This is a genomic window from Roseateles sp. DAIF2 (genome assembly GCF_015624425.1).
GTDB lineage: Bacteria > Pseudomonadota > Gammaproteobacteria > Burkholderiales > Burkholderiaceae_C > Kinneretia.
Genome location: NZ_CP049919.1, coordinates 4,917,377 through 5,367,104, shown reverse-complemented (window position 1 = coordinate 5,367,104; position 449,728 = coordinate 4,917,377). Strand labels below are relative to the sequence as shown.

The window sequence follows — 449,728 nt, the reverse complement described above, 5'->3', positions numbered from 1 at the left end:
GTCCAGCGGCTCGTCGTAGGAGCCGCCGGGCTGCGGCGTCATGCGGCGCGCGACCCAGGCGGCATCCTCGGCCTGCAGCCCGAACACATCCGGCGGCGAGGCCGGCAGATGGCCCAGGCGGGCGATGGTCGCACGACGCTGCGCCTGGGTTTCGGGCGTATGCGCGCTGCTCCAGGCCTCGCCGGGTTGCGGCAGGGAGGCGTCCAGATAGACCAGGCGGGCGATGCGCTCGGCCTGGCGCTGGGCCACGCCGGTGATCACCATGCCGGCATAGCTGTGGCCGACCAGGATGCAGCGCTGCAGCTCCTCGGCCTCGATCACCGCGGCGACATCGTCGATATGGGTGGACAGGCCCACCTGCGGCGTCAGCTGATGGGCGCGCTCGCCGACGCCGCTCAGGCTGACCGCGAAGGCGCGATGCCCGGCCGCCCACAGGCCCGGCAGCACGCGCCGCCAGCACCAAGCGCCATGCCAGGCCCCATGCACCAGAACGAAATCACTCATTGAATAGCTCCCTGTTCACGCAAGGCGGCAATCTCGGCCGCGGACCACCCGGCCTCGGCCAGGATCTCGTCGCTGTGCTGGCCCAGCAGCGGCGGCGCCAGCCGGTAGCTGACCGGCGTGGCCGACAGCTTCATCGGGCTGGCCACCAGGCGCAGCGCGTCGGATAGCGGATGTTCCATCGCCACCGTCATGCCGCGGGCCTGGACCTGGGGGTCGGCGAACACCTCGCCCAGGTCGTTGATCGCGCCGCAGGGCACCTTGGCGGCCTCCAGCTGCGCCAGCCATTCCGCGCGGGGTCGGGTCTTGATCGCCGCGATGATCTCCGGCACCAGCAGGGCGCGGTGCCGCACGCGGTCGGCGTTCCTGGCAAAGCGCGGGTCGGCTGCCCAGTCGGGTCGGCCGGCGATCTCGGCGAACTTGGCGAACTGGCCGTCGTTGCCGACCGCCAGGATCAGGTGCCCGTCGCTGGCCTCGAAGGCCTGGTAGGGCACGATGTTCTGGTGCGCATTGCCCATGCGGCCGGGCGCCTTGCCGGTGCACAGGTAGTTGGCGCCCAGATTGGCCAGCATCGCGACCTGGGTGTCCAGCAAGGCCATGTCGATCACCTGGCCCTGGCCGGTGGCGTCGCGATGACGCAGCGCGGCCAGGATCGCGACCGTCGAGTACAGGCCGGTGAACAGGTCGGCCACCGCGACGCCGACCTTCTGCGGGCCGCCGCCGGGCAGGTCGTCGCGTTCGCCGGTGACGCTCATCAGTCCACCCAGGCCCTGCACCGCGTAGTCGTAGCCGGCCCGGTCCTTGTAGGGGCCGGTCTGGCCGAAGCCGGTGATCGAGCAGATCACCAGGCCCGGATGCGCGGCCAGCAGGCTCTGCGCATCCAGGCCGTAGCGGGCTAGGTCGCCGACCTTGAAGTTCTCCACCAGCACGTCGACCTGGCCGGCCAGGCGGCGTATCAAGGCCTGACCCTCGGGCCGGGCGATGTCGACCGCCAGCGAGCGCTTGTTGCGGTTGGCGCCCAGGTAATAGGCGGCCTCCGAGCTGTCGCCGCCCGCGCGGTCCTTCAGATAGGGCGGGCCCCAGGCGCGGGTGTCGTCGCCGCTGCCGGGGCGTTCGATCTTGATCACGTCGGCGCCGAGGTCGGCCAGGGTCTGGGTGCACCAGGGCCCGGCCAGCACGCGCGACAGGTCCAGCACGCGCACGCCGGCCAGCGCGCCGGGCGGGAGGGGGAGGGATGACGAGGTCGACATGGACCGATTGTGCGGCAGGGGCGTCTTCATAATGGGCGCATGAAGAACAAGCCGTTTGCCTTGATCCTGGGTCTGGCCCTGTCGGCCTGCGCGCCGGCGCTGGACTGGCGCGAGGTGCGGCCGGCCGGCGCGGACCTGCTGGCGCTGTTCCCCTGCAAGCCCGAGGTGGAAAGCCGCCAGCAGCCGGCGGCAATGGGGCTGGCGGTATGCCAGGCGGCGGGAGCGAGCTTCTCGGTGTCCTGGACCGAGGTGGCGGAGCCGGCCCAGGTGGGGCCGGCGCTGGCGCAGATGCGCGAGGCCCTGGCCACCAAGCTGCAGGCGCGCGCCCGGCCGGGCGAGGCGCTGCAGGTGCCGGGCATGACGCCGCAGCTGCAGGCCCAGCAGCAGGCGCTGGAGGGCGGGACGCAGCCGGCGCGGGTGGCGGTGTTCGCACGCGGCCTGCGCGTCTACCAGGCGACCCTGCTCGGCGCGACGGCCGATCCGGCCGCCTGGGAGACCTTTGTCACGGGCTTGCGCCTGGCCTCCTGAAGGCGGGCCGGCTCCCGAGGATAATCGGCGCCCATATGTCCGGCTTGCTGCTGATCGCCCATGCTCCGCTGGCCTCCGCCCTGAAGGCGGTGGCGGAGCACACCTTCCCGAACTGCGCGCCCCAGCTGACGGTGCTGGACGTGACGCCGGAGATGTCGGTGGAGCAGGTGGAGGCGCGCGCCCGGGCCCTGCTGGCCGCGTCCGGCCATACGGAATTCCTGGTGCTGACCGATGTATTCGGCGCCACCCCCTGCAATGCGGCCCAGCGCCTGCTGGACGCCGCGGGCCAGGTGCGCGTGATCTCGGGCGTCAACGTCCCGATGTTGTGGCGCTCGCTCTGCTATGCGGCCGAGCCGGTCGCCAGCTTGGCGCAGCGAGCCAGCGAGGGCGGCGCGCGCGGCATCATGCTGGGCGAGCCGGTGCCGCCCGCCCCCTCTTCTTCCTCCTCCCTCCCCTCACCCACTTCCTGAACGGCCGATGCTCAAGACCACGCTCACCATCAGCAACAAACTGGGCCTGCATGCCCGCGCCTCGGCCAAGCTGACCAAGCTGGCGGGCGGTTTTCAGTGTGAGGTGTTCATGAGCCGCAACGGCCGCCGGGTCAATGCCAAGAGCATCATGGGCGTGATGATGCTGGCGGCCGGCCTGGGTTCCCAGGTCGAGCTGGAGACCGAGGGCCCGGACGAGCAGGCCGCGCAGGAAGCGATCACCGCGCTGGTGAACGACAAGTTCGGCGAAGGACAGTAAATGGAGCCCCCCGGCCGGCGGGTACGCCGGCTGGCCCCCCGAGGGGGCGGCCGGATCCCGGCGGGTGGCCGCCGAGAGCCGGCCCGATGCACGCCCTTGGGGCGGCCCGGCGGGCGAGCCGGCTCAGGCGGCCTGCTCGATGAAGTGCCGGCGATAGCGTGCCGGCAGTTCCTGGATGCGCATCAGCAGCGGCAGGTCGGCGGTGTTGAAGTCCGGATCCCAGGCCGGCGCGCCCAGCACCTTGGCGCCGCAGCGCAGATAGCCCTTGATCAGCGCCGGCGCCTCGGCCGCGAGGTCGTGGCGCAGGTCATCCACCGGCAGCGGCAGGCGCGGGCGCACCTGGTGCTCGATGCCGGCCAGATGGGTCTGCTCCAGTTTTTTCCACAGGCTGGCCGCGAAATGGCCGCCGTCGCGCATGCTGATGCTGGCGCAGCCGATCATCGTGTCCAGCCCGTTGCGCTGCATGAACTCGGCCAGCGCCCCCCACAGCAGCATGATGGCGCCGCCCGAGCGATGGTCCGGATGCACGCAGGAGCGGCCCAGTTCGATCATGTGCGGGCGCAGCGCGCGCAGTCGGGTCAGGTCGAACTCGGTCTCGCTGTACAGGCCGCCGGCGCGCTTGGCGGCGGCGGGCGTCAGCACCCGGTAGGTGCCGATCACCGGGCCGCTGTGGTGGCCGGGCTCGACGGCGCGCACCAGCAGGTGCTCGCAGAAGGGGTCGAAGGCGTCGATGTCGTGGCCGGCCGGCGCGCCCTGCGGCGGCGCCAGGCGGGCGCCCATCTCGTCGACGAAGATGGCGTAGCGCAGGCGCTGGGCCTCGCGCACCTCGTCCTCATGGCGCGCCCAGCGCACGTCCAGGCGCGGCTTGGTGGTGGCCGGTACGACCGCCCGCGGCTCGACGGCCTCATGGCGCCGCGGCGCCAGCGGCGCGGAGAGTTGCGAGAAGGGAAGCGTGGGCAGGGGGATGTCCCTCATGGGCGGCCTCGTCGTTGCTTGACGAACGGCATGCTCGGCCGTGCGGGTGACGCGGCCGTGACCGGCGGGTGACGGATCCATGAAGCGATGGGCGCTGCTACAGTCGGCGCATCATGAGTTTTCAGGTCTTCGGCATTCCGGTATCGCGCGGCGTGGCCATCGGCCGGGCCGTGCTGGTCGCATCCAGCCGCGTCGACGTGGCGCATTACTTCATCGGCTCGGATCAGGTCGAGGCCGAGATCCAGCGCGCGGTGCGCGCGCGCGACGAGGTGGCGGCAGAGCTGGCCGCGCTGCGCGACGACCTGCCGGAGGATGCGCCGCACGAGCTGGCCGCGCTGCTGGACGTGCACCTGATGCTGCTGCACGACGAGGCGCTGACCGGCGCGACCAAGCAGTGGATCATCGAGCGGCACTACAACGCGGAATGGGCGCTGTCGGCCCAGCTCGAGGTGCTGGCGCGCCAGTTCGACGAGATGGAGGACGACTACCTGCGCGAACGCAAGGCCGATCTGGAGCAGGTGGTCGAGCGCATCCTCGGCGCGCTGGCGCGTGAGCAGGGCAAGGCGGGCGTCGGCGCGACCAGCGTGGTGCAGCGCGACTTCGCCGGCGAGGATCCGCTGCTGCTGGTGGCGGCCGACATCGCGCCGGCCGACATGATGCAGTTCAAGCGCAGCGTGTTCCACGGCTTCATCACCGACATCGGCGGCAAGACCTCGCACACCGCGATCGTCGCGCGCAGCATGGACATCCCGGCGGTGGTCGGCACGCGCGAGGCCTCGCGCCTGATCCGTCAGGATGACTGGGTGATCATCGACGGCGATGTCGGCGCGGTGATCGTCAATCCCTCGCCGATCGTGCTGGAGGAATACCGCTTCCGCCAGCGCCAGAGCGAGCTGGAGCGCGCGCGCCTGGCGCGGCTGCGCCACACGCCGGCGGTGACGCTGGACGGCGAGAAGGTCGAGCTGCAAGCCAATATCGAGTTGCCGGCCGATGCGCCGGCGGCGCTGGAGGCCGGCGCGACCGGCGTGGGCCTGTTCCGCAGCGAGTTCCTGTTCATGAACCGCGAGGGCGAACTGCCCGGCGAGGACGAGCAGTTCGAGGCCTATCGCGCGGCGGTCGAGGCGATGAAGGGCATGCCGGTGACGATCCGCACGATCGACATCGGCGCGGACAAGCCGCTGGACCGCATGAGCGCCAGCGAGCTGCGCCACGAGCATGTGCTGAACCCGGCGATGGGCCTGCGCGCGATCCGCTGGAGCCTGGCCGAGCCCAGCATGTTCCGCCAGCAGCTGCGCGCGATCTATCGCGCCAGCGCCTACGGCAAGCTGCGTCTGCTGATCCCGATGGTGGCCCATCTGTCGGAGATCCGTCAGGTGCGCGAGATCCTGAAGCGGGTGCAACAGCAGCTCAACGAGGCCGGCCAGGCCTATACCCATGTCGAGCTGGGCGTGATGATCGAGGTGCCGGCCGCCGCGGTGATGCTGCCGCTGCTGCTGCCGCATGTGGACTTCATCTCGATCGGCACCAACGATCTGATCCAGTACACGCTGGCGATCGACCGCGCCGACGAGGCTGTCGCGCATCTCTATGACCCCTGGCACCCGGCAGTGCTGCAGCTGATCGCGGGCTCGATCGCCCAGGCGCGTCAGGCCGGCAAGGCTGTCAGCGTCTGCGGCGAGATGGCGGGCGATGCGGTCTTCACCGATCTGCTGCTGGCGATGGGCTTGCGCAACTTCTCGATGCATCCCTCGCAGATCCCCTCGGTCAAGCAGCGCATCCTGCGCGCCGATGCCGCCCGCCTGGCGGCCCTGCTGCCCGAGGTGCTGAGCTGCGACGACCCGGAGCGCAAGGCCGAGTTGGCCTTCGCGCCGCACCGGCCCGGCGCGCTGCTGCAGTAAACAAGCGATAGTTCTCGCAAACTCGCTTGCAGGCTGAAAACCTTGTGCTACAGTTGCGGGCTTCGCTGATCACAGCGGGCTGCGAAAGCGGCAGTGGTGGTGGGTGAAGGAAGCAAGAGCGGCGTTGAAAACGAAATGTTTAAAACGCTTGACGGGTTTGAGAAAAACAAGTCATAATCCCGCTTCTGTGCTGATGACTGATCAGCGACGCGAAACGAAGCAGCTCGCGAAAGCGAGTTGGGTGAGTGGAGCGATGTTCTTTAAGAATTCACAGCCGATAAGCGTGGGCGTTTGAGGCGGAGTGCTGATGAGCAGTGATGTTCATCAAGTCCTTCGGACTTTAAACGCTCACGGAAAGAAGAATGAAGCTATGCAAATAGTCTTTGTTCGATTCCGTTGAGTAATCAAGATCGAACTGTAGAGTTTGATCCTGGCTCAGATTGAACGCTGGCGGCATGCCTTACACATGCAAGTCGAACGGTAACGCGGGGCAACCTGGCGACGAGTGGCGAACGGGTGAGTAATGTATCGGAACGTGCCCAGTTGTGGGGGATAACTGCTCGAAAGAGCAGCTAATACCGCATACGACCTGAGGGTGAAAGCGGGGGATCGCAAGACCTCGCGCAATTGGAGCGGCCGATATCAGATTAGGTAGTTGGTGGGGTAAAGGCCCACCAAGCCAACGATCTGTAGCTGGTCTGAGAGGACGACCAGCCACACTGGGACTGAGACACGGCCCAGACTCCTACGGGAGGCAGCAGTGGGGAATTTTGGACAATGGACGCAAGTCTGATCCAGCCATGCCGCGTGCGGGAAGAAGGCCTTCGGGTTGTAAACCGCTTTTGTCAGGGAAGAAAAGGGCGACTCTAATACAGTTGCCTCATGACGGTACCTGAAGAATAAGCACCGGCTAACTACGTGCCAGCAGCCGCGGTAATACGTAGGGTGCAAGCGTTAATCGGAATTACTGGGCGTAAAGCGTGCGCAGGCGGTTATGCAAGACAGATGTGAAATCCCCGGGCTCAACCTGGGAACTGCATTTGTGACTGCATGGCTAGAGTACGGTAGAGGGGGATGGAATTCCGCGTGTAGCAGTGAAATGCGTAGATATGCGGAGGAACACCGATGGCGAAGGCAATCCCCTGGACCTGTACTGACGCTCATGCACGAAAGCGTGGGGAGCAAACAGGATTAGATACCCTGGTAGTCCACGCCCTAAACGATGTCAACTGGTTGTTGGGAGGGTTTCTTCTCAGTAACGTAGCTAACGCGTGAAGTTGACCGCCTGGGGAGTACGGCCGCAAGGTTGAAACTCAAAGGAATTGACGGGGACCCGCACAAGCGGTGGATGATGTGGTTTAATTCGATGCAACGCGAAAAACCTTACCTACCCTTGACATGCCAGGAATCCTGCAGAGATGTGGGAGTGCTCGAAAGAGAACCTGGACACAGGTGCTGCATGGCCGTCGTCAGCTCGTGTCGTGAGATGTTGGGTTAAGTCCCGCAACGAGCGCAACCCTTGTCATTAGTTGCTACGAAAGGGCACTCTAATGAGACTGCCGGTGACAAACCGGAGGAAGGTGGGGATGACGTCAGGTCATCATGGCCCTTATGGGTAGGGCTACACACGTCATACAATGGCCGGTACAGAGGGCTGCCAACCCGCGAGGGGGAGCTAATCCCAGAAAACCGGTCGTAGTCCGGATCGTAGTCTGCAACTCGACTGCGTGAAGTCGGAATCGCTAGTAATCGCGGATCAGCTTGCCGCGGTGAATACGTTCCCGGGTCTTGTACACACCGCCCGTCACACCATGGGAGCGGGTTCTGCCAGAAGTAGTTAGCCTAACCGCAAGGAGGGCGATTACCACGGCAGGGTTCGTGACTGGGGTGAAGTCGTAACAAGGTAGCCGTATCGGAAGGTGCGGCTGGATCACCTCCTTTCTAGAAAATGGTCGAGCAGTTCTTCACTGCGTGCAGTGATGGACCAGCAAGATCCAATGCACTCTTTCCTCAAGCGCTCACACTTATCGGCTGTAACACAACAGTGAGTGAAAATACGTGAGCCTGCCGAGCTGGCCTCCAGGGCCGCGAAGCTGAGAGCAGGATCATGTGAAAAACACGTGGGTCTGTAGCTCAGTCGGTTAGAGCACCGTCTTGATAAGGCGGGGGTCGCTGGTTCGAATCCAGCCAGACCCACCACGGATTTGAAAAGATCCCGGGGGATTAGCTCAGCTGGGAGAGCACCTGCTTTGCAAGCAGGGGGTCGTCGGTTCGATCCCGTCATCCTCCACCAATTCACTCATCAAGGGTGGCAAACCTTAGCGACAAGAGACGGTCGTTGAGGTTTGCCAGTCTTTGACTTCGAAAGAAGTTGGCTGTTGTTCTTTAACAATTCGTAGAGTCGAATCAGCGCTGCTAGCGGAAAGCGACTAATCGTAAAGGGTTAGATCGTACCGTGCCGCTAGTAGCATTTGATTGCGTCACCAGACTTCAACTCTGCAAATGGCAGAGAAAAGATTGAAGAACGGCATAACGCGTAATACTCAAAACAGTCCGATGAATACAAGATCGGACTGAGTCCTTGACGACAGTGCAGTCAGCGCTGTCAGAGTTATAGGGTCAAGTGACTAAGTGCATGTGGTGGATGCCTTGGCGATTACAGGCGACGAAGGACGTGATAGCCTGCGATAAGCTTCGGGGAGCTGGCAAATTAGCTTTGATCCGGAGATTTCCGAATGGGGAAACCCACCTCGCAAGAGGTATCGCATACTGAATACATAGGTATGCGAGGCGAACCGGGTGAACTGAAACATCTCAGTAGCTCGAGGAAAAGACATCAACCGAGATTCCGAAAGTAGTGGCGAGCGAAATCGGAGTAGCCCTCGTGTTTTAGCAGTTGGCATATCAGAACGGAATGGAAAGTCCGGCCATAGCGGGTGATAGCCCCGTATGAGAAATGTTGATTGTGGAACTAGGCACGAATAGAGTAGGGCGGGACACGTGAAATCCTGTCTGAATATGGGGGGACCATCCTCCAAGGCTAAATACTCGTAATCGACCGATAGTGAACCAGTACCGTGAGGGAAAGGCGAAAAGAACCCCGGGAGGGGAGTGAAATAGATCCTGAAACCGCATGCATACAAAAAGTAGGAGCCCGCAAGGGTGACTGCGTACCTTTTGTATAATGGGTCAGCGACTTACATTCAGTGGCGAGCTTAACCGAATAGGGAAGGCGCAGGGAAACCGAGTCCGAATAGGGCGATTCAGTCGCTGGGTGTAGACCCGAAACCAAGTGATCTATCCATGGCCAGGATGAAGGCACCGTAACAGGTGCTGGAGGTCCGAACCGACTAGTGTTGCAAAACTAGCGGATGAGCTGTGGATAGGGGTGAAAGGCTAAACAAACTTGGAAATAGCTGGTTCTCTCCGAAAACTATTTAGGTAGTGCCTCAAGTATTACCATCGGGGGTAGAGCACTGTTATGGCTAGGGGGTCATGGCGACTTACCAAACCATTGCAAACTCCGAATACCGATGAGTACAGCTTGGGAGACAGAGCACCGGGTGCTAACGTCCGGACTCAAGAGGGAAACAACCCAGACCGCCAGCTAAGGTCCCCAAAATTGGCTAAGTGGGAAACGAAGTGGGAAGGCTAAAACAGTCAGGATGTTGGCTTAGAAGCAGCCATCATTTAAAGAAAGCGTAATAGCTCACTGATCGAGTCGTCCTGCGCGGAAGATGTAACGGGGCTAAGCCAGTTACCGAAGCTGCGGATGTGCAATTTATTGCACGTGGTAGGAGAGCGTTCTGTAAGCCTGTGAAGGTGGGTTGTGAAGCCTGCTGGAGGTATCAGAAGTGCGAATGCTGACATGAGTAGCGTTAAAGGGGGTGAAAAGCCCCCTCGCCGTAAGCGCAAGGTTTCCTACGCAACGTTCATCGGCGTAGGGTGAGTCGGCCCCTAAGGCGAGGCAGAGATGCGTAGCTGATGGGAAACAGGTCAATATTCCTGTACCGATCAATAGTGCGATGTGGGGACGGAGAAGGTTAGCTCAGCCGGGTGTTGGATGTCCCGGTTCAAGCCTGTAGTCGTGCTCGGTAGGCAAATCCGCCGGGCTTAGATGAGGGGTGATAACGAGTCTGCTTGCAGACGAAGTGAGTGATACCCTGCTTCCAGGAAAAGCCACTAAGCTTCAGCTATTGACGACCGTACCGCAAACCGACACTGGTGCGCGTGATGAGTATTCTCAGGCGCTTGAGAGAACTCTGGAGAAGGAACTCGGCAAATTGACACCGTAACTTCGGAAGAAGGTGTGCCTTTAGTAGGTGAACCATTTACTTGGGGAGCCCAATGAGGCCGCAGAGAATCGGTGGCTGCGACTGTTTATTAAAAACACAGCACTCTGCAAAGACGAAAGTCGACGTATAGGGTGTGACGCCTGCCCGGTGCTGGAAGATTAAATGATGGGGTGCAAGCTCTTGACTGAAGTCCCAGTAAACGGCGGCCGTAACTATAACGGTCCTAAGGTAGCGAAATTCCTTGTCGGGTAAGTTCCGACCTGCACGAATGGCGTAACGATGGCCACACTGTCTCCTCCAGAGACTCAGCGAAGTTGAAATGTTTGTGATGATGCAATCTCCCCGCGGAAAGACGGAAAGACCCCATGAACCTTTACTGTAGCTTTACATTGGACTTTGAACAGATCTGTGTAGGATAGGTGGGAGGCTTTGAAGTGAGGACGCTAGTTCTCATGGAGCCAACGTTGAAATACCACCCTGGTGTGTTTGAGGTTCTAACCTTGTCCCGTTATCCGGGATGGGGACAGTGTATGGTGGGCAGTTTGACTGGGGCGGTCTCCTCCCAAAGTGTAACGGAGGAGTTCGAAGGTACGCTAGGCACGGTCGGAAATCGTGCTGATAGTGCATTGGCATAAGCGTGCTTGACTGCGAGACTGACAAGTCGAGCAGGTACGAAAGTAGGACAAAGTGATCCGGTGGTTCTGTATGGAAGGGCCATCGCTCAACGGATAAAAGGTACTCTGGGGATAACAGGCTGATACCGCCCAAGAGTTCATATCGACGGCGGTGTTTGGCACCTCGATGTCGGCTCATCTCATCCTGGGGCTGTAGCCGGTCCCAAGGGTATGGCTGTTCGCCATTTAAAGAGGTACGTGAGCTGGGTTTAAAACGTCGTGAGACAGTTTGGTCCCTATCTTCCGTGGGCGCTGCAAGATTGAGAGAGCCTGCTCCTAGTACGAGAGGACCGGAGTGGACGCACCTCTGGTGTACCGGTTGTCACGCCAGTGGCATTGCCGGGTAGCTAAGTGCGGAAGAGATAACCGCTGAAAGCATCTAAGCGGGAAACTCGTCTCAAGATGAGTCTTGCCGGGGCCTTGAGCCCCCTGAAGAGTCGTTCGAGACCAGGACGTTGATAGGCTGGGTGTGGAAGCGCAGTAATGCGTTAAGCTGACCAGTACTAATTGCTCGTGAGGCTTGACCCTATAACTTTGACAGTCCAGACCATCTGGCATCTGCTCAAAGACCAGGATTACAAGTTACGTCGTTCTTCAAACTGAAGACGCAATCAAATCAAAGCTGATTCACGCACTATAGCCATCGCTATAATGCAACTCTACGAATTGGGTTTGCTGTTCCAGCAACAGCAGACCAACCAGTCAAGCCTGATGACCATAGCGACTTGGTCCCACTCCTTCCCATCCCGAACAGGACAGTGAAACGAGTCAGCGCCGATGATAGTGCGGATTCCCGTGTGAAAGTAGGTCATCGTCAGGCTATTATTCGAGACGCCCGGTCGCAAGACCGGGCGTTTCTATCTGTGCCAGCAGATACAAGCGTTGAGGCGAGCTCAGTGCTTGTATGTGCCGGACATCGATGAAGATCGATGGCTTGCAGATCGGAAGCAAATAGGTGTTGACACTAGTGCGAAAGCAGTCAATAATCCCGCTTCTGTGCTGATGACTGATCAGCGACGCGAAACGAAGCAGCTCGCGAAAGCGAGTTGGGTGAGTGGAGCGATGTTCTTTAAGAATTCACAGCCGATAAGCGTGGGCGTTTGAGGCGGAGTGCTGATGAGCAGTGATGTTCATCAAGTCCTTCGGACTTTAAACGCTCACGGAAAGAAGAATGAAGCTATGCAAATAGTCTTTGTTCGATTCCGTTGAGTAATCAAGATCGAACTGTAGAGTTTGATCCTGGCTCAGATTGAACGCTGGCGGCATGCCTTACACATGCAAGTCGAACGGTAACGCGGGGCAACCTGGCGACGAGTGGCGAACGGGTGAGTAATGTATCGGAACGTGCCCAGTTGTGGGGGATAACTGCTCGAAAGAGCAGCTAATACCGCATACGACCTGAGGGTGAAAGCGGGGGATCGCAAGACCTCGCGCAATTGGAGCGGCCGATATCAGATTAGGTAGTTGGTGGGGTAAAGGCCCACCAAGCCAACGATCTGTAGCTGGTCTGAGAGGACGACCAGCCACACTGGGACTGAGACACGGCCCAGACTCCTACGGGAGGCAGCAGTGGGGAATTTTGGACAATGGACGCAAGTCTGATCCAGCCATGCCGCGTGCGGGAAGAAGGCCTTCGGGTTGTAAACCGCTTTTGTCAGGGAAGAAAAGGGCGACTCTAATACAGTTGCCTCATGACGGTACCTGAAGAATAAGCACCGGCTAACTACGTGCCAGCAGCCGCGGTAATACGTAGGGTGCAAGCGTTAATCGGAATTACTGGGCGTAAAGCGTGCGCAGGCGGTTATGCAAGACAGATGTGAAATCCCCGGGCTCAACCTGGGAACTGCATTTGTGACTGCATGGCTAGAGTACGGTAGAGGGGGATGGAATTCCGCGTGTAGCAGTGAAATGCGTAGATATGCGGAGGAACACCGATGGCGAAGGCAATCCCCTGGACCTGTACTGACGCTCATGCACGAAAGCGTGGGGAGCAAACAGGATTAGATACCCTGGTAGTCCACGCCCTAAACGATGTCAACTGGTTGTTGGGAGGGTTTCTTCTCAGTAACGTAGCTAACGCGTGAAGTTGACCGCCTGGGGAGTACGGCCGCAAGGTTGAAACTCAAAGGAATTGACGGGGACCCGCACAAGCGGTGGATGATGTGGTTTAATTCGATGCAACGCGAAAAACCTTACCTACCCTTGACATGCCAGGAATCCTGCAGAGATGTGGGAGTGCTCGAAAGAGAACCTGGACACAGGTGCTGCATGGCCGTCGTCAGCTCGTGTCGTGAGATGTTGGGTTAAGTCCCGCAACGAGCGCAACCCTTGTCATTAGTTGCTACGAAAGGGCACTCTAATGAGACTGCCGGTGACAAACCGGAGGAAGGTGGGGATGACGTCAGGTCATCATGGCCCTTATGGGTAGGGCTACACACGTCATACAATGGCCGGTACAGAGGGCTGCCAACCCGCGAGGGGGAGCTAATCCCAGAAAACCGGTCGTAGTCCGGATCGTAGTCTGCAACTCGACTGCGTGAAGTCGGAATCGCTAGTAATCGCGGATCAGCTTGCCGCGGTGAATACGTTCCCGGGTCTTGTACACACCGCCCGTCACACCATGGGAGCGGGTTCTGCCAGAAGTAGTTAGCCTAACCGCAAGGAGGGCGATTACCACGGCAGGGTTCGTGACTGGGGTGAAGTCGTAACAAGGTAGCCGTATCGGAAGGTGCGGCTGGATCACCTCCTTTCTAGAAAATGGTCGAGCAGTTCTTCACTGCGTGCAGTGATGGACCAGCAAGATCCAATGCACTCTTTCCTCAAGCGCTCACACTTATCGGCTGTAACACAACAGTGAGTGAAAATACGTGAGCCTGCCGAGCTGGCCTCCAGGGCCGCGAAGCTGAGAGCAGGATCATGTGAAAAACACGTGGGTCTGTAGCTCAGTCGGTTAGAGCACCGTCTTGATAAGGCGGGGGTCGCTGGTTCGAATCCAGCCAGACCCACCACGGATTTGAAAAGATCCCGGGGGATTAGCTCAGCTGGGAGAGCACCTGCTTTGCAAGCAGGGGGTCGTCGGTTCGATCCCGTCATCCTCCACCAATTCACTCATCAAGGGTGGCAAACCTTAGCGACAAGAGACGGTCGTTGAGGTTTGCCAGTCTTTGACTTCGAAAGAAGTTGGCTGTTGTTCTTTAACAATTCGTAGAGTCGAATCAGCGCTGCTAGCGGAAAGCGACTAATCGTAAAGGGTTAGATCGTACCGTGCCGCTAGTAGCATTTGATTGCGTCACCAGACTTCAACTCTGCAAATGGCAGAGAAAAGATTGAAGAACGGCATAACGCGTAATACTCAAAACAGTCCGATGAATACAAGATCGGACTGAGTCCTTGACGACAGTGCAGTCAGCGCTGTCAGAGTTATAGGGTCAAGTGACTAAGTGCATGTGGTGGATGCCTTGGCGATTACAGGCGACGAAGGACGTGATAGCCTGCGATAAGCTTCGGGGAGCTGGCAAATTAGCTTTGATCCGGAGATTTCCGAATGGGGAAACCCACCTCGCAAGAGGTATCGCATACTGAATACATAGGTATGCGAGGCGAACCGGGTGAACTGAAACATCTCAGTAGCTCGAGGAAAAGACATCAACCGAGATTCCGAAAGTAGTGGCGAGCGAAATCGGAGTAGCCCTCGTGTTTTAGCAGTTGGCATATCAGAACGGAATGGAAAGTCCGGCCATAGCGGGTGATAGCCCCGTATGAGAAATGTTGATTGTGGAACTAGGCACGAATAGAGTAGGGCGGGACACGTGAAATCCTGTCTGAATATGGGGGGACCATCCTCCAAGGCTAAATACTCGTAATCGACCGATAGTGAACCAGTACCGTGAGGGAAAGGCGAAAAGAACCCCGGGAGGGGAGTGAAATAGATCCTGAAACCGCATGCATACAAAAAGTAGGAGCCCGCAAGGGTGACTGCGTACCTTTTGTATAATGGGTCAGCGACTTACATTCAGTGGCGAGCTTAACCGAATAGGGAAGGCGCAGGGAAACCGAGTCCGAATAGGGCGATTCAGTCGCTGGGTGTAGACCCGAAACCAAGTGATCTATCCATGGCCAGGATGAAGGCACCGTAACAGGTGCTGGAGGTCCGAACCGACTAGTGTTGCAAAACTAGCGGATGAGCTGTGGATAGGGGTGAAAGGCTAAACAAACTTGGAAATAGCTGGTTCTCTCCGAAAACTATTTAGGTAGTGCCTCAAGTATTACCATCGGGGGTAGAGCACTGTTATGGCTAGGGGGTCATGGCGACTTACCAAACCATTGCAAACTCCGAATACCGATGAGTACAGCTTGGGAGACAGAGCACCGGGTGCTAACGTCCGGACTCAAGAGGGAAACAACCCAGACCGCCAGCTAAGGTCCCCAAAATTGGCTAAGTGGGAAACGAAGTGGGAAGGCTAAAACAGTCAGGATGTTGGCTTAGAAGCAGCCATCATTTAAAGAAAGCGTAATAGCTCACTGATCGAGTCGTCCTGCGCGGAAGATGTAACGGGGCTAAGCCAGTTACCGAAGCTGCGGATGTGCAATTTATTGCACGTGGTAGGAGAGCGTTCTGTAAGCCTGTGAAGGTGGGTTGTGAAGCCTGCTGGAGGTATCAGAAGTGCGAATGCTGACATGAGTAGCGTTAAAGGGGGTGAAAAGCCCCCTCGCCGTAAGCGCAAGGTTTCCTACGCAACGTTCATCGGCGTAGGGTGAGTCGGCCCCTAAGGCGAGGCAGAGATGCGTAGCTGATGGGAAACAGGTCAATATTCCTGTACCGATCAATAGTGCGATGTGGGGACGGAGAAGGTTAGCTCAGCCGGGTGTTGGATGTCCCGGTTCAAGCCTGTAGTCGTGCTCGGTAGGCAAATCCGCCGGGCTTAGATGAGGGGTGATAACGAGTCTGCTTGCAGACGAAGTGAGTGATACCCTGCTTCCAGGAAAAGCCACTAAGCTTCAGCTATTGACGACCGTACCGCAAACCGACACTGGTGCGCGTGATGAGTATTCTCAGGCGCTTGAGAGAACTCTGGAGAAGGAACTCGGCAAATTGACACCGTAACTTCGGAAGAAGGTGTGCCTTTAGTAGGTGAACCATTTACTTGGGGAGCCCAATGAGGCCGCAGAGAATCGGTGGCTGCGACTGTTTATTAAAAACACAGCACTCTGCAAAGACGAAAGTCGACGTATAGGGTGTGACGCCTGCCCGGTGCTGGAAGATTAAATGATGGGGTGCAAGCTCTTGACTGAAGTCCCAGTAAACGGCGGCCGTAACTATAACGGTCCTAAGGTAGCGAAATTCCTTGTCGGGTAAGTTCCGACCTGCACGAATGGCGTAACGATGGCCACACTGTCTCCTCCAGAGACTCAGCGAAGTTGAAATGTTTGTGATGATGCAATCTCCCCGCGGAAAGACGGAAAGACCCCATGAACCTTTACTGTAGCTTTACATTGGACTTTGAACAGATCTGTGTAGGATAGGTGGGAGGCTTTGAAGTGAGGACGCTAGTTCTCATGGAGCCAACGTTGAAATACCACCCTGGTGTGTTTGAGGTTCTAACCTTGTCCCGTTATCCGGGATGGGGACAGTGTATGGTGGGCAGTTTGACTGGGGCGGTCTCCTCCCAAAGTGTAACGGAGGAGTTCGAAGGTACGCTAGGCACGGTCGGAAATCGTGCTGATAGTGCATTGGCATAAGCGTGCTTGACTGCGAGACTGACAAGTCGAGCAGGTACGAAAGTAGGACAAAGTGATCCGGTGGTTCTGTATGGAAGGGCCATCGCTCAACGGATAAAAGGTACTCTGGGGATAACAGGCTGATACCGCCCAAGAGTTCATATCGACGGCGGTGTTTGGCACCTCGATGTCGGCTCATCTCATCCTGGGGCTGTAGCCGGTCCCAAGGGTATGGCTGTTCGCCATTTAAAGAGGTACGTGAGCTGGGTTTAAAACGTCGTGAGACAGTTTGGTCCCTATCTTCCGTGGGCGCTGCAAGATTGAGAGAGCCTGCTCCTAGTACGAGAGGACCGGAGTGGACGCACCTCTGGTGTACCGGTTGTCACGCCAGTGGCATTGCCGGGTAGCTAAGTGCGGAAGAGATAACCGCTGAAAGCATCTAAGCGGGAAACTCGTCTCAAGATGAGTCTTGCCGGGGCCTTGAGCCCCCTGAAGAGTCGTTCGAGACCAGGACGTTGATAGGCTGGGTGTGGAAGCGCAGTAATGCGTTAAGCTGACCAGTACTAATTGCTCGTGAGGCTTGACCCTATAACTTTGACAGTCCAGACCATCTGGCATCTGCTCAAAGACCAGGATTACAAGTTACGTCGTTCTTCAAACTGAAGACGCAATCAAATCAAAGCTGATTCACGCACTATAGCCATCGCTATAATGCAACTCTACGAATTGGGTTTGCTGTTCCAGCAACAGCAGACCAACCAGTCAAGCCTGATGACCATAGCGACTTGGTCCCACTCCTTCCCATCCCGAACAGGACAGTGAAACGAGTCAGCGCCGATGATAGTGCGGATTCCCGTGTGAAAGTAGGTCATCGTCAGGCTATTTACCCCCAAAACCCCTCTCAGAGTTCCTCTGAGAGGGGTTTTGCTTTTGGCGGCTTCAAATAAACCCGAAGTCATTGATTGACGTCAGTGAATATTCGCACTGGAACTCGTCGCGCTCCAATATTGCTCGCGTTGATGATGGGTTGCCCCTTGGTGGCTGAGGATCAGCGCATGCGGCAGGCGCACCATTCCAACGGAGGCTGAAGCTGTAGCGTCGTTGCGACCACGCGTGAGCATGTCCAGCGCGCAGGGGCGCCGTGCTTCGGCGGCGCCAAATCCCGGCAGTTCCAGCTGCGGTACCGAGGATGCGGAAGTAGGCATCGTGGCCATGGACGACCTCCATCGCTGGTCGCCGTGAGGCGAAATTCCCTCAGCGACAGCCGATGGTAGCGCCGTTCAGCCGCAGGGCGCCGCTCTTGGCCAGCTCCTGCAGCAGGGATTCGGTCCAGTCGGCCAGCGGGAGTTGCGAGGCGAAATGGAGCTGCCACATCCGCTGATGGATAGTCGCCTGCGTCGCGAGCCAGGTCTCGAGCTCCGCGCGGCTGCAATGGCCTACCTCCAGCATATGGAACATCAGTAGGGCCTTGGCCGCGTGGCGGGTGTGGCGTTCGGGGTATTGCCTAAAGAAGGCCAGCCGCGACCTCGCCTCGCCCAACGCGCGGCCGACATCGGCGAACATGGGGCCATGGCCCGGGATGACGCAGCGGATGCCGGGTTGCAGGCTCTCGATCAGATCCAGCGTCGCCTCCACCTCGTCGAAGCCCGCTTCTCCGTCGAGCTCGGGGAACACGATGCCGAAGCCATGCTCCCACAGGGCGTCGGCCGAGATCAGCACGCCGGCCTCGGGTTCGAAGAACACCAGTGAATGCGGATCATGGCCCGCCGCGGCCAGGCATTGCCAGTCGCGGCCGGCCTGGCCGAGTGTTTGACCCGGCAGCAGGGCCTGCACGGGATGAAAGCGTTCGCAGCGCTGGCCGGTCGGCCGGTAGCTGAGCCTCTCCTCGTCCCAGTCCAGCACAGCCGCGTAGTCGCCCGGCGGGATCCAGATCGGGCAGCCATGCTCGGCGGCGAGGCGGGCATTGCCGCCGCAATGGTCGGAATGCAGATGGGTGTTGACGATCAGGCGCAGCTTGTCGCCGGCCAGCGCCTCGCGCACCAGCGCGGCGGTCTGTTCGCCCTGGCTGCAATAGCCGCTGTCGACCAGCAGCGCGCCGGCCGGATCGCCGCACATCAGGACCGAGTTCGACGACAGCCAGCCGCGCTCCAGCACCCGCAGGTCCGGCGGCAGCAGGCCCGCCGCGGCGGAGCTCCCGTCGCTCATGCGCTGCTGCTGCGCAGCTCGCGCCGCAGGATCTTGCCGACATTGCTTTTCGGCAGCTCGTCGCGGAACTCGATGTACTTGGGCCGCTTGTAGGCGGTCAGCTGCGCCTGGCAGAAGGCGCTCAGGTCCTCCTCGGCCAGGGTCGGGTCTTGCTTGACGACGTAGAGCTTCACCGCCTCGCCGGAGCGGGCATCGGGGATGCCGACCGCGGCGCATTCCAGCACGCCGGGATGCATGTTCACCACCTGCTCGATCTCGGTCGGGTAGACGTTGAAGCCCGAGACCAGGATCATGTCCTTCTTGCGATCGACGATGCGGATGAAGCCGCCCTCGTCCATCACGCCGATGTCGCCGCTCTTGAAGAAGCCGTCCGCATGCATCACGTTCGCGGTCTCGTCCGGGCGGTTCCAGTAGCCGGCCATCACCTGCGGGCCGCGGATGCAGATCTCGCCGCGTTCGCCGACGGGCTGGTCGCGGCCCTCGTCGTCGCGGATCGCCACCTCGGTGTTGGGCACCGGCAGGCCGATCGAGCCGTTGAACTCGTGCACATCCAGCCGGTTGATCGTCGCCACCGGTGCGGTCTCGGACAGGCCATAGCCCTCCACCACCGGGCAGCCGGTGATCTTCAGCCATTTCTCGGCGGTTGCCTGCTGCACCGCCATGCCGCCGCCGTTGGAGATCACCAGCTCGCTGAAGTCCAGCCGGGCGAAGGCCGGGTCGTTGGCCAGCGCATTGAACAGCGTGTTGACCGCCGGGAACAGGTTCACCCGGTAGTTCCGCAGGGTCGCGATGAAGCCCGGGATGTCACGCGGATTCGTGATCAGCAGGTTCATCATGCCCAGGCGCGCGCCGAGCATGTAGCAGGCCGTCAGCGCGAAGATGTGATACAGCGGCAGCGCGCAGACCGTGGTCAGCGGCTTGTCGCCCAGCTTGTTCAGCATCGGCGCGAACCAGGCCTCGGCCTGCAGGATGTTGGCGACCACATTGCGATGCAGCAGGGTGGCGCCCTTGGACACGCCGGTGGTGCCGCCGGTGTACTGCAGGAAGGCCACGTCGTCAGGCCCGAGCTCGACGCGCCGCAGATGCAAGCCGGCCCCCTCTTCGAGCGCGCGGCCGAAGCGGGTCACGCTGCGGCCCTCGCCGGTCGGCAGGCGGAATTCCGGCACCATCTTCTTCACATGGCGCACCGCGAAGTTGATCAGCGGGCCCTTCCACCAGCTGAGCAGATCGCCCAGCCCGGTCAGCAGCACATGGTGCACCGGCGTGCGCTCGATGACCTCTTCCAGCGTGGCCGCGAAGTTCTCCAGCACGATGATGGCCTGCGCGCCCGAGTCCTTCAGCTGATGCTCCAGCTCGCGCGGCGTGTAGAGCGGGTTGACGTTCACCACCGTGTAGCCGGCGCGCAGGATCGCGGCGATCGCCACCATGTACTGCAGCACATTGGGCATCATGATGGCGACGCGCGCGCCGCGCGGCAGCTCCCGGGCTTGTAGCCAGGCGCCCAGCGCCTGCGACAGCTCGTCCACCTGCCGGAAGCTCAGGCGCTGGTCCATGCAGGCGGCCGCATCGCGGTGTGCGTATTTGCGGAAGGCCTCCTCCAGCAACTCGACCAGCGAGCGGTAGGTGTCGACGCGCACCTCGGCTGGCACGCCTTGCGGGTAGCTCTTGAGCCAGGGGCGGGCGACGGTCTCTTCGCCGATCTCGGGGGCCAGCAACGCATTCACCGGATGTCTCCTTCGTGGGGTGCCGTCGACATGCGGCGTTCTCGGCTCCGATGGTCGGGCCGGGTCCGGAGTGCGGGTTAGGGGAGTTGCCCTAGCACCGAGTCGCCTGCGGGACAGTCGGCCACGCGCTGCGGCGCCTGTGGGGAGAACAGCGCCGCGGCCAGCGCGCGCTCGCGCCAGGCCACGGTGTCGAGGAAGTCCGCCGCGCCGCCCATGGCCTTGAAGGTGTCGAAGCCCGACTCCAGGAAGCGCTGCAGCTCCGCTAGCCCCGCGGCCGTGGCCGGGCCGCGCATCATGCGCAGCGCCTGGCGCAGCAGCGGCTTGCGCGTCAGCGCGTCGAGCGCCAGTCCCACCGACAGCAGCAGCTCGATCTGGCGCTCGCGCTGCGCCGGCGTGGCCGCGGCCTGCCAGGCGCGCGCATAGTCGGCGGCGTCGAAGCGCGGCCGGTCCAGCAGCTGCGCGCCCATCGCGCTGTCCAGCTGCTCGGACAGGCCATGCAGCTCGGCCAGCTGCGCCACCGTGTCGACCACCTCGGCCGGGAATAGGCGCACCAGCGCCGGCACGACGCGCGCGAACTGCGCATCGCGGCGGCTGAAATCGGCAGGGCCGTAGAGCTCATCGAGGAAGAACTGCGCCGCCGCCGCATAGCGAGGCACGGCCAGCAGGTCCGCATAGCTGCGCTCGAAGCGCCGCTGCTGGTAGGCCTTCAACGCCTGCACCCGCGCCGGCAGGCCCGGTCGCGCGGCGCGCGCCGCGATCTCGGCCTCGACGCGCCGCAGCTGTTCCAGGATGCGCGCGCGTTGCGCCTCGGCGCGGCTGGAGGTCTTGTCGCCCATGGCCGCCATTGTGGCGTGGCGATGACGGTCGGCGCCGATCGGCGATGATGCGGCGCGATGAATGCACAGATACAACGTCTGCAGGTGCTGCTGCGCCTGCTGCTGGCCGGCGGCCTGCTGGTCTGGCTCTGGCCCGCCGAGGGGCCGCTGGTGGCGCTGACCTGGGCCGCGCTGGGCTTCTGGGGCTACGGGCTGGTGATGCTGCTGGGCTTCCTGGCGCTGCCGCTGATCAATCGCGGCGAGGCGACGCCGGCGCCGGCCCTGCCGGGGCTGCTGCGGGCCTGGTGGCAGGAGTTCTGGGCCTGCGAGCGGGTCTTCGCCTGGCAGCAGCCCTTTCGGGCGGCGTGCGAGCCGGACCATCTGCCCGATGTCGCGAACGCGGCGAACGGCCGGCGCGGCGTGCTGCTGCTGCATGGCTACAGCTGCAATCGCGGCCTGTGGAACGGCTGGTTGGCGCGCCTCCGTGCGCGCGGCCATGCCTGCATCGCGCTGACGATGGAGCCGGCCTTCGGCTCGATCGATGCCTATGCAGATGAGATCGAGGCTGCGCTGCGCCGGCTGGAGCGGGCCACCGGCATGGCGCCGCTGGTGGTGGCACACAGCATGGGCGGGCTGGCGCTGCGCGCCTGGTGGCGCCGCCATGGCTGCGGCGATGCCGGGCGGCTGCACCGCGGCATCACGCTGGGCACGCCGCATGCCGGCACGGTGATGGCGGCGCTGGGCTCGGCCACCAATGCGCGCCAGATGCGCCGCGCCGGCGCCTGGCTGGGCGAGCTGGGCGCGGCGGAAACGCCGGCCTTTCGTGCCCGCCTGATCTGCTACTACAGCAATGCCGACCAGGTGGTGTGCCCGGCCGGCACCGCGGCGCTGGCGGGTGCCGAGGCCCGCTACAAGCCGGGCCTCGGGCATCTGCGGCTGGTCTTCGACCCCGGCCTGTTCGCCGAGGTGCTGACCGAACTGGACGCTTAGGCTTCCGACTTCTCGTCTTTGAGCACGCCGCGGCGGATCTGGTCCAGTTCGATGCTCTCGAACAGGGCCTTGAAATTGCCTTCGCCGAAGCCCTCATTGCCCTTGCGCTGGATCAGCTCGAAGAAGATCGGGCCGATCACTTCCTTGGTGAAGATCTGCAGCAGCAGTTCCTTCTCGGCGCCCAGATGCGCGGCGCCGTCGATCAGGATGCGCAGGCGGCGCAGCTCGTCGACCTTCTCGCCATGGCCCGGCAGGCGCTTGTCGATCAGGTCGAAGTAGATGTCGATCGTGTCCTGGAATACCACGCCGCCGTTCTTCATGCCCTCGACGGTGGTGTAGATGTCGTCGGTGCCCAGCGCGACGTGCTGGATGCCCTCACCGTGGTAGAGGTCCAGGTACTCGGCGATCTGGCTCTTGTCGTCGCTGCTCTCGTTGATCGGGATGCGGATCTTGCCGCAGGGGCTGGTCATGGCCTTGCTCTTCAGGCCGGTCAGCTTGCCCTCGATGTCGAAGTAGCGCACCTCGCGGAAGTTGAACAGGCGCTCGTAGAAGTCCGCCCATTCCTTCATGCGGCCGCGGAACACGTTGTGCGTCAGGTGGTCGATGTAGGTCAGGCCGTTGCCCTTGGGGTTGGCGTCGACCGGGCGCCCTTCAGCGTCCAGCAGCGGCACGAAGTCCACGTCGTAGATCGAGATATTGCCGATCTCGCCGGCGGCCGCGCCGTTCTTGCCTTGCCAGCGGTCGACCAGGTAGATCAGCGAATCGCCGATGCCCTTGATCGCCGGGATGTTCAGCTCCATCGGGCCGGTCTTGTTGTCGAAGCCCCAGGCGCCCAGTTCCAGCGCGCGCTGGTAGGCGTAGCCTGCGTCCTTGACGCGGAAGGCGATCGCGCAGATCGAGGGGCCATGCAGGCGCGCGAAGCGCTGCGCGAAGGCATCGGTCTCGGCGTTGATGATGAAGTTGACGCCGCCCTGGCGGTACAGCGTCACGTTCTTGTGGCGGTGCTTGGCCACGGCGGTGAAGCCCATGGTCTCGAACAGCCGGCCCAGGGCGGCGGGATCGGGGGCGGCGAACTCGATGAACTCGAAGCCGTCGGTGCCCATCGGGTTGTCCCAGGGGGTGAATGCCATGGCGGGGTCTCCTGCTTTGAATGCCTTGCGATAGGTCAAGACTGTAGGAGCGCAGGGGCGCAGGATTCCTGCGATCTCAGGCGTGGGATGGCGCAATGCTGCAGGAATCCTGCGAAACTTCGGATATGGAAGGCGACATCCAGCTCGACGCGATCGATCGGCGCATTTTGAGGGCGCTGCAGCAGGACGGCCGCGTCACCTATGACGCGCTGGCGGCCCAGGTCAACCTCTCGGCCTCGGCCGTGCTGCGGCGCGTGCGGCGCCTGGAGGAGGGTGGTGCGATCGCCGCCTATGTGGCCCTGGTGCGGCCGGAGAAGGTGGGCCTGTCGCTGACCGCCTACATCAATGTCAGGCTTGAGAAGCAGACCGAGAGCCACAAGCGCAACCCGATGGACCTGTTCCGCGCCGCGGTGCAGACCTGGCCCGAGGTGGTGGAATGCGCGGCCCTGACCGGCGACATGGACTATCTGCTGCGCGTGCTGGTGCAGGACATGGCGCATTACGCCCGCTTCATCAGCGAGACCCTCTTGAAGCACCCCAGCGTGCAGGACTGCAAGACCAGCTTTGTGCTGGACCGCCTGAAGAACACGACGGCCGTGCCCTTGTAGCCGCTCAGCACCGCGTCAGCACCACCGCCAGCTCGAACCAGCCGCGCTCATGCGCAACGGCCGGGTAGGGCGGCGCCGGCCAATCCCACAGCGAAGCCGGGAACAGCACGCGCATCGCGTTGATGTCGCCGTGATAGGGCGGGCCCTCGACCCGACCTTCGGCCGCGCCCTCGCGGCGCGCCTGCATGAAGAGCGCCAGCAGCCGCCCGCCCGGTTTCAGCCAGGCATGCAAGCGATCGGCATAGCGCCGCCATTGGTCCGGATGCAGCGCGCACAGGCAGGTCTGCTCGTAGATGCGGTCCAGCGGCGCCTCCGGGGCCCAGTCCAGCACATCGGCCTGCAGCACCCGGCCCGGCAGATCGCCCAGGCGCTCGCGCGCCAGCGCCACCGCGGCCGGCGCATAGTCCAGCCCGGTGGCGGCGATGCCGGACCGGCCCAGGGCCACCAGCTCATGGCCGCGGCCGCAGCCGGGCACCAGGGTGGCAAGGCCCGGCGCCAGCTGGCCCTCGTCCAGCCAGCGCTGCAGCTGCGGATGGGCCGCGCCGCGGTCCCAGGGGGTGTCGCCGTTCTCGAAGCGCTGCTGCCAGAAGTCCAGGGTCGGTCCGCTCATCGGGAGATCGTGCTTTCTTTCAGTCGAGTTCGTGCAGCAGGCGCTCGGTGGCCAGCGGGCCCAGGTTCAGCAACTGGGCGATGTCGCTGATGTCGTCCGGCACCGCAGCATCGTCCCAGCCGTCGGCCGTGTGGCGCGCCAGGCGCACCGCCAGGCGCACCGTCTGCACCTGCGGGTCGAGGCCGCGCTTGTCGTCGGTGATATGGGCCAGCAGCTCGGGCAGATGCCAGGTCTTCATCAGGGCCTGCTCGAGGTCGGCCAGCTCGATGTTCAGCAGCTCGCGCTGCACCGCGGCGCTGCGCAGCTGGCGGTCGGCCTGCTGGCGCGCGCGGATCTCCAGCGCCAGCGCCGGCGCATGCACCCACAGCAGCATCTCGGCGAAGTCATGCAGGCTGGCGGCGCTGTGGATCACGGCCGCGTCCGGGTCGGCGCGGTGCGCCGCGAAACCCAGCGCGAAGCGCGCGGCGCGGTCGGCGCGGCGCAGCACGCGCTGCAGCCCGGCCAGCGCCGCCGGCTGGTCGGCCAGGCGCTGCTCCACGGTGGGCTGCGGCCCGAAGGCGGCGAAAAAGGGCGTGATGCCCATCCAGACGATCGCCGCCGTCACCGTCTCGGCATCGGTCAGCAGTCGCCCAGAACGGTGCGTGGCCGCATGGGCCAGCACCTTCAGGGTCATCAGCGGGTCGGTGGCGATCATCTCCCCGATGCTGTTGGCATCGAAGGCATCCTCATTGGCGCGCATCAGCTCCAAGGATTCGGCCGTCGTGGCGAGCACGGGGATCTCCGCATCGCGCAGGGCCGCCGTCCAGGCGGCCAGATCGGGCGGGGCCTGGCGCAGCGGCAGGGCAAGAGCGGGCGGGTTCATGCAGGATCACCTCGGGATGATGGTGATCGTATATCGGCATGATCTCGCCCGTCTTGACGCCCAGGACCAGCCGCGCCAGGCCCATCAGTACCGGAATCACAGGCGCGTGACACCCGGCAGGGTGCCGATCAGTTGGCCGTCGACATACAGCGCCCCTTCTGGCGCGCCGGCTTCGGCGTAGAACTCCAGCTCCGGCGCGCGGCGCCGGCGGGCCTGCACCCGGGCCAGGCGCTCGGCCAGCCGCAGCATGCCGGCGCCGGTGCGGCGCAGGGTACTGGCCAGGCCGCGGCGCCAGGCTTCGGCGGTGATGGCGGCCTCGGGGTGGCGGCCCATCGCATACACATGTTTCATGATGATTCTTCTCCCGTCGGGATGCCCCGCTCGCGTCGCGAGTCAGGGGCTGCGGTCTAGAGGCACGAGCTGACGGACTTCCTTCAGCAGGGCGGTCTTGGCTTGCTGGCGCTGCGACTTGCTCGCGGCGTCATGGCGGCCGGCCTGACGCAGCAGGCTCGGCGCCACCAGCGGATTGCGCGGCTTGCGCAGGCTCAGGCTGAGCTGCGGCCGGGGAGCGGTGAACTGAGACATGAACTCTCTCCTTGCGAGCCGGGCTCGCGGCAGAACAATGGGCGATGCGGCGGCGCCACTGCAGCGCGGCAGCGTCATCGGAAGCAAAACAACATCAACGCAGAGCCCGCGGGGCGGCTCTTGAGCGAATGGCGGGCGCGCGGCGGATGCACAAGAGCGTCGCCTTCCCTCGGGCCACGGTTCTGGGCCCGCAAGGGAGTCGGCGTCGTTGCATCAGCGCGGCGGCTGGCCGGGTCGGATGGGTTGGCCTGTCGGCGTTTGGGGTGTCGTTGCGGTGAACCACGCCGCAACTTGCGCAAATGATAAACGATTGATTATCTTGCGCAAGTGCTTTTTATCTGAAGAGATAAACAAATTAGGGGTGACGGCAACGCCGCCCACGCCCGCGCCTCAGTGTCTCAGCGCTTCTTCGGTTTCAGCGGCGCGATGCCCTGCTGCAGCTTGCGCCAGGCGTCGACGGCATCGTCCACCGCGGGCGCGGCGGGAACAGCGGGGGCCAGGGGCGAGCGACCGGCGGCGGGCGCCTGCGGCGCACGCGGTGCGGCCGGGGCCGGCGGTGCGCCGGGGGTCAGCACCTCGCCCAGCAGGTCCAGCAGCCGGGTGCGGGCGCGCTGCGGGTGGCGGCGGTAATAGGTCAGCACCAGACCGACGATGAAGCGCTCGTCGTCGTCCTGCGGCAGGCTGGGCGGCGGCTCCTGCGCACCGGCGGCCGCGCCCGCGGCCTGCGGGCCATGGGCCTGGTCCATCCAGCCGGCGGGCTTGTGGCTCAGCTGCTCGAACTGGCGCGCCAGCCGTTCGCCGATCTGGCGCGAGCGGCTCTTGATCTGGCTCCAGTAACTCGGTTGGATCTGCAAACGCTCCGCGAACCGGCGCTCCAGCCCGCGCAGGGCGGCGGCATCCGGATGCTTGACGGTGGCGGTGACGAACTCTTCAAACAGGAGCATCGCGTTGTCCAGACGGATCTGTGCGACGTCCCGGGGGGCGGTGGACATATGCGTATGATAAAGCTGCCTTCATCCAGGACCCCGGCCAAGGAGAAACGCCATGCCTCGTCTTGCCGCTTTTTCGCAGGGAATGCTGCTCTCGGGATGCTTGCTGCTGGCCGCCCAGGCCGGCGCCGCCGAGCGCAGTCTTGATAAAGAAGTGATCATCAAGGCCAGCCTGGACCAGGCCTGGGCCAGCTGGACCACGCGCGAGGGCATCGTCGGCTTCTTCGCGCCCGACGCGAAGATCGAGCCGCGGGTCGGCGGCGCCTTCCAGATCTATATCGACCCCGGCGCCGAGCCCGGCATGAAGGGCGCCGACGAGATGCGCTTCATGGCGCTGCAGCCCCGGAAGATGCTCAGCTTCGACTGGAACGCGCCGCCCCATCTGCCCGAGGCGCGGGCGCAGCGCACCTTCGTGATCGTGCGCTTCGAGCCAATGGGGGTGGACCAGACGCGGGTGCGCCTGCACCACACCGGCTGGGGCGAGGGCGGCGAATGGGACAAGGCCTATGGCTACTTCGACCGCGCCTGGGGCAATGTGCTGGCGAATCTGAAGAAACGCTACGAGACCGGCCCACAGGACTGGACCGACTGGCTGGCCCAGCTGGAGAAGTTCCGCGCCCAGGCCCGCGCGGCCGCGGCGGCCTCGGCGCCGAAGTAGGCGGCCGCGCTACTCCTCGTCGCGCAGCTTGTAGGCCCCGGCCAGCTGCGCCTGGGTGTTGGGCGGCACCGGCTCGTAATGCGAGAGCTCCAGGGTGTAGCGCCCCTGGCCGCTGGTCAGCGCGTTGAGGCGGTTCTGGTAGCTGGCCAGTTCGGCCAGCGGCGCCAGGCCCTGCACCGCGATCACGCCGGGCACCGGCGAGCGCGTGCCGTTGACCTGGCCGCGCCGCGAGGCCAGGTCGCCGGTGATGTCGCCCATCGCGCCGGCCGGCGCGCTGATCTCGACATGGACGATCGGCTCCAGCACCAGCGGCCGCGCCTCGCGCACTGCGGCGACCAGGGCCTTGCGGCCGGCGGTGACGAAGGCGATCTCCTTGCTGTCCACCGAATGGTGCTTGCCGTCGAACACCGTGACCCGCAGGTCCACCAGCGGGTGGCCCGAGACCACGCCGGCCGCGCAGGCCTGGCGCACGCCCTTCTCGACCGCCGGCATGAACTGGCCCGGGATGGTGCCGCCCTTGACCGCATCGACGAACTCGAAGCCGGCGCCGCGCGCCAGCGGCTCGACGCGCAGGAACACCTCGCCGAACTGGCCGGCGCCGCCGCTCTGCTTCTTGTGGCGGTAATGGCCCTCGGCCGGGGCCGAGATGGTCTCGCGGTAGGCGACGCGCGGCGGCTGCGTCGCGACCTCGAACTTGTAGGTCTCGCGCAGCCGCTCCAGCAGCAGGCGCAGGTGCAGCTCGCCCAGGCCGTAGACCAGGGTCTCGTTGGTCGCGGCCGCATGCTCGACCTTCAGGCAGGGGTCCTCGTCGACCAGGCGGCTCAGGATCTCCCACAGGCGCTGCTCGTCGCCATGCCGGGCCGGGCTGATCGCCAGGCCATGCACCGGCACCGGGAACTCCAGCGGTGCGAGGTGGATATGCTCGTCCTCGGGCGCGTCGTGCAGCACCGCGTCGTAATGCAGCTCCTCGACCTTGGCGATCGCGCAGAGGTCGCCGGGCAGGGCCTCGTCCACCTCCACATGCTCCCTGCCCTGCAGCATGAACAGATGGCCGACGCGAAAGGGCTTGCGCGCATGCCCCACCAGCAGCTGGCTGTTGCGGGTCAGGGTGCCCTGGTGCACGCGCAGCACGCCCATCTTGCCCAGATAGGGGTCGGCGACGATCTTGAACACATGGGCCAGCACATGGGCGCCGGGCTCGGGCAGGGCCTGCAGCGGCAGCGCGTCGGGGCCCTCGCCGCGCAGGAACTGCGGCGGGTTGCCCTCGACCGGATTCGGCAGCAGGCGCTCGATCACGTCCAGCAGCTCGGCCACGCCGGCGCCGCTCCTGGCCGAGGTGAAGCAGACCGGGATCAGGTGCCCCTCGCGCAACGCCTGCTCCAGCGGTGCATGCAGCTCGCTGGCATCGACATCGCCCTCGTTCAGGTAGCGGTCGACGAAGGCCGCATCGACCTCCACCACCTGCTCGACCAGGGCCTGGTGCGCGGCCGCGGCGGAGTCGAAGTCGGTCGCGCCCTCGCGGCAGTAGAAGCAGTCCTGCACCCGGCTCGCGCCCTGGGCCGGCAGGTTCAGCGGCAGGCACTCGCGGCCGAAGGTCTCGCGCAGCTGGGCCAGCAGGCCCGGCAGGTCGACGCCGGGCGCGTCGATCTTGTTGACCACGATCAGCCGGGTCAGGCCGCGCTGCGCCGCCGCCTCCATCATGCGCGAGGCCATCAGCTCGACGCCGTTCTGCGCATTGATCACCACCACCGCGGTCTCCACCGCCTCCAGCGCCGGCAGCGACTGGCCGACGAAGTCCGGCGCGCCGGGCGTGTCGATCAGGTGCAGGCGCAGGCCGGCGTGACGCAGGTGCAGCAGGCTGGACTGCAGCGAATGCTGCAGCTTCTTCTCCAGCGGGTCGAAATCGCTGACGGTGTTGCCGCGCTCGACGCTGCCCGGCGCCGCGATGCCGCCGGCCCGGTGCAGAAGGGCCTCGGCCAGGCTGGTCTTGCCGGCGCCCGCCGGCCCCACCAGGGCCAGCGTGCGGATCGCGGCGATCCCGGGGTGGACGGGGCTGGTGGGACTCTGCTGATCCGCCATGGCACGCTCCTGCAGGAAAGCCGGACGGCCCCAGGGTAGGGCATGCGCGCCGGGCCGGCAAGAGGCCTTGCGCGCATCCCCGGCGCCGCTCAGCCGGCCAGGCGCGGGCGCATCAAGACCTGCCCCTCGTCCAGGCCGGTGAAGGCATAGTCGAACTCGGGCCGGCGGCCGCCGACGATGTCGGCGATCGCCGCGCCCGAGCCGCAGCCATGGGTCCAGCCCAGCGTGCCATGGCCGGTGTTGAGGAACAGGTTGGCGATGCGGCTGCGCCCGATGTAGGGCAGGTTCGACGGCGTGGCCGGGCGCAGGCCGGTCCAGTACTGTGCGCCGCTGCCGTCGGTCATCTGCGGGAACAGCTCACGGGTGCGGCGCACGATGGCCTCGCAGCGCGCCAGGTTCAGCGAGCTGTCGTAGCCGTTCAGTTCGGCGGTGCCGGCGATGCGCAGACGCTCGCCCAGGCGCGAGAACACCAGCTTGTACTCGTCGTCGGTCAGCGAGACCTGGTAGCTGTGCTCGGCCGAGGTGACCGGCAGGGTGACCGAATAGCCCTTGGCCGGATAGATGTTCAGATCGACCCCCAGCTCGCGCGCGAAGCCGCGGCTGAACGAGCCCAGGCACAGCACATAGCTATCGGCGCGCAGGCGCTCGACCCGGCCGCCGGCATCGGCGGTGACGATCTGCTCGATCGCGTCGCCGCGGCGCTCGATGCCCAGCAGGCGGGTCTCGTAGCGGAAATGCACGCCGGCCTCGGCGCAGCGGCGCGCCAGCTCCTGGGTGAAGCGGTGCGCGTCGCCCGACTCGTCGCTGGGCGTCATGCTGCCGCCGACGATCTGGTGCCGGCATTGCGCCAGCGCCGGCTCGATCGCGACGCATTCATCCGGCGTCTTCATGTCCAGCTCGCAGCCCTGCTCGCGCATGATGCGCGCGGGTTCCTGGGCGGCCGCGTACTCGGCCTCGCTGGTGTAGAAATGCAGGATGCCTTGGCTGCGCTGGTCGTACTGGATGCCGGTGGCGGCGCGCAGCTCGCGCAGCTTGGCGCGGCTGTACATGCCCAGGCTGACGATGTTGCGGATGTTGTGGGCGGTGCGGCCGGGCAGGCATTCGCGCAGGAAGGCCAGGCCCCAGCGCCATTGGGCGGCATCGGCGCGCAGGCGGAACAGCAGCGGCGCGTCCTCCTTCATCAGCCATTTCAGCACCTTCAGCGGCGCGCCCGGATTGGCCCAGGGTTCGGCATGCGAGACCGAAATCTGCCCGCCGTTGGCATAGCTGGTTTCCAGCCCGGCGGCGGGCTGGCGATCGATGACGGTGACCTCATGGCCGGCCTGGCGCAGATACCAGGCGGAGGTGATGCCGGTGATGCCGGCGCCCAGAACGATGACATGCATGAAGACAAGCTCCTGCTGTGCGCCGGCGCAGGCATGCGGGCGGTCACCATCGAGCAAGGGATGGACCGGGAGCGTGCATGCGCCTGACGCGCGCCGCTCCCGCTGTCCTTGGTACCTGAGAGATTCGGCGCGCACCACCCGGTGTGCGCCTTGCTCCTTCGGTGGCGCTGCCGTTGCGGCAGCGCACTCTCCAGCATTCGGCTTGTGGCGGATCCAGTACGGGGCCTGAGCGAGTATGGGAGCTTGCGCCTTCGGCGGCCGGCATCGGGTGAGGATGCGCGGCACTCTCCTGAATCCGTGGCGCAGTGTAAGCGCTTTCGCCCGTTCAGCGACGCAGGTGGCTGCCCATGAAGTCACGGGTTTGCTCGCGCGTCCAGCGCAGCGCCTGCTGGGCGTCGATGCGGCCGAATTCCCTGCGCAGATCTTCCGGGGCCTGAGCCAGCTGGGAGCCCAGCAGGAACTTGATGTCGGCGAAGCCGTTGTGCTTGGAGCCGGCCAGCACCTCACGCTTGCCCGGCCCCTGGCGCAGCTTCCAGACTTCCTCGATGCTCGGGACGGTGCCGCCGTTGGCGCCGCTGTCCTCGCTGAGCAGGAACATTAAGGGCTTGGTCCAGGGTTGCTTGCGCTCACCGTAGACCGAGCCATCGATGTCGATCCCGGCCTGCACGCGGGCGTCCTGGCGCGAGGTCTGCAGCGCGGCCGAGCCGCCGAAGGAATGGCCGTAGGCGCCGACGCGGCTCAGGTCCAGCCGCCCGGCCAGCAGATGGTGGCCCGCGGGTTCGGCGTCGCGCGCCTTCAGCCAATCCAGCACGAAGCGCTGGTCGGCCACCATCGTCGCCATGCTCGCGTCGCTCGGCTGGGCGACGCCGTTATTGACGACCAGGCGACCGCCCGACAGCAGGGTCGGGCCGCTCAGATAGGGATGGTTGATCGCGACCACCACATAGCCATGGCTGGCCATGTCTTCCAGCAAGCTGCTGTAGACCTCGACGGGGGCGCCCCAGCCCGGCGAGAACAGAAGCACCGGATGGCGCCGGCCCTGGTTCAGCGAAGCCTCCTTGCGCGCGTTGGTGGGGGCCTGCGCGGCGGGCAGTGCCGGCACCGCCTGGCGCACCACGGACCAGACCTGCGCGTCCATGTAGTCCGCGCGCGCCGCGCGGGGCGTGCTGTGGATCGGGTACCAGACCTTCAGGCTCAGCTCGCGCGGGCTGCCGTTGCCGGCATAGGGGTCGAGGCGGGCGCCGTCCAGCGCCAGGAAGCCGGCCTTGCCCACGCAGCTGCCGCCGGTCGGTGCAGGCAGGCGGCTCGCTTCCGTGGTCGGCAGGCCGCAGCGCCGGGCGTAGGGGCGCTCATCGTCGCCGCCGCCGCAGCCGGCGAGGCCCGCCAGCAGGGCGGCCAGGCCCAGCAGGCGCGGCACGGTGAAGGAATTGCAAGGGCGGGAAGCTACAGCAGGCATGCTCATGAGGCGGGTGACGGAAGCAGCGCGCGAGCGCCAGCGTCCCTACTCTGGGCGGCCCGCCTGAAGCGCGGCTTGGGCCTTAATGAAGCCTTGCTGAATCGGCCTGTTGCGGGCTGCCGGATACTCGCGGCGCCGCGCTCGATGAAGAAGATGACGGCAAAGGACAAAGGGCATGAAGGTTCTGTTGCTGGAGGACGATCTGGACCTGGGCAATGGCGTGCGCATCGCGCTGGCCGACCAGGGCCTGGAGGTGGTGTGGCTGCGACGGCTCGACAGCGCGCTGACGGCGCTGGACGACCCCAGCTACGACATGGTGCTGCTCGATCTGGGCCTGCCGGATGGCGATGGGCTGGAGCTCCTGGCGCATTTGCGCCAGGAGCGCAGCAATCTGCCGGTGCTGATCCTGAGCGCGCGCGACGCGCTGTCGGACCGGCTGCGCGGGCTGGACGAGGGGGCCGACGATTACCTGGTCAAGCCCTTCGCGCTGGCCGAGCTGCTGTCGCGCGTGCGCGCGCTGGCGCGGCGCAGCTACGGGCTGGTGGAGGACGGCACGGTCAATCTGCGCGGTCTGAGCCTGCACGAGGGCATGCGCTGGGCCGCGGTGGACGGCCAGCCGGTCGAGCTGTCGCGCTGCGAGTTCGAGCTGCTGGCCCTGCTGCTCAAGCGCATCGGCCGCGTCGTCACGCGCCGCGCGCTGGAGGAAAGCGTGCTGCCGGGCGGGCTGAACAACGAGAGCAATGCGCTGGACGTGCATATCTCCAACCTGCGCCGCAAGATCGGGCCCGGCTATGTGCGCACGGTGCGCGGCGTCGGCTACGTGATCGACGCGCAGGCCGGCGAGCCGGGCTGAATCGGCGCACAGCCGCCGCATGACTTTGGGCATGTGGCGTCCTCGTTAGCATGCGCCGCGACAGCGATAGCTCCCGCCCGCATGAAGGTTGTTGTGACCAAGCCTCCGTTTTCCCTGCTGACCTGCCGCGAGGCCGGTGCCCGTTACGAGATCAATCTGGGCGCCTCCGGCCTGCTCGACCTGGACCAGCTGGCGGACCGGCCGGTGCTGGTCTGCGAGGGCGACTGGGTGCTGCCGGCCACCCTGCGGCTGGACTGGGCCGAGGGCTGGGGCGATGCGGCCTGGCGCGCGCGGCTGGGCATCGTGCTGCCGGAGGGGGCGCTGGCCGAGACGGAGCGGATCGCCGGCCTGCTGGTGCTCGGCGACCTGCAGATCGACGGCGCGCTGATCAATGCGGACCTGAACGATGCGCCCTTTCTGGCGGTGCGCGGCCATCTGATGGCGCGGGCCCTGGTCAATGGCGGCGCCGCGATCATCGTCGAGGGCTGTGCGCATATCGCCGAATGCGTGATCGGCCGCGACAACCATGGCGGGCTGGATGTGGCGCAGCGCCTGCGCACCACGGTGCTGATCCGCGACGGCCATATGCTGCATGCCGGCGAGATCGAGGCCATGGCCACCTACGAGCCGCGCCGCGACGGCGGCGAGATGGACCTGCTCGGCAGCGTCGAGGCCTGGCTGCCGCAGCGCCTGCGCGGCCTGCTGGCCGACCATGTGCTGGCCTATGGCGATATCTGGCGCCTGCTGTGCCAGGACCGCTCGGTGGTGCGCGCCGAGCGGGTGCGCCTGTGGCCGGCGCCGCCGCGCCATGTCCGGCCGCTCGACGCGCAGGACTGCCTGGAGCGGGCCAGCGTCGACGAATGGTTCACCCTGCGCCTGGTGCCGCCCACCCTGCGCCGCGATGATGCGCTGCTGCTGGCCCTGACCCGGCTGTGCCCGCGCTTTTATCGCAGCCTGCCGCGCCAGCGCCATCTGCGGCCGGCCTATATGCTGGCCCATCTGGACAGCGGCGGCGCCGACTGCCTGTTCTACCTGGAGGACCTGATCAGCGAGGATCCGGCGGCCGAGCGCGCGGCGGTGCTGCGGCGGGCGGTCGATGCGAGCTTCGTGCACCTGGGCCTGATCCCCGGCTACTTCTTCGATGCGGCGCTGTTCGAGCATGCGCAACGCCTGCATGGCGGGCATCCCGACTGGCCGGCGCTGCTGGAGCGCCATGGTCTCGACTACTGGCGCCACAGCCTGCAGGGCCGCCCGGTGCATGCGCAGGCGCTGCACGACAAGGCCTCGGTCTACCGCACGGCGGACGGGCTGATGATGGTGTGGGAATGTTTCTGGACCGAGGATTTCCTGCTGCGCTGCATCCACGATTGGTGGGGCAATGACGCGCAGTGGATCCCGCTGTCGCGCTACACGCCGGCGGTGCTGGCCGCGGTGGCGGCCGAGGCGCCGGAGCGCATTCCGGTGGCCCTGCGCACATCACACTAGACTGCGGCATCGACGTGAAGACGGGAGTCGCCATCATGGTGAAAGAAAGGCATGCATCGCTCGGCAAGGCGGACCTGATCCTGGTGGCCCTGGCCGCCGCCCTGGTGATCATCGCCTGCGGTGGCGGTGGCAACGGCGCGACCGGTGATGGCGGTACGCCGGGCGCTCCCGGCAGCCCCGCGCCGCAGCTCGCCACCCTGCACAGCGGCCTGTCCAGCCCCTGGGGCCTGGCCCTGCTGCCGAACGGCGAGATGCTGGTGACGCAGAAGGCCGGCAGCCTGCTGCGCCTGGCGGCCGACGGGCGCCGCACCCTGGCGACGATCACGGGCCTGCCGGCGGTCGATGCCAACGGGCAGGGCGGGCTGCTGGATGTGGCGATCGATCCGGACTTCGGCAGTGGCAGCCCCTGGGTCTACCTGAGCTATGCCGAGCCGGGCCGCGGCGCCGAGGCCGGGCGCAGCGGCACCGCGGTGCTGCGCGGCCGCCTGGTCGGCGACACGCTGCAGGAGGTGGCGGTGATCTTCCGCCAGGCCCCCAAGGTCAGCGGCGGCGGCCATTACGGCTCGCGCCTGGTGTTCGGCCGCGACAAGACCCTGTTCATCACCCTGGGCGAGCGCATGAAGGGCAGCCCGGCGCAAGACCTGGCACAGACCCTGGGCAAGGTGGTGCGCATCCAGCGCGACGGCAGCCTGCCGGCGGCCGGCAACCCGAGCCTGGGCGCGGGCGCGCTGCCGGGCATCTGGAGCTACGGCCACCGCAACCCGCAGGGCGCGGCCCTGCATCCGGACAGCGGCGAGCTGTGGCTCAGCGAGCATGGCCCGCAGGGCGGCGACGAGATCAATATCGCGCGCGCCGGCGCCAACTACGGCTGGCCCGTCAAGAGCTATGGCTGCAACTACGGCGACCCGGTCGGCGAGGCCTGCCGCATCGGCGGCGGCACCCATGCGCCGGCCTATGTCGAGCCGCTCTCCTACTGGGTGCCGACCTCGATCGCGCCGGCCGGCCTGGTCTTCTACACCGGCGCCATGTTCCCCGAGTGGCGCGGCCAGCTGTTCTCCGGCTCGCTGGCCGGCCAGGCGCTGTGGCGGCTGCAGCTCAACGGCAACCAGGTGGTTGCGCGCGAGGCGATGTTCGGCAGCCTGGGCGAGCGCTTTCGCGACGTGCGCCAGGCGCCGGACGGCGCGCTGCTGCTGCTGACCGACAGCGGCAAGCTGATGCGCCTGGCGCGCTAGCATCCGGGCTCATGCAAAACCCATCCGATACCGGCGCCGCGCTGCGCGCCCAGCATGCCGGCGGTACCGGCGCGATCTTCGGCCCCAAGGTGCGGGACTATGCGGCCTCGCGGCCCGACTATCCGGCGGCGCTGTTCGAGGCGCTGGCCGGCTGGCTGCCGGCGCGGGACGCGCGCATCGCCGACATCGGCGCCGGCACCGGCCTCCTGACCGCGGGCCTGCTGGCGCGTGGCTGGCGGGTCGATGCGATCGAGCCCAACGAGGAGATGCGCGCGGCCTGCGACGCCTGGCTGGGCGGGCGGGCCGGCTACCGCAGCCAGGCGGGCCGGGCCGAGGCCCTGCCGCTGGCCGAGGGCAGCCTGGACCTGCTGACCGCGGCCCAGGCCTTCCACTGGTTCGAGATCGAGGCCGCGCGCGCCGAGGCGCTGCGCGTGCTGAAGCCGGATGGCGCGGTGGCGCTGATCTGGAACGACCGCGTGATCGAGGCGCCGCTGCACCGCGCGCTGGACGAGCTGTTCGCCGAGTTCGGCGGCGCCAAGCGTGCGGCCCTGCTGGCCCATGAGGAGCGCCACGAGGTGCCGCGCTTCTTCGGCGCGGCGCGGGTCGAGGAGCGGGCCTGGCCGCATGAGCACCGGCTCGATGCCGCCGGGCTGGAGGCGCTGGTGTTCTCGCGCTCCTACATGCCGGCGCGCGAGGGCGCGGCGGGTCGGGCGGTGTCGGCGGCGCTGGCCACGCTGTTCGCCGAGTTCGCGGCCGGCGCGCCGACCCTCGGCGTGCCCTACCGCACGGTGGCGATGATCGGTCGGCCGGCCGCCTGATGAAGATGATGGGCGCGCTGCGCCTGCTGCTGGGCCTGGCGTTGTCGGCCCTGCTGCTGTATGGCGCGCTGCTGGCCTGGCTCTACTGGCAGCAGGAGCGGCTGATCTTCATGCCCGAGCCGTTGCCGGCCGCGCACCGCTTCGAGTTCGGCCCGGATGTGCAGGAGCATGCGGTCGAGGTGAGCGGCGCGCGCCTGTCGGTGCTGCAGCTGCGCCTGCCGCAGCCGCGCGGCGTGGTGTTCTTCCTGCATGGCAATGCCGGCAATCTGCAGGGCTGGTTCGGCCGCGCCGATTTCTACCGCGCCGCCGGCTACGAGCTGGTGATGCTGGACTACCGCGGCTATGGCAAGAGCAGCGGCCGCATCGAGAGCGAGGCCCAACTGCATGCCGATGTGCGCGCCGTCTGGCACGCGCTGGCGCCGCGCTATGCGGGGCTGCCGCGGGTGATCCTGGGGCGCTCGCTGGGCACGGCGCTGGCGGCGCGTCTGTCCGCCGAACTGCGGCCGGAGCTGACGGTGCTGGTCTCGCCCTATCTCAGCATGGGCGCGCTGATGGCCGAGCATTACCCCTTCGTGCCCGCCGCGCTGCTGCGCTATCCGCTGGACACCGGCGCCGACCTCGCGCGCCAGCGCGGCCCGGTGCTGCTGCTGCATGGCGAGCGCGACGCGCTGATCCCGCTGGCCCACAGCGAACGCCTGCAGGCCCTGGCGCCCGGCGCCCGCCTGCAGCGCATCGCCGGGGCCGGCCACAACGATCTGCAGGACTTCGACGCGTACTGGCGGGCGCTGCGGCAGGCGCTCGAGGCGCTTCAGCCGAGCAGCTTGTAGTACAGCGCGGTGGGCTGCAGCACGCCGTCGGGGCTGGCAGCGAAATGCGGGATCTCGCCGGCCTTGCTCCAGCCCAGATGTGTGTAGACGGCCTCGGCGGCGGAGCCGGCCTCGGTGTCCAGCACCAGCAGGCTGCAGCCCATGGCGCGCGCCGCGGCCTCCAGCGCGCGTAGCAGCCTGCTGGCCAGACCGCGGCCGCGCGCGCCGCTGTGCACCATCAGCTTCTGCACCTCGGCGCGGTGCCGGCCATTGGGTTTCTCGCAGCGGGCCAGCTGCACGGTACCGAGCAGCCGGCCCTCGGCGTCGGACAGGGTCCACAGCAGCTGCGCCGGCCCCAGCCTGTCCAGCACGCCCTGCCAGTAGGCGCGCGCCTCGGCCTCGTCCAGCGCGGCCAGGAAGCCCAGCGAGGCGCCGTGGGCGACCACGTCCTGCAGCAGGGCCGCCAGCGCGGGCAGGGCGCTCGGGTCGCCAGGCGCGACGGTCTCGAGCTGCAATCCGGTGGCGGGACGGGGGCGGGCAGGGCGCTCATGGGCGGGGGTCCTTTCGGGCTGGGCGGGTGATGGTGTAGATTTGGGTTTGTCAACCAACGACAAAATACTAACCAATGGTTAGCAAAACTGCAATTCCATTTCTGAACCCGCCGCCGCGGCCCAGCGGCGCCAAGGGCATGCACCGCGGCGCGGGCGTGGTGGCGCCGGCGCCGGGTGCGGACGCGCCGCAGAAGCCGCAGGCCAAGCCGCAGCCGCGCCAGCGCCAGAAGACGCCCAAGCCCGAGGGACCGCTGAAGAAGCAGAGCGCCTCGGCGCAGCGCCGCGCGGCGCACAAGGCGGACCTGGAGACGCGCATCGTCGAGGCGGCGCGCGGCCTGTTCGTCGAGCGCGGCCAGGAGGCGGTGACCCTGCGCGAGGTGGCCGCGGCGGTCGGCTACTCGCACGCGACGATCTACAGCTTCTTCAGCGACAAGGCCGAGCTGCTGGCGCGGCTGGTCGAGGAGGCGGGGCGGGATTTCGCCGAGCGCCTGGCCGCGCAGATCGAGGCGGCGGACCGGCCCGGCTCGCTGGCGCGGGTGGTGGCGGTCTATCTGCGCTGGGCCGCCGCGCATCCGCACCATTACCGGCTGCTGATGCAGCAGCCCGGGGCGGCGGGCGCGGTCTATGCGCTGCTGCGCGGGCTGGCGGCGGCTGAGGGTGGCGATGCCGAGCTGCGCGCGCAGACCTGGTGGGCCGCGCTGCATGGCGCGGCGCTGCTGGAGATCGAGCAGGCGCAGGCCGGCAGCGAGGGCGGCCCGCCCTGGCGCGAGCTGCCGGCGCGCATCGAGGCGCTGGCGCGCTGGCTGAGCGCCGCTTAGGTGCCGGGGCGGCCGGGCCTGCTGCCCTGCAGGAAGCGCTGCGGCGCGACCCAGCCGAGGTAGACCGGCCGGGTCCAGCCCGGTGCGTTGTCGAGCCGCTCGACCTGCAGGTAATGGTCGGCGCGGATGCGGTCCCAGGTATGGATGATCCGGCCGGAGCCGGTCGCCAGGCCGACATGGCCCCAGTCCTGGTAGCGGCCGTCCAGCTCGCCCTCGCAGCGGTAGAAGGCGAAGGCGCCGCGCGGTGGCTCGCCCGGGTTCAGCGGCGCGTACCGGGCCGCGGACTCGGCGGCGCTGTCGCCACCGAACATCTCGAGGTCGTTGCTCTGCTCATAGGCATCCTCGACGAAGCCGAGGCATTCGAACTGGTAGTCCGCATCGCCGATGCGCGCCTCGGCCCAATGGATGGCCTTGTCGCTCAGCAGCGCGAGCCGGACGGGATCATGGTCAAGTGGCATGGGATGGCCGCAGCCTGCGGCGCTGTGACGGAGCCGCGATCCTAGCCAGCTTCAGCGCGGCATTTGTAGACGTTTGTAGTAGCGCGCGGTGGGATGCAGCCGGCCCTCGGCGCAGCTGTCGTAGTCGGGGATCTCGCCGGCGCGCTGCCAGCCCAGATGGGCGTAGACCGCCTCGGCCTGCGAGCCGGCCGGCGTGTCAAGCACCAGCAGGGTGCGGCCCTGCTGCAGCGCGGCGCATTCCAGGCCGGTCATCAGCTGGCTGGCGATGCCGCGGCCGCGCGCGCGGCTGTGCACCATCAGGCCCTGCACCTCGCCGCGGTGATGGGCATTGGCCTGCGGGCACAGCGAGAGCTGGGCCGCGCCCTGCAGCTGGGCCGGGCGTTGCTGCCCGTCGTCGTCGCCCTCGCAGGCGATCCACAGGCTCAGGTGCGGGCCCAGGCGGGCGAACACGCCATGCCAGTAGTCCAGCGCGGCATAGCGCGACATCGGGGCCAGGAAGCCCAGGGTCGCGCCATGGTGCACGCTGTCGGTCAGCAGCTCGCACAGGGCCGGCAGCCATTGCAGGTCGCGCGAGCTCAGGCGCCTGAGCTCGGAGCGGCCGCGCGGCTGATGCTGAACCGTCGGCGCGACCAGGCGCGGTGGCGCGAGGGTGGTGCGCTCGTAGCGCGCGGCCTGGAAGCCGAGGTCGATCGGGGTGGCGGCGGGCTGGGCGGCGGAGCGGAAGAACATGGCGTGGCAAGGGCTCGGGTCGGGCAACTCATGAACCCGGCCGATCTTCTGGACCGGCCGGGGCCTGGTAATCCCTGAGCAAGCGCCGTGCCAGTGCGGCGCCGGCCTTACTGCTCTGCGCCCGGCTCCGCCACCAGGCGCCCGCGGCCCTCGCGCTTGGCCTCGTACAGCGCGGCGTCGGCGCGGCGCAGCAGGTCCTCGATATTGCGGTCGCCATGGCGCAGCTGGGCCCAGCCGGCGCTGAAGCCGAGCGGGAAGCCCAGCTCGCGCGGCGCGGCCACGGCCAGCGCATCGCGCATGCGCTTGTCCATCGCGGCCGGGCCCTGCTTGTCGCTGCGCGCCATCAGCACCGCGAACTCCTCGCCGTCCAGGCGTCCGAGCAGGTCGCCCAGGCGCATCTGCTCGCGCAGGCAGCGCGCGAACAGCTGCAGCGCGCGGTCGCCGACCTCGTGGCCATGCTGCTCGTTCAGCGCCTTGAAGCCGTCCAGGTCCAGGCTCATCAGCAGCAGCGGTTCCTGGTAGCGGCGCGCCATCGAGATCATGTCGACCGCGCGGGCCGTGAAGGCGCGCCGGTTCGGCAGCCCGGTCAGCGCATCGCTCTGGGTCAGGCGCAGGAAGTCGCCCTCGGTCTCGCCGCGCCAGGCCACCAGGATGGCCGCCAGGCTCAGGGTCACCGCGACATTGCAGAGCACCGCGGCCAGCACATTGACCGGATGCGGCGTGTAGAAGCTCGGGTAGGCGCTGGTGTCGAAGGCGGCCAGCGCGCCGCGCCACAGGGTCAGCAGGGCCAGCAGGGCCAGGCAGGCGAGCAGCAGACCGCGCCAGCGCCGGCTGGAGCGAATCAGCTCGGGCAGCAGGGCCTTGGCGGGGCGCGACAGCATCCAGCAGATCATCAGCAGCTGCAGGCCGAACACCGCATTGCTGCCGCCGACGCGCAGCGCATAGCTGTCGTAGACGGCCAGATAGGCCAGCGCCACCAGCGGCGGCAGCGCCAGCATCAGGCGCCGGCCGCGGCGCGGGCCCAGCCAGTCGCGCATCGCCAGCCACAGCGCGCTCAGCGAGGCGCTGATCAGGCCCATCGCCAGCGTGCCCAGCAGGCGCTCGGCCGCCAGCGCGGTGGCCAGCAGCGCCAGCCAGCCCGCGCCCTGCAGGCCCATCGCCAGCTGCGCATGGCGCGCGCCGGAGCTGGCCTGGCGCCAGCCCATCAGCACCGGCAGCAGCAGGGCCAGGGCCAGGGCCTGGATCACGAGCAGGCTGAACAGCGTGGCGATGTCGAAGTGCATGGCTGGCGGTCCCGTTGGGCTTTTACTGGAAGGCGACCTCGGCGAAGCTGCGCAGCTTGCGGCTGTGCAGCTGGTCCAGATGCTGGGCGCGCAGCAGCTCGACCGCGCGCAGGCCGATGCGCAGATGCTGGTCGACCCGCTCGCGGTAGAACTGGTTGGCCATGCCGGGCAGCTTGATCTCGCCGTGCAGCGGCTTGTCGGAGACGCACAGCAGGGTGCCGTAGGGCACGCGGAAGCGGAAGCCGTTGGCCGCCAGGGTGGCGCTCTCCATGTCCAGCGCCACCGCGCGGCTCTGGCTGAAGCGGCGCTCCGGGCCGGGGTAGGGCAGCAGCTCCCAGTTGCGGTTGTCGGTGGAGGCGACGGTGCCGGTGCGGAAGATCTTCTTCAGCTCCGCGCCGGCCAGGCCGGTGACCTGGCCCACCGCGGCCTCCAGCGCCAGCTGGATCTCGGCCAGCGGCGGGATCGGCACCCACAGCGGCAGCTCCTCGTCCAGCACATGGTCCTCGCGCACATAGGCATGGGCCAGCACATAGTCGCCCAGCGCCTGGCTGTTGCGCAGGCCGGCGCAATGGCCCAGCATCAGCCAGGCATGCGGGCGCAGCACCGCGATATGGTCGCTGATGGTCTTGGCATTGGCCGGGCCGACGCCGATGTTCACCATCGTGATGCCGCTGCGGTCGCGCCGGATCAGGTGGTAGGCCGGCATCTGCGGCAGCCGGGGCAAGACCTGACCCAGTGCGTCGCCGTCCTCCGCGGCCAGGCCGGCGCGGCGCGTGACGATATTGCCGGGCTCGACGAAGGCGATGCAGTCGTCCTGCTCGTGCGGCGCGGCCGGATCGGGCGCGCGCCGCATCAGCTCATGGCCCAGGCGGCAGAACTCGTCGATGTAGAACTGGTAGTTGGTGAACAGCACGAAGTTCTGGAAATGCTCCGGCGAGCTGCCGCAGTAATGGCGCAGCCGGTGCAGCGAGTAGTCGACGCGCGGCGCGGTGAACAGGGCCAGCGGCTCGGCCTCGCCGGGGCGGGTCTTGTGCGTGCCGTTGGCGATGCCGTCGTCCATCGCGGCCAGGTCGGGCAGGTCGAACAGGTCGCGCATCAAGAGGCGCCGCTCGGGGCTCAGGCTGCCCTCGACATGCTCATGCTCGGAGAGCGCGAAATGCAGCGGGATCGGCTGGTGGCTGCTGCCCACCTCCAGCGGCTCGCCATGGTTGTCCAGCAGCAGGCGGAACTGCTCCAGGTAGTAGTCGGTGAACAGCTCGGGCCGGGTCAGCGTGGTCTCGTAGCTGCCGGGGCCGGCGACGAAGCCGTAGGCCAGGCGCGAGACCGCGCGGGCCACCGTGTCGGTGCGCACGCGCACAAAGGGGTAGCAGGCGCGCACCGGGCCGATGTCCTCGCCGGCGACGAAGCGCTGCAGCGCGTCGCGCAGGCAGGCGGTTCCCTGCTCGTAGATCTCGCGTGCGCGGGCCAGCGCGGCCGCGGCATCGGTGAAGGACTCGGGCGCGTAGAAGGGCGCCTGGCGCAGCGGGGCTCGGAGGTGATCGGTCGACATGGGGCGATTGTGGCGCGCCGCGCGCCCGCCGGGGCAAGACCCGGCACCGGCCACTTGACGCCGATCAGCGGCGCGGCCGGCCGGCGGGCTGCTCCAGCCAGCGCTCGATCTCGTCGCGGCCCAGGCCCAGGTCGCGCAGCTCGCGTTCGTCCAGCGCCAGCAGCTGGGCGCGGTCGATGGCGCGCCGGCGCCGGGCCGCCCAGAGCCGGCGCAGCGCGGCCAGCCAGCGGTGCGGGCTCAGCAGCGGCGACGAGAAGACGGGGCGGGGCGATGAGGTGGTGAGCGAGGTGTCCATGGCCAGATGCTCGGCGCCGGACTAAGATTTGAGAAGTTGAATGATCTGAATCATTAATTCAGGAAAACTGATGAGAAGCCTGAACCTGGACCAGCTGCGCACCCTGATCGCGATCGCCGACCTGGGCAGCTTCGCCGCGGCGGCCCAGGCCCTGCACCTGGCGCCGCCCACCGTCAGCCTGCATATCAGCGAGCTGGAGGCGCGCCTGGGCGCGGCCCTGCTGCTGCGCGCCAAGCGCGGCGGTGCGCAGCCGACCGCGGCCGGCGCCGCCCTGGTGCAGCGCGGCCGCCAGCTGCTGCGCGATGCCGAGGAGGCCGAGGGCCTGGTGCGCCGCCATGCCCAGGGCCTGGCCGGCAAGGTGCGGCTGGGCACGGCCACCGGCGTCGTGGTCTACCTGCTGCCGCAGGTGCTGGAGCGGCTGGCGGCCGACTATCCGGAGATCGAGGTCGAGGTGCAGGTGCTCGGCTCGCTGGACACCCTGGCGCGGCTGGAGGCAGGCAGCCTGGACATCGGCCTGGTGGCGCAGCCGCTGGCGCCGCGGCCGGGCCTGAGCCTGCAGCCCTGGCGCAGCGATCCGATGATGGCCTTCCTGCCGCCGGGCTGGGAGGCGCCGGCCGTGATCGATCCGGCCTGGCTGGCGGCGCGGCCGCTGGTGTTCAACGACAACCGCACCCAGATGTACCGGCTGACGATGGCCTGGTTCGGCGCGGCCGGCTTCAGCCCCAGCGCGCGCATCGAGCTGAACTTCACCGAGGCGATGAAGAGCCTGGTGGCGGCCGGCTATGGCGCGGCGGTGCTGCCGCTGGAGCAGGCGGGCGGCGCGGCGGCCGCGCCGCACCAGCTGGCCGCGCATGAGCGCATCCAGATGCGGCCGCTGGACCCGCCGCTGACGCGCGAGCTGAGCATCGTGCACCGCCGGCGCGAGCTGCTGCCGCCCGGCGCGCAGGCGGTGCTGGAGGCGCTGGCGGCCTTCGGTGGCTAGGCGAAGCTGAGCTGGACCGACAGCCCGCGCCCGCCCAGCCCCGTGCCGAGGCTGATGCGGGCCTGGTGGCGCGCGGCCGCGCTCTCGACGATGGCCAGCCCGAGGCCGCTGCCGGCCTGGTCCTGGCCGGGCATGCGGTAGAAGCGCCGGAACACCTGCGGATGCAGCTCGGGCGGGATGCCCGGGCCCTCGTCGGCGACGCTGAGCAGGGCCGGCGTCTCGCCCTCGGCCGGCGTGATGCGCACCTCGACGCGGCTGTCGGGCGGCGAGTACTTGACCGCGTTGTCCAGCAGGTTGTCGATCAGCGCAGCCATGCTCTCTCGGTGCAGCGGCAGCTCGCAGCTTTCCGGCGCCAGCAGTTCCAGCTCGATGCCGCGCGCCAGCGCCAGCTGGCTGGACAGGGCCATGCGGTCGCCGACCAGCGCGACCAGGTCATGCGGGCGCAGCTGGCTGTCGTCGGCCGCGGCGCCGGAGCGTGCCAGCGACAGCAGCTGGTGCACCGTGTGGGTGGCGCGCTGCAGGCCTTCCTGCAGGCGCTCGCGCGCGGCGCCGCGGCGCGCCGGGTCGGGCGCGTCGAGCACGGCCTCGGCATTCAGCTGCATCACCGCCAGCGGCGTCTTCAGCTCATGCGCGGCATCGAGCAGAAACTCATGCTCGCGCTGGATGCGCTCGTTCAGCCGCGCCAGCAGGCGGTTCACCGCGCTGACCAGCGGTGCCAGCTCGCGGTAGGGGCTGGCGGGCAGCGGCGAGAGGTCGCTGGCCGAGCGGCCCTCGATCTGGCGGCCGATCTGGCGCAGCGGGCGCAGGCCGCGGCCCAGGATCAGCCAGGCCGGCAGCAGCAGCAGCGGGATGCTCAGCAGCAGCGGACGCGCGTAGTAGGACAGGCCGTGGAAGCTGAAATGCCAGGTGCCCGGCACCTCCTGCCAGCGCCGCAGCAGGATGCCGTGGCCGGGGTCCTGCACCTCGTGGTACAGCCATTCCGCGGTGTTGTGCAGCTTCGTGGTGTCGGGCGGGCGGCGGTCCTCGGCCAGGCCATGCGGGCCGGCCTGGTGGATCAGGCGGCCGTCGAGGAAGACCTGCAGCAGCACATGCGGCGCGCGGTAGCCGGTGTCCCACCAGCCGCCGCGGCGCAGCTGCTCGAGCCGGGTCAGCGAATCGGAGATCTGCTCGGCCGGCTTGTCGCGCAGCAGCTCGACCTGCAGCCGCACCTGGTCGGCCCATTGGCGGTTGTCGGCCTCGCCATAGCGCTTTTGCAGCACCTTGACGTCGTAGACCTCGCGCGCCATCAGGCCCAGCCAGACCAGGAACAGCACCAGCGCGAAGCCGCCCAGCATCAGGCCGAACAGCGAGCGGTGCGGCGCGGCGGCAACGGGCGGCGCCTCGGGCGCGGTGGCGCCGCTCATTCGCGCTCGACCATGTAGCCGACGCCGCGCACGGTGCGGATATAGCCGTCGCCGATCTTCTTGCGCAGGTTGAACATGTGCACGTCCAGCGCCTGGCCCTCGCTGTGCGGCAGCGCTCGGCTCTCCAGCTCGCGGCGCGTCATCACGCGGTCGGGATAGCGCATCAGCGTGTGCAGCAGCGCGAACTCGGTTTTGGACAGCGCGACCGGCGCGCCGGCGCGCGTCAGCACCATGCGGCGCTCGTCCAGCAGCAGGTCCTTGGCGCGCCAATGCACCTCGGCGCTGTCCTCGCTGGCCTGGCCGGAGCGGCGGATCACCGCGCGCAGTCTCGCCAGCAGCTCGGAGGCGACGAAGGGCTTGATCAGGTAGTCGTCGGCGCCGCCGTCCAGGCCGGACAGGCGGTCCTCGATGCTGTCGCGCGCGGTGATCACGAGGATGGGCAGCTGCCGGTGTGTGGTGCGGAAGTGACGCAGCAGATCCATGCCATTGCCGTCCGGCAGGCCCAGGTCCAGCAGCAGCGCATCGAAGGTGTCTTCCTGCACCCAGTAGCGCGCATCGGCCGCGCGTCGCACCCAGACCACTTCGTGACCGGAGTCCTGCAGCGCCGATTGCAGCGAGCGCCCCAGGGTCAGGTCGTCTTCCACCAAACAAACTCTCATGACAGCTTTTCCGTGCCGCGCCGCCGCCTTAAGCCGGCATTAATAAAGAATTTATCTAGCCTGAAGGAAGCGGCAGCGACAGTTGTTACCAGTTCAAAACCAATTGTGCTGTGCCCCCGATGAAGAGCATCTCCGCTGTTTCCCTGTGTCTGCTGCTGGGCGCTTGCGCCAGCGCACCGCCGGTCGCCAAAGCGCCCACCACGCAGGCCTTCATGCTGAGCCGGGCCCAGTTCGAGCAGCTGTTCCCGCAGCGCATTCCCTTCTACACCTACGAGGGCCTGGTGGCGGCCGCCTCGGCCTATCCGCGCTTCGCCAACAACGGCGATGCGCAGCGCGACCGCCAGGAGATGGCGGCCTTCCTGGCCAACCTGATGCAGGAGTCGGACAGCCTGCGTGCGGTGCGCGAGTACAACAAGGCCGCCTATGACCATTACTGCCGCCAGGGGCCGGGCGAGAGCTGCGCGCCGGGCCAGCAGTACTACGGACGCGGCCCGATCCAGCTGAGCTGGAACTACAACTACCTGCTCGCCGGCCAGGCCCTGGGCCTGGATCTCTGGGCCAATCCGGATCTGGTGGCGACCGACGCCACCGTCGCCTGGAAGACCGCGCTCTGGTACTGGATGGAGCGCCCCGGTCCCGCGCCGATGACGGCCCACGAGGCCATGCATCGCGGCATCGGCTTCGGCGGCACCATCCGCGCGATCAACGGCATCGTCGAATGCGACAAGCCCGGCGACGCCACCGCCGAGCGCCGCATCGCACGCCGCGTCGCCTTCTACACGCAGGCCGCGCGCGTCCTCGAAGTTCCTGTGGGCCCGAATCTGGGCTGCTAAAACCCATCGACAACAAGCAGTAGAACCAAGGAGATCGTCAGTGAGTAAGAAGAAGAGCAATGGTCGTCGTTGTACCGAGCAGCCCGGCCGCCCGGTGCGCCTGAGCGCCACCCATGCGGCGGTCTGCGCGCTGCTGGCGCTGAGCCTGCCGGCGCAGGCGCAGCAGCAGGCCCCGAAGAAGGACGAGGACGCGAAGAAGCTGGACACCGTCGTCGTCACCGGCATCCGCGCCAGCCTGCAGAAGGCGCTCGACGCCAAGCGCGAAGCCGACGCCATCATCGACGTCATCACCGCCGAGGACGTGGGCAAGCTGCCCGCCACCAACGTGGCCGAGGCGCTCACCACCCTGCCGGGCGTGACCGTCGACAAGGCCTTCGGCCAGGGCGAGAAGATCTCGATCCTCGGCACCGACCCGGCGCTGAACCGCACCCTGCTGAACGGCCAAGCCGTGGCCTCGGGCGACTGGTTCTTCTCCGAGCAGCAGGGCCGCACCTTCAACTACACCCTGCTGGCGCCGCAGCTGGTCAGCAAGGTCGAGGTCTACAAGTCGCCGGAAGCCTGGCTGGACGAGGGCTCGATCGGCGGCACGGTCAACATCACCACCCGCAAGCCGCTGGAGATGAAGAGCGGCCTGACCCTGTCCGGCACGGCGAGCTATCTCTACAACGACCGCAGCAAGAGCGGCAAGCCGACCATGTCGGGCCTGTTCGGCTGGAAGAACGAGGCCAAGACCTTCGGCGTGCTGCTGTCGGCGCAGAGCTCGGAGGAGCGCATCCGCCGCGACGGCATCGAGTCCTACGGCACCGTCACCGGCAATGACTACATGACCGGTCGCGAGAGCAACAACAACTCCATCACCACCACCTACACCGACTGGAGCACCAATCCACCGGGCGTCAAGCCGCCGAGCTGCGTGGGTGCTTGCGCGACCACGCTGAAGGCCAACCCGAACGCCGTGGCCCCCAATGCGATCAGCGCGCATTACTTCGACCAGACCCGCAAGCGCGACACCCTGTCGCTGTCGCTGCAGGCCAAGCCGCACGACAAGCTGGACCTCGAGTTCAACACGCTGAACATCAAGGCCAAGTACGACAACGTCACGCATTCGATGTTCGCCTTCAACGGCAACGTCTGGAACTCGCTGAACACGATGACCGACCTGACCGTGGACGGCGGCGTCATCACCAAGGCCGCGTTCCGCAATGCGCTGACCGTGTATGACCTGATCAACCGCCGCTCCCAGGTGGACACGGATTCCTACGACCTGAAGGGCACCTGGAAGGAGAAGAACTGGTTCGCCAAGTTCCACGCGGGCACCTCCAAGGCCACCGGCGGCACCGACCGCCAGGTGTTCGGCGAGTTCCTCAACAAGGCCAACTACAGCTATGACCTGACCGGGAAGGTGCCGGTGCTGAACTTCAGCGCCTACCAGACGGAGCGCGTGATGGAGGTCAACCCCTCCTTCACGCCGACCCACCAGGGCAGCCCCTTCACCGATCCGACGGCCTTCCGCCCGAACGGCGGCAACCCCAGTCCCTGGCACACCAATCCGCCGAACGCCAACAACTGGAGCGCGGGCTGGGGCGGCAATATCGTCAACAAGCCGAGCAAGGATGAGGAGAAGTACCTGCAGCTCGACTTCGGCGTGCAGTTCGAGGACTCGCCGTTCCATCAGGTGCGCTTCGGCGTCAAGCGTCGCGAGCACAGCACCAGCCAGCTGATGGCCGGCGTGGGGTTGGCCTCCATCCGGGGTTATGGCGATCCGACCGCGGCCGAGTTCAAGCCGCAGTCGATGCCGAGCAACTACCTGTCCGGCTTCGGCAATGTGGGTGGCCTGAGCAACCGCTTCATGGTCGACGGCTGGGCCCTGGGCGACTACATCAACAGCGGCAAGTGGCTGGCCCCGTGGCAGACCATGCCCGCGCCCAGCATCTTCAACGACTCGACCTACGCCACCAACACCTGGACGGTGGACGAGGATGTGAACGCGGGCTATGTGCAGGGCGACTTCAGCTACGGGAAGCTGCGCGGCAACGTCGGCGCGCGACTGGTGGAGACCACGTCGAACAGCATCGGCTGGAAGGCCTGCCGCAAGGCGACCGATCCCAACTGCCCGGATACGCGCGGCTACCTGACCACCAACGTCGAGAAGAAGTACCGCGACCTGCTGCCCAACCTCAACCTGACCTACGACTACAGCGACAGCCTGGTGCTGCGCAGCTCGGTGGCCAAGGTCATCTCGCGGCCGAACTACGGCGACATGTCCAACTACCTGTGGCTGAGCGACCAGACCCTGACGGGCGGCGGCGGCAACCCGGACCTGAAGCCCTACAAGTCCACCAACCTGGACTTCTCGGCCGAGTGGTACTTCGCCAAGAACGCCATCCTGGGCGGCACGGCCTTCTACAAGAAGGTGGACAACTACATCCTGACCAAGACCGAGAAGGAAACGCACTACAACCAGAACCAGACGAGGGACACGATTTACGACATCTCGCGCCCGGCCAATATGGGCTCCGCCACCATCAAGGGCTTCACGGCGGCGCTCCAGACCAACCTGGCCTACGGCTTCGGTGTGCAGACCAACTACACCTATGCCGATGCCAAGGCCGCCAGCGGCGCCCGCCTGCCGTTCAACTCCAAGCATCAGGTGACGTTCAGCCCGTTCTACGAGACCGATCGTTGGAGCGTGCGCACGACCTACTCCTGGCGCTCGAAGTACTACACCCAGGCCGACCGCGGCAACTACCTGGTCACCGACGACTATGACTCGCTGGAAGCCAGCGTCAACTTCAAGATCACCGATCAGCTGACCTTGGGGCTGGATGGCATGAACCTGCTGGACAGCGAGTACCGCTCCTACGCCGAGGTGCCGGGCGTGGCGAACACCGAGAAGCTGACCCGCGGCATCTACAAGACCGGCCGCCGCTACATGGCCACGCTGCGCTACTCTTACTGACGCAGACCGGCAACGCGCACGCGTTGCCCCGCCTGCCCCGCGACGGGCCTGGAATTCCAGGCCCGTTTTTGTCGTTTCCGGCGTCTTCGCCCTGCCTGCCGAGTCCCGCCATGTCTTTGAGTTCCGCATCCTGGCCGCGCCTGAGCGGCGAGCGCTGCCTCAGCATCGATGTGCTGCGCGCCCTGACCATCGTCGCGATGCTGCTGGTCAACCAGTGGCATGGCGTCAGCGGCGTGCCGCAGTGGCTGCGCCACTACCCGGCCGATGCCGACGCGATGAGCGTCGCCGACATCGTGTTCCCGTCCTTCCTGTTCATCGTCGGCATGTCCATCCCGCCGGCGCTGCAGGCGCGCCTGCCGCGCGGCCTCGGCGCGGTGCTGGGCAATGTGGCGCTGCGCTGGCTGGGCCTGCTGGTGCTGGGTGTGCTGATGGTCAGCACCGAGAGCGGCTCCTTTGCCGCGGCGGCGATGCCCCTGTCGATCCAGGCCTGGGCGGCGCTGAGCTGCCTGGGCTTCTTCCTGGTCTGGGGCTCGCTGTCGGGCGGTGCGGCGCTGGCCTGGCCCTGGCGCGCCGCGGGCGTCGCGCTGCTGATCGGGCTGGCCTGGGTCTGGCGCGGTGGTGCCGACGGAGGCGCGCGCATCGCGCCGCAATGGTGGGGCATCCTGGGCCTGATCGGCTGGGCCTATGGCATCGCCTGCCTGGCCTATCTGGCGCTGCGCGGGCGCCTGGTGCTGTTGCTGCTGGCGATGGGCGTGGTGCTGGCCTGGCGCATGCTGCTGCCGGGCTGGGGCGATGGCCATGCGGCCCATGCGCTGATCGTGCTGGCCGGCGCGGTGACCATGCTGCTGTTCTACGACCAGGGTTTGTCGCTGTCCCTGGCGCGGCGGCGCGCGCTGGCACTGGGCTTCGCGCTCGTGATGGCCCTGCTGGCGACCGGGCTGCGGCCCGCCTATCCGATCTCCAAGATCTACGCCTCGCCGAGCTGGATCCTGTACTGCTCGGCGCTCAGCGTGCTGGCCTTCTACGGCCTGCATGCCTGGCTGGATGTGGCGCGCCGCGGCATGCCCGGCTGGCGCTGGCTGGCACCGGTGGCGGCGCATCCGCTGCTGACCTATCTGCTGCCGTTTGCGATCGCCGCGCTGCTGCCGCTGCTGGGGCTGGCATGGCCGCCGCAGGCGCTGCAGCACGGCCTTGTTGGCGTGCTGGCCGGTTGCGTGTTCCTGCTGTTCGTGCTGTGGCTGGTGCGGGTGCTGGGTGCGCGCGGCGTGCGCCTGCGGGTCTAGTGATGTGATCAAAAACGGACCTTAAGCCGGCGTTAATCGAAGCTAGAGAATCCCTATAGCGCGGCACTGCGACAGTGGCGGCCTGATCAATCGGTCCGCCACCGGCCCCTGTCGCGATGAAGCAATACCTGACCCCGCTGTTCCCGCTGCTGGCCTCGCTGTCCATCGCCATCGCCCTGATGGCCTGCGCTGGGCCCGGCGAGCCCGAGCCCTCGGCCGCTGAGTCCAACAGCAGCGGCAGCAGCAGCAGCAGGGCCTTCACGCTCAGCCGGGCCCAGTTCGAGCAGCTGTTCCCGGATCGCATTCCCTTCTATACCTACGAGGGCCTGGTCGCGGCGGCCGTGGCCTATCCGGCGTTCGCGAACTCGGGCGACGTGCAGCGCGACCGCCAGGAGATGGCGGCCTTCCTGGCCAATCTGATGCAGGAGTCGGACAGCCTGCGCGCGGTGCGCGAGTACAACAAGGCGCTACACGACCAGTACTGCCGCCAGGGACCGAATGAGAGCTGCGCGCCGGGCCAGCAGTACTACGGCCGCGGTCCGATCCAGCTGAGCTGGAACTACAACTACCTGGCCGCCGGCAAGGCGCTGGGTCTGGATCTCTGGGGCAACCCGGAGCTGGTCGCGACCAATGCGACCGTCGCCTGGCAGACCGCGCTCTGGTACTGGATGTCGCAGACCGGTCCCAGTCTGATGACGCCGCACGAGGCCATCGGCCGCGGCGCCGGCTTCGGCGCCACGATCCGCGCGATCAACGGCGTGATCGAGTGCGACAAGCCCAACGACGCCCGAGCGCAGCGCCACCTCGCGGATCGGCTCGCGTACTACACCCGGACCACCCGGGTCCTCGATGTTCCGATGGGCCCGAACCTGGGCTGCTGAGGACGATCGGCCATCACATCACCGTGATCAACAACAAGCAGTAGAACAACAGGAGAACGTCAGTGAGCAGGAAGAAGATCAACAGCAGCAGTACCAACAAGCATCACCGCCCGAGCGCGACGCAACTGGCCGTGTTCGTCGTGCTGGCGATGAGCCAGGCGGCGTGGGCGCAGAGCGAGGCCGGCAAGGAAGCCGAGAAGAAGGAAAAGAGCGACAGGAACGAGTTGCCGCAGGTTGTCGTGACGGCAACACGCAGCAAGACGGATGTGATGAAGACACCGGTGGCCGTGTCAGCCATCAGCGGCGAAGACCTGGTGCGCGACAACATCAAGGAGATTCGCAATCTCAGCGGCGTGGTGCCGAACGTGCAGATCGGCCTCTCGCCATCCGACTCGGGTGTGCTGATGTCGATTCGCGGTATCAGCTCCTCTGCGTTCAGCGAGCTGGCTGACCCGGCCGTGGGCGTGCACGTGGATGGTGTCTACTCGCCGCGTCCGCAAGGCGCTTTAGCGCTGATGTTCGATGTGGAAAACGTCGAGGTGCTGCGTGGCGCGCAGGGCACGCTGTTCGGCCGCAACTCCACGGCAGGCGTCATCAACGTCAACCCCGCGAAGCCGGACTTCAAGTCCGACTACGGCTGGTCGTCGCTGCAACTTGGTAACTTCAACGGTCGCCAGTTCCGCAGCGTGTACAACAAGTCTCTCGGCGATAACTTTGCGCTGCGCGGCGCTGTCATGATCGACAAGCGTGATGGCTTCGTGCGGCAGCAGCGCGACCTGACGGACCGTGGCTTCCGCGTTTCCGACGGAAAGGGCGGCTATGTGTTGACGCCCAACGGCCGTCCCGATGTGGACCAGCGCCTCAACAAGGAGGTCAGCCGCGCGGACTCCTATGGCAACTCCGACCAATGGGCCGGCCGGCTGAGCGCGCGCTGGGCCATCTCGCCGCAGCTCGAATGGCAGGGCGCTTTCGACCGGTTCCAGAACAATGGGGCCGGAGAGATCCTGATGCGCGACTGCAAGATGGCAAAGGGAACGCCGCAGGACTGCGGCTCGATGGGGCAATGGGACGCCAAGATCAACACACCCGGCAAGGTGGACATGACGCTGGACAACTGGCGCAGTCTGTTGACCTGGAATATCACCCCAACCATCGATGTACAGCTGCGAACGGCCTACTCTGTACAGACGCGTCAGCAAGTTACCGACACCGATGGCGGCTTGCACCCGGCAGAGCAGTACATCCGTGTTATCAACCCCGCGACCCTACAGCTTGTCACGGTGCCGGGTACTTCGGCCAACCCGGTCGACGAGCGCTCAACCCATACCTTCGACTCCAAATTCCGCTCCACCGTTCATGAGCTGCAGCTGAAGCAGGAGGAGAAGAACTGGCGCTATGTCGTGGGCTTGTTCTCTCTGGCCGAGAAAAATTCCATTCTCTATGCCCTGAACGATGTGTCTGCCGGCAACTTGGGAAATCCGACGGCCCATCTGTATGACCAGCCCGATCGTCGCGTGAGTTCGCGTGCATTGTTTGCGCAGGGCGATCTGAAGGTGCTGCCAAAACTGACCGCTACGCTGGGCATCCGCCAAAGCTGGGATACCCGCGAGGACAAGGGCGGAACAACCAGTGAAAACTACGGTAGCGATGGACTCTTCTACTACAACGGCAAGTTCAAACCCGGTAGCAGTCCTGGCGTTCCCGGGCATAACGGCGATGACCTGACGATGGATATGGCTCCGTACTTGCCGATCAGCCAGATGCCAAATGTTGTCGTGGGTGGTGGAAAGCACAAGGCCAACTACAAGAACTTCAGCTACCGGCTCGGTCTGGGCTACGAGTTGGACAAGAACCAAATGGTCTATGCCTCGGTCGCCACTGCCTACCGGCCCGGTGGCTTCACGGACCGAACTGATCGTTGCAAGACCGGCATGCCGTGCATGGATCCAGCAATGGAGCCCAAGCGCATCTTCTTCCGGGATTACGACGAAGAGACCACGCGCAACTTTGAGTTGGGCTACAAGGGCAAACTCCTCGACAAGAAGCTGGATCTTGGCGTTACCGTCTTCAACACCGATTTCCGTGGCCTGCATTACACAGAAACCCAGACCTTTGGGGCCTATGTGGATACGTCAGGCAGAAGGTGTGCTGGATCGAGTTGGGACTCTGTTTCGATTGGTGGGGACAACTGCGCGCTGCGTGGTTGGATCACCACCAACATTGGAAAGTCGACCGTTCGCGGTATTGAGATCGACTACAAGGCCTTGCCGTGGAAGGGCGGCCTCCTGTCGGGCTATGTTTCGTTGCTGGATTCCAAGATCAAGGAATGGGCCGCCTACGACGATGGCTGGCTTTGTGGTGTTCGCACCGGCGATATCGCCTGCCCGCCCCGTTTGCCCAGTGGTGCCGGAAGTAATCCCGCAACCGCTGGTCTGCGGAATGTCGACATGCGCGGCAAGTCGCTGCCGCGCTCGCCGAAGTATTCGTTCTCGGTGAATTACTCGCATGAGTTTGGTCTGCCCAACGATCTGACCCTGACACCCACGGTCGGCTACCGTTGGCAGAGCCGCATGTTCCTGCGTGCGCTCAACCTGGATCACAAGAACTACGGCACCCAGCAGGACTCGTACGGCATGCTGAATGCGTCGGTCAAGCTGGCCGCCAATAGTGGCAAGTGGGATGTCGAGTTGTGGGGCACCAACCTGACTGACGAGCTGGTGAAGAATTGGCTGGACAACACCCGAGACGCCTCGGGGATTGCAGCCGGCTTCAATCCTCCACGGCAGTACGGCGTGCGCGCCACCTACTACTACTGATGGAGCGGGCGGCGGCCCTGCGAGGCCGCTTTCGCTCCCTTGCTTCGGTCGCGACCGGACTTTGCCTTTGATGCCCCGATCCCGCCGTGCTTTGCTGTTCGGCGCGAATTGGGGCATTTTTCCAGGAAGTCCCGCCGTTGCTGCTGCCGGGTGTCTCGGCGGCAAGGAGCCCGGCGTCGGTTCCGCGCCTTAAGCCGACCTTAATCCAACCTTGAGCCGGCCTGAAGCGCGGGGCTGCGACAGTGGCGACCTGTTTGCAAGGGAAAAGGTCGGCGGTCCTCTCCTGGATGAGGCGGTGGTCAATACCTGACCCCATCGGGGCCAGAGGCCTCGCTGCGCGAGGGACGGAACGGCCCGACGATCGTGATTGATGAAGATGAAGGAAAAGCCGGCATGCGGACCATCCTCCGGCCCCTGTGCGGCGATGGAGACGTATTGAGATGACTGGTCGAGACGGAGGAGGAGGAACAAGGGGAGAGGCCGCGCCCATCGCAACCCTTCCGCCCCTGATGCCCTGGCCCCGCCGCGTGCAGCTGCTGCAGCAGCTGGCGGGACATCGAAGCGGCAGGCATGCGCCCGGCGCCGCGCTGGGCGACTTCCTGGTCACCCGCCCGCAGCCGCCCGGTCCGCGCCTGCAGCGCGCGATCGAGCGCCTCGGCCTGTCCGCCCTGCCGCTGGCCCTGAGCCTGGACCAGCCCGACGATGGCGCGCCGCCGCTGCCCGGCATGAACGAGGGCTACCGCCTGCAGATCGACGCGGCGCGCGGCGAATCGACGGTCGAGCTGCGCGCGCACAGCGTGTTCGGCGCCCTGCGCGGATTGGAGACCCTGCGCCAGCTGCGCGACCTGACGCCCTCCGGCCAACCGCTGCCCGCGCTGAAGATCGACGATGCCCCGCGCTTTCCCTGGCGCGGCCTGCTGCTCGACTGCGCGCGGCGCTATCTGCCGCTGGACGCGCTGAAGCGCCAGCTGGACGGCATGGCCGCGGCCAAGCTCAATGTGCTGCACTGGCATTTGACCGACGACCAGGCTTGGCGTCTGGCCTCGACGCGCTATCCGCGCCTGCAGAGCCATGCCAATGCCGACGGCTGCTGCTACACGCTGGACGAGGCGCGCCAGCTGGTCGCTTATGCCGCCGAGCGCGGCATCCGCGTCGTGCCGGAGCTGGACGTGCCCGGTCACACCACCGCGCTGGGCGCGGCCCATCCCGAGTTGTTCAGCGCGCCGGGGCCCTACCAGCCGGAGCGCGGCTTCGGCGTGTTCAAGCCCTGTCTGGATCCGCGCAAGCCGGAGGTCTACGAGTTCCTCGAACACATCGTCGCCGAATGGGCGGCGGTGTTTCCCGATCCCTGTCTGCACATCGGCGGCGACGAGGTCGAGCCGACGCATTGGCGTGAAGCGCTGGGCCTGGACCCGCAGGTCGCCCATGCGGCCTTCAACGCCCGCCTGGCCGCGATCCTGGCGCACCATGGCAAACGCCTGGTCGGCTGGGATGAGGTCGGCGAGGGCGAGGCTGCGGGTCTTGCGCCGGCCGAGCTGCTGCTGCAGTCCTGGCGCGGGCCGGACCATCTGCAGCGCCTGGCGCGGCGCGGCCATCCGGTGCTGCTGTCGGCCGGCTTCTACCTGGACCAGCCGCAGGCCAGCGCCTTCCACTGGCGCCGGCCCATCGTCGCGGACCCCGCGCCGCTGCCAGCCGGCCGGCCCAGCCAGGGCTGGCAGCTGGAGATTGCCCTGCCGGTGATGACCCTGCGCGCGCGGCTGCTGCTGTGGGACAAGGAGGCGGGCGCCTGCCTGGTCTTTGACCAGCAGGCGCCGCTGGCTTGCCGGGTCGAGCCCTCTCCGGATGGGGAAGGCGAGCTGCGCCTGGCGCTCGACACCTGGATGGGCGAGACCCGCGCCGTGCTGCGCCGGGCGGGGGCGGAGGGCGGCCTGTCGGGCCATCTGCGCATCGGCAATGTGCGCTATGCCGCCACCGGCACCCCGCTGCCGGACGAGCCGGCCGCGCCGCCGCCGGCCCCGGCCTGGGATGCGGAGAGCGCCGCGCGCGTGCAGGGCGGCGAGGCCGCGCTGTGGGCCGAGCTGGTCGGCCCGGAGCAACTGGATCTGCGCCTGTGGCCGCGCCTGTTCGCGGTGGCCGAGCGCTTCTGGTCGCCATTGCCGGATGAGGATGGTGGCGACGAGGCCGATCTGTACCGCCGCCTGGACCAGATCTCGGCCTGGTCGGTGCAGGCCCTGGGCCTGCACCACGAGGCCCAGCGGCTCGAGGGCCTGCGCCGTCTGATCAACGAGGCATCGTCGTCGCAGCGCTTCGAGCTGCTGCAGCGCTTCGCGGCGCTGCTGGAGCCGGGCCAGTACTACGCGCGCCAGCACAGCAAGAAGGCCGCCGGCCGCTACCACCTGGACGAGCCGCTGAACCGCCTGGCCGACACCCTGCCGGCCGAGAACCGGGCCATGCAAGACCTGGCACGCGCGCCGCTGGCCGACCCGCAGCGCTGGCGGGCTTTGCTGGGCCAGATCCAGGCCGACCAGCCGGCGCTGCTGGCGCTGCTGGAAGCCACGCCCGGGCTGCAGGCCTTGCGCCCGCTGGCCGTCCATCTGCCGGCGCTGTGCGCGCTGGGGCTGGAGCTGCTGGATCGCGAGGCGCTGGACGGCTACGCCATCGACGCGGCGCGGCACCGGCTGGACGCCGCCAGCACGATGGTGGACGAGGTGGTGCTGGCCCTGGCGCCGGCGCTGGAACAACTGCTGGAGGCTCGCTTATGCGCTGCCTGAGCCCGCGGGCCACCGGGTTGCCGGCCCTGTTGTCGATGTTGCTGCTGCTGGCGCCGCCGACCCTGCGCGCCCAGCCGCTGGATTTCCTGCATTGGTGGACCGCCGGCAGCGAGGCCCAGACCCTGGCCGAACTGCGCCGCACCGCGCTGGCGGCCGGTGTGCGCTGGCAGGAATCGCCGGTGGCCGGCGCTGGCAATGCCAACACCCTGCTGAAGACCCGCTTCCTGTCCGGCAACCCGCCGGCCCTGGCTCAGCTGGACAAGGCGGTCTCGGTCTGGGGCGAGGTGGTGCCGCTGGCCGACCTGAGCGGCGTGGCCGAAGCGCAGCGCTGGGGCCAGGTCTTGCCGCCCGAGATCGCGCGGGAGCTGCGGTTCCGCGGCAAGGTGGCCGCGGTGCCGATCAATGTGCACCGGCTCAACACCCTGTGGAGCAACCGCGCGCTGCTGCAGCGCCATGGCCTGGCGGTACCGCGCAGCTGGGACGAGTTCTTCGCCGTGGCCGACAAGCTGCAGGCCGCCGGCGTGCTGCCGCTGGCGATCGGCGGCTCGGCCGGCCAGAAGTTCAGCGTGTTCGCCAATGTCGTGCTGGGGCAGGGCGGGGCGGACTTCTTCCAGCGCGCTCTGGTGCAGCGCGATGCCGCGCTGATCGGCGGGCCGCAGATGCTCGGGATGCTGCGCGACTTCAAGCGCATCAAGCGCTATACCGATGCCGGGCAGGCCGGGCGCGACTGGTCGGTCGCGACCGCGCTGGTGATCCAGGGCCGCGCCGCGATGCAGTTCACCGGCGACTGGGCCAATGGCGAATTCCAGAAGGCCGGCCTGAGCGCCGGACGTGATTTCGAATGCAGCCCGGCGCCGGGCCATGGCGGCGAGGGCAGCGCGGGCCTGCATTACTTCGAGTTCGACCGCATCCTGTTCTTCCAGCCCGCCAACGCCAAGCAGGCCGATGAGCAGCGCCGCCTGGCCGCCGCGCTGATGCAGCGCGAGGCCTCGACGCGTTTCGCGCGCCTGAAGGGCGGCATCCCGGTGCGCAGCGATGCGGAGCTGGGCGGCTTCAATGCCTGCGCCCGCCAGTCCTCGGCGGATTTCCGCAGCGGGACGCGCGTGCTGGCGCTGGGCGCGCAGCTGCCCGAGGCCAGCTACGGCGCGATCCGCGACGTGGTCTCGGCCTTCTGGGCCAGCGACAAGATGACGGCCGAGCAGGCGCAGGCGCGCCTGATCAAGGCCGCGCGGGTGGTGGATTGATGACGACGACGACCAGCGCCCTGCGGCGCTACCTGGACCGGCCGGAGCTGCTGCTGCTGCCCTCGCTGGCCATCGGCCTGCTGTTCTTCTACGGCTTCATGCTGTGGACCGGCTGGCTCTCGATGACCCGTTCCAGCCTGCTGCCCAGCAACGAGTTCGTCGGCCTGCTGCAGTATCAGCGCCTGTTTCTAGATGAGCGCTGGCTGCATGCGCTGGGCAATCTGCTGCGCTTCGCCGGCCTGTTCGTCGCGATCCCGCTGCTGCTTGGCCTGGCCCTGGCCATCCTGCTGGACCAGAAGCTGCGCGCGGAAGGCGCGCTGCGCCTGATCTATCTGCACCCGATGGCGCTGTCCCTGATCGTCACCGGCACCGTCTGGCGCTGGCTGCTCGATCCCGAACTGGGCCTGGCCCAGGGTGTGCGGCAGCTGGGTTTCGCGAGCTTCAGGCTCGACTGGCTGGCCGACGAGGAGATGGCGCTCTACACCCTGGTGATCGCCGCGGTCTGGCAGATCACCGGCTTCGTGATGGCGGTGTTCCTGGCCGGGCTGCGCGCGGTGGACGACGCGGTGCTGCAGGCCGCGCGGCTGGACGGTGCCAGCGGCTTCACCCTGTACCGCCGCATCGTGCTGCCGACCTTGGGCCCGAGCCTGTTCTCGGCCCTGCTGGTGCTGCTGCCGGCCGCGATCAAGAGCTTCGACCTGGTGGTCGCGCTGACCGATGGCGGCCCGGGGCAGTCCAGCGAGCTGCCGGCGCTGTATATGTTCCAGATGGCCTTCGAGCGCAGCCGCCTGGGCCTGGGCGCGGCCAGCTCGATGGTGATGCTGATGATGGTGCTGGCGATCGCGATTCCTTACGCCTACGCACGCGGACGAAAGGGGCGCGGCCATGATGCTTAAGCGCAGCCTGATCTATGCCCTGCTGGCGCTGTTCGCGCTGTACTTCGCGCTGCCGCTCGCCTTCATGCTGCTGAACTCGCTGAAGAGCTCGGCCGAGCTGCGCGACGGCGCCTTCCTGGCCTGGCCGCGCGCGCCCGAGCTGTCGGCCTGGCGCGCCGCCTGGGACGCTTTAGGCGGCAGCTTCGTCAACAGCCTGCTGCTGGCGGTGCCGGTCGTGACCCTGTCCAGCCTGCTGGCGGCGCTGAACGGCTTCATCCTGTGCAAGTTCCGCTTCCGCGGCAGCGAGCTGGTCTTCATCGGCCTGCTGGTCGCGCTGTTCCTGCCGATCAAGGTCTATCTGCTGCCGCTGGCGATCAGCCTCGCGAAGCTGGGCCTGGGCAAGTCGCTGGGCGTGCTGATCGCGATCCATGTGATCTACAGCCTGCCGCTGGCCCTGTTCTTCCGCAACCATTACCTGGGCTTCCCGGACGAGCTGCTGCGCGCCGCGCGCATCGATGGCGCGGGCTTCTGGGCCCTGTTCCTGCGCATCGTGCTGCCGCTGTCCAAGCCGGTGTTCGTCGTGGTCGTGATCCTGCAGTTCACGACGATCTGGAACGAGTACCTGTTCGGCCTGGTGTTCACCGAGGCCGACGGCCGGCCGATCACCGCCGCGCTGGCCCAGCTGGGCGCGACCGGCGAGGGCGGCGTGCGCGACTACAACGTCGAGATGGCCGCGGCCCTGCTGGCCGCGCTGCCGACCCTGGCGGTCTATCTGCTGGCCGGCAAGCATTTCACGCGCGGCCTGGTGGCGGGCGCTGTCAAGGGATGAAAATGAGAACGAAACGATGACGGGTCTGGCAGTCAAGAACCTCAGCAAGGGCTTCGGTTCCCTGGCGGTGCTGAAGAACATCGAGCTGGAGATCGCCGAGGGCGAGTTCCTGATCCTGGTCGGGCCCTCGGGCTGCGGCAAGTCCACCCTGCTGAGCCTGATCGCGGGGCTGGAGCGGCCGGACGCGGGCGAGATCCATATCGCCGGCAAGCGCAGCGAGCACCTGAGCCCGCAGGAGCGCGACATCGCGATGGTGTTCCAGAGCTATGCGCTCTACCCGAACATGACGGTGGCGCAGAACCTCGGCTTCGGCCTGGAGATGCGCAAGGTGCCGCGCCCCGAGCGCGAGGCCATGGTCGCGCGCGTGGCCGAGATGCTGCAGCTGACCCCGCTGCTGTCGCGCCGCCCCGGCCAGCTCTCCGGCGGCCAGCGCCAGCGCGTTGCGATGGGGCGCGCGCTGGCGCGCCAGCCCAAGGTCTTCCTGTTCGACGAGCCGCTGTCCAACCTGGATGCCAAGCTGCGCGTCGAGATGCGCGCCGAGATCAAGCTGCTGCACCAGCGCCTGAAGACCACCGCGGTCTATGTGACGCATGACCAGGTCGAGGCCATGACCCTGGGCCACAAGATCGCGGTGATGAAGGACGGCGAGATCCAGCAGTTCGGCACCCCCGACGAGATCTACCAGCGCCCGGCCAATCTCTTCGTCGCCGGCTTCATGGGCGCGCCGGCGATCAACATCCTGCGCGCGCGCATCGTGGTGGAGGAGGGCGTGCCGCTGCTGCGCCTGGCCCAGGAGGGCTCGCGCCTGCGCCTGCCGCTGGCCAATGCGCGCCTGGCCGCCTGGGCCGGCCGCGAGGTGCTGCTGGGCCTGCGGCCGGAGCACATCGTCAACGCGCGCGGCGAGGCCGTGCCCGAGGGCGGCCTGCGTTTTCGCGCGCCGGTGGAGCTGGTCGAGCCGACCGGCGCCGACACCTATGTGGTCGCCTCGCTGGACGGCCAGCGCCTGACCTGCCGCGTCCAGCCCAGCTGCCCGGCCGTGGTCGGCGAGCCGATGTGGCTGGACGTGCTGCCGCACGAGCCCTCGCTGTTCGACCCCAGCACCGGCCTGCGCCTGGGCTGACACAATGGGCCCCGCCATGCACCGTCGCCATGCCCTGCTGACCCTCGCCGCCCTGCCCATGAGCTCGATCGCCTCCGCCGCTGCCTCCGCCCACCCCACGCTGGTCTATGTCGGCAGCTATGGCCCCAAGGGCCGCGGCATCCATCGCTTCGCGCTCGACCCGGCCAGCGGTGCGCTGCAGGAGCAAGGCCTGACCCCCAGCAGCGCCAACCCCAGCTGGCTGGCGCTGGATGCGGGCGGGCGGCGCCTGTACAGCGCCAACGAGGGCGCCGGCACGGTCGGCGCCTATGCGGTGGGGCCGGACGGCGCGCTGGCGCCGCTGGCCGCGGCCGAGGCCGGCGGTGCCGGTCCGGTGCATCTGAGCCTGCATCCGGCGGGCCGGCATCTGTTCGTCGCCAACTACGGCGCGGGCAATGCCGCGGTGCTGCCGCTGGACGCCGAGGGCCGCCCCGGCGCGCCGCTGGAGCGGCAGGCCGCGCCGCCGACCGAGCGCCCCCTGCATGGCGCCCGCGTCGCGGCGCTGGCGCCGCCGGGCAGCTTCGCGATCAGCGGCCATGAGGCCTCGCATGTGCACATGGCCGCGCCCGACCCGAGCGGGCGCTTCCTGGTCGCGACCGACCTGGGCCGCGACCTGCTGCTGGTCTGGCCCTTCGACGCCGCCACCGGCCGGCTCGGCCGGCCGCAGACGAGCGCGGTCTCGGCCGGCGCCGGGCCGCGCCATTTCGCCTTCCACCCGACGCGGCCCGAGCTCTGCTATGCGCTCAACGAGGAGGCCTCGACCCTGGCCTGGCTGCGCCTGGATGCGCGCGAGGGCCGGCTGCTGCCGCTGGGCGAGGAGATCAGCACCCTGCCGGCCGGCTTCAAGGGCACCAGCTTCGCCTCCGGCCTCTTGATCGCGCCGGACGGGCGGCGCCTGTACGCGCTGAACCGCCTGCACGACAGCATTGCCAGCTTCGAGCTCGATGCGGCCGACGGCCGGCCGCGCCAGCGCGGCATCGAATGGACCCGCGGCTCGTATCCGCGCAGCCTGGGCCTGGACCCGAGCGGGCGCTGGCTGATCGTCTGCAACGAGCGCAGCGACCATCTGGCCGTGTTCCGCCGCGAGGCCGATGGCGCGCTGCGCTTCGCCGATCAGTACGCGGCGGTCGGCAGCCCGGCGGCGCTGGCCTTCCTGCCGGGCGCGCCCACCGCGTCTTAATGCGCCCTTAATCGGATCTTGACGCGCCCTGAAGCCGGCCTCGGCGACAGTGGAGCGCATGATGAACAACAGCAGTACTGCCCTCTACCCCGACGAAGGCCTCTACCAGCGCCTGGCCCAGCAGCTGCAGGCCGCGCTCAGCGCGGGCCGCTGGCCCAGCGGCCTGCCTTCCGAACGCAAGCTCTCCGACAGCCTGGCGGTGTCGCGCCACGCGGCGCGCAAGGCGCTGGACCTGCTGTGCCAGCGCGGCCTGCTGGAGCGCCGGCGCGGCTCCGGCACCTATCCGGTCGACGCGGCCTGGCCGGTGCCGGAGCGCTGGCTGCAGCGCGAGACCGGCCTGGCCGATGCCGACGAGCTGCTGAGCCTGGGCCTGTCGCCCGGCAGCGCGGTGGCACGGCTGCAATGGCTGCGCGGCGATGCCGACGGCGCCCTGCTGCTGGAGAGCCATTGCCTGAGCCGGACCCTGCTGCCCTATCCCGAGGCGATGCAGAGCCTGGACCTGGACACGCACCTGGCCGCGCTGGACCAGGCGCCGGTGCGCCGCCTGCAGCGCCTGCGCGCCTGCAACGCGACGCCCGAGCAGGCGCGCCTGCTGGGCCTGAAGCCGGGCGACGCGCTGCTGGGCACCCGCACGCTCAGCTACGGCCGCCATGGCCAGGTGCTGCTGCTGGGCGAGCGCCTGCAGGCCGGCGCGACGCCGGGACTGATGCTGGAGCTGGAGATCTGAGCGCAGCCTTAAGCCAGCCTTTGAAGAGCCTTGAGCCGGGCTGAAAACCCGCCTGCGACAGTGCGACCATCATGTCGTCGCAACCGCTTCTTGAAATCGATTCCTCCGCCGGCCAGCCGCTCTATCTGCGTCTGATGCAGCAACTGTTGGACGAGGTCCGCCAGGGCCGCTGGCAGACCGGCCTGCCGTCCGAGCGCAAGCTCTCGCACCGCTTGTCGGTGTCGCGGCATACGGCGCGGCGCGCGCTCGACCTGCTGTGCCAGCGCGGCATGCTGGAGCGCCGGCGCGGCTCGGGCACCTATCTGGCCCGGCCGCTGGTGGAGGCCGCGGCCGAGGCCAAGCGGGCCGCAGCGCCGGCGGCGGCGCGGGTGACGAGCCAGGCGCCCGCCAGCCCTGCCGCGCGGCAGTGGCTGGCGCGCCAGGCCGATGTGGCCACGCCGGAGGAGCTGTTCGCGCTGGGCTTGTCGCCACGCACGCAAGTGGCGCGACTGCAGTGGCGCGAGGCCGCGACCCCGGGAGCCCCCGGGCCCTGGGCCGCGCTGGAGACGCGCTGTCTGGCCCTGCAACTGCTACCGCGGCCGCAGCAGTTCGAGCAGCCTTTCGAGGACTGGCTGGCCGAGCAAGACCTGACCCCGGTGCGCGAGCTGCAGCGCCTGCGCGCCTGCAACGCGACGCCGGAGCTGGCGCAGCTGCTGGGGCAGCCGCCCGGGGTGGCGCTGCTGCATGTCACGCGCCAGAGCTATGGCCGGCAGGGCCAGGCCCTGGTGCTAAGCCAGAGCTACCGGCTGGCGAGCCAGGCCGGCCTGGTGCTGGAGCTGTGCTGAGCCTGGATCCGGCGCGAACACCAGCGTGACGCCGAGGCCCCGGCCGTCCAGGCCGGTGCCCAGGGCGATCGTGGCGTGGTGGCGCGCCGCCACCTGCTCGACGATCGCTAGGCCGAGGCCGCTGCCCGGCTGCTCCTGGCCGGGCAGGCGGTAGAAGCGCTCGAACACCTTGGCATGCAGCTGCGGCGGGATGCCGGGGCCGTCGTCGCAGACGCTGAGCCGCCAGCCCGCGGCCTCGCTGCCCTCCAGCCGCACCAGCACCTGGGTGGCGGCGTACTTGATCGCGTTGTCGATCAGGTTGTCGAGCAGGGAGGCCATGCCTTCGCGGTCCAGCTTCAGGCCGGCCTGCTCGGGCCCCTGCAACTCCAGCTCGACGCCGCGGCGGTGCGCCAGCGGCGCCAGCAGGGCCAGGCGGTCGCGCAGCAGCGCGGCGAAGTCCCGACGGCTCTGGGCCTCGCTGGCGGCCGCGGCATCGGCGCCCGAGCGCATCAGCGACAGCAGCTGGTGCACCGTGTGGGTGATGCGCTGCACGCCCTCATGCAGGCCCTCGCGGGCGAGCGCCGCGGCCGGCTGCGGCGCGGCGCACTGCAGGCGGTAGGCATTGGCTTCGATGACCGCCAGCGGTGTCTTCAGCTCATGGGCCGCGTCCACCAGGAATTCACGCTCCCAGTTCAGGCGCTGCGAGAGCCGCGCCATCAGCCGGTTCACCGCGTCGACGACCGGGGCCAGCTCCGCATAGGGCGTGTCGGGCAGCGGCGTCAGGTCCCGGGCGTCGCGGTGCTCGATCTGGTGGCCGATCTGGCGCAGCGGCCGCAGCCCCCGGCGCAGGATCAGCCAGGCCGGCAGCAGCAGCAGGGGCAGGCTCATCAGCAGGGGCCGCGCGTAGTAGGCCATGCCGGTATTGCTGAAATGCCAGTAGCCCGGCACCTCCTGCCAGCGCCGTATCAGGAGCCGGCCATCGGCGCTGCCCACCTGGACCTGGTTCCAGTCGCGGTCCTCGGGCAGGGCCGGCGGCGGTGTCAGTTCGGCCGGCCGCGCGCTGCGCAGCGCCGGCGTGTCGGCATGGACCTGGCGGCCGTCCAGCCAGATCTGCATCAGGGCCCAGGGGGCGTTGTAGCCCTTGGCCTGCCAGAAGTCGTGGCGCAGGCGCTCATGGGCGGCCAGGGCCTCGGCCAGCCGCTGTGGCGGCAGGTCCTTGAGCGGCTCGATCAGCAGCAGGACGCCGCGCGCGAGGTGCTCGTTGTCGGCCTTGGCATAGCGCTGCTGGCTGACCTTGACGTCGTAGACCTCGCGCGCGATCAGCAGGCTCCAGGCCAGCAGCAGCACCGCCGCGAAGCCCTTCAGCATGCGGCCCAGCAGGCTGGGGCGGCGGCCCTGCGGCGATGCCAGCGGGTTCATGTGGCGTTACCGCTGTCGACGACGAAGCCGATGCCTCGCACCGTGCGCACATAGCCGTCGCCGAGCTTCCTGCGCAGATTGGAGATATGCACATCCAGGGCCGCGCCCTCGCTGTGCGGCAGCACGCGCGACTCGAGCTCGCGCCGGGTCAGCACGCGGTCGGGATGGCGCATCAGGATCTGCAGCAGCAGGAACTCGGTGCGCGACAGGTTCACGGCCTCGCCGGCGCGGGTCAGCATCATGCGGCCCTCGTCCATCACCAGGTCCTTGCAGGCCCAGCGGTGGCCGGCATCGCTGTCGCTCCAGCGGCCGGCGCGGCGCGTCACCGCGCGCAGGCGCGCCAGCAGCTCCGGGATCACGAAGGGCTTGACGAGGTAGTCGTCGGCGCCCATGTCCAGGCCGTTGAGCCGGTCCTCGACGCCGTCGCGCGCGGTGATCACGAGGATGGGCACCTGCTTGCCATGGGCGCGCAGCCGGCGCAGCAGATCCAGGCCGTCGCCGTCGGGCAGGCCCAGGTCCAGCACCAGCGCGTCGAAGGGCTCGTCCTGCACCCAGGCGCGGGCATCGGCGCTCAGCCGAACCCATACCACTTCGTGACCGGACTCCTGCAGCGCGGCCTGCAGGGCCCGCCCCAGCGCCAGATCGTCCTCGACCAAACATACCCTCATGCGGCCAATGTAGCCGACGGCTCTTAATGAGCTCTTAAGACGGAGCACAAGAAGCCTGAAAACTGGCTGGCGATATTGCTACCACTTCAAAACCAGTTGTCGTCCGGTCCGCAGGCGGGCGGCGACCGGCTTTGCAGTGACCGCCGCAAGGCCTCGTCGTCCGAGGCCTTGGTCCCGCCATCCAACACACGCATAAGAGCTCATGAGACACGCTTTCGAACATCACAACAAGACCGCCCTGGCCCTGGCCGCCGGCCTGGCCCTGAGCGCCGGCATCGCGCAGGCGCAACCGGCGCCGCAGGCCCCCGCGGCCAAGCCGACCGCGCTGGACGCCGTGGTCGTGACCGGCATCCGCGCCGCGCTGGAGCAGGCGCTGAACCAGAAGCGCCAGGCCGATGGCCTGGTCGAGGTGCTGACGGCCGAGGATGTGGGCAAGATGCCCGACAAGAACGTCGCCGATTCGATCCAGCGCCTGCCCGGCATCAACATCAGCTCGGCCGCCGGCGGCGAGGGCGGCTTCGACGAGAACGACCGCGTCAGCATCCGCGGCACCACGCCCACCTTGACCCAGACCCTGATCAACGGCCATGCGATCGGCACCGGCGACTGGTTCATCCTGAACCAGTTCGGCTCGGTGGGGCGCAGCGCCAGCTTCTCGCTGCTGCCCTCCGAGCTGGTCGGCAAGGTCACCGTGCACAAGAGCTCGCGCGCCGACCTGAGCGAGGGCGGCACGGCCGGCACCGTCAATGTCGAGACCCGCAAGCCGCTGGACTTCAAGCAGGCGCTGACCGTGCTCGCCTCGGCCCAGGCCGTGCATTCGGACAAGGCCGGCAAGACCGATCCGCAGCTGGCCGCCCTGGTCAACATCAAGAACGCCTCTGGCGACCTGGGCGCGCTGTTCCAGGTGTTCTCGCAGACCCGCAGCGTGCGCCGCGACGGCCAGGAGATCCTGGGCTACAACACCATCGACGGCAGCCAGCCGGGCCATGCGGCGGTGATCGCTGCCCGGCCGGACCTGGCCGGCGCGATCTTCCCGACCATGATCGGCTCCAGCCTGTTCCAGCAGGAGCGCAAGCGCCAGGGCGGCGCCTTCGAGCTGCAGGGCCGCTTCGGCGGCGCGCTGACCCTGGGGCTGAGCGGCTTCTACTCCAGGCTCGACGCCTCCAACTACAACGTCAACTCCCTGGCCCGGCCGGATCGCCTGATCAACGATCAGGGCGTGGCGCCCAGCGAGGTCAGCCTGCGCAACGGCACCCTGGTCGGCGCCACCTGGGCCAAGACCGACAAGGCGGTGGCCGAGGTCGACAGCATCTACCGCCCCGGCTCCAAGGCAGAGAGCTCCTATCTGAACCTGGACGGCAAATGGCAGTTCAGCGACGCGCTGGTCCTGAGCGGCCAGCTGGGCCATACCCGCGGCGTCGGCGAAACCGCCGAGGAGCATGCCTATGCCGCCGACCTGGCCAACGCGGGCCTGAGCTTCGCGCTCAAGGGGCTCAAGCCGGCCGCCGTGGCCTTCCCCGGCGCCAACCCGGCCGACTTCGGCCAGACCGGCTTCAACTGGCTGTGGGGTCGCAAGACCAAGTCGCTGGACAGCGAGAGCTACGGCCAGATCGATGCCGACCTGGCGCTGGACCGCGGAGTGCTGGAGTCGGTCAAATTCGGCGCCCGCTTCGCCTCGCATGAGCGCGATGTCCGCGTGCCGATCCAGGCGCGTCCCGCGCTGGACGGGGTCAAGGGCGCACCGGCCTGGTCGGGCGGCAAATACCCCGGCGATTTCGGCGGCGGCCTGGGCGGCAGCCTGCTGAAGGACCTGTGGCTGCTTGACCCGGCGGCCATCCGCAGCTGGTCGCTGGCCAACCGCTATGCCGACCCGGTGGCGCGGCATGAATGGCCGGCCGAGTTCGAGCTGAAGGAGGACACCCGGGCCGGCTATGTGATGGCCAATCTGTCGGGCAGCGGCTGGCGCGGCAATGTGGGCCTGCGCGTGGTCAAGACCACGCAGGAGACCCTGATCAATGTGGCCGGCGGCGCGAACCCGATCGTCGGCTCGGCCTGGGGCAAATACAGCCAGGTGCGCAACGAGCGCAGCTATACCGACTACCTGCCCAGCGCCAGCCTGCGCTACGAGCTGGACCGCAACCTGGTGCTGCGCGCCTCGGCCTCGCGCACGATGACCCGCCCCGACTTCAGCGCGCTGGGCGGCTCGGTGGGCCTGAACGACGACACGCTGACGGCCTCGGGTGGCAACCCCAATCTCAACCCGGTGCGCTCCAACAACTTCGATCTGTCGGCCGAGTGGTACTTCGCGCCGCGCTCGCTGCTGTCGGCGGGGGTGTTCTACATGGACATGGGTTCCTATGTCAGCTACGGCAGCTACAAGGCCGATTTCTTCAACGACAAGCAGGGCGCGGTGCGCAGCTACACGGTGACCGCGCCGGTCAATGTGTCGGCCAAGAACAAGGGGCTGGAGCTGGGCGTGCAGGCGCCGCTGTTCGGCAACTTCGGCGGCAATGCCAACTACACCTTCGCCGACGGTGAGGACAGCGCCGGCCAGGCCCTGGTCGGCGCCTCCAAGCACACCTACAACCTCGGCGCCTACTACGAGGACGCGACCTGGAACGCGCGGCTGGCCTACACCTACCGCAGCTCCTTCCTGGCCGGCATCGATCGCAGCTTCGCCCAGCACATGGACGCCACCGGCACCCTGTCGGCCTCGCTGAGCTACAAGTACAGCGATCGGCTGAGCTTCACCTTCGACGCGCTCAACCTGAACAACCCGACCCTGAAGTACTACGCCAACAGCAAGGACCAGATGCGCGCGCTCTACAACAGCGGGCGCCAGTTCTACTTCGGCGTGCGGGCGCAGTTCTGACCCGAGGCCGAGCGGGCGCGGCGGCGAGGCCGCCGCGCTCCTTTCCTCAGCGCAGCGGAATCGGCGTCGCGCGGTCCACCGGCACCGCGGTGACGCTGTTCTGCGGCGAGCCCTCGATCACGCGGTCGGAGTAGGTCAGGTAGACCAGGGTGTTGCGCTTGGCGTCGACCATGCGGACGATGCGCAGGCGCTTGAACACCAGCGAGATGCGCTCGCTGAACACCTCTTCCTGCTTGGGCAGCGGCTTGTCGATCACGATCGGCGCCACCTGGCGGCAGGCGATCGAGGCCTCGCTCTTGTCCTCGGCCAGGCCCAGGGCGCCCTTGATGCCGCCGGTCTTGGCGCGCGAGACATAGCAGGTCACGCCGGCCACCTTCGGGTCGTCATAGGCATCGACGACGATCTTGTGATCCGGGCCGATGAACTTGAACACCGTGTCCACCTCGCCCACCGAATCGGCGCGCACGCAGGCGGCCAGGGTGAGCAGGGCCAGCAGGCCCGGGACGCTGAATTTCCTCATGTCGTGAACTCCTTGCGGCATCGCATCGCCCCGCACTCTACCGGCATCCGCCGACGGCTTGTCCGGCCGGTAATAGACTTGCCGCCATGGGACTCCTGAGCTTCAGCATCAATCTCACCCTGGACGGCTGCGTCGACCACCAGGAGGGCATCGCCGACGACGAGACGCATGCCTTCTTCACCCGCCTGATGGACGAGTGCGGGGCGATGCTGTGGGGCCGCATCACCTACGAGATGATGGAGCGCTACTGGCCGGCGGTCGCCCGCGGCGACATGGCCGCGCCGCCGGCGATGCGCGAGTGGGCGACCAAGCTGGAGGCCAAGCCGAAGTACGTGGTGTCGTCGACGCGCACGGCCTTTCCCTGGACCCACAGCCACCACATCGCCGGCGAGCTGCGCGCGGGCGTGCAGCGGCTCAAGGACGCGACCCCGAACGGCGTGCTGCTCGGCAGCGGCAAGCTGGCGGCCGCGCTGGACCGGCTGGCGCTGATCGACGAATACCGCTTCCTCGTCCACCCCAGGATCGCCGGCCACGGCCCGACCCTGTACGAGAGCGGTCTGCCCGACACGCGAGAGCTCGAGCTGATCTCGGCGACGCCGCTGCGCAACGGCGCGGTCGCGATGCATTACCGGCGCGCGCGCTAGTCCGCGCCCGAGCTACCGAAGCGCAGCGCGTTGCGCGCCCGCGCCTTGGCCGCCTCGACCTCGCGGCTGCGCGGCTCGGCGCTGGTCGTCAGCGCGCCGATCAGGCCGCGCGCCGAGGCCGCGACCTCCTCGACCGCGCGCTCGAACGCGTCCTCGTTGGCCTTGGACGGCACGTTGAAGCCGCTGAGCTTGCGCACGAACTGCAGCGCCGCGTCGCGGATCTCCAGCTCGGTGGCGGGCGGCGCGAAGTTGAACAGGGTCTTGATGTTGCGGCACATGGCGGTCCTCGCTTCGGCCCGACGGTATCACCCCGCGGTATCGCGGTGGCGCGCGCGGCTGTCGGCCGGTGCCTCGTCGCGCGCCCTCAGGCCATAGTCGCGCTGCACCGCGGCGACGCGCAGGCGGTAGTCGGCGAACACGCCGGCGCGGCCCTCGCCCTGCGCCGCGCGATGCGCCTCCAGATTGCGCCAGGCCAGCACGGCGGCCTCGTCGCGCCAGAAGGATAGCGACAGCAGCTTGTCCGGATCGGCCAGGCTCTGGAAGCGCTCGATGCTGAGGAAGCCGTCGATCCGCTCCAGCAGCGGCTTCAGCTCGGCGGCCAGGTCCAGGTAGCGCTGGCGGCCCTCGGCCGCGGGAATCACTTCGAAGATGACGGCGATCATGGCTGGGTCTCCGGATGCGGGGGGAACTGGGGGATGCGGGCGTTCGGCAGCAACAGGTCATGCTCGGGCGGCAGGGCCTGCGGCCAGGGGGCGGGGGGATCGTCCTGCAACTGGGCGACGGCCGCGGCGGCGATGTCCAGGGCCAGGTCTTGCCCGGGGCAGCGATGCGCCCCGGCGCCGAAGCCGGCCCCGGCACCGGTCAGGTTCAGCAGCAGGCCATCGCCGGGCGCGAGGCGCGCGCCGCCGATTGCCAGCCCGGCCTGCTGCTGCTGCTGCACGAAGCGCCGCGTGTTGCGCACCGCGCCGCCGGCATCCGGCAGCGCGGCGATCCAGTCGCGTGGCGATGTACCGGCGGCACGCAACGCCGGGGTCTCGCCCAGGCGCTTCAGCGCATGGGCCAGCAGGGCCGCGCCGGCCTCGAAGCTCTGCCACAGCAGGGCCAACCGATTCGCCTCGAAGGTCTCGGCATCGCCCCACAGCGCCGGCGGCGCATGGGCGGCCAGCGCGGCCTGCAGCGGCGCGGCCGGATCGGCCCGGCGCAGCGCGGCCAGCAACTGCTCGACCGCCGCATCGGCAGCCTGGACCACCTCGGCCGAGGCGCCCGGGGTCAGGCCTTGCGCGAGGGCTCGCAGCCGCTCGCGCAGCGCCGCCTGCGCGGCGGGCGTGTCGAGCGCCAGGCCCAGCAGGTCCGCGATGCTGGCGGCGCTCAGGCAGCCGGCCCAATGGTTCCAGTCGCCGCGGGCCAGCGCGGCCTGGCGCCGGGTCGCGGCGCGCACCGCCTCGGCCGGCACGGCGGCCAGCGCCCGCTGTAGCGCCGCCTTCTGTGCCGCATGGCCGGCATCGTCGCGCTGGCGCAGCCAGCGGCCGAACAGCGCGCCGAGCGCGGAGGTCGGTGTGGCCAGATGCGGCGGCAGCGGCTGGCCCGGCGGGCGCACCGCCAGCGCGCCGTCGCCGCGCGCCAGCAGGGCCAGGCTCAGGGCCGGGTCGTCGGCCTGCCACAGGCCGCTGCGTTCGTCGCGGCGCAGAGGGCTCGAATGGGAATAGGGGCACATGCGAAACGGTCTCGGTGGTGGCGATGGCGCGACTGTGCCTTTCGACACCAGCGCACGCTTCGTCTAGCATCGAAGCATGGATGTCGCCACCGACAGCGCCGATCAGGCGCTGGCCCATATCGCCGCCAGCATGGCCGAGCCGGTGCGGGCGCGCATGCTGTGCGTCTTGATGGACGGCCATGCGCGCACCGCCACCGAGCTGGCCGCCGTCGGCGAGGTCGCGGCCTCGACCGCCAGCGCGCATCTGGCGCGGCTGCTGAAGCAGGGGCTGGTCGAATGCCTGGCCCAGGGCAAGCATCGCTACTACCGCCTGGCCGGTGCCGAGGTGGGTCAGGCGCTGGAGTCGCTCTTGGTGCTGGCCGGCCAGCCGCGGCCGCGCTTCGAGCCCAGCACGCCCGAGCCGCTGCGCGAGGCGCGGCGCTGCTACGACCATCTGGCCGGCCATTGGGGCGTGCGCCTGCACGACCATGCGTTGCTGCGGCGCTGGATCGTCGTGCCGCCCGCGGCCGCGCCGCGCGACTATGCGCTGACCGAGGCCGGCGTGAGCGCGCTGGCCGGGCTGGGCGTCGACGTGGACGCGGCCCGCGCCGCGCGGCGCCGGCGTCTGGCCTGCGCCTGCATGGACTGGAGCGAACGCCGCCCGCACCTGGGCGGCGCGATCGGCGCGGCCTGGCTGCAGGCCCTGCTCGAGCAGGGCTGGCTGCGCGCCGAACTGGACAGCCGCGCGCTGCGCCCGACCCGGCGCGGCCTGGGCGCCTTGGAGCAACTGCTGGGAGCGAATGCACGATGAGCGAGGGCAGCATCTATGTGGGCATTGGCGGCTGGAACTTCGAGCCCTGGCGCCAGACCTTCTATCCGCCGGGCCTGCCGGCCGCGCGCGAGCTGGAATACGCCAGCCGCCAGCTGACGGCGATCGAGGTCAACGGCACCTACTACAGCACCTTCAAGCCGCCGACCTTCGCCAAATGGCGCGACAGCACGCCGGCGGGCTTCATGTTCTCGCTGAAGGCGAACCGCTTCGCGACGAACCGGCGCGTGCTGGCCGAGGCGGGCGAATCGGTGCAGCGCTTCATCGACAGCGGCATCGCCGAGCTGGGCGACAAGCTGGGGCCGATCGTCTGGCAATTCGCGCCGACCAAGCGCTTCGATCCGGTCGATTTCGAGGCCTTCCTGAAGCTGCTGCCCGGCGCGGTGGCCGGCGTGCCGCTGCGCCATGCGCTGGATGTGCGGCACGAGAGCTTCCGGAGCGCCGAGTTCCTCGCGCTGGCGCGGCGCCATGGCGCGGCCACCGTGTTTACCGAGTCGGACGACTATCCGGCCATCGCCGATGCGACCGGCCCCTTCATCTACAGCCGCATCATGCGGACCCACAGCGAGCTGCCGCAGGGCTGCACGGTCGAGGTGCTGGACGCGCTGGCGGCCAGCGCGCGCCGCTGGCGCGAGGGCGGCACGCCGGTCGGGCTGCCGCTGGTCGAACCGGAGCTGCGGGAGGGCAGTGCGCCGCGCGACGTGTTCATGTATTTCATCAGCGGCGCCAAGGAGCGCGCGCCGGCCGCGGCGATGGCGCTGATCGAACGCCTGCGCTGAGTACACTCGCTCCCAGGTCGCCGCGCCTGCGGCGCCGGGAGCGCGGTGTGCAGATCCATGTCCCGACCCTGCTGCTGGCCCTGCTGATGGGCTTTCTGCTGCTGACCCTGCAGTTGGCGGCGGCGCAGCGGCGGGACCTGCACCAGCCCGCGCTGCGCACCTGGGCCCAGGGCTGCTGGGCGATGCTGTTCGGCTTCGCGATGCTGGGCGCGCGCCTGTTCCTGCCCTATGGGGTCTCGGTGCTGCTGGGCAACGGCCTGATCATGCTGGGCCTGTTGCTGTTCCACCGCGCGCTCTCCCAGCACCTGCTGCAGCGGCACCCGCCGGCGCGGATGTGGGGCGCGCTGGCGCTGGCCTGCGGCTGGCTGGCGTGGACCCTGCTGCGCGACTGGTCGCCCGCGGCGCGCAGCTGCGGTGTGTCGCTGCTGCTGGCCGGCTTCACCCTGCCCAGCGTGCTGCTGCTGCTGCGCCATGGCTGGCAGGCCGAGACCTCGCTGCGCATCGTCGGCCTGACCCTGGGCCTGACCAGCCTGGCTATGCTGGCGCGCGCGCTGGACGCCTGGTGGCGGCCGGCCGCCTACGACTCGCTGCTGCAGGGCGGCCTGAGCCAGGGCCTGACCTTCATGATCGGCTTCATCGCGCTGCTGGGCTCGGGCTTCGGCTTCGTGCTGGCCTGCTTCGAGCGGCTGGCGCGGCGCATGGAGGAGATGGCGGCGCTGGACGGCATGACCGGCTGCCTGAACCGCAGCACCACCGACACCTTGCTGGAGCACACCCTGGAGCGCGGCCGACGCGAGGGCGAGCCGGTGGCCTTCGCGCTGCTGGACCTGGACCATTTCAAGCAGATCAACGATGCCCATGGCCATCGCGCCGGCGACGCGGCGCTGCGCGCCTTCGCGGCCGAGGTGCGCTCGCGCCTGCGCGCCTCCGATGTGCTGGGGCGGGTCGGCGGCGAGGAGTTCGGCATCATCCTGCCGGGCACCGACGGCCCCGGCGCCGCGCGCCTGATCGAGGAGGTGCGCCGCGCGGTGGCCGCGCTGGAGCTGCCGGGCTGCGCGGCCGATGGCGGCGGGATTCGGCTGACCATGTCGGCCGGGGTCGCGGTGGCAGAGCCGCAGGCCGGCCTGAGCGCCGACCGCCTCTATGCGCTGGCCGATGCAGCCCTCTACCGCGCCAAGGACCATGGGCGCAACTGCGTGCTGCTCGGCGACACCGAGCCGGCGGGGCTGCCGCTGCTGCCCGACGTTCCCTGATCCATCGAAGCACAAGAACGACAAGGAGACCGAGCCGATGAGCGAAGAAGGCCCCATCGAGCCGCGGCTGCGGCGCCTGCACCAGATCCTGCTGTGGCCGCTGCGCCTGATGCCGATCGGCGATGCGCCCGGCGCGCCGGCGCGGCCCTGGGAGCTGCTGCTGGCCGCGCCCGAGCAGCCCTGGCGCGAGGTGGTGGACGAGTACACCGGCGAGACCGCGCGCTTTCACGAGCGCCATTACCAGGAGTTCGTCACCTTCCTGCCCTATGTGCAGCGCTTCCTCTATGGCGAGGGGCGCGGCGGCGAGGCCGGCATGAAGGTGCTGCGGCGCGACGATGTGGCGGGCCTGCGCCTGCGCACCCGGCCCGATGCGCCGCGGCTGACCCTGGAGGTGATCCATGTCGACCTCTATTTCTTCTTCGATGTCGACGTGGTGCTGCTGAATGTCGAGCTGGCTTGCGGCGACCTGGGGCTGGGGGCCGCGCAGGAGCTGCTGTACCGGCTGGGCCGCGCCTACCCCTCGGGCTGGGACGCGCAGGGCTTGCCGCTGCACACCCTGGCCGAGGCAGAGTGGTTGGCGCCGGACGGCCGCGTGCTGGCGCGCTCCGACGCGCGCGAACGCGAGCGCTTTCTGGCCCATGTCGGCGGGCGCCGCGCGCCGCGCCTGGCGGCGCATTGGGACTTCCTGCTGCGCCCGCTGGCCAGCGAGCATGCCGAAACGCCGGGCCTGCTGAGCTTTCGCCAGACCGAGTACTACCGCATGCCGATGATGGCCTGGCTGGCGCTGGACGATCCGCAGCGCCTGAGCCGCGCCGATTTCGTGCGCCTGGGCCTGGTCACCGGCATGCAGGACGGGGGCGCGCCGGGCGCGGGCCTGCCCTTTGCCGACAGCCATCTGCAGGACTTCGAGCGCGACTACTGCTACGACCGCTTCTGGCATGCCGGCGGCGCCGCGCCGCATACCCGCTACCTGTGCAGCGGCCATGCGCTGGTGGTGGTGGGGCGGGCGGACGCGGAGTTCTTCTGCTGCCGCGACCGCGGCGTGCTGGCGCAGTTCCGGCACCAGCATTTCCTGGTGTTCCTGATCGCGCATTTCCAGAAGGCGGCCCTGCTGATGTTCTCGGACCGGCTGGTGGAGGCGCTGCGCCGGCTCAACATCAGCGATGCCGACAATGTGCGGCGCTTCAAGCGCGCGATCCGCGCCGCCTTCGAGGGCTTCCTGCGTTTCTCGCACCGCTACTGGTTCCACGCGGTCGCCGAGCAGGCGCAGAGCCGCGCGCTCTACCGCATGAGCGCGCGGCACCTGGAGCTGCAGGCGCTGTACGCCGAGGTCAAGACCCGCATCAGCGACATGAGCGACTACCTCGAGACCGACAGCATCCGGCGTCAGGCCAACACGGTGGTGCGGCTGACCGTCGTCACCATCTTCGGCCTGATCGGCACCATCACGACCGGCTTTCTCGGCATGAACCTGCTGGCCGAGGCCGACGCGCCGCTGGGCAAGCGGGTGCTGGTGTTCGGCCTGACCCTGGTCGCGACGGTGGCGCTGACGGTCTACACGATGGCCAAGTCCAAGCGCCTGTCGGATTTCCTGGACGTGCTGTCCGACGAGCGCGTCGGCACGGGCTACAAGTGGCGCGCCTTCCTGGCGGTGTGGCGCAGCGACCCCTGAATGAGGGGGTGGGCCGCAAGACCTGGCCCCGGCGCAACACCCGGGCTTGCACGGCCGCCCGGTCCGGGCGCATATTGCGGATCAAGCACGCAGGCGGTCGCGAGGCCGCGCCGCGGGCCAGGGGAGAGCGACAGTGCAAAGAGGCTCGAGCCAGGGCGTCGGCCGACGCCGGCTGGGTGCGCGCGTGGCGGCCCGCCATGCGGCCGAACTTGCCCGCCAGCGCGACCGCCACAGCCGCGAGCTGGATGGCGCGACGCGCCAGCGCGAGCAGGCCGAGCTGTTCGCGGGCCTGATCGCCAACCATATCCCCGGCCGCGTCGTCTACTGGGACCGCGAGTTGCGCTGCCTGTTCGCCAACCAGGGCTATTTCGACTGGTTCGGGCTGGGCCCCGAGCAGGTGCTGGGCCGGCGCATCTTCGAGATCTTCGACCACCGCTACTGGCAGGCCAACGAGCCCTATGTGCGCGGCGTGCTGAGCGGGCGCGCGCAGAGCTTCGAGCGCGAGGCGGTCAGCAGCCAGGGCGAGCAGGCCTGGCATTGGGTGCAGTACGTGCCCGACATCCGCCATGGCCAGGTGATGGGCTTCGTCGTGCTGGCGCTGGACATCACCGCGCGCAAGCGCGCCGAGCTGGCCGCGCTGGCCGGCCATGCCGAGCTGGAGCGCGCGCGCGACCGCGCCGAGTCGGCCAGCCGCGCCAAGAGCGCCTTCCTGGCCCATATGAGCCACGAGATCCGCACGCCGATGAACGCGATCGTCGGCCTGACCCACCTGCTGCAACGCGGCACGCAGGACGCGCTGAGCCTGCAGCGCCTGCACGATGTCGACCAGGCGGCGCAGCATCTGCTGCAGATCCTCAACGACGTGCTCGACATGTCCAAGATCGAGGCCGGCAAGCTGGTGCTGGAGCGCGACGAGTTCGAGCCGCGCCAGCTGGTGCAGCGCGCCGCGGCGCAGCTGGCCGAGGCGGCGCGGGCCAAGGGCCTGGCCCTGGAGATCGCAGCAGAGGGCCTGCCGCGCCTGCTGCGCGGCGACGCGATGCGCCTGACGCAGATGCTGCTGAACCTGCTCAGCAACGCGATCAAGTACACCGAGCGCGGCCGGGTCGCGCTGCGCGCCGAGGTGCTGAGCGAGGAGCGCGACCGGGTCGAACTGCGGGTGGCCGTCGAGGACAGCGGCATCGGCGTGCCGCCCGAGCAACTGGGTCGCCTGTTCGAGGCCTTCGAGCAGGCCGATGCCTCGACCTCGCGGCGCTTCGGCGGCACCGGCCTGGGCCTGTCGATCACCCGGCATCTGGCGCGCAAGATGGGCGGCGATGTCGGCGCCAGCAGCGTGCCGGGGCGGGGCAGCCGCTTCTGGTTCACGGTCTGGCTGGAGCGCGGCGCCGAGCAGCGCGAGCGCCTGCCGCCGCTGATGCCGCTGCACCCGGCCGAGCTGCGCCTGCGCGCCCACCATGCTGGCCAGCGCCTGCTGCTGGCGGAGGACGATGCGGTCAACCAGATGGTGGCCTGGTCGCTGCTGCAGGCCGCGGGCCTGGAGGTCGACCTGGTGGACGACGGCGCGGCCGCGGTGCGCGCCGCGGCCGCCGGCGACTATGCGGCGATCCTGCTGGACCTGCAGATGCCGGTGCTGGACGGCATTGAGGCCTGCCGGCAGATCCGCCGCCTGCCGCGCCATGCGCGCACGCCGATCCTCGCCGTCACCGGCGATGCCTTCGCCGAGGACCGCGCCGGCAGCCTGGCGGCCGGCATGAACGACCATATCGCCAAGCCGGTGGCGCCCGAGATCCTCTACGAGACCCTGCTGCGCTGGCTGCCGCAGCAAGGCTGAGCTCAGCGCCAGCGCCCGCTGGCGACGAAGAAGCCGCCGGGCAGCGGGTGGCGCAGCTGCAGCGCCGCGCCCTCGCAGCAGGCCTGCAGCGCGGCCCAGGGCCGGTCCAGCCCGCGCAGCGAGGCCACCGAATGCAGCGCCGCGCCGAGCACGAAGAGATTGACCGGCCAGGCCCAGGGCGGCGCCCAGTGCAGGCCGGTGGCGGCGACCCGCGCGCCGGGCTTCAGGCCGCGGCCGACGCGGGCCAGCGCGGCGCGGTCCTGCAGGATGTCGTGGGTGAACAGGAACAGCGCGGCATCGGAGCGGCCGGCCCAGGCCGCCTCGGCCACCGGCGCCTGCACCAGCTCCACATTGCGCCAGCCGGCCCGTGCGACGCGCGCGCGGGCGCGTGCCAGCATCTGCGGGCATTGCTCGACCGCGACGATGCGCCCGCCCGGGCCGACGCGGCGCTGCAGCAGCGGCAGGCTCAGCCCGGTGCCACAGCCCAGGTCCAGCACGCTGTCGCCCGGCTGCAGCGCCAGGGCCTCGATGCAGGCGCGGCGCAGCGGTTCGAAGGGCAGCAGCTCCAGGTCATAGACCGGAGCGCGCCAGCGGTACAGCTCGGCGGTCGGCGCGGTCACAGGCCGCGCTGCAGTTCCACGCCGAGGCGGCGCGCGAGCGCCACCGCGGCGCCGCCGTTGTGCGCGTCGCTATAGCCCATGTGCTGCAGCAGGCCCAGCGCCTGCTCGGCGCGCGCGCCGGTCGAGCAATAGAGCACCAGCGGCGCATGCCGATCCGGCGCGCGCTGCATCACCTCGCGCTCCAGCTGCGGCAGCGGCAGGCTGTGGGCGCCGGGCAGATGGCCGGACATGAACTCGGCATAGGAGCGCACATCGAGCAGCAGCGCCATGGCGGGCAGCTCCGGCGGGGCCGCCGCCGGCTCGGTCATCGCGAGGGGCGTCTCGGCGGGCAGCAACTGTGACATCCAGGCCATGATGAACTCCTTGGCGGCTTGTGCGTGCTGGTTTCCTTTTACACCCAAACCCGTGGCAAGGCTATGTCGGGGGCGCCTGCGGGCCGCGCAGGCGCCGCCACAGCCAATCGAGCGCCGGGCCCAGCGGCGGGCGCGTACCGGCCGCCTGCGGCGGGGCCAGCGGCTGCGGCGCGGTGGCCGGGTCGGGCTGCCGCGCCACCACGAAGGCGAAGCTGTAATGCGGCTCGAAGCCCATGCGCAGGTCGGTGATCAGCACCGCGCCGTCGGTGCGCCGCTCCAGCTTGTAGAAACCACCGGTAAAACGCGCCAGCGCGGCCGCCGGCGCATGCTCGCGCAGCGCTGGCTCGAGCGCCGCGCCGCGCTCATGGCGCTGGAAGCGGATCGGGCCGGGCGGGTCCAGCAGCGAGTGGAAGCCCTCCTGGTAGCTGCGGCCGTCCGGCGCCAGCGCGACGATGCGCCACAGCAGGGTGTTGAAGGGCGTCGGCGTGGCCAGCAGGCGCTGCGCCGGCTCGCCCAGGCTGGCGCGGGCGCGCTCCAGCACCCATTGCTGGGCCAGCGCGCTCCAGGCCAGGTAGGCGCAGGACAGCAGCAGGCCGGCGGCGTTCCAGCGCAGCGCCCGCGGCCCGCCGCGCAGCGCGACGCCGGTGCCGATCAGCAGCGGCAGGGTGTAGAGCGGGTCGATGATGAAGATGCTGCCCAGGCCCAGCGGCTCGCTGCTGAAGGGGCGCAGCAGCTGGGTGCCGTAGACCGTCATCCAGTCCAGCAGCGGATGCGTGATCAGCGCCAGCCAGACCGCCAGCATCCAGCGCCCGCGCAGGCCCCATTCGCGCTGCAGCGCGGCGATCGCCAGGCCCAGCGGCGGCGCCAGCAGGCTGAGCCAGAACAGCGCATGGCTGTTGCCCCGGTGCAGCACCATATTGCTGAGCGGGTCGCCATGGTCGATGAAGGCGTCCAGGTCCGGCAGAGTGCCGCAGACCGCGCCCCACAGCGCCGCCTTCCACAAGGCGGTGCGCCGCCCCAGCACGGCCACGCCGACCGCCGCGCCGAGCGCGATCTGTGAGAGGGAATCCATGGCGCGCGATTGTGGCCGAGCCCGGCCGCGCGCGCCGCCGCCCTCAGATCTTGAACACGCTGACCAGCCGCGCCAGCTCCGCCGCCTGGTGCTGCAGGCTCTCGGCCGCCGCGGTGCTCTGCTCGACCAGGGCCGCGTTCTGCTGGGTCACCTGGTCGAGCTGGTTGACCGCGTCGCCGATCTGGGCGATGCCCTTGGACTGCTCCTGGCTGGCGCCGGCGATCTCGCCGATCAGCTGGCTGACCTGGCGCACCTGGTTGACGATGCCGTCCATCGCGGCGCCGGCATCGTCGGCCAGCCGGCTGCCGGACTCGACCCGGCTGACGCTGTCGCCGATCAGGCCCTTGATCTCGCGCGCCGCGCCGGCCGCGCGCTGGGCCAGGCTGCGCACCTCGCCGGCCACCACCGCGAAGCCGCGACCCTGCTCGCCGGCGCGCGCGGCCTCGACCGCGGCGTTCAAGGCCAGGATATTGGTCTGGAAGGCGATGCCGTCGATCGTGCCGATGATGTCGGCGATCTTCTTCGAGGCGGCGGCGATGCCCTGCATCGTGTCCACCACCTGGCCGACCACCGTGCCGCCCTGCACCGCGGCATCGGCCGCCTGCGCCGCCACCGCATTGGCGCGGCTGGCGGTGTCGGCGTTGTGCCGGACGGTGCTGGAGAGCTGCTCCATCGAGGCCGCGGTCTGCTGCAGATTGCTGGCCTGCTCCTCGGTGCGCTGGCTCAGGTCCATGCTGCCGGTGGCGATCTCGCGCGAGCCGGTGGCGATGCTCTCGCTGCTGTCGCGCACCTGGCCGACGATGCGCGCCAGCGAGCCGTTCATCTGGTTCAGCGCGCTGGAGAGCTGGGCCGCCTCGTCGCGCCCCAGCACCGAGGCCTGGGAGCGCAGGTCGCCGGCCGCCACCGTCTGCGCGAAGCTGACCGCCTCGCGCATCGGCGCGGTGATCGAGCGGGTGCTGGCCAGCGCGGCCGCCAGCGCCACCAGCACCGCGGCGCCGCTGAACAGCGCGCTCCAGAGCCAGACCTGGTTGCGCGTGGCCTCGGCCTCGGCATAGGCCTGGGCTGCGACTTCCATCTGCAGCTTGATCAGCCGGTCGATCGCCTCCTTGGCCGCGACGCCCCGGGGCTGGATCTGCTCGCGGTAGATCTGCTGGGCGCGCTCGGGCTCGCCGGCCTTCAGCGCGTCGCGCGCCGCCAGCAGGCCCTGGCGCACATAGGCGCCGCGCACCTCGGTGAAGGCCTCGGCCAGGCGCCGCTCCTCCGGCGTCAGGAAGGTGGCCATATAGGCCTTCCAGGTGCTGCTGACCTCGGCGATATTGGCCTGCAGCTGGCTGTCCAGCGCCGGCAGCTCGGCCGGGTCGCGCAGCATCTCCATCACCAGGATGCGGTTGCGCAGCATCAGGCCGTCGATCGCGCCGATCTGCTTGATCGGGATCGTGCGGTCCTCGTAGATGGTTTTCAACGCGGCGAAGACGCGGCCGCTGCCCTGCATGCCGAACAGCGTGACGCCGATCAGCAGCAGCAGGACGAGGCCGAAGGCCAGGGTCAGACGCAGCCCGATTCCCAGGGTGCGCAGGCTTTTTTGCATGACGAGTCTCCCGGAAGTGCACATGATGCGGATCGCACTCGCAGGATATGTGCCACGCGCCAGAAGCTCAACGGGTACCGAGCTGGAATTCGGTGGCCAGGCGGCGGTACTCGGTCATGCTGCGTTCGATATGGCGCTCCAGCTCCGGGCCGCTGAGCCACAGCGGGTACAGGCCCAGCTCGGCCTGGCGCGCCGCGAAGCCGGGGCGCTGGCGCGCCCGCTCCAGCGCGGCCAGCCAGTGGCGGTAGCCGGCCTCGCTGACCCTGGCGCCGAGGTAGAGGCCGCGCAGGGTCGCCCATTGGATGTCGAAGCCCTGCTCGCGCGCGGTCGGCACCTGGGCCAGCAGCCCGGGCAGGCGCCGCTCCGACAGCACCGCGATCACCCGCACGCCCTGGCTGCGGCGCAGGTGCTGGGACAGCTCGGCCGCGTCGCCGGCGAAGATCTGCACATGGCCGCCCTCCAGCGCGGCCAGTGCGTCGCCGCCGCCCTCGAAGGCGACGAAGCGGATGATCTTGTGGCTGACCCCGGCGGCGCGCGCCACCAGGGCCGCCTTGACCCAGTCCTGGCTTCCGATCGTGCCGCCGGCGCCGAACACCAGGGCATTGGGCCGGGTGCGCAGCGCCTGCACCACGTCGGCCAGGTTGCGCAGCGGCGAATCGCGCGCCACCGCGATCACGCCGTAGTCGGTGCCGATCGCGGCCAGCCAGCGCACATCGCGCTCGCTGTGCCGGCCGAAGCGGCCCTGGGCCAGGTTCAGCAGCGAGCCGGCCGAGAAGGCCACCAGGGCCTGCTCCTCGGCCGCGCGCGGGCCGGCGAAGGCATTGAAGGCGACCGCGCCGATGCCGCCCGGCAGATAGCTCAGGCGCAGCGCCGGCCCCTCGTCCAGCATGGCCTGGGCCAGCCGGCAGGTCAGCTCGAAGCCGCCGCCCGGCTTGGCCGGCACTACGCATTCCGGCGCAGTACCGGTGGTGGCGCCGGCGGCGGTGCCGGCGATCAGCAGCAATGAAGTGAGCCAGCGTCTCATGGAGTCGGGCCTTCCTCGGCCGGGCGCTGGCGCGGCCACCACAGCGAGGCCAGCAGGCCCGGCCCGTCCTCGCGCGGCTGCAGGCGCAGCCGGCCGCGATGGCGCTCGGCGATCGTGTGGGCGATCGACAGGCCCAGGCCCGCGCCGTTGCTGCCGCGGCCCTTGACGAAGCGCGCGCCGGGCGCGGCCGCCTGCACCTCGGGCGGCAGACCGGGGCCGCTGTCGCGCACCGCCAGGCGGTAGCCCAGCGCGTCGCTGGCGGCCTCCAGGGTGACCTCGCCGCCGGTGGGGGTGTGCAGGATCGCGTTGTGGGCCAGGTTGGACAGGGCCTCGCGCAGCAGCGCCGGGTCGCCCTCGGCGCCGCAGGGGCTGTTGTGCACCTGCACGCCGAAGTCCAGCTGCTTCGCGCGCGCCAGCGGCAGCAGCTTCAGCGCCACCTCGCGGCACAGCGCCTCCAGGTCCAGCGCCTCGCGCTGCAGCGCGGCGGTGTCGCTGCGCGCCAGGGTCAGCAGCTGGTTGGTGGCGCGCACGGCATCGTCCAGCTGCGCGGACAGCGCCTCCAGCGTGGTGCGCAGCTGCTGCGGGTCGGCCTCGCGCAGGCCGTAGTCGATCTGGGCGCGCAGGGTGGCTAGCGGCGTGCGCAGCTGGTGCGAGGCATCGTCGAGGAAGGCGCGCTCGCGCGCCAGCACCAGGCGGGTGCGTTCCATCTGCTGGTTGACCGCCCCGACCAGCGGCCGGATGTCGGCCGGCAGCTCGGCGCTGCGCAGCGGGCGCAGGTCGTCCGGGCTGCGCTGCGCGACCTGGCGCGCCAGCCGGCCCAGCGGGCGCAGCGCCAGCGCGGTCAGCGCCGCCAGCGCCAGGCCGACCAGCGCGATCAGCGAGCCGTCGCGCAGCACCGCGCGGCGCACGAAGCTGTCGACGAACTGGTGCCGGCCGACCGCGTTCTCGGCCACCTGGATCACCAGCTCGCGCGAGCCGCTGCTGCCCAGCGGCCGGTCCAGCGCGCGCACATAGGTGCCGACGCGCATGGTCTCGCCGAAATACTCGGCGTCGTAGAACACCGGCACGCCCAGGGTCGGCGCCTGCGGCGGCGCGGGCAGATCGGGGCTGCCGATCTCGACCAGGCCATCGGCGCTGGCGACGCGGAAATAGACATTGCCGGCCGCGGTCAGCTGGAAGATCTCGAACAGGCGGTAGGGCAGTTCGATCGCCAGGCCGCCGGACTCGGTCGAGACGTTCAGGTCGATCGAGCGGATCGCGCCCAGCAGCGAGCGGTCGTAGGCCGCGTTGGCGGCCTCCAGCGCATCGGCGCGCGCCAGCCACAGCTCGACCGCCAGGATCGCGGCGATGCCGGGCAGCAGCAGGGCCAGGACCCGGGTCCTAAGCGTCAGGCGGCTGCTGCTGCTGCTTTTGCCGCGCATCTTCTTCCAGCGCATAGCCCAGGCCCCGGTAGGTGGCGATGTGCACGCCGCGCTGCTCCAGCCGCTTGCGCAGCCGGTGCACCAGCACGTCGATCGCGGAGGGCAGCACATCGTCGTCGTCGGAGAACACGCGGTCGATGATCTGCTGCTTGGACAGCGGCTCGCCGCTGCGCTGCAGCAGCGCGCGCAGCAGGGCCTGCTCGCGCGGCGACAGCGCCAGCGGCTCGCGCTCCAGCAGGAACTGGCGCGTCACCGTGTCGTAGCTCAGCGGCCCGCAGGCCAGGCGCGGATGCTCGCTGCCGCGCGCGCGCCGCACCAGCGCGGTCAGGCGTGCCTCCAGTTCGGCCAGCGCGAAGGGCTTGGCCAGGAAATCGTCGGCGCCCTCGTTGAGCGAATCGACCCGCTCGGCCAGCGAGTCGCGCGCGGTCAGGATCAGCACCGGCAGGCGCAGGTCGCGCGCGCGCAGGCTCTGCAGCAGCTGGCGACCGCTGCGCCCCGGCAGGCCCAGGTCCAGCACCAGCGCGTCGTAGTCATGGGCGGCGGCCAGCGCGCGTTCGGCCAGGCCGCCATGGTCGACCCAGTCGACCCGGAAACCCGATTGCTGCAGCGCCTTGCTGAGCCAGGTGGCGAGCTGGTGTTCGTCTTCGACCAGGAGGATGCGCATCGTCATCGGGAGTTCCGCCGGCGGGAGTCGGCATTGTCCATGCCGGCGGCCGCGCCAGGCTTTCAATTGCCTTTCAACCCAGCATTGAAAGCGGCTTGAAAGGTCGACGCCGGCAGCATGGCTGCCATCACCCCCACAACAATGGAGACAAGCGATGACGCAGGATCTGGACAATGTTGACTTCCCGCTGAGCCGGCGCCGGCTGCTGGGCGGCAGCCTGGGCCTGGGTGCCGTGGCGGCCTGGCCGGGCGCGGCGCTGGCCCAGCCGGCGGCCTGGCCCAGCAAGTCTGTGCGTTTCGTCGTGCCCTTCGCGCCGGGTGGCAGCTCGGAGATTGTCGCGCGCGCCACCGCGGCCGAGATGGCCAAGCTGCTGGGCCAGAGCGTCTATGTCGACAACAAGCCCGGCGCGGCCGGCAATGTGGCGATGCAGGAGGTGGCGCGCGCCGAGGACCAGCACACCCTGATCCTGGGCCATATCGGCACCCTGGCGGTGAACCCCTTCATCTTCGACAAGCTGCCCTACGACCCGAACAAGGACTTCAAGCCGATCTCGCTGCTGGCCAAGGTGCCGAGCCTGTACCTGGTGCATCCCAGCGTGCCGGCCAACAACCTGAAGGAGTTCATCGCGCTGGCCAAGTCCAGGCCCGGCCGCATGAACTACGGCTCGGCCGGCAACGGCAGCGCCGGCCACCTGGCCTTCGAGTACCTGAAGATGGCCACCAACACCTTCATCGTGCATGTGCCCTACCGCGGCACCGGCCCGCAGCTGACCGACCTGCTGGCCGGCCGGCTGGAGGCGGCCTCGGTCGGCGCGCCGGCGGTGATGCAGTTCATCAAGACCGGCAAGCTGCGCTGCATCGCGACCGGCACGCCGCAGCGCCTGCCGCAGCTGCCCGATGTGCCGACCGTGGCCGAGCAGGGCTTCCCGGGCTTCGAGATGACGCAGTGGTACGGCCTGCTGGCGCCGGCCAATCTGGCCGCGCCGGCCAGCGCGATCCTGGCGCAGGCCGCGTCCAAGGCGGTGCTGAGCCCGGTCGCGACCGAGCATCTGTCCAAGGAGGCCGCGATCGCGGTCGGCAGCACGCCGGCCGACTTCGCCAAGTTCATCGCCCAGGAGCAGCAGCGCTGGAAGCCGGTGCTGCTGCGCGCCAAGGTGCGGCCGGACAACTGAGCGCTCGGGGTATGCTTCGCGCCCCCTTGTTGTTGCTTGAGCCTCGCCATGTCCGCCGCCGAAGACCGCCCGATCATCCAGGAAGCCCGCCTCTGGCAGGACGAACGCTGGACCGCGACGGTGATCAAGAACGAGGACGACGAGGGCTGGGCCGTCGCGATGACCCTGGTCGGCGAGGCCGAGCCGGCCCTGGTCGGCCCCTGGACCATGGGACGCGACAAGAAGAACCCCAAGCCGCTGGATGTCAATGCCTTCAACACCCTGGTGAAGACCGCGTCCGAGGTGCTGCGCCGGCATGAGCAGCAGCTGCATGCGCAGCTGCACCAGAGTCTGGTCGTCAATGTCGGCGACGCGACCATCGAGGTGCGGCTGGACATCGTGCCCGACGAGGACGATCCCTACGCGCTGCTGAGCGCGCACGAGCCGGGCGGCGGGGATCAACTCGCCGAGGTCAAGGTGCGGCCGAACTTCAAGCTCAGCCGCGCCAGCGCGACGGCCTGGGTGGAGAACGAGTTCCAGCGGCCGGGCTGATCCGAATCGTCAGATCAGCCGGGCGCCGGGGACGGCCGCCAGCTTCTTGCGCAGCGGCTTGTAGCGGTCCTGCAGCACGCAGATGATGGTGTGGTCGGGCCATTCGTCGCGGGCCAGTGCGTCCACGATCGCCTGCTGCCGCTTGCGCAGCCTCGCCCACAGGCCGAGCTGCAGGCCCAGCACATAGGTAGGCAAGGTGGGATCTGTGGGCAGTACGCGGCGTGCCAGGTAGGCGCGTTCCACACCCTGGCCATGCCGCTGCAGCAGGCCGCGCACCCGTTCGAGCGCCTCGGCATCCAGCCCGGCCGGGCGCAGTTCGTGGCGCGGATCGAGTTCGTCGCGTTCCCGTTCGCGCCCCTGCTCGAAGGCCTGGCGCGCGTGCCAGCGCTGCGCCCAGGACTTGGCCCGCTCGGCGTCGTTGCGAGCGCCGAAGAAGTTGCAGGCGCTTTCGCAGGCGGGCAGGATGGCGGCCTCGTCGAGGACTATCGCCCGCTCCAGCAGTGCCAGGCCCTGCTCGTCGTCGCGCTTCAGGCGGCTGACGCCCTCGAGGAAGAGCCCGACGCTGTCGTCCGGGTATTGGGCATTGAAGGCGGCATAGGCGGCCACCGCATCGGTCTCGGGCTCCAGCTCGCGCCGCAGTTGCAGCAGGGTCAGGTGTTGCTCGCGGTCCGGCGCCTCCAGCAGGCTCAGTTCGGCCAGGCGCTTGGCCTGCTCCGCCAGTTCGGCATGGCGTTCCGCCCAGGCCGTGCCGACCTGCTCGCACCATTGCAGGCCCAGGCGCTGGCGCAGGGCGGGACCGGTCTCGCCCAGCCAGACGTCGGCGGCCGAGCGCTCCGGCGGCGGCGGCAGTTCCTCGAGCCGCTGTGCCTCGCCCGGTAGGGCCTGCAGGCGCAGGCTCAGCACCGGATGCGTGTCCTGCGCCTGGGACTGGCGCTGCAGGGCGGATTGCAGCCACTGGTGGCTGGTGGCTTCGGGCGGCGTCTGGCGCGCGGTCTCGGCCCAGCGACGGGCCAGGTCCTCCGGCGGCACCGGCGCGTGCCGGATGCCGGCCAGCGTGTCCTGCATGAAGGCCTGGTACTGCGGCGCGGCCAGGTTGACCCGCTTCAGTGCCCGCGCCGCGACCTCGGCGCCCACCAGCTCGGCGCTGGCCCGATCGGCCTGATATTCGTTGGCGCGCGCCAGCACGAAGGTGTAGGCGTTGAAGTAGGGCGCGTACCAGTCGACGATGCGCTGCAGCAGTCGGCCGCTCCAGCCCTGCCACTGCTGGCCGAGGGCCTGGATGTTGGCCCAGCTGAGCCGCAATCGATAGATGAAGGCGGCGAAACGGCTGTGCGAGCCGGCCAGGTGGCCGTACTCATGAGCCACGACCGCCAGGGCCTCCTCGGGCGACAGGCTCTCCAGCAGCGGCAGTCCGAGGATCAGGTAGTTGCGCGGGAAACCGATCAGGCCCAGCAGCGGGCGCTGCACGACGGCGGCGTTGACCTCGTCGGTGATCAGCACCTGATGAAAGCGCGGCCCCTTCATCTGGCGGCGCATCCGGTCGATGGCGGCGAACAGCTCCGGCGCGTCGCGGCGCTGCAGCGCCAGGCCTTGCGGCGCCGGCAGGCGCAGGAACAGCGCCTTGAAGGCGCTGCGCACCAGCAGCCACAGCGGCACCGCCAGCAGCAGCAGCTTGCCGAACTTGACGAGCAGGATCAATGCCTTGCCGCCGCTGAGCAGCACCGCCAGCGCCAGGCCGGCCAGGATCAGCAGGCCGAGGCCGGCGATGCCGACGATCAGCGCCAGCACCCCCAGGCCGAGCAACGCCAGCAGTGCGACCTTCAGCTGATAACTGCGTGGCGCGGCCAGGCTTTCTTGTTCCAGGCGCGCCACCATCTGCTCGAAACGAGCGTCATCCATCCTCGATCCTCCCTCTGCATGCCAAGACTGGTCTGTTTGCCGCGATTGTGCAGACAGTTCCCGACGCAGGGAAGCCGCTCAGCAGGGCCGCAGATCGGGCGCGGCGACCGGCGCGACGCCCTGGGCCGCCGCGGCCTCGAACTGCAGGGCCTGGGCGCGCTGGTAGGCCGCTCGCTGCTGCAGGCGCTCCCAATAGTCGGCCACCGCCGGCGTGAACTGTCCATGCAGCTCCAGATGTCGGGCCAGCAGCAGCGCATAGCCGACCGAGATGTCGGCCGCGGTGAAGCGCCCGGCACACAACCATTCGCGCTCCGCCAAGCGTGGCTCCAGGCTGCGCAGGCGCGCGTGGAACCATTTGGCATAGTCCTCGGCCACCTGGGGCAGGCGCCGCTCGGGCACCTCGAAATGGCGGTAGCGCAGCACCAGGGACTGCGGGAAGGTCAGGGTGGCCTCGCCGAAATGCAGGAAGTTCAGATAGGCGCCGAAGTCGGGCTCGGCGGCCCCGACATCCAGGCCGCCGGGGTCATGTCTTGCCGCCAGGTACTGGCAGGTCGCGGCCGATTCGCTGATGCGCGTCTCGCCGTCCACCAGCAGCGGCACCGTGCCCAGCGGGTTGTGCGAGAAATAGCTCTTGTCATGCACGCGCGGCGGAAAGGGCAGCAGGCGCAGCTCGTAGCGCAGCCCCAGCTCTTCCAGGGCCCACAAGGGCCGGAAGCTGCGGGCGCTGAGGCAGTGGAACAGGGTGATCATGGTGGCGGGTGCCTCGTTAGGCCCATGGCATTGAACCGGGGCTGATGCTAGCCTCACCGGCACGATAACGACGATCCGGGAGGTACTTGCGATGGCAGGGATGGGGAGGAGGTCGGACCTGCGCGCCCGATGGGCGGCGTTCCTGGGTGGGCTGGTGCTGCTGCTGCTGTTGCCGGCATTGGCGCTGGCCCAGGAGCCGCCGGCGGAGCAGCGCTACAGCATGCTGTTTGACGGCCGGCGCGCCGGCGAGCTGCGGATCACGCCGGCGGCCGCGCCCGATGGCGAGCAGCGGGTGCGCTTCAGCTACCGCGAGAACGGCCGGGGTCCGGATCAGGACGAGCAGTTCCGCGTCGATGCGCAGGGCCGGCTGCAGGCCTATGCGACCCAGGGCAAGGCGACCTTCGGCAGCGCGATCAGCGACCGCTTCGAGCGTGATGCGGCGGGCCGGGTGAGCTGGCAATCGGCGGTGGACCGCGGCGAGCGCGAGGCGCCCGCCGAGGCGCTGTACCTGCCGGTCGAGTACACGCCGGCCTGGCTGGCCCAGCTGGCGCGCAGCCTGCTGCTGCGCCCGGAGGGGCGGGCGCCGGGCCTGCCGGCCGGGCAGTTTGCGGTGCACAAGCTGACCGAGTTGCGGCTGGACGCGCCGCCGGGCGCGCTGCGCCTGGGGCTCTATGCGCTCAGCGGCCTGAGCCTGAACACCGAATATGTCTGGCTCGACGAGGAGCGCGAGCGGGCGCTGTTCGCCTGGATGTATCCGGGCTTCCTCGGCGTGATCGCCGAGGGGCGCGAGGCGCTCTGGCCGCGCCTGGAGGCGGCGCAGCGGCAGGCCCATGGTGAGCGCCTGCGCGAGCTGGCGCAGCGCCTGACGCGGCCGCTGCCGGGCCTGACCCTGATCGCCGATGTGCGCTGGTTCGATGCCCAGGCGGCGCGCATGCGCGGCCCGGCCGACATCTATCTCTACCAGGGGCGCATCGCCTCGATCCGCGCGCCGGGCACGGCGGTGGCCGGCGTCACGCAGCGCATCGAGGGCCGCGGGCGCAGCCTGCTGCCGGGCCTGTTCGACATGCACACCCATGCCTGGGAGGACCAGGAGCTGCTGCACCTGGCCAATGGCGTGACCTCGACGCGCGACCTGGGCGGCAACAACCAGCGGCTGGAGCAGCTGCGCGAGCGCATCGAGCGCGGCGAGCTGCTCGGCCCGCGCATCGCCGCCAACGGCTTTATCGAGGGGGCCAGCCCGCATGCAGCGACCGGTGGCGTCGTCGCCGGCACGCTGGAGGAAGCGCTGGCCGGCGTGGACGGGTATGCGGCGCGCGGCGTGCGCCAGCTCAAGCTCTACAACTCGATCCGGCCGGAATGGGTGGGGCCGATCGTGCGGCATGCGCATCGCCAGGGGCTGCGGGTCGGCGGCCATGTGCCGGCCTTCATGACCGCGAGCCAGGCGGTGGCGCAGGGCTATGACGAGCTGCATCACATCAACCAGCTGACCCTGAACTTCCTGGTCAAGCGCGAGGACGACACGCGCACCCTGCTGCGCTTTTATCTGGTCGGCGACGAGGCGCACAAGCTGCGCCCCAATGAGGCGCGCGTGCGCGAGTTCATCGTCCGGCTGAAGGCGCGCGGCACCGTGGTCGACCCGACCCTGGCGGTGTTCGAGGGCATGTTCCTGCAGCGCAGCGGCCAGCCGCATCCCAGCTTCTCCAGCGTGGCGGCGCGCATGCCGGCGGCCTTCCAGCGCGGCCTGCTGAAGGCCGAGGTGGACCTGGACGCGGCGCGCGGCCAGCGCTTCGCGGCCTCCTGGCGCTTCATGCGCGATCTGGTGGGGCGCTTGCATCGCGCCGGCGTGCCGCTGGTGGCCGGCACCGACGGCCTGCCCGGCTTTCTGTTGCAGCGCGAGCTGGAGCTCTATGTCGAGGCCGGCATCCCGGCCGCCGAGGCGCTGAAGATCGCCACCTACAACGGCGCCCGCTACAGCGACCGCCTGCAGGACAGCGGCACGATCACGCCGGGCAAGCGCGCCGATCTGGTGCTGGTCGATGGCGACCCGACGCGCGACATCGCTCAGCTGCGCCGCGTCAGCCTGGTGTTCAAGGGCGGTGCGGCCTATGCGCCTGACGAGCTGCTGGGCGCGCTCGGGATTGCGCCCGCGGTGCCGTCGCTGCGCATCGGGACGCCCGCGGTGACGGCGCGCTGAACGAAGAGGAAGCGACGTCAGCGGCGCGGCTGCGCGCGCGCCAGGGTTGCGGCGGCCTGGCGGATCTCTTCGGGCGTCAGCGCCGCATAGCCGAGCAGCCAGCCGTCCTGGCGCGGCGCCGACAGATAGAGCCGGCTCAGTGAGGGCGTGGCGATGCTCTGCGCCGCCGCGGCGCGCCGAGCAGCGCCTCGCGGCGCTGGCGGTAGAGCTTGCGCATCAGGCGCAGATGGGCGGCGAAATGGCCCTGGGCGATGAAGTCGGCCGTCACCGCCTGCGCGAGCTGGGCGCTGTGGCCGTCCTGGATGCTGCGCGCCTGGGCGAAGGGCGCGACCAGGGCCGGCGGCAGCACCAGATAGGCCAGGCGCAGCGAGGGGAACAGCACCTTGGAGAAGGTGCCGAGGTAGAGCACGCGGCCGGCCTCGTCCAATCCCTGCAGCGCCGGCATCGGCTGCAATGACTCCGCCAAGGGCGCCTACAAGCTGGCCGCGCTGGGCTTCTCGGTCAAGGAGATGCTGGGCGGCCTGGACTTCTGGAAGCGCGACGGCCATCCGGTCGCGACCGGCGCGGCGCCGGGCAGCCTGCGGCCGGAGGATCTGATCGGCTGCGAATGCTGAAGGCCCGGGCCGAGCGCTGGCGGCCGCGCTCGGCCGCGGGCTGGGCGTGCGGCTGCTGGCCCGGGCGAAGCGGGGCGCGGCCGAGGCCGGCTGTGCGGAACTGCAATGGCAGACGCCGGCCTGGAACGAGGACGCGCGGCGCTTCTACCTGCGCGAGGGCGCGCGCTCGCTGGACAAGACGCGCTTCATCCTGCCGCTGGCCGGGGCCTCACATGCTGCGCCGGTACTGCCCACCCACCTCGAACAGCGCAGAGGTGATCTGACCCAGCGAGCAGACGCGCACCGCGTCCATCAGCACCTCGAACACGTTCCGGTTCTCGATCACGGCTTGTTGCAGGCGCTGCAGCATGGCGCCGCTGACGGCGGCGTTGCGCTGGTGGAAGTCGGCCAGGCGGGAGAGCTGGCTCTGCTTCTCGTCCTCGGTGGAGCGGGCCAGCTCGATGTGTTCCGGCACCGGGTCGCCATGCGGGTTGCGGAAGGTGTTGACGCCGATGATGGGGTACTCGCCGGTGTGCTTGAGCATCTCGTAATGCATGCTCTCCTCCTGGATGCGGCCGCGCTGGTAGCCGGTCTCCATCGCGCCGAGCACGCCGCCGCGTTCGGCGATGCGCTCGAACTCGGTCAGCACCGCTTCCTCGACCAGCTCGGTCAGCTCCTCGATGATGAAGGCGCCCTGCGAGGGGTTTTCGTTCTTGGCCAGGCCCCACTCGCGGTTGATGATCAGCTGGATCGCCATCGCGCGGCGCACCGATTCCTCGGTGGGTGTCGTGATCGCCTCGTCGTAGGCGTTGGTGTGCAGGCTGTTGCAGTTGTCGTAGATCGCGATCAGCGCCTGCAGCGTGGTGCGGATGTCGTTGAAGGCGATCTCCTGCGCGTGCAGGCTGCGGCCCGAGGTCTGGATGTGGTACTTGAGCTTCTGGCTGCGTTCGTTGGCGCCGTACTTGTCGCGCATCGCCACCGCCCAGATGCGGCGCGCGACGCGGCCCAGCACGGTGTACTCCGGGTCCATGCCGTTGCTGAAGAAGAAGCTCAGATTCGGCGCGAAGTCGTCGATGTGCATGCCGCGCGCCAGATAGGCTTCGACGAAGGTGAAGCCGTTGGAGAGCGTCAGCGCCAGCTGCGAGATCGGGTTCGCACCGGCCTCGGCGATGTGATAGCCGCTGATCGAGACCGAGTAGAAGTTGCGCACCTGGTGGTGCACAAAGTACTCGGCGATGTCGCCCATCACCTTGAGCGAGAACTCGGTCGAGAAGATGCAGGTGTTCTGGCCCTGGTCTTCCTTCAGGATGTCGGCCTGCACGGTGCCGCGCACATTGGCCAGCACCCAGTCCTTGATCTTGGCGGCCTCGTCGGGGGTCGGCTCGCGGCCGTTGTCGGTCCTGAACTTGGCCAGGTTCTGGTCGATCGCGGTGTTCATGAACATCGCCAGGATCGAGGGCGCGGGGCCGTTGATCGTCATCGAGACCGAGGTGCTGGGGTTGCACAGGTCGAAGCCGTCGTACAGCACCTTCATGTCGTCCAGGGTGGCGATGCTGACGCCGGAGTTGCCGACCTTGCCGTAGATGTCCGGCCGCGGATCGGGGTCGGCGCCGTACAGGGTCACCGAGTCGAAGGCGGTCGAGAGGCGCTTGGCGGGCATGCCCTCGCTGACCAGCTTGAAGCGGCGATTGGTGCGGAAGGCGTCGCCCTCACCGGCGAACATGCGGGTCGGGTCCTCGCCCTCGCGCTTGAAGGCGAACACGCCGGCGGTGTAGGGGAAGCTGCCCGGCACGTTCTCCAGCAGCAGCCACTTCAGCAGTTCGCCATGGCACTCGTAGCCCGGCAGCACCACCTTGCGGATCTTGGTGCCGGAGAGGCTGGTCGAGACCAGCGCGGTGCGGATCTCCTTGTCGCGGATCTTCACGACGTATTCGTCGCCGGCGTAGGCCTTCTGCATCGCCGGCCATTGCGCGATCAGCTGGGCGGCGACCTTGTCGAGCGCGCTCTCGCGCTGCGCGGCCAGCTCGCCGAGCGCGGTGACGGCGCCGGTCTTGTCCGGGTTGTCGGCCTGCAGCATCGCGATCGAGGCGCGCAGCTGCTGGGCCTCGCGGGCGATGCGGGCCTGGGCGCGGGCGGCCTTCTTGTAGCCGCGCAGGGTGTCGCTGATCTCGGCCAGGTAGCGGCTGCGCGCGGCCGGCACGATGGGGGTCTGGTGGGTGCTGTGGCGGGTGTCGACCAGCGGCAGGCGCGCCTCGCCAAAGGCCAGGCCCAGCTCGGCCAGGCGCGGCTTCAGCGCCTGGTACAGCGCGGTGACGCCGTCGTCGTTGAAGCGGCTGGCCATGGTGCCGAACACCGGCATCTGCTCGGGGCGCTTGGTGAAGGCCTCCTTGTTGCGCTGCACCTGCTTGGCCACGTCGCGCAGCGCGTCCAGCGCGCCCTTGCGGTCGAACTTGTTGATCGCGACGAACTCGGCGAAGTCCAGCATGTCGATCTTCTCGAGCTGGCTGGCGGCGCCGAACTCCGGCGTCATCACATACATCGGCACGTCGACATGCGGCACGATGGCGGCATCGCCCTGGCCGATGCCCGAGGTCTCGACGATCACCAGGTCGAAGCCGGCCACCTTGGCCGCGGCGACCACATCGGGCAGGGCCTGCGAGATCTCGCTGCCGAAATCGCGCGTGGCCAGGCTGCGCATGAAGACGCGTGGGCCTTGGCCCCAGGGCGAAATCGCATTCATGCGGATGCGGTCGCCCAAGAGCGCGCCGCCGCTCTTGCGGCGCGAGGGGTCGATCGAGATCACGGCGACGCGCAGCGCGTCGCCCTGGTCCAGGCGCAGGCGGCGGATCAGCTCGTCGGTCAGGCTGGACTTGCCGGCGCCGCCGGTGCCGGTGATGCCCAGCACGGGGGTCTGGATGGTCTTGGCGGCGGCCTGCAGCTCGGCGACCAGGGCCGCGTCGGCCTTGCCGTTCTCCAGCGCCGTGATCAGCTGGGCCAGCGCGCGCCAGGCGGCCTCGCCATGACCCTGGATCGCAGAGAGCGCCTTGGGCGCGTCGGCCGAGATGTCGCGGTCGCAGCGCATCAGCATCTCGCCGATCATGCCGGCCAAGCCCATGCGCTGGCCGTCCTCGGGGCTGTAGATGCGCACGCCATGCTCGTGCAGGTCGCGGATCTCGGCCGGCACGATCACGCCGCCGCCGCCGCCGAAGACCTGGATGTTCTGGCCGCCGCGCGCGCGCAGCAGCTCCACCATGTACTTGAAGTACTCGACATGGCCGCCCTGGTAGCTGCTGATCGCGATGCCCTGGGCATCCTCCTGCAGCGCGGCGTTGACCACCTCGTCGACCGAGCGGTTGTGGCCCAGGTGGATCACCTCGGCGCCCATGCCCTGCAGGATGCGCCGCATGATGTTGATCGCCGCGTCATGCCCGTCGAACAGGCTGGCGGCGGTCACGAAGCGCACCTTGTGGGTGGGGCGGTACGCGGCCAGGGCCTTGTACTCGGCGGACAGGTCGGTCATGGCTTATGTCTCCTGCGCGGGCGCCGCTGTTGATACAGCGCTCCACGTCTTTCTATCAGCATGGATGGCCGGATTCTAGGGTTTGATTGACGTTTACGTAAACGTCAATTTGTCCGGATGTTCGGGAGGACGGTGCGCCGGCCTGCCGATAATCGGGCGCTACAAGGGATGGCGGGGAGCGGCATGAGGGTTCTGGTGCTGGGTGGCTACGGCAATTTCGGCGCGCGCATCGCGCGGGCGCTGGCCGGCGATCCGGCGCTGCGGCTGCTGGTGGGCGGGCGCGATGGCGCCAGGGCAGCCGCCTTCGCGGCCGGGCTGGGCGGCGGTGCCGAGGGCCTGGCGATCGACATGGCCGCGCCCGACTTCGCCGCGCAGCTGCGCCGGCAGCGGGTCGGGCTGTTGATCCACACCGCCGGGCCCTTCCAGCAGCAGGACTATGGCGTGGCCGAGGCCGCGGCGGCGGCCGGCGCGCATTACATCGACCTGGCCGATGGCCGGCGCTTCGTCTGCGACTTCCAGGCCCGGCTGGACGCGCGCTTTAAGGCCTGCGGCCGGGTGGCGATCAGCGGCGCCAGCACGGTGCCGGCGCTGTCCAGCGCGGTGATCGACGCGCTGAGCGCCGGCTGGCGGCGCCTGGACCAGATCGACATCTGCATCGCGCCGGCGCAGACCGCGCCGCGCGGCCTGGCCACGATGGCGGCGGTGCTCAGCTATTGCGGCGCGCCTATCCAGGTCTGGCAGGACGGCCGCTGGCAGGCTCAAAGCGGCTGGGCCGCGCCCATCGAGCGCCGCTTCGCCCGGCTGCGGCCGCGCCTGGCCGCGCTGTGCGACATCCCCGACCTGGAGCTGCTGCCGGCGCATTACCCCGGCGTGCGCGGCGTGATGTTCCGCGCCGCGCTGGAGCTCGGCGCGACGCAGCGCGGCATGGCCCTGCTGGCGGCGCTGCGCCGCGCCGGCTGGCTGCGGCGGCCCGAGCGCCTGGCCGGCCCGCTGCTGCGCGTGGCCGACTGGCTCAACCCGCTGGGCTCGGCGCTGGGTGGCATGGTGGTGGCGCTGACGGGGCTGGACGCCGAGGGCCGGCCGGCCGCGCGCGGCTGGCATATCGCCGCCGACGACGACCATGGCCCGGAGATTCCCTGCATGGCCGCGGTCCTGCTGGCGCGCCGGCTGGCCCGGGGCCAGGCCTTCGAGCCCGGCGCGCGGCCCTGCCTGAGCCTGCTGCGGCTGGACGAGTTCGCGCCCGAGTTCGCGCGCTGGGGCATGGTCTGCGATCTCGTCGAGGGGCAAGCCGGATGAGGAACGACGCAAGCCTCGAGAGTGTCGAGCTCCGCGTGCTGCGCCTGAGCCTGGCCGCGGTCTGGCTGCTGACCGCGCTGGCCAGCCTGTGGGAGCTGAACGGCCAGAGCCTGGCCCTGCTGCGCCAGGCCGGCATCCACGATCTGCGCCTGGCGCGTCTGCTGGTGATCGCCGGTGCCGGCGTCGATCTGCTGCTGGGCCTGGCCCTGTGGCGCTGGCCCGGCCGGCTCAGCTATGGCCTGGCGGCGCTGGGCATGCTGGCGATGACGGGGGTGGCGAGTTGGTTGCTGCCCTCGCTGTGGTTGGATCCGCTGGGGCCGCTGCTGAAGAACCTGCCGATCGCCGCCCTGCTGTGGCTGCTGTGGAAGAGGGCGGCGCGATGAGCCTGTACCTGCTGCTGAAATGGCTGCATGTGCTGTCCAGCGTGCTGCTGGTCGGCACCGGCTTCGGCTCGGCCTTCTATATGTTTTTCGCGAACCGCAGCGGCTCGCTGGCGGCGCAGGTGGTCGTGACGCGGCTGGTGGTGCGGGCCGACTGGTGGTTCACGACGCCGGCCGCGCTGCTGCAGCCGCTGACCGGGCTGTGGATGGCGCATCTGGCCGGCTGGCCGCTCAGCACGCCCTGGCTGGCGGCCGCGCTGGGCCTGTACCTGCTGGCCGGTGCCTGCTGGCTGCCGGTGGTCTGGCTGCAGGTCCGCATGGCGGCGCTGGCCGCGGCGGCGCAGCGGGAGGGCCGGGCGGCCTCGCCGCCGCTCTACTGGCGCTATGCGCGCCGCTGGGAGGCGCTGGGCTATCCGGCCTTCGTCGCGATGCTGGCGGTGTTCTATCTGATGGTGGCCAAACCCGCCTTGTGGGGCTGAGGGCTCGGCATGGATATTGCACTGCAACATCCAATGCTCCAGCCCGCCCCATGCCCAGCCAGCCCGACATCACCCCGCCCGCCGCCGCCCTGCGCATCCTGCTGATTGACGACGGCGCGCATCGCGTCGAGCTGATCCGGCAGGAGCTGGTGCGGCTGGGCTGCGAGGTGGTAGGCGTGATCGACTCGGCCACCCTGATCCACGACTGCGTGCTGCGCCTGAAGCCCGATGTGGTGATCGTCGACAGCGAGTCGCCGACGCGCGACACGATGGAGAACCTGGCGCTCTTGAACCACCAGATGCCGCGCCCGGTGGTGGTGTTCTCCGAGGACGGCGGCGGCGACCCGATGCGCCGCGCGTTGAAGGCCGGGGTCAGCGCCTATGTGGTGGCGGGGCTGCAGCCGGCGCGGCTGGCACCGGTGCTGCAGGTGGCGATCGCGCGCTTCGAGCAGGACCTGGCGCTGCGCCAGGAGCTGAACAAGGCCCAGGCCCAGCTCAGCGCGCGCAAGCGCATCGAGCGCGCCAAGGGCATCCTGATGAGCGAGCAGGGCCTGGACGAGGAGGCCGCCTACCAGCGCCTGCGCCGCCTGGCGATGGACCGCGGCGTGCCGCTGGTCGAGGTGGCCGAGCGCGTGATCGAGGCGCAGAGCCTGCTGCGCCCGTCCTGAGGCGGCGCCTTCTGCACCAACTTGGGTGTCTGCTGCCTGGGCGCGGTGCGCGAATGGGCCGCAGACCGCCTCGGAACGCTGGCATGGTTTCTGCAATGACTAGAACGAGGCCCGCAACGGCGTGGGCCTCGCTCTGAACAAGGTTCTAGGACAAAGGCGTCCGATCCGCTGTGCCCTCCGGGGTGCGGCGCGATCGCGACGCCTTTTTTCGTTTGGGTTCTTTCGGTCTTCTGGAGGTCTGCATGCGAGTGGTGGAGAACATCGGCAAGAGGAAGAAGGAGGGTCTGATGAGTGAGGATCGGCGCAAGCTTCTGGTCGGCGGCGCGGCCGCGGTGGGCGGCAGCCTGGTGGCGGCCCCGCATGTCTGGGCCGCCGGCTCGGACAAGCCGGAGAAGGAAGAGGTCCGGATCGGTTTCATCCCGCTGACCGATTGCGCCTCGGTCGTGATGGCCTCGGTGCTGGGCTTCGACAAGAAGTACGGCATCAAGATCGTGCCGACCAAGGAGGCCTCCTGGGCCGGTGTGCGCGACAAGCTGGTCAACGGCGAGCTGGACATGGCCCATGTGCTGTACGGTCTGATCTACGGCGTGCATCTGGGCGTCGGCGGGCCGAAGAAGGACATGGCCGTGCTGATGACCCTGAACAACAACGGCCAGGCGATCACCCTGTCCAAGAAGCTGGCCGACAAGGGCGCGGTGGACGGCGCCTCGCTGGCCAAGCTGATGGGCACCGAGAAGCGCGAATACACATTCGCCCAAACCTTCCCGACCGGCACCCACGCGATGTGGCTCTATTACTGGCTGGCCAGCGTGGGCATCAATCCGATGAAGGAGGCCAAGGTCATCACGGTGCCGCCGCCGCAGATGGTGGCGAACATGCGGGTCGGCAATATGGACGGCTACTGCGTCGGCGAGCCCTGGGGCCATCGCGCCATCATGGACGGCATCGGCATCACCGCGGTCACGACCCAGGACATCTGGAAGGACCATCCGGAGAAGGTGCTGGGCTGCACCGGCGACTTCGCGAAGAAGTACCCCAACACCGCGCGCGCCGTGATCATGGCCGTGCTGGAGGCCGGCCGCTGGATCGACGCGGGCCTCACAAACAAGCTGAAGATGGCCGACACCATCGCCGAGAAGAGCTATGTCAACACCGGCGTCGACGCGATCAACCAGCGCATCCTGGGCCGCTACCAGAACGGCCTGGGCAAGACCTGGGACGACCCGAATCACATGAAGTTCTTCAACGATGGCGCGGTCAGCTATCCCTGGCTCAGCGACGGCATGTGGTTCCTGACCCAGCACAAGCGCTGGGGCCTGATCAAGGAGCACCCGGACTACCTGGGCGTGGCCAGGCAGATCAACCAGATCGAGCTCTACAAGCAGGCCGCGGCGCAGCTGAAGATCAGCGTGCCCAAGGACACGATGCGCAGCAGCAAGCTGATCGACGGCGTGGTCTGGGACGGCAAGGATCCGGCGAAGTACGCCGATTCGTTCAAGGTGAAAGCCTGAGGAGGAAGCAACGATGGTCAGCGCAGTCTTCCATTCCCCGCGCGAGCAGGCCGCCGCCGTGCCGGCCGCGCCGCCAGCGGCCGCCCCGGTGCCAACAGTGCCACCGCCACCCAGGCCGCGGCCCGGCTTCGACTTCAACGGCCTGCTGCTGCGCGTGCTGCCGCCCGTGCTGGGCCTGGCCCTGCTGATCGGCATCTGGGCGCTGCTGACGCAAAAAGGGGGCAGCTTCCCGACGCCGGCCGCCACCTTCGACGCCGCCCTCCAGCTGTTCGCCGTTCCCTTCTACAGCAAGGGGCCGAACGACCAGGGCATCGGCTGGAACATCCTGTTCTCGCTGGAGCGCGTCGCGCTGGGCTTCGGCCTGGCGGCCGCGGTGGGCATCCCGCTGGGCTTCGCGATCGGCCGCTTCGAGTTCATTGGCCGCATGGTCTCGCCGCTGATCAGCCTCCTGAAGCCGGTCTCGCCGCTGGCCTGGCTGCCGATCGGCCTGCTGGTGTTCAAGAGCGCCAACCCGGCGGCGATCTGGACCATCTTCATCTGCTCGATCTGGCCGATGGTGGTCAACACCGCGGTGGGCGTGCAGCGGGTGCCCGAGGACTATCTGAACGTCGCGCGGGTGCTCAAGCTCAGCGAGTGGAAGATCATCAGCAAGATCCTGTTCCCTGCCGTGCTCCCTTATATGCTCACCGGCGTGCGCCTCTCGGTCGGCACGGCCTGGCTGGTGATCGTCGCGGCCGAGATGCTGACCGGCGGCGTCGGCATCGGCTTCTGGGTCTGGGACGAATGGAACAACCTCAATGTCCAGCACATCATCATCGCGATCTTCGTGATCGGCATCGTCGGCCTGGCCCTCGAATGGCTGCTGATGGCGGTGGCCAAGCACTTCTCCTACAACGACTGACGGAGCCGACATCATGAGTGCAAACAAGGCCTTTATCGAAGTGCAGTCGGCCGAGATGGTGTTCAACACCCGCAAGGGCCAGTTCCACGCGCTGCGCGACATCCATCTGCAGGTCCAGAAGGGCGAGTTCATCACCTTGATCGGCCATTCGGGCTGCGGCAAGAGCACCTTGCTGAACCTGATCGCCGGCCTGCTGCGGCCCACGTCCGGCGTGCTGCTGTGCGACAACCGCGAGATCACCGAGCCCGGCCCGGAGCGCGCGGTGGTGTTCCAGAACCATTCGCTGCTGCCCTGGCTGACCTGCTTCGAGAACGTCTATCTGGGCGTCGAGTCGGTGTTCGGCGGCCGCGAGCTGAAGCGTCAACTCGCGGAGCGCACCGATGCGGCGCTGGACCTGGTGGGCATGAGCCATGCGATGTTCAAGCGTCCGCACGAGATCTCCGGCGGCATGAAGCAGCGCGTCGGCATTGCGCGCGCGCTGGCGATGGAGCCCAAGGTGCTGCTGATGGACGAACCCTTCGGCGCGCTCGACGCGCTGACCCGCGCCCATCTGCAGGACGAGCTCCTGAAGATCGTCGCGCGCACGCACAGCACCGTGGTGATGGTCACGCACGATGTCGACGAGGCCGTGCTGCTCTCCGACCGCATCGTGATGATGAGCAACGGGCCGGCCGCGACCATCGGCGAGATCCATGCGGTCGAGCTCCCGCGCCCGCGCAGCCGCGTCGAGCTGGCCGAGGACCCGGTCTATGTGCATGCGCGCAAGGCGGTGATCGACTTCCTCTACACGCGCCACGCCGCGCCGGTCGAGAAGAAAGCCGCCTGATTGATTTTTCGTGGTGCCTGCTGCTCGCTAGCTCCGTTGGGGCTGGGCGGGGCGGCGCGGCGCTCAGCCTGGAGCTGCTGTGATGATGAACGACAAGAAATTGAAGCTGGTGATGGTGGGCAACGGCATGGCCGGTGTGCGCACGCTGGAAGAGCTGCTGAAGATCGCCCCAGATCTCTATGACATCACGGTGTTCGGTGCCGAGCCGCATCCCAACTACAACCGCATCCTCTTGAGCCCGGTGCTGGCCGGCGAACAGACGATAGCCGAGATCATCCTGAATCCACTGTCCTGGTATGCCGAGCAGGGCATCACCCTGCACCTGGGCAGGACCGTCACGCAGATCGATCGCATCCGCCGCAAGGTGATCGCCGAGGATGGCACCGAAGCCGAGTACGACCGCCTGCTGATCGCCACCGGCTCCAGCCCCTTCATCCTGCCGGTGCCCGGCAAGGAGCTGGACGGCGTGATCGCCTACCGCGATATCGCCGACACCAACGAGATGATTGACGCGGCGACCAAGTACCAGCACGCCGTCGTGATCGGTGGCGGCCTGCTGGGCCTGGAGGCGGCGAACGGCCTGATGCTGCGCGGCATGCAGGTGACCGTGGTGCATCTCGGCGACTGGCTGATGGAGCGCCAGCTGGACGACCAGGCCGGCGAGCTGCTGCGCCAGTCGCTGCAGGCGCGCGGCCTGAAGTTCATGCTGGGCGCCCATACCGAGGCCCTGCTCCCGGATCGCGACGGGCGGGTGATGGCCGTGCGCTTCAAGGACGGCAGCGAGATCCCGGCCGACCTGGTGGTGATGGCCGCCGGCATCCGCCCCAATACCCAGCTGGCCGAGAGCGCCGGCCTGCATTGCCAGCGCGGCATCGTGGTCAGCGACACCCTGCAGACCGTCACCGACCCGCGCATCTACGCGGTGGGCGAATGCGCGGCGCATCGCGGCATCGCCTACGGCCTGGTGGCGCCGCTGTTCGAGCAGGGCAAGGTCTGCGCGACGCATCTGGCGCAGTTCGGCATCGGCCGCTACCAGGGCTCGCAGACCAGCACCAAGCTGAAGGTGACCGGCATCGACCTGTTCAGCGCCGGCGACTTCATGGGCGGTGAAGGCACCGAGGAGATCCTGATGAGCGATCCCTTCGCCGGGGTCTACAAGAAGCTGGTGATCAAGGACGACCGGCTGGTCGGCGCCTGCCTCTACGGCGACACGGTGGACGGCGCCTGGTACTTCAAGCTGCTGCGCGAGGGGCGCAAGATCGCCGACATCCGCGACAAGCTGATGTTCGGCGAGTCGAACATCGGCGACGTGGGCCACCAGGGCCACAGCCGGGCCGCGGCGATGGCCGACGGCGACGAGGTCTGCGGCTGCAACGGCGTCAGCAAGGGCCGCATCTGCAAGGCGATCAAGGAGAAGGGCCTGTTCACCCTGGAGGAGGTGCGCAAGCACACCAAAGCCAGCGCGTCCTGCGGCTCCTGCACCGGCCTGGTCGAGCAGCTCCTGATGTTCACCGCCGGCGGCGACTACTCGGCCGCACCGAAGCAAAAGGCCATGTGCTCCTGCACCGACATGAGCCACCAGGATGTGCGTGATGCGATCTTCAAGGATCGCATCACCAGCCTGGAGTCGCTGTACCAGGCCCTGAGCTGGAAAAGTCCGAATGGCTGCGCCACCTGCCGCCCGGCGCTGAACTATTACCTGATCTCCAGCTGGCCCAAGGAGGCGCGGGACGACCCGCAGGCACGCTTCATCAACGAGCGCAGCCACGCCAACATCCAGAAGGACGGCAGCTACTCGGTGATCCCGCGCATGTGGGGCGGCGAGACGACCGCCGACGAGCTGCGCCGCATCGCCGATGCGGTGGACAAGTACAAGATCCCGACGGTCAAGGTCACCGGCGGCCAGCGCATCGACCTGCTGGGCGTCCGGAAGGAGGATCTGGTCCATGTCTGGCGCGATATCGGCATGCCTTCCGGCCATGCCTATGCCAAGGCGCTGCGCACCGTGAAGACCTGCGTCGGCAGCGAGTGGTGCCGCATGGGCACGCAGGACAGCACCCAGATGGGCAAGGACCTGGAGCGCGCGATGTGGCGCATGTACGCGCCGCACAAGGTCAAGTTCGCGGTCAGCGGCTGCCCGCGCAACTGCGCCGAGGCCGGCATCAAGGACGTCGGCATCATCGGCGTCGACTCGGGCTGGGAGATGTACATCGCCGGCAACGGCGGCATCAAGACCGAGGTGGCGCATTTCTTCACCAAGCTGAAGAGCGCGGCCGAGGTGCTGGAGTACACCGGCGCCTTCATGCAGCTCTACCGCAAGGAAGGCTGGTATCTGGAGCGCACCGTGCATTACGTCGGCCGCGTCGGCCTGGACCATGTGAAGGTCCGCATCCTGGACGACCACGAGGGCCGCCGCGCGCTCTGGGCCGAGCTGCAGTACGCGCTGGACGGCGAGCCCGATCCCTGGTTCGAGTTCGATAAGGCGGGCGTGGACCTGCGCCAGTTCGAGGTGCTGTCATGAGTGAGTGGAAAACCGTCTGCGCCGTGGCCGACATCCCGGTGCTGGGCGCGCGCCGCGTGCAGCGCGCCCGAGGTCCGCAGGTCGCGCTGTTCCGCACCGCGGACGACCGGGTGTTCGCGCTGCTGGACCGCTGCCCGCACAAGGCCGGCCCGCTGAGCCAGGGCATCGTGTTCGGCCAGGCCGTGGCCTGCCCGCTGCACAACTGGACCATCGCGCTGGACAGCGGCTGCGCCCGCGAGCCGGACGAGGGCCGCACGCCGGTGTTCGCGGTCAAGGTCGTCGAGGGCCAGGTCTTGCTGGACCAGCGCGAGCTGGACACCCTGGCCATCGAGCTGGAGCCGGTCAAGGCCGGCCCCTGCACCCGGGCTTGCTGACGCCATGAAAGAGACGCGCAGCACCTGCCCCTACTGCGGCGTCGGCTGCGGCGTGATCATCGAGAGCGAGGGTGCGCAGATCACCGGCGTGCGTGGCGATCCGGCGCATCCGGCCAACTTCGGCCGGCTTTGCACCAAGGGCTCGACCCTGCACCTGAGCGCCGCGCCGGCCACCCTGCAGCGCCGCCTGCTGCAGCCGGCCTGGCGCGCGGCGCGCGGCCAAGCGGCGCAGCCACTGGGCTGGGACGAGCTCAACGCCCGCCTGGCCGCCCGGCTGGCCGCGCTGCGCCTCGAGCACGGCCCGGACGCGATCGGCTTCTACATCTCGGGCCAGCTGCTGACCGAGGACTACCACGCCTTCAACAAGCTGGCGCGCGCCCTGGTCGGCACCAACAACATCGACTCCAACTCGCGCCTGTGCATGAGTTCGGCCGTGGTCGGCTACAAGCAGAGCCTGGGCGCCGATGCGCCGCCGGCCTGCTACGAGGACATCGAGCTGACCGATTGCCTCTTCATCGCCGGCGCGAATCCGGCCTGGGCCCATCCGATCCTGTTCCGGCGCATCGAGGATGCGCGCGCGTGCAAGCCGGAACTGAAGATCATCGTGGTCGACCCGCGCCGCACCGAGACGGCCGAGTTCGCCGACCTGCATCTGCAGATCCGCCCCGGCACCGATGTGGCCCTGTTCAACGGCCTGCTGCACGCCTGCATCTGGGAGGGCTGGATCGATACGGACTTCATCGCGGCCCATACCGAGGGCTTCGCCGCGCTGAAGGCCCTGGTGCGCGAGACCACGCCGCGCGATGCGGCACGCATTTGCGGCATCGAGGAGGCCGACCTGCTGCAGGCGGCGCGCTGGATCGCGAAGTCGCCATCCACCCTGTCGCTGTACTGCATGGGCCTGAACCAGAGTACCAGCGGCACCGCGAAGAACACCGCGCTGATCAATCTGCACCTGGCCACCGGCCAGATCGGCCGGCCCGGCGCCGGGCCCTTCTCGCTGACCGGCCAGCCGAATGCGATGGGCGGGCGCGAGGCCGGCGGCATGGCCAGCCTGCTGCCCGGCCATCGCGATCCCGCCAATGCCGCGCACCGCGCCGAGATCGCGCGGCTGTGGGGCGTCGAGAGCCTGCCGGAGGCGCCGGGCAAGACCGCGATAGAGCTGTTCGAGGCGGCGGCGCGCGGCGAGATCAAGGCGCTGTGGATTGCCTGCACCAACCCTGCGCAGTCCCTGCCCGACCAGGATCTGGTGCGCCGCGCGCTGGCGCGCTGCGAGCTGGTGATCCTGCAGGAAGCCTTTGCCGATACCGCGACGGCCGCCTTCGCCGATGTGCTGCTGCCGGCGGCCAGCTGGGGCGAGAAGGAGGGCACGGTGACCAATAGCGAGCGCCGCATCACGCGGGTGCGCGCCGCCGTGCCGCCGCCCGGCCTCTCGCGCGCCGACTGGCGCATCGTGCGCGACCTGGCGCGCGAGCTGGAGCGGCTGCTGCGCCCGGGCCTGCCCAGCCTGTTTGCGGCCGAGGAACCTCAGCAGCTGTGGCTGGAGCACCGCGAGGCCACGCGCGGCCGCGATCTGGATATCACCGGCCTCAGCTATGCGCTGCTGGAGCACGAGGGCCCGCAGCAATGGCCGTTTCCCGAAGGCGCGGTCCAGGGCCGCGCGCGGCTCTACGAGGACCACCGCTTCCTCGCCGCGCCCGGCGGCCGTGCGCGCTTCATCGCCCGGCCCTTCGCGCCGCCGCGCGACGAGACGAATGTGAGATTCCCCTTCGCACTGAGCACCGGCCGCCTGCGCGACCAATGGCATGGCATGAGCCGCACCGGCCTGCTGGGCCGCTTGTTCGCGCATGAGAGCAAACCGCTGCTGCGCCTGAATCCGCACGACATGCCGCGCCGCGGCTTGAAGGATGGCGACCTGGTGCGGGTGGCCTCGCGCCGCGGCGCCCTGAACCTGATCGTGCTTGGCGATGCGGCGATCGCGCCGACCCAGGCCCAGGTGGCGATGCATTGGGGCGAGGAGTTCGTCTCCGGCCGCGACGAGCAGGGCCGGGCCCTGGCCGGCATCAACGCGCTGACGCAGAGCGCCTGCTGCCCCGATTCGCGCCAGCCCGAGCTGAAGTTCTCGGCGGTGGCGGTGCACAAGCTGGCGCTGCCCTGGCGGCTCGCGGCCTCGGCCTGGGGGCCGGCCGGCCATGGTCTGCGCGCGCTGATGCGCGAGTTCGACTATGCGCATTGCCTGCCGATAGCGGGGCCGGACGGCCGCGAGGGCTGGCGCTTCGAGGCCGCGCAAGCGGCGGCCATCGCTCCGCCATTGATGCAGCGCATCGCCGAGCTGCTGGGCCTGCAGGGACCGGGCGTGCTGCGCTATGTCGACACGCGCCGCGGCCGCCTGCGCCTGCTGCGCCTGGACGAAACAGGAACGCATCTGCAGGGCCTGCTGACCCTGACCGAGGGCGCGCAGGAGGGCGCCTGGCTGCACGAGCTGTGGCGCGAGGCCGGCGCCGTGGCGCCGCATGGCCGGCGCCTGCTGGCGCCCGATGTCGGCGAGGCCGCGTCGGGCGAGCAAGACCCGACCCCGCGCAGCCCGCAGGTCTGCAACTGCTTCGATGTGTCCGAGGCGCGCATCCGCGCGCAGCTGGCCGCCAGCCCCGGCGCTCCGGCCGAGCGCCTGAAGACGCTGCAGGCCGCGCTGCGCTGCGGCACCCAATGCGGTTCCTGCCTGCCGGCGCTGCGGCGCCTGGTCGGCTCCACGCCCTGCGAGGTGACGGCATGACGATGAACAACCCTCCTGTTTTCCCCATCGCCCTGGTCGGCGCCGGTCCCGGCGACCCGGAGCTGCTGACCCTCAGGGCGCTGAAGCGCCTGCAGGCGGCCGACGTGGTGCTGAGCGACGATCTGGTCGACGCGCGCGTGCTGGCACTGCTGCGGCCGGATACGCGGGTGCTGAAGGTCGGCAAGCGCGGTGGCTGCCAGATGGCGCCCCCGGGCCAGGAGTACCTGGCCCTGCCCCCCGAGGGGGCGACGCGCCGCTCTTGGGAGCGGCCCGGCGAGCGGCGCTATTCGACCGAGCAGCGCTTCATCCATGAGCTGATGATCCGCGAGGCGAGGGCCGGGCAGCGGGTGGTGCGCCTGAAGGGCGGCGACCCCTTCGTGTTCGGCCGCGGCGGCGAGGAGGTCGACGCGCTGCGCGCCGCGGGCCTGGAGGTCGAGGTCGTCAACGGCCTGACCGCCGGCATCGCCGGCCCCGCGGCCGCCGGCATCCCGGTCACCGACCGGCGCTGCGCGCCCGGCGTGGCCCTAGTCACCGGGCACAGCGCAGAGGGAAGCGGCGAAGGCGGCCGCGCACCCGACTGGGCCGCGTTGGCCAGGAGCGGCCTGACCCTGGTGATCTACATGGGCGTGACCCGCTGCGCCGAGATCGTCGCGGCCCTGCGCGCGGGCGGCATGCGCAGCGACATGCCGGCGGCCGTGGTGTCGGCGGCACATACCGGGCGGCAGCGGCAGGCGGTGACGACTCTGGATGGGCTGGAGGCTTGCCTGAGACAAGACCCGGCCCTGGGGAGTCCGGCGGTGCTGGTGGTGGGCGAGGTGGCCGCGTTTGCCGCAGCGGACCTCGAAATGCCCGCCTATCGGCAGCAGCAGCAGGGTTAGACGCCCGCGCTACCTTGCCCGCTCGAACTACCGTCCTTCCGGCATGATCGTCGGCCGAATCTTGCCGAGTTCGTCCGCCGCGTCCTGACCGGCCTTCTTGCGGGCCTGGTCCTGTTCGGCCGTCATGCACTTCAACTGCTTGAAGCGGGTCCCGGTCGGCGTGTCTTCGAAACACACGGCCTTGGCCGATGCAACGGTCTGTGGGGCGGTGTCCTTCGGCGTTGGCGAGGTCCCGCAGGCGGACAACAACAGCGGGGCGAGCAGCCAGTATGCAGACTTCATCTCCGATCCTCCTCTGTGAGTGAAGCGCGAGCATAGCCGCCTAAGGGGCCTTGGTGGCGTTTGAAGAGGCCTCTCAGGGTTAGCTCGGACCTGGCGCATCGGCAAGAGGGCACTGCTGGTTCGCAAGCCGGACTGCTGCGAGGCCAGATGGAGATGCTTCTGGTTTGAGACAGGCCATCACCCCAGCCGAAACCCGCCCACCACCTGCGCCAGCCGCCCCGCCTGGTCCTTCAGCGATTCCGCCGCCGCGGCGCTCTGCTCGACCAGCGCGGCGTTCTGCTGGGTCATCTGGTCGAGCTGGCTGACCGCGCTATTGACGGTGCCGATGCCCTGGCTCTGTTCGACGGTGCTGGCGCTGATCTCGGCAATGATGTCGGTCACGCGCTTCACGCTGGCGACGATCTCGTCCATCGTGCTGCCGGCGTCCTGCACCAGGCGCGCACCGGTCTCGACCTTCTCGACGCTGCTGCCGATCAGGCCCTTGATCTCGCGCGCGGCCTCGGCGCTGCGCTGGGCCAGGCTGCGCACCTCGCCGGCCACCACCGCGAAGCCACGGCCCTGCTCGCCGGCGCGCGCGGCCTCGACAGCCGCGTTCAAGGCCAGGATATTGGTCTGGAAGGCGATGCCATCGATCGTGCCGATGATGTCGGCGATCTTTTTCGAGCTGCTGTTGATCTCGTCCATCGTGCTGACCACCTGGCCGACCACCGCGCCGCCGCGCTGTGCCACCTGAGCCGCGCTGCTGGCCAGCTGATTGGCGGTGCTGGCGGCATCGGCGCTCTGGCGCACGGTGCCGGTCAGCTCGCTCATCGAACTGGCGGTCTGCTGCAGGTTGGACGCCGTCTGCTCGGTGCGCTGGCTCAGGTCGGCATTGCCGGTGGCGATCTCGGCGCTGGCGGTCTGGATGCTGTCGGCGCTATGGCGCACCTCGGACAGGGCGCGCGCCAGCGCCGCGCGCATGCCGGCCAGTGCCCGCTGCACCTCGCCGATCTCGTCGGCCCGCGCCGTGTCACCCGGGCCGCGAGCCTCTTCGCGCAGATCGCCCTGGCCGATGCGTTCGGCCTGGCCGACCAGCTCGCGCAGCGGCCCGGCGATCGAGCGCACCAGGTAGAAGGTGGCGATGGCCAGGCCGGCGACGATCAGGCCCATCACCAGCGCGACGATCCAGACGGTGCGCATGCGTTCGGCGCCGGCCTGCTCGCGCAGCGCGTCGGAGCGCTGCTGCTGCAGCTTGACGAAGTCGGCCTGCGCGTCGAGATAGGTAGCGATCGCCGGCAGCATCTTGCCCTGCAGCAGGGCCGCCGAGGCCTCGGCCTGGCCATCGGCCTTCAGCTTGCTGGCCTCGTTGCGGGTGGCGATATAGGCCTTGCGGGTGTCGGCGATGCGCGCCATCGCGGCCTTTTCCTCCTCCGAGGTGGCCAGGGCCTCCAGCTCCTTCTGCATCTCGGAGATGCTGGCGGTGGTGGACTCGATCTGCGGCTTGAATGTCTGGGCCACCGCGGAGTCGCTGCTCAGGATGCCGGCGGCGGCGCGAGCCGCGTTGGTCTCGGTCAGGCCGCGCCAGCGCAGCGAGAGCTCGAACTTGCGCTGCTGGGCCGCCTGGGTCTGCTGGGCCTCGGCCTGCAGCTTGGCGGTGCGCGTGGCGGAGGCCAGGGTCATCAGCACCACCATGGCGGCCAGGCTGGCCACCGGTAGCCAGAGCTTGGCGGCAATCGAAAGCGACTTCATCGGCGGGGTCTCCTCGCGTCGTTCTAGGGGCGGGTGCGCAGGGCGGACCCGGCAAGCAAGGTCGGCCCTATCGCTGTTATCGGCCGTTCGGCAAGGCGCTTGAGGCTCTGGTAGGCTCGCGCCTGCCCCGGAACAACCCTGCATGCCATGAGCTTTCTGGCCATCGACATCGGCAACACCCGCCTGAAATGGGCGCTCTACGCCTCGCCCCAGCCGGGCGCGGCGCTGCTGGCCCATGGCGCGGTGTTCCTGGAGAACATCGACCGCCTCGCCGAGGAGGCCTGGCGCGGCCTGCCCCAGGTGCCGCACAGCATGCTGGGCTGCAATGTGGCCGGCGACGCGGTGCGCCGCCGCGTCGAGGAACAGCTGGAGCTGTGGGACATCGAGCCGCGCTGGGTGGTCTCGAGCGCCCAGGGCGGCGGCATCACCAACGGTTATGACCACCCGGGCCGGCTCGGCACCGACCGTTTTGTCGCCCAGATCGGCGCGCGCCACCATGTGCTGGCGCGCGGCCCGGCGCGGGCGGCGCTGGTGGTGATGGTGGGCACCGCGGTGACCGTCGACGCGGTCGACGCGCAGGGGCGCTTCCTCGGCGGCCTGATCCTGCCCGGCCACGGCATCATGCTGCGGGCGCTGGAGGGCGGCACCGCCGGCCTGCGCGTGCCGACCGGCGAGGTGCGCGAGTTCCCGACCAACACCTCGGACGCGCTGACCAGCGGCGGCAACTACGCGATCACCGGTGCGATCGAACGCATGCACCGCCATCTGGCCCAGCGCGCGGGCCACGAGCCGCTGACCCTGATGACCGGCGGCGCCGGCTGGAAGGTCTCGCCGGCGCTGGACATCCCGCATGAGCTGATCGAGAGCCTGATTTTTGACGGCATCCTGACCCTGCAATCGCACCGGCTGGCGCTCTAGCAGACGATTGCAAACACTACTGCGGCGACCCGCTGCGTCGTTGCGCGGTGCTCGGAATCCTCTCGTACAGGAAGTACGTTCCGGTTCTTGCGCTCCGGGCGTCTAGCAGCTGGCCGCCCTCGCTACGGTTTTCAACCGCCTGCCTGAGGCTTTCCGGGCCTCCATCGACGGCACCTCCCAAGGCGCCCTTTCTCAGCGAGAGTAGCTGGTGCTTTCCCGGTCGTAGGGCTCCAGCTCGCCGGTCGAGCGGGCGCGCTTGAGTTCGCGCTGGACCTCGGCCCGGCTCAGCGGGCGCTGGATGCCGGCGGCGCTGGGATCGCTCTGCAGCATCTGCTCCGGTTGAATAGCCTGCGCCACCTTGTTGTTGTACTCGGTGTCGGTGGTCTTGTTGTAGTAGCCGGTCGCGGGCTTGGTGCTGGTGGCGTTGTTCTGGTGCGTGCCGCTGGTCTGGGCCTGTGCGGCGAAGGCCAGCAGGGCGGTGCAGGACAGCAGGAGGGAGTAGGGGCGGGTGGAGGAGGCGAAACGGTGGCTCATGATGCGGGTCCTTTACTGCAATGGACGACAACAGGCATGGCATGGGCATCGGAATGCCCGGCCCGCCGGGGGCGACGCTGAGACGAGTTGGGCCGGCCGACGGTGAACCCAGATTAGGTCGCGGCGGGTCAGGTGCCATCCACCGATTGGTGTAGGGGCCGGCCGCCGCGGCGTGTCTATCCGCAAGGTTTAGGGTGCTGCGCCTGTCCCCTGGAAAAGGGCGGTTCGGCGCTGGCATCGATGGGGCCGGCGGCCTAGAGTCGGGTGGGTCGCGCGCCGGGCCCGGCTGGGGCCGGTGCCGCTTTGCCGATCGGGGAGTTGGTGGCGCTGTCCATGCCGGCACAGACCGGTGAGTAAAAACAGCGCAACGCTGAGATCCGGGCCGCATGGACCCCATCGTTCTTTCGCACGCCTTCCTGCCCCGCCCGTCCGGCGGCGTCGAGCGGCTGCTGGACGGGCTGCCGCAGGCGCTGCTGGTCAGCCTGGCGGACCGGCGTCTGCTGTTCGCCAATCCGCTCGCGCAGTGCCTGCTGCGGGAGGGCGATGCGGCGCTGGCGGCCCGGCACCTGATGCGGCTCGGGCAATGGCAGGCCGTGGGCTTGGAGGCCTTGCTGGGCCGGGCCGCGGCCGGGGCGAGTACCGAAGCGCCGCTGTGGTTCGCGCCGGGCCTGGCCACCGGCGTGCTGCAGGTGTCGCGGCTGCCGATCGAGCTGGCGGCCGCGGCGGGCTGGCCCGCGGGCAGCCTGCTGCTGGCGGTGCAGCGCGACCGGCCCGGGCTGGCCCAGGCGGCGCGGCTGGAGGCGCTGGCGGCCCGCTGCGCGCTCAGCGCGGCCGAAAGGCAGGTGCTGACCCTGCTGGCCGAGGGGCTGAGCGTCGAGGTCACGGCGGAGCGGTTGAACCTGCGGGTGAGCACCGTGCGCAGCCATGTGCGCCATCTGCTGCGCAAGACCGGAAGCCCGTCGCTGATGCAGCTGCTGCGCTGGGTCGGCAGCGCCAGCGAGGCGCCGGGCTGAACCGTCCCGGGGGCTAGCGAGCCAGGGCCAGGCTGGCCGGCAGCTCCTGCACCGCGACGCGATCCTGCATCGCATCGCTCGCCTCATCGGTCGGCCGGATCACGACCAGGAAGTTGTACTGCTGGTTCGGCTGCCCGTCGTTGGCGCAGGCCATCCCACGCACGGCACGGCGCAGCGGGGCGCGGTAGTCCAGCGGACCACCGCGGGTCTCGACCTTGCCGACCCGCTCGCCGTCCAGCTGGAAGCGCACATGGATCGTGCCGGCCTGGCCTGACATGTAGATGGCGCGGGCGAGGCCCTCGGTGAGGTGTTCATCGACGTCGGGGCAGGTGCGGCGCACATCGACGCGTGGCGGTTCGGCGGCGCGGGTGCCGCGCAACTCCACCGTGTCGAGGTTGCTCTGGGCATCGGCCAGCGGGGCGCCGGCGATCAGCAGGGCAAAGACGGCGAGATGGCGCGAGGTGGCGCGAGGACGGTGCAGCATGGCGGACTCCTGGTCGGACCGGGCGGAGGGGAAGAATGCCCGGCCCATGCCACAAGCTAGCGAGCCGTGGCACGGCCCGCCAGCCCGATCGGAGCGGCGCTACGCAGTTTTGTGGAGCCCGGCGCGCATCCGTCCGCTCAAAGGATGAAGCGGCTCAGGTCCTCGTTCTTCGCCAGCTCGCCCAGCTTCGCGTCCACCGCGGCCGCGTCCAGCGTGATGGTCTGGCCGGCATGCTTGTGGGCGTCGAAGCTGATCTCGTCGAGCAGGCGCTCCATCACCGTGGCCAGGCGGCGCGCGCCGATGTTCTCGGTGCGTTCGTTGACCTCGAAGGCGATCTGCGCCAGGCGCCGGATGCCGTCGTCGCCGAGCTCCAGGGTCAGGCCCTCGGTGGCCAGCAGGGCCTGGTACTGCTTGACCAGGCTGGCGTGGGTGCTCTTCAGGATGGCCTCGAAATCGTCCACCGACAGCGAGCCCAGCTCGACGCGGATCGGGAAGCGGCCCTGCAGCTCGGGAATCAGGTCGCTGGGCTTGCTGAGGTGGAAGGCGCCGGATGCGATGAACAGCATGTGGTCGGTCTTGACCATGCCGTACTTGGTGTTGACCGTCGTGCCCTCGACCAGGGGCAGCAGGTCACGCTGCACGCCCTGGCGCGAGACGTCGGCGCCGCCATGCTCGGCGCGGCTGGCCACCTTGTCGATCTCGTCGACGAAGACGATGCCGTTCTCCTGAGCATTGGCCAGCGCGGCGGTCTTGATCTCGTCCTCGTTGAGCAGCTTGGCGGCTTCTTCCTCGACCAGCAGCTTCATGCCCTCGGCGATCTTCAGCTTGCGGGTCTTGCGCTTGCCGCCGCCCATCTGCGAGAACATGCTCTTGAGCTGCTCGGCCATCTCCTCCATGCCCTGGGGGCCGAGGATCTCCATGCTGGGCTTGGCCTCCAGCACGTCGATCTCGATCTCCTTGTCGTCCATCTGGCCCTCGCGCAGGCGCTTGCGCATCAGCTGGCGGGTGCTGTTCTCGGCGTCGCTGCCGGGCACCAGGATGTCCAGCACGCGCTCCTCGGCGGCGTCCTCGGCACGGGTGCGCTGGATGCGCATCTGGCGCTCGCGCTCCTGCTTGACGGCGACGTCGACCAGGTCGCGCACGATCGAGTCGACATCCTTGCCGACATAGCCGACCTCGGTGAACTTGGTGGCCTCGACCTTGATGAAGGGCGCGTCGGCCAGCTTGGCCAGGCGGCGCGCGATCTCGGTCTTGCCGACGCCGGTCGGGCCGATCATCAGGATGTTCTTGGGCGTGATCTCGCCGCGCAGCTTCTCGTCGACGCGCTGGCGCCGCCAGCGGTTGCGCATCGCGATCGCGACGGCGCGCTTGGCGGCCTGCTGGCCGACGATGTGGCGGTCAAGTTCGGAGACGATCTCCTGGGGGGTCATGCTCATGAGGATCAGTCCAGCGTCTCGATCGTGTGGTTCAGATTGGTGTAGATGCAGATCTCGCCCGCGATCACCAGCGACTGTTTGACGATCTCGGCCGCGCCGAGTTCGCTGTGGTTCAGCAGGGCCTTGGCCGCGGCCTGGGCATAGGCGCCGCCGGAGCCGATCGCGACGATGCCCTGCTCGGGCTCCAGCACGTCACCATTGCCGGTGATGATCAGGGAGGCCGTACGGTCGGCCACGGCCAGCATCGCCTCCAGGCGGCGCAGCACGCGGTCGGTGCGCCAGTCGCGGGTCAGCTCGACCGCGGCGCGCACCAGATGGCCCTGATGCTTCTCCAGCTTGGCCTCGAAGCGCTCGAACAGCGTGAAGGCGTCGGCGGTCGCGCCGGCGAAGCCGGCCAGCACCTTGTCATGGTGGAGCTTGCGCACCTTGCGCGCGCTGGCCTTGACGACGATATGGCCCAGGGTCACCTGGCCATCACCGCCGATCGCGACCTGCAGACCGCTGGGGGTCTCGCGCCGCACGCTGACGATGGTGGTGCCGTGATACACCGGCGCTTGCTGTTGGGAAGAAGACAAGGAATCCATAGGAACTCCAGATGGGGTCGATCCGCCCCTTTTCAACGCCGGAACGGATTGGCCCAGCAGAGCCCGAGGATCCGGCTTCGCCGGGCCTGCGGGCTCGCCCCTTGAGGGGCGCGCGCAGCGCGTAGGGGTGGGTTAATTGATTCGGACCTTGACCCTGGCGTGCTCGTTGATGCCCATCGCGCCAAGGAACAGCGCGACCAAGCGGTGCGCCTCGGAAAACACCACCGCGCGGTTCTCGCTGCGGCGCGCCAGCACCCAGTTCAGCAGGTCGCCGGCGGCCATGAAATCGAGCCGGATCAGCTTGGGGCAGGCGATCGTCACCAGGGTGGCGGCGCCGAGTTCGGTGCTCATCAGGCGCAGGGTCTCGCTGATGTCGCCGCTCAGCTGGCCCGACAGCTCCAGCTGGGCGTTGGCCGGCAGGCCGCTGCCCATGCTGGACTCGAGGAAGGAGGAGGTCTCGCTCGGTCCCGTGGTGGTGGTCGCGGGCTGGGCGCTGGTCGACAGGGTCTGGCCGCTGACGCGTACCCGGCATTGGGCGCGTTCCCAGGAGGGCGGCGACACCTCGTAGGTGACGCAGTAGTCGATCGCCGCCTCGTCGAACTGGTCGGGTCGGTTGACCAGGCGCAGGGTCTCCAGGCGCAGCATCCAGAAGGCCGGGTCGACATCGCGGCTGCCCACCGGGGCCAGCTCCTTGAGCTGCAGCAGAAACTGGTCGCCGGCCAGCCAGCGCATGTCGACCTGCTGGCTGGCCCAGCCGCGGAACAGCTCGCGCAGGCGGGCGCAGCCCTCGGTGTCCAGGCGGCGCAACGCGGCCCAGTCCAGCACCCAGGGCATCGGCAGGTTCTGGCAGCGCTTGGTCAGCAGGGCCACGGCCTCGGCGTCCAGGTATTCCGGCGCGGTCCAGGCCACGCCGCCGGCGCTGCCCATCGGCTTGCGCTCCTTGCTGAGGCTCTCGGCCACCAGCTTGGGCAGCGAGAACCATTGCGGCGCCGACAGGCCGAACAGCGGCACATAGTCCAGCGCCAGCGCCTCGAACTTGGCCTGCTGGGCGGTGGCGCGGTAGAGGTCGAACAGCACCAGCCAGGTCTCGGGATGCAGATGGCGCGGCGCGCCCTTCTGGATCAGTGCGGACAGGCCCTGCTCGCAGGCGGCGTAGTCGGCATTCGCGAAGGCGATCACCATCTCGTCGAGCTCGGGGTCGTGGCGCAGCTCGTTGACCTCCATTGCGGCCGGCTGCTCGGCCACCGCGAAGCTCAGCGGGCCATGGCCGCTGTCCGGGTTGATGGGCAGCGGCGGCAGCTTGGGCAGGCGGCTCGGCTTGGCGTCCGACAGCGGCGGCAGGCCGGCACCCATCACCGCGGCGGCCGGCGGCGGCACCGATTCCAGCCGCTCGATCTCGGCCGGGCTGGAGAACTGGCTGACCCGGGGCGCGGCCGGCGCGTCGGCCGGCAGGGTGGGGGCGAAATGCACCGGGCGGGTGCTGGTCTCGAAGAAGCCGGGCGGATGGGTGGTGGCGAGCTGGGTCGGGGCGAAGCTCTCGCCGACCATCTGCTGCTCGATCTGGTCGATCTTGGCCTTCACGCCGGGATCGATCTTCGAGTTCAGCTCGCTGTTGCTGCGCTCCACCTCGTCCATACGGGAGCTGCTGCTGCCCAGCGCCGCCAACTGCTCGGGCGACAGGCCCTCGCGCCGGATGCGCCGCAGCATGTCCAGCTCGCGCTTGCGCACGAAGTCGTTGCGGCGCTTGCGCTCCACCATCGCGCGCAGCTCGGCCTTGGCGAGGTCGCCCTCGGGGTCGTCCTGGCGCGAGTTGATCTCGGCCCAGTCGGTGGTCGGATTCGCGACGAAACGCGCGACCTTGCGCAGAAAGCTCTCGCCGTCTTTCGGTTCTGCCATGTGCGCGCTGGACCTAGCTCTGGTGGTGGATTCTTCGACAGACCGGCGATCCGCCAGGAGACTCAGTCTCCGAACATCTTCTGCTTCAGCTCGCGGCGCTGCTGGGCTTCCAGTGACAGCGTGGCGGTTGGGCGGGCGATCAGCCGGCCCAGGCCGATCGGCTCGCCGGTCTCGTCGCAATAGCCATAGTCGCCGCTGTCCAGTCGCGTCAGCGACTGCATGATCTTCTTCAGCAGCTTGCGCTCGCGGTCGCGGGTGCGCAGCTCCAGTGCGTGCTCTTCCTCGATCGTTGCGCGATCGGCGGGGTCGGGCACGATGGAGGTGTCTTCGCGCAGGTGTTCGGTGGTCTCGCCGGCGTTCGACAGCACACCTTCCTTGAGTTCGTTCAGCTTGGCGCGGAAGAACTCGATCTGCTTGTCGTTCATGTACTCGGCCTCGGGCATGGCCAGCACTTCGGCGTCGGTCAGCTCGTGGCCGGGCTTGGTCTTCCAAGCGTTGGCGAGTTTGGGGTCGGCCTTGGCGGCGGTCTTGGGGCTTTCAATCACGGGCGTACTCATAGATCGCGTCGGCGGCTTAGGGGGAGCAAAACGGTCGGCAAAGCGGCTGCTGCCGGGCGAAGGGGCAGTCGCTTCGAGGGTGGTCACGCCGTCGTCGGGGTCGGCGACCGCGGCTGCCTTGGGCTTGGCGGTGCTCTTGCCCGTCTTGGCAGCCGTGCGCCCCTCGGCCGGCTTGGATGCCGGGGTGGTTTTCGGGGCCAGGGTCTTGCTCACGGTGGGTCTCCTCGCTTCTTCCTCGCTGCGGGCAGGATGCTTTCTTTATACCTGCTCCGCGGGGCTAGATGGCAAAGCTGTCCAGCCTGATTTGAGGGGCTGGCCGGTTTGGGCGGGGCGGATTGTAGCCATGCTGACCTCACGCCAATCTGACGCCGCCCGATTTCAGGCCAGGCAGCCTTCCAGGCCTTGTAACAGGATGTCCTTGGGCAGGTCGATGCCGATGAAAACCATTTTGCTCTGCTTTTGCTCGCCTGGCATCCACTTCGGGCCCAGGTCCGAGCCCATCAGCTGGTGCACGCCCTGGAAGATCACCTTCTTGTCGGTGCCCTTCATGTTCAGCACGCCCTTGTAGCGCAGCATCTTGGGGCCGTAGACCTGCACGATGGCGCCCAGGAAGTCCTCCAGCTTGGCCGGGTTGAAGGGCTTGTCGGAGCGGAACACGAAGGACTTGACATCGTCGTCGTGGTGATGGTGGTGCGGGTGGTCGCAATGCTCGCCATGCTCATGATCATGGTCGTGATGGTCATGCTCGTCGGCGTTCAGGAAATCGGGATCGATCTCCAGCTTGGCGTTCAGGTTGAAGCCACGCAGGTCGAACACCCGGGAAATCTCCACATTGCCGAAATGGACGCGCTGCTGCGGCGCGCGCGGGTTCATGTGCTTGATGCGGTGGGCCAGCGCCTCGACCTCGGCCTCCTCGACCAGGTCGCTCTTGCTGATGAAGATCTGGTCGGCGAAGCCGATCTGGCGGCGCGCCTCCTGGCGGGTGTCCAGCTGCGTGTCGGCATGCTTGGCGTCGACCAGGGTCAGGATCGAGTCGAGCAGGTAGCTCTCGGCGATCTCGTCGTCCATGAAGAAGGTCTGGGCCACCGGGCCCGGGTCGGCCAGGCCGGTGGTCTCGATCACGACGCGCTCGAAATCCAGTTCGCCCTTGCGCCGCTTGGCGGCCAGGTCGGTCAGGGTGGTGCGCAGGTCCTCGCGGATCGTGCAGCAGACGCAGCCGTTGCTCATCTGGATGATCTGCTCGTTGGTGTCGGCCACCAGGATGTCGTTGTCGATGTTCTCCTCGCCGAACTCGTTCTCGATCACGGCGATCTTCTGGCCATGGGCCTCCGAGAGCACCCGCTTGAGCAGGGTGGTCTTGCCGGAGCCGAGGAAGCCCGTGAGGATGGTGGCGGGGATGAGACCTTGTGACATGGTGATGATGTAGCGCTGACTGCTGTGGCGGATCTGCCGCCGGGTAGGCCCCAGATGGGGGCGGCTGACTGTGGTGCAAGAGGTGGGCGCTGTCAATGGGTTATTCTGTGAGGCCATGCAACTACGGCACCCCCTCCGTGTCCGAACCTCAGCCTAGTAGGCCCCGCGGGGGCCACAAGAGTGCCGCCGATGCTCCGTCGCGCGGCCAAGCACCACGCAAGCTCCTGGACCGCATGCTGGAATTCCTGCATCCGGGGCCGGACTCCACCAGCGAACTGATCGAGACCCTCGCCGAGGCGGAGCAGCGCGAGCTGATCGCGCCCGAATCGCGCCAGATGCTCGAGGGCGTGCTGCACATGGCCGAGCTGTCGGCCGGCGATGTGATGGTGGCCGCGCCGCGCATGGACCTGCTGGACATCGAGGCGCCCTACGAGGAACTGCTCGGTCTGGTGATTCGCGCCGGCCATTCGCGCTTCCCGGTCTTCGAGGGCCAGCGCGACAACATCATCGGCATCCTGCTGGCCAAGGACCTGCTGAAGATCCAGCGCGCGCCGGGGCTGAACCTGCGCGCGCTGCTGCGCCCGATCGTCTTCGTGCCGGAAAGCAAGGGCCTGAACGAGTTGCTGCGCGACTTCCGTTCCAACCGCAACCACCTGGCGATCGTGATCGACGAGTTCGGCAATACCGCCGGCCTGATCACGATCGAGGACGTGCTGGAGGAGATCGTCGGCGAGATCGAGGACGAATTCGACGACAAGGACGGCGAGTCCAGCATCTACACCCTGGCCGACGGCAGCCAGCGGGTGGCCGGCGATGCCGTCATCCCGGCGGTCAATGAGGCCTTCGGCATCACCTTGCCGGAGGATGAGTTCGACACCATCGGCGGCCTGGTCGCGCATGAGCATGGTCGCGTGCCGCGCCGCGGCGAGGTGGTCGAGATCGGCGGTCTGGTGTTCTCCGTGATGCTGACCCGGGGCGGCGCGGTGCGCTGGTTCAAGGTCACCCGCGTGGCCCAAGACGGCTGATGCTGCGGTTCCGTTATGCCCTGCTGGCGGCGCTGGTCGCCGGCGTGCTGCACACGGCCGCCTTCGCCCCGCTGGAGGCCTGGTGGTTGCAGATCATGGCGCTGGCCTGGCTGGCGCACCTGAGCTGGAACGCCGGCCCGCGTCGCGCCGCGCTGCTGGGCGGCGCCTTCGGCTTCGGCTGGCTGGCCTCGGGCCTGTGGTGGCTGCACATCAGCATGCACCAGTTCGGGCATATCCCCTGGGTGCTGGCGGCGCTGGCGGTGGTGCTGCTGGCTGCCTTCCTGAGCCTCTACTACGCCGGCGCGCTGGCTCTGGCCGCCAAGCTGCGCCAGCGCAGCCCGGCCTGGCATGCGCTGACCTGGGCGGCCTGCTGGCTGCTGGCCGAGCTGGGGCGCGCCACCCTGTTCACCGGCTTTCCCTGGATCGCCAGCGGCTATGCCCATACCACCGGCCTGCTGGCCGCCTGGGCGCCCTGGATCGGCGTCTACGGCATCACCGCGCTGGCGGCCGGCTGCGCCGCGGCCTTCGCGGCGCTGGGTCGGCATGCCTGGCAGCCGGCGGCCGTCGCGATCGGGCTGCTGGCCATGGGCCAGTTGCTGCCGCAGAACTTCACCCAGAGCGCCGGGCCGCTGCGCGTCTCGCTGCTGCAGCCGAACGTGCCGCAGGACCAGAAGTTCGACCGCGAGCGCATCGAGGCCAATCTGGACCGCCTGGCGCGCCTGATCGAGGGTTCGCGCGGTCAGGTGGTGGTGACGCCGGAATCGGTGGCGCCGCTGCCGCTGGCCTATCTGGACGCCGACTATGTGGCGCGCCTGCAGCGCGCCGCCAGCCAGCGGCCGCTGTTGCTGGGCACCTTCCTGGGCAATGACCGGGACGGCTATGTCAATTCCCTGGTGGCGGTCGGCGGCCGCGAACCCTATGCCTATGGCAAGCGCCACCTGCTGCCCTTTGGCGAGTTCATCCCGCCCGGCTTCGGCTGGTTCGTGCGCGCGATGGGCATTCCGATGGACGACCAGGCGCGCGGCCCGCATCAGCAGGCCTTCGCGGTCGGCAACCAGCGGCTGCGCCCGCTGATCTGCTACGAGGATCTGTTCGGCGAGGACTTTGTCGACAGCGTGGTCGGCGAGGGCGCGGCGACCGTGCTGGTCAATGTCAGCAACCTGGCCTGGTTCGGCACCGTGATGGTGCTGGACCAGCATCTGCAGTTCTCGAAGATGCGCGCGCTGGAGTTCCAGCGCCCCTTCATCCGCTCGACCAACACCGGCGCCACCGGCGTGCTGGACCACCGCGGCCGGGTGCGCAGCCTGCTGGCACCGGCGCGCGAGGGCGTGCTGGAGGCGACGGTCGAGGGTCGGCGCGGCAGCACGCCCTATGCGCGCTGGCTGAAGGCGCTGGGCCTGGCGCCGCTGTTTGCGCTGGTGGGCGCGGCGCTGGCCCTGGCCTGGTTCCAGCGGCGCCGCTGACCGCGCCGGTAAGTGCCCGTCACATAAAATAAAAAGCAGTCACCTCTCACCCATCCACCCATCCGGCGGTTTCCATATCCATGCTGAGCTTCCAGCAAATCATCCTGACCCTGCAGGACTACTGGTCCAAGCAGGGCTGCGCGCTCCTGCAACCCTATGACATGGAGGTCGGTGCCGGCACCAGCCACACCGCCACCTTCCTGCGCGCGCTCGGCCCCGAGCCCTGGAAGGCCGCCTATGTGCAGCCCAGCCGCCGCCCCAAGGACGGCCGCTACGGCGAGAACCCGAACCGCCTGCAGCATTACTACCAGTTCCAGGTGGTGCTGAAGCCCGCGCCGGCCAACATCCTGGAGCTGTACCTTGGCTCGCTGGAGGCCCTGGGTTTCGACCTGAAGAAGAACGACGTGCGCTTCGTCGAGGACGACTGGGAGAACCCGACCCTCGGCTGCTGGGGCCTGGGCTGGGAGGTCTGGCTGAACGGCATGGAGGTGACCCAGTTCACCTATTTCCAGCAGGTCGGCGGCATCGACTGCAAGCCGATCACCGGCGAGATCACCTATGGCCTGGAGCGACTGGCCATGTATCTGCAGGGCAAGGAATCGGTCTACGACCTGGTCTACACCGACGGCCTCACTTACGGCGACGTGTTCCACCAGAACGAGGTCGAGCAGTCGACCTACAACTTCGAGCACAGCGACGTCGATTTCCTGCTGCAGGCCTTCGCCGCCCATGAGCGCAAGTCCCAGCAGCTGATGGAGTCGCAGCTGGCGCTGCCCGCCTACGAGCAGCTGCTGAAGGCCGGCCATACCTTCAACCTGCTGGATGCGCGCGGCGCGATCTCGGTCACCGAGCGTGCCGCCTATATCGGCCGCATCCGCAACCTGGCGCGCACCGTCGCCCAGAGCTATCTGGACAGCCGTGCCCGCCTCGGCTTCCCGATGGCCCCCAAGGCCTGGGCCGACGAGGTGGTCGCCCAGATCGAGAAGAAGAATAAAGCGAAGGCGGCCTGAGTCATGAGCGCTACCCCGAAGAACCTGCTGGTCGAACTGTTTGTCGAAGAGCTGCCGCCGAAGGCGCTGAAGAAGCTGGGCGAGGCCTTTTGCGAGGGGCTGCTCGTCGGTCTCGAGGGCCAGGGCCTGGTCGACCGCAGTGAATTTGCAAGAGCCCAGGCGTTTGCCTCGCCGCGCCGTCTGGCGGTCCTCGTGCCCGCCGTGCGGGACAAGGCCGAAGACAAGGCCGAGACCAAGAAGCTGGTCCCTGTCGGCGTGGGCCTCGACGCCCAGGGCCAGCCGACCCAGGCCTTGATCAAGAAGCTCGCCTCGCTGGGGCTGCCGGCCGAGGCCTCCGCCCAGGTCTACCGTGAACCCGACGGCAAGGCCGAGGCCCTGTTCATCAAGACCCATGTCGCCGGCGCCACCCTGGCCGAGGGCCTGCAGAAGGCGCTGGACGCGACCATCGCCAAGCTGCCGATTCCCAAGGTGATGACCTACCAGCTGGCCGATGGCTGGAGCGACGTCAAGTTCGTGCGCCCGGCCCATGGCCTGGTGGCCCTGCATGGCAGCGAGCTGGTGCCGGTGGCGGCGCTGGGCCTGCAGGCCGGCCGCGCGACCCGCGGCCACCGCTTCGAATCCGCCGTGGCCCAGGTCGAGATCGAGTCGGCCGACAGCTACGCCGCGCAACTGCGCGAGCAGGGCGCGGTGATCGCGTCCTTCACCGAGCGGCGTGCCGAGATCGTCGCGCAGCTGAATGCAGCTGCGGCCAAGGAAGGCCTGAAGCCGATCGAGGACGAGGCCCTGCTGGACGAGGTGACCGCGCTGGTCGAGCGCCCGAACGTGCTGACCTGCCAGTTCGAGACCGAGTTCCTGGCCGTGCCGCAGGAATGCCTGATCCTGACGATGAAGGCCAACCAGAAGTACTTCCCGCTGCTGGACGCCGCGGGCAAGCTGACGCACAAGTTCCTGGTGGTCTCGAACATCCGCCCGGCGGACGCCAGCGCGGTGACCGGCGGCAATGAGCGCGTCGTGCGCCCGCGCCTGTCGGACGCCAAGTTCTTCTTCGACCAGGACCGCAAGAAATCGCTGGCCGACCGCGTGCCGGGTCTTGCCAAGGTCGTGTATCACGGCAAGCTGGGCAGCCAGGGCGAGCGCGTTGAGCGCGTGCGCGCGATCGCCAAGGCGATCGCCGCCCAGCTGGGCGCCAGCGCGGCGCTGGCCGCCGACATCGACAGCGCCGCCCATCTGGCCAAGGCCGACCTGCTGACCGACATGGTCGGCGAGTTCCCCGAGCTGCAGGGCATCATGGGCGGCTATTACGCCCGCCATGACGGTCTGTCGGAGGCGGTGGCCTTCGCGATCGAGGACCATTACAAGCCGCGCTTCGCCGGCGACGAGCTGCCGCGCAACGAGGCCGGCCTGGTCGTGGCGCTGGCCGACAAGCTGGAGACCCTGGTCGGCCTGTTCGGCATCGGCCAACTGCCCACCGGCGACAAGGACCCGTTCGCGCTGCGCCGCCATGCGCTGGGCGTGGTGCGCATGCTGTCGGAGTCGCCGCTGACGCGGCAGCTCGGTCTGGACGCGGTCATTGCCGCGGCCCTGCCGGCCTTTGCCGGCCTGATCGAGGATCCGAGCGGCAAGCTGCTGGACTTCGTGTTCGATCGGGTGGCGGTCGCCTGGCGGGATGCCTATTCGGCCCAGGAGGTGGATGCCGTGCTGGCGCTGCGCCCGCAGCGCCTGGCCGAGGTGCGCGACCGCCTGGCCGCCGTCCAGGCCTTCGCGGCGCTGCCGGAGGCGGCTTCGCTGGCCGCGGCCAACAAGCGCATCGGCAATATCCTGAAGAAGAGCGAGGAGCCGGTCGAGGCCCGCATCGATCCGGGCCTGTTGAAGGAGCCGGCCGAGCAGCAGCTGGCCCAGGCCCTGCAGGACGTGGCCGCCAAGGCCGACCGGGAGTTCCATGCCGGCGCCTACACCGCCTCGCTGCGCGAGCTGGCGGCGCTGAAGGCCCCGGTCGATGCCTTCTTCGACGGCGTGATGGTCAATGCCGAGGACGCGGCGCTGCGCGCCAACCGCCTGGGCCTGTTGAAGACCCTGCACGAGGCGATGAACCGCGTGGCCGACCTGGCCCGCCTGGCCAGCTGAGCGAAGTAGCAGAAAACCCGGAGCAAGCCCATGCCGACACGCGCCGACCACCACAGCCACGGCATGAAGCTGGTCGTACTCGGCCGCGACGGCACGGTCAACCATTACCGCGACGACCATGTGAAGTCGCCCGAGGAGCTGCAGCCCCTGCCCGGCGCGTTGGAGGCGGTGGCGCGGCTCAACCATGCCGGCTGGCACACGGTGATGGCCACCAACCAGCCCGGCATCGGCCGCGGCCTGCTTGACATGGCCTCGCTGAACGCGGTGCACATGCGCCTGGCCCAGCTGCTGGCCGAGAAGGGCGGGCGGCTCGACGCGGTGTTCTTCTGCCCGCATGCGCCGGAGGAGGGCTGCGGCTGCCGCAAGCCGCTGCCCGGCCTGATCGAGCAGATCGGCGAGCGCTTCGGCGTCGATCTGGACACCGTGCACATGGTCGGCGCCAGCCTGAGGGACCTGCAGACGGCGCAGGCCGCCGGCTGCCTGCCGCACCTGGTGCGCAGCGACCGCCTGGGCAATCTGGACGAGGCCCAGCTGCAGGCGCTGGTCGCCCAGGTGCCGGGCACCGTCGTGCATGCCAATCTCGCGGCCTTTGCCGAACATCTGATCCAAACGGACCGCCGCGCCCGCGCCGCCTCGCGCGGCGAGACCCTGACCCCCGATACCAGTCCCGGAGACCTCTCTTGATCCTTCTTTCCGCTCTGCGCTCGGCGCTGTTCATGTTGTGGATGCTGGTGACCGTGGTGCCGGTGGCGCTGACGGTGGTGCTGATCTCCGTCTTCGTGCGCGGCAACCCGGTCTACTGGACCTGCATCTTCTGGCTGCGCCTGGCGACCTACGGCGCGCGCTACATCTGTGGCGTGCGCTGGCGCATCCAGGGCATGGACAACCTGCCCAGTGCCGCCGACAGCAAATCGGCCGTGATCCTGCTGTCCAAGCACCAGAGCACCTGGGAGACCTTCGCCTATCCCTCGCTGATGAGCCATCCGCTGGCCTATGTGTTCAAGCGCGAGCTGATCTACATCCCCTTCTTCGGCTGGGCGATCGCACGCATGGACATGATCCATATCGACCGCAGCAAGCGCACCGAGGCCTGGAACAAGGTGGCGGCCCAGGGCAAGCGGCTGGCCGCGCTGGGTCACTGGGTCATCATGTTCCCCGAGGGCACGCGCATCGCGCGCGGCAAGAAGGGGGAGTACAAGAGCGGCGGCAGCCGCCTGTCGATCGAAGCCGGCGTGCCGGTGGTGCCGATCGCCACCACCTCGGCGCGCTGCTGGCCGCGCAAGAGCTTCCTGCTGCGCCCCGGCGTGGTCGACATCTCGATCGGCAAGCCGATCTCGCCGGTCGGGCGCGAGCCGATCGAGATGATGCGCGAGGTCGAGACCTGGATCGAAGCCGAGATGCGCCGCCTCGATCCCGAGGCCTATGCCGGCGAGCCGGCGGCCGCCCCCGCGCGCGCCTGAGCGCCGCGCCGTACACTGCCGGCCCATATGCTGATGAAGCGTCTGGCCGGCCTGCTGAAGAGCGTCCAACTGTCCCTGTTCGAGACTGACCTGGTCCAGGCGCCGCCCGCCGCGCCGGCCAGCCCACCCGCGACCGCGCCGCGCGCGCTGCTGCTGGGCAAGCAGCGCGTCCCCTATGAGCTGCGGCGCGCGCGCCGGCGCTCGATCGGCTTTACCGTCAGCGCCGAGGGTCTGAAGGTCAGCGCGCCGCGCTGGGTGACGATCGCCGAGATCGAGAACGCACTGCGCGGCAAGCAGGACTGGATCCTGCGCAAGCTGGACGAGCAGCGCGAGCGCGCCCGCCGCGCCGAGGCCGGCCGGGTGGTCTGGGCCGACGGCTGTCAGCTGCCCTATCTGGGCGCGCCGCTGACCCTGCGCCTGGGCGGCCTGGCCCGCTACGACGCCGAGCGCCGCGAGCTGCACCTGGGCCAGCCCCTCGGCGCGACGCCGGCGCAGATGCGCGAGGCCACCCAGGCCTGGCTGTGCGCCCAGGCGCGCGCGCTGTTCGAGCAGCGCTGCCGGCATTTCTCCACCGCGCTGGGGGTGCGCTACAGCAAGCTCTCGCTCAGCTCGGCCCAGACCCGCTGGGGCAGCGCCAGCGCCAGCGGCGCGATCCGGCTGAACTGGCGCCTGATCCATTACGCGCCGGCGGTGATCGACTATGTCGTCGCCCATGAGCTGGCCCATCTGCGCGAGATGAACCACAGCCCGCGCTTCTGGGCCTGGGTCGAATCGGTGCTGCCGGACTACGAGCTGGCGCGCCAGCGCCTGCGCGACGAACCGGTGCCCCAGCTGGATGCCTGAACGCCGCGGCACCTGTGCCAGCTTGGGACGGCACCGTGCCTGCGCATGAGAGCGATTCCTACCTTAGGGGGGATTGTTTGGATCCAGTATGCAAAGCACACTTCCGGTCACGTGCTGTCATCACGACGCATCTGAGGTCGGTCTCCATCGATGCCGCCTCCCGGCTGGAAACGGATCCCCATCCATCGGTTGATCCGGCACCTAAACCGAAAAGTTGATGCCGTTCAAGTTTCAGCCCGCCGCCACCGCGATCGCCGGTGGCGGCGGACGCTGATTCCAGCGCCCCCTCCCGAGCCCCCTGAATCACGCCGCCGTGAAGCGGTAGATGCCGTCCGCGTCGAGCTGGCGCCGCAGCTTGCCGGCCAACCACAGCGCGTTCAGGTGCGCGACCGACTCGCCCATCGCGAAGGTGGTCTGGTGCAGGTCCAGCTTGCGCCTGAACAGCAGCTCCAGCAGCCCGGCCGCATGGCAGGGCTGGGCGGCGCAGGCCTCCAGCACCTCGGCCAGGCGTTCGTCATGGTGCTGGCGCAGTTGGTCGACGCGGGCATGCAGGCCGGTGAAGGGTTTGCCATGGGCCGGCAGCACCAGGGTGTCGGCCGGCAGCGCCAGCATGCGCGTCAGCGAGTCCAGGTACAGGGTCAGCGGATCGGCCTCGGGCTCGACATCGACCACCGAGACATTGGTCGAGATGCGCGGCAGCACCATGTCGCCCGAAATCAGGAGGCCGAGCTGCTCGCAATGCAGGCTGATGTGCTCCGGCGCATGGCCATAGCCGACGATGCAGCGCCAGGTCTGCCCGCCGATGGTCAGCGTCTGGCCGTCCATCAGCCGGCGGTAGCGGGCCGGCACCTGCGGCACCATGCTGGGGTAGTAGCTGGCGCGGCCGCGGATCTTGGCCAGCGAGTCCGGATCGGTCAGGCCATGGCTGCCGAAGAAGGCCGCGGCGCTCTCACCGCCCATGCCCACCGTGGAGCCGCTGGCGACACGCGCCAGATTGTAGTCGGTCGCGCTGATCCAGAGCCGGCATTGCCACTTCTCGGTCAGCCAATGCGCCAGCCCCATGTGGTCGGGGTGGAAATGGGTGACGATCACGCGCAGCACCGGCAGGCCGTCCAGCTGCTCGGCGAACACCTGCTCCCATTGCGCCTTGCTGACGTCGTTGTGGATGCCGCAGTCGACGATGCTCCAGCCCTCGCGCCCGTCGATCCGGTCGCGCAGCAGCCAGAGGTTGATATGGTCCAGCGCGAAGGGCAAGGCCATGCGCACCCAGCGCACGCCGGGCCCCAGCTCCAGCACGCTGCCCGGCGCGGGCAGGGCGTCGCCCAGCGGATATGTCAGTTCGGATTCGCGCGGATTGCCCATCAGCTGGCCTGCCTTAGACTTACGTTTACGTTAACGTCATATTACAAGCCCGCCGCCATGCGTTCCGACACCGATGCGACACCTTTGTCCTCCGCCGGCGAGGCTTCGTCCGGCCGCCTGTTCACGATCACCGAGTTGGCGGCGGAGTTCGACATCACGCCGCGCGCGATCCGCTTCTACGAGGACATGGGACTGCTGGAGCCCGGCCGCGCCGGCCGCAACCGCGTCTACACCCATCGCGACCGCACCCGCCTGAAACTGACCCTGCGCGGCAAGCGCCTGGGCCTGTCGCTGCAGGAGGTCAAGCAGCTGGTCGACATGTACGACTCCGAGTCGGACGCGGTGCCGCAGCTGAAAGCCTTTCTTGGGGTGCTGGCCCAGCATCGCCGCCAGCTGCAGCAGCAGCTGGACGATATTGAGGTGACCCTGGCCGAGATCGCGCAGCATGAGGAGCGCTGCCAGCTGCTGCTGGCCGAGGCCGGCGGCGCCCGCGACTAGGCTGCGATTAGGGCCAGCAAAAAACAAGCAAAGAAACCGCGGCATCGTTGTCGAATTCGGGGTCGGCCCAACGACCAGTGTTGCCGGCTGCAATCCCGCAGCGGGACCCACCGAGAAAGCGACGATGCCATGCGTTACGCCTGCCTGATCTATTACGACCCGAAGAAACTCTTCAACCAGAGCCCCGAATCGAACGCCGCGCTGGAGCAATGCGAGCACCATGACGAGAAGCTCCAGGCCAGCGGCAACTTCGTGCTGGGCGAGGCGCTGGAGCTGCCGGAATCCGCCGTGACCGTCCAGGTGCGCGAGGGCAAGGTCTCGATGGTCGACGGCCCCTTCATGGAGACGCGCGAGATGCTGGGCGGCATCATCGTGATCGAGGCGCCGGACCTGAACGAGGCCGCCCGCCTGGCCGCCGGCCATCCGCTGGCCGCGATCGGCAGCGTCGAGGTGCGTCCGGTGGTCGACTTCAGCCAGCCGCGCCCGCAGCTGTGAACCCCGCGCCGGATCCGGCCCGCGCCGCGCTCGAGGCGGCCTACCGCCACGACAAGCGGCGCGTGCTGGCCACCCTGATCCATCTGCTGGGCGGCTTCGACGCCGCCGAGGAGGCCCTGCACGAGGCCTTCGCGGCGGCGGCCGAGCAATGGCCGCGCCAGGGCGTGCCGCAGAACCCCTATGCCTGGCTGGTCTCGGCCGGGCGCTTCAAGGCCATCGACCGCTGGCGCGGCCAGGCCCGACTGGCCGCGGCCCTGCCCGAGCTGGCCCTGCTGGCCGAGGTCGAGGCGCCGCCGCCCACGCCCGAGGCGGTGCAGGACGACGAGCTGCGCCTGATCTTCATCTGCTGCCATCCGGCTCTGCCGCCGGATGCGCGCATCGCGCTGACCCTACGCGAGATCGCCGGCCTCAGCACCGAGGAGATCGCGCGCGCCTACCTGAGCCGCGCGCCGGTGATCGCGCAGCGCATCGTGCGCGCCAAGGCCAGGATCCGCGCCGAGGCGCTGCCCTACGAGATCCCGGAGCGCAGCGAGCTGCCGGCGCGGCTGGACGATGTGCTGCGCGTGATCTACCTGATCTTCAGCGAGGGCTATGCCGCCACCGAGGGCCCCAGCCTGACCCGCCCCGAGCTCTGCGCCACCGCGCTGCGCCTGGCGCGCCTGCTGGCCGGCCTGATGGGCGGCGAGCCCGAGGTGCTGGGCCTGCTGGCCCTGCTGCTGCTGCACCAGGCGCGCGGCGCGACGCGCACCGATGCCGCCGGCGAGCTGGTGCTGCTGGAGGACCAGGACCGCGGCCTGTGGGACCGCGAGGGCATCGCCGAGGCGCAGCGCCTGATCGAGCGCGCCTTCGCGAGCCGGCGCGTCGGGCCCTATGTGCTGCAGGCGGCGATCGCGGCCGTGCATGCCGCGGCGCCCAGCCTGGCCGCCACCGACTGGACCGAGCTGCTGGCCCTGTACGAGCTGCTGCAGCGGGTCGAGCCGCTGTCGCCGCTGGTGGGCCTGAACCGGGCCGCCGCGCTGGGCATGCGGGACGGGCCGGCGTCCGGCCTGGCCGCGATCGAGGCGGTGCTGGCTCGCGGCGAGCTGGACGGCTATGCGCTGGCCCATGCGGCGCGCGCCGACATGCTGCGCCGGCTGGGGCAGGACGAGGCCGCGCGCGACAGCTACCGGCGCGCGCTGGCGCTGACGCGGCAGCCGGCCGAGCAGCGCTTTCTGCGCCGGCGGCTGGCGCAGCTGGGGGATTAGCTCAGGCGCTGCAGCAGCCAGTCCTGCAGCGCCGCGATCTCGTCGGGGGGCACCTCATGCCCCATCGGGTAGTCCTGCCATTGCACCTGGTAGCCCAGGCGCTGCAACTCCTGATGCGCGGCCTGGGCGCGCGCCAGCGGCACGACTTGGTCCTGCAGGCCATGGGCCAGGAAGATCGGCGTGGCCTGGTTGGCGGCGCTGCGCTCGGCCTCGGTGCTGGCCAGCAGCGGCAGATAGCCGGACAGGCCGACCAGGCCGGCCAGCCGCTTGCCGTAGCGCAGTCCGGTCAGCAGGGTCATCGCGCAGCCCTGCGAGAAGCCCATCAGCACGATGCGCTCGGGCGGCACGCCGCGCTCGATCTCGCGCTCGATCAGGGCCTCGACCGCGACGCGCGACTGGTGCAGGCCGACCGGATCCTCGCGCTGGTCCAGCGCCGCGTCGCGGATGTCGTACCAGGCGCGCATCGGGTAGCCGCCGTTGATCGTGACCGGGATCACCGGCGCATGCGGCAGCACGAAGCGCAGGCCGCCGCCGTTCGCCAGCAGCGGTCGCAGGTCCAGCGCCTGGCAGACCGGTTCGAAGTCATGGCCATCGGCGCCCAGGCCATGCAGCACGATGATGCTGGCGGTGGGCGTCGCCGGGGTTTGCAGTTCCAGGGTCTCGAGTGTCATGCGGGCATCCTAGGGCACAAACCGGTCGCGGTGGATGACGCCCTGGCCGGTCGCCGGCACGGATGGATACCGACCGGGATTTGCATGAGCGGGGGCTCGGGTGTCATGCTTGGGGCCTGCGCTCTTGCAGATCCTTGCCCCGGGGCCCATGCCGCACTACCTGTTCCGTCTCGAACCCGTTCGCGCCGACATGCGTGCCACCGGCCCCACGCCGCCAGAGGCCGAGGCGATCACCGCGCATTTCGGCTATCTGCAGCGCCTGGTCGGCATGGGCGCGGTGCTGATGTCCGGGCGCACCAGCGCGCTGGACGAGCGCGCCTTCGGCCTGACCCTGCTGCGCGCCGACACCGAGGCGCAGGCGCTGGCGCTGATGCAGGCCGATCCGGTGGTGGCGCGGGGCGTGATGCGCGGCGAACTGCATCCGTTCCGGGTCGAGCTGTGGAGCGCGCAGAGTCCCGAGGAGGAGCTCTGAGCGCAGGCGGCCGGGGTCAGGCCTTGCGCCGGGCGCCGCGCTTGCGCCACCACAGATAGACCCCGCTGGCGCTCAAGGCCGCCACCAGCAGCCCGCTCAGCGACAGCAGCGCCTGGTAGGGCCGGCCCCACAGGGTGCCCAGGTGCAGATTGACGAGCCAGGTCGAGACCGTGTCGCCGGCGGCCGCACCGCGCGGCAGGAACAGGCCCAGCAGGCGGCCATCCTGCGCGCCGATCCACAGCCGGGTGGCGCCGCGGCGTTCGTTCAGGTCGCGGTCGGTGCGCAGGCGCAGCTGGTAGAACGGGGCGCCCGGGCGCCGGCTGAACTCCACCTCATGCTCGATCGTGAAGCCATGCTGGCGCGCCGCCTCGGCCGCGCGGGCGCGGGCCTGGACGAGGGCCGCATCCCAGTCCAGCTCCGGGCCGCCCTTGCTGGAGGCCCGCGCCGGCCCGTCCTGGTGCGCGAACAGGCCGCGCATCACCGGGCTGTAGACCGGGTCCAGGTTGAAGGACACCGAGGACCAGGCCAGCACGAACAGCAGGGCCCAGGGCCACAGGCCGGTGGCGCGGTGCCAGTCGAACAAGCGTTTGTGCCAGCCGGCGCCCCGCCAGCGCAGCTTCCAGGCCGGGCCCCAGCGCGCCAGCCGGCGCGGCCCGCGCGGCGGCAGGGTCAGCCAGGCGCCGACGACGCAGTCGACGGCCCAGATCAGCGCGACGATGCCCAGCGCCAGCTTGCCCCATTCGCCCAGCGCCAGCGAATCGTGCAGCCGGTAGATGAAGGGCATCAGCCCGGCGCGCCAGCCCTGGTCGAAATGGCCCCAGTGGCGCGCGCCGAGGATCTCTCCGCTCCAGGGATCGACGAAGACCTCGTCGACATCCAGATGTTCGACGCCGGGCTTGGGCGCCAGCCAGAAGCGCTGCGCCTCGCCCGGCTTCGCCTGCAGCGGCAGCCAGGGCAGGGTCGCCTCCGGATGGGCCTGCAGCACCCGCTCGCGCAGCAGCAGCGGATCCAGCGGCGCCTCGGCGCGCGGCTGCTGAACCCGCAGCCATTGCGGATTCAGCGCGGCGTCGAGCTCATGGTGGTAGGCCAGCAGGCTGCCGGTCAGCCCGGCCAGCAGCAGGAAGGCCGCCGAGACCAGGCCCAGCCAGCGGTGCGCGAGCACCAGCCAGGCCCGCGGGACCGCCTGGGTCACCACTGATAGCTCAGATTCAGGCGCACGTCACGGCCATAGCCGATCACGCAGAAGTCCTTGCCGCCGGGCATCAGATTGCACTGGGTGCGGTACTGCTTGTCGGTCAGGTTGCTGATGTTGAGCGCGGCGCGCCAGGCCTGCTTCTCGCCCCATTGGTAGCTGACCATCGCGTCGGCCAGGGTGTAGCCGTCGTTGCGCAGCTGGCTGCCATCGGGCTGGCGCACCTCGCTGGGCGCGCCGGAGATGTGGCGCAGGCCCAGGCCCAGGCTCCAGTCGCCCAGCGCGTACTTGCCCCACAGCGCGGCGTTGTGGCGCGGCGTGGCGGGCGGCTGCGAGCCCTGTTCGCCGATCACCAGGCTCTTCAGCACCTTGGCGTCGAGCCAGGTGTACTGGGCCTGGACCGACAGGTTGCGCGCCAGCTCGCCGCTGAACTCCAGCTCCAGGCCGCGGCTGCGCACCTCGCCGGTCTGGTACTCGTTGCGCAGGATCCGGTTGGGGATGGTGGGGTGCGGTTCTTCCTTGGTGGTCCGGACATGGCGCTTGCGCAGATCGAAGATGGCCGCGCTGGCGCGCCACTTCGCGTCCGCCGGTTCGTGGCGCACGCCGGCTTCCCATTGACGCCCCTTCTCGGGCTGGAACTCCTGGCCGTAGCCGTCCTTGGCCGTGGTCGTGCTCATCACCGGCTGGAAGCTGTTGGTGAAGCTCACGTACGGCGACCAGCCGCTGGGCGACAGATGCACCAGACCCAGGCGGCCGGTGAAGGCCGTGTCATCGCGGCGGTGTTCGGTACGGGTGAAGGGATCGGTCGCGTTCAGGCGCGCGTCGTAGCTGGTGTCGGTCTTGGCCTTGTCCCAGCGGCCGCCGACGCTGGCGACCCAATGCTCGCCGAACTTGAGCTGGTCCTGCGCATACAGGCCCAGCTGGCTGACGCGCGCGACGATGCGGTCGGCCAGGTAGTTGTCGTTCCAGGCGATCGGCGTGTAGACCGGCGCGATCAGGTCCAGCGGCGCCACGCCCTTGTTCAGCGAGTGGATGCGCAGGTCCAGGGTCGAGCGGTAATAGTCCAGGCCGAGCGCCAGCTTGTGGCCGATATTGCCGGTCTTCAGCTCGGCCTCGAGCCGGCTGTCGATGTTCAGCGAATGTTCCTTGTCGGGGCGGAACATGGCCAGGCGGCGGATGCTGCGGCCATCGGCCTGCAGGCCGCGGTTGCGCATGTCGCGGCGCTCGTTCTCGGCGTCCATGAAGCGCAGGTTCTGCACCAGCTTCAGCTGCGGGCCGAGCTGGTGCTCCAGCGCATAGCCGATCGAGTTGCCGGTCTTGTCCTGGTGGCCGTCGGGGCCGTTGACATTGATGTCCTTGCGCGCCGGGCCGGCCGGGGTGTCGCGGTAATAGGGGATCACATAGCCGGTGCGGCCGCTCTGGTGCTGGGCCATCAGCGTGATGCTGGTGTTGCCGCCGGTCCAGCTCAGCGCGGGCGCCAGGTAGAGGCGCTCGTCGGGCAGGCCCGGCCATTGGGTTTCGGCATCGCGCTTGAGCGCGGTGAAGCGCCACAGCAGGCCCTGCTCCGGCGCGCCCAGCACGCCGCCGACGTCCAGGGTCAGCTCGCGGCGCTGGAAACTGCCGACCTTGATGCCGACCTCCTGGGTCATGCCGGCCTGCGGGCGCTTGGTGACGGCGTTCACCACCCCGCCCGGCGCGGCCTGGCCATAGGTCACCGAGGCCGGGCCGCGCAGCAGCTCCAGACGCTCCAGGCCATAGGGCTCGAGGTTGGACATGAAGCCGTTGTGGATGAAGCGCAGGCCGTCGCGGTAGGTGCCGGCGCCGGTCAGCCAGAAGCCGCGCAGCGCCATGTCGTCGTCGGTGATCGTGTAATCGGCCGAGCGCACACCGGGGGCGTAGCGCACCGCCTCGCCCAGCGAGGCGACGGCCTGGTCGCGCAGCAGCTCGGCGCCCAGCACCGTGATCGCCTGCGGCGTCTCCTTCAGCGTCAGGGCCAGCTTGCCGGCCGAGCCGCTGCTCTGGGCCAGGTAGCCGCGCACCGGGGCGGTCGGTTCGGCGGCGACGCGGGCGCGCACCAGGGGCAGGGCCTCGGCCGAGCCGGCGCTGGGGCTCAGCACCAGGGTGCGGCCCTCGATGCGGCCGGCCAGGCCGCTGTCGGCCAGCAACCTGTTCAGCGCGGCCTCGGGCTCATGGCGGCCGCGCAGGGCCGGGGCCTGGCGGCCCTGCAGCAGCGCGGGGTCGACCAGCAGCTGCAGGCCGGCCTTGCGGGCCAGCTCCTGCAGGCTCTGCGCCAGCGGCTGGGCCGGCAGGGCGAATTCCAGCGCCTGGGCGCAGGCGAGCTGGGTGCTGAGGGCGGCGGCCGCCGCGATCAGGAGCAGGCGGGGACTACGGGACGAGGATCGCATCAGAAAAAACTCCGGAGGAAAAACAGGGGGCGTCAGTTCTAGAAACGACGCAGCGCCGTTCATCCCTCAGGTTTTTTGCAATCCCCTTGCGCGGCTTGCTTACTCGTCGCGCAGCTGCAGACGCCAGGCGCCGCCCGGCTGGACCTGCAGCGCCAGTCCATGGCTGTCCGGCAGCAGGCGCAGCCATTCCTGCAGATGGGCCAGATGCACCCGCGCGCTGACGCGCTGGCGCCCGGCCGCGGGCGACCAGGACAGCGGCCGCGGCAGATAGCGCGACAGGCGGCGCAGCACCTCGTCCAGCGGCCGCTCCTGGAATTCCAGCCAGCCCTCGCGCCAGGGCGCGACGCCCTGGGTTCGCTGTGTAGGCCCGGCGCCGGCCGGGTCCTGCCCGGCCAGCAGCGCGAGCTGTTCGCCGCCGACCAGCTCGCGCTGCCCGCCGGCCGCGCCGCCGCTGACCCGCACCCGGCCATGCTCGACGGCCACCAGCAGGCGCGGCCCGTCCAGCTCCAGCGCGAAGGCGGTGCCCAGCACGCGCACGCTGTGCTCGCCGGCCCAGACGACGAAGGGCCGCTCCGCGTCCGGCCGCACCGAGAAATAGGCCGCGCCGCGCAGCAGCCGGGCCTGGCGCAGGCCGGCATGCCAGCGCCATTGCAGCTCGCTGTCGGCATCCAGGCGCAGCTCGCTGCCGTCCGGCAGGCGCTGGTCCAGCAGCTGGGCCGGGCGGGTCGCGAGGCGGCGCTCCGCCAGCACCGGGCCGGCCGCGGCGGCCAGCTCGGCATCCGAGCGTTCGGCGCGCCAATGGCGCCAGCCCAGGCCGCCGGCCAGCAGCAGCGCGCCGCCGCCCAGCAGGCCCGACAGCGCCTGGCGCCGGCGCCGCGGCGCGCGCGGCTCGCCGCGCCAGCGCAGCAGGGCCTGGTGCACCGCGTCCATCGCCTGGCCCATGTCGCGCTCGATGGTCTTGACCGATACGCCATGGCGCGCGGCCAGCTCCTCATGGCCCAGGCCCTCGAGCCGGTGCGCCAGGAAGGTCTCGCGCACCCGCGGTGGCAGGCCGCCCAGGCCGCCCTCGACCGCCTGCACCGCCTGGCGCAGCGCCAGCGAGCGCTCCAGGTCGACATCGTCCGGGGCCAGGTCTTGCGGCGGCGCGGCCTCGGCGTCGACGAAGCGCTCGCCGCCGCGCGCCTGGCGCCGCAGATGGTCCAGCGCCAGGTTCTGCGCCACCGTGTAGAGGTATGCCCGCTGCTGTTCCGGCACGCCGCCTTCGCCATGGCCGGGCGCGGCCTCGGCCACGCGCAGCCAGGTCTCATGCGCCAGCTCGCGCGCGGTCTCGGCACAGCCGGTGCGGCGCGTCAGGAATCGCAGCAGGCTCTGGTAGGACTGCTCGAAGCCCAGCAGCAGCGCGCTCATCGGCGCGGGCGCCGGACGATGGTCCGGACAGCGGCTGGATGCGGGATTCGCGGTGGCATGGCGGGCAGGGCGAACGAGCGAACAAAAAGCGGGATGGTGGCCGCGGGGCCGGGTGTTGTCTCGCAATTGAGAATTGTTCGCATTTTATATTGAATCGGCGAGAAGCCCGATGCCGGCGGGCGATTCCCGATTCCGCCGGCGGCCGCTAGCCGCGCACCGCGCTCCGAAACGCCGCCGCCAGCGCGCCCAGCGCATCGCGCGGCCGGCCTTCCCTGGCCCTGGTGTGCAGCAGCACCGGCAGGCGCGGCAGGGCGGGCAGGCCCAGCCGGGCGCCCATGTCGACGGCGCCGAGTGGCAGCATGCGCGGCGCCAGCGCCGCCACGCCGAGTCCCGCCATCACGGCCGCGGTCACCGCGGCGACGCCGCCGCCGACGAACACCTCGGTCCAGGGCAGGCCGGCGGTGTCGAGCAGCTGGCCGGCCAGCGCGCGGACGCCGCAGGGCTCGGCCAGGGTGACCAGCGGCAGCGGCTCGCCGGCGCGCGGCTGCCAGAGCGGCGCCGCGAACCAGCCCATCTGTTCCTCGGCGAGCAGCTCGCCGTCGCCGCGCCCGGCATGCATGCGCGCCAGGACCGCGTCGAGCTCACGCCGGTCGTAGCGCTGCAGCAGCTCGCCCGAGGAGCCGATCCGCACCTCGATCAGCAGCTGCGGGTCCTGTGCGTTCATGCGCGCGATCAGCGCGGGGAGCTCCGGTCCGGCGACATGGTCGCTGATGCCGAGGGTCAGGCGTTGCCGGGTCGCGGCGAAGCCGGCCAGCGCCCGATCATGCGCCGCCAGCAGCTCGCGGGCGCGCGGCAGGAAGGTGGCGCCCTGCGGCGACAGCTCCACATGGCGCGGCGTGCGCTCGACGAGGCGGCAGCCGACCCGGCCCTCCAGCCGCTTCAGCTTCAGGCTGATCGCGGCCTGCGTCGTCTGCAGGGCCTCGGCCGCCCGCGTGAAGCTGCCGAGCTCGGCGATGCGGACAAAGGCCCGCACCGCGTCCAGGTCCAGTGGCTGGTCAATCATTTTCAGTTGTTATTACTGATATCTGGTGGCATGCGTTGATGAAATGATAGGCCGGATTTATCGTGGCGGCGACATCAGTTCAGTTCGACCCACAACCAGCCAGGAGTCCCCGATGCCATTCGTTCAAATCTCGCTGCGCAGCGGCAAGCCGGAGTCCTACAAGCAGGCGCTCTTCGATGGCGTGTACCGCGCGCTGCGCGAGACCTTCAACGTGCCGGAGGACGACCAGTTCATGACAATCACCGAGCATGAGGCCGCGAGCTTCCGCTATGGCGCGTCCTACCTCGGCATCGTCCGCAGCGACGACCTCGTCTTCATCCAGATCACCGCCAACAACACGCGCACCCTGGAGCAGAAGAAAGCCCTGTTTGCCCGCATCGCGGCGCTGCTCGGCGAGCAGCCCGGCATCCGGCCGGAGGACGTGTTCGTCAACCTGGTCGAGGTCGCGAAGGAGAACTGGTCGTTCGGGAACGGGCTGGCGCAGTACGCCTGAAGACCGGGCGGACCGCTAGCCCTTGCACACCAGCAGCCGCTGCGGCCCCGGCCCGGCGTCGCCCAGCTTGTCCTGCGGGTTGCGCAGCCGGCAGCGGTCCAGCGACAGGCAGCCGCAGCCGATGCAGTCGTCCAGCTGGTCGCGCAGCTTCTTCAGCTGCGCCATGCGCTCGTCCAGCTCGCTGCGCCAGGCGGCCGACAGGCGCGACCAGTCGGCACGGCTCGGCGCACCGTCGCTGGGCAGGGCGGCCAGGGCCTGCGCGATATCCGCCAGCGGGATGCCGACCCGCTGCGCCACCTTGATGAAGGCCACGCGGCGCAGCACCGCGCGCGCATAGCGGCGCTGGTTGCCCTCGCTGCGGGTGCTGGCGATCAGGCCCTTGGTTTCGTAAAAATGCAGGGTCGAGACCGCCACGCCGCTGCGCCGTGCCACCTCGCCCACCGTCAGCCGCATCGACATGCCGCATGAGGATGTATGCGGCTCGGTCTCTTCGTTCTGCTCCTTGGCTCCTGTTTGCCGAGCCTTGGCCCGGCCGGGTGTAGCTGCTGCCGCCATTGCCCTTCCTCCACGATGGATAACTCTTGACCTCAACTTTACTTGAGGTTGGAAACTGCGGGGCATTCGCAATCCCTGTCCGAGACCCGGACTTCCAAGAACATCATGCAGGACCCGCAGCAACAGATCGAACGACTCCTGGCGGCGGTGGCGCCGCGCCGGCCCGCGGTGGCGGCAAGCAGCTCGGGGCCGGTGTTCCGTGCCGACAAGTACCTCGTGCCGGTGGCGATGCTGGAGGACTTCATGGCCCAGATCCAGCGCATCGACCGCACGATCGCCGCGCTGCCGGGCTGCCTGCGCCATCTGGTGCTGCTGCAGCTGGACGGCCGGGGGCGCGACGACCATTCGGTCGAGGTGATGACCCTGGTCGAATGGGCCGACGCGGCCGCGCTGCAGGCGGCCAAGCGCCATCTGCAGCAGCGCCATGCCGGCGAGGGCTTCAGCCTCGCGGCCTTCCTGCAGGCGTTGGGCGTGCGAGCCGAGGCGGGCTGCTACGGGCAGCTGGCCTGAGCGCCGGTCGCCTTCGTTCGTATCATGGGCTCTGGCCGGGCATTCGCGCCGGCAAGGAGTGCAGGCATGATGACGCGCAAGCCCCGGATCCTGTTGATGGCGCTGCTGGCCGCGAGCCTGCTGAGCCTGGGCGCCCAGGCTCAGGCCGCCGGCTGGGTGGCGGCGCTGAAGAACACCCCGGCCGAGGATTTCGACGACGAGGACCTGCGACTGCTGCTCGCCGCCGCGGCCCAGTCGCTGAACGCCGAGGGCGAGCCGGCCCCGGTGCGCTGGGACAACCCGGCCACCGGCGCCGGCGGCCGCTTCCTGGTGCAGGGCAGCTCGACCGCGAAGAACGGCCAGCCCTGCCGAAGCATCCGCTTCTGGCTGCATTCCAAGCGCTACGCCGAGAAGACGGCGCTGTGGAACGCCTGCAAGGACGAGCAGGGCCGCTGGCGCCTGGGCCGGCCACGCTGAGCCGATCTCAGGCCTCGTTCCAGGCGGTCGCGCAGGCCCGCCAGCTCTCGGGGCCGGCATCGGCCGCGCGCACCAGGCAGGCGTTCGCCGCCCCGGCCCGCGCCACCGCGCCGATCTGGTTCGGCCTCAGCAGGCCGCCGATGCCCACCACCGGCCGGCCGGCCATGTGCGCCCACCAGGCCAGCTGGGCCAGACCCTGCGGTAGCCAGGGCATGGCCTTGGTGCTGGTCGGCCAGAGCGGCCCGCAGGCGATATAGGCCGGCGCCAGCGAGCGCGCCCGCGCCAGCTCCCACAGGCTGTGGCTGGAGAGGCCCAGCCGCAGGCGGCCGGCCGCGCTGCGGCCCAGCAGCTCGGCGCGCGCCGATCCGTCCAGCGCGGCCCAGTCCTCCTGGCCCAGGTGCAGCGCCTCGGCGCCGGCCTCCAGCGCCAGCGCCCAATGGTCGTTGATCCACAGCTGCGCCCGGCCCTGTGAGCCGGCCCGCGCCTGCGCGATCGCGGCGCGCAGGGCCGTTGCATCTGAGCCCTTGATGCGCAGCTGCAGATGGGCGAACAGGCCCGAGGCCGCCAGCGCCGCGACCTGTTCGGGCTTCTCGGTGATCGCGTAGAGGCCCGCGGCATGCGGGGCCGCGCCGGCCTCGCCTCGCAGCATGCCAAGCCAGCGCGCCAGCGTGGCCGCGTCCAGCGGCTCGTCGCCGAAACTCAGCAGCGGCATCGCGGCCGGCTCGGCCACGAAGGTCGGCGTCGCGCGCACCGGGCCGGCGCCCTGGCCCGCGGCATGGCCGTCGCGCACCGCGCACCAGGCGGCCATCTTGGCCAGCACCAGCGCGTCGGGCAGCGCGAAGCCGCGCGCCAGCGCGCCGGCCGCGGCGCTGGCGAAGCTGCAACCGCTGCCATGGTGATGGGCCGAGGGCAGGCGCGGCAGGGCCAGCCAGCCGCTGGCGGCACCCAGCGCCGGTGCCGCCGGATCGAGCGGCGCATCGATCCAGTCCAGGGCCAGGTCTTGCGTGCCCGGCCCCTCGCGATCGTCGCCGCCGGTGATGCAGACCGCCTGCGCGCCCAGCGCCTTCAGCCCGGCGGCCAGCGCAGGCGCGCTCTCGCCGGCTCGGAGCAGCAGGCGTTCGGCCTCGCGCCGGTTCGGCGTCAGCAGGGTGCAGCGCGGCAGCAGCAGGCGGCGGTAGGCCTCGATCAGCTCGGTCGTGGCGAAGGCCGCGCCACCGGCGCTGGCGCCCAGCACGGGGTCGACCACCAGGTCGATGCGGCCATGGCGCGCGCGCAGCCGGTCCAGGGCCTCGGCCAGCAGCTCGACGGCCGCGACGCTGGCCAGCAGCCCGGTCTTGATCACGCGCGGCGGCAGATCCTCGGCCAGGGCCTGCAGCTGGGCGCGCAGCTGTTCGGGCGGCAGCGGGTAGACGGCGGCCACGCCGCGCGAGTTCTGCGCGGTGATCGCCGCCGGCACCGGGCACAGATGCACGCCCAGCGCCGCGGCGGCGCGGATGTCGGCGGCGAGGCCGGCGCCGCCGCCGCTGTCGGTGCCGGCGATGCTCCAGACCACCGGCGGGGTCGGGTCTTGCGTCCAGGGCGGCAGCGTGCTCGTCTCGGGCTCGGGCGCCTCGGCCCAGGGGCTGGGCAGGCTGGGGTGGGGCAGCAGCGGCATCGTCAGTTCCCCAGCAGGAAGGCGTGGCCGGAAACCGGGGTCGAGGCGACCGCGAAATCCTGCGGCGCCATCAGGCCGGCGCGATAGGCCTGGCGGCCGGCACGCACCGCGTCGCGGAAGGCTCCGGCCATCGCGACCGGCTCGCGCGCCTGCGCCACCGCGCTGTTCAGCAGCACCGCGTCGAAGCCCAGCTCCAGCGCCTGCGCCGCCTGCGAGGGCGCGCCGAGGCCGGCATCGATCACCAGCACGGTGTCGGGCAGGCGCTCGCGCAGGCGCCGCAGCGCGGCCAGGTGCACCAACCCCTGGCCGGAGCCGATCGGCGCCCCCCAGGGCATCAGCAGCGCGCAGCCGGCGTCCTCCAGCAGGCGCCGACCGAGGATCAGGTCCTCGGTGCAGTAGGGAAACACGGTGAAGCCGTCCTTGACCAGGGTGGTCGCGGCGCTAAGCAGCTCGAAGGGATCGGGCTGCAGGGTGTGCTCGTCGCCGATCACCTCCAGCTTGATCCAGCGGGTGCCGTAGAGTTCGCGCGCCATCTGCGCCAGCGCGACGGCCTCACGCGCGCTGCGGCAACCCGCGGTGTTGGGCAGCAGCCGCGCGCCCTGGGCCTGCGCGGTGGCCAGGGCCTGGGCGATGGCGCCGTTGTCGCCGGCCTGCAGGGTGCGCTTCAGGCCGACGGTCAGCACCTGCGTGCCGGCCGCGCGGATCGCCTCGTCCAGCAGCTGCGGGCTGGGGTAGCCGGCGCTGCCGAGGAAGAAGCGGCTGTTCAGCGCGACGCCGTCAATCACAAGCGCGTCATCGTTGTTGCTGTGCATTTCGAGAGCTCCAGCCTGTGTCGTGTGCTTGGCGACGCAGGAAAAGGGTGCATGGCCGAGCGGGCTCCGCCGATCCGGCTTGGCCGGGCGGTCGGGGCCGCCCCCTTGAGGGGGCGCGCGCAGCGCGTAGGGGGTGGGGCATTCAGCCTCCGACGATGGGTTTGAACAAGAGGATCTGGTCGCCGTGGCCCAGCACGGTGTCGGGTCTTGCCTCGCGCGGCACGAACAGGCCGTTCAGCGCGGTGGCGACGCTTTCCGGCGTGCGCCGCTGCGCCTCCAGCAGCGCGGCCAGGGTGGTGCCGGCGGGCACCTGCAGCGTCTTTTCGTCGAAATGGATGGTGATGTTCATCGGGGATGTTCCAGGCTGGCCAGGCCGCTGGCGGCGAGCAGGCGCTGCACCAGGGCCGGGGCCAGCAGCCAGCCATGGCGGTACAGGCCGTTGAGCCGCATCAGGCCGGGTTCCAGGTGGGTGAAGGGCAGGTTGTCGGGCAGGGCGGGGCGCAGGTTGCGGTCGAGCCGGGTGATGCGGGCCTCGCCCAGCGCGGGCAGCAGGCTGTGGGCCGCGGCCATCAGCTCGACGGCGCTCTGCAGGCTGACCGGGCTGCGGTCCTCGCTTTCGATCTCGCTGGCGCCGATCACCAGCTCATGCGCGCTGCGCGGCACCAGATAGACGCGATGACGCGGATGCAGCAGGCGCAGCGGCCGGCGCAGGCCGTGGTCGGGCAGCTGCAGCGCGATGACCTCGCCGCGCACGCCGCGCAGCGGCAGCGGCGGGCGGGCGCCCAGGCCGCGCGCGTCCACGCACCAGTCGGCCTCCAGCGCGGCCTGGCCGGCGCCGAAATGCAGCCGGCCCGGCAGCACCTGCTCGACCCGCCGGCCCCAATGCCAGCGCACCGCGGCCGCGCCGCGCTGCAGCGCGGCCATCGCCTCGACCGGATGGATCAGGCCCTCGCCGGGCAGCAGCCAGGCCAGCAGCCCGGAGGGTGCCAGCGCGGGCTCCAGCTCGCGCAGCTCGGCCGGGGTCAGGGCTTGCGCGCCGGGCATGCGGGCCAGCGCGCGCGCCGCGGCGCCGCGGTCCGCGCCATGGGCCAGCAGCAGGCTGCCGTCGACGCGCAGGCGCGGCGCCGGCGCCGGCAGCGCGGCGACGATGGCGGGCCAGAGCGCCAGCGAGTCCCAGCCCAGGCGCGCGACCTCGGCGCCGCCGCCGCATTCCTGCTCGGCCAGCGGGCTCAGCATGCCGGCGGCGGTGAAGGCGGCCGCGCCCTGGCCGTCGAAGCGGGGCTCCGGCCCCGGCGCCGGGTCGAAGACCTGCACCGCATGGCCGGCGCGCGCCAGTGCCCAGGCGAGCAGACGCCCGGCCAGGCCGGCGCCGGCGATCGCGATCTTCGCCATGGCGCTTACGCCCCGGTCTTGATCGGGATGTAGAGCTCGCCGCCCTGCGCCTTGAACTCGGCGCTCTTGGCCGCCATGCCCTCGCTGTACTCCCGCACCTCCTGCGTGATCTTCATCGAGCAGAACTTCGGGCCGCACATCGAACAGAAATGCGCGACCTTGGCGCTGTCCTTGGGTAATGTCTCGTCGTGGAACTCGCGCGCGGTGTCGGGGTCCAGGCCGAGGTTGAACTGGTCGGTCCAGCGGAAGTCGAAGCGGGCCTTGGAGAGCGCGTCGTCGCGCGCGCGCGCGCCCGGGTGGCCCTTGGCGATGTCGGCCGCATGGGCGGCGATCTTGTAGGCCATCAGGCCGGCCTTGACGTCGTCGCGGTCCGGCAGGCCCAGATGCTCCTTGGGCGTGACATAGCAGAGCATCGCGCAGCCGAACCAGCCGATCATCGCGGCGCCGATGCCGCTGGTGATGTGGTCGTAGCCGGGCGCGATGTCGGTGGTCAGCGGGCCCAGGGTGTAGAACGGCGCCTCGTCGCAGTGCTTCAGCTGCTCGGTCATGTTGGCCTGGATCAGGTGCATCGGCACATGGCCGGGGCCCTCGATCATGGTCTGCACATCATGCTTCCAGGCGATCTTGGTCAGCTCGCCCAGGGTGCGCAGCTCGGCGAACTGGGCCTCGTCGTTGGCATCGGCCAGCGAGCCGGGGCGCAAGCCGTCGCCCAGCGAGAAGCTGACGTCGTAGGCCTTCATGATCTCGCAGATCTCTTCGAAATGCGTGTAGAGGAAGTTCTCCTGGTGGTGCGCGATGCACCACTTGGCCAGGATCGAGCCGCCGCGCGAGACGATGCCGGTGCGGCGCTTGACCGTCATCGGCACGAAGGGCAGGCGCAGGCCGGCGTGGATGGTGAAGTAGTCGACGCCCTGTTCGGCCTGCTCGATCAGGGTGTCGCGGAACAGCGCCCAGGTGAGGTCCTCGGCGACGCCGCCGACCTTCTCCAGCGCCTGGTAGATCGGCACGGTGCCGATCGGCACCGCGCTGTTGCGCACGATCCAGTCGCGCGTGGTGTGGATGTTGCGGCCGGTCGAGAGGTCCATCACCGTGTCCGCGCCCCAGCGCGTCGCCCAGACCATCTTCTCGACCTCTTCCTCGATCGAGGAGGTCACCGCCGAGTTGCCGATATTGGCGTTGACCTTGACCAGGAAGTTGCGGCCGATCGCCATCGGCTCCAGCTCGGTGTGGTTGATGTTGGCCGGGATGATGGCGCGGCCGCGCGCCACCTCGTCGCGCACGAACTCGGGCGTGATGATCTCGGGGATGCTGGCGCCGAAAGCGTTGCCGCGCAGGCGCGCCTCGCGCTCGGCATCGGCCTGGTACTCGCGCATCCACTCGAAGCGCTGGTTCTCGCGGATCGCGACATATTCCATCTCGGGCGTCACGATGCCGCGGCGCGCGTAGTGCAGCTGGGTCACGTTGGCGCCGGACTTGGCGCGGCGCGGCTGGCGCTGCAGGCCGGCGCTCAGTTCGCGCAAGCGCAGCTGCTGCTCCTGGTCGCGCAGGCCGTCGTCGATCAGCTGGATCGCGCGGCCCTCGTAGGCCTCGGTGTCATGTCTTGCCTCGACCCAGGCGGCGCGCGGCGTCGGCAGGCCGCGCTTGACGTCGATCGCGGCCTGCGGGTCGGTGTAGGGGCCGGAGGCGTCGTAGACGGTGATGGTCTCGCCATTGGTCAGCGCGATCGCGCGCATCGGCACGCGCAGCTCGGGATGCAGGGTGCCGGCCACATGGGTCTTGCTGGAAGCGGGCAGCGGCTCGCGGCTCAGGGCAATGCTCTGTGCCAGCGTGGTGGGTTCGTTGGTGCGTGCGTTCATGCGTCGATCCTTCGGAAGTGGGGACTCCGAAGGCCGGCCCTGAGGCGGATGTGCGGGCGCTGGAACGAACGATTGCCCCGGGGACGCGGGGCGACGGGGCCGAGGACGGGCGAACACAGGAGGGGAGGAGAAGGGGCGATGGCGCCGCAACAGTCTTCCTCGGCCCTGGATCGGTCCAGGGCCCGCGCCCAGCGGATGGGAGCAGGCTCTTCTTACGCCGGTACAAACCGGATCAAGTTCAGCGGGACCATGGCTTCCACCACATCTCAGCCCGACGCCAGCGCTCCCCCGAAAGGAAACAAGACGCAACAGGGCACCCCGGAGCAGGCACGCAGTATAGGGCTCAAGAACTATGCAGATGTGAAATCTCTGACGCCGGCTGCGCGCAAACCCGCTTGTCGCCGGGGCGACACCCGCCCACACTGCGCCGCTGTTGCAGCTGTCGTCACAACCTGGGAGGGATGGGGGATGGGTTCCGAGCGTCATCACAAGAAGCTGGCCGGCTGGATCGGCGCCAGCCTGGTTCTGGCCCTGGCCGCGGCGATGCCGGCTGGCGCCCAGGAGCTGGGCGACCTGGCCGGCAAGGCCAAGCTCAGCGATTCCGAACGCGCCAAGCGCGACGCGGACAAGGTCTACCAATGGATCCGCTTCCACGCGGACAAGGCGGAGAAGGCCGACAAGGCGGCCAAGGCGCAGCAATCGACCCAGGCTGCGCCCGTGCCGGCGGCCAAGCCGGCTGCTGCGCCGCCACCGGTGGCGAGCGCCCGCGCGGCAACGCCGCCGGCTGCTGCGGCCGCCCCGGTCGCGAAGCCGGCCGAGCCCGCTGTGGCCGCCGCGCCTGCCCCGGCCGCCTCGGCCGATCAGCTGGTGGCGATGGCCACGACCAGCGCCCAGCCGGTGCTGCCGCCGCCCACGGCCCAGGCGGCCCGTGCGGTGACCCCACCACCCCCGCCGCCGGAGCCGGTCGAGGAGGCGCTGACCCTGGTGGAGCGGGTCGAACCGGAGTTCCCGCGCCGGGTGCTGCAGGACCGCGGCGGCTCGGTGACGGTGCGCTTCACCGTGCAGCCGGACGGCTCGGTGCGCGACGCCGAGGCCGTCAAGAGCAGCCATCCGCGCCTGGTGCGCGGCGTGCTCGACGCGGTGAACCGCTGGCGCTTCGCGCCGATCACGCAGGCGCGCAGCGCGGTGGTCGAGGTGGGCTTCCGCGCCGAGTAAAAGGCGATCGGCCTACTGGCCCGGGCAGCCGGACAGGCGCTCGGCCAGCGCCTCGATGAAGAGCCGGCTGCGCAGCGGCATCAGGCGCCGCTCCGGGAACACCGCCCAGCAGGGCACCGGCGCCAGGCTCCAGTGGGGCAGCACGCGCACCAGCTCGCCGCGCGCCAGCGGCTCGCGCGCGAAATGGTCGGCCACCGCGGTGATGCCGACCCCGGCACAGGCCAGCTGCAGCAGCACATCGGGGCCGTTGATCAGGCTGCGCTTCTCCGGCGCGCCGCGCCATTCCTCGCGCGCCGCGCCCTCGCCGCGGACCAGTTGCCAGGGCACGGCATCGCCGTTGCGCGACAGGATCATCAGCCCATGCATGCTGCTCAGGCCCTCGGGCAGCTGGGGCTCGCCCTCGCGCGCCAGATAGGCGGGGGCGGCATAGAGGCCGCCGGTGAACAGCGCCAGGCGGCGCGCGGCCAGCTGGCTGTCCTCGGGTAGCTCGCCCATGCGCACCGCCAGGTCGAAGCCCTCGGCGATCAGGTCGACGCGGCGCGGCGAGAGGTCGATCTCCAGCTGCACCTCCGGATAGTCGAGCGCGAACTGGCTCAGCATCGAGGCCAGCGCCGCGTTCGCCAGGTCATGCGGCATCGAGACGCGTAGCCGGCCGGTCGGGCGCTGCTGGCGGTGCAGGGCCAGGGCCAGCGCGCCGTCCACCTCGGCCGCCACCGCGCGCGCATGGTCCAGCACGCCCTCGCCGAACTCGGTCAGCGCGAGGCGCCGGGTGCTGCGCTGCAGCAGCTTCTCGCCCAGGCGCTGCTCCAGCGCCGAGAGGCGGCGCGACAGCGTGGACTTGGGCAGCTGCATGCGCTCGGCCGCGCGGCTGAAGCTGCCGGCCTCCATCACCCGGGAGAACAGCAGCAGATCGTCGGCATCCAGGCTCATGATGGGTTTGATTGTTCCATTTTTGGAACGATCTTATCCAGATTGACGCCTTCCGTTGTGTCAGTGCGGCAAATACAGTGAGCTCATCGTCATCGAACGACCCAACCTCTCTACCGGAGCAATCACCATGAGCAAGATCCTGCAAATCAATTCCAGCGCCCGCCGTGTCCAGGACGGCCAGGGTTCCTTCTCCACCCGCCTGGCGACCGAGCTGGTCGCGGCGCTGCAAGAGCAATATGCCGGCGCCGCCCTGACGGTGCGCGACCTGGGCCAGAACCCGCATCCGGCGATGGACGAGGCCGCGCTGGGCGCGCTGTTCACCCCGGCCGAGCAGCGCAGCGCCGAACAGGCCGCCCGCGTCGCCGCCAATGACGCGCTGATCGACGAGCTGCAGGCCCAGGACGTGATCGTGATCGCGACCCCGATGATCAACTTCGGCGTGCCCAGCCAGCTGAAGAACTGGATCGACGCGGTGGCCCGCGCCGGCGCCACCTTCCGCTACACCGCCAACGGCCCCGAGGGCCTGGTCAAGGGCAAGAAGGTCTATGTGGTCGTCGCCAGCGGCGGCCTGCATCGCGGCCAGCCCAGCGATGGCATCACCGGCTATCTGCGCACCGTGCTGGGCTTCATGGGCATGAGCGATGTGCAGTTCGTCTATGCCGAAGGCCTGGGCATGGGCCCGGAGGCCGAGGCCGCCGGCGTGGCCGGCGCGCGCCGCCAGATCGCCGAGCTGTTCGCCCCCGCGACGGTCTAATCAATCAACCCGCCAATCAAGCCAACATTCGACAGAAAGAAGAAGGAGCAACGACCATGAGCAGCACCACCCTGAACCAGCCGCGGCTGCTGAGCCAGCCACGCGCGGTGGAGCGCCTGGTCGCCGGGCAGGCGACCAGCGATGGCGCCGGCGTCAAGCTGACCCGCGTGCTGACCCAGAATCTGCAGCGCCGCCTGGACCCCTTCCTGATGCTGGATGCCTTCGGCTCGGATGAGGCCGACGATTACATCGCCGGCTTCCCCGACCATCCGCATCGCGGCTTCGAGACCGTCACCTACATGCTGGAAGGCCGCATGCGCCATCGCGACTCGGCCGGCCATGAGGGCTTGCTGGGCAACGGCGGCGTGCAATGGATGACCGCCGGCCGCGGCGTGATCCACAGCGAGCTGCCGGAGCAGGAAGAGGGCCGCATGGAAGGCTTCCAGCTCTGGCTGAACCTGCCCGCCCAGGACAAGATGCGCGAGCCCTGGTACCGCGACATCCAGACCCAGGACATCCCCGAGTTCACGACGGACGCGGGCGTCCAGGTGCGCGTGATCGCCGGCGCGAGCCATGGCGTGGCCGGCGCGGTGCAGCGCGAGCACACCGAGCCGCTGTACCTGGACCTGCACCTGCCGGCCGGCGCCAGCTTCGAGCAGGCGCTGCCGGACACGCACAACGCCTTTGTCTATGTCTACCGCGGCGCGCTGCGCTTTCCCGACACCGGCTGCCTGGTGCCGGCCCAGCGCATGGCGATCCTGGCCAACCAGGCGGGCAGCGACGGCGTGCGGCTGACGGCCGGCGACGAACCGACCCGCGCGATCCTGATCGCCGGCAAGCCGCTGGGCGAGCCGATCGCGCAGTACGGCCCGTTTGTCATGAACACGCAGGCCGAGCTGATGCAGGCGGTGCGGGATTTCCAGACGGGCCGGTTCGTCTGAACCGCGCCCGCGTCAGCGGGCGCGCAGCGGCGGCACCGCCGGCGCCAGCAGGCGCTCGCCGTCGAAGCCGGTGACGCTGCCGAAGTCACCGGCGCCGGCGTTCCAGTCGGCCGCGGACTGGCGGATCTCGTCGGGCGTGCGGCCGACGAAGTTCCACCACAGCAGCGGCTTTTCGTCCTCGGCCAGCGGCGTGCCGCCCAGCAGCAGCGCGCGGGCACGGCCCTGGCTGCGCAGGGTGAGCTGCCTGGGGCCTGGTGGCAGGTAGAGCAGGCCGCCGGGCGTCAGGGTCTCGGCCTGGCCATCGGCCAGTTCCAGCAGCAGCTCGCCCTCGGTGACCATCAGGCCATGCTCGAAGTCGGCGCGCAGGTCCAGTTCGGCCGCGGCGGCTGCCTCGCTGAGCAGGTCCAGGCCCAGCAGCGGCGAATAGACGGTGGGCGGCGCGACCAGGCCGGCATGCTCGCCGACCAGCAGGGTCAGCGCGAAGCCACCGCGCTCGAAGCGTGGCAGCGCCGCGTGGTGCTCGAAGGCGGCCGGGCCGAAGCGGCGGCTGTTCGGCAGCGCGATCCACAGCTGGGCCAGGTGCATGTCCTCGCTCTGCGCCTCCTCGGAATGGCAGATGCCGCTGCCGGCGGTCATCAGATTGACCTGGCCCGGCTGCAGCAGCTGCACGGTGCCCAGGCTGTCGCGATGCAGCACCTCGCCCTCCATCATCCAGCTGAAGGTCTGCAGGCCGGTATGCGGATGCGGCGCGACGCGCATGCCCTGGCCGGGCGGCGTGCGCGCCGGGCCGGCATGGTCCAGGAAGCACCAGGCGCCGATGGTGCGGCGCTGCGCCACCGGCAGGGCGCGCGCGATCGGCAGGCCGCCGACCTCGCCGCGATGTGCCGCGATGCGTTCGATCACCAAGGGGCCGTCACTCATCGCGGTCTCCCCGGCGGATCTGGGCGCTGAAGCCGGCGAGGAAGTCGCGCAGCTGGCCCTGCAGCGCCGCGTCGGTCAGCCGGCCTTCGGCGTCGAACAGGGTGTTGGCGCGCGAGACCATCAGCCGGCCGCCGAACCACATCTCGACCTGCAGGGTGCGCAGCACCGACAGCAGCGCGTCCTGGCTCTGCACCGTGCCGAAGCCGCCGGGCGTGGCGCCCAGCACCGCGGTCGGTTTGCCGAAGAAGGCCTTCTTGCCCTCGGCCGGCGGGCGCGAGACCCAGTCCAGGCCGTTCTTCAGCACGCCGGGAATCGAGTTGTTGTACTCGGGCGTCGCGATCAGCAGACCGTCGGCGGCGCGGATCGCCTCGCGCAGGTCCAGCACCGGCGCCGGCGTGCCCTGCTCGGCCTCCAGGTCGCCGTCATAGACCGGCACGCCATGCAGGGTGCGCAGCTCCAGGCGCACGCCCGCGGGGCACAGGTCCGCGGCGGCGCGCAGCAGCGCGGTGTTGAAGGAGGCCCGGCGCAGGCTGCCGGACAGGGCCAGGAGGGTCAGGGGGCGGGGTGCAGCGTTCATGCCGCGATCATGGCATGGCCGCGAGGCCATCGAGGATCGGGCAGTCGGGCCGCTCGTCGCCATGGCAGCAGCCGGCCAGCTCCTGCAGGGTGCGCTTCATCGCCTCCATCTCGGCCAGGCGGCGCTCCAGGTCGGCCACATGGGCCAGCGCGATGCGCTTGACCTCGGCGCTGCTGCGCTGGCGGTTCTGCCAGAGCTTGAGCAGTTCGCCGATCTCGGCGATGGAGAAGCCCAGGTCGCGCGCGCGGCGGATGAAGCGCAGGGTGTGCACGTCCTTGGCGTCGTACTGCCGATAGCCCGATTCGGTGCGCGCCACCGGCGGCAGCAGGCCAAGGGACTCGTAATGCCGCAGCATCTTGGCCGAGATGCCCGAGCGGCTGGCTGCCTCGCTGATGTTCATCATCGTCATGTCGCCTTGCCCTTCCAGCGCGTGAGCAGCAGCGCGTTACCGACCACCGAGACGCTGGACAGCGCCATTGCGGCCCCGGCGATCACCGGGTTCAGCAGGCCAAAGGCGGCCAGCGGGATGCCCACCAGGTTGTAGATGAAGGCCCAGAACAGGTTCTGGCGGATCTTCGCGTAGGTCTTCTTGGAGATCGCGATCGCATCGGCTACCAGGGCCGGGTTGCCGCGCATCAGGGTGATGCCGGCCGCGGCCATCGCGACCTCGGTGCCGGTCGCCATCGCCAGGCCCACGTCGGCCGCGGCCAGGGCCGGCGCGTCGTTGATGCCGTCGCCGACCATCGCGACCGCGCGGCGCCCGCCGTCCTTGAGTTCGCCGACGATGCGCGCCTTGTCCTCCGGCAGCACCTCGGCGCGCACCTCGTCGATGCCCAGCTCGCGCGCCACTCGCTCGGCCGCGCCGCGGTTGTCGCCGCTGACCAGGGCGATGCGGATGCCCTGCTCGTGCAGCGCCGCCACCGCCGCGGCGGCCTCGGGCTTGAGCGCGTCGCCGAAGGCCAGCAGACCGATCAGGCGCGGTGCGGCGCCGACCGCGGCCAGCCAGGAGACGGTGCGGCCCTCGTCCTGCAGCAGCTCGGCGCGGGCCAGCCAGGGCGCCAGGTCCACGCCCAGCTCGCGCATGAAGCGGCTGCTGCCCAGGGCCAGGTCTTGCCCCTCGACCCGGGCGCGCAGACCGCGGCCGGCCACCGCCTGCAGATCCGTCGCGGCGGGCACGGCGAGCTCGGCTTGCGCCTTGACCGCGTCCCGCACCGCATGGGCCAGCGGATGCTCGCTGCCGGCCTGCAGCGCGGCGGCCAGGCGCAGCAGATCCGCGTCGCCCTCGGCCGCGACCAGGCGCGGCTTGCCTTCGGTCAGGGTGCCGGTCTTGTCGAAGGCCACCAGCTGCAGGCGGTGCGCATGCTCCAGCGCCTCGGCGTCCTTGATCAGGATGCCGCGCCGCGCGGCCACGCCGGTGCCGGCCATGATGGCGGCCGGCGTCGCCAGGCCCAGCGCGCAGGGGCAGGCGATCACCAGCACGGCCACCGCGTTCAGCAGCGCGCGCTCCCAGTCGCCGGTGGCGAAGCCCCAGCCCAGCAGGGTGGCGATGGCGATCAGGATCACCACCGGCACGAACACCGCGCTGACCTGGTCGACCAGGCGCTGGATCGGTGCCTTGTGGCCCTGGGCCTGCTCGACCATGCGGGCGATGCGGGCCAGGGTCGATTCGGCGCCCAGCGCGGTGCAGCGCAGGCGCAGCAGGCCCTCGCCGTTGACGCTGCCGCCGACCAGGCGGCTGCCCGGCGCCTTCTCGACCGGCAGGCTCTCGCCGGTGATCAGCGATTCGTCCACCTGGCTGCGGCCCTCCAGCAGCTCGCCGTCGACCGGGATGCGCTCGCCGGGGCGCACGATCACCTCGTCGCCCAGGCGCAGCGCGGCCAGCGGCAGCTCCTGCTCGACGCCGTCCCGGCGCACGCGCGCGGTCTGCGGCTGCAGCGCCTGCAGCGCGCGGATCGCGGCGGTGGTCTGGCGCTTGGCGCGCGCCTCCAGCCATTTGCCCAGCAGCACCAGGGTGATCACGACCGCGGCCGATTCGAAATACAGCGCATGGCCGCCGTCGCCCTGCCACATCAGCCACAGGCTCAGGCCGAAGGCGGCGCTGGTGCCCAGCGCGACCAGCAGATCCATATTGCCGCTGCCGGCGCGCAGCGCGGCCCAGCCGGCGCGGTAGAAGCGCGCGCCGAGCCAGAACTGCACCGGTGCGGCCAGCAGCAGCTGCAGCCAGCCCGGCAGCATCCAGTGCACGCCGAAGGGCATGGCCAGCATCGGCAGCACCAGCGGCAGCGACAGCAGCGCCGCCACCAGCACCGGACCGCCGCTGGCCTGCCAAGCCGGCTTGGGTTCCTGCGCTGCGGCCGCCGCGCCGCCCTGCAGCCGGGCCTGGTAGCCGGCCTTGGCCACCGCGCCCAGCAGCGCGGCCGGATCGGTGCCGGCCAGCAGCCGCACCTGGGCGGTCTCGGTAGCGAGGTTGACCTCGGCGGCGGCCACGCCCGGCACCTTCTTCAGCGCCTTCTCGACCCGGCCGACGCAGGAGGCGCAGGTCATGCCCTCGACCGACAGGGTCAGGTCTTGTTGGCGCAGCGCGTAGCCGGCCTTCTCGATCGCGGCCTGCAGCGCGTCCAGCGCGGGCGCGCCGGCGATGCTGGCGGCCTCGGTGGCCAGGTTGACCTGGGCGTCCTGCACGCCGGGCACGGCCTTCAGCGCCTTTTCGACCCGCTTGACGCAGGAGGCACAGGTCATGCCGTCGATCGGCAGGGTCAATGAGGTGGGGATGCTGTTCATGGATCGCATGTTCGACCTTGACATCATGGCAAGGTCAAGCGTTTTCTGCCGGCGGCGCGGGACTTGACCTTGCCATCATGGCAAGGATTAAGCTGAGTACATTGTTTTCCTGATCTTCTTCTACAAGGAGTTTTCGATGAGCCAGCCACAACACCAGTTCCACCTGCCCGACATGAGCTGCGGCCATTGCGTCGCCACCGTCACCGAAACCGTGCGCGAGCTCGACGCGGCGGCCACCCTGCAGTTCGACCGCGAGGCGCGCCGCGTCGCGATCGACAGCCGGCTCGAGCGCGCCGAGCTGGCCCGGGCGCTGGGCGAGGCCGGCTACCCGCCGGCCGAGGCCGCGGCCTGAGGCGCTGATCGCCGGGGCGATCAGCGTCCCGGCCTGTCATGGAGACCGGGTGACAATCGGGGCATCGAAGAACTGCCATGGTGTGTCACCGTGCAAGAACAAGCAGGCGAGACGCTCGCCGTGCCGGCGGAGCCGGGCGACGAGGTCGGGAGCGTCAATCCGCATTACCTGGGCCATATGGCCGCCAGCGCGGACCGGCATGAGCTGCGCGCCAGCGCCGACATCGTCAGCGGCAGCGGCGTCAAGCTGCTGGCCAAGGGCGCGCGCATCGAGCCCGGCATGCGCGAGCGCCTGCTGCAGCACAAGCTGGCGCGGCCGCTGGAGGACTGCCTCAGCATGGCCGACGGCATCACGCCGCAGCGCCTGGCCGAACAGGCCGAGAGCCTGCTGGCCCGCCACGGCCTGGCCCTGGCGCTCGATGCGCCCGATGCCGAGGAGAACCTGCCCCAGGCCCTGGGCCGTCTCGGCCTGAGTCCGGCGCTGCAATCGCTGCTGACCGTCTATGCCGACCAGCAGGGCGACCGGCTGGACCATGCCTGCGGCGTCGCGCTGCTGGCGCTGGCCCTGGCGCGCCGCCTGCTGCCGGGCCAGACCGGGCTGCAGCGGCGCCTGGCGCTGGCGGGCCTGGTGCACGATGTCGGCGAACTCTATATCGACCCGGCGCTGCTGGATCGCAGCCGCGTGCTGGAGCCGCAGCAATGGCGCCAGATCGCCAGCCATCCGGTGATCGGCTACCGGGTGCTGTCGACGATGGAGGGCGCCGGGCCGGTGGTGGCCGAGGCGGTGCTGTGCCATCACGAGCGGCTGGACGGCTTCGGCTACCCGCGCGGCCTGGCTGACGAGCAGTTCGGCCTGCCGGCCCAGATCCTGGCCGCGGCCGAATGGCTGACCGGCCTGGTCGAGGCCGGCGTCGGCCCGCTGATGCGCGCCAGCGTGGCCGCCAAGCTGATCCCCGGCGAATTCAGCCCGGCCCTGCTGGAGCTGGTCTACGCGGCGCTGCGCGGCAGCAGCGAGATGGCGCTGTGGCTGGAGTCCCAGCAACAGCAGGCGGCGGCCGAGCTGGGCACGCAGGTGGAGGACATCGCGCAGATGCTGGAACGCTTTCGCGGCCAGCAGGACTGGATGGAGCACCGCCTCGGCGAGGCGGGGCCGGAACTGCGCGCGGTGCTGGAGCAGGGGCAGCGCCGGCTGCAGCGCATCCAGGCCTCGTTCTCCAGCGCGGGCCTGGACGCGCTGGGGCCGCGGGAGCTGCTGGCCGACCTGGCCCAGCAGGGCGATGCGCGGCTGCGCCGAGAGCTGCCGGCGCTGATCGGCGAATTCGGCTGGCGCCTGCGCGAGCTGGAGCGCGCCTGCCTGCTGCGCGCCAGTCTGCTGGGCAGCGAGGGCCTGGGCGTGGTGCGCGAGCTGGTCGGGCGTCTGCGCGGCGCTTAGCGGCCGGCATCCGCCCGCCGCCGTCGGCCCACGCCTGGTCTCAGGCGCTCGTCTTCTTCAGCGCCGCGGTATCGATCGGCAGGCTGCGCACGCGCTTGCCGGTGGCGGCGAAGATCGCGTTGGTGACGGCCGGCGCGATCGGCGGCGTGCCGGGTTCGCCGATGCCGCCGGGCGCTTCCTTGCTGGGCAGGATCAGCACCTCCACCTGCGGCATCTCGTTCATGCGCAGCACCGGGTAGTCGTGGAAGTTGCCCTGCTCGACCCGGCCGTCCTTGTAGGTGATCTTGCCGTAGAGCGCGGCCGACAGGCCGTAGACGATCGCGCCCTCGATCTGGCGCTGGATCGTCAGCGGGTTGACGGTCTGGCCGCAGTCCACCGCGGCCGTGACCCGGTGCACGCGCGGGGTGCCGTCCTCGGCCACCGAGACCTCGGCCACCTCGGCCACATAGGTGCCGAAGCTCTCCGCCACCGCGATGCCATGGTGGTGGCCCTTGGGCAGCGGCTTGCCCCAGCCGGCCTTGGCCGCGGCGGCCTCCAGCACCGCGCGATGGCGCGGCTTGGCGGCCAGCAGCTTCAGGCGGAACTGCAGCGCATCGGCCTTGGCCGCAACGGCCAGCTCGTCGATGAAGCTCTCGAGGAAGAAGGCGTTCTGCGAATGCCCGACCGAGCGCCAGAACCAGACCTGCGGCCCGGGCTCGGCGCGACCATAGGCGATGCGCAGATGCGGGATCGCGTAGGGCTGGTCGGCCAGGCCCTCGACCGCCATCGCGTCGACGCCGTTCTCCGGGATCTTCATGAAGCCCGAGGCGGCCATGATCGAGGGGCTGCCGATGTCGGCGCGCAGCGCGCCGATGCTGCCCTTGCCGTCCAGTGCGCCCTCGAAGCGCACCAGCGAGGCCGGGCGGTAGTAGCCGGCGGCCATGTCGTCCTCGCGGGTGTAGATCAGCTTGACCGGCCGACCGCTGGCCTTGGACAGCAGGGTGGCGTCGATCGTGAAGTCGGGCGCGAAGCGCCGGCCGAAGCCCCCGCCCAGCAGCAGGGTGTTGACCTTGACCTTGGCCGGCGTGACCTGGGCCACCTGGCCGAGAATGCCCTGCGACGGCCCCTGGCTCTGCGTGCCGGCCCAGATCGTCACCTCGTCGCCCCCCGGAGCCTTTTGTACCCAGGCCAGGCAGTTCAGCGGCTCCATGCAGGCATGGGCCAGGTAGGGCACCTCGTAGCTGGCCTTCAGCACCGCGGCGCCGGCGGCCGCGAGCGCCGCCTTGGCGTCGCCGGCCTGGGCCGCGATGGCGGCGGCGCCATCGGCCGCGCTGCCCAGCTGCGCGCTGACCTTGTCGGCCGACAGCCCGGCCTGCGCGCCCAGCTCCCATTCCACCGCCAGCGCGTCGCGGCCCTGGCGCGCGGCCCAGTAGCCATCGGCCAGCACGGCCACGCCGCTGGGGATCGCGATCACCGCCTGCACGCCCTTGACGGCGCGCGCCTTGGCCTCGTCATAGGGCTTGGGCTTGATGCCGGCGCCGGGCGCGCGCGCCATCACCGCGACCAGCATGCCGTCGACCCGCGCATCGATGCCGAACTTGGCCGTGCCGTTGACCTTGGCCGGCGTGTCCAGGCGGCGCGTCGGCTTGCCCAGGATCCTGAAATCGGCGCTGGACTTCAGCACCGGCTTGTCGGGCACCGGCTGCTGGCTGGCGGCCTGCACCAGGGCGCCGTAGCCGATCTTCTTGCCGCCCGGGCCCAGCACCTGGCCGGCCTGGGTGCGCAGCTGTCCGGCATCGAGCTTCCAGCGCTCGGCCGCGGCGGCGAGCAGCATCTGGCGCGCCGCTGCGCCGGCCTGGCGCACCGGCGTCCAATGCGCGCGCACCGTGGTGCTGCCGCCGGTGGCCTGCATGCCGAACATCGGGTTGTTGTAGGCCTGGTCGACCGGCGCCTGCTCGACGCCGACCTGGCGCCAGTCGGCGTCCAGCTCCTCGGCCACCAGCATCGGGATCGCGGTCAGCACGCCCTGGCCCATCTCGGCCGAGCCGCAGACCACGGTGATGCGGCCGTCCGGCGTGATGCGCAGCCAGGCATTGGGGGCGAAGGTGTTGCTCTGGGCGCCGGCCTGGGCGCGGGCGCTGCCGGCGGGCAGCGCGAAGCTCAGGCTCAGGGCGCCACAGGCCTGCAGGAATTCGCGGCGAGTCGGTGCATTCATCTCAGGCTCCCTTCGCCAGCGAGCCCGCGGCGGCATGAATAGCGGCGCGGATCTGGTTGTAGGTGCCACAGCGGCAGATATTGCCGCTCATCGCGTTGTCGATGTCGGCGTCGCTGGGATTCTTCTTCCCGGCCAGCAGCGCGCAGGCGCTCATGATCTGGCCGCTCTGACAGTAGCCGCATTGCGGCACGTCGATCTTGACCCAGGCGGCCTGCACCGCCTTGCCGGTGCGCGAGGCGCCGATGCCCTCGATCGTCGTGACCTTCTTGCCGGCCGCGGCCGAGACCGGCGTCTGGCAGGAGCGGATCGGCTGGCCGTCCAGATGCACGGTGCAGGCACCGCACAGCGCCATGCCGCAACCGAACTTGGTGCCGGTCAACTGCAGGTCCTCGCGCAAGGCCCACAACAAGGGCTCGTTCGGGTCGGCGTCGAGCGTGACGGCGCGGCCGTTGACGGTCAGTTTCAGACTCATGAATGGGCTCCTGTGGGGTGGGGCGAGGTTGCAAGCGTAGCGGGACTGGCCCGGTTCTGTCGCCCCTTGTTTGCTCCGATCGTGGGTGGATCGATCGAAGGGATTTGGAAACAATAATTTACTTACGGAATCAAGGCGGCAATGTCAATTGGGTGTCACGGCAATGTGGTGTAGCCAGCAGTTGCTGCTGGATTCGCGCTTGGTTTGTCGGGTGGGCTTGCAGAGAATGCGCGCTCCTTGCGGAAGGGGGATCAAGCGCCTGTCTTTCGCGTTTCGCCGGCTACCACGGAGGAGGGGCCGGCTTTCATGCCTACCCGGCATTCATTGATAAAGAAGAACCATGCAAAGCTCTTTGAAGTTCACACGAACCTTGGGTGCGATGGCCGCACTGATCTGCTGTGCGCAGGTGCAGGCCCAGGCGCAGGATCCACAGAAGCTCGACAAGGTGGTGGTGGTCGGCTCCAACATCAAACGGGTTTCCGCGGAAGGCCCGTTGGCGGTGGAGGTGATCAAACGCGAGCAGATCCAGGCCTCGGGCGCCTCGACCGCGATCGAGGTCCTGAGTCAGCTGACAGCGACCGACAGCTATGAGACCGGCACCACCAGCAACTCCTTTGCACAAGGGGCGGCCACCGTGTCGCTGCGCGGCATGGGCGCCAAGAACGTGCTGATCCTGTTGAATGGCCGGCGCCTGGCCAACTACGGCTACTCGGAAAACCTGTCGCAGAGCTCGGTCGACATCAACAGCTTGCCGCTGAACGCGATCGACCAGATCGAAATCCTGCGTGACGGCGCTTCGGCGATCTACGGCTCGGATGCCGTGGCCGGGGTGATCAACTTCAAGACGCGCCAGAATTTCCAGGGCCTGGAGAGCATGACCTCGGTGTCGCGCAACCAGGCCGGCGACGAGAGCACCATTTCGGTTGGCATCACCGGCGGCATCGGCGACCAGGCCAAGGATCGCTACAACCTGCTGTTCAACATCGATCTGCTGCAGCGCGATCCGCGCCGGCCCACGGAGCACAAGTACACGGCCAGCCTTGATCAGCGTCCGTATGGCGGGCTGGACAACCGCGCCTTCAATCGCGGCCCGGGTTCGTACAACGTGGTGAACGGCTTCAATGCCAACAACCGCTATGCCATGCCGGGCTGCCCGACCGCGCAGATCGAGGTGGATGACCGGGGCGACCAGTACTGCCGTACCGACCGTGCGGCCAGCGACTCCACCACGCCGGACATCACGCGGGCGGGTTTTGGGCTGATCGGCAATCTGCTGCTGTCAGACAGCACGACGCTTTTCTCCGAACTGACCCTGAATCGCACCACGGCGGAGTGGGCAGAAGGCTATTCCTATATCGCGAACTCGACCGCCCGCTACATTCAGCCGACCTGGGCCACCTGGCGTGCCGACCTGGGCACGGTCACGAACCCGTCCACCGGTGTGGTGAGTCGCTCGCCGCTGCAGATTTACCGTGCCATCTCAGAGGCGGGGCAGGTCCAGTCGAAGGTGGAGTCGACCTCGACCCGTGCGCTGCTGGGCGTTCGCGGCGTCTACGGCGCTTGGGACTGGGAAACGGCCGCGATGCTGGCGCGCAACGAGGTCTCCACCGACGACAGCAACCGCCTGAAGTCGGCTGAGGTGCTCAAGGCCTTGCAGACCGGCAGCTACAACCCCTGGATCCAGGCGAATCCCATGGCCAGCGTGCTGCCTATGCTGGCCAGCACCCACCGCGAGGCGACGACGCAGCTGAGCGTGGTCGACCTCAAGGTGTCCAACGCCGAATGGTTCACGCTGGGTGGCCCGGTGGGCTTTGCCGGTGGCCTCCAGGCCATGCATGACAAGATGGAAGACACGCCGGATGCCGCCGTGGCGCGCGGCGAGATCGAGAACCTGGGTGGCACGGGTGCCAAGGGCTCGCGTCGCGTCGTGTCGATCTATGGCGAGCTGAACCTGCAGCCGTTCAAGCAGCTGGAGATTCAGGCGGCACTGCGCCACGACCGTTACAACGACTTCGGCGGCACGACCAATCCCAAGCTGGCCTTCGCCTTCCGACCGATGAAGGAGGTGCTGCTGCGCGGCAATGCCAATACGGCTTTCAAGGCGCCCTCCTTGCCCGAGCTGTACATGGGGCCGTCGCGCGCCTACACCACCGTGGCCGACTGGGTGCGCTGCAAGCCGCTGGGCTATGGAAGTGCGCAGTGCAAGTACAGCCCCGAACTGGACATCCGTGCCAATCCCGAGCTGAAGCCCGAGCGTACCAAGGTGTTTTCGCTGGGGATGGTGGTGGAGCCGGTGCGTGATGTGTTCGTCTCGGCGGACGCCTATCAGCTGCGCCAACGCGACACCATCCAGACCCTGGATGCCCAATACCTGCTGGACCATGAGCTCACCACTCCCGGCTTCGACAAGATGGTGCTGCGCGACCCGCGCAACCCCAATCTGGAAGCCCAGTTCCCGGGTCTGAAGCATGGGCGTTTGAAGGGGCTGATCTTGCCTTACATGAACGTGGGCCGGATCGAGACCTCGGGTGTGGATCTGAGCTTGAAAGCCGGGCTGACCACGGACCTGGGACGCTTCACGCTGGAGCATGAGTTCAATAAGGTGTTCAGCTACAAGCAGTCGGACATCGAAGGCCAGCCGCTGACCAGTCGCCTGGACGGCTATCTGCTGCCGAAATGGCGCAACAAGGTGGTGCTCGGCTTCAGCCGCGGTCCCGTCAAGCTGCGCCTGACCGCGCTGACCAAGGCCGACACCCTCGACTACGATTCGCCGGCCAACATTCACGAAGGCGAGGAAGTGAAGCGCCTGGGCAGCTATACCGCATGGAACGCGCATGCCAGCTTCCAGGTGCTGCCGAACGCTAAGCTGAGCGTGGGCATCAACAATCTGTTCGACAAGACGCCGCGTTTCTCGCAGCACTATTCGAACTTCCGCGACAGCACGACCGGTCGCGGCTTCCTGGCCACGCTGGAGATCAAGCACTTCTGATCTGAAGTCGTTTGATTTCAGGCCGAAAGGGCGCGGGTTCCGCGCCCTTTTTTCATTTCCCTGCCGGTCTTCCCTAGGCGGGAGGTCTCACCCCGGCCCCAACGCCGCCAACCGCGTCAGCAGCGCGCGGGTCACGCGCGCTTCGGCGCGGGCCAGGCCGTCAAGGTCCGCAGCGCGGCGGCCGACCTGCTCTTCCAGGGCCTGCGCGGCCTGCGCGAGCTCCTGATCGTCCAGGTCGCGCGCCAGGGTGGCCAGGTCATGGGCGAGATGGCGGGCCTGTTCGGTGGCGGCGGCGCTGCCATCCTCGGCCTCGCGGCCCAGCGGCCAGCTGCCGGCCCAGCTGCCGAGGAACACGCGCGCATGCGCCAGCCGGCGCTGGCGGGCGGGATCCGCGTCCTGGGTCGCCGTCATCGCGAGCGGGCGTTGCGGCGGCGCCGGTCGGGGCTGGGGCGGTGGTGCGCCGGCCGGTCGTGCGTGGCGGGCCAGGGCCTGCAGCAGGGTGGTCTGGTCGATCGGCTTGGTCAGGTGCTCGTCGCAGCCGGCCGCGCGGCTGGCCCGGCTGTCCTCCTCGAAGGCATTGGCGGTCAGCGCGATCACGGCGGTGCGCGGCCAACCCTGCTCATGCTCCAGCCGGCGCAGCTCGCGGGTGGCGCTGTGGCCGTCCATGCCGGGCATCTGCACATCCATCAGCACCAGGTCGAAGGCCTGCTCGCGCAGCAGCTGCAGGGCCAGCGCGCCGTTGTGGGCCACCGTGATGCGATGACCCTGCGGGGCCAGCATCGCCTCGATCATCATCACATTGATCTCGTTGTCCTCGCACAGCAGGATCTGCTGCGGCGCGATCTCGGTTGGGGTGTCCGCCGCTGTGCCCTGCGCCGTGGCGCCCACCGGGGCCGACACCGGCGGCAGCGGCAGGGCGACGAAGAAGGTGCTGCCCTGCCCGGGCACGCTTTCCAGCCAGATGCGGCCGCCCATCATCTGCACCAGGCTGCGGCTGATCGACAGGCCCAGGCCGGTGCCGCCGAAGTAGCGGGTGACGCTGCCATCGGCCTGGCTGAAAGGCTGGAAGATCAGCTCATGCTTGCTGGGGGCGATGCCGATGCCGCTGTCGCGCACCGTCAGCAGCAGGCCGCCGTCCGGCTGGCGGTCGACGCCCAGGCCGACGCCGCCCTCGCGGGTGAACTTGATCGCATTGCCCAGCAGGTTCACCAGTACCTGGTTCAGTCGTTTGGCATCGCCCCGCACCCAGCCCTCGGCCGCGGCCGCGAAGTCGCAGTGCAAGGTCAGGCCTTGCGCCTCGGCGCGCGGGCGCAGCAGCGCCAGCGGCGCCTCCAGGGTCGAGCGCAGCTCGAAGGGCGCCTCGTGCAGGCTGAGATGCCCCGCCTCGATTTTCGAGATGTCCAGCAGATCGTTGATCAGCTCGAACAGCGCCTGGCCGGAGCCGCGGAACACGTCGACATAGCGGCGCTGCTCGGCGTCCAGCGTGGTCTTGTCCAGCAGCTCGGCCATGCCCAGCAGCGCATTCATCGGCGTGCGGATCTCGTGGCTGACATTGGCCAGGAACTGGCTCTTGGCCTGGTTGGCGGCCTCCGCGAGCGCGCGCTCGTAGCTCAGGCGCCGCTGCGTCAGCGCCGACCAGCGCATCTGCGCCAGCGCACTCAGCGCCAAGCCCAGGCCCAGCACGGTCAGCGGCCCGAGCAGGGGCGTCAGCCATTGCCCGCGCAGGCCCAGGGCCGCGCTGCCGGCCAGCAGGCCCAGGACGCCGGCGCTGGCCAGGGCCTGCCGGGCCAGTTGTGGCCGCTCGCGCGTGGCGCCCCACAGCAGCGGCGCCGCGGCCAGCAGCCACAGCAGCGCCTGCCAGGGCCAGGCCGGCGTCTGCAGCACGGCCCGGCGTTCCAGCGCCGCCTGCGCCGCCGCCAACAGCACGGTGCCGTTCATCCAGCCCAGCGGGGTCAGGACCTGATCGGCGAAGAAGGCGCTGCTGCCGAGGAAGACCACGCGGCCGCGCAGGCGCTCGCGCAGCGCCGCGTCGTCGGCGCCGCCCAGCGCGCCCTCGACCAGGGCGGCCCAGTCCAGCCGCGGCACCGCATCCGGGTCGGCCGACAGGTTCAGGCGCAGCCGGCCATGGGCATCCAGCGGCCAGCTCGCGGCACCCAGGCGCAGCCGCTCGCCGTCGTCGTCGAGCCGCCAGGCCGTTTCGCCGAGGCGGCGCATCTGCACCGCCAGCGGCAGGGCGGGCAGCCAATGGCCGCGCACCTCATGCAGCAGGGGGAAGTGGCGCAGCCGCCCGTCCTCGTCCACCGGTACCGAGATCACGCCTACCGCGCCCGGCGCGGGCGCCTCGCCCAGCAGCTCCTCGGCCGGCAGGGTCAGCGCCTGCCAGCGCGTGGGCAGCGGCCGGGCCTCGGCCGGCGGTGCCAGGCGCGCGAGCAGCTGGTACTCCTCGCGGTCCAGCGGCACCGGCTGCTTCAGCCCGGCGGCGGCCAGCACCCAGTCGGGTTGGCGTGCCAGGGCCTGGGCCAGCGGCGCGTCGCTGACCCGGTCCTTGGCGAACACGATGTCGAACACCACCAGGCTCGCGCCGGCCTCGCGCAGATAGTCCAGCACCAGTGCATAGACCTCGCGCTTGTAGGGCCAGGGGCCGAGGCGGTCTTGCACGGCGCGCAGCGAGGCATCGTCGATGTCGATCGCCAGCACCTCGTCGTAGCGCTGCATCGGCGCGGCCAGGCGCTGCTGCAGATCCTCCAGCGGCGGGCCGAGCGCGCGCCAGCCGGCGCTGCCCAGACACAGCAGGACCGCCAGCGGCAGCGCCAGCAGGGGGAGCTGAGCCAGGCGCGGGCGCAACATTGGAGTCGACCCGATGGGCGCTCAGAGCGCCGCCAGCAGCGGCAGCAGCAAGAGCAGCAGCGGCCAGCGCGGGCGCGGGATCTCGATGCGCTGCGCGCCGCCCCAGGGGCCGGGCTGGCCATCGGCGTCGACCGCACGCAGGCGCAGGTAGTAGGTGCCGGGTTCGGGGCGCGGCAGCCGCGCCTCGTCGCCCTCGGCCGACAGCTCGCGCAGCCCGGTGGCGAAGCCGGCGTCGGGGCTCCATTGCAGCTGGTAGCGCAGGCCCGGTTGCGTGCCCCAGCGCAGCCGGATCTCATGCTCGCCCAGCTCGGGATCGCGCGGCGGCGGGCTGGGCGGCAGCGGACGCAGCTCGACCGCCTGGGCCGGTCCGAACGGGCCCTGGTCCGCGCCGGCGGCGATGCTGGCCAGGCGCAGCCGGTAGCGGCCCGGCGGCAGCGGCAGCTCGAGGCTCGCGCCCCGCAGGTCGCCGCGCTCCAGCAGCGGGGTCTCGAAATCCGCACCCTGCTGCGCGATCTGCAGACGGTAGGCCTGGGCCGCCAGCGGTTCCGACCATTGCAGGCGCAGGGTCTCGCCATAGGCGATGGCGCCGGGCGCCAGCAGGAAGGGCGGCTCGGGCCGCGCCTTGATCTGCAGCGCGGCCTCGGCCGCCGGCCCCTCCAGGCCCAGCGCATCGATGCTGCGGATGCGCAGGCTGTAGTGGCCGTCCGGCAGCTCGGGCCAGCCGGCCTCGGGGCCGGGGACGAGGCCGTCCAGCAGCAGGCGGTCGAAGTCCCCGGCCGCGAACACCTGGGCGCGATAGGCGCGTGCCGCCGGGGCCGGCGTCCAGCGCAGGCGCAGCGGCAACTGCTCCAGCCGGGCCGGCAGCTCCGCGAGCGAGGGCGGGGCGGGGAGGGTGCCGCGCTGCGTTGCCGCGCCCGGTTGCGCCAGCGCGCCCTGGCCGGCCACCAGCGCGAGCGCGGTGCGCCCCTCACCGGCGCTGACCCGGCCCTCCAGCACCTGCACCGCGCTGCGCTCGGCCGAGGCCTGGACGCGGAACTCGGTGCCGCGCACGCCCAGGTTGATGCTGGGCGTGCGCAGCTGATAGCGCGGCGCCCCGTCCGCGACCGGCACGACCCGGCTGTCGGCGCCGCCGCGGTCCAGGCGCAGCCGGGTGCTGCTCAGCGCGGCACGGCCATGCACCAGCAGCTCTTCCAGGGTCAGCCGGCTGTCGGCCGTCAGCAGCAGGCGCGAGCCGTCGACGAAGCGCAGGCTCAGCGCGGAGGCCGGGCCGGTCTGCAGCGCATCGCCGGGACGCAGCAGGGCCTCGGCGTTCAAGGGGGCCGGGGGCTCGCCGGGGCGAAGCAGCTGCGCCGTGCCCTGCAGATGGATCACTCGTGCCACCGCGGTCTCGCGCTGCAGCCAGGCCACCGGCATGCGCAGGGTGCTGCCGGGTTGCAGCCGCAGCGGGTCGGGTACCCGGTTCAGGCGCTGCAGTTCGCGCCAGCCGTGGCGCGGATCGAGGTGGGTCTCGGCCAGCTGGATCAGGGTGTCGCCGGGCTGGATGCGGTAATGCCACTGCGCGGCCGGCTGGGCCGCCGCCGGTATCGCAAGCCCGGCCGCGGCCGCGCCGAGCATCCCGACGCATGAAATAAGAAGAAGTCGCTGGCGATCCAAGCTTCCCCCTTGCCCGCAGCACATATGTTGCGGTTTGTGACGGGCGATGTTAATCGGATCGCCGGCGGCGGCGGGCCTTTTGCCGGCCGTGGTGCCAGGGCCTGTCACCAAATAGGACAGCCCTGCGTAGCCCCACCCAGCGGGCGCAATCTAGGCGCAAAGCGGAACCGGGGTCGGGCCCCGGTGAGCATTTGCAACGACGAGTGCGCCCGCTGGGCGGGGCTACCCGAAGGGCCGGGGCTGCAAGACACGCATCGCGTCGTTACGTCCCTTGGTCGGGGATGGCCCCGACCTGCGGCCCACGCCTAGCGCTGCATGCCTTGCAGTCCCGGCGCAGGGTTGCCCTATTTGATGACAGGCCCTAGGCTCGGTTTTCCCGCCCCGCCGGAGCCGCGCATCATGGCCCCTGTCCCCGCCCAGAGCCGCCTGCATGCCTGGCTGTCGACCCATGCGGCCTGCTGCTTCTTGCTGATGACCCTGGCCTTCGTGCTGTTCGGCCTGCTGACCCTGGATCTGGTGCGGCTGGTCTCGGCCAACACGCAGTTCCTCTGGTCCGCCGGCTGGGGTGGGTTGTGGGAGGGCGGCTTGCAGCAGTTGCTGGAGCTGGTGCTGAGTGCGCTGCTGGCCAGCGCCGCCTATCTGCTGTTCAAGCTCTGCGAACTGGTGCTGGTGCAGCGCCTGGCGCGCGGCCGCGACGGAGGAGGCGGCCGCTCATGAGCGCCGAGCTGCAGGCCTGGCTGCTGCGCGCCGATGCCTGGGTCTATCTGCTGCTGTTCCTGCTGGTGTTCTGTGAGATCGGCATTGCGCCGCTGTTCTTCCTGCCTGGCGATCCGCTGCTGTTCTTCTGCGGGACCCTGGCCGCGGGCGGGATCCTGCGGCTGGCGCTGCTGCTGCCGCTGGTGGCATGCGCCGCGCTGGGCGGCAGCCTGCTGGCCTATGCGCTGGGCTGTCACCTGCGGCGCCACGCGCAGCGGGCGCAATGGCGCTGGCTGGACCCCGTCGCGCTGCGGCGCGCGCAGGAGTTCTTTGCCCGCCATGGCGCCCTGACCCTGCTGGTCTCGCCCTATGTGGCGGTGCTGCGCACCTTCGCGCCGCTGGCGGCCGGGGTGGCCGGCATGGCCGCGGCGCGCTTCGTGCCGGCCGCCGCGGCCGGGGCGGGGCTGTGGTCGGTCGGCCTGCTTAGCGCCGGCTATTTCTTCGGCCATATCCCGCTGGTGCGCGACCATATCGGCGCGCTCGCGCTGCTGGGTCTGGTGCTCGGCCTGGCCGGCCTGCTGCTGCGACGGCGCGGGCGGACGCCTCAGCTCTGAGCCAGTGCCCGGGCCAGCTCGTCGCGCAGCCGCCGCAGCGCCTGCAGCTCATGGTCCGGCGCCTGCAGCGCCGGCCAGAGCAGGGCGACCAGGTCGCGGGCGCTCTGTTCCACCTCGATCTGGCGGCCGGTGATGACCACCTCCCAGAGCACATGCTCCATCGGGCCGAACACCAGGGAGCGCAGCAGGCGCAGCGGGATGTCGCGCCGCAGCTCGCCGCGGGCCTGGCCGCGGGCCAGCAGGTCCATCAGCGGCGCGGTGTAGCGGCGCTGCAGCGCGACGAAGGCTTCGCCCAGCTCCTGGCCCTTGCTGCGGCCCTCGCTGAGCACCAGCTCGCACAGGCCGGTGCCCTGGATCAGGAACAGGCGCAGATGGGTGTGCACCATGAATTCCAGCTGCTCGCGCACCGGCCGGTCGCGCGGCAGGCCGGCCTCGGTGGCGGCGATGATCTCGTCGTACCAGTCGCCGATCACGCGCATGCACAGCTCGCGCTTGCCGCGGAAATAGGTGAAGACCGTGGCCTCGGAGACGCCCAGGCGCTGCGCGATCTCGGTGGTGGTGGCGCGCTCGTAGCCCAGCTCGGCGAACACCTCGCGGCCGACGCGCAGGATGTCGCGCACGCGCTGCTCGGCCTTGGCGCTGGCGGGAGCGCGGCGCTGGGCGGGCAGGGCGGTGGAGGAGGCGGGCGTCTGGTTAAGCATCGGTGGTGCCGATTCTGGGTGAATATTGAGGAAAGCTCAATATCTGTTGCTGCGTTGCCGCGGATTCGTTTATTCTTCGCCCTTGTTGCCTCGTCAAGAGGCGGATATCGATAAATTGAGCCGGCCTCAGGTCGGTGCCAGGAGACAGTCGATGGCGGTCCTTTCTTCCAAGCTCAATGCCCGTTCGGCGGATTTCAAGGCCAATGCCGACGCGATGCGTGCGGTCATCGACGACCTGAACGCCAAGCTGGAGCAGATCGCCCAGGGTGGCGGCGAGGCGGCGCGCGCCAAGCATGTGGCAAGAGGGAAGTTATTGCCGCGTGACCGGGTCGAGATGCTGCTGGATCCCGGCACGCCCTTCCTGGAGATCGGCCCGCTGGCCGGGCTGAACATGTATGAGAACGCCGCGCCCGGCGGTGGCGTGATCGCCGGCATCGGCCGCGTCGCCGGCGTCGAATGCGTGATCGTCTGCAACGACGCGACGGTCAAGGGCGGCACCTACTACCCGGTCACCGTCAAGAAGCATCTGCGTGCGCAGGAGATCGCGCAGCAGAACCGCCTGCCCTGCATCTACCTGGTCGACAGCGGCGGCGCCAACCTGCCGAACCAGGACGAGGTGTTCCCGGATCGCGATCACTTCGGCCGCATCTTCTTCAACCAGGCCAATCTGTCAGCCGCCGGCATCCCGCAGATTGCCGTCGTGATGGGCAGCTGCACCGCCGGCGGCGCCTACGTGCCGGCGATGAGCGACGAGACCATCATCGTCAAGAACCAGGGCACGATCTTCCTCGGTGGCCCGCCGCTGGTGAAGGCCGCCACCGGCGAGGTGGTCAGCGCCGAGGACCTGGGCGGCGGCGACGTGCACACGCGCCTCTCGGGCGTGGCCGACCATCTGGCCGAGAACGACACCCATGCGCTGGCGCTGGCGCGCCATTCGGTCGCCAGCCTGAACTGGCGCAAGGCGGGCGAGCTGCTGATGCGCACACCGCAGGCACCGCGCTTCGATGCGGCCGAGCTGCATGGCGTGATCCCGACCGACACCCGCAAGCCCTTCGACGTGCGCGAGGTGATCGCCCGCATCGTCGACGGCTCGGAGTTCGACGAGTTCAAGGCCCGCTATGGCAACACCCTGGTCTGCGGCTTCGCGCATATCGAGGGCATGCCGGTCGGCATCGTCGCCAACAACGGCATCCTGTTCGCCGAGAGCGCCAACAAGGGCGCGCATTTCATCGAGCTGTGCTGCCAGCGCAAGATCCCGCTGGTGTTCCTGCAGAACATCACCGGCTTCATGGTCGGCCGCAAGTACGAGAACGAGGGCATCGCCCGCGCCGGCGCCAAGATGGTGACGGCGGTAGCCTGCGCCCAGGTGCCGAAGTTCACCGTCATCATCGGCGGGTCTTTCGGTGCCGGCAACTACGGCATGTGCGGCCGCGCCTACTCGCCCCGCTTCCTGTGGATGTGGCCCAACGCGCGCATCTCGGTGATGGGCGGCGAGCAGGCGGCCAGCGTGCTGGCCACCGTCAAGCGCGACGGCATCGAGGCCAAGGGCGGCAGTTGGAGCGCCGAGGACGAGGAGAACTTCAAGGCCCCGATCCGCCAGCAGTACGAGGACCAGGGCCATCCCTATTACGCCAGCGCCCGCCTGTGGGACGACGGCGTGATCGACCCGGCCGACACGCGCCGCGTGCTGGCGCTGGGCCTCTCGGCCGCGCTGAACGCCGAGATTCCCGAGACGAAGTTCGGCGTGTTCCGGATGTAAGCGGCCGAGCCGGTCATGACGATCGCAATCCGCCCGCTGCACGATGGCGACGACCTGCAGGCCCTGACCGGCCTGTTACACGCCGCCTATGCCACCTTGCTTGCGCAGGGCTGGAACTTCACCGCCGCGACGCAGAGCGTGCAGACCACGCGCGAGCGCGTGGCCGCGGGCCAGGCCTTCGTTGCCGAGCGCACCGGGCGGCTGGTCGGCACGGTGACGATCGCGCCGCCGAAGCCGGTCGATGGCAGTTATCTGGGTGATGCCGTGCCCGCCGTCTATGCCGAGCCGCGCACCGCGCTCCTGGCCCAACTGGCCGTGCATCCGGACGAGCGCGGCCAGGGCCTGGCCGAGCGCCTGATGGATGTGGCCGAGGCCTGGGCCCGAGCGCAGGGCTATGCCCATGTGGCGCTGGACACCGCCAAGCCGGCCCAGGCCTTGCAGCGCCGGTATGCGCGCCGCGGCTATGCGCGGGTCGGCGAGGTGCAATGGGAGGGCAAGACCTATTCCAGCGTGCTGATGTGCAAACCCCTACAGGAGACCGCCCGATGAGCGACCCAGCCGTGTTGAAGATAGAGCGGGCCGGCGCCGTGGCGCGTGTCACCCTGAACCGACCCGAGGTGCGCAATGCCTTCAACGAGGCCCTGATCGCCGAGCTGACGGCCGTGTTCCAGTCCCTGGGGCAAGACCCGACCCTGCGGGCCATCGTGCTGGCCGCCGAGGGCAAGGCCTTCTGCGCCGGCGCCGATCTGAACTGGATGAAGGCGATGGCGGGCTACAGCTGGGACGAGAACCATGCCGACGCCTCGCGCCTGGCCGAGATGCTGTGGAGCCTCTACAGCTGCCCGGTGCCGGTGATCGCCCGCGTGCAGGGCGATGTCTATGCCGGCGGCGTGGGCCTGGTGGCCTGCTGCGACATCGTCGTCGCGGCCGAGCCGGCGGGCTTCTGCCTCAGCGAGGCCAAGCTGGGCCTGCTGCCGGCCACGATCGGGCCCTATGTAGTGCGCGCTTTAGGCGAGCAGGCCTCGCGCCGCTACTTCGTCACCGCCGAGCGCTTCGGCGCCGCCGAGGCGCATCGCCTGGGCCTGGTGCATGAGCTGGCCGCCGACGCCGCGCAGCTGGACGCCAAGGTCGAGGCCCTGCTGGCCGCGCTGCTGGCCAACGGTCCGGCCGCGGTGCGCGCCTGCAAGCGCCTGGTGCAGGATGTGGCCCATGCGGCCATCACGCCGCAGCTGCGCGACGACACCGCGCGCCGCATCGCCGACATCCGCGCCAGCGAGGAGGGGCGCGAGGGCGTGTCCAGCTTCTTGAACAAGGGCAAGCCCGGCTGGCTGCTCGGCTGAAACCATCGGCCCCGACCTCGCCATGAACCTGCCCGCCTCGCTCGACACCGCCCAGCTGCTGGCCCTGGCCGCCGCGCTGGGCTGGGCCAGCGGGCTGCGCCTGTATGCGGTGGTGTTCCTGGTCGGGCTGGCCGGGCGCCTGGAATGGCTGCCGCTGCCGGCGGGCCTGCAGCTGCTGCAGCAGCCGCTGGTGCTGGGCGCGGCCGGGCTGATGATGGGGGTCGAGTTCTTCGCCGACAAGATCCCGGGCCTGGACAGCCTGTGGGACCTGGTGCACACCCTGATCCGCATCCCGGCCGGCGCGGCGCTGGCGGCCGGCATGATCGGCGCCGACTCGCAGAGCTGGGGCCTGATCGCGGCGCTGCTGGGCGGCACCCTGGCCGCCACCGCGCATGCGGCGAAGGCGACGACGCGCGCGGCGGCCAACACCTCGCCCGAACCCTTTTCCAATATCGGCCTGTCGCTGCTGGGCGATGCCGCGGTGCCGACCATGCTGTGGCTGGCCTATGCCCATCCCTATGCCTTCGCGGTCGCGCTGCTGCTGGCGCTGGTCGTGATGCTGACCCTGCTGGTGCTGCTGTCCCGTTTCCTGCGCGGCCTGTGGCGCCGCGTGTTCGCCCGGGCACCGGCTCCGGCGCCCTGAGTTTTCGTTGTCTTCCGTGATGTCCGAGAGTTCCATTTCCTCTTCATCTCCCGTGATGCGGGACTGGCAGCGCCGCAGCCTGGCGAGCGTCTGGCATCCCTGCACGCAGATGGCGCGGGCCGCCAGCGCGCCGCCGCTGCCGATCGCACGCGGCGAGGGGCCCTGGCTGATCGACCATGAGGGTCGGCGCTATTTCGATGCCAACAGCAGTTGGTGGGTCAATCTGTTCGGCCATGCCGATGCACGCCTGAACGCGGCGATCAAGCAGCAGCTCGACACCTTGCCCCATGTGATGCTGGCCGGTTGCACGCATGAGCCGGCGGTGCGGCTGGCCGAGCGCCTGTCGGCCCTGACCGGCGGGGCGCTGGGCCATGTGTTCTTCGGCAGCGACGGCGCCAGCGCGGTCGAGATCGCGCTGAAGCAGAGCTTCCACAGCTGGCGCAACCGCGGCCGCGCGGGCAAGCGCGAGTTCGTCTGCCTGAAGAACGGCTATCACGGCGAGACCATCGGCGCGCTGGCGGTCACCGATGTGGCGATCTTCCGCGATGCCTACGACCCGCTGCTGATGCGCGCGCATATCGTCGAATCGCCGGACTCGCGACGCGGCAACGAGGCCCAGGCGCTGGCCGCGATGCGCGCGCTGCTGGAGCAGCGCCATGCCGAGATCGCCGCGGTGATCGTCGAGCCGCTGATCCAGGGTGCGGCCGGCATGGTGATGCATGAGCCGAGCTATCTGCGCGCGCTGCGGGCGCTGTGCACCGAGTTCGAGGTGCACCTGATCGCCGACGAGATCGCCGTCGGCTGCGGCCGCAGCGGTACCTTCTTCGCCTGGGAGCAGGCGGAGGCGCCGTGGCCGGACTTCCTGCTGCTCTCCAAGGGCATCACCGGCGGCACCCTGCCGCTGTCGCTGGTGCTGACGACCGAGGCGGTGTTCCAGGCCTTCTGGTCCGAGGACGTGACGCGCGGCTTCCTGCACTCGCATTCCTACACCGGCAACGCGCTGGCCTGCGCGGCCGCGAACGCGGTGCTGGATCGCTTCGAGCCCGATGCTGCGGCCGGGGGCGGGCAGCTGGCGCGCAACCGCGAGCAGGCCGCGCTGCTGGCCGCGGCCTTCGCGCCGCTGGCCGCGGATACGCGCATCGAGCATCTGCGCCAGCGCGGCCTGGTGCTGGCCTTCGACGTGAAGCAGGCCGGCGAGCGCTTCGCGGAGCGCTTTCACCTGGCCGCGCGCCGCCATGAACTGCTGATCCGCCCGATCGGCTCTACCGTCTACTTGATGCCGCCCTATCTGATCGATGCGGACGCGGCGCAGTTCCTCTTCAAGGCCGTGCTGGCCAGTCTCGACCATGTCCTTGCTTGATCACCTGGAGGGCAAGCTGCGCGCCATCGCCGCGCAAGACCTGACCCGTTTCCTGCGCGCCGCTGAAAGCCCCACCGCGCCGCGCCAGCGGGTGCGCGGCGCCGACGGACTGACGCGCGAGCTGCTGATGTTCTGCTCGAACGACTACCTGGGCCTGGCCGACCATCCGCGCATCGCGCAGGCGCTGATCGAGGGCGCCGAGGTCTATGGCGGCGGCTCCGGCGCCTCGCACCTGATCAGCGGCCATTCGATCGCGCATGAGCGGCTCGAGGACGCGCTGGCCGCCTGGTTCGCGCCCTACATCCCGCATGCACCGCGCGCCCTGAGCTTCTGCACCGGCTATATGGCGAACCTGGCGGTGCTGACCGCGCTGGGCGATGCGGAGGCCGAGATCTTCTCCGAGGCGCTGAACCATGCCTCGCTGATCGACGGCACGCGCCTGGCCAAGGCCAAGGTCAGCCGCTACGGCCATTGCGACCTGGCCGAGCTGCGCGCGCTGCTGCAGGCCAGCACGGCGCGGGTCAAGCTGATCGTCACCGACGCGGTGTTCAGCATGGACGGCGACATCGCGCCGCTGCCGGCGCTGCTGGCGCTGGCCGAGGAATTCGATGCCTGGCTGATCGTCGACGATGCCCATGGCTTCGGCGTGCTGGGCAAAACCGGCCGCGGCGCGCTGGAGCATTTCGACCTCAGCAGCGAACGCCTGATCCTGATCGGCACCCTGGGCAAGGCGGCCGGCCTGTCGGGCGCCTTCGTCGCCGCCCATGCCACCGTGATCGAGTACCTGCTGCAGGCCGCGCGCAGCTATATCTTCACCACCGCCTCGCTGCCCGCGGTGGCCCATGCGCTGCTGACCAGCCTGGACCTGATCGAGGGCGACACCGGCGCGCAGCGGCGCGAGCGCCTGCGCGCGCTGCAACAGCGCCTGCGCCGCGGCATCGGCGCGCTGCTGCAGCGCCGGCCCGAGCTGGGCTGGCGCCTGGCCGATTCCGAGACGCCGGTGCAACCGCTGATCGTCGGCGGCAACGCCGAGGTGATGCGCCTGGCGGCCGCGCTGGAGCAGGAGGGCCTGCGCGTGCCGGGCATCCGCCCGCCGACCGTGCCCAAGGGCGAGGCGCGGCTGCGCATCACGCTGTGCGCGACGCACAGCGATGCGGACATCGACCATCTGCTCGCCGCGCTGGAGGCGGCTTCGGCATGAGCCGCGGTTTCTTCATCACCGGCACCGACACCGAGATCGGCAAGACCGCGGTCACCGCGGGCCTGACCCATCTGGCCGCCACCGCGGGCCTGCGCGCCGCGGGCATCAAGCCGCTGGCTGCGGGCCAGGCGCTGGTCGACGGCCGCTGGGTCAACGAGGACGTGGCGCGCCTGCGGGCCGCGACCAATATGGGCCTGAGCGATGCCGAGGTCGGCCCGCTGCAGCTGCGCACGCCCTGCGCACCGCATATCGCGGCCAGGCTGGAGGGCGTGGCCATCGAGCGCGAGCCGCTGCTGGCCGCGGTGCGCGGCGTCGCGGCGCGGGCGGACATCGCCTTCGTCGAGGGCGTCGGTGGCTTTCGCGTGCCCCTGCTCGATGGTTGGGATACGGCCGACCTGGCGGTGGACCTGGGCCTGCCGGTGCTGCTGGTCGTCGGCCTGCGCCTGGGCTGCATCAGCCATGCGCTGCTGACCGCCGAGGCCGTGCGCGCGCGAGGGCTGACCCTGGCCGGCTGGGTGGCCAACACCGTGGACCCCGATCAACCCCATGTGGCCGACAATCTGGCGGCGCTGGCCCAGGGCCTCGCCGCACCCTGCTGGGGCCATGTGCCCCGGCTCGCCGATCCGAACCACGCGGCCGTGGCCGCGTACCTGACGATCCCATCTTCTTCCTTTTCCCTGCTGTCTTCTCTGCCATGAACCAGATCCAGACCCTGACGCCGACCACCGACGCCGACCGCCGCAACGCGAAACCCTGGACCGTCAACGAGGTCGCGGCCCTGTTCGAGCTGCCCTTCAACGACCTGCTGTTCCGCGCCCAGCAGGTGCACCGCGAGCATTTCGATGCCAATGCGGTGCAGCTCTCGACCCTGCTGTCGATCAAGACCGGCGGCTGCGAGGAGGACTGCAAGTACTGCCCGCAGTCGGCCCATTTCGATACCGGCCTGAAGGCCGAGAAGCTGTTGCCGCTGGACGAGGTGCTGGAGGCCGCACGCGCCGCCAAGGCCAATGGCGCGACGCGCTTTTGCATGGGGGCGGCCTGGCGCGCGCCCAAGGAGCGCCACCTGGAGCAGATCGGCGAGATGATCTCCGGCGTCAAGGCCCTGGGCCTGGAGACCTGCCTGACCGCCGGCATGCTGGCCGACGGCCAGGCCGAGCAGCTGAAGGACGCGGGCCTGGACTACTACAACCACAACCTCGACACCGCGCCGGAGTTCTACGGCCAGATCATCACCACCCGCACCTACCAGGACCGGCTGGACACGCTGGATCGCGTGCGCGCCCAGGGCCTGAAGGTCTGCTCCGGCGGCATCGTCGGCATGGGCGAGACGCGCCGCCAGCGCGCCGGCCTGGTGGTGCAGCTGGCCAATCTGGATCCGTACCCGGAGTCGGTGCCGATCAACAACCTGGTGCAGGTCGAGGGCACGCCGCTGGCCGGCACCCAGGCGCTGGACCCCTTCGAGTTCGTGCGCACGATCGCGGTCGCCCGCATCACGATGCCGCGCGCGATGGTGCGCCTGTCGGCCGGCCGCGAGGAGATGCCGGAGAGCCTGCAGGCCCTGTGCTTCCTGGCCGGCGCCAACTCGATGTTCTACGGCGACAAGCTGCTGACCACCAGCAACCCGCAAGCCGAGAAGGACCGCCAGCTGATCGCGCGCCTGGGCATGCATTGCGCGACCGAGGCGCAGCTGAGCCAGACAGAGGCCGGTGAGGCCTGCGGCGGGCATTGCCACTGAACGAACAAGCATCAAGAGAGACAACGGAGACCCCGCCATGTTCAAGAAGATCCTGATCGCCAATCGAGGCGAAATCGCCTGCCGCGTCGCGGCAACGGCCCGGCGCATGGGCATCAAGACCGTGGCGGTGTATTCCGAGGCGGATGCGAAGGCCAAGCATGTGCAGGCCTGCGACGAGGCGGTGCTGATCGGCGGCCCGGCGCCGCGCGAGTCCTATCTGCAGTGGCAGCGCATCCTCGCCGCGGCCAAGGCCACCGGCGCCGAGGCGGTGCATCCGGGCTATGGCTTCCTCAGCGAGAACGAGGAGTTCGCCCAGGCCTGCGCCGATGCGGGCCTGGTCTTCATCGGCCCACCGCCCTCTGCCATCCAGGCGATGGGCCTGAAGGCCGAGTCGAAGCGCCTGATGGAGGCGGCCGGCGTGCCACTGGTGCCGGGCTATCACGGCGCGGACCAGGATCCGGCGCTGCTCAAGCGTGAGGCCGAGCGCATCGGCTACCCGGTGCTGATCAAGGCCAGCGCCGGCGGCGGCGGCAAGGGCATGCGTGCGGTCTACGCGGCCGAGGAGTTTGACGCCGCGCTGGCCTCCTGCAAGCGCGAGGCGATCAACAGCTTCGGCGACGACGCGGTGCTGATCGAGCGCTATGTGCAGCGCCCGCGCCATATCGAGATCCAGGTGTTCGGCGACAGCCATGGCGATTGCGTCTACCTGTTCGAGCGCGATTGCTCGGTGCAGCGCCGCCATCAGAAGGTGCTGGAGGAGGCCCCGGCGCCGAGCATGACGGCCGAGCGCCGTGCCGAGATGGGCGCGGCCGCGGTGGCCGCGGCCAAGGCGGTGGGCTACCAGGGCGCCGGCACGGTGGAGTTCATCGCCGAACAGGATGGCCGCTTCTATTTCATGGAAATGAACACCCGGCTGCAGGTCGAGCATCCGGTGACCGAGGCGATCACCGACCAGGACCTGGTCGAGTGGCAGCTGCGCGTCGCGGCCGGCGAGCCGCTGCCGCTGAAGCAGAACGAGCTGCGCATGCACGGCCATGCGATCGAGGCGCGCATCTGCGCCGAGAACCCGGATGCCGGCTTCCTGCCGGCCACCGGCACCTTGAACGTCGCGCGCTGGCCGGATCACGTCAGCTTCGAGCGCGGCGCGGTGCGGATCGATTCCGGCGTCGGCGAGGGCGATGCGATCAGCCCCTATTACGACTCGATGGTGGCCAAGCTGATCGTCTGGGGCGAGACCCGCGAGCAGGCGCTGGCGCGCCTGGATGCCGCGCTGCGCGACACCCATATCGTCGGCCTGCAGACCAATGTGGCCTTCCTGCGCCGCTGCGCGGCCACGGCCTCGTTTGCCGGCGCCGACCTGGACACCGCGCTGATCGAGCGCGAGAAGGCTCAGCTCTTCGACCAGCCGGGCCTGCCGCTGGAGATCGCCGCCGCCGCGGTGGTGGCGCACACGCTGGCGGCCGAGGCCGCCCTGCAGACCACCGACCCCTGGAGCCGCCGCGATGGCTGGCGCCTCTACGGCGCCTCGGCGCGCCGCTTCGATCTGGAGCTGGGGGGCGCGCGCCATGCGGTGCTGCTGTCGAGGCATCACCAGGGCGGCATGCAACTGACGGTGGGTGGTTCAGTCCAGGCCTTCGCCGTCAACTCAGCCAGCCTCGAAAGCCACGAACTGCTGCTGGGCGAGGGCCTGGGTCAGCAACGCGTCATGGTCAAGACCTACGCGCTGGGTGAAAAGGTCGCGGTGTTCGCGCCCCAGGGCTCGGCCCTGCTGACCGAGATCGATCCGATTGCCCATGCCGGCGAAGGGGCAACGGATGCCGGCCGCCTGACCGCGCCGATGCCGGGCAAGATGGTGTCCTTCCTGGCCAAGCCGGGCGACAAGGTCGCCAAGGGCCAGCCGCTGGCGGTGATGGAGGCGATGAAGATGGAGCACACGATCAATGCGCCGCGCGACGGTGTCGTCGCGGAACTGCTGTTCGCGGTCGGCGACCAGGTCGGCGACGGCGCGGAGCTACTGCGACTGGAGTCCTGAGATGAGCATGAGCTTGCCTACCCGAGTCACCCTGGTCGACGTCGGCCCGCGCGACGGGCTTCAGAACGAGAAGCAGCCGGTCTCCACCGAGCACAAGGCCACGCTGGTCGCGATGCTGCAGGACGCCGGCCTGAAGGAGATCGAGGTCACCAGCTTCGTCAGCCCGAAATGGGTGCCGCAGATGGCCGACAACGTCGACGTGATGGCGGCGGTCACGCGCAAGCCCGGCGTGCGCTACAGCGTGCTGACGCCGAACATGAAGGGCCTGGAGGCGGCGCTGCCGACCAAGCCGGACGAGATCGTCGTGTTCGCCGCGGCCAGCGAGGCCTTCTCGCAGAGGAACATCAACTGCTCGATCGCCGAGAGCATCGAGCGTTTCGCGCCGGTCGTCGCCGCGGCGCATGAGGCCGGCCTCAAGGTGCGCGGCGCGCTGTCCTGCGCGGTCGGCTGCCCCTACCAGGGCGAGGTGACGCCGGACGAGGTGGAGCGCGTCGTGAAGCTGATGCAGGGCATCGGCGTCGACCACATGGGCATCGCCGACACCATCGGCGTCGGCACGCCGAAGAAGGTGCAGGCCGCGATGGAGCGTGCGCTCAAGCATTACCCGCTGGTCGAGGTCAGCGGCCATTTCCACGACACCTACGGCCAGGCGCTGACCAATATCTATGCCTGCCTGGAGATGGGCATCCACAACTTCGACGCCAGCGTCTCCGGCCTGGGCGGCTGCCCCTATGCCAAGGGCGCCACCGGCAATGTCGCGACCGAGGACGTGGTGTTCATGCTGAACGGCCTCGGGATCGAGACCGGCATCGACATCGACAAGCTGGTCGATGCCGGCGCCTATATCTCCAATGCGCTGGGCCGCCCGCCGGTCGCGCGGGTCGCGCGGGCGCTGCTGGCCAAGCGCGCCGGCTGACTGAGCCTTTTTCTATCTCGAGGCCTGCACCAGCACCGGCCTGAGCCCCTGCAGCGCCTCCAGCTCGGATCGCTGCGCGGAGCGCGCGAGCACCGTGATGTAGAACCGCTCCTGGGCCACGATGCCCAGCCGGCTCTGTCCGCCATAGGCGGTGGCGCTGCTCGTCGGCTGCGCATGGGCCGCGCCGAGCGGCAGCCAGGCCGGGGTATCCGCCGCGGCACGTGAACCGGCGCCGCCACCCGCCGCATCCGCCCGCGGCCCCTCGATCACGATGCCGCTTGCGCTGGCGAGCTGGCGGTTCAGTTCGTTGATTCTCTGGTTCGACTGGCTCAGGTTGTGCGTGGTCGAGCTGGTACCCAGCGCACCGATCACCAGGGTCGGCAGGCCCAGCGCGGTCATGAAGACGTCGCGCAGCGAGCGGGCCGAATCCGCCTCGATGATGATCACGATCACCCCGACGCTGACGGCCATCAGCGCACCGACCGGGATGTAGGTCTGGCTGAACAGCTGGATGTCGTCGGTCGGGCCGCCGCTCAGCACCGTCATCAGGCGTGGAAAGAAGGCGGCCAGGGCGCCAGCGAACAGGCCGACGCCGAGCCGGCTGAGCGTGATGGTGCTGCTGCGCATCATGATCAGGTTCTCCCCTTACGGCCTTGTTGGATCGGCCGGCCTCCTCGGGCAAGACTAGGGGCGGGGAGGGTGCCGACGCAAGACCCGCCATACCCATCCTGATGAGCAAGCGCGGCGCCGATCGGCCGGCCACCTGTTGCTGCACGGTCAAGGGCTCCCCCAGCGGGGGGGCTCCTGCGCCGCTGCTCGCGCGCCGTTAATCGGGGCTTCATCAGGCAGGCCTCGAGGGGCTGCCGGCTCTGCTTGAATCGCGGCAATCCTGCGGCGCCGGCACGCGCGGTGCAGGAAGGAAGGCAGGCAAGCCAGCCATCAGCCCAACAGAGGAGGCGCGCGATGACGGTGCGGAGTAGCGGCAGCAGCGGTTTTCTTGCCCGGCTGGGTCTGCCGGCCCTGGCGGCCTGTGGAGGAGGTGGCGGTGAGACGCCACCTCCTCCACCGGTCTCCGGCCCGGTCGACAACGACAACGACAACGACAACGACAACGACAACGACAACGACATCCCGGCGCTGCGCCGCCTGGTCGAGGCCCGGGATCCGGTGATCCCGGTCACGCCGCGCTGGGGCGCGGAGCTGCTGCGCGCGATCGACGGCTTCCAGTACCGCCGCTATACCGACGCGGCCGGTAGCTCCCGCCAGCAGCCGGCCTATGTGCCGGCCGAGTGGCTGACGGCCCTGCGGCCGCTGCTCAAAGGTGCGCGCGATTTCGTGGATCCGCTGGAGCGGATTTCGCACGGGAACATGGTGCTGTCGCAGCTGGTCGAATCCAGCCCGCAGGCCGGTGTCGTGCTGCTCGATCCGCCGCCGATTGGCTCGCTGTTCGCGGCCCGGCGCGCCCAGGTCTGTGCCCGCGATGCGGCAGCACTGGAGCAAGGCGCGCAGCGCCTGGCCGAAAGCCTGCGCGAGGTGATGGCGCGTCATGGCGTCGACTATGTGAACCTGTCGGACGGGCTCGACGCGGAGTTCATGCAGGTTCATTGGACCCGCCTGGGTTGTGCAGGCGCGCTGACGCCCGAGGGTGCGAACTGGCTGATGCTGGCGCTGCGGCCCCTGTTCGCGCAGCTGTTTGAGACGCCCGCGGTGCTGGGCGTGCAGTCGGCCGGCAGCTGGCGCAGCGGCCTGATGTCGCCGCTGACCCATCCGCTGGACGTGCTGGAGTTGCCCCATCGGGTGCGGGTCAGCTACTTCCATCCGCTGCAGGCCGCGCCGCTGCCGGCCGACGGCGTGACCGGCGGGCAGCGCCCCGCGGTCGAGGAGCCCACCGCAGGGGATCGTCGCTGGATCGAATTTTTCTTCGGCACCGGTATGACCCGGCCCGGCCTGCGACCGGAACTCAATGCCGCGCCACCGCTGAACAGCACCGCGGTCTATGGCCTGGGGCTGTGGCCCCTGGAAAGATCCACGACCTCCTGGTCGGCGCCCCACGCGCTGAACCGGCTGATCTTCTTGAAGCAGCAATTGGCACCGACGCTGGCGTCCGAGGCGCCGCTGGAGGCGGCCCTGATCCGGCGCATGAAAGAGGCCCTGACCCCGACGGGCTGCAGCTGGGCACCGGAGGACGGCGGCCGCTGCAAGCTGCAGGACCCGGGCTGGCACCGGCAGCAGGAGGGGCTGGCTGGGGGCGGACTGGCGCTGGGATCGCTGAGCCGCCGCCAACGCAGCATGCGCCGCGAAAGGCAGAAAAGACAGCAAACAACGATGCTCAAGGAGGAGCGCATTCATGAAGTACCTATCTCATCGGGCCGGGCTGGCCGGCATCCTGTTGCTGCTCGCGGTGGCGCTAGGCGCTTGCGGTGGGGGAGGCGGTGGCGGCGGAGGTAGTTCCGCCGACTCCGCGACCTCCGTGACACCACCCACGACACCGACCACGCCGACCACGCCGACTACGCCGACTACGCCGACTACGCCGACTACGCCAACTACGCCAACTACGCCGACTACGCCGACTACGCCAACTACGCCAACTACGCCAACTACGCCGCCCCTGGCCGTCCACTCGCCCTACATCCCCAAGCCGAATGGCTACGACATCGAGTGGCGCCTGCTGGAGGCCGATGCAGGCAAGGCCAAGCCGATGGACGACAAGGCCTATGGGGCGGCGCCGGCCGGCAATGCCCATGGCTGGACCCATCAGGCCAAGTTGCTCGGCTCGGGGCTGTACCGCATCGAGCTGGCGCAGGGGCGCTTCTACCGTTTCTCCAGCAACAACGAGTGGGCGGGCAATCTGACGGTCTATGACGCGGCGGGCTATCAGCTCTATGCCGGCCTGGGCGAACTGGACCGGGTGCATCCGCTCGATGATCCGCTGGCCTATGAGCTGCTCGCGTTGCGCGACGGCGCGGTGTTCGTGAAGCTGGAGGCAACCGGCGGCGCGACCTCTGCCTTGGTGGATCTGCTGATCGAGACTACCGGCGCCAGCCTGGGGGGCGATGCGCCGCGGCAGATCGACCTTGCCACCATGGGTCAGGGCACTGGCGCGGGCCAGGCCCATGCGGCCTTCTTCGGCGGTGCCGGCGACGATCGCATCATTGGCAAGCCACATGCACCCAATACCATCTTCGGCGGAGCAGGCGATGATGTGGTCGAGCTCAAGACCCAGGCCAAGACGCTCTCGCGCGTCGATGGCGGGCCGGCGCGGGACACCCTGGTCGTCGGCTTCCCCAGCGCCGCTGCGCAGCTCAGCCGCCTCAACGCCTATGGCCCTTACCGCCATCTGGCTCCCAACGGCAGCAAGCCCGACGCCCATGCGCTGAGCGGTAGCCCCGATGGCGCCATCATCATCCTGCGCGGCATCGAGCGCATCCAGTTCAGCGACAAAGCGGTCGAGCCGAAGGATCTGGCGGGGTACTGAAGAAAAGCCCGCATTGCATTTGTCGAATTCCCTCCCGCTCACCCGTCGTCCGGTTGGGCCGTTCACAAGCCCGGGTGCGGGCGCGCCCGGCCGGCCCTTTCTTGGACCAAGGAGAGCATCCCATGAGGAAGATCATCGCCGCGCTGCAGGTGTCGCTGGACGGGTACATCGAAGGGCCCGAGGGCGAACTGGACTGGGTCGCGAGCTGGGAGGACAGTTTCGACCTGCTGTCGCGCATCGACACCTGCATCCTGGGCCGGGGCATGTACCCGAGCTACGAGCAGTACTGGAGCCAGATCCTGGCCGATCCGGAAGCCGTGCATCCCTTCACCGGCCGCCGGCCCTCGCCGGGCGAGCGGCTGTATGCGCGCTTCGCCGAGCATGCGCCGCATCTCTTGCTGTCCCGCAGCCTGCGGCAGGTCGCCTGGTCGAACACCCGCATCCTGCGCGACCTGGAGGCTCTGCGCGCGGAGAAGGCGAAGCCCGGCAAGGACATGCATGCGCTCGGCGGCGCCTCGCTGATCAACGCGCTGCTGAACGCCGGCCTGGTGGACGAGCTGCGGCTGATGGTCAACCCGGTACTGCTGGGTCGCGGCAAGGCGCTGTTCGGCGCCTTGCGCGCCCGCCATGCGCTGCGCCTGCGCGAGGGGCGGGCGCTGGATGCGGGCCGGGTGCTGCTGGCTTATGACTGCTGAGCCGCGCTCGATTACCTAAGTCACGCCGCGCATTGCTCCCCGCTGGCTATTCTTCGGACCGAGTTTCGAAGAAAGATGCCAGATGGGAAGCATGCGCAGCGCGATCAGGGTTTCGGCGATGGCGGCTGGCACGGCCGCCGCGCTGCTGCTGGGCGCCTGCGCCAGCGGCCCGAAGCCGACCGTGCTCAGCGGCAGCATCGCGGCCTCGGCGCGCGTCAATCCGAGCGTCAGCAAGCGGCCCTCGCCGCTGCTGCTGCGTGTCTACGAGCTGAAGACGGCCAATGCCTTCAATGCGGCGGACTTCGTCTCGCTCTACCAGCGCGACCAGGCCGAGCTCGGCACCGACCTGGTGGCGCGCGAGGAGCTGACCCTGAACCCCGGCGAATCGCGTGTGCTGCCCAGCAAGACCCTGGCGGCCGAGACGCGCTTCGTCGCCGTGTTCGCCGCCTACCGCGACCTGGAGAACGCCCGCTGGCGCGCGGTGGTGCCGATCCAGCCGGGCCGCAAGCAGCAGATCCTCATCCAGGCCGAAGAGCTGGCGGTCAGCGCGACGGTGAAGCCATGAGCCCGGGCCGTTCATACCCGGGGACGGGGCGCCGTCCGGCGCCGACGCGCGCTCCGCGCGGGAGCGGTCGATGAGCTGGCGCAGCAAGGTCGTCTGGACGCAGGGCATGTTCCTGCTGCCGCATCATTTCCAGCAGGAGACGCGCTACCTCGAGCATCTGGTCGACATGCGCGTGCGCGCGCTGCTGCCGCATGGCTGGGGCTTCACCGAGCTGCAGCTGGACGAGGCCCTGCTGTCGGTCGGCCGCATCGGCGTGCTGCGCGCCAGCGGCGTGCTGCCGGACGGCACGCCCTTCCTGATCCCGCAGGGCGATGCGGCGCCGGTGCCGCTGGAGGTGCCGGCCGGCATCAATGGCGAGATCGTCTACCTGGCCGCGCCGCTGGCGCGCGAGGGCGTCACCGAGGTGGCCTTCGGCGCCGACGAGGACGGCGCCGAGCAGCGCCGCTACCGCGTCAACGACGAGGAGCTGCGCGACCTGAGCAATGCCAGCGACGAGCCCGAGCCGGTGCAGACCGGCGCCTTGAGCCTGCGCCTGCTGCCGGCGCGCGAGCTGACCGATGCCTATGCGGTGTTGGGGGTCGCGCGCGTGCTGGAGCGCCGCAGCGACCAGCAGCTGGTGCTGGACCGCGCCTATGTCGCGCCGCAGGTGCGCATCGACGCCAGCGGCCAGCTCTCGGCGATGGCAACCTTGCTGCATGGCCTGGTGCAGCAGCGCGCGCAGCTGCTGGCGGCGCGCATGGGTCAGCTGGACCATGGCCTGTCGGAGCTGGCGGACTTCCTGATGCTGCAGGCGCTGAACCGCGCCGAGCCGCTGTTTCGCCAGCATGCGCAGGCGCCCAACGCCCATCCCGAGACCCTGCACCGCGACTGCCTGCAGCTGGCCGGCGACCTGGCGACCTTTGTCAGCGAATCGCGCCATGTCGGCGAATACCCGCTGTACCGGCACGAGGACCTGCGCGGCAGCTTCGCGCCGCTGCTGGAGGATCTGCGCCGCATGCTGTCGGTGGTGCTGGAGCGCAATGCGCTGCAGATCGAGCTGACCGACCGCTCGCATGGCGTGCGCATCGCCGTCGTGCCCGACGCCGACCTGCTGCGCGGCGCCAGCTTCGTGCTGGCGGTCAACGCCCAGCTGCCGGCCGAGCAGCTGCGCCAGCGCTTTCCGGCGCAATCCAAGCTCGGCCCGGTGGACCGGCTGCGCGACCTGGTGAACCTGCAGCTGCCCGGCATCGGCCTGCGCGCGCTGCCGGTGGCGCCGCGCCAGCTGCCCTTCCACGCCGGCTATCACTATTTCGAACTCGACCGCGGCGGTGAGCTGTGGAAGCAGCTGGAACGCAACGGCAGCCTGGCGCTGCATGTGGCGGGCGACTTCCCCGGGCTTGAACTCGAGCTGTGGGCCATCCGTCAGTAAACCCGGGAGCCGGCATGGACCCCTCCGCGCTCAACGACCCCTTCGCCGCCTTCGACGATCAGCGCACCTTCATCAAGCCGCGCCCCGGCGCCGCGCCCTCGGCCCTGCGCAACGGCCCGGCCGCGCCCGAGCTGCCGCCCGCCGATGCGGGCGCGCCCGCGCAGGGCCTGAACCCGCTGCTGACCCTGGCGAACCGCCTGCTGCTGCTGGTGCCGCAGCTGCGCGCGACGCGCGCGGTCGCCGACCCCGGCGCGCTGCGCAATGCGCTGGCCCAGGGCGTCCGCGAGTTCGCGGCCCAGGCCGCCGCGGCCGGCATCCCGCCGGAGCGGGTGATGGCGACGCGCTATGTGCTGTGCACGATGATCGACGAGGCCGCGGCCGACACGCCCTGGGGCGGCTCGGGCCTGTGGGCGCGCCACAGCCTGTTGTCGATGTTCCACAACGAGACCTGGGGCGGCGAGAAGGTGTTCCAGCTGATGGCCTCGCTGGCCAAGCAGCCGGAGGCGAACCGCGACCTGCTGGAGCTGATCTACGCGGCGCTGACCCTGGGCTTCGAGGGCCGCTACCGCGTGATCGACAACGGCCGCGCCCAGCTCGAGGCGGTGCGCGACCGGCTGGCCGAGATCCTGAAGCAGCAGCGCGGCGACTATCCGCGCGCGCTGGCCCAGCATTGGCAGGTCGAGGCCACCAAGCAGCGCCGACATCTGGGCTGGCTGCCGCTGACCGCGATGGCGGCGCTGACGGCGCTGCTGCTGGCCGGGCTGTATCTGGGCTTCTCGCTGTCGTTGGCGGACCGCTCCGATCCGGTGTTTGGCCAGATCCAGTCGCTGCGCCTGACGCCGCCGGTGGTCGCGCCACCGCCGCCGCCGGCCAAGCCGCGGCTGGCGCAGTTCCTGCAATCGGACATCAAGGCCGGCCAGGTCGCGGTGCGCGACGAGGTCGACCGCAGCGTCGTGACCCTGCGCGGCGATGGCCTGTTCCAGCCCGCCAGCGCCACCCTGGCGCCGGAGCGCGAGGCGCTGATGGGGCGCATCGCGCAGGCGCTGGCCCAGATGCCGGGCACGGTGCTGGTGACCGGCCATAGCGACAGCACGCCGATCCGCACCGCGCGCTTCCCCTCCAACTGGCATTTGTCGGAGGAGCGCGCGCAGAGCGTGCGCGCGCTGCTGGTCGCGCAGAAGGTCGCGGCCGAACGGGTGCGCGCCGAGGGCCGCGCCGAGGCCGAGCCGCTGGTGCCCAACGACAGCGCGGGCAACCGGGCGCTGAACCGGCGCGTCGAGATCACCCTGATGGTCACGGGCCGCAGCCCGGAGGCCACGGCCCCTGGAGCGGTTCGATGATGTCGCTGTTCAAACGCGTGCTGGGCTGGATCTTCAACCGCTGGGTGCTGCTGGCGGTGCTGCTGCTGGCGCTGGCGCTGATGATCTGGGTGGTCGGGCCGCTGGTGGCGATCGGCGCCTGGCGGCCGCTGGAGAGCGCCGCCGCGCGCTGGATCGCGTTGGGCCTGCTGCTGACCATCGCCGTGGTCTGGATCGCGATCGGCCGCTGGCGCGCCAAGCGCGGCAATGCCGCGGTGGTGAACCAGCTGCTGCAGCCCGCCGCCGGCGCGGCCGCCGCGCCGCGCGAGAGCGCCGACATGGCCGCGGTGCGCGAGCGCTTCGAGCAGGCGCTGGCGACCCTGCAGCGCGCACGCTTCGGCGGCCTGTCCGGCGCCGGCGGGCGCCTGCGCGGCTGGGCCGCGCGCCTGGGCGGGCGCTATCTCTACGAGCTGCCCTGGTACCTGATCATCGGCGCGCCGGGCTCCGGCAAGACCACCGCGCTGCGCCACAGCGGCCTGAAGTTCCCGCTCGCCGAGCAGATGGGCGAGCATGCGATCCGCGGCGTCGGCGGCACCCGCCATTGCGACTGGTGGTTCACCGACCAGGCGGTGCTGATCGACACGGCCGGCCGCTTCACGACCCAGGACAGCGACCCCGGTACCGACCGCGCCACCTGGAGCGGCTTCCTGCAGATGCTGCGCCGCGCGCGGCCGCGTCAGCCGGTCAACGGCGCGCTGGTGACGGTCTCGGTCTCGGACCTGCTGGCGCGCAGCGCGGCCGAGCGCCAGCAGCATGCGGCCACGGTGCGCGCCCGCGTGCAGGAGCTGCACGAGGACCTGGGCATTCGCTTCCCGATCTACCTGCTGGTGACCAAGGCCGACCTGCTGGCCGGCTTCATGGACTATTTCGCGACGGTCGACAAGGAGCAGCGCGCCACACCCTGGGGCTTCACCTTCCCGCGCGCCGGCGGCACGCCGCTGGCCGGCTTCGCGCCCGAGTACGCGGCGCTGGAGCAGCGCCTGCAGGATGGCCTGATCGACCGGCTGCAGGCCGAGCGCGACCCGCAGCGCCGCGCCCGCATCTACGGCTTCCCGGCACAGTTCGGCGGCCTGCGCCAGGCGCTGCAGGAGTTCGTCGAGGGCGTGTTCGCGCCCTCGCCCTTCGAGGCCGACCCGCTGCTGCGCGGCGTCTACTTTGTCAGCGGCACGCAGGAGGGCACGCCGATCGACCGCGTGCTTGGCGCGGTGGCGCGCAGCTACCAGCTCGAGAACGCGGTGCTGGCGCCCAACCAGGCCAGCGGCCGCAGCTATTTCCTCAACCGCCTGCTCAGCGAGGTGGTGTTCGCCGAGGCCGGGCTGGGCGGTACCAACCGGCGCTGGGAGCGCCAGCGCGGCCTGCTGATGGGCGGTGCCTATGCCGGCCTGGCGCTGTTGGGCCTGGGCCTGGCGACGGCCTGGGGCATCAGTTATGTGAACAACCGCGACTATGTGGCCGAGGTGGCGCAGCGGACCGAGCAGGTGCGCGAGCTGCTGCAGTCGACGCCCAATCGCGCCAGCCCCGACCTGCTGCCGATCGTGCCGGCGCTGGAGGCCACCCGCGCGCTGGCCGGCGCGCAGGACAGCGTGCCCTGGTCGCTGGGCTTCGGCCTGTTCCAGGGCCGCAAGCTCGACAGCGCGGCGCGAGCGGCCTACCAGCGCATGCTGGGCGACGCGCTGCTGCCGCGCCTGGCGCTGCGCATCGAGGAGCAGCTGCGCCAGGGCGCGGCCACGCCCGAGACCCTGTACGAGGCGCTCAAGGCCTATGTGATGCTGCACGACCCGGCGCATTTCGACGCGGCGGCGCTGAAGCAGCATGTCGAGGTCGACTGGCAGGTCACGCGCCGCGAGCTGACGCCCGAGCAGCGCGAGCAGCTGGGCCGCCATCTTGAGGCCTTGCTGACCCAGGGCGGCATGACCTCGCCGCTGCCCGAGGACAAGACCCTGCTGCAGGCCACCCGCACCCAGCTGGCGACCCTGCCGCTGCCGCAGCGCATCTACAGCCGGTTGCGCGCCCAGGGCCTGGGCAGCGAGTTCCCCGAGTTCACCGTGGTGCGCGCTGCCGGCCACAACGCCGCGCTGGTGTTCACCCGCGCCAGCGGCGCGCCGCTGACCCAGGGCGTGCCGGGCCTGTACTCGCGCGACGGCTATCTGCGCGGCTTCCAGGGCGAGGTGGGCCAGGTCGCGCAGGCGCTGTCCAAGGAGCAGCCCTGGGTGCTGGGCGTGGCCGATGCGCCCAAGGACCCGGCCGCGCTGGTGCGCGCCGAGGGTCCGCTGGTCGACGATGTGCGCCGGCTCTACCTGAACGACTACGCGGCGGCCTGGGATGCCTTCATCGGCGACCTGCGCCTGCTGCCGATGGGCAATCTCTCGCAGTCGGTGCAGATGTCGCGCCTGCTGTCGGCGCCGGACAGCCCGCTGCCGCCGCTGCTGCGCGCGATCTCGCGCGAGACCACCCTGGCCTCGGGCGGCTCGACCCTGGAGAACGCCGAGCAGCGCGCCACCGATGTCGTGAAGCAGTCGCGCGACAAGCTGGCCAATCTGCTGTCCGGCAAGGGCGCGGCGCCGGTCAGCCAGGCGCCGCGCATCGAGAGCATCGTCGACGACCGCTTCGCCGGGCTGCGCCAGCTGGTCAGCATGCCGCAGGGCGGCAGCAAGGCGCCGCTGGACGACACGCTGGCGCTGATCGGCGAGGTGAATCTGCTGCTGAACGCGGTGGAGACCGCGCTGAAGGGCGGCTCGGCGCCGCCGGCCTCGCCGGTGCCGAACCGGGTCAAGGCCGAGGCGGCGCGCATGCCGCAGCCGCTGCGCTCGATGCTGGACAACCTGTCGCAAAGCAGCGCCCAGGTCTCGCAGGGCCTGATGCGGCAGAACCTGGGCCAGGAGGTGCGCTCCCAGGTGGGCGAGTTCTGCCAGCAGGCGGTGGCCGGCCGCTACCCGCTGGACCGCAACGCGACGCGCGACGCCACCCAGGCCGATTTCGCGCTGCTGTTCGGCCCCGGCGGCAAGATCGACCAGCTGTTCCAGCAGAAGCTCGCGCCCTATGTGGACACCGCCACCCGGCCCTGGCGCTTCCGCGCGGTCGAAGGCATGCCGTTGGGCGCCGACGCCGGCACCCTGCCGCAGTTCCAGCGCGCCGCGGCGATCAAGGAGACCTTCTTCCCCGGCAGCAACACGCCCTCGCTGCGGCTGGACTTCAAGCCGGTCGAGATGGATTCCTCGATCGCCCAGTTCATCCTCGATGTCGACGGCCAGATCGTGCGCTATGCCCATGGCCCGCAGATCCCGATGTCGGTGCAATGGCCAGGCCCGCGCGGCAGCTCGCAGGTGCGGGTGCAGGTCAGCCCGCCCAGCGCCAGCGGACCCTCGGGCCTGGTCAACGACGGACCCTGGGCGCTGTTCCGCCTGTTCGACCGCGTGCGCATCGAGCCGACCAGCGCGCCCGAGCGCTTCCGCGCCAGCTTCGACATCGACGGCCGCAAGGCCGTGTTCGAGGTCACCGCCAGCAGCGTGCGCAACCCCTTCCGGCTGCGCGAACTCAACGAGTTCGCCTGCCCCGCCGGCCTATGAACGGCAGCACGACGACGAGCCTCACCGCGCCGGCCGCGAGCCCGGCGGCCGCCGGCGAGGGCGCGCCGGGCTGGTACGGCAAGCTGTCCTCTCTGGGCGACTTTGCGCAGCGCCGCCTGCCCGCGCATTGGGTGAAGCACAGCGATGCCTGGCTGGCGACCCTGATGCATGAGCTGCCCGGCGTGCTGGGGCCGCGCTGGCTCGAGTCCTACCTGACCGCGCCGGTGCTGCGCTTCGCCTGGGCGCCGGGCGTGGTCGACATGCGCTGGTGGTTTGGCGTGCTGATGCCCAGCTGCGACAAGGTCGGGCGCTATTTCCCGCTGCTGGTCGCCCAGTCGCGGAGCCTGCCGCCGCTGGACCTGGCGGGGCTGGAGCATCTGGACGACTGGTATGCCGCCCTGGCGCGGGCCGCGCTGGCGACCCTGGAGGACGATGCCAGCGTCGAGGGCTTCGAGCGGACGCTGGCGGCCGCGCCGGCCTGGCCGCTGCCCGCCGCCGCGCCGCCGCAGCCGATGAGCGCCACGAATCCCTGGCAGCGCGCGCTGCTGCCGGAATCCGCGCCGGCCTCGACCTGGCTGCCGCAGCTGGCGGCCGGCGAGCTGCTGGAGCGCCTGGCCGGCTGCTCGCTGTGGTGGCCGCGCACCGAGGCGGGCGGCGTGCCCGGCGAGCTGCGCTGGGGGCCGGGCCTGCCGTCGAGCGGCGAGTTCGCGGCCCTGCTGCGCGGCCCCGCCGTCTGAACAAAGGAATGGCGGCCGGATTCAGTCCGGCTGCAGGTCCATCACCCGGGTCGTTTCCGCCGGGTCGCCGACCCATAGCGCGATCGCGCTGAAGTTGTCCTGGTTCGGCAGGCCGCGCGCCTCGATGGTGGCGCGCATCGAATCCAGCCATTGCTCCGGCGACTCGGCCTCCAGCAGGCTGGCCACGATCTGCGGGTCGCCGACGCTGCCCCACCAGCCGTCGCTGCACAGCAGGAAGGCGTCGCCGTCCTCCAGGCGCTGCGGCGCGGCGGTATGCGGCTCCAGCGCGTCGTCGATGCCCAGGGCCGCGACCAGCTGGTTCTTGTGCGGATGCTCCAGCGCCTGGGCCGGCGTCAGCATGCCGGCGTCGAGCAGGCGCTGCACCAGGCTGTCGTCGCGCGTGATCGTGTCGATCGCGCCATGGCGCAGCCGGTACAGGCGCGAGTCGCCGACATGGGTCCACAGCGCGAAGCCACGCCGCGCATCGACGCACAGCGCCACCACCGTGGTGTGCATGCGGTCGTGTTCGTCCTCCAGGTTCTGGCCGCGGCGTACCTCGTCGTGAGCGCTCATGACGGCCAGGGTCAGCAGGTCGGCATGCCAGGGCAGGGTGGCATCGCCCAGGCTGGTCTGCATGCGGCTGACCGCGCGGCGCGAGGCCTCGGCGCCATGCCGATGCCCGCCGGCCCCGTCGGCCAGCACGGCATACCAGCCGGGGCCGCAGGGATGGGCGGCGATCGCGTCCTCATTGACGGCGCGTGCTCCGCGCTCGCTGCAGGCGGCGACGCGGATGTTCAACAGGGTGGCGGGTGCCTGCAACTCAAATCTCCATGCGGCTTCTCAATGTCCGCGACTCGGGGGTATCTCCGAACCGGCGACGCCCTGGGGTCCGGCTCCGCCGGTCCCACGGGCGAGCCGGTAGGGGGTGGTCCACTTTCAAGCCGCCGCGCTCTTGCGTTGGCGCAGCCGCTCCAGCTGCTCTTCGTAGGCCTCCAGGAAGGCCTTGCCGAACAGGGTGTGGAATTCCTCCTGCGCCTCCTCGCGGATGGCCTCGTAATGCTGCAGGTACAGGTCCCACAGCTTGGCCTTGCGGTTCAGCGGCAGCACGCTGTCCAGCATCGAGCGGCCGGCCAGCTTGGCTTCCAGCACCTCGGGGCGGAAGCGCCCCAGCACGCCCTCCAGCGCGGCGCGGGTGCCGGCCATGGTGCCGATGGTGTGGCCGACCAGGTCCTGCATTGCGTCGTTCATCGCGGCAGCGCCGGGCAGGAAGCCGCGCACCGGCGGCTGCAGCAGCTGCTCCAGCGCCGACTGGGCGTCGGGCGAGAACTTCAGCGGGTTGTTGTCGCGCGCGCGGATCATCGTGACCTGGGCGCGCAGCTCATGCTTGGTGGCGGCGCGCACCGCCATCATCTGCAGCGCGCCGTCGACCGCCGTGCGCAGCAGCTCGCCGACCAGGCGCATCTGCTCTGGCGTCGTGCCGCCCTGCTGCGCCGGATCGGGGCGGATGCCGGCGCCCTCGCAGAAGGCGGCCCAGAGCGCAGCGTCGCCCGCCGCGGCCATCGCGCGCGGTGCGGCAATCGGCGCGGGTTCGGGGCGCGGTGGCGGCGGCGGAGCCGGCTGGCGCAGCGGCGGCGGGTTGAAGGCCGAGGCCAGCACCGGTGTGTGGTCGTGCAGGGCGGCCGCCTCCGGTGCGAGGGTGGCCGAGGCACGCGGCACGGTGCTGGGCGCCGCATCGAACAGGGCCAGCGGGTCGGTGGACAGACCGTCAGACGGCGTGCCGCGGGTCGTCGCGGCGCCGGCCATGAAGTCGGCCAGCGGATCCTGGGCGCCCGTCTGCGGCAGGCCGAACAGATCGTCCAGCGAGCTGCGGTTCTCGCTGGGCATCAGGTCGGCGAAGGCGTCGACGGCGGCCGGCGGCGCCATGCTCGCGGCCGGCGGCAGCGCGGGTGGCAAGGCGGGCGGCGGCGGTGGCGGCGCGAAGGGATCGAAGTCGTCCGGCAGGCGCGCGAAGGCCGGGGCCGGCGGTGCCGAGACCGATGGCGGCGGCGCGGCGGTGCTCGGGCGCGACAGGATCGCGAACGGATCTGACAGGGGATCGGCAAAGGGATCGATGACGGCGGCCGGCCGCGCGGCGGCCACGGCCGGCCGGGTCGGGGTCTCGGGCGCGCGCTGCACCACGGTGGCCCCTTCGGCGGCGCCGGCCGCGTTGTCGATCACCTCCAGCAGATAGCCGCCGATGCGCACCTCGTCTCGATGGGCCAGCGGCATGGTCTGGCCCTGCGGCAGCGGCTGGCCGCGCACCGTGATCGGATTCGCGCTGCCGACATTGCAGATCAGGAAGCCGGAGGCGCCGGCGCGGATCTCGGCTTGCTGGCGCGAGATATGGCGCTCCGGATCGGGCAGGGCCAGGGTGTTGTGATCGGCCCGGCCGATGGTGCCGCCCTGCGCGTCGAACAGCGCCGTGATGGGCTGCGTCAGGGGCAGGTCGTTCAGCGAAACCGCGCGCAGGATGAGAGGCATGATGGGGCTGCTTCGATAAGCCTTGGCATCGTCGCGTCTTGGGCGTTTTGCTTCAATGAACGAAAGTCATCATGTCGCCGCGCCGCCATGCAGCCAGGCCGACACCGCGCCGAAGACCAGCGCCAGCAGGCCCCAGGCGCGCACCGCCGGATCGAGCCGGCGTCGGCGCCCGGCGCGCAGCAGCGCCGCGACGAGGAAGGCCAGGGCCAGCAGCGGGAACAGCCAGCGCGGGTTCATCAGGCCCCCTCCTGTGGCTGCTGCTGCAGCAGGCGCCGCTGCCGCCAGGCCGGCGCGGCGATCGGGAACAGCGGCCGGCCGGGCCGCCGCAGCACCAGCCATTGCGCCGCGAGCGCGCGCTGGCGCTGCGTGCCCTCGCGCAGCACCCGCCAGCCCTGCGGCTCGTCGGGCGGGGCGCCGACGAAGAGGCGCGGCGCGGCCGGCAGGCTCGTCGCACCGACGCTGCGCCACCAATGAGCGACGCGCTCGACATCGGGCCAGGGCAGGTCCTCGTCGGCATCGAGCGCGACCTCCTCGTCGGCCGGGTCGTCGTTGGGGCCGGCCATGGTCTCCTCCGGTGGCTTGTGCTCCAGATCCAGCGCGGCCAGGTCGGCGCCGGTGATCAGGGAGAAGGCCTCGCCGAGCAGGCGCGCCAGCTGTGGCTCATCATCATGCAGGCGTTCGAGCAGCCAGGGTACGCTGCGCACATCGCCCAGCCAGCCATGGCAGCGGATCAGCTCGCGCCGGGAGGCTGGGTCGTGCTCCAGGGTTCGCAGCGCGGCCCGTGCCTCGTCGCCGTCCAACAGCGCGAGGGCCAGGCTGCGCAGCTCGTCGATCGGCTGCGGGCCGGCGAAGGCGGCGAGCTGCACGGCGCGCAGCGCGGCGCCGCGGTCGCCGAGCAGGCAGGCGGCGCGCGCCGCGACCGGCGCGAGCGCGGCATCGCCGCTGTCCAGCGCCTCCAGCACCGGCGGCAGCAGGTCCAGTCGGCCCAGCTCGCCCGCGGCCCGCAGTGCGGCGGCGCGCGGCGCCGGGTCGGCGTCATGCAGGGCGCTCAGCAGCGGCGCGCCGGGATCGACGCGGTGCAGCCGGCAAGCCTCCAGGCCCAGCGCGCGCTGCCAGGGCTGGGGCGCGGCCAGCAGCTCGCGCACCCGATCGCGCAGCAGGGCCGGCGTGGTCCAGGCCAGCGCCGACAACAGGCCGCGTCGCGCGGCCGGCGCCACCGGCACCAGGGCCAGCAGCCGCTGCAGCGCCGCCTCGTCGCGCTCCTGCAGCGCGCAGACCGCGGCGGTGAAGACCTCGCCGCAGCCCAGGCGCTCCAGCGCCGCCTCGGCGCGCGCCAGGCCATAGGGACCGGCGACGGCCAGGCCATCGAGATGGGCCTCGATGCGCTCGTCCAGCCGCGCCAGGTGCAGCAGCTTCACATGCGGCGCGCGCAGCAGCAGCGAGCGCAGATGGCGCAGATGCGCCGCATCGTCGGCATGCTGCTGGACCACGACCGGGATCGGCGCGCGCGCGAAGGCGGGCGGATCGGCGGCGGTTTCGTGCGGGCTTGGGATGCGGGCGGACATCGGCGCGGTGGAGGATGAATGCGGACGCCGTATGGCGCTGCGGTCGCAGCGATCGTCCGTTGTTGCCGCCAGGGCTCGCAATGTCCGAAAGTCACCTGTGCGGCGCGCCGACTTGTCCCATACTGGCCCGCACGATCGAGTACCTGATGCGATGCCGATGCCGACTTTGACCCTGCTGCGTGCGCTGTCGACCTGCGCATTGGCGCTGTTGCTGGTGGCCTGCGCCACCGATGGTGGCCGCAATGCCGCCACGCCGACCCCGGCGCCCGAACCCGAACCGACCCCGGCGCCGGCCCCACCGCCGCCGCCGCCGCCCGAACCCCCGCCGCCCGCCGGCCCGGCCGCTCAGGCCCAGGCCCAGAAGCTGGCGATGGGCTCGATCGAGCTGCTGGAGGCCGGCCAGGAGGATCAGGCGCGCGCGGAGCTGCAGAAGGCGCTGGCGCTGGACCATGCGAACAAGCTGGCCAACAACCTGATGCGCCAGATCACGGCCGATCCGGTGGCGCAGCTGGGCCGCGAGTCCTTTGTCTATGTGGTGCGGCCGAACGACACCCTGTCGCGCATCGCCGGCCGCTTCATGGGCGACATCTACGCCTTCTACATCCTGGCCCGCTACAACGACATCAAGGTGCCGCGCCAGGTGGCGGGCGGGCAGCAGATCCGCGTGCCCGGCAAGGCGCCACCGCCCGGCGCGCTGGAGCCGCGCGATCCGCCGGCCCGGGCCGCCACGGCTCCGACGCCGGCGCCGCCGGCCCGCGGCGCGGTCGTCGATCCCAAGGCCGCCACACCCGCGGCCAGCGCGCCGCCGGCGCCGCCACCCGAGCCGACGCCGGGCGAGCGCGCGCTGCGCGCCGGCGAAGCGGCCGAGCGCTCCGGCAGCCTGGATCGCGCGCTGGAGGAATACCGCCGCGCGGTGTCGCTGGAGCAGCCCGGCGCGGCTGCCAAGGAAGCGGCGCTGCGCAAGCGCCTGGTGGACCGGCATGCGCTGGCCGCGCGCGGCGCCTTCGCCAAGCAGGACCTGGCCGGCTCGATCCGCGCCTGGGACCGCGTGCTGGAGCTGGATCCGAACAACGACCTGGCCAAGCTGGAGCGCCAGAAGGCGGCGCGCCTGAAGCAGAAGGCCGATGAGCTGAAGTAAAGCAACCAGCCCTGCGAGTAGGGCAGAAAAAAAACAAGCCGGTCGATCGACCGGCTTGTTTGCTTTGGGCTATTTCTTCGCTCAGCGCCGGCCGTTGCCGACCGCCGCCGCGCCGCCGGCGGCATCGCCGGGGTCATTGCTGCGCAGCTGCTTCAAGAGCGCCAGCGAGCGGGCATCGGTGGCATCGAGCCGCAGGCTCTTCTGCAGCCAGCTGGTCGCGGCCGGCTTCTGGTTGCGCGCGGCCAACTGCTCGGCCTTGCGCCGGTACAGATCGGCCAGTTGCTGGCGCGCCGCGCCATCGCGGCGGTCGGTGGCGACGCGGCGTTCCAGCTGCGCGATCGCCTCATCGAGCTCGCCCTGAGTCGCCAGCAGCGCCGCATGCTCCAGCTCGATGCGCTCGGGTGCGGCCGCGACCGCCTGGCCGCCGCGGGCGGCGCGCGCGGCCGGCACCGCCTTCTGCTCGGCCGCGCTCGGCGCGCGGCGCGCCAGGGTCTGGCGCGAGGGCTTGCCCAGGTAGAGGCGCCGGTTGCGCTCGCGCTCGATGCCGCGCAGCGCCTCTGCCGCCTGCACATGGTCGGGCTGCAGGGACAAGAGGGTCAGGTATTGCGTGCTGGCGGCGTCGAGCTCGCCGCGCTTGTGGGCCTGCTGCGCGCGCTGCAGGCGGTCGGCCACGGCGGTGTCGATCTGGCGCCGCAGCGCGGCGGCGCTTTCGCGGTAGTCGGCATTGGCGGGACGCAGCACCGTCAGCACCTCCCAGGCCCAAGCGGCCTCGGCCAGCCGGCCCTGGCGCTCCAGGTCCTGGGCGCGCTGCTGCTGGGCGGTTTCGAAGGCGGCCAGCGGCGTGCCGGCCGGCGCGGGCGTGGCCGGATCGACGGCGGGCGGGCTGCCGGCCGGCTGACCCGAGGGCAGGCTGCTGCAGCCGGCCAGCGCGAGCAGGGCGACCAGGCTGCAGCTGGCCGCCATGTGCGACGGCCGGGATGGATGGGAAAGGCGGGGCACGACGGACTGCTTCATGGGTTCTGGCCGATGCGGCGGCTGGTCTGCAGGCGGGCCTTGAAGGCCTCCAGGTCATGGTCGCCGAAGATCATGGTCCGGCGCAGCAGCAGCGGCTGCGCGAAGAAGGCATTGCCGCCCGGGTTGACGGAGACGGCCAGGGTGTAGCGCTGGCGCGCGAGCTGGTCCAGCACCTGCTCGTTGGCGTCGCCATAGGGGAAGGCGTAATGGCGTACCTGGATGCCCAGGCGCTTCTCCAGCAGCTCGCGCGGGCCACGGATCTCCTGCTCGAGGTTCTGCAGGTAGCGCTCGTCGCTCTCGCCGGCCTGGCGTTCGATCAGGTTGCGATGGCTCTTGGAGTGGGCCTGCACCTCGATCAGCTTGGAGTCGGCCATCTCCTGCAGCTGCGGCCAGCTGACCGCGTCGCCGGCACCGATGAAGTCGGTGTAGACGAACAGGGTGGCCGGCATGCCATGCTTGCGCAGCACCGGCAGCGCATGGCGGTGCACCGATTCGTAGCCGTCGTCGAAGGTGATCACCACCGAGCGCGGCGGCAGCGGCTCGCGCCCTTCCAGATAGGCGGCCAGCTGGCCGAGGCGGATCACGCGGTAGTTGTTGCGCGCCAGCCAGTCCATCTGCGCCGCGAAGGCGGCGGGCGAGACGCTCATCTTGCCGCCGCCCGTGCCCAGGCGGTGATAGCAGAGCACCGGCACCGTCTGGTAGCTGCCGGACAGCACGCCCAGCGGATTCGGCGCGGCCAGCGGCACGACCAGGGGCTGGCCCGGCTCGACCTGTTGGAGGCCGCCATTGGCCTCGGCGATCTGCCAGTCGCGCTCCTCGCTGCCGAGCAGGCTGGCGGCCAGGCCGCGCAGCGAATCGCCCGGTGCCGGGCGGTAGATCAGCAGGCGCTCGCTGCGCGCCAGCACCTCGCCGGCGACCACCGGCTCCGGGGTGGCGGCTGGCGAGGGCGCCGCGGGCGGCGTGGACGGCGAGCTGGCGCAGCCGGCCAGCACCAGGGCCGCCAGCAGGGCGGGCAGCAGGGGGCCGCGCGGGCGGCGGTCGATCGTCGGGGCCGGGATCGGCATGTTGTTCAAGGTGTGGCGGGGGAGGGGGATTGGGCGCGGGTGCCTGGCCGTCGTCCGGTGTCGACGAGGGAGTGGCCTCGGCCGGCTGATGGCGTTCCTGCAGCGTCTGCGCCATCTGGTCGAAGGCGGTGTAGAGCAGGCCGAACTCGTCCTTGCGCTGCTCGCGGATGCGGAAGTCGTGGCGGCCCTGAGCGACCTCGCCGAGCGCCTCGATCACCAGCTTGATCGGGCGCGAGAACCAGTTGGCCACGAAGTACATCGCCACCGCGACCGCCAGCACCGTCACCAGCACCAGCACCGCCATCAGGGTCATCGACAGGCGGGCCACGCTTTCCAGCGGCCGCTCGGGCAGGCCCAGCGCGACTCGGCCGACCGGCTTGCCCTGGAAGGTGATCGTCGACTCGAAGCCGAGCACCATCTCGCCATTGGCCTGGTAGCGGGTGCGCTGCACGCCGGCCGCCTCGCCCAGCGTCTCGCCGGCCGGTGGCTTGTAGGGCAGGCCGACGGTGCCGGGCAGGCTGGAGGCGCGCACGATGCCGCCGCGGTCGGTGACCGAGACGCTCTCGAAATCGCGCGTCTTCATCACCTCCTGCAGCGAGACGTCGACCGCCACCCAGTCCTCGGCCAGGGCAGAGACGGCGTTCTGCGCCGCGATGAAGCGCGACAGCGCCGCGCCATAGTCGGAGGCCTGGCTCATCAGCGCGGCGTTCTGGCGCTGGATGATGACCGAGGCGGTGACGGCCATCACCGCGGCGACGATCAGGGCCATCATGCCGGCCCATTTGACGCGCAGCGGCACGATGCGCTGCCGCTTGGCATCGCGCGCCTCCTCGTCGATCTGGGCCAGCACGCGCACCAGCGCGTCGGCCAGCTCGGCGCCGCTCTGGAAGCGGCGCTCCGGCGCCTTGGCCAGGCAGCGGTCGACGACGCGGCGCAGCGCGGCGGGCAGGCCGGGGCGCTGCTTTTCCAGTGGCGGATGCTCCTCCTTGGCGATCTTCAGCGCCAGGGTGACGACGCTGTCGCCGCTGAAGGGGCGCTGGCCGGTGAGCATCTGGTAGAGCATGATGCCGGCCGAGAACAGGTCCGAGCGGCCGTCGATCTTGTCGCCCTGCATCTGTTCGGGAGACATGTATTGCGGCGTGCCCAGCACATCGCCGACGCGGGTGCGCTGTTCGCTGCGGGTGGACTCCATATGCGCGATGCCGAAGTCCATCACCTTGATGTTCTGCGTGCCGCGCATGCGGGCGATGTTGCCGGGCTTGATGTCGCGATGCACGATGCCGCGCTGGTGCGCATAGTCGAGCGCGCGCGCCAACTGGATGCCCATCACGACGACATCGCGCACCGGCAGCGGCAGGCCGGGCTCCAGTACATCGGCCAGCGGTTCGCCGTCCAGCAGCTCCATCGCCATATAGGGGCGGCCGTCGATCTCGCCGACATCGTGCACGGTGACGATGTTGGTGTGCGACAGCGCACCGGCGGCGCGTGCCTCGCGCAGGAAGCGCGCGCGGTATTCCTCGTCCTCGCACAGCGAGGCATGCAGGAACTTGATCGCGACATCGCGCCCGATACCCGGGTCATGGGCGCGGAACACGCTGGCCATGCCGCCGCGCCCCAGGCGTTCGACGATCTGGTAGCGGCCGACTTGGCGCAGCGGCGCCTCGCCGGCGGCGGCCCGCGCCTGGGCGCCGAGCGTGCCGCCCGGCAGGGTGCCGGTGCTGGGCTGATGGGCGTTGTCGGCTGAGGTTGCGGTCGAGGTTGTAGAGGCCGAGGCGGCCGCCAGCGCGGCCAGCGGCACGACGATGGTCGCATCGGACACGGCCGATGGTGCTTCCGCCGCCGCCTCGGGGTTCGGGCGCAGCTTGTGGGTCTCGGGATAGGCCGCGTCGGCCGCCGGGGGCTGGATCAGCCGCTCCAGCGTGGCGGCGGAGACGATGCGGGTCGCATCGGGGTCCGCGCCCGGGTCGTCGCTGCGTTGATGGATCGGCTCGGCCGCCGGATCCGGGGCCGGCTGGGATTGATTAGGTCTTGACATCGGGACGCCTCGCTGCTGCCGATCGGGCGGCAGGCCGGATCCTCGGTCGGACGTCGTTCCAGGGCAATGAACGAAAGTCATCCGCCGGGGTGGTCGGGGCGATCTGCGCCGACCCGCCGGCGATGCAGGGCCTCAGTTCAGCTGCACCGAGCTGCCCTTGATCCGGTTGACGCCAGTGGAGCGGCTTTGCACATAGCTGCCCTCGATCAGCACCTTGCCGGCCCGGGTCAGGGTGATGCTGGCCTTGCCACAGCGCAGTACCAGCTGCTGCCGGGCGCTGACCACCAGGGTCTGCTCGCCATCCGCTTCGACCGTCAGGGTCTCGGGGCGCTGCGCCGCGCTGCCGCGCAGCACGCCCAGCAGCACCGCCCGGCTCGGGTCGCCGCCCTCGAACAGCAGCGCCACCTGGGCGCCCAGGTGCGCGGCATGCAGGTCCACCAGGGGGCGGGCCTGCCAGGCCGGCGCGTCGGGCTGCCGCGGGTCGATCACGAAGGCGAGGCTGTGGTCCTCGCTGAGCGCCACCAGCTCGCCGATCCGCATCTGCGTTGCGGTGGCCGCGGTGGCCAAGGTTTCGAAGGCTTCCCGTCGGCTCATCGCGACGCTCCTTGTCGTGGTGTTCAGTTCTGCAGGATCTTCGATCCTTTGATCACGACGTTGCTGTCGGCCTTGATATTGATCTTGCCGGAGCCGTCGATCGTGATGTTCTTGCCCTTGATCGTGATCGTGCCGTCCTTCTTCATTGTGATGCTGGCGCTGCCGGTCTTGATCGTGACCGAGTCGCCGGCGTCGATGAGCAGGTTCTTGCCGACCTTGAGGCTGTCGTCCTGGCCAACATCGGCGCTGCGCGCCTTGCCGATCCTGCTGCTCTGCGCGCCGCCGACGCTGATGCGGCGGTCGGCGCCGACGTCGAGGCTCTGCCGGGCCCCGACGTTGGTCGACTGGTTGATGCCGACCGTGACGCTCTGCGTCGCGCCGATCGCGACGACCTGGGCGGCGCCGATCGCGATCTCCTGCGCCGCGCCGATCGCGATCGTCTCGTTGATGCCGACGCTGTGGGTGCGTTGCAGCGCCACTGTGGCGGTCTCGCTGGCACCTACCGTGATCGAGCGGTTGCTGCCGATGGCGATGGTCTCGTTGACGCCGACGGTCTCGCTGCGGTTGGCGCCGATCGAGATCGTCTCGTTGACCCCCACATCCTCGGAGCGGTTCATCCCGATCGAGATCTTCTCGTCCAGATCGACCCGCTCGCTGCGGTTCTGGTGGATGGTGATGGTCTCATCCAGATCCACCGTCTCGGTGCGGTTGCCCTTGACCAGGGTGGTCTCATGCCGGTCGATGGTCTTGCGCCGGTCGTTGCCCACCCACTTGTCTTCGTCGTGCTCGACCTCGGTGAGCTGGTCCTTCTCGGCATGGATCCACAGCTGCTCCGCCCCCTGCTTGTCCTCGAAGCGGATCGCGTTGGCGTTGTCGTAGCCCCCACCCTTGCTGGAGCGGGTCAGGAAGCCGCTCTGCGTGGCGTTGGCCGGCAGCTCCCAGGGCGGCATGTTCTCGCCGTTGTAGGTGCGCCCGATGATGATCGGCATGTCGGGGTCGCCCTCCATGAAGCCGACGATCACCTCCTGGCCGATGCGCGGGATGTGCACGCCGCCGAAGTTGGAGCCCGCCCAAGGATGCGCCACGCTGACCCAGCAGGAGGTCTCGCCGTCGCGCTGGCCGCGCCGGTCCCAGTGGAACTGCACCTTCACCCGGCCGAACTTGTCGGTGAAGATCTCCTCGCCCGGCGGCCCGGTGACGATGGCGGTCTGCGGCCCCGGCACCATGGGCTTGGGCGTGCCGCGCCGGGCGGTACTGCTGCTTGGCCGGCATGCAGCTGAAGCTGCAGCGCAGCGAGGATTCGCCGCTGCCGCTCTCGCTGGTGGCCTGGCTGAGCTGCAGGGTGGTGGCGGTGACCAGGTACTGGGCGTTCTGGTCGTCGCGCGGGTGGCGCGTGAGCGTCAGCAGGTGGCCGGTGGCCACGCCCTGGGCGTTGGTGCTGGCGTCGAAGAGGTCGACGCCGCTCTGGATCTCGTCGAGCCGGTCCTCGGCGTACTGGGCCCCGTCGGCGCTCTTGGTGTAGACGCCGGGGTAGTCGAAGATCTCGCCGTCGCTGAGGTTGTAGTCGCGGGTCTGGTTCTGCTGGGCCAGCAGCGAGGTGGAGGGGCGCTCGAAGTCGTAGGAGGTGATCGCCACCTTGCCGGGCTTGAGGCATTGCACGCTGCCCCAGCGCTCGACATGCTCGAGCTGGGGCGGCACCTGGGACGCGCCGCCGTAGAAGGGCAGGCTCTCGCAGCCCGGGGCCGGGTCATGCCCGCTGGCGCTGTCGCACAGCACCAGCTTGTGGCCCTTGTCGTCGTGCTCCAGGTACCAGTAGATGCCTTCATGCTCCAGCAGCCGGGCGATGAAGTTGAAGTCGGTCTCGCGGTACTGGACGCAGTAGCGCCAGGGGCGGTAGGGGCGCAGCAGCTTGAACTCGAAGCGGGCGACCGGGTGGTCCTCGAACACCTTCTTGACGATCTCGGGCACGCTCTGGCGCTGGAAGACCCGGCAGTCGGCGGTGCGGGTGAGCAGCCACAACCAGGGCTTGAGGCTCATCTCGTAGACGCAGTAACGGCCCTCGAAGCCGACTTGCGCAAAGCGGGTGACGTAGCCCGAGAGATGGCGCGGGGCATCGGCGCGCTGGGCGATGCTCAGCGCCGCGGGCTTGCCCAGCAGGTCCACCGCCTGGATGTCCTTGCGCTCGCTCAGCAGGGTCAGCGTGGCTTCCCCCAGCTCGCTCAGGCCTTCGCGCCACACGCAGGTGTGCACGCGCAGCAGGTCTTCGGGCAGGGCGGTCTTGAGACGGTAGGGGCTGGCCATGGCATCACGACATCAAGCTGCCCCGACGGTAGGGCAGCCATCTTCCACGGGGGAAGAGGCGAAAGTCACTTTCCGGGTTTTGACGGGGCTTGATCAGGGCATAGACCGCCATTCAACGCACTGTCTTGATCGCAGGGCAGCAGCAGATCACGCAAGGTGCTCAAGCGGCTGAGCACCGGCCCACTACATGCGAACTCGACGGTCTGGCCGGTTTTCGTGCTCACCCGCACGCCGGCCCGTTGCCCGGTTTCCCCGCGATGGTCGAAGATGACGTAGTCGCGATCGTGCGCCATGAGGCGCAGTTCCGTCCTTTCCACCTGGGCACGGAAGTAATGCGAGAACCGCAGCTGCGTCGGTCCATCTTCCGCTCGCTCAGGGAGTTGAAGTTCCACTCGACCGTGGCGACCGAAGCGGTACTGCAGCGCGTCGGTGCGGCCGCAGACGCTGATCCAGCACGATTGCGTCGTTTGACAGGCGAGGTAGACGGTTTCGCCCGGACCACACAGCCCTCGCTCCGATGCCTTTGCGCTCGCCTGTGCGGCCGGCAGCAGCAGGCTTATGAATCGCCCCAGGTTTGCTAGACATCTCCGAGCCTCAGAACTGAGGCCCAATAGGAGGTGCCATGAGAACGAACCAGCCCTACCCGGAAGAATTCAAGATCGAGGCGGTCAAGCAGATCACCGAACGCGGCCACAGGGTCGTCGAGGTGTCGGCGCGAATCGGCGTCAGTCAGCACAGTCTGTATAAGTGGATCAAGGCTTATGGCGTGCCAGCGCCCGAGCGGCAGGCGGCCAACTCGCAGGCTGAAGAGCTGCGACGGCTGAAGGCCGAGCTCAAGCGCGTGACCGAGGAGCGCGACATCCTAAAAAAGGCCGCAGCGTACTTTGCCAAGCAGTCCGGGTGAGGTACGCGTTCATCAAGAAGCACGAGCATGAGCACAGCGTGCGTCGCATGTGCAGCGTGATGCAGGTCCACCCGAGCGGCTTCTACGCGTGGAGGGCCGAGCCGCAGAGTCCACGCGAGCAAGATGACCGCAGGCTGCTTGGGCTGCTCAAGCATGCCTGGCTCGAGAGCGGAGGGACCTACGGGTATCGCAAGCTCACCCTGGACATGCGCGACCTCGGGGAGCGGTGCGGCAAGCATCGCGTGGCGCGGCTACTCAAGCGCGAAGGACTGCGCTCTCAGACGGGCTACGGGCGTCGGCCCGGCATGCGTGGTGGCAAGCCCGCAGTGGTCGCGCCAAATCACCTGCAGCGACAGTTCACTGTCGACGAGCCCAATCGAGCTTGGGTCACCGACATCACGTACATCCGTACACACGAAGGCTGGCTGTACCTGGCGGTGGTCGTTGACCTGTTCTCGCGACAGGTCGTCGGATGGTCCATGGGCAGCCGCATCGACACGACCTTAGTCCTCGATGCGTTGCTGATGGCGCTGTGGCGGCGGCGACCCCAGTCCTCGGTGATGCTGCACTCGGACCAGGGCTGCCAGTTCACGAGCCACGAATGGCAGGACTTCCTGCGCGAGCACAAACTCGTCTCCAGCATGAGTCGTCGCGGCAACTGCCACGACAACGCCGTGGCCGAGAGCTTCTTCCAGTTGCTCAAGCGGGAACGCATCCGTCGGCAGATCTACCCGACCCGAGACGCAGCCAAGTCCGATGTCTTCAACTACATCGAGATGTTCTATAACGCCAAGCGGCGCCACGGTACTGCCGGCGGCACCTCGCCCGCCGAGTTCGAGCGCCGCCATTCCCAACGGCTCAGGACTGTCTAGGAAATCCGGGGCGATTCAGAGGCGGGCATCGGATGCTTCCCATCGGATGTTCATGTTGAACTCAACATGCTGAGCTCAACGACAACTCCATCAGGCCGCCTGATTTGTCGTGCCGAACCGAGGCACGGCAGTTGCACACCTTCCCTCGCCAGGACTTTTCAATCAAGCCATCCTTCAATGGGACGGTGCCAGGCTGCTGCCAGTCGATACCGCAGCCTTGAGCGCCAAAGGCACGTTGCTCCGCGCGCGACAGCAGTTGCCCGGGATCCTCTGCGATCGGCGGATTGCGCAGCCTGGCATGCTGCTCGCTCCATTCGATTGCCGGGTCATGCTTGAGGCTGTACTGGTTGCCGTTTTGGAAACCGTACAGCAGCTCAACCGAGATTCCGGTATGCGAGGCATTGCAGGCGTGCATGGTCGTGTTTTTTGCCGCGGCAAGAAACAAGGGGAGCGAGTTGACGTTGCGCTGCAGCTCTTCGGCCAGCAACCGGCTGGTGCTAGTTGCCTCGCCTTCAGTCTGGCAGGAGGGCGTTCTGTCGGGACTAGGCGGTGGCGCGGCAAGCGACATGCAGCCGGCCAGCCCTGCGATGCAGAAAATGGCCACACCGCGCTTCGGTATTTCAGAGCCGAGCACGCCAGGTCAATCAAACGTGTAACTGAACTCCCCATCGCTGACTCCCAGCGCCACCCGCGCGATCGTCTTGCCTTCGGACAGGCGCGTCAGGTACTCGCGGCTGATGTGCGGCAGCACGGTGTTGGTCAGGATCGCGTCGATGACGCGGCCGCCGCTTTCGAGTTCGGCGCAGCGGCTCAGCACCAGCTGCACCACATCGTCGCCGTAGCTGAAGGGCACGCCATGGTTGTCCTGCACGCGGCGCTGGATGCGGCCCAGCTGCAGGCGCACGATCTGGCCCAGCATCGCCTCGCTGAGCGGGTAGTAGGGGATGTTGACCACCCGGCCCAGCAGCGCGGCCGGGAACACCTTCAAGAGCGGCTCGCGCAGCGCCTTGGCGATGCCCTCGGGTTCGGGCATCAGCTCGGGATCGGCGCAGAGCTTCATGATCAGCTCGCTGCCGACATTGCTGGTCAGCAGGATGATGGTGTTCTTGAAGTCGATGTAGCGGCCCTCGCCGTCCTCCATCCAGCCCTTGTCGAAGACCTGGAAGAACAGCTCGTGCACGTCGGAATGGGCCTTCTCGACCTCGTCCAGCAGCACCACGCTGTAGGGGCGGCGCCGCACCGCCTCGGTCAGCACGCCGCCCTCGCCGTAGCCGACATAGCCCGGCGGCGAGCCCTTCAGGGTGGAGACGGTATGCGCCTCCTGGAACTCGCTCATATTGATCGTGATGACGTTCTGCTCGCCGCCGTACAGCGCCTCGGCCAGCGCCAGCGCGGTCTCGGTCTTGCCGACGCCCGAGGTACCGCACAGCAGGAACACGCCGATCGGCTTGTTGGGGTTGTCCAGGCGCGCACGCGAGGTCTGGATGCGGCGCGCGATCATCTCCAGCGCATGCTGCTGGCCCACCACGCGCTGGTTCAGCGTGTCGGCCAGCTGCAGCACCGCCTGCACCTCGTTCTTGACCATGCGGCCGACCGGGATGCCGGTCCAGTCCTGCACCACACCGGCCACCGCCTGCTCGTCGACGGTGGGCAGGATCAGCGGCGCATCGCCCTGCAACGCATCGAGCTGGCGCTGCTGCTCCTGCAGCTCGGCCAGCCTGCCGTCGCGCTCGGCGCCGGCGGGCAGGGCCTCGGTGCCGTCGCGGCGCAGCTCGGCGCGCAGCGCCAGGATGCGGTCCACCAGCGCCTTTTCCTGCGCGAAGCGGGTCTCCAGCGCGCTGCGACGGGTCTGCATCTCGTCCAGCGCGGCGGCGACGCGGCGGCGGCGCTCGGCCACCTCGATGCCGATCGCGGCCTCGCGCTCGATGATGTCGCGCTCCACCTCCAGCGCCTGGATGCGGCGCAGGCAGTCCTCCAGCTCGGGCGGGGTGGCATGCTGGCTGACCGCGACGCGGGCGCAGGCGGTGTCCAGCAGGCTGACCGCCTTGTCCGGCAGCTGGCGCGCTGGGATGTAGCGATGCGACAGCCGCACCGCGGCCTCGATCGCCTCGTCCAGCAGGGCCACGCGGTGATGCTTCTCAAGGATGCTGGCGACGCCGCGCAGCATCAGCACCGCCTTGTCCTCGTCGGGCTCGCCGACCTGCACGACCTGGAAGCGCCGGGTCAGCGCCGGGTCCTTCTCGATATGCTTCTTGTACTCGGCCCAGGTGGTCGCGGCGATGGTGCGCAGCTTGCCGCGCGCCAATGCCGGCTTCAGCAGATTGGCCGCGTCGCCGGTGCCGGCCGCGCCGCCGGCACCGATCAGGGTATGGGCCTCGTCGATGAACAGGATGATGGGCTTGGGCGAGGCCTGCACCTCGTCGATCACCTGGCGCAGCCGGTTCTCGAACTCGCCCTTCATGCTGGCGCCTGCCTGCAGCAGGCCGATGTCCAGCATGTACAGGGCCACGTCCTTCAGCTGCGGCGGCACGTCGCCCTGAGCCAGGCGCAGCGCGAAGCCCTCGACCACCGCGGTCTTGCCGACGCCGGCCTCGCCGGTCAGGATCGGGTTGTTCTGGCGCCGCCGCATCAGGATGTCGACGATCTGGCGGATCTCCTCGTCCCGGCCGGCGATCGGGTCGATCTCGCCCTGGCGCGCGCGCTCGGTCAGGTCCACCGCGAAGCGCTTCAGCGCCTCCTGCTTGCCCAGCGCGGCCGGCGCGATGGCGCCGCTGGCATCGCCGGGTGCGGCGCCCGGCTCGGCGGCGCCCTGGCCCTGCTCGGGCGAGCCCTCGACGCGCTGCGCAAAATGCTCGGCCAGGTCGTCCGCCGAGATGCGCTCGAACTGGCGCGAGATCGCCAGCAGGGTGTTGCGCATCGAGGCGGTCTTCAGCAGCCCGAGCAGCAGATGGCCGGTGCGCACCTGGCGCTCGCCGAACATCAGCGAGCCGTAGACCCAGCCGCGCTCCACCGCGTTCTCGACCCAGCTCGACAGGTCGGTGATCGAGCTGGCGCCGCGCGGCAGCCGGTCCAGCGAGGCCGTCAGATCGCTCGCCAGCTGCGCCGCGTCCAGGCCGTAATGCTTGACGATGCGGTGCAGGTCCGAGTCCGGCGTGTTGAGGATCTGATACAGCCAATGCTGCAGCTCGACGAAGGGGTTGCCGCGCAGCTTGCAGAACACGGTGGCGCCCTCGATGGCCTTGTAGGCCAGCGGGTTGAGTTTGCCGAACAGGCTGGTGCGGGGGATCTCGGTGCTCATGATGGGGTTCCCTGGGTTTTTGTCGTGGAGTGCGCGCCGCGCTGCAGGCGCTGGTGCTGTTCGGGATGCAGGCGCAGATCGCCGCGGTCCTGTCGATGCGGGCGGCCGCCGGCATGGCCCGCCCATGAGGTCAGGCCCAGCCGCACGCGCCGCCCCAGCGCCGCCGGCGGCACCTGGTCGCGCCGCAGCAGTGGCCGCAGCTCCCATTGCAGCCGGTGGCCGACGTACTGGCGGATCCAGTCGTTCAGCGGGCGCCAGGCATCGGCGTCGGGCAGGAAGCGTTCGAACTGGGCCAGGCTCAGCGGGCCTAGCACGACGCGGAAACGGTACTGCCGGTCCCAGGCCTTGTTGCCGATCGCGGTGTTGCGGCCCAGTGCCGCGGGCGTGGCGCCGATGCGCTCGGCGCGGTTGCGCGCATGGCCGAGCCGGCTGCGCTCGCCGTCCTCGATCTGCAGCTGATGCGGCACATGCTGCTCGATCCGCACCGGCACGCCGAAATGCAGGGACAGGATCTTGACCAGCCCCTCCGGATGCTGAGCTCGCCCGCCCAGCAGGCCGGCCTGGAACAGGCGCGCGGTCTGCGGCAGCGCATCGGCGGGGCGCAGCCCGCCGTCCAGCCCGGTACTGGCACCCAGCCAGGCCGCATAGCGATCGCCGGCCGGCCGGTCATGCTGGACCGTCGGCTGCGACTGCGCCCAGGCGCGGTAGAAATGCAGCAGCAGGCGGTGGTGGAAAACGTCGAGAAAGCGGCTCAGGGTCGGGTCGCCGCGTTGATGCAGCCGCTCGCGCGCATATTCGGTCAGATGCAGCGGCATCGGCCCCTGCGGCCCCAGCAGGCCGAAGAAGCGCACGCCCAGGCGCGGCGCGCGGCGGCCCTGCGTCAGGCTGGCGAGCGCCGCCGGCGCGAAATCGAGCTCGGGTTCCTGGCCCAGCCGGATCGGCTCCTGCTGCGGCCGGGCGGCCCGGCCCAGGCGCGGCGCCTCGGGGCTCAGCCCCTCGATGCGGCGCAGCAGCGCGAAGAAGTCATGCGCCCAGGGCCGCGCCTCGACCTGCTCGAACAGGGCCTGCAGCGCCGCGCGGGCGGCGGCGTTTTTTTCGACATGCGGCTCGCGGGCGGTCATGCCGTGCTGCCCGGCTCGCCGCCGATGCGCGGCGGCCAGCGTTTGACCGGGCCGCGCTGCGTGCTGCGCAGGCTCAGCTGGGTGAAGCTGTTGATCGCGGCGTAGCGGCCGAAGTAGCGCTCCAGCAGGCTGGCGAACAGGAAGGCGCTGTGGCCCTGGAAGGACAGCTCGTCCAGCTCCAGCTCGATCTCGCAGCCGGAGCCGAAGCTCAGCGGGCCGGTGAAGGGCAGGCGCCGCACCACCGAGCGCGCCGTCACGCCGCGCACGCCCTCCACCAGCCGCTGCCAGCTGGCATCGCCGGGCGGGCCGTAGAGCATCAGCAGCCGGCGCAGCGCGGCGGCGGCCTGGGCCGGGGGCTCGTCGGCCCAGGGCAGCTGCTGCTGGGTCAGCAGGCCGACCAGGCTCCAGCCGATCTCGCCGACCGGCTGGCGGCCGGTGGGCCGCGTCGGGCCATGCAGCGACTCCACGCGCAGCACCGGCCCGGCGGCGTCCAGATGCCAGCCGCCGGCGCCGTTGTGCGGCAGCAGGGCCGGCAGGTCGCGGTTGGTCACCAGGGCGGCGACCGAGAGCTGGCGGATGTCCTCGCGGTAGGGCGCGTGGCGCGGGTCGACCAGCGACAGGAAGACCTCGTCGCCGATATAGCCGCTGCGCGGCCCCTGCTCCTTCTGGCGTGCCGACAGCAGGCGCGGCTCGCGCCGCACGGTGTAGAAGCCGGGCGCTTCGGGCGGCGCCTCGTGGTAGGTCGCATACAGCGGCCAGAACTGCTGCAGGCCGACATTGGCCGCGCCATAGCCGGTCACCGTCTGCAGGCTGTGCACCTCGAAGTCCATCGGCCGGGTGCGGTCCGGCACGACATGGTATTCCCAGCTGCCGCTGCCGAGCTGGATGCGGTCTAGGCGCTTGGGGAACAGGTTGATCGCCGGCGTGCAATGCAGGGCCAGGCTCTGGCCGTCGACCAGTGCCTCCAGGCCGGCGTCGCCGCGGGCGAAGAACAGCACGATCTCGGCCTCGCCGGCGTCGATGCGCGCCAGCCGCTCGGTCAGGCCGGTGATCTCGAAGAACAGGAAGCGCCGCGGCATCGCCGCCGCTTCCTGCATCAGGCGGTTGCCGGAGAAGCTGCGGTGGCCGTCGGGCAGCAGGGCCTCGTCGGCCCCGAAGCCGAGCGGCCGGATGCTGCCCGCGTCGCGCCATTGGCCGGCCGCGTTGGTTGCATCGATGCCCTCGCCGCCGACATAGCTGCCCAGCGCCGCGCCCAGCACCAGCTCATGCAGGCGAAACGCCACCGCGTCCGGCGCGCTCAGGTAGAAGGCCAGCCGCTCCATGCCGAGCCGCTGGAAGGTCAGGCCGCCGCCGGTGCGCAGCTTCAGGCGCAGGCCGCCGCGGCTGCCGGCCGTACCGGGCAGGCGGGCCATCGGCAGATCGGGCGCATGGCTGAAGTAGCGCGCATCGCTCAGTTCGATCGGCCACAAGGTGACCGCATGGGCGGTGCGGAACTCGCAGCGCGTGTCCTGCCCGCGCGGCAGGCTGGACTGCAGCACGCTGCCGCGCGGCACCACATGCCCCCGGCTCAGGTTCGGGTCGGTGGGATCGATGCCGAAGCGCGCCACCATCATCGACGGCACCGGCGCCAGGAAGTTCGGATAGATCGACTCCAGCAGGTGCGAGATCAGGCGCGGATGCTCGCTGTCCAGCTTCAGCTGCACGCGCGCCGAGAGGAAGGCGAAGCCCTCGAGCAGGCGCTCCACATAGGGGTCGGCGACCTCGGCATCCTCCATGCCCAGGCGTGCCGCGATCTTCGGGAAGTCGCGCGCGAATTCCGCGCCGACCTCGCGCAGATGGGTCAGTTCGTCGTTGTAGTGGCGAAGCAGCCGTGGGTCCATGAACGCGCCAGGCTTACCAGTTGAGGCTGTTCATGCGGGCCAGAAGACCGGCCGAGGCACCGTTGGCCTGGCGCAAGGCGGTCAGATCCTGCCGCAACAGCAGAGCCCCGACATTGATGCCATTGAGCACGCGGGCGGCGGCGTTGGTCGGTAGGCGCCTCTTTGTTGCGAATGCGATTTTCCGGTTGCGCGGACCCAGCGCGGCTTCCAGGTCGGTAACGATGTCCTGTGAGAAATTGGTGCGGAACGTGCTTGCTGCCGGTGTCGCACCGAGATTCAGCCCAGACCATCCATGCGGTGTTGCCCCACCGGAGAAGTCTCGAAAGGCTCCCATTGCCTCGTATGCATCCAATCCAACGGGGCGCAGCGCGCCATTGTGGATATGCAGGATGACGTTGCCGAGGTTGACAAGCGCCATGAACTGACCACCCCGTGGGTTGGGTACGCCTACGGCTTGCCCGTTCGGGACGTAACTCACATCGAACCGATCGTGGTTGCCGTTGAACATGTCGATGGCAATGATCTGGCCAAGCGCCTCCAGTCCGTTGGGCCGATTCAAGGCCGCGGCAATCGCCCGGACGCCACTCTTGTCCGCATGCTGGGTCGCACGAGCAACCGCGTCGTTCAGATCCTGAACGCCAGCCAGCTTGTTGGTCTTGTGCCAGGTACCTCCCTGTCCTAGGGTGTTCCGAAGCGTTTGTATATTGGGGTCCAAGGCGCGGAACGTCATTTGCGCCACATCGTGTTCGAGGTCTACCCAAGACTGCAGCTCCAGGACTTCTAGCAGGGTCAATACCTCGGCGGTTGCGCTAGGGCTTACAACGGCCATGTTCTTCAGCGCGCGATCCAGGTTCTGCGGGTCGGATGCGTGAATCGTTAGTTCCTGCTTGATTACGAGACTGCTGCCGTCGTGGCCGACCAGTAGGTAAACCGGCCGTCCCGGAGAAAGCTCGGTGCAGCTGGAAATGCGGTTGGAGTCGATGACTTGATTCAGAGCCAGGTCAGGCATGTTTGTCTCCCTTCATGTTCCTAGAGAAGTCATAGCGAAGGCAGGTACTACGCAGGCGGATAGCCCGGAACCAGTTAGCCGCGGGCGGCGGCATCTCGCACCTCGACCTGACCCGCCTCCAGATCCATCTGCGTGCGCAGCAGGATCTCCAGCGGCACCGGCTGCGACCAGAGGTGGCCGCGGATGTCGAACTCGATCACGTTGTGGGTGTCCATCACGCTGTCGGCCTCGAGGGCGCGCACCTCCAGCGTGTCCGGCAGGATGCGGGGCTCGTAATGCAGGATGGCCTGGCGAATGGACTTCTCCAGCAGATGCACGTCCACCTTGGAGGCCAACTGGCCGGACAGCGCCGGCAGCCCGAAATTCAGCACGCTCTCGCCGACGCGGGCATGCGCCTCGGCCAGCTTGCCCAGCGGCTGCACCGCATTGAACAGCCAGCTCAAGTCGCGCAGCACGGCCTGGCGCAGCTGCGACTTCGACATCACGCGCCGCTCCTCCGCCTCCTCGCGCCGGACGGGGTCTTCATCGGTGAGGCGGTCCAGCAAGGCGGGCTGGAGGCGGTCGCGGGTGATCTGGTTCATTGTGGATGCATCGGGAAGAGTCGCCGGGCGATCACTTGCCGGTGTCAGGTTCGTAACGCCAGAACTTGACCTGGGCAAACTTCTCATCGCTTGCCCAGGCATCCCAGATCGTCTTGTCTCCCTTGCTTTTCGCTCCGGCCCAGTTGCCCAGCGAGGTCGACATCGCGCGCGGATACATGCCTCGAGCGGGCATCGTCAGTGACTTCCCTTTGCGGGTGTATGCGTAGCCGCCGGACGGCTTTGGCGTTCCCGGATAGACCAGGATGACATGTCCGTTGGGCTGGTCCGTCAGACCGCCGACGATCAGTTCACCCCGATTGACACGCTCGTTCAGATCGGAGACCGGAACTTCCTTCCAGTGCTTGTCGCCCGTCATGAATGCGATCAGCGAGTTGGCTGTGCGATAGGGCTGCTCGGGCGCGTAGCGCTTGATTACGTGCCAGACCGCATGACTGCAAGAACCTGGATGCTTCTCGTACGCTTCGTCGGCGACCTTCTTCAGGTCCGCTACAGAGACAGTGCCGGATGGGTTCAGAACGTCGGGCATGGAATGTCCTTGATTGTTTTGGACCCTTTTGACTGATAGAGCTTCAGAGATGGATCCCACCGCATGGCAGGGAGCTTGTAATCGCCACCGATGGCAGGGTTGCTGACGTGGATCCGGATCTCCTGGGGTAGCCCGTCGCGCCACCGACCATGTCGCAAGGTCAGTTCACGAGGTTGCTCAATCGGATAGATCTCAGGCAGAACACCGACGCACCGGAAGTCCTGATCCAGTAACAAGGGCTTTGGGAACTCTTCCCACGGTGCATCCACCGGGCGATCACGGTAATAGTCCTCCGTGAAGATCGATACCAGCGTCAGGCGAGTCGGCCGCCCTGGCGCAGACAGTTTGCAGCCCTTGGCTACTGCGGCATAGCGATGCCAGACTGCCGGCAGCCGGGCCAGTTGCTCCGCAGTCAATACCTGACAGGCCATCGGGTCCAGTGTTCGCCATGCTGGGGCATGGACCGGTGCTTTCGTCGGCGAGGGAGTCCTGGCGTCGGCGAATGAGTCGCACAGCGCTGGCAGGTGGAAGAAAGCTCCGCAGCTGACTATCAGCATTGACCCGAAACGCATGGGTCTCGGTTGCGAGGTGAGCTTTCGAGTTGAACGTGGCAAAGCCCCCAGAGGCGATGCAGGCCACCTCGGCAGGGCCGTCGCCAGCCTGCCGAGAAAAGCCATGACGGCGCGAGAGTTTTGAGCATGCGATTGATTGGACGCGTGCTCGGACAATTCTTGCGGCATCAGCCCCTCAACTCGATCAGTCGGACATCCAGCAATCCTGCCTCACCTTGATCGGTCATCAGCACGCGCTGGCCCACGCCGGCGTACTGTTCGTCCTGCTCGCCTGCCGCGAGCGCCTGCCATTCGGTGCGGCGCGCCATCCAGACGCGCTCGTCGTCGAAGGCGGTGCTGCGCGGATAGCGGGTCGGGATCAGAGCGACGGAGCCGCCGCCATTGGGGAACTCAAGCGCGGTCGGGACCCAGACCAGGTCGCGCAGATCGGTCGGGGCCTCGATCGTGACCCGGCTCAGCGCGGCGAACGGCACCCAGCAGTAGCGGCCGTTGACCACCGCCTCCAGCACCGGGCCCAGGCGCGAGTCGGCGTCGCAGATCCAGTCGAAGGCCTGACCGTCGAGCGTGCCCGCCGTGGCGGGGGCCTGCTCGAGCGCCTGCGCGCGCAGCGCCGCCGCGGCGCGGGCGTCGCCATCGGCCTCCAGCTTCAGCGCCTGTACCAGGGCGGCGACCCATTCCGCGGGTTCGCCCAGGATCATTGGCGTGGTCTTACCCTCGAAGACGGCTTCGCGCAGCTGTTCGCAGCGCAGCGCCTCGCGGTAGGTGTTGACCATCGCCAGGGTGCCGGCGTCCAGCTCACCGCAGACCTCCAGCTGGGCGGAGGCGCGTGTCCATTGCCCGGTCACCGCCATCAGCTGGAACAGCAAAGTTCGCAATTGCACATCTTGTGGATGCAAGCGAACCTCACTCTGGGCTACGGCCATTGCCTCGACTGGCCTACCGGCCAGTACTAGTTCTTCAAGTGCCTGCTTTTTCATATGGTCTCAAAGTCATTGGCACTTCAACGGTGATCGATGAGCATTGCTATTCGCGAGGGTCGTTGCCGCCATTCTTCGCCCCATTTTTCTCGCCCAGCATGGCTTCCCTTAAGACTTCTTCGGACACGATAAAGTCTTTCGAATCCGGATGCAGATCTCCAATGAGGACATAGTCCCCCTGGAACCAACTAATCCTTCCATGGTTTGGTGAGGCCTTCGTCACGAGCAGGTACCAGTTGCCGCGATATGCCGCTAGGGCACGCTTCCAGTCAGGGGGCGTGGTGGCGGATTGGAAATAAACCTTCGGCAACTCCTTGGTGCCGGGATTTGTAGTTCCCTGCGAGCTAAGCGTCACAGCCAGCGCTTCTGCCTTAGACATAGTCCCAAGCGAAGAGACTCTTACCGCCTGTCCTTTGAGGCTCCAGACGTCTTCAATGGAACCCAGAACGGTTCGTAGCCGTGCTGACATACAAGCCTCCGATAGTTGCAGCAAGGCTGCAGGGTTACGGTACTCACGAAAAGTCTGCCGATACAAAGGCCTCAGGTCAGGTCGTCGTTGAAGGTATGGCTGCCGCCGAGCTGGCCCTTGGCGCTCTGCGGCCGGTATTCGATCTCGATCTTCTGGAAGCTGAAGGTGATGCGCTCCAGCGGAGCGCCGTCGTCGCCGGCCTCGATGTCGTAGGTCGCGACGCGCGCCTTCTCCAGGGTCAGGGTGAAATAGTCCTGCTGCTCGCCGCCTGCCTTGCGCAGGAACAGCTTGGCGCTGCGGACCTCGTCGTTGGTCGCCACGGCGCTGATCAGCGCGGTGCTAGCCGCATCGAGGTTCTTGGTGATCGTCAGCTGGCGGTAGCTGCGGCGTCCGGTGGTCTGCCCGGCGACCGCATCGCCGGAGGCGCCGACGCCCCAGTTGAAGCCGCGCACGACGATGTCGGAGGCATGGCCGGCCGCGGTCGATTCGCCCTTGACCTTGCCGGCGCGCTTGAGCGTCAGGTCGAGGTACATGTCGGCGCTGCTGGCGCCGCCGTTGTTCGTCAGCATGTGATGTGGCTCCAGGTGCGGGCGCACAAGGCCCGACCCAGCCCCGGATGGGGCGCGGGACGGGCCGCGGCGCTCGCGCGCTTGTTGATTAGCGCGTTTCGGTGGTGGCGACGTTCCAGCCGAACTTCACCGCACCGCCCAGGCCGCCCTTGGCATCCTGCGGCTTGTACTCGAACTCGATGTCGGCGTAGCTCAGCGCCACGCTTTCCGAGATCTCGCCGCCGCTGCTGGCGGACGGCGACACCGAGGTCACCAGCACCTGCTTCAGCGTGACCTTCAGGAAGTCCTGCTGGCCTTCGCCGGCCTTGCGGCAGGTGATCACGGCGCTGTCGAAATGCTTGCCGTTGGCGCAGAACTTGGCCAGGACCGGGGAGGCCTTGTCGTAGTAATGCGCGAACACCAGGTTGCCGGGCACGCCCTTGCCTTTGCCGGAGCCGGAGCCCTGGTTGGCGGTGCTGTCCTGACGGACATCCCAGGACCAGGCGAGCAGGTCGATCTCGCCCTTGTGATCCTTGTGGGTGGATTCGCCTTCAACTCCGGCGAGCTTCAGATTGGCGTCGATCGTCATGGTTGGTCTCTCCTTGATGGACTCGTGGAAACGGTTTCCGCGTCAACGCACGCGGGACCGGAGCATTCGGGCCGATGGCCCGGATTCATGGCGCCATGCGGCCGGTGTTTGTCCCGGCCGCATGGCTTCCATTCGGTGGTGAAGGTTGTTGTTGTTGTGGCCCGTCAAGGCCTCCCGGGAACCTGGTTCGGTCGCTGCTGCCTTACTTGCCCTTTTGCGACGGCAGCTTGGAGACCAGCCGCAGCGACACGGTCAGGCCTTCGAGCTGGTAATGCGGGCGCAGGAAGAACTTCGAGGTGTAGTAGCCCGGGTTGCCGGGGATCTCCTCGACCAGCACCTCGGCGGCGGCCAGCGGCTTCTGCGACTTGGTGGTCTCCGACGAGTTGGCCGGGTCCCCGTCGACATAGTTCATGATCCACTTGTTCAGCCATTTCTCCATGTCGCCGCGCTCCTTGAAGGAGCCGACCTTGTCGCGCACGATGCACTTCAGGTAGTGGGCGAAGCGGGTGCAGGCGAACAAATAGGGCAGGCGCGCGGCCAGGTTGGCATTGGCGCTGGCGTCCGGGTCGTCGTACTCGGCGGGCTTTTGCAGCGACTGTGCGCCGATGAAGGCGGCGAAGTCCGAGTTCTTGCGGTGCACCAGCGGCATGAAGCCGTTGCGCGCCAGCTCGGCCTCGCGGCGGTCGCTGATCGCGATCTCGGTCGGGCATTTCATCGCCACGCCGCCCTCGTCGGTCGGGAAGGTATGGGCCGGCAGGCCCTCGACCGCGCCGCCCGATTCCACGCCGCGGATGCGGGTGCACCAGCCATAGCTCTTGAAGGAGCGGTTGATGTTGGCCGCCATCGCATAGGCCGAGTTGGCCCAGGTGTAGGCGCCATGCTCGCCGCCGCCGGTCTCTTCCTCGAAATTGAACTCCTCGACCGGATTGGTCTTCGAGCCATAGGGCAGGCGCGCCAGGAAACGCGGCATCGCCAGGCCGATGTAGCGCGCGTCGTCCGACTCGCGCAGCGACTTCCAGGCCGCGTACTCGGGCGTGCCGAAGATCTTGGTCAGGTCGCGCGGGTTGGCCAGCTCCTGCCAGGAACCCATCTGCATCAGCGAGGGGTTGGCCGCGGCGATGAAGGGCGAATGCGCGGCGGCGGAGACCTTGGCCATCTCGCCCAGCAGCTCGACATCCGGCGGGCTGTGGTCGAAGTAGTAGTCGCCGACCAGGCAGCCGAAGGGCTCGCCGCCGAACTGGCCGTACTCCTCCTCGTAGACCCGCTTGAACAGCGGGCTCTGGTCCCAGGCCGTGCCCTTGTAGCGCTTGAGCGTCTTGCCGAGGTCGGCCTTGGAGATGCTCATCACGCGGATCTTCAGCTGTTCGTCGGTCTCGGTGTTGTTGACCAGGTAGTGCAGGCCGCGCCAGGCGCTTTCCAGCTGCTGGAACTCGGCATGGTGCAGGATTGCGTTGACCTGCTCGGACAGGCGCTTGTCCAGTTCGGCGATCATCGCCTCGATCGAGACGATCACGTCGCTGCCGATCAGCTTGGTCTGCGACAGCGCCTGCTGCGCCAGGGTCAGCACCGCCTGCTCGACGGCGGACTTGGCCTCGTCGGTCTTGGGCTTGAATTCCTTGTTCAGCAGCGAGGCGAACTCGCCGCCTTCGTACTCGATGCCACGCAGCGAGGCGGGCGACTGGGCGAGGATGTCTTCGGCCATGGGGGGCTCCCTGCTTCTTGGCTGGTTATTGCGAGTCGGCGGCGGGCTTCTGCGCCGAGGCCAGGGACTTCAGCAGCGCTTCGTCCTGCACGACCTTGGCGATCAGCTGCTCGGCGCCGGCCTTGCCGTCCATATAGGTGATCAGGTTGGCGAGCTGCTGGCGCGCCTCCAGCAGCTGCTTGAGGCCATCGACCTTGCGCGCCACCGCGGCGGGCGAGAAGTCGTCCATGCTCTCGAAGGTGATGTCGACCATCAGGTTGCCCTCGCCGGTCAGCGTGTTGGGCACGGCGAAGGCCGTGCGCGGCTTCATCGCCTTCATGCGGGCGTCGAAGTTATCGACGTCGAACTCGAGGAACTTGCGGTCCGAGACCGGCGGCAGCGGCTCGGTGGGCTTGCCCGACAGGTCGGACAGCACGCCCATCACGAAGGGCAGCTGCACCTTCTTCTCGGCGCCGTACAGCTCCACGTCGTACTCGATCTGCACGCGCGGGGCGCGATTCCTGGCGATGAATTTCTGGCTGCTGGTGGCCATGGTCTTGCTCCTTGTGCGTGGATCGTTTGTCGTGGCGAGGGGTTGCGGTTCGGGCCTGCGCCTGGGTCGTTATTCGTGCTGGACGCCGGCCAGCTTCTCGATTTCCTGGACGCCCTCCGGGACCAGGTCCCGCATGATGTCCATGAAGCTCTTGCTCATCAGGCGCTGCGCGCGGCGGATCAGCAGCGGCGCGGGATTGCTGGGCTCGTGTTGCTCGATCCAGTCGCAGACGCGCTGCAGCGCGCGCACCGCGTCGTCGCGGCTGTTGATCACGCCCGGCTGCGTCGCCGCGTGCGAGCGGGGGGGCGTGGCGGTGGCGGGTTCCGTGCCGCCCTCGGCGGCCGGCGCCGGTGCGCCGCCCTGCAACTGCTGGCCCAGCGCCGCAAGCGACTTCAGCAGGCGCGTCAGCGGTGCGAAGTCGGGGACCTGACCGGCGCCCAGGTGTTGATCGATGGTCGATTCGGCGGCAAGCACCGCGCCCAGGCCAGCCTGCAACTGCTCGGGCAACCAGGGGTTGCCGGTGGCGAAGTTGCCGAGTCCGTCCGCCAGCGCCTGCGGCGCGGGCACCGACTCGCCGTTGATCGGCTCGGCATTGCCGAAGGCCAGCTCGATGTCGCGCACGCGCGGCCCGCCGCGCTGTCCGGTCAGGCTGGCGGCCCGCAGGTCGGCCAGGCCGGCCACATCGCTGGCCAGCGGCAGCAGCGCGTTCAGGCGCATCGTTGGGTCGTTGCCGTCGCTGGCATCCAGCTGCGGATGCACATGGGCCCAATGGCGCTCCAGCAGGCCGGCGATCAGGCGCAGCCCGTCGACGCCGGCGCGCAGGCCCTGCTGGCGCGCGCCGCTGCGGGCCAGCCAGACGGCCACGCGCAGATCGCGGGTGCGGCCGGCCAGGGCCAGCGCCTGTTCGTGCACCGCGGCCCAGTCGGGCTCCTCGGCCGGGATCACCGTGTCGCCGTACTGCTGCTCGGGCCGGCCTGTGGCGGCGCTCAGCAGCGCCAGGAAGGCAGGGTCGTACTCCAGGTCCGCGCCGCAGGGGGCGTCATCCTGGAGGGGGGCGAGCAGCGCTTCGAGATCGAAGTCAGCCATCGCGAGGTGCTAACAAGCATGCCGATTGCATGCCGGCGACTCTAGAGATCCGCCCCGCAAAAGGCAGTGGTCGAAAGTCACTTTGTCACGCCCGTCCCCCTAAGGGGTCGGGCTATGACACCATGCCGCGCAGCGCGTTGAACAGCCGGCGCGGCTGCAGGGGCTTGAACAGGACCTGGTGGCCGCTGTCGCTGGCGCGGCGCAGCTCGTCGTGCGAGGTGTCGCCGGTGACCAGGATGGCCGGCACCGCATGGCCGCAGAGACGGCGCACCGCCTCGATCGTCGCGATGCCGTCGGGGCAGTCGCCCAGGTGCAGGTCGCTGAGGATCAGGTCGGGCGCGGCGCCCAGCGCGCGCACCGCCTGCACCGCCTCGTTGAGGGTCGAGGCCAGCACCGCCTCGTAGCCCCATTCCTCCAGCAGCACGCGCAGGCCCTCGCGGATCGAGGGCTCGTCGTCGATCACCAGCACCGAGCGCGGCTGGATCACCGTCATCGGCAGGGTGTCGGCCGCGGCGGTGGCGTCCTGGATCTCCGCCAGCCCGCCCAGCGGGATGCTGAGCCGAAAGCGCGTGCCATGGCCGGGGCGCGAGGCCACGGTCAATCGGTAGCCGAGCAGATGGGCCAGGCGCTTGACGATCGCCAGGCCCATGCCCAGGCCCTGGGCGCGGCTGCGCTCGCCATGGCCGACCTGGTAGAACTCGTCGAAGATGCGCGGCAGGTCGCCCGCGCGGATGCCGATGCCGGTGTCCCAGACCTCCAGATGGGTATGGGTTGGCGTCGAGCGCGCGACCACGACCACGCCGCCCTGCTCGGTGTATTTCAGCGCGTTCTGGATCAGGTTGCCGACGATGCGCTCGAGCAGTTGTGGGTCGCTGCTGACCGACTTGCCGCCCGGCGAGAAGCGCAGGCCCAGGGACTTGGCCTCGGCCTGTCCGGCGTAATGCATGTGCAGGCGGCGGAACAGGTCGCGCAGCGGGAAATGCTGGATGTTCGGCTCGATGGTGCCGGCATCCAGGCGCGAGATGTCCAGCATCGCGTTGAAGGAGCGCTCCAGGCCGTCGATCGAGCGCATCACATTGCGCATCAGCGGCTCCTCCTCGCTGCCCTGCAGGCGCTTCTCCAGCGTCGCGGCGAACAGGCCCAGCGCATGCACCGGCTGGCGCAGGTCATGGCTGGCGATCGCGAGGAAGCGGCTCTTCTCCTGGTCGGCGCGGATCGCGTCGTTGCGCGCCTGCTCCAGCTGGCGGATGCGGTCGTGGCCCTGCATCAGCGAGCGCTGCATGCGGTGCCAACGCTGCTGCTCCAGCAGCGCCAGCGCGATCACGGCCAGCGCCGTCGCGAAATAGGCCACGCCCGGCCATTCGATGCCATGGGCCTCGTTCAGCCGCGCCAGGCCTTCGGACACCGGCAGCAGCGCGACGATCACGGTGGCGCGCCCCAGCGGCGCCAGCACCAGCGCCAGCACCAGGGCCGAGGCCGCCAGCAGCGGCCCGGCCAGCGGCGCGCGCGGCCCCGGGCCGTCGGCCAGCCAGGGATGCATGCTCAGCAGCAGCAGGCAGGCCAGGCCCTGCCACAGCAGCAGGCGGTGGCCGCGCCGCGTGTCGCGCCCGGGGCGGCGAAAGGGATGCAGCACCGAGCGCGCCGTCAGCGCGCAACCGAGGCTGGTGACGACGACGCCGGCCAGCCACAGCGCCGCGCCCAGGTCGATCGCCGGCGCCATGGCCTGCGCCAGGATCGGCAGGGCCACGGCCAGCAGCAGATAGGGCCAGCAGGCCCAGGTTTCGGCGAAGGCGGCGTCCTGCAGGCGCTGCAGCAGCGCGCGGTGCTCCCGCCCCATCGGGTCGATCGGCGGCGTCTCGTTGTCGCGCGCCGCGCCGGGCACCGCCACGAAGTTCGCCGACGGGGCCTCGGCGCCCGGCGGACATGCGGCCATCGGCTTCAGCGGAACAGGCTGATCATGTGCGAGCGCGACTTGACGTCCAGCGCCAGCAGCAGCGAGGAGACATAGTTCTTCACCGTCCCGAGCGAGAGCAGGGTGGAATTGCTGATCTCCTGATTGCTGCAGCCCGACAGCACCAGCTCGAGGATCTCCAGATGGCGTGGGCCCAGTTCGGCCACGCGGTCATACATTGCGGAGGAGGGGAAGCGCGGGAACAGCGCACCGGTCTGGGCCGCGCCGCCGCGCCGGCCGCTGTGGCCCAGCAGGGCCAGCAGGGTGTTGCGCATCTCGGTCATCAGCGCGCCCTTGGGCACATAGCCGGCGGCGCCCAGCGCCCGCGCCTGGCGCACGACGAATTCATCCTGCGTGCCGCTGAAAACGGCCACATGGGCCTGCGGGAAGGCCTCGAGGAACTGGCGCAGGCCCTGCAGGCCCTTGCAGTCGCCCAGGTTCAGATCCAGCAGCACCGCATCGATGGCGCCCTGCTCGCGGTAGACCTGCAGGCCTTCCTGCAGCGAGGCGGCCTCCAGCCACTCGATCTGCAGATCGTCCAGGGTCTGGTACAGGGTCCGGATGCCGGCACGTACCAGCTCATGGTCGTCGACCAGCAACACGCGGCGCACGCTCCGCTCGGTGTCGATCGTCAGGTCCGCAGCGCCGCCGACGATCGAGGTGATCGGCGCGAACGGACGGTTCTCGCTTGCTCTTACTGCTACTTCCATAGGGCCTCCCTTGCGGCTGTGGCCACCTCTCCCGGCTTGGCCGCCGCTACCCTTTGTCGCGATGCCGGGGGGTGCATCATAGGTCTGTGGTCCGGTGCGCGGATTCCCGAAGAAGGGGGATGGCATCGGCCGCAGCGACTGCGTGCAGGGCGCACTATGCGTGCATATGGTGCGTTTTCAGGTAACGAAGCGTAAATACCGTGACCTCCGAGCGTCACGGGTCACCAGTCGAACGATCCCGTCGAGGCAGCGTGCGCAGTCAAGCCGCGGGAAGCCGAGCCGCCGTCGCATGGGGTGCACCTTCATCGCCGAGGACCCGCTGCGGCCACTGCAGCCGAAGGCCGATGCCGCGCCCGTCCAGGCCGTCGATGAAGCTCAGTCCTGCGCCGCCGCGCTCCGCCAGGCGCTTGACGATCGCCAGGCCCAGGCCGGTGCCCTGCTCGGTGGTGCCGGGGGCGCGGTAGAAGCGCTCCAGCACGCGCTCGCGCTGCTCGGGCGGGATGCCGCGGCCGTTGTCGAGCACCGTCAGGGTCAGGCCCGCCGCGGCCTGCAGGCGCACCTCGACCCGACCGCCGTTGGGGGTGTAGCGGATCGCGTTGTCCACCAGGTTGTCAACGATCGAGCAGAAGCCGCTGCGCTCCAGCTGCGCCGTCACCCGTTGCGGCGCCTCCAGCACCAGCTCGATCGTGCGCTGGCGCGCCAGCGGCGCCAGTTGCGCGACGCGCTCGCGCAGCAACGCGCTGGCGTCCAGCAGTTCGGGCGGCTGGACGCGCACGCCATCCTCGGCCCGCGCCAGGGTCAGCAACTGGGCCAGCAGATGCGAGACCCTTGCGACGCCCTCGCGCAGCGCCAGCGCGGCCTCGGCCCGCAGCGCTTCCGCGCGCTCGGCCAGCAGCAGATGGGCCTGCGCATTGACCGCGGCCAGCGGCGTACGCAGCTCATGCGCCGCGTCGGCCAAAAATCGCCGCTCGGCCTCCAGGCGCTGGCTCTCGCGCAGCAGCAGGCCGTTCAGCGCGCTGACCAGCGGCGCGGTCTCGGTGTAGAGCCGGTCCACCTGCACCGGCGCCAGCTCCCCGGCGGGACGGCGCGCGATGCGCTGCGCCAGCTGGGCCAGCGGCCGCAGGCCCAGGCGCACGCTGAACCAGATCACCAGGCCATGCCAGAGGAAGATGCCCAGCTGGCTCTTGAACACCAGTAGCAGCACCGGCATCACCGCGCTCAAGGGCACCTCGCGCGGTTCGGCAACCAGCAGCAGCCGGCCCTGACCGGCGTCCGCCTGCTGCACCACCCAGGGCGAGACCTGGCCCGGCGCTGCCGCGGCGTCCAGGCGCGCGTCGGGCGCCCGCGGGCTGCGGGCCAGCAGCCGGCCCTGCGCATCCCAGACCTGGTAGACCGGATGCAGGTCGTTGCCGACCTCCTCGTCCAGTCCCAGCAAGGCCATGACGGCGCCGTTGGCCGCCGCCAGGCGCTGTGCCAGTTCGGGCTCCGGGCTGCCGGCGGCGCTGACGAGCACGGTGCCCATCTGCCGCAGCCGGATGTCGACCTCCTCGGTGCCCCAGGCCACGAAGCGCCAGGTCAGCAGGGCCGCCAGGGCCAACCAGGCCAGCAGCAGGGCCAGGGCCTGCCAGGCGATCAGGCGCCCGCTCAGCGAGGCCGGGGCCCAGCGTGCCGGCCGCAGCAACGCCGCGATCCGGCTCATGCGCTGACGGCGTCCGTCGGCGCCTCCAGCACATAGCCGACGCCGCGCACCGTGGCGATCCAGTCGTTGCCCAGCTTCTTGCGCAGCTTGTAGACATGCACGTCGATCGCGTTGCTGTCCAGCAGCTCGGTGCCGCTGAGCGTGCGTTCGATCTGCTCGCGCGTCAGCACCCGGCCGGGCTCGGCGGCCAGGCTCAGCAGGATGTCGTACTCGCGCGCCGACAGCACGATCTCCCGGCCCTCCAGCAGCACGCGGCGGCGCGCGGTGTCGATCGTCAGGCCGCCGAGCTGCCAGGTGTTGCTAGCCTGGCCGCTGTGGCGGCGCAGCTGGGCGCGCACCCGCGAGAGCAGCTCCTCCATCGCGAAGGGCTTGCCCAGGTAGTCGTCGGCGCCGCAGTCCAGGCCCTCGACCCGCTCCTCGATGCTGTCGCGCGCGGTGATCATCATCACCGGCGTCTTGCGCCCCTGGGCGCGCCACCAGCTCAGCAGCTCCAGCCCGGTGCCGTCGGGCAGGGTGATGTCCAGCAGCAGCAGCGCGAACTCGTTCTCGGCCAGGAAGCGCCGCGCGTCGGCCGCGGTGCGCAGCCACAGCACCTGGTGGCCGGCCATGCTGAGCACGCGCTGCAGCGACTGGCCCAGCGGCAGATCGTCCTCGAGCAGAAGAATGCTGGCCATGCGCGGCCCCCCTCGTCGGCCCATGGGCCTGGTTGTGTTTGCTGTTGGCGGCGGATTCTAGGAGTCGCCGCGGCGCCGGTCGGCCGCGCGCGAACCCGCGCTTTCATCGGGGCTTCATGCGGGCGCGGCGCGGCTTCATCGCGGCTTCATCGGCCTGTTTCGACACTGCTTCGCATCCCAACGACGACGAGCCGAGCATGACCCCTTACCTCTGCACCCTGGCCCTCGCCCTCGCGAGTTCCACCTTGATGGCCCTGCCCGCGGCCGGCGCCGGCAAGAGCGGCGATGGCGACTGGCAGCTGCGTGCCGGCGGCGCGCTGCTGGTTCAGCCCGAGTACGGCGGTGGCAAGAAGCTGCGCGGCCTGGCCGCGCCGCTGCTGGAGGCGCGCTGGCGCGAGCGCTTTTTCCTCAGCACCCTGCGCGGCGCCGGCTACGAGCTGCGCCTGGGTGAGCACGCGGCGCTGAGCCTCGCGCTGGCGCCGGACGGCCATCGGCGCCGGCCCAAGGACGATCCGCGTCTGCGCGGCCTGGCCGAGGTCAAGATCGCGCCGGCGCTGCGCCTTGGCGCCGAGCTGGGCTGGGGGCCGCTGTTTCTGAATACCGTCGCCAGCACCCGGCTGGGCTCGGACAAGAAGCCCGGCGGGCGTGGCAGCAGCGTCGAACTGGAACTGGGCTACGGCTTGCTGCCCGGGCCGGACCTGAGCTTGGCCGCCGGCGTGACCGTCGTCGCGATGGACGGCAAGCTCGGCCAGGCCTTGTATGGCGTCACCCCGGCCGAGGCGGCCAGCACCGGCCTGCGCGCGCACCGGGTGCGCGCCGGCCTGCACGGGCTGGGGGTGTTCGCCCAGATCGGTTACCGGCTCGATGCCGACTGGCTGCTGTTCGCCAAGGCCGGCGCGATCGGCCTGCGCGGCGACGCGGCCGAGAGTCCGATCGTGCGCCGCAAGCTGCAGCCCAGTCTGGCGCTGGCCGTCAGCCGGAGCTTCTGATGCGGCGCCGCTGCCTGCTGGGCGCCGCCGGCAGTCTGCTGTTGGCGGGCTGTGCCCATGAGCAGCCCCCGGGGCGCCGCGGCGGCCCGTTGCTGCCAGAGCGGCTGATCGTCGATGGGCCGCTGGAACTGCGCCTGGAGCAGGGGGCGCCCGGCGAGCTGCAGTTCGACAAGGGCGGCGAGCAGGTCGAGCTGCGACGCGAGCGCGACGCGCTGCTGCTGTTGCAGCGCGGCGACCGCATGGTGCGGGCGCGCCTGAGCCAGCCGGGCCTGCGCGAGCTGCAGCTGCGTGGCGAGGCGCGGGTGGCGCTGCAGCGCGCCTGGCAGCTCGACAGCCTGGACGTGGAGCTGAGCGGCTCGGGCCGCTTCGAGGCCGAGCGGCTGGATGCGCGCCGGGTGGCGCTGCGCCTGCAGGGCTCGGGCGACCTGGCGCTGCGGGAGCTGCACAGCGAGCGGCTGGAGGTGCTGATCGGCGGCTCCGGCACCCTGAAGCTGGGCCGGCTGCAGACCCAGACGCTGGAGGCGCGGCTGCGCGCATCGGGCGAGTTCGAGGTGGCCGGCTCGGCGCAGCGTCAGCTGTGGCATCTGGCCGGCTCGGGCGATGTGGATGCCGGCGGGCTGCAGGGCGGCCAGGTGCAGCTGCGCTCCTATGGCAGCGGCGATGCGGAGCTCGGCCCGGCCGAGCTGCTGGAGCTGGAGCTGTTCGGTTCGGGCGACGTGGTCTACCGCGGCCGGCCGCGGGTCAGCCAGCGCAGCCATGGCTCGGGCCGGGCGCGGGCGCGCTGACCGGCGGCGGCGCCCGCTCAATGGTTGCTGGCCAGGATATGGCCGACCAGCCGGCCCAGGTCCTGGAAGGTGCTTTCCTTCTCCAGCATGCCGCGCACGCCGGCGTCGCGTGCCAGCTCCCGCATCTCGTCGGTGATCAGGCCGGAGCTGATCACCACCGGCAGCTCCGGCTTGATGCTGACCATCTCGCGCGCGACGTCGAGCCCGGACCGGTCCGGCATGTTGAGGTCGGTGACGACGAAGTCGACGCTGTCGGGCTGGCTGCGCAGCGCCTCGATGGCCTCCTGCGCATTGTGGAAGCCGCTGCAGCGGTAGCCGGCGCGTGCCAGCAGGCGCTCGACCACCAGCACCATGGTCTCGTCGTCGTCCAGGTAGAGCACATGCTCGCCATGGCCGCGCGGCGGGCCGGCGATCGGGGCCGCGTCGGGCCGCGCGGCATCGACCTGCTCGACCAGCGGGAAGTAGAGGTGGAAGGCGCTGCCGCGGCCGGGCTCGCTCTCGACCCGGATCGCACCCTGGTGGGCGCTGACGATGCCATGCACCACCGCCAGGCCCAGCCCGGTGCCCTGGCCGACCGGCTTGGTGGTGAAGAAGGGGTCGAAGATGCGTTCGCGGGTGGCCGCGTCCATGCCGATGCCGCTGTCCTCGACCCAGAGGTGCAGATGTGGGCCGCTGACCAGGTTGCCGAGATCCTGTACCGTGCTGGTGTCCAGCGCGATCTCCTCCAGGCCGATGCGGATGCGGCCCGGTGCGCCGCCCAGCGCATGCCAGGCATTGGTGCACAGGTTCATCAGCACCTGCTGGACCTGGGTGGCATCGGCATGGGCATAAAGCGGCGCGTCGCTGAGCTGCAGCTGGATGTCCACATGGGCCGGCAGGGTGGCGCGCAGCAGACGGTAGGTCTCTTCGACCACCGGCCGCATGCGCTGGGTCAGCAGCAGCTGCGGCTGGCGGCGGCTGAAGGTCAGGATCTGCCGCACCAGGTCGCGCGCGCGCAGGCTGGCGGTCTGGATCTCGTCCAGGCTGGCCAGCACCGGATGCGCCAGCGCCAGCTCGCCGCGCGCGATCTCGACATGGCCGAGGATGGCGCCGAGGATGTTGTTGAAGTCATGCGCGATGCCGCCGGCCAGGGTGCCGATCGATTCCATCTTCTGCGCCTGGCGCAGCTGCGCTTCGTACTTGCGCAACTCCGCCTCGGCATGGCGATGCGCGGCGCGGGTGGCGGCCTGCATCAGCTCGCGTTCCAGCACCGGCGCGAGCCGGTTCATGTTCTGCTTCATCACATAGTCGCTCGCGCCGGCCTTCATCGCCGCCACCGCGGTCTCCTCGCCCATGGTGCCGGAGACGAAGATGAAGGGCACATCCAGCCCGGTGCGGCGGAAGGCCCGCAGCGCGTCCAGGCCGGTGAAGCCGGGCATGCTGAAGTCCGAGATCACCGCGTCCCAGGATTCATCGGCCAGCGCCGCCTGCAGGGTGGGCAGGCTCTGCACGCGGCGGTACTGCGGCGCGAAACCGGAGCGACGCAGCAGGCGCATCGCCAGCTTGACGTCGTCTTCCGAATCCTCGATCGCCAGGACATGGATGATTCTGCTCATGGGGAACCTCAGGCAGTGGCCGGGCGTGGCGGGAGCTGGTTGAGCGCGAGCCAGTAGATGCCCAGCACCTTGACGGCCTCGACGAACTCGGTGAAGTCGACCGGCTTGCGCACATAGCTGTTGGCGCCCAGTGCGTAGCCGGAGATCAGGTCCTGCTCTTCCTTCGACGAGGTCAGGATCACGACCGGCAGCAGCCGGGTGCGCGGGTCGGCGCGCAGGGCCTTGAGCACGCTCAGGCCGTCGAGCTTGGGCAGCTTCAGGTCCAGGATCACCAGGGTCGGCAGCGGCTGCTCGGCGCGCCCGGCATGGGCGCCGCGGGCGAACAGGAAGTCCAGCGCCTCGACCCCGTCGCGCGCCACCGCCAGCGGGTTCACCAGATGGCTGCGCTTGAAGGCGCGCAGGGTCAGCGCAACGTCGTCCGGGTTGTCCTCAACCAGCAGAATGACTTTGCTCGCTTCTTCGCTCATCCTCTTGCTCCTTGGCTTGCGGTTGCGCGGTTGCGCGGAAATAGAAGGTGGCGCCCTGGCCCGGGCTGGCCTGTACCCACAGCGGCCAGCCATGGCGGCGGAACACGCGCTGCACGATCGCCAGCCCGACGCCGGTGCCGGGGTATTCGTTCTCGTGGTGCAGGCGCTGGAAGGCGCCGAACAGCCGGTCCACATAGGCCATGTCGAAGCCGGCGCCGTTGTCGGCGACGAAGTAGACCGGCTCGCCGTCGCGCTGCTGCGCGCCGAAGCGGATCGTCGCGCGTTCGGTCTTGCCGGTGAACTTCCAGGCGTTGTCCAGCAGGTTCTGCAGCGCGATCTGCAGCAGCGCGCGATCGCCCTGCACCGTGACGCCGTCCTCGATCTCCCAGCGCACCCGTCGCTGCGGCTGGGTCTGGGCCAGGCCGGCCGCGATCTCGCGCACCATCGCGCTGAGGTCGACCGCGCGGATCGACAGCTCGACCCGGGTCACGCGCGACAAGCCCAGCAACTCGTCGATCAGCCGCCCCATGCGCTGGCTGGCGGCGCGGATGCGCTGCAGGCTGTCCTTGCCTTCCTCGTCGAGCTGGTCGCCGTAGTCCTCCAGCAGGGCCAGCGAGAAGCCGTCCATGCTGCGCAGCGGCCCGCGCAGGTCATGCGAGACCGAATAGCTGAAGGCCTCCAGCTCCTTGTTCAGCGCGCTCAGCTCGCGGTTGCTGAGCTCAAGCCGGGCGAAGGAATCGCGCAGCACCTGGGTCATCGCGTCGAAATGGCGCGCCATCTCGCCCAGCTCGTCGCGGCTGCCGATGTCGAGCTTGTAGGACCAGTTGCCGGCCGCCACCTCGCGCGTGGCCTGCTCCATGCGGGCGATCGGCTGCAGCACGTCGCGCCGGAACAGCCAGGTCGCGGCCGCGATGATCAGGACCATCAGCGCCAGGCTGGCCGCGATCACCTGCACCACGCGCCGCTGGGCCGCGTCGATGCGCCGGCCGGCCGCGTCGATCAGCCGGGCGGCGTCCACCATGCCCTGCTGCTGCAGGATCAGCAGCCGGGTCGACATCTGGGCCTCGAAGCGCCGCTGTATCTCCGGGTCTGCGGGGGCCGTGCTGCCGGCCGCGGTCTCGGCGAACAGGCGGTGGCCGGCCGCGCTGCGCTCGCGCAAGGTGTTCGCGCCCTCGCCCAGCCCGGCGCGGGCCAGCAGCTGGTCCAGGCGCTGCCAGACGGCCTGCTCCTGCAGGCGGGCGCGCTCCTGGCGGGTCAGCAGGTACTCGAAGGTGACCATGCGCATCTCGCTGAGCGCGCGCGCGATCTCGGCGCTGCGCCGGCGCTGCTCGTCGGCGGAGCGCACCTCGGTGTCGGCCCAGCCGATCATCGCCGCGATCAGCAGGATGGTGCCGAAGATGATCGCGGCAGCGAGGCGGGCTTTGCTGACGATCTTCATGGCGCCGGCTCAGTGCACGACCGTGACGCGCTCGGGCCGCTCGGCCAGCAGCGCGTCGAGGTAGAGGTGGGGCAGGAAGTTCGGCATCGGCTGCTGTGGCGCATGGCCGCGGGCCATGGCCCAGCGCGCGACCTCTTCCAGCGTGATCAGCTGGGCCTGCTGCTGGTCCAGCTGCAGCACCAGGTCGCGCCAGCCCGGCTGCAGCGCGGCCAGGTCGAGCCTCAGGCTGGTCGCCAGCAGGGCCAGGGCCTGCTGCGGCTCCTCGAGCGCGAAGCGCTCGGCCTTCAGCAGGGCCAGGGTCAGGCGGCGCAGCTCCTGCGGATGGCGGCGCAGGAACTCGCTGCTGCCGGCCAGCACATAGCCCTGGGCATAGGCATCGGGCGCGACAAAGCTGATCGCGCCGGCGCCGAAGGCCGTCTCCGCCGCATGCCGCACCGGCTGCCAGGCGACGATCGCGTCGACCTGGCCGGTGCGCAGCGCCTCGATCAGCTGGCCCGGCAGCAGCGGCACCGGCTGCAGCGCCTGCGGCGCCAGCTTGTGCCGCACCATGAAGGCCCAGAGGAAATATTCCGCGCTGGTGCCCAGGGTGACGCCGACGCGCTTGCCGATCAGGTCCTGCGGCGCGGCGATCGCGCGCTCGCGCCGCGCCACCACCGCCATCTCGTTGGAGGCGGTGGCCAGGGTGGCGACGATGCCCAGCGCCTCGCCCTTCAGCAGCGCGACCACGACCGGCACCTCGGCCGCGGCGGCCAGCTCGGCGCGGCCCTGGGTCAGTTCGGCCAGCGCGGCCTTGCCATGGCTGGTGCTGGTCAGCAGCACCTCCAGGCCCTGTTCGGCGAAGTAGCCGCGCGCCGCCGCCAGGTGCAGCAATCCGGCATGGGGGGTCTGGGCCAGGGCGATGCGCAGGCGCAGGGTCGTCGAGGGGGAGGCCGGCGCGGTCGGCCGGCCGAGCACAAGCAGCAGCCCCAGCAGCGCGGCCAGCAGCAGGGCCAGACCGGCCGGCCAGCGCCAGCGGCTGGTCCGGCCGAGGCCAGGGGCACTCGGAGGGCTCATCGCGATCTCCCTCGCGTCGACCGCCCAGGCTTGCGGTCGCGCGTTTATCTTCGCTTGGTCCGATCAAGCGAAGAGTACGGAGGCCCGGCCCGGCTGGCAAGCCCCCGGGGAGGTGCTTCAGCCGGGGCGCAACACCTTGGCGACCGGATTGGGCCGCAACCGGAAGGCGTCGGGCATGCCGGAGCCCAGCAGCGGGCGCAGATAGAGGCGGAAGGCGTCGGTCACATCGGTGCCATTGGGCGTGATGAATTCGTCCTCCATCACGCGGGTCTTGCCGGCCACCGACTCCAGCGGCAGCAGCTCGTAGTCGACCGAGTAATAGCCGCTGCGCTTGATCGCGACCGAGCCGTCGCGGTCGCCGTGGAAGGCGTACTGCACCGCCTTCTCGCCGACCTCGCGCGCCTCGCGCTGGTCGACATCGGAGACGCAGCCGATGAAGCTGCGCTGCAGATAGCCCAAGGTGTCGCCGCGCACCCGCTTGATGCCCAGCTTCTCCTTGATCTGCTCGCACAGCAGGTCGGCCAGCGCGCCGCTGCCGGAGAGCTGCACATTGCCATGCGCGTCATGCTCCAGGCTCTTGGCCAGCTGGGTGATGATGGGCCGGCCGGAGGCGTCGTGGATGCCCTCGGAGGCCGCGATCACGCAGCGGCCGTAGCGCTCGTAGACCGCCTTCACCTCGGCCAGGAAGCGCTCCGGCTCGAACACCCGCTCGGGCAGGTAGATCAGGTGCGGGCCGTCCTCGGCGAACTTCTTGCCCAGGGCGGCGGCGGCGGTCAGGAAGCCGGCGTGCCGCCCCATCACGACGCCCAGGTAGACGCCGGGCAGGGCGGCGTTGTCCAGGTTCGCGCCGGCGAAGGCCTGGGCGACGAAGCGCGCCGCCGAGGGGAAGCCGGGCGTGTGGTCGTTGCCGACCAGGTCGTTGTCGATCGTCTTGGGGATGTGGATGCAGCGCAGCGGGTAGCCGGCGGCGCGCGCCTCCTCGGCGACGATGCGCACGGTGTCGGAGGAGTCATTGCCGCCGATGTAGAAGAAATGCCCGATGCCATGGGCCTGCAGCACTTTGAAGATCTCGTGGCAATAGGCCGCGTCGGGCTTGTCGCGCGTCGAGCCCAGGGCCGAGCCGGGGGTGGCGGCCACCAACTCCAGGTTGTGGCTGGTCTCCTGGGTCAGGTCGACGAAGTCCTCGTTGACGATGCCCCGCACGCCATGGCGCGCGCCGTAGACCAGCTGCACCCGGGCATGGCGGCGCGCCTCGCGCACCACGCCGACGAGCGACTGGTTGATCACCGCGGTCGGGCCGCCACCTTGGGCGACGAGGATCTTTCCACCGGTCATGGCAGGGTTCTCCTGGGGCTGGGTCGGGCCATTTTGACCCAGCCCGCGGTTTTTGCGCGCAGGGCGACGCTTTCGGGCGGACAGCGCCCGACCCGGCGCAGAAGGCCGTTGTGCCGGTGTTATTTCGCGCATTGGTGGCGCGCAGGGGTCGCCTATCCTGCTTGCGGCATGGGGATCCTCCCCGCAAGCACAACAAGAAACCGACGACGACACCCCCTTACGGAGACCTCGGATGAGCCTGAGCAATATGAAGATCTCGACGCGCCTGGCCCTGGGCTTTGGCGCGATGGCCCTGCTGATCGTGCTGCTGGGCCTGCTGGCCTGGAGCAAGCTGAGCGCGATGGACGCGCATTTCAAGCTGGCGATGGAGGACCGCTATCCCAAGGTCAAGGCCTTCAACTCGATCAAGGCCACCAACAGCCAGGTGGCGCTGTCGCTGCGCAACCTGGTGCTGATGACGGAGCCGGCCGACATCGAGGCCGAGTTCGCGGTCATCGACGCCGCCTCCAAGTCCACCAGCGCGACCATCGACGAGCTGGCCAAGATCATGAGCACGCCCGGCGGCAAGGCCGGCATGGCCAAGCTCAACGAGGCCCGCGCTGCCTACCGGGTGGAGCGCGAGAAGGCCACCAAGGCGCTGCGCGCCGGCGACATGGAGACCGCCAAGAGCGTGATGCTGACCAGCATGAAGCCCAAGCAGCAGGCCTATATGGCGGCGGTGGACGAGCTGGTGAACCTGGGCGGCAAGTTGATGGACCTGTCGGCCCAGCAGGCAGAGGAGGAGGCGCGCGGCGCCAAGCTGCAGATCGCGCTGCTGATCGCCGCGGCGCTGGCCCTGTCGGGCTTGATGAGCGTCTGGCTGATCCGCTCGATCATCGGCCCGCTGAACTCGGCGGTGCAGGTGGCCAGCGGCGTGGCCGCGGGCGATCTGTCGATGCGCATCGAGGCCGGCGGCGGCAACGAGACCGGCCGCCTGCTGAACGCGCTGCATGAGATGCAGGGCCGCCTGGCCGCCATCGTGCGCGAGGTGCGCGAGGGCGCCGAGAGCGTCGCCACCGCCTCGGCCCAGATCTCGTCCGGCAACAACGACCTGTCGGCTCGCACCGAGCAGCAGGCCTCGGCGCTGGAGCAGACCGCCGCCTCGATGGAGGAGCTGGGCAGCACGGTGCGCGGCAACGCCGACAACGCGCAGCAGGCCAACCAGTTGGCGCTGGCCGCGTCCAATGTGGCGGGGCAGGGCGGCTCGGCCGTCGGCCAGGTGGTGGAGACCATGCGCGAGATCAGCGCCAGCTCGCAGAAGATCAGCGACATCATCGGCACCATCGACGGCATCGCCTTCCAGACCAATATCCTGGCCTTGAACGCCGCGGTGGAGGCGGCGCGCGCCGGCGAGCAGGGCCGCGGCTTTGCGGTAGTGGCCAGCGAGGTGCGCGCGCTGGCGCAGCGCAGCGCCGGCGCGGCCAAGGAGATCAAGACCCTGATCCAGGCCAGCGTCGAGCGGGTCGAGCTGGGCTCCAGCCAGGTGGACCGCGCCGGCAGCACGATCGCCGAGGTGGTGGCCTCGATCCAGCGCGTCACCGACATCATGGGCGAGATCAGCGCCGCCAGCCGTGAGCAGAGCTCGGGCGTGGCCCAGGTCGGCGAGGCGGTGACGCAGATGGACCGCGCGACACAGGAGAATGCGGCCTTGGTCGAGGAATCGGCCGCCGCGGCGGAAAGCCTGAAGACCCAGGCGCGCCAGCTGGTCGATGCGGTGGCGGTGTTCCGCCTGCGCTGAGTCCCGGCTCCTGTATCAGCTCCGCTAATGGGGCTGTAGCCCTGTGAATGCCATTTCTCCCGCGGGGGCGCCCGGTCGTACAAACCGGGCACCACCCCAAGAGGAGACATCGATGCGCATCGGCTGCCCGACGGAGATCAAGAACCACGAATACCGGGTCGGCCTGACGCCGGCCAGCGTGCACGAGCTGGCCCGGCGCGGCCATCAGGTGCTGGTGCAGAGCGGCGCCGGCCAGGGCATCGGCCTGCCGGACGAGCAATATGCCGCCGCCGGCGCCACCCTCCTGCCGGACGCGGCCTCGGTGTTCGCCGAGGCCGAGATGATCGTCAAGGTCAAGGAGCCGCAGCCCGAGGAATGCGCGCGGCTGCGGCCCGGCCAGATCCTCTACACCTATCTGCACCTGGCGCCGGATCCGGCGCTGACCGCGGCCCTGGTCGCCTCCGGCGCGATCTGCATCGCCTACGAGACCATCACCGCGCCCGGTGGCGGCCTGCCGCTCTTGGCGCCGATGAGCGAGGTGGCCGGCCGCATGGCGATCCAGGCCGGCGCGGCGCATCTGGAGAAGAGCAAGGGCGGCATGGGCGTGCTGCTGGGCGGCGTGCCCGGCGTGGCGCCGGCCCAGGTCTGCATCATCGGCGCCGGCGTGGTCGGCAGCCATGCGCTGCAGATGGCGGTGGGCCTGGGCGCGCGGGTCACGGTGCTGGACAAGAACGTCGACCGGCTGCGCCAGCTGGACCTGGTCTGGGGCAACCGCATCGTCACGCAATACTCGAGCGCGCAGGCGCTGGAGGAGGCGGTGCTGGCGGCCGACCTGGTGATCGGCGGCGTGTTGGTGCCGGGCGCGGCCGCACCCAAGCTGGTGACGCGCGCGATGGTGGCACGTATGAAGCGGGGCGCGGTGCTGGTCGATGTCGCGATCGACCAGGGCGGCTGCTTCGAGACCTCGCGGCCGACCACCCATGCCGAGCCGACCTTCTTGGTCGACGGTGTCGTGCATTACTGCGTCGCCAACATGCCCGGCGCGGTGGCGCGCACCTCCACCTTCGCGCTCAACAACGCGACGATCGGCCATGCGCTGGCGCTGGCCGACAAGGGCTGGCGGCGCGCGCTCGCCGAGGACCCGCACCTGAAGGCCGGCCTCAATGTGGCGGCGGGGCAGTTGACTTACAAGGCCGTGGCCGATGCCCTGGGTTACCGTTATGTAACAGCCGATCAAGTTCTGGGCGACAGCGCGTCGGGCTCTTGATCTCGGGCAGAGGGCTGGCGTACAAGGTGGCCTAGTCTTTGTTCAACCGATGAAGGAGAGGACCATGCCGGACAGCCAAGCCCAGAAAGACCGCCTGATGAACGATCTGCATGCCGTGGTGGCCGAGGCCGAGAGCCTGCTGCGCGCCACCGCCGGCCAGGCGGGCGAGGGCGCCACCGAGCTGCGCGCCAAGGTGCAGGCCACCCTGGACCGGGCCAAGCAGAACCTGCACGACCTGCAGGACGCGGCGGTGGAGCGCGCCAAGGCCGCCGGCCGCGCCACCGACGCCTATGTGCACGAGAACCCCTGGCAGTCGATCGGCCTGGCCGCCGGCGTCGGCCTGCTGCTGGGCATGCTGATCAGCCGGCGCTGAGCGCGGCAGCCGCCCGGGGGCTCAAGCCGCCTGGGCGTGCTGCTGCATCCAGGGTTCGAGCTGCTCGGCCGGCATCGGCTTGGCGAACAGCCAGCCCTGGCCCTCGTGACAGCCCAGCGCCAGCAGCTGCTGGCGCTGCTCCTCGGTCTCGACGCCCTCGGCGATCACGGTCAGGCCCAGGCCGCGGCCGAGGTTGATCACCATATGCGCGATCGTCAGCCCGGCGCTGGAATGCTGGGCCTCGTGCACGAAGGCGCGGTCGATCTTGAGCCGCTCGACCTCCAGCTGGCGCAGCTGCGACAGCGAGGAGAAGCCGGTGCCGAAATCGTCGATCGCGACGGTGGCGCCGCTGCGCTTGACCTCGGACAGCAGCTGGCGCACCAGATTGTGGTCCTCCATCGCCATCGACTCGGTGATCTCCAGCTCCAGGTTCATCGGGTTGGCGCCGCTGTCGCGCAGCGCATTGCCCAGGCTGGGAATGAAGCCGGGATGGCGGAACTGTGCCAGCGAGATGTTCACGCACATGCGGAAGTCGCGCCAGCCCAGGCTCTCCATGCGCTTGAGCTGGTGGCAGGCGGTGCGCAGCACGAATTCGCCGATGCTGATGATCAGGCCGCTCTGCTCGGCCAGCGGGATGAACTGGTCCGGCGGTACATAGCTGCCCTCGGCGGTGCGCCAGCGCAGCAGCGCCTCGGCGCCGACCGCGCGGCCGCTGGCCAGGTCCACCTGCGGCTGGTAGACGACGAACAGCCGGTTCTCCTCGAAGCCGGTGCGCAGGCCCTTCAGCAGCTTGAAGCGCTCGCGCGCGTCGGTGCCCATCTCGGGCGAGAAATACTGGGCCGCGCCGCGGTTCTGCTGCTTGGCGCGCTTCAGCGCGATCTGGGCGTCGAGCAGCAGCTCGGAGCCGCGCGCGGTCGATTCGGTCAGGCGCACCAGGCCGGTGGTGGCGGAGAGCTGCAGCCGCTCCCCGGCCACCGCGAAGGGATCGACGAAGACCGCGCGGATGCGCTCGGCATTGACCAGCTCGTCCGGCCCGATCAGGCCGAAGGCATCGGCCGCGACGCGCGCCATCGCGGTGTTGAAGCCGAGCTGCTCGCCCAGGCGCTGCGCGACGGCCTGCAGCACCTGGTCGCCGAAGCCATGGCCGAAGGCGTCGTTGACATCGGCGAAGTCGTCCAGGTCGATCAGCGCCAGGGTGACGCCGGCCGGATCCTTCAGGTTCTGGTCCAGCAGCTCGATGAAGCGCACCCGGTTAGGCAGGCGCAGCAGCGGGTCGTGGTGAGCCTGGTCCAGCAACTGGCCGTAGAGCACCACGTTCTCAAAGCCGACCGCGATGTTGGAGCAGAAGGCGCGCAGCAGCTGCAGCTCCATGCCGCTGAGCTCGCGCCCGACCTCGATCAGCGCGGCCATCGCGCGGCCCTTGGGTAGGCCGAAGTAGAGGCAGGTGCCCTCGCCGAACAGGTGGTGGCGCTCGCGCAGGCAGCGCGCCAGGCGCTCGCGCACATGGGTCACCGACACGGTGGCCAGCGGCGCGTTGATCAGGCCGCTGTACTGGCCGGCGGCCGCGATGATGCGCACCTCGCAGAGGTCGCCGGGGCTGTCGCCGCCGGCCTGGGCGCAGACCAGGCCCTCGGGCAGGATGCCCAGCAGCGCGCAGAGCTGGGTCACGACGCCCTCGGCGAAGCGGTGCAGGCCGCGCAGCTTGGACAGCTCGGTGCTGGCCTCGACGATCAGCTCCAGGCCCTGGCGGTTCGATTCCAGCGCGCAGATCTGCTTGTAGGAGCGGATCGCGGCGGTCAGCACGGTGTACAGGCGCGTGCGGGTCAGCTCCGACTTGGTCTTGTAGTCGTTGATGTCATAGGCCTGCACCGTCTCGATCTCGGGCGCATAGCCGGGCTGGCCGGTGCGCAGCACGATGCGCACCGCATGCTGGTGCAGGTCCTCGCGGATCTGGCGCACCAGCTGCAGGCCGGCGTTCTCCGACTCCATCACCACGTCCAGCAGCACCACGGCCAGGTCGGACTGTTCCTGCATCAGCTCGCGCGCCTGGGCGGCCGAGCTGGCATGCAGGAAGGCCAGCGGCCGGCCCTCGATGCGCAGGCCCTGCATCGCCAGCTCGGTGGCCTTGTGCACGTCCGCATCGTCGTCGACGATCAGCACCCGCCAGGGCGCGAGCGCGGCGGCGGCGGGGTCGGTCGAGCCATCGGGGCCGTCGATGAACTCCAGCAGATCGTCGTCCTCGGGCTCGTGGCCCGGCATGGCTGCACCGGCTGGATCCAGGTTGTCGGGCATGAGAAGGTCGGAAAAATCGGTCAAGGGGAAATTACCGCCCACCTTGCCACAGACAAGAAGGTCGGAAAACTGGGTTATAGACGATTTGTTGCCGGCCTAAACCGTGCAAAGCCGTCTTTGTGGCGGCTTGACCGCGCGTAGCCGGGAAAGTCCTAGCCGCGATTAAGCTAGGGGCTCTATCGCAGATAAGCAAGGAGCAGGGATGAGCAAGGACGAGGCCGGCTCGGCCGCTTCGCCGAACGGGTTGCTGGACGCGCTGCGGCGCCTGCTGGACCATGGGCTGGAACTGGCGCAGCTGCGCCTGTCGCTGCTGGGCACCGAGCTGGAGGCCGAGAAGCTGCGCCTGGTCGGCGCGCTGCTGGGCGCGCTGCTGGCCCTGCTGTTCGGCGGCATGGCGTTGGCCCTGCTCAGCCTGGCCGTGGTGCTGCTGAGCCCGGACGGCTGGCGCTGGCTGGCGGCGCTGCTGCTGGGCGGCGCCTATCTGGGCCTGGCCTGGTGGCTGTTGCAGCGCGCAAGGGCCAGGCTGAGCGCCCCCGGCGGGCTGTTCGCGACCAGCGTGGCCGAACTGGCCCGCGACCGCGACGAGCTGGGAGGGCGGCCCTGATGCTGCGCGAGGCCGAGGATCAACTGCGCCAGCGCCAGCTGGTGCTGCGCCTGCGCAGCGCCGAGCTGCGCGCCGCGCTGCGCCGCGATGTGCAGGCGCTGGAGCGGCCGCTGCAATGGGCCGATCGCGGCTGGTCGGCCTGGCGCTGGCTGCGCGGCACGCCCTGGACCGGCCGGGTGGCGCTGGCCGCCGGCGGCCTGGTGCTGCTGCGCCGGCCGGCGCGGCTGTTGCGCTGGGTCAGCGCGGGCCTGGGTTGGTGGAAGCTGGCGCAGCGCCTGTCGGCATCGCTGCGGTCACCGCGCTGAACTTCAGCGCGGCTTCTTCGGCGCGCCCGGCCGGGCCGGGCGGGCGCCGGTGACGCGCGGCGGCAGGCCGGTGTGCTGGGTCAGCAGCTGGCCCTTGCGCGGCGCCTGGCTCACCTGGGCGGTCTTGGCCGCCACCGTCGGCTTGGCGCCGGGCTTGGCGGCCACGGTCGAGTTCTTCTTGCGTGCGCTCTCGTAGCTGCCATCGGTGACCGGCTGGTAGCTGGGGATCAGGTGATGCTTGCCGTTGCCGATCAGGTCGGCCCGGCCCATCGCCTTCAGCGCCTCGCGCAGCATCGGCCAGTTGTTGGCGTCGTGGTAGCGCAGGAAGGCCTTGTGCAGGCGGCGGCGGCGCTCGCCGCGCACGATGTCCACCGTCTCGCTGTCGCGCGTGACCTTCTTCAGCGGGTTCTTGTTCGAGTGGTACATCGCCGTGGCGGTGGCCATCGGGCTGGGGTAGAAGGTCTGCACCTGGTCGGCGCGGAAGCCGTTCTGCTTCAACCAGACCGCCAGGTTCATCATGTCCTCGTCGGCGGTGCCGGGATGGGCGGCGATGAAGTAGGGGATCAGGTACTGCTTCTTGCCGGCTTCCGCGCTGGCCTTCTCGAACAACTGCTTGAACTTGTCGTAGGTGCCGATGCCCGGCTTCATCATCTTGGACAGCGGGCCGGTCTCGGTGTGCTCGGGCGCGATCTTCAGATAGCCGCCGACATGGTGGGTCACCAGCTCCTTGATGTACTCGGGGCTCTGGATCGCCAGGTCGTAGCGCAGGCCCGAGCCGATCAGGATCTTCTTGACGCCCTTCAGCGCGCGGGCGCGCCGGTACATCTTGATCAGCGGGCCATGGTCGGTGTGCAGGTTCTGACAGATGCCGGGGTAGACGCAGCTGGGCTTGCGGCAGGCGGCCTCGATCTCCGGGCTCTTGCAGCCGATGCGGTACATGTTCGCGGTCGGGCCGCCGAGGTCGGAGACGATGCCGGTGAAGCCCTTGACCTTGTCGCGCATCTCCTCGATCTCGCGGATCACGCTGTCTTCCGAGCGACTCTGGATGATGCGGCCCTCATGCTCGGTGATCGAGCAGAAGGTGCAGCCGCCGAAGCAGCCGCGCATGATGTTCACGCTGAAGCGGATCATCTCCCAGGCCGGGATCTTGGTCGCGCCGTCGTGGCTGCCACTGGCGTCCGCATAACTCGGGTGCGGGCTGCGGGCATAGGGCAGGTCGAACACATGGTCCATCTCCGGCGTGGAGAGCGGGATCGGCGGCGGGTTGATCCAGAGGTCGCGGTCGCCATGGGCCTGGACCAGGGCGCGGGCATTGCCCGGGTTGGTCTCCAGGTGCAGCACGCGGTTCGCGTGGGCGTAGAGCACCGGGTCGCTCTTGACCTGCTCGTAGGCCGGCAGGCGGATCACGGTCTTGTCGCGCGGCGGCAGGGTGATCTTGGTCGGGCGGTGGATCGTGATCGGCTTGGGCGCGTCGGCGGCCGGCGCCTCGCCGTTCTTGGAGCCATTGGACGAACAAGACGCGCCCTGGTCGGCCGCGGTCTCCTCGACGGTCTGGTAGGGGCTGATCAGCTCGTCGATGCGGCCGGGCTGGTCGACCGAGGTCGAATCCATCTGGAACCAGTCGCCGACCTCGTGCTCGTCGCGGCGCATGAAGGCGGTGCCGCGCACATCGGTGATCTGGGTCACCGGCTCGCGGCGCGCCAGGCGGTGCGCGATCTCGACGATGGCGCGCTCGGCATTGCCGTAGACCAGCAGGTCGGCCTTGGCGTCGACCAGGATCGAGCGGCGCACCTTGTCGCTCCAGTAGTCGTAGTGGGCGATGCGGCGCAGCGAGGCCTCGATGCCGCCGATCACCACCGGGACCTCGCTCCAGGCCTCCTTGCAGCGCTGGGTGTAGACCAGGGTGGCGCGATCGGGCCGCCGGCCGCCCTCGCCGCCGGGCGTGTAGGCGTCGTCCGAGCGGATCTTCCGGTCGGCCGTGTAGCGGTTGATCATCGAATCCATATTGCCGGCCGCCACGCCGAAGAACAGGTTCGGCTTGCCGAGCGCCTTGAAGGCGTCGGCGCTCTGCCAGTCCGGCTGCGCGATGATGCCGACCCGGAAGCCCTGGGCCTCCAGGGTGCGCCCGATCACCGCCATGCCGAAGCTGGGATGGTCCACATAGGCGTCACCGGTGACGATGATGATGTCGCAGCTGTCCCAGCCGAGCTGATCCATTTCCGCGCGGCTCATCGGCAGGAAGGGGGCGGGCCCGAAGCGCTTGGCCCAGAACGGCTTGTAGCCGGTCAGGGTCTTGGCAGGTTTGGGCGGAGCGATGGCGGCGTGGGCGGACATGGGCGGGCGGGGCTGGCGGGCAACCGGCTATTGTCCCTTGACCTGGGGCAAACCCGGCCATGGCCCGGGCAATTCAGGGGGCTTCCGGGTGGATTTGTTGGCGTGCGCAGGCGCCGGCCAGGCCCAGACGGGCCCGTTCCGCCTCGCTCAGCGGGGGCAGCAGGCCCGGCACGGTGCCGCGCGCCATGCTGGTCAGGAAGCCCTCGATGGCGGTCTGGCCGACCGCCATGAGATCGAACCCCTCCTGGTCGACCACCCATTGGTGCAGTAGCCCGTCGACCAGGGCCACCAGGGCGACCGCGGCCACCTCGGTGTTCAGGGTGGCCGGCAGTTCGCCGCGCTTGACCGCCTGGACGAAGGCGGCGCGGTTCTGCTCGCGCCAGCGGCGCATCGCGCTGAGCTTGCGGTCCTGCAGCGACTGCAGCTCGCCGGTGTATTCCACCTTCTTGATCGCGATGTCGAAGACGCGCCGGGTGCGTTCGTTGTGCACCGTGCAATGCAGGATGTTGATCAGCCCCCAGCGCAGCTCGGCCAGGGTCAGGGGCTGGTCGGTGGCCTGGGGCTGCATGTTCATGCCTTCCTCCAGCGGCATCGTGGCCCGATCCATCATGGCCTCGAACAGCTCGGCCTTGTCCTTGAAGTGCCAGTAGATGGCGCCACGGGTCAGGCCCGCCTCCTCGGCAATCTGTTGCAGCGAGGTGCGGGATACGCCCTGGCGCTGGAACAGGCGCTCCGCGGCGTCCAGAATGCTGTGGCGCGTCTCCTGCGCCTCTTGTTTGGTTTTGCGTGCCATGAGGCCTGGATTTTAAACTGCTTTACATACATTCATGAATGTATGTGTATATACTCCGGGTCTTCCCTGAGTTCAAGGCACGTCCGTCAATCGTCGTGTCAAGGCGAGGCGCCAGTCGCACGCCGTCCAGAACATTCCGAGAACGAACGAACAAACAACTCTTGAGAGGCCCATCCGTGATCTGCTGCTCTGCATCCTCCAACGCACAGCCCGAGCAAGCTCCGCTCACCTTCGGCAGCCGTGTGCTCTATCTTGTCCCGCTGGCCATCGCGATCGCGGCCGTGCTGAGCGGCTGCAGCAAGGAGGGCGGCGGCAAGGCCGGCCCCGGCGGCATGCCGCCCGCCGTGGTCGGCGTGGTGACGGTTGCCCAGCAGCCGGTGGCGCTGCAGACCGAGCTGCCCGGCCGCGTCGAGGCGCTGCGCACCGCCCAGGTGAGGGCCCGCGTCAACGGCGTGGTGCTGAAGCGCCTGTTCACCGAGGGCTCCGAGGTCAAGGCCGGCCAGGCCCTGTTCCAGATCGATCCCGCGCCCTACCAGGCCCAGCTGGACAGCGCCCAGGCCAACCTGGCCAAGGCCCAGGCGAACCTGAACCAGGCCGCCGCGCTGGCCGAGCGCAACAAGCCCCTGGCCGAGGCCAAGGCGATCAGCCAGCAGGAATACCTGGTCAGCGTGGCCGCCGCCAAGCAGGGCGAGGCCGACGTGGCCGCGGCCCGGGCCGCGATCGCCACCGCCAAGCTGAACCTGGACTACGCCCATGTCAGCGCGCCGATCTCCGGCCGCATCGGCCGTGCCCTGGTCACCGAGGGCGCGCTGGTCAGCGCCGCCGAGGCGACCCAGCTGGCCCTGGTGCAGCAGACCTCGGCGGTCTATGTCAACTTCACCCAGTCCGCCAACGAGGTGCAGCAGCTGCGCCGCGCGCTGAGCCAGGGTCAGCTGCGCTCGGCCGGCGCCAATGCCGCGCAGGTGCAGGTGGTGCTGGACGACGGCAGCACCAAGACCGGCAAGCTGCTGTTCACCGACCTGACGGTCGACGCCACCTCGGGCCAGGTCTCGCTGCGCGCCGAGGTGCCGAACGCCGACAGCGCCCTGCTGCCCGGCCAGTATGTGCGGGTGCGCCTGGCCCAGGCCGAGGTGCCGTCCGCGATCCTGCTGCCGCAGCAGGCGGTGACGCGCACCGCCACCGGCGACACGGTGCTGGTGGTCGGCGCGGACAACAAGCCGCAGCCGCGCAAGATCAAGGTCGGCGGCGCCGAAGGCAACCAATGGGTGGTGCTGGACGGGCTGAAGCCGGGCGAGCAGGTCATCGCCGATGGCTTCCAGAAGATGTTCGTGCCCGGCGCCCCGGTCAAGCCGGTGCCCTTCGGCGCGGCCGCCGCATCCGCCCCGCAGGCGCCGGCCTCGGCCGCCAGCCGCTAAGCCCCGCAAGCGCAGCGCGAGGAATTACACATGGCACGTTTTTTCATTGATCGCCCCATCTTTGCGTGGGTGATCGCCCTCTTCATCCTGGTGTTCGGCGGGGTCGCCATCACCAAGCTGCCGGTGGCACAGTACCCCACGGTGGCGCCGCCTTCGCTGTCGATCAACGTCGCCTATCCCGGCGCCTCGGCCAAGACCCTGGACGAGGCCGTGATCTCGGTGATCGAGCAGGAGCTCAACGGCGCGCCCGGCCTGGCCTATATGGAATCGGTCAGCCAGGCCAACGGCACCGGCGCGATCACCGTGACCTTCGAGTCCGGCACCAATATCGACCTGGCCCAGGTCGAGGTGCAAAACCGCCTCTCGCGCGCCAGCCCGCGCCTGCCGGCCTCGGTGACGCAGCAGGGCGTGCGGGTCGACAAGGCGCGCAACAACTTCCTGCTGTTCGTGATCCTGTCGTCTAAGGACGGTTCGCTGGACCCGATCGCGCTGGGCGACTATGCCGCCCGCAACGTCGTGCCCGAGATCCAGCGCATCCCCGGCGTCGGCCAGGCGCAGCTGTTCGGCACCGAGCGCGCGATGCGCATCTGGCTGGATCCGGCCAAGATGCTGTCCTTCAATGTCAGCCCGGCCGAGGTCAACGCCGCGATTGCCGCGCAGAACGCGCTGGTGCCCGCCGGCGTGATGGGTGACCGCCCGAACCTCTCGAGCCAGACCATGTCGGCCACCGTGGTGGTCAAGGGCCAGCTGGAGAACGTCGAGCAGTTCGGCAAGATCGTGCTGCGCGCGAATCCGGACGGTTCCACCGTGCGCCTGAAGGACGTGGCCCGGCTCGAGCTGGGCGGCCAGAACTATGGCACCTATGCGCGCCTGAACGGCCAGCCCTCGACCGGCATCGGCGTGCAGCTGTCGCCGTCCGGCAATGCGCTGGGCACCGCCACCGCGGTCAAGGCGCGGATGGAGGAGCTCAAGCAGTTCTTCCCGGCCGGCGTCGAGTACAGCGTGCCCTACGACTCCTCGAAGTTCGTCAAGATCTCGATCACCCAGGTGGTCGAGACCCTGGTCGAGGCGGTCGTGCTGGTGTTCCTGGTGATGTTCCTGTTCCTGCAGGACTGGCGCTACACGCTGATCCCGACCCTGGTCGTGCCGGTGGCGCTGCTGGGCACCTTCGCGATCATGCTGAGCCTCGGTTTCTCGATCAACGTGCTGACCCTGTTCGGCATGGTGCTGGCGATCGGCATCCTGGTCGATGACGCGATCGTCGTGGTCGAGAACGTCGAGCGCATCATGAGCGAGGAGGGCTTGTCGCCGCGCGAGGCCACCAAGAAGGCGATGGGCCAGATCTCCGGCGCCATCATCGGCATCACCCTGGTGCTGATCGCGGTGTTCATCCCGATGGCCTTCTTCGCCGGCTCGGTCGGCAACATCTACCGCCAGTTCTCGCTGGCGATGGTGTCGTCGATGGCGCTGTCGGCGCTGATGGCGCTGAGCCTGACGCCGGCCCTGTGCGCGACCCTGCTGAAGCCGGTCGAGGCCGGGCATCATCATGAGAAGAAGGGCTTCTTCGGCTGGTTCAATCGTGGCTTCGCCCGCACCGCCAAGGGCTACGAGGGCTGGGTCGCCAAGCTGCTCAAGCGCAGCCCCAGCATGATGATCGCCTTCCTGGCCGTGGTCGCGGTGGTGGGCTGGCTCTATGTGCGCATGCCCACCTCCTTCCTGCCCAACGAGGACCAGGGCTACATGATCGTCAACGTCCAGCTGCCGCCGGGTGCGACGACCAACCGCACCGAGGCGGCGGTCAAGACGGTCGAGGACTTCCTGCGCAAGCAGCCCGAGGTGGCCGACACCGTCGGCGTGATCGGCTTCTCCTTCTCGGGCCAGGGCCAGAACGCCGCGCTGGTGTTCGTGCCGCTCAAGCCCTGGGACGAGCGCAAGGGCAAGGAGCACAGCGCCGAGGCGCTGGCCGGCCGCACCATGGGCGCGATGATGATGGGGGTGCGTGACGCCTTCATCTTCCCGCTGTCGCCGCCGCCGATCCCGGAACTGGGCAACGCCACCGGCTTCGCGCTGCGCCTGCAGGACCGCGGCGGCCTCGGCCACGAGGCGCTGCTGAACGCGCGCAACCAGCTGATGGGCATGGCCAGCCAGAGCAAGCTGATCACCGGCATGCGCCCGGACGGCCTGGAGGACGCGCCGCAGCTGCAGATCGACATCGACCGCGACAAGGCGCAGGCCCTGGGCATCGGCTACGACACCCTGGCCCGCGTGCTGGGCATCCAGCTGGGCTCCAGCTATGTGAACGACTTCCCGAGCAGCGGCCGCATGCAGCGCGTGGTGGTGCAGGCCGACGCCTATGCCCGCATGACGCCGCAGGACCTGTTGGCCCTGAACGTCACCAACAGCAAGGGCCAGAGCGTGCCGCTGTCGGCCTTCGCCTCGACCCAATGGGTCAACGGCCAGATGCAGGCGACGCGCTACAACGGCTATCCGGCGATGCGCCTGGCCGGCGATGCCGCGCCCGGCGCGTCCACCGGCGAGGCGATGGCCGAGCTGGAGGCGATGGTCGCCAAGCTGCCGCCCGGCATCGGTTTCGAATGGACCGGCCTGTCGCGCGAGGAAAAGCTGTCCGGCTCGCAGGCGAGCATCCTGCTGGCGTTCTCGCTGCTGGCGGTGTTCCTCTGCCTGGCGGCGCTGTACGAGAGCTGGTCGATCCCGCTGGCGGTGCTGCTGGTGGTGCCGCTGGGCCTGCTGGGCTCGCTGCTGGGCGCGACCTTGCGCGAGATGCCCAACGACGTGTACTTCAAGGTGGGCCTGATCACGATCATCGGCCTGTCGGCGAAGAACGCGATCCTGATCATCGAGTTTGCCAAGGACCTGCAGGCCCAGGGCAAGAGCCTGCTCGAGGCCACGCTGGAGGCGGCGCACCTGCGCTTCCGCCCGATCATCATGACCTCGCTGGCCTTCATCCTGGGCGTCTCGCCGCTGTTCTTCGCCTCGGGCGCCGGCTCCGCCAGCCAGCGCGCGATCGGCACCGGCGTGCTGTCCGGGATGATCACCGCCACCGTGCTGGCCGTGCTGTTCGTGCCGGTGTTCTTCCTGGTGGTGCGACGCCTGTTCAAGGGCAGCGAGCGCCAGCGCAAGATGTATGCGCACGAACTGGAAGGCAATCCGGTGCGTGACGCCGAAGGAGTCTGATCCATGCACAAGAAAAAACTGACCCTGGTCGGCGCCGCGGCCGCGGCCCTCTTGCTCTCCGGCTGCATGAGCCTGGCGCCGCAGCATGAACGGCCGGCCGCGCCGGTCGCGGCCGACTGGCCCGCCCCGGCGACCGCCGGTGCACAGAAGGCGGCCGAGCTGTCCTGGCAGGACTTCTATGCCGGCGACGCGCGCCTGCGTGAGCTGATCGCGCTGGCGCTGCAGAACAACCGCGACCTGCGCGTTGCGCTGCTGAACGTCGAGAAGGCGCGGGCCCAATACCGCATCACCGACGCGAGCCGCCTGCCCACCGTCGGCGTCGGCTTCTCCAGCCAGCGCTCGCCAGCGGCCAGCGGCAACGGCAGTATCAGCGGCGTCTACCAGGCAGGCCTGCAGGTCACGGCCTACGAGCTGGACCTGTTCGGCAAGCTGAAGAACAACAGCGACGCCGCGATGGCCGCCTACCTGGCGACCGCCGAGGGCCAGCGCGCCGCGCGCCTGTCCCTGGTCGCCGGCGTGGCCGGCGCACAGCTGAACCTGCAGGCGGCCGAGGAGCTGCTGGCGTTGGCGCAGCAGACCCGGGCCACCCGCGAGGACAGTCTGAAGCTGATGCGCATGAAGTTCGATGCCGGTGCCGCCTCGCAACTGGACCTGTCCAGCGCCGAGTCGGCCGCCGGCGCCGCGCGCGCCAGTCTGGCCGCGGCCCAGCGTTCGCGCGACGAGGCCGAGAATGCGCTGGTGCTGCTGGTCGGCCAGCCGCTGCCGCGCGGCCTGCCCGCCGCGCAGCCGCTGCAGGCGCTGAACCTGCCCGAGGTGCCCGCGGGCCTGCCCTCCGAGGTGCTGGTGACGCGGCCCGACGTGCTGCAGGCCGAGCAGCAGCTGATCGCCGCCAATGCCAATATCGGTGCGGCGCGCGCGGCCTTCTTCCCCAGCATCACCCTGACCGCCAGCGCCGGCACCGCCAGCACCCAGCTGTCGGACCTGTTCCAGCACACGGCCTGGAGCTTCGCCTCGCAGATCCTGATGCCGATCTTCGACTCGGGCCGCACCCGCGCCAATGTCGAGGTGGCCAAGGCCAACCAGGGCATCGCGGTGGCGCAGTACGAGAAGGCGGTGCAGACCGCCTTCCGCGAGGTGGCCGATGCGCTGGCCGGCCATGCGACCCTGGACGAGCAGCTGGCGGCGCAGACCCAGCAGGCCGATGCCGAGGCCAAGCGCCTGGAGCTGGTGGAACTGCGCTTCAAGAATGGCGCCTCCAGCACGCTGGAGCTGCTGGATGCCCAGCGTTCCAGCTATGCCGCGCAGCAGGCCCTGCTGCAGGTGCAGCTGGCCAAGGTGCTGAACCGCGTGCAGCTCTACAAGGTGCTGGGCGGCGGCGCGGAGCCGAAGGCCGCGACCTGACGAGATCAGTCGGCCAAGAAAAAGGCGCCCGGGGAGCGATCCCCGGGCGCCTTTTGTTTTGGATGATGGAGCGCGTTACTGCATCAGTGCGCGCGTACCCAGGCCAGACCCTCGTCCGTTGCGTAGCGCAGCGCGGCGCGTCGGCTGTCGAAGCGCGGCACGAAGCGCAGCACGCGGTCATGGCTGGCCATGCCCTGTCCCGAACGGATCGAGACGGAGGCGGCGAAGCCGCCCTCGGCATGGGGTTTGGTCATCGGTGAGACAAGGTAACGCCCCACCTCAATGCTTTTCGTTTGCATAGTATCTTGAGGTGTGCGCCTTGATCGGGAGCTAATCCGTCTTGGCGCGGTTTTGGATGGATTCAGAGAGAAAGCGGCCGTGCCCTGTCACGGCGTCCGACGCTTTTTACAGCGAGCGGATGTTCGAAGCCTGCAGGCCCTTGGGGCCCTGCTTCACTTCGAACTCGACCTGGGCGCCTTCGGCCAGGGTGCGGAAGCCGCCGTTGTTCTTGATTTCGCTGTGGTGGGCGAACAGGTCCTTGCCGCCGTCGGCGGGGGTGATGAAGCCGAAGCCCTTGCCGTCGTCGAACCACTTCACGGTGCCGGTCTGGATGGTCATGATGTTTCCTTGAAAAAAAGATGGAAAAAATACTCCGCGGCCATGCCTGGCGGAGACAGAAACACTCAAGAACAGTCGAACCGGGAGTTGAAACCGAAGCGAGCCGCTCGCGTTTTGAGGCCGTGGAGACCTGCGGGGCTGCCGATCGAAGACCTCTTGTAGGGCGGGTCTTGTGCGTATCTATCCGCCGAATATAACACAAAAAGTCAATCCGTGTGCTGGGTCGCCTCGGCCTGGCGCTTCTCGCTCAGCGCCAGACACAGGATGCCGCCGAGGATCAGCGCGGCGCCCGCCCATTGCAGCGGCGCGATGCGTTCGCCGAACAGCAGCATGCCGGCCAGCACCACGCCGACCACCTCCAGATGCGAGGCCGCGAAGGCCGGCCCGACCGGCGCGCGGCGCAGCAGGGTCATCCAGAGGAAGAAGGTCGCGACATAGCAGGCCAGCGCGCCCCAGGTCCAGGGCAGCAGCGCGACGCGCAGCATCCAGTCCAGGTCCGGGCTGGCCGGCGCGGCCGCGGTGGCCGCGTATTTGAAGAACACATGGGCCAGGGTGTCCAACAGCATCAGCGTGCCGAAGCCCAGGGCGTAGAAGCGCAGCTTCATTGAGCGCCTCCCAGCCCGACCAGCACCACGCCCAGCGCGATCAGCGCGATGCCGGCGCTGCGCAGCGGCAGCAGCTTCTCGTCGAACAGCCAGCGCCCGGCCAACATCACCGTGACCACGCCGGCCGCCGCCAGCAGCACGCCATGCGACAGCGGCACCAGGCTCAGGAAGGCCATCCAGGTGAAGAACTCGGCGCAGTAGCAAAACAGCCCCAGCCAGATCCAGGGCCGCGCGGCCATCGCCAGCCAGCGGCCCTGCGCGGCCTGATCGAGGCGGGGATCGGAGGCGGCGGCCTTGAAGGCCAGTTGGCCGCAGGTGTCGAGCAGCAGATTCAGGAGCCAGAGGCCGGCCGTGAGCATGTCGTGGCGGTCAAATTTCTAGGGGTTTTCGGCCGGCGGGCCGAATCTTCATGGAAGCCTAAAACTCCGGCGCCGGGCTCCTCCCATAATAGTTTTGGGCCATGACCGGAGGCTTTAGGAATCATGAACGACATCGAAAAAACGCTCTTCGACATCATCGCCAAGGAGGCGCAGATCCCGCGCGAGAAGATCACGCTGGACGCAACCATGCAGGACCTCGACGTGCATTCGCTGGACGCGATCCAGGTGGTGTTCGAGATCGAGGACCGCTTCGGCATCTCGGTGCCCGAGAAGGATGCGAACTTCAACACCAGCACCGTCGGCGACCTGCTGCGCGCGGTGCAGGAGCTGGTGACGGCCAAGGGCGCGAATGCGCTCGCCTGAGGGGCGCGCGACGCGCGTCGTGATCACCGGGGCCGGCGCGATCACGCCGCTGGGCCTGAACGCGCCGGACAGCTGGCGGGCGATGTGCTCGGGCCGCTCCGGCATCGGGCCCTTCGAGCGCCTGGCCGGCCATGAGCTGAAGGCGCCGCTGGCCGGCGAGGTGCGCGGCTACGAGCCGGCGCGCCATTTCGACGAGAAGCGGCTGCAGCTGCTGGACCTGGCCAGCCAGTATGCGCTGGTGGCGGCGCGCGAGGCGGTGGCCCAGTCGGGCCTGGACCTGGCCGCACCCGGCCTGGCCGAGCGCGGCGCGGTCGTGATCGGCAGTGGCGCCGGCGGCGAGAACACGCATGACGCCAGCTCGCGGCGGCTCTATGCCGAGAACAACCCGCGCCTGCATCCGCTGACCATCGTGCGCCTGATGATGAATGCGCCGGCCTCGCAGCTGAGCCTGGAGTTCGGCCTGCGCGGGCCGGCCTTCGTCGTCTCCAGCGCCTGCGCCTCGGCCAACCATGCGCTGGCCCAGGCGCTGGCGCTGCTGCGCGGCGGCCAGGCCGAGGTCGCGCTGGCCGGCGGCACCGAGGCCTGCCTGACCCTGGGCGTGGTGCGCGCCTGGGAGGCGATGCGCGTGCTGGCCGACGATGCCTGCCGGCCCTTCTCGAAGGACCGGCGCGGCCTGGTGCTGGCCGAGGGCGCGGCGGTGTTCGTGCTGGAGACGCTGGAGCATGCGCAGCGCCGCGGCGCCACCATCCTGGCCGAGCTGGCCGGCGTGGGCATGAGCTCCGACGCGGCCGACATCGTGATGCCGGACGCCGAGGGCGCCGGGCGCGCGATGCGGCTGGCGCTGGCCGATGCCGGCCTGGCGCCCGAGCAGATCGGCTACATCAATGCCCATGGCACCGGCACCCAGGCCAACGACGCGACCGAGACGCGCGCGATCCGCGCGGTGTTCGGCCGCCATGCGGACGCGCTGGCCGTCTCGTCCACCAAGTCCATGCACGGTCATGCGCTCGGCGCGGCCGGCGCGCTGGAGCTGATCGCGGTGCTCGGTGCGCTGCGCGAGGGCCTGCTGCCGCCGACCATCAACCACCGCGAGGCCGACCCGGCCTGCGACCTGGACGTGCTGCCGAACCGCGCGCGCGAACGCCGCATCGAGGCGGCGCTGTCCAACTCCTTCGCCTTCGGCGGGCTCAACGCGGTGCTGGCGTTGCGGCGCTGGGACTGAGACGGCCGGCAAAGCTCTTTGCGCGCTTGTTGGTGATGCTGCGACGGCGAAGGTCTGGCCGCAGGAGGGCGGGCAGGCCTGCTGCTGCGTGTCCCCCGGCCGCTTCGCGGCCTCCTCCTTAACCTCCGCATCAGGCCCGCCCACCCTCCTGCTTGGCGTTGCGTTGGGCTTTCTCCGCGAACAATTTGCGGTGGAGAAGCCGGGATGGGCAGAGTCCATCAAGACAACGCGGAAGAGCACGAGTTCAGGAAAGCAAGGAGCCAAGAAAAAAGGCCCGGCATCGCCGGGCCTTGTCGTTTCAGGCGGGCCTCAGCCCTTCTTCGCCTTGCTCAGCAGCTGGTCCAGCAGGACCAGGCCCAGGTCGATTTCCTCGGTGCTGATGTGCAGCGAGGGCGCGAAGGTGATGACGTTCTTGAAGTAGCCGCCGATGTCCAGCACCAGGCCCATTGCCTGGCCCTTGTGCTCCAGCGCGCCGGCCAGGCCGATGTCGACCATGCGGTCGACCAGCTTCTTGCTGGGCGTGTAGCCGTCGGCCTCGCAGATCTCGGCGCGCAGCGCCAGGCCCAGGCCGTCGACCTCGCCGATCTCCGGGTGGCGTTTCTGCAGCGCCTTCAGGCCCTCCAGGAAATGCGCGCCCTTGGCCATCACCATGCTCTCGTAGTCCTGCTCGGCCAGCATCTGCATGGTCTCCAGGCCGATCGCGGTGCCCAACGGGTTGGAGGCGAAGGTGGAATGGGTGGATCCGGGCGGGAACACCTTGGGGTTGATCAGCTCCTCGCGCGCCCACAGGCCGGCCAGCGGGTTCAGGCCGTTGGTCAGCGCCTTGCCGAACACCAGCACATCGGGCGTGACGCCGAAATGCTCGATGCCCCAGAGCTTGCCGGTGCGGTAGAAGCCCATCTGGATCTCGTCGACCACCATCAGGATGCCGTACTGGTCCAGCACCTTCTTCAGGCCGGTGAAGAAGTTCTTCGGTGGGATCACATAGCCGCCGGTGCCCTGCACCGCCTCGACATAGAAGGCCGCGTACTCGCATTCGCCGACCTTGGGGTCCCAGGCGCCGTTGTATTCGCTGTCGAACAGGCGCGCCAGCTGCTGCACGCAATGCTCGCCGTATTCCTCCTTGTCCATGCCCTTGGGGGCGCGGAAATGGTAGGGGAAGGGCAGGAAATGCGCGCGGTCGAAATGGCCGTAGCGGCGGCGGTAGCGGTAGCTGGAGGTGATCGCCGAGGCGCCCAGCGTGCGGCCGTGATAGCCGCCCTCGAAGGCGAACATCAGGCCCTTGCCGCCCTTGGCGTTGCGCACCAGCTTCAGCGAATCCTCGATCGACTGCGAGCCGCCGACATTGAAGTGCACGCGGCCGTCCAGCCCCCATTTGGCCTTGGCGTCCTCGGCGATCACCTTGGCCAGCTGGATCTTGCTGGGATGCAGGTACTGGCTCGCGACCTGGGGCAGGGTGTCGAGCTGGCGCTTCAGCACATTGTTCAGGCGCTCGTTGGCATAGCCGAAGTTGACCGCCGAATACCACATCTGCAGATCCAGATAGGGCGTGCCGCGGCCGTCGTAGAGATAGCTGCCCTCGCAGCGTTCGAAGATTTTCGGCGGGTCCGCGTAATGCACGGTATCGCCGAAGGAGCAGTAACGGGCCTCGTCGGCCAGCAGGGTGGCGTCATTCATTGCTAGGGAATTCCTTGTTATGTTGAGAGAGGACTGTGAGAGGACGGAGTGAGGAGGCGGGACGGAGCCGTTGCAGCTCCGGCAGTTGCCGCAGCGCCTGGGCGAAGTTCGCGACCGGCCGATGCGGCAGCTCGCGGTCCAGGCAATGCTCGAGCAGGCGCTTGCGCGCCCAGTTCAGGTCGGCGCGCGCGGCGACGCAGAAATCGGAGGCGCCGTCGCCGATCATCAGCACCTGCTGGCCGGGCTTGGTGGCGAAGCGGCATTTGCAGGTGCCGCTGGCGCAGCCCGGCGCGGCATGCGGGAACTCCAGCTTCCAGCGGCGGGGACCATCGGGCCGCAGCTGGTTCGCCGCGACCGGCAGATGGCCCAGGCCATGGCGGCGCAGCAGACGCTCGATCGCCAGGTCCAGGCCGTCGCTGACGATGCGCAGCGCATAGCCGGCGCGCTCGGCCGCCGCGACGAAGGCCGGGAAGTCCGGATCGATCGCCAGGCCGGCCAGATGCTCGTCCAGCTCGTCGGCGCTGCAGTCCAGCAGCGCGATCTGGCCGGCCAGGCATTCGCGCGAGCCGATGCGGCCCTCGCGCCAGTCGGCCTCCAGCCGGTCCCAGCCGGGCCGGCCGAAACGCAATAGCAGGGAATCGGTCACGTCCTCCAGCGAGATCGTGCCGTCGAAGTCGCACAGCAGGTTCCAGTTCATCGGGTCTTGTTGTTCGGGTTGTTGTCGGGGGTCGCGGCGGCGGGTTCGAGGAAGCGCACCAGCACCTTCTGGCCGACCTTCAGCGCGCCGGGCTCCAGGCTGAGCACGGCCTCCAGCACGCGCTGGTCGCCCGGCGCCTGACCGTCCTCCGGCGCGCGCGCGGCGCGGAAGTTCGCGCCCAGGCGCAGCACGCGGGCGCGCTGCACCGGACCCTCGGCCGAGGCGGCCTGCACCTCGGCATCCATGCCGGGGCGCACCTGGCCGGCAAAGGTCTCGCCGAGCTCGGCCAGCACCAGGGTCGGCAGGGCCGGCAGCAGCTGCTGCAGCGGCTGGCCCGCCTCGACGCTGTCGCCGATCTGGGCCTGGCGCTCCAGCAGCAGGCCGGCGGCCGGGCTGCGCACCACGGCGGCGGCCAGCGCGAGCCGCGCCAGTTCGATCTTGTGGCGGGCCAGCGCCTGCGCGGCGCGGTCGGCCTGCAGCTGGGCCTGCAGCTCGGCCAGGACGGCCTGCGCCTCGTCGGCCTCCTGGGCGGCGCCCAGGCCCTGGCGCGCGGCCTGGGCCTGGCGCTCGGCGCGCAGCCGGGCCGAGGGCAGCAGCGCGGCGCGCGCCGCCGACTGCGCCTGCAGCAGCTGCAGCTCGGATTGCGCCTGGGCCAGCTGCAGCCGCAGCTCGGCGTCCGCCAGCTGGGCCAGGGCCTGGCCGGCCGCGACCCGCTCGCCCGGCTCGGCCAGCCAGCGCTCGACCCGACCCGGCCGGGCCGCGCTGACGCGGCGCAGCCCGCCCTCGACCTCGACCCAGCCGCGCGCCAGCGCGGCGGCATGGGCCTGGGGTGGCGGCGCCGGCGTCGCGCCGGGTTCCTGGCAGGCGGCGAGCAGCAGCGCCAGGCCCAGCACGGCCAGGCCGCGGCACAGCGGGGTGGGGATGGGGATCACGGGTATCGGCAAGGGAATCACTCCGGTCGCACCGCCGGGGGGCGGCGCCGTTCATCGTCGAGGACGCGTCCGTCCTCCATATGCAGCAGGCGGTCGGCATGGCTCAGCAGGCGCGGGTCATGGCTGACGCACAGCACCGCCGCGCCCTGCTGGCGCGCCGCGCGGTGCAGCAGCTCGATCACGCGCTGACCGCTGACCGCGTCCAGCGCACTGGTCGGCTCGTCGGCGAACAGCAGGCGCGGCCGCTTCGCCAGCGCGCGGGCCAGCGCGACGCGCTGCTTCTCGCCGCCGGACAGCTCGGCCGGGCGCAGGCTGGCGCGCGGCGTCAGCCCGACCTCGTCCAGCGCGGCCGCGGCGCGCGCGCGCACCTCGGCCTTGGTCAGGCCCAGATAGCTGAGCGGCAGCATCACCTGCTCCAGCGCGTTCAGCGCGCCGAACAGGTTGAAGCCCTGGAACACGAAGCCGGTGTTGAGCAGGCGAAAGCGCTCCAGCGCGCGCGCCTCCAGCGACCACAGGGCCTGGCCCAGCGAATGGACGCTGCCGGCATCGGGCCGCTGCAGGCCGCTGAGCGCCGCCAGCAGGGTGCTCTTGCCGCAGCCCGAGGGGCCGGCCACCAGGGTCAGCTCGCCGGGCAGCAGGCTCAGGTCGACGCCGCGCAGGGCCGGCGTCTCGACGGCGCCGCTGCGGAAGGACTTCATCAGGCCGCGCGCCTCGATCGGCGCGGGCGGGGGGATGGCGTGATTGCTCATGGGATTCAGCGCAAGAGGCTGGCCGGGTCGCTGCGCTGCAGGGAGCGCAGCGCGGCCAGGCCGGAGACCAGGGCGATCAACAGCACCGCCAGCGCGCACAGCGCGCTGATGCCGCCATGCACCGCGACCGGCACCGCATGGCCGCGCGCCAGCGCCAGCGCCAGCAGCGCCAGCAGGCCTCCCAGCAGCAGACCGCCGACGCCGATCCAGCCGGCCTGCTCCAGCACCACGCGGCGCAGCGCCGCGCGGCCCACGCCCAGCGCATGCAGGGTCGCGTATTCGTTGCGGCTGCCGGCCACCGCGGCCATCAGGGTCTGGCTGGTGATCAGCGCGCCGACCAGGGCCACGACCCCGGCCAGGAAGATCACCGCCAGGCCGGCGCCGGTCTCCAGCATCCAGAAGCGCACCGAGCGCTGCGCGAAGCCCTCGCGCGTCCAGAGCTCGAAGCCGAGCGCGCGGGCGCGCGGCGCCAGGCGCGCCAGCACCGGCTCGGTCTCCTCGGGCCGGTGCAGCTCGGCCAGGTAGTAGCTGTGGCGCGGCTCCTGCGGCTGCAGCCGCGCCGCGGTGTCCAGCGAGGCCAGCACGATCGGCGCGCCGAGCGCGCGCAGGCCGTCCAGCGCCGCCACCACGCGCACGCTGCGGCCGTTAATGCGCGCCGCGCCGCCGACCGCAACGCCCAGCTTGTCCAGGTCGGCGCGATCGACGATCACCGCCTCCGGCTCGCGCAGGCGCCGGCGCAGCGGCGCGTCCAGCAGCGCGCGGAACATCAGGGCCCGCTCGCTGGTGTCGATGCCGGAGACATAGATCGACAGCGCGCCGCTGCCGGCGCGCCAGTCGGCATCGATCCAGCGGAAGGGCTCGACATGGCGCACCGCCGGGTCGCGGCGCAGCGCCAGCTCGGTGTCGGGCGCGATCGCACGGCCCAGGTCCACGCTCTGCGTGCCCGGATAGCCGGCCCAGAGCTGGCCGCCCGAGGCGCGCACGAACACCGCGGCGCTGCCGAAGATGCCCTGCACCAGCGCGGCCTGCACCAGCAGCAGCAGGGCCGAGAAGGCCACCGCCAGCAGCGCCGGCAGGAAGCGGCGCCACTCGTGCAGCAGGGTCTTGCGGGCCAGCGCGATCATCCGGCGGCCCCCGGTGTCGGCGCGGCCGGCGGCAGGGGATGGCCCAGCGCCTTGAACAGGGCGACATAGGCCAGCTGCTGGCTCAGGCGCGCGCCCAGCCATTGCTGCCGTGCCTCCAGGCGCGCCAGCTCCAGGCCGGGCTCCGGCAGCGGCGCGGCCAGGCCGATGCCGGCGCGGCGCGCCTGCGCCTGGCGCTGCTGGTCCAGCTCCAGCAGCGCGCGCTCGGCGGCCTCGCTGCGCTCATGGCTGTGCTGCAGGCGCAGCAGCGCGGCCTCGACCTCGGCCTGGGTCTCGCGCACCACCTGGTGCTGCTCCAGCAGGGCCGCCTGCAGCTCATGGCGGCGCGCCACGGCCGCGGCATCGCGCCGGCCGGCGTCGAACAGCGGGATGTCGATCAGCGGGCCCAGCGCCAGCATCGGGATCGGCTTGTCGCCGGCCTTGCGGCCCAGCACCGGCACCGCCATGCCCAGATTGGCGGCCAGCGCCAGACGCGGCCAGCGCTCGGCCTCGGCGAAGCCGGCCTGCGCGGCGGCCTGGCGCAGCTTCTGCTCGGCGCGGCGCAGCGCCGGATGTTCCAGCAGCCAGGCGGTCGGCAGGCTGTCGGGCGCCGGCGGCAGCGCCGCGCTGCGGGGCAGGGCGGCGGGTTCGGGCAGCTCGGCGCGCGGCTCGCCGCGCAGGATCTGCAGGCGCTGGCGCTGCAGCGGCAGCAGGCGCGCGATCTGCTGTTCGGCCTCCCGCACCGCGGCGAGCCGCTGGCGCTGCGGCGCCAGGGTCGAGGCGGCCAGCAGCCCGAGGTCGACACGGCCCTGCAGCTGCTGCAGGCAGTGTTCCTCGGCCAGCACCGTGACGCGCGCCTGCTCATGGCGCGCCAGCTCGTGGCGCCATTCCAGCCAGCCGCGCACCAGCTCGGCCACCAGGCTCAGGCGCGCCTGTTCGAACTCGGCCTCGGCGAGCTCCAGCTCGGCCTGGGCCAGCGCCCGGCTGGCGGCGTCGCGGCCGAACAGGCCGAGCTCCCAGCGCGCGTCGAAACCCTGCTCGACCCAGCCGCTGCGGCTGTCGGGCGTGGCCACCGCGCCGCTGCGCAGGCTCAGCTCGGGCTTGTAGGCCGCCTCGGCGGCCGGCCGCAGCGCGCGCGCCGCCAGCAGGCGCCGGCGCGCGGCCAGCAGGCCCAGGTCCTTCAGCCGGGCGTCATCGATCAGGCGATCCAGCTGCGGGTCGCCGAAGGCCGTCCACCAGGCGCCGGGGCCGGCCGCCGCGGGCTCATGTTCGGGCAGCGTGCGTGCGTCGCCGGTGGCCTGCAGCCGCGCCTGCGGGCCGGGCCGCAGGGGCTCCGGCGGCGCGCTCGGCGTGGCGCAGGCCGCGAGCAGCAGCAGGGGTAGGCAAGACCTGACCCTTGAACATGAAGAAAGACTGAGCATGTGGCCTTTTGAGCGCTGGATAACGTTTTTTGCCAGCGTACACTCGCCATCTCAAGCAATGATGAAGACGGCCGGGAGGGCCGTGGCGAGCATGTCTTCCGCATGATCAAGCGCTCCGATTACCTGTTGCAGGGCGGCCGCCAGGGCGTGCTGCTGATCCATGGACTGACCGGCACGCCGGCCGAAATGCGCTTCGTCGCCAAGGGCCTGCATGCGCGCGGCTTCACGGTGCATGGCATGCAGCTGGCCGGCCATTGCGGCGACGAGGCCGACCTGCTGGCCAGCGGCTGGCGCGACTGGAGCGCCAGCGTCGAGCAGGCCGCGCTGGCGCTGAGCGCCCAGGTCGACCAGCTGTTCGTCGCCGGCCTGTCGATGGGCGCGGTGCTGGCGCTGCAGCTGAGCATCGAACGGCCGGGCCTGGTCAGCGGCCTCGGCCTGTACGGCACCACCTTCGTCTACGACGGCTGGACCATCCCGCCCACGGCGCGCCTGTCCTTCCTGCTGCCGCTGGTCTGCGCCCTGGGCCTGGGGCGCGGGCGCAGCTTCATGGAGGCGCCGCCCTACGGCATCAAGGACGAGCGCATCCGCGCCCGCATCGCCGGCAGCATGCTGGCCGGCGACAGTGCGGCCGGCGGGCTGCCGGGCAACCCCTGGCCCTCGCTGGCCGAGTTCCACCGCCTGGCGCGGCGCGTGCGCGCGCGGCTGGACCAGGTCGACGCGCCCTGCCTGGCCGTGCATGCGCAGGAGGACGATGTGGCCAGCCTGCGCAATGTCGAGATCCTGCGGCGCGGGCTGAGCGTGCCGCTGCAGACCCTGGTGCTGCCCGACAGCTATCACATGGTGACGGTGGATCAGGAGCGCGGACGGCTGATCGAGGCCTCGGCCGACTTCTTCACCGCGCTGGCGCCACGCGCGGCGCGGCAGCCCTGCGCCTACGTATGAGCGGCTGGCGCTTCCTGGTCGAGCCGGCCGCGCTGGTGCGGCGTTTCCTCGAGCATCCGCCCGAGGGCTTCGCGGTGACGCAGAGTGCCTGCGGCACGCCGCTGTTCGCGGCGCCGCTGGACCTGCTGACCACGGTGGAGGACGGCCTGCGCCGGCGCATCACCAACTGGCCGCTGTACCGCGTCTGGGGCCGCTGGCTGCGCCTGCGCGGCTGCTTCGCCGGCAGCACCGTCTCCGAATACCTGCCGCTGGGCGATGCCGGGCAGGGGCCCGCGGCCCAGGTGCGCGCGCTGCTGGAGGCCGCGACGTGCCGGCCGGAGTTGGCGCGCCATCAGCTGCTGGTGGTGAAGGACCTGCCGCAGCAGTCGCCGCTGCTGAGCGAGGCGGACAACCGGCATGCGGCCGCGCTGGCCGAGGCGCTGGGCGCGGCCGGCTTCGTGCTGCTGCAGGGCCAGGCGCTGGCCTGGGTGCCGATCGATTTCGCCAGCATCGAGGACTATCTGGCCGCCTTGTCCAGCGGGCGCCGGCGCGACCTGCGGCGCAAGCTGCGCAGCCGCGCGGCGCTGAGCCTGGAGCAGTGGGACACCGGCGACCCACGCCTGGCCGACCCGGAGTTGCGCGCCGAGATCTACCGGCTCTACCTGAATGTCTATGCGCAGAGCGAGATCCATTTCGACCTGCTGAGCCCGGCCTATTTCGACGCGGTGCTGCAGGACGGCAGCCAGCCGGGCCGGCTGTTCCTCTATCGCGCCGAGGGCCGGCTGATCGGCTGGAACCTGCTGTTCGAGCAGGACGGCCTGCTGATCGACAAGACCATCGGCCTGCAATACCCGCAGGCGCGCGAGCACAACCTGTACTTCGTCAGCTGGATCGTCAACCTGGAGCATGCGCTGGCGCGCGGCCTGCGCGCCTATGTGGCGGGCTGGACCGATCCGCAGGTCAAGGCCGCGCTGGGTGCCCGTTTCAGCCTGACCCGGCATGCGGTGCGCCCTCGCCGGGCCTGGCTGCGCTGGGGGCTGCGCCGGCTGGCGCCGCTGTTCGAGGGCGACCATGCCTGGCACAGCCAGGCGGCGAGCCGGTGATGCGCGAGCGCGCGCCGGTGGTGCTGGACCTGGACGGTTCGGTCGGGCCGCTGCCCGGCGAGCAGCGCCTGGACCTGCGCGAGCAGCAGGAGGCGCTGCGCTTCGGCTGCCGGCGCTCGGTGCTGGCCCGGGCGATGGCCGGCATCGAGGCGCGGCTGCCGGCCGCGCCCGGCCCCCTGTTCACCGGCAGCGGCGACTTCCACCACCTGACCGCGGGCCTGATCGCGCGCCTGGCCGGGCAGGGGCCGTTCGACGTGATCGTGTTCGACAACCATCCGGACAATATGCGCTACCCCTGGGGCATCCATTGCGGCTCCTGGGTGCGCCAGGTGGCGGCGATGCCCCATGTCGGTCATGTGCAGGTGATCGGCATCGGCTCGTCCGACGTCGGCTGGCGCCGCGCCTGGGAGAACCATTGGCTGCCGCTGTGGCGTGGGCGCCTGAGCTACCGCTGCCTGGGCGCCGATGTCGGCTGGGCGCGCCATGTCGGCCTGGGGCGGACGATCCGGGGCTACGAGGACGAGGGGGCGCTGCTGCGCTGCCTGGCGCGCGAGCGCGCGAAGGCGGGGCGCCGGCCGGTCTATCTGTCGATCGACAAGGATGTGCTGGACCCGCGGGTGGCGCGCACCAACTGGGACCAGGGCCGGCTCAGCGAGGCCGGGCTGATGACGGCGCTGGAACTGCTGCGCGGCCGGCCGCTGGTCGGCAGCGACATCACCGGCGATGTCTCGATCCACCGCTACCGCAGCCGCTTCAAGCGCTGGCTCAGCGGCATGGACGGCCAGCCGCAGATCGACCCGCAGCAGCTGCAGGCCTGGCAGGCCCAGCAGCACCAACTGAACCTGCGCCTGCTGGCGCGGCTGCAGACCCTGGGCTGAGGCTTTCCGCCATCCTCCCAAAGTCACCTTGTGCGTGGGGCTGCGCAGCCGGTATAAAGGCGGCCCGCCGTCGAGTCCCGCCGTTCTCCCGTGTTGTCGCCGAAGCCCCTGTTGTTCCTGCTGTTCTCCGCGCTGGCGGTCCAGGCCGCCCCCGACGAGGACCGGCTCGGCCGCGCCCAGGGCTATCCGGTCGGCAATGCCCGCAACTGGTTCGTGCAGGAGTCGGTGCGGGTCGGTTCCTTCACGCACCAGGCCGAGATTCCGCGCCTGCTGAACGGCCGGCCGCACGAGATGGCACCGAGCCCACGGCCCTTGCCGCTGCCGCGCGCCGCGCAGGAGCCGGACTACCGCTGGCGCGTCGACGGCCATTCGCGCCCGCTGAGCGTCGACGACTACCTGGCGCGCCAGCGCGTGATGGGTCTGCTGGTGCTGAAGGACGGCGAGATCCAGCTCGAGCGCTACCAGTACGAGCGCGGGCCCGAGCACCGCTTCGTCTCCAACTCGATGGCCAAGTCCATCGTCGCGCTGGCGGTCGGGCTGGCGCTGCAGGAGGGGCTGCTGAAATCGCTGGACGACCGCGCCGACCGCTATGCGCCGCGCCTGGCCGGCACGCTCTACGGCGAGACCAGCCTGCGCAACCTGCTGCGCATGGCCTCGGGCGCGCGCTTCGAGGAGCGCTACGACGGCCAGGACGACCTGGCCCGCTTCGGCGCCGCGGTGCAGCGCGGCGACCTGGAAAGCGCGGCGGCGCTGGTGGACGAGCGCGTCGCGCCGCAGGGCCAGCGCTTCAACTACGCCAGCGCCGAGACGCCGATGCTGGCGGCGGCGCTGCGCGGCGCCACCGGGCAGTCGCTGTGCGAATACCTGCAGTCGCGCCTGTGGCAGGCGATGGGCGCGGAGAGCAGCGCCTTCTGGTGGAGCGACCGCAGCGGGCTGGAGGCGGCCGGCGGCAACTTCAACGCGACCCTGCGCGACTATGCGCGCCTGGGCCATCTGCTGGCGCATGACGGCTGGCGGCCCGACACCCGCGAGCAGCTGCTGCCGCGTGAGTTTTTGCTCGACGCGACCGACTGGCACCGCCAGCCGGCGGCCTTCCAGCCCGGGCGGGCCAGCAATTACTTCGGCTATGGCTACCAGTTCTGGCTCTTCCCCGGCGAGGCGCGGCGCTTCGCGCTGCTGGGCGTCTATGGCCAGATGATCTTCGTCGACCCGCAGCTCAAGCTGGTGATGGTACACACCGCCGCCAATGCCACCGCGCGCTCCGGCCAGACCAGCCTGGCGCGCGAGGCCGACGCGCTGTGGCGCGGCCTGGTCGCCCATTACGGCGGCCGCTGGTGAGCCGGCAAGCGTTGTTGCTGTGCGCGGTCCTGGCCGGTGCCTGCGGAGCCGGCATGGCGGCGCCCGCGGGCGATGTGGCGGCCGGCCGCGCGACCTTCCGCGCCGGCTGCGCCTCCTGCCACCAGGTCGGCCCCTCGGCCCGCAGCGGCTTCGGGCCGCAGCTCAACCACCTGATCGGGCGCCGCGCCGGCTCGCTGGCCGACTACGCCTACTCGCCGGCGATGAAGGGCTCGACCCTGGTCTGGAACGAGCAGAACCTGGCCGCCTTCATCCGCCAGCCCGAGCGCGTCGTGCCCGGCACCAAGATGCGCTTCTTTGCGCTCGGCTACGACGAGCGCCGCATCGCCAATCTGCTGGCCTATCTGCGCAGCGAGCCGGGAGAGGCCCAGCAGCCAGCCCGCCCCTGACGCTCTGGCGCGCGCTGCGACGGCTCGGCAGCCGGAACTTGCAGTTCGTCGCGCTCGCCTGGTTTCGGCCTCGATGGACTTCGATACTGACTCCATCGACACACCAAACCAGGAGCCCAGCATGAACCGCACCACCACCACCCGCCTGATCGCCGCCGCCGCCTTCGCCGCCCTGCCGCTGCTGGCCGGCGCCGCCCCGCAAGCAACGAAGATCGAGCAGCTGCCCCGCGTCGTGATCACCGGCAAGTCCACGCAGTCGGTCGCCGTCGTGCAGCAGCTGCCGCGCGTCGTAATCGAGGGCCGCAGCGTCGGCAACATCAACGGTGCCCTGCTGGCGCAGATCGCCGCCCGCCGCGGTTGAGAGCCGGCATGCTTTATCCGCAAAAAGCACCCGGCCGGATCGGGGAGCCGAGGCGCAGCGGCAGCAAAGACTGCCTGCCGCTGCGCGTCGGCTCCTCCCCGAGCCCGCTCAGGCCGCCGCTTCCAGCCGCACCGCCACCCCGCTGAGCACCGCATTGCCCGACAGCGGGTCACGCGCGCCATCGTCCAGCAGCGCGTTGAGATTGACGCCGGGCCGTTCGGCCGCCAGAGCCAGGCGGCTGCCGGGCAGGTCATGGCCCCAGCCGTGCGGCAGGCAGACGACGCCGCGGCTCATCTCGGCGCTGACGGCGACGCGCGCCAGCAGCGAGCCTCGCTCGGTGCTGAGCCGCGCCCGGCCGCCGTCCGCCAGGCCGCGCGACGCGGCATCATCGGGATGGACCAGCAGGGTGCAGCGCTCCGGCCCCTTGGCCAGCACCGGCAGGTTGTGCATCCAGCTGTTGCCGGAGCGGGTGTCGCGCCGGCCGATCAGCAGCAGCTCGGCCGGCGGCCGGGCCAGCGCCAGGTCGACGGCCGGCAGGTCGGCCAGCAGCGCGGGCGGGGCCAGCTCGATGCGGCCCGAGGGCGTGCGCAGCAGCTCGGGGATGCGCGGCTGCAGCGGCCCGAGGTCGATGCCGCCCGGCGCGGCCTGGATCTTCGCGAGGGTCAGGCCTTGCGGACTCCGGCCAAAACCGTCGCCATAAGGCCCGCTGCGCAGCGCCAGGTCGACCAGGCGCTCGGGGCCGCGCAGCGGCGCCAGGGCCGCCAGCACCGCCTCGGCCTGCTCGCCGGCGAAGCGCCGCACATCGGCCGCGATCGCCGCATCGTCCAGCGCCCGCATGTCGCCGCGCCAGTCATCGCGGCCCTCCAGCAGGGCGCTCAGGCGCAGCAGGGTCTCCCATTCCTCGGGCATGCCGGCCGGCTTGTCGAACACCGGGCCGGAGAAGCGCGCGTGGTTGCGGTGCGAGAGCTGCGGGAAGGCGACGTCGTAATGCAGGTCCTCCAGCGGCGACAGGCCCGGCAGGATCACGTCGGCATGGCGGCTGGTCTCGTTCAGGTAGATGTCCAGGCTCAGCATGAAGTCGAGGCCGTCCAGCGCGCGGGCGATGCGCGGGCCGTTCGGTGCGGACAGCACCGGGTTCGCGGCCAGCGCGATCAGCGCGCGCACCTGGCCCTCGCCCGGCGTCTCGATCTCCTCGGCCAGCAGGGTGATCGGCAGCTCGCCGAAGACCTCGGGCGCGCCGCTGACGCGGCTGTGCTTGCGGCCGGTGGCGATGCCGCGGCCGACACCCGGCGGGCCCATGGTGTTGGCCGCGAAGGCGGCGGCCTTGGGGAACATCGCGCCGCCGGGCCGGTCCAGATGGCCGCTGAGCAGGTTCAGCGCATCGATCAGCCAGCTGTTGAGCGTGCCGAAGCGCTGGGTGCAGGTGCCCAGCCGGCCATAGACCGCGGCACGCGGGGCCGCGGCCAGCTCGCGCGCCAGGCGGCGGATCGTCATGGCGTCGAGACCGCAGCCGGCGGCCAGCCGCTCGGGCGGGTAGGGCGCGACGGCCGCGCGCAGCGCCTCGATCCCGTTCGTCCATTCGGCCAGGCGGCCCGGCTTGACCAGCCCCTCGTCGAACAGGGTGTGGACCATGCCCAGCAGCAGGAACACATCGCCGCCGGGGCGGATGGGCAGGTGCTCGTCGGCGGCCGCGGCGGTTTCGGTGCGGCGCGGGTCGGCCACCAGGATGCGGCCGCCGCGGGCGCGCATGGCCTTGGCCTTGCCGCGGTAGTCGGGCAGGGTCCAGAGGCTGCCATTGCTGACCATCGGGTTGGCGCCCAGCATCAGCAGCCAGTCGCAGCGCTCGATGTCGGGCACGGGAATAGACAGCCAATGGCCGAACATCAGCCCGCTGCTGAGCTGCTTGGGCATCTGGTCCAGGGTCGAGGCCGAGAACACATTGCGCGTTCCGAGCGCCTTCACCAGGCGCGGGAAGTAGCTCAGGAGGCTGACCTTGTGCGCGCTCGGATTGCCGATCACCAGCGCCACCGCGTCGCGCCCATGGGCCTGCAGCAGCGGCGGCAGGCGCCGCGCGATCTCGTCGAAGGCCTCGTCCCAGCTCGCCTCGACATGGACGCCGGCGGCGTTTTTGATCAGCGGCCGGCGCAGCCGGTCCGGATCCTCGTGCAGGTCCTTCAGCGACACGCCCTTGGGGCAGAGATAGCCATGGCTGAACACATCCTGCGCGGCGCCGCGGATCGCGACGACCTGGGGGCCTTCGGTCTGGATCTCCAGGCCGCAACAGGCCTCGCAAAGGGGGCAGATGCGGTAATGGGTCTGGCGGGCCGTTGTCGTCGCTGCTGCCATCGGAGTCTCCATGCTGGGGCTCTTCGCACTGTGCGCCGATTGTGTGGGGCAGGCGATGACCTCGGAGGTCATCTTGGTGACAGGCCGGACCGGGAATGCCCGGCCTTGCTGCCCAGGGCTTTCAGCCCAGCCATTCGCGCAGCTTGGTCAGCACGGCCGGATGGGTCTGCAGGGCCAGATGGCCCGCGCCGGCCAGCACCCACTGATGGTCGGGCGGGAAGTCCAGGCGTCGGGCCGCCTCGCGATGCCGGCCCAGCGCGCTGGCGACCGGCACCAGGCCGTCGCCCAGCAGGCGTGCCGGCAGTCCGGCAGGGTTGCCGGCCGTGGTGGCCGCGATCGCATAGCAGTCCACGCCCGCCGGCAGCGGCAGGCTGCGGCGCTGGCCCCAGTCCTGTTCACGCAGCGAAGCCCAGCGCAGATCCTGGATGCCGGCGCTGCGGCGCCGGGTCAGCGCTATCAGCGGCCGGGCGTAGGCGCTCAGCCCCAGCAGCAGCTGCAACTGCTGACCGCCCTGCTCCAGCGGCGCACCCAGGTGCGGCGAGCCCAGGCTGACCAGGTGGCGTAGCCGGCGCGGCCATTGCAGGCCTTCGGCCTGGGCGTGGTGGACCGCGCTGCGCGCCAGCAGGCCGCCCATGCTGTGGCCCAGCAAGCTCAGGTCCTGCAGCGGCACGGGCCATTGCTGCAGCAGCCGCTCCAGCAGCCGGGCCAGCTGACGGCCGTTGTCGGAGATGTGCAGGCCGCTGTTGTAGTGCAGATGCAGCGGCGTGTAGCCTAGCGCCTCCAGGCCCTCGGCCAGATTGCCGCGCTGCCACTGCAGATCGTTCATGCACAGGCCGTGGATCAGCAGCAGGGGTCGCGGGCCGGCATCCTGCGGCGCGGCCGTCAACGCCCGGCCCTGCCGGCGCAACTGCATCGGGATGGCCAGCGGGTTGTCGGTCGCCGCCAGATAGTCGCCCAGCACGCCGTTCAGGATCGCCAGCAGGGCCTCGGTGCCGGGCACGGCGGGTGAGTCCGGTTCGGGGGCGGTCAGCCAGGGCTCCAGGCCCTGCAACGCGATGTCGATGCCGCCGCCGACCAGGTGGGTGATGCCGCGCACGCTGCGGTAGACCAGGCCGGTGATGCCGCTGCCGGCCGGCGCCCGCGTCACACCGCGGTGCAGGGCTTCGACCAGCTCGGTCAGGCCATGAGTGGCGGCGATGGCCAGGCGACCGGCCCCGCGCAGCTGGCGGATCGGGGCGTGGTGTCGGGCGGCTTGCATGGCCGCATCATGCGTCACATCTGCTTGAACAGATGCGTGTAGCTCTCCGCCACCAGCAGGGTGTCGGCGCTTTCCTTCAGCTTGATCTGCATGCGGCCGCGGAAGTCGCGCGTGACGCCGGCCACCGCGCCGGCGTTGACCAGGGTCGAGCGGTGGATCTGCCAGAACTGCTGTGGGTCCAGTTCCTCGACCAGCTCCTTCAGCGGCTTGCGGATCAGGGCCTCGCTGTCGCGGGTCGCGACCTTGGTGTACTTGCTGTCGGACTGAAAGTACAGCACCTCGTCGACCGTGATCAGCTTCAGGGTCTGGCCCACCGAGGCGTTGATCCAGCGCAGGAAGCTGCCGCGGCCGGCGGGCGCGCCGGCCTGGCGCGTGGCCAGCTGGTTCAGCACGTCCCCCAGCTCGGCCGGCGGCTGGGCCAGGCGCTGCTTGACCCGGCCGATCGCGGTGAACAGGCGCGTGGCCTGCAGCGGCTTCAGCAGATAGTCCACCGCGCCCTGGTCAAAGGCCTGCACCGCGTACTGGTCGTAGGCGGTGACGAAGACCACATGGGCGCGGCCGGCCACCTGGCGCGCCACGTCCAGGCCGGTGGCGCCGGGCATCTGGATGTCGAGGAACAGGATGTCGGGCCGGTGCTCGTCGAGCAGGCGCAGCGCCTGCACGCCGTCGGCCGCCTCGCCGACGATGGACAGCTCGGGCCAGAGCTGGGACAGGCGCTCGATCAGCTCCTGGCGCAGGGTCAGCTCGTCCTCGGCGATCACGGCGGTGGGGGCGAGCAGGCTTCTCATGGTTTCAGCTCCAGGATGAACAGGGTGGCGTCCTCGCTGCTGCGGCAGCGCAGCTCGGTCGGCCCGCCGGACAGGGCCTGCAGGCGCTGCGACAGGTCCCGCAGCTCGGCGTCCTCGCCGCACAGATCCGGCCGGTCGAAGCCCAGCAGCAGGCGCAGGCCGCCGTCCAGCGGCTCGACGCTGAAGCTGCAGCGCCCCGGCAGCGCCGGTGCGGCCAGGCGCAGCGCGCGCTGCAGCAGCGGCAGCAGCAGCATCGGCGGCAGCGGCGCGCCGCGCAGCGCCTCGGGCCAATGGGCCTGGAAGCTGACCCGCGCCTTGCGCCGGCCGGCCACCACGGCCAGATAGCTCTCCAGCAGCTCGGCCTCGCTCTCCGGCGTGCCGCCCATCTCGCGCAGGCGCGGCAGCGCGACGCGCAGATGGCGGATCAGCCGCTCCATCTGGATGGGCGCCTCGGCATCGCCGGCGGCATAGGCCTGCTCGACATCGACCAGGATGTCGAACAGGAACTGCGGCTCCACCTGGGCCTGCATCACCGCCAGCCGCGCCGCCATCGCGCGGCGCGCCATCACGCTCTGTTCATGCAGCAGCTGCTGCAGGCTGGCCTGGGCGCGCTTGCGCCGCGCCAGCAGCTCGAGCAGCGCCACCGTCAGCATCGAGGGGATGAAGACCTGCAGGCTGTCTCCCAGGAAGCTGGCCCAGGGCGGCACGGCGCGGGCGTATTTCTCGCCCTTGCGCTCGCGCAGCAGGTCGCCGATCGAAGGCCAGTCCAGCTGCGCAACGATCTGCCACAGGCAGGCCATCGCGATCATCGAGCCCAGCAGGGTCGCGAGGCCCAGGCGCCAGAGCCGGTGCGGATGGTCCGGCCGGCTGCGCGCGGCCGGCAGCCAGCACAGCATCAGCAGCAGGGTGACGATCACCGGCGAGAACAGCTGGCGCGTCAGCGCATGCAACCAGCGCGCATCGCTGTCGACATGAGCCAGCGCGCTCACGTCGATCAGGCCGTACAGCAGGCCCATCAGCAGGAATAGGACCAGCTCGCGGCGGCGCAGCGAACGCCAGGAGGCCCAGAGATGGCGCAGCGGACCGCCGGCCGCGGCATCGGCCGGCGTCGGCAGCACCGCGCTCATGTTTGCACCCCGGCCAGCGGCAGGCGCACCCGCGCCACCACGCCGCGCGGCTCGGCCGCTTCCAGCTCCAGCGCCGCGCGCGGGCCGAACAGCGCGGCCAGGCGGGCGCGCGTGTTGGCCAGGCCGACGCCGGAGCCGCCGCTGGCGGCAAAGCCCTGGCCGTTGTCGCGCACCTCGACCGCCAGCTCGTCGGCGCTGCGCTGCTGCGCACTGATATGGATGCGGCCACCCTCGGGCAGCGGTGACAGTCCATGCTTGATCGCGTTCTCGACCAGGGTCGGCAGCACCATCGGCGGCAGCCGGGCCGACAGCAGGGCCGGCTCGGCCTCGATCTCGAAGGCCAGGCGCTCGCCCATGCGCATCTGCAGGATGGTCAGGTAGCTGCGCACCAGCTCCAGCTCCTGGCCCAGGGTGGATTCGCTGCGGCGCATGCTGGGCAGGGCGGCGCGCAGATAGGCGATCAGGCTGACCAGCATGTCGCGGCCGCGCTCCGGTGCGGTCTCGTACAGGCGTTTGACATTGGCCAGGGTGTTGAACAGGAAATGCGGCTCGATCTGCGCATTCAGCGCCGACAGCTGAGCCTCCAGCTGCTGGGCCTGCAAGGTCTCATGCCGGCGCGCGGTGGCCAGCAGCTGCTGGCGCGTCTGGCGCTCGGCGCGGGCGGTCAGCAGCAGCGCATAGGCCACGCCGCCCAGCAGGGTCCAGAGCAGGGTGGTGGACAGGGCCCAGCTCCACTTCCATTCCGCGCTGGGGTCGTCGGTGCGGGCCATCAGATGCCGGCCGAACATGCCGGCCATCGCGCCGCTCACGATCGCCAGGCTACGCAGCGGGATGGCCCAGCGCCGCCCCGGCCGGGCCAGCCAGGCCTCGACCAGCGCGACGGCCAGCAGCAGGGCCAGGCCGGTGATGGTGGTCTGGCGGGTATAGCGCAGCGCCGAAAACAGCCAGTCCAGGCCGGTGCCGTCGCCGCCGTACCAGGACAGGGAGCGCGACAGCGCGACGCAGCAGCAGAAATAGAACACCGCGGCGATCGCGCGCAGATTGAAGACCTGCAGGAACGCCTGTTGGGCGGAGGATGGGGGCATGGCGGGATTCTCGCGCCGCCGCCCCGGGCTCGCCAGGGCTTGCGACGAAACGGGGCCGGGTCGGACGAACTAGGGTTTGGCCGGCGCCGGGCCGACCCAGCCGGGCTGGAACACCCGCATCTCGTGCAGCTCGTAGCCGAAGGTGCGGCTCTGCATCGAGGGATCTGCATCCATCAGCGCGCGCGCCTCGTCCGGGCCGGCGGCCCTCAGCACCAGCAGGCCCTTGTCGCCGTAGCGGGCGCCCATGGCGATCCGGCCCTCGGCGCGCAGCCGGGCCAGATGCTCGGAATGGGCGCGGAAATGAGGCTGGGCCGTGGCCGGCTTGGCCTGATCCCAGGCCGCACCGGTGCGGATCTCGACGGCGAACAGCCGCTCGGCCGGTGGCGCCTCCTGGGCCGGGGCCAGGCCGGCGGCCAGCGCCAGCAGCAGGGCGGTCAGGGCGTGCGGCATTGTTCGCATCGCGCCAGTCTAGGCAGGCTCGCGCGATCCCGCACCCGGTTTGGCCCGCATACTGGCGGGCCAGCCCAAGGGCGACCGGAGACGACAAGAAGATGCGAATCGATATCGGCGGCGGCGTGCGCCTGTTCGTGGACGTGGAAGGCCCGGGCCTGGTGCCCGACGGTGCGCTGATGCGCGAGAAGCCCACCCTGATCTGCATGCATGGCGGGCCGGGTTTCGACCACAGCGCCTTCAAGCCTGGTTTCTCGGCCCTGGCCGACATCGCCCAGATCGTCTACTACGACCACCGCGGCCATGGCCGCAGCGATGCCCGCCCGCGCGAGGAATGGACCCTGGACCATTGGGCCGACGACATCGTGCGCCTGTCCGATGCGCTGGGTATCGAGAAGCCGATCGTGCTGGGCCAGAGCTTCGGCGGCTTCGTCGCGCAGCGCTATATCGCACGCCACCCGGGCCATGCGGCCAAGGTCATCCTGTCCAGCACCTCGCACCACATGGGCCTCGCGCGCAAGCTGGACTGGTTCGGCCGCCTGGGCGGGCCCGCGGCGCGCGCCGCGGCCGAGGCCTTCTGGAGCCGGCCCGACACCCAGACCTGGGAGGCCTATTGGCGCATCTGCCGCAGCCTCTACAACACCCAGCCGCCGCTGGACCCGCAGTCGGGCGCGCGCACCCTGGCCAATATCGAGATCCTGCTGCACTTCGTCGCCGGCGAGAAGCAGGGGCTGGATCTGCTGCCGGGCCTGGCGCGGGCGGCCTGCCCGGTGCTGGTGCTGACCGGCGACCAGGACCCGGTCTGCCCGGTCGAGGACGCGCGCGAGATCGCCGCGGCCCTGCCCGAGCGCTGGCGCCGCTTCGCCTGCGTGCCCGGTGCCGGCCATGGCACCTGGCGCGACAAGCCGCAGGAGGCCTACCCCATCCTGCGCGACTTCCTGCTGAGCTGAGCCTCGCGGCCGCTGCTTACTTCTTCTGGTCGCGGCGGCGCTTGGCCGCCCACAGCAGGGCCAGGCCGGCCGTCATCAGCGCATAGGTCTGCGGTTCAGGCACCGCGGCCAGCGCGGCGACGCCGGTGTCGGTGAAGTCGGTGAACACGCCGTCCACGCCCAGGCGCAGATAGGCCTCGATCTCGGCCTGGCCGCTGCCAAAGCCCAGGATGCCGGCGTCGTCGCGCATGGTCCAGGTGTGGACGAACAGCTTGTTCGCATGGGCGGCCTCGATCACGCCGGTGCTGCCGGCGACCAGGCGGTCCAGGCCGTTGACCACGCCATCGCCGTTGCGGTCGACGCCGTCGGCCACGGTCTTCAGCAGATAGGGTTTCCAGGGGCCGATGCCGTCGGCATAGGTGGCGACGAAGGACAGGCCGATATTGCTGACCAGGTCGGCGAAGGTCAGCTTGCCGCCCGCGGCCACCTCATCGGCCGGCTGGGCATAGGGGGCGGCCAGCGAGATCGAGCCATCGGGCTTGACGTCATCGGCGTCGACCAGCTGCACCAGCTTGATGTCGGTGCGGCTGTTCAGGTACTGCAGATTGCGCACCTCGAAGCTCTGGATGAAGACCGGCGCGTTGGCGCTGTTGCCATAGGCGTTGTGCAGGGTGCTGACCAGCTTGTCCTCGAAGTAGTTCTTCGAGAAGCCCAGGCCCTGGGACACGCCCTGCATATAGGTCGAATGCTTGAGCTCGGGGTAGATGCCGATCTGGCGGCCGGTCTCCAGGCTCTTGGCCTTGGCCAGCGCGATCACCTCGTCCAGCGTCGGCACCTGGAACTGGCCGTTGTACTGCTGCGGCCGGTTGGCGCGCGGCTGCACCGCGCGCAGGGTCTTCAGCTCGGCCAGGGTGAAGTCCTCGACGAACCAGTCGGTGGTCGCGACGCCGTCGACGGTTTTGGTGCGCTTGCGGTCGGCGAAGGCGGCGATGCTGCCGACATTGGTGGTGGCGCCGATCATCGGCTCGTGGCGCGCGACCAGGATGCCGTCCCGGGTCATCACCAGGTCGGGTTCGATGTAGTTGGCACCCAGCTCGATCGCTTTCGCATAGCCTTCCAGCGTGTGCTCGGGCAGATAGCCCGAGGCGCCACGGTGGGCGATGATCAGCGGCTTGCTGCCGTCCAGCGTGTTCCAGGCCAGGGCGGCCGGCGCGGCGGCCGACAGCAGCAGGGCGGCCGCCAGGGCGGGCAGGGTCGGGGTGCGTTGCATCGTCGGGCTCTCCTCTTGCGTATGGGTCGATGATCGAAGGCTTCGGTGAAGCTTCGATGCCATGCGAGGGAGCTTTGTAGTCCGTTCGGACTAGGCGGGAACTAGGGGCAAGACCTGTCCCTAATTTGAAGCGAGCAGGGCCTTCAGCTCGCGTTCCAGCAGGCGCGCGTCGCCGAGATTCATCTCCAGCAGGCGGCGCAGATGGGTGATGCTCTCGATGTCGATGCTGCGGCACAGCAGGCCGACGCGGCGGCCGTCCAGCTCGACATGGGCCACCTCGCCGGCCATCGCGATGCCGACATCCATCTGGGACAGGGTGACCGAGAGCAGGCAGGGATCGCCCGGCTTCACCTGGGCGCCCTCGGGCAGCAGCAGCAGCGCGCCCTTCAGCGACAGATCGACCACCTTGACCGCCAGACGCAGGCTGGTGGTGGTCAGCTGGGCCTCGGCATCGAAGGCGACGCGGGCGAAATGGCGGCGTTCGGTACTGATGATGGACTCCCGGTGGGGCGGGTCCATGCTAGCACCATCACGCCGGCGCGTGACGGGCCAGGAATGGGCTAGAAATCGTCGTGAGCGTGAATGGTGCTCAGCTCGATGGCTTCCTGCAGGCGCTGCGGCGCGACGGCCTCCAGGCCCATCGATTCCAGCAGGTACCAGCTGGCGCGCAGGAAGGCCTCGGTCTCCTGGCGCGCCTTGTCGGCCATCAGTCCGGCCAGCTCGCCGGCGCGCGACAGCGCCGCCTGGCCGCCACGGGCCTGGACATGGCCGCGCGCCTCGAAGCGTGGCGCCGCGTAGCGCTCGGCCACGCGCTGCAGCAGGGCCTGCAACTCGTCGGTCTGCTCCTGCTCGCCGAGCAGGCGGCCCAGGTCGCCCAGCAGGCGCTCGGCCGCGGCGGCCAGCAGGCGCGCCGCATGGTCGCTGCCGCCGGCCAGGTACAGGGCCGCACCCAGGTCGACGTACTCCAGCGCCAGCGCCAGCTTGGGCAGGTCGCCCTGCGCGTTCATGATGAGGGGTGGCGCCGGTGGCGCGCTTGGGCTTGCATGATCGGTTGCTCGCTCCGAACGGTGAAGCCGGCGCGAGGGCCGGCGGCCGGGCAAGTGTAGGCGCAAGCCGGCGCGCCGTGCTTTCGCTGCGCCGCGGATTCACCCTTCGGAGGGTGGGGCGCGGCGTGCAAAACAGCACACTCCGGGCGTCTCAGCGCCACCAGGCGCTGCCGGGCAGCGGCGCGCGCAGGTCCAGGCGCTCGCCCATGCGCGGCGTGCTGAGCGCGACATCGCGCGCGGCGGCCAGGGCCTCGATGCGCTCGAAGGGCTCGGTCCAGCCATGCAGGGCCAGGTCGAAGGTGCCGTTGTGGATCGGCAGCAGGCGCCGGCCGCCCAGGTCCAGATGTGCCTGCAGGCTCTCCTCGGGCTGCATGTGCACGTCGGGCCAGTCCTCGTTGTAGGCGCCGGTCTCGACCATCGTCAGGTCGAAGGGACCGAAGCGCTCGCCGATCGCCTTGAAGCCGTCGAAATAGCCGCTGTCGCCGCTGAAGAAGAGGCGCACCTCGGGCGTCATCAGCACCCAGGAGGCCCACAGCGTGCGGTTGCGGTCGGACAGGCTGCGGCCGGAGAAATGCTGGGCCGGCGTCGCGACCAGGCGCAGCACGCCGATCTGCAGGCCCTGCCACCAGTCGAACTGCTGCACCTTGGCCGCCGGGATGCCCCATTCGATCAGCCGGTCGCCGACGCCCAGCGGCGTCAAGAACCGCGCCACCTTGGGCGCCAGCGCCAGCACGGCGTCATGGTCCAGGTGGTCGTAATGGTCATGCGACAGGATCACCGCTTCGATCTCGGGCAGCTCCTCCAGCGCGATCGGCGGCGCATGGAAGCGCTTTGGGCCCAGGAAGGCGAAGGGCGAGGCGCGCTCGGCGAACACCGGGTCGGTCAGCCAGAACTTGCCGTCCAGCTTGAACAGCAGGGTCGAATGCCCGAGGCGCCACAGGCTCTGGTCGGGCGCTGCCAGCAGGTCGGCACGGCTCAGCGGCAGCACCTCGATCTGGCGCTGCGGCGTCGCGTCGGCCGGTTTGTCGGTCAGGAAGCGCCACAGGATCTGCAGCCCCTTGCCCAGGCCCGGCTCGCGCAGCGCGCGGCCATTGTGGAAGCGCCCGTCGGCGAACTGGGCGGATTGGCGCTGGGCCTCGGTCGGCAGGGCGCTGCGGCAGAACAGGGTGAGGGCCATGATGCTGAATAGGAGGAGGAGAAGGAGGATGAGCGGGAGGCGAAGACGCTTCACGGGCGTGGCAATGCAAAAAAGTACACTGCACAGTGTAGTGTTTAAATCGTAAAAGTAAACTGCCGGGTGTAAAATTTTTGGCATGTCGTCCGAAACCACGAGTCCGACGCGGCTGACCGACCGCAAGCGCGAGGCCATCGTGCTGGCCGCGATGGCCGAATTTCGCGAGCACGGCTTTGCCGGCACCAGCATGGACCGGCTCGCCGCCGTCGCGGGGGTGTCCAAACGCACGGTCTACAACCATTTCCCCAGCAAGGACGAGCTGTTCGCCGCGGTCCTGCTGCAGCTGTTCGAACGCAGCCAGGCGCTGGCGGGCCTGGCCTACAGCCCGGCGCGGCCCCTGCGCGAGCAGCTGCTGGAGCTGCTCGCGCAGAAGATGGCGCTGCTGAACGACGCGAGCTTCATGGCGCTGTCGCGCGTCGCGGTGGCGGAGATGATGCATGTGCCGGAGCGCGCCGAGGCCATGGTCGGCCGCCTGGCCGAGAAGGAGGCGGGCCTGGCGAACTGGCTGCGCGCCGCCCAACAGGACGGCCGGCTGCGCCCGCTTGATCCGCAGTACGCGACGCAGCAGCTGCAGGGCCTGCTGAAGGCCTTCGCCTTCTGGCCGCAGCTGGCGATGGGCCAGCCGCCGCTGGACCTAGCCCGCCAGCGCCAGGTGCTGGAGGACAGCGTCGACATGTTTCTGTCCTTTTACAGCGTGGCCGACCCGGGCTGACTTGGGTTAAGGTCGCTCCATCGAACAGGAGACCTTGATGGACATGCGCGATGCACAGGACCCGGACCGCCGCGAGCTGCTGCTGGGGCTCGGGGGCGCCTGCCTGGCGTTGGGTCCGGCCGCGGCCTGGGCCAACGAGGACAAGAGCACCTACGACGAGGACTCGATCCTGAAGGCCGCGACCGAGTTCTTCGGCGACACCACCGAGGGCCTGGCGAAGGTGATCGAGAAGGCCTTCAAGGAGCAGGGCCGCCCGAACGCCTATATCAAGGGCGCGGAGGCCGGCGCCGCGCTGACCGTGGGCCTGCGCTACGGCGAGGGCCAGCTGGTGACCAAGGGCGGTGGCGGTGCCAAGGTCTACTGGGCCGGCCCGTCGATCGGCTTCGACGCCGGCGCCAATGCCTCCAAGGTCTTCACCCTGGTCTACAGGCTGCCCAACACCGGCGCGATCTTCCAGCGCTTCCCGGGCGTGGACGGCAGCGCCTATTACATCGGCGGCGCCGGCATCAACTACCAGCGCCTGAAGAGCATCACGCTGGCGCCGATCCGCCTGGGCGTCGGGCTGCGCGCCGGGGTCAGCGTCGGCTATCTGCATTACCGGCGCGAAAAGAGCCTGAACCCGTTCTGAGGCGACGCGCCGGCACTTGGCGCCGGCCGCGCTGATCGGTTTGTTCGGACTGCGCGCACAGGCCGATAGCCTGCAGGCCGGCGCGGCCGGGCACCGGCGTCTTCCATAGTCCACTCGGCAGGGGTGGACTCACGCTGCCGACATGCCTGCTCCAGAGAATCCGCCGCGCTGCATCCGCAGCTGCCCGCCCCTCCCTGGAGTGACCATGAGCCAGCAAGACCTGTCCCCCGAAAATTTCTCCCCGTCCCGCCGCGGCCTGTTGCGCAGCGCCTCGGCCGCCGCTGCCCTGCCGTTCGTCGCCTCGCTTGGCGCCCTGCACGCCCGCGAGGCCCTGGCCGCCGGCGGCAATACCGCGCTGGTCGACAGCCTGTACGGCCCGATCGCGCCGGTCAACGACCTGACGACCGGCCTGCCGCTGCTGCAGCTGCCGCCCGGCTTCAGCTACAAGAGCTTCGGCTGGACCGGCGACCTGATGAGCAACGGCAAGCCCTGCCCGGCCGCGCATGACGGCATGGGCGTGGTCGCGACCCGCAAGGTCGGCCGCAGCACCGAGATCGTGCTGGTGCGCAACCATGAGGTCGGCACCGGCAGCGACGCCAGCTTCTTCGGCGCGCCGGCCGTCTACGACACCGGCAGCGGCTTCTCCAACGGCGGCACCACCAACCTGGTGTTCCGCGATGGCGCCTTCCTGCGCATCGACGCCAACCTCGGCGGCACCCGCACCAACTGCGCCGGCGGCATCACGCCCTGGGGCACCTGGCTGACCTGCGAGGAGGTCGGCTCCGACTCGATCAGCAACGCCGGCCGCAAGCATGGCTATGTGTTCGAATGCGCGGCCGACCCGGCCCAGACCACCGGCCAGCCGATCATCGGCATGGGCCGCTTCGCGCATGAGGCCGTGGCGATCGACCCCAGCACCGGCATCGCCTACCTGACCGAGGACAGCTCGGGCAAGTCCGGCTTCTACCGCTACATCCCCGATGTGCTGCCGGGCACGATCGGCTCGCTGGCCCAGGGCGGCAAGCTGCAGATGGCCAAGGTCAAGGAGCGCCACAACGTCAATGTCGCGCCGGCCCAGCTGGACCAGGCTTACGAGCTGGAATGGGTCGACATCGTCGATCCGGACCGCAACCGCGGCAACGCCACCGGCCCCGAAGGCGCGACGATCAGCAACGCTTCCGGCCCCTTCGTGCAGGGCTGGAACCAGGGCGCGCTGCGCATGAACCGCGGCGAAGGCATCTGGTACTTCGCCGGCAAGATGTATGTGATGGACACCTCGGGCGGCAGCATCAACCGCGGCGCCATCTGGGAGCTGGAGCTGGCCACGCAGACCCTGACCTGCATCTACTCCACAGCCTCCACCACGGTCGGCAATATGGGCGACAACCTGACGGTCAGCCCGCGCGGCGGCCTGCTGATCTGCGAGGACGGCGGCGGCGTCACCGACATGTTCGGCTTCGGCGAGCGCCTGATGGGCCTGACCGACGAGGGCAGCGCCTACATCTTCGCGAAGAACAACTACAACGTGACGGCCGCCCAACTGGCCGCCGCCGGCAAGCGCACCAGCCTGGCCGGCGACCGCCGCGGCACCGAGTTCTGCGGCGCCTGCTTCGACCCGACGGGCCGCTACCTGTTCGTCAACCAGCAGACTCCCGGCATCACCTTCGCGATCACCGGTCCCTGGGCCAAGGGCCCGCTCTGAATCGAGGAATCCCCATCATGACCAAGACCATCACCAAGCAAGTCCTGATCTCCGCCGCCGCGCTGCTGGCGCTCGGCGCCGGCCAGGCCCAGGCCGCCCAGTTCAACGGCGCCATCGGCCAGGGCGTCAGCGTGACCGACTACTCGGAGGCCGGCAAGCTGGCCTTCGACCTGGACTTCGCGCAGCGCAGCCAGGTCACGCTGAACTTCAGCCTCGATGCGCAAGACCTGGCCCTGGGCTCGCTGAGCTTCAACGCGCTGGTGCGCAATCTGTCGGGCCTGGGCTTCGAGGGCACGCAGGTCGCGCTGAGCGGCATCGGCTTCGCGCTGCCGCGCGGCACGCTGACGACCGACGGCTTCCAGAGCGTCGTGGCGCAGGGCGGCAACGCCCAGTCGGCGTGGGCTCGCTTCGGCGCGCCGGGCGTGACCACCGAGTTCTACATCGGCAACCCGCTGGGCAACGGCAGCGCGACGGACTGGACGCTGGATCTGGCCGGCCACCAGGTCGGCGACACCTTCCGCATCACCGTGGCGGTGCCGGAGCCGGAGAGCTATGCGCTGATGATCGCCGGCCTGGCGGCCGTCGGTTTCGTGGCCCGCCGCCGCAAGCAGCAGCAGGCCTGAGGGCTCAGGCGCCCAGCACGCCGGTGCGCACGCAGTTGCGGCCGTCGCGCCGGGCGCTGACCAGGCCCGCCTCGGCGCGGGCCATCAGCTGCTTGACGTCATCGCCGCCGCGCAGCGCGGTCAGGCCCATGCTGATGCTGACTCGCAGCTCCTGATGCTGCGGCGTCCAGTCATGGCCCTGCACCGCGCGGCGCAGGCGCTCGCAGACGGTGCGGGCGGTCGACAGCTCGACATCGCTGAGCACCAGCACCAGGGTCTCGCCGGCATGGCGCAGCGCCAGATCCTTGGCGCGGCTGTGCGCGCGCAGCAGCGCGCCGATCTCGCGCAGCACCGCATCGGCCAGGCCCGGCGTCAGCGCCAGCCGGCCCGGCTGCAGCGGGTCCAGCTCCATGCGCACCAGGCATAGGCCGCGCTTCGTGCCAATGGCCTGGGCCATCATCGCCGGCAGGCGCTGCTCCATCGCCTGGGCATTGGCCAGGCCGGTCAAGGTGTCGAGCAGGCCATCGTCGGCGCCGGTCTCGATGCCGCGCGCCAGGCGCTGCTGCAGGCCGTCGACCACCAGCCGGTGAAAGCGCCGGTAATGCTGCAGCGCCAGCGCATGCTCGCCGGCCGCCGCGCAGCGCTCGCTCAGCTGCTCCAGCGCCTGGGCCGCCAGCGCACGGGCGGGCTCGGCCTGCGCGCCGTCCAGCAGCGGCTCGGCCAGGGCCAGGCATTGGCTCGCCTCGCCCGCGCTCAGGGCCGCCTGGGCCGCCGTCAGGACGGCCGTCATGTCAGTGCTCGCTTCGGGCTGGGCGGGCGTGCGCGCTTGCATGTCGGGACTGTGTAGGGGATGTAACAACAGTCGGAGGATAGCGCGATTCGCCCCCGTGCGGCCGCCCCAACAAATGCAACAGGCCCCGTACCGGCCCGCAACGGCGCCGATACCGCGGCCGCCGACGATGCCGACCTCATTGCATTGTTGGAGAGACTGATGTCCATCACCCCGCGCCAGGTCGCCCAGGTCCGTGCCAGCTTCGCCCGCGTCGAGGCGCTCGGCGAGCCGGTTGCCAGCCTGTTCTATGCCCAGCTGTTCGAGCTCGACCCCCAGCTGCGCGCGCTGTTCCGCGGCGACATGCGGGAGCAGGGCCGGCGCCTGCTGCAGATGCTGGCGGGCGCGGTCGCGCTGCTGGACCGGCCCGAGCAGCTGCTGCCGGTGCTGCGCCTGCTGGGCGCGCGGCATCAGGGCTATGGCGTGCAGGAGCGCCATTACGCCAGTGTCGGCGCGGCCCTGATCCGCACCCTGGAGCAGGGCCTGGGCCCGGGCTTCACGCCGGAGCTGCGCGCGGCCTGGCTGGCGGTCTACGACCTGGTCAGCCGTACGATGCGCGAGGCGGCGCAACCGCTGGCCGCTTGAGGATGCGGCATTCGCTCAGACCACCAGGTCCCAGGGCTTGGACAGGCGCATCGCGCCGTTGATGATGCCCACCATCGAATAGGTCTGCGGGAAGTTGCCCCACAGCTCGCCGCTGGCCGGCGCCAGATCCTCGGACAGCAGGCCCACATGGTTGCGCCGCTGCAGCAGGGCCTCGAAGATCTCGCGCGCCTCCTCGGTGCGGCCGATGCGCGCCAGCGCGTCGATGCGCCAGAAGGAGCAGACGTTGAAGGCGGTCTCGGGTCGGCCGAAATCGTCCGGCGCCTCGTAGCGGCGCATGAAGGGGCCGTCGCACAGATGCTTCTCCAGCACCTCGACCGTGCTGACGAAGCGCGGGTCGCGCGGGTTGATGAAGCCGACCTCGCACATCAGCAGCACGCTGGCGTCCAGGTCCCGGCCGCCGAAGCTCTCGGCGAAGGCGCCGCGCTGCTCGTTCCAGGCGCGCGCCAGGATCTTCTCGCGGATGGTGTTGGCGCGTGAGCCCCACAGCGCGGCGCGTTCGTTCAGGCCCAGCGCATGGGCGATCTTCATCAGCCGGTCGCAGGCGGCCCAGCACATCAGCGAGGAGCTGGTGTGGATGCGCGCGCGGGTGCGCAGCTCCCACATGCCGGCATCGGGCTGCTCATGCAGCAGCCAGGCCTGCTCGCCGGCGCGCTCCAGCATTGCGAAGTCGCCGGCATCGGCGCGCCGCGTCAGGCGGTGATCGTGGAAGGCCTGCGAGGCGCCCAGCACGATATTGCCGTAGACGTCATGCTGGAAATGCTCATGCGCCTGGTTGCCGATGCGCACCGGCCCCATGCCGCGGTAGCCGCGCGGCGCGCCGGGGCCCTCCAGCAGGCGCTCCGGCAGCGCCGCCTCCAGCCCGATGCCGTAGAGCGGCTGCACATGGCCCTGGGTGCTGCGCACCACGTCCTGCAGCCAGCGCAGATAGTCCTCCATCGTGCCGATCTCGGACAGGCTGTTGAGCGCGCGCACGACGAAGAAGGCGTCGCGCAGCCAGCAGTAGCGGTAGTCCCAGTTGCGCTGGGTGTTGGGCGCCTCCGGGATGCTGGTCGTGACCGCCGCGATGATCGCGCCGGTCTCCTCGAACTGGCACAGCTTGAGCGTGATCGCGGCGCGGATCACCGCCTCCTGCCATTCCAGCGGCAGGGCCAGGCGCGAGGTCCAGTGGCGCCAGTAGGACAGGGTTTCCTCCTCGAACAGGCGTGCCGTGTCCTCGATGCCGCCGCTGAGCGATTCGTCCGGCCCCAGCAGCAGGCTGACCGGGCCGTGCAGGGTGAACCAGGTCTCGTCGATCAGATAGGTCAGCGGCACATTGGTGTTGAGCCGCCAGACCCAGTCCGCGGTGACGAAGCGTAAATGATTGCTGCCGCGCGTCAGCTGCGGTTTCGTCGCGCCCCAGTCGGCGCTGGGCCGCACGATGAAGCGCACGCGCGGATGGCCGGCCACCGGCCGCACGCGCCGCACCAGCTGGGCCGGTCTGTACATGCGGTCGCGGCTGCGGTAGCGCGGCGCGAAGTCGGTCACCTCGATGCCGGCGCCCTGGGCATCGAACATCAGCGTGCGCACGATCGCGGTGCCGGGCACATACTGCTGCGTGCTCTGCACCATGCCATCGAGCTCGACGGCGCAGGTGCCGTCCAGCGCGATGCCGTCGGGCGAATCGAGCAGCGCATGGAACAGCGGGTCGGCATCGGGGCGCGGCATGCAGCACCAGACGATGCGCGCCTGCGCATCGACCAGGGCGTTGACGGCGCAGTTGCCGATCAGGGCCAGCGCCAGGCTGGCGTCGCGCGGAGTGGCGGTCATCTTCTTCCTCCTGTCGACTTGTTGTGCAAGCGGCCTGTAGCGGTCGGTAACTTGTCTTCAGTCTAAGCGATGTACATTTGGACAAATGTATTCTGAACGCGTTACACCGCAGCGGGCCCGGCCCGTCACGCTGGCGCCCATGCGATCATGATGAACACCCTGCGTCTGCAGATCCGTTTCCTGGTGCCCCTGGTGCTGACGCTGGCGGTGGCAGCCTACCTCGCCTTGCCGCTGCTGGATAGCCTGACCCTGCGCTGGTTCTCGCGCGATCTGAACCTGCGCGGCTCGCTGATCACCAACACCCTGTCCGACTCGCTCGGCGAGGCGCTGCAGGACGGGCGCGACCCGCGGCTGCAGGCGCTGTTCACCCGGGCGGTGCGCGACGAGCGCCTGTTCGCGCTGGGCCTGTGCAATCTGCAGGACCAGCTGCTGCAGCGCAGCCCGGCCTTCCCGGCGGACCTGGACTGCGCCAAGGCGCGCAACCTGTCGGTGCAGGACGTGCCCAAGCTGGGCCTGCCCGGCGGCCCGCTGCATGTCGGCGTGCACCAGGTGCAGGTGGAGGGTGCCCACGTGGCCGACCTGGTGCTGCTGCACGACCTGAGCTTCGTCGAGCGGCGCAGCCAGGACACGCAGAAATACCTGATCGCCTTCATCACCGTGCTGGGCGTGATCATCGCCTTCATCACGATGGTGGTGGCCCAGCTCAGCTGGCGCGGCTGGGTCACCGGCGCGCGCGCGCTGCTGCGCGGCGAGGGCCTGCTGACGCCGGTGCTCGGCCGCAGCGAGCTGGCGCCGCTGGCGGCCGACTTCCGCGAGCGCCTGCGCGACCTGGAGGATGCCTACCGCCGCTCGCTGGACCGCGACGACCATTGGGACGCGGAGCGCCTGCGCGCGCTGCTGCGCGCCCAGCTGCGCGGCGACGAGCTGATCGTCGTCTCGAATCGCGAGCCCTACATCCACGACCGGGGGCCGGACGGCATCAGCTGCAAGCGCCCGGCCTCGGGCCTGGTCACCGCGGTGGAGCCGGTGATGCGCGCCTGCTCCGGCACCTGGATCGCCCATGGCAGCGGCAGCGCCGATCGCCAGGTGGTCGACAAGCAGGACCGGGTCAAGGTGCCGCCGGGCAGCCAGGACTACACCCTGCGCCGCATCTGGCTGACGGCCGAGGAGGAGCAGGGCTACTACTTCGGCTTCGCCAACGAGGGCCTGTGGCCGCTGTGCCATGTGGCCCATGTGCGGCCGGTGTTCCGCGAGTCCGACTGGCAGGCCTACAAGCTGATCAACGAGCGCTTCGCCGACGCGGTGGTGGCCGAGGCGCGCAGCGAGGATCCGGTGGTGCTGGTGCAGGACTACCATTTCGCGCTGCTGCCGGCGCTGATCCGCAAGCGCCTGCCGCGCGCCACCATCCTGACCTTCTGGCATATCCCCTGGCCGAACCCCGAGTCCTTCGGCATCTGCCCCTGGCGCGCGGAGTTGCTGGAAGGCCTGCTGGGCAGCACCATCGTCGGCTTCCACACCCGCTACCACTGCAAGAACTTCCTGGAGACGGTGGACCGCTATCTGGAGGCGCGCATCGAGCATGAGCATTCGATCGTCACCGCCAACAAGCAGAGCACCCTGGTGCAGAGCTACCCGATCTCGATCGCCTGGCCCGACGAGGCCGAGCGCGCCGCCTGGCCGCTGGTCCCGGACTGCCGCACCGAGGTGTTCGCGCGCCTGGGCCTGCCGCCGGAGCTGAAGCTGGCGGTCGGCGTGGACCGCTTCGATTACACCAAGGGCATCCTGGAACGCATCCATGCGGTCGAGCGCCTGCTGGAGAAGCATCCGGAATGGATCGGCCGCTTCAGCCTGGTGCAGGTGGCCGCACCCTCGCGCAGCGAGCTCGAAGAGTACAAAGCCTTCCAGCAGCGCATCCACCAGGTGACCGAGCGGGTCAACGCCCGCTTCGGCCGCGGCGACTACCGGCCGGTGCATCTGCTGGCCGAGCACCATGACCAGGCCGCGCTGAACCGGCTCTACCGCGCCGCCGATGTCTGCGTCGTCACCAGCCTGCACGACGGCATGAACCTGGTCTGCAAGGAATTCGTCGCCGCGCGCGACGACGAGCAGGGCGTGCTGGTGCTGAGCCGCTTCGCCGGCGCCGCCGCCGAGCTCAACGAGGCGCTGATCGTGAACCCCTACCACGTCGAGGAAAGCGCCGATGCGCTGCACCGCGCGATCTCGATGCCGCTGGCCGAGCAGCGCGAGCGCATGGCGAACATGCGCATGACGGTGCGCGACGACAACGTGTTCCGCTGGGCCGGCCGCATGCTGGCCGACGCGGCGCGCTGGCGCCTGCGCGAGCGCATCGACGCGCGCGTGCTGAGTCACACCAGCGAGGACGATGCCTTGACCGAGAAATAAGCAGTCGCAGTAGCAGTACCCAGGAGACCCCGTCGATGCGTTACCTCTTCAGTCCGGCCGGCGAACGTGCCCTCGCGCAGCTGATGCGCCAGCGCGCGCTGCTGGCCTTCGATTTCGACGGCACCTTGGCCCCGATCGTCGCCCGGCCCGACGATGCCCTGGTGCCCATCGCCATCCAGCGCCGCCTGACCGAGCTGGCGCGGCTGCGGCCCATCGCGGTGGTCACCGGCCGCAGCGTCGCCGATGCCCGGCCGCGCCTGGGCTTCGAGCCCAGCTACCTGATCGGCAACCATGGCGCCGAGGGCCTGGCCTGGCGCCATGACGACGCGGCGCTGGACGCGCTGCGCGAGCGCCTGGCCGAGGCCGGCCCGGCGCTGCGCGCCGCCGGCGTGCAGCTGGAGGACAAGGGCCTGTCCCTGGCCCTGCATTACCGGCTGGCGCGCGACCGCGCCCAGGCCCAGCAGCTGATCGCCGAGCTGCTGGAGCGGCTGCCGCCCGAGCTGGCCAGCTTCGGCGGCAAATGCGTGGTCAATGTGGTGCTGAGCGCCGCGCCGGACAAGGGCGTTGCGGTCGAGACCCTGCTGCACCACAGCGGCTGCGAGACCCTGCTGTTCGTCGGCGACGATGTCAACGACGAGGCGGTGTTCGAGCGCGCCAAGCCGCATTGGCTGACGGTGCGCATCGGCCCGGAGCCGCAGGGCAGCCAGGCGATGTTTTTTCTGGCCTCGCATGCGGAGATGGCCGCGCTGCTTGAGAAAATGCAGCAGGCCCTCATCAGTCCATCCCCGCCTCCCGAGCCATGACAACAACAACAGGTCGCCGCGCCGCCGCCACGCCGGCGCAGGTGCTGCGGCGCTTTCGCCAGGTCTTCAATGCCGTGCGCGGCCATTTCGCGCAGATCGAGAAACGCACCGGCCTGGGCGGCGCCCAGCTCTGGGCCCTGTCCATCGTGCGCGAGCGCCCGGGCATCGGCATCGGCGAGCTGGCGCGCGCGATGGACGTGCATCAGTCCACCGCCAGCAATCTGGTCAAGGGCCTGGTGCAGCGCGAGTTGCTGCTGGCCGAGAAGAACAGCCTGGACCGCCGCGTCGTGCAGCTGCAGCTGATGCCGGCGGCGCTGCGCCTGCTCAAGCGCGCGCCGGGCCCGGTCGAGGGCGTGCTGCCGCAGGCCCTGCAGGCGCTCGACGCCGCCACCCTGCGCCGCCTGGACCAGGACCTGGGCCGGCTGATCAGCGAGCTGGGCGTCGACGAGCGCGGTGCCGGCATCCCGCTGTCGCAGCTCTGAGCGCTTGGCGCTACCGCGCCTCGGTCAGCTCCTTGATGCGCGCCACCAGCTCGGCCGGCGTGAAGGGCTTCTCCAGCAGCGCGCAGCCGGTCTCGTGCAGGAACTCGGCCGCGGCCGGGCTCAGGGTGTCGCCGGTGATGATCAGCATGCGGGTGGCCAGCGCCGGCCAGCGTTCGCGCATCACGCGCCACAGCGCCGCGCCGTCCATCTCGGGCATGCGCAGGTCGCTGACCACGGCCTCGAAGCGGGCGGTGTCCAGCAGCTCCAGCGCGACCCGGCCGGACTCGGCCGTCGCGACCTCGTAGCCGGCCTGCTCCAGCGCCTCGCGCAGCATCGCGGCCAGATCGGCCTCGTCGTCGACCACCAGCAGGCGCAGCTGGCGCGGCGGGTTGCTGATCGGCGCCGGCGCCGGGCCGGGCATCGGGCCGCTGCCGCCGGCCAGCGGCAGGCGCAGCAGGAAGCTGGCGCCGCGCGGCGCCTCGTCCTCCAGCAGCAGCTCGCCGCCATGCTCGCGAGCCACGCCGCGCGCCACCGCCAGGCCCAGGCCGGTGCCCTGCAGCTCACCCAGGCCGTCGCCCTTGGTGGTGAAGAAGGGCGTGAAGATGCGCTCGCGCAGCGTGGCCGGCACACCCGGGCCGTTGTCGGCGACGCGCAGCCAGACCCAGGCGCCGTCGGCCTCCAGCCCGGTGGCCAGCGCCAAGCGGCGCTCGCCCGCCTGGCTGGCCAGGGCCTGCTGCGCATTGACGATCAGGTTCATCACCAGCTGGCCCAGCCGGTCCGGATCCGCCGGCAGCTCGGGCAGGCTGTCGGCCAGCGCCAGCTCGAGCCGGATGCCGTTGCTGCGCAAGCCGTAGCCGAGCAGCTCCAGCGCGGCGCGCACCAGCTCGTTGAGCGGCACCGGCTGGCGCGTCTCGGGCTTGGCGCGCGCCATGTTCAGGAAGGTGCGCACGATGCGGCCGCAGCGCTCGGCCGCGTCGCGGATGCGCCGCGCGTCGTCGGCCAGCGCGCCCTGGCCGGCCGCCTTGCCCTCCAGCAGCGCGGCGCGGCCCAGCACGATCGACAGCGGGTTGTTCAGCTCATGCGCGACGCCGGCCAAGAGGCTGCCCATCGCGGTCAGCTTCTCGCTCTGGCGCAGCGCCTCGCGCTGGCGCTCGATCTCGGCCTGGGCCAGGCGCTGCGCGCTGATGTCGTTGATGAAGGCGGTGTAGTGGTGGTCGCCGTCCACGTCGGTGCGCGCCAGCACCATCTCGATCGGGAACTCGCGGCCGTCGGCGCGCAGGCCCACCATCTCCAGCCGCTCGCCGGCGCGCTGCATGCGGCCGCTGCCGGCGCGCGCCAGGCCTGCCGCATGGGCCGGGCGCAGCCGCTGCGGGATGATCAGCTCGCCCACCGGCTGGCCGATCACCGCGGCGCGCGTGCGGCCGAACATCGTGGCCGCCGCGGGGTTCCATTCGGCGACCCGGCCCTGCCGGTCGGTCGTGATGATCGCGGCCAGCGCATGGTCGACGATGGCGGACTTGGTGGCCTCGCTGCGGCGCTCGCGTTCGCGCGCCTCGCGCTGCGCCGCGAAGGTGGCGCTGATCACCCGCACCCAGGGCTGCCAGCGCGGGCTCAGCGCCGGCTCGGGCGCGAGCGGGTCGCGCGACTTGTCCGACAGGTAGCGCATCACCGCCAGCGCCGGCTCGATCACCCGCTGGCGCAGCAGCCATTGGCCCAGCAGCACCAGGGCCAGCAGCGCCAGCGCGATCAGGCCGAAGGGCAGCAGCTCGGGTGCGATCTGGGCCAGCAGCGCGCGCTCGCGCTGCGCGGCTACCAGGGTCCAGGGCGCGCTCTGCAGCGGCAGCGCCACCAGGCGCCAGCCGCCATCGGCGCCGGCATGGCCGTCTGCGGCGCGCGCGGCCGCCAGCGCCGCGGGCTCCGGGGCCGCGCCGGCGTCGGCGCTGCGCGCCAGCACCTCGCCCTGTTCGCCCAGCAGCCACCAGGACGCACCGGCCGGCGCCGCGGCGGCCGCCGCGCGGCTCAGGCTGTCCAGGCGCAGCTCGGTGGCGACCAGGCCGCGGAAGCTCTCGCCGGCGTAGACCGGCGCGCCATGCACCAGCAGGCCCTCGTCCGGGCGCGGCAGCCAGAAGGCGCGCTGCGCACTGTTGGCCTCGGGGCGGGCGGCGCCGAACTCGGGCCGCGCGTACCAGGCCTGCAGCGCCAGGCCCCAGTCCGGCCGGCCCAGGCCCTGCGCCACCTGGGCGCTGGGCAGCCAGGGGTAGAGCAGGGCATGGGTCTCGGGCCAGGCCAGGTGGTAGCTGCGCGCCAGGTCGGCATGGCGGTTGTGGGCCGGCTCGGTCAGCGCGGCGAAGGCCTGCAGCCGCCACAGCGCCGCCGCATCGGGGCGCTTGGCGCCGGGCCACAGCAGCTGGGCCAGGCCGGGGCGCAGCAGCTGTGGCAGCTCGTCCAGGGTATGGCCCATCGCGTCGTGCTGCAGCGCCTCGGCCAGCAGGGCGTCGGGCGCGCGCGCCGCGGTGATCAGCTCGCGCTCGACGAAGCGGCGCAGGTCCAGCACATGCTCCTCGGCATCGCGCGCCAGCGCCTGCAGCGCCGCATGCTGCTGCGCGGCGCCGCGCTCCAGCCCCGCCACCGCATTGCGGTGCGCCGACAGGCCATGGCCCAGCGCCAGCAGCAGCACCAGCGCGAGCAGCGGCAGGCTGACCAGCCACAGCAGGCGGCGGTAGCGGCGCAGCAGCGCGCTGGCGCTGGCGGCCAGCGGATCGGCGGCCGCCTCAAGGGGCATGTCCATGGACCTCCTCCTGGGCCAGCCGTCGCACCGCGGCCAGCAGATCATGGGGCTGGAAGGGCTTCTCCAGCGCCGGGCAGGCGCAGTCGCGCAGGAACTCGGCCGCGGCGGGCGACAGGATGTCGCCGGTGACGAACAGCATGCGCTCGGCCAGCGGCGGCTGCAGCGCGCGCACCGCGCGCCACAGCTCGGCGCCGTCGACCTCGGGCATGCGCAGGTCGGAGACGATGGCGTCGAAGCGCGCCTCCATCAGCAGGGCCAGCGCCACCGCGCCGGACTCGGCGGTCGCGACCTCGTAGCCGGCGCCCTCCAGGGTCTCGCGCATCACCTCGGCCAGCTCGGCCTCGTCGTCCACCACCAGGAGGCGCAGCGGCGCGGCCTCGGCCTGCTCAGCCGCGGCCGGCAGCGCCTCGGCCCCGGGCTCGCCGCTGATCGGCAGGCTGAGGCGAAAGCTGGCGCCGCGCTCGCCGCCGCTCTGGGTCTCCAGCACCAGATCGCCGCCATGCTCGCGCACCAGCGAGCGCGAGACCGAGAGGCCCAGGCCGGTGCCCAGGCCCTCGGCCTTGGTGGTGAAGAAGGGCTGGAACAGCTGCTCGCGCACCTCGGGCGGCACGCCGGGCCCGCTGTCCTGCACGCGCAGCCAGATGCGCGGCTCGCGCGCGGCCTGGCCCTCGCGCCGCGTCTCGACGCCGGTGGCAACGACGATGCGGCGCGGCTCCTCGCGTCCGCCCGTCGGCACCAGCGCCTGCTGCGCGTTGACCAGCAGGTTCAGCAGCACCTGGCCCAACTGGTCGGCATCGCCCATCAGCTGCGGCAGGGTCGGGTCCAGGCGCAGCTCCAGCGCGATGCCATGGCTGCGCAGGGTGTAGCCCAGCATGTCGGCGGCGGCGCGCACGATGTCGTTGAGCGCCAGCGGCGCGCGGCGCGTCGGCTTGGCGCGCGCCATGTTCAGGAAGGTGCGCACGATGCGGCCGCAGCGCTCGGCCGCCTCGCGGATGCGCTGCGCATCGTCGCGCAGCGGGCTGCCCGCCAGCTTGTCCTCCAGCAGGTCGGCGCGGCCCATCACGATCGCCAGCGGGTTGTTCAGCTCATGCGCGACGCCCGCCAGCAGGCTACCCATCGCCGACAGCTTCTCGGTCTGGCGCAGCGACTCGCGCTGGCGCTCGATCTCCTGGCGCGCCTGCAGGCGCTCCGAGATGTCGACCAGCGAGGCGGTGTAGTGCACCTCGCCGCCGACCTCGCTGCGCCACAGCACCATCTCGACCGCGAACTCGCTGCCGTCGCGGCGCAGCGCCTGCATCTCCAGGCGCCGGCCCAGCAGCGCGCCGCCGGCGCCGGCGCGCAGGCGCGCCAGGCCGGCATGGTGGGCGGCGCGAAAGCGCGGCGGCACGATCAGCGTGGCGACATCGGCGCCGCGCACCTCGGCCAGCGCGCGGCCGAACATCGCCTCGGCCGCCGGGTTGAACTCGACCACGCGGCCCTGCGCATCGGTCGAGACCATCGCCTCCAGCGCATGGTCGAGGATGGCCGACTTGCGAGCCTCGCTCAGGCGCTCGCGCTGTAGCGAGTCGTGCTGGCGCGCGAAGGTCTCGCGCAGCCGGTCGACCCAGAGCTGCCAGCGCGGCCCCAGCGCCGGCGGCGGCGCGCGGTGGTCGCGCGACAGCTCGCGCAGATAGCTCAGCAACCGGCTGGCCGGCAGCACGAAGCGGCGCGCCAGCAGCCATTGGCCGATCGCCAGGGTCAGCAGCAGGGCCAGCGCCAGCGCGGCATTCGGCAGCAGGCTGGGCAGGATGCGCTCGCGCAGCGCCGACGTCGGCGTGGCCGAGACATAGCGCCAGGGTGCGCCCGCGCGGCCGGCGCTGACCAGCACCCAGTCGCCGGCCTGGCGCGGCCCGGCCACGTCCAGCGCCAGCGCGGCCAGCTCCGGCGCGACGCGCTCCTGCCAGCGCCGCCGCACATGCTCGTCGCCATGGCCGGGGCCGCTGGGGCCCTGCAGCGGCCGGCCGGAGTCGGCCAGCACATGGCCGGCCGCATCGACGATCCAGGCCAGCTCGCCGGGCCGGGCCCATTGCGCGACGCTGGCCTGCAGGCCGTCGAGGCGGAAGTCCAGCGAGACCTCGCCGACCAGCTCGCCGCCGGCGAACACCGGCGCGGTGTGCGACACCACCAGATGCCCGGCCAGCTGGCTGGCATAGGGCGAGCCCCAATGCGAACCCTGCTCGGGCCGCGGCGTGCGCGCCAGGCGGGCGCGGGCGCGCTGCGAGGCCAGCGCGCGCACCGGGGCCAGGTCTTGCATGCGCGCCAGGCCCATGCTCTGCAGGATGCTGTCGGTGGCGATCCAGGGGTAGCCGAAGGAGGTGTTGACGTCGATGCCGGCGAACCAGGTGGCCTCGAAGCCCGGCGCGCGCTGGTGCGCGACGCGGGCCTGGGTGACGAAGGCGGCGGCGCGCCTGAGCCAGGCCGGCTCGAAGGGCCGGTCGTCCAGCGCCGACCACCAGACCTGACCCCAGCGCTCGCCGGCCGCGGCATCGGGGATCGCGACCCCGTCGGGCCGGCCGCCGCGGTGCTGTGGCGCCAGCGCCCGGACCAGCGCCGGGCCGGGATCTGGCGGGGCGTCCCACAAGGTTTCCATCAGCCGGCGCAGGTCCTGCACATGGTCCATGGCCGGGCGCGCCAGCAGCTGCAGGTCCTGGGCATGCTGCTCGGCGGCGCGTTGCAGCTCGGCCTCGGCCTCGGCCATGCGCTGGCGGTACTGCAGGCCGCTCAGCACCAGCAGCAGCAGCGCCATCGGCGCGGCGAACCAGACCATCAGCCGGCGCGTGGCAGCCAGCTGGCGCAGCGCGGGGTCCGCGTCGGCCGCGGCCGCGTTCCTCATCAGGCGCTGACGAAGACGTAGCCTACGTTGCGGATGGTCTTGAGGACTTCGGGCTTGTCGGGGTTGCGCTCGACCTTGCGGCGCAGCCGCATGATGCGCAGGTCGATCGAGCGGTCGAACACGTCCCAGCCGCGGTTGTGGGCCTGCTCCATGATCTGGTCGCGGTTCAGCGGCCGGTTCGGGTTGCGCGCGAACAGCGCCAGCAGGTCGTACTCGGCCGCGGTGATCGCGATCTCCTGACCGCCGCCGTCCCAGAGCTTGCGCTCGTCCAGGTCCAGCGCGCACAGGCCGAAGGCGATGCGCCGGCCCGGCGGCAGGCTGGGCCTGATGGAGGTGGCCGCCGCCGCGGGTTCGGCCGCGGCGCCGCCCTGGGTGCGGCGCAGCACCGCGCGCACCCGCGCCAGCAGCTCGCGCAGGTCGAAGGGCTTGGCGACATAGTCGTCGGCGCCCAGCTCCAGGCCGACCACCCGGTCGACCGCGTCGCTGGCGGTGGTCAGCATCAGGATCGCGACCTGGGGGTGGGCCTCGCGCAGCCAGCGCGCCAGCGACAGGCCGTTCTCGCCCGGCATGTTCAGGTCCAGCAGCGCCAGCTCGGGGCGCTGCTCGGCCAGCAGCGCGCGCGCCTGCGCGGCATCGGCCGCCGCCCGCACCGCGAAGCCCTGGCGGCCGAAATATTCGGCCAGCAGCTCGCGCAGCTCGGCTTCGTCGTCGACCAGCAGCAGGGAGGGTGGCGTCGGCAGGCTCATGGCGGGGCGCTCGGGGCGGGAAGGGCGGACCGCGCCATCATGCCAAAGCGCGGCCGTCCGCAACACCGGCCAAACCCCGCAGCAGCGCGCCGGCCAGGTCGGGGTCGGCCTCGGGGCCCAGCAGCTCGACCAGGTCCTCGGCGAAGGCCTCGCTGCGCACCAGCACGGGGCGGGTGTCGACGAACTGCAGCTCCTTCAGGCGCTGCTGGGTGCGCTCCTCGGCGCGGAGCATCGCCGCATGCTGCTGCAGCCGGATCGTCACCTGACCGGCCAGCAGGCGCTCGCAGGCGGGCCAGATCGGGGGGGCGATGTCTTGCTGCGGCATGGTCGTCTCCTGAGGGTGAGGCGTCACTGTGGCTGGGGCAGGTATCAGGAGGGTTTCCCGGCGCCGCCTGTTTGTTTCATTTGTTGCCGCAGCGCGCGGCCAACGCCTTGCGTCAAGCGGGGTTGTTCGCTGCGCGCGATCAAGACCCGCTGGCTAAGATGGTCCGAAGATCCTCGCCCAGTTCCCGCCGTCCCAGGAGTCCGCCCGCCATGTCCACCCCCCCGCTCGATCCCGCCCTGCTCGCCGCCGCCCCGATCGCCTCGCCGGCCTCGCTGCCGGCCCAGGACATCAGTGCCGAGGTGCTGCTGGAGAAATACGCCAAGGGCGAGGAGCGGACCCTGGACGAGCTGCGCCTGCGGGTGGCGCGCGCGCTGGCCGAGGCCGAGGCGCCCGAGCAGCGCCAGGCCTGGGCCACCCGCTTCCTGGATGCGCAGCGGCGCGGCTTCATCCCGGCCGGGCGCATCCTGTCGGCCGCCGGCACCGACCTGGCCGCGACCCTGATCAACTGCTTTGTGCAGCCGGTCGGCGACTCGATCGCCACCGTCGAGGACGGCGCGCCGGGCATCTATACCGCGCTGACCGAGGCGGCCGAGACGATGCGCCGCGGCGGCGGCGTCGGCTACGACTTCAGCCGCATCCGGCCCAAGGGCGCCTGGGTCGGCTCGACGCGCAGCCATGCCTCGGGGCCGGTCAGCTATATGCGCGTGTTCGACCGCAGCTGCGAGACGGTGGAGAGCGCCGGCAGCCGGCGCGGCGCGCAGATGGGCGTGCTGCGCTGCGACCATCCGGACATCGAGGAGTTCATCCACGCCAAGGACCAGGGCGACCTGCGCAACTTCAACATCTCGGTCGGCGTCACCGATGTCTTCATGGAGGCGGTGCTGGCCGGCACGGCGGTGGAGCTGGTGCACCGCGCCGAGCCCGCCCAGGCGCAGAAGGAGGCCGGCGCCTACCAGCGCGCCGACGGCCTGTGGGTCTACCGCAAGACCCCGGCGCGCGCGCTGTGGGATCAGGTCATGCGCAGCACCTACGACCATGCCGAGCCGGGCGTGCTGTTTCTGGACCGCATCAACAACGACAACAACCTCTACTACTGCGAGACCATCGAGGCCACCAATCCCTGCGCCGAGCAGCCGCTGCCGCCCTATGGCTGCTGCTGCCTGGGCTCGGTCAATCTGGCGCTGTTCGTGCGCGATCCCTTCGGTCCGGACGCGGCCTTCGACGAGGCCGGCTTCGCCGAGGTGTGTGCGGTCGCGACCCGCATGCTGGACAACGTGCTGGACGTGACGCCCTGGCCGCTGCCGGCCCAGGCGCAGGAGGCGCGCAACAAGCGCCGCATCGGTTTGGGCTTCACCGGCCTGGGCGACACCCTGGTGATGCTGAACCTGCGCTACGACAGCGAGGCCGCGCGCGAGCAGGCGCGCCGCATCAGCGAGATCATGCGCGACGCGGCCTATGCGGCCTCCAGCGATCTGGCCGCGGAGAAGGGCGCCTTCCCGCTCTTCAATGCCGACCTGTACCTGTCCGGCGGCAACTTCGCCTCGCGCCTGCCGCAGGCGCTGAAGGACAGGATCCGCGCCCAGGGCCTGCGCAACTCGCACCTGCTGTCGATCGCGCCGACCGGCACCATCAGCCTGGCCTTCGCCGACAACGCGAGCAACGGCATCGAGCCGGCCTTCAGCTGGGCCTACACGCGCAAGAAGCGCCTGGGCCAGGCCGAGGGCGGCGGCTTCAAGGAATACCAGGTCGAGGACCATGCCTGGCGCCTGTACCGCCATCTGTTCGGCAGCGAGGCCGCGCTGTCCGGCGCCTTCGTCACCGCGCTGGAGCTGAGCGCGGCCGACCACGCGGCGATGGTGGCCGCGGTGGCGCCGTACATCGACACCTCGATCTCGAAGACGGTCAATGTCCCGGCCGACTATCCCTACGCGGACTTCCAGGACCTCTACACCCAGGCCTGGAAGAGCGGGCTGAAGGGCCTGGCGACCTACCGTCCCAACAGCGTGCTGGGCTCGGTGCTGAGCGTCGAGGCCGCGCCCGCGGCCGCCAAGGTCGAACCGCTGCAGCCGCTGGATGCCAGCAACGCGCGGCTGAAGCTGGAGCGCCTGCCCAAGGCCGTGTTGGCCTCGCTGCGCTGGCCCAGCCGGCCCGAGCTGCCCGGTGGCAACCCGGCCTGGAGCTACATGATCCGGCACCCGCATGGCGACTTCGCGCTCTTCGTCGGCGAACTGCCGGCCGAGGGCCCGGACGCCGGCCTGTTCGGCAAGAACCTGCCCTTCGAGGTCTGGGTCAATGGCGCCGAGCAGCCGCGCGGCCTGTCGGCGCTGGCCAAGACCCTGTCGATGGACCTGCGCGCCAACGACGCGGCCTGGCTGCGCCTGAAGCTCGATGCGCTGGCCACGGTGGCCGAGGAGCGCGCCTTCCAGATGCCGGTGCCGCCCGGCGGCGAGCCGCGCCTGTTCCCGGGCGTCGTCGCCGCCACCGCCGCGGTGATCCGCTGGCGCTGCGAGCAGCTCGGCGCGCTGCAGGAGGGCGGGCCGACGCCGGTGATGGACGCGATGTTCAGCATCGATGAGCCGCGTACCACGGTCTCCGGCACCCTGGCCTGGGCGGTCGACGTCGACAACCCGGCCACCGGCGAGCAGTTCACCCTGACCCTGAAGGAGGTCAGCCTGCCGACCCCCGAGGGCGGCCATATCACGCGCCCCTGCGCCCTGGGCTTCTCGGGCAACTACCCGAAGGCGCTGGACGGCCTGGCGCGCGCGCTGTCGCTGGACATGCGGGTGCTGGACCCGGCCTGGATCGGCATGAAGCTGCGCAAGCTCTTGAACGTCGGCGAGCCGCTGGCGCATTTCATGGCGCCGGTGCCAAGTCTTGCCGGCGAGCGCCGCCAGCAGATCTGGCCCTCGACGATCGCCTATGTCGCGCGCCTGATCATCCACCGCTACGCGATGCTGGGCGTGCTCGACGAAACGGGCCAGCCGATCACCGCGATGGGCCTGCTGCAGGCGCCGCAGGTCAACAAGACCGCCGCCGCGCCCGGCGCCAGCATCCAGGCCATGGCCGGCAAGCCCTGCCCCGAATGCGGCAACGCGACCATGATCCACAAGGACGGCTGCGATTTCTGCACGGCTTGCGGGTATGTGGGGCAGTGCGGTTGAGATGGCCGATGACCGGACCTTGTCTTTTCTCCTGGCCCGCCTGCTGATGCTGACAATCGGCCTTGGCGCCGGCAGCCAGGCTTTCGCCGCCGGTGGCCCGCCCGAGGCCGTCTCTTGCAACTTTGCCGCCTTCGTCGAGGAGACGGATCCCGCAGGCCTCAATGTGCGTGCCGCGCCATCGGCCTCGGCACCCGTGCTCGGCACCTTGCCGCCCGTCTGGACCGATGACTCGGGCATGCGAGCCCGCGTGTTCGTGAAGGTCAGCGCCACCGCCAAGGGCTGGTTCCGCATCCATGGGGCCTTCGAGGACGAGGCCCTGACGGGGCAGCCGGCACGGCCGGTTTATGAGGGCGAGGGCTGGGTCAGCGGCCGCAAGCTGGTCGTGAAGTCGCAGGCCAACGCGGGTCGCGCCCGCCCCGATCCCAAGGCAGCAGTCGCGATCCGGCTCAAGGACGGCTTGCTCTTCGACGGCAGCAGCACCATCGCCGCCGGCCGCCTCGTCGATTGCCGCGGCAGCTGGGTGCAGGTCGAGTACGAGGAGGCGCGCTTTGCCGCCGAGATGCGGCCGTATCTGCAGGTCTCGCCCGTCGCCCGGGCCGGGCTGCCCAAGGGGCGCTTGCGCGCCTGGCTGGATCAGATCTGCGGCATCCAGGAAACCTCCTGCGACGGACCGTCATCGCTCGACACGCAATAAAGTGAAGGCGCATCAACCGGGGCGACGGCCGACGGGGTCGATCCCACCGGCCGTCGGCAGGCATGGCGCAATGCTTTGCCTGCCTTTCCTCCTCAAGACTCAGGGATGCTCCGCCCGCGCCCTGCCGACCAGGTCCACCAGATCGGAGCCGCCGCTGCCGGTGTTGTACGACGGGTTCTGGGCGCTCTGCGTCGCGACGGCATAGGGCGCGCCGTCCCAGTAGCCCCAGAAGGGGCCGCCGCTCTGGCCCGGCCAGACATCGCCTTGATGGCTGATGGCCTGGTGCGAGTCGGGGCTCCAGAAGTCGCCGTCCAGTGCGATGCCGGTCTGATAGGTCGGGCGTTGGCCGCCGGTCAGGTCGCCGGGGTAGCCGACATGGGTCCAGTAGGCGCCGCCGTCCCAGCTGTCGCTGTAGCCCTTGGTGCCGAACCAGCCGGTGGCGGAGCCGAGCGGGCGATCCAGCACCACCGCGACATAGTCGTACTTGGCCTCGGTGGCATCGATCGTCGGCCCCGCGACCTTGTGCTTGAAGTAGACCCGCACGGCCCAGGCGCTGCCGTAGGGGGCGCTGCCGTTGTAGTACATCGGGGTGAACTTCAGCCAGCCGACCGTGCCGTTGGGCCGCCAGTCGATGATGTGCGAGCAGGTCAGCAGATGGCGCGGGCCGACCATCACGCCGCTGCCCGAACCGAGCGGACTCTCGACCTTGCCGTTGCAGCGCCAGGGATAGGCGGTGCTGTAGAAGACGCGCCGGTCATCGCCGCCGAAGACCGTTTCGATGCCCGACTGGGCGGCCATGAACTGGTTGCGGTCGATGAACTTCGGGCGCCGCATGCTGCGCGGCTCCAGACGCGGCACATAGTCGAGCTCGACATGCTCGGGGATGTAGGCATCGGTGCCGGCCGCCGTGCTCTCGAGCTGGGCTTCCTTCAGCAGCGGCAGGGCCACCGCCTCCGGGCCCCTGGGGTAGAGGCGGCCATCGATCTCCTCCATCTGCGGGTTCTGATCGAAGAATTTTTCCGCGAGCCCGGCAGGCGCGGCCGCCTGTGCCTTGCGGCCCTTCAGGCGCGCCACATCGATGCATAGGTCCGGCGCGGCGATGCCGTCGGACGAGCTGTTCTTGACTGTCATGGATCTGCTCCCTGGCGGCGCGGGTTGGGTGCTGCGCCGCATATACACACATACGCCTACTCTGTTGACCCCTTTTCGGCCGCTGGGTGCGCGCGTGCATGCAAGCACGGGCTTGCCGTGGGCCCGGCGGCGCGCGGCACCAGGCTGTGCGCGAGAGTAGGGACCGGCTCGGCTGCGGGAATCCGCTGGCTTGTGGACAAGGCCTACCCGGCCGGGCGCCGATCTAGGGATGGCGGGAATGCCTTCCTCGCCGCCGGGTGAACCCGGCCATGCAAGGCGGGCGCGCCACAATCGCTGCGGTTCCGGCTCGACCCTCCCGCACACCATGCTGCTCTACCTCGCCGCCGCGCTGATCGTCGTCACCAGCCTTGCCCACTCCTATCTGGGCGAGCGTTATCTGCTGATGCGCCTGCTGCGGCGGCAGGAGCAACTGCCGCGGCTGTTCGGCGGCACGGCCTTCACCGCGGGCACCCTGCGCTTTGCCTGGCACCTGACGACCCTGGTCTGGTGGGGCATGGCCTATCTGATCGCGCTGGCGGCGCAGCGGCCGCTGGGCTCGGCCGATGTGCTGAACACCTTCGGCGTCGTCGCGCTGCTGTCGGCGGCCCTGCCGCTGTTCTTCACGCGCGGGCGCCACCTGTCCTGGCTGCCGCTGCTGGTCGTGGCGGCGCTCTTGTTCCTGGTTCAGTAGCTGACGGTCACGGTGATCGTGTCGGTGTAGGCGCCCGGCACGACGTTGGCCAGCGAGGGCAGGCGGCCGTAGATGGTCAGGCTCTGCGCGCTGCCGGTGCCGGTGCCGGTGCCGGTGCCGGTGCCGCCGCGGGTGCTGCTGCCGTTGCCTCAGATGACGGAATGGCCGGAATCGGTGTAGAGCTGGTAGGCCAGGGTGTTGCTGCCGCTCTTCATCGCGCGGCTGGTGAAGTTGGTTGCGCCGCCGGCGTTCTGGCCGGCGTCCAGCGCCACCGTGTAGGGCGTGGTGTTGGTGCACACGACGGTCAGTGTGGAGGTCGAGTCGATCGGCGTGGCGGTGGCCAGCGGGTCGATGCTGCTGCCGAAGTTCAGCGCGCCACCGGACACGGTGCAGGCACTGACGATGGTGGCCGTGACCTGGAAGGTGTTGGAGGCGGTCGTCGCCAGGGCCTGCTGGCCGGCGGCCAGCGCCAGCAGCGCGGAGGCGATCAGGAGGTTGCGGGCCGGGACGAAGGTGGTGGCGGTGTTGCGCTGTGCCATGTTGTGCTCCCTTGGTATGGCCTCAATTTTTGGCAAGGGGCCCTGGGGCCGATAGCGGCGCTGCGTCCGGCGGCGCGTGCAGCGAGCCCGCAAGTCCTTGTCGGTGAATTGCCGACAAGCGCGGCAGGGCCCCGACCCCCTCGAATGAGGCAGGCAATCCGCCGACGTGCGCAAGCGGCGACTGCCTTCGCGCGGACGGCGGCTTCGCCGGCTGGCGGCGCAGCCGGCCGCGGCGGACCATGCGGCCCATGAAGCAAACGCAAATCGTGGTAGCGGAAGATTCGGCGGTCCTGCGGCGCCTGTTCGTGCTGCGCGCCGAAGAGGAAGCCGGCGTTGCGGTGCTGGCCCAGCCCGGCAGCGAGAACGAGACGGTGCAGGCCGTGCTGACCCTGTGGCCGGACGCGCTGGTGCTGGACCTGACCCTGGCGCCCGGCTCCGGCCTGTCGGTGCTGGGGCGCATCCGGCGCCAGGGCTATGCCGGCCATGTGTTCGTGTTCAGCTCCAGCCCCGGCGAGCTGTATGCGCCGCTGTGCCGGGAGCGCGGGGCCGATGGCTTCTATGACAAGGCCTTCGACTTCGACCGGCTGCTGCTGGACCTGCGGGAGCTGCGCGAGCGGGAACACCGCTCCTGCTTCGCCCGCCTGGGCAGCTGGCCCGCCGCGCCGGCCCTGGGCCAGGGGCCGGCGGCTCGATAACTGGCGCACCCCCGTTTGCGGCCCGAGCCCCAGGGCCGCTGCTTCGATCCTCGTCCGGCCCGAAACCCCCGCCGACAGCGCCGCGATCTTCGCGCTGACCCGGGCCGCCTTTGCTTTCCTGGCCCAGCCGCCGGCCCCGTCGGGCGGCTGAACTGCCGCTGAGCGGCTACCTCAGGGCGTCGTCGCGAGATGCATCACCAGGGGCGAGGCCGCCATCCTGCGGGTCTGGCCGATGTCGGCCAGCAGGCGCCGGCGCTCCAGTTCCAGCGCCTGCATCGTGCGGTAGGCCTGGGCGCGCTCGACCGGTTCGCTGGCTTCGGCCTGCAGCTGCTGGTCCAGCCGCAACACCTGCAGCCGGATCTCGTCCAGGCGCTCGTGCAGCGGCGTCAGTCCGGCCTCGACCGGCTGGAAGGCCAGGGCAGGGCTGGAGGCGGCGAGCAGGATCATCAGGGTCGGTAGCAGATGGCGTGGCTTCATGCGCCAGACAATAACACCGGCTATAAGGTGCGCCCATGCGCGCAGACGAGAAGAAGATGATGGTGGTGACGAGCAAGAACAAGAGGGAGCGTTGAGATGGGCGTGTCCTTGGCATGGATCGCGGTACGCGGGCCGGAACCGGCCCGGACCTTGGACCGGCTGGGCCTGGCGCCCACCGGGGTCGAATCGGCCTACCCGCCCTCGCAGGCGGCCGTGCATATCCTGCCGGACGGCTGGCTGCTGGTGATCGCGCCGGGCTGCGACCACCGCATCCTGCACGGTGAGGCGCTGGCGGCGCTGTCGGCGGAGGCCGAGGTGGTGGCCTGCTCGGTGGAAGAGCATGTGGATTTCACCCAGTCCGAGCTGTGGCGCGATGGCCGGCGGGTCTGGCACCTGCGCCACCAGGGCGAGGAGGGCGACGACCATCTGGTCGCCGAGGGGGATCTGCCGCCCAGCTACCCGCGTCTGCTCGCGGGCGTCGCGACCGACTACAGCGAGGACCCGGAGGTCTATTTCCACGGTTGCATCCCGCTGCTGCTGGCCAAGGAGCGCTGCGGTTTTCGGCATGACGACGCGGAGCCGAGCTTCGACGATGGCAGCCTGAAGGCGCTGCAGGACCTGCGCCGCGTCGCGCGGCCCTGGTGGCGGCGCCTGCTCTCCTGAACTGAAGCGTCACCGAAACATCGCCGGCCTGTCATCGCGGCGGCATCGGCGCGGGCTCCAATCGGCCCATGCCACCGTCCGTTTCGCCCGCCGCCGGGTCCCCGCCGCTGCCGCGCGGCTTCCATGCGCTGCTCGGCGCGCAGTTCTGCTCGGCGCTGGCCGACAACGCGCTGCTGATCGTGACGATCGCGCTGCTGCAGCGCCGCGGCCTGCCGCTGTGGTGGGCGCCGCTGCTGAAGGTCGGCTTCACCCTGTCCTATGTGCTGCTGGCGCCGCTGGTCGGGCCGCTGGCCGATGCGGTGCCGAAGGCGCGGCTGATGGCCTGGATGAACGGGCTGAAGATCGTCGGCCTGGCCGGCATGCTGCTGGGCTGGCATCCGGTGCTGGCCTACAGCCTGGTGGGCCTGGGCGCGGCGGCCTATGCGCCGGCCAAGTACGGGCTGGTGACCGAGCTGGTGCCGGCGCGCGCGCTGGTGGCGGCAAATGGCTGGCTGGAGGTCAGCATCGTCGGCGCAGCGCTGCTGGGCACGGTGCTGGGTGGGCTGCTGGTGGCGCCCTGGCTGGGCCTGCCCTCGCTCGGAGCGCAGGGCCTGGACTGTTCGCTCGCCGCGCTGGCGGGGCTGTATGCGCTGGCGGCGCTGCTGCAGCTGGCGGTGCCGGACAGCGGCGCGCGCTACCCGGCCGCGCCGCTGCTGCGGCCGCTGGCCCTGACGCGCGACTTCTGGCGCTCGCACCGGCGCCTGTGGCGCGATGCGGAGGGCGGCCTGTCGCTGGCGGTGACCACCTTGTTCTGGGGTGTCGGCGCGACCCTGCAGCTGGCGGTGCTGCGCTGGGCCGAGCTGCGCCTGGGTCTACCGCTGGAGCGCGCGGCCTGGCTGCAGGCGGCGGTGGCGATCGGCGTGGTCGTCGGCGCGGCGCTGGCCGGGCGCTGCGTGCCGCTGGCCGCGGCCTGGCGCGTGCTGCCGCTGGGCCTGCTGCTGGGCCTGCTGATCATCGCGATCGCCTGGGTGCAAGACCTGGCCCTGGCCCTGCCGCTGCTGGCGCTGACCGGCGCGGTGGGCGGGCTGCTGGTGGTGCCGATGAATGCGCTGCTGCAGCATCGCGGCTACCAGTTGCTGAGCGCCGGGCGTTCGATCGCGGTGCAGGGCTTCAACGAAAACCTGAGCGTGCTGCTGATGCTGGGCGCCTACGCCGGCGCGCTGGCGCTGGAGCTGCCGCTGCTGCCGCTGATGAGCGGCTTCGGCGCCCTGATCGCGCTGGCGATGGCCGCGCTGCTGTGGCGGCGCGGGCGTGCCGCGCCGTCGTCCTCACGCAGGCTGGGCCGCGATGTGGGGGCGGGCTGAGAAGCCCTGGGCGTCGATCAGGCCGGCGTAGATGCCTTCCAGGTTGCCGACGATGCCGGCCCAGGACAGCTGCTCGGCGCGCGCGCGCGCCGCGGCCCCCATCGCCCGCAGGCCGCCGAAGTCGCCGCCCAGCAGGCGCGCCAGGCGCAGGAACTCGGGCGCGTTGCCGAAGGGCGCGCGCCAGCCGTTGACGCCGTTGTCGACCAGCTGGCCGGCGGCCGCGTAGTCGTAGGCCAGCACCGGCAGGCCGCTGGCCAGGGCCTCCGCGGTGACATTGCCGTAGGTCTCGGTCAGGCTGGGGAACACGAACAGGTCGCCGCTGGCGTAGAAGGACGCCAGCTCCTCGCCATGACGCATGCCGGCGAACACCGCGTCGGGCAGGCGCGCCTGCAGCTCGGCGCGGGCCGGGCCATCGCCGACCAGCACCAGGCGCGCGCGCGGCTGGGCCTGGCGCAGCGACTCGAAGGCCTCGACCAGGGTGACCAGGTTCTTCTCCGGCGCGAGCCGGCCGACATGCAGCACCACCGGGTCCTGCGCGGCAGCGCCCCAGGATTCGCGCAGCGCGGCGCTGCGCCGCGCGGGATCGAACAGCTGGGTGTCGACGCCGCGCGCCAGCACGCGCACGCCGGCGAAGCCCAGGCCCTGCAGCTCGTCGCGCAGCGCGGCGTCCGGCACCATCGTGCACTGGGTCTTGTTATGGAATTTGCGCAGATAGACCATGATCGGCTTGTTGAGCCAGCCGATGCCGTAATGCTTGCTGTAGGCGTGGAAGTTGGTGCGGAAGTCCGAGCAGATCGGCAGCTTCAGGTAGCTGGCGGCCTGCAGCGCGCTCCAGCCCAGCGGGCCCTCGGTGGCGATATGCACGATGTCGGGCCGGCGCAAGGTCCACAGCTGCACCAGGCTGCGCTTGGAGGCGACGCCCATGCGCAGATGCGGGTAGCGCGGGATCGGCAGGCCACGCATCAACACCTCGTGGAAGCGCTCGTCGGCGGCCGTGCCATGTGGGTTGCCCTCGCCCTTCTCGCCGCGCTGCTGGCGCGGGCGCAGCAGCTGCACCGCATGGTTGCGCGCACGCAGGCCCTCGACGACGCAGGCCACGGTGCGCGCGACGCCGTTCACTTCCGGCGGGTAGGTCTCGGTGACCAGCGCGATGCGCAGTGAGCGCCGCAGCGGCGGCGCCTCGTCGACCTCGATCTCGGGGGGGGCGGCGGGCGGCTTCATGTGCGCATAGTGGCAAGGCTTTGAGGCAAATCAATGACGGGTAGACGTAGTCTTCGCGTCACCGTACCGTCACCAAGCGGCTTCACCATCCGGTCACGCGCAGCCTAAGCAAGGCCGGCGCGCCCATCCTTCTCAGGAGCCGATGTGATTCAACAAGACTTTCTGCAAGCGCTCGCGATCCAGCGCTGGGACGACCACCGCTACTACCACCACAGCCGCATCAACCAGGCCCTGCACCTGCTCAGCGCGATCAGCTTCGTCGTGGCCTACGGGCTGCTGCTGGTCGATCCGCCGCTGGCCGCGCTGCTGGCCTGGCTGGTGTCGATGACCAGCCGCCAGGCCGGGCATTTCTTCTTCGAGCCCAAGGGCTATGACCATGTGAACCAGGCGACCCATGAGCACAAGGAAGACATCAAGGTCGGCTACAACCTGCGCCGCAAGGTGGTGCTGATGGCGCTGTGGGTCGGCGCGCCGCTGCTGCTGCTGGCGCAGCCGACGCTGTTCGGCGCCTTCGACGCGCCGGCCGACGGTCTGTACGAGTTTGCGCGCCAGGTCGGCTGGATGTGGCTGGTGCTGGGCGCCGGCGGCCTGCTGTTCCGCACCGTGCATCTGTTCTTCCTGCAGGGCGTGCAGACCGGCCTGGTCTGGATGACCAAGATCCTGACCGACCCCTTCCACGACATCCTGCTCTACCACCGCGCGCCGCTGTACCTGCTGCGCGGCGAGCTGATCGATCCGATGGGGCATGTGCAGGCGCACGAGGCCTGAGACCTGACCGTGGCGCCCCGCGTGGGCGTCCGATCGCACGAAGCAAATTTCTTAGCCAAGCCCGCCTTCATGGCGGGTTTTTTTTCCTTTCTGCGGGCTTCTTTCTTGATGTGTTTGCTGTCCCGCTGGCCTGTGCTCAGCCCGGTGAGCCCATCAGCGCAGGCGAGGCCGGCAGCACATCCAGCGGGCTGCGCACGGCGCCGCCGCCCATCTTGAGCACATGGGTGTAGATCATGGTGGTGGCCACGTCCGCATGCCCCAGCAGTTCCTGCACGGTGCGGATGTCGCTGCCGCTTTGCAGCAGATGGGTGGCGAAGCAATGGCGCAAGGTGTGGGGTGTGGCGGGCCTGGCAATGCCCGCGGCCGACAGGGCCCGCTTGAAGGCGCGCTGGAAGCTCTGGTCGTAGAGGTGGTGACGGCGGATGACGCCGCTGCGCGGATCGGTGGAGAGGTGGTCTTGCGGGAAGACCCAGAACCAGGTCCAGGCGCTGCCGGCCCGGGGGTATTTGCGCTCCAGCGCATACGGCATCTCCACGCCGGCCTGGCCTGCCTCGACATCGGCCGCCCAGATGCGGCGAGCCCCGGCCAGTTGCTCGCGCAGCTCTGCATGCAGAGCCTGCGGCAGCATCACCACCCGGTCCTTGCCGCCCTTGCCGGCCCGCACGATGAGGGCGCGCTGGCCAAAGTCCAGGTCCTTGACCCGCAGTTGCAAGGCCTCGCTGATGCGCAGGCCCGTGCCGTAGAGCAGGCGTGCCAGCAGGCGATGGTCACCCGGCGGCATCTGCGCCAGCAACTGGCTCACCTCTTCGACCGACAGCACCACGGGCAGCCGCCGCAAGGCACGGGGCCGACCGATCTCCTGCATCCAGGGCAGGTTGATGCCCAGCACCTTGCCATAGAGAAAGAGCAGGGCCGACAGCGCCTGCTTGTGGGTGGATGGCGCCAGCCCTCGCTCGGCAGCCAGGTAGGACAGGAAGGCCTCGACCTCCGGCCCGCCCATCTCGGCTGGGTGGCGCACGCCATGCCAGCGAATGAAGGCGCGGCACCAGAACACATAGCTGTCCTCGGTGCGGCGGCTGTAGTGCAGATAGCGAATGCGCTCGCGCAGTTGGTCAAGCAACCTGACGGCCTGCAGCGGTGGCAGGTTGACGGTGGTGCCCGAAGCGGCGGGCGGACGCAGGAAGCTACGCGCTGGCACGGGCCCCGGAACTGATGGCAACATACGGCCCTCCTGCACTCCGGCGACAACCAAGGCTGATGTAACAAGCTGCCGGATTTGTAGGTAAATTTAGTGCTGTATGAATGTACAGTCAAATGCAAGGGAGGCGTTTTGCATCAAGCACTTAGGGGCACGCCCGTGCCCGACGTTATGCGGCCGCACCGACGTTAGGGCGCAGCGCCTGTCGCCCCATATCACGTTATGCGTCAAATGAGAGAGATGCCGTTGTTTGAAAGTCTAAAGAGTCAGGTCTCCGAGGCTTGGCCGTTCGTCAAGAAGGTCCTGCATCAACTCAAATACCCGTCGGCAATTGCCGCGGTGTATGGACTGCTCGATTGGCACTTCTCGGGGAAACCCTTCTCGTTGGCCGCGTACCTCAAGCTCTGCGCTCCTGCGCTTTTCTTCATCATGTGGCTCGTTGCCATGTATGAACGGGAGCGCAAGAAGTCATCCGACAAGGAGGCTCTGTCTGGCCTGAGCAGTGACATTCAAAGTTTGAAGTCACTTGTCACAGATCTTGGTTCATCGCGACATGCGTCGTTACCAGCTAGCGCTCCAATTGCGTATGGAACGAGTTTTAGCCAACAACTGATGGCCGAAGCTGATGGCGTGTTCCGCTCGGGTCACAAGCTGGCTGCACTACTACAGGCTGGCGTTGCATTCGAGCAAGCAGTGCGCTCTTTTGCCATCCGTAAGGGCCTCGCTGCAGCTGAGCGTATGCCTCTGCTAACGATTTTGCAGAAGGTGGACTTCCTGCTTCCCCAAGGCTGGCAAGGCGAGATTCATATGCTGCGGAAGATCCGTAACCAGCTAGCGCATGCATCTAAGTCGGAACTTGCTGACATTGAAAATGCTGACATGGTGTTCCGTACTTACGGGCTTGCAATCGAAGCCCTGGAATCGGCTCGTGACGCATAACCAGTCATTCCAGCGGACGCCTTACGGCGCCGCTGAATTCCAACGTTATGCATCTTCCAAGACCCACCGATGAAGTTCAGCTGCAGCTGTGGTGAAGTCATTCGCGACAACACCGACTATCAAGACAACAAGGCTTATCTACTCCCAGATGAAACCTACGAGTCTGCGCTTGAGCAAATTGAATCCGGTGAGTCCCCGTGGAACGCACTTCGCATAGTTGAGCGGGTCATGTACCAGTGCCACGCATGTGCAAGGCTGTTCATTGACGACCACCAGGGACAGTTGGTCTGCTTTGCGCCAGAGGGGGACGTTGCTTTCGGGATCCTGAAGGGCACGGCGCCAGATGCATAACCCTTTGGTCAAGCGGACCTGCGCCAGCTACGCTGGCTGGTCCGCTTACCGCGAACGTTGAGGCTGTAAAAAATCTCCCCGGTGCGGGAGTCTCCGAATAGCGCGGTCAGGCGCCGGGCGCTGCAATCGAGGCCGAGTCAGAGGAGGCCACGGATGCCGCGCTACAAGCCTCAGGTCCGAGGTGCGATGTTCCTGCCGGTGGTGCTGTCGGAGCAGCTGGTGCCGGGCAGCTTTGCCTTTGCGCTGAACCTGCTGGTGGATGAGGAGCTGGACCTCTCGGCGCTGGACGCGCGCTTTCGCAACGAAGAGGTGGGCGCCAGCGCCTACGACCCGCGCGTGCTGCTCAAGATCGTGCTGCTGGGCTACAGCCGCGGCCTGGTGTCGAGCCGGCAACTGGAGCGGGCCTGCGAGCATGACATCCAGTTCATCGCGATCAGCGGGGACAGCCACCCCAGCCATGCGCAACTGGCCAAATTCGTCAGCGGCCTGGGGCCGCAGATCAAGGCGCTGTTCCATCAGGTGCTGCTGACCTGCGATGCGCAGGGCTTGATCGGTCGAGAGCTGTTCGCCATCGACGGCGTGAAGCTGCCGGCCAACGCCAGCAAGGAGCGCAGCGGCACGCATGCGGAATTGCTCCACCGGGCGCGCCGGCTGGAGAAGGCGGCCGAGAAGATCGTGAGCCTGCACCAGGCGCAGGACAGCCGCACCGGGACGCCCGGCGATGAAGCACTGCAGGCGCGCCGCCAGCAGCGTGTGGACGCCCTGCGCCGCGAGGCCCAGCGCACGCGAGAGTTCCTGCGCACCACGACGCCGCGGCGTAACCGCAAGGGCCAGGAGCTCAAGACCAACATCACCGATCCTGACAGCGCCAAGATGGCCACCAGCAAGGGCGTGATCCAGGGCTATGCGGCCCAGGCCGCGGTGGACGCGCGGCACCAGGTCATCATCGCGGCGGACATCACTGGCTCCGGCTCGGAGCAGGCCATGCTGCTGCCCATGGTGGAGCAGGCACGGCCCTTCGCTGACGCGCAGACACTCGTCACGGCAGACGCTGGCTACCACAGCGATGTCAACGTGCAGGCCCTGCACGCGCAAGGCAGGCCCGCGCTGATTGCCGACACGCAGATGCGCCAGCGCGATGAACGCTTCAAGGACCACGCTCAGCACAAAGCCCAGCCCGACCCGCTCTACGACAAGCAGGCCACCGGGCAGGGCAAACCATCGATCAAGCACTTCGGGCCGAGCGACTTCCGATTTGATCCAAAGGCCAGGACGGCGATCTGCCCGGCCGGCCAGACGCTGCGCAGCAGCGGGGCGATCTACCAGGTGGGCAAGGGCCAGCGGCGCGAAGACTTCAAGGCCAGGCCCGAGGATTGCCAAGGCTGCGCGCTGCGCACCCAGTGCCTGCGCCACCCCGAACGCACAGCTGCACGCAAGGTCTCGCTGTTCCACGCCAGAGAGCTCGACCCGAACGATCCGAGTCAGCGCATGCGCCGGGCCATCGACAGCCCGCAGGGGCGAGCGTTGTACAGCCGGCGCATCGCCACGGTGGAGCCGGTGTTCGCCAACCTGCGGCACAACAAGCGGCTGAGCCGCTTCACGCTGCGCGGCGCGGCCAAGGTGGGGGCACAGTGGCAGTTGTTCTGCCTGGTGCACAACATCGAGAAGTTGGCGCACAGCGGCTGGAGGCGGTGAGGGCCACAGCCAGGGCCGTGATATCCCCCATCAGCAGGGTTCGGCAGCGCTCACAGGCGCCCGCAGTTGGCGCCACAATCATCCGGAATGAAAACTCTGCTGAACCAGCTCCCGTTCCGCTCGTCAAAGTCCATGACGCGTGGGCAGAGGGTTATTGGACAGCTTCGTTAGGCTTCACAAGACAGTATGAGCAAGACCGTTCTCCTACTCGCGGGAATTTCCTTCACGGTGCTCGCTGGTTGCAGCGACCTGTGCGGCAACGACTCTTCCTCAAGCATCGTCTCGCCTAGCGGCAAGCTCAAGGTCGTTGTTTTTAGTCGAGACTGCGGAGCAACAACCGGGTTCAATACTCAGCTATCGATCGTTCAAGCCAATGCGGAGCTTCCGAACGAGGGCGGAAACACCTTCATTGCAAATGGCACGGTGCCACTGAGGATTCAATGGCAGTCAGATTCCAGGCTCTCTATCTCTGGAGTTCAAGGTCAGAAGGTGCTTAAGCAAGAGGCGCTAGTTGGTGGAGTCGCGGTTACCTATGAGTAAAGTGAAGCCTAACCAGTCGCTCGAGCCGACTCGCGTCGGCAAGCCGCCGCTCGCGGCTCAGCTTCAACGTTAGGCCCCTATGTCGGCGACCTTCAGAGTTCACCAGTCCTTCGTGCTTAGCGCTCGCTCGCTCTACGTCTTCGCCGGCCAGGTCGTCCAAGGCGACGTGCGCCCCGGCATGAAGATCCGAATTGCGATCAGCGAGGGCCTCGAAATGGAAATGCCTGTAGAGGGGGTTGAGGCTCTGCGGCAAGATGGGGGCGAGCTTGTCGCTCTTACGGTGGCACTTGAAGACCCAGATGATGCCGACTTCTTGCAGCAGCTTGATGTTGTCGGTGAGAGCCTCGTCGTGTCGGACGGGGCCTAACAATTCATTCAAGCCGACCACCACTTCGTGGTGGCGGCTTAACTCAGGCGTTGATATGGCATCTTCCTGTCAAGCGGCAAGACCTGCCCCTCTGCGCTGCAGCTGAAGAATGGCCCTCTGGCCAGACGGGGAACGCGGCGGAGCCTGTTGGTGCCATCCGGTATGGATGCGCGACGGTTGCTCATGCTGATATGCGAGGGTTGGCTACCTCAAGACAAGTGTTCGTCGCAGGGCTGATATGGCATCTTCCTGTCAAGCGGCAAGACCTGCCCCTCTGCGCTGCAGCTGAAGAATGGCCCTCTGGCCAGACGGGGAACGCGGCGGAGCCTGTTGGTGCCATCCGGTATGGATGCGCGACGGTTGCTCATGCTGATATGCGAGGGTTGGCTACCTCAAGACAAGTGTTCGTCGCAGGGCTGCCTTCGGTCTAGGGGCTGAGGTCGCGAGCTGCTTGCGCATGGCGCTCAATAACGTTGCCGAGGATTCCCTTGATGGCCGCGGCTGCGCCGCGTTCCCGATCCGGCCGTTGGTCGATCTGTGGATGCGCGCACCTCCTTGCTCGCGTTGATGCCGGTGTGGACTGCGTGACTCAATGCGCCGTGGCGCCTGCACTGGGTTTGACGCCCTGCCAGCCCGAGAGCTGCACCTCGCGCCCGATGGCCCAGACGAAGCCAGCCAACTCGCGCGCCACCGCCACCACCGCCTTGGTCTTGAGCAGGCGGCGCGCGCACAGGCGCTTGAACTTGGCGCTCAGCCGCAGCTGCGCCTTCCAGGCGATATCGGTCACGGCGGGCGGTAACCCGTCCTGGCGCGTGGCGATGACGGGGCTCACGCGGGGATCGGCCCGGTAGTGCCAAGCCACCTCGACGAGCATGCGCCGCGCAGCTGAGTTGCCGGCCTTGGTGATGGCGCCCTGGCGGCGCTTGGGGCCGGAGCTGCGTTCGCTGGGCACAAGGCCCAGGTAGGCCATCAGCTGGCGCGGGGACTCGAAGCGCAGGAAGTCCTGCAGTTCGGCGACCAGCGTGATGGCGGCAATCAGCTGCACGCCTCGCAAGGCCTGTAGGGCCTGCACGACGGGCAACAGGTGCCAGTCGGGCAGCGCCTCCCGCAGGGCCTGCTCCAGCCGGGCGATGCGTGCGCTAGCCTCGGTGATCGCATGCAGGTACTCCTGGAAGGCGATCTGCTGAGCCGCATGTGCGAGTTTGACGGTGGACAGCCAGCGCAGGTGGGCGGCGGTCCAGGAGGTCTTGCCCGTGTAGGGGATGCCATTGCGCAGCAGCAAGGCCTTCAGGCGGTGGCGCCCGTTGCGCTGCTCGCGCACGGCATCCTCGCGAGCGCGTACCAAGTCGCGCACGGCTTCGTCCACTCCATCGGGAACGCGCACCACGGCCAGGTCGCCTGAGCGGGCTAGACGGGCCAGCAACATGGCGTCGCGCCGGTCGGTCTTGATCCGGTCTGCAGGGGCGCGCGGAATCGACGAAGGGGCTACCACCTCGCAGTGCAGGCCCTGAGCGCTGAGGTGGCGCCAGATGACGAAGCCGCAGGGACCAGCCTCGTAGACGATGTGCAAGACCTGGCCCTGGCTGATGAGTCGACGCAGCGCCTTGTCCAGCGAAGCGAGGTCGCCCTTGATGCTGGCGACATGCCGAATCTCAGCATCGCGCGGTGCATCCGCCACGGCGATGTCGATACTGTCCTTGTGGACGTCCAAACCGACGAACAGGGTGCTAGATTTGCGCTCCATGGCCCGACTCCTCGCTAACTTGCAACGCCCCGGCAGCCCGTCTGCCGAGTGCCTTGGTGTAGCTCTACGGGCCCCGCGCTCGCAACCTACGGCATCGCAGGAGTCGGGCCGCCCGAGTTCGCGATGCCATCTTGTCTATGCCTCATGAAGACTAATAGGTCCGCGCGCATCTATGGGCTGGCCGCGTGCAGCCTCCTTGCTTTCGTCGTAGGCGCTTGGTGGCTTGGAGGGACCGATGTTTGCGCTGGCTACATGGCGACATACGATCTGGCATCCGCGTCATGCATTGGGGGCAAGCTTCTCGGCAAGAGCTATTCGCCAACCGTGAGTGAGCAACTCGCCGCAGCGCTTGAATATGGGCTGATCTATGGCGCGATCTTGGGCATCCTCATCGCGATCGTAGTGTTCCGAAAGTTCTTGCAGGGCGCTCGGCCGCGTTTGAAAGGGAACAAGTTTTGACCGCAGCCTCCGCGCATAACCCTTTGCTGCAGCGGACGGCTTCGCCGCCCGCTGAGCGCAAACGTTGGGCAGCTCAAAGTTGAAATCTGCGGCGGACCAAACTTTGCGAGCGCTCATTCCGCGCCTCTATTGGGCAGCTGCGCTGGTAGTCGGCGCTGGCATCACAACAACTACCGCCTATGCACCTTGCAGCCAATCTGGCTTGGCAATTAGCCTGGCGGGCCTCGGAATTGCATTCATCGCAACTTGCCTGATCTTCGCCAATGCAATTCAAAAGAGATCGAGTCAGGCTTGGGGTAACTTCATTGTTGCCACTCTTGCCACATGCGCCGGTGGTTTCGTGGCCTATTGGTGGACGCTAATGCTCTGCCGCGCGGTATGAAATGCCCAACCCGTCGTTGCAGCCGACCCTGGCCAGCTGCGCTGGCCCGGTCGGCTGAACGCCAACGTTGGGTCGCGCCAGGAGATCGGCATGACGAGTGAATGGAGCTCTTCGGAGAAAAAGATCGCCCGTCGCGTCTTTGATGCCGCACTTCAGTGCGAACTCGCCGAAGTCCTGCTGCACTTTAAGGCAATGGCGGCAAACGCGACCGAGCCGGGGCATATGTGGTCCACGGAAGAGTACCTGTCCAAGGCGCGGCGTGAGATCGACAGCAAGTACGACTACCGATACTCGCAGCTTCACGTCGTCTTTGGCCGGCTGCTCCGCGAGGGGCGCATCTCGGAGGTGGAACTTGCCGGCCTGTCCGAAGAAAACCTGCAGCTCATCCGACGCATAGCGTCGCCATGAGCCGCACCCCGCCCGCGCCGAACCCATCTCGTCCCGCCGACGGTCTTCTTCCTTCTGAGCCGCCCAGGGATCATGCACGCAGCCCCTCACCCCTGAGCACAAGGGCGTCAAGCCGGCGCCCTCGGCGATGCGGTGCGAATGACCCCCTCGGCCGGCGCTTCAACCCAGCCGCTCCGCCAACATCTCCCTCAGCAACTGCCGCTTGATGCCCTTGTTGCTCAAGCCCTCGCGGCGCCACCACCAGCCGTCCGCCGCCATCGCGCGGGCGGCGGCGACGAAGCGGGTGAGCACCTGGTCGAACAGGGCCTCGTCGTAGTCGAGGCTGAAGATGAAGCGGCCGGTGCCGACCCAGGACAGCCACAGGCCCTGGCGGCGCAGGTAGAACTGCAGCATCCAGTTGTAGCGCGAGGGTTCGGTGTAGGTGACGGTCCAGATCGACGAGAGGTTGGCCACCCGCACCGGCACGCCGGCCTCGGCCAATGCGGCGTTGAGCCGGGCGGCGCGCGCGTCCTGGCGCTCGTCCAGGCCTTCGTAGAGCGCTTGCACCGCGGGGCTGTCGAGGCGGTCCAGGAAGGCGGCCATCGCCCCCATCACATGGGGATGGCTGTTGAAGGTGCCGCGCGCGAAGCACAGGTCGGCGGGGCGGTCCTCGCGGAAGCGTTTCATCAGCGCTGCCTTGCCGCACAGCACGCCGACCGGCAGGCCGCCGCCCAGGGTCTTGCCATAGGTGACCAGGTCGGCTTGCACGCCGTAGTACTGCTGGGCGCCGCCCGGCGCGAGGCGGAAGCCGACGAACACCTCGTCGAAGATCAGCGGGATGCCGCGCTCGGTGCAGACCTGGCGCAGCTCGCGCAGCCAGGCCGCATAGGCCGCGCGCTCGGTGCCGCCGGCGCGGCGCGAGCTGTCGACCAGCGAGGAATCGCCCGGCGCGCCGCTGTTGGGATGCAGTGCCTGCAGCGGATTGACCAGCACGCAGGCGATGTCCTTGCGGGTGCGCAGCACCTGCAGGCTCTTCGCGTCCATGTCCTTCAGGGTGTAGGTGTCGCGCGGCGGCTGCGGGTTGCCGGGGCCGGGCTGCACATCCTCCCACCAGCCGTGATAGGCGCCGCAAAAGCGCACCAGATGGCTGCGCCCGGTGTGATAGCGGGCCAGGCGCACCGCCTGCATCACCGCCTCGGTGCCGGACATGTGAAAGCTCACCTCGTCCAGCCCCGAGATCCGGCGCAGCCGCGCCACGTTCTCGGCCACCAGCGGGTGATAGGCGCCCAGCAGCGGGCCCAGGCCCGCGACGCGCGCGCTGCCCTCGGCCATGCAGGCCTTGTAGAACTCATGGCCGAACAGGTTGACGCCGTAGCTGCCCGCCAGGTCCAGCCAGCGCTGGCCGTCCAGGTCGACGATCCAGGGGCCGTCGGTGGCGGCGACGAAGCTGCCCAGCTTCAGGTGCTGACGCAGATAGGGGCTGAACTGGAAGGGCACGCGGTAGGCGCCGGTGAACTGCAGGTCGGAGATGCCGGCGCGCGCCGCGTCGGTGGCGGCGATCGAGCGCGGATGCGCCTCGGCCAGCGCCCGCGCCAGCGCGTGGAAGCCCTGGCGGCGGCGCTGCGCCACCTCGTCCGGCGCCACGTCGGCGGCGAAGAAGCGCGCCTCGTCGTAGGCATAGCCCGGCACCAGGGCGGCGATGCGCTTGGCGATGCGCGAATGGCCGGCCAGCGAGCGGTGCTTGGCGCGCGACAGCTCGAACCGGCGCTTGGCCTTGGGCAGCAGGCCGGCCAGGGCCACGGCGGCGATGGCATAAAAGGACAGGAGGGCGGGGGGCAGGGTCTCGTCCATATGGCGGTCACATAAAAAAAGCAGACTCGTATCTGTAACCACTTCTGTTGACAATCCGATGAAGCGTGCCGCGATGCTGATGCGCGATCGCCTGCTGCAGCAGGAGGATCTGAACTTCCTGCTGACCAACCGCATCCCGCGGCTGGCGCTGACCCGCCTGGTCGGCTGGTACAGCCGCATCGAGAGCCCGCTGCTGGCGCGCTTCTCGATCGCGGTCTGGCGCCTGTTCACGCGGCTGGACCTGGGCGAGGCCAAGCGGCAGCGCTTCAGCAGCCTGCAGGACTGCTTCACCCGCGAGCTGAAGGAGGGCGCGCGGCCGCTGGCGAGCGAGCCCGGCGCGCTGCTGAGCCCCTGCGACGCGATCGTGGGCGCCTGCGGCGCGGTGGAGCGCGGCCAGGTGTTCCAGGCCAAGGGCTTTCCATACTCGGTCGGCGAGCTGTTCGGCGATGCGGCGCGCGCCGCACCCTTCCTGGGCGGGCAGTTCGTCACCCTGCGCCTGACCTCGGCGATGTACCACCGCTTCCATGCGCCGGCCGATCTGACGATCGAGCATGTGACCCATATCGCCGGCGACACCTGGAACGTCAACCCGATCGCGCTGAAGCGGGTCGAGCGCCTGTTCTGCCGCAACGAGCGCGCCGCGATCCATGCGCGGCTGGCCGAGGACGGCCGGCCGATCGCGCTGGTGGCGGTGGCCGCGATCCTGGTCGCCAGCCTGCGCCTGCATTGCCTGGACCTGCTGCTGCATGTCGACTACCCGGGCCCGCATGAGCTGCCGGTCGATGCGAGCGCGCAGAAGGGCCAGGAGCTGGGCTGGTTCCAGCAGGGATCGACCATCATCGTGTTCCTGCCGCCGGGCTTCGCGCTGGCGGTGGCCAGCGGGCAGCACATCAGGATGGGGGAAGTGCTGGCCAGGGCATAGCCTTACACTCGGTTTCACCATGCCGATGGAAGCGCCTGCCGTTCTGGACCTCGAAGCCTCGGGCTTCGGGCGCGGCAGCTACCCGATCGAGGTCGGCTTCGTGGCGCCGAATGGCGAGCCCTTCTGCAGCCTGATCAAGCCGCCGCCGGACTGGCAGCATTGGGACGAGGCGGCCGAGGCCCTGCATGGCATCAGCCGCGAGGCGCTGCAGCGCAGCGGCAAGCCGCCCGCCTGGGTGGCGGCGGAGCTGAACCGGCGCCTGGCCGGCCAGACCGTCTACTGCGACGGTTGGGCCCATGACTACAGCTGGCTGGCGCGCCTGTTCGACGCGGCGGCGCTGCTGCCGGCCTTCCGGCTGCAGGATCTGCGCATCCTGCTCTCGGAGGCCGAGGCGCAGCGCTGGCGCGAGGTGACCCTGGCGGTGCGTCGCGAGCAAGACCTGGCACGCCACCGCGCCAGCACCGACGCGCGGGTGCTGCAGCTGGCGCTGCTGCGCATCAAGCGCGAGGCGACGGTCGCCTAGTTCCAGCGGCCCGCGCTGCCGCCCAGGCTGTAGCGCCCGGCGCCGCTGAACATCAAGGCGAGCGCGGTGAACAGGAAGAAGCCCTGCAGCTCCAGCGCCCAGCCGCCGCTCTTGCTCAGCTCGAACAGCTGGCCCGCATGCACCAGCGCGATCGCGACCAGCATATTGACCGCGATCACCAGCGCCGCGGCGCGGGTCCACAGGCCGGCGATCAGCAAGAGCGGCGCCAGCACCTCGCCGACATAGACGAGATAGCCCAGGGCCTCGGGCAGCCCATGCTTGGACATCAGGCCGAGGATGAAGCCGGGGCCGCCGACCAGCTTGCCGATGCCATGCAGCAGGGTCAGCAGGCCCAGGCTCAGGCGCAGGATCAGTTTGGCGAGGGCGTCTTGGTGCGTGATGGCCATGGGCTCGTGCTCGGGGTGGAGTTGCAAGAGCCGGCATGGTGCCGGCGCCCCCGGCACGCGTCAGTGCGTTAACGCACAGCTGGAGCAGAAGCGGCGCTCAGCGTCGCGCACGGCGGCAGCGCACCCGCCGCGGCCGTTCAGCCGGCCGGCAGATCCTCGTGCAGGCAGAGGTAGTTGCCCTCGGTGTCCTTGAACCAGGCGGCCTTTTCAGCGCCCAGCACGCAGACATGGTTGACGGTCTTCAGGCCCGGGAAGTCGTAGTCCTCGAAGACCACGCCGGCGCGCTTGAGCGCCGCGATGCTGGCCTCGATGTCGTCGACCCGGAAGCTGATCGCGGTGTGGTCGGCCTTGGTGCCCTCGGGCTTGGGGAACAGCGCCAGGGTGCTGCCGCCGACCAGGTAGACGAACTTGCCGTCCGGCTTCAGGCCGCCGGGTGTGAGGCCCAGGCGGCCCTCGTAGAAGGCGCGCGCGCGGGCCAGGTCGATGACCGGCAGCATGGTCGTGACGGAGGTGGTGTCGGACAGCATCGGGTGCCCTTTCGCTGGATAGGCCGGCCGGGCCGGCTGGCTGGCTACAGCTTAGGCCCGCCGCCGCCGCGACGCCAGCTCAGCCGCAGAAACCGCCGCGGTAGACGCCGCGGCCGGCGCGCTTGGCCTCGTAGAGCCGCTCGTCGGCCTGCGCGACCATGGTCTCCAGGTCGCCCGAGCCGCCGCGCGCGACGCAGTAGCCGACGCTGACGCCGACCGTGATCTCGTGCGTGTCGATCATGAAGGGCTGGGCCAGCGCGCGCACCAGCTTGGCCGCCACCGCCTCGGCGGCCTCCGCCGCCTGTACCTGCGGCAGCAGCACCGCGAACTCGTCGCCGCCCAGGCGCGCCACCAGGTCCTGCGGCCGCAGCGTGTGGCGCAGCCGGCCGGCCACCGCACGCAGCAGCGCGTCGCCGACCGGATGGCCGTACTGGTCGTTGACCGGCTTGAAGCGGTCCAGGTCCAGGTAGAGCAGGGCCAGCAGCTGGTTGTGCTGGCGCGCTAGCGCCATCTGCTCGTCGGCGCGCTGATCGAAGCCGGCGCGGTTCAGCAGCTGGGTCAGCGGATCGGTCTGCGAGGCGTCCAGCAGGCGGGCCTGCTCCTGCTTCTCGCGCGTGACGTCGCGGCCGGTCCAGACCGCGCCGCCGATGCGGCCGTCCTCCAGGCGCAGCGGCGCATAGCGGGTCTCCAGCACCGTGAAGCTGGGCGCCTCGTAGCTGAACTCCTGGCTGACGCTTTTGCCCGCCAGGGCGGCCTCGAACAGCGGCCGGTTCTGCGCATAGTCCTGGGCGTCGAGCATGTCCTGGGCCAGGCGACCGATCCAGTCCTCGCGCCGCACATTGAAGAACTGTTCGTAGGCATGGTTGAAGAACAGACCGCGCTGCTGCTCGTCCAGCACCGCGATCATGATCGGCGCCTGCTCGGCCACCGCCTTCAGCATCGCCTCGCTGCGCTCGCGCTCATGCTGCGCTTGTTCCTGCTGGGAGACGTCGCGCAGCAGCAGCGAGACGGTCTCGATCTCGCCCTGCCGGCCGCGGTGCACCAGCACGGTGTTGGAGACCGGCACCGGCCGGCCCTGCGGGTCCTGCAGCTCGGTGCGGCCGACCCAGTGACCCTCGTCCAGCGCCTGCTGCGGCAGCGCGTCCAGAAAGCCCTCGCTCGGCGCGGGCAGGAAGGGGCGGTAGGTCCAGCCCTCCAGCGAAGCGTCCGCCGCCAGGCCCAGGCGCTGGCGGCCGGCCGGGTTCAGGTAGATCAGCCGGCCCTCGGGGTCGAACTGGCAGATGTAGTCGGGCGTCTGGTCGAAGATGGCATGCAGGGTGCGCTGCGCCTCCTGTTGGGCCAGGCGCTCGGTGACGTCCTCGACCGTGCCGACCGAGCCGACGATGCGGCCCTGCAGCCGCTGCGGCGCGGTGCGCACCGCGAAGATGCGGCGCTGGCCGTCCTGCAGGGTGACGCGGCGGGTGATGTTGAGGGACTGGCCGCGCCGCACCTGCTCGCGCCATTGCTCGCGCGCCGGTGCGCGCTGCTCGGGCGGCAGCAGCGCCAACCAGCTCCAGGGCCCCAGCTGCTGCAGGCCATGCATGCGCAGATAGGTGTCGTTGGCATAGCTGAGCTGGCCCTGTGCATCGCAGCGGAAGATGCCCAGCGGCGAGGCCTCGCTGGTGGCGGCCAGCGCCGCGTCGCGCTCGCGCGCCAGGCGCTGCAATCGGCTCATCACCCAGGTGATCAGCAGGGCCACCGCGGTGATGCCGCTGGACAGCATCAGCACCAGCTGGCTCTGCTGCGCATGGTCGCCCAGGGTCGCACCGATGCCCTGCGCAACGACCAGCTTGACCTGGGAGTCCTGCAGGGTCTCGAAGCTGGCCAGGCGCGCCAGGCCGTCGGTGCTCGCGCCGCTGCTGCGGAAATCGCCGCTGCTCTGGCGCAGCATCGCGTGGTCGGCCTTCAGGCCCTCGAACAGATTGCGGCCGACGAAACCGGGCAGCTCCGGATGGCGCAAAAGCCCCAGGCCATCGCCGCGCAGCACCGCGACCGAGCCCTCGGTGCCGCGCGCATAGGGCTGCAGCAGCCGGGCCAGCTTGCGGGTGTCGATCACCGCCAGCAGCAGGCTCAGCTCGCCGCTGGGCGCGCTCATGCGCATCGCCAGTGGCAGGTAGGTCGGGCCATCGGCGCGCAGGCGCAGCGGTCGGCCCAGCATCAGGCCCTCGTTGTCGGGTGAGCTCAGCAGGCCGACGAAATCCGCCTCGGGCAGGGTGGCGAAGGGCGGACCGGCCTGGCGCGAGGGCAGGCGGTAGAAGCGGCCATCGCGCGTGCCCAGCAGCACGTCGACCAGCTCACGCGAGGTGTCGCGCAGGGTCTCGGCCAGCTGCACCAGGGAGGCGTCGTTCAGCGGCTCGCGCTGGCCGCGGGTCAGCAGCCACAGGTCGACGGTGCGCAGGCTGCTCTCCGCATCGCCCAGCACCGCGTCGAGCTGGGTGGCGGCCGCGCGCGTCGAGGCGCTGAGCTCGCGCTTGTAGTCGGCCGTCAGCTGCTGCGGATAGACCACCGAGAACCAGACGACCACGCTCCACATCATCAGCAGCGCCAGGCCCAGCGCGACATAGGGCCCGGCGCGCATCAGCCGCTCCAGCTGGCGGCGGCGCGCCGGCAGGGCCACCAGGCGGTGCAGGCGGCCGCGTGGCGTGGCGTTGTCGTCGTGGCGATGCGGATCGTCGAAGGAAGCTTGGCCCATGCTGCACCGCATTGTGCCCGCAGCCCCGGCGCCGCCGGGCGGCTGGCGGAGGCGAAAAAAAACCGGGCCCTGAGGCCCGGTCTGGCGCGTGGCGCTGTTTTTTTTCTGTCTACGGCTTAGAAGCGGTAGTCGACGCCGACCGAGATCAGCTTGACATCGGGATGAGGCTTCTGGAACTCGGCGCGCAGGCCGATCTGCTTGTTGATGGCGTAGCGGGCACCGAAGCCCACCAGGCCCTTGGTCTCGCTGTCCTTCTCGTTCAGGCCGGGGCCGGTCACCTTGGATTCGACGCGGCTCACGCCAAGGCGGCCGAACAGGCTGAAGCTGTTGCTCAGGGGGGCGCTCAGCAGCACCGAGGCTTGCAGGGCCGAACCCTTCAGCTTGTCGCCGAACTGGGTGTCGCTGCCCAGGCTGCGCCAGCCGGCTTCGAACGACACGTTGTCGTTCAGCAGGTAGCCGCCGTACAGATTCACGCCGTTGCTCTTGAAGGTCGTGTCTTCGGCCTTGAAGCGGGTCTGACCCACGTCGGTACCGACGTAGAAACCCTCGGCTTGAGCGGCGGTGGACAGGGCGGCGACGATGGCCAGGGCGATGATTTTCTTCATATGAGAGGTCATCCTGCTGTCGTTCGTTTTATGAACAGCTTTGTTGGAGAGAGGGGAAAAAGAAAACGCCTCTCGCAGGAGAGGCGCTTCGCATTGTCCGGGCCCGTCCGGCGGGCTCGGGCCCGCCGGTTGGGTGTCAGCAACAAACTGGAAACAATTGGTGAGGCGGCTGCCAATCCGTCACGGAATCTCAGGGTTTTCCAGTGCTTGTTGCGCTTTCAGCTCGCGCAGGCAGGCCACGCAGAGGCAGCTGGTGTAGTCGCGGGCGAGACGCTGGCGCAGCGCCTCGCCGATCTCCAGCCCGAAGCAGGCGCAATGGCCGTCGTTGACGCCGCAGCGGAAGGGCTGGCCGCAGCGCGGGCAGTCCTCGTTGAGCGGCAGCGGCCTGGCGATGGCGGCCGGGGCGGGGTTCATGCGAACAGGCTCCGGTGCTGCTCGCGCAGCAGGTTCTTCTGCACCTTGCCCATGGTGTTGCGCGGCAGCGCGTCGACGACGAACACCTGCTTGGGCACCTTGAAGTTGGCGATCTGCTTTTTCAGCGCCGCCATGATCGCCTCGCCGTCCACCCGGGCGCCGGGCTTCGGCACCAGCACCGCGACCACGCCCTCGCCGAAGTCCGGGTGAGGCAGGCCGATCACGGCCGATTCGGCCACGCCGGCCATCTCGTTGATATAGCCCTCGATCTCGGCCGGGTAGACGTTGTAGCCGCCGGAGATGATCAGATCCTTGCTGCGGCCGACGATGGTGAAGTAGCCGCGGGCGTCCCGCTTGCCGACATCGCCGGTCTTGAACCAGCCGTCGGCGGTGAACTCCTCCCTGGTCTTCTCCGGCATGCGCCAGTAGCCGGCGAACACGTTCGGGCCCTTGACCTCGATGCTGCCGATCTCGCCGGCGGGGCAGGGCTGCCCCTTGTCGTCCTGCACGCGCACCTGCACGCCGGGCAGGGCGAAGCCGACGGTGCCGCCGATCCTCTCGCCGATCTCGGCGCGGTAGGGGTTGGAGGTCAGCATCACGGTCTCGCTCATGCCGTAGCGCTCCAGGATGGTGTGGCCGCTGCGGGTCTGCCAGTCCTTGAAGGTCTCGATCAGGAGTGGTGCCGAGCCGCTGACGAACAGACGCATGTGCGCGCAGGCCGCCGGCGTCAGCGCCGCTTCGCCGAGCATGCGCACATAGAGCGTCGGCACGCCCATGAAGATCGTCGCGTCCTTGAAGCGCGCGATCGTGGCCTTGGGGTCGAACTTGCTGAACCAGATCATCTTGCTGCCGTTCAGCAGCGCGCCATGCGAGGCGACGAACAGGCCATGCACATGGAAGATCGGCAGCGCGTGGATCAGCACGTCGCCGGCCTGCCAGCCCCAGTAGTCCTTCAGGGTCTGCGCGTTGCTGAGCATATTGCCGTGGCTCAGCATCGCACCCTTGCTGCGGCCGGTGGTGCCGCTGGTGTAGAGGATGGCGGCCAGCTCCTCGGGCTTCTTGACGGCAGGCTCGTGCACATCGCTCATCGCGCCGGCGCGGTCCAGCAGGGTGCCGCTGCGGTCCTCGTTGAGCGTGAACACGTTCTGCGTGCCGGCCTGGAAGGCGATCTTGCTGACCCAGCCGAAGTTCTTGCCGGCGCAGACCACGACGGCCGGCTCGGCATTGCCGATGAAGTACTCGATCTCGGCGGCCTGGTAGGCGGTGTTCAGCGGGAGATAGACATAACCTGCCCGCAGCACCGCCAGGTACAACATCAGCGCCTCGACGCTCTTCTCGGTCTGCACCGCGACCCGGCTGCCGGCCGGCAGCTCCAGCGAGACGAGCAGATTGGCCATCATCGCGGTGGCGCGCTCAAGGTCGCGCCAGCTGTAGGCCAAGCCGGCCTGCTCGCCGTCGGCGCATTCGATGGCGACCGCGTCCAGGTCGGCGGGGAAGGCGGCGCGCAGCGCCGCGAACAGGTTTGCGTTCATGTCGGTATTGTCGTCAATCAAGCTTCGCGCCCGAGCTCTTGACGACCTCGGCCCAGCGCTTGAGCTCGCTGTGCACGAAGCCGCCGAAGGCATCGCCGTAGAGGTTCGGCAGCTCGGCACCCAGGCCGTTCCAGCTGGTCTTGATCGCGTCCTCGGCGAAGGCCTTCTTCAGCTCGGATTGCATCGAGGCAATGATCTCCTTGGGCGTGCCCTTGGGCGCCCACAGGCCGTACCAGGTCGCGACCTGGTAGCTCGGCACGCCGCCCTCGGCGCTGGTCGGCAGGTCCGGGAAGCCGGGCGCGCGCTTCGGGCCGGCCACCGCGATCGCCTTGATGCGGCCGCCCTTGATGTGGCTGGCGCTGGAGCCCAGGCCGTCGAACATCAGGTCCACCTGGCCGGCGATCAGGTCCTGCAGGGCCGGGCCGGCGCCGCGGTAGGGGATATGGGTGATGAAGGTCTTGGTCTGCAGCTTGAACAGCTCGCCGGCCAGATGGTGCGAGGTGCCGTTGCCGGCCGAGCCGTAGTTCAGCTTGCCGGGGTTCTTGCGGATGTACTCCAGCAGGCCCTTCAGGTCAGTCGCCTGCACCTTGCTCGGGTTGACGACGATCACCTGCGGCACGCTGGAGATCAGCGCCACCGGCACGAAGTCCTCCTCCAGCTTGTATTCCAGCTTCGGATACATGCTGGGCGCGATCGCATGATGGACCGCGCCCATGAAGAAGGTGTAGCCGTCCGGCGCCGCCTTGGAGGCCAGGGTCGCGCCGACGGTGCCGCCGGCACCGCCCTTGTTGTCGATGATGAACTGCTTGCCGGTCTGCTTGCTCAGCTGCGCGGTCAGCGGGCGGGCGAAGGCGTCGGTGCCGCCGCCGGCCGGGAAGGGCACGACCCAGGTGACCGGCTTGCTGGGCCAGCTCTGCGCCTGGGCGCCGCCGGCCAGGGCCAGCAGGGTGAGGCCGGCCGCGGCCAGCGCGGCGCGGCGCGTCGTCATCGAGGGTTGGTTCATCGGAGGGTCTCCTTGAGGGGCCGCTGCGCGGCCTGTTATGGATGGATGAAAGGGTCGGGGCGATCAAAGCAGCGCGGCGACGCCGCGCGAATAGGCGATATCGCCCTGGGTGAAGGCCTCGTGATGGCCCTCGATCTTGCCGAGGTCGTAGAGGTAGTTGACCATCAGACCACAGCTCTGTTTCAGTCCCTTGGCGCTGCGGTTGCCCAGCGGGTTCAGGCGTTCCAGGCGGGCGCCGTTGTCGAGGTGAAAGCGCGCCACCGGGTCGCCCTGCGGCGTCGCGGTCTGGCCCACCAGGTAGACCGCGGCCAGGCGCAGCAGGGCCTGCTGCTGGGCCTCGTCCAGCTTGGCTAATGGCTCGGCCTGGCTGAGCTTTGCCCATTCACCGCCGCAGGCCTCCTGCAGCAGGGCGCGCGCCGCGCGGGCCCGCTCCAGCTGGACCTTCTTCAGACCGGGCAGCTCGGCCAGCTCGGTCTTCGCCAGCCAGGCCGCGAAGCCGGGGATTGGCGACAGGGTGCAGAAGGTCTTCAGCCGCGGGATCTCGCGCTGCAGATGCTCGGCCACGCGCTTGATCAGGAAGTTGCCCAGCGACACGCCCTTCAGCCCCGGCTCGCAGTTGCTGATCGAATAGAACACCGCGACCTTGTACTTGTCCGGCGCCATCGTCTCGGCCTTCTTGTCGATCAGCGGCGCGATCGCGCCGGGCATCTCGGGCAGGAGCGCCACCTCGACGAAGATCAGCGGTTCCTCGGGCAGCTGCGGGTGGAAGAAGGCGAACAGCCGGCGGTCCGGCTGCAGGCGCCGGCGCAGATCGTCCCAGCCGTCGATCTCGTGCACCGCCTCGTGGCGGATGATCTGCTCCAGCAGCTGGGCCGGCGAGTTCCAGTCGACCTGGCGCATCTGCAGAAAGCCGGGGTTGAACCAGGAGCTGAACAGGTGCAGCAGGTCCGCCTCGACGCCGCGCCATTCGGGATGCCGGGACAGGCCGGTCAGCAGCGCGCGGCGCAGCCGCACCAGGGTGCCGGTGGCGCCGGGCGCGCGGTTCAGGCGGCGGAACAGCTCCTGGCGCGGCGGCTCGCTGAGCTTGATCAGCGCCAGCAGCTGCTCGGCCTCCGGCGTGTCGGCATAGGCCTGGGCGGCGGCCAGCACCATCTTGGGGTCGGGATTGAAGTCGCGCGCCAGGCGGTGGAACACCGCCTCCAGCGAGGCCGGCTCCAGCGCGGCCAGGCGCGCCACCAGCTCGCGGGCCAGGCCCAGGCTGTTGGCCTCGCCGCGCTCGGACAGCAGGCGGCGCGCGGCGATCAGGAATTGGCGCTGCTGATGCTGCAGCCTCAGTTCAGTCAACATGGCTCGCTTCTCCCGGTGACAGGGACTTCAGGGCCTGCAGGGCCGCCAACTGGGCCAGCAGATGGGCCTGCATCTCGCGCTCGGCCGCGGCCGCGTCGCCGGCGGCCAGCGCGGCCATCAGCCGGCGATGCTCCGCGAGCGAGGCCTGCAGCCGCCCCGGCGACTTCAGCTGGCGGCCGCGCATCAGGCGCAGGAACTTGCGCAGATCGCTGGTGACGCGCTCCAGCCAGCGGTTCGCCGCCAGCGCCTGCACCAGGCTGTGGAACTGATGATTGGTCCGGTAATAGGCATCCAGATCGCCGGCCGCGGCGGCCAGCTCCAGCTGCTCGTGCAGCTGGCGCAGGCTCAGGATGTCGGCCGGCTGCGCCTTGGTGGCGGCCTCGAAGGCGCAGCGGCCCTCCAGCATCGCCATCACCGGGAACAGGTCGGCCGCGTCCTCGTCGCGCATCTCGATCACGCGGCAGCCCTGGCGCGGCAGCAGCTCCAGCAGGCCCTCGGCCACCAGCACCTTCAGCGCCTCGCGCAGCGGGGTGCGGCTGATCGCCCATTGCTCGGCCAGGCGCTTCTCGTCGATCAGCGCGCCGGGTGCCAGCTCGCGGGCGAAGATCATCGCGCGCAGCCGGGCGACGACGCCGTCGTGCATCGAACTGCCGCGCAGGGGGAGTTGATCGTCCATGGCCGGTTGATGATTTTGTAATTCCATAATTACAGCCTCGTGCGCGTCTCGCATCGGGGTAGACCCGGAGGCGGCCTTTTCGGCCCCGGTGGCGCCCGGACGCGCTGCTACATTGCCCGGCAATGTCCCCGCTGCCGCCCCGCGGCGCGGCTGCCGCCAGCCCCGCCGCCCTGTCCCCGTCCGCCGAACTGCTGTCGTCGTTCGGGGCCGAAGGCGTGCTGCGCCTGGCCGCGCGCACCCTGTTCGAGCAGCTGGCCAGCACCGCCCAGGGCATGCTGGTGCTGGACCGCGAGCACCGCGTGGTCTGGATCAGCGAGGGCTACAAGCGCTTCCTGCCGGCGCTGGGCTTCGGCAGCGAAAGCGAGTTCGTCGGCCGCCGGGTCGAGGAGCTGGTGCCCAACACCCTGCTGGCCGAGGTGATCGAGACCGGCCGGCCGATCCTGGTCGACCTGTTGAGCAACAAGGCCGGCACCTTTCTGGTCAGCCGCCTGCCGCTGCGCGACGAGGCCGGCGCGGTGATCGGCGCGCTGGGCCTGGTGCTGCTGGACCATCCGCAGCATGGACAGCAGCCGCCGCTCGCGAGCAGCGGCGAGGCGCCGACGATGCAGCCGTTGATCGCCAAGTTCGGCCGGCTGCAGCGCGAGCTGGACGAGGCGCGTCGCCAACTGGCCGCCGAGACCGCGAAGAACCGCCGGCCCAAGCACACGATCGCCGGCTTCATCGGCAGCAGCCCGGCGGCGCTGGAGGTCAAGCGCCAGGCGCGCCGGGTCGCCGCGCTCGATTCCACCGTGCTGCTGCTGGGCGAGACCGGCACCGGCAAGGAGCTGCTGGCGCATGGCATCCATGCCGCCTCGCCGCGCGCGGCGCGGCCGCTGGTCAGCATCAATATCGCGGCGGTGCCGGACACCCTGCTGGAAGCGGAGTTCTTCGGCGTCGCGCCGGGCGCCTATACCGGCGCGGACCGGCGCGGCCGCGAGGGCAAGTTCGCGCTGGCCGATGGCGGCACCCTGTTCCTGGACGAGATCGGCGACATGCCGCTGGCGCTGCAGAGCAAGCTCCTGCGCGTGCTGCAGGAGCAGGAGTTCGAGGCGCTGGGCAGCAATGCGGTGCGCCGGGTCGATGTGCGGGTGATCGCCGCCACCAGCCGCGACCTGGCCGGCATGGTGGCGCGCGGCGAGTTCCGCGCCGATCTCTATTACCGGCTCAATGTGCTGCCGATCCGGCTGCCGGCGCTGCGCGAGCGGTCGGCGGACATCGAGGCGCTGGCCGAGGCACTGCTGGAGGACATCGCGCGGCGCAGCGGCATGCCGCAACGCCAGCTGGCGCCGGACGCGCTGGATTGGCTGGCGCGCGAGCCCTGGCCGGGCAATATCCGCGAGCTGCGCAACCGCCTGGAGCAGGCCAGCCTGATGAGCGACGAGCTGCTGCTGTGCGCGGCCGACTTCGGCGCGGCGTCGGTGCCCGTCATGCAAGACCCGGCCCCGGAACGACCCGCTGTAGCGACTGCCGAGGTCGACGAGGAGGCGCTGCTGCGCCCGCTGCCCGAGCAGGTGGAGCAGCTGGAGCGCCGGGCCATCGCCCGCGCCCTGACCCTGACCGCCGGCAACCGCATGGCGGCGGCGCGGCTGCTGCAGATCTCGCGCGCCTCGCTCTACGAGCGCCTGGCGCGCTGGCCCGATCTCGGCTGAAGAACAGACCACCCCCTACCGGCTTCGCCGGCCCCCTCAAGGGGGCACGCCCGCAGGCCCGGCAGAGCCGGATCCTCGGGCGTCGTTGAGCTGAACCGCTTTTTCCTTGGCTTCTCCCGGTTGCCAGCCGGGCGCTCAGCGCCCATAGTGTTTGCAAACGAACAAGAGGAGACTTCACATGTTGGGGAACCTGATGCTGGCCACGCGTCTGCGCCTGGCCGTCGTGCTGGTGCTGGCGGGCTTTGTCGTGCTGGTGCTGCTGCTGACCTACCGTGCCTCCGGCAGTCTGCTGGCGGTGAAGATGCTGACCACGGTCGAGCAGGTCAAGGCGGGCGAGCGCCTCGTGCGCGAGTTCCATGACAAGGCCAAGAGCGGCGCGATGAGCGAGGCCGAGGCCAAGGCCGCCGCGGCGGCCGCGGTCGGCAAGATCCGCTACTCGGGCAACGAGTACCTGTGGATCAACGACATGGGCCCGCGCATGGTGATGCACCCGATCCGGCCCGAGCTGAATGGCCAGGACCTGGGCCAGAACAAGGACCCGGACGGCAAGCGCCTGTTCGTCGAGTTCGTCGACGTGGTCAAGGCCAGCGGCGCCGGCTATGTCGACTACCTCTGGCCCAAGCCCGGCTCCAAGGATCCGGAGCCCAAGCGCTCCTATGTGCAGGGCTTCGCGCCCTGGGGCTGGGTGATCGGCTCGGGCGTCTATGTGGATGACGTCAAGGCGGTGGCGCGGCGCGATGCGCAGATCAGCCTGGGCCTGGTGCTGCTGGCCGGCCTGCTGGCGCTGGGCGGGGTCGAGATCTTCGTGCGCGGCCTGCGCCGGCGCCTGAGCTCGATGCGCGAGCTGATGGCGGCGGTGGCGGCGGGCGACCTGCGCCAGCGCATCGACACCGGCCGCGCCGACGAGCTGGGCCTGGTGCTGCGCGAGGTGGCGGCGATGCAGGGCCGGCTGACCGAGCTGGTCGGCGCGATCCGCAGCGCCACCGAATCGATCGGCCATGCCTCCAGCGAGGTGGCGCTGGGCAGCCAGGACCTGTCCTCGCGCACCGAGCAGGCGGCCGCCAATCTGCAGCAGACCGCGGCCTCGATGCAGGAGCTGACCCAGCAGGTGCGCCATTCGGCCCAGGCCGCCGACCAGACCAATGCGCTGGCCGACAGCGCCGCCGGCCAGGCGCGCGCCGGCGCGGCGGTGATGGAGGAGGTGGTGCGCACGATGGACGGCATCGCCGATGCCAGCCGCAAGATCTCGGACATCATCTCGGTGATCGACGGCGTGGCCTTCCAGACCAATATCCTGGCCTTGAACGCGGCGGTGGAAGCGGCGCGCGCCGGCGAGCAGGGCCGCGGTTTCGCGGTGGTGGCCGGCGAGGTGCGGGCCCTGGCCCAGCGCAGCGCCGAGGCGGCCAAGGAGATCAAGCGCCTGATCATGGACTCGGTCGAGCGGGTCAATGCCGGTAGCCAGCAGGTCAGCCGCGCCGGCGCCTCGATGGACGACATCCTCGGCGCGGTGCAGCGCGTCACCACCACGGTCGGCGAGATCAGCCAGGCCAGCGCCGGCCAGTCCGATGGCATCGCGCAGATCAACCAGGCCGTCACCCAGCTGGACAGCATGACCCAGCAGAACGCCGCCCTGGTGGAGCAGACCGCGGCCGCCGCCGAGGCGCTGAAGCAGCAGGCGCAGAGCCTGGGCGCGACGGTGGCGGTGTTCAAGATTCAGACGGTCTGAGGCGTGCCACTGTCCGAAATTCAGGCAATGCCCGGAATCCGGACGGATCGAAGCAGCCATTTCCAGGCATCGGGCCCCGATTTCGGGCGGGCATGGGCCTTGCGTTGACTGCGGGCATGGGTGGCAGCAAGACCGCCCCAAACCCAGGAGACAAGCCCGATGAAGCAGCGTTCGCACTCGTCGTCAACATTCCCTTCATTCCTGCCGCGCTGGAGCCGGACCCTGTGCCTGGCTCTCGGCGGCCTGCTGGCTGGCGCTGCCGCGCTGGCTCAGGGCGAGATCCGCATCGCCCATGTCTACAGCAAGACCGGGCCGTTGGAGGCCTACGGCAAGCAGACCCAGATCGGCTTCATGATGGGCCTGGACTATGCGACCGGCGGCACTTTTGTCGTGGCGGGCAAGAAGCTCGTCGTGATCGAGAAGGACGACCAGGGCAAGCCCGATGTGGGCAAGAGCCTGCTGGCCACCGCCTATGGCGACGACAAGGCCGACCTGGCCGTCGGGCCCAGCAGCTCCGGCGTCGCGCTGGCCCTGCTGCCGGTGGCCGAGGAATACAAGAAGATCCTGCTGGTGGAGCCGGCCGTGGCCGATTCGATCACCGGCGACAAGTGGAACAAGTACATCTTCCGCACCGGCCGCAACTCCAGCCAGGATGCGATCGCCAATGCGGTGGCGCTGGACAAGCCGGGCGTCACGATCGCCACCCTGGCGCAGGACTATGCCTTCGGGCGCGACGGCGTGAAGGCCTTCAAGGACGCGATCAAGAAGGCCAGGATCGTGCATGAGGAATACCTGCCGACCACGACCACCGACTTCACCGCCGGCGCCCAGCGCCTGATCGACAAGCTGAAGGACCAGCCGGGCCGCAAGCTGATCTTCATCATCTGGGCCGGCGCCGGCAATCCGTTCAAGATCGCCGACCTGGATCTGAAGCGCTACGGCATCGAGATCGCCACCGGCGGCAACATCATGCCGGCGATGGTGAACTACAAGGCCTTCCCTGGCATGGAGGGCGCGACTTATTACTACTTCGGCATCCCGAAGAACCCGGCCAACGAATGGCTGGTCGCCAACCATTACAAGCAGCACAAGACCCCGCCCGACTTCTTCACCGCCGGCGGCATGAGCGCGGCGATCGCGGTGGTGGAGGCGCTGAAGAAGACCAGCGGCGACACCAACACGCCCCGGCTGATCAAGGCGATGGAGGGCATGAGCTTCGAGACGCCCAAGGGCCGCATGACCTTCCGCGCCGAGGACCACCAGGCGATGCAGGCGATGTACCACTTCAAGATCAAGGTGGATCCGGCCTTCCCCTGGGGCGTGCCTGAGTTGATTCGCGAGATCAAGCCAGAAGAAATGCAGGTGCCCGTTCGCAACCGTCGTTGAGTGCGCCGGCTACTGCGCGAACGTAATCCGTCGTTGCGGGTCCTTCCGCGAATCCTCACGACCAGGAAGGTCGCTCCGGTTCGCTGATCCCCCCGCGCCTAGTCTTCCGTCCGCTCGCTACGCCTCGGGCCGTGCTACTTCGCTGAGTTCTTCGTCATGCTTGAAACCCGCGATCTCACAATAAGGTTTGGTGGTCATGTGGCCGTCGACCGCGTGTCCTGCTCGTTTGCGCCGGGCACCCTGACCGCCATCGTCGGGCCCAACGGGGCCGGCAAGACGACCTACTTCAACCTGATCTCGGGCCAGCTGCGCGCCAGCGCCGGTTCGGTCTCGCTCGATGGGCATGACCTGACCCCGCTGTCGGCGCCGCAGCGCACGCGCCGCGGCCTGGGGCGGGCGTTCCAGCTGACCCAGCTGTTCCCGAACCTGTCGGTGCTGGAGAACGTGCGGCTGGCGGTGCAGGCGCGGCGCGGCCAGGGGCTGGACTTCCTGTCGGTCTGGCTGCAGCACCGCGAGCTGCTGGACGAGGCGCGCGCCATCGTCGAGCGGGTGCGGCTCTCGGCCCGCATCGACGCCCCGGCGGCCAGCCTGCCGCATGGCGACCAGCGCAAGCTCGAGGTGGCGCTGCTGATCGCGCTGCGGCCCAAGGTCTATATGTTCGACGAGCCGACCGCCGGTATGAGTGTCGACGAGGTGCCGGTGATCCTGGACCTGATCCGCGAGCTGAAGGCCGAAGGCCGCCACACCATCCTGCTGGTCGAGCACAAGATGGACGTGGTGCGCGAGCTGGCCGACCGCATCATCGTGCTGCACATGGGCCAGCTGGTGGCCGACGGCGAACCGGCCACGGTGATCGCCTCGCCCGTGGTGCAGAACGCCTATCTCGGGGTGGCGGCATGAGCCAGACCTTGCTGAGCCTTGAAGGGGTGCACACCCATATCGGCGCGTATCACATCCTGCATGGCGTGGATCTCGAAGTGCCCGAGAGCCAGCTGACGATGCTGCTGGGCCGCAATGGCGCCGGCAAGACCACGACCCTGCGGACCATCATGGGCCTGTGGAAGGCCGGTCAGGGCCGGCTGCGCTTCGACGGTCAGGACATCGCCGCGGTGGCGACGCCCGAGATCGCGCAGCGCGGCATCGCCTATGTGCCGGAGAACATGGGCATCTTCGGCGACCTGACGGTGCGCGAGAACCTGCTGCTGGCGGCGCGCCGCGCGCGCTCGATAGCCGAGATCGACACCGCGCGGCTGGACTGGCTGTTCGGCCTGTTCCCGGCCTTGAAGACCTTCTGGCTGCATCCGGCCGGCAAGCTCAGCGGCGGCCAGAAGCAGATGCTGGCGATCGCCCGCGCGATGGTCGAGCCGCGCCGCCTGCTGCTGATCGACGAGCCCAGCAAGGGCCTGGCGCCGGCCATCATCCTGAACCTGGTCGAGGCGCTGCGCGAGCTCAAGCGCGCGGGCGGCACCACGGTGCTGCTGGTCGAGCAGAACTTCATGGTCGCCAAGGCCTTGGGCGACCGGGTCGCGGTGATGGACGACGGCCGGGTCGTGCATGCCGGCGCGATGGCCGAACTGGCCGAGGACGATGGCCTGCAGCAGCGCCTGCTGGGCCTGTCGCTGGCAGCCCACCAATGATGATGTATAGCACCACGATGCCCCCTACGCCCGTACCGGTGTCCGCCGCCGCCATGCCCAAGGCACGCTTCGACGCGATCCCGTTGCTGCTGCTCGCCGGCCTGGCGTTGGCCGCGCTGCCCCTGATCGGCAGCGCCAGCAGCTGGGCCACCCTGACCCTGGCCGGGCTGGCGATGGGCCTGATCATCTTCGTGATCGCCTCCGGCCTGACCCTGGTGTTCGGGCTGATGGACGTCCTGAACTTCGGTCATGGCGTGTTCATCGCCCTGGGCGCCTTCATGGCCACCACGGTGCTGGGCGCGATGTCGGGCTTCACCGCCAGCCCGGCGCTGCTGAGCAATCTGTTCGCGGTGGCCGTGGCCTGCCTGGTCGGCATGGCGGTCGCCGGGGCCGTGGGCCTGGCCTTCGAGCGCGTGATGGTGCGGCCGGTCTACGGCATGCATCTGAAGCAGATCCTGATCACGATGGGCGGCATGATCATCGGCGAGGAACTGATCAAGCTGATCTGGGGCGCGCAGATGATCGCGCTGCCGCTGCCCGAAGGCCTGCGCGGTGCCTTGCTGTTCGGCGACGTGGCGGTCGAGAAGTTCCGCCTGCTGGCGGTGCTGGTCGGCCTCGTCGTGTTTGCCGGCCTGCTGTGGCTCTTAAACCGTACCAAATTAGGGCTCCTGATCCGCGCCGGCGTGCAGGACCGCGAGATGGTCGAGAGCCTGGGCTACCGCATCCGCCGCCTGTTTGTCGGCGTGTTCGTCGGTGGTTCGGCGCTGGCCGGGCTCGGCGGCGTGCTGTGGGGCCTGTACCAGCAGAGCGTGATCCCGCAGATCGGCGCCCAGGTCAACACCCTGATCTTCATCGTCATCATCATCGGCGGCCTGGGCTCGACCCTGGGCTGCTTCGTCGGCGCGCTGCTGGTGGGGCTGATGGCCAACTACACCGGCTTCCTCGCGCCCAAGGTGGCGCTGTTCTCCAACATCGGGCTGATGGTCGCCATCCTCTTGTGGCGCCCGCAGGGCCTGTACCCCGTCACCAATCGCTGATGGCCACCATGCTCAAGTCGCTGCTCTCCCACGACCTGCCGCGCAGCAAGCTGCTGGCCGCGCTGCTGCTGGCCGTGCTGCTGGGCCTGGCCTTCACGCCCTTCCTCTTTCCCGGGACCAAGGCGCTCAATGTCGCGGCCAAGATCCTGATCTTCGTCGTGCTGGTGGCCAGCTACGACCTGCTCCTGGGCTATACCGGCATCGTCAGCTTCGCGCACACGATGTTCTTCGGCATCGGTGCCTATGGCATCGCGATCGCCAGCACCCGCATGGGCGAGGGCTGGGCGGCCGTGGGGACAGGTCTTGCCGGCGCACTGATCGTCTCGCTCGGGCTGTCGCTGGTGATCGGCCTGTTCAGCCTGCGGGTCAAGGCGATCTTCTTCGCGATGATCACCCTGGCGGTGGCCTCGGCCTTCCTGACCCTGGCCTCGCAGCTGTCCGACTTCACCGGCGGCGAGGATGGGCTGAACTTCAAGGTGCCCGAGCTGCTGCAGCCCGGCACCGAGTTCCTGGAAGAGCCGTTTCTCGGTGCCAGCATCGACGGGCGCTTTGCGGCCTATTACCTGCTGTTCTTCGCCGCGCTCGCCCTGGTGCTGCTGATGCTGCGCATCGTCAACTCGCCCTTCGGCCGCGTGCTGCAGGCGATCCGCGAGAACGACTTCCGCGCCGAGGCGATCGGCTACCGCACCGTGGTCTATCGCACGCTCTCCAACGTGCTGGCCGCGCTGTTCGCCACGGTGGCCGGCGCGCTGCTGGCGCTCTGGCTGCGCTACAACGGGCCGGACACCTCGCTGTCCTTCGAGATCATGCTGGACATCCTCTTGATCGTCGTGATCGGCGGCATGGGCACGATCTACGGCGCGGTGCTCGGCTCGGTGCTGTTCGTGCTGGCGCAGAGCTATCTGCAGGACCTGATGAAGCTGGGCGCGGTGGCCGTCGAGGGCGTGCCGCTGCTGTCGCAGCTGATCGCGCCGGAGCGCTGGCTGCTCTGGCTGGGCCTGCTGTTCGTGCTGGCGGTCTATCACTTCCCCAGCGGCATCGTGGGGCGCCTCCGCCAGGCGCGATCGGAGAAGGAGCAAGGGCGATGACACAGGCGAGTTCCCAATACCTGCGCTGCGAGGGCCGCGAGATCCATTACATGGACTGGGGCGACGCGCGGGCGCCGCAGACCGTGATCGCCTGGCATGGCCTGGCGCGCACCGGCCGCGACATGGACGAGCTCGCCCGGCATCTGTCGGGTGGTGGCCGCTACCGCGTGATCGCGCCCGACACCCTGGGCCGCGGCCTGTCGCAATGGAGCCCCGTGCCGGCCGAGGAATACTGCCTGGCCTTCTATGCCCGGCTGGCCACAGCGCTGGTCGACCAGCTGGGCCTGGAGCGCTTCCACTGGGTCGGCACCTCGATGGGCGGCGCGATCGGCATGCGGGCCGCGGCCGGGCCGCTGCGCGGGCGCATCCGCCGCCTGGTGCTGAACGACATCGGGCCGGCCCTGGCCGCGCCGGCGATCGAGCGCATCCGCAGCTATGCCGGCGCACCGGCTGCCTTCGACACGGTGAGCGAGCTGGAGCAGTATTTCCGCCAGATCTACAAGCCCTATGGCTGGTTCAGCGATGTGCAATGGCGCGCGCTGACCGAAAGCTCGGTGCGGCGCCTGCCCGATGGCCGCGTCACGCCGCATTACGACCCGGCGATGGTGCGCCAGTTCATCGACCACCCGCAGGACTACGAGCTCTGGGACGCCTGGGACGGCCTGGACCTGCCGGTGCTGTGTCTGCGCGGCGAGGATTCCGACCTGCTGCTGGCCGAGACCGCCGAGGCGATGCGCGTGCGCGGCCCGCGCGCGGTGATCGCGACCATCGCCGGCTGCGGCCATGCGCCGGGGCTGAACGTGCCGGAGCAGCTGGGGCTGGTGGAGCGCTTCCTGGACGGGGCCTGAGGATCAGGCTGTCTTGGCGTCGCGGCCGACCTGCCGCAGCGTGACGGACGACAGCAGGGCCAGCAGCGCGACGCTCGCGGCGCTGAGGAGGGCCGCGCCGCCGAAGCCGGCGACGAAGGCCTGGCGCGCCTGCTCCAGCAGCCCGGCGGGCAGCTCCGGCGCGACCGACTGGGCCGCCCACAGGCTGTCGAGCACCGCACTGCGCAAGCCCTCATCCAGGCCGTCAGGAAGATGGTCCGACAGCCGGTGCTGGTAGACCGCGCCGGCGAGGCTGCCGAGCAGGGCGATGCCCAGCGACACGCCGAGGTCCTGCACCATCTCGGTCATCGCGGAGGCCGATCCCGCCTTCTCGGGCGGGGCGGCGCCGACCACCAGATCCGTGCCCAGTGCGGCGATCGCGCCATTGCCCAGATAGGCCAGCGCCAGCCCGGCGATCGCCGCGCTTACACCGGACGCGTCGCCGCTGCCCAGCCGCATGAACAGCAGATAGCCGAGCGCCGACAGCGCGAGCGACCCCGCCACCACGAAGCCCGGCCGGACCAGGCGGGCCAGCAGCGAGGACCCGAGCCCGCCGGCGATCATCGCCAGCGCGGCCAGGCCCATCCAGAGCCCGGCGGCCGCGGGCGAGTGGCCGGCGATCAGCTGCAGATACTGGGCGACCAGCAGCATCGCACCGCCGACGGCGATCAGCCCGACCAGCAGCACGACCAGCGCGACCGAGAACGCCCGGTTGGCGAACAGGCTCAGATCCAGCAGCGGATCGGCCAGGCGGCGCTGGCGCCGGACGAAGAGCAGGGCGAACAGCAGGCCGATGCCGATGGCGGCGATGGCCAGCGGCGCCGGGCCGGCCTTGGCGAGCTGCTTGATGCCGTAGATCACCGGCAGGATGGCCGCCAGCGACAGCCCGACGCTGAGCAGGTCCAGCCGCTCGGCGCGCGGCGCGCGGTACTCGGGCAGCAGCCAGGGCGCCAGGACCAGCAGCAGCAGGACCACCGGCACCGCGACCAGGAAGGCCGCGCCCCACCAGAACGCCTCCGTCAGCAGGCCGCCGACGACCGGCCCCAGCGCATAGCCGATGCCCCACATCGTGACCCAGATGCCGATGCCCAGCGCGCGCTCGCGCGGATCGACGAAGAGGTTGCTGATCAATGCCAGGGTCGAGGGCATCAGCGTGGCGCCGGCGATGCCCAGCGCCGCGCGTGCCGCGATCAGCATGCCGGCGCTGGTCGCGCAGGCCGCCAGCACCGAGGCCAGCGCGAAGGCCCCGGCGCCCAGCAGCAGCAGCCTGCGCCGCCCGATGCGGTCGCCGAGCGTGCCCATCGTGATCAGGAAGCCCGCGATCAGGAAGCCGTAGGCGTCCATGATCCACAGCGCCTGCGTCGTCGTCGCCTGCAGATCGCGCGCCAGGGCCGGCAGGGTCAGGTGCAGCAGGGTCAGGTCCATGCCCAGCATGATGGTGGGCAGGGACAGCAGGGCCAGGCCGGCCCAGGCGCGCGGCCCCGCGCGTCCGGAGGCCTGGGCGGCGCGGTGGTCGCCGCCCGATGCGGGGGCGGTGATGGGGGCCTGGAGATGGGTCATGGTGAAGCCGGGGGCGGTGCCGTGGGTTGCGGAGCCCCGATCTTCATGAGAGTCTTATGCCATGACAATTTAAGCACTTATCCTATTACTGGCAGCAACAGCGATGAATGATCGAAGCCTCCATCGCACCCGCGACGAACTGGCCGAGTTCCTGATCCGGCAGCGCCAGCGCCTGACGCCCGCCGATGTCGGCCTGCCCGGCACCGGGCGGCGCCGCACGCCGGGCCTGCGGCGCGAGGAGGTCGCGGCCCTGGCCGGCGTGGGCCTGACCTGGTACACCTGGTTCGAGCAGGGGCGCGACATCCAGGTCTCGGAGAAGTTCCTGCTCGGCGTGGCCCATGCGCTCAAGCTGGGCGATGCCGAATGCAGCCACCTCTTCCTGCTGGCACATGGGCGGCCGCCGCCGCCGGAGGCGCATCAGGGCGGCTCGGTCACCCCCGCGATCCAGCTGCTGCTGGACGAGCTGCGCCGGCCGGCCTATGTGCTGAACCTGCGCTGGGATGTGGTGGCCTGGAACGCGGGCAGCGACGCGCTGTTCGGCTTCGCCGCGCGGGAGCGCGAGGCGCGCAACCTGCTGCGGATGATCTTCGCCGACCCCGCGCTGCGGCGGCGGCTGCCCGCCTGGAGCGAGGAGACGCCCAGGCTGCTGGCCCAGTTCCGCTACGACTTCGCGGTGGCGCCCGAGGACCCGGCGATGCGCGCCCTGGTGCGGGAGCTGGCGGACCTCTCGCCCGGCTTTCGGCGCATCTGGGACGCCAGCACCGGCGAGCTGGCGCGGCGCGGCGTCGCCTTGCTGCTTGATGCCGAGGGCGAGCCGCGGGCGTTCCGGCACGAGACCTTGATCGTTGACGAGCACCGGCATCTGCGGATGGTGCTGTACTTTGCCGATGCCGAGGGGTGCTCCGCCTGAGGGCCTAACATGCCCCGATGCACACCGACTCCCTGCTCGACCATGTCGCCGCGCTGCTGCGCGACACCGCCACCACCCTGATCGCGCCGCGCTTTCGCCGCCTGTCGGCGGGCGAGGCGATCGAGAAGTCGCCGGGCGAATGGGTCACGGTCGTCGACCGCGAGGTCGAGGCCCGGCTGACGCCGGCGCTGCGCGCGCTGCTGCCGGGCTCGGTGGTGGTGGGCGAGGAGCAATGCGCGGCGACGCCGCAGCTGCTGGACCGGCTGGACGAGGGCCGGGTCTGGCTGGTCGATCCGCTGGACGGTACCAACAACTTCATCGCCGGGCGCGAGCCGCTGTCCTCGATGGTGGCGCTGCTGGAGCATGGCGAGACGGTGGCAGCCTGGATGCTTGATCCGCTGTCCGGCGTGCTGCACCGGGCCCAGCGGGGCGGCGGCGCGTGGCGCGACGGCGAACGCCTGCGCATCGACGCTGCAGGCGCAGGCCTGCGCCGCACCATCGTCAAGACGCGCTTCCTGCCCGAGGCCGAGAAGGCACGCATGGCGGCCTGGCGAGACATCGAGATACTGCCGGGTGTCAATTGCGCCGGCGCCGAATATCCGGCGCTGGCGGCGGGTGACTATGACGCGGTGCTGTACTGGCGCACCCTGGCCTGGGACCATGCGCCCGGCACGCTGTTCATCGAGGAAGCCGGCGGCCGCGCGGCGCGGCTGGATCGTGAACCCTATCGCGCCAGCGACCCTCGAACGGGTCTGCTGGTGGCGCGCAGCCCGGCAATTTGGGAGGAAGCGATCGCCGCCTGGCGATGACGATTCAGTTCAGGCCCGGCAGCTTCAGCCAGCGCCCCAGCCGCGCGCGCAGCGCGACAAAGTCCAGCGGCTTGGTCAGGTGCTCGTCCATGCCGGCGTCCAGGCTGGCGACCACATCGGCCTCCAGCGCATGGGCGGTCAGGGCCAGGATCGGGAAGGCGGGCAGTTGGCCCTCGCGCTGCAGCTCGCGCAGGCGGCGCGCGCATTCCAGACCGTCCATGCCGGGCATCTGGATGTCCATCAGCACCAGGTCCGGCGCGGCCTCCAGGCACAGCGACACCGCTTCCAGCCCGTTCTTGGCCAGGCGGCTGTGCACGCCCATCAGCGACAGGAACTCCAGCGCCACCACCTGGTTGATATGGTTGTCCTCGACCAGCAGCACGGTCGGCTTGACCGCCTCGTCCAGCGGCTCGCCGCCGGGGGCGGCGCCGGCCACGGCGGCATGGCCTGGCGCGTTCTCGCCGGGCTGGGCCCGCAGGGGCGGGCCGTTGAAGGGGGTGAGGGTCTGTGTCGTCATCATTCTTGGGCCTCTGTGATCCTGTCCCGGGCGTGGGCGGCGGGTGACCCGGTGCGTTCCCTGTCACGATCGGCTCGCCCCGGGGGCCCTTGACATGACTCTTGCCCAGGGAAGCGACCGCGGGGTCAATTGTTGCCCGGGCGCGGCGCCAGTGCAACGGCGCGCGTTTCCCCTCAGAAGGGCCTTGACAGCGGGATTGATCCAGCGCAGTCGCCCTGCTGACAGGAATGGCGCCCGCGGCTCCCTAGAATGTCCGGTCCTGCTTTCCCGAGGCCCCGTCAGCAATGTCCGAAGGTCAGATCCGCATCCGCGGCGCGCGTCAACACAATCTGAAGAACCTGGACCTGGATCTCAGGACCGGGGAGCTGACCGTGGTCACCGGCCCCAGCGGCTCCGGCAAGTCCAGCCTGGTGTTCGATACCCTCTACGCCGAGGGGCAGCGCCGCTATGTCGAGACCTTCTCGGCCTATGCCCGCCAGTTCCTGGACCGCATGGACCGGCCGGCGGTGGACAAGGTGGACGGCGTGCCGCCGGCGATCGCGATCGACCAGACCAACCCGGTGCGCACCAGCCGTTCGACCGTCGGCACGATGACCGAGCTGAACGATCACCTGAAGCTGCTGTTCGCGCGCGCCGCCGGATTGTTCGACAAGCAGACCGCGCAGGCGGTGCGCCACGACACGGCGCAGACGATTTACGCCGAACTTCTGCAAAGAACGGCTACAAATGATCCCAGGCTGATACTCACCTTTCCAGTTGAATTGCCGGCCGGCACCAGCGCCGAGCAGGTGCAGCAATGGCTGTCGGCCAGCGGCTTTACCCGCATCCAGGCCGAACGCGAGGTCGGCACACCGACCGGCCCGCGCAAGCTGCTGGACGTGGTGGCGGACCGCTTTCGCATCCAGGGCGCCGACAAGCAGCGCGCGATGGAGGCGATCGAGCTGGCGCTGAAGCGCGGTAGCGGCCGGCTCAATGTCTACGTGCTGCCGGCCGAGGAAGGCCCCGAGCCCGAGCTGTGGCGCTACTCGACCGGCCTGCATTGCCCCGACAGCGACCTGCGCTACCAGGACCCGCAGCCGGCGCTGTTCTCCTTCAACTCGGCGATGGGCGCCTGCGAGACCTGCCGCGGCTTCGGCCGCGTGATCGGCGTCGACCTGGGCCTGGTGATCCCCGACGAGAAGAAGACCCTGCGCGGCGGCGCGATCAAGCCGATGCAGACGCCGGCCTGGAAGGAATGCCAGGACGACCTGATGAAGTACGCCGGCGAGGCCGGCATCCCGCGCGACACCGCCTGGAACCAGCTGACCCAGGCCCAGCGTGACTGGGTGGTCAACGGCAGCCCGGCCTGGAACGGCAACTGGAACAAGCAGTGGTACGGGGTCAAGCGCTTCTTCGACTACCTGGAGAGCAAGGCCTACAAGATGCACATCCGCGTGCTCTTGTCCAAGTACCGCAGCTACACCACCTGCGGCACCTGCAACGGCGCGCGGCTGAAGACCGAGGCGCTGCTGTGGCGTGTCGGCGCCAAGGAACTGGCCGACGCGGTGCTGCCGCCTGCCGAGCGGGTGATGCCCGAGGGCGTGGCCTGGAGTCGCGCGCAGTTGGAGGCGCTGCCGGGCCTGGCGCTGCACGACATGATGCAGCTGCCGCTGCATCGGCTGCGCCGCTTCGTCGACGAGCTGCAGCTGCCCAGCACCATGCTGGACGAGGCGCTGAAGCTGCTGCTGGACGAGATCCGCAACCGGCTCAAGTACCTCTGCGATGTCGGCATCGGCTACCTGACCCTGGACCGCCAGAGCCGCACCCTGTCCGGCGGCGAGGTGCAGCGCATCAACCTGACCACGGCCCTGGGCACCTCGCTGGTCAACACCCTGTTCGTGCTGGACGAGCCCAGCATCGGCCTGCATCCGCGCGACATGAACCGCATCGTGCAGGCGATGCAGCGCCTGCGCGACGCCGGCAACACCCTGGTCGTGGTCGAGCATGACCCGGCGGTGATGCTGGCCGCCGACCGCCTGATCGACATGGGCCCGGGCCCGGGCGAGAAGGGCGGCGCGATCGTGTTCGACGGCACGCCGGAGCAGATCCGCAGCGCCGACACCCTGACCGGCGCCTACCTGGGCGCGCGCAAGCATGTGGGCATGGGCATCAAGCGTGTGGTCGAGGCCGGCACGCCCAAGCTGATCCTGGAGGGCGCGCGCGAGCACAACCTGAGGAACGTCAGCGTCGAGTTCCCGCTGCAGCGCATGGTGGTGGTCACCGGTGTCTCCGGCTCGGGCAAGAGCACCCTGATGCAGGACGTGCTCTATCCGGCGCTGGCGCGCCATTTCGGCCAGGCCACCGAGGCGCCGGGCGTGCATGACCGCCTGCTGGGCGCGGACCATCTGGCCGACGCGGTGTTCGTCGACCAGTCGCCGATCGGCAAGACCGCACGCTCGAATCCGGCCAGCTATGTCGGTGCCTTCGACGAGATCCGCAAGCTGTTCGCCGATGCGCCGCTGGCCCGGGAGCGCAGCTACGGCGCCGGCATGTTCAGCTTCAACGCCGGTGACGGCCGCTGCCCGACCTGCGGCGGCTCGGGTTTCGAGCATGTGGAGATGCAGTTCCTCTCCGACGTCTACCTGCGCTGCCCCGATTGCGACGGGCGCCGCTACCGGGCCGAGCTGCTGGATGTGAAGCTGTCGCGCTTTGATCGTGAGCTCAGCGTGGCCGATGTGTTGGAGCTGACGGTCAGCGAGGCGGTGTCGCTGTTCAGGGACGACCGCGAGGTGGTGGCCAAGCTGCAGCCCATCGTCGATGTCGGCCTGGAATACATCAAGCTGGGCCAGCCGGTGCCGACCCTGTCGGGCGGCGAGGCGCAGCGCCTGAAGCTGGCCGGCTTCCTGGCCGAGGCGGCCACCAGCGCCAGCAAGACCCGCCAGGCGGTGGCGAAGAAGGGCACGCTGTTCCTGTTCGACGAGCCGACCACCGGCCTGCATTTCGACGACATCGCCAAGCTGATGCGCGCGCTGCGCAAGCTGCTGTCGGCCGGCCACTCGCTGATCCTGATCGAGCACAACCTGGATGTGATCCGCGCGGCCGACTGGCTGATCGACCTCGGCCCCGAGGGCGGCGAGGACGGCGGCGAGATCGTCGCGGTCGGCACGCCGGAGGAGCTGAAGGAGCATCCGCGCTCGCACACCGCGGCGGCGCTGCGCGAATATGCGCAGCATATGGACCGCCCGGCGATGCCGGTGGAGGAGGGGCGCCCGCTGCAGAGCATCGTGCGCGCCCGCCGCGCCGCCGCCGAGGATGCGATCCGCATCGTCAACGCGCGCGAGCACAACCTGAAGTCGGTCGATGTCTCGATCCCGCGCGGCAAGTTCAATGTGATCACCGGCGTCTCGGGCTCGGGCAAGTCGACCCTGGCCTTCGACATCCTGTTCAACGAGGGCCAGCGTCGCTACCTGGAATCGCTGAACGCCTATGCCCGCTCCATCGTGCAGCCGGCCGGCCGGCCCGAGGTGGACGCGGTCTGGGGCATCCCGCCAACGGTGGCGATCGAGCAGCGCCTGTCGCGCGGCGGCCGCAAGAGCACTGTGGCGACCACCACCGAGGTCTGGCATTTCCTGCGCCTGCTCTATGTGAAGCTGGGCGTGCAGCATTGCATCCATGACGGCACGCCGGTGAAGCCGCAGAGCGTCGAGTCGATCGCGGCCCAGCTGCTGCGCGACTACAAGGGCCGGCATGTCGGCCTGCTGGCGCCGCTGGTGGTGAACCGCAAGGGCCTCTACACCGACCTGGCCAAATGGGCCAAGGCGCGCGGCCACAGCCATCTGCGCGTCGACGGCGAGTTCCTGCCGACCGCGCCCTGGCCGCGCCTGGACCGCTTCAAGGAGCACACCCTGGAGCTGCCGGTCGGCGATCTGGTCATCAGCGCCGACAAGGAGCCCGAGCTGCGCGAGCTGCTCGCCAAGGCCCTGGACCATGGCAAGGGCGTGCTGCACTGCTTAAGCCCCCTGGACGGGCTGCAGGATGCGATCAAGGCCGGCCGCAGCACCGCGGCGATTGGCCAGGTCAAGGTGTTCTCGACCAAGCGTGCCTGCCCGGCCTGCGGCACCAGCTATCCGGAGCTGGATCCGCGCATGTTCAGCTACAACAGCAAGCATGGCTGGTGCGCCGGCTGCGTGGGGACGGGTCTTGCCCTGACCCGCGAGCAGCGCAAAGCGCTGGACGATTCGCAGCAGGACAAGGACAACCGCGGCCGTGAGCAGGCCTTCCCGTCCGAGGAGGCCGAGGTCGAGGGCCTGGCCGACCGGCCCTGCCCGGATTGCCATGGCGCACGGCTGAACCCGACGGCGCGCTCGGTCAGCTTCGAGGATCAGGCGATCAGCACGGTGGCGTCCTGGAGCGTCGGCGAGGCGCGGGCCTGGATCGAGGGCCTGCGGCTCGTCGGCCGCGATGCCGACATCGCGCGCGATGTGGTCAGCGAGATCCGCGGTCGGCTGGAGTTCCTGGAGGAGGTGGGCCTGGGCTATCTGACCCTGGACCGCGCGGCGCCGACGCTCTCGGGCGGCGAGGCCCAGCGCATCCGCCTGGCGGCCCAGCTCGGCTCGAATCTGCAGGGCGTCTGCTATGTGCTGGACGAGCCGACCATCGGCCTGCATCCGCGCGACAACCAGATCCTGCTGAAGGCGCTCGGCACGCTGGGCGACAAGGGGAACACTCTGGTGGTGGTCGAGCATGACGAGGACACGATCCGCCGCGCCGACCACATCATCGACATCGGCCCCGGCGCCGGCAAGCGCGGCGGCACGGTGGTGGCGCAGGGCACGGCGGCCGAGCTGGCGCTGCACGCGGATTCCCTGACCGGCCGCTTCCTGGCCTGGCCCCTGCTGCACCCGCTGCAGGAGCGCCGAGCCATCGAGCCCGATGCGCCGAAGCTGACCGTGCTGGCCGCCGAGCTGCACAACCTGAAGAACGTGACGGTGGATGTGCCGCTGCACCGGCTGGTGGCGATCACCGGCGTCTCGGGCTCGGGCAAGAGTACCCTGGCGCGCGACGTGCTGCTCGCCAATATGGCAATGGCCGTGCCGCTGCGCAAGGATCCGAGCCAATGGGTCGGCGCCGCCGGCATCACGGGCCACAAGCAGGTGGACCGCGTGCTGGAGGTGGACCAGACGCCGATCGGCAAGACCCCGCGCAGCTGCCCGGCCACCTATATCGGCTTCTGGGATGCGATCCGCAAGCTGTTCGCCGAGACCCTGGAATCGAAGGCGCGCGGCTATGCGCCGGGCCGCTTCAGCTTCAACACCGGCGAGGGCCGCTGCCCCGGCTGCGAGGGCCAGGGCATGAAGACCATCGAGATGAGTTTCCTGCCGGACGTCAAGGTGCTGTGCGACCAATGCCATGGCCAGCGCTTCAACCCGGAGACCCTGGGCGTCAGCTGGCGGGGAAAAAGCATCGGCGACGTGCTGGCGATGGAGGTCGACGAGGCGGTGGAGTTCTTCGCCTCGATGCCGAACATCGCGCATCCGCTGCAGCTTTTGAAGGACGTGGGCCTGGGCTACCTGACCCTGGGCCAGCCCAGCCCGACCCTCTCGGGCGGCGAGGCGCAGCGCATCAAGCTGGTGTCCGAGCTGGTCAAGGTGCGCGACGACGTCACGCGCCGCGGCCAGAAGGCGCCGCACACGCTCTATGTGCTGGACGAGCCGACCGTGGGCCTGCACATGGCCGATGTCGAGAAGCTGATCCGCGTGCTGCACCGGCTGGTCGCGGGCGGGCATTCGGTGGTCGTGATCGAGCATGACCTGGACGTGATCGCCGAGGCCGACTGGGTCATCGACATGGGCCCCGAGGGCGGCAGCGCCGGCGGCGCGGTGGTGGTGGCCGGCACGCCGGAGGCCGTGGTCGCCTCGGGCAGCCATACCGGGGTGGCGCTGAAACCGGTCTTGGCGCGTGCGCTCTGAGTTGCTTGAACATGCGGCCGAGCTGGTCGAGCAGGCCGACCTGCTGGTGATCGCGGCCGGCGCCGGCATGGGCGTCGATTCCGGCCTGCCGGACTTCCGCGGTCGCGAGGGCTTCTGGAACGCCTATCCGGCCCTGGCGAGGGCCGGCATCGACTTCTATGCCGCGGCCAACCCGCAACGCTTCGCTGAAGCGCCGCGCCAGGCCTGGGGCTTCTACGGCCACCGCCTGGCGCTGTATCGCAAGACCCGACCCCATGCCGGTTTCGCGATCCTGCAGCGCTGGGCCGCGCACACCGACCATGGCGCCATCGTCTACACCAGCAATGTCGACGGCCAGTTCCAGGCCGCCGGCGTTGACGAGGCCGCGATCTGGGAATGCCATGGCTCGCTGCGGCATCTGCAATGCAGCGCGCCCTGCGGCGACGAGGTCTGGTCGGCCGACGACTTCGAGCCAACGGTGGACGAGGACCGCTGCGAGCTGACGAACGAGCCGCCGCTATGCCCGCGCTGCGGCGCGCTGGCCCGGCCCAATGTGCTGATGTTCAGCGACGAGGCCTGGGTCGACGCGCGCGAACGCGAGCAGGCGAGGCGCGTCGCGCCGCAGCTGGCCGCGGCGCGCCGGCCGCTGGTGATCGAGCTGGGGGCCGGCACCGCCGTGCCCTCGGTGCGCATCTTCGGCCAGCATGTGCTGCAGCGCCTGAACGGCCGGCTGCTGCGCATCAACCCGCGCGAGTCGACGGTGCCGAGCGGCCGCGATGTCGGCCTGGCCGCGGGGGCGCTGGAGGCCCTGCGCGCGCTCGACGTTCTGTTGACCTGACGGGGGTATCACCCAGCGACGTCCGAGGATCCGGCTTTGCCGGTCCTGCGGACGTGCCCCCTTGAGGGGGCGCGCGCAGCGCGTAGGGGGTGGGCTGTTACTTAGGGGGTTTCTCGAAGCGCTTGGGGCGATAGACGTTGCCGTCCCATTGGCCTTCGACATTGCCACCACCGCCGCTGCCGCGCTTTGCGCGCTCGATCGCTTCCAGCGCGGCCTCATGGGCGGCGCGGCGGCGCTCGCGGGCGCTGAAGCGGCGCTCCAGGCGCTGGCGCAGGCCCTGCCAGGCGCGGGTCAGGCGGGTCTCCAGCCAGAGCCGCTGATGCCGGCCCAGGCACATATGGACCGCCAGCGCGAGGCAGATCAGCAGACCAAAACTGGCGAAGACTTTGACAAGCATGAGGGGCCGCGGGGCGCATCGGGCGGCGGGCGGCGCAGGGCCGATACTAGCCGAGAAGACCGCCCGGCGGTGACCTCCTTGCGGGGGAGGAATCCCGGTGGTGGCCGCTCAGGGCGCGGCCACCACCACCTTGACCTGCTGACCCGCCGCCGGCAGGCCGCCGGCGGCGCCATAGCGGCCGTTCAGCAGGCGCAGCCGGGCCTCGTCGACCACCGAGCCCTTGGCCAGCTCGGCGAAGCCGCCGGCCGGGAAGGGCTTCAGCGCGATGCGCCAGGGCTTGGCCAGCTTGCGGTCCTCGGCCGTCAGCGCGCGAAAGCTGCCCTCGGCCTGGGCCAGGGCCGCGCGGCGCTGCTGCAGGGCCTGGGCGTCGCGCGCGGCATAGACCAGCGCATAGACCTGACCCTTGCTGCCGTTCACCAGGGTCAGCGTGGCCTGGCTGCGCTGGCCTTTCGAGTCGCGCCGCAGGCCGCTGAAATGGGTCGCCGTCAGGCCGTTGATCTGGCGCGCCTCGGTGCGGCCCTGCTCGGCGCCCCATTGGCGCAGGATGGCCTCGTGCGAGCTGCCGGCGCGGGCCGGCACGGCCTGCAGGATCAGCGCGGCGTCGCGCGCCGGGCTGATCACGGTCAACTGGTCGGCGCTGTTCTGCAGCTGCCAGCCGGCCGGTGCGGTCAGCGCGATGTCCAGCGCGGGATGCAGGAAATGGGCGCCGCGCACCAGGCCCTGGGCCGCGCTGTCGCCGAAGTCCATGCCCTCGATCGCCTTCAGGAAGGGCGCCCGGCCGGCATCGACCGGCGCGCCGCCCGGGCTGAGCTGCGCGGCCTCGTCGCGGATGCGCTGCAGGCGCGCCTCGTTGCTCGGGTGCGAGGCCAGCCAGCCGCCGCCGCTGGGCGCCTGGCGGCCCTGGGCACGGGCCTGGTCGGCCGCGTACTGCTCCTGGTCCTTCAGCACCTGGATCACCTCGATCATGTGCTTGGGATCGTAGTGCGTGCGGGACAGGTACTCGGCGCCGAGCTGGTCGGCCTGCAGCTCCTGCTCGCGGCTGTAGGAGGCCACATAGCCGGCCGCCACGCCCTGCGAGACCTGGCCCGCCAGGTCGGTGGCACCGCCGACGCCGCGCGACTCCAGCATCGCGCCCAGCACGGTCGCGGCCAGCACGCCCAGGCCGGCGTTCTGCTGGCGGGTGGCGCGCTGCGCACCATGGCGCGCGGTGACATGGCCGATCTCATGGCCGATCACGCCGGCCAGGTCGGCCTCGTTCTCCATATAGGCCAGGATGCCGCGGGTCACGTAGATATAGCCGCCGGGCAGGGCGAAGGCATTGACCTCGGGGCTGTCCAGCACGGTGAAATGCCATTCCAGCTCGGCGCGATGCGACTGCGCGGCCAGCTTGCGGCCCAGCGCGCCGACATAGGCCTGCAGCTTCGGGTCGTCGAGCGCGCTGTATTCCTTCAGCACCTCCTGGTGGGCCTTGCGGCCTTCCTCGACCTCCTGGCCCAGGCTCATCACGCTGCGCTCGGCGCGGCCGCTGACCGGGTTCACCACGGTGCTGCCGCAGCCGGCCAGCAGGGCGGCCGTCAGCAGCAGCGCGGGGCGGAAGAGGGTTCTCGCGCGTCGCATCATCGTCGTCATCGTCTCAGGCCGCCGGCTGGCCGCGCAGGGTCCACAGGGTCAGCACGCCTTCCGGCACCTCGCGGCTCAGCGCGTCACGCCATTGCAGATCGCCCAGGCGGGCGCGCTCCTCGGGCGCCAGGCCGCTTTCGTCGCCGCCCAGCAGTGCGATCGGGGCCAGCGCAGCGGCGGTCTTGTCGCGCTCGAACAGCGGGGTCCAGGCCTCGGCGGCCAGGTCGACCGCCAGCATGAAGCCGGTGCACCAGTCCTCGGCGTCGACCAGCTCCTCGCCTTCTTCCTGCTCGGCCACGCTGAAGATTGGCTCCCAGCCCTCGGGCCGGTCGCGCAACTGGCAGGCGATGCCATGCAGATGGCGCAGCACCAAGAGGCTCAGCTTCTTGCGCTGCTTGCCGCTGGCGAAGGGGGCTTGGCCATCGGCGCCGTCGCCACCCCAGACGGTGGGCAGCCAGGCCGCGCCGGGCAGCTCGGGCAGCGGGGTGGGGCTCAGCAGCAGGGCCACCAGATAGCCGTCCAGCGCCTCGATGTTCAGCGCGGCATCGCTGGGCAGGGCGGCCAGCAGGTCGTCGAGCTGGTTCAGCTCGTCGTCGGACAGCGGCAGGTTGTCGGAGGCGGGGTTGTAGCGGGGATATTCCATGGCGTGGGTCCTGGTGGCGCGCGGGTTCAGCCGTGGCGGCCGTGGCGGCTCTTGGGCTTCTTGTTGTCGAATTCGGCGATCTGCGCCTTCAGCAGGGCCAGCAGCACGCGGGCATTGGCCTCGGTCATGCTGATCACGCTGCTGGGCTCGATGCCCTCGATCGGCTCTTTGGGCGAGACCAGGGCATCCACCTTGAACAACACCAGGCCGTTGCTGGTGGTGGAGGCGGCCTTGAACTTCTGGATCTCGATCTGGTGCGTTTTCATGGCGTGATTCTCGGTGATGCGCGAGGGCTGCCGCTACAGTGCGGTCGGTGATGTCCAAGAATACCGATACCAAGCCCGCCCGCGCCAGCAGCAGCGAGGCCGAACGCCTGGGCCGCCCGCTGGCGGGCTGGCGCCTCAAGGTCTACACCATCATCTTCGAGGCCGACACCCGTGCCGGCCGCGCCTTCGACCTGGGCCTGATCGCGCTGGTGCTGTTCAGCATCGCGGTGGTGATGCTGGAGAGCGTCGCGGCGGTCAAGGCCCGCTTCGGCCCGGTGCTGAGCCTGGCCGAATACCTGCTGACCGCGCTGTTCACGCTCGAGTACCTGCTGCGCCTGGCCTGCGTGCGCCGCCCTTGGCGCTATGCGCGCAGCTTCTACGGCGTGGTCGACCTGCTGGCGGTGCTGCCGACCTATCTGGCGCTGTTCGTGCCGGAGCTTTATGCGCTGGTCGACGTGCGGGTGCTGCGCCTGCTGCGCATCTTCCGGGTGCTGAAGCTGGGTGCCTATGTGGCCGAGTACGCGCTGCTGGTCGAGGCGCTGCGCGCCAGCGCGCGCAAGATCCAGGTCTTCATCTCCATCGTGATGATGGTGGTGGTGATCATGGGCACGGTGATGTACGTGGTCGAGGGGCCGGGCAACGGCTTCACCAGCATCCCGGCCAGCGTCTACTGGGCCATCACGACCATGACCACGGTGGGCTTCGGGGACATCACACCCAAGACCGACCTGGGCCGCGCGATCGCCTCGGTGATGATGCTGCTGGGCTGGGGCGTGCTGGCGGTGCCGACCGGCATCGTCACCGCCGAGATGACGGCGGCGCGGCGCGGCCGGCCGACCACGACGCGCAGCTGCCATGAATGCCTCAGCGAGGGCCATCTGCCCGAGGCGCGCTTCTGCCGCGACTGCGGCGCGCGGCTGCCGCGCTACCAGCGCGACGACTGAGTCGATATCAGCGCCCGCGCAGGCGCTGCACCAGGGTGACGACCGCCACCACCAGGCCGCCGGCGATGATGCCGCTCAGCGCGTCGGCCAGCAGCTCGACCAGGGTCTGGGCGAAGCCGCCGACGCCCAGCGCCACCACCAGCTGCTGGATCGCCCCGTGCAGCCAGGGCAGGCCATGGGTCAGGATGCCGCCGCCGACCAGGAACATCGCGGCGGTGCCGGCCACCGACAGCGCCTTCATCAGCCAGGGCGCGGCGGTCAGGATGGCCTGGCCCAGGCCGCGGGTCGCGGGCTTGCGCGACAGCGCCAGGCCGGCGTCATCCAGCTTGACGATGCCGGCCACCAGGCCGTAGACGCCCACCGTCATCAGCAGCGCGATGCTGGTCAGCACCAGCAGCCGGGTGGTGAAGTCGCTGCCCGCCACCGTGCCCAGGGTGATCGCGATGATCTCGGCCGAGAGGATGAAGTCGGTGCGCACCGCCCCCTTGATCTTGTCCTCTTCCAGCGCCACCAGGTCCACCGCCGGATCGGCCGCGGCGCGGCCATGGGCCTCGCGCTCGGCTTCGGCGGCGCTGCCGTGCAGCAGCTTGTGCGCGACCTTCTCGAAGCCCTCGAAGCACAGAAAGGCGCCGCCCACCATCAGCAGCGGCGTGACCGCCCAGGGCGCCCAGGCGCTGATCGCCAGCGCGGCCGGCACCAGGATCGCCTTGTTGATGAAGCTGCCCTTGGCGACGGCCCAGACCACCGGCAGCTCGCGCTCGGCGGCAACACCTGTCACCTGCTGGGCGTTCAGCGCCAGGTCGTCGCCCAGCACGCCGCTGGTCTTCTTGGCCGCCAGCTTGGAGAGGATGGCGACGTCGTCCAGCACCGAGGTGATGTCGTCGAGCAGGGCAAGCAGGCTGGTGGCCATGGGTGACAGGTGGGCAGGGCTGGGAAGCCGCGTTTGTACCTCATCGAGGTGTCGCGGGACCCCGCACCGATGGGGGTATGGGCCGGGTTTTTCGCGGGGGTCAGGCCTTGCCTTTTGCGGATCGCTGGACTAAGTTGCAACATGGCCAGACCCCCACGCATCGAGTTCGCCGGCGCCGTCTACCATGTCACCTCGCATGGCGAGCATGGGGCGCCGATCTTTGCCGACGACGCCGACCGCACCACCCTGCTGGCGGTGCTGGCCCAGGCGATGCACCGCTTCGATGCGCAGCTGCTGGCCTACAGCTTTGCCGGCGATCATTACCAGCTGCTGCTCTACACGCGCCAGGCCAATCTCTCGCGCCTGATGCGCCATATCAACGGCGTCTACACGCAGAGCTACAACCGCCGCCACGGCGGCGAGGGGCCGCTGTTCCAGGGCCGCTTCAAGGCCCTGCTGGTGGACCGCGAACGGCTGCTGCTGGATGTCTGCCGCTATGTCGACCTCAGCGCGCAGCGCCTGGGCCTGGCCCGGCGCGGCGGCGACTGGCCCTGGCACAGCCTGGGCGCCCACACCGGCCTGACCGAGGTGCCGGACTGGCTGGACGTGCTGGGCCTGTTCGGCCATGTGCTGGGCCGCGAGGCGCGCGGTGCGGCCGACCAGCGCCGCGCCGCCGAGCGCTATGCCAAGCTGCTGGCCGCCGAGCCGGAGCTGGACATCTGGCCGCATCTGCGCCAGCAGATCTTCCTGGGCGACGAGGCCTTTGTGCGCCGCATGCTCGGCGGGCGCGGCGCGCCGGCCCGGGCCGCGGCGGCCAGGCCGCGGCGTGCCCCGCGCCCCTGGGCGCAATGGCTGCGCGAGAGTGGCTCCCGCGAGCAGGCCCTGTACCGCGCCCATACCGAGGGCGGCCTGTCGATGACCGCGCTGGCCGGCGAGCTGGGCCTGTCGGTCTCGCGTGTCAGCCGCCTGATCGCCGGCCACGAGCGCCAGCTGCGTTCGCCGAGCTGAGCCGATGCGTCGGCCGATCGCAGCCTTGCTGCTCGTTGCGGCCGGTCTGGTCGGGACCTGCGGCGCGGCGGCGCAAACGCTGCCCTATGCCGGCCCCCTGTTCGACGCCCATCTGCATTACAACGACGAGGCCCAGGGCCCGCATCCGCTGGCCGATGTGCTGGGCCGCATGCAGCGCAGCGGCGTGCGCGCGATCGTCGCGAACAGCCGCCCGAATGCCGGCACGCAAAGCCTGGCCGCGGCGCGCGAGACGACCCGGGCCGCCGGCGTGCGGGTCGTGCCCTTCCTGCGCCTGTATCGCAACCGCGACGATTACGGCGGCTGGTTCGCCGACGAGAGCATCTACCGCCTGGTGCTGGACGAGCTGGCGCGCGGCACGCCGGCCGGCCCCTACCGCGGCCTGGGCGAATTCCATCTCTACGACAGCGCGAACGCCGACGGCCCGGTGGCGAAGAAGTTGATGCAGCTGGCGGCCGAACGCGGGCTGGCGGTGCTGGCCCATGTCGACGATGTGGCGGTCGACAAGCTGATGGCCCATGCGCCGAAGGCGCGGCTGATCTGGGCCCATACCGGCATCGGCGGCGTGCCGATCGCGCGGGTGCGCGAGCTGCTGGCGCGCTATCCGCTGCTGCTGGGCGAGCTGTCCTACCGGCCGGGCCTGACCACGGCCGGCGGCCGGCTGGACCCGGCCTGGCGCGCGCTGCTGAGCGAGCAGCCGGAGCGCTTCCTGGTCGGTTCCGACACCTGGGTCAACCAGCGCTGGCAGTACTACGAGGGCCTGATGGCCGAGGCCCGCGCCTGGCTCGGCGAGCTGCCGCCGGAGGCGGCGCGCAAGATCGGCTGGGGCAATGGCGCGGCGCTGTTCGGCCTGGATCAGCCCTGAGCGAGCAGCCACTGGCGCAGGCTGCGCAGCGCGCGCTGCGTCTGGCTGCTCTTGCGGGTGCACAGCATGTAGCCGCGCTCCAGCTGCACCGGGCGGTCGAAGGGGATCGCGATGCGGCCGCCGGCCAGCTCGTCGTCGATCAGGCAGCGCTGCACCACCGCGACGCCCAGGCCCGCCATCACCGCCTGCACCAGCATCGCCACTTGCTCGAAATCGGCGCTGGGCTTGGGGTTGGCATCGCGCACGCCGGCGGCGGCCAGCCAGAGCCGCCAGTTGTCCGGATAGTTGCTGTGATAGAGCAGCGGGCGGCCCAGCAGCTCGGCCGGTTCGCGCAGCGCCTGGCGGCCGCGCAGCTCCTGCGGATGGCAGATCGGCACGATCTCGCGGCCGACGATGTAGTCGGCCGTGATGCCGGCCGGCCATTGGCTTTCGCCGGGGCGCAGCCAGGCGTCGACGGTGGCGTCGGAGAAATCCTCGTCGCGCCGGTAGGGCGCCAGGCTCAGCGCGATATGCGGATGCAGGGCCTGCCAGTCCGGCAGGCGCGGGATCAGCCATTTGGTGGCCAGGGTCGGCGCCACCGAGATGCGCAGCCGCGTCGTCGCCTCCGGCGCCCGCTGCGCGACGGCCGCGGCCTCCAGGGTCTGCAGCGCCGGCTCGATCAGCTCCAGGTAGTCGCGCCCGGCCGGCGTCAGCTCGTTGCCGCGCGCCTGGCGCACCAAGAGGCTCTGGCCCAGATGCTCCTCCAGCCGCGCCACCGCGCGGCTGACCGCGCCCTGGGTGACGCACAACAGTTCGGCGGCCTTCGAGAAGCTGCCCAGGCGGGCGGTGGCGGCGAAGGCGTGCAGCTCGTGCAGCGAGGGGGAGCGGATGCGCATGGGCCCCGATTTTGCTATGAGCCTGGCGCATGGCGGCGTGCGGATTTGTCGACCCATGCCCGGAGCGCAGAGCACAGAATCGCCGCCACCTATCCATTCATTCACCTTGCCCCCGACATGACGACCTTCGCCCGCCGTTCTCTGCTTGCCCTGGCCGCCTCCCTGAGCCTGGCGCCGCTGGGCGCCCTGGCCAACAGCGACTATCCCCAGAAGCCGGTCAAGCTGATCGTGCCCTTCGCCGCCGGCGGTTCGACCGACATGGTGGCGCGCCTGCTGGCCGACAAGATGGGCCCCTTCCTGGGCAAGACCGTCGTGATCGAGAACCGCGGCGGCGGCGGCGGCACCCTGGGCGCCGACGCGGTGGCCAAGGCCGCGCCGGACGGCTACACGATCGGCATGGCCACGCAGAGCACCCATGGCTCCAACCCGGCCGTCTACGCCAAGCTGCCCTATGACGCGGTGAAGGACTTCGCGCCGATCACCAATGTGCTGGCCGTGCCCAGCGTGTTCGTGGTGCACCCCAGCGTGCCGGCCAAGACGATGAAGGAGTTCATCGCGCTGGCCAAGGCCGCGCCGGGCAAGTACACCTTTGCCTCGCCGGGCAATGGCTCGCTGGGCCATGTGAACATCGAGAACTTCATGGACCTGGCCGGCATTGAGCTGCTGCACATCCCCTACAAGGGCGCGGGCCAGGCCTCGACCGATGCGCTGGCCGGCGTGGTCAACGCGATGACCGACAACCTGCCGTCGACCCTGCCCAACGTCAAGACCGGCAAGCTGCGCGCGCTGGCCGTGCTGGCGCCGCAGCGTGCGGCCGTGCTGCCCGATGTGCCGACCTACAAGGAGCTGGGCTTCGCCGAGATGGCCGAGGGCGGCTGGTTCGGTCTGGTGGCCCCGGCCGGCACGCCGCCGGCGGTGCTGAAGAAGCTGCACGAGGCGGCCCACAAGGCGATGCAGACGCCGGACTTCAAGGAGAAGGCCGCATCGATCTCCGGCATCCCGATGGCCAACAGCCCGGAACAGTTCGCGACCCAGATCAAGGCCGCGCTGGACAAGTACCAGCGCATCGCGACGAAGGCGAAGATCAAGATCGAGTGACTGGGGCCCACCCCCTACGGCCTGCGGCCGCCCCCTCAAGGGGGCGAGTCCGAGGGACCGGCGGAGCCGGATCCCTGGACTCCGCGCGATAAGAGCTCTGTTGTCTTTTGACCTGATGAAGTTCACTCCCGAGAATGCCCTGACCGTGCGCCTGCCGGAGGGGCAAGACCTGCCCCTGGTCTGCGATTCGCCGCACAGCGGCGTCGAGTACCCGGACGATTTCGCCAGCAGCCTGCCGCTGTGGCAGCTGCGCGCCGGCGAGGACACCCATGTCGACGCGCTGTGGCGCGACGCGCCGGCCCATGGTGCGACCCTGATCGCCGCGCGTTTCCCGCGCAGCTATATCGACCCGAACCGAGAGCTCGGCGACCTCGATCCCGAGCTGCTGGGCGGACCCTGGCCTGAGCCGCTGGCGCCGGGCGAGAAGACGCGCCTGGGCTACGGCCTGATCTGGCGCCAGATCGGCAAGGGCCTGCCGATCTACGCCCGCAAGCTCGCGGTCGACGAGGTGCAGGCGCGCATCGAGCATTGCTGGAAGCCCTACCACGCGGCGCTGGGCGCGGCGGTGGAGGGCGCCCATGCGCGCTTCGGCGCGGTCTGGCATCTGAACCTGCACTCGATGCCCAACAACGCCTTCGAGCGCCTGGGCCTGACGCGCAGCGACCAACTGGCCGATTTCGTGCTGGGCGACCGCGACGGCACGACCTGCGAGCCGGCGCTGCTGGACGTGATCGAGGCCTGCCTGCGCGGGCATGGCTACAGCGTCGCGCGCAACGACCCCTACAAGGGCGTGGCCCTGATCGGCCGCATCGGCCGGCCGGCCGAGCGGCGCCACAGCCTGCAGATCGAGATCCGCCGCCCGATCTACATGGACGAGGTCACGCGCGAGCCCAATGCCGGCTTCGAGCCGCTGCGGACCTGCCTGAACGAGACCCTGGCGGCGGTGGCCGCCCATGTGCGGCGCTCGCTCTGAGCGACGGCGCGCGCCGAAGAAGTCCCCAGCGCCTGTGGATAAATCCGTTGGCAAGCTGGCGATGGCGCGCCCAAGTGCTTGATGCGGCTGGCCTTTGCCTGGCCTGCCGCAAAAATGGGCAGGACCCGCGGGTGTCGCTCAGGGGCGCTCGGCCAGGGCCTTCAGGTTCGTCAGTCCGGCCTCGAAATCGGGCCCGACCATCTTGTCGCCGAACAGGGCCAGCCAGCGGAACAGCGGGTTGCGGCCCATGTCCCCGTCCATGCGCCAGGTGACACGCGTGCCCGCGCCCTCGGCCGCCAGCGTGAATTCGCCGGCCGAGGTGGTGCCGAAGTCGGGGAAGTACAGCTCATAGCCCAGGCGCCGGCCCGGCTCGGCGGTGGTGAAGCTCATGCGGCCGTCGCCCTCGCTCTTGCTCTTCCAGGCCCAGACCGCGCCGCTGCCCGATTCCGGGCCGCTGTACTCGATCTGCATCGCCGGATCGCGCCGGTTCCAGACCGACCAGTCCTTCCAGTGGCGCGGGTTCGCGACCAGGCCGTAGACCTTGTCCGGCGGGGCCTGGATGGTCACGCTGCGCGTCACGGTGAACTTGGATGACAGCAGCAGGCCGCCGAGCCCCAGCAGCAACACCAGCGCCAGCAGCAGCGCGAGCAGGATCTTCAGCAGCTTCATCGAGAGCCTCCTTGACCGGATCGGGGGCCCAGCATCGCGCGGGAGGGCGGTCGGCGGCAATGCGCGGATGCCCTAGACCCCGGGGCTCAGTGAATCCGCAGCGGCGTGCCGTCCTGGGCGTCGGCCTCGGTCAGCTCGCGCCAGGCTTCCTGCGACTGCTCGCGAGCGGCCTGCAGCTGCTGGCACAGCTCGAACACGCCCAGGCCGTCGGCCTCGCCCTGCACCTCGGGCGGCTGGGGCTCGACCGCCGGCAGCGGCAGGTCGGCCAGCGCGCCCAACAGCTCGAACAGCAGCTCCAGGCCCGGCTCGCCGGCGTCCAGCTGGCGCGCGGCGCCGAGGCTGCGGCACAGGTAGTAGCAGGCGCTGGCGGCGTCGTCGCAGCGGGCATGCTGCAGCGCGAGCTGCTCCAGGGCGGTGCTGCGCGCCGCCTGTTCCTCGGCCTCGCTGGGGCTGGTGTTGATCTCGGCCAGGGCCTGCCAGGCGGTATCGGTCTCGCTCATCGGCAGTTCATCGGCGGGCAACGCGTGGATCGGCATACAACAAGGCCTTCGTCTCTCATGCTTAGCGCAATGCTAGGCAGTGCGATGCGAAGAGCATGTCCCCTGTTCGGGGACATTTAGGGGCATTGTCGATGCTGGACGGCGGTTTGTGTGCAATTTGTCGCGCTTTGTGAAGCGGCTCAGCGCTTTTTCGTGGGGCGCACCCAACCCTTGATCGCCACCTGCTTGCCGCGCGCCACCGCCAACTCGCCCGGCTCGACCGGCTTGGTGATGGTCGAGCCGCCGCCGACCGTGGCACCGGCGCCGATCTCGATCGGGGCGACCAGCACGCAGTTGCTGCCCACATGCACATCGGCGCCGATCACCGTGCGGTGCTTGTTGGCGCCGTCGTAGTTGGCGGTGATCGAGCCGGCGCCGTAGTTGACGCGCTCGCCGACCGTGGCGTCGCCCAGGTAGGCCAGGTGATTCGCCTTGGCGCCCTTGGCCAGGGTCGAGTTCTTGACCTCGACGAAGTTGCCGATATGGACCTCGGCGCCCAGCTCGGCGCCGGGGCGCAGGCGGGCGAAGGGGCCGATCAGCGCGCCGGCGCCGACCGAGGCGCCCTGGGCCTCGCCGTCGATATGGGTGAACTCGTGGATGCGCGCGCCGGCGGCGATGCGGGCATTGCGGATCACGCTGTAGGCGCCGATCCGCACGCCGTCGCCCAGCTCGACCCGGCCCTCGAAGACGCAGCCGACGTCGATCTCGACATCCTGGCCGCAGACCAGGCTGCCGCGCAGGTCGAAGCGCGCCGGATCGGCCAGGCGCAGGCCATGCTGCTCCATCAGGCCCTCGGCTTGGCGGCGCTGGAAGCGGCGCTCCAGATCGGCCAGCTGCAGCGGGCTGTTGATGCCCAGCACCTCGGTCTCGTTGGCGGTCTTGACGCCGACCACCGGCACGCCCTCGGCCACCGCCATCGCGACGATGTCGGTCAGGTAGTACTCGCCCTGGGCATTGTTGTTGGAGAGCTGGCCGACCCAGCGCTTCAGCGCCGCGCTCGGGGCGGCCATGATGCCGGTGTAGCACTCGCGAATCTGGCGCTGCTCCGGGCTGGCGTCCTTGTGTTCGACGATGGCCTTGACCGCCTCGCCGTCGCGCAGGATGCGGCCGTAGCCGGTCGGGTCGCTGTAGTCGATGGTCAGCAGCACCAGGCGCTCGCCGCCGCAGGCCTCGACCAGCTGGCCGGTCGTGGCGGCGCTGATCAGCGGGGTGTCGCCGCTCAGGATCAGGGTGCTGCCGCTGTCGGGCAGGTGCGGCGCGACCTGCTGGATCGCATGGCCGGTGCCCAGCTGCGGCATCTGGCGCACGAAGGCTATGCCAGGGCCGCCAACGGCCGCCTCCACCTGCTCGGCGCCATGGCCGGTGATCACCAGGCGCTGCTGGGCGCCCAGCTCGGCCGTGGTGTCCAGCACATGGCGCAGCAGCGAACGGCCGGCCAGCTTGTGCAGCACCTTGGGCAGGGTGGACTTCATGCGGGTACCCTTGCCCGCGGCCATGATGACGATGTTCAGCGGCATAAAAGAAAAGCGGCTTCCAGATGGGAAGCCGCGATTATCGTTGGATGGCGTGACGGGCTTATTTGCCGGGCGGCAACTGCACGGTCACGTTGTGGGGCTGGGGCTTGGTCTGCGGGAAATCGACCATCGAGGCCTCGAACAGCGCGCCGATCAGGCTCAGGCTGCCCTGGGTGTTGCCGTCGTTGCTGGCGCGGGCCTCGTAGAGCGGTTCGTTGCTCCTGCGGTCGCGCAGCAGCAGGGCCACCTCGCGGTCATAGCGGCGCTCCATCATCGGATCCATCGGGTAGGGGTAGCCCCAGCGGCTGTAGTAGGGCCGCCAGGCCGGGCCATAGCGCCAATGGAAGTAGCTGCCGTTCCAGCGCCACCACAGCGGGTCGTCCCAGACCGCGTTGGCGCTGCGGCTGACGCGCACGCCGATCGAGACCAGCACATCGGCGCTCTTGGTATCGGCCGCGGCGGTGAAGCCGGCCTTTTCCAGCGCGGCGCGGGCGGCGTCCTCCAGCTCGGCCTGGCTCTTCTCGTTCTGCTGCTGCGAGGGCAGGCGCTCGAAGGCATAGCTGCCGGGCTGGCGACCGGCCGGCCAGCTGCCGAAACTCTGCGCATCGGCGCTGACGCTGTTCAGGGCGGCGCAGCCGCCCAGGCCCAGCAGGGCCGCGGCGCTCAGGCCGATCAGGGCCAGCCTTCGGGTGAGGGTGTTCATCGGGAGCCTCCTTCGTTGTGATGCGGATATCTCACCCAACGATTGTGGCCCCGCTTCGTTGACCCCGCGTGTGGCACTTGTAAAGCTGCGCGACAGGCGGCCGCGGCCGCTCAGTCCTCGTCGCGCACCAGCTTGATGACCGAGGGCGCCGCCTCGGTCGTGCCGCAATGCTCTTCCTCGTCGAAGGCGATGTCGCCGTCCGTGACCGGGGCGCCGGTGGCCTTGATGGTCTCGAAGGGGAAGAGCTGGCGGTCCATCATGTGCGAGGTGACGATATTGCCCATCGCGGTGAACATATTGTCGACCCGGCCCGGGAACTTCTTGTCCCAGTCCTGCAGCATGGCCTTGACGGTGGCGCGCTGCAGATTGGGCTGGCTGCCGCAGAGGTTGCAGGGAATGATCGGGAACTCGCGGTGCTCGGCCCAGCGCTCCAGGTCCGACTCGCGCACATAGGCCAGCGGGCGGATCACGACGTTCCTGCCGTCGTCGCTGACCAGCTTGGGCGGCATGCCCTTCATGCGGCTGCCGAAGAACATGTTCAGCATCAGGGTGGTGACGATGTCGTCGCGGTGGTGGCCCAGCGCGATCTTGGTCGCGCCCAGCTCGCCGGCGACGCGGTAGAGGATGCCGCGGCGCAGGCGCGAGCACAGGCTGCAGGTGGTCTTGCCCTCGGGCACCAGGCGCTTGACGATCGAGTAGGTGTCCTGCTCCTCGATATGGAACTCGACGCCGCGCGACTTCAGGTAGGCCGGCAGCACGTCCTCGGGGAAGCCGGGCTGCTTCTGGTCCAGGTTGACCGCGACGAGGTCGAACTTGATCGGCGCGCGGTCGCGCAGATTGATCAGGATGTCCAGCAGCGAGTAGCTGTCCTTGCCGCCGGAGACGCAGACCATCACCTTGTCGCCGTCCTCGATCATGTTGAAGTCGGCGATCGCCTGGCCCACCTGGCGGTGCAGGCGCTTGCTGAGCTTGTTCATCTCATGCGCGTGCTTCTTCTCGGCGGCGGCGGCCAGTTCGGCGTCGGGGGTCAGGAGTTCGGTCGTCGTCATAACGTTCACCATTGGCCGCATTCGGCGGAGATTGCGACTTGGCAGTCGGGGAAGATTTCGAGCTTGGTCACCTTGATGCGCACGCCCACCACGCCCGGCACCTTCATCAGCCGGGTGCAGAGCTTGCCCAGCATCGCCTCCAGCAGGTCGGTGTGCTCGGCGGTGCATTCGTCGATGATGATGCTGCGCAGCTTGCGGTAGTCCAGCACATGGCCGATATCGGCGTCGCGCGAGACGATGGCCTGGGCGCCCAGGTTGACGTCGGCATCGACCTGGATCGGCTGCGGGCCCTCGCGCTCGAAGTCCAGCACGCCCAGGTTGGCGCCGAAGCGCAGGCCGGTGATGTGGATGATCTGGCGGTTGTTGCGGCGCAGCGCCAGCGGCGGCTGGCCCTCGCGCAGCGGGCGCAGGAAGGATTCGATCTGCTTGGCCGCGACGACGCCATCGCCCAGGGCGGTCTGCACGCTGGGATGCTGGCGGCCGCTGGCGTCGCCGGCCACGAACAGGCCCAGCGGCGCGAAGCGCGGCTCGTCGCGGAAGGGGTGCGAGGGCGCGGTGACGCCGGCGCGCTGCAGCGCATCGGCCACCAGCAGCCAGGCCGAGGGCTCGGCCTCGAAGCCCAGCAGCACCGCGACCTGGTCGAAGCGCTCCTCGCCATGGCGCTTGGAGAGCACGGCCACGCCCTCGGCGTCGGGCCTGAGCGCGCTCGGCAGCGGCTCGCGCGGGCGTTGCTCGAGCGCGGCGCCCAGGCCGTCCAGGCGCTCGACCAGGGCCTGCTGGGCGCGCCAGTCGCTGCGCGACCAGAGCGTCACACGGTGGCCGCGGGCCTGCAGGTAGAGCGCGTTCTCGGCCGCGTTGTCGCCGCCGCCCAGCAAGAGGGTGCGGCCCGGCGGCAGCTCGGCGCGGCGCTGGGTCAGGCCCTGGGCGTCCAGCACGCGCGGATGGGCCGGCGCGCCCTCGGGGAAATAGGGGGTGGGGCGCTGCGGCCGCAGGCCGGTGGCCAGTAGCAGCGTGCGCGCCGCCAGGTCCTGGCCGCCGTCCAGGCGCAGGCGCCAGCCCTCGCCGGCGTTCCAGTCCAGGTGTTCGGCGCGCCGGCCCAGCAGCAGGGTCAGGCCGGGCTGGGCGGCGGTCTGGGCCGCATAGGCATCACCCAGCGCGGCCAGGGTCTGGCCCGGTGCGCCCAGCACCCAGTCCTGGTCGAAGTCCAGGTACTGCAGCGCGGCGCACAAGCGCGGCGCGCGCTCGACCAGGGCCACGCTCAGGCCCAGCTGCGCCAGCCAGCTGGCCGCGCTGCAGCCAGCCGGGCCGCCGCCGAGGATGGCGACGTCGACAAGGGCGGGCGGCAGGGACTGCGGGTCGGACATGGTGGGGCGCAAGGAGGTGGGAATGCGGGGCGAACCCGCGATTATCCCAAACCGCCCGTGGCCGAGCGTTTTGCCCGGAATTGCGCCCCGAAAGCGTGACCTCAGTAGTTGTAGGTCACGATCACGCCGGCCTGCGGCGCGGTCTTGCGCAGCGCCAGCGGGCTCTTGCCGGCGTCGCCCAGCAGGTGGGTGGCGCCGATCGAGCCGATGATGCCCCAGCGCTTGTCGATCTGGCGGTGCCAGGCCAGGCTCACATCGGCCTGGTAGAAGCCGGACTTGGGCGCGTAGAGCTTGTAGCCGGAAGCGGCCGACTGGGCCGCGGTGACGCCGAAATAGGTGCGCAGGTACTTGGTGTCGCCGTAGCTGGCGCTGGCGTCGAGCGAGAAGCTGTCCTTGTCGGTCTCGAACAGCTTGATGCTGCTGCCCAGGTGCAGGGCGCGGCCGTTGTCGCGGTTGGTCAGCGGCAGCTCCAGGGTGGCGCTCAGGCCGACCCGGTCATGCACCTGGTAGCCGACGTTCAGCAGGCCCACGGCCGAGGACTTGATCTTGCCCATGCCGCGCAGCTCCTTGCTGCCCTTGTTGCCGCCGATGCCGCTCTTCCCGTCCTTCTCGTCGCGGTCGCCGCGGGCATGCAGGGCCAGGCTGTACTTGAAGTTGCCAATGTCCGAGCCCCAGCCCAGGCCGCGCATGGTGCTGGCGAAGAAGCCGCTGTGGTGCTGGTAATCGGCCAGCAGGATCGGGCCGACCTGGTTTTCCTTCGAGCCCATGAAACGGGGGCCGACGCCGAGGCCGGCGCCCAGGGTGAAGGTGGATTCATCCCCCTTGGCCGCGGATCCACCGGGGCCGAGCTGGGCCATGGCGGTCTGCGACAGGGAGCCCAGGGTGGCCAGGGCGACGAGATTCAGGCCGGATGACAGGGAACGAAGCTTCTTCATGGGTGTTGAGCAAAGAGCGGGCTGCGACGGCATCCCGAGGCTTCGCATGCTGGGCGGCGCTGCTGAAGCCCTTCTTTGTCATTCATGAAGATTGGCTTAAATGGCAGGGGTATGACCTATGACATGGGTGGTGACCGATCTCATACTGCCGGCCTAGGGAAATCCCGGGCATGTGTGCCGGCATCGGGGAGGATATGAAACTGCTATTGGTTGAAGACGACCTGGACCTGGGCAACGGGGTGCGCATCGCCCTGGGCGACCAGGGGGTCAATGTGGTGTGGGTGCGGCGTCTGACCGACGCGCTGCTTGCGATCGAGGACGAGGCGTTGGACATGGTGCTGCTGGACCTGGGCTTGCCCGACGGCGACGGCCTGGCGCTGCTGCGCCGGCTGCGCAAGCGGCCGCATCCGCTGGCCGTGATCATCCTGAGCGCGCGCGACGCGCTGCAGGACCGGCTCAGCGGCCTGGACGAGGGCGCGGACGACTACCTGGTCAAGCCCTTCGCGCTGGCCGAGCTGCTGTCGCGCGTGCGCGCGCTGGCGCGCCGCAGCGGCCTGCTGACCGAGGAGGGCCTGCAGGTGCGCGGCCTGTCGCTGCACGAGCCGACGCGCCGCGTCGGCCTGCATGGCGAGCCGGTGCGGCTGTCGCGCTGCGAGTTCGACCTGCTGGCCCTGCTGCTCAAGCGCATGGGCCGGGTGCTGACCCGCCAGGTGCTGGAGGAGCAGGTGCTGCCGGGCGGCGCGGCCAACGAGAGCAATGCGCTGGACGTGCATATCTCCAACCTGCGCCGCAAGATCGGCCCCGGCTATATCCGCACGGTGCGCGGCGTCGGCTATGTGATCGACGCCAACACCCAGGGGGCGTTCTGAGGCGCCATCTGCGGCGCGCCTGGCTGCGGCTGAGCCAGCCCTCGCTGATGCGCCGGCTGCTGCTGGCGCAGATGGCGGTCCTGACTCTGCTGTGGGTGCTGGCCCTGACCCTGGTGCTTTGGGAGGCGCACAAGGGCAATGGCGTGCTGGACAGCGAGCCGATCTACGAGTCGGTGCTGACCGTGGCCCAGGACCTGGTCGACCATCCCGAGCGGCTGCAGCACAGCCTGCGCGCGATGGACCGGGCGATCCGCGCCGGCTACGGCACCGACGCCGACGACACCGCCTTCTCGCCCACCCTGCTGCTGTGGCATGGCGACCATCTGCTCTACCGCTCGCCCAACGGCGCGCCGGTGATGCACAACAGCCAGATCGGTGAGGCCGAGTACCTGAACGTCGACGGCCTGAGCTGGCTGGCCCGCACCGTCGCCAGCGAGGATGGCGAGCTGCTGCTGACCATGGTGATCCCGGGCTTCCAGCAGATGGCGCTGACCGTCAACTCGCGCGGCTACTTCATCGTGCCGCTGGTGATCAGCCTGCCCTTTCTGATCCTGCCGGCCTGGTGGTCGGTGCGGGTGGCGCTGCGACCCTGGGCCAAGCTCAGCGCCGACATCGCCGCGCGCGGTCCGCGCGACCTGCAGCCGCTGCGGGGCGCGCCGCGGCATCAGGAGCTGCGCCCGCTGGTGCAGGCGCTGAACCGGCTGCTGGCGCGGCTGCGCGCCGGCACGCAGCGCGAGCGCAACCTGATCGCCGATGCCGCCCATGAGCTGCGCACGCCGCTGGCGGCGATGCGCATCAATGTCGAGGCCCTGCGCGAGCAGAGCGGGCAGCGCGAGCTGATGGACAACCTGCTGCGCAGCAACGAGCGCGCGACCCGCCTGGTCGGCCAGCTGCTGCGCCTGATGCGCAGCGACGCGGCGCAGGACGGCACGCCGATGGCAGCACTGGCGCTGGACTCGCTGCTGCAGGACCGGCTGGCGCGGCTGGAGGGGCTGGCGCGCAGCAACGGCGTGGAGCTGGAGCTGGACTGCACGCCGGGCCTGTCGGTGCAGGGTGAGCTCGAGAGCCTGGAATCGCTGATCGACAACCTGGTGGACAACGCGATCAAGTACAGCCCACCGGGAGGCGTCGTCAGTGTCGTGCTGTCGCGCGTCGGCCGCTTCGCGCGGCTGGAGGTCTGGGACGAGGGCCCGGGCATCGAGGCGGCCTGGCGCGACCGGGTGTTCGACCGCTTCTTCCGCGTGCCCGATCAGAACAAGAGCGGCTCGGGCCTGGGCCTGGCCATCGTCAAGTCGGTGGCGCTGAAACATCGCGGCCGGATCGAGCTGGCCGAGGGGCGCCGGGGGCCGGGCCTGTGCGTGCGGGTGCATCTGCCGCTGGTTGCGGCCTGACGAGGGCGCGCCAGGCCCGCCAGCCCAGCAGCAGGGCCAGGATCGCGCCGTAGACGGCGGGCTCGGCAAAGTCGTTCTTGCCGGCCCGCATCCAGATGAAATGCGCCAGCGCGACCAGGGCCAGGCCGTAGACCGCCTTGTGCAGGGTCTGCCAGCGCCGGGCACCGAGCGCCTTGATCGCGCGGTTGAAGCTGGTCGCGGCCAGCGGCAGCATCAGGGCCCAGGCCGTGAAGCCCATCAGAATGAAGGGGCGCTTGGCGATGTCGCGCGCGATCTCGGTCGGGTCCAGCCCCTGGTCCAGCCAGCCATAGGCCAGCAGATGCAGGCTGGCATAGAAGAAGGCATAGAGGCCCAGCATGCGCCGAAAGCGCGCCAGCGCCGGCCGCTTCAGCAGCAGCCGCGCCGGCGTCACCGCCAGGGTCAGGCACAGGAAGCGCAGCGCCCAGTCGCCCAGGCCGCGGATCAGCGCCTCGGCCGGGTTCGCGCCCAGGGTGTCGGCCACCGCGCCCCACAGCAACTGCGCGAAGGGCAGCAGGCAGGCGACGAAGAGCAGGACCTTGGCGGCCGGATGCAGCAGCCAGGAGGAGCGTGTCGGCGGTGCCACCTCAGTAGTTCGCTTTCAGGTCCATGCCGGTGTAGAGCTGGCCGACCTGGGCCTCGTAGCCATTGAACATCAGCGTGGGACGCTTCTTCGCGAACAGGCCGTCCTCGCCGATGCGGCGCTCGGAGGCCTGGCTCCAGCGCGGGTGGTCGACCCTGGGGTTCACGTTCGAGTAGAAGCCGTATTCCTGCTGCGCGGCCTTGGTCCAGCTGGAGGTCGGTTGCTTCTCGACGAAGCGGATCTTGACGATGGACTTGGCCGACTTGAAGCCGTATTTCCAGGGCACGACCAGGCGCACCGGCGCGCCGTTCTGGTTCGGCAGCACATCGCCATACATGCCGAAGCCCAGCAGGGTCAGCGGGTGCATCGCCTCGTCCAGGCGCAGGCCCTCGACATAGGGCCAGGCCAGCACGCCGGAGCGCAGGCCCGGCATCTGCGCCTTGTCGGCCAGCGTGGTGAACTCGACGAACTTGGCCTTCGACGTCGGCTCCACCTTCTTGATCAGCTCGGCCAGCGAATAGCCGATCCAGGGGATCACCATCGACCAGCCCTCGACGCAGCGCAGCCGGTAGATGCGTTCCTCCATCGGTGCCAGCTTCAGCAGCGCATCGAGGTCATAGACGCCGGGCTTGGCCACCTCGCCCTCGATCGCCACCGTCCAGGGACGGGTCTTCAGCGTGTGGGCGCGCTGGGCCGGGTCGGCCTTGTCGGTGCCGAATTCGTAGAAGTTGTTGTAGCTGGTGGCGTCCTGGCGCGCGGTGGGTTTTTCCATCGTCAGCGCGCCAGGCAGCGCGCTCTTGACGCTGGGCAGGGCGGCCCGTGCCGACTCCAGGCCCAGGCCGGCCAGCGCGCCGCCGGCCATTAGTTTCAGCCAGTCGCGTCGGCCCTCGTAGAGGGCGCGCGGGGTGATCTCGGAGGACGCGATGCGTCCGTAGCGGTCGGGGTGGAGGAACATGGCAGGGACTCGTGCGGGAGGTTGGGGGGAGGAAGCGGAAGGGATCTTTTCTTGTCAGTCGCGGCCGGGGCTCAAAGCTTACGTCTGCGGCCGAATCCTTGGGTGGACCCGGGTTCCGGGCGCGGCCTAGAGGCTGAGAGTTTTTCGTCGCGAGCCGCCGTCAGGCTAGGCGGACGGCGCGCAGGAACCGGAACGTACTCCCTGTATGTGAGGATTCCGAGCACCGGCCAATGACGCATGGTGGTGGCGCAGTAGAAAAACTCTCAGCCGAAGGTGAAGGCATAGACCTGGGCGCCAGGATCCAGAAATTCGATCTCGAACAGGCGCTCGCGGCTGTTGCCCTGGCGCACCAGCTGGTACAGGCGCTGCGCATCGGCCCGACCCAGGCCCTGGGCGTCGATGTCGCTGCCATGGTCCGGGCCCGGCGGGCGGCCGTCCAGCCGCACCCGAAAGCGCAGCGGCCGGCCGTCCTCGCCCGGGCCCAGCACCAGGTGCAGGTCGCGCGCATGAAAGCGCAGCGCGATACGCCCGTTCGGGCCGCGCAGCAGCGCGCGCTCGGCCTCCACCCGCCAGGGTCCGCCGCTCAGCGCCCATTGGTGCAGGCGCAGGGCCGGTGCGGCCGGGTAGGGCCGGTCCTGGTCCGGCCACAGCCCGCCGGGCGTGGCGAAGCCGCCCGCGGCGCGCGCATGGCCCAGATAGACCTCGCCGGACAGCGCGGGGCCGGCGCCGGCCGCTGCCTGGGTGCCCTGGCCCTGCGGCCGCACCAGCCCCGCCGGCGCGGCCCGGCCGGCCTCGGCCAGCAGCTGCTGGAGCATGCGCTCGGCGGCCTCGTAGCCGCCCTCGCCGAACTGATGGTGGCGGATGCGGCCCTGCGCGTCGACAAAGTAGAACGCCGGCCAGTAGCGGTTCCCGAAGGCGCGCCAGATCGCGTAGTTGTTGTCCAGCGCGACCGGGAAGTCGATGCCCAGGTCCCGCACCGCGCGCGCCACATTCGCCTCGCGCTGCTCGAAGGCGAACTCGGGCGTGTGCACGCCCAGCACCAGCAGGCCGGCCTCGCGGTACTTCTCGGCCCAGGCGCGCAGATGGGGCAGGGTGCGCAGGCAGTTGATGCAGGAATAGGTCCAGAAGTCCACCAGCACCACCTTGCCACGCAGCTGCTGCGGGCCCAGCGGCGGGCTGTTGAGCCAGCCGCTCGCGCCGGCCAGCGCGGCCAGCGGCGCGGTGGCGTTGTCCGCGTTGCGCATCGCGACGAGGCCGGCGGGTTCGTCCAGTCTGCTCGGCGTCAGCCGGTCCAGCAGCGCCTGCTCGAGCGCGACGGCGCTGCCGCCGCTCCCAAGCGAGAGGCGCGCCAGCACTCCGGTGTCCAGCCCCGCGGCGATCGCCGCCACGCCGGCCAGCACCGCCAGGCCGCTGGTGCGGCGCAGCACCTCGGAGGCGCGCAGCGAGGCCCGCGTCAGCCGGGCGGAGAGCCGGCCGCCCAGCAGCCGGGCGAGCGCCAGCGCACTGGCCGCGCCGGCGGCATAGGCCAGGAACGGCAGCGCGCTGCCGAGGCTCGCGCCCTGCAGCGCGGCGCCGCCCAGCAGCAGGCCGAGGATGGGCCCCGCGCAGGGCGCCCACAGCAGGCCGGTGGCCAGGCCCAGCAGCAGCGGCGCTGCGTTGGCCGCGGCCTCGAGCCGCGCGCCCAGGGCCGCGAAGGGTTGGCCAAGCCAGCTGGCCAGGCGCGGCCACAGCAGGGCGAGCCCGAACAGCGCCAGCAGGCCCAGCGCGAGCTGGCGCCCGCCCTGATGCAGCGAGGCGACCCAGCTCCCGCCCAGGGCGGCCAGCGAGGCCGCGGCGCCGAAGGCCAGCACCATGCCGGCCAGCAGCGGCAGGCCATGCGCGCGGAAGGGCCGGCCGGCCCGGGCGAAAACGAAGGGCAGCACCGGCAGGATGCAGGGGCTCATGAGGGTCAGCAGGCCGCCCAGATAGGCGAGGAGCAGCAGGGTGGGCATGGCGCGTGGTGTCCTCGCGGCGCGGCCGCGATGGTGATCGGATGGGAGCGATGGGGGAGAAGGCGGGTGCTCAGCCCTCGGGCGGGGCGCCACCGACCGCCAGGGTCAGGCGCGCCTCCAGGCCGCCGCCCTCGCGGGGGCGCAGTTCCAGCCGCGCGCCCATCGCCACCGCCAGCTGCTGCGCGATCGCCAGGCCCAGGCCGGTGCCGCCGGTGCCGCGGTTGCGCGAGCCCTCCAGGCGGTAGAAGGGCTTGAGCACGGCCTCCAGCTGATCGGCCGGGATGCCCGGCCCGCGGTCCAGCACCGCCAGCACCAGATGGCCGGCCGCGTCCGGCCGCACCAGCATCGCCACCTCGCCGTCGCCGCCGAATTTCAGCGCGTTGTCCAGCAGGTTGGCCAGGATGCGGCGCAGCGCCTGCGGCCGCGTCACCAGGGGGCGGCCGGCGCGGCCGTCGAGCCGCACCGGCTGGCCCGCGTCCTCGTAGTCGGCCACGATGCTTTCCAGCAGCGCGTCGAGATCGGTGGGGCAGGGCGGCTCGGCGGCGCCATGCAGAGTGCGGGCATAGGTGACGCCTTCGCGCACCAGGGCCTGCATCGCGTCCAGGTCCTGGCCCAGCTTGCGGCGCTCCTCGCCCGGCTCCATCAGCTCGGTGCGCAGGCGCATGCGGGTGATCGGCGTCTGCAGGTCGTGCGAGATCGCGGCCAGGATCTCGACCCGCTCGTCCATATAGCTGGCGATGCGGCGTTGCATCGCGTTGAAGGCGCGCGCGGCGTCGGCCACCTCGGTCGGGCCGTCCTCGGCGAGCGCGCGGGCCTTCAGGTCCGGCCCCAGGCCATCGGCCGCGGCGGCCAACTGGGCCAGCGGGCGCGTCACGATGCGCACCGCGATCCAGGCGCAGGCGGCCAGCACCAGCAGCTGCGTCAGCAGCAGCCAGGGCACCCAGCCCGGCAGCGGCATGCCGACCCGCCGCGCATGCACCAGCAGCGGGCTGGCATCGCTCAGCCGCAGCTCGATCTGCAGCCGGTCCGCGCTGCCCGGCGGCTGGGTGCTGCGCAGCACCTCGAAGGGCTGGACCGCCTCGGCGATGGCGCGCACGAAGGGCAGCGCCGCCGCCTCGATGTCGGTCGAGCCGGCGGCGCGGGCGCCGAGCTCGAAGCGGTAGTTGCGCCGCTCCAGCCGGGCCAGCCAGGCGCCGCGTTCGGCGGCGGGCAGGCGGTCGAGCAGGGCGACCGAGCTGGCGATGTCGCGCTCGATGCCGGCCATCATCAGCTGGCGCAACGCCTGGCCGCGCTCGTACTGGATCGCCGCGAAGGTCAGGCCCTGCGCGATCGCCAGGCCGACGACGATCAGCAGGGTGACCCGCGCGAACAGGCTGCGCGGCACCAGCCGGCGCGGCAGGGGGATGGCGGTTGCAAAGGGGGCGAGGCTGGACATGGCGCGTTTATAGGGCCTGCGCCGCGGCGGCGGGCTGCCGCTTTGTATGCCACTGTGTCCGGCGCGGCCCGGCACATGCAAGCATGCAAATCCGCGGCCCCGGTCGGGGCTCGGCCCGGCCGCAGCGACTACAGTGCAGGCCCATGAGCACCGCCGATGTCCCCGACCATGTCCTCATCGTCGACGACGACCGCGAGATCCGCGAGCTGCTGAGCACCTATCTGGCCAAGCAGGGCCTGCGCGCCACCACGGTGCCCAGCGGCCGGCATATGCGGGCCGCGCTGGAGGAGGCCGGCCCCTTCGACCTGATCATCCTGGACCTGATGCTGCCCGGCGAGGACGGCCTGGCGCTGTGCCGCGACCTGCGCGCCGGCAAGCACAAGGCCATGCCCATCCTGATGCTGACCGCCCGCGACGAGGAGGCGGACCGCATCCTGGGCCTGGAGATGGGCGCGGACGACTATCTGACCAAGCCTTTTGCCGCGCGCGAGCTGCTGGCGCGCGTGCGATCGGTATTGCGCCGCACCCGCATGCTGCCGCCGAACATGCGCAGCGACAGCAGCAATGGCGAAGGAGCCCCGCAGATGCTGGGCTTCGGCGACTGGCAGGTCGACACCGCGGCGCGCCACCTGATCGACGCGCAGGGCGTGATGGTCTCGCTCAGCGGCGCCGAGTACCGGCTGCTGCGCGTCTTCCTCGACCATCCGCAGAAGGTGCTGAGCCGCGACCAGCTGTTGGGCCTGACCCAGGGCCGCGAGGCCGAGCTGTTCGAGCGCTCGATCGACCTGCTCGTCAGCCGCCTGCGCCAGCGCCTGCGCGACGATGCGCGCGAGCCGCGCTACATCAAGACGGTGCGCAGCGAGGGCTATGTGCTGTCGGCGGCGGTGAGGGCGGTGGGGTGAGGGGCGCTGCGATCGACAGGGGCTTCGTCGCAAGGGTGGAAGGTCGATTCGCGTGTTCTCCCACGCCCTCCTGACACGCTTCGACAGGGGGCTGCCATTACGCTGCGGTTGGGTCGCGACCATGGCCAAGAGCTTGGAATGTGTCGAAGTGACGACCCACCTTGCATCGAGCCTGTGGCCTCAAGAAGCCTTGCCGGGCTCACCTCAACTCCAGCCTCGAATGACCTCCCCTGCTTTTAACTCAACCCAGGTATCCGCCGCCGCTCTCGCCTGGACCTACGGCTGGGCCATCTCCCGCCACACCCAGGCCCCGGTGCAGCACGCCGGCTACCTGCAGGTGTCCGTCGGCAAGCCCGAGCAACTGACGCGCTATGTCCTGCCGCGGCTGGATCGCGAGCTGCTGCACAGACTTGTCTCCACCGAGGCCGCTCCCGGCACCTGGCTGAAGATCTGCGCGCCTCTCGAGCAGGTGGCGCCGCTGCTCTCGGAGCCATGGCAGATCCATGACCCGGAATTCCTGATGATGGCCGACTTGGCTGCTGATGCGGTGCCGGACATCGAGGGCTACCGCGTGCACACCGAGGCGGTGGGCGCGCTCGTGATCGCCAAGCTCGTTGACGACAGGACGGGGGAGCTCGCGGCCAGCGGCCAGGCCGCCCTCGATGGCTTGTTCGCGACCTTCGATCAGATCGTGACGGCCGAAACCCACCGACGAAAGGGCCTGGGCCGCTGCGTGATGGCAGCGCTGTCCAAGGGCGCGCTCGATCTCGGTGCGAAGCAGGGCGTGCTGGTGGCGACGCAGGCCGGTGCCGCGCTGTACACGGCGCTCGGCTGGTCCCTGGTCGCGCCGGTCACGGCCGCGTCGCTGCCTGTGGCGCGAACCGACGCCTAAGCGCTCAAGCGTCCGTGGGGCTACGCGAGGTGGCCGAGCGGCCGAAAAAGCTGTTTGCGCGTTGATTAATGATGCTGAGATGGTGATGGTCTGAGCGCAAGAGGGCGGGCAGACCTGCTGCTACGTGTCCCCCGGCCGCTTCGCGGCCTCCTCCTTGACCTCCGCATCAGGCCTACCCACCCTCCTGCTTGGCGCTGCGTCTGGCTTTCTTCGCGAACTACATGCGGTGGAGAAGCCGGGATGCGGGTGTGCGCAATTGCGCAGGTCAAGGAGGAGGGCCGCGTAAAGCGGCCCGGGGGACACGGAGCAATTGCGCACACCCACGTCCCGGCGCCACCCGGCTCTGCGTAGGGGCCATCCAGACCATGTCGGGAAAATCACAAGGCAGTGAACAAAGAGCCAAAGAAAAACGGGCCCGCAGGCCCGTTCTTTTGCTTCCGTCCTCAGAGCGTCCCGTAGGAATGCAGCCCCGAGAGGAACATATTGACGCCCAGGAAAGCGAAGGTGGTGACCACCAGGCCGACCAGGGCCCACCAGGAGGCCACCTGGCCGCGCAGGCCCTTCATCAGGCGCATGTGCAGCCAGGCCGCGTAGTTGAGCCAGACGATCAGGGCCCAGGTCTCCTTCGGGTCCCAGCTCCAGTAGCCGCCCCAGGCCTCGGCGGCCCAGAAGGCGCCCAGGATGGTGGCGATCGTGAAGAAGGCGAAGCCCAGCGCGATCGCCTTGTACATCAGGTCGTCCAGCAGCGGCAGCGCCGGCAGCCGCGCGGTCAGCTTGTCGCGCAGCGCGACGCAGACGGCGAAGAATGCCAGCACGCCGCCCATCTTGCGGGCCCAGCCATCCAGGCCGGCGATGGTCTCGGCGTTCAGGCCGGCGGCGCCGAAGCGCACCGCCAGGATCAGCGCGATCAGGCCCAGCGGCACGCCGATCAGGCCCACCAGCAGCGCGCGCTGGCTGGCGGTCTTCAGCAGATAGGCCAGGGCCACCATCGCGGCCATCGCAAAGGTGCCGTAGCCGACGAAGTTGGCCGGCACATGGATCTTCATCCACCAGCTCTGCAGCGCCGGCACCAGCGGCTGAATCTCATGCGCCTCGCGCGCCACCGTGTACCAGAGCAGGAATACCACCGCGGCGCTGATCACCAGCATCACATAGGCGCCCAGGGCGCGGGTCTTGAAGCGCTGCTCGTAGTAGAGATACATCAGCGCGGTCATCCAGGCGAACAGCACGAACACCTCGTAGAGGTTGCTGACCGGGATATGGCCGATGTCCGCCGCGATCTGGTGGCTCTCGAACCAGCGCACCATGGTGCCGACCAGGGCCATGAACACGGCGCCCCAGGCCAGGCGGGTGCCGATATGCTCGGCCGCGCTGTCGGCGCCGGCCCCGCTCTTGCTGAAGAATCCGCCCCAGTAGAACAGGGTGCTCATGAAGAACAGCAGGCTCATCCACAGGATCGCGCTCTGGCTGGACAGCAGGTATTTCAGCAGGAATACCCGCTCGGCCGCGGCCAGGTCGGCGCCGAAGGCGTCGGTGTTCTGGGTGTAGAGGCCGATCGCCAGCAGGCTGGTCGCGCCGACCAGCACGCAGAGGATGCGCAGCGGCTTCCAGAACCAGCCCAGCGCCACCAGGGCCGGCATCGAGCAGGCGAGGATGCCCTTCTCGTAGCCGTCCATCGAGGCGCCGTAGCGGGCGAAGGCGAAGGCGCCGCCGGCGAGAACCAGCAGGGCGAAGGTCCAGTCCTGCCAGTCGCGCTGGGCGAAATAGCCGCGGCGGCCGAGGGTGATGCTTGCGGTGGCGGTGTTCATGATGCTGTTGCTTGCTGATCGTCCTTCAGCACGGCCTGGGACAGGTGTGCGAACTCGCTGTCGGTATCGGGCGAGGCGCGGGTGCATGACAGGGCCATGCGCACCCGCGTGCCGCCATTGTGGATCGGCTCGAGCCAGATCCAAAGCCGGCGCTCCTTGATGTAGAGCATCGCGAACACGCCGATGATCAGCAACACCGCGCCCAGGTAGACCAGCTTCTGGCCCGGCGCGCGCGCCACCTGGAACACGCTGGCCTGGATCTGCGTGAAATCGGCCAGCTGCAGGATCACCGGTGCCGGGTAGAACATGCTGTCCGACAGGGCCAGCACGGCCTGGGTCATGAAGGTCTGGGTGGCCGGGCCGGGCTCGGGCAGGGGCCGGCCGGCCTGCTGATGGACCAGCTTGTAGAGCTCGAACAGGCTGCCGTTCAGGATGCGCAGCAGCACCTCGGAGACCCGGCCGCGTTCGGCCTCGGGCACCTCGCGCTCGATGAAGTTGGACAGCGCCGGCAGGCCGCCGACCGTCTTGTCGCCCGGCTTCACGCCCTCGGCGCCGGAGAACAGCGCCAGCGCGCGCTGCGCGGTGGCCTGCAGCTGCGGCGTCATCTGCGGCTTGTCGTTCGGCGTCGCGGCCTCGGCGTAGCGGCGCGCGGCGCGCTCGCGCAAGCCCGGGTCAGCCAGGGCCTGGCGCAGCTGCAGCCAGCCCTGCATTTCGCCCTGCGCGTCGACCGGGATGCGCAGGTAGCGGAAGGTCTCGGCAGGGGTGTCGCGCACGCCGGCCAGGAAGACCTTCTGGCCGTCCAGGTCGACCGGCAGCATGTAGTTGTTGTACTCGCGCGCCTGGCCGGCGGCGTCGCGCAGCTTGTAGCTGAAGGAGGGGCCGACGTTCTGCAGCGCCTTCTCGGTCTTGGTCTTGGCGCCGCTGCCCAGATGGGCCTGGACCGAGTCGATCAGGTCCACCTTGCGCACATCGGTGCCGCCCTCGGGGCCGGCGCCGCCCATGTTCTCGACGTTGATCACGCGCAGGCCGCTGAACTCCAGCGCCAGCTTCTCGTCGCCGTTGGACAGCGAGGTCGAGCCGCCGACCACGCCCTCGATCTCGAAGGCCGGCGCGGCGCTAGCCAGCGGCACCGCGCGCAGCTTCAGCTTGGAGCCGCCGTCGTCGAAGCTGCTCTGGTAGATCGCGATGCCCTCATGGATCAGCGGTTCGTTGACCTTGATCGTCGCCGCGCTGGTCTTGCCGCTGGCATGGTCGCGGATCGTCACCTCGCTGGCGAACAGCTTGGGCATGCCGGTCGAGTAGTACTCGACGATGAACTTCTTCAGCTCCACGTCGAAGGGCAGCTCCTGCAGCACGACGCCGTCCGGCATCGACAGGATCGCGGTGGCGGCGCGGCCGCCCTCGGGCACCATCAGATTGCCGCGGAAGCTCGGATTCGAGGTTGAGAGCCGGTGCTCGGGCCGCACCTCGCTGACCAGGCCACCGCCCTGGTAGACGCTCTTGCCCTGGGCCCACATCAGCGCGCGCACGAACAGGTCGCCGTCCAGCAGGCCACCCAGGCAGATCAGCACGATCGCGCCATGCGCGGCCAGGTAGCCGATCTTGTTGGCCGCGCCCTTGCGCGCCGCCACCATCGTGCCCTTCTCGCGGATCTGCGCCCTGGCCTTCCAGCCCTCGGCATCCAGCAGGGCCGAGACCTGGGCCATAGCCTGCTCGGGCGGCACCGGCAGCTGGCCGATCGCCTTGTGGTGGAAGGCCTGCAGCGACTTCTCGCGGATGTTTTCCTTGTAGCTCTTCAGGTCCGCGATGATCTTCGGCGTGTTGCGTGCGATGCACAGACTGGTCGAGATCACCAGGAAGGCCAGGATCAGCAGGAACCACCAGGCGCTGTAGACCGTGTAGAGGTCCAGCCGGCCGAACAGCTCGGACCAGAAGGGGCCGAATTGATTCACATAGTTGTTCAGCGGCTCGCGCTGCTTGACCACCGTGCCGATCACCGAGGCGATGCAGATCACCGTCAGCAGCGCGATCGCGAAGCGCATCGAGGACAGCAGCTCGTAGAGATCGCGCCAGGGGCTTGGGCGGGGCAGGGAGGATGAGGGGGTCTCGGACACGGTAGGGGCGCGGGCAGAAAGAAAAAAAGGCCGGAGCGATCGGCGCCGGCCTTTTTACAACAGAGGAGAGATCGGTGCGCGGGCGCGTCAGCGCAGGCCGGCGATGTAGTCGGATACTGCCTTGATCTCGCGGTCGTTCATCTTGGCGGCGATCGCGATCATCTGCGTGCTGTTGCCGCGGCCGGCGGCGCGGAAGGCGTTCAGCTGGGCCTCGGTGTAGTCGCTGTGCTGGCCGCCGATGCGCGGATACTGGGCCGGCATGCCGGCGCCGGTCGGGCTGTGACAGCTGGCGCAGGCCGGGATCTGGCGGTCGGCGATGCCGCCGCGGTAGATCTTCTCGCCCAGGGCCACCAGCTCCTTGTTCTTCGCGAAGCCGGGCTTGGCGGTCTTGGAGGCGTAGAAGGCCGCGACGTTCTTGATGTCGGCGTCGGACAGCGGCGCGGCCATGCCCTGCATCACCGCATTCTTGCGCTTGCCATCCTTGAACTCGTGCAACTGCTTGGCCAGGTAGTCGGCATGCTGGCCCTGCAGGATCGGGTTGGCGGGGCTGCCGCGCGAACCGTCGGCCGTGTGGCAGGCCGCGCAGATCTGCGTGGCGGTTGCCTGACCCTTGGCCAGATCCGGTTTTGCCGCGGCGGGCGCGTCGCTCGCCAGGGCCGCAGCGGCAAAGGTGAAGCCAGACAACAAGATAGCAGCAGTCTTCATGAGTTCTTTGGGTTGGGTAAGCGCAACTCGGGATTTTACAATGGCGAATTAACAAGCCCTCCCGAGATGAACCCCGACACCACCACCCCGCCCAGCGCCGCCCCCGGCGCGCCCGATGAAAAGATGGTGTTGGCTTGGACCCACACCGCCCGCTTTCTCACCACGGCCAGCCAGTTGGTCCACCTACCGCCCACCGAGCTGCCGGAAATCGCCTTCGTCGGCCGCTCGAATGCGGGCAAGTCGACCGCGATCAATACGCTGGCCCAGCAAAAGCGTTTGGCTTTCGCCTCCAAGACGCCTGGGCGAACACAGCACATCAATCTGTTCGAGCTTGGCCCCAAGGATGCGCCGGACGCCCTGTTCGCCGACCTGCCGGGTTACGGCTATGCCGCGGTGGCGCGCAGCGCCAAGCTGCGCTGGCAGAAGGTGATGGCCGACTACCTGGAGGTGCGCCGCAGCCTGTCCGGCGTGGTGCTGATGGTTGATTCGCGCCTGGGCCTGACCGACCTGGACAAGCAGCTGCTGGACTTCGTCGCACCGCGCATCAGCAACGGCGAGGTCAAGCTGCTGGTGGTGCTGACCAAGGCCGACAAGCTGAACCGCAAGGAGGCGAACGCCGCGCTGGCCGCCTGCCAGGAGTTCCTGGGCGGCCTGGCGACCGAGGAGTCCGAGGTCGCGGTGACCCTGTTCTCGGCGCTGAAGAAGCAGGGCGTGGGCGATGTCGCGCAGATCCTGCATGAATGGGCCCATGCGGCACCCGCGGCCGGCGAGGACGAGACTCCCGCCCTGTCGCCGGCTTGACAGGGGCGCGGCCCCGGCGCGGTCGATACTCGCCGCGCAACGGGAGCCCGCGATGTGCGTCGAGACCTTCGAGCTGAGCCTGCCGCATGGCATCACCCTGTCCTGCCGCGCCTGCGGCCCCGGCGATGCGCCGCGACTGATCCTGCTGCACGGCTTCCCCGAAGGCGCCTTCGTCTGGGACGAGCTGATGCAGCGGCTGGCGCCGCGTTGGCGCTGCATCGCGCCGAACCTGCGCGGCTACGAGCGCAGCAGCCGGCCCGAGGCGGTCGAGGCCTACCGGGCCAAGCATCTGATGGCCGACATCCGCGCCCTGATCGAGGCGACCGGCGGCGCGCCGGTCGCCGCGCTGGTGGCGCATGACTGGGGCGGGGCGGTGGCCTGGAACCTGGCCGCGCAGGCGCCGCAGCTGATGCAACGCCTGGTCATCATCAACTCGCCGCATCCCGGCACCTTCCTGCGCGAGCTGCAGCAGAACCCGGCGCAGCGCGAGGCCAGCGCCTACATGAACTTCCTGTGCCGCCCGGACGCCGCGGCCCTGCTGGCGGCGGACGACTATGCGCGGCTGTGGCCCTTCCTGAGCGCGAAGGGCGGCGGCGACAGCGCCTGGTTGGATGAGCCGCTGCGCCGGCGCTACCGCGAGCTCTGGGACCAGGGCCTGGAGGGCGCGCTGAACTACTACCGCGCCTCGCCGATGCGCCCGCCGACGCCCGAGGATCCCGGCGCGATGGCGCTGAGCTTCGCGCCCGGCTTCGCCAGCGTGGCGCTGCCGACCCTGGTGATCTGGGGTATAGGAGATCTTGCGCTTCCCCCCTCTATGCTGGAAGGGCTGGATCGTTATGTGCCGCAGCTGCGTGTCGAGCGGGTGGCCGACGCCGGCCATTGGATCGTGCACCAACGGCCCGCGCGGATCGCCGGGCTGATCGGGGAGTTCCTGGCCTGAGGCCGCCGCCCCGGCGCATCGATCCCGACCCCCACAACATGGAGACGAACGGGATGCGCCGGACCTTGATGCTTGTTTCTGCCTGGGCCTGCTTCGCGGCCACCGCCGCGCTGGCCGAACCGGGTGCGCTGCTGCGCAGCGTGTCCTCCGGCGCGCCGGTGCGCGGCGCGGTGGCGGCCCTGCCCGCCGGCGGCTGGTGCGCCGGCAATCTGAACGGCGAGCTGTTCTGCGCCGATGCCGCCGGCAAGCGGCGCGCGCTGGCCTATGCCGACGGGCCGGTGTTGAACGCGCCGCTGGCCATGGGCGAGCGGCTGCTGGTGGCCAGCACGCGCTCGGTCCAGGCCTTCGCGCTGGCCGATGGCAAGCCGCTGTGGCGGCTGGCGCTGCCGCCGCGGCCGGATGGCCCGCTGTGGGACGGCTATATGCCGGACCCGCTGGCGCTGGACGGCGAGGAGCTGTTGGTGGCCCATGGGCGCGAGCTGCTGCGCCTGCGCGCCGCCGATGGCCGGCCGCGCTGGCGCGTCACCCTGGAGGCGGCGGTGATGGCCAGCCCGCAGCGCGATGGCGGGGATCTGCTGCTGGCCGATGTGCAGGGCCGGCTGCTGCGCATCGATGCGGCCAGCGGTGCCACCCGCGCGCGCTGGAACCTGGCGCAGGGCCTGATCCAGGGCGCGCCGGCGCTGCGCGACGGGCGCATCTGGGTCGGCGGCCGCGATGCGCGGGTGCGCGCCTTTGACGGTAATGGCGGTGCGGCGGCGCCGACGCCGCGCTGGGAGGCCAGCCATGGCGGCAACTGGATCATGGCCGGGCCGCTTCTGGTCGGCGAGCAGCTGGTGGTGGCCGAGTCGGACGGCTTCCTGATCCAGGCCTACCGCGCCGACAGCGGCGAGAAGCTGTGGCACATGGGCCTGGGCCAGAACGTATACCAGGCGCCGGCGCTGGACGGCGACCGGCTGCTGGTGGCCAGCGGCCGCGCCTACCAGGCCGACGCGCAGGGCCTGGTGACGGCGCTGGGCCCGCGCGGCGAGCTGCTGTGGCAGCGCGGCCTGCCGGCCAATGCCTTCGGCCGCCCGCTGGTGCTGGGCCGGCGCCTGGTGGTGGGCACCGAGAACGGCCAGGTGCACGAGCTGGCGCTGGATTGATGATGAGGGATCAGGGCCGGCCGATGAACAGGTAGATCGCGCTGCCGCCGCGCGGCGCATGGCCCAGCGCCAGGTAGAGCGGGCCCAGGCCGGTGTCGGCACCGACGAAGACGCTCATCGCATGGCGCAGGTCGCTGCCGCGCACATCGCGCCGGTTGTCCCAGGCGTTGCCGATCTCCAGCGAGCCGCCGATGAAGAGGCCGCGCGTCAGCACCGGCGTCTCCTTCAGGCGCTGGTAGTAGCCCATGCGGGCGAACACCAGGGTGTTGCCGCTGAGCTGGCCCGGCTGGTAGCCCGACAGCTGCTGAAAGCCGCCCAGCGAGTAGGGGCCCTGGGCCGAGTCCTCCGGCTGCTTGGCATCGAACAGGCGCAGATGCGCGTTCAGGGTATGGGTGCCCCAGCTGTGCACGCCGGTGGCCTGCAACTCGTAGCGGCGCGCATGGACCTTGCGTTCGCTGGGGTCGGTCTGGCGGCCCACCACGGCTTCCGCCACGACACGGTAGCCGCGCTGCGGGAAGTTGGCGAAGTCCAGCTGGTCGACCACGGCCTTCAGACGCAGCGCGCTCTCATGCCAGGTGCGGCCGAAGATGCCGGACGGCGCCTCGATGCTGAGCACCTGCGGGCTGAGGCGCCAGGCCTGCTGGAAGACGCCCAGCCGCACCTCACCCCATTGGCCCCAGGGCTGACCCAGGTCGATGCCGAGGGTCGCGCCGCTGCGGCTCAGGCGTGCGGCCATGCCTCTGCGTTCGTCGTTGTCCTGGTAAAGCGGGATGCTGCGGCGCTCCAGCTCGCCCCAGCCGGACAGGAACCAGTCATTGGAATGCCCGATGCGAAAGCTCAACGGCTGGTAGAGCTCGCTGTACAGGCGCGAGGTCTGGCCCAGGCTCAGCTGGTTGCGCCATTCGGTGCCGGTCGAGGTCAGCCAGTGGCGGTTGTGGCTGATGCGCAGACTGAAGCTGCTCTCGCCGGCGAAGTCGGTGCTGAGGTCCAGTCCGATGCGGAAGTAGTTCGGCCCCCAGGGCTTGTCCTCCATCGCGAACACCAGGGTGTCGCCCGCGGCGCGGCGCTCCAGGTGGTAGTCCACCCGCTCATAGTCGCCGGAGGAGGTCAGCAGGCGCGCGTCGCGTTCGGCCCGCGCCGGGTCGAAGGCCTGGCCGGGCCGGCTTTCCAGCTGGTTGGCCAGGCGCTCCGGATGGGTCAGCGTGCTGCCCTCGAAGCTGACCGCGGCCAGCCGCGTCGCGCCGTCGCGCTGCGGGTCGGCGGGTATGCGGGCGGCGCGCCAGGCGGCATAGGCCTCGGGGCTCAGCGCCAGCGGGCGCAGCTTCTCGACCATCGCCTCGGCGGCGCGCTCGCCCTGCTGGATCAGCTCGCGGCTTTTGTCGAAATCGGCCGAGCTGAGCCGGCCCAGCTCGGGCGTGATCAGCACATCGTCGTCCCACAGGCTGGCCAGCGAACGCTGCACGTTCTGTTCGGTCAGGATGTTGATCATCTGCGCGGTGACGCCCACCAGGGAGCTGAGCGTCTCGCGGCCGGCCAGCGGCGTGCCGACATTGACCGCGATCAGGCGCTGCGCGCCCAGCGAGCGCGCGACGTCGACCGGCAGGTTGTTGACCAGGCCGCCGTCGCCCAGGATGCGGCCCTGCCACTCGACCGGCGCGAACAGGCCCGGCACGCTCATGCTGGAGCGCAGCGCCAGCGCCAGGTCGCCCTGGCCCAGCACCAGCTGCTGGCCCGACTCCATGTCGGTGGTGATCGCACGAAACGGCGTCGGCAGGCGGTCGAAGTCATGCTGCTCGCGCACCGGCAGGGTGTAGCGGCGCAAGAGGATCTCCAGGCCGCGGCTCGAGAGCGTGCTCTGCGGCGCGCGGAACTCGCCGTCGCGCATGCCCAGCTCCATCACCGCGGAGAACTCGAAGTCCTCCTCCTTGCGGCGCTGCGAGAGCTGCTGGCGCTCGACCCGGCTGGCGAACACGCGGTCCCAGGCCAGCGGCAGCAGCTCGCGCTCCAGCTGGGCCGCACTCATGCCGCTGGCATAGAGCCCGCCGATGATCGCGCCCATCGAGGTGCCGGCGATCATGTCGACCGGGATGCGCTCGCGCTCCAGCACCTTCAGCACGCCGACATGGGCGATGCCGCGCGCGCCGCCGCCGGACAGCACCAGGCCCAGGCGCGGGCGGGCATCGGTGGCCGGCGCGGTCTGTGCCGCGGCAAGCAGGGGCAGCAGGACGACGAGGGTGGCGAGGCAGCGCCGCATCAGTGCGGCTCGCCCAGGTCCTGCATCAGCGCCGCCATCGCGTGCTGAACCACGTCGTATTCCTCTTCAAGGGTGGTGATCAGGCCATGGCTCAGCAGATGCTCAAGCGCACCGCGGGTCAGGGAATGGCGCTCGTCGGCATCCTGGCCGACGAACAGGAAATACTGGCGGCCCTCGCTGAGCCAGGCCAACTGCGCGGTCAGCCATTGGCTCTGCACGAACAGGTGATACCAGCGCCCGATTGCCAGCTCCTCGATCCAGGCGCCCAGCGCCTGCCGCGAGTCGGTCGCGTCCGGGGCATAGAGCGTGACCGGCACCGTGGGCAGGCGGCTGCGATCGACCTCGTCATGGGCCCAGCGCGAGCGGCCCTGCTGCGATTCGCGCTCATCGAGCAGGGCGCGCAGCCGCGCCTCGGGATCGAGCGGCGGCACGACGGTCTGTTCCTCGGACGGGACCGGCCCGGTCGGGCCCAGCAGCAGGCGGCCATGCAGGCGCATCAAATCGTCCAGCATCGCCTGGCGGCGCGCCTCGGGCAGCGCGATGCTCGCGCAGCCGGCTTCCAGGCGGCGCACCAGCGCCGGCAGCGAGGCGCGCAGTGCGCGCCGCTGCGCCTCGTCCTGCAGCGGCCGCAGGCTGGCCAGCAGCGCATCGACCAGCTCGATCTCGGCCTGGGCCTGGGGCGCGTCGCGGCCATGCTCGACCATGGCCTGGACGATCACGCGGGTCCAGTCCTCGCGAAGGAACTCGCGCAGCGGCTTGGTGGTCAGCGCCTCATGGGCCTCGCCCAGCTGGGCGCGCACCTGCTCGCGCAGCACGCGCAGCCAGTCGCCGCGCTGCTGTTCGCGCTCCAGGCCGGCCAGCCGGGCCGAGCTGCGCTCGCTGCCCTGGCCCGCCTGCGCGCTGATGAAGGCTTCGACCTGGGTCAGCAGCGACTCGAACTGCGCCACGCCCGGCTGCGGCTGCGACACCAGGGCCGCGACGCGGCCGTCCATGAAGCGCAGGAAGTCGAGCAGGCGCGGGTCGTCCGCATGCTCGAAGGCAGCGCCATGGTTGCCGACGCGGTTCAGCAGCTGCCAGGTCGGATGGTCCTGGCGGCGCAGCAGGCTCAGGTCGGTGGCGGCCAGGCGCGCCACCGCGACCTGCAGCCGCCCCAGCAGGGCCTTGACCGGCGGCACCAGGCGCGGGTCGGCCAGGATGCGGTCGTACAGACGCGACAGCAGGTCGCGCCCGACGCCGCCGGTGGCCGGGCCGAGGTCCTGGGGCCGCGAATTGTTGTAGGCGTCAACGCGGCGCGCCAGCCCGTCCAGGGTGGCCGGCTCGGTATGGGCCGGGGCCAGGTCCACATAGGCGCTGCTGACATGGCGCAGGCGCTCGCGCTCGCGGCTGTGCTCGGGCTGGCCGCGGCTGGTGATCAGCGGGGTCAGCTGGGCGGCACGCAGCTGGGCGCACATCTCGGCGTAGAGATCGCTCAGGCCGCGTGCCAGCGGCGGCGCGGCGGCGCGCATCAGGGTGTAGTGGCCCTCGGCATCGAGCGGCACCTGGTCCAGCGTGCGCTGCAGGGCCTGGGCGAAGACGGCGGGGCGCAGCGGGTTGTCGTCCTTGCGCGCGCGGGCGGTGCCGCGCAGCGCGGCGAAGAAGTTGCCCAGGTGGTAGAGGTCGTTGCGGCTCTGGTCCTCGATCGCCTGGATCACATGGGCCAGGGCCACGTCGTGCAGGGCCTGGCGCTCGTCGACCAGGCTCAGCTCGTCCAGGCCGCGCGCCGTGCGGCGCTGCAGCGGATCGTCGCCGCGCGCGCCGGCCGCCAGCAGCGGGGTCAGGGCTTGCTCGAAGCGCTCGACGAAGCGCAGGCGCTGGCGTTGCCAGGGTTCGACCAGCAGGCGGTACTGGGTGCTGCCGTTCAGCGCGTCATGGATCTCGTCCTGCAGCCGGCGCGCGAGCGTTGGCACAAGGGCCAGGGCATCGGTGACGAGGGACTGCTGGGTAAGGGCTGGAAGCGAGGACATGGACACGGGCGTACCGGATGATGGGGACATTATGGGCCGGTCGCGCCATGAAAAAAGGGGCCGCATCGCTGCGGCCCCTCGTTCGAGCGTGAGTCGCGGGGACTCAGGCGTCGGACATTACATGTCCATGCCCATGCCGCCCATGCCGCCCATGCCGCCGGGCATGCCGCCGGCCGGTGCGTCGTCCTTGGGGGACTCGGCGACCATGGCTTCGGTGGTCAGCATCAGCGAGGCGACCGAAGCGGCGTTCTGCAGCGCGGTGCGGGTGACCTTGGTGGGATCCAGGATGCCCATCTCGATCATGTCGCCGTAGGTGTCGTTGGCGGCATTGAAGCCGTAGTTGCCCTTGCCGGCCAGCACGGCGTTGACGACGACCGAAGCCTCGCCACCGGCGTTGTAGACGATCTCGCGCAGCGGGGCTTCGATGGCCTTCAGGACCAGCTTGATGCCGGCATCCTGGTCGGCGTTGTCGCCCTTGATCTCGCCAGCGGCTTGCTTGGCGCGCAGCAGGGCCACGCCGCCGCCGGCGACGATGCCTTCTTCAACGGCGGCACGGGTGGCGTGCAGCGCGTCTTCCACGCGGGCCTTCTTTTCCTTCATCTCGACTTCGGTGGCGGCGCCAACCTTGATCACGGCAACACCGCCGGCCAGCTTGGCCACGCGCTCTTGCAGCTTCTCACGGTCGTAGTCGCTGGTGGCTTCCTCGATCTGGATGCGCACTTGCTTGACGCGTGCCTCGATGTCGGCAGCGGCGCCCGAGCCGTCGATGATGGTGGTGTTTTCCTTGCCCACTTCGACGCGCTTGGCCTGGCCCAGGTCGGCCAGCGTGACCTTCTCCAGCGACAGGCCCACTTCCTCGGCGATCACCTTGCCGCCGGTCAGGATGGCGATGTCTTCCAGCATGGCCTTGCGACGGTCGCCGAAGCCCGGAGCCTTGACGGCCACGACCTTCAGGATGCCGCGGATGGTGTTGACCACCAGGGTCGCCAGCGCTTCGCCTTCGACTTCCTCGGCGATGATCAGCAGCGGGCGGCCGGCCTTGGCGACGGCTTCCAGCGTCGGCAGCAGGTCACGGATGTTGGACACCTTCTTGTCGTACAGCAGCACGAAGGGGTTGTCCAGGATCGCGGATTGCTTTTCCGGGTTGTTGATGAAGTAGGGCGACAGGTAGCCGCGGTCGAACTGCATGCCTTCGACGACGTCCAGCTCGTTGTTCAGGCTCTTGCCGTCTTCGACGGTGATGACGCCTTCCTTGCCCACCTTGTCCATCGCCGAGGCGATGATTTCGCCGACGTCGGCGTCGGAGTTGGCCGAGATCGTGCCGACCTGGGCGATTTCCTTCGAGGTGGTGGTGGCCTTCGAGGCCTTCTTCAGCTCGGCGACCAGGGCGGTGACCGCCTTGTCGATGCCGCGCTTCAGGTCCATCGGGTTCATGCCGGCGGCCACGTACTTCATGCCTTCGCGCACGATGGCCTGGGCCAGCACGGTGGCGGTGGTGGTGCCGTCACCGGCGTTGTCCGAGGTCTTGGAAGCGACTTCCTTGACCATCTGGGCGCCCATGTTCTGCAGCTTGTCCTTCAGCTCGATTTCCTTGGCGACCGACACACCGTCCTTGGTGACGGTGGGGGCGCCGAACGAGCGCTCCAGCACCACGTTGCGGCCCTTGGGACCCAGCGTGACCTTGACCGCGTTGGCCAGGATGTTCACGCCTTCAACCATGCGGGCACGGGCTTCGCCGCCGAAGACTACGTCTTTTGCTGCCATGTTCAATTCTCCGAATTCAGTTTGATGGGGTGTTGCCCGCTTTCCCGGACCACGCGATGGTGGTTGCCAAGGAAAGCGTAGCGAGCGGTTGCCGGGCTAGGCGGACGGAGCGCAGGGACCGGAACGACCTTCCTGGTCGTGAGGATCCCGAGCACCGCCCAACGACGCCGGGCAGCCGCGCAGTAGCTTTACTTGGCGACCACGGCGAACAGGTCTTCTTCGCGCATCACCAGCAGTTCGTCGCCGTCGACCTTGACGGTCTGGCCGCTGTACTTGCCGAACAGCACGCGGTCGCCAACGGCCACGTTCAGGGCCACGAACTCGCCCTTGTCATTGCGCTTGCCGGGACCCACGGCCAGCACTTCGCCCTGGTCGGGCTTCTCTGCGGCGTTGTCGGGGATGACGATGCCGGAAGCGGTCTTGGTTTCTTGTTCCAGGCGCTTAACGATCACGCGATCGTGCAGAGGACGCAGTTTCATCACATCTCCTTGAGATTTCTCGGTGCTAGTTGGAATGGGTCGCCATGTGAAAGGCACCCATTCACATGCAGGACGTTTACCCGGCGGCCAGGGCCACCGGCTGAGTCGTTAGCACTCGGGCTTGGTGAGTGCTAGCAGATGATTATAAGGACGACTTACGGGCTTTCAAGAGGGGGAAGGTTCGGCCCGGCCGTTCCGGCTCCGCAGCATCCCGGGGGCAAGGCGTCGGGCGAAGCAGGGAGAATCGGCGCCCGGGGCTCTACTATCTACTTGCTTGGGACGGATCGATGGGCGGAGGACGGCGAGGTCGGATTCAGAAAAATCAGGCGCGAGGTATCCGCCCGGGTCGCGCGGCGCCGCGCCCGAAGCCGCGTCGATGAGCAAGCCCCCGCAACCCGGCCGCCCGTCGACCACCCTGCTGGGACCATCACCGGCCTCAACCTCGACCTCCGGCCGGCGCCGGCGGGACCGTCGGCGGCAAGCGAACGCGCTGCTGCTCTCCCTGCTGGTCCATGCCCTGCTGCTGAGCCTGAGCTTTGGCGGCCAGGGCGTGGGCCTGCCGGGGTTTGAGCTGCCCTGGCGCGAGCGCCGTGCCGAGGCGCCCGAGCCGCTGCGAGTCGTGCTGGCGCCGCCCAGGGGGGCTGCTCCGCCGCAGGCGCCGGTAGCGCCGAGCACCGAACCGGCCACGTCCCCGGCTGCGGCGCCAGTGCCGGCTACTCAGACGGTGGTGATGCTTGCGCCGCAGGTGGCCCGGCCGGCGGAGCTTGTGATCGAACCCGAGCCGGTGCCGGCGGAAATGTCGGCGGCAGCCGTCGAGCCCTCGAGCGTGGCGCAAGCGCCAGCGCTGCCCGCGCCGGTCGTCGTGGCCTTGACCCCGTCCGAGAGCGTGACGTGGAGCGTGCCGGCCATGCCCGAGCTGCCGGCCTCCAGCCCGACGGCCGCGCTGCAACGCGCGATGCAGGAGGTGGAGGTGCAGCGGCTGGAGCGGGAACGCCTGGCCGAGGTCGCCAGACTGGCGGCATTGGAGGAGGAACAGCGACGTCGAGAGGCGCGGGAGGATGCCATCCGCCGTGAGGCGGCTGTAGCAGCCGCTGCGAAGGCGGAAGCGGAGGCAGCGCGGCTGGCGGCCGAGCGCGAGGAGCTCGAACGGCGGCAACGGCAACTGGCTACTGCGGCCCGGGAAGAGGATGCGCGACGACAGCAGCAGGCCGCGGCGATGGCGGCTTTGCGCGAGGCCGAGGAGCGTCAGCGTGCCGCCGAGCTGCTGCAGAAGCAGCAGGCGCAGGCCGCTGCGGCAGCCGAGGCCGCGGCGCAGCGGCGGGCACGCGAGGAGGCGGAGTCCGCGCGTGCGGAGGAAGCGGCCAGGGCCGAGGCGGCCCGGCAGGCGGCAGCCAGGGAAGCCGCCGCAGCGGAACGCCAGGCCGCCGAGCGCAGGTTTCAGCAACAGCAGCAGCAAGAGGCCGAGCGCGCGGCCGCAGCAGCTGCCGTCACCAACGCCGCGCAAGCCGCCAAGGCGGCCGCAGCCGCCGAAGCCGCCGCCGCGGCCGAGCGGCGCGAGGCCCGGCTGCGCGAGATCGGCAAGCAGCTGGACGAGGAGGCGGCGCGGCGCGATGCCGCCGCGCGCCAGACAGCGCAGCCCTCGTCAGCCTCCTCGCTGCCGCTGTCGGTCGGCAGCGCGCGGCGCGGCCGGCTGTTCGGGCGCAGCGATCCGAATGCCGAGCTGGCGCTTTATGGCGAGGCGATGAGCCGCAAGATCCAGCTGAACATGGCGACGACGATGGATCTGGCCCGCGACGCCGTCAGGCAGCCGCACCAGGATCCGGTCGTCACGGTGGCGGTGCGCAGTGACGGCTCGGTGGAGTCGATCAGCTTCGTGCGCTCCAGCGGCGTGCCGGCCGTCGACGAGGCGGTGCGCCGCATCGTGCACAGCCAGGCGCCATATCAGGCCTTCTCGCCGGCGCTGGCGCGCGAGTACGACGTGGTCGAGATCCGCCGCAGCTGGCATTTCGACATCACGGTCCGTTTGTACTGACCGGCCGCGGCGCCAGCTCCTGCGGGCGGTAGCGGTCCGCCTGCACCGCCGGGCTCAGGCCATGGGTGAAGACCTCGGCGCCGATCGGCAGCATGTCGGCGTCCCAGTCCAGCCAGTCTTGGCGCAGGCGTTCGAACAGGGCCGGCTCGCGGGTCTTCAGGTTGGCGCGTTCGCGCGGGTCGGCCTCGAGGTCGAACAGGAACTCCTGCTCGTTGATCTTCAGGTATTTCCAGCGCCCCTCGCGCAGCGCGCGCTGGCCATGGGCCTTGTAGCGCCAGAACAGGCGTCGCTCGCGCGCCGGCGCCGCGCCGTCCAGCAGCGGCAGCAGGTTCTCGCCATCGCTCGGGTAGTCCGGATGCGGCTCGAGGCCGGCGGCGGCCAGCAGGGTCGGCAGCCAGTCCATCGTCGCGATCACCTGCTCGCTGACCTGCGCTGGCGCGAGGCGCGCCGGCCAGCGCAGCAGGGTCGGCACGCGCAGGCCGCCCTCCAGCAGCTCGGTCTTCTGGCCGGTGAAGGGCCAGGTCTTGCTGAAGCGTTCGCCGCCGTTGTCGCTGCTGAAGACGACCAGGGTGTTGTCCGCCAGGCCCTGCGCGGCCAGGGTGGCCAGCACCTGGCCGACCGCGCGGTCCAGCGCCTGCACCATGCGGCCATAGGTGGCCTGGGTGCCGCCGTCGTAGTGGAACAGGCTGGTCAATTGCTTCGACACCGCCTCGTCCTGGGGCCCCTCCCAGGGCCAGTGCGGCGCGGTGAAGTGCAGCGACAGGAAGAAGGGCGCCGCGCGGCGCGCCGGGTCGCCCAGATAGGCCTCGGCCTCGTCTGCCAGGATCTGGGTGTAGTAGCCGACCCGCTCGACGGGCAGCTCGCCCTCGTAGAGGTCGCGCGGCACCTGGGCGCCGACGCCCGGCTTGTGGGTGAAGTAGTCGATCACGCCGCCGTAGTTGCCGAAGAAGCGCTGGTAGCCGCTCTTCAGCGGGCCGAACTCCGGCAGCGGGCCCAGATGCCATTTGCCGATCAGCGCGGTGTCGTAGCCGGCATCGCGCAGCAGCGAGGGCAGGGTGGGATGTTCGGGCGGCAAGCCGATCGGCCCACGCGGGCCGGTGGCGGTCGGGATCGGCTCCTCCAGCCCGCCGGGCAGGCGGTACTGGTAGCGCCCGGTCATCAACGCGAAGCGGGTGGCCGAGCAGACCGCCGAATTGGCATAGGCCTGGGTGAAGCGCAGCCCGCCGGCGGCCAGCTGGTCCAGGTGCGGGGTCGCGTAGTCCTGCTGGCCGTAGACGCCGAGGTCGGCCCAGCCGAGATCGTCGGCCAGGATGAAAAGGATGTTGGGGCGGGCCTGCTGGCTCATCGGCATCAAACCTTGGCGGCGAGCTTGCCGTCCTTGTCGGTCGGCTGCCAGTAGCCCTCCAGCTTCAGCTGGCGCAAGGCCTCGTTGACGAAGCGCGGCTCCAGCCAGGCCTCGACATCAAAGCCCTGCTTGATCAGGCCCAGGCGCTGCGCATCGGCCACCACGCCCTTGTAGGCGGCGCGGGTGAAGTCGTCGAACAGCGGCGAGTTGCGCTGGCGCAGTGGCGTGCCCTCGTACTCGGCGCGGAACACGGTGGCCGGCGTGCCGCTGGCCTGCTGCCAGAGCTGGATCAGCGCCTCGCGATTCGCCTCGTCCGAGGCCCAGTGCGAGGCGCGCAGGATCGCGGCCACCAGGCGGGTGGTGTGGGCCGGGTACCTGCCGGTGAACTCCTCGGTGGCCAGCACCGAGCTCTGGATCGTGTAGGCCGGGCCCTTGCCGCGGGTGTTGACCGGCAGCGCGACGCCCTTGTCGGCCAGCAGGTTCAGGTCGGTGCCGCCGAAGGTGGCGTCGATGTCCTTGTTGACCACCGCGGCCTTGGAGGCCGGCCAGTCCAGGTTCAGCAGCTTGACGTCCTTCTCCGTCAGGCCGGCGTCGGCCAGGAACTGGTCGAAGGGCCGCTGGTAGGCCGTGCCCTTCAGCACCGAGACCTTGCGGCCCTTCAGGTCGGCGAAGCTCTTGATGTCCGAGCCCGGCGCCACCGCCAGATAGCTGTTGCTGCCGCGCACCAGCGGCAGGATCAGCCGGGTGTTGAGCCCGCGCGCGCGGCCGATCACCGAGGCCAGGTCGCCCAGGTAGACCACGTCCAGCTGCCGGGCGGCCAGCGCCTCGTTGATCGCCGGGCCGGCGCCGCGGAACAGGGTCCACTCGACCTTGATGCCGTCCTTCTTGAACTCCTCCTCGATCAGGCCGCGTACCTTGGCCACCGCCAACGGCGTGGCGCCGGGAAAGGTCTGCTTGCCGCTGGCGCCCTGCTCGGGCGCGGCGATGCGGATCACCTCGGGCGCGGGGGCGTTGGCTGCGGCGGGCAGGGTGGAGGCCAGCGCGGAGCCGGCGGCCAGGGTCAGGAGATGGCGGCGTTGCATGGTGAGGATGAAGCGTTCTGCTTGAAGGAAAGAAGAAGACCCGCCCCATGCTAGGCAAGCCCCGACCCCGGCGCCAATGCGCAGAGCGACTAAGCTTGTGCGCGCCGCGCCTGAGGGGCGCGGCGGCGGCGGCGCTCAGGCCTTGGGCTTGAGCAGCGCGGCGCAGGCCTTGCGCTGGCCCTCGTCATCGGCCGGCAGGCCGGCGCAGAGCTTGGCGCTGCGCTGGCGCAGGCGCTTCAGCGCGGGGCCCTGGTTCCAGGCCAGCAGCTCGTCGCTGGCGCGCTGCAGCGAGCGGGCGCTGCGGCCATGGAAGGCGCCGCGGTCCTTGGCGGCCTCGTCCAGCAGCTGCAGCGCGGTGCGCTCGATGCGCGCGCCGTCCTGCGGGCTCAGCTGCACCAGCTCGCTCAGGTAGCTGGCGCCCCATTGCAGGCGCGTCGCCGGCCCCTGGCTCTTCGCGAAGGCCTGGCCATGCCAGTCCAGCGCCTGCTGCTTCAGCCCCTGGGCGCGCGCATTGCCGCCCAGATGGCTCATCAGGTAGTAGCTGTCCGGGCTGCGCGCCAGATTGGCCTTCAGCAGCGCGTCGCTGTCCGACCACAGGCCGGCGCGGCCCAGCACATGGGCGGCCCAGTTGATCACCGACTGGCGCTCGTAGCCGTCGCTGATCTCGCGGTCCTGCTGGGCGGTGAAGGCGCGCGCCTCCTGCAGCAGCGGCTCGGGCAGGCCGGGCCGGACGCTGTCCGCCGGCTGGTCCAACCGGGCCAGCTCGACCCGCGCCAGCAGCGCGCCCAGCCGGTCCACCCGCGCCAGGCCGGCGTCGGCCTGCAGGCGCCGCAGCGCCGGCTCGTAGGCGGCCAGCAGCGCGTCGCGCGCCTCGCCCGGCTTGGGCGCCAGCGCCCGCACGATGCGCGCCGCGCCGAAGGCCAGCACGTCCAGCTGCTCGCGGCTGGCCTGGGCGGAGGCCAGCTGCTGCAGCACCAGGGCCTGGCCGGCCGCGCCCGCGGGCAAGGCCTGACCCTCCTGGCTGTTGCTCAGCGCCTTCAGGCGCAGGCGCAGCGCGGCCTCGGGCGCGACGGGTTCGGCCGCCTGGGCCAGCTGGCCCAGCAGCGCGGCGCGCTCCTTCGGCGCCACCGTGCCATCGTCTGACTCCCAGGCATAGAAGCCCAGCATGCGCCACTCGTTGGCGTTCAGCGCGCGGCCGGCGCGGGCGTCGGCCAGCACCGCGCCGAAGCCGCGGCCGTTGGCCAGGCCCAGCTGCAGCAGCTCGACGACCTGGGCGCCGTCCACCTCGCCGGGCAGGCGGGTGATCTCCTCGCCGGCCGGGTTCAGGAGGATCAGGGTCGGATAGCCGCGCACCTTGAAGCGCGCGCCCAGGCGCTGGGCGCCGGGCAGGTCGCCGTCCAGATTGACCGGCACGACCGCGCGGGTCTGGGTGATGAAGTCCTGGCGCTTGAACAGCGTGGCCTTGAGCTGGTTGCAGGGCGGGCACCAGGACGCGCCCCAGTACAGCAGCACCGGCTTGTTCTGCTTGCCGGCCTGGGCCAGCGCGCGCTCGATGTCGGCGTCGCTACGGGCGGCGATCCAGGCGATGCCCTGGGGCTGGGGCTGGGTTGGGGCCGCGGCGGCGCTCTGGCCCAGCAGCAGGCCGGCGAGCAGGGCGCCGGCGATCACGGAAGTTTTCATGGGTGGAGTCCTTGCGATGGAATCAGAACAGCAGCTGGGCGCCGACGCGCGCGAAGCGGCCGCGCAGATGGGCCTGGCTGGTGTTGAAGCCGACCAGGGTGGAGGCGTCGAAGGGCGGGTCGCGGTCCAGCAGGTTCTGCAGCGAGGCGCTGAGCCGCAGGTCGGGCCTCAGCTGCCAGCCGCCATGCAGGTCGACGGTGGTCCAGCTGCCGACCTCGCGCTGCGCCGCGTTGCGGGTCTGGCGGAAGCCGCCGACGCTGGCCAGCTGGGCGCGCAGATGCCAGTCCTGGCCCTGCCATTGCGCCCACAGCGAGCCCTTGTTGCGCGGCAGCGCCGCGACCATGTTGCTGCCGGCCAGGTTGTCGCCATAGGGGCCGTCGACGCCGGCGCTGCGCTTGTAGGAGGCCAGATGGCCCCAGTCCGCGCCGAGCTTGAGCTCGCCCAGGCCGTCCAGGCGCAGCAGATGCTGGGCGCCCAGGTCCACGCCCTGCACCGCGACGCGGCCCTGGTTCACGTACTGCGAGATCACGGTCAGCAGATTGCCCTGCTGGCTGCGCAGGATCTTGCCGGCCACGGCGCTCTGGCCCTCCTGGGCCAGGATGTCGTCCAGCGAATCCTGGCCGACGACATGGCGCTGCTCGACGCGGTAGGCGTCCAGGCTCAGCTGGCTGCCGGGCCGCGGCGCGAACACCAGGCCCAGGTTGTAGCTCTTGGAGGTCTCGGCGCGCAGCTGCGGATTGCCGGCATAGACCACGGCGATGGTGGCGTAGTCCTGGGTCTTGGGATCGCGCACCACGCTGAAGCTGGTGGCGCCGGACTGGGCGTTCTCCGGCAGGGTCGGCGCGCGGAAGCCCGCGGCATAGCTGCCGCGCAGCAGCCAGCGCGCATCGGGCTGCCAGCGCAGCGAGAGCTTGGGCGAGAAGCGGCCGCCGAAGTCGCTGTAATGATCCTGGCGCCCGGCCAGGCCCAGCTCCAGGCTCTTCGTCAGCGGCAGGCTCAGCTCGCCGAACAGCGCGCCGACCTCGCGCTGGCCGTCCACCGCGGTCGTGCCCTGGGCCGAGACCAGGCCGGCGGCCAGCACCGCATCGGGCCGCTCCTGCATGCGCTCGCGCCGCAGGTCCACGCCGGCCGCGAAGCCGATCGGGCCGGCCGGCGCCTGCCAGGGCAGCTCGCCGCTGATGCGTGCGTCCAGGGTCTGCAGGCTCGAGCTGGCCTCGCGCTTGGGGTTCAGGCGCAGGCGCGATTGCAGCGCCGCGCTGTTGGCGGGCTTGTCGAAGTCGTAGCTGCCGTCCCGGATCACGGTCACCAGCTCCTGCCAGTTGACCCGGTTGTACTGGGTGTTGTCGATGCGGTTGCGCGCGGTGCCCAGCGCCAGCTCCCAGTCATAGGGCGCGGCCGCTCCGCCGAAGCTGCCCTTGAGGCCGGCCAGCAGGCGGTGGCTGTCGCTGACGATGGTCTGGTTCTGCGGGCCCAGCTCGCGGAAGCTGTAGCGCAGCACGGTAGCGGCCTGCGGCTGCGGATTCAGGCGGTGCCCCACCGGCAGCTTGACGTCCTCCCAGCGCACGCCGCCGCCGACCGGGTCGAAGCGCGGCGTCTCGTCGAAGAAGGTCGAGGGCGGGAAGGTCTGGCGCGTGTCGGTGTGCGACAGGTGCAGCTCGGCAAAGGCCTCCAGTGCGCCCGGCAGCTGCAGGCTGGCGCGGGCGAAGCCGTTGGCGCGGCGCGCCTCGGGGCTCAACTGGAAATAGGGCGCGAGGTTGATGCCGCAGACCGTGCCGCGGGTGGCCGGGTTCAGGAGCGCCGCGTCGACGCGCTCGGCCGGGTCGCAGCCGGGCAGCGCGCGGCGCTCGCCCTGCGGCAGGCTCAGGGTGCCGCCGCCGGTCTCGCGCTTCAGGGTGCCGCCGGGGTAGGCGCGGAAATCCATCGCGCGCGTGAAGTCGCGCTCGCTGGCCAGCACGCCCTGGCGCTGGAACAGGTCCAGGCTGGCCAGCAGGGCCAGACCCTTGTCGGCGCTGGCCAGGCTGCCGGTCAGGCTGGCATTGGTCTCGCGGCCGCCGCCCTCGGTGGCCTGGCCGACGCTCAGGTTCAGCTCGCGCTGCTTCACCTCGCGCCGCGTGATGATGTTGATCACGCCGGCGATCGCATCCGAGCCGTAGAGCGCCGAGGCGCCGTCCTTCAGCACATCGACCCGCTCGACCGCGGAGGTCGGGATGCTGTTCAGGTCGACGAAGCTGTCCTGCAGGTTCTGCGCGAAGCCGTAGACCGGCAGGCGGCGGCCGTTCAGCAGCACCAGGGTGTTCTTCTGGCCCAGGCCGCGCAGGCCCACGCCGGCCGCGCCGGGCGCCCAGCTGCTGGTCAGGGTCTCGTCATTGCTGTTGCCGGGATTGGCGCTGAGGCGGCGCAGCAGCTCGGCCAGGGTGGCGCTGCCGGAGCGCTCGATGTCCTCGCGGCTGATCGTCGTGATCGGCGCGACGCTCTCGGCCTCCAGGCGCTTGATGCGCGAGCCGGTCAGCTCGACGCGCTGCAGGCTGGTGGAGGCACCGCTCTCGTTAGCCTGGGCGGGCAGCGCGAACCCGGCCAGCAGGCCGAGCACGGCCCAGGTGGTGGGTCGCGGGGGACAGGACGGGAAGGTGGACGCCTGGCGGCGATGGACGGTGGGCAAGATGGGCGCTCCCTTGTGAGGCGGATTCATGGACGGGGCCCGGCCGCGCGCTCATGGCGAGCGGCCGGGGCGATGGCGTCCGTGAATGTAGGAAGCGGCCGGGTTTTTCCTAAGCGCCCATATTGCACATGCTCATGCGTTGTCGTTCATTGCGGGGCCAGCGCGCGGCTGACGAAGCCGTCGACGCCCTGCGCCGGCGTGCCCGAGACGGTGACGCGGCGCACCACGCGGTGCTGCGCGCCATAGTCGTTGATCGCGTAATGCTGGGTGGCGCGGTTGTCCCAGATCGCGACGTCGCCCGGCGCCCAGCGCCAGCGCACGGTGTTCTCCAGCCGCGTCACATGGGCCTGCAGGGTGGCCAGCAGCTGGCGCGAATCGGTGCCGGACAGGCCGCTGAAGCGCTTGGCGAAATGGCCCAGCAGCAGCGCGCGCTCGCCGGTCTCGGGATGCACATGCACGACCGGATGCTCGGCCTCGATCGTGGTGGCGGTGAAGACCTCGCGGTAGCGCCGGCGCGCCGGATCGTCCTGCTCGACGACGCGCGCGGCGGCATAGTCGTAGTCGTTGCCATGCACCGCGCGCAGGCCCTCGGCCAGGCGCTGCAGCGGCGCCGGCAGGGCCTCGTAGGCGGCCGCCGTGTTGGCCCAGACGGTGTCGCCGCCATAGGGCGGCAGCAGCACCGCGCGCAGCACCGAGACCTGCGGGAAGGCGGCCTTGAAGGTCACGTCGGTATGCCAGGAATCGGCGCGCCCGCCATGCAGCGAGTCCAGCTCCAGCAGCCGCGTGCCGGAGGGCGCGGGCACGGTCGGGTGCGCCTCCAGCGCGCCGAACAGGCGGCCGAAGGCCTCGTGCTGGGCATCGTCCAGATGCTGCTGGCCGCGCAGGAACAGCACCTTGTGGCGCAGCAGCGCGGCCTTCAGCGCCGCGAAGGTCGCGGGGGCCAGCTCGCCGGACAGGCGCAGGCCGCGCAGCTCCGCGCCGATGCGGCCGGCCAGCGGCTGCAGCTCGAAGCCGGCGGCCGGCGCCTCGGCGGCGGCAGGGGTCGGGTCTTGCACTTCGCTCATCGCTCGAACTCCTGTGGTTGGGAAACGAATGAAGGATCGACGGAGGATCAATGCGCCGGGGCGCCGAGCGCGGCCAGCACCTGCTTCTTCAGCGCGGCGAACTCGGCGCCGGCGCGTTCGCGCGGATGCGGCAGCTCGACCTGCAGCTCCTGCTGCACCCGGCCCGGGCGCGGCGCCATCACCAGCACGCGGTCGGCCAGGTACAGGGCCTCGTCGACATCGTGGGTCACCATCACCATCGTGATGCCCTCGGCCTGCCAGATGCGGCGCAGCTCCTGCTGCAGATGGGCGCGGGTCAGCGCGTCGAGTGCGCCCAGCGGTTCGTCCAGCAGCAGGATCTCGGGCCGCGGCGCCAGCGCGCGGGCGATCGCGACGCGCTGCGCCATGCCGCCGGAGAGCTGGTGCGGGTAGGCGTCCTCGAAGCCGGTCAGGCCGACCAGCGCGATATGGTCGCGCACCGCGAAGCGCTGCTGGCCCGGCGTCAGGCCGCTGTTGAGCAGGCTGGCGCCGATGTTCTCGCGCACCGTCAGCCAGGGGAACAGGCGATGCTCCTGGAACACGATGCCGCGCTCCAGCCCCGGCGCGGTGATCGGCCGGCCGTCCAGCAGCAGCTGGCCCTCGAACTCCGGCTCCAGGCCCAGGATCAGGCGCAGCAGGGTGGACTTGCCGCAGCCGCTGGCGCCGACGATGGCCAGGAACTCGCCCGGCTCGACCCGCAGGTTGATGTCGCGCAGCACCGGCAAGACCTGGCCCTTGACCTCGAACTGCTTGTTCAGGCGCCGGATCTCCAGCGTGCCGGCGGCGGTGGATGCTGGTTCGCTCATGCGTGAGTCCTCAGCTGCTGTAATGCCCGACCGAGCGGCCGCGCCAGGCCAGCGCGCGCCGCTCCAGCGTGCCGGCGACCCAGTTCAGCGCAAAGCCGACCAGGCCGACCACGATCACGCCGAACAGCACCAGGTCCATCTGGAAATGCTCGCGTCCGGCGACCAGGGTGTTGCCGATGCCATGGCCGGCGGACAGCAGGTACTCGGCGCCCAGGGTGGCCAGCCAGGCGTAGATCAGGCCCAGGTGCAGGCCGGTGAACAGGCTGGGCGCGGCGGCCGGCAGCACGACGCGGCGCAGCAGCTGCCAGCGGCCGTAGCGCAGCACCCGGCCCAGTTCGACCAGCTCGCGCGGCACGCTGCGCACGCCCTCGAAGGCGTTCAGCGCCACCGGGAAGAAGGCCGCCAGCGCCAGGAACACCACCTTGGCCGGCTCGCCCAGGCCGAACCAGACCGACAGCAGCGGGATCCAGGCGAACAGCGAGATCTGCTTGAGCGTATGAAAGCTCGGGCCCAGCAGGCGCTCGGCCCAGCGCGACAGGCCCAGCAGCAGGCCGAGGGCCAGGCCGCCGGCGCTGCCGAGCGCGAAGCCGATCAGGTCGCGCCGCAGGCTGGCCGACAGCGCGCTCCACAGCTCGCCGGAGTTGATCTGCTGCAGGCCTCGCTCCCAGACCGCCAGCGGCGACACCAGCAGCGGCGAATCCGACCAGCCCCAGGCCCGCGCCGCCCACCAGAGGGCCAGCAGCAGGGCCGGCAGCACCCAGCCGCGCAGCGGGCGCGGCACGGCACGCAAGACCTGGCCCCAGCGGGCAGCCATCAGAAAGCCTCCCGGCGCCAGCGCAGCAGGCGCGCCTCGATCGCGGCCAGCAGCCGATCTAGCGCCCAGCCGAAGGCGCCGACCACGATCACGGCCGCCATCACCAGCTCCAGCTGGAACAGCTGGCGGCCATAGATGATCAGAAAGCCCAGGCCCTCGCTGGAGGCCAGCAGCTCGACCACGACCAGGGCCAGCCAGGCATGGGTCAGGCCGTAGCGCAGCCCGGTCCAGATCGGCGCCAGCGCGGCCGGGAACAGCACGCGGGACAAGCGCTGCCAGCGCGTGTAGCCCAGCACCCGGGCCAGCTCGATATAGCGGCTGGGCACGCTCTGCAGGCCCTGCATCGTGTTCAGCGCCACCGGCACCAGGGCCGCCTTGGCGATCAGCAGCCATTTCAGCGCCTCGTCGATGCCGACCAGCAGCATCAGGAGCGGCAGCCAGCCCAGCACCGGCACCTGGGCCAGGGCCTTGAAGCTGGGATGCAGATAGTCGCGTGCCAGCGGCGACAGGCCCATCGCCGCGCCCAGCAGCAGGCCCAGGCCGGCGCCGGCGGCAAAACCCAGCGCGACGCGCTGCACGCTGATCAGGGTATGCGGCCAGAGTTCGCCGCTGGCGACCAGACCCTGCAGGGCCGCGGCCACCTCGACGGGTGGTGGCAGCACCTGCGGCGGTACCCAGGCCTCGCGCGCCGCCAGCCACCACAGCAGCAGCATCAACCCCGGCACCAGCCAGGCCCAGGCCAGCGCGCGCAGCGGTGCCAGCAGCCGGCGCGCCGCGGCGGCCCAGGCGGGGCGCGGCCTGCTCGCTGCCGCCGCGGCCAGCAGGCTGGCAGGCGTGTTCCGGGTGCGCATCAACATCGTCCGGCGATTGTGGAAGTCGCCCCGGGTCCGGCGAACGAAGCGCTGCGCATAAGCAAACGCGGCGCGCGCATCAGGCGCGGGCGCTGGTCGAACGCGGCAGGGCGGGCCGGGGCCAGGTCTTGCCGGGCGCAGGCCGCATACTTGGCGGATCGCCCCATTGCCATTGCCACCCATGACCGATCCCCGTGTAGCCCGCCTGCTCGACGACCTGCGGCTCGGCAGCGAGTACAACTTCGAGTTGGTCTCGGCCGCGCGCCGGCTGATCCAGCGCACCATCAAGGACGCGACCGAGGAGGTCAAGTACGGCGGCATCCTGTTCGCCGCGCCGGGGCGGCCGCATTGCTGCGGCCTGTTCGCCTATGCCGCCCATGTGACGCTGGAGTTCGGCCAGGGCGCCAGCCTGCCGGACGAATACGGCCTGCTGAGCGGCAGCGGCAAGCTGCGCCGCCATCTGAAGCTGCGACGCCTCGAGGACCTGGAGGGGCAGCGGGTCGAGCATTACGTCCGGCTGGCGGCGGCCGCCGCTGCCGGCAAGGAGGCCTGACGATGACGGCCCCGACCATTGTGACCGCCACCGAGGATGAGGCCGAACAGGTCTGCGCCCGGCTGCGCGCCTTCAACCGCGCGCGCCGGCCGGACCTGGCCTTCGAGCCGCTCTGGCTCTGTGCCCGCGACGGCCTCGCGCTGATCGGCGGCCTGGTCGGCGAGGTCTATCTGGGCTGGCTGGAGCTGCAGATCCTGTGGGTGGACGAGACCCGGCGCGGCCAGGGGCTCGGCGCCGCGCTGCTGCGCGCCGGCGAGCAGCGGGCGCGCGAGCTGGGCGCCCGTTACGCCTATCTGGACACCTTCGGCTGGCAGGCCGAGGCCTTCTATGCGCGCCAGGGCTATGCGCCCTTCGGCCGGCTGGAGGATTTCCCGCTGGGCAGCGCGCGGGTGTTCATGCGCAAGACTCTGGCGGCATAGGGCCGGGCCGGCGCCATCAAACAAGGAAGACTCATGTCCGAGCAAGCGATCGAGTACCGCCACAACCAGCCGCTGGACCCCGTCGAGGTCGCACGGGTCTTCGACGCCGCCGGGCTCAAGCGCCCGACTTCAGACCTGCCGCGGATCGCGCGCATGTTCGCGGCGCCAAACAGTCTGGTCATCTCCGCCTGGCTGGACGGCCGCCTGGTCGGCGTCAGCCGTGCGCTGACCGACTATGCGTATTGCTGCTATCTCTCCGACCTGGCGGTCGACAAGGCGCTGCAGGGCCGCGGCGTCGGCGCCGAGCTGATCCGCCGCACCCGGGCGGTGATCGGCGAGGAGGTGTCGCTGATCCTGCTGTCGGCACCGGATGCGATGTCCTACTACCCGCGCGTCGGCTTCCAGCAGGCGGAGAACGCCTTCGTGATCCGGCGAAAACGATAGCTGACGCCGCGATGGCAAGATGGCGCTTCGCCCGTTCCCAGCCCGCCTCACACGACGCAAGGACCATCGCCATGTGGCAGCCGCACATCCTCACCACGCTCTTCGTCCAGAAGTCCTGGGCCAACCGGGAACTGTTCGACGTCATGGCCTCGGCCACCGCGTCCGAGCGGCATGCGGACGCGATCCACAGCGCGATCCGGACCTTGAACCATATCTATGTGGTGGACCGGATCTTCCGCGCCCACCTGCTGGGCGAAAGCCATGGCTACCAGGCCTCCAACACCGAGGCGACGCCGGCGCTCGACGAGCTGCATTTCGCGGTCGCCGAGACCGACCTCTGGTACGAGGGTTATGTCGCCGGCATCGATGCGCCGGCGCTGGCGCAACCCCTCGCCTTCCGCTTCACCGACGGCGACCCGGGCCGGATGACGCGCGAGGAGATGCTGTTCCATGTGCTCAGCCATGGCGCCTATCACCGCGGCAATGTCGGGCAGGTGCTCAAAGGCATCTCGGTCGCGCCGCCGCGCGACCTGCTGACGAAGTTCCTGCACCAGCGGGAGCCGGCGCGCCGGCTGGGTTGATTGATCAGGGCGGCGCCCCTGTCCCTCCACGGTGCGATTGACGGGCCGCCCCCGCCGGACTTCAATCGCCAGTCGTTTTTAACCCGGACCGGAGGGACTTCCGATGATCATCACGACCACGCCCAGCATCGAGGGCCGGAAGATCACGCGCTATTTCGGCGTGGTTGCCGGCGAGGCGATCCTCGGCGCGAACGTCTTCAAGGACCTGTTCGCGGGCATCCGCGACGTGGTCGGCGGGCGTTCGGCGACCTATGAGCGCGAGCTGCAGCGGGCGCGGGACATCGCGCTGAAGGAGCTCAACGAGCGCGCCCAGGCCCTGGGCGCCAATGCGGTCGTCGGCGTCGACCTCGACTACGAGGTGCTGGGGCAGGGCAATGGCATGCTGATGGTCTCGGCCAGCGGGACGGCGGTGTATGTCGAGTGAAGCGGCCGACATCCCGGCGCTCCGCGACGGCAGCACCGAGCGGCCGATCCCCTCGGCCTGGCGCCCGCTGATCCGCGAGATCTGCGGCGCGCTGGCGCGCGGGGACCATGGGCTGAGCACGATCGACGCCCCCCATCTCGAGCCGGTATCGGCCGCGACGGCCGCACATACCCGGGACAGTGTGCGGGACTATGGGGCGACCCTGGTCGAGCTGCCGGAGCAAAGCTGGGAGAGCTCGGTCTGCATATGGCAGGGCTCGCGCTGGACGGCGCTGGTCGACCTCTGGAGCGCCGAGGAGGGGCGCAGCGATCTGGTGCTGTCGCTGCTGGTGACGCCGCTCGACGCGGGGGAGAACGAGTTCCGCTTCGAGGTCCACATGGTCTACACCCCTTGAGGCCTCGGCCGAGCATCGGGATGCCCGGAGCCGGGGTCGGGTGAGCGAGCGGCGCGGCGCAGCCACTGCCTTGTTTTTGTGCAGGGCAAGCGAACCCCTGTCGGATCAATCACTTGCGCCGGCTTTGCCGGGTCTGCCAACACAGTTGTCCACAGCGCAGGTGAACAAGTGCGGGTGGTGCGCTACTCCAGCTCGCCCCAGGACGAACGCGCGAAGGCGCGCCGGACCTCGCCGAGGAAGCGGTTGCTGGCGCCGTCGCGGCGGTTCAGCGCGCTCTGCACATGGCTGGCCAGGCGCTCGCGGTCCTGCTCGCTGAAGTCGCGCGCCGCCATCACGATCACCGGGATGCTGGCGGTCTTGGCGTCCTGGCGCAGCGCCTCCACCACCTCGATGCCGCCGACGCCGCTCATCAGGAGGTCCAGCACGATCAGGTCCGGCCGGTAGCGGCGCGCCAGCTCGATGCCCTCGGTGCCGCCATAGGCGCGCAGCACCGAGAAGCCGGGGCGGCTCAGGTAGCCGCCGATCTGCTCCAGCTCGACCGGCTCGTCGTTGATCACCAGCACCAGGAATTCGCGCGCCGGCGTCGGCTTGAAGCCCAGCAGCTCCAGCTCCTGGTTCAGCTCCTGGCGGTCGATCGGCTTTTGCAGCACCGCGGCGGCACCCAGCGACAGCCCGACCTCATGGCCGCCGTCCACCGACACCACGACCACCGGGATATGGGCCCAGCCGGGCAGGGCCTTGAAACGGCTCAGCAGCTCCCAGCCGTCGATGCCCGGCAGGCGCACGTCCAGGGTGATCAGGTCCGGGCGGCCGAGCCCGACGCCGGCGCCGTCGAGCGCGGCCTCGGCGGAGGCCGCGAGATGCACCTCGAAGCCGGCCGCCTCCAGCTGCGCCTGCATCAGCAGCGCCGCATGTTCGTTGTCTTCCACCACCAGCGCGCGGGGTCGGGTGTTGCCCGGGGCGGCGGCGGTTGATGCGGCGGCCGGCAGCGTTGGCGCGGCCTTGGCGGCCGGTGGCGGCAACGGCGCCGCCGCGGTGTCGGCCGGCTCGGGGCGCGGCGGCGGCTCGGCCGTTTCCGGCTCGCGCCAGGGCAGCCAGAAGCTCAGGCAGGTGCCGCTGCCCGGTGCGCTGCTGACGGCCATGCAGCCGCCGTGCAGCTCGGCCAGGCGCGCCGCGGTGGCCAGGCCCAGGCCGGTGCCTTCCAGCTCGGCGCTGCGCTCGCCCTTGATCTGGCTGAATGGCTTGAACAGCTGCTCCAGCGCCTGCGCGGTCATGCCGGCGCCGGTGTCGGTGACGCTGATCTGCACGAAGCGCTGGAAGCCGTTGTTCGGCAGCGGCATGCGCCGCCCGGCCGGGAAGCCGGGCCAGCCCTGGCTGGCCTCCAGCCGCCCGACCAGGCTTGCCTGCAGCACGATCTCGCCGCCGCGCGGCGTGAACTTGACCGCGTTGGACAGCAGGTTGTAGAGGATCTGGCGCAGCCGGCGCGCATCGGCGCGCAGCTGCCGGCCCGCGCCGATGCCCTGCACGCGCAGGCTGATGCCCTGGTCGCGGGCGCGCTCGCGCACCACCACCAGGGTGTCGTTGAGCAGCGCGTCCAGCTCCAGCGGCGCCAGCTCCAGGTCGACCTTGCCGGCCTCGATCTTGGCCAGGTCCAGGATGTCGTTGACCAGCGAGAGCAGATGCTGGCCGGCCTCGTGGATATGGCCGGCGAAGTCCTGCTGGCGTTCGCTCAGGTCGCCGGCCATGCCGTCGCGCAGGATGGCCGAGAAGCCGATGATCGCGTTCAGCGGCGTGCGCAGCTCATGCGACATGGTCGACAGGAAATTGGTCTTGGCCTGGCTGGCGCGCACCAGCTCGGCATTCATCTGCTCCAGGGTCGCGTTCTTCTGCTCCAGCGCCGCCAGCAGCTCGGCGCGGCTATCGGCCAGCGCGCGGGCGGCGCGCGCGGCGGCGGCCTCCAGCTCGTTGTGGTGCTGCTCGGCGCGGCTGCGGCGCGCCTCGTCCTCGAACTGCTTGCGGCGCAGCTGCGCGCGCACGCGCGCCTTCAGCAGCTCGAACTCGCCGGACTTGGCGACGAAGTCGTCCGCCCCGGCCTCCAGCCCGGCCAGCATCGCGCTGCGGTCCTGCACCGCGGTCAGCAGGATCAGCGGGATGTCGCGCAGTGCCGGGTCCTCCTTGATGAAGCGGCAGGCGGCCTGGCCGCCCATGCCCGGCATCTTCAGGTCCATCAGCACGCAGTCCACGCCCTGTGCCGCCAGCATCTCCAGCGCCTGCTCGCCGGAGCGCGCGGCCAGCACGTCGTAGCCCTCGTCGCGCAGCATTGAGGCCAGCTCGGCCAGGAAGGTCGGGCTGTCGTCCACCGCCAGGATGCGCTTCGGGTCCAACAGGCTGGCGCTCTGCGCCGGCGCGCTGGCGGCGGCGCTGCGCAGCACCGCGGCCAGCCGCGCCAGCATCAGCTCCACATCCTCCTGCTTGCGCACGAAGGCGTCGGCGCCGGCCTCCAGCGCCTGCAGCTCGGCGTCGGCGTCCTCGGAGGCGGTCAGCAGCACGCAGGGCAGATGGCGCAGGGCCGGGTCCATGCGCAGCTGGCGGATCACCTCGGCCCCGTCCATGCCGGGCAGCTGGCGGTCGACGATCACCGCCGCGGGCCGCTCGGCCGCGGCGCTGCGCAGGCCCTGCTCGCCGCTGGCCGCCAGGCTGACGCGGTAGCCGGCCGATTCCAGCGCCTCGCGCAGCACCTGGCGGAAGGTCTCGCTGTCGTCGATCAGCAGCAGCCGGTTCGGCTCGGTCGCTACAGCGCCGCGGCGCTGGCGCAGCAGCTCGCGGGCGCGGTCGACGACGTAATGGCGGTCGTAGGGCTTGCCGACATAGTCGTCCGCGCCGTGGCCGAGGCCGCGCAGGCGGTCGCCGGCCTCGCTGACATTGGACAGCATCAGCACCACGCAGTCCGCGCCGCCGGGCGCGGCGCGCAGCTCGGCCAGCCAGGCCAGGCCCTCGCCGTCGGGCAGCAGCAGGTCCAGCAGCACCACATCGGGCCGGCGCTCGGTCAGCGCGGCGCGCGCCGCCGCGAGGCTCGCGCAGTCCACGCAGTCGAAGCCGGCATGCTCCAGCGCCTCGCGCAGGTCCATGCGCACCGTCAGGCTGTCCTCGACGATGAAGACGCAATCGCTCATCAGGCCCTCCCTTCCCATGCCACACCGCTGCCTGCGATCAGCGCGGGCGCGATCTCCTGCAATGGCCGTATCTGCTGCGCCGCGCCCAGCAGCACCGCCTCGCGCGGCATGCCGTAGACCACGCAGCTGGCCTCGTCCTGCGCCAGGGTCAGGCCGCCGGCGCGCCGGATCGCCAGCAGGCCCGACGCGCCGTCGCGGCCCATGCCGGTCAGCAGCGCGGCGACCACGCCGGGGCCGATCTCCGCGGCCAGTGACTCGAACAGCAGGTCGACCGAGGGCCGGCAGGAATGGCGCGGCGCGGTGCAGCTGAGCTGCAGATGCCCGGCATGCAGCAGCAGATGCTGGCCGGAGGGGGCCAGCAGCACGCGGCCGCGCGCCTCGGCCAGGCTCTCGCCGCCGCGCGCATAGGCGACCTGGTGCGGGCTCTGGCCATCCAGCCATTCGGCGAAGCCGGCGCTGAACAGCTCGTTGATGTGCATCACGATCAGGATCGGCAGCGGCGCCGGCGCCGGCAGCGCGCGCAGGATATCGACCAGCGCGCCGGGCCCGCCGGTTGAGGTGCCCAGCGCCAGCAGCACGCGCCGCGGCCCGCCGGCGACCGGCGGCAGCTGCGCCGCATGACTGCGCGGCGCGACGCGCGCGCGCAGATGCGTGATCACCGGGATGCGCGCCACCAGGCGCAGCAGGGTCACCAGGCGGCGCTCCCAGACCCCGTCGGCCTGGCGGCCGTCGGGCTTCTCCAGCACCTCGACCGCGCCGGCCGCCAGCGCCTCGTAGGTGCGCAGCAGCTCACCGCGGTTGGTCGAGGAGGAGACGATCAGGATCGGCGTCGGGCATTGGGCCATGATGGCCTCGGTGGCGGCCTGGCCGTCCAGCTCCGGCATCATCATGTCCATCGTCATCACGTCCGGGCGCAGCTGCTGGCACAGCGTGATCGCCTGCTGGCCGTCGCTGGCCTGGCCGATGACGGCGATGTCCGGCTCGGCCGCCAGCACCGCGCAGATATGTGCGCGCACCGTCGCGGAATCCTCCACCACCAGCACGCGCAGGGTCTTCATGCGGCCGCCCTCACCAGTTCATGCACCTGACGCAGAAATTCGTTCTGCGCGAATTCGCTCTTGACGATGTAGGCGCTGGCGCCGACCTCGCGGCCACGCCGCTTGTCCTCCGGCGAGTTGCGCGAGCTCAGCAGGATCGCCGGTACCTGGCGCAGCTGCGGGTCGGCGCGGGTCAGCTCGATGAAGCCGAAGCCGTCCATGCCGGGCATCTCCACATCGACCAGGAACAGGTCGTAGCGCTGGCGCCGCGCCGCCTCCAGCGCCTGCTCGGCCGAGACCGCCAGGTGCACCTGGTAGCCGGCCGATTCGAGGATGCTCTGCTCCAGCATGCGGGTGGTCAGCGAGTCGTCGACCACCAGCACGGTCGGTGCCGCCGCGCCGCGGCTCGCGCGCGCCGCGGCCGGCGTGCGCCGCGCGGCGCCGGCATGGGCGATCAGGCCGGCCGGGTCCAGCACCAGGCGCGGCTGCTGTGCGGCATCCAACACCACGCCGGCCACCAGCGGGCTGTCGGGCAGCAGCTCGGGCGGCGGTCGCAGCACCACGCTGGCCGAGCCGGCCAGGCGTTCGACGCCCAGCACCGCGCGCGCCTCGCCGGCTTCCAGCACCAGCGCGCTCGCCACCGGCGCGGCCGTTCCGCCCTCGGCCGCCAGCGCGCCGGCCAGCGGCGCGTAGGGCAGCAGCTCGCCGTCCAGCAGCAGACCGGCCTCGCACAACTCCTGGGCCGGCACGACGCGGCGCACCGCGTCCAGCGGGATATGGTGGGCGCGGCCGCCGGCCTCCACCACCAGGGTCTCAAGCGCTGCCAGTTGCAGCGGCGCCAGCAGCTCCAGGGTCATGCCGCGTCCCGCCTCGCTGCGCAGCGCCAGCCGCGCACCCAGGCGCGCCGCGGTGTCGCGCACCACGTCCATGCCGACGCCGCGGCCGGCCAGCGCGTCGACCCGCGCCGCGGTGCTGAGCCCGCCGGCCAGCAGGCGCTGGATCAGGGCCGGCTCGTCGCCGTCGGCCTCGGGCCAGCCCTTGTCGCGCGCGGCGCGGCGCAGCGCCGGCACATCGAGGCCGGCGCCGTCGTCGCTGCAGGCGAACAGCACCAGGCGGCCGCGCCGCTCGATCGTCAGGCGCAGCCGGCCCTGCGCCGGCTTGCCGGCTGCCAGGCGCCGCTCCGGCGTCTCGATGCCATGGGCAATCGCATTGCGCAGCATCTGCTGCAGCGCGCCCTGCACGCCGCTGAGCAGGCCCGCCTCCAGCCGCACCTCGGTGCCGACCGCTTCGAACAGCACCTGCTTGCCCTGGGCCAGCGCATCGTCGCGGCAGCTGCGCTGCAGCGCGCCGAACAGCGGCGCCGCGGGCAGCAGGCGCAGCTGCTCGGCGCCCTCGCGCAGGCCTTGCAGCTCGCGGCCCAGCCGGTGCAGGCCACCGTCCAGCAAGCGCTCCAGCCGCGCCAGCAGCGCGGCGGCATCGGCCGCGCCGCCCTGCGGCTGTCGTAGCGCGCCGCGCGCCTGGCGCGCCAGGCCCAGGCCCTGCTGCAGGGTGTTGAGCTGCAGATGCGCCTGATCCAGCGCGGCCAGCAGGCCGTCCAGCTCGTCGGGCAGCGGCTTCAGCGCCTCCAGCGCCAGGGCCGGTGCGCCGCCGCTCGCGGCCGGCGTCACCGGTGCCGCGGCGGCGACCGGGCCGGCCAGGGTCGCGAGGGCCTGCAGGATCGCGTCGTTGAGCCGCAGCAGCGCCTCGATCTGCTCGGGCGCGGGCATCGCGGCCTGGTCGCGCAGCGGGGTCAGGATGTCCTCGATCGCATGGGCCTGCTCGGCGATCACCGGCAGGCGCACCACACGCGCCGCGCCCTTCAGCGTGTGCGCCAGGCGCAGCAGCTGAGCGATCGCGGCCGCGGCGGCCTCGAGGTCCGGCGCGCCCTCCAGCCCCAGCAGCCCGCGTCCGATCTGGTCGAGCAGCTCGCGCGCCTCGATCCGGAAGTAGCGGTAGGGATCCTTGCCGGACATGGTCGCTGGCCTCGCCGCCTCAGGCCGCCGTCTGCTGCGGCTGCACCAGGCGCAGCAGCTCGCGCGACATGCCGGCCAGCTGCGACACCGTCTGCAGGGTCTGGCCGGAGCTGGCCTCGGTCTCGCGCGCCGCCTGGGCGGTGTTGGCGATCGCGATATTGACCTGCTCGACCGCGGTGGCCTGCTGTTTGGTGGAGAGCTCGATCTCGCGCGCCGCCTCGGTGGTGTTGCCGACCATGCCGGCGATCTGGCCGATCGCGGTGGTCACCTCGCCGAACTGGCGTGCGCCGGCCTCGACCGCCTTGGAGCCGGTCTCGGTGGCCATCACGGTGCTGTTGACCGCGCCGCGCACCTCGTCGATCTGGCTGCGGATCTCCTTGGTCGAGGCCGCCATGCGGTCGGCCAGCTTGCGGATCTCATCGGCGATCACGCCGAAGCGCTTGCCGGAGTCGCCGGCCACCGTGGCCTCGATCGTCGCGTTGATCGCCAGGATGTTGGTCTGCTCGGCCAGCTCGCCGACGATGTCCAGCACCGCACCGATCTGCTGCGACTTGCGGCCCAGGTCCAGCATATGGTCGACCACCAGGTCGATCTGGTCGCGCATGCCGGCCATCGACTGGTGCGCCGACTGCAGGGTGCCCTCGCCATGGCGCGCCGCGGCCGCGGTCTGCTCGGCGATGCTGACGACGCGCTGCGCGCTGTCGGCGATCTGGCGCGAGCTGGCCAGCAGCTCGGTGATCGTCGTGGTGATCTCGTTCATCGAGGTGGAGGACTCGCGCGCGCCGGCGGCCTGCTGGTTGGCCGCGGTCTGCAGCTCGGCCGAGCTGCGCTGCACATGGCGCACCGCCGCGCCGATCTGGGTGCCGAGCGCGCGGGTCAGGGTGTAGCCGGCGCCCACGACGAAGACCAGCGCGAGCAGGGTTCCCAGTGTGATGATTTGCCGCACGTCGGAAACCACGGAGTCGACGTCCTCGGCACGCTGTTTCAACTGTGAACGCTCGCTGTCCTCCATCTGATCCACGCGGCGCCGGATCTCGTCCATCAGCCGCTTGCCCTCGCCGAGCTTGACCGAGCGCTGCACCGCATCGTCACTGCCGGCTTGGCGGCGCATCTCTATGCGGTCCTTGTGCAGCTCCAGAATCGTGTCGATGATGGGTGTCAGGCCGGTCAGGCGCTTGAGTTGTTCCGGGTTGTCGGCCCATAGCCGCCGCAGCTCGCTTATCTGCTGCGGGATCTCCACCAGCGCATTGCGGTAGGGCTCCAGATAAGGCTCCTGGCTGGTCAGCATGAAACCGCGTTGGCCGGTTTCGGCGTCGCGCAGGGAGCCTATCAGGCTGCTCAACTGGTCCAGGCGCGTATGGGTATGTGAGACCCGGAGGCTGGTATCCGCCAGCTTGCCGACGCCACGATAGGACAACAAGCCCATCACAAGCAGCAGCAGGAACGAGAGCGAGAAACCCAGCGCGATCTTTCTGCCAAAGGTCCACATGGCCGGCTCCTTGTCGTGGTGTCAGGATGGGTTGGGGGGGCGCAGCAGCGCCGCGACGGCGCCCAGGTCGATCACCGAGCGCAGCTGTTCGGTGCCCTCGCCGGGGCAACGCAAGACCTGGCCCCGGAGCGGGTCGCGCGCGGCCTCGCCGGCCGGCACGCACGCCTCGCCCGGCAGCCGCCAATGGCCGTCGAAGCGCTCGAAGGCCAGCGCCAGCGGCGCCTGCTTCAGCACCACCAGCCAGGCCGGCCGTTCGGCCGCGCCCAGGCCCAGCAACGCGCGCAGGTCGTACAGCGGCAGCACCACGCCGCGGTGCGAGACCAGGCCCAGCAGCTCGGGAGGCGCACCGGGGTAGGGCGTGACGCCGGCCAGCGCCTGCAGCGCCGAGAGTTCCGCCAGGCGCAGTGCATGCGGCTGCGCACCCAGCCCCAGGCCGAGGAAGTCCAGCGGCGGCGGGCCGGCCTCGGGCGGTGGTTCGGCGAAGGCGCGATCGAAGGCCGCACGCCACTGCGCGACCTGAGCCTGCAGCTCCTCGGTCTCCTTCATGCGATCGCTCCGCGCTGTTCGCCTTCACACAGGGCCAGCAGGGCCTCGCGCCCGAAGCCGCCGCCGAACAGCAGCAGGCGGTGTTCGTCCTCGTCGCGCAGCAGCCGCGCGGCGGAGGCCAGCTCGGTGCGCATCAGCGCCAGCTCGCCACGGCGGCGCGCCAGCAGGCCCTGGCGCAGCCGCGGCATTGCGAAGCCGGGATCCAGCCGCGCGGCCTGGCGGTAGCGCAGCGCGGCGCCGGCTGGATCGTCGCGCGCCTCCAGACACAGGGCCTGCACGTAATGGGTGGCGGCGCGCTGCGCCGGCGCGGCCTGCAGCGGCAGCAGGCGCTCGCAGGCGCGCTCGGCCTCGTCCAGCCGGCCCTGCTGGGCCAGCAGCAGGGCCTCGTGCAGCAGCAGGGCGGGGTCCGGAGGCGCGCTGGCGGCCAGGGCCGCGGTCAGCGCCAGCGCGTCGTCATGGCGCTCGCGGCGCAGCAGCTCCAGCAGCGGCTCGGGTGTCGGCCTGGCCGGCGCGGGCGGCTGCGGGGCGCGCGGCGGCGGGGTCGGCGGGAGCGTCGCCGCCACCGGCGCGGGGCGCGGGGCGGTCTCGGACGCCGCACTGCGCTGGTAGTAGAAGCAGCCCTCGTTGTGCTCCAGGCGAAAACCCTCGTCCTGCTCGCGCAGCGACTCGGCATGGCCCAGGAACAGGTAGCCGTCGGGCGCCAGCGAACGGCGGATGCGCGCCAGCGCGGCGCGCACCGCCTCGGGCGTAAGGTACATCAGCACATTGCGGCAGAACACGATGTCGAAGCCGCCGGGGTGCCAGAACTCGGCGTCCTCGCTGCACAGGTTGCGGCGCTCGAACTGCACATGGCGCCGCGCCGCGATGTCGACGCTGAACTCCTGGCCCTGGGCATGGAACCAGGGCTGTTGTAGCGCCTCGGGCAGTTCGCGCAGGCTCCAGGCGCCGTAGCGCGCCAGCTCGGCCTTGCGCAGCGCCTCGGGGTTGAGGTCGATCGCCTGCACCTGCCAGTCCCAGGGCTCGCGCTCCAGGCCCAGCTGGGCCTGCAGGCAGATCGCCAGCGAATAGGCCTCCTCGCCGCTGGCGCAGCCGGCCGACAGCACGCGCAGGCGCCGCAGCGGGCGGCGCGCGCGCAGCAGCGCGGGCAGCACCACCAGGCGCAGCGCCTGGAACTGCTCGGCATGGCGGAAGAAGTAGGTCTCGCCGACCGTCAGCTCCGGGGCCAGCGCGTCCAGCTCGGCCGGCTGGCTGGCCAGGCGGTCCAGATAGTCCTGCGGCGGGCCGCCGGCGCAGCGCGCGAGCACCTCGGCCAGCCAGGGCAGCTGGCGGGTCTCGAAGCGCAGGCCCAGGCGCGCGGCGACCAGGCCGCGCAGGCGCTCCACCTCGGCGATCAGATGGCCCGGCGTCATGCGGCGACCTCCGCGGGCGGCAGCAGCCGGGCGCCGTTCAGCACCATCAGCAGCTCGGCATCGAGGCGGGCGATCGCCTGCACCGGTTCGTTGGCGGCCTCGCGCAGCAGCGGCGGCAGGGGCTCGCTGCCACCTTGCGGCAGTTCGCGCAGGCCCAGCACCTCGCCGACCGCCAGCGCCGCGCGGCGCCGGCCCACCGCGACGGTGACGAAGCGCTGCGGCGCCACGCCCGGCATGCCCAGCAGGCCGGCCAGGTCGACCACCGGCAGCGACTGGCCGCGGATGCGCACCAGGCCCAGCACATGGGCGGGGGCGTCGACCAGCGGCTCGACCGGCAGCGGCCGCAGGGTTTCGAGCACGTGGATCAGCGGCAGGGCGCACAGCCGCGTGTGTACGCGGCAGACCAGCGACGTTTGATACAGGCGCTCGTCCATCGGGCGTCGGCGCGGGTCAGTGGCCGCGCGGCCTCAAGCAGGATCGCCAGACGGAAGCGGACGCGCCATCTCGTGGCTCGTGCATGTTTTACCCCCTGAGCGGCCAGTCTATGCCAAGAAGGCACTTTCGTGCGTTGGATTCATCCATCGGGCCGAGGGGCTACCAGAACAGGGAGGGGATGGGGCCAGGCAAGACCTGGCCCCGGGCCTCATCGGGCCGCGCCCGGACGGGTGTTGACCGGCAGGCACAGCGCCCCGGTCAGCAGCGCCAGCGCCACATGGGCGGCGTACAGCGGCGTGAAATCGGCGCGCGCCAGCCCGGCGTGGCCCAGCAGCAGCACCGTCAGGGCCACGCCCAGCACCGCGCCGATCTGGCGCGTGGCCTGGTTGACCGCGCTACCCACCGCGTAGTGCGGGGCCGGCAGCCGCGCCACCGCGGCGGCGGCCAGCGAGGGCAGCACCATGCCGACGCCGATGCCGCTGAGCAGCAGGCCCGGCAGCCATTGCGTCAGATAGGCCGGCTCGACCCCCGGCACCCGCAGGAACCACAGGCCGCTGGCCGCATAGACCAGGGCGCCGCCGACCAGGAAGGGCCGATGGCCATGGCGCGCGGCCAGCCGGCCGCTCAGGATCGCGGCGGGCATCACCAGCAGCGGCCCCGGCGTCACCGCCAGACCGGCCAGCGGCAGGCTGTAATGCCAGATCGAGGTCATGTAGAAGAAGAACGCGAAGAACATCATCGCGAAGGCGGTGCCGAAGGCCAGGGTCGCCAGGTTCACATAGCGGTAGGTGGCATGGCTAAACAGCGCCAGGTCCAGCAGTGGCGCGCGCGCCACCCGGGCCCAGGCGACGAAGGCGATCAGCGCCGCGACGCCCAGCGCGGCGATCAGCCCCAGCTCCTCGCGCCGCCAATGGCGCGCCTCGGCCTGCACGATTGCCAGGGTCAGCGCGCCGACGCCCAGGATCAGCAGGCCCATGCCGACCAGGTCGAGGCGCCGCCGCGGCGCCGCCGGATCGTCTCTGCGGTGTTCCCGCAGCAGCGCGGCGCCGCGCCACAGCGCCAGCGCGCCGATCGGCAGGTTCAGGTAGAAGGCCCAGGGCCAGCCCCAATGCGCGGTGACCAGGGAGCCCAGGCTCGGCCCCACCGCCGCGGCCAGCGCGCCGACCGCGCCCCACAGGCTGACCACCACCGAACGCTTCTCGACCGGAAAGGCCGCCAGCACCAGCGACAGCGAGGCCGGGGTCAGCAGCGCCGCGCCCAGCGCCTGCAGCACCCGCGCCGCTACCAGGGCCTCGACGCTGGGCGCCAGGCCGCAGGCCGCCGAGGCCGCCAGGAACAGGGTGGTGCCCAGCAGGAAGATGCGCTTGCGGCCATGCGTGTCGGCCAGGCCGCCGGCCGGGATCAGCATCGCGGCATAGACCACCGTGTAGGCGTTCAGCACCCAGGACAGGTCGGCCGCGCTGGCGGCGGGAAAGGCCTCGCGCAGCGCCGCGAAGGCGGCGAACAGCATCGTGCCGTCCAGCGAGACCAGGAAGACCGCGCTGCTGGCGATCCAGAACACCGGCCAGGGTGAGCGGCCGGGGTCGGCCGCCGCGGGCGCATCGTCGACGGTGGTGGTGGAGCTGCTGCTGCTCATGCGGGCCTCAGCGCGGCAGGGCCTGCAGGTAGACGCCGGCCGACAGGCCCTGCTTGACCTGGCGCGTCACCTCGTCGCCGAGGATCTCGGTCGCGCCGGCAGCCAGGCCGTCGAACAGCGCGGCGGCGATCGCCTGCGGCGTGGTTTTCGGCGCGTCGATGCCCTGGGTCAGGTCCGTGTCGACGAAGCCCATGTGCAGGCCGGTCACCAGGGTGCCCTGGGCCGCCAGCTCCTGGCGCAGCGCATTGGTCATCGACCAGGTGGCGGACTTGGTCGAGGCGTAGGCGGCCAGCAGCGGGCCGCTGATCCAGCTGGCGATCGACAGCACATTGACCAGGGCTCCGCCGCCCTGCGCGGCCAGCACCGGCGCGAAGGCGCGTGCCAGGCGCAGCGGGCCGAAGTAGTTGACCTCCAGCTGGCGCCGCGCGGACTCGATCGCGTCCGGCGCCAGGAAGCCGCCGGTCTCGGCGACGCCGGCGTTGTTGATCAGCAGGTTCACGTCGGCGTACTGCGCTGCGACACGGGCCACGTCTTCGTCGCGCGTCACGTCCAGCCGCACCGGCACGACACCGGGCAGGGTGATGCTGTCCGGATCGCGCGCGGCGGCATAGACCTTCTTCGCACCGCGGGCCAGCGCCTCGCGGGCCAGGGCCAGGCCGATGCCGCGGTTGGCGCCGGTGATCAGCAGGGTGGCGTCTTGCAGGTTCTTCATGGGTAGCTCTCTTTCGTATTTATGACGATCGTCATATTGAAGGGTAAATAAAACCGCCCGGGCGGGCGGCGGCAGGAATCAGGACTCGCGCTGGGCCAGCAGGGCCTCGCGGTTGGCGGCCAGCAGTGCGCGGCCGGCCTCGTTGTCGCCCAGGGCGCGGGCCAGCTGCAGCGCACCGACCAACTGGCTGGCGATGGCCTCGGCGCGGCCGGCCGGGGCGGCGGTCGGCAGGACCTGGCGCACCCGCGCGATCAGGCCGGCGACGCGCCGCGCCGAGGCCTCGCGCACCAACTCGGACTGGCGCGGCATCTCGGAGGCCAGCGCGGCGACTGGGCAGCCGTTCTCCTGCGAGGCCAGGGTGCTCTCATGCAGATAGGACTCGACCAGCGCACGTAGCGGATCGGCGCCCTGGGCCTGGCGTTGCGCCATCGCCCGGCCGATCCGTTCGGCGCCGTCGTGACCGGCGCGCTCCAGCGCCGCGGCCAGCATCGCGTCGCGCGACTCGAAATGGGCATAGAAGCCGCCATGGGTCAGGCCGGCCTCCTTCATGATGTCGGCCACGCCGACGCCCTGGTAGCCACCGCGGCGGATCGCGCGGGCGGCGGTTTCCAGGATGCGCTCCCGGGTCTGCTCCTTGCGGCTGGGCTTGGGGTCCATCGGTGGCTCGAGCTGTCTATGATGAACATAATATTATGATCATCATTTTCAAAAGTCAAACCGCATGGCGGCGCCGCGCGCGGCGCAGTTGCTGGTCCGAGCTGAAGCCGGCCTGCAGCGCCGCCTGGCTGGCGCTCTGGCCCTGGGCGCGGGCCTGGCCGGCGCGCTCCAGCCGGATCGCCTGCAGATAGTGCAGCGGCGTGACGCCGGCATGGCTGGCGAACAGCCGGCTCAGGTGCCGCGGCGTGACATGGGCGGCGGCGGCCATGCGCGCCAGGCTCCAGTCCGCGGCGGGGTCGGCGCAGATCGCGTCCTGCACTCGGTGCAGGGCCGGGTGCAGATGGTGTCGATGCGCCAGCATCGGCGAGAGCTCGGGATCGTTGCCGCCGCGGCGCAGGTAGACCACCATCACCTGGGCCACGCCGGCGGCCAGCGCGGCGCCGCAGCGCTCGGCGATCAGGTGCAGGGCCAGGTCGATGCCGGCGGTGATGCCGGCGCTGCTGGCGAGCGGGCCGTCGAACACGAAGACGCGGTTGTCCACCACCTGGGCGCGCGGCGCGGCGGCGCGCAGCGCATCGAGCAGCTCATGGTGGGTGGTGCAGCGGCGCCCGTCCAGCAGGCCGGCCTCGGCCGCCAGCAGGGCGCCGGAGCAGATGCTCAGCAGCCGGCCCCGGCCGCCGTCCAGCAGCGCGCGGCCCTGGGCCGCCAGCCAGCGGCGCAGGCGCAGCGCATCGGCCAGCGCGGCGCTGTCCGGCCGGGCCTCGCCCGGCAGCGCGCTGCGGCAGCCGACCAGCAGCAGCCAGCTGTCGGGCGCCAGGGCGTTGGGCAGCGGCTCCAGGCCGCTCAGCGCCAGGCCCACCGAGCTGGCGCAGCCGGGGCTGGCCGCGATGAAGCGCAGCCGAAAAGCCTCGGGCCTGCCGCGGGCGCACAGGGCCTGGTTGGCAAGCCGGAAGGCCTCGGCCGGCCCGGCCAGATCGAGCAGCAGCGCATGCGGCTCGACCAGCAGCAGGACGTCAATTGCGGACATGCACTCCAGTATCGCCGCCGGCGCGCGCCAGCGCCCGCTCGACGCTGCAGATCTCGGCGAAGCGGTCCTGCAGCACGGTCTCCGTGCGCAGTTTCAGCGCCGCCGGGCTCAGCAGCTCGCCGTCTGCATGGCGCATCGCGAAGGTCAGGGTCGCCTCGGTCACATAGTCGACTTCCCAGCCCTCGTCGCTGGCATGGCGGGTGGTGGTCTCGCAGCATTGCTCGGTGCGGATGCCGGCGATGATCAGGCGCTGGATGCCCTGCTGGTGCAGCCAGACGGCCAGGCCGGTGCCGACCAGGGCGCTGTGGCGATGCTTGATGAATTCGGCCGCCGGCGCGTAGTCGGCCAGGCCCTGCAGCGGGCGAACCAGGCCGCTGGCCAGCGCGAAGGCGTTGTCGGCCTGCTCGGGGCCGTCGCTGTGCAGGATGCGCACGATCGGCAGGCCGCGCGAGCGGGCGCCGTCGATCAGCGCATTGGTGCGCGCCAGGAAGGCGGGCAGCTCGGTCTCGTCCCAGTAGGGGCGGTGGCGGAAGGATTCCTGGATGTCGATCAGCAGCAGGGCGGTTTTCATGGGCCTCTCCAAGGCTTGGAACAGGCCTTCATGATCGGCCGCCGAGTGGCAGCCGTCGCGCGCTTTCCGGACCGCTGCCGGTCAGATCAGGACATCGTCTACTTGAGGCCGAGCGCCTTCCAGCCTTCCAGGCCGAGCTTCTCCAGGGTCGCGATGTTGTTCTCGAAGATCGCGTCGGTGTCCGGCATGGTCTCGACCGCGCGCTCGATGCTGGTCTCGCGCAGCAGATGCAGGGTCGGATAGGGCGAGCGATTGGTGTAGTTGCTGATGTCCTCGGGCTCGGTGCCCCCGAACTGGTAGTCGGGATGGAAGTTGGCGATCTGCAGCTCGCCGTCCAGCTCCAGGTCCTCGACCAGGGCGTCGGCGGCGCCGAGGAAATCGTTGAAGTCCAGGAAGTCCTGCAGCACCAGCGGGTGGATCACCAGGGTGGTCTCGATCTCGTCCGGGTCGGCGCGGCGCAGGAACAGCAGCTCGCGGGCCAGCTCCTGCAGCAGCTCCTCGGGCGTCATGGCCTCGCTCACCACATAGCGCAGGCGCTGGTTGACATGCACGCTCTTGGCGAAGGGGCAGAGGTTCAGGCCGATCACGGCCTTCTCCAGCCAATGCTGGGTGTCGGCCTGGATCCGGGTCTTGTCCAGGGGGGATTGCTTATCGGGGGTCATGCCGTAAGCCTAGCAGGGATGCGGCGGGCCCAGTTCAACTCAGCGCGCGCAGCAGCAGCCAGCCGGGCAGGCCCAGGTAGAGCGCGGCCAGGGCCAGCCGCTCGGCCCAGGTCCGCAGCGGGGCGAGCCGCCCGGGCCGCAGCAGCGCGCCGCCCAGCAGCGCCAGCTCCACCAGCAGGCGCAGCGCCGCGGCGCTCAGGGCCACGGCCATGGCCCAGGCCGCCCACCACAGCGAGAAGCCCTTCAGATAGGCGGCGAGGCCGAAGCTGTAGTACTCGCCCAGGCCGCTGCCGTAGGCGATGTGCTGATGCAGCCGGAAGGCGGGCAGGGCCAGCAGGAACGGGAACACGAGGTACTTGACCCAGGGGCGGCCCAGGCCGCCGGGCGACGGAGAGGGGCGTGACCGCAGGTACAGCGCCAGGCCCTGCGCCGGCGTGGCGGGGGCGCTCGGGCCGCCGACCGCCCGCAGGGCCTGCGCCAGGGCCCAGGGGTCGGCGCAGGCCAGGCCATAGCGCCAGTCGTGGCCGTCGCTCAGCCGCAGGCTGGCGCCCGCGCCGGGCAGCGGCAGCCGCCAGGGCCGCACGCCGGCCAGTTGGGCCAGCGGCAGGCTCAGCTGTCGCCCGCCGCGCGTGAAGCGCAGCAGCCCGGCGGCGGCATCGAGCTCCAGCCGCGCCGCATAGGCGCGCAGCAGGCACCAGGCGGCCGCCTCCGGCACGAGAAAGAGCGCGACGAAGCTGCGCAGCTGCGCCAGCGTGTTGCTCTGGACCGGGCCCTCGCCGAAGAGGATGGCCCAGATCATCCACAGCAGGCCGGCGCGCGCGCCGACGCGCAGGGCCGCCGCCGCCCAGCGCGCGGGCCCGGGCAGCAGCGCGAGATCGACCGGCAGCGTGGCGGCGCGAGCCGATACCGGGGCTTCAGCCACCACGCGGCGCTGCAGCGCCCGGATCAGGAGCCCCAAGAGCAGCAGCGCCAGCAGGGCGCTCGCCAGCGGTCCGACCCAGTCGCCCCAGCGCCGCATCAGGGTCGGCGGCGGCTCGCCCACCGGCAGCGCGCCGACGGCCAGGGCGCGCTCGCCCCAGCGCGTGGCGGCGTGGATCTCGCCGCTGGCGTCGATCAGCCCGCTGTAGCCGGTGCTGGTGACGCGGAACTGCGGCAGCCGGGTCTCGATGCTGCGAAAGGCCGCCGCGGCCTGGTGCAGGGCCGGGCCCTGCGCGCTGCTGCTGAACCAGGCGTCGTTGGACAGAGTCAGGATGGCCCGCGCGCCCAGCCTGGCGCCATCGATCGCCAGGCCGGCGTCCAGCGCGTCCAGGCAGATCAGCGGCAGCACCGGCACCTCGCGGCCATCGGCCAGCAGCAGCGGGAAGACCCGCGCGCCGTCGCCGGGCTGCCAGTTGCCGGCCCAGGGCAGCAGGGCGCGCAGGCGCGGCCCGTCCAGCCAGGCCGGCACATGCTCGGTCAGCGGGAAGGGTCGGGTCTTGCGGTAATGGCCCAGCAGGCCGCGGCCCGGCGCGACGAAGGCGGCGCTGTTGTATTCGCGGCCCTGCGCGTCGCGCTCGTAGGTGCCGAAGACGAAGGGCCGGCCGGCCGCCTCGACGACCGAGAGAATCTCGCGGTCGAACTCGGCGCCGGCCTCGCTCTTCGGCCGCCCGAAGGTGGTGGGATAGACGGTCTCGGCCCACAGCACCGCGTCGGCCCGCTGGCGCTCCACCGCGTCGTGGCTCATCGCGTAATGCAGGTCCAGCACCTCGCGCACCACCGCGCCGGCGCCCTGCTCGCGCCGCAGCCGCTCGTAGTCGGCGATGTTGGATTGCACCAGGCCCAGGCGCAGCAGCGGGCCGCTGTCGGGGGCCGGCAGGCGCGCCAGCGCCAGCGCGCCATAGGCCGCCAGCAGCGCGGGCAGGGCCGCAGCGCCGGCCAGCGGCAGGACGGCGGCGCGCCAGCCGCCCGCGTGGCCGTGGCGCCGCAGCGCGGCGCTCAGGGCCTCGTTGCCGAGCAGCAGGGCCAGGGTCAGGCCGCTGGCGCCGCCCAGGTCGGCCGCCTGGCGCAGCAGGGTCGCGGGATGCAGGCCATAGCCCAGCGTGTCGTCCAGCAGGCGCGGCAGCAGCCATTCGGCGCTGAGCCAGGCCAGGCAGGCCGCGAGGCCGCCCGGCAGCGGGCCCAGCCGGCGGCCAATCAGATGCCGCACCAGGGCGAAGACGAGGATCTGCGGCTGGAACAGCGGCGCGGCCAGCAGCAGCAGGGCCAGGCCCGCCGGGGCGCCGATCTGCGTATAGGCGCCGATGCCACCGCCCAGCCAGGCGAACACCGCGGCGGTATAGCCCACCGATAGGGCCCAGGCGCTCAGCAGGCTGCCGCGCCAGCCGCGCTCGGCATCCAGCGCGCGCAGCCAGGGCAGCAGCATCACGAAGCCCAGCGGCCAGGCCCAGCCGCCGCGCGCGAAGGCCGCGATCAGCAGGCTGCTGGCCAGCACGGCCGTCCAGCGGCTGTCGCGCAGCCGCGGCCAGACGGGCGTCGGCGGGCTCAAGGTCGGGGCTGGCCCGGGTCGAGGGGCGCCGGCAGCACGATCTGGCGGATCGCCAGCCCGGCCGGGGCCAGTTCCGCGGGCACCACGCGGTTGGCCGGCAGGGTAATGGGCCGGCCCTGCCAATCCAGCGGTGGGCGGTCCGGCGAGTACATCAGGATGGGTTCGATGCGCTGGCCGTCATCGGTGGCCTGGTAATGGCGCACATAGCCGGGCGGCAACTCGAAGTCCTCGGGCACCGCCAGGCCCAGCAGCGGCGGCCGCGTGCCCGGAGGCGAGAAGGCGCCCAGGCCGGTGTGCACGCCGGCCGCCTGCAGCCGTGCGATCACCTCGGCCATGCCGGGCCGCTCGCCCTCGTTGACATGGTCGGCCAGGTCCGGCGTCTGGTCGCCCTCCGGATCGCGTTGGCGCCAGATGCGCGGTCCGGGCGCGGCCGCGGCGCTGGGCTGTGTTGCGGCCATCACAGGCGGCGCGGCGCTAGGTGGCTGCGGTTGCGGCGGAGCGGCAGCAGAGGCCATCGGGGCTGCGGACATGAGCATGGGCGTTTCGGCCGGCGGCGCCTCCGCCGGGGACGGTTGCCACCACCAGAACAGCAGCCCGGCCAGCAGACCCAGCGCGATCGCCAGAAAGCCCAGCGAGGGCCCCCAGGCCGCCTCATCGCGGCGTGGCGGGCGGCGGTCGGCGGGCGGCTTGGACATGATGCTGGCTGCTGCCCGGTGGGCTAGGGGGCCGCCGGGTTGAAGACGGAGATGGCCCAGCCCATGCGCTCATGACCGTACTGATTCCAGATCGGGTTCTTGCCGTTGCCGATAGTGGGGTAGCGCGGCGCGCCGCTGCCGGTCGTGCCGCCGAACAGGCCGGCCGTCACCGTGCCGCCGGTGTAGGTCGGATGGGTGTCGTCGGACTGGATGTAGTCATAGCTGCTGGTGGCCGAGACGAACTTGCTGTTGGCATCGCGGATCGTCGCGCGCAGGGTCGTGCTCAGGCGCGCGACATAGGCCGCCTCGCTCTCACCCGCCACATAGCGCAGGGCCTCGGCGTCGACCTGGCCGTCGCCATTGCTGTCGTAGTCGGCGCCCATGTACTGCGCGAAGCTGTCGGCGCATTGAAAACCCTTCTGGCGCGCGAACTCGCACATCCAGTAGTTCATCGTCGCCAGCCTGGGCAGGAACAGCGACTGCAGGTTCACCGTGGCGCCGGTGCTCGCGTCCTTGCAGGAGCTCTGCACATTGTCGGCCGCGTAGCCGGGGTAATGCAGATTGGAGATCACCTTGAGCTTGGTGCCGGCATAGGCATTGGCATTGATGAAGTCCATCGCGGCCGCGACATAGGTCTTGCAGCTGGCCACCGCGTTGTTCAGGGCGGTGTAGTTGCAGGTGCCGGTCTGGCTCTTGAAGGCGGAGCGCGCCTGCAGGCCGTCGTTGCCGCACATTTCGAAGGTGACCACCCGCGTCGACGCGGCCTGCATATAGGACTTCTCGGCGACGATCTTGTTGTTGTAGATGTCCGAGGCGACGGCGCCGGACTTGGCGCGACGCACGTTCTCGATGTCGGCGTTCCAGCGCGCCGACAGGTACTCGGCATCCACCGTGGGCGCCGCGTACTTGGCGGCGTTCAGGGCGGAGCCGTTGTAGCCGGCGTAGATCGAGTCGCCATAGGCCACGACGCGGTACTTGGTGCTGGTGCCGGCGCGGTCGATGGTCCAGGACACGTTCTGGGTCAGGGTGTTGGCCGCGGCGCCGGCGCTCAGGCCGAGCAACGTGCCGGCGCACAGGGCCGAGGTCAGCCGTCGCGCCAAGAGGATGAGCCGGGTGGGGTGTCTCATGGTCCTGTGTCTCCTTGCGATGGTTCAACAGCAGGCGACGGTCAAGCCGTGAAGGCGGCGCGCCGCATCTGGACAGCCAGGGCCTCAGGCTAGCACCGCGGCGGACCGGCCATTGCCGGGTTTTCCCATGGCTGCGCCCGGCCGCCCTTCATGGGACGGTTGTTTAGCGGGAAGGGGCGGGCGCCCCGGGGCTCAGCCGCGCGGCGCGCTCAGGCCGGCCAGCGCCTGGCGGGCGGCCGTAAAGGCCTGCTCGACGATCTGGCGCTTCCAGTCATCGGTGTCGACATAGAAGGCGTCGCGGATCTGGCGCTTGATCTGCGCCGCCTGCGCGGGCGGCGCCTCGGGATGGGCCTCCAGCCAATGGTCGGCGCGCAGCGCCTCGATCATCTGTGGCAGCGGCAGGGTGCCGTACTCCAGCGCGATGCCGGTGTATTCGGCCTGCGGGCAGGCGTCGAAGATCGCGTTCCACATCAGGCCCTGCAACAGCGCGGAGCTGGAGCTGCCGTCGTAGATCGAGGTCACCTCGGCGCCCCACCAGGCGCGCGCGCGGGCCAGCGCCGCCGCGTCGTCGCGGCAGGCGAAGATGCGCTCGCCATGGCCCGTCGGCCCGAGGCCGGTGTGCAGGTCGATCCAGGCGATCTGTCGCGCATGGCGACCATGCTCCTCGAGCACATGGCGCAGGGTCACATTGCTCCAGGTCGGCGCATGGCCGCCGTAGAACAGACCCAGCTCATGGGCGTACTGCCCGCCGGTGATCGCGGTCTGCAGCGCGCGCTCGCCATGGCGGGCCGCATAGGCCGCCAGCTGCGCCTCGTTGGCCGCGCTGGGCGGCCATTGCTGCGGGACCAGCGCGCCGGCGATCTCGTCGTAGCCGGGGTTGGCCGGTAGGGGTTGGTGGTGGGTGAAGTCCAGGAAATTGCGATTCAGGTCCACGCCCTCCTGGGTGACGCGGCGCCACCAGGAGAAGCCATGCGGGTTCAGCGCATGCAGGTACAGCACCGCGACGCCGGCCTCGCGCAGCGCCGCATGCCAGCCGGCGTCGCGCAGCAGCGCGGTCTGCACGCCGGAGCCGCAAAAGCCCTCGACGCCATGGCAGGCGCTGCTGAGGATCAGCAGCCGCTCGGCCCGCGGATCGCCCTCGACGACGATGTCCAGCGCCAGGCGCTCGCCGTCGCGGCCCAAGAGCGGATGCCAATGCGGCTCGGCGTCCAGGCCGGCGGCCTCGACCGCGGCGAGGAACTTCTGCCGCGCCTCGGCGTAGCTCTGCGCAAAGAAGTCGGACGCAGACATCGCGCTCAGGGCTTGGGGCTGTTCAGCCAGGCCTCGGCCATGCGCACCCACATCGAGCCGCCCAGCGGGATCAGCTCGTCGTTGAAGTCGTAGCTGGGGTTGTGCAGCATGCAGGGGCCCATGCCATGGCCGCCCTCGCGGTGCGTGCCGTCGCCGTTGCCGATCAGGAAATAGCAGCCGGGCTTTTCCAGCAGGAAGAAGCTGAAGTCCTCGGCGCCCATGGTCGGCTCGAACTCCTGCACATTGGCCGCACCGACCACGTCGGACAGCAGCGTGCGCACGAACTCGGTTTCCTTCGGATGGTTGATCGTCGGCGGGTAGTTGCGGTGGAACTCGAACTCGACCGTGGCCTCGAAGGCCTGGGCGGTCGCTTCCGCTATTTGCTTCATGCGGCGTTCGATCAGGTCCAGCACCTCGATCGTGAAGGTGCGCACCGTGCCCTGGATCTCACAGCTGTCCGGCACCACATTGGTGGCCTCGCCGGTGTGGATCATCGTCACCGAGATCACGCCGGCGTCGATCGGGCGCTTGTTGCGGGTGATGATGGTCTGGAAGGCCTGCACCATCTGGCAGGCCACCGGCACCGGGTCGACGCCGTTGTGCGGCAGCGCGGCATGCGAGCCCTTGCCGCGGATCGTGATCTTGAACTCGTTGCTGGAGGCGAACACCGGGCCGCTGCGCACGGCGAACTGGCCGGCCGCCATGCCGGGCCAGTTGTGGGCGCCGAACATGGCCTCCATCGGGAACTTGTCGAACAGGCCGTCCTTGATCATCTCGCGCGCGCCGCCACCGCCTTCCTCGGCCGGCTGGAACACCAGATAGACGGTGCCGTCGAAGTTGCGGTGCTGGGCCAGATGCTTGGCCGCGGCCAGCAGCATCGCGGTGTGGCCGTCATGGCCGCAGGCGTGCATCTTGCCGGGGTGCTTGCTGGCATGCGCGAACTGGTTGTGCTCGGTCATCGGCAGCGCGTCGATGTCGGCGCGCAGGCCCACCGCGCGCTCCGACGTGCCGTTCTTGACGATGCCCACCACGCCGGTCTTGCCCAGGCCGCGGTGTACGGGAATACCCCATTCGGTCAGCGCACGGGCGATCAGGTCGGCGGTGCGTTCCTCCTCGAAACACAGCTCCGGATGGGCGTGGATGTCTCGTCGCAGGGTGGCGATGCTGTGCGCATCGGCCAGGATGGAATCGATCAGCTTCATGGCGGCACTCCGTATTGGCGGCGGCCCGGCGCGGTGCCAGGGCCGCGAGTCGTGCCAGTGTACCCGTGGGGTCTGCCGCCTGCAGGCGCTTGGGGCGCCTAGCGACGGACCTTGCCGTCGCCGGTCAGCATCGACAGTTCGACGAAGCCGGAGGCCTCATGCTTGCCCGGCGCGAACTTCACCGCGAAGCCGCCGGCGTTGTAGTTGCCCATCGATTCCAGCGCGCCGACCAGCGCGTCGCGGCCGGGGCGGCCGCCCATGCGGCGCAGGCCCTCGCTGAGCACCTTGGCGGCCAGGTAGCCCTCGATGCCGGTGTAGTTGGGCTTCAGATCGCCGCCGGCGCGCTGCACCGCGGCCTGATACTCGGCGACGACGCCGGTGGCGTTGGCGCCGAAGGGGTAGGGCATGACCTGGCTGACCACGACGCCCAGCGCCTCCTTGCCCAGCTCGTCCGACAGCGCCTGCGTGCCGACGAAGGACAGGTTGTAGAACACGCCGCCGAAGCCGGCCTTGCGCGCCTCGCGGATGAAGGCGGCGCAGCTCTTGTAGGCGCTGACCAGCACGATCGCCTCCGGGGCGGCCGCGACCAGGGTCTTGACCGCGGCGGCCACGTTGACGCTGTTGCGCTCCACCGTCGCGACACCATGCGGCGCCAGCTTGCGCGCCAGCAGGGCCTGCTGCACGCCGTCCAGCCCGGCCTTGCCGTAGGCATCGTTTTGGTGGAACACGCCGATCTTGTTCAGACCCAGCTGGGTCAGCTGCTTGACGATCAGCGCGGTCTCGTCGTCGTAGGAGGCGCGCAGATGGAAGGCCCAGCGATTGGCCGGATCGCGCAGCGCCTCGGCGCCGGTCAGCGGCGCGAAGAAGGGCAGCTTGTGCTGGTTGACCAGCGGCAGCGCGGCCAGCGAGGTGGGCGTGCCGACATAGCCGAACAGGGTCAGCACCTCCTCGGCGATGAACTTCTCGGTATTGGCCTTGCAGCGCTCGGGCTCGTAGCCGTCGTCCAGGGTCTTCAGCTCGACCGTCAGCCCGTTGATGCCGCCGGCGGCATTGAGCGCGTCGAAGTAGAGCTTGGCGCCGGCCTGCATCTGCAGGCCCAACTGGGCGGCCGGGCCGGTCAGCGGGCAGGACTGGCCCAGCACGATGCGGCGGCGCTCCTGGGCCTGGGCCCAGGCGGGTGCCAGGGCCAGGCCGGCCATGGCGCTCAGGGTTTCGCGTCTGCGCATCTCTATCCTCTCCCTCGCGCGGAATAATGGGCGTCATTGTGCGAGGTGCATGCGTCCGCCCCGGGCCGTGCGGCGCGCACCCCGCCCACCCTGTGCAATAGTTCACGCATGAATTCCGCTGTTACCGACGCTCCCCAGCAACGCATCGTCAAGGGCGCCTGCCCGCATGACTGCCCCGACACCTGCGCGCTGCGCATCACGGTCGAGGACGGGCGGGTCATCAAGGTGCAGGGGCAGCCAGACCATCCCAGCACCCATGGCGCGCTGTGCACCAAGGTCTCGCGCTACCCGGAGCGCACCTATCACGCGGAGCGCCTGCTGCGGCCGCTGAAGCGGGTCAGCGCCAAGACCGAGGCACCGCGCTTCGAGCCGGTGTCCTGGGACGAGGCGCTGAGCGACATCGCTGCGCGTCTGACGGCCATTGCGGCGCGCGATCCCGAGGCCATCCTGCCCTACAGCTATGCCGGCACGATGGGCCTGCTGCAGGGCGAGGGCATGGCGGCGCGCTTCTTCAACAAGCTTGGTGCCTCGGTTCTCGATCGCACCATCTGCGCCTCGGCCGGCGCCGCGGCGCTGACCGCGACCTATGGCAACCGGGTCGGCATGCACCTGCCGTATTTTGCAGAGGCCAAGCTGATCCTGATCTGGGGCAGCAACTCGATCGCGTCGAACCTACATTTCTGGACCTATGCCAACAAGGCCAAGCGTGAGGGCGCGAAGCTGATCTGCATCGACCCGCGCAAGACCGAGACCGCCGACAAATGCCATCAGCACATCGCGCCGCTGCCCGGCACGGATGGCGCGCTGGCGCTGGGCCTGATGCATGAGTTGATCGTCAACGACTGGCTGGACCATGACTATCTGGCCGCCCATGTCGAGGACTGGGACGAGCTGTGCACGAAGGCGCTGGACTGGCCGCCGGCGCGCGCGGCCGAGGTCTGCGGCATCACGGTCGAGGAACTGCAAGGCCTGGCGCGCGACTATGGCGCGCGCAACGCGATCGAGGCGCCGGCCGCGATCCGCCTGAACTACGGCATGCAGCGCGTGCGCGGCGGCGGCAATGCGGTGCGCCTGATCGCGCTGCTGCCCTGCCTGACCGGCGCCTGGCGCTCGCGCGCCGGCGGCCTCTTGCTGTCCAGCTCCGGCTGGTTCGCGCCCTATAAGAACATGGCGGCGCTGGAGCGGCCCGAGCTGCGCGCCGGCGGCCGGGCGCCGCGCACGATCAATATGAGCACGATCGGCGACGACCTGCTGCGCGAGGCGGCGCCGGACTTCGGCCCCAAGGTCGAGGCGCTGATCGTCTACAACAGCAACCCGGTCGCGGTGGCGCCGGAATCGCCCAAGGTCGTCAAGGGCTTCCAGCGCGCGGACCTGTTCACCGTGGTGCTGGAACATTTCATGACCGACACCGCGGACCTGGCCGACTATGTGCTGCCCGCCACCACCCAGCTGGAGCATCTGGACGTGCACACCAGCTATGGACACACCGATGTGCTGATCAACCAGCCGGCCATTGCGCCGCTGGGCGAGGCCAAGTCCAACACCCAGATCTTCCGCGAACTGGCCGCACGCATGGGCTTTGCCGAGCCCTGCTTTGCCGAGACCGACGAGCAGCTGGCGCGTCAGGCCTTCAGCGCCGAGATCGATTTCGACGCGCTGGTCGAGCAGGGCTGGCAGAGCCTGCCGGTGCGGGAGGCGCCGTTCGCGAACGGCGGCTTCCCGACGCCCAGCGGCCGGGCCCAGGCGGGCGGTGCGGACTTCGTGCCCAACTACGAGAGCGTGCTGTCCTCGCCCGAGCTGGCGCGGCGCTTCCCGCTGGCGATGATCTCGCCGCCGGCGCGCAACTTCCTGAACAGCAGCTTCGTCAACGTCAAGAGCCTGCGCGATATCGAGAGCGAGCCGATCGTCGAGATCCATGCGCTGGACGCCGCCGCGCGCGGCTTGGTCGACGGCGCGCTGGTGCGGGTGTTCAACGAGCGCGGCAGCTACCACTGCACCGCGCGCATCAGCGAGCGCGCGCGGCCCGGCGTGGTCAACGGCCTGGGTGTCTGGTGGCGCAAGCTGGGCCCGCGCGGCAGCAATGTCAACGAGGTCACGCACCAGCGCCTGACCGACCTGGGCCGCGCGCCCAGCTTCTACGACTGCCTGGTCGAGGTCGAAACCGCTTGATGGGACCATCCCCTACGGCCTGCGGCCGCCCCCTCAAGGGGGCGCGCCCGAGGGCTCGGCCAAGCCGAATCCCCGGACGCCGCTGGGTTTGCCGTCTCGCACTGCTTGCGGCGGTCGGTTTATCGGGCTGCGCCCAGGTCGGCTACCTCGGCCAGGCCGCCTCGGGCCATCTGCGCCTGGTCGGCGCGGCCCAGGCGGTCGAGACCCTGGTGCAGGACCCGGCGCTGGACGAGGGCCTGCGCGAGCGGCTGCTGCTCAGCCAGCGCATGCGCGAGTTCGCTTCGCGCGAACTCGGCCTGCCGGACAACGCCAGCTACCGCCGCTATGCCGACCTGCAGCGCGGCGCGGCGGTCTGGAATGTGGTGGCCACGCCCGAGCTGAGCCTGCAGCTGAAGACCTGGTGCTATCCGGTCATGGGCTGCGCCGGCTACCGCGGCTTCTTCGATCGCACCGAGGCCGAGGCCTTCGCCGCCGCGCTGCGCCGCGACGAGGGCCTGGAGGTGCTGGTCTACGGCGTGCCGGCCTATTCGACCCTGGGCTGGAGCTGGCTGTTCGGCGGCGACCCGCTCTTGAACACCTTCATCCGCTACCCCGAGGGCGAACTGGCGCGCATGATCTTTCACGAGCTGGCGCACCAGGTGGCCTATGCGGCCGACGACACCGAGTTCAACGAGTCCTTCGCGACCGCGGTCGAGCGCCTGGGCGTCGAGGCCTGGCTGGCGGCCCATGGCGACGCGGCGGCGCGCGAGCAGTACCGGCGCGGCAACGAGCGCCGCGAGCGCTTTCGCGCGCTGGCGCTGGGCTACCGGGCGCGGCTGCAGGCGCTCTACGAGGGCCCGCAGGACGAGCCGGCCAAGCGCGCGGCCAAGGCCGCGCTGTTTGCGCAGCTGCGCGCCGAGCCGGACCTGCGGCAGGGCTACGAGGGCTGGCTGGCCAACGCCAACAATGCCAGCCTGGCGATCCAGGCCGCCTACCACCGGCTGACGCCGGAGTTCGAGGCGCTGTTCGAGCGCCAGGGGCGCGACTGGCCGGCCTTCTACGCCGAGGTCCGGCGTCTGGCAGACTTGCCCAAGGCCGAGCGCCGACAGCAACTCAGCAAACAAAGGAGCACCCCCTGATGGCCAACATCAAGATTCACCGCGACCATGCGCTGGGCCTGCAGCGGGCTCGCGAGATCGCCTGGGCCTGGGCCGAGCAGGCCGAGGCCAAGTTCGAGATGGAATGCACGGTGCTGGAGGGCAAGACCAGCGACACGGTCGAGTTCACCCGTTCGGGCGTCAAGGGCCAACTGATCGTTGCGGCCGACCATTTCGACCTGAGCGCCAAGCTGGGCCTGCTGCTGGGCGCCTTCAAGGGCCAGATCGAGGGCGAGATCGCCAAGGCGCTGGACGCGCTGCTGGCGGGCGAGGGTGGCAAGCCGGCGGCCAAAAAGAAAAAGGCGGGCTGAAGAGCCCGCCTGGTGCGCCGGATCGGGCCGGCTTACTTCAGGGATTCGATGAGGTCGATGTATTGCTGCATCGCCTCGTCGCCGGAGGTGCCCTTCAGGCCGGCCCAGGCGTCGTATTTGGCGCGGCCCACCATGTCGGTGAAGCCGGGGCGCGAGCCCTCGACATCGCCGGCGCTGCCCTGCTTGTAGAGGGCGTAGAGCTTCAGCAGGGTCATGTTGTCGGGGCGCTCGGGCAGGCTCTTGGAGGCGGCCACGGCGGCTTCGAATTGGTCTTTCAGGCTCATCTTGTCTCCCGCAATGAAGCTTGGTGTTGATCGGTATGGACGCTCGCGATGTTAACCAGCATTGTGTGGGCATCACACTCTAAGGAGACGGCTTTGGGCGGCGAAGTGGAGCGCATGTCGCGGGTGGATACCGCCTGGTTGCGGATGGACACCGAGGCCAATCTGATGATGATCGTCGGCGTCTGGTTCATCCGGCCCGGCATCGGCCTGGAGGCCCTGCGCGAGCGGGTGCAGGCACGCCTGCTGCAGTACACGCGCTTTCGGCAGAAGGTGGCCGAGGATGCCCTGGGCGCGCAATGGGTGGAGGACGAGGATTTCGACATTGCCCATCATGTGCGGGCCGAGACCTTGCGGCCGCGGCGCGGCCTGAGCCGCGAGGCCCTGTTGCAGGCGCGCGTCGGCGAGCTGGCCGCGACGCCGCTGGATGCGCGGCGGCCGCTGTGGCAGTTCCAGCTGGTCGAGGATTTCGAGGGCGGGCAGAGCGCGCTGATCGCGCGCATCCACCATTGCATCGCCGACGGTATCGCGCTGATCTCGGTGATGCTGTCGATCACCGACGGCGGCCAGGCGCCGCCCAAGCGCCAGCAGCAGCCGCGCGACGATCAGGACTGGCTCAGCGACGCGCTGCTGCGCCCGCTGGGCCAGGCCAGCATCAAGGCGATCAAGCTGGCCAGCGCCGGCGCGGCCAAGGGGGTGGAGACCTGGGTCAACCCGCCGCATCCGGTGGACGGCTCGCTGGAGATGGCCCGCCTGGGCTACCAGGCGGTCAGCGACATCGCGGCCTTCGCGCTGATGCCGGACGATTCGCCGACCTCGCTGAAGGGCAAGCCGGGCGCGAGCAAGAAGGTGGCCTGGGCGCCCAGCCTGCCGCTGGACGCGGTGAAGGCGGTCAGCAAGGGCCTGGACGCCTCGATCAACGATGTGCTGCTGAGCTGCGTTGCCGGCGCGATCGGCGCCTACCTGGCGGAGCGCGGCGAGGACCCGGCGGGCAAGGAGATCCGCGCGATGGTGCCGGTGAACCTGCGGCCGATGGACAAGGCCTACCAGCTGGGCAACCGCTTCGGCCTGGTGCCGCTGGTGCTGCCGATCGGCATCGCGAACCCGGTCGAGCGGCTCTACGCGGTGAAGGCGCGCATGCGCGAGCTCAAGGGCAGCTTCCAGCCGGTGCTGGCCTTCGGCCTGCTGTCGGTCGCGGGCCTCTTGATCAAGCCGGTGCAGCACGCGATGCTGAACATCTTCGCGAAGAAGGCCACCGCGGTGATGACCAATGTGCCCGGCCCGGCCGCGCCGCTGAAGTTCTGCGGCGCAACGGTGGAGCGGGTGATGTTCTGGGTGCCGCAGTCGGGCGACATCGGCATGGGCGTCTCGATCCTGACCTATGCCGGCCGGGTCGAGTTCGGCCTGATCGTCGATGCCGGCCTGTGCCCCGAGCCGGAGGCCATCGTCGAGCGCTTCGCGCCCGAGTTCAACAAGCTGCTGATGCTGGCGCTGATGCTGCCTTGGGGCGGGGACTGAAAAGGCGCTTTGTTCGTTGACTTTTGATGCTCCCGGCGAGGTCTTAATGGCCCCTGCAAAGAGCCGGGTGGCGCCGGGACGCGGGCATGCGCAATTGCTCCGTGCTCGGGCCTGAGGCCCGATCCTTCGCCAGGCACAAGCAGTCCTCAGGACTACTTGTGTCCGGGCTCAGTCCCCCGGGCCGCTTTGCGCGGCCCTCCTCCTTGACCTGCGCAATTGCGCACACCCGCATCCCGGCTTCTCCACCGCAAGGTTTTCGCGGAGAAGGCCGAACGCAACGCCAAGCATGAGGGTGGGCGGGCCTGATGCGGAGGTCAAGGAGGAGGCCGCGCAGCGGCCGGGGGACACGTAGCAGCAGGTCTGCCCGCCCTCCTGCGCCAAGACCTTCGCCATCACAGCATCATCAATCAACGCGCAAAGAGCTCCCTGAAAAGGGAGCAGCGGGGCGGCTAGCGGCGCGGCGTGCCCAGCCTCACCAGGCTGTCGGGCAGGAGTTCGGCCAGCGGTTCGTCCAGGATCTCGGGCGCGCTCGCCGGCCAGGCCACATGGAGGGTTGGGGTGATGGCTGCGCCGCGCAGTTCCACCAGCAGCAGCGGTCCGCGCGCGCAGCCGGGCAGGTAGCAGGTCTCCAGCGGGTGCTGGCCGCGGTGCAGACGTGCATGCGTCCAGTCGCCGGGCAACAGATCGCCCAGGCGCACGACCTGACCCTGATGCAGCCGCAGGCGCTCGTCGAGGCCCCCCCCAGGCAGCGTCCGGCGTGGCCGCGCGGACGCTCAGGACGGCCAGCAGGCCCAGCGCCAAGGCGCCGAACTCAGTCTTCCAGTTCTTCACGCGCCAACTCGACATCCAGGCATTCCATCGCGTCCAGCGGCTCGCCGGCGGCGGCGTCGGCGTACAGGCTCTCGGCCTCCTTCATGCGCTTGTCGCCCTCCAGCATCACCAGGCCGTTGGCGCGCTCGATCATCGCGATCGCACTGGTCGGGTTCAGCTTCAGGGCCTGCTCGAACAGCTTCAGGCCGGTGGCGGCATCGGCGCCCTGGGTCTTGCCCAGCAGCTTGCCGACCTTGTCGATCACCTCGGCATGGAAAGCGCCCAGCGCGATATGGGCGTCGGCATGCTTGGGCGCCAGCTTGATCGTGGTTTCCAGCGCGGTCTTGACCTTGCTGCCCAAGCCCTGGGCCAGGGCCTTGGCGACGCTGATGCCCTGGCCGTAGCGGCCGATCGCATAGGCCTGCCAGTACCAGGCGTTCGGGTTCTTCGGGTCCTCGGCCTGCTGGGCTTCGGCGCGCTCGGCGACCTCGAGGAACATCTCGAGCTTCACCTTCTCCTTCTTCTCCAGGTAGTTGGCGTAGATGGCCTGGGCCTTGTTGGCGACCGTGATGCCGGCACCGCCGGCGGCCAGGCCGGCCTCATGGGCCTGCTGGAATTCGCCGGCATGGAAATGGAGCCAGGCCTGCAGCACGGCCGCGTCCTTGGGCCAGGGCTCGGCGTCGCCGGCGTGCAGGCGCGCCCATTGCTTCTTCAGCGACGTGGCGTCGTAGCGGAATGCGGCGTTGTCATAGGGGAAGGCGGTCCATTTGGCCATGGTCGTTGTCTCCTCTCTAGCGGTATTTCTCGGCCAGCGCCAGCAGATGCTCGCGCGAGGCCGGTTCCAGGTAGGGTAGCAGCAGGCTCAGGCCATGGAAGGCGCCGCGCATCAACGCCGTGCCGGCGCGGTCGGGTTCCAGGGCATGGCGCGGGTCGCGCACATATTCATAGCTGAGCCAGTAGCTCAGCAGCACCACCATCGATTCGGCCAGCGGCTGCACCTCGCGCGCGTCCAGCCGCGGCATCGCGCCGCCCAGTTGCAGGCCGGCGATCAGCGCGCGCATGGCCTGACCCTTGCGGGCCAGCAGGCCCTGGAACTGCACCTCGAGCCGGCGGTTCTTGCTGAGCAGGTCGTTCAGGTCGCGGTAGAGAAAGCGGTGCTTCCAGATCTGCTCGATCAGCATGTGCAGGAACAGCCAGGCGTCCTCGACGTTGCGCACATTGTCGGCCGCGGCCAGCAGCGGGGCGGATTCGCGCTCGTAGGCGTCGAACAGCGCGTTGATCAGCTCGTCCTTGGCCGGGTAGTGGTAGTAGAGATTGCCGGGGCTGATGTTCAGCTCGGCCGAGATCAGCGTGGTCGAGACATTGGGCTCGCCGAAGCGGTTGAACAGGTCCAGCGTGACTTCGAGGATGCGCTGAGCGGTACGGCGTGGTTTCTTGGCGACCATGGGCGTCGATTCTGGCATCAGAGTGGGGCCGGCGAGCGCTGCGGGCAAACCCTTTGCCCAGCGCGATTGAGGCGCGCTCCCTACAATCCGCCGCCATCATGCTCATGCCCCCTTTCATGCCGTCTCTGCGGCCGGACCTGCCGGCCATCTCCTTCCAGAACGTCAGCAAGACCTACCGGGGCGGCTCGGTGCGGGCGCTGGACGGCGTCTCCTTCGACATCCAGCCGGGCGAGTTCTTCGGCCTGCTGGGGCCCAACGGCGCGGGCAAGACCAGCCTGATCTCGATCCTGGCCGGCCTCTCGCAGGCCAGCGGCGGCGCCGTCCGGGTGCATGGCCATGACGTGGTGACCGACTATGCGGCCGCGCGCCGCTCGCTGGGCATCGTGCCGCAGGAGCTGGTGTTCGATCCCTTCTTCAGCGTGCGCGAGGCGCTGCAGATCCAGAGCGGCTATTTCGGCGTCAAGAACAACGAGGCCTGGATCGACGAGCTGCTGGAGAACCTGGGCCTGGCCGACAAGGCCCGCGCCAACATGCGCCAGCTCTCCGGCGGCATGAAGCGCCGCGTGCTGGTGGCCCAGGCCCTGGTGCACCGGCCGCCGGTGATCGTGCTGGACGAGCCGACCGCGGGCGTCGACGTCGAGCTGCGCCAGACCCTGTGGGCTTTCATCGCGCGCCTGAACCGCGAGGGCCACACGGTGCTCCTGACCACCCACTATCTGGAAGAGGCGGAGGCGCTGTGCCACCGCATCGCGATGCTCAAGCTCGGCAAGATCGTCGCGCTGGACCGCACCAGCGACCTGCTGAGCGGCCGCGCCTCGACCATGCTGCGCTTCAAGACCGATGCGGCGCTGCCGCTGGCGCTGCTGGAGCAGTCGCGCGTCACCGGCCGCATCGTGCAGATCAAGGCGCATGACGCGGCCGAAGTCGAGACCATCCTGGCCACCCTGCGTGCCGCGCAGGTGCCGGTCGAGGACCTGGAGATCGGCCGGGCCGATCTGGAGGACGTTTTCCTGGAAATCATGCAAGGAGCCACGGCATGAGCGCCATCCGTTTGCAAGGCGCTCGGACGCTGTTCTACAAGGAAGTGCTGCGCTTCTGGAAGGTGAGCTTCCAGACCGTGGCGGCGCCGGTGCTGACGGCCGTGCTCTACCTGCTGATCTTCGGCCATGTGCTGGAGGATCATGTGAAGGTCTATGGCTCGGTGGCCTACACCAGCTTCCTGATCCCGGGCCTGGTGATGATGAGCGTGCTGCAGAACGCCTTCGCCAACAGCTCGTCCAGCCTGATCCAGAGCAAGATCACCGGCAACCTGGTGTTCCTGCTGGTGACGCCGCTGTCGCACTGGGCCTGGTTCGTCGCCTATGTCGGCGCCTCGGTGCTGCGCGGTCTGGTGGTGGGGGCGGGGGTGTTCCTGGTGACCGTGTGGTTCGCGCCGCCGGCCTTCGCCGAGCCCTGGTGGATCTTGGTGTTCGCCGCGCTGGGGGCCGGCATGCTGGGCGCCCTGGGCCTGATCGCGGGCCTGTGGGCCGAGAAGTTCGACCAGATGGCGGCCTTCCAGAATTTCATCATCATGCCGATGACCTTTCTGTCCGGCGTGTTCTATTCGATCGGCTCGCTGCCGCCGTTCTGGCAGGGCATCAGCCATCTGAACCCCTTCTTCTACATGATCGACGGCTTCCGGCGCGGCTTCTTCGGCATCAGCGATGTCTCGCCCTGGACCAGCCTGGCCATTGTCGGCACGGCCTTCGTCGTGGTGTCGGGCATCGCGCTGGAGCTGCTGCGCCGGGGCTACAAAATCCGCGGGTAAACACCAGCCGGTAGAATGCCGCCCATCATGGCCGATCCCACCCCCGCCGAAGTCCAGCAATACATCGCCGCCGGCCTGCCTTGCCAAGAGCTGCAGGTCGAGGGCGACGGCCGGCATTTCTTCGCCACCATCGTCTCCACCGAGTTCGAGGGGCTGAACCGGGTGCGCCGCCACCAGCGGGTCTACCAGGCCCTGGGCGACCGGATGCGCGAGCAGATCCACGCGCTGTCGATGAAGACCCTGACACCGACCGAGGCTGCCGCCGCAGCCCCGGCGCATCACCATCCCTGAACACCCCATCCGTCTAGGCGGATGGCGGTGAAGCGCCGCCCCTGGTGACTCCGCTGCCGTCCTCCTCCCCCGAGTAGAGAAGGACGACAACGCAATGATCACCCTGGCTCTGTCCAAAGGCCGCATCTTCGAAGAGACCCTGCCGCTGCTGAAGGCCGCCGGCATCGAGGTGCTGGAGGACCCCGAAACCTCGCGCAAGCTGATCCTGCCGACCAACCGCGAGGACGTGCGGGTGGTGCTGGTGCGCGCCTCCGACGTGCCGACCTATGTGCAGTACGGCGGCGCGGATCTCGGCGTGGCGGGCCGCGACGTGCTGATCGAGCATGGCCTGGACGGCATGTACCAGCCGTTGGACCTGAACATCGCCAAATGCCGCATGAGCGTGGCGGTGCGCGCCGACTTCGACTACGCGGCCGCCGTCAAGCAGGGCTCGCGCCTGCGCGTCGCCACCAAGTACACCCAGATCGCGCGCCAGCATTTCGCCGACAAGGGCGTGCACGTGGACCTGATCAAGCTCTACGGCTCGATGGAGCTGGCGCCGCTGACCGGCCTGGCCGATGCCATCGTCGACCTGGTCTCCACCGGCAGCACGCTGCGCGCCAACAAGCTGGTCGAGGTGGAGCGCATCATGGACATCTCCTCGCGCCTGGTGGTCAACCAGGCCGCGCTGAAGCTCAAGCGCACGCCGCTGCGCGCGCTGATCGACGCCTTCGCCTCCGCCATTCCCGCATGAGTGCCGCCGCCATGACCCTGAACCTGCGCCATTTGAACACCGCCAGCGCCGACTTCGAGGCCGAGTTCCAGCGCGTGCTGCACTGGTCGGCCGAGACCGACAGCGCCATCGAGACCCGCGTGGCCGAGATCCTGGCCGACGTGCGCGCACGCGGCGACGCCGCGGTGCTGGACTACACCGCGCGCTTCGATGGCGTGCAGGCCGGCGCGCTGTCGGCCCTGGAGCTGACGCGCGAGGAGCTGAAGGCCGCCTTCGAGGCGATCACCCCGGCCCAGCGCGGCGCGCTGGAGGCGGCGGCCGCCCGCGTGCGCAGCTATCACGAGCGCCAGAAGGCCGCCTGCGGCCTGAGCTGGAGCTACCGCGACGAGGACGGCACCCTGCTGGGCCAGAAGGTGACGCCGCTGGACCGCGTCGGCATCTATGTGCCGGGCGGCAAGGCGGCCTACCCGAGCAGCGTGCTGATGAACGCCATTCCCGCCCAGGTGGCGGGCGTGCCCGAGATCATCATGGTCGTGCCGACCCCGAAGGGCGAGAAGAACCCGCTGGTGCTGGCCGCCGCCTATGTGGCGGGCGTGCACCGCGCCTTCACGATCGGCGGCGCCCAAGCCGTCGCGGCCCTGGCCTACGGCACGGCCACCGTGCCGAAGGTCGACAAGATCACCGGCCCCGGCAACGCCTATGTGGCCAGCGCCAAGAAGCATGTGTTCGGCCAGGTCGGCATCGACATGATCGCCGGCCCCAGCGAGATCCTGGTGCTGGCCGACGGCACGACGCCGCCGGACTGGGTGGCGATGGACCTCTTTTCACAGGCCGAGCATGACGAGCTGGCGCAGAGCATCCTGCTGTGCCCTGACGCCGGCTACATCGGGCAGGTGCGCGAGGCCATCGAGCGCCTGCTGCCGACCATGCCGCGCCAGGCCGTGATCCGCGCCTCGCTGGAAGGCCGCGGCGCGCTGATCCAGACCCGCTCGATGGAGGAGGCCTGCGAGATCTCCAACCGCATCGCGCCCGAGCATCTGGAGGTCAGCAGCCAGGACCCGCAGCGCTGGGAGCCGCTGCTGCGCCATGCCGGCGCCATCTTCCTGGGCGCCTATACGAGCGAAAGCCTGGGCGACTACTGTGCCGGACCCAACCATGTGCTGCCCACCTCGGGCACCGCGCGCTTCTCCTCGCCGCTGGGCGTCTACGACTTCCAGAAACGCTCGAGCCTGATCGAGGTCAGCGCGGCCGGTGCGCAGAAGCTGGGCCCGATCGCGGCCGAGCTGGCCTATGGCGAGGGCCTGCAGGGCCATGCGCGGGCGGCCGAGCTGCGCCTGCGGGATTAGAGCCGGAACACCCCCAGCGCCTGATCGACCCGCTGCGCCTGGTGGCGCAGGCTCTCGGCGGCGGCCGCGGTCTGCTCGACCAGGGCCGCGTTCTGCTGCGTGCTCTGGTCCAGCTCGGTCAGCACCTGGGACAGCTCGTCGACCGAGCGGCTCTGCTCCCGGATCGCACCGTCGGCCTCGCGGATCAGCCGGCTGACCTGGCGCACCTGGCTCACCACCTCGTCCATCGTGCGGCGGGCCTCGCCGACCACCCGGCCGCCGCTTTCCACCTGGGCCACGCTGTCCTCGATCAGGGTCTTGATCTCGCGCGCCGCGGCGGCGCTGCGCAGGGCCAGGCTGCGCACCTCGCTGGCCACCACCGCGAAGCCGCGGCCCTGCTCGCCGGCGCGTGCCGCTTCCACCGCGGCGTTCAGGGCCAGGATATTGGTCTGGAAGGCGATGCCGTCGATCACGCCGGTGATGTCGGCGATCCTGACGCTGGCCTGCTGGATGCCGCTCATCGTGCTGACGGTCTGGCCGACCGCGGTGCCGCCGCGCTCGGCCACCGCGCAGGCCTGCGCGGCCAGCGCGTCGGCGTCGCGGGTGGTGCCGACGCTCTGCTCGGCGCGCTGCTGCATCTGCTGCATGGTCTGGGTCGCCTGCTGCAGCCGCGAGGCCTGCTGTTCGGTGCGGTCGGACAGGTCCATATTGCCCTGCGCGATCTCGCCGGTGGTCAGCGCCATCGTCGCGCTGCCCGCATGGGCGCGGGAGAGCGTCTGACGCAGCTGGCCGACCATCAGGTGCAGTTCGCGCTGCATCTGGGCCAGCTCGTCGTGACCGACCGGCGGGGCCGGGTCGCTGAGGTCGCCGCCGGCCACCTGGCGCGCCAGCGCGGTGGCCTGCTGCAGCGGCCGCATCACGCTGCGCAGCACCCACAGACTGCCCAGGCCCAGCATTGCGAACAGCAGCAGGGCCATCGCCGGCATGGTCCAGAGCCCGCGCAGGCGGGTCGCGGCAAAGCTCTGCATCGAGGTCTCGGCCATCGCCGCGCCGCTGCGCACCGTGTCGTCGACGCCGGCGCGATGGCTCTCGTAGAGCGCATGCACCCGTTTCAGCGCGATGCGCGCGGCCTCCGCATCGCCGCGCAGCATTGGCGCCAGCACCTCGGCCTGGGCCGCCGCGATCAGCTTCAGCGCCCGCTCATGCTGGGCACCCAGCAGCTGGCGCTCCAGGCCATGAGGCAGGTTGTCCTGCCAATGCCGGACCCGGTCCTCGTACTCGCGCACCAGCCGCTCCAGCGTGTCGCGGCCCTGCTGGGGGCTCAAGGTGCCCTCGACCATCGCCGAGAGGGTCAGGCGCAGCTCGATCAGGTACATCGGTGGCGGCAGGATGTCGGCCACCACGTCCTTGGCGACGAAGGCCTGTTCGGCGTTGCGGTCCAGGCCGGTGTAGCTGTGCAGGGCCTGGGCCAGCATCAGCAGGCTGGCCGCGATGCCGGCCAGGGCCAGGGCCGCGATGCGCGCCCGCAGGGAGAGCTTGAAGAGCATGACAGGCTCCTTCGGCCGGGCTGGGCGGCCATGGCTAACCGAGGACCTGCGGATGGGTGATGACACCTCTTGTGCGCCAAGTATCGGTGCGGCGGGCACCCGGGATGCAGCCTCGATGGCATCAGTTTGATCTGTGATTTGTTGACACGAACTTCGTGTTGCACGAACTTCGTGTTAAATTTCGACCCATCATGAAGAATGTGACCGTGACGATGGAAGACAGCGTGGCCGAATGGGCCCGGCTGGAGGCGGCGCGGCGCAATACCAGCGTGTCCCGTCTGGTCGGCGAGATGCTGGCCGAGAAGATGCGCTCGGACGATGCCTACGAACGGGCGATGCAGGACTGGTTGCACCGCGAGCGCTCCTGGGTTTCCGACGGCGGCGCCTATCCGGCGCGGAGCAGCGAGTCATGACGCTTGTGTTCGTGGATACCTCGGTGCTGATCCTGAGCGAGGACGGCGCCGATGCCGAGGCTCGGGTCCGGGTGCTGGCCTGGCTGATGCAGCTGTGGCAGCAGCGCGCCGGTCGCGTCTCGACCCAGGTGCTGAACGATTTCTATCGCCTGGTCACCACCCGCATCCAGCCGGCCATGCCCAATGGCGACGCGCGCGCCGAGGTGCGGCGCTACCAGCGCTGGAACCCCTGGGCGATCGACCATGCGACGGTCGAATCGGCCTGGTCGATCGAGAGCCGTTTCGGCCTGGCCTATGCCGACGCGCTGATCGTCGCGGCCGCCAAGGCCCAGGGCTGCGAGCGGCTGCTGAGCCTGGAGCTGCCGCATGAACAGCAGTACGACAGCGTGCGCATCCTCAACCCCTTGCTGACCTCCCCCGACGCCTCATGGACGACCGCCTGAACCAAGCTCTCGGCTGCATCCGCGAGGATGTGCGCGCCACCCAGGCCTATCCGGTGCAGAGCGCCGCCGGCCTGATCAAGCTGGACACGATGGAGAACCCCTTCCGCCTGTCCGAGGAGTTGCAGCGCCGGTTGGGCGAGCGCCTGGGCCGGGTCGCGATCAACCGCTACCCGGCCGAGCGCACGCAAGACCTGGCCCGCGCGCTGGCCGCCCATGCCGGCATGCCCGCCGGTTGCGCCATCACCCTGGGCAATGGCTCGGACGAGATCATCACGATGCTGACGATGGCGGTCAGCCGCCCCGGCGCCAAGATCCTGTCGCCGCTGCCCAGCTTCGTGATGTACGCGATCTCGGCCCGCTACCAGGGCCTGGACTTCGTCGGCGTGCCGCTGACGGCCGAGTTCGAGCTGGACGAGGCCGCGATGCTGGCCGCGATCGCCGAGCACCGGCCCGCGCTGACCTATCTGGCCTATCCGAACAACCCGACCGGCAATCTCTGGGACGCGGGCGCGGTCGAGCGCATCGTCCAGGCCGCGGGCGAGGCCGGTGGCCTGGTGGTGCTCGACGAGGCCTACCAGCCCTTTGCCGAGCGCGACGCGATGGGCCTGCTGGACCGCTATCCGCATGCGCTGGTGATGCGCACGATGAGCAAGTTCGGCCTGGCCGGCGTGCGCATCGGCTACCTGATCGGCCAGGCGGCGCTGGTCGCCGAGATCGACAAGATCCGCCCGCCCTTCAATGTGGGCGTGCTGAATGCCGAGGCGGGCCTGTTCGCGCTGGAGCATGCCGAGGTCTATGCCGAGCAGGCACGGGTGCTGCGTATCGAGCGCGAACGGCTGTTCGCCGCGCTGCAGGCGCTGCCCGGCATCGCGCCGTTCCCCAGCCAGGGCAATATGATCCTGGCGCGGGTGGCCGATGCCGCGCGGGTCTTCCAGGCGATGAAGGACCGCGGCGTGCTGATCAAGAATGTCTCGGCGATGCACCCGCTGCTGGCCAACTGCCTGCGCCTGACCATCGGCACGCCGGAAGAAAATGTGGCCATGCTGGCCGCGCTCAAGGAAAGCCTGTCATGAGTACCCCCCGCATCGCGGAAGTCAGCCGCAACACCAAGGAAACCCAGATCAAGGTGCGCGTCAATCTGGACGGCACCGGCGAGGCCAAGCTGAACACCGGCATCGGCTTCTTCGACCATATGCTGGACCAGATCGCGCGCCATGGCCTGATCGACCTGGAGATCTCGGCATCAGGCGACCTGCACATCGACGGCCACCACACGGTGGAGGATGTCGGCATCACCCTCGGCCTGGCGGTGGCCCAGGCCATCGGCGACAAGCGCGGCATCACCCGCTACGGCCACAGCTATGTGCCGCTGGACGAGGCGCTGTCGCGCGTCGTGATCGACTTCTCGGGCCGCCCGGGGCTGGAGATGGACGTCAAGTTCACCGCCGGCTCGATCGGTGCCTTCGACACCCAGCTGACCTACGAGTTCTTCCAGGGCTTCGTCAACCATGCGCTGGTGAGCCTGCATGTCGACAACCTGAAGGGCCACAACGCGCACCACCAGGCCGAGACCATGTTCAAGGCCTTCGGCCGCGCGCTGCGCATGGCGATGACGCTGGATCCGCGCAGTGCCGGCATGATCCCGTCGACCAAGGGCACACTCTGACATCATGACCAAGGGCACTGTCGCCGTCGTCGACTACGGCATGGGCAATCTGCGCTCGGTCTCGCAGGCCGTGCTGCATGCGGCGCGGGATTCGGGCGTCGAGGTCGTGATCACCAACCGGCCCGACGAGGTCTGGGCGGCCGAGCGCATCGTGCTGCCCGGCCAGGGCGCGATGCGTGACTGCATGCGCGAGCTCAAGGACTCCGGCATGCTGGAGGCGGTGCTGGACGCCGCGGCCAACAAGCCGATGCTGGGCGTCTGCGTCGGCATGCAGATGCTCTTGGACCACAGCGAGGAGCAGGACACGCCGGGCTTGGGTCTGATCCCCGGACGGGTGCAACGCTTCCAGCTGGAGGGCCGGCTGCAGCCCGACGGCAGCCGCTACAAGGTGCCGCAGATGGGCTGGAACCGCGTGCACCAGACCCGGCCCCACCCGGTCTGGGGCGAGGTGCCGGACCAGAGCTGGTTCTATTTCGTGCACAGCTTCTATGCGACGACGTCGGATGAACACCACAGCGCCGGCGAAACCGACTACGGACTGCGCTTTACCTGCGCGGTGGCCCGGGATAATATTTTTGCCACCCAATTCCATCCCGAGAAAAGTGCCGCGCTGGGGCTCTCCCTGTACCGCAACTTCCTGCTGTGGAAGCCCTGACGAGGACATCGCCGTCTTCGCCCGCGCCTGTCCGCCCGCCGCCGCTTTTCGTCGCGTCCCCATTTTCTTCACCCACCACCTGCATCTCGGCCATGCTGCTGATCCCTGCCATTGACCTGAAAGACGGCAAGTGCGTTCGCCTGCAACAGGGCGACATGAACGCTTCCACCACCTTTGGCGACGACCCGGCCGCGATGGCGCGGCGCTGGGTCGATGCGGGCGCGCGGCGCCTGCACCTGGTGGACCTGAACGGTGCCTTCGCCGGCAAGCCGGTCAACGAGGCCGCGATCAAGGCCATCATCCGCGAGGTCGGCGACGACATCCCGGTGCAGCTGGGTGGCGGCATCCGCGACCTGGACACGATCGAGCGCTATCTCGACGACGGCCTGTCCTACGTGATCATCGGCACCGCCGCGGTCAAGAACCCGGGCTTCCTGAAGGATGCCTGCAGCGCCTTCGGCGGCCACATCATCGTGGGCCTGGACGCCAAGGACGGCAAGGTCGCGACCGACGGCTGGAGCAAGCTGACCGGCCACGAGGTGATCGACCTGGCCAAGAAGTTCGAGGACTACGGCATCGAGGGCGTGATCTACACCGACATCGGCCGCGACGGCATGCTGACCGGCATCAATATCGACGCGACGGTCAAGCTGGCACAGGCGCTGAGCATCCCGGTGATCGCCTCCGGCGGCCTGTCCAACATCCACGACATCGAGGCGCTGTGCGCGGTCGAGAGTGAGGGCGTCGAGGGCGTGATCTGCGGCCGCGCGATCTACACCGGCGACCTGGACCTGGCCGTGGCGCAGGCCCGCGCCGACCAACTGGCCAGCGAGGCCTGAAGCCCATGCGGCAAGCCCTGCTGCTGGCCGCGCTCGCGGCGACCGCCGCGCTGCTGGGTGCGCCTGCGGCGCAGGCGCAAGGCTCGGCACCTGCGGCGCCCGCGGCGGTCGCACCGGCGGCCTTCTTCGAGCTGCGCCAGGTCGGGCAGGGCGTCTATGCCGCGATCGACCTGAACGGCCGCGCGGTCGGCAACGCCGGCGTGATCATCGGCCGCGATGCGGTCGCGGTGGTCGACAGCTTCATCAACGAGGACGCGGCGCGGGCCCTGCTGGCCGAGATCCGGCGCCTGACGCCGCTGCCGCTGCGCTACCTGATCAACACCCACCACCATATCGACCATATCGGCGGCAACCGCGTGTTCGCCGAGGCCGGCGCGGCCGTGGTCGCGCAGCGCCAGGTGGCCGGCTGGCTGCGCAGCGAGAACGAGCGCCTGCTCGGCGGCGCGGCGATCAGCCCCGAATGGCGCGCCCGGCTGAGCGGCCTGCAGGCGCCGCAGCTGCTGTTCGACGATCGTTTGGTGCTGGACCTGGGCGGCGGGCGCCGCCTGCAGCTGCAGCACCTGCAGGGGCATACCGGCGGCGACACGGCGATCTGGGTCGAGGATGCCGGCGTACTCTTCATGGGCGACCTGATGTGGCGCGCCAGCGTGCCGAACCTGATCGATGCGCAGCTGTGGCGCTGGATCGCGACCCTGGACGCGCTGCAGTCGCTGCCGGCCGCCACCGTGGTGGTGCCGGGCCATGGCAGCGTCGCCGGCCTGGCGGACCTGCGCGAATTCCGCGCCTATCTGGTCGAGCTGCGCCGCCTGGCCGAGGCGGCCCTGCAGGACAAGAGCCTGGCCGATGCCGCCCAGCGCGAGCGCCAGGTGCTGGAGGCGCTGACCCCGCGCTACGGCGCCTGGGCCTTCTTCAAGAGCCTGGCCGCCGCGAACGTGCGCGACGCGCTGGCCGAGGCCGAGCACCGCAAGCGCGTGCCGGAAGCCCTGCCGGCCCCGCGCCCGCTGCCCCAACCCTGAGCGCCCGGATCGGCCACAACAGATGTTAGCCAAGCGAATCATTCCCTGCCTGGACGTGACCGGCGGTCGCGTCGTCAAGGGCATCAACTTCCTGGAGCTGCGCGACGCCGGCGATCCGGTCGAGATCGCCGCCCGCTACAACGAGCAGGGCGCCGACGAGCTGACCTTCCTGGACATCACCGCGACCAGCGACGGCCGCGACCTGATCCTGCCGATCATCGAGGCGGTGGCCTCTCAGGTCTTCATCCCGCTGACCGTCGGCGGCGGCGTGCGCGAGGTGGCCGATGTGCGGCGCCTCCTGAACGCCGGGGCCGACAAGGTCAGCTTCAACTCGGCCGCGATCTCCAACCCGCAGGTGATCCGCGCTGCCTCCGAGAAATACGGCGCGCAATGCATCGTCGTCGCGATCGACGCCAAGCGCCGCGCCGACGGCAGCGGCTGGGATGTCTACAGCCATGGCGGCCGCAAGAACACCGGCCTGGACGCGGTGGCCTGGGCCACCCGGATGGCCGAGCATGGCGCCGGCGAGATCCTGCTGACCAGCATGGACCGCGACGGCACCAGGAGCGGCTTCGACCTGGCCCTGACCCGCGCGGTCAGCGACGCGATCGGCGTGCCGGTGATCGCTTCCGGCGGCGTCGGCTCGCTGGACGATCTGGCCGACGGCGTGCAAAAGGGCGGTGCCGACGCCGTGCTGGCCGCCAGCATCTTCCATTACGGCCAGCACACGGTGGGCGAGGCCAAGGCGCTGATGGCCGCGCGCGGGATTCCGGTTCGGCAATGAACAACAGGGATGCCGCAGGCGGGCGGGGCGAGCGCCGGGCCGCCCCAAGCCGCCCCGCGTCCCCCCGGGGGACCGACGAACGTACTCGTTCGGCGAGGGGACCAAATGAGGTCCGCATCATCGGCGGACAGTGGAAGCGCTCGAAACTCCCCGTGGCGGACAAGCCGGGCCTGCGGCCGACGCCGGACCGCGTGCGCGAGACCCTGTTCAACTGGCTGGGCCAGGACCTGGGGGGCTGGCGCGTGCTGGACGCCTTCGCCGGCAGCGGCGCCCTGGGCTTCGAGGCCGCCTCGCGCGGTGCGGCCGAGGTGCTGCTGCTGGAGCGCGATGCCGAGCTGTGCCGCAGCCTGAATGCCAGCCGTGCCCGGCTCAAGGCCGAAAGCGTGTTGCGGGTCGAGCAGACCGATGCGCTGGCCTGGATGGGGCGCTGCGCGCCTGCCCGCTTCGAGTTGGTGTTCCTGGACCCACCCTTCCAGCAGGACCTGTTCGGGGCGGCGCTGAAGGCCGCAGCCCCGCTGCTGGTGCCCGGCGGCTTTGTCTACCTGGAGTCGCCCGAGGCCCTGGTGGCACCGCCGGAACTGGGCCTGAACCCCTGGCGCCAGGCCCGCGCGGGCGCGGTGCACAGCCATTTGTTGCAGCGCAGCGGATAATCGGGGCTTGCCAACCCGATTGCCCAGCAAGGAGTGCCGCTCTTGACCTCCGTGACCCGCCTGACCGCCGTTTACCCCGGTACCTTCGATCCGATGACCTTGGGTCATGAGGATCTGATGCGCCGCGCCAGCCGGTTGTTCGAACGGCTGATCATCGCGGTGGCCGCTGGCCATCACAAACGCACGATGTTCACGATCGAGGAGCGCCTGGAGATCGCGACCCGGCTGGCCTCCAAGTACCCGAACGTCGAGGTCATCCCCTTCCGCGGCCTGCTGCGCGATTTCGTGATCGAGAACGGCGGCAAGGTCGTCGTGCGCGGCCTGCGTGCGGTCAGCGACTTCGAGTACGAGTTCCAGATGGCGGGCATGAACCGCAGCCTGATGCCCGATGTCGAGACCGTGTTCCTGACCCCGTCGGACCAGTACCAGTTCATTTCCAGCACCTTCGTCAGGGAGATCGCCACCCTGGGCGGCGATGTGTCCAAGTTCGTGTCACCGTTGGTGCTGGAGCGCCTGGGCGAGCGCATTAAGAAAGTCGAGTGAGGGCGCTGTATGGCCTTAATGATCACGGAAACGGAAGGCGGGAATCGGCAAGGCATGCCTTGCCCCGCCGCGCGCGGCCCGCGCATGCAGGCGCGGGCCGTATTCGTCCGTCGTGAAGGAGGCGTGATATGGCGCTGATGATCACGGACGAATGCATCAATTGCGATGTGTGCGAGCCCGAGTGCCCGAACAACGCGATCTCGATGGGCGAGGAGTATTACCAGATCGCCCCGGACAAGTGCACCGAATGCGTCGGCCACCATGAGGAGCCGCAATGCGTGATGCTGTGCCCGGTGGCCTGCATCCCGGTCAATCCGGCCCATGCCGAAAGCCGCGAGACCCTGATGCAGAAATACCTACGTCTGACACAAGCGAACGCCTGAGCCCTGGCTATCATCGCGGCGCCCCGGCGGACCCTCGCCGGCGGCGGCCGATGCCGTACCGATCGGTCCTTTCGTGAGCCTGTATCGAGAGGATGAACCAGAACATGGATAACGCGCGCCGTTTGCACCCGCTGAGCCTCGGGCTGCACTGGCTGGTAGCCCTTTGCGTGATCGGCCTGATCGGCGTCGGGATCTTCATGGTCCGGACCGAGGCCTGGTCGCTCTATCACTGGCACAAGTCGATCGGCCTGCTGGCCTTCACCCTGATCCTGGCGCGCGTCATCTGGCGCCTGCGCAACGGCATGCCGGCGCCGCTGGGCGAGGCCTCGCCGCTGGTGCATCTGGCGGCGCGGGCGGCGCATTGGGCCCTGCTGCTCCTGACGGTGCTGCTGCCGGTCTCCGGCATGCTGTTCTCCGGCGCCAGCGGCCATGGTTTCGGCGTGTTCTCGCTGAGCCTGTTCCCGCACCAGTACGACCCGGCCAAGCCCGGCGAGGCGATCCCCTTCAATGCCCCACTGGCCGAGGCCGCGCAGCTGGGCCACCAGATCCTGGGCTACACGCTCGCGGCCCTGATCGCGCTGCATGTGCTGGCCGCGCTGAAGCACCATCTGCTGGACCGCGACGGCACCCTGCGCCGTATGCTGGGCCAGCAAGTGAGCTGACCCCCTACCGGCTTTGCCGGCCTCAATCCAGTTGGAGCAGCGCCCCGTAAGGCGGCGCGGCCGGCCAGTCCGCGGCCAGGGCCGGCGCCGCGCCGCGCCAGCCGCGCGCCAGCATCCAGCCGCCATGCGTGACCAGCAGGGCCGGCGTGGTGGCCGGCACCCAGGCATGGGCGCGGGCCAGCAGTGCCTGCAGGCTCTCGCCGCCGCCGGGCCGGTAGGCGGCGAAGTCGGCGCACCAGGCATCGACCTCGGCGCGCCCGATCCGGGGCCAGGTCTTGCCATCCCAGGCGCCGAAGTCCAGTTCCAGCAGCGCCGGCTCGATCCGGTGCCGCCAGCCCCAGCGGCGCAGCCAGGCGCCGACCGCGCGGCAGCGCGCCAGCGGCGAGGTGTGGATCAGGTGCGGCAGGCGCTCGCGCCGCGCGGTGGCCTGGATGCGCCGCGCCAGGCGCTTGGCGCGCCGCCAATGCACCGGCAGGTCGCTGCCGGCGCCGATGCAGCGCCCGGCCGCACCTTCGGGGCGCGGATGGCGCCAGGCCCACAGCGGCCTTGCTTTTGCGTCAGCCATTCAGCGGCGTGAAGCGGGCCGCCAGCGCCAGCAGCATGGCCAGCTCGACCCACTGCTGGGTCGCGCCCAGGTTGTCGCCGGTATAGCCGCCCAGGCGCCGCTCCAGCCAGCTCTGCATCAGCAGGGTGGCGCCGCCGGCCGCCACCGCGGCCAGGCACAGGCTGGGTATCCAGCTCGGATCGATCAGGGCCAGCGCCAGCCCGGCCAGCAGGGCCCAGAGCAGGGCGATGCCCAGGGTGCGGCCGCTGGCCTGCGTCGCCAGCGGCTTGGCCTTGGCATGCTCGGCGTCGCCGGCATAGGGTAGGGCGCGGATCAGCCAGACCGGCGCCGCGCGCGAGGCGCATTGAGCCCAGACCAGGCCTGCCAGCGCCAGCCACCAGTCCTGCTCCAGCAGCGCCAGCAGGGCCGCGGCCTTCAGGCCCAGCATCAGGATCAGGCCCAGCGCGCCATAGCTGCCGATGCGCGAATCCTTCATGATGGTCAGCGCCTTCTCGCGGCTGACCGCGCCGCCCAGGCCGTCGCAGGTGTCGGCCCAGCCGTCCTCGTGGAAGCCGCCGGTCAGCCAGATGCTGGCCGCCATCGCCAGGCCTACCGCGACCGCCGCCGGCCAGAACCACAGCGCGCCCCACAGCACCGCCGCGCTGGCCAGCCCGACCAGCAGGCCCACCAGCGGGAAATGGCGCGCGCAATGCTGCAGCCAGGCCGGCTCGAAGCCGACCCAGCGCGGCACCGGCACGCGGGTGAAGAACTGCAGGGCGACGAAGAAGAGGCGGAGTTCGTGGACGAGGGCTTGCATCGGGATCGGGGCCGCGTCCGCCGGCGCTGCGCGGCGGCGCTCAGAAATGCGGGGTCTCGCGCGGCAGCCGGATTATGAAGCCCAGGCCCGGCCCGGCCGCCTCGTCCAGCCGCACCGTGCCGCCCAGGCGCTGCACCAGGGTCTGCACGATGTGCAGGCCCAGGCCGGAGCCGCCGGCGTCGCGCTTGGTCGTGAAGAAGGGCTCGAACAGGCGCGGCCGGATCTCGGCCGGCACGCCGCGGCCGTTGTCGCGCACCCGCAGCTCCAGGGTCTCGCCCAGCTCGCACAGGCCGATCGCGATGCGGCGGTCCGTCTGCGCCTCGTCGAAGGCATGGGTGATCGCATTCAGCAGCAGGTTGGAGAGGATCTGCGACAGCAGGCCGCCGACCAGGCGCAGGCGCAGCTCGTCCGGCAGGGTCAGCTGCACCTGCACCTGCGCGCTCTTCAGCACCGGCTGGTGGGCCTGGACGATGGCGCGCAAATAGTCCGGCAGGTCCAGCTGCTGCGCGCTCTCGCTGCCCTGGTCCACCGCCAGGGTCTTGAAGCCGCCGACCAGGGCCGCGGCGCGCGCCAGATTGCTGCCGACCAGGGTGGCCGCGCTCTGCAGACGCCGCGCCAGCTGCTGCAGCTCGCTGCGGCTGACCTTGTCGCCGTCCAGCTTGCGCGAGAGCTCGCGGGCGAACTCCTCCATGCCGGAGGCCGCGGTCACCGCGATGCCGATCGGCGTGTTGACCTCATGCGCGACGCCGGCCACCAGTCCGCCCAGCGCGGCCAGCTTCTCGCGCTCGACCAGGGCGGTGGTGGCCAGGCGCAGCTCCTCGGTGCGGGCATGCACCTCGCGCTCCAGCTCGGCCGCGCGGTCCTGGTGCTGCAGCTCGGCCGCGCCGCGCGCCGCGAAGATCGACAGCAGCGACAGCGCCAGCAGATGCTTGTCCGCATCGATCTCGCGCTTGTCCAGCGCGACCAGGATGCCCAGGCTCTGGCCGGTGGTGCCGACCATCGGCGTGCCGACATAGCTCTGCGCGCCCATCTCGCCCAGCAGCAGGTCGTCCGGATAGGCCTGCTGCACGCCGCAGGGGTAGAAGCACATGCTCTGCTCGGCAACATTGCTGCAGGGCGTGCCCTTGAGCGAATAGGCGAGGTTGGGCAGCCAGTCCGCGCCGCCCCAGACCGCCAGGGTCTGGATGCCCTCGCTGCCGTCCTCCTCCATCGTCACCAGCCGGCCGGCGATCACATAGGCCACGTCCAGCGCCGCGGCCAGGTCGCGCACCAGCACGCGGAAAAAGGCCTCGCCCTGCACCCGCGAGGTGGAGAGGGTGATCGAGCGCAGCGCCGCTTCGGCCAGGCGCCGACTCTGCGCTTCGTCGAACAAGCGGGGATTGCCTGGCGGCGCATTCCCGAGCGACCGGCGCGGATCCGGCTCTGCCGGGCCGTCGGCGGTGCCCCCTTCGAGGGGGTGCGCGGAGCGCGTAGGGGGTGGGTTGATATCAGGCATCGGGATAGCGTTCATAGATCGAGCGGACCTCGGGCAGGCGCTCCAGCAGCAGTCGTACCAGGTTCGGGTCGAAGCGGGTGCCGGCCTCGCCCTTGACGAAGTCCAGCGCGGCGTCGAAGTCCCAGCGCTGCTTGTAGCAGCGCTCGCTGAGCAGCGCGTCCAGCACGTCGCACAGCGCGGTGATGCGGCCGACGATATGGATCTGCTCGCCCGCGAGGCCGCGCGGATAGCCCTGGCCGTCCCAGCGCTCGTGATGTTCATGCGCGATCGTCGCGCCCAGCTGCAGGATGCGCTTGTCGCTCTTGTTCAGCAGCTCGTAGCCGATGCGGGCATGGGTCTGCATCACCGCCCATTCCTCCTCGTCCAGCTTGGCGGGCTTGTTCAGCACCCGGTCCGGGATGCCGATCTTGCCGACATCGTGCAGCGGCGCGGCCTGGCGCAGGAACTCCACGTCCGAGGCCTTCATGCCGACCGCCTCGCCCAGCAGCGCGGCCAGCTCGGCGACGCGCCGCACATGGGCGCCGGTCTCCTTGGAGCGCTTCTCGACCGCCTCGCCGAGGATGAAGACGGTGGAGCGCTGCGTGTCCTGGATCTCCTCGCGCAGCAGCAGGCTCTCGTAGGTGATCGCGACATTGGCGCAGAAGATCTCCAGCAGCTCGCGCGCCGCGGCGTCGACCGGCTCGCTGAACACCATGTAGAGCAGGCTCTCGTTGCCGGTGCTGCTGCGGTAGTAGCCGACGAAATGGCGCTCGTCGAAATGGCTTTGCTGGCGCTCCAGCGCCAGCTCCAGCGCGATGCGCACCTCCTCGGGCAGGGTCTGCAGCTCCTCGTCGACCAGCAGGCGCGAGTACTCGGCGGTGGCGGCCAGCACCTTCAGCCGGCCCTCGACATGCGAGGCCGCATAGGCCGCGACCCGGGTCGCGCACAGCCCTTGCGCCTCCAGCCCGAGCAGGTGCGCGACCTGCTCCAGCACCGCGGAGGCGAAGCGGCGCAGGTTCTGCGAGTCGTAGACCTTGGTGATCGCGTCGATCGCGCGGCGCAGCGCCAGGCGCGAGGCCTCGATGATCATGATGTCGCGGTAGCTGCGCAGCGCGCTGTAGAACACCGTGATCAGCTTGCGCTTGGTGAGCTCGGTCTTTTCCTTGTAGTCGTTGATGTCGTAGCTCTTGATCACATGCTCTTCCGGCGCCTGGCCCGGCTGGCCGGTGCGCAGCACGATGCGCACATGGTGGTTGTCCAGCTCCTCGCGGATATGGCGGGCCAGGTCCAGCCCGGCATGCTCGGACTCCATCACCACGTCCAGCAGCACCAGCGCGATGTCCTGGCGGCTGGCCAGCAGCTCGCGCGCCTCCAGGCCGCTGTAGGCGTCGAGGAAATGCAGACGGCGCCCGGCGAACTCGAAGTCCGCCATCACCAGCTGCGTCACCTCGTGCACGGCGGGATCGTCGTCCACGATCATCACCACCCAGGGATCCAGCAGCTTGGCGGTGATGTCCGGAGCTTCGTCGGCAAAAACCAGGTCCGTCATGAAGGCCTCGAAAGAGTCGGCGGCGCGGTGATTATGGCCCTCGCCGACGGCCCCGCGCGAGGCTACGATGAGAGCCAGACCACCCGAGATGAGTGCATTGCTTCACTATGCCGATCTGCTGCGGGACCTGGGCACCCACCTGGGCCTGATGGGCCTGCTGGTGCTGGCCTATGCGCTGCTGGAGCCGGCCCGGCTGCCGCCGCGCGGCTGGAGCTGGCGCCATGCGGCGCTGGGCCTGGCCTTCGGCCTGGTCGCTATCCTGGTGCAGCTGGCGCCGCTGCTGCTGGCCGAGGGCGTGCGCAGCGATGCGCGTGGCGTGCTGCTGGCCCTGGCCGGCGCCTACCTGCCGCCGCCCAGCGCGCTGCTGGCCTTGGGCCTGGCCGGCGCCTACCGACTGATGCAGGGCGGGCCGCTGGCCGGCCAGGCCCTGTTGGGCATGGTGCTTGCGCTGGCGCTGGGTTGGGCCTGGGCGCGCGCCTGGCCGCGCTGTGCCGGGGTGGGGCGCGTCCGCTGGCGCCGCGCGCTGTGGCTGGCCGGCCTGGGCGTCGCGGTGGCGCTGGCCGGCGCGCTGATGCTGTGGCTGCTGCTGCCCGGCGAGCTGGGCCCGCGCCTGGCCGCGGCCACCCTGCTGCCGGTGCTGCTGGCCTTCGTCGCCGGCTGCCTGGGCCTGGGCACCCTGCTGGACCTGGTGCTGGACCATGGCCGCGACCTGCAGGCGCTGCAGCAGGCGCTGCACGAGCGCGAGCTGGGCCAGGCCCAGCTGGAGCTGGCGCTGGAGGCCAGCGGCGCCGCGCCCTGGGAATGGGACCTCGACGCGCGCCAGATGCGTCTGTCGGAGCGTTTCTTCCGCCAGCTCGACTACGCGCCGGGCGCCTTCCCGGCGACGCTCGAGCAATGGCGCGCGATGCTGCATCCCGACGACGTCGAGCAGGCGCTGCGGATGGCGACCGAGGCGGCGCGCAGCGCCGAGGGCAGTTACGTCAACGAGTACCGCATGCGCGATGCCCGGGGGCAATGGCGCTGGCTGCTGTCGCGCGGCCGGGTGGTGCGGCGCGGGCCGCGCGGCGAGCCGCAGCTGATGATCGGCAGCCATCTGGACATCGACACTCTGCGGCGCCAGCAGGCGGCGGTGCTGGCCTCGCAGGAGCGCTTCCAGAAGATCTACCAGACCACGCCGGACGCGATGGGCATCAGCCGGCTCGAGGACGGCATCTATCTCGATGTCAACGAGGCCTTCGTGCGCCTGAGCGGCTACAGCCGCGAGGAGGCGCTGGGCCGGCGCAGCGTGGACCTGGGCCTGTGGGCCGACCCGGCGCAGCGCGAGCTGATGGTGCAGCAGTTCCGCCGCGACGGCCGCCTGGACTCGATGGAGATCGCGCTGCGCCGCAAGGACGGCCAGCTGCTGCACGGCCTGCTGTCGGTGCGCGCGCTGCCGGAGCAGGGCGAGGACTGCCTGCTCTTCATCTATCGCGACATCACCGAGCGCCGGCGCCTGCGCGAGGCGGCCGAGGCGGCGGCCGCGGCGAACCTGGCCAAGACCGAATTCCTGTCGCGCATGAGCCATGAGCTGCGCACGCCGCTGAACGCGGTGCTGGGCTTTGCGCAGCTGCTGCTGGCGGTGCCCGAGCCGGTGCTGCGCGAGCGCCAGCGGGCCCAGGTCG

399 protein-coding genes, 4 tRNA genes, 6 rRNA genes, 6 pseudogenes and 3 riboswitches (2 of these 418 cut by a window edge) are annotated in these 449,728 nt (G+C 70.0%); of the genes and pseudogenes, 198 read left to right on the top strand and 217 right to left on the bottom strand.

The window, feature by feature from the left end; translation table 11 throughout:
- Both G8A07_RS24720 and G8A07_RS24715 read right to left on the bottom strand, forming a co-directional pair.
- Positions 1-504 carry the 5' portion of an alpha/beta fold hydrolase gene (locus G8A07_RS24720; RefSeq protein WP_195794559.1) on the bottom strand. 195 nt of this gene lie to the left of the window's left edge, so 504 of the gene's 699 nt are visible here — the first part of the coding sequence; the start codon lies at positions 502-504; the stop codon falls past the left edge of the window.
- The gene (locus G8A07_RS24715; protein ID WP_195794558.1) at positions 501-1,751 is read right to left on the bottom strand and encodes a CaiB/BaiF CoA-transferase family protein; all 1,251 of its coding nucleotides are present in this window, start codon (positions 1,749-1,751) and stop codon (positions 501-503) included. Before G8A07_RS24715 ends, G8A07_RS24720 begins: the two co-directional genes overlap by 4 nt.
- Positions 1,752-1,790: 39 nt before the next feature.
- On the opposite strand from G8A07_RS24715, the gene G8A07_RS24710 reads away from it, so the two are divergent.
- From G8A07_RS24710 to G8A07_RS24700, 3 genes are read left to right on the top strand one after another with little or no spacing between them, the layout of a single operon-like run.
- Positions 1,791-2,279 (top strand): hypothetical protein, encoded by a 489-nt coding sequence (locus tag G8A07_RS24710; protein WP_195794557.1) that lies wholly within the window; start codon positions 1,791-1,793, stop codon positions 2,277-2,279.
- Positions 2,280-2,314: 35 nt separating this feature from the next.
- Entirely contained in the window at positions 2,315-2,749 is a 435-nt protein-coding gene (locus tag G8A07_RS24705) for a PTS sugar transporter subunit IIA (RefSeq protein ID WP_195794556.1), read from the top strand.
- A gap of 7 nt (positions 2,750-2,756) precedes the next feature.
- Positions 2,757-3,026 (top strand): HPr family phosphocarrier protein, encoded by a 270-nt coding sequence (locus tag G8A07_RS24700; protein ID WP_195794555.1) that lies wholly within the window; start codon positions 2,757-2,759, stop codon positions 3,024-3,026.
- A 123-nt stretch (positions 3,027-3,149) separates the two neighbouring features.
- On the opposite strand, the gene G8A07_RS24695 is transcribed toward G8A07_RS24700, so the two are convergent.
- A complete protein-coding gene (locus G8A07_RS24695) occupies positions 3,150-4,001 on the bottom strand; it encodes a GNAT family N-acetyltransferase (RefSeq protein ID WP_195794554.1) in 852 nt (283 codons plus the stop codon).
- A 113-nt stretch (positions 4,002-4,114) separates the two neighbouring features.
- On the opposite strand from G8A07_RS24695, the gene ptsP reads away from it, so the two are divergent.
- The 11 genes from ptsP to rrf (G8A07_RS24640) all read left to right on the top strand — a co-directional run bounded on the left by ptsP (position 4,115) and on the right by rrf (G8A07_RS24640) (position 17,466).
- Complete coding sequence (ptsP, locus tag G8A07_RS24690; RefSeq protein ID WP_195794553.1) at positions 4,115-5,899, top strand: phosphoenolpyruvate--protein phosphotransferase; 1,785 nt, start codon at positions 4,115-4,117, stop codon at positions 5,897-5,899.
- 412 nt (positions 5,900-6,311) lie between these two features.
- Positions 6,312-7,840, top strand: a 16S ribosomal RNA gene (locus G8A07_RS24685).
- A gap of 181 nt (positions 7,841-8,021) precedes the next feature.
- Positions 8,022-8,098, top strand: a tRNA-Ile gene (locus G8A07_RS24680).
- Between the two features lie 18 nt (positions 8,099-8,116).
- A tRNA-Ala gene (locus G8A07_RS24675) sits at positions 8,117-8,192 on the top strand.
- Positions 8,193-8,516: 324 nt separating this feature from the next.
- Positions 8,517-11,396, top strand: a 23S ribosomal RNA gene (locus tag G8A07_RS24670).
- Positions 11,397-11,575: 179 nt separating this feature from the next.
- A 5S ribosomal RNA gene (gene rrf, locus G8A07_RS24665) occupies positions 11,576-11,688 on the top strand.
- Between the two features lie 401 nt (positions 11,689-12,089).
- Positions 12,090-13,618 (top strand): 16S ribosomal RNA (locus tag G8A07_RS24660).
- Between the two features lie 181 nt (positions 13,619-13,799).
- Positions 13,800-13,876: transfer RNA gene (locus G8A07_RS24655), tRNA-Ile, on the top strand.
- Between the two features lie 18 nt (positions 13,877-13,894).
- Positions 13,895-13,970 (top strand) — tRNA-Ala (locus G8A07_RS24650).
- A gap of 324 nt (positions 13,971-14,294) precedes the next feature.
- Positions 14,295-17,174 (top strand): 23S ribosomal RNA (locus G8A07_RS24645).
- 179 nt (positions 17,175-17,353) lie between these two features.
- Positions 17,354-17,466, top strand: a 5S ribosomal RNA gene (gene rrf, locus G8A07_RS24640).
- Together the 16S, 23S and 5S rRNA genes with 4 tRNA genes alongside form the textbook arrangement of a ribosomal RNA operon.
- A gap of 88 nt (positions 17,467-17,554) precedes the next feature.
- On the opposite strand, the gene G8A07_RS24635 is transcribed toward rrf (G8A07_RS24640), so the two are convergent.
- From G8A07_RS24635 to G8A07_RS24620, 4 genes are all read right to left on the bottom strand, one after another.
- Positions 17,555-17,800 carry a hypothetical protein gene (locus G8A07_RS24635; protein WP_195794552.1) on the bottom strand — a complete coding sequence of 82 codons (246 nt, stop codon included), beginning with the start codon at positions 17,798-17,800 and terminating at the stop codon, positions 17,555-17,557.
- A gap of 40 nt (positions 17,801-17,840) precedes the next feature.
- The gene (locus G8A07_RS24630; protein ID WP_195794551.1) at positions 17,841-18,791 is read right to left on the bottom strand and encodes an MBL fold metallo-hydrolase; all 951 of its coding nucleotides are present in this window, start codon (positions 18,789-18,791) and stop codon (positions 17,841-17,843) included.
- Positions 18,788-20,515, bottom strand: coding sequence for a long-chain-fatty-acid--CoA ligase (locus G8A07_RS24625; RefSeq protein WP_249937131.1), 1,728 nt, complete (start codon positions 20,513-20,515; stop codon positions 18,788-18,790). Before G8A07_RS24625 ends, G8A07_RS24630 begins: the two co-directional genes overlap by 4 nt.
- Before the next feature lie 77 nt (positions 20,516-20,592).
- The gene (locus G8A07_RS24620) at positions 20,593-21,351 is read right to left on the bottom strand and encodes a hypothetical protein (protein WP_195794550.1); all 759 of its coding nucleotides are present in this window, start codon (positions 21,349-21,351) and stop codon (positions 20,593-20,595) included.
- A 57-nt stretch (positions 21,352-21,408) separates the two neighbouring features.
- On the opposite strand from G8A07_RS24620, the gene G8A07_RS24615 reads away from it, so the two are divergent.
- A complete protein-coding gene (locus tag G8A07_RS24615; RefSeq protein ID WP_195794549.1) occupies positions 21,409-22,320 on the top strand; it encodes a triacylglycerol lipase in 912 nt (303 codons plus the stop codon).
- Here G8A07_RS24615 and hppD read toward each other — a convergent pair.
- Positions 22,317-23,450: a 4-hydroxyphenylpyruvate dioxygenase gene (hppD, locus tag G8A07_RS24610; protein ID WP_195794548.1), complete on the bottom strand. Its 1,134-nt coding sequence runs from the start codon at positions 23,448-23,450 to the stop codon at positions 22,317-22,319. The two genes, G8A07_RS24615 and hppD, sit on opposite strands and share 4 nt — an antisense overlap.
- Positions 23,451-23,575: 125 nt before the next feature.
- On the opposite strand from hppD, the gene G8A07_RS24605 reads away from it, so the two are divergent.
- A complete protein-coding gene (locus G8A07_RS24605) occupies positions 23,576-24,058 on the top strand; it encodes an Lrp/AsnC family transcriptional regulator (protein ID WP_195794547.1) in 483 nt (160 codons plus the stop codon).
- Between the two features lie 4 nt (positions 24,059-24,062).
- On the opposite strand, the gene G8A07_RS24600 is transcribed toward G8A07_RS24605, so the two are convergent.
- The 5 genes from G8A07_RS24600 to G8A07_RS24580 all read right to left on the bottom strand — a co-directional run bounded on the left by G8A07_RS24600 (position 24,063) and on the right by G8A07_RS24580 (position 27,107).
- Positions 24,063-24,668: a methyltransferase domain-containing protein gene (locus G8A07_RS24600; protein ID WP_195794546.1), complete on the bottom strand. Its 606-nt coding sequence runs from the start codon at positions 24,666-24,668 to the stop codon at positions 24,063-24,065.
- Positions 24,669-24,687: 19 nt separating this feature from the next.
- Positions 24,688-25,530 (bottom strand): HDOD domain-containing protein, encoded by an 843-nt coding sequence (locus tag G8A07_RS24595; protein ID WP_195794545.1) that lies wholly within the window; start codon positions 25,528-25,530, stop codon positions 24,688-24,690.
- Between the two features lie 96 nt (positions 25,531-25,626).
- On the bottom strand, positions 25,627-25,881 hold the full coding sequence (locus tag G8A07_RS24590) for a hypothetical protein (RefSeq protein WP_195794544.1): 255 nt from the start codon (positions 25,879-25,881) through the stop codon (positions 25,627-25,629).
- Between the two features lie 42 nt (positions 25,882-25,923).
- The gene (locus G8A07_RS24585; protein ID WP_195794543.1) at positions 25,924-26,115 is read right to left on the bottom strand and encodes a hypothetical protein; all 192 of its coding nucleotides are present in this window, start codon (positions 26,113-26,115) and stop codon (positions 25,924-25,926) included.
- A 398-nt stretch (positions 26,116-26,513) separates the two neighbouring features.
- Positions 26,514-27,107, bottom strand: coding sequence for a hypothetical protein (locus tag G8A07_RS24580; RefSeq protein WP_195794542.1), 594 nt, complete (start codon positions 27,105-27,107; stop codon positions 26,514-26,516).
- 52 nt (positions 27,108-27,159) lie between these two features.
- Here G8A07_RS24580 and G8A07_RS24575 point away from each other — a divergent pair, with 52 nt between their 5' ends.
- A complete protein-coding gene (locus tag G8A07_RS24575) occupies positions 27,160-27,762 on the top strand; it encodes an SRPBCC domain-containing protein (protein ID WP_195794541.1) in 603 nt (200 codons plus the stop codon).
- Positions 27,763-27,771: 9 nt separating this feature from the next.
- On the opposite strand, the gene fusA is transcribed toward G8A07_RS24575, so the two are convergent.
- The 3 genes from fusA to G8A07_RS24560 all read right to left on the bottom strand — a co-directional run bounded on the left by fusA (position 27,772) and on the right by G8A07_RS24560 (position 32,688).
- Positions 27,772-29,841 (bottom strand): elongation factor G, encoded by a 2,070-nt coding sequence (fusA, locus tag G8A07_RS24570; protein ID WP_195794540.1) that lies wholly within the window; start codon positions 29,839-29,841, stop codon positions 27,772-27,774.
- A gap of 89 nt (positions 29,842-29,930) precedes the next feature.
- Complete coding sequence (locus G8A07_RS24565; RefSeq protein ID WP_195794539.1) at positions 29,931-31,226, bottom strand: D-amino acid dehydrogenase; 1,296 nt, start codon at positions 31,224-31,226, stop codon at positions 29,931-29,933.
- 92 nt (positions 31,227-31,318) lie between these two features.
- Positions 31,319-31,430: riboswitch (glycine riboswitch) on the bottom strand.
- A riboswitch (glycine riboswitch) is annotated at positions 31,431-31,528 on the bottom strand.
- A 23-nt stretch (positions 31,529-31,551) separates the two neighbouring features.
- Positions 31,552-32,688 carry a hypothetical protein gene (locus G8A07_RS24560; protein WP_195794538.1) on the bottom strand — a complete coding sequence of 379 codons (1,137 nt, stop codon included), beginning with the start codon at positions 32,686-32,688 and terminating at the stop codon, positions 31,552-31,554.
- A 169-nt stretch (positions 32,689-32,857) separates the two neighbouring features.
- Here G8A07_RS24560 and G8A07_RS24555 point away from each other — a divergent pair, with 169 nt between their 5' ends.
- The 5 genes from G8A07_RS24555 to G8A07_RS24535 all read left to right on the top strand — a co-directional run bounded on the left by G8A07_RS24555 (position 32,858) and on the right by G8A07_RS24535 (position 37,897).
- Positions 32,858-33,535: a response regulator gene (locus G8A07_RS24555; RefSeq protein WP_195794537.1), complete on the top strand. Its 678-nt coding sequence runs from the start codon at positions 32,858-32,860 to the stop codon at positions 33,533-33,535.
- A gap of 93 nt (positions 33,536-33,628) precedes the next feature.
- A complete protein-coding gene (locus G8A07_RS24550) occupies positions 33,629-35,020 on the top strand; it encodes a hypothetical protein (RefSeq protein WP_195794536.1) in 1,392 nt (463 codons plus the stop codon).
- 35 nt (positions 35,021-35,055) lie between these two features.
- A complete protein-coding gene (locus G8A07_RS24545; RefSeq protein WP_195794535.1) occupies positions 35,056-36,252 on the top strand; it encodes a PQQ-dependent sugar dehydrogenase in 1,197 nt (398 codons plus the stop codon).
- 11 nt (positions 36,253-36,263) lie between these two features.
- Positions 36,264-37,070, top strand: a complete 807-nt coding sequence (locus G8A07_RS24540; RefSeq protein ID WP_195794534.1) for a class I SAM-dependent methyltransferase — start codon at positions 36,264-36,266, stop codon at positions 37,068-37,070.
- On the top strand, positions 37,070-37,897 hold the full coding sequence (locus G8A07_RS24535) for an alpha/beta hydrolase (RefSeq protein WP_195794533.1): 828 nt from the start codon (positions 37,070-37,072) through the stop codon (positions 37,895-37,897). The genes G8A07_RS24540 and G8A07_RS24535 overlap by 1 nt, the downstream gene beginning before the upstream one ends.
- On the opposite strand, the gene G8A07_RS24530 is transcribed toward G8A07_RS24535, so the two are convergent.
- Complete coding sequence (locus G8A07_RS24530; protein WP_213086203.1) at positions 37,879-38,391, bottom strand: GNAT family N-acetyltransferase; 513 nt, start codon at positions 38,389-38,391, stop codon at positions 37,879-37,881. The two genes, G8A07_RS24535 and G8A07_RS24530, sit on opposite strands and share 19 nt — an antisense overlap.
- Positions 38,392-38,501: 110 nt before the next feature.
- On the opposite strand from G8A07_RS24530, the gene G8A07_RS24525 reads away from it, so the two are divergent.
- Positions 38,502-39,245, top strand: coding sequence for a TetR/AcrR family transcriptional regulator (locus G8A07_RS24525; RefSeq protein WP_195794532.1), 744 nt, complete (start codon positions 38,502-38,504; stop codon positions 39,243-39,245).
- Here the strand turns inward: G8A07_RS24525 and G8A07_RS24520 are convergent.
- From G8A07_RS24520 to G8A07_RS24500, 5 genes are all read right to left on the bottom strand, one after another.
- Positions 39,242-39,703 (bottom strand): NlpC/P60 family protein, encoded by a 462-nt coding sequence (locus G8A07_RS24520; protein ID WP_195794531.1) that lies wholly within the window; start codon positions 39,701-39,703, stop codon positions 39,242-39,244. The two genes, G8A07_RS24525 and G8A07_RS24520, sit on opposite strands and share 4 nt — an antisense overlap.
- A 51-nt stretch (positions 39,704-39,754) precedes the next feature.
- Positions 39,755-40,432 (bottom strand): GNAT family N-acetyltransferase, encoded by a 678-nt coding sequence (locus G8A07_RS24515; RefSeq protein WP_195794530.1) that lies wholly within the window; start codon positions 40,430-40,432, stop codon positions 39,755-39,757.
- A gap of 107 nt (positions 40,433-40,539) precedes the next feature.
- Positions 40,540-41,715, bottom strand: a complete 1,176-nt coding sequence (locus tag G8A07_RS24510) for a diguanylate cyclase (RefSeq protein ID WP_195794529.1) — start codon at positions 41,713-41,715, stop codon at positions 40,540-40,542.
- A 22-nt stretch (positions 41,716-41,737) separates the two neighbouring features.
- A complete protein-coding gene (locus G8A07_RS24505; RefSeq protein WP_195794528.1) occupies positions 41,738-43,264 on the bottom strand; it encodes an AMP nucleosidase in 1,527 nt (508 codons plus the stop codon).
- A gap of 64 nt (positions 43,265-43,328) precedes the next feature.
- Entirely contained in the window at positions 43,329-43,559 is a 231-nt protein-coding gene (locus tag G8A07_RS24500; RefSeq protein ID WP_195794527.1) for a DUF1127 domain-containing protein, read from the bottom strand.
- A gap of 70 nt (positions 43,560-43,629) precedes the next feature.
- Between G8A07_RS24500 and G8A07_RS24495 the strand changes: the two genes are divergently transcribed.
- Positions 43,630-44,541 (top strand): LysR family transcriptional regulator, encoded by a 912-nt coding sequence (locus tag G8A07_RS24495; protein ID WP_195794526.1) that lies wholly within the window; start codon positions 43,630-43,632, stop codon positions 44,539-44,541.
- Here the strand turns inward: G8A07_RS24495 and G8A07_RS24490 are convergent.
- Positions 44,538-45,944: an ATP-binding protein gene (locus G8A07_RS24490; RefSeq protein ID WP_195794525.1), complete on the bottom strand. Its 1,407-nt coding sequence runs from the start codon at positions 45,942-45,944 to the stop codon at positions 44,538-44,540. The genes G8A07_RS24495 and G8A07_RS24490 overlap by 4 nt on opposite strands.
- Positions 45,941-46,603 carry a response regulator transcription factor gene (locus tag G8A07_RS24485; protein ID WP_195794524.1) on the bottom strand — a complete coding sequence of 221 codons (663 nt, stop codon included), beginning with the start codon at positions 46,601-46,603 and terminating at the stop codon, positions 45,941-45,943. The genes G8A07_RS24490 and G8A07_RS24485 overlap by 4 nt, the downstream gene beginning before the upstream one ends.
- A gap of 119 nt (positions 46,604-46,722) precedes the next feature.
- Here G8A07_RS24485 and G8A07_RS24480 point away from each other — a divergent pair, with 119 nt between their 5' ends.
- From G8A07_RS24480 to G8A07_RS24420, 13 genes are all read left to right on the top strand, one after another.
- The gene (locus G8A07_RS24480; protein WP_195794523.1) at positions 46,723-47,436 is read left to right on the top strand and encodes a chitinase; all 714 of its coding nucleotides are present in this window, start codon (positions 46,723-46,725) and stop codon (positions 47,434-47,436) included.
- A gap of 40 nt (positions 47,437-47,476) precedes the next feature.
- Positions 47,477-50,395: a TonB-dependent receptor gene (locus G8A07_RS24475; protein ID WP_213086202.1), complete on the top strand. Its 2,919-nt coding sequence runs from the start codon at positions 47,477-47,479 to the stop codon at positions 50,393-50,395.
- A gap of 110 nt (positions 50,396-50,505) precedes the next feature.
- Complete coding sequence (locus tag G8A07_RS24470; protein WP_195794522.1) at positions 50,506-51,678, top strand: heparan-alpha-glucosaminide N-acetyltransferase domain-containing protein; 1,173 nt, start codon at positions 50,506-50,508, stop codon at positions 51,676-51,678.
- Positions 51,679-51,794: 116 nt separating this feature from the next.
- Entirely contained in the window at positions 51,795-52,559 is a 765-nt protein-coding gene (locus G8A07_RS24465; RefSeq protein WP_195794521.1) for a chitinase, read from the top strand.
- Between the two features lie 62 nt (positions 52,560-52,621).
- Entirely contained in the window at positions 52,622-55,375 is a 2,754-nt protein-coding gene (locus G8A07_RS24460) for a TonB-dependent receptor (RefSeq protein WP_195794520.1), read from the top strand.
- Positions 55,376-55,884: 509 nt separating this feature from the next.
- Positions 55,885-58,146 carry a beta-N-acetylhexosaminidase gene (locus G8A07_RS24455; RefSeq protein ID WP_195794519.1) on the top strand — a complete coding sequence of 754 codons (2,262 nt, stop codon included), beginning with the start codon at positions 55,885-55,887 and terminating at the stop codon, positions 58,144-58,146.
- A complete protein-coding gene (locus tag G8A07_RS24450) occupies positions 58,134-59,390 on the top strand; it encodes an ABC transporter substrate-binding protein (RefSeq protein ID WP_195794518.1) in 1,257 nt (418 codons plus the stop codon). Before G8A07_RS24455 ends, G8A07_RS24450 begins: the two co-directional genes overlap by 13 nt.
- A complete protein-coding gene (locus G8A07_RS24445) occupies positions 59,390-60,286 on the top strand; it encodes a carbohydrate ABC transporter permease (RefSeq protein ID WP_195794517.1) in 897 nt (298 codons plus the stop codon). Before G8A07_RS24450 ends, G8A07_RS24445 begins: the two co-directional genes overlap by 1 nt.
- Entirely contained in the window at positions 60,276-61,094 is an 819-nt protein-coding gene (locus G8A07_RS24440; protein WP_195794516.1) for a carbohydrate ABC transporter permease, read from the top strand. Before G8A07_RS24445 ends, G8A07_RS24440 begins: the two co-directional genes overlap by 11 nt.
- 16 nt (positions 61,095-61,110) lie before the next feature.
- Entirely contained in the window at positions 61,111-62,214 is a 1,104-nt protein-coding gene (locus G8A07_RS24435; RefSeq protein ID WP_195794515.1) for an ABC transporter ATP-binding protein, read from the top strand.
- A 16-nt stretch (positions 62,215-62,230) separates the two neighbouring features.
- Positions 62,231-63,412: a lactonase family protein gene (locus G8A07_RS24430; RefSeq protein ID WP_195794514.1), complete on the top strand. Its 1,182-nt coding sequence runs from the start codon at positions 62,231-62,233 to the stop codon at positions 63,410-63,412.
- A 58-nt stretch (positions 63,413-63,470) separates the two neighbouring features.
- A complete protein-coding gene (locus G8A07_RS24425; protein WP_195794513.1) occupies positions 63,471-64,139 on the top strand; it encodes a GntR family transcriptional regulator in 669 nt (222 codons plus the stop codon).
- 71 nt (positions 64,140-64,210) lie between these two features.
- Complete coding sequence (locus G8A07_RS24420) at positions 64,211-64,963, top strand: GntR family transcriptional regulator (protein ID WP_195794512.1); 753 nt, start codon at positions 64,211-64,213, stop codon at positions 64,961-64,963.
- Here the strand turns inward: G8A07_RS24420 and G8A07_RS24415 are convergent.
- Both G8A07_RS24415 and G8A07_RS24410 read right to left on the bottom strand, forming a co-directional pair.
- Positions 64,907-66,361, bottom strand: coding sequence for an ATP-binding protein (locus tag G8A07_RS24415; protein ID WP_195794511.1), 1,455 nt, complete (start codon positions 66,359-66,361; stop codon positions 64,907-64,909). The two genes, G8A07_RS24420 and G8A07_RS24415, sit on opposite strands and share 57 nt — an antisense overlap.
- Positions 66,358-67,029 carry a response regulator transcription factor gene (locus G8A07_RS24410; RefSeq protein WP_195794510.1) on the bottom strand — a complete coding sequence of 224 codons (672 nt, stop codon included), beginning with the start codon at positions 67,027-67,029 and terminating at the stop codon, positions 66,358-66,360. Before G8A07_RS24410 ends, G8A07_RS24415 begins: the two co-directional genes overlap by 4 nt.
- A 202-nt stretch (positions 67,030-67,231) precedes the next feature.
- Between G8A07_RS24410 and G8A07_RS24405 the strand changes: the two genes are divergently transcribed.
- Entirely contained in the window at positions 67,232-69,901 is a 2,670-nt protein-coding gene (locus G8A07_RS24405; protein ID WP_195794509.1) for a TonB-dependent receptor, read from the top strand.
- Positions 69,902-69,947: 46 nt separating this feature from the next.
- Here G8A07_RS24405 and G8A07_RS24400 read toward each other — a convergent pair whose 3' ends face one another.
- The gene (locus G8A07_RS24400) at positions 69,948-70,421 is read right to left on the bottom strand and encodes a CreA family protein (RefSeq protein WP_195794508.1); all 474 of its coding nucleotides are present in this window, start codon (positions 70,419-70,421) and stop codon (positions 69,948-69,950) included.
- Between the two features lie 86 nt (positions 70,422-70,507).
- On the opposite strand from G8A07_RS24400, the gene G8A07_RS24395 reads away from it, so the two are divergent.
- Complete coding sequence (locus tag G8A07_RS24395; protein ID WP_195794507.1) at positions 70,508-71,065, top strand: dihydrofolate reductase family protein; 558 nt, start codon at positions 70,508-70,510, stop codon at positions 71,063-71,065.
- On the opposite strand, the gene G8A07_RS24390 is transcribed toward G8A07_RS24395, so the two are convergent.
- The 3 genes from G8A07_RS24390 to G8A07_RS24380 are packed head-to-tail and all read right to left on the bottom strand — an operon-like array spanning position 71,062 to position 72,779.
- A complete protein-coding gene (locus G8A07_RS24390) occupies positions 71,062-71,343 on the bottom strand; it encodes a DUF2277 domain-containing protein (protein ID WP_195794506.1) in 282 nt (93 codons plus the stop codon). The genes G8A07_RS24395 and G8A07_RS24390 overlap by 4 nt on opposite strands.
- Before the next feature lie 27 nt (positions 71,344-71,370).
- Positions 71,371-71,727 carry an antibiotic biosynthesis monooxygenase gene (locus tag G8A07_RS24385; protein ID WP_195794505.1) on the bottom strand — a complete coding sequence of 119 codons (357 nt, stop codon included), beginning with the start codon at positions 71,725-71,727 and terminating at the stop codon, positions 71,371-71,373.
- Positions 71,724-72,779, bottom strand: coding sequence for a hypothetical protein (locus tag G8A07_RS24380; RefSeq protein ID WP_195794504.1), 1,056 nt, complete (start codon positions 72,777-72,779; stop codon positions 71,724-71,726). The genes G8A07_RS24385 and G8A07_RS24380 overlap by 4 nt, the downstream gene beginning before the upstream one ends.
- Positions 72,780-72,855: 76 nt before the next feature.
- Here G8A07_RS24380 and G8A07_RS24375 point away from each other — a divergent pair, with 76 nt between their 5' ends.
- The 5 genes from G8A07_RS24375 to G8A07_RS24355 all read left to right on the top strand — a co-directional run bounded on the left by G8A07_RS24375 (position 72,856) and on the right by G8A07_RS24355 (position 79,119).
- On the top strand, positions 72,856-73,569 hold the full coding sequence (locus G8A07_RS24375; protein ID WP_195794503.1) for a helix-turn-helix transcriptional regulator: 714 nt from the start codon (positions 72,856-72,858) through the stop codon (positions 73,567-73,569).
- Positions 73,566-74,366 (top strand): DUF72 domain-containing protein, encoded by an 801-nt coding sequence (locus G8A07_RS24370; protein ID WP_195794502.1) that lies wholly within the window; start codon positions 73,566-73,568, stop codon positions 74,364-74,366. Before G8A07_RS24375 ends, G8A07_RS24370 begins: the two co-directional genes overlap by 4 nt.
- A 47-nt stretch (positions 74,367-74,413) precedes the next feature.
- The gene (locus G8A07_RS24365; protein WP_195794501.1) at positions 74,414-75,619 is read left to right on the top strand and encodes a GGDEF domain-containing protein; all 1,206 of its coding nucleotides are present in this window, start codon (positions 74,414-74,416) and stop codon (positions 75,617-75,619) included.
- A gap of 37 nt (positions 75,620-75,656) precedes the next feature.
- Positions 75,657-77,291 (top strand): hypothetical protein, encoded by a 1,635-nt coding sequence (locus G8A07_RS24360; RefSeq protein ID WP_195794500.1) that lies wholly within the window; start codon positions 75,657-75,659, stop codon positions 77,289-77,291.
- Positions 77,292-77,424: 133 nt separating this feature from the next.
- The gene (locus G8A07_RS24355) at positions 77,425-79,119 is read left to right on the top strand and encodes a PAS domain-containing hybrid sensor histidine kinase/response regulator (RefSeq protein ID WP_195794499.1); all 1,695 of its coding nucleotides are present in this window, start codon (positions 77,425-77,427) and stop codon (positions 79,117-79,119) included.
- A 2-nt stretch (positions 79,120-79,121) separates the two neighbouring features.
- Here G8A07_RS24355 and G8A07_RS24350 read toward each other — a convergent pair whose 3' ends face one another.
- The 7 genes from G8A07_RS24350 to G8A07_RS24320 form a co-directional block, all read right to left on the bottom strand.
- Positions 79,122-79,739, bottom strand: a complete 618-nt coding sequence (locus tag G8A07_RS24350; RefSeq protein ID WP_195794498.1) for a class I SAM-dependent methyltransferase — start codon at positions 79,737-79,739, stop codon at positions 79,122-79,124.
- Positions 79,736-80,092 carry a rhodanese-like domain-containing protein gene (locus G8A07_RS24345; protein ID WP_195794497.1) on the bottom strand — a complete coding sequence of 119 codons (357 nt, stop codon included), beginning with the start codon at positions 80,090-80,092 and terminating at the stop codon, positions 79,736-79,738. The genes G8A07_RS24350 and G8A07_RS24345 overlap by 4 nt, the downstream gene beginning before the upstream one ends.
- A 61-nt stretch (positions 80,093-80,153) precedes the next feature.
- Positions 80,154-81,164: a metal-dependent hydrolase gene (locus tag G8A07_RS24340; RefSeq protein WP_195794496.1), complete on the bottom strand. Its 1,011-nt coding sequence runs from the start codon at positions 81,162-81,164 to the stop codon at positions 80,154-80,156.
- A 43-nt stretch (positions 81,165-81,207) separates the two neighbouring features.
- Positions 81,208-82,752 (bottom strand): methyl-accepting chemotaxis protein, encoded by a 1,545-nt coding sequence (locus tag G8A07_RS28200; protein ID WP_195794495.1) that lies wholly within the window; start codon positions 82,750-82,752, stop codon positions 81,208-81,210.
- Positions 82,753-82,819: 67 nt separating this feature from the next.
- On the bottom strand, positions 82,820-83,776 hold the full coding sequence (locus G8A07_RS24330) for a tripartite tricarboxylate transporter substrate binding protein (protein ID WP_195794494.1): 957 nt from the start codon (positions 83,774-83,776) through the stop codon (positions 82,820-82,822).
- Entirely contained in the window at positions 83,773-85,197 is a 1,425-nt protein-coding gene (locus G8A07_RS24325; RefSeq protein WP_195794493.1) for a sensor histidine kinase, read from the bottom strand. Before G8A07_RS24325 ends, G8A07_RS24330 begins: the two co-directional genes overlap by 4 nt.
- Positions 85,157-85,861 carry a response regulator gene (locus G8A07_RS24320; RefSeq protein WP_195797951.1) on the bottom strand — a complete coding sequence of 235 codons (705 nt, stop codon included), beginning with the start codon at positions 85,859-85,861 and terminating at the stop codon, positions 85,157-85,159. The genes G8A07_RS24325 and G8A07_RS24320 overlap by 41 nt, the downstream gene beginning before the upstream one ends.
- A 154-nt stretch (positions 85,862-86,015) precedes the next feature.
- Between G8A07_RS24320 and G8A07_RS24315 the strand changes: the two genes are divergently transcribed.
- Both G8A07_RS24315 and G8A07_RS24310 read left to right on the top strand, forming a co-directional pair.
- Entirely contained in the window at positions 86,016-87,032 is a 1,017-nt protein-coding gene (locus G8A07_RS24315) for a tripartite tricarboxylate transporter substrate binding protein (protein WP_195794492.1), read from the top strand.
- 48 nt (positions 87,033-87,080) lie between these two features.
- The gene (locus G8A07_RS24310; RefSeq protein ID WP_195794491.1) at positions 87,081-87,563 is read left to right on the top strand and encodes a hypothetical protein; all 483 of its coding nucleotides are present in this window, start codon (positions 87,081-87,083) and stop codon (positions 87,561-87,563) included.
- A gap of 9 nt (positions 87,564-87,572) precedes the next feature.
- On the opposite strand, the gene G8A07_RS24305 is transcribed toward G8A07_RS24310, so the two are convergent.
- Positions 87,573-89,462: a M48 family metallopeptidase gene (locus G8A07_RS24305; RefSeq protein ID WP_195794490.1), complete on the bottom strand. Its 1,890-nt coding sequence runs from the start codon at positions 89,460-89,462 to the stop codon at positions 87,573-87,575.
- Between the two features lie 78 nt (positions 89,463-89,540).
- Positions 89,541-90,212, bottom strand: a complete 672-nt coding sequence (locus G8A07_RS24300) for a glutathione S-transferase family protein (RefSeq protein ID WP_195794489.1) — start codon at positions 90,210-90,212, stop codon at positions 89,541-89,543.
- 154 nt (positions 90,213-90,366) lie between these two features.
- Between G8A07_RS24300 and G8A07_RS24295 the strand changes: the two genes are divergently transcribed.
- A complete protein-coding gene (locus G8A07_RS24295) occupies positions 90,367-92,406 on the top strand; it encodes an amidohydrolase family protein (protein ID WP_195794488.1) in 2,040 nt (679 codons plus the stop codon).
- Positions 92,407-92,542: 136 nt separating this feature from the next.
- On the opposite strand, the gene G8A07_RS24290 is transcribed toward G8A07_RS24295, so the two are convergent.
- Both G8A07_RS24290 and icmF read right to left on the bottom strand, forming a co-directional pair.
- A complete protein-coding gene (locus G8A07_RS24290; RefSeq protein ID WP_195794487.1) occupies positions 92,543-92,872 on the bottom strand; it encodes a hypothetical protein in 330 nt (109 codons plus the stop codon).
- A gap of 356 nt (positions 92,873-93,228) precedes the next feature.
- Complete coding sequence (gene icmF, locus G8A07_RS24280) at positions 93,229-96,519, bottom strand: fused isobutyryl-CoA mutase/GTPase IcmF (RefSeq protein ID WP_195794486.1); 3,291 nt, start codon at positions 96,517-96,519, stop codon at positions 93,229-93,231.
- A gap of 183 nt (positions 96,520-96,702) precedes the next feature.
- On the opposite strand from icmF, the gene G8A07_RS24275 reads away from it, so the two are divergent.
- The 11 genes from G8A07_RS24275 (at position 96,703) to cobA (ending at position 109,126) form a co-directional block, all read left to right on the top strand.
- Positions 96,703-97,815 (top strand): saccharopine dehydrogenase family protein, encoded by a 1,113-nt coding sequence (locus G8A07_RS24275; protein ID WP_195794485.1) that lies wholly within the window; start codon positions 96,703-96,705, stop codon positions 97,813-97,815.
- Entirely contained in the window at positions 97,812-98,198 is a 387-nt protein-coding gene (locus G8A07_RS24270; RefSeq protein ID WP_195794484.1) for a DoxX-like family protein, read from the top strand. Before G8A07_RS24275 ends, G8A07_RS24270 begins: the two co-directional genes overlap by 4 nt.
- Positions 98,195-98,674 carry a DUF2269 domain-containing protein gene (locus G8A07_RS24265; RefSeq protein WP_195794483.1) on the top strand — a complete coding sequence of 160 codons (480 nt, stop codon included), beginning with the start codon at positions 98,195-98,197 and terminating at the stop codon, positions 98,672-98,674. Before G8A07_RS24270 ends, G8A07_RS24265 begins: the two co-directional genes overlap by 4 nt.
- A 50-nt stretch (positions 98,675-98,724) precedes the next feature.
- On the top strand, positions 98,725-99,342 hold the full coding sequence (locus tag G8A07_RS24260) for an ANTAR domain-containing response regulator (protein ID WP_195794482.1): 618 nt from the start codon (positions 98,725-98,727) through the stop codon (positions 99,340-99,342).
- 287 nt (positions 99,343-99,629) lie between these two features.
- Positions 99,630-100,853, top strand: a complete 1,224-nt coding sequence (locus G8A07_RS24255; protein ID WP_195794481.1) for a CmpA/NrtA family ABC transporter substrate-binding protein — start codon at positions 99,630-99,632, stop codon at positions 100,851-100,853.
- Positions 100,854-100,866: 13 nt separating this feature from the next.
- Entirely contained in the window at positions 100,867-101,754 is an 888-nt protein-coding gene (gene ntrB, locus G8A07_RS24250; protein WP_195794480.1) for a nitrate ABC transporter permease, read from the top strand.
- A gap of 13 nt (positions 101,755-101,767) precedes the next feature.
- Positions 101,768-102,580, top strand: coding sequence for an ABC transporter ATP-binding protein (locus G8A07_RS24245; RefSeq protein ID WP_195794479.1), 813 nt, complete (start codon positions 101,768-101,770; stop codon positions 102,578-102,580).
- 82 nt (positions 102,581-102,662) lie between these two features.
- Entirely contained in the window at positions 102,663-105,101 is a 2,439-nt protein-coding gene (gene nirB / locus G8A07_RS24240; protein ID WP_249937130.1) for a nitrite reductase large subunit NirB, read from the top strand.
- Positions 105,098-105,475, top strand: a complete 378-nt coding sequence (gene nirD, locus G8A07_RS24235) for a nitrite reductase small subunit NirD (RefSeq protein WP_195794478.1) — start codon at positions 105,098-105,100, stop codon at positions 105,473-105,475. The genes nirB and nirD overlap by 4 nt, the downstream gene beginning before the upstream one ends.
- A gap of 4 nt (positions 105,476-105,479) precedes the next feature.
- A complete protein-coding gene (locus G8A07_RS24230) occupies positions 105,480-108,248 on the top strand; it encodes a nitrate reductase (RefSeq protein ID WP_195794477.1) in 2,769 nt (922 codons plus the stop codon).
- Positions 108,245-109,126 (top strand): uroporphyrinogen-III C-methyltransferase, encoded by an 882-nt coding sequence (gene cobA / locus G8A07_RS24225; RefSeq protein WP_195794476.1) that lies wholly within the window; start codon positions 108,245-108,247, stop codon positions 109,124-109,126. Before G8A07_RS24230 ends, cobA begins: the two co-directional genes overlap by 4 nt.
- Positions 109,127-109,153: 27 nt before the next feature.
- Here cobA and G8A07_RS24220 read toward each other — a convergent pair whose 3' ends face one another.
- Together G8A07_RS24220 and G8A07_RS28195 are read right to left on the bottom strand one after the other, a co-directional pair.
- Positions 109,154-109,408 carry a hypothetical protein gene (locus G8A07_RS24220; protein ID WP_195794475.1) on the bottom strand — a complete coding sequence of 85 codons (255 nt, stop codon included), beginning with the start codon at positions 109,406-109,408 and terminating at the stop codon, positions 109,154-109,156.
- Between the two features lie 177 nt (positions 109,409-109,585).
- Positions 109,586-111,136, bottom strand: a complete 1,551-nt coding sequence (locus G8A07_RS28195; RefSeq protein WP_195794474.1) for a methyl-accepting chemotaxis protein — start codon at positions 111,134-111,136, stop codon at positions 109,586-109,588.
- A gap of 147 nt (positions 111,137-111,283) precedes the next feature.
- Here G8A07_RS28195 and G8A07_RS24210 point away from each other — a divergent pair, with 147 nt between their 5' ends.
- A complete protein-coding gene (locus G8A07_RS24210; protein WP_195794473.1) occupies positions 111,284-112,054 on the top strand; it encodes a type III pantothenate kinase in 771 nt (256 codons plus the stop codon).
- Positions 112,055-112,246: 192 nt separating this feature from the next.
- Here G8A07_RS24210 and G8A07_RS24205 read toward each other — a convergent pair whose 3' ends face one another.
- Positions 112,247-112,588, bottom strand: coding sequence for a hypothetical protein (locus G8A07_RS24205; RefSeq protein ID WP_195794472.1), 342 nt, complete (start codon positions 112,586-112,588; stop codon positions 112,247-112,249).
- A gap of 386 nt (positions 112,589-112,974) precedes the next feature.
- Between G8A07_RS24205 and G8A07_RS24200 the strand changes: the two genes are divergently transcribed.
- A complete protein-coding gene (locus G8A07_RS24200) occupies positions 112,975-113,601 on the top strand; it encodes a helix-turn-helix transcriptional regulator (RefSeq protein WP_195794471.1) in 627 nt (208 codons plus the stop codon).
- Between the two features lie 13 nt (positions 113,602-113,614).
- Here the strand turns inward: G8A07_RS24200 and G8A07_RS24195 are convergent, their stop codons facing one another.
- The 6 genes from G8A07_RS24195 to G8A07_RS24170 form a co-directional block, all read right to left on the bottom strand.
- Positions 113,615-114,085 (bottom strand): hypothetical protein, encoded by a 471-nt coding sequence (locus tag G8A07_RS24195; RefSeq protein ID WP_195794470.1) that lies wholly within the window; start codon positions 114,083-114,085, stop codon positions 113,615-113,617.
- 137 nt (positions 114,086-114,222) lie between these two features.
- Positions 114,223-115,515 (bottom strand): ATP-dependent protease ATPase subunit HslU, encoded by a 1,293-nt coding sequence (gene hslU, locus G8A07_RS24190; protein WP_305798682.1) that lies wholly within the window; start codon positions 115,513-115,515, stop codon positions 114,223-114,225.
- Positions 115,516-115,526: 11 nt separating this feature from the next.
- Positions 115,527-116,105, bottom strand: a complete 579-nt coding sequence (hslV, locus tag G8A07_RS24185; protein WP_195794469.1) for an ATP-dependent protease subunit HslV — start codon at positions 116,103-116,105, stop codon at positions 115,527-115,529.
- Between the two features lie 132 nt (positions 116,106-116,237).
- On the bottom strand, positions 116,238-118,001 hold the full coding sequence (locus G8A07_RS24180; RefSeq protein WP_195794468.1) for a hypothetical protein: 1,764 nt from the start codon (positions 117,999-118,001) through the stop codon (positions 116,238-116,240).
- A gap of 62 nt (positions 118,002-118,063) precedes the next feature.
- Positions 118,064-118,771, bottom strand: coding sequence for an RNA polymerase-binding protein DksA (dksA, locus tag G8A07_RS24175; protein ID WP_249937129.1), 708 nt, complete (start codon positions 118,769-118,771; stop codon positions 118,064-118,066).
- A gap of 165 nt (positions 118,772-118,936) precedes the next feature.
- Complete coding sequence (locus tag G8A07_RS24170; RefSeq protein WP_195794467.1) at positions 118,937-119,971, bottom strand: GTP-binding protein; 1,035 nt, start codon at positions 119,969-119,971, stop codon at positions 118,937-118,939.
- A 137-nt stretch (positions 119,972-120,108) separates the two neighbouring features.
- Between G8A07_RS24170 and G8A07_RS24165 the strand changes: the two genes are divergently transcribed.
- The 7 genes from G8A07_RS24165 to G8A07_RS24135 all read left to right on the top strand — a co-directional run bounded on the left by G8A07_RS24165 (position 120,109) and on the right by G8A07_RS24135 (position 127,896).
- Positions 120,109-120,996 carry an HlyC/CorC family transporter gene (locus tag G8A07_RS24165; RefSeq protein WP_249937128.1) on the top strand — a complete coding sequence of 296 codons (888 nt, stop codon included), beginning with the start codon at positions 120,109-120,111 and terminating at the stop codon, positions 120,994-120,996.
- Entirely contained in the window at positions 120,996-122,459 is a 1,464-nt protein-coding gene (gene lnt, locus G8A07_RS24160) for an apolipoprotein N-acyltransferase (RefSeq protein WP_195794465.1), read from the top strand. The genes G8A07_RS24165 and lnt (G8A07_RS24160) overlap by 1 nt, the downstream gene beginning before the upstream one ends.
- A gap of 80 nt (positions 122,460-122,539) precedes the next feature.
- Positions 122,540-123,469 carry a glycine--tRNA ligase subunit alpha gene (gene glyQ, locus G8A07_RS24155; protein ID WP_195794464.1) on the top strand — a complete coding sequence of 310 codons (930 nt, stop codon included), beginning with the start codon at positions 122,540-122,542 and terminating at the stop codon, positions 123,467-123,469.
- A 3-nt stretch (positions 123,470-123,472) separates the two neighbouring features.
- Positions 123,473-125,593, top strand: a complete 2,121-nt coding sequence (gene glyS, locus G8A07_RS24150) for a glycine--tRNA ligase subunit beta (RefSeq protein WP_195794463.1) — start codon at positions 123,473-123,475, stop codon at positions 125,591-125,593.
- A 30-nt stretch (positions 125,594-125,623) separates the two neighbouring features.
- Complete coding sequence (gmhB, locus tag G8A07_RS24145) at positions 125,624-126,277, top strand: D-glycero-beta-D-manno-heptose 1,7-bisphosphate 7-phosphatase (protein ID WP_249937127.1); 654 nt, start codon at positions 125,624-125,626, stop codon at positions 126,275-126,277.
- Between the two features lie 32 nt (positions 126,278-126,309).
- Positions 126,310-127,053, top strand: a complete 744-nt coding sequence (locus G8A07_RS24140) for a 1-acyl-sn-glycerol-3-phosphate acyltransferase (protein ID WP_195797946.1) — start codon at positions 126,310-126,312, stop codon at positions 127,051-127,053.
- Positions 127,054-127,080: 27 nt separating this feature from the next.
- Positions 127,081-127,896: a M48 family metallopeptidase gene (locus tag G8A07_RS24135; RefSeq protein ID WP_249937126.1), complete on the top strand. Its 816-nt coding sequence runs from the start codon at positions 127,081-127,083 to the stop codon at positions 127,894-127,896.
- A 303-nt stretch (positions 127,897-128,199) separates the two neighbouring features.
- Here the strand turns inward: G8A07_RS24135 and G8A07_RS24130 are convergent, their stop codons facing one another.
- Complete coding sequence (locus G8A07_RS24130) at positions 128,200-129,258, bottom strand: MBL fold metallo-hydrolase (protein ID WP_195794462.1); 1,059 nt, start codon at positions 129,256-129,258, stop codon at positions 128,200-128,202.
- A gap of 57 nt (positions 129,259-129,315) precedes the next feature.
- Here G8A07_RS24130 and G8A07_RS24125 point away from each other — a divergent pair, with 57 nt between their 5' ends.
- The 3 genes from G8A07_RS24125 to G8A07_RS24115 all read left to right on the top strand — a co-directional run bounded on the left by G8A07_RS24125 (position 129,316) and on the right by G8A07_RS24115 (position 131,495).
- Positions 129,316-129,756, top strand: coding sequence for a MerR family DNA-binding transcriptional regulator (locus G8A07_RS24125; RefSeq protein WP_195794461.1), 441 nt, complete (start codon positions 129,316-129,318; stop codon positions 129,754-129,756).
- Positions 129,757-129,885: 129 nt separating this feature from the next.
- Positions 129,886-130,251 carry a YciI family protein gene (locus G8A07_RS24120; protein ID WP_195794460.1) on the top strand — a complete coding sequence of 122 codons (366 nt, stop codon included), beginning with the start codon at positions 129,886-129,888 and terminating at the stop codon, positions 130,249-130,251.
- Positions 130,248-131,495, top strand: a complete 1,248-nt coding sequence (locus G8A07_RS24115; RefSeq protein WP_195794459.1) for an RNA polymerase sigma factor — start codon at positions 130,248-130,250, stop codon at positions 131,493-131,495. The genes G8A07_RS24120 and G8A07_RS24115 overlap by 4 nt, the downstream gene beginning before the upstream one ends.
- Here the strand turns inward: G8A07_RS24115 and G8A07_RS24110 are convergent.
- The gene (locus G8A07_RS24110) at positions 131,492-132,166 is read right to left on the bottom strand and encodes an alpha/beta hydrolase (protein WP_195794458.1); all 675 of its coding nucleotides are present in this window, start codon (positions 132,164-132,166) and stop codon (positions 131,492-131,494) included. The genes G8A07_RS24115 and G8A07_RS24110 overlap by 4 nt on opposite strands.
- A 190-nt stretch (positions 132,167-132,356) precedes the next feature.
- On the opposite strand from G8A07_RS24110, the gene G8A07_RS24105 reads away from it, so the two are divergent.
- Positions 132,357-132,638, top strand: coding sequence for a YciI family protein (locus G8A07_RS24105; protein ID WP_195794457.1), 282 nt, complete (start codon positions 132,357-132,359; stop codon positions 132,636-132,638).
- Between the two features lie 16 nt (positions 132,639-132,654).
- Here the strand turns inward: G8A07_RS24105 and G8A07_RS24100 are convergent, their stop codons facing one another.
- The 4 genes from G8A07_RS24100 to G8A07_RS24085 form a co-directional block, all read right to left on the bottom strand.
- Entirely contained in the window at positions 132,655-133,830 is a 1,176-nt protein-coding gene (locus tag G8A07_RS24100) for a PepSY domain-containing protein (RefSeq protein WP_195794456.1), read from the bottom strand.
- Positions 133,827-136,235: a TonB-dependent siderophore receptor gene (locus tag G8A07_RS24095; RefSeq protein WP_195794455.1), complete on the bottom strand. Its 2,409-nt coding sequence runs from the start codon at positions 136,233-136,235 to the stop codon at positions 133,827-133,829. The genes G8A07_RS24100 and G8A07_RS24095 overlap by 4 nt, the downstream gene beginning before the upstream one ends.
- Positions 136,236-136,334: 99 nt before the next feature.
- Positions 136,335-137,642 carry a sigma-70 family RNA polymerase sigma factor gene (locus tag G8A07_RS24090; protein ID WP_195794454.1) on the bottom strand — a complete coding sequence of 436 codons (1,308 nt, stop codon included), beginning with the start codon at positions 137,640-137,642 and terminating at the stop codon, positions 136,335-136,337.
- A gap of 205 nt (positions 137,643-137,847) precedes the next feature.
- The gene (locus tag G8A07_RS24085; RefSeq protein WP_195794453.1) at positions 137,848-138,705 is read right to left on the bottom strand and encodes a LysR family transcriptional regulator; all 858 of its coding nucleotides are present in this window, start codon (positions 138,703-138,705) and stop codon (positions 137,848-137,850) included.
- A 112-nt stretch (positions 138,706-138,817) separates the two neighbouring features.
- On the opposite strand from G8A07_RS24085, the gene G8A07_RS24080 reads away from it, so the two are divergent.
- The gene (locus G8A07_RS24080; protein WP_195794452.1) at positions 138,818-139,198 is read left to right on the top strand and encodes a tautomerase family protein; all 381 of its coding nucleotides are present in this window, start codon (positions 138,818-138,820) and stop codon (positions 139,196-139,198) included.
- Between the two features lie 15 nt (positions 139,199-139,213).
- Here the strand turns inward: G8A07_RS24080 and soxR are convergent, their stop codons facing one another.
- Positions 139,214-139,657 (bottom strand): redox-sensitive transcriptional activator SoxR, encoded by a 444-nt coding sequence (gene soxR / locus G8A07_RS24075; RefSeq protein WP_195794451.1) that lies wholly within the window; start codon positions 139,655-139,657, stop codon positions 139,214-139,216.
- A gap of 201 nt (positions 139,658-139,858) precedes the next feature.
- Here soxR and G8A07_RS24070 point away from each other — a divergent pair, with 201 nt between their 5' ends.
- Positions 139,859-140,263: an antibiotic biosynthesis monooxygenase gene (locus G8A07_RS24070; RefSeq protein WP_195794450.1), complete on the top strand. Its 405-nt coding sequence runs from the start codon at positions 139,859-139,861 to the stop codon at positions 140,261-140,263.
- 66 nt (positions 140,264-140,329) lie between these two features.
- Positions 140,330-140,719, top strand: a complete 390-nt coding sequence (locus G8A07_RS24065) for an RT0821/Lpp0805 family surface protein (protein WP_195794449.1) — start codon at positions 140,330-140,332, stop codon at positions 140,717-140,719.
- A 7-nt stretch (positions 140,720-140,726) separates the two neighbouring features.
- Here the strand turns inward: G8A07_RS24065 and G8A07_RS24060 are convergent, their stop codons facing one another.
- The 5 genes from G8A07_RS24060 to thiC all read right to left on the bottom strand — a co-directional run bounded on the left by G8A07_RS24060 (position 140,727) and on the right by thiC (position 146,433).
- The gene (locus G8A07_RS24060; protein WP_195794448.1) at positions 140,727-142,373 is read right to left on the bottom strand and encodes a bifunctional hydroxymethylpyrimidine kinase/phosphomethylpyrimidine kinase; all 1,647 of its coding nucleotides are present in this window, start codon (positions 142,371-142,373) and stop codon (positions 140,727-140,729) included.
- Between the two features lie 2 nt (positions 142,374-142,375).
- Positions 142,376-143,185 (bottom strand): thiazole synthase, encoded by an 810-nt coding sequence (locus G8A07_RS24055; protein WP_195794447.1) that lies wholly within the window; start codon positions 143,183-143,185, stop codon positions 142,376-142,378.
- 142 nt (positions 143,186-143,327) lie between these two features.
- Positions 143,328-143,534, bottom strand: coding sequence for a sulfur carrier protein ThiS (thiS, locus tag G8A07_RS24050; protein ID WP_195794446.1), 207 nt, complete (start codon positions 143,532-143,534; stop codon positions 143,328-143,330).
- Entirely contained in the window at positions 143,531-144,577 is a 1,047-nt protein-coding gene (locus tag G8A07_RS24045; protein WP_195794445.1) for an FAD-dependent oxidoreductase, read from the bottom strand. Before G8A07_RS24045 ends, thiS begins: the two co-directional genes overlap by 4 nt.
- Before the next feature lie 5 nt (positions 144,578-144,582).
- The gene (thiC, locus tag G8A07_RS24040) at positions 144,583-146,433 is read right to left on the bottom strand and encodes a phosphomethylpyrimidine synthase ThiC (RefSeq protein WP_195794444.1); all 1,851 of its coding nucleotides are present in this window, start codon (positions 146,431-146,433) and stop codon (positions 144,583-144,585) included.
- Between the two features lie 192 nt (positions 146,434-146,625).
- Positions 146,626-146,733: riboswitch (TPP riboswitch) on the bottom strand.
- Positions 146,734-146,901: 168 nt separating this feature from the next.
- Between thiC and G8A07_RS24035 the strand changes: the two genes are divergently transcribed.
- Complete coding sequence (locus tag G8A07_RS24035) at positions 146,902-147,648, top strand: energy transducer TonB (RefSeq protein ID WP_195794443.1); 747 nt, start codon at positions 146,902-146,904, stop codon at positions 147,646-147,648.
- A gap of 12 nt (positions 147,649-147,660) precedes the next feature.
- Here the strand turns inward: G8A07_RS24035 and G8A07_RS24030 are convergent, their stop codons facing one another.
- Positions 147,661-148,578, bottom strand: a complete 918-nt coding sequence (locus tag G8A07_RS24030; protein ID WP_195794442.1) for a LysR family transcriptional regulator — start codon at positions 148,576-148,578, stop codon at positions 147,661-147,663.
- Between the two features lie 127 nt (positions 148,579-148,705).
- On the opposite strand from G8A07_RS24030, the gene G8A07_RS24025 reads away from it, so the two are divergent.
- Positions 148,706-149,332 carry an FMN-dependent NADH-azoreductase gene (locus G8A07_RS24025; protein ID WP_195794441.1) on the top strand — a complete coding sequence of 209 codons (627 nt, stop codon included), beginning with the start codon at positions 148,706-148,708 and terminating at the stop codon, positions 149,330-149,332.
- A gap of 56 nt (positions 149,333-149,388) precedes the next feature.
- Positions 149,389-150,273: a pirin family protein gene (locus tag G8A07_RS24020; RefSeq protein WP_195794440.1), complete on the top strand. Its 885-nt coding sequence runs from the start codon at positions 149,389-149,391 to the stop codon at positions 150,271-150,273.
- 12 nt (positions 150,274-150,285) lie between these two features.
- Here G8A07_RS24020 and G8A07_RS24015 read toward each other — a convergent pair whose 3' ends face one another.
- The 4 genes from G8A07_RS24015 to G8A07_RS24000 are packed head-to-tail and all read right to left on the bottom strand — an operon-like array spanning position 150,286 to position 154,552.
- Complete coding sequence (locus G8A07_RS24015) at positions 150,286-151,194, bottom strand: pirin family protein (protein WP_195794439.1); 909 nt, start codon at positions 151,192-151,194, stop codon at positions 150,286-150,288.
- On the bottom strand, positions 151,187-151,771 hold the full coding sequence (locus tag G8A07_RS24010) for an NADPH-dependent FMN reductase (protein WP_195794438.1): 585 nt from the start codon (positions 151,769-151,771) through the stop codon (positions 151,187-151,189). Before G8A07_RS24010 ends, G8A07_RS24015 begins: the two co-directional genes overlap by 8 nt.
- A 7-nt stretch (positions 151,772-151,778) precedes the next feature.
- Positions 151,779-152,171, bottom strand: coding sequence for a Cu(I)-responsive transcriptional regulator (gene cueR, locus G8A07_RS24005; protein ID WP_195797944.1), 393 nt, complete (start codon positions 152,169-152,171; stop codon positions 151,779-151,781).
- Positions 152,172-152,176: 5 nt separating this feature from the next.
- Positions 152,177-154,552 carry a heavy metal translocating P-type ATPase gene (locus G8A07_RS24000; RefSeq protein ID WP_195794437.1) on the bottom strand — a complete coding sequence of 792 codons (2,376 nt, stop codon included), beginning with the start codon at positions 154,550-154,552 and terminating at the stop codon, positions 152,177-152,179.
- Between the two features lie 136 nt (positions 154,553-154,688).
- Between G8A07_RS24000 and G8A07_RS23995 the strand changes: the two genes are divergently transcribed.
- Together G8A07_RS23995 and G8A07_RS23990 are read left to right on the top strand one after the other, a co-directional pair.
- Entirely contained in the window at positions 154,689-154,904 is a 216-nt protein-coding gene (locus tag G8A07_RS23995; RefSeq protein WP_195794436.1) for a heavy-metal-associated domain-containing protein, read from the top strand.
- Between the two features lie 90 nt (positions 154,905-154,994).
- Positions 154,995-156,335 (top strand): HD-GYP domain-containing protein, encoded by a 1,341-nt coding sequence (locus tag G8A07_RS23990; RefSeq protein ID WP_195794435.1) that lies wholly within the window; start codon positions 154,995-154,997, stop codon positions 156,333-156,335.
- A gap of 268 nt (positions 156,336-156,603) precedes the next feature.
- Here the strand turns inward: G8A07_RS23990 and G8A07_RS23985 are convergent.
- Positions 156,604-158,529, bottom strand: a pseudogene (locus G8A07_RS23985) (molybdopterin cofactor-binding domain-containing protein); the annotation flags it as partial.
- Position 158,530: 1 nt separating this feature from the next.
- The gene (locus G8A07_RS23980; protein ID WP_195794433.1) at positions 158,531-159,001 is read right to left on the bottom strand and encodes a (2Fe-2S)-binding protein; all 471 of its coding nucleotides are present in this window, start codon (positions 158,999-159,001) and stop codon (positions 158,531-158,533) included.
- A 379-nt stretch (positions 159,002-159,380) separates the two neighbouring features.
- Here G8A07_RS23980 and G8A07_RS23975 point away from each other — a divergent pair, with 379 nt between their 5' ends.
- The gene (locus tag G8A07_RS23975) at positions 159,381-161,990 is read left to right on the top strand and encodes a TonB-dependent siderophore receptor (protein ID WP_195794432.1); all 2,610 of its coding nucleotides are present in this window, start codon (positions 159,381-159,383) and stop codon (positions 161,988-161,990) included.
- Positions 161,991-162,077: 87 nt separating this feature from the next.
- Here the strand turns inward: G8A07_RS23975 and G8A07_RS23970 are convergent, their stop codons facing one another.
- Both G8A07_RS23970 and G8A07_RS23965 read right to left on the bottom strand, forming a co-directional pair.
- On the bottom strand, positions 162,078-164,837 hold the full coding sequence (locus G8A07_RS23970) for a CHASE2 domain-containing protein (RefSeq protein ID WP_195794431.1): 2,760 nt from the start codon (positions 164,835-164,837) through the stop codon (positions 162,078-162,080).
- Between the two features lie 21 nt (positions 164,838-164,858).
- Positions 164,859-166,451, bottom strand: coding sequence for a FecR domain-containing protein (locus G8A07_RS23965; protein ID WP_195794430.1), 1,593 nt, complete (start codon positions 166,449-166,451; stop codon positions 164,859-164,861).
- A 438-nt stretch (positions 166,452-166,889) separates the two neighbouring features.
- Here G8A07_RS23965 and G8A07_RS23960 point away from each other — a divergent pair, with 438 nt between their 5' ends.
- A complete protein-coding gene (locus G8A07_RS23960; RefSeq protein WP_195794429.1) occupies positions 166,890-167,207 on the top strand; it encodes a hypothetical protein in 318 nt (105 codons plus the stop codon).
- Positions 167,204-167,800: a DedA family protein gene (locus tag G8A07_RS23955; RefSeq protein ID WP_195794428.1), complete on the top strand. Its 597-nt coding sequence runs from the start codon at positions 167,204-167,206 to the stop codon at positions 167,798-167,800. The genes G8A07_RS23960 and G8A07_RS23955 overlap by 4 nt, the downstream gene beginning before the upstream one ends.
- Here G8A07_RS23955 and G8A07_RS23950 read toward each other — a convergent pair.
- On the bottom strand, positions 167,791-168,501 hold the full coding sequence (locus G8A07_RS23950) for a TetR/AcrR family transcriptional regulator (RefSeq protein WP_195794427.1): 711 nt from the start codon (positions 168,499-168,501) through the stop codon (positions 167,791-167,793). The genes G8A07_RS23955 and G8A07_RS23950 overlap by 10 nt on opposite strands.
- Before the next feature lie 151 nt (positions 168,502-168,652).
- On the opposite strand from G8A07_RS23950, the gene G8A07_RS23945 reads away from it, so the two are divergent.
- From G8A07_RS23945 to G8A07_RS23900, 10 genes are read left to right on the top strand one after another with little or no spacing between them, the layout of a single operon-like run.
- Positions 168,653-170,260 carry a carboxyl transferase domain-containing protein gene (locus tag G8A07_RS23945; protein WP_195794426.1) on the top strand — a complete coding sequence of 536 codons (1,608 nt, stop codon included), beginning with the start codon at positions 168,653-168,655 and terminating at the stop codon, positions 170,258-170,260.
- Between the two features lie 15 nt (positions 170,261-170,275).
- Positions 170,276-170,809 carry a GNAT family N-acetyltransferase gene (locus G8A07_RS23940; RefSeq protein ID WP_195794425.1) on the top strand — a complete coding sequence of 178 codons (534 nt, stop codon included), beginning with the start codon at positions 170,276-170,278 and terminating at the stop codon, positions 170,807-170,809.
- Complete coding sequence (locus tag G8A07_RS23935; protein ID WP_195794424.1) at positions 170,806-171,600, top strand: enoyl-CoA hydratase/isomerase family protein; 795 nt, start codon at positions 170,806-170,808, stop codon at positions 171,598-171,600. The genes G8A07_RS23940 and G8A07_RS23935 overlap by 4 nt, the downstream gene beginning before the upstream one ends.
- 22 nt (positions 171,601-171,622) lie before the next feature.
- Positions 171,623-172,243 carry a DUF4126 domain-containing protein gene (locus tag G8A07_RS23930; protein ID WP_195794423.1) on the top strand — a complete coding sequence of 207 codons (621 nt, stop codon included), beginning with the start codon at positions 171,623-171,625 and terminating at the stop codon, positions 172,241-172,243.
- Between the two features lie 19 nt (positions 172,244-172,262).
- Positions 172,263-173,603 (top strand): adenosylmethionine--8-amino-7-oxononanoate transaminase, encoded by a 1,341-nt coding sequence (gene bioA / locus G8A07_RS23925; protein WP_195794422.1) that lies wholly within the window; start codon positions 172,263-172,265, stop codon positions 173,601-173,603.
- The gene (bioF, locus tag G8A07_RS23920; RefSeq protein WP_195794421.1) at positions 173,590-174,804 is read left to right on the top strand and encodes an 8-amino-7-oxononanoate synthase; all 1,215 of its coding nucleotides are present in this window, start codon (positions 173,590-173,592) and stop codon (positions 174,802-174,804) included. Before bioA ends, bioF begins: the two co-directional genes overlap by 14 nt.
- Complete coding sequence (gene bioD / locus G8A07_RS23915) at positions 174,801-175,502, top strand: dethiobiotin synthase (RefSeq protein WP_195794420.1); 702 nt, start codon at positions 174,801-174,803, stop codon at positions 175,500-175,502. Before bioF ends, bioD begins: the two co-directional genes overlap by 4 nt.
- On the top strand, positions 175,499-176,539 hold the full coding sequence (gene bioB, locus G8A07_RS23910) for a biotin synthase BioB (RefSeq protein WP_195794419.1): 1,041 nt from the start codon (positions 175,499-175,501) through the stop codon (positions 176,537-176,539). Before bioD ends, bioB begins: the two co-directional genes overlap by 4 nt.
- A 37-nt stretch (positions 176,540-176,576) precedes the next feature.
- Entirely contained in the window at positions 176,577-178,571 is a 1,995-nt protein-coding gene (locus tag G8A07_RS23905) for an acetyl/propionyl/methylcrotonyl-CoA carboxylase subunit alpha (RefSeq protein WP_195794418.1), read from the top strand.
- 7 nt (positions 178,572-178,578) lie between these two features.
- Positions 178,579-179,487 (top strand): hydroxymethylglutaryl-CoA lyase, encoded by a 909-nt coding sequence (locus tag G8A07_RS23900; protein WP_195797943.1) that lies wholly within the window; start codon positions 178,579-178,581, stop codon positions 179,485-179,487.
- A 12-nt stretch (positions 179,488-179,499) separates the two neighbouring features.
- Here the strand turns inward: G8A07_RS23900 and G8A07_RS23895 are convergent, their stop codons facing one another.
- Positions 179,500-180,117: a hypothetical protein gene (locus tag G8A07_RS23895; protein WP_195794417.1), complete on the bottom strand. Its 618-nt coding sequence runs from the start codon at positions 180,115-180,117 to the stop codon at positions 179,500-179,502.
- A gap of 333 nt (positions 180,118-180,450) precedes the next feature.
- Here G8A07_RS23895 and G8A07_RS23890 point away from each other — a divergent pair, with 333 nt between their 5' ends.
- From G8A07_RS23890 to tagF, 8 genes are all read left to right on the top strand, one after another.
- Complete coding sequence (locus G8A07_RS23890) at positions 180,451-181,935, top strand: hypothetical protein (protein ID WP_195794416.1); 1,485 nt, start codon at positions 180,451-180,453, stop codon at positions 181,933-181,935.
- Positions 181,835-182,965: a hypothetical protein gene (locus tag G8A07_RS23885; protein WP_195794415.1), complete on the top strand. Its 1,131-nt coding sequence runs from the start codon at positions 181,835-181,837 to the stop codon at positions 182,963-182,965. The genes G8A07_RS23890 and G8A07_RS23885 overlap by 101 nt, the downstream gene beginning before the upstream one ends.
- Before the next feature lie 122 nt (positions 182,966-183,087).
- The gene (locus tag G8A07_RS23880) at positions 183,088-183,660 is read left to right on the top strand and encodes a dihydrofolate reductase family protein (protein ID WP_195794414.1); all 573 of its coding nucleotides are present in this window, start codon (positions 183,088-183,090) and stop codon (positions 183,658-183,660) included.
- Positions 183,661-183,778: 118 nt separating this feature from the next.
- Complete coding sequence (gene tssJ, locus G8A07_RS23875) at positions 183,779-184,225, top strand: type VI secretion system lipoprotein TssJ (RefSeq protein WP_195794413.1); 447 nt, start codon at positions 183,779-183,781, stop codon at positions 184,223-184,225.
- 70 nt (positions 184,226-184,295) lie between these two features.
- On the top strand, positions 184,296-185,633 hold the full coding sequence (tssK, locus tag G8A07_RS23870) for a type VI secretion system baseplate subunit TssK (protein ID WP_195794412.1): 1,338 nt from the start codon (positions 184,296-184,298) through the stop codon (positions 185,631-185,633).
- Between the two features lie 14 nt (positions 185,634-185,647).
- The gene (locus tag G8A07_RS23865) at positions 185,648-186,973 is read left to right on the top strand and encodes a DotU family type VI secretion system protein (RefSeq protein WP_195794411.1); all 1,326 of its coding nucleotides are present in this window, start codon (positions 185,648-185,650) and stop codon (positions 186,971-186,973) included.
- Positions 186,970-190,557, top strand: coding sequence for a type VI secretion system membrane subunit TssM (tssM, locus tag G8A07_RS23860; RefSeq protein ID WP_213086200.1), 3,588 nt, complete (start codon positions 186,970-186,972; stop codon positions 190,555-190,557). Before G8A07_RS23865 ends, tssM begins: the two co-directional genes overlap by 4 nt.
- The gene (tagF, locus tag G8A07_RS23855) at positions 190,554-191,294 is read left to right on the top strand and encodes a type VI secretion system-associated protein TagF (protein ID WP_195794410.1); all 741 of its coding nucleotides are present in this window, start codon (positions 190,554-190,556) and stop codon (positions 191,292-191,294) included. Before tssM ends, tagF begins: the two co-directional genes overlap by 4 nt.
- A 21-nt stretch (positions 191,295-191,315) precedes the next feature.
- On the opposite strand, the gene G8A07_RS23850 is transcribed toward tagF, so the two are convergent.
- From G8A07_RS23850 to G8A07_RS23835, 4 genes are all read right to left on the bottom strand, one after another.
- Complete coding sequence (locus tag G8A07_RS23850; RefSeq protein WP_195794409.1) at positions 191,316-192,113, bottom strand: PP2C family serine/threonine-protein phosphatase; 798 nt, start codon at positions 192,111-192,113, stop codon at positions 191,316-191,318.
- 117 nt (positions 192,114-192,230) lie between these two features.
- Positions 192,231-193,814, bottom strand: a complete 1,584-nt coding sequence (gene tagH, locus G8A07_RS23845; protein ID WP_195794408.1) for a type VI secretion system-associated FHA domain protein TagH — start codon at positions 193,812-193,814, stop codon at positions 192,231-192,233.
- 69 nt (positions 193,815-193,883) lie between these two features.
- A complete protein-coding gene (locus tag G8A07_RS23840; protein WP_195794407.1) occupies positions 193,884-194,051 on the bottom strand; it encodes a hypothetical protein in 168 nt (55 codons plus the stop codon).
- Positions 194,051-195,379, bottom strand: a complete 1,329-nt coding sequence (locus tag G8A07_RS23835; RefSeq protein ID WP_195794406.1) for a TIGR02270 family protein — start codon at positions 195,377-195,379, stop codon at positions 194,051-194,053. The genes G8A07_RS23840 and G8A07_RS23835 overlap by 1 nt, the downstream gene beginning before the upstream one ends.
- 151 nt (positions 195,380-195,530) lie before the next feature.
- Between G8A07_RS23835 and G8A07_RS23830 the strand changes: the two genes are divergently transcribed.
- Entirely contained in the window at positions 195,531-196,517 is a 987-nt protein-coding gene (locus G8A07_RS23830) for a LysM domain-containing protein (RefSeq protein WP_195794405.1), read from the top strand.
- 81 nt (positions 196,518-196,598) lie between these two features.
- On the opposite strand, the gene G8A07_RS23825 is transcribed toward G8A07_RS23830, so the two are convergent.
- The 8 genes and pseudogenes from G8A07_RS23825 to G8A07_RS23795 all read right to left on the bottom strand — a co-directional run bounded on the left by G8A07_RS23825 (position 196,599) and on the right by G8A07_RS23795 (position 203,818).
- Entirely contained in the window at positions 196,599-197,480 is an 882-nt protein-coding gene (locus G8A07_RS23825; RefSeq protein ID WP_195794404.1) for a hypothetical protein, read from the bottom strand.
- 47 nt (positions 197,481-197,527) lie between these two features.
- Entirely contained in the window at positions 197,528-198,595 is a 1,068-nt protein-coding gene (locus G8A07_RS23820; protein ID WP_249937387.1) for a polysaccharide deacetylase family protein, read from the bottom strand.
- Positions 198,596-198,749: 154 nt separating this feature from the next.
- Positions 198,750-200,198 (bottom strand): annotated as a pseudogene (locus G8A07_RS28320) (serine/threonine-protein kinase); the annotation flags it as partial.
- A 564-nt stretch (positions 200,199-200,762) separates the two neighbouring features.
- Positions 200,763-201,224 carry a DUF6484 domain-containing protein gene (locus G8A07_RS23805; RefSeq protein WP_249937123.1) on the bottom strand — a complete coding sequence of 154 codons (462 nt, stop codon included), beginning with the start codon at positions 201,222-201,224 and terminating at the stop codon, positions 200,763-200,765.
- A 23-nt stretch (positions 201,225-201,247) separates the two neighbouring features.
- Positions 201,248-201,991: a hypothetical protein gene (locus G8A07_RS27745; protein ID WP_213086199.1), complete on the bottom strand. Its 744-nt coding sequence runs from the start codon at positions 201,989-201,991 to the stop codon at positions 201,248-201,250.
- A gap of 45 nt (positions 201,992-202,036) precedes the next feature.
- A pseudogene (gene tssI, locus G8A07_RS28315) lies at positions 202,037-202,450 on the bottom strand (type VI secretion system tip protein TssI/VgrG); the annotation flags it as partial.
- Between the two features lie 79 nt (positions 202,451-202,529).
- Positions 202,530-203,525 (bottom strand): annotated as a pseudogene (locus tag G8A07_RS28310) (type VI secretion system Vgr family protein); the annotation flags it as partial.
- Positions 203,526-203,590: 65 nt separating this feature from the next.
- Entirely contained in the window at positions 203,591-203,818 is a 228-nt protein-coding gene (locus G8A07_RS23795; RefSeq protein WP_195794402.1) for a hypothetical protein, read from the bottom strand.
- 329 nt (positions 203,819-204,147) lie between these two features.
- Here G8A07_RS23795 and G8A07_RS23790 point away from each other — a divergent pair.
- Positions 204,148-205,301, top strand: a protein-coding gene (locus G8A07_RS23790) for an IS3 family transposase (protein ID WP_195794401.1) whose coding sequence is annotated in 2 segments (ribosomal slippage) — positions 204,148-204,388 and positions 204,388-205,301 — 1,155 coding nt in all. Because the reading frame shifts where the segments join, the coding sequence is not laid out codon by codon here.
- 61 nt (positions 205,302-205,362) lie between these two features.
- Here the strand turns inward: G8A07_RS23790 and G8A07_RS23785 are convergent.
- From G8A07_RS23785 to G8A07_RS23695, 19 genes are all read right to left on the bottom strand, one after another.
- Positions 205,363-205,935: a hypothetical protein gene (locus G8A07_RS23785; RefSeq protein ID WP_195794400.1), complete on the bottom strand. Its 573-nt coding sequence runs from the start codon at positions 205,933-205,935 to the stop codon at positions 205,363-205,365.
- A 6-nt stretch (positions 205,936-205,941) separates the two neighbouring features.
- Positions 205,942-208,599: a type VI secretion system ATPase TssH gene (gene tssH, locus G8A07_RS23780; protein WP_195794399.1), complete on the bottom strand. Its 2,658-nt coding sequence runs from the start codon at positions 208,597-208,599 to the stop codon at positions 205,942-205,944.
- Positions 208,596-209,720 (bottom strand): type VI secretion system baseplate subunit TssG, encoded by a 1,125-nt coding sequence (tssG, locus tag G8A07_RS23775; protein ID WP_195794398.1) that lies wholly within the window; start codon positions 209,718-209,720, stop codon positions 208,596-208,598. Before tssG ends, tssH begins: the two co-directional genes overlap by 4 nt.
- On the bottom strand, positions 209,717-211,600 hold the full coding sequence (gene tssF / locus G8A07_RS23770) for a type VI secretion system baseplate subunit TssF (protein ID WP_195794397.1): 1,884 nt from the start codon (positions 211,598-211,600) through the stop codon (positions 209,717-209,719). The genes tssG and tssF overlap by 4 nt, the downstream gene beginning before the upstream one ends.
- A gap of 13 nt (positions 211,601-211,613) precedes the next feature.
- Complete coding sequence (locus G8A07_RS23765; RefSeq protein WP_195794396.1) at positions 211,614-212,609, bottom strand: hypothetical protein; 996 nt, start codon at positions 212,607-212,609, stop codon at positions 211,614-211,616.
- Positions 212,610-212,683: 74 nt separating this feature from the next.
- Complete coding sequence (gene tssE, locus G8A07_RS23760; RefSeq protein ID WP_195794395.1) at positions 212,684-213,190, bottom strand: type VI secretion system baseplate subunit TssE; 507 nt, start codon at positions 213,188-213,190, stop codon at positions 212,684-212,686.
- A gap of 31 nt (positions 213,191-213,221) precedes the next feature.
- The gene (locus G8A07_RS23755) at positions 213,222-213,737 is read right to left on the bottom strand and encodes a hypothetical protein (protein WP_195794394.1); all 516 of its coding nucleotides are present in this window, start codon (positions 213,735-213,737) and stop codon (positions 213,222-213,224) included.
- Positions 213,722-214,294 carry a hypothetical protein gene (locus tag G8A07_RS23750; RefSeq protein ID WP_195794393.1) on the bottom strand — a complete coding sequence of 191 codons (573 nt, stop codon included), beginning with the start codon at positions 214,292-214,294 and terminating at the stop codon, positions 213,722-213,724. The genes G8A07_RS23755 and G8A07_RS23750 overlap by 16 nt, the downstream gene beginning before the upstream one ends.
- A gap of 182 nt (positions 214,295-214,476) precedes the next feature.
- Positions 214,477-215,190: a type VI secretion system accessory protein TagJ gene (locus G8A07_RS23745; RefSeq protein WP_249937122.1), complete on the bottom strand. Its 714-nt coding sequence runs from the start codon at positions 215,188-215,190 to the stop codon at positions 214,477-214,479.
- Positions 215,191-215,332: 142 nt separating this feature from the next.
- On the bottom strand, positions 215,333-215,755 hold the full coding sequence (locus G8A07_RS23740) for a hypothetical protein (RefSeq protein ID WP_195794391.1): 423 nt from the start codon (positions 215,753-215,755) through the stop codon (positions 215,333-215,335).
- Positions 215,756-215,826: 71 nt separating this feature from the next.
- Positions 215,827-216,324 (bottom strand): type VI secretion system tube protein Hcp, encoded by a 498-nt coding sequence (locus tag G8A07_RS23735; protein WP_195794390.1) that lies wholly within the window; start codon positions 216,322-216,324, stop codon positions 215,827-215,829.
- Positions 216,325-216,412: 88 nt separating this feature from the next.
- Positions 216,413-216,910 carry a type VI secretion system tube protein Hcp gene (locus G8A07_RS23730; RefSeq protein WP_256441114.1) on the bottom strand — a complete coding sequence of 166 codons (498 nt, stop codon included), beginning with the start codon at positions 216,908-216,910 and terminating at the stop codon, positions 216,413-216,415.
- A 184-nt stretch (positions 216,911-217,094) separates the two neighbouring features.
- Positions 217,095-218,594 carry a type VI secretion system contractile sheath large subunit gene (gene tssC, locus G8A07_RS23725; protein ID WP_195794388.1) on the bottom strand — a complete coding sequence of 500 codons (1,500 nt, stop codon included), beginning with the start codon at positions 218,592-218,594 and terminating at the stop codon, positions 217,095-217,097.
- A 25-nt stretch (positions 218,595-218,619) separates the two neighbouring features.
- Positions 218,620-219,126, bottom strand: coding sequence for a type VI secretion system contractile sheath small subunit (tssB, locus tag G8A07_RS23720; protein ID WP_195794387.1), 507 nt, complete (start codon positions 219,124-219,126; stop codon positions 218,620-218,622).
- A gap of 69 nt (positions 219,127-219,195) precedes the next feature.
- Complete coding sequence (gene tssA / locus G8A07_RS23715; protein ID WP_195794386.1) at positions 219,196-220,212, bottom strand: type VI secretion system protein TssA; 1,017 nt, start codon at positions 220,210-220,212, stop codon at positions 219,196-219,198.
- A 112-nt stretch (positions 220,213-220,324) separates the two neighbouring features.
- Positions 220,325-222,145, bottom strand: a complete 1,821-nt coding sequence (locus G8A07_RS23710; protein WP_195794385.1) for an ATP-binding protein — start codon at positions 222,143-222,145, stop codon at positions 220,325-220,327.
- Between the two features lie 5 nt (positions 222,146-222,150).
- A complete protein-coding gene (locus tag G8A07_RS23705; protein ID WP_195794384.1) occupies positions 222,151-222,873 on the bottom strand; it encodes a response regulator transcription factor in 723 nt (240 codons plus the stop codon).
- Positions 222,874-223,132: 259 nt separating this feature from the next.
- The gene (locus tag G8A07_RS23700; protein WP_195794383.1) at positions 223,133-224,572 is read right to left on the bottom strand and encodes an ATP-binding protein; all 1,440 of its coding nucleotides are present in this window, start codon (positions 224,570-224,572) and stop codon (positions 223,133-223,135) included.
- Positions 224,569-225,246 carry a response regulator transcription factor gene (locus tag G8A07_RS23695; RefSeq protein WP_195794382.1) on the bottom strand — a complete coding sequence of 226 codons (678 nt, stop codon included), beginning with the start codon at positions 225,244-225,246 and terminating at the stop codon, positions 224,569-224,571. The genes G8A07_RS23700 and G8A07_RS23695 overlap by 4 nt, the downstream gene beginning before the upstream one ends.
- 197 nt (positions 225,247-225,443) lie before the next feature.
- Here G8A07_RS23695 and G8A07_RS23690 point away from each other — a divergent pair, with 197 nt between their 5' ends.
- Together G8A07_RS23690 and G8A07_RS23685 are read left to right on the top strand one after the other, a co-directional pair.
- A complete protein-coding gene (locus G8A07_RS23690; RefSeq protein WP_195794381.1) occupies positions 225,444-226,235 on the top strand; it encodes a MipA/OmpV family protein in 792 nt (263 codons plus the stop codon).
- Positions 226,235-227,020, top strand: coding sequence for a GIN domain-containing protein (locus G8A07_RS23685; RefSeq protein WP_195794380.1), 786 nt, complete (start codon positions 226,235-226,237; stop codon positions 227,018-227,020). Before G8A07_RS23690 ends, G8A07_RS23685 begins: the two co-directional genes overlap by 1 nt.
- 17 nt (positions 227,021-227,037) lie before the next feature.
- Here G8A07_RS23685 and G8A07_RS23680 read toward each other — a convergent pair whose 3' ends face one another.
- The 5 genes from G8A07_RS23680 to G8A07_RS23660 form a co-directional block, all read right to left on the bottom strand.
- Complete coding sequence (locus tag G8A07_RS23680; protein ID WP_195794379.1) at positions 227,038-228,615, bottom strand: response regulator; 1,578 nt, start codon at positions 228,613-228,615, stop codon at positions 227,038-227,040.
- An 8-nt stretch (positions 228,616-228,623) separates the two neighbouring features.
- Entirely contained in the window at positions 228,624-229,082 is a 459-nt protein-coding gene (locus tag G8A07_RS23675) for a response regulator (protein WP_195794378.1), read from the bottom strand.
- Positions 229,045-230,520, bottom strand: a complete 1,476-nt coding sequence (locus G8A07_RS27740) for an ATP-binding protein (RefSeq protein WP_213086197.1) — start codon at positions 230,518-230,520, stop codon at positions 229,045-229,047. The genes G8A07_RS23675 and G8A07_RS27740 overlap by 38 nt, the downstream gene beginning before the upstream one ends.
- 9 nt (positions 230,521-230,529) lie before the next feature.
- Positions 230,530-231,573: an ABC transporter substrate-binding protein gene (locus G8A07_RS23665; protein WP_195794377.1), complete on the bottom strand. Its 1,044-nt coding sequence runs from the start codon at positions 231,571-231,573 to the stop codon at positions 230,530-230,532.
- 117 nt (positions 231,574-231,690) lie between these two features.
- A complete protein-coding gene (locus G8A07_RS23660) occupies positions 231,691-232,908 on the bottom strand; it encodes a 6-phosphofructokinase (RefSeq protein WP_195794376.1) in 1,218 nt (405 codons plus the stop codon).
- A 232-nt stretch (positions 232,909-233,140) separates the two neighbouring features.
- Here G8A07_RS23660 and G8A07_RS23655 point away from each other — a divergent pair, with 232 nt between their 5' ends.
- The 3 genes from G8A07_RS23655 to G8A07_RS23645 all read left to right on the top strand — a co-directional run bounded on the left by G8A07_RS23655 (position 233,141) and on the right by G8A07_RS23645 (position 236,304).
- Positions 233,141-234,685, top strand: a complete 1,545-nt coding sequence (locus G8A07_RS23655) for a methyl-accepting chemotaxis protein (RefSeq protein ID WP_195794375.1) — start codon at positions 233,141-233,143, stop codon at positions 234,683-234,685.
- Between the two features lie 112 nt (positions 234,686-234,797).
- Positions 234,798-235,931, top strand: a complete 1,134-nt coding sequence (ald, locus tag G8A07_RS23650) for an alanine dehydrogenase (RefSeq protein WP_195794374.1) — start codon at positions 234,798-234,800, stop codon at positions 235,929-235,931.
- A gap of 64 nt (positions 235,932-235,995) precedes the next feature.
- Positions 235,996-236,304, top strand: a complete 309-nt coding sequence (locus tag G8A07_RS23645) for a YqjD family protein (protein ID WP_195794373.1) — start codon at positions 235,996-235,998, stop codon at positions 236,302-236,304.
- Between the two features lie 21 nt (positions 236,305-236,325).
- Here the strand turns inward: G8A07_RS23645 and G8A07_RS23640 are convergent, their stop codons facing one another.
- The gene (locus tag G8A07_RS23640) at positions 236,326-238,596 is read right to left on the bottom strand and encodes an EAL domain-containing protein (RefSeq protein ID WP_249937121.1); all 2,271 of its coding nucleotides are present in this window, start codon (positions 238,594-238,596) and stop codon (positions 236,326-236,328) included.
- A 202-nt stretch (positions 238,597-238,798) separates the two neighbouring features.
- On the opposite strand from G8A07_RS23640, the gene G8A07_RS23635 reads away from it, so the two are divergent.
- Both G8A07_RS23635 and G8A07_RS23630 read left to right on the top strand, forming a co-directional pair.
- On the top strand, positions 238,799-239,200 hold the full coding sequence (locus G8A07_RS23635) for a phage holin family protein (protein WP_195794372.1): 402 nt from the start codon (positions 238,799-238,801) through the stop codon (positions 239,198-239,200).
- Complete coding sequence (locus tag G8A07_RS23630; protein ID WP_195794371.1) at positions 239,200-239,505, top strand: YqjK family protein; 306 nt, start codon at positions 239,200-239,202, stop codon at positions 239,503-239,505. The genes G8A07_RS23635 and G8A07_RS23630 overlap by 1 nt, the downstream gene beginning before the upstream one ends.
- Before the next feature lie 3 nt (positions 239,506-239,508).
- Here the strand turns inward: G8A07_RS23630 and G8A07_RS23625 are convergent, their stop codons facing one another.
- Complete coding sequence (locus G8A07_RS23625; protein ID WP_195794370.1) at positions 239,509-241,839, bottom strand: YgiQ family radical SAM protein; 2,331 nt, start codon at positions 241,837-241,839, stop codon at positions 239,509-239,511.
- A gap of 73 nt (positions 241,840-241,912) precedes the next feature.
- Positions 241,913-242,632 (bottom strand): TetR family transcriptional regulator, encoded by a 720-nt coding sequence (locus G8A07_RS23620; RefSeq protein ID WP_195794369.1) that lies wholly within the window; start codon positions 242,630-242,632, stop codon positions 241,913-241,915.
- A gap of 242 nt (positions 242,633-242,874) precedes the next feature.
- Between G8A07_RS23620 and G8A07_RS23615 the strand changes: the two genes are divergently transcribed.
- Genes G8A07_RS23615 through G8A07_RS23605 form a run of 3 tightly spaced genes read left to right on the top strand, consistent with a single transcriptional unit; the run spans position 242,875 to position 248,643 of the window.
- Complete coding sequence (locus G8A07_RS23615; protein ID WP_249937120.1) at positions 242,875-244,047, top strand: efflux RND transporter periplasmic adaptor subunit; 1,173 nt, start codon at positions 242,875-242,877, stop codon at positions 244,045-244,047.
- 30 nt (positions 244,048-244,077) lie between these two features.
- Positions 244,078-247,242 carry an efflux RND transporter permease subunit gene (locus tag G8A07_RS23610; RefSeq protein WP_195794367.1) on the top strand — a complete coding sequence of 1,055 codons (3,165 nt, stop codon included), beginning with the start codon at positions 244,078-244,080 and terminating at the stop codon, positions 247,240-247,242.
- Between the two features lie 3 nt (positions 247,243-247,245).
- On the top strand, positions 247,246-248,643 hold the full coding sequence (locus tag G8A07_RS23605) for an efflux transporter outer membrane subunit (protein WP_195794366.1): 1,398 nt from the start codon (positions 247,246-247,248) through the stop codon (positions 248,641-248,643).
- A gap of 83 nt (positions 248,644-248,726) precedes the next feature.
- Here G8A07_RS23605 and G8A07_RS23600 read toward each other — a convergent pair whose 3' ends face one another.
- The 4 genes from G8A07_RS23600 to G8A07_RS23585 all read right to left on the bottom strand — a co-directional run bounded on the left by G8A07_RS23600 (position 248,727) and on the right by G8A07_RS23585 (position 250,225).
- Positions 248,727-248,897 carry a hypothetical protein gene (locus G8A07_RS23600; protein WP_371816389.1) on the bottom strand — a complete coding sequence of 57 codons (171 nt, stop codon included), beginning with the start codon at positions 248,895-248,897 and terminating at the stop codon, positions 248,727-248,729.
- 151 nt (positions 248,898-249,048) lie between these two features.
- Complete coding sequence (locus G8A07_RS23595) at positions 249,049-249,261, bottom strand: cold-shock protein (protein WP_195794364.1); 213 nt, start codon at positions 249,259-249,261, stop codon at positions 249,049-249,051.
- A gap of 206 nt (positions 249,262-249,467) precedes the next feature.
- On the bottom strand, positions 249,468-249,866 hold the full coding sequence (locus G8A07_RS23590; RefSeq protein ID WP_195794363.1) for a multidrug efflux SMR transporter: 399 nt from the start codon (positions 249,864-249,866) through the stop codon (positions 249,468-249,470).
- Positions 249,863-250,225, bottom strand: a complete 363-nt coding sequence (locus tag G8A07_RS23585) for an EamA family transporter (protein ID WP_195794362.1) — start codon at positions 250,223-250,225, stop codon at positions 249,863-249,865. The genes G8A07_RS23590 and G8A07_RS23585 overlap by 4 nt, the downstream gene beginning before the upstream one ends.
- A 123-nt stretch (positions 250,226-250,348) precedes the next feature.
- Between G8A07_RS23585 and G8A07_RS23580 the strand changes: the two genes are divergently transcribed.
- Positions 250,349-250,609 (top strand): acyl carrier protein, encoded by a 261-nt coding sequence (locus G8A07_RS23580; protein WP_195794361.1) that lies wholly within the window; start codon positions 250,349-250,351, stop codon positions 250,607-250,609.
- A complete protein-coding gene (locus G8A07_RS23575; protein WP_195794360.1) occupies positions 250,596-251,831 on the top strand; it encodes a beta-ketoacyl synthase in 1,236 nt (411 codons plus the stop codon). The genes G8A07_RS23580 and G8A07_RS23575 overlap by 14 nt, the downstream gene beginning before the upstream one ends.
- Positions 251,832-252,140: 309 nt before the next feature.
- On the opposite strand, the gene G8A07_RS23570 is transcribed toward G8A07_RS23575, so the two are convergent.
- The 6 genes from G8A07_RS23570 to G8A07_RS23545 are packed head-to-tail and all read right to left on the bottom strand — an operon-like array spanning position 252,141 to position 258,428.
- Positions 252,141-253,508, bottom strand: coding sequence for an aspartate aminotransferase family protein (locus tag G8A07_RS23570; RefSeq protein ID WP_195794359.1), 1,368 nt, complete (start codon positions 253,506-253,508; stop codon positions 252,141-252,143).
- Positions 253,501-254,205, bottom strand: coding sequence for an MtnX-like HAD-IB family phosphatase (locus G8A07_RS23565; protein WP_195794358.1), 705 nt, complete (start codon positions 254,203-254,205; stop codon positions 253,501-253,503). Before G8A07_RS23565 ends, G8A07_RS23570 begins: the two co-directional genes overlap by 8 nt.
- Positions 254,202-255,137, bottom strand: coding sequence for an HlyD family efflux transporter periplasmic adaptor subunit (locus G8A07_RS23560; protein ID WP_195794357.1), 936 nt, complete (start codon positions 255,135-255,137; stop codon positions 254,202-254,204). Before G8A07_RS23560 ends, G8A07_RS23565 begins: the two co-directional genes overlap by 4 nt.
- A gap of 17 nt (positions 255,138-255,154) precedes the next feature.
- Positions 255,155-255,886, bottom strand: a complete 732-nt coding sequence (locus G8A07_RS23555) for an ABC transporter ATP-binding protein (protein ID WP_195794356.1) — start codon at positions 255,884-255,886, stop codon at positions 255,155-255,157.
- A 5-nt stretch (positions 255,887-255,891) separates the two neighbouring features.
- A complete protein-coding gene (locus tag G8A07_RS23550; protein WP_195794355.1) occupies positions 255,892-257,010 on the bottom strand; it encodes an ABC transporter permease in 1,119 nt (372 codons plus the stop codon).
- A complete protein-coding gene (locus G8A07_RS23545) occupies positions 257,007-258,428 on the bottom strand; it encodes a TolC family protein (protein ID WP_195794354.1) in 1,422 nt (473 codons plus the stop codon). Before G8A07_RS23545 ends, G8A07_RS23550 begins: the two co-directional genes overlap by 4 nt.
- A 102-nt stretch (positions 258,429-258,530) precedes the next feature.
- On the opposite strand from G8A07_RS23545, the gene G8A07_RS23540 reads away from it, so the two are divergent.
- The 6 genes from G8A07_RS23540 to G8A07_RS23515 all read left to right on the top strand — a co-directional run bounded on the left by G8A07_RS23540 (position 258,531) and on the right by G8A07_RS23515 (position 263,436).
- Complete coding sequence (locus G8A07_RS23540; RefSeq protein ID WP_195794353.1) at positions 258,531-259,370, top strand: carboxylesterase; 840 nt, start codon at positions 258,531-258,533, stop codon at positions 259,368-259,370.
- Positions 259,367-260,452, top strand: a complete 1,086-nt coding sequence (locus G8A07_RS23535) for a peptidogalycan biosysnthesis protein (RefSeq protein ID WP_195794352.1) — start codon at positions 259,367-259,369, stop codon at positions 260,450-260,452. The genes G8A07_RS23540 and G8A07_RS23535 overlap by 4 nt, the downstream gene beginning before the upstream one ends.
- Positions 260,452-261,330, top strand: coding sequence for a hypothetical protein (locus G8A07_RS23530; RefSeq protein ID WP_195797938.1), 879 nt, complete (start codon positions 260,452-260,454; stop codon positions 261,328-261,330). Before G8A07_RS23535 ends, G8A07_RS23530 begins: the two co-directional genes overlap by 1 nt.
- Before the next feature lie 93 nt (positions 261,331-261,423).
- Complete coding sequence (locus G8A07_RS23525) at positions 261,424-262,668, top strand: serine hydrolase (protein WP_249937119.1); 1,245 nt, start codon at positions 261,424-261,426, stop codon at positions 262,666-262,668.
- 53 nt (positions 262,669-262,721) lie between these two features.
- A complete protein-coding gene (locus tag G8A07_RS23520) occupies positions 262,722-263,075 on the top strand; it encodes a cytochrome c family protein (RefSeq protein ID WP_195794351.1) in 354 nt (117 codons plus the stop codon).
- Between the two features lie 121 nt (positions 263,076-263,196).
- Entirely contained in the window at positions 263,197-263,436 is a 240-nt protein-coding gene (locus G8A07_RS23515) for a hypothetical protein (RefSeq protein WP_195794350.1), read from the top strand.
- A 108-nt stretch (positions 263,437-263,544) separates the two neighbouring features.
- Here the strand turns inward: G8A07_RS23515 and G8A07_RS23510 are convergent, their stop codons facing one another.
- The 6 genes from G8A07_RS23510 to G8A07_RS23485 form a co-directional block, all read right to left on the bottom strand.
- The gene (locus G8A07_RS23510; protein WP_195794349.1) at positions 263,545-265,782 is read right to left on the bottom strand and encodes a molybdopterin-dependent oxidoreductase; all 2,238 of its coding nucleotides are present in this window, start codon (positions 265,780-265,782) and stop codon (positions 263,545-263,547) included.
- A 121-nt stretch (positions 265,783-265,903) separates the two neighbouring features.
- Positions 265,904-267,040 carry an alpha/beta hydrolase gene (locus G8A07_RS23505; protein WP_195794348.1) on the bottom strand — a complete coding sequence of 379 codons (1,137 nt, stop codon included), beginning with the start codon at positions 267,038-267,040 and terminating at the stop codon, positions 265,904-265,906.
- Positions 267,041-267,054: 14 nt separating this feature from the next.
- A complete protein-coding gene (locus G8A07_RS23500; RefSeq protein ID WP_195794347.1) occupies positions 267,055-267,828 on the bottom strand; it encodes a LytTR family DNA-binding domain-containing protein in 774 nt (257 codons plus the stop codon).
- The gene (locus tag G8A07_RS23495) at positions 267,825-268,955 is read right to left on the bottom strand and encodes a histidine kinase (RefSeq protein ID WP_195794346.1); all 1,131 of its coding nucleotides are present in this window, start codon (positions 268,953-268,955) and stop codon (positions 267,825-267,827) included. Before G8A07_RS23495 ends, G8A07_RS23500 begins: the two co-directional genes overlap by 4 nt.
- A complete protein-coding gene (locus tag G8A07_RS23490) occupies positions 268,952-270,040 on the bottom strand; it encodes a sensor histidine kinase (protein ID WP_195794345.1) in 1,089 nt (362 codons plus the stop codon). The genes G8A07_RS23495 and G8A07_RS23490 overlap by 4 nt, the downstream gene beginning before the upstream one ends.
- A 69-nt stretch (positions 270,041-270,109) precedes the next feature.
- Complete coding sequence (locus tag G8A07_RS23485; protein WP_195794344.1) at positions 270,110-270,499, bottom strand: YciI family protein; 390 nt, start codon at positions 270,497-270,499, stop codon at positions 270,110-270,112.
- A gap of 92 nt (positions 270,500-270,591) precedes the next feature.
- On the opposite strand from G8A07_RS23485, the gene G8A07_RS23480 reads away from it, so the two are divergent.
- On the top strand, positions 270,592-271,440 hold the full coding sequence (locus G8A07_RS23480; protein WP_195794343.1) for an alpha/beta fold hydrolase: 849 nt from the start codon (positions 270,592-270,594) through the stop codon (positions 271,438-271,440).
- A gap of 16 nt (positions 271,441-271,456) precedes the next feature.
- On the opposite strand, the gene G8A07_RS23475 is transcribed toward G8A07_RS23480, so the two are convergent.
- From G8A07_RS23475 to G8A07_RS23460, 4 genes are all read right to left on the bottom strand, one after another.
- Positions 271,457-272,689 carry a glycerophosphodiester phosphodiesterase gene (locus tag G8A07_RS23475; RefSeq protein WP_195794342.1) on the bottom strand — a complete coding sequence of 411 codons (1,233 nt, stop codon included), beginning with the start codon at positions 272,687-272,689 and terminating at the stop codon, positions 271,457-271,459.
- Between the two features lie 120 nt (positions 272,690-272,809).
- Complete coding sequence (locus G8A07_RS23470; protein WP_249937118.1) at positions 272,810-273,208, bottom strand: PilZ domain-containing protein; 399 nt, start codon at positions 273,206-273,208, stop codon at positions 272,810-272,812.
- A 41-nt stretch (positions 273,209-273,249) separates the two neighbouring features.
- The gene (locus G8A07_RS23465; protein ID WP_195794341.1) at positions 273,250-273,696 is read right to left on the bottom strand and encodes a hypothetical protein; all 447 of its coding nucleotides are present in this window, start codon (positions 273,694-273,696) and stop codon (positions 273,250-273,252) included.
- A 190-nt stretch (positions 273,697-273,886) separates the two neighbouring features.
- The gene (locus tag G8A07_RS23460) at positions 273,887-274,912 is read right to left on the bottom strand and encodes an MBL fold metallo-hydrolase (RefSeq protein ID WP_195794340.1); all 1,026 of its coding nucleotides are present in this window, start codon (positions 274,910-274,912) and stop codon (positions 273,887-273,889) included.
- Between the two features lie 136 nt (positions 274,913-275,048).
- On the opposite strand from G8A07_RS23460, the gene G8A07_RS23455 reads away from it, so the two are divergent.
- From G8A07_RS23455 to G8A07_RS23440, 4 genes are all read left to right on the top strand, one after another.
- Positions 275,049-275,681, top strand: a complete 633-nt coding sequence (locus tag G8A07_RS23455) for a TetR/AcrR family transcriptional regulator (RefSeq protein ID WP_195794339.1) — start codon at positions 275,049-275,051, stop codon at positions 275,679-275,681.
- Between the two features lie 37 nt (positions 275,682-275,718).
- A complete protein-coding gene (locus G8A07_RS23450; RefSeq protein ID WP_213086196.1) occupies positions 275,719-276,309 on the top strand; it encodes a DUF1134 domain-containing protein in 591 nt (196 codons plus the stop codon).
- A gap of 205 nt (positions 276,310-276,514) precedes the next feature.
- Positions 276,515-278,011, top strand: a complete 1,497-nt coding sequence (locus G8A07_RS23445; RefSeq protein ID WP_195794338.1) for a PhoX family phosphatase — start codon at positions 276,515-276,517, stop codon at positions 278,009-278,011.
- 17 nt (positions 278,012-278,028) lie between these two features.
- A complete protein-coding gene (locus tag G8A07_RS23440; RefSeq protein ID WP_195794337.1) occupies positions 278,029-278,634 on the top strand; it encodes a PEP-CTERM sorting domain-containing protein in 606 nt (201 codons plus the stop codon).
- 4 nt (positions 278,635-278,638) lie between these two features.
- On the opposite strand, the gene G8A07_RS23435 is transcribed toward G8A07_RS23440, so the two are convergent.
- A complete protein-coding gene (locus G8A07_RS23435; RefSeq protein ID WP_195794336.1) occupies positions 278,639-279,403 on the bottom strand; it encodes a GGDEF domain-containing protein in 765 nt (254 codons plus the stop codon).
- A gap of 201 nt (positions 279,404-279,604) precedes the next feature.
- Here G8A07_RS23435 and G8A07_RS23430 point away from each other — a divergent pair, with 201 nt between their 5' ends.
- Positions 279,605-280,027 carry a globin family protein gene (locus G8A07_RS23430; RefSeq protein ID WP_213086195.1) on the top strand — a complete coding sequence of 141 codons (423 nt, stop codon included), beginning with the start codon at positions 279,605-279,607 and terminating at the stop codon, positions 280,025-280,027.
- 15 nt (positions 280,028-280,042) lie between these two features.
- Here the strand turns inward: G8A07_RS23430 and G8A07_RS23425 are convergent, their stop codons facing one another.
- Complete coding sequence (locus G8A07_RS23425) at positions 280,043-281,854, bottom strand: glycoside hydrolase family 15 protein (protein WP_195794335.1); 1,812 nt, start codon at positions 281,852-281,854, stop codon at positions 280,043-280,045.
- Positions 281,855-282,004: 150 nt separating this feature from the next.
- Between G8A07_RS23425 and G8A07_RS23420 the strand changes: the two genes are divergently transcribed.
- The 3 genes from G8A07_RS23420 to G8A07_RS23410 are packed head-to-tail and all read left to right on the top strand — an operon-like array spanning position 282,005 to position 285,542.
- Positions 282,005-284,257: a trehalose-6-phosphate synthase gene (locus tag G8A07_RS23420; protein WP_195797933.1), complete on the top strand. Its 2,253-nt coding sequence runs from the start codon at positions 282,005-282,007 to the stop codon at positions 284,255-284,257.
- A 35-nt stretch (positions 284,258-284,292) separates the two neighbouring features.
- Positions 284,293-285,060: a trehalose-phosphatase gene (gene otsB / locus G8A07_RS23415; RefSeq protein WP_195794334.1), complete on the top strand. Its 768-nt coding sequence runs from the start codon at positions 284,293-284,295 to the stop codon at positions 285,058-285,060.
- On the top strand, positions 285,057-285,542 hold the full coding sequence (locus tag G8A07_RS23410) for a MarR family winged helix-turn-helix transcriptional regulator (RefSeq protein WP_195794333.1): 486 nt from the start codon (positions 285,057-285,059) through the stop codon (positions 285,540-285,542). Before otsB ends, G8A07_RS23410 begins: the two co-directional genes overlap by 4 nt.
- A 10-nt stretch (positions 285,543-285,552) precedes the next feature.
- Here G8A07_RS23410 and G8A07_RS23405 read toward each other — a convergent pair whose 3' ends face one another.
- From G8A07_RS23405 to G8A07_RS23390, 4 genes are read right to left on the bottom strand one after another with little or no spacing between them, the layout of a single operon-like run.
- Entirely contained in the window at positions 285,553-288,330 is a 2,778-nt protein-coding gene (locus G8A07_RS23405; protein ID WP_195794332.1) for an ATP-binding protein, read from the bottom strand.
- Positions 288,314-291,202, bottom strand: a complete 2,889-nt coding sequence (locus G8A07_RS23400) for an ATP-binding protein (protein WP_195794331.1) — start codon at positions 291,200-291,202, stop codon at positions 288,314-288,316. Before G8A07_RS23400 ends, G8A07_RS23405 begins: the two co-directional genes overlap by 17 nt.
- Positions 291,202-291,948 carry a response regulator gene (locus tag G8A07_RS23395; protein ID WP_195794330.1) on the bottom strand — a complete coding sequence of 249 codons (747 nt, stop codon included), beginning with the start codon at positions 291,946-291,948 and terminating at the stop codon, positions 291,202-291,204. Before G8A07_RS23395 ends, G8A07_RS23400 begins: the two co-directional genes overlap by 1 nt.
- A 37-nt stretch (positions 291,949-291,985) precedes the next feature.
- Positions 291,986-292,273, bottom strand: coding sequence for a hypothetical protein (locus G8A07_RS23390; protein WP_195794329.1), 288 nt, complete (start codon positions 292,271-292,273; stop codon positions 291,986-291,988).
- A 209-nt stretch (positions 292,274-292,482) separates the two neighbouring features.
- On the opposite strand from G8A07_RS23390, the gene G8A07_RS23385 reads away from it, so the two are divergent.
- Both G8A07_RS23385 and G8A07_RS23380 read left to right on the top strand, forming a co-directional pair.
- Positions 292,483-295,434 (top strand): adenosylcobalamin-dependent ribonucleoside-diphosphate reductase, encoded by a 2,952-nt coding sequence (locus G8A07_RS23385; RefSeq protein WP_195794328.1) that lies wholly within the window; start codon positions 292,483-292,485, stop codon positions 295,432-295,434.
- Between the two features lies 1 nt (position 295,435).
- The gene (locus G8A07_RS23380) at positions 295,436-296,128 is read left to right on the top strand and encodes an SH3 domain-containing protein (RefSeq protein ID WP_195794327.1); all 693 of its coding nucleotides are present in this window, start codon (positions 295,436-295,438) and stop codon (positions 296,126-296,128) included.
- 99 nt (positions 296,129-296,227) lie between these two features.
- Here the strand turns inward: G8A07_RS23380 and G8A07_RS23375 are convergent, their stop codons facing one another.
- Positions 296,228-297,259 carry a serine protease gene (locus G8A07_RS23375; protein ID WP_195794326.1) on the bottom strand — a complete coding sequence of 344 codons (1,032 nt, stop codon included), beginning with the start codon at positions 297,257-297,259 and terminating at the stop codon, positions 296,228-296,230.
- Between the two features lie 325 nt (positions 297,260-297,584).
- Between G8A07_RS23375 and G8A07_RS23370 the strand changes: the two genes are divergently transcribed.
- Positions 297,585-297,950 carry a hypothetical protein gene (locus G8A07_RS23370; RefSeq protein ID WP_195794325.1) on the top strand — a complete coding sequence of 122 codons (366 nt, stop codon included), beginning with the start codon at positions 297,585-297,587 and terminating at the stop codon, positions 297,948-297,950.
- On the opposite strand, the pseudogene G8A07_RS23365 reads toward G8A07_RS23370, so the two are convergent.
- A pseudogene (locus G8A07_RS23365) lies at positions 297,944-298,489 on the bottom strand (spore coat U domain-containing protein). The gene G8A07_RS23370 and the pseudogene G8A07_RS23365 overlap by 7 nt on opposite strands.
- A 248-nt stretch (positions 298,490-298,737) precedes the next feature.
- Between G8A07_RS23365 and G8A07_RS23360 the strand changes: the two are divergent.
- Positions 298,738-299,184: a response regulator gene (locus tag G8A07_RS23360; RefSeq protein WP_195794324.1), complete on the top strand. Its 447-nt coding sequence runs from the start codon at positions 298,738-298,740 to the stop codon at positions 299,182-299,184.
- 171 nt (positions 299,185-299,355) lie between these two features.
- On the opposite strand, the gene G8A07_RS23355 is transcribed toward G8A07_RS23360, so the two are convergent.
- Positions 299,356-299,661 carry a hypothetical protein gene (locus tag G8A07_RS23355; RefSeq protein ID WP_195794323.1) on the bottom strand — a complete coding sequence of 102 codons (306 nt, stop codon included), beginning with the start codon at positions 299,659-299,661 and terminating at the stop codon, positions 299,356-299,358.
- A 96-nt stretch (positions 299,662-299,757) separates the two neighbouring features.
- Between G8A07_RS23355 and G8A07_RS23350 the strand changes: the two genes are divergently transcribed.
- Both G8A07_RS23350 and lplT read left to right on the top strand, forming a co-directional pair.
- Complete coding sequence (locus tag G8A07_RS23350) at positions 299,758-300,324, top strand: hypothetical protein (RefSeq protein ID WP_195794322.1); 567 nt, start codon at positions 299,758-299,760, stop codon at positions 300,322-300,324.
- Between the two features lie 68 nt (positions 300,325-300,392).
- The gene (gene lplT / locus G8A07_RS23345; protein WP_249937117.1) at positions 300,393-301,667 is read left to right on the top strand and encodes a lysophospholipid transporter LplT; all 1,275 of its coding nucleotides are present in this window, start codon (positions 300,393-300,395) and stop codon (positions 301,665-301,667) included.
- On the opposite strand, the gene G8A07_RS23340 is transcribed toward lplT, so the two are convergent.
- On the bottom strand, positions 301,632-302,888 hold the full coding sequence (locus tag G8A07_RS23340; RefSeq protein ID WP_195794321.1) for a glycosyltransferase family 1 protein: 1,257 nt from the start codon (positions 302,886-302,888) through the stop codon (positions 301,632-301,634). The genes lplT and G8A07_RS23340 overlap by 36 nt on opposite strands.
- A 144-nt stretch (positions 302,889-303,032) precedes the next feature.
- Between G8A07_RS23340 and G8A07_RS23335 the strand changes: the two genes are divergently transcribed.
- Positions 303,033-303,656 carry a hypothetical protein gene (locus tag G8A07_RS23335; protein WP_249937116.1) on the top strand — a complete coding sequence of 208 codons (624 nt, stop codon included), beginning with the start codon at positions 303,033-303,035 and terminating at the stop codon, positions 303,654-303,656.
- A gap of 136 nt (positions 303,657-303,792) precedes the next feature.
- On the opposite strand, the gene G8A07_RS23330 is transcribed toward G8A07_RS23335, so the two are convergent.
- Entirely contained in the window at positions 303,793-304,836 is a 1,044-nt protein-coding gene (locus tag G8A07_RS23330; protein WP_371816463.1) for an integron integrase, read from the bottom strand.
- A gap of 258 nt (positions 304,837-305,094) precedes the next feature.
- Here G8A07_RS23330 and G8A07_RS23325 point away from each other — a divergent pair, with 258 nt between their 5' ends.
- The 5 genes from G8A07_RS23325 to G8A07_RS23305 all read left to right on the top strand — a co-directional run bounded on the left by G8A07_RS23325 (position 305,095) and on the right by G8A07_RS23305 (position 308,746).
- On the top strand, positions 305,095-305,793 hold the full coding sequence (locus G8A07_RS23325; protein ID WP_195794319.1) for a hypothetical protein: 699 nt from the start codon (positions 305,095-305,097) through the stop codon (positions 305,791-305,793).
- 69 nt (positions 305,794-305,862) lie between these two features.
- The gene (locus G8A07_RS23320) at positions 305,863-306,144 is read left to right on the top strand and encodes a hypothetical protein (RefSeq protein WP_195794318.1); all 282 of its coding nucleotides are present in this window, start codon (positions 305,863-305,865) and stop codon (positions 306,142-306,144) included.
- A 153-nt stretch (positions 306,145-306,297) separates the two neighbouring features.
- Entirely contained in the window at positions 306,298-307,839 is a 1,542-nt protein-coding gene (locus tag G8A07_RS23315; protein WP_195794317.1) for an IS1182 family transposase, read from the top strand.
- 186 nt (positions 307,840-308,025) lie between these two features.
- Entirely contained in the window at positions 308,026-308,379 is a 354-nt protein-coding gene (locus G8A07_RS23310; RefSeq protein WP_195794316.1) for a hypothetical protein, read from the top strand.
- A gap of 79 nt (positions 308,380-308,458) precedes the next feature.
- Positions 308,459-308,746, top strand: a complete 288-nt coding sequence (locus tag G8A07_RS23305; protein WP_195794315.1) for a hypothetical protein — start codon at positions 308,459-308,461, stop codon at positions 308,744-308,746.
- Positions 308,747-309,335: 589 nt separating this feature from the next.
- On the opposite strand, the gene G8A07_RS23300 is transcribed toward G8A07_RS23305, so the two are convergent.
- Positions 309,336-310,490, bottom strand: a complete 1,155-nt coding sequence (locus tag G8A07_RS23300; RefSeq protein ID WP_195794314.1) for an IS110 family transposase — start codon at positions 310,488-310,490, stop codon at positions 309,336-309,338.
- 324 nt (positions 310,491-310,814) lie between these two features.
- Between G8A07_RS23300 and G8A07_RS28130 the strand changes: the two genes are divergently transcribed.
- Complete coding sequence (locus tag G8A07_RS28130) at positions 310,815-310,949, top strand: hypothetical protein (protein ID WP_256441071.1); 135 nt, start codon at positions 310,815-310,817, stop codon at positions 310,947-310,949.
- 472 nt (positions 310,950-311,421) lie between these two features.
- The gene (locus G8A07_RS23295; protein WP_195794313.1) at positions 311,422-311,739 is read left to right on the top strand and encodes a hypothetical protein; all 318 of its coding nucleotides are present in this window, start codon (positions 311,422-311,424) and stop codon (positions 311,737-311,739) included.
- A 159-nt stretch (positions 311,740-311,898) separates the two neighbouring features.
- On the opposite strand, the gene G8A07_RS23290 is transcribed toward G8A07_RS23295, so the two are convergent.
- Positions 311,899-313,569, bottom strand: coding sequence for an aminotransferase class III-fold pyridoxal phosphate-dependent enzyme (locus tag G8A07_RS23290; RefSeq protein ID WP_195794312.1), 1,671 nt, complete (start codon positions 313,567-313,569; stop codon positions 311,899-311,901).
- Positions 313,570-313,627: 58 nt separating this feature from the next.
- Between G8A07_RS23290 and asd the strand changes: the two genes are divergently transcribed.
- Together asd and G8A07_RS23280 are read left to right on the top strand one after the other, a co-directional pair.
- Entirely contained in the window at positions 313,628-314,491 is an 864-nt protein-coding gene (gene asd, locus G8A07_RS23285; RefSeq protein WP_249937115.1) for an archaetidylserine decarboxylase, read from the top strand.
- A 19-nt stretch (positions 314,492-314,510) separates the two neighbouring features.
- On the top strand, positions 314,511-315,014 hold the full coding sequence (locus G8A07_RS23280) for a hypothetical protein (protein ID WP_249937114.1): 504 nt from the start codon (positions 314,511-314,513) through the stop codon (positions 315,012-315,014).
- Here the strand turns inward: G8A07_RS23280 and G8A07_RS23275 are convergent.
- The 9 genes from G8A07_RS23275 to G8A07_RS23235 all read right to left on the bottom strand — a co-directional run bounded on the left by G8A07_RS23275 (position 315,011) and on the right by G8A07_RS23235 (position 324,256).
- On the bottom strand, positions 315,011-315,421 hold the full coding sequence (locus G8A07_RS23275) for a DoxX family protein (protein WP_195794311.1): 411 nt from the start codon (positions 315,419-315,421) through the stop codon (positions 315,011-315,013). The genes G8A07_RS23280 and G8A07_RS23275 overlap by 4 nt on opposite strands.
- 137 nt (positions 315,422-315,558) lie before the next feature.
- Positions 315,559-315,948 (bottom strand): VOC family protein, encoded by a 390-nt coding sequence (locus G8A07_RS23270; protein WP_195794310.1) that lies wholly within the window; start codon positions 315,946-315,948, stop codon positions 315,559-315,561.
- A gap of 79 nt (positions 315,949-316,027) precedes the next feature.
- Positions 316,028-318,679, bottom strand: a complete 2,652-nt coding sequence (locus tag G8A07_RS23265) for a diguanylate cyclase domain-containing protein (RefSeq protein WP_195794309.1) — start codon at positions 318,677-318,679, stop codon at positions 316,028-316,030.
- A gap of 116 nt (positions 318,680-318,795) precedes the next feature.
- Positions 318,796-319,284 (bottom strand): porin family protein, encoded by a 489-nt coding sequence (locus G8A07_RS23260; protein WP_195794308.1) that lies wholly within the window; start codon positions 319,282-319,284, stop codon positions 318,796-318,798.
- A gap of 180 nt (positions 319,285-319,464) precedes the next feature.
- Positions 319,465-319,698 (bottom strand): cysteine-rich CWC family protein, encoded by a 234-nt coding sequence (locus G8A07_RS23255; protein ID WP_195794307.1) that lies wholly within the window; start codon positions 319,696-319,698, stop codon positions 319,465-319,467.
- Positions 319,695-321,230, bottom strand: coding sequence for a malonyl-CoA synthase (locus G8A07_RS23250; RefSeq protein WP_249937113.1), 1,536 nt, complete (start codon positions 321,228-321,230; stop codon positions 319,695-319,697). Before G8A07_RS23250 ends, G8A07_RS23255 begins: the two co-directional genes overlap by 4 nt.
- 13 nt (positions 321,231-321,243) lie before the next feature.
- A complete protein-coding gene (locus tag G8A07_RS23245) occupies positions 321,244-322,233 on the bottom strand; it encodes a tripartite tricarboxylate transporter substrate binding protein (RefSeq protein WP_195794305.1) in 990 nt (329 codons plus the stop codon).
- 63 nt (positions 322,234-322,296) lie between these two features.
- Positions 322,297-323,580: a malonyl-CoA decarboxylase gene (locus G8A07_RS23240; protein ID WP_195794304.1), complete on the bottom strand. Its 1,284-nt coding sequence runs from the start codon at positions 323,578-323,580 to the stop codon at positions 322,297-322,299.
- Positions 323,570-324,256: a GntR family transcriptional regulator gene (locus G8A07_RS23235; protein WP_195794303.1), complete on the bottom strand. Its 687-nt coding sequence runs from the start codon at positions 324,254-324,256 to the stop codon at positions 323,570-323,572. Before G8A07_RS23235 ends, G8A07_RS23240 begins: the two co-directional genes overlap by 11 nt.
- Before the next feature lie 122 nt (positions 324,257-324,378).
- Here G8A07_RS23235 and G8A07_RS23230 point away from each other — a divergent pair, with 122 nt between their 5' ends.
- The 8 genes from G8A07_RS23230 (at position 324,379) to G8A07_RS23195 (ending at position 333,666) form a co-directional block, all read left to right on the top strand.
- Positions 324,379-325,944 (top strand): sigma-54-dependent Fis family transcriptional regulator, encoded by a 1,566-nt coding sequence (locus tag G8A07_RS23230; protein WP_195794302.1) that lies wholly within the window; start codon positions 324,379-324,381, stop codon positions 325,942-325,944.
- Positions 325,945-326,122: 178 nt separating this feature from the next.
- The gene (locus G8A07_RS23225) at positions 326,123-327,670 is read left to right on the top strand and encodes a methyl-accepting chemotaxis protein (protein WP_195794301.1); all 1,548 of its coding nucleotides are present in this window, start codon (positions 326,123-326,125) and stop codon (positions 327,668-327,670) included.
- 159 nt (positions 327,671-327,829) lie between these two features.
- Positions 327,830-329,056, top strand: coding sequence for a substrate-binding domain-containing protein (locus G8A07_RS23220; RefSeq protein ID WP_195794300.1), 1,227 nt, complete (start codon positions 327,830-327,832; stop codon positions 329,054-329,056).
- Positions 329,057-329,212: 156 nt separating this feature from the next.
- Positions 329,213-329,956, top strand: coding sequence for an ABC transporter ATP-binding protein (locus G8A07_RS23215; protein ID WP_195794299.1), 744 nt, complete (start codon positions 329,213-329,215; stop codon positions 329,954-329,956).
- Positions 329,953-330,693: an ABC transporter ATP-binding protein gene (locus G8A07_RS23210; RefSeq protein WP_195794298.1), complete on the top strand. Its 741-nt coding sequence runs from the start codon at positions 329,953-329,955 to the stop codon at positions 330,691-330,693. The genes G8A07_RS23215 and G8A07_RS23210 overlap by 4 nt, the downstream gene beginning before the upstream one ends.
- A gap of 17 nt (positions 330,694-330,710) precedes the next feature.
- On the top strand, positions 330,711-331,730 hold the full coding sequence (locus G8A07_RS23205; RefSeq protein ID WP_371816388.1) for a branched-chain amino acid ABC transporter permease: 1,020 nt from the start codon (positions 330,711-330,713) through the stop codon (positions 331,728-331,730).
- An 8-nt stretch (positions 331,731-331,738) separates the two neighbouring features.
- Positions 331,739-332,818, top strand: a complete 1,080-nt coding sequence (locus tag G8A07_RS23200; protein WP_195797927.1) for a branched-chain amino acid ABC transporter permease — start codon at positions 331,739-331,741, stop codon at positions 332,816-332,818.
- The gene (locus G8A07_RS23195) at positions 332,815-333,666 is read left to right on the top strand and encodes an alpha/beta fold hydrolase (protein ID WP_195794297.1); all 852 of its coding nucleotides are present in this window, start codon (positions 332,815-332,817) and stop codon (positions 333,664-333,666) included. Before G8A07_RS23200 ends, G8A07_RS23195 begins: the two co-directional genes overlap by 4 nt.
- Before the next feature lie 3 nt (positions 333,667-333,669).
- Here the strand turns inward: G8A07_RS23195 and G8A07_RS23190 are convergent, their stop codons facing one another.
- A complete protein-coding gene (locus G8A07_RS23190; RefSeq protein WP_195794296.1) occupies positions 333,670-335,244 on the bottom strand; it encodes an MFS transporter in 1,575 nt (524 codons plus the stop codon).
- Positions 335,245-335,347: 103 nt separating this feature from the next.
- On the opposite strand from G8A07_RS23190, the gene G8A07_RS23185 reads away from it, so the two are divergent.
- On the top strand, positions 335,348-336,154 hold the full coding sequence (locus G8A07_RS23185) for a helix-turn-helix transcriptional regulator (protein WP_195794295.1): 807 nt from the start codon (positions 335,348-335,350) through the stop codon (positions 336,152-336,154).
- Positions 336,155-336,171: 17 nt separating this feature from the next.
- Positions 336,172-336,963 carry an inositol monophosphatase family protein gene (locus G8A07_RS23180; RefSeq protein ID WP_195794294.1) on the top strand — a complete coding sequence of 264 codons (792 nt, stop codon included), beginning with the start codon at positions 336,172-336,174 and terminating at the stop codon, positions 336,961-336,963.
- Positions 336,964-336,967: 4 nt separating this feature from the next.
- Here G8A07_RS23180 and G8A07_RS23175 read toward each other — a convergent pair whose 3' ends face one another.
- The gene (locus G8A07_RS23175) at positions 336,968-337,483 is read right to left on the bottom strand and encodes a response regulator (RefSeq protein WP_195794293.1); all 516 of its coding nucleotides are present in this window, start codon (positions 337,481-337,483) and stop codon (positions 336,968-336,970) included.
- A gap of 281 nt (positions 337,484-337,764) precedes the next feature.
- Between G8A07_RS23175 and uvrA the strand changes: the two genes are divergently transcribed.
- Both uvrA and G8A07_RS23165 read left to right on the top strand, forming a co-directional pair.
- Positions 337,765-343,428, top strand: coding sequence for an excinuclease ABC subunit UvrA (gene uvrA, locus G8A07_RS23170; protein WP_195794292.1), 5,664 nt, complete (start codon positions 337,765-337,767; stop codon positions 343,426-343,428).
- A 1-nt stretch (position 343,429) separates the two neighbouring features.
- Entirely contained in the window at positions 343,430-344,245 is an 816-nt protein-coding gene (locus G8A07_RS23165) for a Sir2 family NAD-dependent protein deacetylase (RefSeq protein WP_249937112.1), read from the top strand.
- 97 nt (positions 344,246-344,342) lie between these two features.
- On the opposite strand, the gene G8A07_RS23160 is transcribed toward G8A07_RS23165, so the two are convergent.
- From G8A07_RS23160 to G8A07_RS23145, 4 genes are all read right to left on the bottom strand, one after another.
- Complete coding sequence (locus tag G8A07_RS23160) at positions 344,343-344,642, bottom strand: hypothetical protein (protein ID WP_195794291.1); 300 nt, start codon at positions 344,640-344,642, stop codon at positions 344,343-344,345.
- 108 nt (positions 344,643-344,750) lie between these two features.
- A complete protein-coding gene (locus tag G8A07_RS23155; protein ID WP_249937111.1) occupies positions 344,751-346,262 on the bottom strand; it encodes a M48 family metalloprotease in 1,512 nt (503 codons plus the stop codon).
- Positions 346,263-346,275: 13 nt separating this feature from the next.
- On the bottom strand, positions 346,276-346,905 hold the full coding sequence (locus G8A07_RS23150) for a UPF0149 family protein (protein WP_195794290.1): 630 nt from the start codon (positions 346,903-346,905) through the stop codon (positions 346,276-346,278).
- Between the two features lie 26 nt (positions 346,906-346,931).
- Entirely contained in the window at positions 346,932-347,171 is a 240-nt protein-coding gene (locus tag G8A07_RS23145; RefSeq protein WP_195794289.1) for a hypothetical protein, read from the bottom strand.
- A gap of 50 nt (positions 347,172-347,221) precedes the next feature.
- Between G8A07_RS23145 and G8A07_RS23140 the strand changes: the two genes are divergently transcribed.
- Positions 347,222-348,115, top strand: a complete 894-nt coding sequence (locus G8A07_RS23140; protein WP_195797924.1) for an ion transporter — start codon at positions 347,222-347,224, stop codon at positions 348,113-348,115.
- Positions 348,116-348,122: 7 nt separating this feature from the next.
- Here the strand turns inward: G8A07_RS23140 and G8A07_RS23135 are convergent, their stop codons facing one another.
- Positions 348,123-349,025 carry a DUF808 domain-containing protein gene (locus G8A07_RS23135; RefSeq protein WP_195794288.1) on the bottom strand — a complete coding sequence of 301 codons (903 nt, stop codon included), beginning with the start codon at positions 349,023-349,025 and terminating at the stop codon, positions 348,123-348,125.
- Between the two features lie 141 nt (positions 349,026-349,166).
- On the opposite strand from G8A07_RS23135, the gene G8A07_RS23130 reads away from it, so the two are divergent.
- Both G8A07_RS23130 and G8A07_RS23125 read left to right on the top strand, forming a co-directional pair.
- A complete protein-coding gene (locus G8A07_RS23130; RefSeq protein ID WP_195794287.1) occupies positions 349,167-350,033 on the top strand; it encodes a transposase in 867 nt (288 codons plus the stop codon).
- A gap of 4 nt (positions 350,034-350,037) precedes the next feature.
- Positions 350,038-350,916 carry an amidohydrolase family protein gene (locus G8A07_RS23125; protein WP_195794286.1) on the top strand — a complete coding sequence of 293 codons (879 nt, stop codon included), beginning with the start codon at positions 350,038-350,040 and terminating at the stop codon, positions 350,914-350,916.
- Here G8A07_RS23125 and G8A07_RS23120 read toward each other — a convergent pair.
- The gene (locus G8A07_RS23120; protein WP_195794285.1) at positions 350,907-351,791 is read right to left on the bottom strand and encodes a LysR substrate-binding domain-containing protein; all 885 of its coding nucleotides are present in this window, start codon (positions 351,789-351,791) and stop codon (positions 350,907-350,909) included. The two genes, G8A07_RS23125 and G8A07_RS23120, sit on opposite strands and share 10 nt — an antisense overlap.
- Before the next feature lie 117 nt (positions 351,792-351,908).
- On the opposite strand from G8A07_RS23120, the gene G8A07_RS23115 reads away from it, so the two are divergent.
- Both G8A07_RS23115 and G8A07_RS23110 read left to right on the top strand, forming a co-directional pair.
- Complete coding sequence (locus tag G8A07_RS23115) at positions 351,909-352,889, top strand: tripartite tricarboxylate transporter substrate binding protein BugE (protein ID WP_195794284.1); 981 nt, start codon at positions 351,909-351,911, stop codon at positions 352,887-352,889.
- A gap of 115 nt (positions 352,890-353,004) precedes the next feature.
- The gene (locus G8A07_RS23110; RefSeq protein ID WP_195794283.1) at positions 353,005-353,862 is read left to right on the top strand and encodes an N-formylglutamate amidohydrolase; all 858 of its coding nucleotides are present in this window, start codon (positions 353,005-353,007) and stop codon (positions 353,860-353,862) included.
- A 138-nt stretch (positions 353,863-354,000) separates the two neighbouring features.
- Here G8A07_RS23110 and G8A07_RS23105 read toward each other — a convergent pair whose 3' ends face one another.
- From G8A07_RS23105 to G8A07_RS23075, 8 genes and pseudogenes are all read right to left on the bottom strand, one after another.
- Entirely contained in the window at positions 354,001-354,531 is a 531-nt protein-coding gene (locus G8A07_RS23105; protein ID WP_195794282.1) for an SRPBCC family protein, read from the bottom strand.
- An 86-nt stretch (positions 354,532-354,617) separates the two neighbouring features.
- Positions 354,618-355,031: a hypothetical protein gene (locus G8A07_RS23100; RefSeq protein WP_195794281.1), complete on the bottom strand. Its 414-nt coding sequence runs from the start codon at positions 355,029-355,031 to the stop codon at positions 354,618-354,620.
- A gap of 179 nt (positions 355,032-355,210) precedes the next feature.
- Positions 355,211-356,587, bottom strand: a complete 1,377-nt coding sequence (gene glmU / locus G8A07_RS23095; RefSeq protein WP_195794280.1) for a bifunctional UDP-N-acetylglucosamine diphosphorylase/glucosamine-1-phosphate N-acetyltransferase GlmU — start codon at positions 356,585-356,587, stop codon at positions 355,211-355,213.
- A gap of 58 nt (positions 356,588-356,645) precedes the next feature.
- Positions 356,646-357,287 (bottom strand): DUF4136 domain-containing protein, encoded by a 642-nt coding sequence (locus G8A07_RS23090; protein WP_195794279.1) that lies wholly within the window; start codon positions 357,285-357,287, stop codon positions 356,646-356,648.
- Between the two features lie 110 nt (positions 357,288-357,397).
- On the bottom strand, positions 357,398-358,336 hold the full coding sequence (gene ttcA / locus G8A07_RS23085) for a tRNA 2-thiocytidine(32) synthetase TtcA (protein WP_249937110.1): 939 nt from the start codon (positions 358,334-358,336) through the stop codon (positions 357,398-357,400).
- Between the two features lie 5 nt (positions 358,337-358,341).
- A complete protein-coding gene (locus tag G8A07_RS27975) occupies positions 358,342-358,710 on the bottom strand; it encodes a dihydroneopterin aldolase (RefSeq protein WP_249937383.1) in 369 nt (122 codons plus the stop codon).
- A gap of 240 nt (positions 358,711-358,950) precedes the next feature.
- Positions 358,951-359,700 (bottom strand): annotated as a pseudogene (locus tag G8A07_RS27970) (NAD(P)/FAD-dependent oxidoreductase); the annotation flags it as partial.
- Between the two features lie 101 nt (positions 359,701-359,801).
- Positions 359,802-360,635 (bottom strand): MipA/OmpV family protein, encoded by an 834-nt coding sequence (locus G8A07_RS23075; RefSeq protein ID WP_195794276.1) that lies wholly within the window; start codon positions 360,633-360,635, stop codon positions 359,802-359,804.
- Between the two features lie 194 nt (positions 360,636-360,829).
- Between G8A07_RS23075 and G8A07_RS23070 the strand changes: the two genes are divergently transcribed.
- Together G8A07_RS23070 and G8A07_RS23065 are read left to right on the top strand one after the other, a co-directional pair.
- The gene (locus tag G8A07_RS23070; protein ID WP_195794275.1) at positions 360,830-361,504 is read left to right on the top strand and encodes a response regulator transcription factor; all 675 of its coding nucleotides are present in this window, start codon (positions 360,830-360,832) and stop codon (positions 361,502-361,504) included.
- Positions 361,505-361,551: 47 nt separating this feature from the next.
- A complete protein-coding gene (locus G8A07_RS23065; protein ID WP_195794274.1) occupies positions 361,552-362,895 on the top strand; it encodes an ATP-binding protein in 1,344 nt (447 codons plus the stop codon).
- Here the strand turns inward: G8A07_RS23065 and G8A07_RS23060 are convergent.
- From G8A07_RS23060 to G8A07_RS23045, 4 genes are all read right to left on the bottom strand, one after another.
- Positions 362,792-363,499, bottom strand: coding sequence for a sulfite oxidase heme-binding subunit YedZ (locus tag G8A07_RS23060; protein WP_195794273.1), 708 nt, complete (start codon positions 363,497-363,499; stop codon positions 362,792-362,794). The genes G8A07_RS23065 and G8A07_RS23060 overlap by 104 nt on opposite strands.
- Position 363,500: 1 nt before the next feature.
- On the bottom strand, positions 363,501-364,451 hold the full coding sequence (msrP, locus tag G8A07_RS23055; protein WP_195794272.1) for a protein-methionine-sulfoxide reductase catalytic subunit MsrP: 951 nt from the start codon (positions 364,449-364,451) through the stop codon (positions 363,501-363,503).
- Between the two features lie 263 nt (positions 364,452-364,714).
- Positions 364,715-366,442 (bottom strand): thioredoxin family protein, encoded by a 1,728-nt coding sequence (locus G8A07_RS23050; RefSeq protein WP_195794271.1) that lies wholly within the window; start codon positions 366,440-366,442, stop codon positions 364,715-364,717.
- Between the two features lie 70 nt (positions 366,443-366,512).
- Complete coding sequence (locus G8A07_RS23045) at positions 366,513-367,877, bottom strand: ATP-binding protein (RefSeq protein WP_195794270.1); 1,365 nt, start codon at positions 367,875-367,877, stop codon at positions 366,513-366,515.
- Positions 367,878-368,020: 143 nt separating this feature from the next.
- Here G8A07_RS23045 and G8A07_RS23040 point away from each other — a divergent pair, with 143 nt between their 5' ends.
- Both G8A07_RS23040 and G8A07_RS23035 read left to right on the top strand, forming a co-directional pair.
- Entirely contained in the window at positions 368,021-368,779 is a 759-nt protein-coding gene (locus tag G8A07_RS23040) for a response regulator (RefSeq protein WP_195794269.1), read from the top strand.
- A gap of 121 nt (positions 368,780-368,900) precedes the next feature.
- On the top strand, positions 368,901-369,671 hold the full coding sequence (locus G8A07_RS23035) for a GNAT family N-acetyltransferase (RefSeq protein ID WP_195794268.1): 771 nt from the start codon (positions 368,901-368,903) through the stop codon (positions 369,669-369,671).
- 443 nt (positions 369,672-370,114) lie between these two features.
- Here G8A07_RS23035 and ccsB read toward each other — a convergent pair whose 3' ends face one another.
- The 3 genes from ccsB to G8A07_RS23020 all read right to left on the bottom strand — a co-directional run bounded on the left by ccsB (position 370,115) and on the right by G8A07_RS23020 (position 374,298).
- The gene (ccsB, locus tag G8A07_RS23030) at positions 370,115-371,479 is read right to left on the bottom strand and encodes a c-type cytochrome biogenesis protein CcsB (protein ID WP_195794267.1); all 1,365 of its coding nucleotides are present in this window, start codon (positions 371,477-371,479) and stop codon (positions 370,115-370,117) included.
- The gene (locus G8A07_RS23025; protein WP_195797923.1) at positions 371,476-373,521 is read right to left on the bottom strand and encodes a cytochrome c biogenesis protein ResB; all 2,046 of its coding nucleotides are present in this window, start codon (positions 373,519-373,521) and stop codon (positions 371,476-371,478) included. Before G8A07_RS23025 ends, ccsB begins: the two co-directional genes overlap by 4 nt.
- A 159-nt stretch (positions 373,522-373,680) precedes the next feature.
- Positions 373,681-374,298 (bottom strand): cytochrome c, encoded by a 618-nt coding sequence (locus G8A07_RS23020; RefSeq protein WP_195794266.1) that lies wholly within the window; start codon positions 374,296-374,298, stop codon positions 373,681-373,683.
- A 66-nt stretch (positions 374,299-374,364) separates the two neighbouring features.
- On the opposite strand from G8A07_RS23020, the gene yihA reads away from it, so the two are divergent.
- The 3 genes from yihA to G8A07_RS23005 all read left to right on the top strand — a co-directional run bounded on the left by yihA (position 374,365) and on the right by G8A07_RS23005 (position 377,181).
- Entirely contained in the window at positions 374,365-375,099 is a 735-nt protein-coding gene (gene yihA / locus G8A07_RS23015; protein WP_195794265.1) for a ribosome biogenesis GTP-binding protein YihA/YsxC, read from the top strand.
- Between the two features lie 52 nt (positions 375,100-375,151).
- The gene (locus G8A07_RS23010; RefSeq protein WP_195794264.1) at positions 375,152-376,039 is read left to right on the top strand and encodes an alpha/beta fold hydrolase; all 888 of its coding nucleotides are present in this window, start codon (positions 375,152-375,154) and stop codon (positions 376,037-376,039) included.
- 68 nt (positions 376,040-376,107) lie between these two features.
- The gene (locus G8A07_RS23005; protein ID WP_249937382.1) at positions 376,108-377,181 is read left to right on the top strand and encodes a PQQ-binding-like beta-propeller repeat protein; all 1,074 of its coding nucleotides are present in this window, start codon (positions 376,108-376,110) and stop codon (positions 377,179-377,181) included.
- A gap of 10 nt (positions 377,182-377,191) precedes the next feature.
- Here G8A07_RS23005 and G8A07_RS23000 read toward each other — a convergent pair whose 3' ends face one another.
- The 4 genes from G8A07_RS23000 to groES form a co-directional block, all read right to left on the bottom strand.
- A complete protein-coding gene (locus G8A07_RS23000; protein WP_195794262.1) occupies positions 377,192-379,435 on the bottom strand; it encodes a patatin-like phospholipase family protein in 2,244 nt (747 codons plus the stop codon).
- A complete protein-coding gene (locus tag G8A07_RS22995) occupies positions 379,435-381,438 on the bottom strand; it encodes a DUF1631 family protein (protein ID WP_195794261.1) in 2,004 nt (667 codons plus the stop codon). Before G8A07_RS22995 ends, G8A07_RS23000 begins: the two co-directional genes overlap by 1 nt.
- 117 nt (positions 381,439-381,555) lie before the next feature.
- Positions 381,556-383,202, bottom strand: coding sequence for a chaperonin GroEL (groL, locus tag G8A07_RS22990; RefSeq protein ID WP_195794260.1), 1,647 nt, complete (start codon positions 383,200-383,202; stop codon positions 381,556-381,558).
- A 188-nt stretch (positions 383,203-383,390) separates the two neighbouring features.
- The gene (gene groES / locus G8A07_RS22985; RefSeq protein WP_195794259.1) at positions 383,391-383,681 is read right to left on the bottom strand and encodes a co-chaperone GroES; all 291 of its coding nucleotides are present in this window, start codon (positions 383,679-383,681) and stop codon (positions 383,391-383,393) included.
- A gap of 376 nt (positions 383,682-384,057) precedes the next feature.
- Between groES and G8A07_RS22980 the strand changes: the two genes are divergently transcribed.
- On the top strand, positions 384,058-385,713 hold the full coding sequence (locus G8A07_RS22980) for a TonB C-terminal domain-containing protein (RefSeq protein ID WP_195794258.1): 1,656 nt from the start codon (positions 384,058-384,060) through the stop codon (positions 385,711-385,713).
- On the opposite strand, the gene G8A07_RS22975 is transcribed toward G8A07_RS22980, so the two are convergent.
- From G8A07_RS22975 to G8A07_RS22940, 8 genes are all read right to left on the bottom strand, one after another.
- Positions 385,694-387,064: a sulfatase-like hydrolase/transferase gene (locus tag G8A07_RS22975; protein WP_195794257.1), complete on the bottom strand. Its 1,371-nt coding sequence runs from the start codon at positions 387,062-387,064 to the stop codon at positions 385,694-385,696. The two genes, G8A07_RS22980 and G8A07_RS22975, sit on opposite strands and share 20 nt — an antisense overlap.
- On the bottom strand, positions 387,064-388,140 hold the full coding sequence (locus G8A07_RS22970; protein ID WP_195794256.1) for an ABC transporter substrate-binding protein: 1,077 nt from the start codon (positions 388,138-388,140) through the stop codon (positions 387,064-387,066). Before G8A07_RS22970 ends, G8A07_RS22975 begins: the two co-directional genes overlap by 1 nt.
- Positions 388,141-388,275: 135 nt before the next feature.
- Positions 388,276-389,820: a thioredoxin fold domain-containing protein gene (locus G8A07_RS22965; RefSeq protein ID WP_195794255.1), complete on the bottom strand. Its 1,545-nt coding sequence runs from the start codon at positions 389,818-389,820 to the stop codon at positions 388,276-388,278.
- A 22-nt stretch (positions 389,821-389,842) separates the two neighbouring features.
- Entirely contained in the window at positions 389,843-392,479 is a 2,637-nt protein-coding gene (locus G8A07_RS22960) for a TonB-dependent receptor (protein WP_195794254.1), read from the bottom strand.
- Positions 392,480-392,625: 146 nt separating this feature from the next.
- Complete coding sequence (locus G8A07_RS22955) at positions 392,626-393,543, bottom strand: TauD/TfdA family dioxygenase (RefSeq protein WP_195794253.1); 918 nt, start codon at positions 393,541-393,543, stop codon at positions 392,626-392,628.
- Between the two features lie 47 nt (positions 393,544-393,590).
- Positions 393,591-394,367, bottom strand: coding sequence for an ABC transporter ATP-binding protein (locus G8A07_RS22950; protein WP_195794252.1), 777 nt, complete (start codon positions 394,365-394,367; stop codon positions 393,591-393,593).
- Positions 394,368-394,377: 10 nt separating this feature from the next.
- Positions 394,378-395,181 carry an ABC transporter permease gene (locus G8A07_RS22945; RefSeq protein ID WP_195794251.1) on the bottom strand — a complete coding sequence of 268 codons (804 nt, stop codon included), beginning with the start codon at positions 395,179-395,181 and terminating at the stop codon, positions 394,378-394,380.
- Positions 395,181-396,038 carry an ABC transporter permease gene (locus tag G8A07_RS22940; protein ID WP_249937108.1) on the bottom strand — a complete coding sequence of 286 codons (858 nt, stop codon included), beginning with the start codon at positions 396,036-396,038 and terminating at the stop codon, positions 395,181-395,183. The genes G8A07_RS22945 and G8A07_RS22940 overlap by 1 nt, the downstream gene beginning before the upstream one ends.
- A 175-nt stretch (positions 396,039-396,213) precedes the next feature.
- Between G8A07_RS22940 and G8A07_RS22935 the strand changes: the two genes are divergently transcribed.
- The 6 genes from G8A07_RS22935 to G8A07_RS22910 all read left to right on the top strand — a co-directional run bounded on the left by G8A07_RS22935 (position 396,214) and on the right by G8A07_RS22910 (position 398,847).
- A complete protein-coding gene (locus tag G8A07_RS22935) occupies positions 396,214-396,585 on the top strand; it encodes a DUF1801 domain-containing protein (protein ID WP_195794250.1) in 372 nt (123 codons plus the stop codon).
- 2 nt (positions 396,586-396,587) lie between these two features.
- Positions 396,588-397,004 carry a GNAT family N-acetyltransferase gene (locus G8A07_RS22930; RefSeq protein ID WP_195794249.1) on the top strand — a complete coding sequence of 139 codons (417 nt, stop codon included), beginning with the start codon at positions 396,588-396,590 and terminating at the stop codon, positions 397,002-397,004.
- Between the two features lie 33 nt (positions 397,005-397,037).
- Entirely contained in the window at positions 397,038-397,448 is a 411-nt protein-coding gene (locus G8A07_RS22925) for a GNAT family N-acetyltransferase (RefSeq protein ID WP_195794248.1), read from the top strand.
- A 71-nt stretch (positions 397,449-397,519) separates the two neighbouring features.
- A complete protein-coding gene (locus G8A07_RS22920) occupies positions 397,520-398,029 on the top strand; it encodes a DinB family protein (protein ID WP_195794247.1) in 510 nt (169 codons plus the stop codon).
- 103 nt (positions 398,030-398,132) lie between these two features.
- Entirely contained in the window at positions 398,133-398,453 is a 321-nt protein-coding gene (locus G8A07_RS22915) for a heavy metal-binding domain-containing protein (protein WP_195794246.1), read from the top strand.
- Complete coding sequence (locus G8A07_RS22910) at positions 398,443-398,847, top strand: hypothetical protein (protein ID WP_195794245.1); 405 nt, start codon at positions 398,443-398,445, stop codon at positions 398,845-398,847. The genes G8A07_RS22915 and G8A07_RS22910 overlap by 11 nt, the downstream gene beginning before the upstream one ends.
- Positions 398,848-399,029: 182 nt before the next feature.
- Here G8A07_RS22910 and G8A07_RS22905 read toward each other — a convergent pair whose 3' ends face one another.
- From G8A07_RS22905 to G8A07_RS22815, 19 genes are all read right to left on the bottom strand, one after another.
- Positions 399,030-402,020 carry a response regulator gene (locus G8A07_RS22905; protein ID WP_195794244.1) on the bottom strand — a complete coding sequence of 997 codons (2,991 nt, stop codon included), beginning with the start codon at positions 402,018-402,020 and terminating at the stop codon, positions 399,030-399,032.
- The gene (gene cheB / locus G8A07_RS22900; protein ID WP_195794243.1) at positions 402,020-403,078 is read right to left on the bottom strand and encodes a chemotaxis-specific protein-glutamate methyltransferase CheB; all 1,059 of its coding nucleotides are present in this window, start codon (positions 403,076-403,078) and stop codon (positions 402,020-402,022) included. The genes G8A07_RS22905 and cheB overlap by 1 nt, the downstream gene beginning before the upstream one ends.
- Positions 403,075-405,069, bottom strand: coding sequence for a response regulator (locus tag G8A07_RS22895; RefSeq protein WP_195794242.1), 1,995 nt, complete (start codon positions 405,067-405,069; stop codon positions 403,075-403,077). Before G8A07_RS22895 ends, cheB begins: the two co-directional genes overlap by 4 nt.
- A 19-nt stretch (positions 405,070-405,088) precedes the next feature.
- On the bottom strand, positions 405,089-406,558 hold the full coding sequence (locus tag G8A07_RS22890) for a CHASE3 domain-containing protein (RefSeq protein ID WP_195794241.1): 1,470 nt from the start codon (positions 406,556-406,558) through the stop codon (positions 405,089-405,091).
- Positions 406,559-406,579: 21 nt separating this feature from the next.
- A complete protein-coding gene (locus G8A07_RS22885; protein WP_195794240.1) occupies positions 406,580-407,104 on the bottom strand; it encodes a chemotaxis protein CheW in 525 nt (174 codons plus the stop codon).
- Positions 407,101-408,513 carry a CheR family methyltransferase gene (locus G8A07_RS22880; RefSeq protein WP_195794239.1) on the bottom strand — a complete coding sequence of 471 codons (1,413 nt, stop codon included), beginning with the start codon at positions 408,511-408,513 and terminating at the stop codon, positions 407,101-407,103. Before G8A07_RS22880 ends, G8A07_RS22885 begins: the two co-directional genes overlap by 4 nt.
- Positions 408,510-408,947, bottom strand: coding sequence for a chemotaxis protein CheW (locus G8A07_RS22875; RefSeq protein WP_195794238.1), 438 nt, complete (start codon positions 408,945-408,947; stop codon positions 408,510-408,512). The genes G8A07_RS22880 and G8A07_RS22875 overlap by 4 nt, the downstream gene beginning before the upstream one ends.
- A gap of 209 nt (positions 408,948-409,156) precedes the next feature.
- Positions 409,157-410,584 (bottom strand): MFS transporter, encoded by a 1,428-nt coding sequence (locus G8A07_RS22870; protein ID WP_195794237.1) that lies wholly within the window; start codon positions 410,582-410,584, stop codon positions 409,157-409,159.
- A gap of 7 nt (positions 410,585-410,591) precedes the next feature.
- The gene (locus tag G8A07_RS22865; protein ID WP_195794236.1) at positions 410,592-411,296 is read right to left on the bottom strand and encodes an SDR family oxidoreductase; all 705 of its coding nucleotides are present in this window, start codon (positions 411,294-411,296) and stop codon (positions 410,592-410,594) included.
- Positions 411,297-411,374: 78 nt separating this feature from the next.
- The gene (locus G8A07_RS22860) at positions 411,375-411,953 is read right to left on the bottom strand and encodes a TetR/AcrR family transcriptional regulator (RefSeq protein ID WP_195794235.1); all 579 of its coding nucleotides are present in this window, start codon (positions 411,951-411,953) and stop codon (positions 411,375-411,377) included.
- Between the two features lie 55 nt (positions 411,954-412,008).
- A complete protein-coding gene (locus G8A07_RS22855; RefSeq protein WP_195794234.1) occupies positions 412,009-412,980 on the bottom strand; it encodes a GlxA family transcriptional regulator in 972 nt (323 codons plus the stop codon).
- A complete protein-coding gene (locus G8A07_RS22850) occupies positions 412,967-413,551 on the bottom strand; it encodes a cysteine hydrolase family protein (protein WP_195794233.1) in 585 nt (194 codons plus the stop codon). The genes G8A07_RS22855 and G8A07_RS22850 overlap by 14 nt, the downstream gene beginning before the upstream one ends.
- Before the next feature lie 98 nt (positions 413,552-413,649).
- A complete protein-coding gene (locus G8A07_RS22845) occupies positions 413,650-414,213 on the bottom strand; it encodes a DUF1415 domain-containing protein (protein ID WP_195794232.1) in 564 nt (187 codons plus the stop codon).
- Positions 414,214-414,247: 34 nt separating this feature from the next.
- On the bottom strand, positions 414,248-416,737 hold the full coding sequence (gene lnt / locus G8A07_RS22840) for an apolipoprotein N-acyltransferase (protein WP_249937107.1): 2,490 nt from the start codon (positions 416,735-416,737) through the stop codon (positions 414,248-414,250).
- On the bottom strand, positions 416,734-417,432 hold the full coding sequence (locus G8A07_RS22835; protein WP_195794231.1) for a hypothetical protein: 699 nt from the start codon (positions 417,430-417,432) through the stop codon (positions 416,734-416,736). The genes lnt (G8A07_RS22840) and G8A07_RS22835 overlap by 4 nt, the downstream gene beginning before the upstream one ends.
- 23 nt (positions 417,433-417,455) lie before the next feature.
- Complete coding sequence (locus G8A07_RS22830) at positions 417,456-418,559, bottom strand: SGNH/GDSL hydrolase family protein (protein WP_249937106.1); 1,104 nt, start codon at positions 418,557-418,559, stop codon at positions 417,456-417,458.
- 192 nt (positions 418,560-418,751) lie between these two features.
- On the bottom strand, positions 418,752-419,849 hold the full coding sequence (locus G8A07_RS22825; RefSeq protein WP_195794230.1) for a M14 family metallopeptidase: 1,098 nt from the start codon (positions 419,847-419,849) through the stop codon (positions 418,752-418,754).
- A 5-nt stretch (positions 419,850-419,854) separates the two neighbouring features.
- Positions 419,855-421,051 (bottom strand): M20 aminoacylase family protein, encoded by a 1,197-nt coding sequence (locus G8A07_RS22820; RefSeq protein ID WP_195794229.1) that lies wholly within the window; start codon positions 421,049-421,051, stop codon positions 419,855-419,857.
- Positions 421,052-421,149: 98 nt separating this feature from the next.
- Positions 421,150-422,277, bottom strand: coding sequence for an ABC transporter substrate-binding protein (locus G8A07_RS22815; protein ID WP_195794228.1), 1,128 nt, complete (start codon positions 422,275-422,277; stop codon positions 421,150-421,152).
- Positions 422,278-422,385: 108 nt separating this feature from the next.
- On the opposite strand from G8A07_RS22815, the gene G8A07_RS22810 reads away from it, so the two are divergent.
- The 3 genes from G8A07_RS22810 to G8A07_RS22800 are packed head-to-tail and all read left to right on the top strand — an operon-like array spanning position 422,386 to position 425,893.
- On the top strand, positions 422,386-424,446 hold the full coding sequence (locus tag G8A07_RS22810) for a molybdopterin-dependent oxidoreductase (RefSeq protein WP_195794227.1): 2,061 nt from the start codon (positions 422,386-422,388) through the stop codon (positions 424,444-424,446).
- Positions 424,446-425,564 (top strand): aminopeptidase, encoded by a 1,119-nt coding sequence (locus tag G8A07_RS22805; RefSeq protein WP_195794226.1) that lies wholly within the window; start codon positions 424,446-424,448, stop codon positions 425,562-425,564. The genes G8A07_RS22810 and G8A07_RS22805 overlap by 1 nt, the downstream gene beginning before the upstream one ends.
- Complete coding sequence (locus G8A07_RS22800) at positions 425,564-425,893, top strand: polyhydroxyalkanoic acid system family protein (protein ID WP_195794225.1); 330 nt, start codon at positions 425,564-425,566, stop codon at positions 425,891-425,893. The genes G8A07_RS22805 and G8A07_RS22800 overlap by 1 nt, the downstream gene beginning before the upstream one ends.
- 32 nt (positions 425,894-425,925) lie before the next feature.
- On the opposite strand, the gene G8A07_RS22795 is transcribed toward G8A07_RS22800, so the two are convergent.
- Positions 425,926-426,177, bottom strand: a complete 252-nt coding sequence (locus G8A07_RS22795) for an acyl-CoA-binding protein (RefSeq protein WP_195794224.1) — start codon at positions 426,175-426,177, stop codon at positions 425,926-425,928.
- A gap of 48 nt (positions 426,178-426,225) precedes the next feature.
- On the opposite strand from G8A07_RS22795, the gene G8A07_RS22790 reads away from it, so the two are divergent.
- Positions 426,226-427,692, top strand: a complete 1,467-nt coding sequence (locus tag G8A07_RS22790; protein ID WP_249937105.1) for a wax ester/triacylglycerol synthase family O-acyltransferase — start codon at positions 426,226-426,228, stop codon at positions 427,690-427,692.
- Between the two features lie 449 nt (positions 427,693-428,141).
- On the opposite strand, the gene G8A07_RS22785 is transcribed toward G8A07_RS22790, so the two are convergent.
- From G8A07_RS22785 to G8A07_RS22775, 3 genes are all read right to left on the bottom strand, one after another.
- Positions 428,142-428,390, bottom strand: a complete 249-nt coding sequence (locus tag G8A07_RS22785; protein ID WP_195794223.1) for a hypothetical protein — start codon at positions 428,388-428,390, stop codon at positions 428,142-428,144.
- A 113-nt stretch (positions 428,391-428,503) separates the two neighbouring features.
- Entirely contained in the window at positions 428,504-429,277 is a 774-nt protein-coding gene (locus G8A07_RS22780) for a hypothetical protein (RefSeq protein WP_195794222.1), read from the bottom strand.
- Between the two features lie 16 nt (positions 429,278-429,293).
- Positions 429,294-429,947, bottom strand: a complete 654-nt coding sequence (locus G8A07_RS22775; RefSeq protein WP_195794221.1) for a TetR/AcrR family transcriptional regulator — start codon at positions 429,945-429,947, stop codon at positions 429,294-429,296.
- Positions 429,948-430,084: 137 nt separating this feature from the next.
- Here G8A07_RS22775 and G8A07_RS22770 point away from each other — a divergent pair, with 137 nt between their 5' ends.
- From G8A07_RS22770 to hisD, 5 genes are all read left to right on the top strand, one after another.
- Positions 430,085-430,987, top strand: coding sequence for an ABC transporter ATP-binding protein (locus G8A07_RS22770; RefSeq protein WP_195797918.1), 903 nt, complete (start codon positions 430,085-430,087; stop codon positions 430,985-430,987).
- Complete coding sequence (locus tag G8A07_RS22765; RefSeq protein WP_195794220.1) at positions 430,984-431,754, top strand: ABC transporter permease; 771 nt, start codon at positions 430,984-430,986, stop codon at positions 431,752-431,754. The genes G8A07_RS22770 and G8A07_RS22765 overlap by 4 nt, the downstream gene beginning before the upstream one ends.
- Before the next feature lie 27 nt (positions 431,755-431,781).
- Complete coding sequence (locus G8A07_RS22760; protein WP_195794219.1) at positions 431,782-432,045, top strand: BolA family protein; 264 nt, start codon at positions 431,782-431,784, stop codon at positions 432,043-432,045.
- Between the two features lie 94 nt (positions 432,046-432,139).
- Complete coding sequence (gene hisG / locus G8A07_RS22755; protein WP_195794218.1) at positions 432,140-432,778, top strand: ATP phosphoribosyltransferase; 639 nt, start codon at positions 432,140-432,142, stop codon at positions 432,776-432,778.
- Positions 432,775-434,103, top strand: coding sequence for a histidinol dehydrogenase (gene hisD, locus G8A07_RS22750; RefSeq protein ID WP_195794217.1), 1,329 nt, complete (start codon positions 432,775-432,777; stop codon positions 434,101-434,103). The genes hisG and hisD overlap by 4 nt, the downstream gene beginning before the upstream one ends.
- On the opposite strand, the gene G8A07_RS22745 is transcribed toward hisD, so the two are convergent.
- Positions 434,100-435,629, bottom strand: a complete 1,530-nt coding sequence (locus G8A07_RS22745; protein ID WP_195794216.1) for a methyl-accepting chemotaxis protein — start codon at positions 435,627-435,629, stop codon at positions 434,100-434,102. The genes hisD and G8A07_RS22745 overlap by 4 nt on opposite strands.
- A gap of 191 nt (positions 435,630-435,820) precedes the next feature.
- Here G8A07_RS22745 and G8A07_RS22740 point away from each other — a divergent pair, with 191 nt between their 5' ends.
- The 12 genes from G8A07_RS22740 to G8A07_RS22685 all read left to right on the top strand — a co-directional run bounded on the left by G8A07_RS22740 (position 435,821) and on the right by G8A07_RS22685 (position 443,683).
- Entirely contained in the window at positions 435,821-436,042 is a 222-nt protein-coding gene (locus tag G8A07_RS22740; protein ID WP_195794215.1) for a CopG family transcriptional regulator, read from the top strand.
- Positions 436,039-436,485 carry a PIN domain-containing protein gene (locus G8A07_RS22735; RefSeq protein ID WP_195794214.1) on the top strand — a complete coding sequence of 149 codons (447 nt, stop codon included), beginning with the start codon at positions 436,039-436,041 and terminating at the stop codon, positions 436,483-436,485. The genes G8A07_RS22740 and G8A07_RS22735 overlap by 4 nt, the downstream gene beginning before the upstream one ends.
- A complete protein-coding gene (gene hisC / locus G8A07_RS22730; RefSeq protein WP_195794213.1) occupies positions 436,470-437,558 on the top strand; it encodes a histidinol-phosphate transaminase in 1,089 nt (362 codons plus the stop codon). The genes G8A07_RS22735 and hisC overlap by 16 nt, the downstream gene beginning before the upstream one ends.
- Entirely contained in the window at positions 437,555-438,151 is a 597-nt protein-coding gene (gene hisB, locus G8A07_RS22725; RefSeq protein ID WP_195794212.1) for an imidazoleglycerol-phosphate dehydratase HisB, read from the top strand. Before hisC ends, hisB begins: the two co-directional genes overlap by 4 nt.
- 4 nt (positions 438,152-438,155) lie before the next feature.
- Positions 438,156-438,806, top strand: coding sequence for an imidazole glycerol phosphate synthase subunit HisH (hisH, locus tag G8A07_RS22720; RefSeq protein WP_195794211.1), 651 nt, complete (start codon positions 438,156-438,158; stop codon positions 438,804-438,806).
- A gap of 92 nt (positions 438,807-438,898) precedes the next feature.
- On the top strand, positions 438,899-439,645 hold the full coding sequence (gene hisA / locus G8A07_RS22715) for a 1-(5-phosphoribosyl)-5-[(5-phosphoribosylamino)methylideneamino]imidazole-4-carboxamide isomerase (RefSeq protein WP_195794210.1): 747 nt from the start codon (positions 438,899-438,901) through the stop codon (positions 439,643-439,645).
- Positions 439,646-439,650: 5 nt separating this feature from the next.
- Positions 439,651-440,661 carry an MBL fold metallo-hydrolase gene (locus G8A07_RS22710; RefSeq protein WP_195794209.1) on the top strand — a complete coding sequence of 337 codons (1,011 nt, stop codon included), beginning with the start codon at positions 439,651-439,653 and terminating at the stop codon, positions 440,659-440,661.
- A gap of 22 nt (positions 440,662-440,683) precedes the next feature.
- Complete coding sequence (hisF, locus tag G8A07_RS22705) at positions 440,684-441,445, top strand: imidazole glycerol phosphate synthase subunit HisF (RefSeq protein WP_195794208.1); 762 nt, start codon at positions 440,684-440,686, stop codon at positions 441,443-441,445.
- A complete protein-coding gene (rsmD, locus tag G8A07_RS22700; protein WP_195794207.1) occupies positions 441,442-442,095 on the top strand; it encodes a 16S rRNA (guanine(966)-N(2))-methyltransferase RsmD in 654 nt (217 codons plus the stop codon). The genes hisF and rsmD overlap by 4 nt, the downstream gene beginning before the upstream one ends.
- Positions 442,096-442,137: 42 nt before the next feature.
- Positions 442,138-442,638 carry a pantetheine-phosphate adenylyltransferase gene (coaD, locus tag G8A07_RS22695; protein ID WP_195794206.1) on the top strand — a complete coding sequence of 167 codons (501 nt, stop codon included), beginning with the start codon at positions 442,138-442,140 and terminating at the stop codon, positions 442,636-442,638.
- Positions 442,639-442,766: 128 nt separating this feature from the next.
- Positions 442,767-443,021, top strand: coding sequence for a YfhL family 4Fe-4S dicluster ferredoxin (locus tag G8A07_RS22690; RefSeq protein ID WP_195794205.1), 255 nt, complete (start codon positions 442,767-442,769; stop codon positions 443,019-443,021).
- Positions 443,022-443,125: 104 nt separating this feature from the next.
- Complete coding sequence (locus tag G8A07_RS22685; RefSeq protein ID WP_195794204.1) at positions 443,126-443,683, top strand: cytochrome b; 558 nt, start codon at positions 443,126-443,128, stop codon at positions 443,681-443,683.
- A gap of 22 nt (positions 443,684-443,705) precedes the next feature.
- On the opposite strand, the gene G8A07_RS22680 is transcribed toward G8A07_RS22685, so the two are convergent.
- The 4 genes from G8A07_RS22680 to G8A07_RS22665 all read right to left on the bottom strand — a co-directional run bounded on the left by G8A07_RS22680 (position 443,706) and on the right by G8A07_RS22665 (position 448,067).
- Complete coding sequence (locus tag G8A07_RS22680; RefSeq protein ID WP_195794203.1) at positions 443,706-444,248, bottom strand: histidine phosphatase family protein; 543 nt, start codon at positions 444,246-444,248, stop codon at positions 443,706-443,708.
- Positions 444,241-445,044, bottom strand: coding sequence for an adenosylcobinamide-GDP ribazoletransferase (locus G8A07_RS22675; RefSeq protein WP_195794202.1), 804 nt, complete (start codon positions 445,042-445,044; stop codon positions 444,241-444,243). The genes G8A07_RS22680 and G8A07_RS22675 overlap by 8 nt, the downstream gene beginning before the upstream one ends.
- Before the next feature lie 40 nt (positions 445,045-445,084).
- Positions 445,085-446,416 (bottom strand): sensor histidine kinase, encoded by a 1,332-nt coding sequence (locus G8A07_RS22670; RefSeq protein WP_249937104.1) that lies wholly within the window; start codon positions 446,414-446,416, stop codon positions 445,085-445,087.
- 115 nt (positions 446,417-446,531) lie between these two features.
- Complete coding sequence (locus G8A07_RS22665) at positions 446,532-448,067, bottom strand: DUF3369 domain-containing protein (RefSeq protein WP_195794200.1); 1,536 nt, start codon at positions 448,065-448,067, stop codon at positions 446,532-446,534.
- Between the two features lie 88 nt (positions 448,068-448,155).
- Here G8A07_RS22665 and G8A07_RS22660 point away from each other — a divergent pair, with 88 nt between their 5' ends.
- Positions 448,156-449,728, top strand: partial view of a PAS domain S-box protein gene (locus G8A07_RS22660; RefSeq protein WP_195794199.1) — the 5' portion only. The gene runs 1,010 nt beyond the window's last position; the window shows 1,573 of its 2,583 coding nt (coding positions 1-1,573); its start codon is at positions 448,156-448,158; the stop codon falls past the right edge of the window.

Coding starts and splice junctions, on each gene's coding strand:
- G8A07_RS22905 (WP_195794244.1), bottom strand. CDS start 402,020: ATGAGCGATTGCGTCTTCATCGTCGAGGACAGCCTGACGGTGCGCATG.
- G8A07_RS24485 (WP_195794524.1), bottom strand. CDS start 46,603: ATGAGAGTTTGTTTGGTGGAAGACGACCTGACCCTGGGGCGCTCGCTG.
- tssB (WP_195794387.1), bottom strand. CDS start 219,126: ATGGCCACCAGCAGCCAGAAATTCATCGCCAGGAATCGCGCCCCGCGC.
- G8A07_RS23185 (WP_195794295.1), top strand. CDS start 335,348: ATGAATGATCGAAGCCTCCATCGCACCCGCGACGAACTGGCCGAGTTC.
- G8A07_RS23010 (WP_195794264.1), top strand. CDS start 375,152: ATGTGCGTCGAGACCTTCGAGCTGAGCCTGCCGCATGGCATCACCCTG.
- G8A07_RS23390 (WP_195794329.1), bottom strand. CDS start 292,273: ATGCCGCAGCAAGACATCGCCCCCCCGATCTGGCCCGCCTGCGAGCGC.
- G8A07_RS22920 (WP_195794247.1), top strand. CDS start 397,520: ATGTGGCAGCCGCACATCCTCACCACGCTCTTCGTCCAGAAGTCCTGG.
- G8A07_RS24605 (WP_195794547.1), top strand. CDS start 23,576: ATGGAAGGCGACATCCAGCTCGACGCGATCGATCGGCGCATTTTGAGG.
- G8A07_RS23710 (WP_195794385.1), bottom strand. CDS start 222,145: ATGGCCGCATGTCCGCCGGGCGCCGAGGCCCCGTCGGCGAACTTCGTG.
- G8A07_RS23265 (WP_195794309.1), bottom strand. CDS start 318,679: ATGGGCCAAGCTTCCTTCGACGATCCGCATCGCCACGACGACAACGCC.
- G8A07_RS24480 (WP_195794523.1), top strand. CDS start 46,723: ATGAAGAGCATCTCCGCTGTTTCCCTGTGTCTGCTGCTGGGCGCTTGC.
- G8A07_RS22760 (WP_195794219.1), top strand. CDS start 431,782: ATGGCCGATCCCACCCCCGCCGAAGTCCAGCAATACATCGCCGCCGGC.
- G8A07_RS24310 (WP_195794491.1), top strand. CDS start 87,081: ATGTCCGCCGCCGAAGACCGCCCGATCATCCAGGAAGCCCGCCTCTGG.
- G8A07_RS24370 (WP_195794502.1), top strand. CDS start 73,566: ATGAGCGAGGGCAGCATCTATGTGGGCATTGGCGGCTGGAACTTCGAG.
- G8A07_RS23245 (WP_195794305.1), bottom strand. CDS start 322,233: ATGAACCAACCCTCGATGACGACGCGCCGCGCCGCGCTGGCCGCGGCC.
- G8A07_RS22950 (WP_195794252.1), bottom strand. CDS start 394,367: ATGAGCGAACCAGCATCCACCGCCGCCGGCACGCTGGAGATCCGGCGC.
- G8A07_RS23100 (WP_195794281.1), bottom strand. CDS start 355,031: ATGAGCGAGACCGATACCGCCTGGCAGGCCCTGGCCGAGATCAACACC.
- G8A07_RS23485 (WP_195794344.1), bottom strand. CDS start 270,499: ATGCGAACAATGCCGCACGCCCTGACCGCCCTGCTGCTGGCGCTGGCC.
- soxR (WP_195794451.1), bottom strand. CDS start 139,657: ATGTCGATGCGGCTGACGGTGGGCGAGGTGGCACGGCGCAGCGGCGTG.
- G8A07_RS23430 (WP_213086195.1), top strand. CDS start 279,605: ATGTCCATCACCCCGCGCCAGGTCGCCCAGGTCCGTGCCAGCTTCGCC.
- G8A07_RS24080 (WP_195794452.1), top strand. CDS start 138,818: ATGCCATTCGTTCAAATCTCGCTGCGCAGCGGCAAGCCGGAGTCCTAC.
- G8A07_RS23490 (WP_195794345.1), bottom strand. CDS start 270,040: ATGCCCCCATCCTCCGCCCAACAGGCGTTCCTGCAGGTCTTCAATCTG.
- G8A07_RS24010 (WP_195794438.1), bottom strand. CDS start 151,771: ATGAACGCTGCACCCCGCCCCCTGACCCTCCTGGCCCTGTCCGGCAGC.
- G8A07_RS24030 (WP_195794442.1), bottom strand. CDS start 148,578: ATGAGCCTGGATGCCGACGATCTGCTGCTGTTCTCCCGGGTGATGGAG.
- G8A07_RS22925 (WP_195794248.1), top strand. CDS start 397,038: ATGTCCGAGCAAGCGATCGAGTACCGCCACAACCAGCCGCTGGACCCC.
- G8A07_RS24020 (WP_195794440.1), top strand. CDS start 149,389: ATGAGCAGCACCACCCTGAACCAGCCGCGGCTGCTGAGCCAGCCACGC.
- G8A07_RS23965 (WP_195794430.1), bottom strand. CDS start 166,451: ATGCTCGGCGCGGCCGCGGCCGGGCTTGCGATACCGGCGGCGGCCCAG.
- G8A07_RS23495 (WP_195794346.1), bottom strand. CDS start 268,955: ATGAGCGCGGTGCTGCCGACGCCGGCCGATGCCGCGGCCGGCGGTCCG.
- G8A07_RS23105 (WP_195794282.1), bottom strand. CDS start 354,531: ATGAAGCTGCTGAAGATCCTGCTCGCGCTGCTGCTGGCGCTGGTGTTG.
- G8A07_RS24520 (WP_195794531.1), bottom strand. CDS start 39,703: ATGCCACTTGACCATGATCCCGTCCGGCTCGCGCTGCTGAGCGACAAG.
- G8A07_RS23905 (WP_195794418.1), top strand. CDS start 176,577: ATGTTCAAGAAGATCCTGATCGCCAATCGAGGCGAAATCGCCTGCCGC.
- G8A07_RS23590 (WP_195794363.1), bottom strand. CDS start 249,866: ATGAAGCTGCGCTTCTACGCCCTGGGCTTCGGCACGCTGATGCTGTTG.
- G8A07_RS24600 (WP_195794546.1), bottom strand. CDS start 24,668: ATGAGCGGACCGACCCTGGACTTCTGGCAGCAGCGCTTCGAGAACGGC.
- G8A07_RS23880 (WP_195794414.1), top strand. CDS start 183,088: ATGAGGAAGATCATCGCCGCGCTGCAGGTGTCGCTGGACGGGTACATC.
- glmU (WP_195794280.1), bottom strand. CDS start 356,587: ATGCCGCTGAACATCGTCATCATGGCCGCGGGCAAGGGTACCCGCATG.
- G8A07_RS23695 (WP_195794382.1), bottom strand. CDS start 225,246: ATGGCCAGCATTCTTCTGCTCGAGGACGATCTGCCGCTGGGCCAGTCG.
- G8A07_RS23530 (WP_195797938.1), top strand. CDS start 260,452: ATGCGCGAGCGCGCGCCGGTGGTGCTGGACCTGGACGGTTCGGTCGGG.
- G8A07_RS23115 (WP_195794284.1), top strand. CDS start 351,909: ATGACGACCTTCGCCCGCCGTTCTCTGCTTGCCCTGGCCGCCTCCCTG.
- G8A07_RS24545 (WP_195794535.1), top strand. CDS start 35,056: ATGGTGAAAGAAAGGCATGCATCGCTCGGCAAGGCGGACCTGATCCTG.
- G8A07_RS23515 (WP_195794350.1), top strand. CDS start 263,197: ATGAACCGCACCACCACCACCCGCCTGATCGCCGCCGCCGCCTTCGCC.
- G8A07_RS23930 (WP_195794423.1), top strand. CDS start 171,623: ATGAACCTGCCCGCCTCGCTCGACACCGCCCAGCTGCTGGCCCTGGCC.
- cobA (WP_195794476.1), top strand. CDS start 108,245: ATGACGATGAACAACCCTCCTGTTTTCCCCATCGCCCTGGTCGGCGCC.
- G8A07_RS24230 (WP_195794477.1), top strand. CDS start 105,480: ATGAAAGAGACGCGCAGCACCTGCCCCTACTGCGGCGTCGGCTGCGGC.
- G8A07_RS22865 (WP_195794236.1), bottom strand. CDS start 411,296: ATGAAGAACCTGCAAGACGCCACCCTGCTGATCACCGGCGCCAACCGC.
- G8A07_RS24560 (WP_195794538.1), bottom strand. CDS start 32,688: ATGAGCATGCCTGCTGTAGCTTCCCGCCCTTGCAATTCCTTCACCGTG.
- G8A07_RS23405 (WP_195794332.1), bottom strand. CDS start 288,330: ATGGACATGCCCCTTGAGGCGGCCGCCGATCCGCTGGCCGCCAGCGCC.
- G8A07_RS23315 (WP_195794317.1), top strand. CDS start 306,298: ATGCCGCGCTACAAGCCTCAGGTCCGAGGTGCGATGTTCCTGCCGGTG.
- G8A07_RS23535 (WP_195794352.1), top strand. CDS start 259,367: ATGAGCGGCTGGCGCTTCCTGGTCGAGCCGGCCGCGCTGGTGCGGCGT.
- G8A07_RS23980 (WP_195794433.1), bottom strand. CDS start 159,001: ATGAGTCTGAAACTGACCGTCAACGGCCGCGCCGTCACGCTCGACGCC.
- G8A07_RS23300 (WP_195794314.1), bottom strand. CDS start 310,490: ATGGAGCGCAAATCTAGCACCCTGTTCGTCGGTTTGGACGTCCACAAG.
- yihA (WP_195794265.1), top strand. CDS start 374,365: ATGAACCCCGACACCACCACCCCGCCCAGCGCCGCCCCCGGCGCGCCC.
- G8A07_RS23075 (WP_195794276.1), bottom strand. CDS start 360,635: ATGAAGAAGCTTCGTTCCCTGTCATCCGGCCTGAATCTCGTCGCCCTG.
- G8A07_RS23310 (WP_195794316.1), top strand. CDS start 308,026: ATGAGCAAGACCGTTCTCCTACTCGCGGGAATTTCCTTCACGGTGCTC.
- G8A07_RS23440 (WP_195794337.1), top strand. CDS start 278,029: ATGACCAAGACCATCACCAAGCAAGTCCTGATCTCCGCCGCCGCGCTG.
- G8A07_RS23370 (WP_195794325.1), top strand. CDS start 297,585: ATGCTGCTCTACCTCGCCGCCGCGCTGATCGTCGTCACCAGCCTTGCC.
- hslU (WP_305798682.1), bottom strand. CDS start 115,515: ATGACCCCCCAGGAGATCGTCTCCGAACTTGACCGCCACATCGTCGGC.
- G8A07_RS22845 (WP_195794232.1), bottom strand. CDS start 414,213: ATGACCCCCGATAAGCAATCCCCCCTGGACAAGACCCGGATCCAGGCC.
- G8A07_RS23610 (WP_195794367.1), top strand. CDS start 244,078: ATGGCACGTTTTTTCATTGATCGCCCCATCTTTGCGTGGGTGATCGCC.
- G8A07_RS24315 (WP_195794492.1), top strand. CDS start 86,016: ATGACGCAGGATCTGGACAATGTTGACTTCCCGCTGAGCCGGCGCCGG.
- G8A07_RS23675 (WP_195794378.1), bottom strand. CDS start 229,082: ATGAGCGAAGAAGCGAGCAAAGTCATTCTGCTGGTTGAGGACAACCCG.
- G8A07_RS24170 (WP_195794467.1), bottom strand. CDS start 119,971: ATGTCACAAGGTCTCATCCCCGCCACCATCCTCACGGGCTTCCTCGGC.
- G8A07_RS24270 (WP_195794484.1), top strand. CDS start 97,812: ATGAGGAACGACGCAAGCCTCGAGAGTGTCGAGCTCCGCGTGCTGCGC.
- G8A07_RS24555 (WP_195794537.1), top strand. CDS start 32,858: ATGAAGGTTCTGTTGCTGGAGGACGATCTGGACCTGGGCAATGGCGTG.
- tagF (WP_195794410.1), top strand. CDS start 190,554: ATGAACGGCAGCACGACGACGAGCCTCACCGCGCCGGCCGCGAGCCCG.
- G8A07_RS23690 (WP_195794381.1), top strand. CDS start 225,444: ATGACCCCTTACCTCTGCACCCTGGCCCTCGCCCTCGCGAGTTCCACC.
- G8A07_RS22860 (WP_195794235.1), bottom strand. CDS start 411,953: ATGGACCCCAAGCCCAGCCGCAAGGAGCAGACCCGGGAGCGCATCCTG.
- G8A07_RS24015 (WP_195794439.1), bottom strand. CDS start 151,194: ATGAGTGACGGCCCCTTGGTGATCGAACGCATCGCGGCACATCGCGGC.
- tssG (WP_195794398.1), bottom strand. CDS start 209,720: ATGACCGCCCGCGAGCCGCATGTCGAAAAAAACGCCGCCGCCCGCGCG.
- G8A07_RS23765 (WP_195794396.1), bottom strand. CDS start 212,609: ATGCCTGACCTGGCTCTGAATCAAGTCATCGACTCCAACCGCATTTCC.
- G8A07_RS23435 (WP_195794336.1), bottom strand. CDS start 279,403: ATGACGGCCGTCCTGACGGCGGCCCAGGCGGCCCTGAGCGCGGGCGAG.
- hisD (WP_195794217.1), top strand. CDS start 432,775: ATGAGTGCCGCCGCCATGACCCTGAACCTGCGCCATTTGAACACCGCC.
- G8A07_RS23210 (WP_195794298.1), top strand. CDS start 329,953: ATGAGCCAGACCTTGCTGAGCCTTGAAGGGGTGCACACCCATATCGGC.
- G8A07_RS24465 (WP_195794521.1), top strand. CDS start 51,795: ATGAAGCAATACCTGACCCCGCTGTTCCCGCTGCTGGCCTCGCTGTCC.
- G8A07_RS23945 (WP_195794426.1), top strand. CDS start 168,653: ATGGCGGTCCTTTCTTCCAAGCTCAATGCCCGTTCGGCGGATTTCAAG.
- G8A07_RS24430 (WP_195794514.1), top strand. CDS start 62,231: ATGCACCGTCGCCATGCCCTGCTGACCCTCGCCGCCCTGCCCATGAGC.
- G8A07_RS23005 (WP_249937382.1), top strand. CDS start 376,108: ATGCTTGTTTCTGCCTGGGCCTGCTTCGCGGCCACCGCCGCGCTGGCC.
- G8A07_RS24405 (WP_195794509.1), top strand. CDS start 67,232: ATGAGACACGCTTTCGAACATCACAACAAGACCGCCCTGGCCCTGGCC.
- G8A07_RS23340 (WP_195794321.1), bottom strand. CDS start 302,888: ATGAAGCCGCCCGCCGCCCCCCCCGAGATCGAGGTCGACGAGGCGCCG.
- bioD (WP_195794420.1), top strand. CDS start 174,801: ATGAGCCGCGGTTTCTTCATCACCGGCACCGACACCGAGATCGGCAAG.
- G8A07_RS23585 (WP_195794362.1), bottom strand. CDS start 250,225: ATGCTCACGGCCGGCCTCTGGCTCCTGAATCTGCTGCTCGACACCTGC.
- G8A07_RS24195 (WP_195794470.1), bottom strand. CDS start 114,085: ATGCTGCACCGTCCTCGCGCCACCTCGCGCCATCTCGCCGTCTTTGCC.
- G8A07_RS22910 (WP_195794245.1), top strand. CDS start 398,443: ATGTCGAGTGAAGCGGCCGACATCCCGGCGCTCCGCGACGGCAGCACC.
- G8A07_RS24380 (WP_195794504.1), bottom strand. CDS start 72,779: ATGTGCCCCTATTCCCATTCGAGCCCTCTGCGCCGCGACGAACGCAGC.
- ntrB (WP_195794480.1), top strand. CDS start 100,867: ATGGTCAGCGCAGTCTTCCATTCCCCGCGCGAGCAGGCCGCCGCCGTG.
- hisF (WP_195794208.1), top strand. CDS start 440,684: ATGTTAGCCAAGCGAATCATTCCCTGCCTGGACGTGACCGGCGGTCGC.
- G8A07_RS23895 (WP_195794417.1), bottom strand. CDS start 180,117: ATGATGCGCAGCAGCACCATCACGCTCAGCCGGCTCGGCGTCGGCCTG.
- nirB (WP_249937130.1), top strand. CDS start 102,663: ATGATGAACGACAAGAAATTGAAGCTGGTGATGGTGGGCAACGGCATG.
- G8A07_RS24695 (WP_195794554.1), bottom strand. CDS start 4,001: ATGAGGGACATCCCCCTGCCCACGCTTCCCTTCTCGCAACTCTCCGCG.
- G8A07_RS22665 (WP_195794200.1), bottom strand. CDS start 448,067: ATGACGGACCTGGTTTTTGCCGACGAAGCTCCGGACATCACCGCCAAG.
- thiC (WP_195794444.1), bottom strand. CDS start 146,433: ATGAACGCACGCACCAACGAACCCACCACGCTGGCACAGAGCATTGCC.
- G8A07_RS22850 (WP_195794233.1), bottom strand. CDS start 413,551: ATGAAAACCGCCCTGCTGCTGATCGACATCCAGGAATCCTTCCGCCAC.
- G8A07_RS24340 (WP_195794496.1), bottom strand. CDS start 81,164: ATGGATTCCCTCTCACAGATCGCGCTCGGCGCGGCGGTCGGCGTGGCC.
- G8A07_RS22795 (WP_195794224.1), bottom strand. CDS start 426,177: ATGAGCCTGAAAGACCAATTCGAAGCCGCCGTGGCCGCCTCCAAGAGC.
- G8A07_RS22685 (WP_195794204.1), top strand. CDS start 443,126: ATGGATAACGCGCGCCGTTTGCACCCGCTGAGCCTCGGGCTGCACTGG.
- G8A07_RS23120 (WP_195794285.1), bottom strand. CDS start 351,791: ATGCGCATCCGCTCCCCCTCGCTGCACGAGCTGCACGCCTTCGCCGCC.
- G8A07_RS23940 (WP_195794425.1), top strand. CDS start 170,276: ATGACGATCGCAATCCGCCCGCTGCACGATGGCGACGACCTGCAGGCC.
- G8A07_RS24585 (WP_195794543.1), bottom strand. CDS start 26,115: ATGTCTCAGTTCACCGCTCCCCGGCCGCAGCTCAGCCTGAGCCTGCGC.
- G8A07_RS23885 (WP_195794415.1), top strand. CDS start 181,835: ATGAAGTACCTATCTCATCGGGCCGGGCTGGCCGGCATCCTGTTGCTG.
- G8A07_RS24260 (WP_195794482.1), top strand. CDS start 98,725: ATGCCCAGCCAGCCCGACATCACCCCGCCCGCCGCCGCCCTGCGCATC.
- G8A07_RS24420 (WP_195794512.1), top strand. CDS start 64,211: ATGTCGTCGCAACCGCTTCTTGAAATCGATTCCTCCGCCGGCCAGCCG.
- G8A07_RS23200 (WP_195797927.1), top strand. CDS start 331,739: ATGCTCAAGTCGCTGCTCTCCCACGACCTGCCGCGCAGCAAGCTGCTG.
- G8A07_RS23865 (WP_195794411.1), top strand. CDS start 185,648: ATGGACCCCTCCGCGCTCAACGACCCCTTCGCCGCCTTCGACGATCAG.
- cueR (WP_195797944.1), bottom strand. CDS start 152,171: ATGAACATCAGCGAGGCAGCCAGCCGCTCGGGCATCTCGGCCAAGATG.
- G8A07_RS23240 (WP_195794304.1), bottom strand. CDS start 323,580: ATGTTGACTGAACTGAGGCTGCAGCATCAGCAGCGCCAATTCCTGATC.
- G8A07_RS23680 (WP_195794379.1), bottom strand. CDS start 228,615: ATGAGCAGAATCATCCATGTCCTGGCGATCGAGGATTCGGAAGACGAC.
- G8A07_RS23630 (WP_195794371.1), top strand. CDS start 239,200: ATGCTGCGCGAGGCCGAGGATCAACTGCGCCAGCGCCAGCTGGTGCTG.
- G8A07_RS24300 (WP_195794489.1), bottom strand. CDS start 90,212: ATGATCACCCTGTTCCACTGCCTCAGCGCCCGCAGCTTCCGGCCCTTG.
- G8A07_RS23825 (WP_195794404.1), bottom strand. CDS start 197,480: ATGGCGGCCAGCTGCAGCCTGGTCGCCCTGCTCGCGCTGGCCGGCTGC.
- G8A07_RS23125 (WP_195794286.1), top strand. CDS start 350,038: ATGCGTCGGCCGATCGCAGCCTTGCTGCTCGTTGCGGCCGGTCTGGTC.
- G8A07_RS22945 (WP_195794251.1), bottom strand. CDS start 395,181: ATGGCTGCCCGCTGGGGCCAGGTCTTGCGTGCCGTGCCGCGCCCGCTG.
- G8A07_RS23470 (WP_249937118.1), bottom strand. CDS start 273,208: ATGGACCCGCCCCACCGGGAGTCCATCATCAGTACCGAACGCCGCCAT.
- G8A07_RS24320 (WP_195797951.1), bottom strand. CDS start 85,861: ATGCGCATCCTCCTGGTCGAAGACGAACACCAGCTCGCCACCTGGCTC.
- G8A07_RS24210 (WP_195794473.1), top strand. CDS start 111,284: ATGAGCTTTCTGGCCATCGACATCGGCAACACCCGCCTGAAATGGGCG.
- G8A07_RS22805 (WP_195794226.1), top strand. CDS start 424,446: ATGGGACCATCCCCTACGGCCTGCGGCCGCCCCCTCAAGGGGGCGCGC.
- G8A07_RS23020 (WP_195794266.1), bottom strand. CDS start 374,298: ATGAAGACTGCTGCTATCTTGTTGTCTGGCTTCACCTTTGCCGCTGCG.
- G8A07_RS23450 (WP_213086196.1), top strand. CDS start 275,719: ATGGACATGCGCGATGCACAGGACCCGGACCGCCGCGAGCTGCTGCTG.
- G8A07_RS22710 (WP_195794209.1), top strand. CDS start 439,651: ATGCGGCAAGCCCTGCTGCTGGCCGCGCTCGCGGCGACCGCCGCGCTG.
- G8A07_RS24580 (WP_195794542.1), bottom strand. CDS start 27,107: ATGTCCACCGCCCCCCGGGACGTCGCACAGATCCGTCTGGACAACGCG.
- G8A07_RS24450 (WP_195794518.1), top strand. CDS start 58,134: ATGCGCTGCCTGAGCCCGCGGGCCACCGGGTTGCCGGCCCTGTTGTCG.
- G8A07_RS23255 (WP_195794307.1), bottom strand. CDS start 319,698: ATGAACCCCGCCCCGGCCGCCATCGCCAGGCCGCTGCCGCTCAACGAG.
- G8A07_RS22690 (WP_195794205.1), top strand. CDS start 442,767: ATGGCGCTGATGATCACGGACGAATGCATCAATTGCGATGTGTGCGAG.
- G8A07_RS23840 (WP_195794407.1), bottom strand. CDS start 194,051: ATGAACCCGCGCTGGCTGTTCCCGCTGCTGGCCCTGGCCTTCCTCGTC.
- G8A07_RS22780 (WP_195794222.1), bottom strand. CDS start 429,277: ATGGCCAAATGGACCGCCTTCCCCTATGACAACGCCGCATTCCGCTAC.
- G8A07_RS24110 (WP_195794458.1), bottom strand. CDS start 132,166: ATGACACTCGAGACCCTGGAACTGCAAACCCCGGCGACGCCCACCGCC.
- G8A07_RS23685 (WP_195794380.1), top strand. CDS start 226,235: ATGCGGCGCCGCTGCCTGCTGGGCGCCGCCGGCAGTCTGCTGTTGGCG.
- lnt (WP_195794465.1), top strand. CDS start 120,996: ATGCTGCGGTTCCGTTATGCCCTGCTGGCGGCGCTGGTCGCCGGCGTG.
- G8A07_RS23090 (WP_195794279.1), bottom strand. CDS start 357,287: ATGAACACCCTCACCCGAAGGCTGGCCCTGATCGGCCTGAGCGCCGCG.
- G8A07_RS24045 (WP_195794445.1), bottom strand. CDS start 144,577: ATGGCGAAGATCGCGATCGCCGGCGCCGGCCTGGCCGGGCGTCTGCTC.
- G8A07_RS23890 (WP_195794416.1), top strand. CDS start 180,451: ATGACGGTGCGGAGTAGCGGCAGCAGCGGTTTTCTTGCCCGGCTGGGT.
- G8A07_RS24345 (WP_195794497.1), bottom strand. CDS start 80,092: ATGGCCTGGATGTCACAGTTGCTGCCCGCCGAGACGCCCCTCGCGATG.
- G8A07_RS22930 (WP_195794249.1), top strand. CDS start 396,588: ATGACGGCCCCGACCATTGTGACCGCCACCGAGGATGAGGCCGAACAG.
- G8A07_RS23175 (WP_195794293.1), bottom strand. CDS start 337,483: ATGATGACGACACAGACCCTCACCCCCTTCAACGGCCCGCCCCTGCGG.
- G8A07_RS23460 (WP_195794340.1), bottom strand. CDS start 274,912: ATGGCCCTCACCCTGTTCTGCCGCAGCGCCCTGCCGACCGAGGCCCAG.
- G8A07_RS23740 (WP_195794391.1), bottom strand. CDS start 215,755: ATGTCAGCACGGCTACGAACCGTTCTGGGTTCCATTGAAGACGTCTGG.
- G8A07_RS22995 (WP_195794261.1), bottom strand. CDS start 381,438: ATGTCCTCGCTTCCAGCCCTTACCCAGCAGTCCCTCGTCACCGATGCC.
- G8A07_RS23805 (WP_249937123.1), bottom strand. CDS start 201,224: ATGAGCCGACGGGAAGCCTTCGAAACCTTGGCCACCGCGGCCACCGCA.
- G8A07_RS24575 (WP_195794541.1), top strand. CDS start 27,160: ATGCCTCGTCTTGCCGCTTTTTCGCAGGGAATGCTGCTCTCGGGATGC.
- G8A07_RS23735 (WP_195794390.1), bottom strand. CDS start 216,324: ATGCTGACGAACAACGGCGGCGCCAGCAGCGCCGACATGTACCTCGAC.
- G8A07_RS22815 (WP_195794228.1), bottom strand. CDS start 422,277: ATGCGCAGACGCGAAACCCTGAGCGCCATGGCCGGCCTGGCCCTGGCA.
- G8A07_RS23625 (WP_195794370.1), bottom strand. CDS start 241,839: ATGTCCGCCCACGCCGCCATCGCTCCGCCCAAACCTGCCAAGACCCTG.
- G8A07_RS23135 (WP_195794288.1), bottom strand. CDS start 349,025: ATGGCCACCAGCCTGCTTGCCCTGCTCGACGACATCACCTCGGTGCTG.
- G8A07_RS23155 (WP_249937111.1), bottom strand. CDS start 346,262: ATGATGCGACGCGCGAGAACCCTCTTCCGCCCCGCGCTGCTGCTGACG.
- G8A07_RS24510 (WP_195794529.1), bottom strand. CDS start 41,715: ATGCACTTCGACATCGCCACGCTGTTCAGCCTGCTCGTGATCCAGGCC.
- G8A07_RS24470 (WP_195794522.1), top strand. CDS start 50,506: ATGTCTTTGAGTTCCGCATCCTGGCCGCGCCTGAGCGGCGAGCGCTGC.
- G8A07_RS22735 (WP_195794214.1), top strand. CDS start 436,039: ATGACGCTTGTGTTCGTGGATACCTCGGTGCTGATCCTGAGCGAGGAC.
- G8A07_RS23235 (WP_195794303.1), bottom strand. CDS start 324,256: ATGGACGATCAACTCCCCCTGCGCGGCAGTTCGATGCACGACGGCGTC.
- G8A07_RS23070 (WP_195794275.1), top strand. CDS start 360,830: ATGAAACTGCTATTGGTTGAAGACGACCTGGACCTGGGCAACGGGGTG.
- G8A07_RS23545 (WP_195794354.1), bottom strand. CDS start 258,428: ATGCTCAGTCTTTCTTCATGTTCAAGGGTCAGGTCTTGCCTACCCCTG.
- G8A07_RS23350 (WP_195794322.1), top strand. CDS start 299,758: ATGGGCGTGTCCTTGGCATGGATCGCGGTACGCGGGCCGGAACCGGCC.
- G8A07_RS23510 (WP_195794349.1), bottom strand. CDS start 265,782: ATGGCAGCAGCGACGACAACGGCCCGCCAGACCCATTACCGCATCTGC.
- G8A07_RS23935 (WP_195794424.1), top strand. CDS start 170,806: ATGAGCGACCCAGCCGTGTTGAAGATAGAGCGGGCCGGCGCCGTGGCG.
- G8A07_RS23580 (WP_195794361.1), top strand. CDS start 250,349: ATGAACGACATCGAAAAAACGCTCTTCGACATCATCGCCAAGGAGGCG.
- G8A07_RS24120 (WP_195794460.1), top strand. CDS start 129,886: ATGCGTTACGCCTGCCTGATCTATTACGACCCGAAGAAACTCTTCAAC.
- tssE (WP_195794395.1), bottom strand. CDS start 213,190: ATGAACCAGATCACCCGCGACCGCCTCCAGCCCGCCTTGCTGGACCGC.
- G8A07_RS24200 (WP_195794471.1), top strand. CDS start 112,975: ATGGACCCCATCGTTCTTTCGCACGCCTTCCTGCCCCGCCCGTCCGGC.
- G8A07_RS24360 (WP_195794500.1), top strand. CDS start 75,657: ATGAGCGAAGAAGGCCCCATCGAGCCGCGGCTGCGGCGCCTGCACCAG.
- G8A07_RS23565 (WP_195794358.1), bottom strand. CDS start 254,205: ATGAACTGGAACCTGCTGTGCGACTTCGACGGCACGATCTCGCTGGAG.
- G8A07_RS23835 (WP_195794406.1), bottom strand. CDS start 195,379: ATGTCCGCCCGCATCCCAAGCCCGCACGAAACCGCCGCCGATCCGCCC.
- G8A07_RS24535 (WP_195794533.1), top strand. CDS start 37,070: ATGAAGATGATGGGCGCGCTGCGCCTGCTGCTGGGCCTGGCGTTGTCG.
- G8A07_RS23620 (WP_195794369.1), bottom strand. CDS start 242,632: ATGGCACGCAAAACCAAACAAGAGGCGCAGGAGACGCGCCACAGCATT.
- G8A07_RS24540 (WP_195794534.1), top strand. CDS start 36,264: ATGCAAAACCCATCCGATACCGGCGCCGCGCTGCGCGCCCAGCATGCC.
- rsmD (WP_195794207.1), top strand. CDS start 441,442: ATGAACAACAGGGATGCCGCAGGCGGGCGGGGCGAGCGCCGGGCCGCC.
- G8A07_RS23320 (WP_195794318.1), top strand. CDS start 305,863: ATGAAGTTCAGCTGCAGCTGTGGTGAAGTCATTCGCGACAACACCGAC.
- G8A07_RS24095 (WP_195794455.1), bottom strand. CDS start 136,235: ATGCGATCCTCGTCCCGTAGTCCCCGCCTGCTCCTGATCGCGGCGGCC.
- hisB (WP_195794212.1), top strand. CDS start 437,555: ATGAGTACCCCCCGCATCGCGGAAGTCAGCCGCAACACCAAGGAAACC.
- G8A07_RS23140 (WP_195797924.1), top strand. CDS start 347,222: ATGTCCAAGAATACCGATACCAAGCCCGCCCGCGCCAGCAGCAGCGAG.
- G8A07_RS23665 (WP_195794377.1), bottom strand. CDS start 231,573: ATGAGCCCTCCGAGTGCCCCTGGCCTCGGCCGGACCAGCCGCTGGCGC.
- G8A07_RS23975 (WP_195794432.1), top strand. CDS start 159,381: ATGGCCGCACTGATCTGCTGTGCGCAGGTGCAGGCCCAGGCGCAGGAT.
- G8A07_RS24410 (WP_195794510.1), bottom strand. CDS start 67,029: ATGAGGGTATGTTTGGTCGAGGACGATCTGGCGCTGGGGCGGGCCCTG.
- otsB (WP_195794334.1), top strand. CDS start 284,293: ATGCGTTACCTCTTCAGTCCGGCCGGCGAACGTGCCCTCGCGCAGCTG.
- groL (WP_195794260.1), bottom strand. CDS start 383,202: ATGGCAGCAAAAGACGTAGTCTTCGGCGGCGAAGCCCGTGCCCGCATG.
- G8A07_RS24490 (WP_195794525.1), bottom strand. CDS start 45,944: ATGAGCGGCGCCACCGCGCCCGAGGCGCCGCCCGTTGCCGCCGCGCCG.
- G8A07_RS24630 (WP_195794551.1), bottom strand. CDS start 18,791: ATGAGCGACGGGAGCTCCGCCGCGGCGGGCCTGCTGCCGCCGGACCTG.
- G8A07_RS22775 (WP_195794221.1), bottom strand. CDS start 429,947: ATGGTCGCCAAGAAACCACGCCGTACCGCTCAGCGCATCCTCGAAGTC.
- G8A07_RS24180 (WP_195794468.1), bottom strand. CDS start 118,001: ATGGCAGAACCGAAAGACGGCGAGAGCTTTCTGCGCAAGGTCGCGCGT.
- G8A07_RS23220 (WP_195794300.1), top strand. CDS start 327,830: ATGAAGCAGCGTTCGCACTCGTCGTCAACATTCCCTTCATTCCTGCCG.
- G8A07_RS24400 (WP_195794508.1), bottom strand. CDS start 70,421: ATGAGGAAATTCAGCGTCCCGGGCCTGCTGGCCCTGCTCACCCTGGCC.
- G8A07_RS24515 (WP_195794530.1), bottom strand. CDS start 40,432: ATGTTCTTCCGCTCCGCCGCCCAGCCCGCCGCCACCCCGATCGACCTC.
- G8A07_RS23570 (WP_195794359.1), bottom strand. CDS start 253,508: ATGAATGACGCCACCCTGCTGGCCGACGAGGCCCGTTACTGCTCCTTC.
- G8A07_RS23360 (WP_195794324.1), top strand. CDS start 298,738: ATGAAGCAAACGCAAATCGTGGTAGCGGAAGATTCGGCGGTCCTGCGG.
- gmhB (WP_249937127.1), top strand. CDS start 125,624: ATGCCGACACGCGCCGACCACCACAGCCACGGCATGAAGCTGGTCGTA.
- G8A07_RS23505 (WP_195794348.1), bottom strand. CDS start 267,040: ATGCAAGCCGCCCGACACCACGCCCCGATCCGCCAGCTGCGCGGGGCC.
- G8A07_RS22980 (WP_195794258.1), top strand. CDS start 384,058: ATGAGCAAGCCCCCGCAACCCGGCCGCCCGTCGACCACCCTGCTGGGA.
- tssH (WP_195794399.1), bottom strand. CDS start 208,599: ATGAGCACCGAGATCCCCCGCACCAGCCTGTTCGGCAAACTCAACCCG.
- G8A07_RS22825 (WP_195794230.1), bottom strand. CDS start 419,849: ATGTCTGCGTCCGACTTCTTTGCGCAGAGCTACGCCGAGGCGCGGCAG.
- G8A07_RS24135 (WP_249937126.1), top strand. CDS start 127,081: ATGCTGATGAAGCGTCTGGCCGGCCTGCTGAAGAGCGTCCAACTGTCC.
- fusA (WP_195794540.1), bottom strand. CDS start 29,841: ATGGCGGATCAGCAGAGTCCCACCAGCCCCGTCCACCCCGGGATCGCC.
- G8A07_RS23600 (WP_371816389.1), bottom strand. CDS start 248,897: ATGACCAAACCCCATGCCGAGGGCGGCTTCGCCGCCTCCGTCTCGATC.
- G8A07_RS23395 (WP_195794330.1), bottom strand. CDS start 291,948: ATGAGCCTGCCGACGCCACCCTCCCTGCTGCTGGTCGACGACGAAGCC.
- G8A07_RS24385 (WP_195794505.1), bottom strand. CDS start 71,727: ATGATCGCCGTCATCTTCGAAGTGATTCCCGCGGCCGAGGGCCGCCAG.
- G8A07_RS24455 (WP_195794519.1), top strand. CDS start 55,885: ATGCCCTGGCCCCGCCGCGTGCAGCTGCTGCAGCAGCTGGCGGGACAT.
- G8A07_RS23190 (WP_195794296.1), bottom strand. CDS start 335,244: ATGACCCATCTCCAGGCCCCCATCACCGCCCCCGCATCGGGCGGCGAC.
- G8A07_RS23290 (WP_195794312.1), bottom strand. CDS start 313,569: ATGGACGAGACCCTGCCCCCCGCCCTCCTGTCCTTTTATGCCATCGCC.
- tssM (WP_213086200.1), top strand. CDS start 186,970: ATGATGTCGCTGTTCAAACGCGTGCTGGGCTGGATCTTCAACCGCTGG.
- nirD (WP_195794478.1), top strand. CDS start 105,098: ATGAGTGAGTGGAAAACCGTCTGCGCCGTGGCCGACATCCCGGTGCTG.
- G8A07_RS23400 (WP_195794331.1), bottom strand. CDS start 291,202: ATGAGGAACGCGGCCGCGGCCGACGCGGACCCCGCGCTGCGCCAGCTG.
- G8A07_RS23385 (WP_195794328.1), top strand. CDS start 292,483: ATGTCCACCCCCCCGCTCGATCCCGCCCTGCTCGCCGCCGCCCCGATC.
- groES (WP_195794259.1), bottom strand. CDS start 383,681: ATGAAACTGCGTCCTCTGCACGATCGCGTGATCGTTAAGCGCCTGGAA.
- G8A07_RS23950 (WP_195794427.1), bottom strand. CDS start 168,501: ATGCTTAACCAGACGCCCGCCTCCTCCACCGCCCTGCCCGCCCAGCGC.
- G8A07_RS24305 (WP_195794490.1), bottom strand. CDS start 89,462: ATGGATGACGCTCGTTTCGAGCAGATGGTGGCGCGCCTGGAACAAGAA.
- G8A07_RS23500 (WP_195794347.1), bottom strand. CDS start 267,828: ATGAGAAGCCTGCTCGCCCCCACCGCCGTGATCGCCGAGGACGAGCTG.
- G8A07_RS22955 (WP_195794253.1), bottom strand. CDS start 393,543: ATGAGCGAAGTGCAAGACCCGACCCCTGCCGCCGCCGAGGCGCCGGCC.
- G8A07_RS23425 (WP_195794335.1), bottom strand. CDS start 281,854: ATGACCGCCACTCCGCGCGACGCCAGCCTGGCGCTGGCCCTGATCGGC.
- hisG (WP_195794218.1), top strand. CDS start 432,140: ATGATCACCCTGGCTCTGTCCAAAGGCCGCATCTTCGAAGAGACCCTG.
- G8A07_RS23655 (WP_195794375.1), top strand. CDS start 233,141: ATGAGCCTGAGCAATATGAAGATCTCGACGCGCCTGGCCCTGGGCTTT.
- G8A07_RS23970 (WP_195794431.1), bottom strand. CDS start 164,837: ATGTTGCGCCCGCGCCTGGCTCAGCTCCCCCTGCTGGCGCTGCCGCTG.
- bioA (WP_195794422.1), top strand. CDS start 172,263: ATGTCCGAGAGTTCCATTTCCTCTTCATCTCCCGTGATGCGGGACTGG.
- icmF (WP_195794486.1), bottom strand. CDS start 96,519: ATGACCGACCTGTCCGCCGAGTACAAGGCCCTGGCCGCGTACCGCCCC.
- bioF (WP_195794421.1), top strand. CDS start 173,590: ATGTCCTTGCTTGATCACCTGGAGGGCAAGCTGCGCGCCATCGCCGCG.
- G8A07_RS23700 (WP_195794383.1), bottom strand. CDS start 224,572: ATGAGCCGGATCGCGGCGTTGCTGCGGCCGGCACGCTGGGCCCCGGCC.
- G8A07_RS23645 (WP_195794373.1), top strand. CDS start 235,996: ATGCCGGACAGCCAAGCCCAGAAAGACCGCCTGATGAACGATCTGCAT.
- G8A07_RS24525 (WP_195794532.1), top strand. CDS start 38,502: ATGGTTAGCAAAACTGCAATTCCATTTCTGAACCCGCCGCCGCGGCCC.
- G8A07_RS24125 (WP_195794461.1), top strand. CDS start 129,316: ATGCGTTCCGACACCGATGCGACACCTTTGTCCTCCGCCGGCGAGGCT.
- G8A07_RS24505 (WP_195794528.1), bottom strand. CDS start 43,264: ATGTCGACCGATCACCTCCGAGCCCCGCTGCGCCAGGCGCCCTTCTAC.
- G8A07_RS24000 (WP_195794437.1), bottom strand. CDS start 154,552: ATGAACAGCATCCCCACCTCATTGACCCTGCCGATCGACGGCATGACC.
- G8A07_RS23575 (WP_195794360.1), top strand. CDS start 250,596: ATGCGCTCGCCTGAGGGGCGCGCGACGCGCGTCGTGATCACCGGGGCC.
- G8A07_RS23065 (WP_195794274.1), top strand. CDS start 361,552: ATGCGCCGGCTGCTGCTGGCGCAGATGGCGGTCCTGACTCTGCTGTGG.
- G8A07_RS24375 (WP_195794503.1), top strand. CDS start 72,856: ATGGATGTCGCCACCGACAGCGCCGATCAGGCGCTGGCCCATATCGCC.
- G8A07_RS24325 (WP_195794493.1), bottom strand. CDS start 85,197: ATGCGCGGCAAAAGCAGCAGCAGCAGCCGCCTGACGCTTAGGACCCGG.
- G8A07_RS23795 (WP_195794402.1), bottom strand. CDS start 203,818: ATGGCGCACGATCGCGACTACGTCATCTTCGACCATCGCGGGGAAACC.
- G8A07_RS23150 (WP_195794290.1), bottom strand. CDS start 346,905: ATGGAATATCCCCGCTACAACCCCGCCTCCGACAACCTGCCGCTGTCC.
- G8A07_RS23270 (WP_195794310.1), bottom strand. CDS start 315,948: ATGCTGTCCGACACCACCTCCGTCACGACCATGCTGCCGGTCATCGAC.
- G8A07_RS23000 (WP_195794262.1), bottom strand. CDS start 379,435: ATGCGGCGCTGCCTCGCCACCCTCGTCGTCCTGCTGCCCCTGCTTGCC.
- G8A07_RS24035 (WP_195794443.1), top strand. CDS start 146,902: ATGGGTTCCGAGCGTCATCACAAGAAGCTGGCCGGCTGGATCGGCGCC.
- G8A07_RS28200 (WP_195794495.1), bottom strand. CDS start 82,752: ATGCAAAAAAGCCTGCGCACCCTGGGAATCGGGCTGCGTCTGACCCTG.
- G8A07_RS23180 (WP_195794294.1), top strand. CDS start 336,172: ATGCACACCGACTCCCTGCTCGACCATGTCGCCGCGCTGCTGCGCGAC.
- G8A07_RS23830 (WP_195794405.1), top strand. CDS start 195,531: ATGCCGATGCCGACTTTGACCCTGCTGCGTGCGCTGTCGACCTGCGCA.
- G8A07_RS23410 (WP_195794333.1), top strand. CDS start 285,057: ATGACAACAACAACAGGTCGCCGCGCCGCCGCCACGCCGGCGCAGGTG.
- G8A07_RS24705 (WP_195794556.1), top strand. CDS start 2,315: ATGTCCGGCTTGCTGCTGATCGCCCATGCTCCGCTGGCCTCCGCCCTG.
- tssJ (WP_195794413.1), top strand. CDS start 183,779: ATGGCGGCTGGCACGGCCGCCGCGCTGCTGCTGGGCGCCTGCGCCAGC.
- G8A07_RS23465 (WP_195794341.1), bottom strand. CDS start 273,696: ATGAACGCGCAGGGCGACCTGCCCAAGCTGGCGCTGGCGCTGGAGTAC.
- G8A07_RS23900 (WP_195797943.1), top strand. CDS start 178,579: ATGAGCTTGCCTACCCGAGTCACCCTGGTCGACGTCGGCCCGCGCGAC.
- tssC (WP_195794388.1), bottom strand. CDS start 218,594: ATGGCCGAAGACATCCTCGCCCAGTCGCCCGCCTCGCTGCGTGGCATC.
- G8A07_RS22935 (WP_195794250.1), top strand. CDS start 396,214: ATGACCGATCCCCGTGTAGCCCGCCTGCTCGACGACCTGCGGCTCGGC.
- G8A07_RS24085 (WP_195794453.1), bottom strand. CDS start 138,705: ATGATTGACCAGCCACTGGACCTGGACGCGGTGCGGGCCTTTGTCCGC.
- G8A07_RS23050 (WP_195794271.1), bottom strand. CDS start 366,442: ATGCCCACCCTGCTGCTCCTCGCCTATCTGGGCGGCCTGCTGACCCTC.
- G8A07_RS24220 (WP_195794475.1), bottom strand. CDS start 109,408: ATGAAGTCTGCATACTGGCTGCTCGCCCCGCTGTTGTTGTCCGCCTGC.
- G8A07_RS23555 (WP_195794356.1), bottom strand. CDS start 255,886: ATGAGCAATCACGCCATCCCCCCGCCCGCGCCGATCGAGGCGCGCGGC.
- G8A07_RS23605 (WP_195794366.1), top strand. CDS start 247,246: ATGCACAAGAAAAAACTGACCCTGGTCGGCGCCGCGGCCGCGGCCCTC.
- G8A07_RS22810 (WP_195794227.1), top strand. CDS start 422,386: ATGAATTCCGCTGTTACCGACGCTCCCCAGCAACGCATCGTCAAGGGC.
- G8A07_RS22885 (WP_195794240.1), bottom strand. CDS start 407,104: ATGAAGGAGACCGAGGAGCTGCAGGCTCAGGTCGCGCAGTGGCGTGCG.
- hisA (WP_195794210.1), top strand. CDS start 438,899: ATGCTGCTGATCCCTGCCATTGACCTGAAAGACGGCAAGTGCGTTCGC.
- G8A07_RS23305 (WP_195794315.1), top strand. CDS start 308,459: ATGTCGGCGACCTTCAGAGTTCACCAGTCCTTCGTGCTTAGCGCTCGC.
- G8A07_RS22940 (WP_249937108.1), bottom strand. CDS start 396,038: ATGTTGATGCGCACCCGGAACACGCCTGCCAGCCTGCTGGCCGCGGCG.
- G8A07_RS24445 (WP_195794517.1), top strand. CDS start 59,390: ATGACGACGACGACCAGCGCCCTGCGGCGCTACCTGGACCGGCCGGAG.
- G8A07_RS22890 (WP_195794241.1), bottom strand. CDS start 406,558: ATGTGGACCTTTGGCAGAAAGATCGCGCTGGGTTTCTCGCTCTCGTTC.
- asd (WP_249937115.1), top strand. CDS start 313,628: ATGAAGCGTGCCGCGATGCTGATGCGCGATCGCCTGCTGCAGCAGGAG.
- G8A07_RS24265 (WP_195794483.1), top strand. CDS start 98,195: ATGAGCCTGTACCTGCTGCTGAAATGGCTGCATGTGCTGTCCAGCGTG.
- G8A07_RS23215 (WP_195794299.1), top strand. CDS start 329,213: ATGCTTGAAACCCGCGATCTCACAATAAGGTTTGGTGGTCATGTGGCC.
- G8A07_RS24060 (WP_195794448.1), bottom strand. CDS start 142,373: ATGCCGCTGCTGCCCCACCCCAGCCTGCCCAGCCCCTGGGCCGAGGCG.
- G8A07_RS23145 (WP_195794289.1), bottom strand. CDS start 347,171: ATGAAAACGCACCAGATCGAGATCCAGAAGTTCAAGGCCGCCTCCACC.
- G8A07_RS23455 (WP_195794339.1), top strand. CDS start 275,049: ATGTCGTCCGAAACCACGAGTCCGACGCGGCTGACCGACCGCAAGCGC.
- ptsP (WP_195794553.1), top strand. CDS start 4,115: ATGAGTTTTCAGGTCTTCGGCATTCCGGTATCGCGCGGCGTGGCCATC.
- G8A07_RS22675 (WP_195794202.1), bottom strand. CDS start 445,044: ATGCAAGCCCTCGTCCACGAACTCCGCCTCTTCTTCGTCGCCCTGCAG.
- G8A07_RS22875 (WP_195794238.1), bottom strand. CDS start 408,947: ATGGACGAGCGCCTGTATCAAACGTCGCTGGTCTGCCGCGTACACACG.
- G8A07_RS23280 (WP_249937114.1), top strand. CDS start 314,511: ATGCCGATGGAAGCGCCTGCCGTTCTGGACCTCGAAGCCTCGGGCTTC.
- G8A07_RS24715 (WP_195794558.1), bottom strand. CDS start 1,751: ATGTCGACCTCGTCATCCCTCCCCCTCCCGCCCGGCGCGCTGGCCGGC.
- G8A07_RS23160 (WP_195794291.1), bottom strand. CDS start 344,642: ATGCTTGTCAAAGTCTTCGCCAGTTTTGGTCTGCTGATCTGCCTCGCG.
- G8A07_RS22745 (WP_195794216.1), bottom strand. CDS start 435,629: ATGCTCTTCAAGCTCTCCCTGCGGGCGCGCATCGCGGCCCTGGCCCTG.
- G8A07_RS24130 (WP_195794462.1), bottom strand. CDS start 129,258: ATGGGCAATCCGCGCGAATCCGAACTGACATATCCGCTGGGCGACGCC.
- G8A07_RS23375 (WP_195794326.1), bottom strand. CDS start 297,259: ATGACAGTCAAGAACAGCTCGTCCGACGGCATCGCCGCGCCGGACCTA.
- G8A07_RS23550 (WP_195794355.1), bottom strand. CDS start 257,010: ATGATCGCGCTGGCCCGCAAGACCCTGCTGCACGAGTGGCGCCGCTTC.
- G8A07_RS24105 (WP_195794457.1), top strand. CDS start 132,357: ATGCGTGCCACCGGCCCCACGCCGCCAGAGGCCGAGGCGATCACCGCG.
- ccsB (WP_195794267.1), bottom strand. CDS start 371,479: ATGAACACCGCCACCGCAAGCATCACCCTCGGCCGCCGCGGCTATTTC.
- hppD (WP_195794548.1), bottom strand. CDS start 23,450: ATGGCATTCACCCCCTGGGACAACCCGATGGGCACCGACGGCTTCGAG.
- G8A07_RS24620 (WP_195794550.1), bottom strand. CDS start 21,351: ATGGGCGACAAGACCTCCAGCCGCGCCGAGGCGCAACGCGCGCGCATC.
- glyS (WP_195794463.1), top strand. CDS start 123,473: ATGAGCGCTACCCCGAAGAACCTGCTGGTCGAACTGTTTGTCGAAGAG.
- glyQ (WP_195794464.1), top strand. CDS start 122,540: ATGCTGAGCTTCCAGCAAATCATCCTGACCCTGCAGGACTACTGGTCC.
- uvrA (WP_195794292.1), top strand. CDS start 337,765: ATGTCCGAAGGTCAGATCCGCATCCGCGGCGCGCGTCAACACAATCTG.
- G8A07_RS24565 (WP_195794539.1), bottom strand. CDS start 31,226: ATGCATGTCATCGTTCTGGGCGCCGGCATCACCGGCATCACCTCCGCC.
- G8A07_RS23025 (WP_195797923.1), bottom strand. CDS start 373,521: ATGCGCTTCGCGATCGCGCTGCTGACGGTGATCTGCATCGCCTCGGTG.
- G8A07_RS23035 (WP_195794268.1), top strand. CDS start 368,901: ATGGCCAAGAGCTTGGAATGTGTCGAAGTGACGACCCACCTTGCATCG.
- G8A07_RS23595 (WP_195794364.1), bottom strand. CDS start 249,261: ATGACCATCCAGACCGGCACCGTGAAGTGGTTCGACGACGGCAAGGGC.
- G8A07_RS22680 (WP_195794203.1), bottom strand. CDS start 444,248: ATGGCTGACGCAAAAGCAAGGCCGCTGTGGGCCTGGCGCCATCCGCGC.
- G8A07_RS24415 (WP_195794511.1), bottom strand. CDS start 66,361: ATGAACCCGCTGGCATCGCCGCAGGGCCGCCGCCCCAGCCTGCTGGGC.
- G8A07_RS24700 (WP_195794555.1), top strand. CDS start 2,757: ATGCTCAAGACCACGCTCACCATCAGCAACAAACTGGGCCTGCATGCC.
- G8A07_RS22835 (WP_195794231.1), bottom strand. CDS start 417,432: ATGTCCAAGCCGCCCGCCGACCGCCGCCCGCCACGCCGCGATGAGGCG.
- tssA (WP_195794386.1), bottom strand. CDS start 220,212: ATGGCTGACTTCGATCTCGAAGCGCTGCTCGCCCCCCTCCAGGATGAC.
- G8A07_RS23260 (WP_195794308.1), bottom strand. CDS start 319,284: ATGAAGAAAATCATCGCCCTGGCCATCGTCGCCGCCCTGTCCACCGCC.
- G8A07_RS23540 (WP_195794353.1), top strand. CDS start 258,531: ATGATCAAGCGCTCCGATTACCTGTTGCAGGGCGGCCGCCAGGGCGTG.
- G8A07_RS23040 (WP_195794269.1), top strand. CDS start 368,021: ATGAGCACCGCCGATGTCCCCGACCATGTCCTCATCGTCGACGACGAC.
- hslV (WP_195794469.1), bottom strand. CDS start 116,105: ATGGATTCCTTGTCTTCTTCCCAACAGCAAGCGCCGGTGTATCACGGC.
- G8A07_RS23955 (WP_195794428.1), top strand. CDS start 167,204: ATGAGCGCCGAGCTGCAGGCCTGGCTGCTGCGCGCCGATGCCTGGGTC.
- G8A07_RS23295 (WP_195794313.1), top strand. CDS start 311,422: ATGACGAGTGAATGGAGCTCTTCGGAGAAAAAGATCGCCCGTCGCGTC.
- G8A07_RS22855 (WP_195794234.1), bottom strand. CDS start 412,980: ATGTCCGCAATTGACGTCCTGCTGCTGGTCGAGCCGCATGCGCTGCTG.
- G8A07_RS22965 (WP_195794255.1), bottom strand. CDS start 389,820: ATGAAAACTTCCGTGATCGCCGGCGCCCTGCTCGCCGGCCTGCTGCTG.
- G8A07_RS23750 (WP_195794393.1), bottom strand. CDS start 214,294: ATGCTGATAGTCAGCTGCGGAGCTTTCTTCCACCTGCCAGCGCTGTGC.
- G8A07_RS24395 (WP_195794507.1), top strand. CDS start 70,508: ATGGGACTCCTGAGCTTCAGCATCAATCTCACCCTGGACGGCTGCGTC.
- G8A07_RS24590 (WP_195794544.1), bottom strand. CDS start 25,881: ATGAAACATGTGTATGCGATGGGCCGCCACCCCGAGGCCGCCATCACC.
- G8A07_RS24140 (WP_195797946.1), top strand. CDS start 126,310: ATGTTGTGGATGCTGGTGACCGTGGTGCCGGTGGCGCTGACGGTGGTG.
- G8A07_RS24205 (WP_195794472.1), bottom strand. CDS start 112,588: ATGAGCCACCGTTTCGCCTCCTCCACCCGCCCCTACTCCCTCCTGCTG.
- G8A07_RS23475 (WP_195794342.1), bottom strand. CDS start 272,689: ATGCAACGCACCCCGACCCTGCCCGCCCTGGCGGCCGCCCTGCTGCTG.
- G8A07_RS22880 (WP_195794239.1), bottom strand. CDS start 408,513: ATGACGCCGGGCCATCTGATCGCCGAGGTGGAGCGCCTGCGCGGCCTG.
- G8A07_RS24595 (WP_195794545.1), bottom strand. CDS start 25,530: ATGAACCCGCCCGCTCTTGCCCTGCCGCTGCGCCAGGCCCCGCCCGAT.
- G8A07_RS24435 (WP_195794515.1), top strand. CDS start 61,111: ATGACGGGTCTGGCAGTCAAGAACCTCAGCAAGGGCTTCGGTTCCCTG.
- hisC (WP_195794213.1), top strand. CDS start 436,470: ATGGACGACCGCCTGAACCAAGCTCTCGGCTGCATCCGCGAGGATGTG.
- G8A07_RS23635 (WP_195794372.1), top strand. CDS start 238,799: ATGAGCAAGGACGAGGCCGGCTCGGCCGCTTCGCCGAACGGGTTGCTG.
- G8A07_RS23705 (WP_195794384.1), bottom strand. CDS start 222,873: ATGGAAGTAGCAGTAAGAGCAAGCGAGAACCGTCCGTTCGCGCCGATC.
- G8A07_RS27740 (WP_213086197.1), bottom strand. CDS start 230,520: ATGAAGATCGTCAGCAAAGCCCGCCTCGCTGCCGCGATCATCTTCGGC.
- G8A07_RS24330 (WP_195794494.1), bottom strand. CDS start 83,776: ATGAGACGCTGGCTCACTTCATTGCTGCTGATCGCCGGCACCGCCGCC.
- G8A07_RS23960 (WP_195794429.1), top strand. CDS start 166,890: ATGGCCCCTGTCCCCGCCCAGAGCCGCCTGCATGCCTGGCTGTCGACC.
- G8A07_RS23205 (WP_371816388.1), top strand. CDS start 330,711: ATGCCCCCTACGCCCGTACCGGTGTCCGCCGCCGCCATGCCCAAGGCA.
- G8A07_RS23195 (WP_195794297.1), top strand. CDS start 332,815: ATGACACAGGCGAGTTCCCAATACCTGCGCTGCGAGGGCCGCGAGATC.
- G8A07_RS24255 (WP_195794481.1), top strand. CDS start 99,630: ATGAGTGAGGATCGGCGCAAGCTTCTGGTCGGCGGCGCGGCCGCGGTG.
- G8A07_RS24065 (WP_195794449.1), top strand. CDS start 140,330: ATGATGACGCGCAAGCCCCGGATCCTGTTGATGGCGCTGCTGGCCGCG.
- G8A07_RS24090 (WP_195794454.1), bottom strand. CDS start 137,642: ATGAGCGCGCTGCTGCTGGGCTTCGAGCAGTCCTACCAGAGCCTGCTG.
- G8A07_RS22765 (WP_195794220.1), top strand. CDS start 430,984: ATGAGCGCCATCCGTTTGCAAGGCGCTCGGACGCTGTTCTACAAGGAA.
- G8A07_RS22790 (WP_249937105.1), top strand. CDS start 426,226: ATGTTAACCAGCATTGTGTGGGCATCACACTCTAAGGAGACGGCTTTG.
- tssF (WP_195794397.1), bottom strand. CDS start 211,600: ATGGACCCACGGCTGCTTCGCCACTACAACGACGAACTGACCCATCTG.
- hisH (WP_195794211.1), top strand. CDS start 438,156: ATGACCAAGGGCACTGTCGCCGTCGTCGACTACGGCATGGGCAATCTG.
- G8A07_RS22800 (WP_195794225.1), top strand. CDS start 425,564: ATGGCCAACATCAAGATTCACCGCGACCATGCGCTGGGCCTGCAGCGG.
- G8A07_RS24070 (WP_195794450.1), top strand. CDS start 139,859: ATGCAGGACCCGCAGCAACAGATCGAACGACTCCTGGCGGCGGTGGCG.
- G8A07_RS23230 (WP_195794302.1), top strand. CDS start 324,379: ATGTCCCCGCTGCCGCCCCGCGGCGCGGCTGCCGCCAGCCCCGCCGCC.
- G8A07_RS24710 (WP_195794557.1), top strand. CDS start 1,791: ATGAAGAACAAGCCGTTTGCCTTGATCCTGGGTCTGGCCCTGTCGGCC.
- msrP (WP_195794272.1), bottom strand. CDS start 364,451: ATGTTCCTCCACCCCGACCGCTACGGACGCATCGCGTCCTCCGAGATC.
- G8A07_RS23130 (WP_195794287.1), top strand. CDS start 349,167: ATGGCCAGACCCCCACGCATCGAGTTCGCCGGCGCCGTCTACCATGTC.
- ald (WP_195794374.1), top strand. CDS start 234,798: ATGCGCATCGGCTGCCCGACGGAGATCAAGAACCACGAATACCGGGTC.
- G8A07_RS22895 (WP_195794242.1), bottom strand. CDS start 405,069: ATGTCCGGCAAGGATCCCTACCGCTACTTCCGGATCGAGGCGCGCGAG.
- G8A07_RS23110 (WP_195794283.1), top strand. CDS start 353,005: ATGAAGTTCACTCCCGAGAATGCCCTGACCGTGCGCCTGCCGGAGGGG.
- G8A07_RS22915 (WP_195794246.1), top strand. CDS start 398,133: ATGATCATCACGACCACGCCCAGCATCGAGGGCCGGAAGATCACGCGC.
- G8A07_RS24390 (WP_195794506.1), bottom strand. CDS start 71,343: ATGTGCCGCAACATCAAGACCCTGTTCAACTTCGCGCCGCCCGCCACC.
- ttcA (WP_249937110.1), bottom strand. CDS start 358,336: ATGACGACGACCGAACTCCTGACCCCCGACGCCGAACTGGCCGCCGCC.
- G8A07_RS24615 (WP_195794549.1), top strand. CDS start 21,409: ATGAATGCACAGATACAACGTCTGCAGGTGCTGCTGCGCCTGCTGCTG.
- G8A07_RS23820 (WP_249937387.1), bottom strand. CDS start 198,595: ATGCCGATCCCGGCCCCGACGATCGACCGCCGCCCGCGCGGCCCCCTG.
- G8A07_RS23325 (WP_195794319.1), top strand. CDS start 305,095: ATGCCGTTGTTTGAAAGTCTAAAGAGTCAGGTCTCCGAGGCTTGGCCG.
- tssK (WP_195794412.1), top strand. CDS start 184,296: ATGAGCTGGCGCAGCAAGGTCGTCTGGACGCAGGGCATGTTCCTGCTG.
- G8A07_RS23445 (WP_195794338.1), top strand. CDS start 276,515: ATGAGCCAGCAAGACCTGTCCCCCGAAAATTTCTCCCCGTCCCGCCGC.
- G8A07_RS23355 (WP_195794323.1), bottom strand. CDS start 299,661: ATGAAGCCACGCCATCTGCTACCGACCCTGATGATCCTGCTCGCCGCC.
- G8A07_RS23250 (WP_249937113.1), bottom strand. CDS start 321,230: ATGAACGCAAACCTGTTCGCGGCGCTGCGCGCCGCCTTCCCCGCCGAC.
- thiS (WP_195794446.1), bottom strand. CDS start 143,534: ATGAACATCACCATCCATTTCGACGAAAAGACGCTGCAGGTGCCCGCC.
- G8A07_RS24425 (WP_195794513.1), top strand. CDS start 63,471: ATGATGAACAACAGCAGTACTGCCCTCTACCCCGACGAAGGCCTCTAC.
- G8A07_RS23995 (WP_195794436.1), top strand. CDS start 154,689: ATGAGCCAGCCACAACACCAGTTCCACCTGCCCGACATGAGCTGCGGC.
- G8A07_RS23660 (WP_195794376.1), bottom strand. CDS start 232,908: ATGACCGGTGGAAAGATCCTCGTCGCCCAAGGTGGCGGCCCGACCGCG.
- G8A07_RS23640 (WP_249937121.1), bottom strand. CDS start 238,596: ATGCCCGACAACCTGGATCCAGCCGGTGCAGCCATGCCGGGCCACGAG.
- G8A07_RS24495 (WP_195794526.1), top strand. CDS start 43,630: ATGAGAAGCCTGAACCTGGACCAGCTGCGCACCCTGATCGCGATCGCC.
- G8A07_RS22970 (WP_195794256.1), bottom strand. CDS start 388,140: ATGCAACGCCGCCATCTCCTGACCCTGGCCGCCGGCTCCGCGCTGGCC.
- G8A07_RS24635 (WP_195794552.1), bottom strand. CDS start 17,800: ATGGCCACGATGCCTACTTCCGCATCCTCGGTACCGCAGCTGGAACTG.
- G8A07_RS23420 (WP_195797933.1), top strand. CDS start 282,005: ATGAACACCCTGCGTCTGCAGATCCGTTTCCTGGTGCCCCTGGTGCTG.
- G8A07_RS23755 (WP_195794394.1), bottom strand. CDS start 213,737: ATGCCCGACGTTCTGAACCCATCCGGCACTGTCTCTGTAGCGGACCTG.
- G8A07_RS24275 (WP_195794485.1), top strand. CDS start 96,703: ATGAGGGTTCTGGTGCTGGGTGGCTACGGCAATTTCGGCGCGCGCATC.
- G8A07_RS22870 (WP_195794237.1), bottom strand. CDS start 410,584: ATGAGCAGCAGCAGCTCCACCACCACCGTCGACGATGCGCCCGCGGCG.
- G8A07_RS23520 (WP_195794351.1), top strand. CDS start 262,722: ATGGCGGCGCCCGCGGGCGATGTGGCGGCCGGCCGCGCGACCTTCCGC.
- G8A07_RS23275 (WP_195794311.1), bottom strand. CDS start 315,421: ATGGCCATCACGCACCAAGACGCCCTCGCCAAACTGATCCTGCGCCTG.
- G8A07_RS24500 (WP_195794527.1), bottom strand. CDS start 43,559: ATGGACACCTCGCTCACCACCTCATCGCCCCGCCCCGTCTTCTCGTCG.
- G8A07_RS24025 (WP_195794441.1), top strand. CDS start 148,706: ATGAGCAAGATCCTGCAAATCAATTCCAGCGCCCGCCGTGTCCAGGAC.
- G8A07_RS22830 (WP_249937106.1), bottom strand. CDS start 418,559: ATGAGACACCCCACCCGGCTCATCCTCTTGGCGCGACGGCTGACCTCG.
- G8A07_RS23225 (WP_195794301.1), top strand. CDS start 326,123: ATGTTGGGGAACCTGATGCTGGCCACGCGTCTGCGCCTGGCCGTCGTG.
- G8A07_RS22975 (WP_195794257.1), bottom strand. CDS start 387,064: ATGCCGATGAGCCAGCAGGCCCGCCCCAACATCCTTTTCATCCTGGCC.
- G8A07_RS23045 (WP_195794270.1), bottom strand. CDS start 367,877: ATGTCCAGCCTCGCCCCCTTTGCAACCGCCATCCCCCTGCCGCGCCGG.
- cheB (WP_195794243.1), bottom strand. CDS start 403,078: ATGAAGACCCTGCGCGTGCTGGTGGTGGAGGATTCCGCGACGGTGCGC.
- G8A07_RS28195 (WP_195794474.1), bottom strand. CDS start 111,136: ATGAAGTCGCTTTCGATTGCCGCCAAGCTCTGGCTACCGGTGGCCAGC.
- tagH (WP_195794408.1), bottom strand. CDS start 193,814: ATGCCTCTCATCCTGCGCGCGGTTTCGCTGAACGACCTGCCCCTGACG.
- lplT (WP_249937117.1), top strand. CDS start 300,393: ATGCCACCGTCCGTTTCGCCCGCCGCCGGGTCCCCGCCGCTGCCGCGC.
- G8A07_RS24055 (WP_195794447.1), bottom strand. CDS start 143,185: ATGCACAGCAACAACGATGACGCGCTTGTGATTGACGGCGTCGCGCTG.
- G8A07_RS24440 (WP_195794516.1), top strand. CDS start 60,276: ATGATGCTTAAGCGCAGCCTGATCTATGCCCTGCTGGCGCTGTTCGCG.
- G8A07_RS23380 (WP_195794327.1), top strand. CDS start 295,436: ATGGCCGATGACCGGACCTTGTCTTTTCTCCTGGCCCGCCTGCTGATG.
- G8A07_RS22740 (WP_195794215.1), top strand. CDS start 435,821: ATGAAGAATGTGACCGTGACGATGGAAGACAGCGTGGCCGAATGGGCC.
- G8A07_RS23480 (WP_195794343.1), top strand. CDS start 270,592: ATGCGAATCGATATCGGCGGCGGCGTGCGCCTGTTCGTGGACGTGGAA.
- G8A07_RS24245 (WP_195794479.1), top strand. CDS start 101,768: ATGAGTGCAAACAAGGCCTTTATCGAAGTGCAGTCGGCCGAGATGGTG.
- G8A07_RS22820 (WP_195794229.1), bottom strand. CDS start 421,051: ATGAAGCTGATCGATTCCATCCTGGCCGATGCGCACAGCATCGCCACC.
- bioB (WP_195794419.1), top strand. CDS start 175,499: ATGAACCAGATCCAGACCCTGACGCCGACCACCGACGCCGACCGCCGC.